General features: G+C 36.6%; 325 protein-coding genes, 3 tRNA genes and 1 pseudogene (1 of these 329 running past the window's edge). 207 read left to right on the top strand and 122 right to left on the bottom strand.

Annotation, left to right across the window (positions count from 1 at the left end):
• Positions 1 to 189: 189 nt before the first annotated feature.
• The 3 genes from JKP34_RS16680 to JKP34_RS16670 form a co-directional block, all read right to left on the bottom strand.
• Positions 190 to 1065 carry a YicC/YloC family endoribonuclease gene (locus JKP34_RS16680; protein WP_236665030.1) on the bottom strand — a complete coding sequence of 292 codons (876 nt, stop codon included), beginning with the start codon at positions 1063 to 1065 and terminating at the stop codon, positions 190 to 192.
• Positions 1066 to 1070: 5 nt separating this feature from the next.
• Positions 1071 to 4274 (bottom strand): PD40 domain-containing protein, encoded by a 3204-nt coding sequence (locus tag JKP34_RS16675; RefSeq protein WP_201923943.1) that lies wholly within the window; start codon positions 4272 to 4274, stop codon positions 1071 to 1073.
• 67 nt (positions 4275 to 4341) lie between these two features.
• Positions 4342 to 5400, bottom strand: a complete 1059-nt coding sequence (locus tag JKP34_RS16670; protein ID WP_201923941.1) for an NAD(P)/FAD-dependent oxidoreductase — start codon at positions 5398 to 5400, stop codon at positions 4342 to 4344.
• 68 nt (positions 5401 to 5468) lie between these two features.
• Here JKP34_RS16670 and JKP34_RS16665 point away from each other — a divergent pair, with 68 nt between their 5' ends.
• From JKP34_RS16665 to JKP34_RS16645, 5 genes are read left to right on the top strand one after another with little or no spacing between them, the layout of a single operon-like run.
• Positions 5469 to 6113 carry an MBL fold metallo-hydrolase gene (locus tag JKP34_RS16665; protein WP_201923939.1) on the top strand — a complete coding sequence of 215 codons (645 nt, stop codon included), beginning with the start codon at positions 5469 to 5471 and terminating at the stop codon, positions 6111 to 6113.
• A gap of 3 nt (positions 6114 to 6116) precedes the next feature.
• Positions 6117 to 6800 (top strand): CDP-diacylglycerol--serine O-phosphatidyltransferase, encoded by a 684-nt coding sequence (pssA, locus tag JKP34_RS16660; RefSeq protein WP_201923937.1) that lies wholly within the window; start codon positions 6117 to 6119, stop codon positions 6798 to 6800.
• A gap of 45 nt (positions 6801 to 6845) precedes the next feature.
• Entirely contained in the window at positions 6846 to 10226 is a 3381-nt protein-coding gene (gene porU, locus JKP34_RS16655; protein WP_201923935.1) for a type IX secretion system sortase PorU, read from the top strand.
• Between the two features lie 26 nt (positions 10227 to 10252).
• The gene (gene porV / locus JKP34_RS16650; protein ID WP_201923933.1) at positions 10253 to 11437 is read left to right on the top strand and encodes a type IX secretion system outer membrane channel protein PorV; all 1185 of its coding nucleotides are present in this window, start codon (positions 10253 to 10255) and stop codon (positions 11435 to 11437) included.
• 3 nt (positions 11438 to 11440) lie between these two features.
• Positions 11441 to 12700 carry a M16 family metallopeptidase gene (locus tag JKP34_RS16645; protein ID WP_201923931.1) on the top strand — a complete coding sequence of 420 codons (1260 nt, stop codon included), beginning with the start codon at positions 11441 to 11443 and terminating at the stop codon, positions 12698 to 12700.
• Positions 12701 to 12801: 101 nt separating this feature from the next.
• Here JKP34_RS16645 and JKP34_RS16640 read toward each other — a convergent pair whose 3' ends face one another.
• The gene (locus tag JKP34_RS16640; RefSeq protein WP_236665029.1) at positions 12802 to 13161 is read right to left on the bottom strand and encodes a hypothetical protein; all 360 of its coding nucleotides are present in this window, start codon (positions 13159 to 13161) and stop codon (positions 12802 to 12804) included.
• An 85-nt stretch (positions 13162 to 13246) separates the two neighbouring features.
• On the opposite strand from JKP34_RS16640, the gene JKP34_RS16635 reads away from it, so the two are divergent.
• Positions 13247 to 13759, top strand: a complete 513-nt coding sequence (locus JKP34_RS16635) for a hypothetical protein (RefSeq protein ID WP_236665028.1) — start codon at positions 13247 to 13249, stop codon at positions 13757 to 13759.
• 161 nt (positions 13760 to 13920) lie between these two features.
• Entirely contained in the window at positions 13921 to 14100 is a 180-nt protein-coding gene (locus JKP34_RS16630) for a hypothetical protein (RefSeq protein ID WP_201923927.1), read from the top strand.
• Positions 14101 to 14176: 76 nt separating this feature from the next.
• Here JKP34_RS16630 and gcvP read toward each other — a convergent pair whose 3' ends face one another.
• Positions 14177 to 17083 carry an aminomethyl-transferring glycine dehydrogenase gene (gcvP, locus tag JKP34_RS16625; RefSeq protein ID WP_201923924.1) on the bottom strand — a complete coding sequence of 969 codons (2907 nt, stop codon included), beginning with the start codon at positions 17081 to 17083 and terminating at the stop codon, positions 14177 to 14179.
• Positions 17084 to 17336: 253 nt separating this feature from the next.
• Between gcvP and JKP34_RS16620 the strand changes: the two genes are divergently transcribed.
• Together JKP34_RS16620 and JKP34_RS16615 are read left to right on the top strand one after the other, a co-directional pair.
• Positions 17337 to 18776, top strand: a complete 1440-nt coding sequence (locus JKP34_RS16620; protein WP_201923922.1) for a M28 family peptidase — start codon at positions 17337 to 17339, stop codon at positions 18774 to 18776.
• A gap of 114 nt (positions 18777 to 18890) precedes the next feature.
• The gene (locus JKP34_RS16615; RefSeq protein ID WP_201923920.1) at positions 18891 to 20867 is read left to right on the top strand and encodes a sensor histidine kinase; all 1977 of its coding nucleotides are present in this window, start codon (positions 18891 to 18893) and stop codon (positions 20865 to 20867) included.
• A gap of 1 nt (position 20868) precedes the next feature.
• On the opposite strand, the gene JKP34_RS16610 is transcribed toward JKP34_RS16615, so the two are convergent.
• On the bottom strand, positions 20869 to 22188 hold the full coding sequence (locus tag JKP34_RS16610; protein ID WP_201923918.1) for a DEAD/DEAH box helicase: 1320 nt from the start codon (positions 22186 to 22188) through the stop codon (positions 20869 to 20871).
• Between the two features lie 21 nt (positions 22189 to 22209).
• Between JKP34_RS16610 and JKP34_RS16605 the strand changes: the two genes are divergently transcribed.
• From JKP34_RS16605 to JKP34_RS18445, 3 genes are all read left to right on the top strand, one after another.
• Positions 22210 to 23547 (top strand): dihydroorotase, encoded by a 1338-nt coding sequence (locus tag JKP34_RS16605; RefSeq protein ID WP_201923916.1) that lies wholly within the window; start codon positions 22210 to 22212, stop codon positions 23545 to 23547.
• Positions 23548 to 23611: 64 nt separating this feature from the next.
• Positions 23612 to 23687, top strand: a tRNA-His gene (locus tag JKP34_RS16600).
• 50 nt (positions 23688 to 23737) lie between these two features.
• Positions 23738 to 24034 carry a GIY-YIG nuclease family protein gene (locus tag JKP34_RS18445; RefSeq protein ID WP_394368681.1) on the top strand — a complete coding sequence of 99 codons (297 nt, stop codon included), beginning with the start codon at positions 23738 to 23740 and terminating at the stop codon, positions 24032 to 24034.
• Between the two features lie 95 nt (positions 24035 to 24129).
• Here the strand turns inward: JKP34_RS18445 and JKP34_RS16590 are convergent, their stop codons facing one another.
• Entirely contained in the window at positions 24130 to 25377 is a 1248-nt protein-coding gene (locus JKP34_RS16590; protein ID WP_201923912.1) for an alkaline phosphatase family protein, read from the bottom strand.
• Between the two features lie 160 nt (positions 25378 to 25537).
• Here JKP34_RS16590 and JKP34_RS16585 point away from each other — a divergent pair, with 160 nt between their 5' ends.
• The 3 genes from JKP34_RS16585 to JKP34_RS16575 all read left to right on the top strand — a co-directional run bounded on the left by JKP34_RS16585 (position 25538) and on the right by JKP34_RS16575 (position 29233).
• On the top strand, positions 25538 to 26710 hold the full coding sequence (locus JKP34_RS16585; protein ID WP_201923910.1) for an imelysin family protein: 1173 nt from the start codon (positions 25538 to 25540) through the stop codon (positions 26708 to 26710).
• A gap of 69 nt (positions 26711 to 26779) precedes the next feature.
• A complete protein-coding gene (locus JKP34_RS16580) occupies positions 26780 to 28177 on the top strand; it encodes a di-heme oxidoreductase family protein (RefSeq protein ID WP_201923908.1) in 1398 nt (465 codons plus the stop codon).
• On the top strand, positions 28178 to 29233 hold the full coding sequence (locus tag JKP34_RS16575) for an imelysin family protein (protein WP_201923906.1): 1056 nt from the start codon (positions 28178 to 28180) through the stop codon (positions 29231 to 29233).
• 106 nt (positions 29234 to 29339) lie between these two features.
• Here the strand turns inward: JKP34_RS16575 and JKP34_RS16570 are convergent, their stop codons facing one another.
• The 5 genes from JKP34_RS16570 to JKP34_RS16550 all read right to left on the bottom strand — a co-directional run bounded on the left by JKP34_RS16570 (position 29340) and on the right by JKP34_RS16550 (position 41748).
• The gene (locus JKP34_RS16570; protein WP_201923904.1) at positions 29340 to 31889 is read right to left on the bottom strand and encodes a M14 metallopeptidase family protein; all 2550 of its coding nucleotides are present in this window, start codon (positions 31887 to 31889) and stop codon (positions 29340 to 29342) included.
• A gap of 99 nt (positions 31890 to 31988) precedes the next feature.
• Positions 31989 to 32729, bottom strand: a complete 741-nt coding sequence (locus JKP34_RS16565) for an ABC transporter ATP-binding protein (RefSeq protein WP_201923902.1) — start codon at positions 32727 to 32729, stop codon at positions 31989 to 31991.
• A gap of 4 nt (positions 32730 to 32733) precedes the next feature.
• Positions 32734 to 34218 (bottom strand): DUF5687 family protein, encoded by a 1485-nt coding sequence (locus JKP34_RS16560; protein WP_201923900.1) that lies wholly within the window; start codon positions 34216 to 34218, stop codon positions 32734 to 32736.
• Positions 34219 to 34346: 128 nt separating this feature from the next.
• Complete coding sequence (locus tag JKP34_RS16555) at positions 34347 to 41294, bottom strand: fibronectin type III domain-containing protein (protein WP_201923898.1); 6948 nt, start codon at positions 41292 to 41294, stop codon at positions 34347 to 34349.
• Between the two features lies 1 nt (position 41295).
• A complete protein-coding gene (locus JKP34_RS16550; protein WP_201923897.1) occupies positions 41296 to 41748 on the bottom strand; it encodes a hypothetical protein in 453 nt (150 codons plus the stop codon).
• 258 nt (positions 41749 to 42006) lie between these two features.
• Between JKP34_RS16550 and JKP34_RS16545 the strand changes: the two genes are divergently transcribed.
• The 9 genes from JKP34_RS16545 (at position 42007) to JKP34_RS16505 (ending at position 59819) form a co-directional block, all read left to right on the top strand.
• The gene (locus JKP34_RS16545; RefSeq protein WP_201923895.1) at positions 42007 to 44724 is read left to right on the top strand and encodes a TonB-dependent receptor; all 2718 of its coding nucleotides are present in this window, start codon (positions 42007 to 42009) and stop codon (positions 44722 to 44724) included.
• 239 nt (positions 44725 to 44963) lie between these two features.
• Positions 44964 to 47483 (top strand): TonB-dependent receptor, encoded by a 2520-nt coding sequence (locus JKP34_RS16540; RefSeq protein WP_201923893.1) that lies wholly within the window; start codon positions 44964 to 44966, stop codon positions 47481 to 47483.
• Positions 47484 to 47501: 18 nt separating this feature from the next.
• Positions 47502 to 49379 (top strand): choice-of-anchor J domain-containing protein, encoded by a 1878-nt coding sequence (locus JKP34_RS16535; RefSeq protein ID WP_201923891.1) that lies wholly within the window; start codon positions 47502 to 47504, stop codon positions 49377 to 49379.
• Positions 49380 to 49443: 64 nt separating this feature from the next.
• Positions 49444 to 51990, top strand: coding sequence for an endonuclease (locus tag JKP34_RS16530; RefSeq protein ID WP_201923888.1), 2547 nt, complete (start codon positions 49444 to 49446; stop codon positions 51988 to 51990).
• Between the two features lie 188 nt (positions 51991 to 52178).
• Entirely contained in the window at positions 52179 to 53264 is a 1086-nt protein-coding gene (locus JKP34_RS16525) for an efflux RND transporter periplasmic adaptor subunit (RefSeq protein ID WP_201923886.1), read from the top strand.
• 90 nt (positions 53265 to 53354) lie between these two features.
• On the top strand, positions 53355 to 56414 hold the full coding sequence (locus JKP34_RS16520; protein ID WP_201923884.1) for an efflux RND transporter permease subunit: 3060 nt from the start codon (positions 53355 to 53357) through the stop codon (positions 56412 to 56414).
• A gap of 5 nt (positions 56415 to 56419) precedes the next feature.
• Entirely contained in the window at positions 56420 to 57730 is a 1311-nt protein-coding gene (locus JKP34_RS16515; RefSeq protein ID WP_201923883.1) for a TolC family protein, read from the top strand.
• A 115-nt stretch (positions 57731 to 57845) separates the two neighbouring features.
• Positions 57846 to 59333: an MltF family protein gene (locus JKP34_RS16510; RefSeq protein WP_236665027.1), complete on the top strand. Its 1488-nt coding sequence runs from the start codon at positions 57846 to 57848 to the stop codon at positions 59331 to 59333.
• Between the two features lie 30 nt (positions 59334 to 59363).
• Entirely contained in the window at positions 59364 to 59819 is a 456-nt protein-coding gene (locus tag JKP34_RS16505) for a hypothetical protein (RefSeq protein ID WP_201923880.1), read from the top strand.
• Positions 59820 to 59886: 67 nt separating this feature from the next.
• Here JKP34_RS16505 and JKP34_RS16500 read toward each other — a convergent pair whose 3' ends face one another.
• The 6 genes from JKP34_RS16500 to JKP34_RS16475 form a co-directional block, all read right to left on the bottom strand.
• Positions 59887 to 60306, bottom strand: coding sequence for a BLUF domain-containing protein (locus tag JKP34_RS16500; protein WP_201923879.1), 420 nt, complete (start codon positions 60304 to 60306; stop codon positions 59887 to 59889).
• 82 nt (positions 60307 to 60388) lie between these two features.
• Positions 60389 to 61720 (bottom strand): FAD-dependent oxidoreductase, encoded by a 1332-nt coding sequence (locus tag JKP34_RS16495; protein WP_201923877.1) that lies wholly within the window; start codon positions 61718 to 61720, stop codon positions 60389 to 60391.
• Positions 61717 to 63030 carry a kynureninase gene (gene kynU, locus JKP34_RS16490; protein WP_201923874.1) on the bottom strand — a complete coding sequence of 438 codons (1314 nt, stop codon included), beginning with the start codon at positions 63028 to 63030 and terminating at the stop codon, positions 61717 to 61719. Before kynU ends, JKP34_RS16495 begins: the two co-directional genes overlap by 4 nt.
• A 20-nt stretch (positions 63031 to 63050) precedes the next feature.
• A complete protein-coding gene (locus tag JKP34_RS18395; protein ID WP_201923872.1) occupies positions 63051 to 63530 on the bottom strand; it encodes a methylated-DNA--[protein]-cysteine S-methyltransferase in 480 nt (159 codons plus the stop codon).
• Entirely contained in the window at positions 63520 to 64563 is a 1044-nt protein-coding gene (locus tag JKP34_RS16480) for an amidohydrolase family protein (protein ID WP_201923870.1), read from the bottom strand. The genes JKP34_RS18395 and JKP34_RS16480 overlap by 11 nt, the downstream gene beginning before the upstream one ends.
• Before the next feature lies 1 nt (position 64564).
• Entirely contained in the window at positions 64565 to 65095 is a 531-nt protein-coding gene (locus JKP34_RS16475; RefSeq protein WP_201923868.1) for a 3-hydroxyanthranilate 3,4-dioxygenase, read from the bottom strand.
• Between the two features lie 131 nt (positions 65096 to 65226).
• Here JKP34_RS16475 and JKP34_RS16470 point away from each other — a divergent pair, with 131 nt between their 5' ends.
• Together JKP34_RS16470 and JKP34_RS16465 are read left to right on the top strand one after the other, a co-directional pair.
• On the top strand, positions 65227 to 66012 hold the full coding sequence (locus JKP34_RS16470; RefSeq protein ID WP_201923866.1) for an SDR family oxidoreductase: 786 nt from the start codon (positions 65227 to 65229) through the stop codon (positions 66010 to 66012).
• A gap of 3 nt (positions 66013 to 66015) precedes the next feature.
• Entirely contained in the window at positions 66016 to 67455 is a 1440-nt protein-coding gene (locus tag JKP34_RS16465) for an aldehyde dehydrogenase (protein ID WP_201923864.1), read from the top strand.
• A gap of 81 nt (positions 67456 to 67536) precedes the next feature.
• On the opposite strand, the gene JKP34_RS16460 is transcribed toward JKP34_RS16465, so the two are convergent.
• Positions 67537 to 68289, bottom strand: coding sequence for a hypothetical protein (locus tag JKP34_RS16460; protein ID WP_201923862.1), 753 nt, complete (start codon positions 68287 to 68289; stop codon positions 67537 to 67539).
• Between the two features lie 349 nt (positions 68290 to 68638).
• Here JKP34_RS16460 and JKP34_RS16455 point away from each other — a divergent pair, with 349 nt between their 5' ends.
• Positions 68639 to 69574 carry a hypothetical protein gene (locus JKP34_RS16455; protein WP_201923860.1) on the top strand — a complete coding sequence of 312 codons (936 nt, stop codon included), beginning with the start codon at positions 68639 to 68641 and terminating at the stop codon, positions 69572 to 69574.
• A 57-nt stretch (positions 69575 to 69631) separates the two neighbouring features.
• Here JKP34_RS16455 and tpx read toward each other — a convergent pair whose 3' ends face one another.
• The 7 genes from tpx to JKP34_RS16420 are packed head-to-tail and all read right to left on the bottom strand — an operon-like array spanning position 69632 to position 74957.
• A complete protein-coding gene (gene tpx, locus JKP34_RS16450) occupies positions 69632 to 70132 on the bottom strand; it encodes a thiol peroxidase (RefSeq protein WP_201923858.1) in 501 nt (166 codons plus the stop codon).
• A gap of 50 nt (positions 70133 to 70182) precedes the next feature.
• On the bottom strand, positions 70183 to 70632 hold the full coding sequence (locus JKP34_RS16445) for a hypothetical protein (protein ID WP_201923856.1): 450 nt from the start codon (positions 70630 to 70632) through the stop codon (positions 70183 to 70185).
• Positions 70625 to 71350: a DUF6503 family protein gene (locus JKP34_RS16440; RefSeq protein WP_201923854.1), complete on the bottom strand. Its 726-nt coding sequence runs from the start codon at positions 71348 to 71350 to the stop codon at positions 70625 to 70627. Before JKP34_RS16440 ends, JKP34_RS16445 begins: the two co-directional genes overlap by 8 nt.
• Positions 71351 to 71365: 15 nt before the next feature.
• Complete coding sequence (locus JKP34_RS16435) at positions 71366 to 72529, bottom strand: formimidoylglutamase (protein WP_201923852.1); 1164 nt, start codon at positions 72527 to 72529, stop codon at positions 71366 to 71368.
• Positions 72529 to 73224 carry a tRNA (5-methylaminomethyl-2-thiouridine)(34)-methyltransferase MnmD gene (gene mnmD / locus JKP34_RS16430; protein ID WP_201923850.1) on the bottom strand — a complete coding sequence of 232 codons (696 nt, stop codon included), beginning with the start codon at positions 73222 to 73224 and terminating at the stop codon, positions 72529 to 72531. The genes JKP34_RS16435 and mnmD overlap by 1 nt, the downstream gene beginning before the upstream one ends.
• Positions 73225 to 73230: 6 nt before the next feature.
• Positions 73231 to 73713 carry a 2-C-methyl-D-erythritol 2,4-cyclodiphosphate synthase gene (gene ispF, locus JKP34_RS16425; protein WP_201923848.1) on the bottom strand — a complete coding sequence of 161 codons (483 nt, stop codon included), beginning with the start codon at positions 73711 to 73713 and terminating at the stop codon, positions 73231 to 73233.
• Positions 73714 to 73715: 2 nt separating this feature from the next.
• A complete protein-coding gene (locus JKP34_RS16420; RefSeq protein WP_201923846.1) occupies positions 73716 to 74957 on the bottom strand; it encodes a M16 family metallopeptidase in 1242 nt (413 codons plus the stop codon).
• 166 nt (positions 74958 to 75123) lie between these two features.
• Between JKP34_RS16420 and JKP34_RS16415 the strand changes: the two genes are divergently transcribed.
• Genes JKP34_RS16415 through ytxJ form a run of 3 tightly spaced genes read left to right on the top strand, consistent with a single transcriptional unit; the run spans position 75124 to position 78720 of the window.
• Positions 75124 to 77100: an alpha-ketoacid dehydrogenase subunit alpha/beta gene (locus tag JKP34_RS16415; RefSeq protein ID WP_201923844.1), complete on the top strand. Its 1977-nt coding sequence runs from the start codon at positions 75124 to 75126 to the stop codon at positions 77098 to 77100.
• A 49-nt stretch (positions 77101 to 77149) separates the two neighbouring features.
• Positions 77150 to 78367 carry a hypothetical protein gene (locus JKP34_RS16410; RefSeq protein ID WP_201923841.1) on the top strand — a complete coding sequence of 406 codons (1218 nt, stop codon included), beginning with the start codon at positions 77150 to 77152 and terminating at the stop codon, positions 78365 to 78367.
• Positions 78368 to 78375: 8 nt separating this feature from the next.
• Positions 78376 to 78720 carry a bacillithiol system redox-active protein YtxJ gene (gene ytxJ, locus JKP34_RS16405; protein WP_201923839.1) on the top strand — a complete coding sequence of 115 codons (345 nt, stop codon included), beginning with the start codon at positions 78376 to 78378 and terminating at the stop codon, positions 78718 to 78720.
• On the opposite strand, the gene JKP34_RS16400 is transcribed toward ytxJ, so the two are convergent.
• Positions 78712 to 79125, bottom strand: coding sequence for an OsmC family protein (locus tag JKP34_RS16400; protein ID WP_201923837.1), 414 nt, complete (start codon positions 79123 to 79125; stop codon positions 78712 to 78714). The two genes, ytxJ and JKP34_RS16400, sit on opposite strands and share 9 nt — an antisense overlap.
• Positions 79126 to 79227: 102 nt before the next feature.
• Here JKP34_RS16400 and JKP34_RS16395 point away from each other — a divergent pair, with 102 nt between their 5' ends.
• From JKP34_RS16395 to JKP34_RS16370, 6 genes are all read left to right on the top strand, one after another.
• Positions 79228 to 79899: a hypothetical protein gene (locus JKP34_RS16395; protein ID WP_201923835.1), complete on the top strand. Its 672-nt coding sequence runs from the start codon at positions 79228 to 79230 to the stop codon at positions 79897 to 79899.
• Positions 79900 to 79925: 26 nt separating this feature from the next.
• Positions 79926 to 80813: a lipoyl synthase gene (lipA, locus tag JKP34_RS16390; RefSeq protein ID WP_201923834.1), complete on the top strand. Its 888-nt coding sequence runs from the start codon at positions 79926 to 79928 to the stop codon at positions 80811 to 80813.
• Positions 80814 to 80909: 96 nt separating this feature from the next.
• A complete protein-coding gene (locus JKP34_RS16385) occupies positions 80910 to 82433 on the top strand; it encodes a bifunctional GNAT family N-acetyltransferase/carbon-nitrogen hydrolase family protein (RefSeq protein ID WP_201923831.1) in 1524 nt (507 codons plus the stop codon).
• On the top strand, positions 82433 to 82699 hold the full coding sequence (locus JKP34_RS16380; RefSeq protein WP_201923824.1) for a hypothetical protein: 267 nt from the start codon (positions 82433 to 82435) through the stop codon (positions 82697 to 82699). The genes JKP34_RS16385 and JKP34_RS16380 overlap by 1 nt, the downstream gene beginning before the upstream one ends.
• On the top strand, positions 82699 to 83724 hold the full coding sequence (locus tag JKP34_RS16375; protein ID WP_201923822.1) for a threonine aldolase family protein: 1026 nt from the start codon (positions 82699 to 82701) through the stop codon (positions 83722 to 83724). The genes JKP34_RS16380 and JKP34_RS16375 overlap by 1 nt, the downstream gene beginning before the upstream one ends.
• A 223-nt stretch (positions 83725 to 83947) precedes the next feature.
• Positions 83948 to 85153, top strand: coding sequence for an ammonium transporter (locus JKP34_RS16370; RefSeq protein ID WP_236665044.1), 1206 nt, complete (start codon positions 83948 to 83950; stop codon positions 85151 to 85153).
• Between the two features lie 4 nt (positions 85154 to 85157).
• On the opposite strand, the gene JKP34_RS16365 is transcribed toward JKP34_RS16370, so the two are convergent.
• A complete protein-coding gene (locus JKP34_RS16365) occupies positions 85158 to 85682 on the bottom strand; it encodes a hypothetical protein (protein WP_201923811.1) in 525 nt (174 codons plus the stop codon).
• 94 nt (positions 85683 to 85776) lie between these two features.
• On the opposite strand from JKP34_RS16365, the gene JKP34_RS16360 reads away from it, so the two are divergent.
• From JKP34_RS16360 to JKP34_RS16310, 11 genes are all read left to right on the top strand, one after another.
• A complete protein-coding gene (locus JKP34_RS16360; RefSeq protein WP_201923808.1) occupies positions 85777 to 85983 on the top strand; it encodes a hypothetical protein in 207 nt (68 codons plus the stop codon).
• Positions 85984 to 86484: 501 nt separating this feature from the next.
• Complete coding sequence (locus tag JKP34_RS16355) at positions 86485 to 86883, top strand: response regulator (protein ID WP_201923807.1); 399 nt, start codon at positions 86485 to 86487, stop codon at positions 86881 to 86883.
• Between the two features lie 17 nt (positions 86884 to 86900).
• Complete coding sequence (locus JKP34_RS16350; RefSeq protein WP_236665026.1) at positions 86901 to 88055, top strand: sugar transferase; 1155 nt, start codon at positions 86901 to 86903, stop codon at positions 88053 to 88055.
• Positions 88056 to 88099: 44 nt separating this feature from the next.
• Entirely contained in the window at positions 88100 to 89299 is a 1200-nt protein-coding gene (locus JKP34_RS16345; RefSeq protein ID WP_201923805.1) for a glycosyltransferase, read from the top strand.
• Positions 89299 to 90189: a glycosyltransferase family 2 protein gene (locus JKP34_RS16340; protein ID WP_201923803.1), complete on the top strand. Its 891-nt coding sequence runs from the start codon at positions 89299 to 89301 to the stop codon at positions 90187 to 90189. The genes JKP34_RS16345 and JKP34_RS16340 overlap by 1 nt, the downstream gene beginning before the upstream one ends.
• Positions 90190 to 91356 carry a glycosyltransferase family 4 protein gene (locus JKP34_RS16335; protein ID WP_201923801.1) on the top strand — a complete coding sequence of 389 codons (1167 nt, stop codon included), beginning with the start codon at positions 90190 to 90192 and terminating at the stop codon, positions 91354 to 91356.
• Complete coding sequence (locus tag JKP34_RS16330; protein ID WP_201923799.1) at positions 91337 to 92263, top strand: hypothetical protein; 927 nt, start codon at positions 91337 to 91339, stop codon at positions 92261 to 92263. Before JKP34_RS16335 ends, JKP34_RS16330 begins: the two co-directional genes overlap by 20 nt.
• Positions 92264 to 92476: 213 nt before the next feature.
• Positions 92477 to 97732 carry a PKD domain-containing protein gene (locus JKP34_RS16325; RefSeq protein ID WP_201923797.1) on the top strand — a complete coding sequence of 1752 codons (5256 nt, stop codon included), beginning with the start codon at positions 92477 to 92479 and terminating at the stop codon, positions 97730 to 97732.
• A gap of 27 nt (positions 97733 to 97759) precedes the next feature.
• Positions 97760 to 99232, top strand: coding sequence for a PorP/SprF family type IX secretion system membrane protein (locus JKP34_RS16320; protein ID WP_201923795.1), 1473 nt, complete (start codon positions 97760 to 97762; stop codon positions 99230 to 99232).
• A gap of 274 nt (positions 99233 to 99506) precedes the next feature.
• Positions 99507 to 107510, top strand: a complete 8004-nt coding sequence (locus tag JKP34_RS16315; RefSeq protein WP_201923794.1) for an Ig-like domain-containing protein — start codon at positions 99507 to 99509, stop codon at positions 107508 to 107510.
• 5 nt (positions 107511 to 107515) lie between these two features.
• Positions 107516 to 108589 carry a hypothetical protein gene (locus JKP34_RS16310; protein ID WP_201923792.1) on the top strand — a complete coding sequence of 358 codons (1074 nt, stop codon included), beginning with the start codon at positions 107516 to 107518 and terminating at the stop codon, positions 108587 to 108589.
• A gap of 1 nt (position 108590) precedes the next feature.
• Here JKP34_RS16310 and JKP34_RS16305 read toward each other — a convergent pair whose 3' ends face one another.
• The 3 genes from JKP34_RS16305 to JKP34_RS16295 are packed head-to-tail and all read right to left on the bottom strand — an operon-like array spanning position 108591 to position 111878.
• Positions 108591 to 109796, bottom strand: coding sequence for a carboxylesterase family protein (locus JKP34_RS16305; RefSeq protein WP_201923790.1), 1206 nt, complete (start codon positions 109794 to 109796; stop codon positions 108591 to 108593).
• Between the two features lie 22 nt (positions 109797 to 109818).
• The gene (locus JKP34_RS16300; protein WP_236665025.1) at positions 109819 to 110556 is read right to left on the bottom strand and encodes an SDR family oxidoreductase; all 738 of its coding nucleotides are present in this window, start codon (positions 110554 to 110556) and stop codon (positions 109819 to 109821) included.
• A gap of 2 nt (positions 110557 to 110558) precedes the next feature.
• Positions 110559 to 111878: an FAD-binding oxidoreductase gene (locus tag JKP34_RS16295; protein WP_201923788.1), complete on the bottom strand. Its 1320-nt coding sequence runs from the start codon at positions 111876 to 111878 to the stop codon at positions 110559 to 110561.
• Positions 111879 to 112002: 124 nt separating this feature from the next.
• Here JKP34_RS16295 and JKP34_RS16290 point away from each other — a divergent pair, with 124 nt between their 5' ends.
• The gene (locus tag JKP34_RS16290; RefSeq protein ID WP_201923786.1) at positions 112003 to 113064 is read left to right on the top strand and encodes an acyltransferase family protein; all 1062 of its coding nucleotides are present in this window, start codon (positions 112003 to 112005) and stop codon (positions 113062 to 113064) included.
• Positions 113065 to 113081: 17 nt separating this feature from the next.
• Positions 113082 to 113990 carry a sulfotransferase family protein gene (locus JKP34_RS16285; RefSeq protein WP_201923784.1) on the top strand — a complete coding sequence of 303 codons (909 nt, stop codon included), beginning with the start codon at positions 113082 to 113084 and terminating at the stop codon, positions 113988 to 113990.
• Here the strand turns inward: JKP34_RS16285 and JKP34_RS16280 are convergent.
• Positions 113987 to 115324, bottom strand: a complete 1338-nt coding sequence (locus tag JKP34_RS16280) for a flippase (RefSeq protein WP_201923781.1) — start codon at positions 115322 to 115324, stop codon at positions 113987 to 113989. The two genes, JKP34_RS16285 and JKP34_RS16280, sit on opposite strands and share 4 nt — an antisense overlap.
• Before the next feature lie 160 nt (positions 115325 to 115484).
• Here JKP34_RS16280 and JKP34_RS16275 point away from each other — a divergent pair, with 160 nt between their 5' ends.
• From JKP34_RS16275 to JKP34_RS16265, 3 genes are read left to right on the top strand one after another with little or no spacing between them, the layout of a single operon-like run.
• Complete coding sequence (locus JKP34_RS16275) at positions 115485 to 116684, top strand: hypothetical protein (protein WP_201923779.1); 1200 nt, start codon at positions 115485 to 115487, stop codon at positions 116682 to 116684.
• 1 nt (position 116685) lies between these two features.
• Positions 116686 to 118302 carry a glycosyltransferase family protein gene (locus JKP34_RS16270; RefSeq protein WP_201923778.1) on the top strand — a complete coding sequence of 539 codons (1617 nt, stop codon included), beginning with the start codon at positions 116686 to 116688 and terminating at the stop codon, positions 118300 to 118302.
• 38 nt (positions 118303 to 118340) lie between these two features.
• Positions 118341 to 119756, top strand: a complete 1416-nt coding sequence (locus tag JKP34_RS16265; protein WP_201923776.1) for a right-handed parallel beta-helix repeat-containing protein — start codon at positions 118341 to 118343, stop codon at positions 119754 to 119756.
• Positions 119757 to 119758: 2 nt separating this feature from the next.
• On the opposite strand, the gene JKP34_RS16260 is transcribed toward JKP34_RS16265, so the two are convergent.
• From JKP34_RS16260 to JKP34_RS16250, 3 genes are all read right to left on the bottom strand, one after another.
• Positions 119759 to 120466 (bottom strand): TolC family protein, encoded by a 708-nt coding sequence (locus tag JKP34_RS16260; protein WP_201923774.1) that lies wholly within the window; start codon positions 120464 to 120466, stop codon positions 119759 to 119761.
• A 51-nt stretch (positions 120467 to 120517) separates the two neighbouring features.
• Positions 120518 to 121936: an O-antigen ligase family protein gene (locus tag JKP34_RS16255; protein WP_201923772.1), complete on the bottom strand. Its 1419-nt coding sequence runs from the start codon at positions 121934 to 121936 to the stop codon at positions 120518 to 120520.
• 113 nt (positions 121937 to 122049) lie between these two features.
• Positions 122050 to 123276: a glycosyltransferase gene (locus tag JKP34_RS16250; RefSeq protein ID WP_201923770.1), complete on the bottom strand. Its 1227-nt coding sequence runs from the start codon at positions 123274 to 123276 to the stop codon at positions 122050 to 122052.
• 87 nt (positions 123277 to 123363) lie between these two features.
• On the opposite strand from JKP34_RS16250, the gene JKP34_RS16245 reads away from it, so the two are divergent.
• Complete coding sequence (locus tag JKP34_RS16245) at positions 123364 to 124305, top strand: sulfotransferase domain-containing protein (protein WP_201923767.1); 942 nt, start codon at positions 123364 to 123366, stop codon at positions 124303 to 124305.
• 1 nt (position 124306) lies between these two features.
• Positions 124307 to 124870, top strand: coding sequence for a hypothetical protein (locus tag JKP34_RS16240; protein WP_201923765.1), 564 nt, complete (start codon positions 124307 to 124309; stop codon positions 124868 to 124870).
• A gap of 1 nt (position 124871) precedes the next feature.
• Here JKP34_RS16240 and JKP34_RS16235 read toward each other — a convergent pair whose 3' ends face one another.
• Together JKP34_RS16235 and opgC are read right to left on the bottom strand one after the other, a co-directional pair.
• Positions 124872 to 127094, bottom strand: a complete 2223-nt coding sequence (locus JKP34_RS16235; protein ID WP_201923763.1) for an exopolysaccharide transport family protein — start codon at positions 127092 to 127094, stop codon at positions 124872 to 124874.
• A gap of 105 nt (positions 127095 to 127199) precedes the next feature.
• Positions 127200 to 128273 (bottom strand): OpgC domain-containing protein, encoded by a 1074-nt coding sequence (gene opgC / locus JKP34_RS16230; protein WP_201923761.1) that lies wholly within the window; start codon positions 128271 to 128273, stop codon positions 127200 to 127202.
• Positions 128274 to 128483: 210 nt separating this feature from the next.
• Between opgC and JKP34_RS16225 the strand changes: the two genes are divergently transcribed.
• Genes JKP34_RS16225 through JKP34_RS16205 form a run of 5 tightly spaced genes read left to right on the top strand, consistent with a single transcriptional unit; the run spans position 128484 to position 132319 of the window.
• Positions 128484 to 130340 (top strand): carbamoyltransferase family protein, encoded by a 1857-nt coding sequence (locus JKP34_RS16225; protein ID WP_201923759.1) that lies wholly within the window; start codon positions 128484 to 128486, stop codon positions 130338 to 130340.
• Position 130341: 1 nt separating this feature from the next.
• Positions 130342 to 130491 carry a DUF5989 family protein gene (locus JKP34_RS16220; protein WP_201923757.1) on the top strand — a complete coding sequence of 50 codons (150 nt, stop codon included), beginning with the start codon at positions 130342 to 130344 and terminating at the stop codon, positions 130489 to 130491.
• Positions 130491 to 130850: an SxtJ family membrane protein gene (locus JKP34_RS16215; RefSeq protein WP_201923756.1), complete on the top strand. Its 360-nt coding sequence runs from the start codon at positions 130491 to 130493 to the stop codon at positions 130848 to 130850. Before JKP34_RS16220 ends, JKP34_RS16215 begins: the two co-directional genes overlap by 1 nt.
• Positions 130850 to 131722 (top strand): UbiA prenyltransferase family protein, encoded by an 873-nt coding sequence (locus tag JKP34_RS16210; protein WP_201923755.1) that lies wholly within the window; start codon positions 130850 to 130852, stop codon positions 131720 to 131722. Before JKP34_RS16215 ends, JKP34_RS16210 begins: the two co-directional genes overlap by 1 nt.
• A gap of 3 nt (positions 131723 to 131725) precedes the next feature.
• A complete protein-coding gene (locus JKP34_RS16205; protein ID WP_201923753.1) occupies positions 131726 to 132319 on the top strand; it encodes an HAD-IB family hydrolase in 594 nt (197 codons plus the stop codon).
• A gap of 5 nt (positions 132320 to 132324) precedes the next feature.
• On the opposite strand, the gene JKP34_RS16200 is transcribed toward JKP34_RS16205, so the two are convergent.
• Genes JKP34_RS16200 through JKP34_RS16190 form a run of 3 tightly spaced genes read right to left on the bottom strand, consistent with a single transcriptional unit; the run spans position 132325 to position 141136 of the window.
• The gene (locus tag JKP34_RS16200) at positions 132325 to 133626 is read right to left on the bottom strand and encodes a TolB family protein (protein WP_201923752.1); all 1302 of its coding nucleotides are present in this window, start codon (positions 133624 to 133626) and stop codon (positions 132325 to 132327) included.
• Complete coding sequence (locus tag JKP34_RS16195; protein WP_201923750.1) at positions 133620 to 134621, bottom strand: PorP/SprF family type IX secretion system membrane protein; 1002 nt, start codon at positions 134619 to 134621, stop codon at positions 133620 to 133622. Before JKP34_RS16195 ends, JKP34_RS16200 begins: the two co-directional genes overlap by 7 nt.
• Positions 134618 to 141136 (bottom strand): MBG domain-containing protein, encoded by a 6519-nt coding sequence (locus tag JKP34_RS16190; protein ID WP_201923747.1) that lies wholly within the window; start codon positions 141134 to 141136, stop codon positions 134618 to 134620. The genes JKP34_RS16195 and JKP34_RS16190 overlap by 4 nt, the downstream gene beginning before the upstream one ends.
• Before the next feature lie 152 nt (positions 141137 to 141288).
• On the opposite strand from JKP34_RS16190, the gene JKP34_RS16185 reads away from it, so the two are divergent.
• Positions 141289 to 142473 carry a glycosyltransferase family 2 protein gene (locus JKP34_RS16185; RefSeq protein WP_201923745.1) on the top strand — a complete coding sequence of 395 codons (1185 nt, stop codon included), beginning with the start codon at positions 141289 to 141291 and terminating at the stop codon, positions 142471 to 142473.
• Here the strand turns inward: JKP34_RS16185 and JKP34_RS16180 are convergent.
• From JKP34_RS16180 to JKP34_RS16130, 11 genes are all read right to left on the bottom strand, one after another.
• Positions 142470 to 143525: a potassium channel family protein gene (locus JKP34_RS16180; protein ID WP_201923743.1), complete on the bottom strand. Its 1056-nt coding sequence runs from the start codon at positions 143523 to 143525 to the stop codon at positions 142470 to 142472. The two genes, JKP34_RS16185 and JKP34_RS16180, sit on opposite strands and share 4 nt — an antisense overlap.
• The gene (locus tag JKP34_RS16175) at positions 143525 to 145780 is read right to left on the bottom strand and encodes a tetratricopeptide repeat protein (RefSeq protein ID WP_201923741.1); all 2256 of its coding nucleotides are present in this window, start codon (positions 145778 to 145780) and stop codon (positions 143525 to 143527) included. Before JKP34_RS16175 ends, JKP34_RS16180 begins: the two co-directional genes overlap by 1 nt.
• Before the next feature lie 71 nt (positions 145781 to 145851).
• Positions 145852 to 146649, bottom strand: a complete 798-nt coding sequence (locus tag JKP34_RS16170) for a hypothetical protein (protein WP_201923740.1) — start codon at positions 146647 to 146649, stop codon at positions 145852 to 145854.
• Positions 146650 to 146749: 100 nt separating this feature from the next.
• On the bottom strand, positions 146750 to 148645 hold the full coding sequence (acs, locus tag JKP34_RS16165; RefSeq protein ID WP_201923738.1) for an acetate--CoA ligase: 1896 nt from the start codon (positions 148643 to 148645) through the stop codon (positions 146750 to 146752).
• A 132-nt stretch (positions 148646 to 148777) separates the two neighbouring features.
• A complete protein-coding gene (gene coaE, locus JKP34_RS16160) occupies positions 148778 to 149371 on the bottom strand; it encodes a dephospho-CoA kinase (protein WP_201923736.1) in 594 nt (197 codons plus the stop codon).
• Positions 149368 to 150345 (bottom strand): YbbR-like domain-containing protein, encoded by a 978-nt coding sequence (locus tag JKP34_RS16155; RefSeq protein ID WP_201923734.1) that lies wholly within the window; start codon positions 150343 to 150345, stop codon positions 149368 to 149370. Before JKP34_RS16155 ends, coaE begins: the two co-directional genes overlap by 4 nt.
• Positions 150346 to 150354: 9 nt before the next feature.
• Positions 150355 to 150675, bottom strand: a complete 321-nt coding sequence (yajC, locus tag JKP34_RS16150; protein ID WP_201923732.1) for a preprotein translocase subunit YajC — start codon at positions 150673 to 150675, stop codon at positions 150355 to 150357.
• Between the two features lie 4 nt (positions 150676 to 150679).
• Positions 150680 to 151243 carry a DUF1573 domain-containing protein gene (locus tag JKP34_RS16145; protein ID WP_201923731.1) on the bottom strand — a complete coding sequence of 188 codons (564 nt, stop codon included), beginning with the start codon at positions 151241 to 151243 and terminating at the stop codon, positions 150680 to 150682.
• Between the two features lie 28 nt (positions 151244 to 151271).
• On the bottom strand, positions 151272 to 151577 hold the full coding sequence (locus tag JKP34_RS16140) for a YtxH domain-containing protein (RefSeq protein WP_201923729.1): 306 nt from the start codon (positions 151575 to 151577) through the stop codon (positions 151272 to 151274).
• 88 nt (positions 151578 to 151665) lie between these two features.
• Complete coding sequence (nusB, locus tag JKP34_RS16135; RefSeq protein ID WP_201923728.1) at positions 151666 to 152847, bottom strand: transcription antitermination factor NusB; 1182 nt, start codon at positions 152845 to 152847, stop codon at positions 151666 to 151668.
• Positions 152848 to 152968: 121 nt separating this feature from the next.
• Positions 152969 to 154072, bottom strand: a complete 1104-nt coding sequence (locus JKP34_RS16130; RefSeq protein WP_201923726.1) for a Glu/Leu/Phe/Val family dehydrogenase — start codon at positions 154070 to 154072, stop codon at positions 152969 to 152971.
• Between the two features lie 360 nt (positions 154073 to 154432).
• On the opposite strand from JKP34_RS16130, the gene JKP34_RS16125 reads away from it, so the two are divergent.
• Complete coding sequence (locus JKP34_RS16125; protein ID WP_201923724.1) at positions 154433 to 156223, top strand: ABC transporter ATP-binding protein; 1791 nt, start codon at positions 154433 to 154435, stop codon at positions 156221 to 156223.
• A gap of 243 nt (positions 156224 to 156466) precedes the next feature.
• Here JKP34_RS16125 and JKP34_RS16120 read toward each other — a convergent pair whose 3' ends face one another.
• Positions 156467 to 157531, bottom strand: a complete 1065-nt coding sequence (locus JKP34_RS16120) for a VOC family protein (RefSeq protein WP_201923722.1) — start codon at positions 157529 to 157531, stop codon at positions 156467 to 156469.
• A gap of 170 nt (positions 157532 to 157701) precedes the next feature.
• Here JKP34_RS16120 and gcvT point away from each other — a divergent pair, with 170 nt between their 5' ends.
• Genes gcvT through JKP34_RS16105 form a run of 3 tightly spaced genes read left to right on the top strand, consistent with a single transcriptional unit; the run spans position 157702 to position 160709 of the window.
• Positions 157702 to 158799 carry a glycine cleavage system aminomethyltransferase GcvT gene (gene gcvT / locus JKP34_RS16115; protein WP_201923720.1) on the top strand — a complete coding sequence of 366 codons (1098 nt, stop codon included), beginning with the start codon at positions 157702 to 157704 and terminating at the stop codon, positions 158797 to 158799.
• A gap of 6 nt (positions 158800 to 158805) precedes the next feature.
• Positions 158806 to 159519 carry a 2-phosphosulfolactate phosphatase gene (locus JKP34_RS16110; RefSeq protein ID WP_201923718.1) on the top strand — a complete coding sequence of 238 codons (714 nt, stop codon included), beginning with the start codon at positions 158806 to 158808 and terminating at the stop codon, positions 159517 to 159519.
• 2 nt (positions 159520 to 159521) lie between these two features.
• Positions 159522 to 160709, top strand: a complete 1188-nt coding sequence (locus JKP34_RS16105; protein ID WP_201923717.1) for a class I SAM-dependent rRNA methyltransferase — start codon at positions 159522 to 159524, stop codon at positions 160707 to 160709.
• Positions 160710 to 160790: 81 nt separating this feature from the next.
• Here the strand turns inward: JKP34_RS16105 and JKP34_RS16100 are convergent, their stop codons facing one another.
• Both JKP34_RS16100 and JKP34_RS16095 read right to left on the bottom strand, forming a co-directional pair.
• The gene (locus JKP34_RS16100) at positions 160791 to 161252 is read right to left on the bottom strand and encodes a DUF5606 family protein (RefSeq protein WP_201923715.1); all 462 of its coding nucleotides are present in this window, start codon (positions 161250 to 161252) and stop codon (positions 160791 to 160793) included.
• A gap of 134 nt (positions 161253 to 161386) precedes the next feature.
• On the bottom strand, positions 161387 to 162646 hold the full coding sequence (locus tag JKP34_RS16095) for an aspartate kinase (protein WP_201923713.1): 1260 nt from the start codon (positions 162644 to 162646) through the stop codon (positions 161387 to 161389).
• 78 nt (positions 162647 to 162724) lie between these two features.
• Between JKP34_RS16095 and fbp the strand changes: the two genes are divergently transcribed.
• The 4 genes from fbp (at position 162725) to JKP34_RS16075 (ending at position 172701) form a co-directional block, all read left to right on the top strand.
• On the top strand, positions 162725 to 163705 hold the full coding sequence (gene fbp / locus JKP34_RS16090) for a class 1 fructose-bisphosphatase (RefSeq protein WP_201923711.1): 981 nt from the start codon (positions 162725 to 162727) through the stop codon (positions 163703 to 163705).
• A gap of 368 nt (positions 163706 to 164073) precedes the next feature.
• Positions 164074 to 164736 (top strand): hypothetical protein, encoded by a 663-nt coding sequence (locus JKP34_RS16085; protein ID WP_201923709.1) that lies wholly within the window; start codon positions 164074 to 164076, stop codon positions 164734 to 164736.
• 25 nt (positions 164737 to 164761) lie between these two features.
• The gene (locus JKP34_RS16080; protein ID WP_201923707.1) at positions 164762 to 172273 is read left to right on the top strand and encodes a T9SS type A sorting domain-containing protein; all 7512 of its coding nucleotides are present in this window, start codon (positions 164762 to 164764) and stop codon (positions 172271 to 172273) included.
• Between the two features lie 5 nt (positions 172274 to 172278).
• Entirely contained in the window at positions 172279 to 172701 is a 423-nt protein-coding gene (locus JKP34_RS16075; protein ID WP_201923705.1) for a hypothetical protein, read from the top strand.
• Between the two features lie 62 nt (positions 172702 to 172763).
• Here the strand turns inward: JKP34_RS16075 and yihA are convergent, their stop codons facing one another.
• Positions 172764 to 173372 (bottom strand): ribosome biogenesis GTP-binding protein YihA/YsxC, encoded by a 609-nt coding sequence (gene yihA / locus JKP34_RS16070; RefSeq protein ID WP_201923703.1) that lies wholly within the window; start codon positions 173370 to 173372, stop codon positions 172764 to 172766.
• 174 nt (positions 173373 to 173546) lie between these two features.
• Between yihA and JKP34_RS16065 the strand changes: the two genes are divergently transcribed.
• Together JKP34_RS16065 and JKP34_RS16060 are read left to right on the top strand one after the other, a co-directional pair.
• Positions 173547 to 175628 carry an OmpA family protein gene (locus JKP34_RS16065; protein WP_201923701.1) on the top strand — a complete coding sequence of 694 codons (2082 nt, stop codon included), beginning with the start codon at positions 173547 to 173549 and terminating at the stop codon, positions 175626 to 175628.
• Positions 175629 to 175678: 50 nt separating this feature from the next.
• Complete coding sequence (locus JKP34_RS16060; RefSeq protein WP_201923699.1) at positions 175679 to 176368, top strand: 2-C-methyl-D-erythritol 4-phosphate cytidylyltransferase; 690 nt, start codon at positions 175679 to 175681, stop codon at positions 176366 to 176368.
• A gap of 21 nt (positions 176369 to 176389) precedes the next feature.
• On the opposite strand, the gene JKP34_RS16055 is transcribed toward JKP34_RS16060, so the two are convergent.
• Both JKP34_RS16055 and JKP34_RS16050 read right to left on the bottom strand, forming a co-directional pair.
• On the bottom strand, positions 176390 to 176611 hold the full coding sequence (locus JKP34_RS16055; protein ID WP_013454973.1) for a DUF2795 domain-containing protein: 222 nt from the start codon (positions 176609 to 176611) through the stop codon (positions 176390 to 176392).
• Positions 176612 to 176717: 106 nt separating this feature from the next.
• Complete coding sequence (locus JKP34_RS16050; protein WP_201923697.1) at positions 176718 to 177977, bottom strand: DUF349 domain-containing protein; 1260 nt, start codon at positions 177975 to 177977, stop codon at positions 176718 to 176720.
• A gap of 130 nt (positions 177978 to 178107) precedes the next feature.
• Between JKP34_RS16050 and ettA the strand changes: the two genes are divergently transcribed.
• Positions 178108 to 179793 carry an energy-dependent translational throttle protein EttA gene (gene ettA, locus JKP34_RS16045; RefSeq protein WP_201923695.1) on the top strand — a complete coding sequence of 562 codons (1686 nt, stop codon included), beginning with the start codon at positions 178108 to 178110 and terminating at the stop codon, positions 179791 to 179793.
• Between the two features lie 25 nt (positions 179794 to 179818).
• Here ettA and JKP34_RS16040 read toward each other — a convergent pair whose 3' ends face one another.
• The 13 genes from JKP34_RS16040 to JKP34_RS15980 form a co-directional block, all read right to left on the bottom strand.
• Positions 179819 to 180202 (bottom strand): hypothetical protein, encoded by a 384-nt coding sequence (locus JKP34_RS16040; RefSeq protein ID WP_201923693.1) that lies wholly within the window; start codon positions 180200 to 180202, stop codon positions 179819 to 179821.
• A 104-nt stretch (positions 180203 to 180306) separates the two neighbouring features.
• The gene (locus tag JKP34_RS16035; RefSeq protein ID WP_201923692.1) at positions 180307 to 181059 is read right to left on the bottom strand and encodes an ABC transporter ATP-binding protein; all 753 of its coding nucleotides are present in this window, start codon (positions 181057 to 181059) and stop codon (positions 180307 to 180309) included.
• The gene (locus JKP34_RS16030; RefSeq protein ID WP_201923690.1) at positions 181052 to 182077 is read right to left on the bottom strand and encodes an iron ABC transporter permease; all 1026 of its coding nucleotides are present in this window, start codon (positions 182075 to 182077) and stop codon (positions 181052 to 181054) included. The genes JKP34_RS16035 and JKP34_RS16030 overlap by 8 nt, the downstream gene beginning before the upstream one ends.
• A complete protein-coding gene (locus JKP34_RS16025) occupies positions 182074 to 183198 on the bottom strand; it encodes an ABC transporter substrate-binding protein (protein ID WP_201923688.1) in 1125 nt (374 codons plus the stop codon). Before JKP34_RS16025 ends, JKP34_RS16030 begins: the two co-directional genes overlap by 4 nt.
• Before the next feature lie 78 nt (positions 183199 to 183276).
• Positions 183277 to 187323, bottom strand: coding sequence for a T9SS type A sorting domain-containing protein (locus tag JKP34_RS16020; protein ID WP_201923686.1), 4047 nt, complete (start codon positions 187321 to 187323; stop codon positions 183277 to 183279).
• Positions 187324 to 187441: 118 nt separating this feature from the next.
• Positions 187442 to 189007: a ribonuclease Y gene (rny, locus tag JKP34_RS16015; protein WP_201923684.1), complete on the bottom strand. Its 1566-nt coding sequence runs from the start codon at positions 189005 to 189007 to the stop codon at positions 187442 to 187444.
• Positions 189008 to 189055: 48 nt separating this feature from the next.
• On the bottom strand, positions 189056 to 189340 hold the full coding sequence (locus JKP34_RS16010; protein WP_201923682.1) for a cell division protein ZapA: 285 nt from the start codon (positions 189338 to 189340) through the stop codon (positions 189056 to 189058).
• A 17-nt stretch (positions 189341 to 189357) separates the two neighbouring features.
• Entirely contained in the window at positions 189358 to 189654 is a 297-nt protein-coding gene (locus JKP34_RS16005; RefSeq protein ID WP_201923680.1) for a hypothetical protein, read from the bottom strand.
• Between the two features lie 3 nt (positions 189655 to 189657).
• Positions 189658 to 192075, bottom strand: coding sequence for a phenylalanine--tRNA ligase subunit beta (pheT, locus tag JKP34_RS16000; RefSeq protein WP_201923678.1), 2418 nt, complete (start codon positions 192073 to 192075; stop codon positions 189658 to 189660).
• 144 nt (positions 192076 to 192219) lie between these two features.
• Positions 192220 to 192849, bottom strand: a complete 630-nt coding sequence (locus tag JKP34_RS15995; protein ID WP_201923676.1) for a DUF1684 domain-containing protein — start codon at positions 192847 to 192849, stop codon at positions 192220 to 192222.
• A 3-nt stretch (positions 192850 to 192852) separates the two neighbouring features.
• Entirely contained in the window at positions 192853 to 194172 is a 1320-nt protein-coding gene (gene rseP / locus JKP34_RS15990; RefSeq protein WP_201923675.1) for an RIP metalloprotease RseP, read from the bottom strand.
• Entirely contained in the window at positions 194172 to 195329 is a 1158-nt protein-coding gene (locus JKP34_RS15985; RefSeq protein ID WP_201923672.1) for a 1-deoxy-D-xylulose-5-phosphate reductoisomerase, read from the bottom strand. The genes rseP and JKP34_RS15985 overlap by 1 nt, the downstream gene beginning before the upstream one ends.
• Positions 195330 to 195395: 66 nt before the next feature.
• Positions 195396 to 196895: a GH3 auxin-responsive promoter family protein gene (locus JKP34_RS15980; protein WP_201923670.1), complete on the bottom strand. Its 1500-nt coding sequence runs from the start codon at positions 196893 to 196895 to the stop codon at positions 195396 to 195398.
• 169 nt (positions 196896 to 197064) lie between these two features.
• Between JKP34_RS15980 and lepA the strand changes: the two genes are divergently transcribed.
• From lepA to JKP34_RS15855, 25 genes are all read left to right on the top strand, one after another.
• Positions 197065 to 198855 carry a translation elongation factor 4 gene (gene lepA, locus JKP34_RS15975; RefSeq protein WP_201923668.1) on the top strand — a complete coding sequence of 597 codons (1791 nt, stop codon included), beginning with the start codon at positions 197065 to 197067 and terminating at the stop codon, positions 198853 to 198855.
• A 10-nt stretch (positions 198856 to 198865) separates the two neighbouring features.
• Complete coding sequence (locus tag JKP34_RS15970; RefSeq protein WP_201923667.1) at positions 198866 to 199762, top strand: bifunctional 5,10-methylenetetrahydrofolate dehydrogenase/5,10-methenyltetrahydrofolate cyclohydrolase; 897 nt, start codon at positions 198866 to 198868, stop codon at positions 199760 to 199762.
• Positions 199755 to 200378, top strand: coding sequence for a 7-carboxy-7-deazaguanine synthase QueE (locus JKP34_RS15965; RefSeq protein WP_201923665.1), 624 nt, complete (start codon positions 199755 to 199757; stop codon positions 200376 to 200378). The genes JKP34_RS15970 and JKP34_RS15965 overlap by 8 nt, the downstream gene beginning before the upstream one ends.
• Positions 200379 to 200425: 47 nt before the next feature.
• Positions 200426 to 202282: an OmpA family protein gene (locus JKP34_RS15960; protein WP_201923663.1), complete on the top strand. Its 1857-nt coding sequence runs from the start codon at positions 200426 to 200428 to the stop codon at positions 202280 to 202282.
• Positions 202283 to 202493: 211 nt separating this feature from the next.
• Positions 202494 to 205607, top strand: a complete 3114-nt coding sequence (locus JKP34_RS15955) for a SusC/RagA family TonB-linked outer membrane protein (RefSeq protein WP_201923661.1) — start codon at positions 202494 to 202496, stop codon at positions 205605 to 205607.
• Between the two features lie 15 nt (positions 205608 to 205622).
• On the top strand, positions 205623 to 207101 hold the full coding sequence (locus JKP34_RS15950; RefSeq protein WP_201923659.1) for a SusD/RagB family nutrient-binding outer membrane lipoprotein: 1479 nt from the start codon (positions 205623 to 205625) through the stop codon (positions 207099 to 207101).
• A gap of 5 nt (positions 207102 to 207106) precedes the next feature.
• On the top strand, positions 207107 to 208009 hold the full coding sequence (locus JKP34_RS15945; protein WP_201923657.1) for a hypothetical protein: 903 nt from the start codon (positions 207107 to 207109) through the stop codon (positions 208007 to 208009).
• Positions 208010 to 208087: 78 nt separating this feature from the next.
• Positions 208088 to 209125: a quinone-dependent dihydroorotate dehydrogenase gene (locus tag JKP34_RS15940; RefSeq protein ID WP_201923654.1), complete on the top strand. Its 1038-nt coding sequence runs from the start codon at positions 208088 to 208090 to the stop codon at positions 209123 to 209125.
• Between the two features lie 82 nt (positions 209126 to 209207).
• Complete coding sequence (locus JKP34_RS15935) at positions 209208 to 211700, top strand: FtsK/SpoIIIE family DNA translocase (RefSeq protein WP_201923652.1); 2493 nt, start codon at positions 209208 to 209210, stop codon at positions 211698 to 211700.
• 12 nt (positions 211701 to 211712) lie between these two features.
• On the top strand, positions 211713 to 212348 hold the full coding sequence (locus JKP34_RS15930) for a LolA family protein (protein ID WP_201923650.1): 636 nt from the start codon (positions 211713 to 211715) through the stop codon (positions 212346 to 212348).
• Between the two features lie 45 nt (positions 212349 to 212393).
• Entirely contained in the window at positions 212394 to 213206 is an 813-nt protein-coding gene (pyrF, locus tag JKP34_RS15925; protein ID WP_201923647.1) for an orotidine-5'-phosphate decarboxylase, read from the top strand.
• Positions 213207 to 213284: 78 nt separating this feature from the next.
• A complete protein-coding gene (locus tag JKP34_RS15920; RefSeq protein WP_201923646.1) occupies positions 213285 to 215123 on the top strand; it encodes a 7TM diverse intracellular signaling domain-containing protein in 1839 nt (612 codons plus the stop codon).
• A 288-nt stretch (positions 215124 to 215411) separates the two neighbouring features.
• A complete protein-coding gene (locus JKP34_RS15915) occupies positions 215412 to 216854 on the top strand; it encodes a DUF5689 domain-containing protein (RefSeq protein ID WP_201923644.1) in 1443 nt (480 codons plus the stop codon).
• A gap of 37 nt (positions 216855 to 216891) precedes the next feature.
• Positions 216892 to 219876: a SusC/RagA family TonB-linked outer membrane protein gene (locus tag JKP34_RS15910; protein ID WP_201923642.1), complete on the top strand. Its 2985-nt coding sequence runs from the start codon at positions 216892 to 216894 to the stop codon at positions 219874 to 219876.
• 2 nt (positions 219877 to 219878) lie between these two features.
• Positions 219879 to 221363 (top strand): RagB/SusD family nutrient uptake outer membrane protein, encoded by a 1485-nt coding sequence (locus JKP34_RS15905; RefSeq protein ID WP_201923640.1) that lies wholly within the window; start codon positions 219879 to 219881, stop codon positions 221361 to 221363.
• A 34-nt stretch (positions 221364 to 221397) separates the two neighbouring features.
• Positions 221398 to 222705 (top strand): LamG-like jellyroll fold domain-containing protein, encoded by a 1308-nt coding sequence (locus JKP34_RS15900; RefSeq protein WP_201923638.1) that lies wholly within the window; start codon positions 221398 to 221400, stop codon positions 222703 to 222705.
• A 66-nt stretch (positions 222706 to 222771) separates the two neighbouring features.
• Complete coding sequence (locus tag JKP34_RS15895; protein WP_201923636.1) at positions 222772 to 224748, top strand: glucoamylase family protein; 1977 nt, start codon at positions 222772 to 222774, stop codon at positions 224746 to 224748.
• A gap of 110 nt (positions 224749 to 224858) precedes the next feature.
• Positions 224859 to 225242 (top strand): endonuclease domain-containing protein, encoded by a 384-nt coding sequence (locus tag JKP34_RS15890; RefSeq protein ID WP_201923634.1) that lies wholly within the window; start codon positions 224859 to 224861, stop codon positions 225240 to 225242.
• Positions 225223 to 226716: a glucoamylase family protein gene (locus tag JKP34_RS15885; RefSeq protein WP_236665024.1), complete on the top strand. Its 1494-nt coding sequence runs from the start codon at positions 225223 to 225225 to the stop codon at positions 226714 to 226716. Before JKP34_RS15890 ends, JKP34_RS15885 begins: the two co-directional genes overlap by 20 nt.
• A complete protein-coding gene (locus JKP34_RS15880; protein WP_201923632.1) occupies positions 226706 to 227494 on the top strand; it encodes a carboxylesterase family protein in 789 nt (262 codons plus the stop codon). The genes JKP34_RS15885 and JKP34_RS15880 overlap by 11 nt, the downstream gene beginning before the upstream one ends.
• 1 nt (position 227495) lies before the next feature.
• Positions 227496 to 229799: a beta-glucosidase BglX gene (bglX, locus tag JKP34_RS15875; RefSeq protein WP_201923630.1), complete on the top strand. Its 2304-nt coding sequence runs from the start codon at positions 227496 to 227498 to the stop codon at positions 229797 to 229799.
• A gap of 20 nt (positions 229800 to 229819) precedes the next feature.
• Positions 229820 to 231517 carry a sulfatase family protein gene (locus tag JKP34_RS15870; RefSeq protein ID WP_201923628.1) on the top strand — a complete coding sequence of 566 codons (1698 nt, stop codon included), beginning with the start codon at positions 229820 to 229822 and terminating at the stop codon, positions 231515 to 231517.
• A complete protein-coding gene (locus tag JKP34_RS15865) occupies positions 231514 to 233358 on the top strand; it encodes a family 43 glycosylhydrolase (protein ID WP_201923626.1) in 1845 nt (614 codons plus the stop codon). Before JKP34_RS15870 ends, JKP34_RS15865 begins: the two co-directional genes overlap by 4 nt.
• Positions 233359 to 233431: 73 nt before the next feature.
• On the top strand, positions 233432 to 234379 hold the full coding sequence (locus JKP34_RS15860) for an alpha/beta hydrolase (protein ID WP_201923624.1): 948 nt from the start codon (positions 233432 to 233434) through the stop codon (positions 234377 to 234379).
• Between the two features lie 164 nt (positions 234380 to 234543).
• Positions 234544 to 235383 (top strand): endonuclease/exonuclease/phosphatase family protein, encoded by an 840-nt coding sequence (locus JKP34_RS15855; RefSeq protein ID WP_201923622.1) that lies wholly within the window; start codon positions 234544 to 234546, stop codon positions 235381 to 235383.
• A gap of 289 nt (positions 235384 to 235672) precedes the next feature.
• Here JKP34_RS15855 and JKP34_RS15850 read toward each other — a convergent pair whose 3' ends face one another.
• Genes JKP34_RS15850 through JKP34_RS15840 form a run of 3 tightly spaced genes read right to left on the bottom strand, consistent with a single transcriptional unit; the run spans position 235673 to position 238187 of the window.
• The gene (locus JKP34_RS15850; RefSeq protein WP_201923621.1) at positions 235673 to 236362 is read right to left on the bottom strand and encodes a DUF2490 domain-containing protein; all 690 of its coding nucleotides are present in this window, start codon (positions 236360 to 236362) and stop codon (positions 235673 to 235675) included.
• The gene (locus JKP34_RS15845; protein WP_201923619.1) at positions 236349 to 236930 is read right to left on the bottom strand and encodes a hypothetical protein; all 582 of its coding nucleotides are present in this window, start codon (positions 236928 to 236930) and stop codon (positions 236349 to 236351) included. Before JKP34_RS15845 ends, JKP34_RS15850 begins: the two co-directional genes overlap by 14 nt.
• Before the next feature lie 27 nt (positions 236931 to 236957).
• On the bottom strand, positions 236958 to 238187 hold the full coding sequence (locus tag JKP34_RS15840) for a TlpA disulfide reductase family protein (RefSeq protein WP_201923617.1): 1230 nt from the start codon (positions 238185 to 238187) through the stop codon (positions 236958 to 236960).
• A 94-nt stretch (positions 238188 to 238281) separates the two neighbouring features.
• Here JKP34_RS15840 and JKP34_RS15835 point away from each other — a divergent pair, with 94 nt between their 5' ends.
• From JKP34_RS15835 to JKP34_RS15760, 16 genes are all read left to right on the top strand, one after another.
• A complete protein-coding gene (locus tag JKP34_RS15835; RefSeq protein WP_201923614.1) occupies positions 238282 to 239409 on the top strand; it encodes a CaiB/BaiF CoA transferase family protein in 1128 nt (375 codons plus the stop codon).
• A gap of 235 nt (positions 239410 to 239644) precedes the next feature.
• On the top strand, positions 239645 to 240091 hold the full coding sequence (gene mraZ / locus JKP34_RS15830; protein ID WP_201923612.1) for a division/cell wall cluster transcriptional repressor MraZ: 447 nt from the start codon (positions 239645 to 239647) through the stop codon (positions 240089 to 240091).
• A gap of 5 nt (positions 240092 to 240096) precedes the next feature.
• Complete coding sequence (rsmH, locus tag JKP34_RS15825) at positions 240097 to 241002, top strand: 16S rRNA (cytosine(1402)-N(4))-methyltransferase RsmH (protein ID WP_201923604.1); 906 nt, start codon at positions 240097 to 240099, stop codon at positions 241000 to 241002.
• Positions 240999 to 241382, top strand: a complete 384-nt coding sequence (locus JKP34_RS15820; RefSeq protein ID WP_201923602.1) for an FtsL-like putative cell division protein — start codon at positions 240999 to 241001, stop codon at positions 241380 to 241382. Before rsmH ends, JKP34_RS15820 begins: the two co-directional genes overlap by 4 nt.
• A complete protein-coding gene (locus JKP34_RS15815; protein ID WP_201923599.1) occupies positions 241372 to 243465 on the top strand; it encodes a penicillin-binding protein in 2094 nt (697 codons plus the stop codon). Before JKP34_RS15820 ends, JKP34_RS15815 begins: the two co-directional genes overlap by 11 nt.
• Entirely contained in the window at positions 243465 to 244931 is a 1467-nt protein-coding gene (locus tag JKP34_RS15810) for a UDP-N-acetylmuramoyl-L-alanyl-D-glutamate--2,6-diaminopimelate ligase (protein WP_201923597.1), read from the top strand. Before JKP34_RS15815 ends, JKP34_RS15810 begins: the two co-directional genes overlap by 1 nt.
• Positions 244932 to 244940: 9 nt before the next feature.
• Positions 244941 to 246161 (top strand): phospho-N-acetylmuramoyl-pentapeptide-transferase, encoded by a 1221-nt coding sequence (mraY, locus tag JKP34_RS15805; RefSeq protein ID WP_201923595.1) that lies wholly within the window; start codon positions 244941 to 244943, stop codon positions 246159 to 246161.
• Positions 246158 to 247531 (top strand): UDP-N-acetylmuramoyl-L-alanine--D-glutamate ligase, encoded by a 1374-nt coding sequence (gene murD / locus JKP34_RS15800; RefSeq protein ID WP_201923593.1) that lies wholly within the window; start codon positions 246158 to 246160, stop codon positions 247529 to 247531. The genes mraY and murD overlap by 4 nt, the downstream gene beginning before the upstream one ends.
• A complete protein-coding gene (locus JKP34_RS15795; RefSeq protein ID WP_201923591.1) occupies positions 247528 to 248709 on the top strand; it encodes an FtsW/RodA/SpoVE family cell cycle protein in 1182 nt (393 codons plus the stop codon). The genes murD and JKP34_RS15795 overlap by 4 nt, the downstream gene beginning before the upstream one ends.
• Complete coding sequence (gene murG, locus JKP34_RS15790) at positions 248710 to 249816, top strand: undecaprenyldiphospho-muramoylpentapeptide beta-N-acetylglucosaminyltransferase (RefSeq protein WP_201923589.1); 1107 nt, start codon at positions 248710 to 248712, stop codon at positions 249814 to 249816.
• Entirely contained in the window at positions 249813 to 251213 is a 1401-nt protein-coding gene (gene murC, locus JKP34_RS15785; protein ID WP_201923587.1) for a UDP-N-acetylmuramate--L-alanine ligase, read from the top strand. Before murG ends, murC begins: the two co-directional genes overlap by 4 nt.
• Positions 251203 to 251967 (top strand): cell division protein FtsQ/DivIB, encoded by a 765-nt coding sequence (locus tag JKP34_RS15780; RefSeq protein WP_201923585.1) that lies wholly within the window; start codon positions 251203 to 251205, stop codon positions 251965 to 251967. Before murC ends, JKP34_RS15780 begins: the two co-directional genes overlap by 11 nt.
• Positions 251968 to 251990: 23 nt before the next feature.
• Positions 251991 to 253307, top strand: coding sequence for a cell division protein FtsA (gene ftsA, locus JKP34_RS15775; RefSeq protein ID WP_201923583.1), 1317 nt, complete (start codon positions 251991 to 251993; stop codon positions 253305 to 253307).
• 26 nt (positions 253308 to 253333) lie between these two features.
• A complete protein-coding gene (ftsZ, locus tag JKP34_RS15770) occupies positions 253334 to 254905 on the top strand; it encodes a cell division protein FtsZ (RefSeq protein ID WP_201923581.1) in 1572 nt (523 codons plus the stop codon).
• Positions 254906 to 255060: 155 nt separating this feature from the next.
• Entirely contained in the window at positions 255061 to 258189 is a 3129-nt protein-coding gene (locus JKP34_RS15765; RefSeq protein ID WP_201923579.1) for a T9SS type A sorting domain-containing protein, read from the top strand.
• Positions 258190 to 258486: 297 nt separating this feature from the next.
• Positions 258487 to 258927, top strand: coding sequence for a peroxiredoxin (locus JKP34_RS15760; protein WP_201923577.1), 441 nt, complete (start codon positions 258487 to 258489; stop codon positions 258925 to 258927).
• Here the strand turns inward: JKP34_RS15760 and JKP34_RS15755 are convergent.
• On the bottom strand, positions 258922 to 259821 hold the full coding sequence (locus JKP34_RS15755; RefSeq protein ID WP_201923575.1) for a DUF72 domain-containing protein: 900 nt from the start codon (positions 259819 to 259821) through the stop codon (positions 258922 to 258924). The two genes, JKP34_RS15760 and JKP34_RS15755, sit on opposite strands and share 6 nt — an antisense overlap.
• Positions 259822 to 259951: 130 nt before the next feature.
• Here JKP34_RS15755 and JKP34_RS15750 point away from each other — a divergent pair, with 130 nt between their 5' ends.
• The 10 genes and pseudogenes from JKP34_RS15750 (at position 259952) to trxA (ending at position 273566) form a co-directional block, all read left to right on the top strand.
• The gene (locus tag JKP34_RS15750; RefSeq protein ID WP_201923573.1) at positions 259952 to 260374 is read left to right on the top strand and encodes an HYC_CC_PP family protein; all 423 of its coding nucleotides are present in this window, start codon (positions 259952 to 259954) and stop codon (positions 260372 to 260374) included.
• Between the two features lie 79 nt (positions 260375 to 260453).
• Positions 260454 to 264347: pseudogene (locus JKP34_RS15745) on the top strand (efflux RND transporter permease subunit).
• A 2-nt stretch (positions 264348 to 264349) separates the two neighbouring features.
• A complete protein-coding gene (locus JKP34_RS15740; RefSeq protein WP_201923571.1) occupies positions 264350 to 265036 on the top strand; it encodes an acetolactate decarboxylase in 687 nt (228 codons plus the stop codon).
• On the top strand, positions 265033 to 266310 hold the full coding sequence (locus JKP34_RS15735) for a TolC family protein (RefSeq protein ID WP_201923569.1): 1278 nt from the start codon (positions 265033 to 265035) through the stop codon (positions 266308 to 266310). The genes JKP34_RS15740 and JKP34_RS15735 overlap by 4 nt, the downstream gene beginning before the upstream one ends.
• Positions 266311 to 266322: 12 nt before the next feature.
• Entirely contained in the window at positions 266323 to 268029 is a 1707-nt protein-coding gene (locus tag JKP34_RS15730; RefSeq protein ID WP_201923567.1) for an efflux RND transporter periplasmic adaptor subunit, read from the top strand.
• A 49-nt stretch (positions 268030 to 268078) separates the two neighbouring features.
• Positions 268079 to 268657 carry an AraC family transcriptional regulator gene (locus JKP34_RS15725; protein ID WP_201923565.1) on the top strand — a complete coding sequence of 193 codons (579 nt, stop codon included), beginning with the start codon at positions 268079 to 268081 and terminating at the stop codon, positions 268655 to 268657.
• A 67-nt stretch (positions 268658 to 268724) separates the two neighbouring features.
• Positions 268725 to 271229, top strand: a complete 2505-nt coding sequence (locus JKP34_RS15720; protein ID WP_201923564.1) for a heavy metal translocating P-type ATPase — start codon at positions 268725 to 268727, stop codon at positions 271227 to 271229.
• Between the two features lie 53 nt (positions 271230 to 271282).
• Complete coding sequence (locus JKP34_RS15715; protein WP_201923562.1) at positions 271283 to 272503, top strand: permease; 1221 nt, start codon at positions 271283 to 271285, stop codon at positions 272501 to 272503.
• 27 nt (positions 272504 to 272530) lie between these two features.
• A complete protein-coding gene (locus JKP34_RS15710) occupies positions 272531 to 273118 on the top strand; it encodes a DUF3347 domain-containing protein (RefSeq protein ID WP_201923561.1) in 588 nt (195 codons plus the stop codon).
• Between the two features lie 124 nt (positions 273119 to 273242).
• On the top strand, positions 273243 to 273566 hold the full coding sequence (gene trxA / locus JKP34_RS15705) for a thioredoxin (RefSeq protein ID WP_201923559.1): 324 nt from the start codon (positions 273243 to 273245) through the stop codon (positions 273564 to 273566).
• A 168-nt stretch (positions 273567 to 273734) separates the two neighbouring features.
• On the opposite strand, the gene JKP34_RS15700 is transcribed toward trxA, so the two are convergent.
• The 5 genes from JKP34_RS15700 to JKP34_RS15680 all read right to left on the bottom strand — a co-directional run bounded on the left by JKP34_RS15700 (position 273735) and on the right by JKP34_RS15680 (position 277484).
• Entirely contained in the window at positions 273735 to 274991 is a 1257-nt protein-coding gene (locus JKP34_RS15700) for an MFS transporter (RefSeq protein ID WP_201923557.1), read from the bottom strand.
• 136 nt (positions 274992 to 275127) lie between these two features.
• Positions 275128 to 275724: a hypothetical protein gene (locus tag JKP34_RS15695; RefSeq protein WP_201923555.1), complete on the bottom strand. Its 597-nt coding sequence runs from the start codon at positions 275722 to 275724 to the stop codon at positions 275128 to 275130.
• Between the two features lie 94 nt (positions 275725 to 275818).
• Positions 275819 to 276247: a DUF1801 domain-containing protein gene (locus JKP34_RS15690; RefSeq protein WP_201923553.1), complete on the bottom strand. Its 429-nt coding sequence runs from the start codon at positions 276245 to 276247 to the stop codon at positions 275819 to 275821.
• Positions 276248 to 276261: 14 nt separating this feature from the next.
• Complete coding sequence (locus tag JKP34_RS15685) at positions 276262 to 276720, bottom strand: GyrI-like domain-containing protein (protein WP_201923551.1); 459 nt, start codon at positions 276718 to 276720, stop codon at positions 276262 to 276264.
• A 17-nt stretch (positions 276721 to 276737) separates the two neighbouring features.
• Positions 276738 to 277484, bottom strand: coding sequence for a helix-turn-helix transcriptional regulator (locus tag JKP34_RS15680; RefSeq protein WP_201923549.1), 747 nt, complete (start codon positions 277482 to 277484; stop codon positions 276738 to 276740).
• Positions 277485 to 277617: 133 nt separating this feature from the next.
• On the opposite strand from JKP34_RS15680, the gene JKP34_RS15675 reads away from it, so the two are divergent.
• The 4 genes from JKP34_RS15675 to JKP34_RS15660 all read left to right on the top strand — a co-directional run bounded on the left by JKP34_RS15675 (position 277618) and on the right by JKP34_RS15660 (position 280785).
• Complete coding sequence (locus tag JKP34_RS15675) at positions 277618 to 278553, top strand: phosphoribosylaminoimidazolesuccinocarboxamide synthase (RefSeq protein ID WP_201923547.1); 936 nt, start codon at positions 277618 to 277620, stop codon at positions 278551 to 278553.
• Between the two features lie 112 nt (positions 278554 to 278665).
• A complete protein-coding gene (locus tag JKP34_RS15670; RefSeq protein ID WP_201923545.1) occupies positions 278666 to 279055 on the top strand; it encodes an STAS domain-containing protein in 390 nt (129 codons plus the stop codon).
• A gap of 2 nt (positions 279056 to 279057) precedes the next feature.
• Entirely contained in the window at positions 279058 to 279978 is a 921-nt protein-coding gene (locus tag JKP34_RS15665; protein WP_201923543.1) for a ribonuclease Z, read from the top strand.
• 3 nt (positions 279979 to 279981) lie between these two features.
• On the top strand, positions 279982 to 280785 hold the full coding sequence (locus tag JKP34_RS15660; protein ID WP_201923541.1) for a queuosine precursor transporter: 804 nt from the start codon (positions 279982 to 279984) through the stop codon (positions 280783 to 280785).
• Here the strand turns inward: JKP34_RS15660 and JKP34_RS18390 are convergent.
• The gene (locus JKP34_RS18390) at positions 280782 to 281522 is read right to left on the bottom strand and encodes a TrmH family RNA methyltransferase (protein ID WP_201923539.1); all 741 of its coding nucleotides are present in this window, start codon (positions 281520 to 281522) and stop codon (positions 280782 to 280784) included. The two genes, JKP34_RS15660 and JKP34_RS18390, sit on opposite strands and share 4 nt — an antisense overlap.
• A gap of 19 nt (positions 281523 to 281541) precedes the next feature.
• Between JKP34_RS18390 and tamL the strand changes: the two genes are divergently transcribed.
• Positions 281542 to 283980 (top strand): translocation and assembly module lipoprotein TamL, encoded by a 2439-nt coding sequence (tamL, locus tag JKP34_RS15650; protein WP_201923537.1) that lies wholly within the window; start codon positions 281542 to 281544, stop codon positions 283978 to 283980.
• On the opposite strand, the gene JKP34_RS15645 is transcribed toward tamL, so the two are convergent.
• Together JKP34_RS15645 and JKP34_RS15640 are read right to left on the bottom strand one after the other, a co-directional pair.
• Complete coding sequence (locus JKP34_RS15645) at positions 283977 to 284249, bottom strand: sll1863 family stress response protein (protein ID WP_201923535.1); 273 nt, start codon at positions 284247 to 284249, stop codon at positions 283977 to 283979. The genes tamL and JKP34_RS15645 overlap by 4 nt on opposite strands.
• Before the next feature lie 2 nt (positions 284250 to 284251).
• Complete coding sequence (locus JKP34_RS15640) at positions 284252 to 284737, bottom strand: DUF4199 domain-containing protein (RefSeq protein ID WP_201923533.1); 486 nt, start codon at positions 284735 to 284737, stop codon at positions 284252 to 284254.
• 343 nt (positions 284738 to 285080) lie between these two features.
• Between JKP34_RS15640 and cmk the strand changes: the two genes are divergently transcribed.
• From cmk to JKP34_RS15590, 10 genes are all read left to right on the top strand, one after another.
• Positions 285081 to 285770: a (d)CMP kinase gene (gene cmk, locus JKP34_RS15635; RefSeq protein WP_201923532.1), complete on the top strand. Its 690-nt coding sequence runs from the start codon at positions 285081 to 285083 to the stop codon at positions 285768 to 285770.
• Positions 285763 to 286674, top strand: coding sequence for a 4-hydroxy-3-methylbut-2-enyl diphosphate reductase (locus JKP34_RS15630; protein ID WP_201923529.1), 912 nt, complete (start codon positions 285763 to 285765; stop codon positions 286672 to 286674). The genes cmk and JKP34_RS15630 overlap by 8 nt, the downstream gene beginning before the upstream one ends.
• A gap of 113 nt (positions 286675 to 286787) precedes the next feature.
• Entirely contained in the window at positions 286788 to 288152 is a 1365-nt protein-coding gene (locus JKP34_RS15625) for a Na(+)-translocating NADH-quinone reductase subunit A (RefSeq protein ID WP_201923528.1), read from the top strand.
• 39 nt (positions 288153 to 288191) lie between these two features.
• The gene (locus tag JKP34_RS15620; protein ID WP_201923526.1) at positions 288192 to 289385 is read left to right on the top strand and encodes an NADH:ubiquinone reductase (Na(+)-transporting) subunit B; all 1194 of its coding nucleotides are present in this window, start codon (positions 288192 to 288194) and stop codon (positions 289383 to 289385) included.
• Positions 289372 to 290121 carry an NADH:ubiquinone reductase (Na(+)-transporting) subunit C gene (gene nqrC / locus JKP34_RS15615; protein WP_201923524.1) on the top strand — a complete coding sequence of 250 codons (750 nt, stop codon included), beginning with the start codon at positions 289372 to 289374 and terminating at the stop codon, positions 290119 to 290121. Before JKP34_RS15620 ends, nqrC begins: the two co-directional genes overlap by 14 nt.
• A 15-nt stretch (positions 290122 to 290136) precedes the next feature.
• On the top strand, positions 290137 to 290823 hold the full coding sequence (locus JKP34_RS15610; protein ID WP_201923523.1) for an NADH:ubiquinone reductase (Na(+)-transporting) subunit D: 687 nt from the start codon (positions 290137 to 290139) through the stop codon (positions 290821 to 290823).
• Between the two features lie 11 nt (positions 290824 to 290834).
• A complete protein-coding gene (nqrE, locus tag JKP34_RS15605) occupies positions 290835 to 291446 on the top strand; it encodes an NADH:ubiquinone reductase (Na(+)-transporting) subunit E (RefSeq protein ID WP_201923521.1) in 612 nt (203 codons plus the stop codon).
• A 125-nt stretch (positions 291447 to 291571) separates the two neighbouring features.
• Positions 291572 to 292117 carry a DUF502 domain-containing protein gene (locus JKP34_RS15600; protein WP_201923519.1) on the top strand — a complete coding sequence of 182 codons (546 nt, stop codon included), beginning with the start codon at positions 291572 to 291574 and terminating at the stop codon, positions 292115 to 292117.
• Positions 292118 to 292467: 350 nt separating this feature from the next.
• Positions 292468 to 295686 (top strand): UvrD-helicase domain-containing protein, encoded by a 3219-nt coding sequence (locus JKP34_RS15595; protein WP_201923517.1) that lies wholly within the window; start codon positions 292468 to 292470, stop codon positions 295684 to 295686.
• Complete coding sequence (locus JKP34_RS15590) at positions 295683 to 298565, top strand: PD-(D/E)XK nuclease family protein (RefSeq protein WP_201923515.1); 2883 nt, start codon at positions 295683 to 295685, stop codon at positions 298563 to 298565. The genes JKP34_RS15595 and JKP34_RS15590 overlap by 4 nt, the downstream gene beginning before the upstream one ends.
• 7 nt (positions 298566 to 298572) lie before the next feature.
• Here JKP34_RS15590 and thiL read toward each other — a convergent pair whose 3' ends face one another.
• Both thiL and mce read right to left on the bottom strand, forming a co-directional pair.
• Positions 298573 to 299604 carry a thiamine-phosphate kinase gene (gene thiL, locus JKP34_RS15585; protein ID WP_201923513.1) on the bottom strand — a complete coding sequence of 344 codons (1032 nt, stop codon included), beginning with the start codon at positions 299602 to 299604 and terminating at the stop codon, positions 298573 to 298575.
• A 182-nt stretch (positions 299605 to 299786) separates the two neighbouring features.
• Entirely contained in the window at positions 299787 to 300188 is a 402-nt protein-coding gene (mce, locus tag JKP34_RS15580; protein ID WP_201923511.1) for a methylmalonyl-CoA epimerase, read from the bottom strand.
• Between the two features lie 114 nt (positions 300189 to 300302).
• On the opposite strand from mce, the gene JKP34_RS15575 reads away from it, so the two are divergent.
• Positions 300303 to 300710, top strand: coding sequence for a hypothetical protein (locus JKP34_RS15575; protein ID WP_201923502.1), 408 nt, complete (start codon positions 300303 to 300305; stop codon positions 300708 to 300710).
• A gap of 12 nt (positions 300711 to 300722) precedes the next feature.
• Positions 300723 to 301049: a HesB/IscA family protein gene (locus JKP34_RS15570; RefSeq protein WP_201923500.1), complete on the top strand. Its 327-nt coding sequence runs from the start codon at positions 300723 to 300725 to the stop codon at positions 301047 to 301049.
• A gap of 72 nt (positions 301050 to 301121) precedes the next feature.
• Here JKP34_RS15570 and JKP34_RS15565 read toward each other — a convergent pair whose 3' ends face one another.
• A complete protein-coding gene (locus JKP34_RS15565; RefSeq protein ID WP_201923497.1) occupies positions 301122 to 302999 on the bottom strand; it encodes an amidophosphoribosyltransferase in 1878 nt (625 codons plus the stop codon).
• 244 nt (positions 303000 to 303243) lie between these two features.
• On the opposite strand from JKP34_RS15565, the gene JKP34_RS18385 reads away from it, so the two are divergent.
• The gene (locus tag JKP34_RS18385) at positions 303244 to 305238 is read left to right on the top strand and encodes an ATP-binding protein (protein ID WP_201923495.1); all 1995 of its coding nucleotides are present in this window, start codon (positions 303244 to 303246) and stop codon (positions 305236 to 305238) included.
• On the opposite strand, the gene murI is transcribed toward JKP34_RS18385, so the two are convergent.
• Complete coding sequence (gene murI, locus JKP34_RS15555; protein WP_201923493.1) at positions 305225 to 306037, bottom strand: glutamate racemase; 813 nt, start codon at positions 306035 to 306037, stop codon at positions 305225 to 305227. The two genes, JKP34_RS18385 and murI, sit on opposite strands and share 14 nt — an antisense overlap.
• 271 nt (positions 306038 to 306308) lie before the next feature.
• On the opposite strand from murI, the gene JKP34_RS15550 reads away from it, so the two are divergent.
• The 9 genes from JKP34_RS15550 (at position 306309) to JKP34_RS15510 (ending at position 315059) form a co-directional block, all read left to right on the top strand.
• Positions 306309 to 306803 (top strand): RNA polymerase sigma factor, encoded by a 495-nt coding sequence (locus tag JKP34_RS15550; RefSeq protein ID WP_201923491.1) that lies wholly within the window; start codon positions 306309 to 306311, stop codon positions 306801 to 306803.
• Positions 306772 to 307299: a hypothetical protein gene (locus JKP34_RS15545; RefSeq protein ID WP_201923489.1), complete on the top strand. Its 528-nt coding sequence runs from the start codon at positions 306772 to 306774 to the stop codon at positions 307297 to 307299. Before JKP34_RS15550 ends, JKP34_RS15545 begins: the two co-directional genes overlap by 32 nt.
• Positions 307300 to 307316: 17 nt before the next feature.
• On the top strand, positions 307317 to 307838 hold the full coding sequence (locus JKP34_RS15540) for a DUF4252 domain-containing protein (RefSeq protein WP_201923487.1): 522 nt from the start codon (positions 307317 to 307319) through the stop codon (positions 307836 to 307838).
• 80 nt (positions 307839 to 307918) lie between these two features.
• The gene (locus JKP34_RS15535) at positions 307919 to 308521 is read left to right on the top strand and encodes a DUF4252 domain-containing protein (RefSeq protein WP_201923484.1); all 603 of its coding nucleotides are present in this window, start codon (positions 307919 to 307921) and stop codon (positions 308519 to 308521) included.
• 2 nt (positions 308522 to 308523) lie between these two features.
• On the top strand, positions 308524 to 309420 hold the full coding sequence (locus tag JKP34_RS15530; RefSeq protein WP_201923482.1) for an ABC transporter ATP-binding protein: 897 nt from the start codon (positions 308524 to 308526) through the stop codon (positions 309418 to 309420).
• 5 nt (positions 309421 to 309425) lie between these two features.
• Entirely contained in the window at positions 309426 to 310238 is an 813-nt protein-coding gene (locus tag JKP34_RS15525) for an ABC transporter permease (RefSeq protein WP_201923480.1), read from the top strand.
• A gap of 330 nt (positions 310239 to 310568) precedes the next feature.
• Positions 310569 to 312353: a PhoX family protein gene (locus JKP34_RS15520; protein WP_201923478.1), complete on the top strand. Its 1785-nt coding sequence runs from the start codon at positions 310569 to 310571 to the stop codon at positions 312351 to 312353.
• 64 nt (positions 312354 to 312417) lie between these two features.
• A complete protein-coding gene (locus JKP34_RS15515; RefSeq protein ID WP_201923475.1) occupies positions 312418 to 314271 on the top strand; it encodes a cytochrome-c peroxidase in 1854 nt (617 codons plus the stop codon).
• A 2-nt stretch (positions 314272 to 314273) separates the two neighbouring features.
• The gene (locus JKP34_RS15510; RefSeq protein WP_201923473.1) at positions 314274 to 315059 is read left to right on the top strand and encodes a VIT1/CCC1 transporter family protein; all 786 of its coding nucleotides are present in this window, start codon (positions 314274 to 314276) and stop codon (positions 315057 to 315059) included.
• A gap of 75 nt (positions 315060 to 315134) precedes the next feature.
• Here JKP34_RS15510 and JKP34_RS15505 read toward each other — a convergent pair whose 3' ends face one another.
• Positions 315135 to 317297, bottom strand: a complete 2163-nt coding sequence (locus tag JKP34_RS15505; RefSeq protein ID WP_201923471.1) for a carboxypeptidase-like regulatory domain-containing protein — start codon at positions 317295 to 317297, stop codon at positions 315135 to 315137.
• A gap of 151 nt (positions 317298 to 317448) precedes the next feature.
• On the opposite strand from JKP34_RS15505, the gene JKP34_RS15500 reads away from it, so the two are divergent.
• The 14 genes from JKP34_RS15500 (at position 317449) to JKP34_RS15435 (ending at position 329377) form a co-directional block, all read left to right on the top strand.
• Positions 317449 to 318093, top strand: coding sequence for an HAD family hydrolase (locus JKP34_RS15500; protein ID WP_201923469.1), 645 nt, complete (start codon positions 317449 to 317451; stop codon positions 318091 to 318093).
• Complete coding sequence (locus tag JKP34_RS15495; protein ID WP_201923468.1) at positions 318093 to 319211, top strand: site-2 protease family protein; 1119 nt, start codon at positions 318093 to 318095, stop codon at positions 319209 to 319211. Before JKP34_RS15500 ends, JKP34_RS15495 begins: the two co-directional genes overlap by 1 nt.
• A 108-nt stretch (positions 319212 to 319319) precedes the next feature.
• Entirely contained in the window at positions 319320 to 320225 is a 906-nt protein-coding gene (locus tag JKP34_RS15490) for an ATP-binding cassette domain-containing protein (protein WP_201923466.1), read from the top strand.
• A gap of 10 nt (positions 320226 to 320235) precedes the next feature.
• Positions 320236 to 320970: a gliding motility-associated ABC transporter permease subunit GldF gene (gldF, locus tag JKP34_RS15485; protein WP_201923459.1), complete on the top strand. Its 735-nt coding sequence runs from the start codon at positions 320236 to 320238 to the stop codon at positions 320968 to 320970.
• A complete protein-coding gene (gene gldG / locus JKP34_RS15480) occupies positions 320958 to 322643 on the top strand; it encodes a gliding motility-associated ABC transporter substrate-binding protein GldG (protein ID WP_201923457.1) in 1686 nt (561 codons plus the stop codon). Before gldF ends, gldG begins: the two co-directional genes overlap by 13 nt.
• Positions 322644 to 322647: 4 nt before the next feature.
• Positions 322648 to 323580, top strand: coding sequence for a hypothetical protein (locus JKP34_RS15475; protein WP_201923454.1), 933 nt, complete (start codon positions 322648 to 322650; stop codon positions 323578 to 323580).
• Positions 323581 to 323747: 167 nt separating this feature from the next.
• Positions 323748 to 324872, top strand: a complete 1125-nt coding sequence (dnaN, locus tag JKP34_RS15470; RefSeq protein WP_201923452.1) for a DNA polymerase III subunit beta — start codon at positions 323748 to 323750, stop codon at positions 324870 to 324872.
• A 205-nt stretch (positions 324873 to 325077) separates the two neighbouring features.
• Positions 325078 to 325809 (top strand): phenylalanine 4-monooxygenase, encoded by a 732-nt coding sequence (locus JKP34_RS15465; protein WP_201923450.1) that lies wholly within the window; start codon positions 325078 to 325080, stop codon positions 325807 to 325809.
• Between the two features lie 27 nt (positions 325810 to 325836).
• Entirely contained in the window at positions 325837 to 326421 is a 585-nt protein-coding gene (gene hisH / locus JKP34_RS15460; RefSeq protein ID WP_201923449.1) for an imidazole glycerol phosphate synthase subunit HisH, read from the top strand.
• On the top strand, positions 326421 to 327134 hold the full coding sequence (gene hisA / locus JKP34_RS15455) for a 1-(5-phosphoribosyl)-5-[(5-phosphoribosylamino)methylideneamino]imidazole-4-carboxamide isomerase (protein ID WP_201923448.1): 714 nt from the start codon (positions 326421 to 326423) through the stop codon (positions 327132 to 327134). The genes hisH and hisA overlap by 1 nt, the downstream gene beginning before the upstream one ends.
• Before the next feature lie 2 nt (positions 327135 to 327136).
• Entirely contained in the window at positions 327137 to 327892 is a 756-nt protein-coding gene (gene hisF, locus JKP34_RS15450) for an imidazole glycerol phosphate synthase subunit HisF (protein ID WP_201923443.1), read from the top strand.
• Positions 327893 to 327942: 50 nt separating this feature from the next.
• Complete coding sequence (gene hisIE / locus JKP34_RS15445) at positions 327943 to 328539, top strand: bifunctional phosphoribosyl-AMP cyclohydrolase/phosphoribosyl-ATP diphosphatase HisIE (RefSeq protein ID WP_201923441.1); 597 nt, start codon at positions 327943 to 327945, stop codon at positions 328537 to 328539.
• A gap of 6 nt (positions 328540 to 328545) precedes the next feature.
• A complete protein-coding gene (locus tag JKP34_RS15440) occupies positions 328546 to 328965 on the top strand; it encodes a hypothetical protein (protein WP_201923439.1) in 420 nt (139 codons plus the stop codon).
• Positions 328958 to 329377: a hypothetical protein gene (locus JKP34_RS15435; protein ID WP_201923438.1), complete on the top strand. Its 420-nt coding sequence runs from the start codon at positions 328958 to 328960 to the stop codon at positions 329375 to 329377. The genes JKP34_RS15440 and JKP34_RS15435 overlap by 8 nt, the downstream gene beginning before the upstream one ends.
• On the opposite strand, the gene JKP34_RS15430 is transcribed toward JKP34_RS15435, so the two are convergent.
• The 3 genes from JKP34_RS15430 to JKP34_RS15420 are packed head-to-tail and all read right to left on the bottom strand — an operon-like array spanning position 329378 to position 332179.
• A complete protein-coding gene (locus JKP34_RS15430; RefSeq protein WP_201923436.1) occupies positions 329378 to 330052 on the bottom strand; it encodes a nitroreductase family protein in 675 nt (224 codons plus the stop codon).
• Positions 330053 to 330070: 18 nt separating this feature from the next.
• Positions 330071 to 330823 carry a 3-deoxy-manno-octulosonate cytidylyltransferase gene (kdsB, locus tag JKP34_RS15425; protein ID WP_201923434.1) on the bottom strand — a complete coding sequence of 251 codons (753 nt, stop codon included), beginning with the start codon at positions 330821 to 330823 and terminating at the stop codon, positions 330071 to 330073.
• A gap of 3 nt (positions 330824 to 330826) precedes the next feature.
• On the bottom strand, positions 330827 to 332179 hold the full coding sequence (locus JKP34_RS15420; RefSeq protein ID WP_201923432.1) for an NfeD family protein: 1353 nt from the start codon (positions 332177 to 332179) through the stop codon (positions 330827 to 330829).
• Between the two features lie 236 nt (positions 332180 to 332415).
• Between JKP34_RS15420 and JKP34_RS15415 the strand changes: the two genes are divergently transcribed.
• The 3 genes from JKP34_RS15415 (at position 332416) to JKP34_RS15405 (ending at position 335139) form a co-directional block, all read left to right on the top strand.
• A complete protein-coding gene (locus JKP34_RS15415) occupies positions 332416 to 333897 on the top strand; it encodes a LysM peptidoglycan-binding domain-containing protein (protein WP_201923430.1) in 1482 nt (493 codons plus the stop codon).
• On the top strand, positions 333890 to 334678 hold the full coding sequence (locus JKP34_RS15410) for a TIGR02757 family protein (protein WP_201923428.1): 789 nt from the start codon (positions 333890 to 333892) through the stop codon (positions 334676 to 334678). Before JKP34_RS15415 ends, JKP34_RS15410 begins: the two co-directional genes overlap by 8 nt.
• Before the next feature lie 80 nt (positions 334679 to 334758).
• Entirely contained in the window at positions 334759 to 335139 is a 381-nt protein-coding gene (locus tag JKP34_RS15405; RefSeq protein ID WP_201923426.1) for a hypothetical protein, read from the top strand.
• A 73-nt stretch (positions 335140 to 335212) separates the two neighbouring features.
• On the opposite strand, the gene JKP34_RS15400 is transcribed toward JKP34_RS15405, so the two are convergent.
• From JKP34_RS15400 to rpsT, 4 genes are all read right to left on the bottom strand, one after another.
• Positions 335213 to 336121 carry an oxidoreductase gene (locus tag JKP34_RS15400; protein ID WP_201923424.1) on the bottom strand — a complete coding sequence of 303 codons (909 nt, stop codon included), beginning with the start codon at positions 336119 to 336121 and terminating at the stop codon, positions 335213 to 335215.
• A gap of 126 nt (positions 336122 to 336247) precedes the next feature.
• A complete protein-coding gene (locus JKP34_RS15395; protein ID WP_201923422.1) occupies positions 336248 to 336616 on the bottom strand; it encodes a hypothetical protein in 369 nt (122 codons plus the stop codon).
• Positions 336617 to 336629: 13 nt separating this feature from the next.
• A complete protein-coding gene (gene radC, locus JKP34_RS15390; RefSeq protein ID WP_201923420.1) occupies positions 336630 to 337334 on the bottom strand; it encodes a RadC family protein in 705 nt (234 codons plus the stop codon).
• A gap of 98 nt (positions 337335 to 337432) precedes the next feature.
• On the bottom strand, positions 337433 to 337687 hold the full coding sequence (gene rpsT, locus JKP34_RS15385; RefSeq protein ID WP_201923418.1) for a 30S ribosomal protein S20: 255 nt from the start codon (positions 337685 to 337687) through the stop codon (positions 337433 to 337435).
• 201 nt (positions 337688 to 337888) lie between these two features.
• Between rpsT and JKP34_RS15380 the strand changes: the two genes are divergently transcribed.
• Entirely contained in the window at positions 337889 to 338860 is a 972-nt protein-coding gene (locus tag JKP34_RS15380; RefSeq protein ID WP_236665023.1) for a zinc dependent phospholipase C family protein, read from the top strand.
• Between the two features lie 53 nt (positions 338861 to 338913).
• On the opposite strand, the gene JKP34_RS15375 is transcribed toward JKP34_RS15380, so the two are convergent.
• From JKP34_RS15375 to JKP34_RS15365, 3 genes are all read right to left on the bottom strand, one after another.
• Positions 338914 to 340353, bottom strand: coding sequence for a trypsin-like peptidase domain-containing protein (locus JKP34_RS15375; RefSeq protein ID WP_201923416.1), 1440 nt, complete (start codon positions 340351 to 340353; stop codon positions 338914 to 338916).
• 187 nt (positions 340354 to 340540) lie between these two features.
• Entirely contained in the window at positions 340541 to 342985 is a 2445-nt protein-coding gene (locus JKP34_RS15370) for an outer membrane beta-barrel protein (protein ID WP_201923414.1), read from the bottom strand.
• Between the two features lie 314 nt (positions 342986 to 343299).
• Positions 343300 to 344655, bottom strand: a complete 1356-nt coding sequence (locus JKP34_RS15365) for an aminotransferase class I/II-fold pyridoxal phosphate-dependent enzyme (RefSeq protein ID WP_201923412.1) — start codon at positions 344653 to 344655, stop codon at positions 343300 to 343302.
• 243 nt (positions 344656 to 344898) lie between these two features.
• Between JKP34_RS15365 and JKP34_RS15360 the strand changes: the two genes are divergently transcribed.
• Positions 344899 to 345306: a hypothetical protein gene (locus JKP34_RS15360; RefSeq protein WP_201923410.1), complete on the top strand. Its 408-nt coding sequence runs from the start codon at positions 344899 to 344901 to the stop codon at positions 345304 to 345306.
• A gap of 40 nt (positions 345307 to 345346) precedes the next feature.
• Here JKP34_RS15360 and JKP34_RS15355 read toward each other — a convergent pair whose 3' ends face one another.
• On the bottom strand, positions 345347 to 345913 hold the full coding sequence (locus JKP34_RS15355) for an acyl-CoA thioesterase (RefSeq protein ID WP_201923408.1): 567 nt from the start codon (positions 345911 to 345913) through the stop codon (positions 345347 to 345349).
• A 103-nt stretch (positions 345914 to 346016) separates the two neighbouring features.
• On the opposite strand from JKP34_RS15355, the gene JKP34_RS15350 reads away from it, so the two are divergent.
• Entirely contained in the window at positions 346017 to 346778 is a 762-nt protein-coding gene (locus tag JKP34_RS15350; protein ID WP_201923406.1) for a tetratricopeptide repeat protein, read from the top strand.
• Between the two features lie 50 nt (positions 346779 to 346828).
• Here the strand turns inward: JKP34_RS15350 and JKP34_RS15345 are convergent, their stop codons facing one another.
• Entirely contained in the window at positions 346829 to 347224 is a 396-nt protein-coding gene (locus tag JKP34_RS15345) for a TerB family tellurite resistance protein (RefSeq protein ID WP_201923404.1), read from the bottom strand.
• Positions 347225 to 347499: 275 nt separating this feature from the next.
• Between JKP34_RS15345 and JKP34_RS15340 the strand changes: the two genes are divergently transcribed.
• The 5 genes from JKP34_RS15340 to JKP34_RS15320 all read left to right on the top strand — a co-directional run bounded on the left by JKP34_RS15340 (position 347500) and on the right by JKP34_RS15320 (position 352782).
• Positions 347500 to 348717 (top strand): bifunctional alpha/beta hydrolase/OsmC family protein, encoded by a 1218-nt coding sequence (locus JKP34_RS15340; protein WP_201923402.1) that lies wholly within the window; start codon positions 347500 to 347502, stop codon positions 348715 to 348717.
• Between the two features lie 62 nt (positions 348718 to 348779).
• Positions 348780 to 350552 carry a sodium:solute symporter family protein gene (locus JKP34_RS15335; RefSeq protein WP_201923400.1) on the top strand — a complete coding sequence of 591 codons (1773 nt, stop codon included), beginning with the start codon at positions 348780 to 348782 and terminating at the stop codon, positions 350550 to 350552.
• A 44-nt stretch (positions 350553 to 350596) separates the two neighbouring features.
• Positions 350597 to 351031 (top strand): ABA4-like family protein, encoded by a 435-nt coding sequence (locus JKP34_RS15330; RefSeq protein WP_201923398.1) that lies wholly within the window; start codon positions 350597 to 350599, stop codon positions 351029 to 351031.
• Positions 351028 to 351789, top strand: a complete 762-nt coding sequence (locus tag JKP34_RS15325) for a hypothetical protein (RefSeq protein WP_201923396.1) — start codon at positions 351028 to 351030, stop codon at positions 351787 to 351789. Before JKP34_RS15330 ends, JKP34_RS15325 begins: the two co-directional genes overlap by 4 nt.
• Before the next feature lie 216 nt (positions 351790 to 352005).
• Complete coding sequence (locus JKP34_RS15320; protein ID WP_201923394.1) at positions 352006 to 352782, top strand: prohibitin family protein; 777 nt, start codon at positions 352006 to 352008, stop codon at positions 352780 to 352782.
• A 72-nt stretch (positions 352783 to 352854) separates the two neighbouring features.
• On the opposite strand, the gene JKP34_RS15315 is transcribed toward JKP34_RS15320, so the two are convergent.
• Positions 352855 to 354195 carry an ABC1 kinase family protein gene (locus tag JKP34_RS15315; protein ID WP_201923392.1) on the bottom strand — a complete coding sequence of 447 codons (1341 nt, stop codon included), beginning with the start codon at positions 354193 to 354195 and terminating at the stop codon, positions 352855 to 352857.
• 1 nt (position 354196) lies between these two features.
• Positions 354197 to 354871: a TetR/AcrR family transcriptional regulator gene (locus JKP34_RS15310; protein ID WP_201923390.1), complete on the bottom strand. Its 675-nt coding sequence runs from the start codon at positions 354869 to 354871 to the stop codon at positions 354197 to 354199.
• Positions 354872 to 355031: 160 nt separating this feature from the next.
• Here JKP34_RS15310 and JKP34_RS15305 point away from each other — a divergent pair, with 160 nt between their 5' ends.
• A complete protein-coding gene (locus tag JKP34_RS15305; protein ID WP_201923388.1) occupies positions 355032 to 355661 on the top strand; it encodes a DUF6515 family protein in 630 nt (209 codons plus the stop codon).
• A 48-nt stretch (positions 355662 to 355709) separates the two neighbouring features.
• Here the strand turns inward: JKP34_RS15305 and JKP34_RS15300 are convergent, their stop codons facing one another.
• The 5 genes from JKP34_RS15300 to JKP34_RS15280 form a co-directional block, all read right to left on the bottom strand.
• The gene (locus JKP34_RS15300; protein WP_201923386.1) at positions 355710 to 356501 is read right to left on the bottom strand and encodes a DUF3667 domain-containing protein; all 792 of its coding nucleotides are present in this window, start codon (positions 356499 to 356501) and stop codon (positions 355710 to 355712) included.
• A 33-nt stretch (positions 356502 to 356534) separates the two neighbouring features.
• The gene (xseA, locus tag JKP34_RS15295; RefSeq protein WP_201923384.1) at positions 356535 to 357779 is read right to left on the bottom strand and encodes an exodeoxyribonuclease VII large subunit; all 1245 of its coding nucleotides are present in this window, start codon (positions 357777 to 357779) and stop codon (positions 356535 to 356537) included.
• A complete protein-coding gene (locus JKP34_RS15290) occupies positions 357780 to 357959 on the bottom strand; it encodes a hypothetical protein (RefSeq protein ID WP_201923382.1) in 180 nt (59 codons plus the stop codon).
• The gene (locus tag JKP34_RS15285; protein WP_201923380.1) at positions 357959 to 358882 is read right to left on the bottom strand and encodes a universal stress protein; all 924 of its coding nucleotides are present in this window, start codon (positions 358880 to 358882) and stop codon (positions 357959 to 357961) included. Before JKP34_RS15285 ends, JKP34_RS15290 begins: the two co-directional genes overlap by 1 nt.
• 73 nt (positions 358883 to 358955) lie before the next feature.
• Positions 358956 to 359303 carry a DUF202 domain-containing protein gene (locus tag JKP34_RS15280; protein ID WP_201923378.1) on the bottom strand — a complete coding sequence of 116 codons (348 nt, stop codon included), beginning with the start codon at positions 359301 to 359303 and terminating at the stop codon, positions 358956 to 358958.
• Between the two features lie 72 nt (positions 359304 to 359375).
• On the opposite strand from JKP34_RS15280, the gene JKP34_RS15275 reads away from it, so the two are divergent.
• The 4 genes from JKP34_RS15275 (at position 359376) to JKP34_RS15260 (ending at position 365203) form a co-directional block, all read left to right on the top strand.
• Complete coding sequence (locus JKP34_RS15275) at positions 359376 to 362234, top strand: CHAT domain-containing tetratricopeptide repeat protein (RefSeq protein WP_201923376.1); 2859 nt, start codon at positions 359376 to 359378, stop codon at positions 362232 to 362234.
• A 32-nt stretch (positions 362235 to 362266) separates the two neighbouring features.
• Entirely contained in the window at positions 362267 to 362992 is a 726-nt protein-coding gene (locus JKP34_RS15270) for a lysophospholipid acyltransferase family protein (protein ID WP_201923374.1), read from the top strand.
• A 175-nt stretch (positions 362993 to 363167) separates the two neighbouring features.
• The gene (locus JKP34_RS15265; protein ID WP_201923372.1) at positions 363168 to 363857 is read left to right on the top strand and encodes a TapB family protein; all 690 of its coding nucleotides are present in this window, start codon (positions 363168 to 363170) and stop codon (positions 363855 to 363857) included.
• A gap of 8 nt (positions 363858 to 363865) precedes the next feature.
• Positions 363866 to 365203, top strand: coding sequence for a M24 family metallopeptidase (locus tag JKP34_RS15260; RefSeq protein ID WP_201923370.1), 1338 nt, complete (start codon positions 363866 to 363868; stop codon positions 365201 to 365203).
• Positions 365204 to 365257: 54 nt separating this feature from the next.
• Here the strand turns inward: JKP34_RS15260 and JKP34_RS15255 are convergent, their stop codons facing one another.
• Entirely contained in the window at positions 365258 to 365884 is a 627-nt protein-coding gene (locus JKP34_RS15255) for a 2OG-Fe(II) oxygenase (RefSeq protein ID WP_201923368.1), read from the bottom strand.
• Positions 365885 to 366019: 135 nt separating this feature from the next.
• On the opposite strand from JKP34_RS15255, the gene JKP34_RS15250 reads away from it, so the two are divergent.
• The 3 genes from JKP34_RS15250 (at position 366020) to JKP34_RS15240 (ending at position 369731) form a co-directional block, all read left to right on the top strand.
• Positions 366020 to 367531, top strand: coding sequence for an FMN-binding glutamate synthase family protein (locus tag JKP34_RS15250; protein ID WP_201923366.1), 1512 nt, complete (start codon positions 366020 to 366022; stop codon positions 367529 to 367531).
• Positions 367532 to 367614: 83 nt separating this feature from the next.
• Positions 367615 to 368772, top strand: coding sequence for an ergothioneine biosynthesis protein EgtB (gene egtB / locus JKP34_RS15245; RefSeq protein WP_201923365.1), 1158 nt, complete (start codon positions 367615 to 367617; stop codon positions 368770 to 368772).
• Positions 368769 to 369731, top strand: a complete 963-nt coding sequence (locus JKP34_RS15240) for an L-histidine N(alpha)-methyltransferase (RefSeq protein ID WP_201923362.1) — start codon at positions 368769 to 368771, stop codon at positions 369729 to 369731. The genes egtB and JKP34_RS15240 overlap by 4 nt, the downstream gene beginning before the upstream one ends.
• Positions 369732 to 369864: 133 nt before the next feature.
• Here the strand turns inward: JKP34_RS15240 and rsgA are convergent, their stop codons facing one another.
• The 3 genes from rsgA to JKP34_RS15225 all read right to left on the bottom strand — a co-directional run bounded on the left by rsgA (position 369865) and on the right by JKP34_RS15225 (position 372833).
• On the bottom strand, positions 369865 to 370779 hold the full coding sequence (rsgA, locus tag JKP34_RS15235) for a ribosome small subunit-dependent GTPase A (protein WP_201923360.1): 915 nt from the start codon (positions 370777 to 370779) through the stop codon (positions 369865 to 369867).
• Positions 370769 to 372025, bottom strand: coding sequence for a 3-deoxy-D-manno-octulosonic acid transferase (locus tag JKP34_RS15230; RefSeq protein ID WP_201923358.1), 1257 nt, complete (start codon positions 372023 to 372025; stop codon positions 370769 to 370771). The genes rsgA and JKP34_RS15230 overlap by 11 nt, the downstream gene beginning before the upstream one ends.
• A gap of 298 nt (positions 372026 to 372323) precedes the next feature.
• On the bottom strand, positions 372324 to 372833 hold the full coding sequence (locus tag JKP34_RS15225) for a hypothetical protein (RefSeq protein WP_201923356.1): 510 nt from the start codon (positions 372831 to 372833) through the stop codon (positions 372324 to 372326).
• 149 nt (positions 372834 to 372982) lie between these two features.
• Between JKP34_RS15225 and JKP34_RS15220 the strand changes: the two genes are divergently transcribed.
• From JKP34_RS15220 to JKP34_RS15190, 7 genes are all read left to right on the top strand, one after another.
• Positions 372983 to 374263, top strand: coding sequence for a hypothetical protein (locus JKP34_RS15220; RefSeq protein ID WP_236665022.1), 1281 nt, complete (start codon positions 372983 to 372985; stop codon positions 374261 to 374263).
• Positions 374264 to 374274: 11 nt separating this feature from the next.
• On the top strand, positions 374275 to 374730 hold the full coding sequence (locus JKP34_RS15215) for a hypothetical protein (RefSeq protein ID WP_201923352.1): 456 nt from the start codon (positions 374275 to 374277) through the stop codon (positions 374728 to 374730).
• 154 nt (positions 374731 to 374884) lie between these two features.
• Positions 374885 to 375700, top strand: a complete 816-nt coding sequence (locus JKP34_RS15210) for a hypothetical protein (protein WP_201923349.1) — start codon at positions 374885 to 374887, stop codon at positions 375698 to 375700.
• A gap of 11 nt (positions 375701 to 375711) precedes the next feature.
• Positions 375712 to 376161, top strand: a complete 450-nt coding sequence (locus JKP34_RS15205; RefSeq protein ID WP_201923347.1) for a hypothetical protein — start codon at positions 375712 to 375714, stop codon at positions 376159 to 376161.
• A 223-nt stretch (positions 376162 to 376384) separates the two neighbouring features.
• Complete coding sequence (locus tag JKP34_RS15200) at positions 376385 to 377287, top strand: hypothetical protein (RefSeq protein WP_201923345.1); 903 nt, start codon at positions 376385 to 376387, stop codon at positions 377285 to 377287.
• Positions 377275 to 377778, top strand: a complete 504-nt coding sequence (locus tag JKP34_RS15195) for a hypothetical protein (protein ID WP_201923343.1) — start codon at positions 377275 to 377277, stop codon at positions 377776 to 377778. The genes JKP34_RS15200 and JKP34_RS15195 overlap by 13 nt, the downstream gene beginning before the upstream one ends.
• A 78-nt stretch (positions 377779 to 377856) precedes the next feature.
• Positions 377857 to 378411, top strand: a complete 555-nt coding sequence (locus tag JKP34_RS15190) for a hypothetical protein (protein WP_201923341.1) — start codon at positions 377857 to 377859, stop codon at positions 378409 to 378411.
• Positions 378412 to 378667: 256 nt separating this feature from the next.
• On the opposite strand, the gene JKP34_RS15185 is transcribed toward JKP34_RS15190, so the two are convergent.
• On the bottom strand, positions 378668 to 379303 hold the full coding sequence (locus tag JKP34_RS15185) for a peroxiredoxin (RefSeq protein ID WP_201923339.1): 636 nt from the start codon (positions 379301 to 379303) through the stop codon (positions 378668 to 378670).
• Between the two features lie 27 nt (positions 379304 to 379330).
• On the bottom strand, positions 379331 to 379777 hold the full coding sequence (locus tag JKP34_RS15180) for a Fur family transcriptional regulator (RefSeq protein WP_201923337.1): 447 nt from the start codon (positions 379775 to 379777) through the stop codon (positions 379331 to 379333).
• A gap of 284 nt (positions 379778 to 380061) precedes the next feature.
• Here JKP34_RS15180 and JKP34_RS15175 point away from each other — a divergent pair, with 284 nt between their 5' ends.
• From JKP34_RS15175 to JKP34_RS15165, 3 genes are read left to right on the top strand one after another with little or no spacing between them, the layout of a single operon-like run.
• Positions 380062 to 381042 (top strand): polyprenyl synthetase family protein, encoded by a 981-nt coding sequence (locus JKP34_RS15175; protein WP_201923335.1) that lies wholly within the window; start codon positions 380062 to 380064, stop codon positions 381040 to 381042.
• Positions 381043 to 381660: a rhomboid family intramembrane serine protease gene (locus JKP34_RS15170; protein WP_201923333.1), complete on the top strand. Its 618-nt coding sequence runs from the start codon at positions 381043 to 381045 to the stop codon at positions 381658 to 381660.
• A 16-nt stretch (positions 381661 to 381676) separates the two neighbouring features.
• Positions 381677 to 381970, top strand: a complete 294-nt coding sequence (locus tag JKP34_RS15165; protein WP_201923331.1) for a DUF3817 domain-containing protein — start codon at positions 381677 to 381679, stop codon at positions 381968 to 381970.
• Positions 381971 to 382002: 32 nt separating this feature from the next.
• On the opposite strand, the gene JKP34_RS15160 is transcribed toward JKP34_RS15165, so the two are convergent.
• From JKP34_RS15160 to JKP34_RS15145, 4 genes are read right to left on the bottom strand one after another with little or no spacing between them, the layout of a single operon-like run.
• Positions 382003 to 383076, bottom strand: coding sequence for an efflux RND transporter periplasmic adaptor subunit (locus tag JKP34_RS15160; RefSeq protein ID WP_201923329.1), 1074 nt, complete (start codon positions 383074 to 383076; stop codon positions 382003 to 382005).
• A gap of 39 nt (positions 383077 to 383115) precedes the next feature.
• A complete protein-coding gene (locus tag JKP34_RS15155) occupies positions 383116 to 384363 on the bottom strand; it encodes an ABC transporter permease (protein WP_201923327.1) in 1248 nt (415 codons plus the stop codon).
• A gap of 24 nt (positions 384364 to 384387) precedes the next feature.
• Positions 384388 to 385635, bottom strand: coding sequence for an ABC transporter permease (locus JKP34_RS15150; RefSeq protein ID WP_201923325.1), 1248 nt, complete (start codon positions 385633 to 385635; stop codon positions 384388 to 384390).
• Positions 385636 to 385646: 11 nt separating this feature from the next.
• Entirely contained in the window at positions 385647 to 386330 is a 684-nt protein-coding gene (locus tag JKP34_RS15145; RefSeq protein ID WP_201923323.1) for an ABC transporter ATP-binding protein, read from the bottom strand.
• Positions 386331 to 386526: 196 nt separating this feature from the next.
• On the opposite strand from JKP34_RS15145, the gene JKP34_RS15140 reads away from it, so the two are divergent.
• On the top strand, positions 386527 to 388737 hold the full coding sequence (locus JKP34_RS15140; protein ID WP_236665021.1) for a S9 family peptidase: 2211 nt from the start codon (positions 386527 to 386529) through the stop codon (positions 388735 to 388737).
• 257 nt (positions 388738 to 388994) lie between these two features.
• Here JKP34_RS15140 and JKP34_RS15135 read toward each other — a convergent pair whose 3' ends face one another.
• From JKP34_RS15135 to rplU, 3 genes are all read right to left on the bottom strand, one after another.
• On the bottom strand, positions 388995 to 389261 hold the full coding sequence (locus JKP34_RS15135; protein ID WP_201923321.1) for a hypothetical protein: 267 nt from the start codon (positions 389259 to 389261) through the stop codon (positions 388995 to 388997).
• A gap of 132 nt (positions 389262 to 389393) precedes the next feature.
• On the bottom strand, positions 389394 to 389651 hold the full coding sequence (gene rpmA, locus JKP34_RS15130) for a 50S ribosomal protein L27 (protein WP_201923319.1): 258 nt from the start codon (positions 389649 to 389651) through the stop codon (positions 389394 to 389396).
• Positions 389652 to 389659: 8 nt separating this feature from the next.
• Complete coding sequence (gene rplU / locus JKP34_RS15125; RefSeq protein ID WP_201923316.1) at positions 389660 to 389971, bottom strand: 50S ribosomal protein L21; 312 nt, start codon at positions 389969 to 389971, stop codon at positions 389660 to 389662.
• 292 nt (positions 389972 to 390263) lie between these two features.
• On the opposite strand from rplU, the gene JKP34_RS15120 reads away from it, so the two are divergent.
• From JKP34_RS15120 to JKP34_RS15055, 14 genes are all read left to right on the top strand, one after another.
• Positions 390264 to 390770, top strand: coding sequence for a hypothetical protein (locus JKP34_RS15120; protein WP_201923314.1), 507 nt, complete (start codon positions 390264 to 390266; stop codon positions 390768 to 390770).
• 369 nt (positions 390771 to 391139) lie between these two features.
• On the top strand, positions 391140 to 392132 hold the full coding sequence (locus tag JKP34_RS15115) for a ribonucleoside-diphosphate reductase small subunit (RefSeq protein WP_201923311.1): 993 nt from the start codon (positions 391140 to 391142) through the stop codon (positions 392130 to 392132).
• A 109-nt stretch (positions 392133 to 392241) separates the two neighbouring features.
• Positions 392242 to 394737, top strand: a complete 2496-nt coding sequence (locus JKP34_RS15110; protein ID WP_201923309.1) for a ribonucleoside-diphosphate reductase subunit alpha — start codon at positions 392242 to 392244, stop codon at positions 394735 to 394737.
• Between the two features lie 97 nt (positions 394738 to 394834).
• On the top strand, positions 394835 to 395014 hold the full coding sequence (locus JKP34_RS15105; protein ID WP_201923307.1) for a hypothetical protein: 180 nt from the start codon (positions 394835 to 394837) through the stop codon (positions 395012 to 395014).
• 237 nt (positions 395015 to 395251) lie between these two features.
• On the top strand, positions 395252 to 395959 hold the full coding sequence (locus JKP34_RS15100) for a hypothetical protein (RefSeq protein WP_201923305.1): 708 nt from the start codon (positions 395252 to 395254) through the stop codon (positions 395957 to 395959).
• Positions 395960 to 396044: 85 nt separating this feature from the next.
• Positions 396045 to 396776 (top strand): hypothetical protein, encoded by a 732-nt coding sequence (locus tag JKP34_RS15095; protein ID WP_201923303.1) that lies wholly within the window; start codon positions 396045 to 396047, stop codon positions 396774 to 396776.
• Between the two features lie 19 nt (positions 396777 to 396795).
• The gene (locus JKP34_RS15090; protein WP_201923301.1) at positions 396796 to 397494 is read left to right on the top strand and encodes a hypothetical protein; all 699 of its coding nucleotides are present in this window, start codon (positions 396796 to 396798) and stop codon (positions 397492 to 397494) included.
• A gap of 100 nt (positions 397495 to 397594) precedes the next feature.
• On the top strand, positions 397595 to 398365 hold the full coding sequence (locus JKP34_RS15085) for a hypothetical protein (RefSeq protein ID WP_201923298.1): 771 nt from the start codon (positions 397595 to 397597) through the stop codon (positions 398363 to 398365).
• Positions 398366 to 398537: 172 nt separating this feature from the next.
• A complete protein-coding gene (locus JKP34_RS15080; RefSeq protein WP_201923297.1) occupies positions 398538 to 399512 on the top strand; it encodes a PorP/SprF family type IX secretion system membrane protein in 975 nt (324 codons plus the stop codon).
• A 99-nt stretch (positions 399513 to 399611) separates the two neighbouring features.
• Entirely contained in the window at positions 399612 to 400814 is a 1203-nt protein-coding gene (locus JKP34_RS15075) for an acetyl-CoA C-acyltransferase (protein ID WP_201923295.1), read from the top strand.
• 4 nt (positions 400815 to 400818) lie between these two features.
• The gene (locus tag JKP34_RS15070) at positions 400819 to 401064 is read left to right on the top strand and encodes a hypothetical protein (protein ID WP_201923293.1); all 246 of its coding nucleotides are present in this window, start codon (positions 400819 to 400821) and stop codon (positions 401062 to 401064) included.
• A gap of 27 nt (positions 401065 to 401091) precedes the next feature.
• Complete coding sequence (locus JKP34_RS15065) at positions 401092 to 403260, top strand: S9 family peptidase (RefSeq protein WP_201923291.1); 2169 nt, start codon at positions 401092 to 401094, stop codon at positions 403258 to 403260.
• A gap of 14 nt (positions 403261 to 403274) precedes the next feature.
• The gene (fahA, locus tag JKP34_RS15060) at positions 403275 to 404558 is read left to right on the top strand and encodes a fumarylacetoacetase (protein ID WP_201923289.1); all 1284 of its coding nucleotides are present in this window, start codon (positions 403275 to 403277) and stop codon (positions 404556 to 404558) included.
• Positions 404559 to 404695: 137 nt separating this feature from the next.
• Positions 404696 to 404769, top strand: a tRNA-Ile gene (locus JKP34_RS15055).
• 44 nt (positions 404770 to 404813) lie between these two features.
• Here JKP34_RS15055 and JKP34_RS15050 read toward each other — a convergent pair.
• The 3 genes from JKP34_RS15050 to sucC all read right to left on the bottom strand — a co-directional run.
• Positions 404814 to 405521 (bottom strand): hypothetical protein, encoded by a 708-nt coding sequence (locus JKP34_RS15050; protein WP_201923287.1) that lies wholly within the window; start codon positions 405519 to 405521, stop codon positions 404814 to 404816.
• Between the two features lie 46 nt (positions 405522 to 405567).
• A tRNA-Arg gene (locus JKP34_RS15045) sits at positions 405568 to 405644 on the bottom strand.
• A gap of 112 nt (positions 405645 to 405756) precedes the next feature.
• Positions 405757 to 405813 carry the final stretch of an ADP-forming succinate--CoA ligase subunit beta gene (sucC, locus tag JKP34_RS15040; protein ID WP_201923285.1) on the bottom strand. Its footprint extends 1155 nt past the window's final position, so the window shows 57 of its 1212 coding nt (coding positions 1156-1212); its start codon lies off the right edge, out of view; it ends in the stop codon at positions 405757 to 405759.

Genomic DNA, 405813 nt, shown 5'->3' with positions numbered 1-405813 from the left:
GTAAAAGGTGGGAGAGTAAGTCGTTGCCAGCTTTTTATTATATAAGGATTGTTGTTTATTCAGCAATCCTTTTTTTATGCCTAATCATTTTATAATCGCTCAATAGCGACCACTGACTATAAACAAGTTTAACATAAAATGACCGGCTGTCGAGAGTAAATCAAAATGTTATCAGCTGAGATATGAGATTTAAAGTACGTTTAACGTTTGTTCTTTAATCTTCTCGAGCTCTTCTTTCATTAAAATAACATATTTTTGAATGTCTGCTGAGTTGGCTTTTGAACCAATAGTGTTTATTTCTCTTCCAATTTCTTGTGAAATGAATCCAAGCTTTTTTCCATGCTGAGAAAGATTTTCTTTAATAGTTTCTTTATAACTGTTTAAATGAATCTTGAGTCGCTCAATCTCTTCATTAATATCTAATTTTTCGGAATAGTATATTAGCTCTTGCTCTAATCTGTCATGATCGTATTCAGAAGAGCTAATTAAATCATTAATATCTGATTTAAGGCGTTCTCTTATTTGATTAAGACGATGGGGCTCAATTTCTATAATACTGTCTAAGCTTTTACTTATAGAATCAATGTATTGCAATAAAACCTCAGCCAGCTTTGTCCCTTCAGTAATTCTTGATTCCGTGCATTGTGAAAGAGTATTTATGATATTGGATTGAACACTTTGCCAAAGTTTATCATCGAAACTATCTTCTTGAGTGTTTTGAACACCGGGAGAATCCAAACAAAGCTTTAGAATATCAGTGAATGTCTTGCCAGTTTCTTTTTCTAAAGAAAGGTAATAGTCATAGTATTCCTTAAACAGGTCTTTATTGATTACAAAATTATCTGAACTAGACTCTGTATCTATTTGGATGGAAAAACTTACTTTACCACGTACTAAATGCTCACTGATTAGATTACGTATTTCAATTTCCTTAGAACTTAATGATTTTGGAATTTTTAGAGAGAGGTCAAGAAATTTTGAATTAAGGGTCTTAACTTCAGATGTTATAGAAATATTATTGATTGACTGCGTATAGCTGCCAAATCCGGTCATTGATTTAATCATATATTTTAGAAATTATACCCAATGCCTAATAAAATAGTTGGGTCTTGGATTTGATAATCTTCAATTGGTAAAGCGTAATAGATTGTGCCATAGTAACCGAACAGAACTGTAGATATTCCCAGTCCGGTACTTGATAACCATGGATTTTTGTAATTTCTAATAGTAGCGGTAAAACTATTGTTTGAAATTACTTCTTTATTGATACTGTTATTAGCATCCCACGGGCTTCCTCCCAGCCATGCAGTACCTATATCATAAAAGGCCAAAAGCTGAAAGTTGCGGATGAATGCTGACTTGATTGCATCTGAACTGATGGCTCTAAAAAGTGGAATTCTAAGTTCATTGGTCAGTAAAATAGTATTCCTTCCACTAAGTTCATTAACTCTAAAACCTCTTATACCTGTAACCACTTCATGGAAAAGTAAATTTTTGTTTGGAGTAACAGATTCTACTGATTCGAAACTCAGTGGATTTCTTTCTAAATCATATTCACCTTCTCCAGTTTCAGGTAAGCGTATAGTTGCATCTCTATTAAGTGTCGCCCAGTTGTTGAGGCCCCCTAGCATAAAATAAGGTGCATTATTGCCAAAGAAAACACCTCCATATAATCTGGTGGCAAATGTAATCTCATTAAATATTCTCTGATAATTTCTAATATCGACAGTGAATTTGTTAAAAGACTCTGAAAAGTCTCCACCAAAATTATAATTTTCAAATGCTATTTTAGCTCTTCTTCCTTGGCGTATATTTAGGCCAAGCATTTCGCTGTCATCATAAATCATTTCTATTTTGCCCCCATATAAAAACTCTGATTGAATTGGAGATTCAACCGGAGAGATGTTACCACTAAAAATTTCCGGATTTGTTTCGGTAAAGTTCCTGTTTCCAAAATGAGGACCTGCATTAATTCGCAGGTTGGTGGATAGAGGCAAGGCAGCGTCTAAGCTCAATATGTTATAGGCAAATTGTTGCTCGAAGATATCCGCAAAGTTATCTGTCTGTCTAAACATAACCGATTTTCTGTCAAATCGTACTGTATAGTCAAATAACCTAGCCAAGTATTGGTACTGACCATAGAAGCGCGTAGTGCTTCTTGAATTAGAATTAAAAATAGAGGTTGTAATTCCTCCAGAGAATTTGTTATTCTCCATCAAGTCGTTCATTTGATATTCTACGAAAGGAGAGAAACCATATAATGGATCAAATAGAAAGGAAACCGTAACATTATCAATTTTAAAGCTTGACTCATAATCATATGGTCCGGTAATGGATGACTTTTTTCTTAGTTTGCTTAAGTTTTTTAGTAAGCTACTCTGGTTCGAACGTGCTTTCATAATTACTGATTCGAAGTCAAAATCATCTGCATCAAGTTTTCCAGTAATATTGGCGCTATCGGCAAGTTCTTGAGATGTTATTTCAACTGTGTCTCGATCAGTCAATACTGGATTTGTATTCTTCTTTGCTTTATCATCTTTAACTGCTATTCTTCTACTCAGCTCAACCTGCTTTCTAAAAGTTGACATCAAAAACTTAGGAGTAGAGATTTCGGGCTTCTGCAAGAAGTATAAGTCCAAATCTCCATCATTATACAGAGATAGGCTTAGATATTTTTGCTCTGGTAGAATGTCATAATTTTCTATGCTTGTAGGATAAGCAGTAATTTGTTCAGCAATCTTATTATTGAGATCTATTTTATATAAATTCTTAATTCCTGATTTATCACTCAGAAAATATACTGCTGAACTATCGGTAACAGTTGTATTGGTGTTGCTGCCCAAGTCATTTGTTAAAACATCTATAGCGTATGAAACAGGTGCGTCAATGTCATAAGCAAATAGGTTAAGATGCGATTTTATTTGCTCAAAACTATTATTTGTACTTGTGCTGTCATTTGGTCGATTTGAAGAAAAAATTATTTTTTTAGAGTCAGGAATAAATGAAGGATAAAGATCATCATAAATATCATTTGTAAGCCTTCTTGTATTAGGCCTCGCAGTACTAATCAGGAATAAGTCGGATTGTGCTTTATCAGTAACACTAATCACAGCGGTCTTACCATTTGGATAGATGTCCATTTGATTAATTTGATCAAACCTTCTTAAATCCCTTGTTTGCCACTCCTTGGTATACGGGTTATATAATTTCAGCAGATTTACTCCTCTCTCGTACACTACTATGCCTAGAGTTGTACTGTCACCCCAATCAAATACAGGTGCTTTTAAATAGGCTTTTTCATCTGACCTTTTAATACCATTTTTTAAAATCGTTTCTGTTTTTCCAGAGCTTATGTCTTTAAGTTTTACTTTAAACCTTCCATTTTTATTAGCGCTATAAGCTAACCACTTTCCATTAGGGCTGATCTTTGACTTAAAGTAATCGGCCTTATTCCAGATGCTATTAACTTTTACCTTATTGGACGGAAGATCTTCAGTACCTTCTACAGGATTACTTAAATAAAAGGATCTATAGTCCATCAGGAACTGTTTATATGGAATACCGAGGCTATTTGTGATGGATTTCTCCTCATTTCTTATAATCCTTGTCAGATTAAGTATTGATGAAATGTTTATTCTACCGTAATTCTCTGAAATAAAATTCCATATTGACTGGCCGGCCAACATGGCTTCCTCACCCTCTAGCTTGGTAATTCTACTTACATTTTCTTCGGTAAGAAACTCACGAACGAAATCATCCATCTTAGCATTCCAGCCATATGCTATGTAGGCGGCAATGCCAGAAGTAAACCACTCCGGAACTGTAAATAAGTAGGAAGAAGAGAGTATTTCTGAAACCAAGCCTCCAAAAAGCATATCGTTTATGTAACTCTTTGATACCTGATAATTTAAGCCTTTTTTAAAATCTGTAACAGAGCCGTTAAAAGCTATTTCAATCTGGCTCTCCAGAAAATTTGTTTGTCCTGCTATGTCAAACTTAGCTTCGTTTAAACCTACATTGCTTTGGTTGAGGTCTAAGTTACTGTTATAAATGAAGATTTTAGTTTTAGCATATGGGGCGTATCCCATTATGTCAGTTATTCTCGTGTGCTCCTCTTCCATGTAAGAAGCTACATGCTTGGCTAAATCCTGACCTCCGTAGTAGTAATATATGTTGAAGTGGGGTGTGCTGTAGTGTCGCCAATCAAATAGTCGATACTGAATTCTGCTCTTTCCAAATTCTTCATCAACGATTTGGGCTGTTGATTTATTCACCGAAAAAATCAACAGTATACAGATAACTACTAGCTTATATGTAAAGGGTTTTGATAACATGCTTAAACTAACTTGAATATAATGAATAGTAACGATTAATGTTTACTTCATTATGCAAATCATTTCTATTTAATATGTAATTAGTCAATGATTGAGCAAAGTAAGGCGCTAATGACACACCTTTAGTTCCTAAACCATTGAAAATAAACATATTCTTAATGGTAGGATGTGTTCCTATCAATGGTCTTCTATCTTTTGTGGCGGGTCTTATACCTGCTACCTGATCAACAATTTGATAGGGTACTTTTATTAACTCATTTAACTTATTAATGATTTGATTTTTAGCTTTTTCAGTAGGCGTAGTTGATAAATCTTTCCATTCATAAGTACTTCCTACTCTGTAATAGTTGCCTTCCTGATGCCTCAGGATAAATACGCCTTTGTTGAAGATAATATCATCGGGTAATTGCTGCTCTAATTTTATATGCAATAATTCACCTTTAACTGGTGCTACCGGAATCCAATCGAAGTATGGGTTTGACGATAAAGGGCCATCACAAAAGATAAGGTTTAATGCCTCAATATCTGAATAAATAAATCTATCCTTCTCTATTTTAAGCTGATTATATTTAAAGCGTCCGGCCTTATAAGCTTGTTTTTTCTGAATATGATTTCGATGTTCAAGAATTAGTTTTTTTAAATCTACGAAGCCTGAATTTTTCAGAAGGATACCACCAAAAGGATCATTAACAATTTCATTAAACTGACTTGAAGTATAAGTTTTTGCTACAAAATTTTCATGGTTGTACTGATTGCTTAACCATTCATTTTGATCCTCAATACTTGCAAAAGGCCGGTAGATTGATTTTTCAATAAGAATTTTCGCCTTTAAATCTTTCTCGAGCTGGCCATAGAAACCCTGAAGGTAAGGGAAAAGCTCGTTTGCTTTCCACGTCTGCTTCATTTTGCGTCCTGTTATGGGGTTATAGAGACCTGCTGCTACTTTAGAACTACTAAACTCTTTCTCTTCATTAATTACCAGGCAGTTTTTCCCGGCTGCTGTTAAATGCTCATAAATACTTATACCTGCAATTCCGTGCCCTACTATTAAAAAATCGACCTTCATAGATAATATAATTGTATTTTAGGCTATCAGTTTAATTTTCAACAAATTTGCAGGAAAGTTTAGGCAAAATGATACATATTAAAGAATTTGTTTTTAATCCTTTCATGGAAAACACTTATGTTGTTCATGATGATACCAAAGAAGCGGTAATTTTTGATCCAGGTTGTTATGAGGGTTATGAGCAAAATCAATTGGTTAAATATATTGAAGAGCAAGACTTGAGGGTAAGTAAGTTGATCAATACGCATTGCCATATTGATCATGTATTAGGTAATCAGTTTGTGCTTGATAAATACCAAGTGCCATTTTTTATGCATGAACTCGATGTACCTGTTTTAGAGGCCGTCCCGAGTTATGCAGCAGGTTATGGGTTCGCTAATTATCTTCCGGCTTCTCCTACCGACTTTTTTAAAGAAGGCGATGTCTTGAAAATTGGTAATGTAGCCTTTGATATTATTCATCTACCAGGACATGCACCCGGACATATAGGCTTTATGAATGAGAAAGAGCGTATATTTATCGGAGGCGATGTGCTTTTTGATGGTAGTATCGGAAGAACAGATTTACCAGGAGGTGATCATGATACCTTGATCAGTTCAATTCAAAATAAATTATTTAAATACCATGATGAAGTGGTTGTTTACCCAGGGCATGGAGGAACTACAACTTTAGGCAAGGAGAAGAATACTAATCCTTTTTGTGCTATACATTAAGAAATGATAAAAAAGAATATTCCTAATATGATCACTACTGGCAATCTGGTTGCTGGTTGCATTGGTATTTATTTTGCCTTAAATGGTGAATTCATGTCAAGTGCATATTGCATAGGCATAGCGGCTTTGTTTGATTTTCTTGATGGACTGGTTGCCCGGTTATTAAAAGTACATTCGGAAATAGGTAAGCAACTTGATTCACTAGCAGATATGGTGACTTTTGGTGTGTTACCATCATTTATAATGTTTCAATATTTATCAGCCGCTGATGCTGGTAACTGGAAGTTTATAGCTTTTGCGATAGCGGTCTTCTCAGCTTTCAGGTTGGCAAAATTTAATGTTGATACACGCCAATCTGATCAATTTATTGGCTTACCAACACCAGCAAATGCTATTTTTATATGTTCGCTAATCTTCTTGAAAGATATACCAGGATTTGATTTCTTATTTGAAAAAACAGCCTTATCAATTGTTGTCACTATTTTTTCACTTTTATTAGTAGCTGAAATACCAATGATAGCGTTGAAATTTAAGTCTTTAAAATTCAAGGAGAACATCTTTAGGTATATTCTAATTTTAGGTGCTATAACTTTGGTTGTGCTCTTTCAATTTTCTGGAATTCCTTTCGTTATAGCCTTTTATATACTTTTGTCAGTAGTTAATAATATTGTAGCAAGCCGAAATTAATATTTAAAAAACTGTGTTATCAAAGCTAATTTCTTTGTCGCTGAAATGTTCAAACGCCTAATTCTTTTATTAATAATTTTATGCGCAGCTTTAGTAGCTGAAGCCCAATCGGTGCTTACACAATCAAATGTGTTAAAGATTGCTACTAGTAAGGAAGGTGTTTATAAAATTGATGCTTCTCTTTTAAAAAGTGCCGGGTTTAATCCTTCTGAAATTGACCCTAATAAAATTGGCGTTTATGGAATGCCTGGAGGAAGCATACCGCAAGCAAATAGTATCGCTTATCCTAATAGCCCGCAACAGTTAGCAATTTCAAAAGAAGCTAATTCGAATTCATCTTTCGAGAGTAACGAATACATTCTCTTTTATGCTGATCATGTAGACAATATTCAATATGATTTTGCCGAAAAGATATACAGCTATTCTAAAAATATCTATTCAGATTCATTGTATTTCTTTATTGCCATTGATGATGACAATCCCCAGAAATTAATACAGATAGTAAATGAAAGTACAACAAGTACTAATACTTTTAACTGGTCAGATCAGATTTATCTGCATGAAAGGGAATTAGTAAACGTCCTAAGCTCTGGAAGAAAATGGTTTGGAGAATCTTTTTTAGTGGAAAAAAGCAGGAGTTTTACTTTTGACCTTAGAAACGAATTAGCAAGTAATCAACCTATCGTTCTAAACTCTGCTTATGTGGGACAAAGTACATCAGTAGATAGTTTACGAATTTCTGTCAATGATTTTCAATTAATTGAACACCCCATACCCAATATTTCGGACTCTGATTATACAGCAGAAGGAAGGCTGATAAATAATTTTGACCAAATATCTACCTCTATTTTGTCAGGGAGATCACTAGAAGTTACATTGGAGCATATCAATTCAAAAGGAAATCAGTACAGTGGTTATTTGGATTATCTTTATCTACAAGTGCCAGAGCAGAACATATTTGATTCTGAACAGCTTGTAATTAGGAACAGAAATTTTCAGTTGCAGTCAAATTTTAAGGTAGCTATTGACCTGGCTTCTGAGGCCAAAATATGGGATGTTTCTGATGAACTTATGCCAAGGTCTATTAATCACAATTCAGGTGGTTTTTCTTTCAAAAACACGAATGATACTACTGAAGTTAAGTTTGTTGTTTTCAATCAGGAAATAGCCTACAAGCCAACTTTTATTGAGAGTGTTGATAAACTGACTTTGAATACCTCAAGTACGCCAGACTTCTTAATTATTAGTCATCCGGCTTTCATCGAGGCAGCCAATAAATTGGCAAGTCATAGAAGCTCCTTTAGTGGTTTCGATGTTACTGTAGCTTCAACTTCAGATATTTTTAACGAGTTTGGTTCAGGAAGAAGAGATGTTTCTGCCCTTCGTAACTACATCAGAAAGCTTTATCGCCAAGCACCCAATAAATTAAAATATGTATTAATGATGGGCTCAGGCTCGTATGATTATAAAAATCGGGTAAGCAGAAATACTAATTACGTTCCCATCTATCAATCAAGGGAGTCATTAGATCCTGTGGCAACGTATGCTTCAGATGATTTTTTTGTTTTCATGGATGATAATGAAGGAGCTTGGGAGGAGAATACTTCAAACAACGATCAGATGGATTTAGGAATAGGTAGAATCACTGCTAGGAACCTGGAAGATGCTCTGCATACCGTGGACAAGATTATCAGGTATGATAAAGATCCTATACTTAAAGGAAAGTGGCGAAATGAATTATACTATGTGGCTGATGATGAAGATAACCCAAGTAGCTCAGACATTAATCAATTCTATAAGGAAAGTCAGCAGTTAATTGATTTTGTAGTATCCGAATTTGATTATTTTAATATCAATAAATTATTCTTAGGTGCTTATGAGCAAGAGGCATTTGCAAGTTCCGAGCGTTCACCAGAAATGAAAGATGCCATCAACAAAATGATGGAGAAAGGTGCTTTATTGGTTAACTACATTGGGCATGGAGCTGAAGAAAGCTGGACAAATGAAGCCATACTTACAAATAGCATGATTAGAGGATGGAATAATACTAACCACTTTCCATTATTTGTTACTGCAACTTGTGAATTTGGTAGACACGATAATCCCTTCATAGTTTCTGGTGCTCAGAAGCTTCTACACAAGCATAACTCAGGAGCAATCGCCTTATTAACCACTTCGCGCCCCGTATATTCAAGTTCTAATCTGAAATTGAACAAAGCTTTTTATGCTAATGCCTTCAAAAGAGAGAATAATACTCCACAAAGGCTTGGTGATATCATTAGAGAGACAAAAAATAACTCCATAAGTGATGTGAATAATAGAAATTTCATTCTACTAGGTGATCCATCGATGACATTAGGGTTGCCGAAGGAAAAAATTATAGTTGATGAATTGTACAATGAAAATGGCCCCACTGATACTTTAAGAAGCTTAGATAAAGTAAGTATAACTGGCCATATTGAAAACTTTAATGGAGCACGCTTAAATGATTTTGATGGTGAAGTAATTGCTGAACTTTTTGATAAAGCTGTATTAAAGGAAACCAAAGAAGATGAAAAATACCAGTTTGAAAGTTTCGAAAGTGTACTCTATAGAGGTAGAGGCTCGGTAAATAATGGAGAGTTTACGCTTACATTTTATTTGCCTAAAGAAATAAACTACCAGAATGGGCTGGGTAAATTAAGTATGTACGCGGCAAACTCTAAAGACTTGACTGACGCAAACGGCTTTAAAACTGATTTTACAGTTGGTGGAAGTAGTAATGTCGGTATTGAAGATGATATTTCTCCTGACATTACCGCTTTTTTGAATGATAGTACTTTTCAGAATGGAGACGAAGTTGGAAGCAAGAATGACCTATTAATTTCACTCTATGATGAATATGGTATAAGTATTTCTCAAAACGGACTTAATAATGGTGTTTATTTTCAATTAGATGATCGGGAAAAGACTAAAATCAATGACTTCTTTTATTACGAAAAAGATTCCTATCAAAAAGGTAGTGTGCAGGTAAGCTTACCAGAATTGGAAGAAGGTATGCACCAACTAAAGGTAGGTGCGGTAGATGTTTTCAACAATCCTTCGGAGACTTTTATTGATTTCTATGTGGTAAGCAGTGATCAATTGAATATTCTTGATTTTCTGGTATACCCTAACCCAGCTCAAAATAATGTTAACCTGGTATTTGCCCACAATAGAAAGGGAGAGGAGCTTGAGGTTAACTACGAAATATTAGATGGATTTGGTAGGATGGTATTTTCAGATAAATTTGTGACATCCGATTTAAGAAGACAAGATAGCTGGAATTTAAGAGCCGGGGGTGGAGAAAAAATTAAGGCAGGTATATATTTTATCTCATTAAACCTTCGTTCAACATCAGATGCATCAAAAACGCGTCAAATTAAAAAGCTAATTGTAGTCAATTAAGTATATTTGAAATAAATAATTAAAACATGCATAAAGCAAAGTACTTAGCATCAGTAGTTTTAACACTTTTTGCTATATCTACAACCTTAAAAGCTCAGAATCCTCCTCCAACAACCGGTTTGGGACAACAGGAAGGTGAGGAAAGAAATGTAATAACCACGGCAATGCCTTTCCTACTAATTTCTCCAGACTCGCGGGCAGCAGGAATGGGTGATGTTGGGGCTGCCCTTAGTCCTGATGCTAACGCTATGCAGTGGAATGCGGCTAGATTAGCTTTTGTAGAAAGTGAAGTAGGAGGTGCATTATCTTATTCACCCTGGTTAGCGAATTTGAATGTGAGCGATATGTCTATTTCTTACCTCAGTGGCTACTATAAACTTAGCCAGGAGCAAGTAATAGGCTTTTCTTTAAAATACTTCGATTTAGGCGAAATCACCTTCACAACTGGCGCAAATGACCCAGGGCTTCAAGCAAAACCTAAAGACTTTGCTATCTCTTTTGCTTATTCAAGAAAGTTGAGTGATGCCTTAGGAGCTTCTTTAACAGCAGGAATGGCTCGTTCTAATCTTTTTGGCAATTACTCTAATTCATCGCAAGAGCAAAGTAAGCCTGCCACGGCCTTAATCGTTGATTTAGGAGTTTTCTATACGAAAGAGTTATTGTTTAATGGAAAAGATTCTGACTTCAATCTTGGGCTTCAGGTATCCAACATTTCAAATAAAGTTACTTATTCCAGTGCCGATCAGGAACAATTTTTACCCATTAACCTAAAACTAGGTTCGGCATTTGAAACATATCTGGATGCTTATAATTCATTAACCTTCTCGGTGGATTTTAATAAACTTATGGTACCGACACCAGATCCTGATAGAGAAACTGAGCCTACCTTATTAGAAGGTATGTTTGGTTCATTTGGTGATGCACCAGGTGGATTTAAAGAAGAAATGAGAGAGATATCCATCTCTACAGGATTAGAGTACTGGTATAATAATGTCTTTGCCTTAAGAACAGGTTATTTTCATGAGCATGATACTAAAGGTGGAAGAAAATACTTTACTACAGGCTTGGGCTTCAGGTATCAGGTACTCGGGCTTGACTTTTCTTATTTAATACCTGTTAAAAAGCAGAATCCACTTGGAGAAACACTAAGGTTTACAGCACTTTTTAATCTTGATCAGCTAAGCAGCAACAAGGACACAGTAAAAGATTAATTTATGCTAGATAGAACCCAGCCGCCTAAATCTTATTTATTAGATGACTTAACACTGGCGGATGTTCAGCTAACAGAGCTTAGTAGTGGTGTTAAGTTGCACATTTTGGCCGATGATACCAATCCCGTAATTAAGATCGATATTTTCTTCCCCACAGGTAAATGTGAAGAGAATATTGCAGGCGCAGCTACTTTATGCGGAAAGCTGATGATGGAAGGCACGCTGAGTTATCCTTCTTCTGAACTGCAGGAAACCTTAGATCATTACGGAGCGCATGCGGATGTAGCAGTAGGCTATGATGAGACTACCTTTAGCATGGTATGTCTGAAGGAATACTTCACAACCTTACTTCCATTGCTAAAGAGTGTTATTACAGAACCTCTTTTTGATGATAAGGATTTTGAGAAACTTAAATTTCAGATGATCCAGAAGGCAAAGGTTAATAATGGCAAGAATGGCTATTTAGCTACCAAAGCTTTGAGGAAGCAATTGTTAAAAGGTTCTCCATATGCCTTGGTGGCTGATGAGAATAGTCTGGCAGAAGTATCAATTGATGATGTGAAATCATTTTATGCTAATAATTTTAGTGTAAAACCACAAATTATCATAGCCGGTGAAATTGATGAGGATGTAGAAAGTAGAATTGAAGATTTATTTGGTATTCTAACGTTTAAGGATGAATTCGATAATAGAGACTTTAAGCTGGATCCTAACTACGAAACTCATGAAATTAAGCGTGAAGGTTCTGTACAAGCATCAATTCGACTAGCTTCACTTTCTATCGATAAGTCTCACCCCGATTATTTTAAACTTGCTATTGCTAACGAAATGTTAGGTGGTTTTTTTGGTTCAAGGTTGATGAAAAATATCAGGGAAGATAAGGGCTATACCTATGGTATTTATTCAACTATCATCAACTATAGAGGATTGAGCTATCATATTATTGGAGCAGACGTAAAGCTTGATGCGGTAGATGATGCTATTAATGAATGTAGAAAGGAGCTAGATAATATGCAGTCTAGCTTGGTTTCAGAGGAGGAGCTATCCACTCTTAAAAATTACTTGCTAGGTAAGTTAGCAGGTAATTTAGATACTATTTTTAGCCAGTCAGATAACTATAAATCAAAGGTTTCGGAAGGGGTTGATTATCAGGAATACTTTGATAATTATGTGAAAACCATTCGAAGTATATCGGCAGAAGATATTAGAGAGATAAGTGCTAAATATTTTTCACAAGAGTACTGCGTGGTTAAAGTTGTTTGATCTTCAGTAAATAATCATACTGCAAATCTTCATGCAAAGTGTCTACGGCTTTTAGGATAAGTTTTACTTGCCGATCATAAAGATTAGTCAAAGCACTATTTTTAAAAATGGAGGGCTTTATTCTTTTTTAGATGTAAGCAAAAATCCATTAGTAGTTCAATTTCTACCTCTTTGTTTTTTGTAAACTTGATATATTTATTAACATTTTTGAGAATCTTTCTGATTCCTTTTTTCATAAAGTAATAATTGGAATAATTGATCTCACTGAAGGCAATAGCATTTTGAGCCTTAATATCATCAGTATATTGGTTCAAGTCGGCTTTATCAAATAATAAATAACTCAACAATTCCTTATTCTCCTTTTTGAATTTTGCTAATGTTAGACACAACTCTATTAATTCTGGTGGCTCTGCTACGGAAAGCTGTTTTTTAATTACAGCGATGGTTGGTGTTTTGGTCATATTCAATTTAAAGAGTAACCAGTCATTAAAATTTTAAGCGAATTAACTAAATTAATGACAGATCCTAAGCTTAAAACTAAAGATGATGGATATTAAAGTTAAAGCCAATCAATTGAAGATAAGTTCTTTCGCTATTTATCTTTTATTCAGTATTTCTGTAAAGTGTCAGGAAATATCTTCTCCACTTAATTTAGATAAAAATTACATACAAGAGACCTATACGCTAAATGGTAAGGTCATTCGCGAAAGGCAAGTAATGAAGTTAATGGTGATGAACCCTGAAGCGCTTGCTTTAATAAAGTCTTCCAGAAAAAAAGAGTTCTTAGCTGATATAGTAGCAGGTATTGGTTTTAGTGGTATGGTTGGTAGTGTTGTCTATTTATTCTCGGAAGGCGGATTAACAGGTATATATCCTGCAATAGGAAGTACTGCTATTTTTTTAGGAGGAGTGGCTATTATGAAGCGAGCTATAAAAGATGCAAAAGATGGGGTTGATTTATATAACATTCAGCAATCTTCAACAAGTAGGAATAATCGGTCAAATTATATGGCACTTTCGTTTCAAGGAGGTGGGCTTTCTTTGATTTATTGTTTTTAGTATACTTAAATGATAAAGGAAGGTAGTTCCAATAAGTCAAGATGACTAAAAGAAATGGATGTAAAAGATATCTTGTATAGGCATCATCTGGCATGTGAGATTTAAACTAATTGTTAATTATTCTGTTAAAAGAATCATTACTTACCAAACTTTTTAATAGAATGACTAATAAGATAATAGGAGTTTCACTAACAGTTATTGGGATAATAGGACTTATTCTTGGTATAATAGGTATTTTCGGAACTAACCTGGTTACCCTCAGTCCATGGGCCCTTGCCATACTTGGCTTAATATTTTTCGGTTCAGGCATTGGCTTATTGAAAAGATCAGCAGATAGTTAGAAGATTCTACGATTCATAAAAAAAAGCTTATGGATTCCCATAAGCTTTTTTACAATTATCTTAGGCTTAGTTTATTTTAAGCCATTACTTCTTCTTCCTCATATTCTGATGTTGGAATACAGCTACACATAAGGTTTCTATCCCCATAAGCACTATCAATTCTACTAACACTAGGCCAGAATTTATTTGCTTTTACATAAGGAAGTGGGAATACAGCTTTTTCTCTGCTATATGGTAAATCCCATTCTTCAACCAATGCGGTTTTCATAGTATGAGGAGCATTCTTCAATACATTGTTATCCCTATCTGCCTTACCGTCAGCTACCTCTTGAATTTCTTTACGGATAGCTATTAAAGCTTCACAGAATTGATCTAGCTCAGCTTTTGTTTCACTCTCAGTAGGCTCAATCATCATCGTTCCTGCCACAGGGAATGATACTGTTGGAGAGTGATATCCGTAATCCATCAAGCGCTTAGCGATATCTTCTACTTCTACACCAAATTCTTTAAATCCTCTGCAGTCAATTATCATTTCATGAGCTGCTCTCCCTTTTTTATTGGTGTAAAGAACCGGGTAATGGCCATCTAATTTAGCTTTTATATAGTTGGCATTAAGAATAGCCATTTGCGTAGCATTCTTCAATCCTTTAGGACCCATTAAAGCTATATAAGCATAGCTTATGGCTAAAATACTTGCGCTACCCCAAGGAGCCGCAGATATAGAAGAAATGGAATTATCTCCTCCAGTTAATACTAGTGGATTCCCAGGTAAAAACTCTTTTAAATGTTCTACCACACAAATTGGACCCATGCCAGGTCCACCACCACCGTGAGGTATACAGAATGTTTTATGTAGATTTAAGTGACAAACGTCTGCTCCAATATTGGCAGGGGAAGTTAACCCAACTTGTGCGTTCATGTTGGCTCCATCCATATAAACTAAACCGCCATTGTCATGGATGATCTGACACATTTCCATAATGTCTTCCTCAAATACACCATGTGTTGAAGGATATGTTACCATAAAGGCAGATAAATTGTCTTTATGTTGTTCAGCTTTTTCCTTTAGATCAGTAAGATCTATGTTGCCGTTATCATCGCATTTTACAATAACCACTTTCATGCCTGCCATCACTGCACTAGCAGGGTTGGTGCCATGTGCTGACGAAGGAATGATGGTTACGTTTCTCTGATCATCGCCTTTACTTTGGTGGTAAGCTCTAATTACCATTAGGCCTGCGTACTCTCCTTGAGCACCAGAGTTAGGCTGTAAAGAGGTTGCAGAAAAGCCTGTTATTTCTGTGAGCCAATTTTCTAATTTGATGAACATCTCCCGATAGCCCAAGGCCTGCTCTTTTGGTGCATAAGGATGAATGTTGCCTAATTCAGGCCATGTTACAGGAATCATCTCAGTTGTTGCATTCAACTTCATAGTGCATGATCCTAAAGAGATCATAGAATGCACTAAAGAAAGATCTTTATTCTCCAACCTTTTGATGTAACGTAACATCTCATGCTCAGCATGAAAGCTATTGAACACCGGATGATCTAGATAGCTGCTTTTTCTCACAAAATGAGAAGGCCAAATAATGGAAATGTTTTGTGCTTCCTCTCTAAGTGGAAATTCGTTAGGATCTTCGTCAATTGCTAAAGTGAAGATGGCATAAAGATCTTTGATATCCTCAATTCGTGTAGTTTCATTAAGTGCAATAGAGACCGTGTGAGTACCACTAAAGTTTAAGTTGATACCATAATCTAATGTAAGCGAGTGAATCTTTTCTCTTACTTTTTCTGATTCAACCTCAACAGTGATGGTATCAAAGTAATTGTTATTTAAGGTTTTGTAACCTACTGATCCTAAAGCTTTAACTAGTAACTGAGCTAATGCGTGGGTTCTTTCAGCTATTTGCCGCAAACCTTTAGGACCGTGATATACGGCATACATTCCAGCCATTACCGCCAGTAATACCTGAGCAGTACAAATGTTGGAAGTAGCTTTTTCTCTTTTAATATGTTGCTCTCTGGTTTGTAGGGCCATTCTGTAGGCTTTGTTACCATCTTTATCTACAGAAACACCAATTATTCTACCAGGAATTTGTCTTTTAAAAGCTTCTCTGGTAGCAAAAAATGCTGCGTGAGGGCCTCCATAGCCCAATGGGATACCAAAACGTTGAGAGGTACCTACTACACAATCAGCACCACATTCACCAGGAGGTGTTAAGAGTGTTAAAGAAAGCAAATCAGCTCCAATGGTGCTGTAAATATTATTTTCAGATGCTGCCTCAATTATTGATTTTAGCTCGAGAATATCACCATAGGTATTTATTTGTTGGGCATAGAATCCAAAGATTTGCTCATCCGTAACATCCATCTTATTGATGTCGCCTACTTTAAGTTCAATACCCATCGGAATGGCTCTTGTGGTAAGCACATCTAGGGTTTGTGGAAACACTTTTTCATCGACATAAAAAGTTGTAGCCTTTTTCTTAGTGCCTTTTCTTAAGCCAAAGAACATACTCATAGCTTCAGCAGCAGCAGTGCCTTCATCAAGTAATGAGGCATTTGCTAGCTCCATACCTGTTAAATCCATCACCATTGTTTGGAAGTTCACAAGTGCTTCGAGTCTACCCTGTGCAATTTCTGCTTGATAAGGAGTATATGCTGTATACCATCCTGGGTTTTCCATGATGTTTCTTAGAATTACACCAGGAACGTGCGTATTATAATAACCCAGCCCAATGTATGATCTGAAAATCTCATTCTTTCTTGCTATGGCTTTAAAAGATTCCAAAAACTCAAATTCTGTTTCAGCCTCCGGCAGGTTCATTTCCTGTTTAAGCCTAATTGATTGCGGAATAGTTTCCTGAATTAAAGCTTCCAAAGAATCGGCTTTTACGGTAACCAACATCTCCTTAATCTGCTCCTCATCAGGTCCGTTATGCCTTACTTCAAATCTTTCTTGATAAGCGGGATTTAATTTCATAATATTAGAAGGTAAACATTAAAATTTTTCAAATATTGAGGCATTCAATATTGCCGCAAAAGTACAATAATATTATCTGTATTTTAAGGCAGTTAACAGTAAAATAGACAAAATAATTTAGCTGAAGCCTGTTTGTTTCGAACTAAGTATTATCCGCAATGTTTATCAATGCGGATAATTAAATTTTCTGTTTAATTTAAAGTGTATCAAATACTTAATTCCTTATACATAAACACTTACTAACCATTCATCCATGATTAAATATACATTAACACTAATAGCCTGTTTGTTGGTTAATCTGTCTTTCGGACAGATCAATGAAAAGGCAGCCAGAAAGTATGCGGCTACGATCGACTATAAAGATCTTCAGAAGCATCTCAGTATTCTTGCATCCGATTCTCTTGAAGGTAGAGAAACAGCCAAAAAAGGTCAGAAAATGGCTGCGGCCTATATTAAAGAGCATTTCAAAAAGCTAGGGTTACAGGCGCCAGTTAATAGCTCAGAATATTTCCAAACATTTAATTTATACCTTACCAAAAGGGGAGCTTCGGAATTAATTGTAAATAATGATACGCTTAAGAACTTAAAGGAAATAGTCTATTGGTCAGATAATCCTATTGAGAGAAGCAAAGTAACCTTCCATTTTGTTAACAAAGCTACTGAAGACGATTTAAAGAAGTTTGATGTAAAAGATAAATTTGTTGTGTTTAAAGCTGATGGACAGTTCACACCAGTTTTAAGTCGGTTAGAAGAAAGTGGTGCCAGAGGTGCCTTGGTTATTGCGGATGATAGTGCTAAAATGGATTTAGTTATTCGTTATGGGCAATATTATGTTACACAAGGTTCTCTTTCTAGGAATAAACCGGAAAATGACGGTATTGTAAGTATGGTAACATATAGAGAAGTAGCTTCAAATATGTTTGATAAAAATGTAGATGAGCTTAAAATTGGTGATCAAGTAGATGCAGAGATTTTTGGAGAGGTTACTACCAGCACAATGGAAACTGAAAATGTGTTAGGTTACTTAGAAGGAGGAGAAAAGAAGGATGAGTTGATTGTTATTACCGCACACTACGACCATGAGGGGATTAAAGGAAATGAAATTTATAATGGTGCGGATGATGATGCTTCTGGAACTACGGCAGTTTTAGAAATAGCTGAAGCATTTGCAAAAGCCAAGAAAGATGGATTTGTGCCAACAAGAAGTATTCTCTTTATGCCTGTAACTGGTGAAGAAAAGGGATTGCTTGGTTCTGCTTACTACTCTGAAAACCCTGTTTTTCCATTAGAGAACACAGTAGCCAATCTTAATATTGATATGATTGGTAGGCTGGATTCATCGCATAGAAACAATAGGGAGTTTGTTTATTTAATAGGCTCTAACCGAATTTCAACACAGCTGCATGATATAAGCGATAGTGTTAATAATTATTACACCAAGCTTGATCTGGATTATACTTACAATGCGGAAGATCACCCTGATAGAATTTATTATAGGTCTGATCACTGGAATTTTGCAAAAAACGGGGTGCCAATCATTTTTTACTTCAATGGTATCCATAAAGACTACCATAGACCAACTGATACAGTTGATAAGATTCAATTTGACCTTCTTAAGAAAAGAACTGATCTTGTATTTTATACCGCCTGGGAGCTAGCGTTTATGGAAGATAGACTTAAAATTGACGAATAAAAATAGTGAATAAGGATAGCTTTGCCTTAATTATTACATTTCCTTTTACCATATATTATTTTTAGTTACTTTAATAAGTTAGTATCCAGCGCTTTGAAAGTAACAGTTAAAATAATGAAAATAGCATTTGCCCTATTGCTGTGTGTTTATACAAATACCAGTATGGGGCAAAATATTCTTGACCTTACAGAAGAGAATACCAGCGAGCTACAGTTTCTGGAAGCTGATTGGCAGTTTTATTTTGGAGAATTTCTGAGCGCTCAGCAGATGGATACTGTAAGTAATCCGCAATACGTTGGTATCCCTAGCACCTGGGATGAATATGATGGCGATTTACCGCGCCTAGGGTTTGCTACCTACTATTTAAAAGTGATAGTACCTAAAGAATCTAAGAACCTCGGCATGGATGCGAGAATCACGGGGCTTAATTACAAGCTTTACGTAAACGGAGAATTAAAAGGTGAACTGGGTAAAGTGGGTAAGAGCAAAGATTCTTCTATTCCTAAGTATCAGAATATTATTTATGAACTTCCTGAAACGGATACATTAAAAATAGTCTACCATGTATCCAATTTTCATTACAGAAAGGGAGGAATGTGGCGTGCTCCAATTATGAGCAGTATGAAAACGCTAAGGGCTAAAAAGGAAAAGAAGCTTATTCTCGATTTCTTTTTAATGGGGGCTATTCTTTTTATGGGCGTGTATCACTTGGCGCTTAATTTATTTAAGTACAAAGATAAACTGGCCAGAAACTTTGCCATTGTTTGTTTTTTAACTGTTATAAGATCGGCCAGTGTTGGTGAATTCGCTTTGGTTGAATACGCAGGATGGTCGTGGTTTGTAGTTACCAGAATTGAAATTATAAGCTTCTTCTTGCTTTTAGGTTTTACAGCACGTTTTGTTTACTATTTATTTCCTGATGTAATTCCTAAAATCATTAATACTGTTGCATTTACTTTTGGGGTTGTTGCTTCCGTATTTACCTTTTTTGCGCCACTGTATTACACTTCTTACATAGTACCGTTTGCCCAGATCTTAACCGTATTGACCGGAGCGGCTATTCTATTCTACATTACTAAAAATGCCATTAAAGGTGGTACTCAACTAAGAGTAGCACTGGCAGGCTTCACCATACTCTTCGCAGCCACTGTATTTGAAATATTAATGCATCAGGCGGAATTGAGGGGAGATGTAATTTTTGCTACCGGCATTTTCCTATATCTTTTTTCGCATGTTGTAATAATGGCCTATCGTACTAATCTTAATTATGAAAAAACGGAAGAATTAAGCTTAGCTCTTCAACAATTGAATACGGAATTAGAGAAAAAGGTAAAAGAACGTACCATCCAATTAGATGAACAAAATGAAGCTTTAATGAAGGCGAATGATAACCTAAAAAACATTAACCAAGAGAAGGATGGTATTTTACATGTTGTGGCGCATGACTTAAAATCACCTCTAAATACAAGCATTGGTTTGTCAAACGTGATACAAAAGTCAGGCGAGGTTAAAAGTGAGGATAACCTAAAATACCTCGGCATGATTGAGCATGTAGGTAAACAAGGCTTAAAATTTATTAACGACTTATTGGTTCTTTACCAGTTTGAAGATGCTTATAAACCTCAGCCAGCTGAAATAAAGCTGAAACCATTTGCTGAAGATTTAGAAGATAAGTTTAAGCAAATAGCCAAGGAGAAGAATATTGAATTTGAAATTATACATAGATTTGATGAGGGCGCCAGTTTCTATTCTGACGAAAATATGCTGCAGCGCATCATTGATAATTTGTTAAGTAATGCTTTTAAGTATTCCTTTTCTGAATCAAAGGTCACGTTAAAATATGAATTGAAATCAAAAGGCTTATTTGTGGTAGTAGCTGATCAGGGTCTCGGTATTCCGGAAAAAGAACACCACAAAGTTTTTAAGAAATTTCAAAAGATTTCAACTAAACCAACTGGTAAAGAAACAAGCTCAGGCTTGGGCTTGTCAATTGTGAAGCAATTAGTTACTATTCTGGGCGGTGAAATTAGCTTCACCAGTGAGCAGAAAAAGGGAACAACTTTTAAACTTAATATTCCTAGTCAGAAATAAATTACTTTCTCCTTTTCTTACCTTTTGTTTTAGATTTCTTGATAGCTCTTCTTTTTCCTGAGGCTGTGTAATTATGTTTTTTCTCATGAAAAGCTCCTTTATAATCAGGATCTCTCAAGTGCTTATACCTGTCAATGGCCTGTTCAATTTCCTTTCGCTCTTGAGGAAGCGTTTCGGCTATCTCTATATTTTCAGGTAATGCTAGTACTTTAATTTTCTTGTTGGTAAGAGCTTCAATATCCTCAATGCTATATTTCTCAGCCTCATTTACGAAGCTAATAGCAATACCTTCATGTTTAATTCTTCCGGTTCGGCCTACTCTGTGCACGTATTCTGTTGGCTTATCAGGAGTATCAAAATTAATTACGTGGCTCACTTCTGGTATATCAATGCCACGAGCCGTTACATCTGTACTCACAAGAATTTTGATGCCACCATCTCTAAAAGCCTGAACGGAATTGATCCGTGTTGATTGAGCTTTATTCGCATGAATTACCTTTACGCTTTCAGTTACTTTCCTTTCAATAAAATGGAATACATTGTCGGCATACTTCTTAGTTTTAGTAAATATGATTACCCTTTCAAATATCTCATCCTTCAATAGGTACTCCAGTAGGTTAATTTTTGTCAGGAAATTAGGAACGTGATACAAGTACTGATCGATTAATTCTGCTGTAGTGGCTTGAGGCGTTACCTCTACTTTTTCAGGAAAATCAGTAAACTCATGAGCATATTTCTCAACCTTATCAGGAAATGTAGCTGAAAAAAACAGGTTTTGTTTTTTCATAGGAAGCAGTTCAAGGATATTCCTGATCTGTGGCATAAAACCCATGTCCATCATCTTATCAGCCTCATCTAAAATAAAGGTTTTAATAAGTTTGGCGTTCAGCACACCTTCCTTATAAATATCAAGTAATCGGCCAGGTGTAGAAACAATAATATCACAACCCTCCGCTACTTCAGCTGCCTGCTTTTTGGGCCCTATTCCTCCGTAAAGGCAAACTGTTCTTACATCAGTATATTTCCCAAGTGCTAATATGTTTTCATATACCTGCATTACAAGCTCTCTGGTGGGTGCTAAAATCAGCGCTCGCGGATCATTACCTTGAGCAAATTTAATTTTCATTAATAGAGGTAGCACAAAGGCGGCAGTTTTACCGGTTCCAGTTTGTGCAATGCCGATTACGTCATGACCATTTAGTACTAAGGGTATGGCTTTCTGCTGAATTTCACTTGGCTGTTGATAGCCTAAATCATCAATAGCATTGAATAGTTGTTTATTTAGTTTAAAATCCTGAAATGATGAGATATCTTGCGACATGAACCTTTAATTTGAATTCGAATGGGAAAGCTACTGATTACAAATGCAAATATAGTAAATGAAGGTAAGATTGAACCTAAGGATGTATTAATAAGCAACGGAAGGTTTGAGAAAATTGCCAACCAAATTAGCGCAAGTGAAGCCAACGAAGTAATCGATGCTGCAGGAAAACACCTCTTTCCAGGTTTAATTGATGACCAGGTACATTTTCGTGAACCTGGTCTAACTCATAAGGCAGAGCTTTTTACTGAGTCTCGTGCTGCAGTTGCCGGAGGTGTTACTTCTTTTATGGAAATGCCTAATACGGTACCAAATGCCTTAACGCAAGAATTACTTGAAGATAAATATCAATTAGCGGCTAAAAAGTCTATAGCGAATTATTCCTTCTTCATGGGTGCCAGTAATGATAATGTAGAAGAGGTGTTAAAAACTGATCCGAAGTCCGTTTGCGGGGTAAAGGTTTTTATGGGAAGTTCTACAGGCAATATGTTGGTAGATAATGAAGATACATTAAATAATATTTTCTCTAAAGTACCTATGCTTATTGCCACGCATTGTGAAGATGAAACAACCATTAGGGCTAATACAGCAAAGGCCAAAGAACAGTTTGGTGAGGATGTACCTATTAGTATGCACCCTGTTATAAGAAGTGAAGAGGCTTGTTATCTGTCTTCGTCATTGGCGGTTGAGCTGGCAAAGAAGCATGGTTCCAGGTTGCATGTCTTGCACATTTCTACAGGAAAGGAAACTAATTTATTTGGTAATACCTTGCCGCTTGAACAGAAAAAGATTACCTCAGAAGCCTGTATTCATCATTTGTGGTTTTCTGATAAGGACTATGAAGACAAGGGTGCGTTTATTAAATGGAATCCGGCAGTAAAAACAGCTCAGGACAGAGACGAAATTATGCGTGCCGTGCTTGATGGTAGGATTGATGTTATTGCCACTGATCATGCACCGCATACCAAAGAGGAAAAGAACAATAAATACTTTCAGGCACCTTCCGGTGGGCCTTTAGTGCAGCATAGTTTATTGGCTCTATTAGATTTTTATCATCAGGGCAAAATGACGCTGCCTTTTATCGCCCAAAAAGCAGCACACAATCCTGCTATACTTTTTAGTGTGAAAGATAGAGGATACATAAGAGAAGGTTACTATGCCGATTTTACTTTGGTTGATCTTAATGGTGGTTTTGAGGTGACAGAAAGTAATATTCTTTCTAAATGCGGCTGGTCACCTTTTGAAGGTCATACTTTTAAATCAAGGGTTGATAGCACCTTTGTAAACGGTAATAAGGTATATGATAATGGTAAAATAATTGAGGGAACCTTAGGAGAACGATTGAGTTTTAAAGTTTAAGAAAAAAATCAATAAACATATTTTTGATTTCATAAATTAGACATACCTTTGTGATCCCAAAAATGGTGATCGTAGTTCAGTTGGTTAGAACGCCTGATTGTGGTTCAGGAGGTCGTGGGTTCGAGTCCCATCTTTCACCCTTCTTTTAATCCTGATAGTTTTTGCTATCAGGATTTTTTATTTTTAAGGCATGCCAACTTTTAAAGTGTATGTTCTTTATTCAAGTGTTTTAGATAGATTTTATAAAGGTCAGACCTCAAATTTTGATGAGAGACTATCATATCATCTAGGTGGTAATGAGTATTATACATCCAGAGCTAATGATTGGTTTTTGGTTTGGGTAACAACAAAAGAGAATAGGAAGGAAGCTTTAGCACTAGAACGAAAACTGAAAAATCTAAATAGAACGAAACTTCTCTTGTTCATAAACAAATATTCAAACGAATTGACTTTTCAAGGAAGAGAATTGGTAGATAAGATTGAGTGATGACGCTTCGGTCATCATGGTGACAAGCCCTGCTTCGTCACCATCCCATCTTTCACCCTTCTTTAAATCCTGATAGCAAAAACTATCAGGATTTTTTATTTTAATATCGATGAGAGCTTTTCAATAGTACCATCAATATCATCAGGGATAGGAATACCCAGAATTTGACAAATGAGAGGATATACATGTATATTCTCGAAAGAAGCTGTTCTAATTCCATTCTTGAAAGCGGGGCCTTTGGCATAGAAAATCCCGTGCATGTCTTCTATAATAGGATCATATCCGTGTACGCCAATATAGTCTGAGTCACCAGGAGACCAATTTCTTGTGCTTAATACTTTATTATTCTCTGCGGTAGTAATAATTAAATCACCAATTCTATTACTCTTAACATTATAATTGCAGTGTTCAGGAAATTTACCTTTTTTATAAACTTTAATAAACTGCTGATTGGAAAGCCCATTAAACAACTCATCAATTTTACTGCTATCTGAAAAATAAACCTGGGCGTGAGTTCCGCTATTGACTACTTTATAATCCGGGGAGTTTAAGTCTACAAAATCATCTAGTTGTAAGAACGTTTCTTGTTTATTTGCTAACTGTCTCATGCCATGATCGGAAACTACGATCAGATTAATTGCTAAATCATTTTTAGAGATTTGTTTCATCAGTTTACCTAATAGCCTATCAGCTTCTTCAACAGCTTGAGCTGCGCCCGCTGATACAGGTCCATTTCTATGTCCTTGTGAGTCGACCAATGAAAAATAGAGGCTAATAAATTGAGGTCTTTTATCGGCCGGAAGCTTCAACCATTTAGTCACCTGCTTAATTCTTTGCTCATTACTTACTGAGCCATCATATTGATAGTAATAATCAGGATAACTGCCATTGATGGGAGCTTCAGAGCCTACCCAAAAGTAAGAGGCTGACTTCAAACCGAATTTATGAACGTACTGCCATAAAGGCTGGCCTCCATAGTAATAATCATCTTGCACCAATGCACGTTTGCTCATAGTATAAACTTCTGCTCTATCTCTATCCAAAAAGTTGTTGTCTACCAAACCATGATGAGCTGGATAAAGACCTGTTACTAGAGTATAATGATTGGGGAAGGTCTTACTGGGGAAGGAGGGAATTAATGATTTTGCACTCACCCCTTTTTTAATGAGTTTATCAAAATTTGGCGTGTTATATAACTTTACATAATCATGTCTGAATCCATCAAACGAGACTAAAACTACGTATTGCTGGGGTTTTTGCTTGTTTTGTGCAAAACCTAAACTTGCAAAACATAAGTAGAATAGAACTAAACGCATTTTCATGTAACCGCTAATTTTATTCAAAATTAATGGCTCAGATGTATTAAGAGGTGATTTATATATTATCTAATTGCTAATCTAGTTATTAAGAATGAATCTAAATAATTTTAAGCAATTGTTTGATCCATTCATAAAGCCTCTTATATTTGCGTTATTATTTTTAATCAATCTAAATAAAATATAAATGCGAAATATTTTTTACCTGATACTATCAGCATCCTTTTTTATTCTAAGCGCCTGTGATAGTGCTGAACAAGAAGCTTCAGTAAGTAGTGATGTAGTAGAAAACTATTCCGAGATAGTTTTAGCCAATTATAAAGATACCTATGAAGATGCCATGCAACTTCAGAGTAAAATAAACGAGTTTATAGCGGAACCTTCTCAAGCTAGAATGGAAGCTGCAAAAGATGCCTGGCTGAATGCCAGAGAAAGTTATGGACAAACAGAGGCTTTCCGTTTTTATGGAGGACCAATTGATGATGAAGACGGTCCTGAAGGACAGTTAAATGCCTGGCCACTCGATGAGGCATATATTGATTATGTCATAGGTGGTGCAGAAAGTAACGCGAATATTATCAATAGCCCAGACGTCTTTCCTGATATCAATGCTGATATGATTGCCGAGCTAAATGAGCAGGGAAGTGAGACCAACGTAAGTTCAGGCTATCATGCTATTGAATTTTTACTTTGGGGGCAAGATTTAAGTGAAGGCCCTGGAGGAGGTGAAAGACCTTATACTGATTACCTTACAACTAATGAAGGAACTGCCTCTAACCAAGATAGAAGATCAACCTATTTAAATGAGGTGACTAAACTTTTAGTTGCAGATTTGTCTTCACTAGTGCAAGAATGGGATAGCGGAGGAAACAATTTTAGAGAAAGCTTTACAGCAACACCACAGAAATCAATAGAAAATATAATATCTGCACTTGGGAAGCTCAGCAAAGGAGAGTTGGCAGGAGAAAGAATGTTTGTAGCTTATGATTTACAATCAAAGGAAGATGAACACTCTTGCTTTAGCGATAATACACATCGAGATATTGTAAACAATGCATTAGGTATTCAAAATGTATATTTAGGTAGGTATGAAACTAACTCTGGAACAGTTATTAAGGGAGTTAGCATTCATGATCTTTTAAAGGATAAAGATGCTGACCTTGCTGAAGCGATTAAAACAAATATGGAAGAAAGTGTGGCAGCATGTAAGGCTATTCAACCTCCTTTCGATCAAGAGATTCTGAATCCTGAAGGAAGAGAAAGAATTGTTACAGCAATAACCTTATTGCGAGCACAGGGAGATAAATTAGCCGAGGCTGCTAGTGTTCTTGGTTTCGAATTTGACCCTAGCGCTATCTAAATAAATTGTTTAGTTTGTTTTAAGCATAAACCAGCCATTATCTTTGTGCTGGTTTTGCCTTTTATAAGTATGAGAAATTTACTTCTATTTGCCATCTTAATCCATCTGCTTGTTGCCTGTAATAATGAAAAGGACTTATACAGGTCTTTATTAGAAGAAGGTGAGCAATATCCGGGAGGTGCAGCCTCTACGGATGATTTTTCAATGAATGCTTTCGGGCACGCAGCTCCTAATCTTACTGGAGGTAAGGACATGGATTTTGTAACTGGTAACGCCTTTTTCAAGCGTAATTGGGTTACGGCCCCATCTTCAACAGAAGATTTAGATGGATTGGGCCCGCTTTTTAATGCACGGTCATGCTCTAGTTGTCATGAATTTGATGGCAAAGGAGCACCACCTACCATAGCTGATGAAGAGCCTGTTGATCTTTTATTCCGTTTAAGTGTTCCTGGGAATTCTGAAATTGATTGGGAAACTCTTCCTGAGCCAAGCTATGGAGGTCAGTTTAATCATTTGGGAATTGTAGATGTGCCCTCTGAAGGTAAAGTAAAAGTGACTTATACAGAAGAAGTAGTCACCTATCCTGATGGGAAGACGGCTAGTTTAAGAAGACCGAATTATCAATTCTATGATCTCAATTATGGCGAGTTTTCTTCAGGTACTATGATATCACCTCGTTTAGCCAGTCATTTAATTGGCTTGGGTTTGCTTGAAGCCATTCCGGAAGACGATCTAAAAAAGTTAGAAGATATTGACGATAAAGATCAAGATGGAATTTCTGGTAAAATTAATTACGTATGGGATGTGGAAAGCAAACGAAATGTTGTTGGCAGATTTGGCTGGAAAGCTAATCAGCCAAGTGTAAGGCAACAAGTAGCTGCGGCTTTTTTAGGTGATATTGGTATTACATCGAGCATATTTCCTAGTGAGACTTGTACCGCACCTCAAAAAGATTGCGAGGATGCATTTAAGGATAACGAACCTGAATTAAAAGAATCAATTTTGAATAGAGTTACACTCTATTCTCAAACGCTGGCTGTTCCTATGCGAAGATCATTCAGCTCAGACTCTATTCTTGAAGGAAAGCAATTATTTAACCAGATTGGATGTAATAGTTGTCATAATCCATCTTTTACAACAGGGGCTCATCCTAACTTACCTGAGTTCGAGAATCAAAAGATTTTTCCATATACAGATTTATTAGTTCATGACATGGGAGAAGGCTTAGCTGACAACCGACCTGATGGGTTGGCTAATGGTAAAGAATGGAGAACAGCACCATTATGGGGAATAGGGCTTAGTGAAACTGTAAATGGACATACCTTCTTATTGCATGATGGTAGAGCCAGAAATGTAGAAGAAGCTATTTTGTGGCATGGTGGAGAAGCTGAAAAAGCCAAAAATCAATTTAGCCAATTGACTGCAACAGATAGAAAAAATGTGATTGATTTCGTAAACTCTTTATAAATGAAACATTTCAACAAAATATTTTTAATTGCCATTTCAATAGCTGTTTTATCTTGTGATAGTAAAGAGGAGACGGCTTCTTCGTATGATAGAAAGCCTATTCTGATTAATATTAGTGATAGTTTAATCCTTCCGGCTTACAGTAATTTTCAATTAGAGGTTTCTGAATTTCAATCAGGTTTAAATGTATATGAAAATGAGCCTGCTGATGCTAATATGAAGCAACTGAGGGAGGCGTGGGTTCAAATGGCACTGGTATGGAAATATGCTGAAGCTTATAATTTTGGGCCTATTGAAAGTCTCTTTCTTGAAAATAGCATGCATTATTTCCCTGTTGATACTGCTGCTATAAGCAAGGCAGTTGAAAACTATAGTAATCAGGAGAACTACCTGGCAAGCTTAGGGAGCAACAAAAAGGGGCTAGCTGCTATTGAATTTATTTTATTTTCGAATGACGAGTTGTCTGGTCAGCAGCTGGCATTTATTCAATTATTAAGTACCGATTTGTCTAACAATATGGACAAGGTATTGGACAAATGGAATACAGCCTATCATCAAGAGTTTATAGATAAAACGGGAAATTCAGCCTCTTCCTCAATGACTTTGGTAGCTAATGAAATGATTTTCCTATTAGAGAAAGTTAAAAATATGAAGCTAGGTGAACCTATGGGTAAAGCTGATTTGGGTGAACCACATCCTGCCAAAGTTGAATCTCCTTACAGTAACGTTTCACTAGAGCTATTGGCAGAAAATGTAGAATCAGTGAAAGATGTTTTTAATGGAGGAAATGGTGCAGGCATGGATGATTACCTCAATGCACTTGATGTGAAAGATGACGAAGGCTTACTATTGACCAAGAAAATTAATCAACAGTTTGATAAGGTAATTAATATTGCAAGAAGTATAGAGGAGGATTTATCTTCAGCCATAATCAATCAAAACCCTAAGCTGGACGAGCTTTACCTTGAGATGATCAACTTAACCATTATCATCAAAAATGATATGATGAGCCAGCTAGGCTTGTTAACTGTTTTTAGTGACAATGATGGTGATTAATTAAAGCCACTTAGTTATTTGGTATCACCATTAAAAAAGCTAATCAATTTGAATTGATTAGCTTTTTGTATTTTATTACCAACTCTATTATTATCCTATTATTAGTTTAATTGGCGGTTGAGCGACTTATAATAGGGCCAAAGAATATGGCATTCATAAATAGTTTGTTAGTACCGTACCAGAAGGCTCTAAAATTAGTATTTTCAGTGAAACTAATAATTCTTCCCCTGCCAACGGCATCTACCGAAACAACTGCACTTTCCTTGAGGTCAGCTAAATTCTCGCTAGAGATATAACCACTCATTAATGGTGTGGAGGTATATCTTACAGGGTTTGCATAAGCATTATCTGAGGTTTTCATAAACAAAGAATTTCCTTTGAAAATGGGAATTTTATTACTGCTGTACCCAAATGCTAAAGGATGGCTTAAGTCCAGATCAGCCTCAAAAATAGCTCCTCCAATGGCTTGCGCTCCTCTTTCATTACGGTTATCGCTGTACATTTTAAAGCCAGGGTTTTTAGTGCTATCTACTTTAAATTGCACCTCAGTTAGTTTGCTGTCGGCTAACCACTTAGAAGCATTTTCGAATGTTATTAAATTACCTCCCTCATTAACCCAGGCATTCAGTTTATTCTTAAATGGTTTTAAAGCTGATTGACTCCAAACATTTGGGATAACGAGTGTATTGTATGAATTTAGATCAACCCTGTTTAAGCTGTTTATATCCAATTTTGTTACAGCCATTTGGAAACGCTGATCCATAAGATGCCAAATTTCTCCTGCATCATAAGATGAGACTCCTGAACCCACCAGCATAGCAACTGTTGGTTTTTCAATAGGCTCAAAGGTTCTACTACCTAAATTAACTCCTTTGGTGTTGCCAGTATTTAAACTATGAACGGTAACTCCTGTATTTTCAATAGAAGATTTAACCAGTTTGTAGAGCTCTTCTGCATCTTTATTTTGCTGCCTCACAGGGATTAGAATAGTACCCCTTTTAAATAAATGCTTATTAGGTCCTGTGAATTCTTCGGTAGCTACTTTAATGTGCAATCCGGCATTAAGTAGCTTTTTAAGTGCTTTAGGTGCAAAGTAATCTTCCCATTCTAATAAGTAGGCATAATTGCTTTCTTGACCTATTATTTGAGCCTTTGGCTCACTTTCAGCCGTTAACATATCTCCTAATAAGCTGTTTGTGTAATTTTTACTATTCAGGCTTTCATACTGTAAATTAAAAGCTAGAGGAAAAGTCCAGGCTGATACATCATAGAAAAGACTATCCGTAAAGCTGGTTCTTTTCTCAAATATTGCTTGTATTAATTTGCTCTGATATTGCTGAACAGGTACAATTATACTGTTGTCTGGCTGAAAACCTTTCACGTCTTGTTTTAATCGGTAAACATCAATTTCATGTCTGGTTAAGATTTGTGAGAATTCAAATAATTTAGAAGCATCCTGATCTGATACCACATAAGCCTGCGTTTCAGATTCACGTGCTGAGCGTTTTGCCTCCATGTAAAAGTCTCTTTGATAATTTAAGAGCGTTTCACGCATTTCGTAACCCGCCTGCAAAGTAGATAAAGAAGTGATAAACTGATTCTTAATAGTAAAAGGAAACTTTAATACCCCATTTACACTTTCTTGCGCATGTCCTCTTGAACTGGCTTGTTCGAATAATATGCCAATAGCACCTTGTACATCAGGAAATGTAGAGCCTTTACCATAATAAAAGTCATCGTAGCTTTCTTTGGTGAAATACAAAGAACCTGCAGCATCCAAAAACTTAGCATGATATTCACCTATTTCGGCTGTTAAATTCTGATTTTTTTCTGGTGTAATAGGATGAGTTCTCGAAGGGATACCTGGTTGAAAAAAGAAAGTACTGTTTGTGCCCATTTCATGGTGGTCCGTCATAATATTGGGTTTCCAGTTGTGAAATTGTTTTAGTCTATTTTTGGACTCTGTTAATTGGGCCGGTAGCCAGTCTCTGTTCAAGTCGAACCAATAATGGTTTGTTCTACCTCCGGGCCATACCTCATTAAATTCTCTATCGTTCGGATCTATTACTAAGTGCTCACTTTTATGCATATTTACCCAGGTGGCAAATCTGTTTAAGCCATCAGGATTAAATGAAGGATCCATAAGGATAACAACATTTTTAAGTTTTTCTTCAATGTCATCACCTTGGGCTGCTGCTAAATGATAGGCCATAAGCATTGATGCATTGCTTCCGCTTGGTTCGTTACCGTGTACACTGTAACCCATCCAGATTACTGCTGGCATTTCTTTAGTATCCAGGGAGGCTGATACTTCAGGATTTGTAAGATTTTTGTGATTATTCCTTATGTCATCTATGTTGCTAAGGTTATCAGGATGCGTAATAGTTAATAGTAGCTGAGGCCTTCCTTCATAGGTAACACCGGTTTGCTGAATCTGAATGCGATCAGAAGCATCCGTCAGAGCTCTCATATAATATACAAGCCTATCATGTGTTACATGCCATTCCCCAACTTCATGTCCAATTATGGAGGAAGGTGTAGGAATAGATGGATCATATTTGACGGTATCCGGTAAATAATAAGAAAGGTCAACCTGTGCTTGAATGGCATTAATGGATAGAAGTAATGAGAGTAGTACTGCTAAATAATATTTCATTTTCTAAAGATGTTTAAAAACAAAAAAGCTGATTAGTTTAAACTAACCAGCCTTTGTATTATCTGTTTAAGATAGTTGTTTAATCTTCAATCATCAACTTTACATACTGCTTCCTTCAACATCAGCAGTTTCTTTACGTTCGGCATTACCTCTGAAATAATCATTTAGCTCTTCGAGGGTTTTTTCATTTACGATTATATCCTTAATTACTTCACCTTTATCGAGCGCTACTATTCTCTCAGAAATCTCAGTAACATGTCCTAAATCATGGCTTGAAATTAGGAAGGTAACATTTCGCTCCTTCTTATAATCATTCAATATATTCTTTAGTCTTATCTGAGAAGTAGGATCTAGATTTTCAAAGGGTTCATCTAATAATACAACAGATGGGTTGCCAATAAGGGCAGCGGCTACACCAACTTTCTTTTTATTTCCTTTAGATAAATCTCTAATGTATTTCTTATGTCCTAAAATCTCGTCATTAAAAAGCTCTTCGAACTGCTTTAAGAAATTTTGAAGATCAACTTTTGAGAGACCGTAAATCTTTGCCAGAAACTCAAAATACTCTTCTGGTTTTAAGTAGTCTATCAAAAATCTTTCATCAATAAAGGAGCCTGTGAATTTTTTCCAGTCTTCCGTTTTACTTACATCATGACCTTCAATTTCAACTGAACCTTCTGTTGCTCTTATAAGATCAAGAATGATTCTGAACAAAGTAGTTTTTCCTGCTCCGTTATTTCCTACCAGGCCGAAAGACTGACCCTGAGGAACTTCCAGAGAGCTGATGTTAAGTACTACGTTACTTTTATATTGTTTTTTTAAGTTGCTTATCGTTAGCATAGTTCTATACCGTTAGTTCGTGAATTAATTGATATTTAGATTTCCTGAATTTCTTTTCAATCTGTTTGATGAAGTAATCGCGGAGACTTAAAGAAATTAAGCCGATAATGCCAATACCTATTAATCCGGCAATATGACCTAAAGTGTAATAAAGTGGGGTGTAGATTATAAAAGGCCCGAGCAGAACCGGAATTCCCATAACCCATTGTGCAGCACCAGTTCCTTGATAGTTCATAAAAGCACCTTTATTTAAATCGATTGGTTTTGGTCCCCACATGCTCAAGCGCATCATTACTGGTATATTTACACCTATGTTATAAATGCTGCAGGTTAAGAATGCCAATAAAACTTCCCAACCAAAATATACATAGGGTATTGAAAGTATAGTGCTTACCAGCGTTGCAAATAAGATCAACATATACCTTGACTTAATCCATGTGGTTAATGCCAATGGCCTAGTGAAAAAGAAGTCGAGCTGATTCGTATTCCAACTCCATAGAAACTGTCCATAGTTAATTGCGAATATTCCACTAATGAAAATACCAAGGAATACATGAAAACCCTTCAAGTCATCATAGTCAGGATTTGGTAAAAAGATCAATCCATAAGCCAGAAATACCAATGAAAGCATTAGTACAGAACGGGTTCTTTTGTGCCTGATGATCATTCTAAACTCTTCCAGAATTAACTGGCCTGACAATCCGTAATTTCCTAAGAAGCTCAGCTTATCTGAGTATGTTTCAGTATTTCCAGTTTCTTTGGCTGACAATTCTTCCAGATAAAGGTTGGAAACATACATTTTATAGCTGCTTATAGCTACTGCGATGAATAATGCCAGAGGTATAGCAACTGTTATTGGTTGGTAGATAAAAGCATCAAATGCGAGGCCAACATAGCCTAGCAAGTTTATACCGCCATAGGTGGCCAGAAAATAGTTGGCAGTAAAAACGATGATGATTCCTATCCATACCCAAAGGTTATCATCTAATCTTTTCTTAAACAGAATGTTAAAAAAGTGCAGTGATAGAGAAATCAGGAATATTCCTGCTACCCATAGAAATGCATTTAAACCTGAAGAAGCTGGCGCAACAGTTTTGAGTGCAAAAGGTATCACTAATACTAATGACAGTATATTGATGAGATTCAATAACGATTTGCCTAATAAGAAACGCGCAATAAAGCTTCTTTTAATGGGTAAGTTGAGATAAGGCTGAATATCCAGAATAGGTACTTTCTGAAGAAAATATCTCATAAATAACTCCATAAAGAAGTAATAAATGAGGAGCCCATTAAAGAATTTAATAGGGTTTTCAGCAGCTCCTTCAAACTCCAATTTTGGAATTATTCCAGGTAACTGAAATGAAAGAAAGAATACCATGAAGAGAAGAAATACTGCTATCAGCCCTATAAAGATTGATAGCCCTAACTCTCTTCCAAAGCTGCCAGAACGCCTGAATTGCAGCCATTGATGTTTTAAAAGGTAGTTCATTTAAATAGGTTTTTATCAGTTAGTATCAGGTTGATTGAGTTTATTACAAAAGGTGAATACTTTTTATAAAAATCTCAAAATAAAAAAGTCCGCATTTAAATGCGGACTTTAATGATTATTGTTTTTTGCTATTTTTTAATAAGCTTCTTCATTATTTGGAAACCATCTTGTGTTTCCATGACCAGTAGATAAACGGCACTTTCATATTCAGATAAATCAATATTGAAATTGTCATTAAAAGCGTTCAGCTGTTTTAGTAGAATCTCCTTTCCGGATAGATCGACAATCTTAATACTTTTTATCTCAATTTTCTTTTGCCACTGAATGCTAAATCTTCCTGTTGAAGGATTTGGTAAAACGCTTATTTGAGAAGCAATTTTCTTGGCTTTGTTAGAAGTAACCTCCACACCAACAGTGATTTCATTAGAAGCTTCAGATTTACCGGATGAATTCTCAGAAAACACACGGTAGGTTACATTCTCCTGTACAGCGCCAATTTCATCAAGATATGTAGTTATGTCTGTTTCTACTGTAGCTAATTCTACAAACTCAGAACCACCTATTTTCCGTTCTATAATAAAGGCTGTTTCACTAGTTGAATTATCAGACCATGAAAGAAGTATTTCAGCATCAACCAATTCAAAAGCCAAATCACTTGGTGCTTCTGGAACATCTAATAAAGTAGTAGCTTCTATAGTATTAGAGTAGTTCGAAGAACCTGAGGCATTCATAGCCCTTACTCTATAAGCATAACTCTTTAAATCATCAAGGCCAGTTACATCAACTGATAACGCATCCACTTCCAATGCATTATACCCTTCTAATGTGCTGGCAAAGTCATCTTCGGAAACATCAACCAAATAGGTTAATCCTGCACCTTCACCAGTCCAGTTAGCTGTAAAGCTATTAATACTTAAAGAAGTAGCCTCTGTTGCAGTTGGAGCATTTGGTAATGTTGATATTGTTCCTTCAATAGCATTAGAATTACCACGGCTATTTACCGCAAAAACTTGATAAGTGTAACTGGTATTAAAGCTAATTTGATCATCAATAAAAGAGCTTGTATTTGCACTTAAGTTCACTAAATCAACAAATTCATCATTTGAGCTTAACTTTTTCTGAATTACAAAGCTTGATTCGTTGAAAGATTCATCATCCCAAGATAAAACAATCCCTTCTTCTGTTTCAGACAGTGATAAGTTTGATGGAGCTAACGGGAATGATTTTAAAGTGGTAAGCTCAATAATATTTGAGAAATCAGTATAGCCTGTAGAATTTTCACTTCTTACTCTGTATTTGTAAACTGTAAACTCATCTAAACCTTCCACTAGAGTAGAATTCCCACTACTAATAGTTTTAGTGGTATAGTTTTCAAGTGTTGTTTCAAAGTTATCATCAGAAACATCTATCGCGTAACTAACACCTTCTCCTTGATCTGACCAATTGGCAATAAAGCTGTTTTCAGCAATATCAGTAGCATTAAGTGCCGATGGTATTTCGGGAAGTGTCTGAACAGTAAATTCATTAGAATAGTCTGATACACCTCTTGAGTTGCTGGCATATACTCTATATATGTACTCTGTGTTAAATTCAACATCTGTATCCTGATAAGACGAAATATTTTCACCTAGACTACTTACTTCACTAAAGTTACTTTGTGAACTTAGTTTTCTTTCAATAGTATAGGACTCCTCATTGTCAGCATTATCAGTCCATTCAAGGTTTGTGAAGTTATATCCAACGGAAATAGTTAATTGAGTTGGCGCGGTAGGTAATGTTTTTAATGTGGTAACTTCAATTATATTAGAAGCCAATGAATTACCTGAGGCGTTAACTGTTTTTACCCTGTATTGATATTGAGTATTTTCTTCTAGCCCTTCAATTGATTTAGATGTTTCAGACAATTCTAAAGCATTATAACCGGCTAAGGTTGTAACAAAATTATCAGTTGATACATCCAATTGATAGGTCAAACCTGAACCCGTATTGCTCCAGTTTGCAACGAATGAGTTTTCTAAAACTTCAGTTGCGGCAAGAGCGGTAGGTGCATCAGCTAATGTTAATGCTTCCGATTCATTAGAGTAAGCTGAATTGCCAGCTGTATTTGTTGAATAGACTCTATAAATATAGGCAGTGTTAGCATCTAAGCCACTATCTGTATAAGATGTGTTATCTGTAGGTACGGTCGTAACTTCTTCGAAATTGCTTGCTGAAGCTAGTTTTCTTTCAACTACAAAACCATCCTCATTGGTTGAATTATCATTCCAGCTAAGTGATAGTGAGTTACTATTGATTACACTTATTTGCAAGTTGTCTGGTGCACTCGGAGGACTAGTTAGTGTTGTTACTGAAATACTTTCAGAAGGGTCAGTAAGCTCTCCGTTTACAACTGCACTCACTCTATATTGATATTCAGTTCCTTCAGTTAAGCCTGTAACATCAAGTGAATTTGGTACAATATCAACCATATCATAACCGGCCAGATTTGTAACAAAGTTATCATCAGAAACTTCTAACTTATAAGAATCAGCACCAAGATATTCAGTATAAACTTCCCAGTTAGCAGTAAAGCTAGAGGTAGTTATATTGCTGGCAGCTGTAGCAACTGGTAATGCCATGGTTCTTACTATAAATTCGGAGTAATCCGATGAATATGCATCTGTCACATATGACTTAATGCGCACATTGTATTCTGTATCAGGCTGTAAGCCTGTGATGTTAATAGATGGGTTGAAAAGCTGAACGTTTTCATAACCTGGTAAAAAGGTGCTGAAGTTATCAGTTGAAACATCCATTCTGTAATAAATGACGTTCTCAAATGGTGTGATTTCAAGAGGAATGTTTGTTGTATTTCTACTTGATGATAGGTCTAAGCCTAGTAAAAGATCGAAAACTTTAAAATTGTCAAAAGCAAAACCTTCATCAGTGAAACTACCATCGGAAACAAACCTAACTCTGAAAGCAACCTCAGGATTAATGGCAAAAAGTGGTAATGCTTTTGTGGCTGTTACCCATCCCGAGCCATCAGTATCATCCCAGCCAGGACCTCCACCTAAGGATTCTATTTCATCGTTATTGTACCAGTTATCAGGATCTCCAAAGTTACCAACCACAAGCCAGTCTTGTCCTCTATTATATGTTGCTTCTAAAACAGTTCCATCCCAATCAATTTCTGATTGAGCCCATATGTCTAGTTGCACCACTGGTTTTTCGTATGTATTTAAATCAAAATATGGCGAATAAACTTGAGCGTCAGTAGAATTAGAATAGGCACCCGTAAGGTTTGTTACCCATGCATTGCTTCCATCTGAGGCAGAATTAATAGTTGTTGCTTTTGGCGCTCCAAGTTCCCAGCTATTGTTGACTCCTGTGGTATACCAATTATTGGTTCCAGATTCAAAGCTTTCGCTGTAATATGGAAAACTATTGATTAAAATAGCCTTAATAAATGAGTTGGTTGTAGCATCATTTGAAGCATCAACATCACCTGTAAGTGAAGTGTAAGCTTCAACATTAAAAGTTGAAAGACTACTGGCATCAAGCTTTGTGCTGAAATCATAATAAAGCGTATCGCCTGATGCTATAGTGGCAGAAACTGTTTCGGTTACAGGAGTACCTCCATCTAATATATATGTTACATCGAAAGATGATTGTGAATTTCCTCCATAATTGATAATTGCTGCAGTTACTGTTTCGTCTGCACCATAAAACGGCTGATTTGAAACACTTACATCAACAACACCGACATCATTACCTGGCAATTCAAAAAATTCGATATCATCAATTGCAACATCACTGGTAAAATTAGTCCCCTTTACCGCAATAAAATCAATAGTAACTACTGAGCTATTAAAGGATGATAAATCTATTCCTGTAGGGCCAGGTGATAAATAATCATCATCCTGATTTTGCTGTTGCTGGCCTGTAACAGAGAATACTTCAGTAGTAGAGGAGTTAGTAATATCATTTACAATAACTTTTAAGCTCCCCATACTTTCACCAAACATATGATAGAAAAACTGTAATCTAGGATTAGTTAAAGTGCTTAAATCAATTTTACGAGAAGTTAGTATAGCCTCGTCATCTTGGACTACAGGATCAGAACTTTCACTAAAAATAAATTGCCCTGTTGAATTTCCGAAAGTATGGTCTACAAGAGGACCTGTTCCAGGTGATGGAGTACCTGAGCTAGCAATTATCCAATCCATATCACCTGAGGTGTTCCAGCCATCAGGTAAATTGCTTTCAAAATCCACGGTATAGGGAAAGCTTGAAACTGGTGGAGGCGTTACAAATACATTGAAGGCTGAAGTAGCAAATTCACCACTTCCATCTGTTCCTCTTAATGAAATCTCTGCAGTACCATATTGATCAGCTATTAAGGAGATAGTTAGATTGTTTCCTGAAATACCAGCACTTAAAAGTGAAGGATTTGAGTTATTGTCAACTGTTACAGTAATAGTTTGTATCGGGTCCGTATTTGACTTGAATATATTGCTTACATCAAGTACAATGTCGGAAGAGTTGGCACTTGTTGTGATGTCACTTAAAGGATTCTCAACAATTACGTCAGGCTGACTCACTTCATAATTTGCGGAAAATAAACCGTTTCCGTGAGTTCCAACTACAACTAAGCCATCAGTATTTCTTACCCTTATTTGTTCTACTACAGCATTACTGATACCTTCCATATTTTCTTGCGTCCAAATGGTTGAAGTGCCATTCAAAGATGTGGCGGAATAGAGACCAGTTGAGGTACCGATGAAGTATCTGTCATTATTACCAATGCGGCTAGCCCATCTTACAGAAGGTCCATTTCCTGTTCCGTCTGTATTTTCCTCTAAGTTACCACTGATATTAGTCCAGCTAGTACCTCCATTTAAAGTTTGAAATATACTTCTGATGCTGTAATTAGAAAATGTAACAATTACATCATCAGCATTGTATGGATTAACATTAATACTTGAGACATTTCCTGAAGGTAATCCTTTAGAAGTGAAAATATCTGTTGCGGAAGGATTCCCGGTATTGGCGCCATCTATTCTATAAATTTCACCACTAGTCGTCCCAAAATAAACAACATTAGCAGGCTGAGTAGAAACACCTATAGTAGAGACATTGCTTGAAGATGCTGCATTCGTAAGCTGAGTCCATCCAGTTGATGAAGTAGCATTTGATAAGTTATCATTTCTCCATACAGTATTGCTTGCTGCGTAGTACATGATTTCGTCATTGTTTGGATCTAGCTCGAATGGAGCTACAAATAAACCCTCAGCAGGTGATAAGGAGGTGAAACTTTGTGGGGTGGCACTATTCGCATCTGAGTAAGTTACTTTATATATATTACCTCTTTGTGATGAAAGGTACCTTACAGTACCATCACTATTGAAGGCATTATATGAACCATCACCACTGAATACATCTACCCAAGTGTCTGCTGGGTTGGTATTATTAGTAAACCAAGTACTGTTATCTTGAAAGCCAGCCATAAGTTGATCGGAAGGGCCAATTGAAAGCGCATACACTTGCGTGGTCAGGTAACCATTGTTCAGTGAAGTCCATGTTACTGGTTCAGTACCTACAACAGGAGCCATTATATCATCAGTTATACTAATACCTCCATCATGCCCAGTAATAACTTTTGATGGATCTGATGGAAAAAACTCCAGGCTATGTTGATCGGGGTGATGATTTGTATAAAGACTCACATTGTTAAGAGGGGAATAGCCACCTATCCATACACCTGAGCTCGTGGCAAATGCATCCGAGGACCTGTAAATATTGGTTCCGCCAATAAAAACTATGTCTTCATTTGTAGGGTGTACTCTAACGTACAAATCATAGCCTCCTTGAGAATTAAAGCTACCTACACTACCACCTATATTAGGAAGGTTAGCAGATCTGTTCACCCAAGTTCCGCCAGAGCCACTTCCATCACCAGATACATAGGTGTATTTCCAGAAATCATGTCCTACAGGAGCTGATGGTGTTCCAGAAGCCAGAATGTATAGAACATTTTCATTTGAAGGAGCAGAATGAATTACAGTTCTACTATAAGATGAAGGGAAGCTAGCGTCTGTAATATTAGTCCATGTACCACTTGCACCATCCGTAGTTCTATAGATGCCTCCATTGCCTCCATCATTATCTAGGGCAGCGTATATAACACCTGTACTAGTAATGTGAATATCCGAGAAGTTATCGAATTCAGCAGATAAAACTTCTGTAAACGATGTACCACCATCTGTTGATCTAAAAATGCCGTAAAAAGTAGCTACATATAGATCTCCATTAACAGGATTAACTTCTATATTGAATATTAAATCAAAGGCATTATCAAAGGATTGAGGAGTATTGTTTTGAGTAGCAGTTAAAACTGACCATGTTACTCCATTATCTGTGGATTTATAAATTCCATTTCCTTGTAAAAAGGCAGATCCGTTTCGCCCGCTTTGGCTGGCGCCAATTCGCTCACCGGTGCTATAATACCATGTGTCGTTAAATGCTGATCTAGGATCTTGCTCCACATCGGTCACAGTAGGATGTTCGCTTCCTGATGTTACTCTTGTCCAGGTAGTGCCTTGATTTGTAGTTCTCCACATACCGCCAGAAACTCCCCCTGCAAGAATGATATTTTCATCATCCAAGTCTATAGCGAGGGCTCTGGTTCGTCCACCTACGTTAAAGGGGCCTCTATTTACCCATGGGCTAGACTGATCTCCATTAGCAGTTTTGAAATTTAAGCCATTTCTAAAATTGAAAAAGCCACCCTCATCTGCTAACTGTAGTTTGCTTCTTTCAGAAAGCACATATTCAAGCTCAAGCTTTTTTATATTTTCTGGTATTTTACCGGTTTTTGGATTTTTAAGCCGGTTAAACTCAAAGTTATATCTCTCTGAGGCATTGTCTTTTGATTTTTTAATATTGTAATTATAGTATTCACTGTTTGGGTCTGAAGTGAGTCTTTTATAATTGAACCTTCTGGGTTGATCATCATTTCTTTTTTCAGTTTGTGCTACAACAGATATGGAGCCGGTCACTGAAATAAGTAATAGAATTGCTAAAATTCTTTTCATGTTAATTAAGTTTTTGGAATTTATAAATGGTGAATTTTTTTTCTATTAATGGGTTTCCCTGCATTTCTGCAATAAATGAAGTTGGGCTTTTTAACTCCTTCAGTTGACTGGAATCTTTAATTGAAAAGACTCCATATTTAAGTTTGGCTTTTAGTGTATCCCCTGTCATAATTTTATCAGAGAAAGTGGCACCTCTACCCAAAACTTGCTTTACAATAAATTGAATTGTGCATTCTGTATCATTACAATTAAATACTTCTTCATTATGAATGAGCTTACCCTCTAATCTGGCATATTCTGGAGGAATATCAGGTCCCCAAGGTATATCAGCTTTTATTGGCTCATTATTATTTGATTCTGAGGAACCTTGTTTTTTCTTACTTGAAGTAGCACAACTAAAAAGAATAGCTATTAAAAATAGCTTTATAGCATCGATGAAATAGGTTTGGTACACAGGGTGATAGTTTGTAGACTGCTAAGTTATATAAAAAATTGATTCACACAGGGTTCCTCTAGATGAATATTTTATACAAAACACAAGTTGTCAGTCTGTAAGTCACGACTTTAATAAATATGTTGTGTTTATAATCCCATCTAATTGTTAAGAAATTGTTAGATATATAAAACCAGTTTAACCAATAATTAACTATCTAGAGAACAGGTGCTTATGTTCTTGTGGCTATTTTTACGATGAAATTAAACAAGCAAAAAAATGAAAAGAATTTCAAGTTATATATTAAGTTTCAGCTTAATATTTGCTGTGGCAACATCAATTGCTGTTGCTCAAAACGAAAATGTTGTAACAGGACAAGTTGTAGATGGCGATACTAATGAGCCACTACCTGGTGCGAATGTGGTGATTCAAGGTACTTCTATTGGTACCACTACTGACATAGAGGGTAATTTTTCGTTACCAGTACCTACAAAAAGTATTACGTTAGAAATCAGATTTATAGGTTTTAAACCTTACTCTATATCCTTGAACTCTGATGATTCTAAAAAATTAGGAAAGATAAACTTAGAGTCAGGAATAGAAGAGCTTTCTACTATTGAAGTTGTGGCTTCTAGAATAACTAGAGATCAGCCATTTACTTACACAGAGGTGGCTAAGAAAAAAATTCAAGAAGATTTGGGTTCTAGAGATCTTCCAATGGTTTTAAATACGGCACCTTCAGTTTATTCTACCAACCAAGGAGGAGGGTCAGGTGATGCCAGACTAACAGTTCGTGGTTTTAATAATCAGAATGTTGGTGTAATGATTAATGGCGTTCCTGTAAATGATATGGAGAATGGACTAGTATATTGGTCCAATTGGGACGGTCTTGGTGATGCGGCTTCTTCTATCCAGGTTCAGAAAGGTATAAGCCCAGTTAACCTCGCTGTTCCTTCAGTAGGTGGTACTGTCAATATAATTACAGATCCAGCCACTAGAAGTGAAGGTACCATGATTAAGCAGGAAGTAGGAAGTTGGAACTTTAGTAAAACTACAATTTCTCACAATACAGGTTTGATAAATGATAAATTCGCGGCATCTGCAACGGTGGTTAAGAAAACTGGTGATGGTTTTGCACAAGGACTTTATACTGATTCATGGGCCTATTATATGGGATTATCCTACCAGATAAACGATAAAAACAAGATTGAAGGTTATGTAGTAGGAGCTCCACAAACACATGGACAGAATCTATATGCTCAAAACATTGCTAGGTATAGTCATGACTTTGCTCGTTCTCTAGACTCGTATGATCCAGCAGCTTTCAATCAATACAGGGAGGCTGGCCGTGATTTCAATCAGAATTATGGTGGCGTGAATCCAACATATTCAGGAAGTCAATATTATGAGATGTATAAAGAGAGAACAACTGAAAGGCAGAGCCCTTATTACATTATGGAAAGAGAGAATTTCTACCATAAGCCGCAGGTGAACTTAAATTACTTCATGAATATTTCTGAAAAACTTCAGTGGAATACAGTTCTTTATTGGTCTGGAGGTAAAGGTGGTGGTTCAGGTACTTTTGGTAGTGTAGCAACCGATTATTCTTTTAATGGAATGGGAGTCAGACAATGGGACGATGAAATAGCTCAAAATACCGGGAACATAGATTCAACGTACTCAACTTCTGAATACGCTTCTACTGGTATTATGAGAAATAGTGTTAATCAACAAGATACATATGGAGCTATAACAAAGTTATTCTACGATGTAAATGAAAGCCTTTCTGTTCAGATTGGGTTGGATGCCAGAACAGCAAGTATTTATCATTGGAGAGAGGTTAGAGATTTATTAGGAGGTGATTATTATACCTTTACTGGTAATGACTTCGATACTTCTCCAAACCAGTATATGAAAAGGCTTGGTGACAAAATTGATTACCACAATGTTAATACAGTGAACTGGCTTGGTGCTTACGCTCAAGGACAATATCAGACAGAAAGGGTAAATATTTTTTTAATGGGAGGTTATACCGGAGTTAAATATGATTATACAGATTTCTTTACTCAAGATGATAATGGAAATGAGCTTAATATTGTAACAGATAATCTTCCAGGTTATCAGGTAAAAGCGGGTTTCACATACAACTTCAGCAGATATTTTAATGCTTATGTGAATGGAGGTTATATATCAAGAAACCCTATTTTTGATTATGCAATTGATGACGGTGATGGTGTTGCCTACGATAGCCCAGAAAATGAGAAAATAACTACATTCGAATTTGGTGCTCAGTATGCGTTTACTAATACATTCGTGATTAATGCAGCTTTCTACAACACTTCTTGGGCAGATAGAACAATCACCAGAAATGTTAGGCAGCAAAATGGTGATGAAGATTTCTTATTCATAGGAGGTCTTGAGCAAATTCATACAGGTTTAGAGCTGGAAGCGAGCTTCAAGCCTATTAAACAGCTTAGGTTTGATGCCGGAGCATCATTTGCCAACTGGTATTATGCAAATGATGTAAGTGCAACTTACACAACATATGAAGATGGTTCTCCTGTTGAAGAAGATTTTAATCTTTATATAAAAGATTTAAAGGTAGGTGATGCCCCTCAGTCTCAATTTTTCATAACTACAGAGATAAATCCAATATCCAACTTATCTTTCAAAATCGATTATAGATATTACGATAGATTTTATTCAAACTTTGATCCTCTGACAAGAACGGATGAAACTGATAGAACTCAATCATGGCAGGTCCCTAGTTACAGCGTAGTTGATTTCAGAACTTTCTTCACTATTCCAATGAAAACTAGTGATTACAGTATACAACTTTTTGCATCGGTGTTCAACTTGTTTGATGAAGTTTACATTCAAGATGCAACTGATAACTCAAGATTTAATGCCTTTGATGGTGACCATGATGCAGATGATGCAGAAGTATTCTTGGGATTACCAAGAAACTTTAATGCAGGAGTTACAATAAGATTCTAATTCTTTAAATCATATTTTTTTCAAAAACCCTGACGGCTCTCGTCAGGGTTTTTTAACATATTAATGATTCACTTAGATAGAAAAGTAACTAATAAATAGAGCCAGGGGGTTTTTGAGTTTAATGTTATCAAATTGTTAACAAAATATTCATTAGTTTTAACTAATACTTAATAGCTTTGACCAAACATTAAAAAATGCAGAATTCTATTTTTGCGACCAAATTTAAAACAAACAACAAAATGAAGAAATTTTTACTCATGGTTGTTTTGAGCGTTTGCAGCATTTATGCTTACGCACAGAACACTGTATCAGGAAAGGTTGTGGATGCGGAGAGCGGTGAAGCGCTTATTGGAGCAACCGTTCTGGAAAAAGGAACTAGAAATGGTGTTACTACCGATATTGAAGGAGACTTCAAATTAAAGGTAGATAATGGAGCAATGCTTGAAATAAGCTATGTGGGTTATGAAAGAATAGAAATCCCTGCTTCATCAGATTTGAGTTCAATCAAAATGAAGCCTTCATATGTGGGTTTAAATGAAATTCAAGTGCTCGCTTCTGTCGCAATGGATCGTAAAACACCAGTTGCGTTTTCAACTGTTGAAAGAAAAACAATTTTAGAAAGAGCAAGTAACCAGGAATTTCCTGAGTTATTAAAATCTACACCAGGAGTTTATGCAACTAAACAAGGTGGTGGATATGGAGACTCTCGTATTAACTTAAGAGGTTTTAACTCTGAAAACGTTGCTGTTTTAATAAACGGTGTGCCTGTAAACGACATGGAAAACGGTAGAGTTTACTGGTCAAACTGGGCAGGTTTAACTGATGTAACTACTAGCATGCAGGTGCAGAGAGGTTTAGGAGCATCTAAGGTGGCAGTACCATCAATTGGAGGTACTATTAATATTCTAACACAAAATACTGATGCTGAAAAGGGTGGAAACATCTATTATGGATTAGGTAATAACAATTTCCAAAAGTCATCTTTTTATGTTTCGACAGGTCTTACAGATAATGATTGGGCTATATCTCTTTCTGGAGCGAAAATTACAGGTGATGGTTTTGTAGATGGTACTTCTTTTGAAGGCTATAATTATTTCTTTAATGTGTCAAAAATAATTAATGATCAGCATTCACTATCATTAACTGGTTTTGGTGCTCCTCAAAGACATGGTCAAAGACAAAGCAGAAAAACCATTGAAACTTATCAAAAGAATGATAGAGGCATTAAACTTAATACAGATTATGGTTATTTAGATGGTCAGTTAGTAAATGTTGAAGATAACTTCTATCACAAACCACAGATTTCCTTGAACCATTACTGGTCATTAAATGAAACTACAGATATTTCAACTGCTCTATACGTATCTACAGGTACTGGTGGTGGTGGTGGTGTAGGTGGTACACTTTTACAACCAGATGTAAATGGTAATGGGTTAGAGGATGATTTATACGACCTAGAGGCTACAAGACAAGCAAATTATGAAAATAACGATTACGCTAATGGCGGTGATGGAAATGCTACAGGCTTTTTAAGAGCTTCAAGAAATGACCACAGATGGTATGGAATGCTTAGTACAATTGACACAGATATAAATAGTTCTCTTTCATTTCAAGGTGGATTAGATTTAAGATCTTATCGTGGAATTCACTTTACTGAAGTTACAGACTTACTAGGAGCTAATTATGTTTTAGACAATAGTGACATAAATAATCCTAATAAAAGAGCCAAAGTAGGAGATAAGATTTCATATTACAATGATGGTGTTGTATTGTGGGAGGGGTTATTTGGACAAGCTGAATATACCCAAGATAAATGGACCGCTTTTCTTTCTGCTTCTGTATCTAATACTTCATACAAAAGGGTTGACTATTTTCAATATGAGCCTGAAAACCAAGAATCAGAATTTCTTCATTTCTTAGGTTACCAAGTAAAAGGTGGAGCTAATTATAGATTAACTGATAATCACAATGTATTTGTTAATGCAGGTAATTTTACAAAGGCACCTGAATTTGGAACAGCTTTCTTAGACTTTACTAATGAAACTAATGAAGATGCTGTAATGCAGAAGATTACAAGTGTTGAGTTAGGTTATGGTTATAGAAGTGCCAACTTTAATGCAAATGTTAACTTATATCACACTAGATGGAATGATAGAACATTAGTTGAATCATTTCAAGTTGGAGATACGCTTTACATAGCTAACTTGACAGGTGTTAATGCCATTCACCAAGGTGTTGAAATCGACTGGGTTTACAAGCCAATTACTGGTTTGAGAATAAATGGTATGGTGTCATTAGGAGACTGGACATGGGCTAATGATATTTCAGATGTTCAAATCTTTAATGAGCTTCAACAGCCTGTTGGTGACCCAATTAATCTTTATATCTCCGGTCTAAAAGTTGGTAATTCAGCTCAAACAACTGCTTCATTGGGTGCTAGCTATCAGTTTCAAAACTTAAAGATTGGCGCTTTAGCAAACTATTATACTGATAACTATGCTGACTATGATCCTAATGACAGAACGACCGAAGCTAATATAGGAGTTCAACCATGGCAGATTCCTGATTACTTTAACCTAGATATTAATGCTAATTACTCTTTCAAAATAGGAAATCAGGAGACTATCATTTATGGAAATGTAAACAACGTGTTGGATGCTGACTACATTACTGATGCCATTGATGGATCTATTGAAACAGTTGAAGTTTACCCTGGAACTGGTAGACAATGGACAATTGGCTTAAGACTTAAATTTTAATATTTTAAAAGTACTAAAATGAAATTTTCAACAATATTTAATACCTTATTAACAGGCATATTTGCTATGTTAATAATAAGTTGTGATCCTTTAGAAGATGCATATGATGAAATTGATCAGATTGCTGAAGAGAATGGAGTAGATGCCGGAGTTACTATAGAATATACTATGGTTGATGCCGATTATGCTACTGTTGCTAATTCACTCAGAGCTAACGCCACTGCCAGTGATAGTACTTTGGCAAACTTTATTGAGGATAATAATGTGTTGACAGCAGATGTGGATGCTTCAACTCAATTATCAGCAATAGTGAATGAAGAATTTCCACAATTTCAGAAAGGAGCTGCTGTTCAGGTAACTTATAATTTATTAGAAAGCACTCTTGAGGAATTAGGAGCAACAAATAGTGAGTATCTTGAAAATAATTATACGCTATCATCTGAGGACTATGCAAGTGTAAGTAGTCAGGCTGGTTCAGCGGGTTTTTTCGATCGTAATATTGATGTAAGTAATGAACTTCCTGTAATTCTTAACGATCAAGTTAGAGATGCACAGGAAGGTGATATCTATAGTGTTACATATGAATTCGTTGACATAGCTTATTCTGAGCTTTCTGGGGAGACAATTTACAACGAAGGATTTGCTACCACATTAAATGGCTACGAAAGCATAAGCTTAGTAGGAGATCAAGAGTGGGCATGGGGAACTTTTGGTGAAGACACCTATGCGCGTATTTCTGGTTTCTCAGGTGGTGCTGTTCCAAACCAAGATTGGTTAGTTTCTCCTGAAATTGATTTATCTGGTGAAGATGGTGACATAACACTTTTGTTATCTCAAATTCTTAATTTCCAAGGGGCTGCCGAATTCGGACAAGAATTAGATATTCTTTTTACGACAGATTATACTGGAGATGTAGCAACTACTGAATGGGTTTCTGTTGGTGCAAACTTATCATCTTACCCATCTGGTGATAATTATGACCTTCATGAAAGTGAAGTTGCATTACCAAATGCACAAGGAAATACTATAAGACTAGCTTTTTATTATGAATCTACAACAGATTTTGCAGCACTTTGGGAAGTAGTAAACATACGTTTAGATGTTGGAGCAGCTCCTGAAACCAGTGAAATTAATGAACTGTATGAGTTCACAGGTACGTCATGGAGTGCAATTAATGAAGGAGCATATTATTTGAACTCTGATGATTATGATTCATTTGGAGAGCAAAGTGGTCAGCCAGGAGCCTTCGATAATTTTAGCAGTAGTGTTTCACCTGATGATTATCTACCAAGATTCTTAGAATACCTAATGCCTTATGCTCAAGAAGGAGATGAATTTGTAGTTGTTTACGATTATTTTAGTGGATCAACTTCTGCAAGAGCTACGACATATGTTTATACAAATGGGACATGGAACTCTATAAGCTTTGAGGATGTACAAATTGAAAAGACAGATCAGTTTAAAAATACTGGTAATGGATTCGTATTTGATCCGTCTGTAGAAATATTCATGTCTTCTGCTGATTATCAAATTATCGTAGATGAAGTAGCGAAAACTCGTCCTGAACTACTGAATAGCTTTGAAACAGCTGAGGATTATTATGGAGCAGATGCTTTCTTCGAAAACTTCGATATCAGAGTTGATAGTAGAGATCCTGAATTACAGCCTGAATATGCAGGTTTAAGTAAGTCTGAGGCAGAAGCATTAATTCAAGAGAGATTACTTGAAGGTTTAGATGTTTTCTTAACTACTAAGTATGCTGATGCGCAACCTGTTCCTGGTATTCAAGTATTGTATACTGTAAATTACGCTACTTATGATGGTAATGATGGTACAGATTCACAAACATTTGAATTAGTTGGTGTAGGAGAATTTGAATTGATAGAGTCTAATTAATTAAATAAATAAATTTTACGAAAAGGTTACTAAATTATTAGTAGCCTTTTTGTCGTTTAAGCATATGAAACATTTATATACATTTCTATTACTCTTATTCGTATTATCGTCTAATGCTCAGGCTCCTTCTGGATATTATGATGGCGCGAATGGACTGAACGGGGAGGAATTAAAACTTGCCCTTCATAAAATTATTCGAGGTCATAAAGTTTTTACTTACGGAGATTTCAGAGACGAGATTTTACCAACTTTGGATGAAGACCCTGATAATTCAGATAATATCATCTTGTTTTATAAGAATGCTTCTATTCCAAAGGCGAATTTCGCTAGTAACAATCAGCAAGACTTTTGGAATAGAGAACATACCTGGCCAAAATCACATGGATTTCCTGATGAGTCAGATACAGCCTATACTGATGTTCATAATCTAAGACCATCAGATGCTTCCGTTAACACTTCAAAAAGTAATAAAGACTTTAATGACGTTGAAAATATCTCTGAAAATGCAGAGGGGGAAGCACCTGATACTTATACAAATTCTGATTTTTGGGATCCGCGTGATGAAATTAAAGGAGATGTAGCCAGAATATTATTTTACATGGCTACTCGTTATGAGAGCGATTTCCTTGATCTTGAGCTTGTAGATAGGATCAGCGGGTCAAATGATCCAGAATTGGGTGTGCTCTATACCTTGATCAAATGGCATGAACAAGATCCTGTCGATCAATATGAAATTGATAGACATGAGGGTGCTTATGGGTATCAGGAGAACAGAAATCCTTTTATTGATCATCCTGAATGGGTCTCAGAAATATGGGGAAGTACCACAGCTCCTACTTTAATTATTGATCAAAGAAATTTTAATCCAGATTTCGGATATATCCCTCTGGGAGAGAGTTTAGTACAAACCTACACGATTAATGCTTATAATTTAGAGAGTGATATTTCAGTAAGTGTTGCTTCACCCTTTTTTGTGTCAACTGATGGGAATTCTTTTTCTTCCGAGATAACATTATCTGATGATGGATCTGAAGCACAAACTTATACGGTTTATCTTAAGTATGAGCCTGCTAATTCGGATGAATCGATAGTATTAGATGTTACTCATACCACTACTGGCGATACTGAAAACTTTGAGGTTCAAGGTAATGAAGGAGAAAAGCCTATTTTAACCATACAGGAAGCGAGACAAAAGTCTTTAGATGATGTTGTTACAGTTGCTGGAGTTGTAATTGATGCTGGTAATAATAGTGATGATAACAGAGTAATTTATGATGGGACGGCTGGTATTATGGTCAGAAGCTTCGATACTGGAAATGAATCAGCAAACTATACGCTTGGTGACAGCATTTTAGTAACAGGTGGTTTAGGTTCATATAATGAGTTATTACAGATCGAAAAGTCTCCAATAACTATTGAATTGCTAAAATCAAATGCCACTCTACCTGAACCACAAGAAATAACCATTGCCGAAGTTGGTGAATCTTATGAATCTGAACTTGTAACTATCAAAAATGTAACCTTTAATGCTTCTGGTGCGACCTTTCAAGGTAGTGGAGGTGCTGGTAATTTTGATATCAATGATGGTACAGGAACGATGATTTTTCGTATAGGATCGGATGAACATCCTTTGGTGGGTTCAACAGTTCCTAGCGGTACATATAACATAACAGGTTTCATTGGGCAATTTCAAAGTGATTACCAGATTTCAGTAAGAGATGCTAATGATCTAGTATTAGCTGATGAAACCCAAGATGTAGAGTTAACAACTATCAATGCTGCTAGAAACAAAAGTCTTGGCTCATTGGTAAAAGTTAGTGGTGTTGTTATTGATAATGGTAATAATAATGCAATTAACCGAGTTATTTATGATGGTACTGCAGGTATAGTGGTTAGAGGAACAGATCTAGACAATGAATCAGCTAATTTGAATCAGGGAGATAGTGTTGTTGTTACAGGAGGCCTATCAGAATATAATGGGTGGATGGAAATTGAGGAATCGCCTGTTTTAATTGAAGTAATTAGAACAGATGCTAGTTTACCAAATCCGAAAATTGTTACTATCGATGAAGTAGGTGAAAGTTTGGAATCTCAGTTAATAACTATTGAGGGCGTACAATTTGTAGAGTCTGGAGATTTTACCAGTACCGGATTTAGCGGTGACTTTACCATTTCAGATGGTACTAATGAATTGAAAATCAGAATAGGAAGTGCGCAGCATCCTCTTGTAGATCAGTCAATTCCAGGTGTTAAATTAAATATAACTGGCTTTGTTGGGCAGGATAACGATTACTATCACATTTCACCTCGAACTGAAGAGGATATAGAGTTATTGGAAGATGAGCCTTTGGCAATATCAGGTTATCAACTCTCAAAGAATGTGATTTATCCTAACCCATCAAAGAACACAATTTATATTAACATCGATGGTGAATCATCAAAGTCAATTGATAAAATGTTAATCTATTCGGTAGATGGGCAACTCCAAAAGCATATCCTAAATATAAATGCACATGAAAGTGTTGATATCAGTTCACTTGAAGCTGGTCTGTATACGGTTATATTGACATCTGATGATCAAAACTTCGTGTATAAGTTAGTTAAGAAGTAATGATGAGATAATTGAAAACATTTTCAAAAACCCTGACGGCTCCCGTCAGGGTTTTTTTACGCCCTTTTAAATAGAACGGATACCGTCTATTACATAATGCATCATTTTCATAACCTTATTGCCTATATTCGAGTTTTGTAATTCTGTGTCACTACATTTATTGGTATTTTGTAGATAGTAACTTATATATGAACAAAACAATTACCCGCATAATAGCACTCGTTGCAGTGCTCGCTGTAATCATTTTACTTGCATTTCCTGATTTAGTCTCTTTCGGAAAAGACTCAGCTCCCAAAAAGGAAGAGGAAAAACAAGCCGCACCCAATCAAGGTGTTGTAATTGATGCCCAAGTGGTTAATTACAAGACTTTCAATAATGATATTACCTTGGCAGGCTCGTTATTAGCGAATGAGTCGGTTGAATTGGCTAGTGAGATTTCTGGAAAAATAGATGCCATTTATTTTAAAGAAGGCCAATATGTGAAAAAAGGGCAATTGTTGTTAACAACCAATGTAGATGATGTTAAAGCCAACCTTCAACGATTGAAATATACAGCTAAGCTTAATAAGGAAACGGAAGAACGACAGAAACAACTTTTAGAATCTGAAGCCATTAGTAAAGAGGAGTATGACATAGCTTTTACTAATTACAAAACTATTCAAGCTGAAATAGCTGAGGTTGAAGCCCAGATTGAGAAATCAAGACTTTCTGCTCCTTTCTCCGGTTATATAGGGCTGAGATATGTAAGTGAGGGAAGCTATATTACACCTTCTACACAGATAGCATCTTTATATAGCGTTGATCCTATTAAAATAGAATTCTCGGTACCTAGTCGCTTTAGTACTTTGGTGAATGAGGGAAATAATATTTCATTTGTGTCGGAGGCTGAAAATATTAATAGAGAGGCAAAAATATATGCTATTGAACCACAGATTGATCCTGTAACCAGAACATTAAAGGTTCGTGCCCAATGCGACAACCCAAATAACACGCTTATTCCTGGTCAGTTTGTGAGAGTGAAACTTAGCTTAGAAAGTGAAGATAATGCCATTTTAGTGCCTACTACTGCCATTATGCCAAAGTCAAATGGCCATATGGTATTTATTATAAATAATGGTGAAGCTACAGCGCAAGATGTAGAATTAGGTATTAGAACGGCAACAGAAGTTGAAATTGTAAAAGGAGTTTCACAAGGAGATACAGTTGCTATTGCTGGTGTTCCGCAGCTTAAAAATAAGGCAGCAGTAAATATTAAAACACTAAAAGAAAAGTAGTATCTAAAACTATAAAACCCTACTATTTGGTACAGAAAATCAACTATTCACAATTTTTCTCATGTAAAAGGCTCATAGCCTCTATGTAATATGGCTTCATTATCGAAAATAAGCATTGAAAGACCAGTTTTAGCGATAGTGCTATCACTGGTAATACTGATATTTGGCGCTATAGGCTTTAATTTCTTAGGAGTAAGAGAATACCCTTCTGTTGATCCGCCCATCATCACGGTTACAACAGATTATGCAGGTGCCAATGCCGATGTAATTGAGTCACAAATAACGGAACCGCTTGAAGAAGCCATTAATGGTATTGCAGGTATTAGAACTATTACTTCCACAAGTGCCGAAGGTAGAAGTAGAATTACCGTAGAGTTTAATCTTTCGGAAAACCTGGAAGCTGCAGCCAATGATGTTCGTGATAAGGTATCAGGAGCGCGTAGAAGATTACCTGAAGATGCTGAACCGCCAACCGTAAACAAGGCAGATGCAGATTCTGAGCCTATAGTGTTTTTAAATATCAATAGTGAGCAGCGCAATCTTTTAGAGCTTTCAGCAATAGCTGAGAATACTTTTAAAGAAAGATTACAAACAATATCTGGTGTTAGTGAAGTGCGCATCTGGGGAGAAAAGCAATATGCTATGCGCTTGTGGATGGATCCATTAAAACTAGCGTCATATCAGCTAACACCATTAGATGTGTTGAATGCCGTAGAAAGCCAAAATGTAGAACTACCTTCGGGAAGTATAGAAGGTGAGATGATTGAGCTGGTGGTTCGTACACAAGGTAGATTAAAAACAGAACAAGATTTTAATAACTTAATTGTAGCAGAAAGCGATAACAGCTTTGTGCGTTTCTCAGATATAGGTTTTGCCGAACTTGGTCCGCTTAACATGAGAACAGTTCTGAAACGTGATGGCGTTCCGATGGTGGGGGTGGTTTTAATTCCTCAGCCTGGTTCTAACAGTATCGAAATTGTTGATGAATTTTACAAGCGTGTCGAAAGTATTGAAAAGGATTTACCTGAAGATATAAAGCTGGGTATAGGCTTCGATCAAACGGATTACATCCGTGAATCTATCACAGAAGTTCAGCAAACTATCATCATTGCCTTCTTACTTGTAATACTCATTATATTCTTATTTCTGCGAGATTGGAGGACAACAGTGATACCTATTGCTACCATTCCTGTTTCATTGATCGGTACATTCTTCGTGATGTATTTAGCTGGTTTCTCTATTAATGTACTAACCCTACTAGGTATAGTGCTGGCTATAGGCTTAGTAGTTGATGATGCCATAGTAGTACTTGAAAATATCTACACTAAAGTAGAAGAGGGGATGAAACCTTTGGAAGCCGCTAAAAAAGGATCTATAGAAATCTTTTTTGCCGTAATTGCCACTTCTATTGCCCTGGTTGCTGTATTTATGCCTGTAATTTTCTTAGAAGGTATTACAGGTAGATTATTCCGTGAGTTTGGAGTGGTTGTGGCTACTGCGGTGGTTATTTCATCTTTTGTAGCACTCTCATTAACGCCAATGATGAGCAGTAGAATCCTTAAAAAAAGAGAAAGACACAACTGGTTTTACAGAAAAACGGAGCCATTTTTTGTTTGGCTGAACAAGGGCTATGGTAGATCACTCGATGCTTTTATGAAGGTTAGATGGATGGGAGTTCTGATATTCCTCGGTGCAGGTGGATTGATCTTTTTATTATTTAAAACACTTCCATCGGAATTGGCACCTCTCGAAGATAGAGGCTTAATTTCCATGAATGCTACAGGTCCTGAAGGAGCCACTTTTGAATATATGGATGAGTACGTGGATAATATGGTAGATTTAACCATGAAGAAGCTGCCTACCAATGGCCTTATTTCAGTTACTTCACCTGGTTTTGGAACACAAGGTGCTAATTCAGCTTTCATGCGCATAAAGCTTGTTGATGCAGAAGACAGAGAAAAATCTCAGCAAGAGCTTTATGCGGAATATGCCCCTCTTTTAAGTGAGTATCCGGCAGCTAAGGCTTTTGCATTTCAACAGCAAACTATAGGAGGTAGACGAGGTGGTTTACCCATCCAGTATGTAATTCAAGCTACATCTTTGGAGAAGCTACAAGAGTATCTGCCAGAATTTCTTGAAAAGGCTCAGCAAAACCCTGTTTTTACCGTGGTTGATCAGGATTTGAAATTTACTAAGCCTCAAATTGATATTCAGATTGATAGAGAAAAAGCGCAGTCATTAGGCATTGAGGTTTTGGATATCGCAAGAACGCTTCAGTTAGGCTTGAGTGGCCAGCGCTTTGATTATTTCATTATGGATGGCAAGCAATACCAGGTGATTGGTCAGGTTCAGAGAAGTGACAGAAACGATCCGGTGGATTTGCGATCACTTTATGTGAGAGCTTCTAATGGACAAATGGTACAGCTTGATAATTTAGTGACACTTGGTGAATCTTCTACACCACCTTCTCTATACCGATATAATCGCTATCTGTCTGCAACAATATCTGCTGGTTTAGCACCGGGTAAAACTATTGGTGATGGTGTAGAAGCAATGGATGCTGTCGCCAAGGAAGTCCTAGATGAATCTTTTAGTACAGCTTTATCAGGTGCTTCACTGGACTATTTTGAGAGTTCATCTAGCTTACTTTTTGCCTTTGCCTTTGCAATTGTGTTAATCTACTTAGTATTAGCAGCGCAGTTCGAAAGCTTTAGAGATCCTGTTATTATTCTTTTTACCGTTCCTTTGGCCGTTGGTGGATCATTTTTATCCTTATATCTTTTTGGAGAAACCCTAAACATCTTCAGTCAGATAGGTATCATCATGTTGATAGGCTTGGTTTCTAAAAATGCCATCCTTATTGTAGAATTTGCGAATCAAAGAAAGGCTCATGGTCTAAGCGTGAAAGACGCCATTAGTGAAGCTGCTAAATCAAGGTTTAGACCTATTTTAATGACTTCGCTGTCTACTATTTTGGGCATTCTGCCAATAGCTTTGGCCTTAGGAGCCGGTTCTGAAAGTAGAGTGTCTATGGGTATCGCCATAATTGGAGGCTTGATTTTCGCAACAGGCTTAACACTTTATGTGATCCCGGCAATTTATTCTTATCTATCAAGTAAAGAAGGGCGACTAGCCAGAGTTGAATCTTAATTTTTATGTACAGATACTTTTTATTCATCCTTATTTATGTGAGTTGTTTTAAACTCCAGGCACAAGAGGAGGTATTATCTCTTGAAGATGCAATTTCCATTGGTTTAGAGAATAATTTTTCAATTATAGCTGCTAAAAATGATAATGCAATTAATGAGGTTAACGAGGAATATAAATATGCTGCCCTGCTTCCAGTTTTGGATATTACTGGTCGTTATAATTTTCAGATAGAAAATGGTGAGCAAACTTTCGTTGATCAAGATCCCAGAATTATTGATAATGCTGAATCAAATTCCCTGAATGGGGCTGCAACACTTACTTTGAATATTTTTGACGGGACACGGATGTTTCTAAATCTAAGACAAGCTGATCTTGAACTGCAACAGTCCAATTATGAAACACAATTCGCCCTACAAAATGCCGTAAGTCAAATAGCAATGGCTTATTTTAATTTAGTTTATCAAAGCTATCAGAGGTCTATACTTGAAGATGCGGTAAAGCTTTCGGAAACTAGATATAAAATAGCGAAAGATAAATATGAAGTAGGTACTAGCTCCAAATCAGATTACTTGGCAGCCAGAGTTGATTTAAATACAGATCAGAGTTCGTTGATTAGTCAAAACGAATTGTTGCAGAATGCTAAGGTAAATTTAAATATGGCCATTGGTAGAAATCCGATGAGTCAAGTTCAGGCCTCTGACTCAATAAAAATTAATAGTTACTTTAATATAGATAAGCTTGTAAACCAATTGGAACAAAGCAATAAGGCCTTATTGGCAATGAAGTATGAGGGAAAGCTACTTGAACTTGAAAAAAATAAAGTTAATACTGAATGGTCTCCAAACATAGATGCATATGCTGGCTATAGTTATCAGAATTTGAACTCGCAGGCAGGATTTCTTATTCAAAACCAATCACGTGGAGTGAATTATGGTCTAAGTCTTAACTGGACTCCGTTCAATAAGTTAGACCGATCACGCAGAAATGAATTAAGTCAAATCCAGCTCGATAACAATGAGAACAATTATAACCAACTGAGAAATGAACTTCAAGGTAGTTTATATGCTGCATATATTCGATTCCGAAACCAAATTGAACTTGTCGAAATCGAAAGGAACAACACTGAAGTAGCCAAAGAAAATGCAGAGTTAGCTCTTGATAGATTTAAGGTTGGTAGAAGTAATTCTTTAGCTTTAAGAGAGGCTCAACTAAATGCTGTACAGGCAGCAGGCAGATTATTAAATGCTTTATACGAAGCAAAACTAGCAGAAATTGAGATTTTAAGAATTAGCGGTAGTGCCATCTCAGAAGGGTAACACTTTCATCTTTAGAACAATTGGTCGAAAAATAGCTTTATGTAATAGGTAAAAAAGTTCGAGTGTTGTATATTAAAAGAACTATTCCTTAATATTTTTTCACATTATCGTTCAAATGAAAGCTACATACCTGAGAAATTATATGCTGTGTTTAGCACTCATAGCAGCATTGCTGGGATGTAGTAAATCGAACAATTCAAACTCTGATGTTATCTATAACATCTCCCCACCAGATATTGACTTACCGGCAATTAAAGAAAGAGGTGTATTAAGAGCCATTGTCGATAATAGTGCCACTAGCTATTTTATTTATAAAGGAAGGCCTATGGGGTATGAGTATGAGATGCTCAGATGGCTGGCCGATTATCTGGAGGTTGAACTTAAAATAATCATCAAAAATGATATTGCTGAAGCACTAAAATTGTTAAATGAGGGCGAAGGTGATATTGTAGCTTTCAACCTGACAATTACAAATGAACGTAAACGCTTTGTTGATTTTACAGAGCCACTTTATTATGCCAGACAGGTCTTAGTTCAAAAGAGGCCGGATAACTGGCGCACTATGAAAATCCATGAAATTGAACAAGAACTTATAAGGGACCCGATTGAGCTTGCTGGTAAAACGGTTCATGTTAGAAAGGCTTCTGCTTATATAACCCGATTAAAGAATCTGTCCGAAGAAATAGGTTCGGAAATAAACATAGTAGAAGATACTGTGAATGCTGAGATAGATGAATTAATAAGGCAGGTTGCAGAGGGTGAAATTGATTACACAGTTGCTGATGAAGATGTAGCCTTATTGAGCGCCACTTTCTTTCCGGATATTGATGTGAAAACACCTATTAGTTTTTCTCAAAGAATAGCCTGGGCCATCAGACAAAATTCTGATTCACTGGAAAACACTATAAATGGTTGGCTGGAGCAGAAGCAAAAAACTACAGATTACTATGTAGTGTATAACAAATATTTTAAAAATCTTAAGCGTTCAGCTAACAGGTCATATAGCGAATTTTCTTCAGTTGCAGGGGATAAATTATCTCCCTATGATGAGGAAATAAAAGTAGCGTCAGATCAACTAGGATGGGATTGGCTGCTATTAGCCTCTTTAATTTATCAGGAGAGCAAGTTTGATCCTAATGCACAGTCGTGGGCAGGAGCCGTTGGTTTAATGCAGTTGGTTGAAAATACAGCTGAAGAATATGGGATTTCTAACCGTAACGATCCTAATGAAAGCCTAAATGCAGGCACAGCTTACATTAATTGGCTTCAAAATACTTTTTCAGAATCAATACAAGACAGTGTTACCCGACTAAAGTTTGTATTGGCTGCCTACAACGTGGGTATTGGCCACATTCAAGATGCCAGAAGGCTCTGCAAGAAATATGATGCAGACCCTAATAAGTGGGAAGGTAATGTGGAGAAATATCTGTTGCTCAAGTCAAAGGAGAAATATTATACTGATCCTGTTGTGAGGTATGGATATTGCAGAGGTTCGGAGCCTGTTAATTACGTTGAGAGTATACTTCAGCGTTATAAACAGTACAAACAACTTGTAAAAAGTGATGAAATTAGGGGTTTTGAAGAGGACAATTCAGTAATTTAGTAGCGGTTTCAACTAACAAAACAAATAGCTATGTCTAAAATGGAAGAACTCCATAAAGAGTATATAACAGAGAGATTTATTTCACTGAATAATGAGCAATTCATATACATTGTCAACCTTTTTCCAGCATTAAGGGTGGTCTTGAGTGATGGTATTGTAGATCAGGATGAGTGGGTTACAGTAAAAAGACTTGCCAAAATCTTAGGGGACGAATTTGCTACTGATGATTTAGGTGAAGAGAAGGAAGAGAATCTGATGCTTATTTATAAGTCAGAGTTCAGGTATTTGATTAAGAATCTTGACCAATGGCAAGATAAATTCTTGGCAGCTTTAAAGGAGTATTTTGAGAAGAATGAAGCTTCAAAAGAATTTGTGTTAGAAACAATGTATTTATTTGCCCATGCTTCTGATGGTGTTTCGGCAGATGAAAATGAGGTGATTGATTATCTGACAAAGGAATTAGGATTGGAAGGAACCAAGATATAATTAGTTGAAATTATCTTATTATAAGAAAGGCCAAACTTATCCAGTTTGGCCTTTTTCTTTTTAACTATTAGTCAAAGAATTTTCTTAATGTCTTAACAACTTTATCTCCGTCATTCGCTGTACCCATCAAAATACTGTTGAATATTTTTTCATCTTCTTTACTGATTGTTGTTTCAAAATTGATGTTGCTTTCTTCAATCTTTTTTGAACCCATATGCCAGCTTGGGAAAGTCTTTTCCTCAATTGGATTATACGATATCATCACACAGCTTTCATGTCTTTCATCTTTTTTGATGATGTCATACAAATCCATGATTCTTTGAGAATTTCCTTCTACCAATTGAATGAATTTATCCTTTGAGTAAAGTAGAACTCCAGTGATGCTTAATGCAGGATTGTTCTGCTTGCATTTGGCTAAAATCTTATCAATTTCTTCCTCAGTGCAATTTTTCTTTCTTTTACTTACGTAAACAAGTTGAGATAACATATTAGATTAAAAAGTTAGTTGTTACTACAGGGCCAATAAAAAATTTGGCTTTAAAAAAGTCTAACTATCACAACATATGTTGCTATAATTGGTTCACTATTTCTTCAAAATCTAAGGATTCCCAGTTCTCGAAAATATCATTTCTATTCATAACCTCATCCATAATAGCTTGTTGTTTTTTACCGATTTCCAAAGCTTCGGAATAGCGCAAATCGCTAAAAGTAACCATAGAGTAAAGAGGGAGCCACTTGTCAGGATAAGCATCTTGTAAATGTCGCTCTATCTTTTTCTGTAGTAGAAATTTATCATCAGCTACTAAGTCACGCATTTCAATAAAGTTATTAAGAGCTAAATCAGTTATGGCATCTCCATCCTCTTTACGTAATTGTTGATAAGCATTTAAAGTCTTATCCCAATTATCATCAAATTCGTTAAGTAGCTTATTAAGTACAAAGCAATCCTCAAAACCAGCATTCATACCTTGCCCGTAGAAAGGAACTATTGCATGTGATGCATCGCCTATTAATACACAATTATTCTTTACCCATGGATAGCATTTTACTGTCACTAATGAGGAGGTAGGGTTTTCAAAGAATTCTTCATCCAAGTTTTCAATCAGCGGAAGAGTATCAGCAAAAGTCTTTTCAAAGAATGATTGAACAGACTTCTTGTTTGTTAATGTCTCAAAAGAAGGATCACCCTCAAACGGCAGAAATAATGTGCATGTAAAGCTCCTGTCAAGGTTGGGAAGTGCAATGAGCATGTACTTACCCCTCGGCCAAATGTGCAAGGCATTAGGGTTAATGGCGAAATCTCCTGATTCTGTAGGAGGTATGGTTAATTCTTTATAGCCGTGTTCAATATAAAACTGTTGGTAGTTGAACCTGTTGGTTCTGAACATTGCTTGGCGCAGTTGAGAATAAGCTCCGTCTGCACCGAAAACTAAATCAAAATGTTCTGTAGATTCTTTTCCATTATGCTCAAATGAGATAGTTGTGTTTTCCAAATCTACTGCTGTGCACGTATGATCAAAACATAGCTGAACACCTTCCTGCTCAGCTGCTTCAATAAGGTGCTCATTTAGTACACTTCTTGAAACAGAATTAATATGCTGACCTTCTTTGCCATAAGGCTGAAAGGTTAAATTACCTTCACGGTTATGCATCATTCTTCCTTCCATGGGTATAAGAACGGACTTTACATCTGCAAAAACACCGACCTCTTCGAGGGCTTTAATACCTCTTTTGCTTAAGGCAAGGTTAATTGAACGACCTCCCTCATTATTACTCTTTCTTAAATCACTTCTTTTTTCGAATACTTTTACCTGATAGCCTCTTTTTTTAAGATATAGGCTCAGCAACGTGCCTACTAAACCTGCTCCAAGTATTCCTATGCTTTTTATTTTATTGCTCAAGCTTTCAATGTTTTAATTGAATCCCTTAATATCTCTGAAAATCTAAATTGTTCTTCAAAAGTGTTATACAGAGGAACTGGTGCTAACCTGATTACGTCAGGCTCTCTCCAGTCTCCAACCACACCACGCTTTACTAGCTGATCGAATAAATCTTTGCCGTATTTCAAGGTAAACAAAGAGAGTTGACATCCTCTCTCTTTATGATGCTGAGGTGTGATAATTTCAAAAATCTCTTCTTCCTTGTTGATTTCTTTAATCAAAAATTCGAGATAACCTGTTAGCAACTTGCTTTTAGATCTAAGCGCTTCCATATTAGTTTCTTCAAAAATTGATAAGGAGGCTAAATGGGCTGCTGTTGCTATAATATTACCATTGCTTAGCTGCCAGCCATCGGCACCTTGCATAGGCTTAAAGCCTTTCTCCATTTTGAAGCGCTCGCCTTCATCATGACCCCACCAACCGGCAAAACGAATTAAGTCTGGCTTATTGGCAAAGCGCTCATTTACAAAAACACCTGATACATTGCCAGGGCCGGAGTTTAAGTATTTATAGCTACACCAAGTAGCAAAATCTACATCCCAATCATGTAATTTAAGATCGATATTCCCTGCTGCATGTGCAAGATCAAAGCCTGCTAACGCACCTACCTGATGTGTGGTTTTGGTGATTGCTTGCATATCAAAAAGTTGCCCGGTATAATACTGAACGCCACCAAGAAGCACCAAGGCAAGATCATCTCCATTATCCTCAATTGCTTTTAGAATATCTTCTGTCCTAAGTGTATTTTCACCTTCGCGTGGTGATAATTCGATTAAAGCTTCTTCAGGATCGAATAACTGCTGATCCCAATGATTGGCATGCCATTTCAACTGTGTTTCAAAAACATATTGGTCTGATGGGAAGGCACCAGCTTCCACAATCAGTTTGTATCGTTGTTTTGTAGGTCTGTAAAAACTCACCATTAAAAGGTGAAGATTTACAGTAAGGTTGTTCATTGGAACAACCTCAATGGGTTTAGCTCCTAAAACTGAAGCCAAAGCCTGCTTCCCATATTCATGATAATGATACCAAATATTTTCTTTCTTAGGGTTGAAATGTCCTTCTACTCCGAACATTTCCCAATCCTTCATTTCCTTTTCAATATAGCTGCGCGTTCTTTTAGGCTGCAGTCCTAAGGAATTACCTGTATAATATATCACCTGTTGATTGTCGATAACAGGAATATGAAATTCATTGCGGAAATGTCTTAAAGGATCGTTTTTATCTTGTTGCTGTGCGAATGAAAGTGAATTCTCAAAATTTTCTGGCATGTAGCTAATTTCTTGAAATGTTAAAATAGTTGAAGTTGTTTAAAGCCTTCTAACTCCAGAAGCTGCTTTTTTCTTCTTAGGCCTCCCAAATAGCCTGTTAGTTCGCCATTTTTTCCCACTACTCTATGGCAAGGAATTATTATGGGTAGTGGGTTTTTACCAATGGCATTGGCAACAGCTCTGATTTTTCGTGGGTTCCCCAGAAGAGCTGCTAATTTACCATAGCTGATTGTTTTTCCGTAAGGTATTTCTAATAATTTATTCCAAACTGTTTTCTGAAAGTTGGTGCCTTTTAAGTTGTAGGGGATGTTGAAATCTTGAATTTTCCCTTCAAAATAAGACTTTACCTGCTTTTCAATTATAGAAACATAAACTGGAACAGATGAAGTATTTTTACCAAGGGTTTCTGAGAATTCTAACTTTTCTAAAAGTTCATTTTCAAACCTGGCTAATAACTTGCCTAAAGGGCTGTCAATATAGTATATAGCACTAGCTGACATTCACTTCTTGGTTAATGCCCAGCCATTTATAAGCATTTTTGCTGAGTAGTTTTTCCTTGATACTATCTGTGAAATTACTTTCTTCAATAAGTTTACCAGGCTCTAGTTCTCCTAAAGGGAAAGGATAATCAGTACCAAGCATGATACTATCTTCTCCCATAGTATTGACAATAAATTCTAAAGCTTTAGGATCATGCACTAATGAGTCAATAAAAAACTTTCCGATATAATTTCGAGGGTGTACAGGATTATCGATAGCACATAAATCAGGGCGAACATCAAAACCATGACTTACTCTACCAATAGTTGCGGGAAATGAGCCCCCACCATGGGCAAATGCTACTCTCAGTTTGGGTAATCTTTCAAATACACCACCAAAAATCATAGAACAAATAGCTCTGGATGTTTCAGCGGGCATTCCAACCAGCCAGGGAAGCCAGTATTTGGTCATATCCTCTTTACCCATCATATCCCATGGGTGAACAAAAATTGACGCACCTAAATCTTCGGCAGCCTGAAAAACAGCAAATATTTCAGGAGCTTCCAGATTCCAGTCATTTATATGAGTGCCTATTTGAATTCCGGCTAGGCCTAAATCATTCACACATCTTTCAAGCTCCTTAATTGCCAAATCAGGTGATTGCATAGGAAGAGTTCCTAAACCAATAAACCTGTCGGGATAACGATGAACAATGCCGGCAATGTGGTCATTCAAAATCATCGATAAATCTAATGCGTGTTGCGGTTTAGCCCAGTAGCTAAACATTACAGGTACTGTAGAAAGCACCTGAACATCAACCTGATGATGGTCGCATTCATGCATTCTTGTGTTAGGGTCCCAGCAATTATCTTCAACTTCCCTGAAGAACTTATCATCCATCATCATTCTGGCGCAACAGGGTTTGTGATGCTCAAGCCTAATAAAACCACCATAGCCATAACGGTCTTTTAAATCAGGCCATGTTTTAGGCAGGATATGAGTATGGATATCAATCTTTAAGGGTCGGTCCGATAAATTTTTAATTACTTCCATTTTAAACAAATCTAGGATCAGTTTCCATCACATGACCGCAGTTGTCACAAGTTCTTTTTTCCTCAGAACTATAAAATTCTTTGAATCGGGGTAGAAAGTCTTTTTCAATATCTTCAAGTGGAAAATAGGTTTCATGAAGTTTGTGGTTACAATTATCACAGAACCATAATAATCCATCTTTATAGTCAGTATCTTTTCTTTTCCTTTCAACCACTAGTCCGATTGAACCTTCTTTTCTGATTGGGCTGTGAGGTGTTCTGGCTGGGCATAAAAACATATCACCAGCTTTGAGGTCCATGCTTACGGCTTCTCCATTTTCCTGAATCTTTACGGTTATTTCACCTTCCAGCTGATAAAAAAGCTCTTCTGTTTCATTATAATGATAATCTTTTCTGGCATTTGGTCCTGCAACAACCATTACGATGTAATCATCAGCTTCTTTATACAAGTTTTTATTACCAACGGGTGGCTTTAATAAATCTCTATTCTCATCTAGCCACTTATTTAAGTTAAAAGGTTTTTTAATTGCCATATCAGAAATGCTTTGATAATTAAAAGCTTACTACAAGCTCAAAACTCATTTTGTTTATCTTCTAAATTTAATGAAATTAAGAGTCAGTTTAAAGTAACAGGCAGCTAAAACTGCCCTCAGCAATTAATTTTATGGAATTAAATTTAAAAGGAAAAACTGCCATTATATGTGGTAGCACAGCAGGAATAGGTAAAGCCGTAGCACATGCTATGAGTGCAGAAGGCGTAAACTTAATTCTTATTGCTCGTAACGAGGATAAATTGAAAAGAACTATTAATGAATTACCGTCAATAGAAGGCCAAAAACATACTTATTTGGTGGCAGATTTTAATGATCCTGCAGGTTTGCATGAAGTATTATCTCAGTCTTTAAAAGACAAAAAGGTTCATATTTTAGTAAATAATACTGGTGGGCCTAAAGCAGGTCCTGCCTATAAGGCGTTAACAGAGGAATTTCAGCAAGCTTTTAACCAGCATTTGATATGTAATCAATACCTCGTTAAGGCCGTAATTGGAAGTATGAAGGAAGAGGGTTATGGTAGAATCATTAATATTATATCAACCTCTGTGAAGCAGCCGCTAAACAATTTAGGAGTGTCAAATACAATAAGAGGAGCTGTGGCTAACTGGTCAAAAACACTCGCTAATGAATTAGGTGAATTCAATATTACTGTAAACAATGTACTTCCTGGAGCTACGCTGACTGGTAGGTTGGAGAGCATTATTCAAAACAAAAGTAAAAATTCAGGTAAGTCTTTAGAAAGTATTAGTGAAGAAATGCAGAATGCAATTCCCGCAAGAAGATTTGCTGAGCCAAAGGAAGTAGCAGATGCCATCTTATTTCTTGCATCAGAAAGAGCCGCTTATATTAATGGAATTAATATGCCTGTTGATGGAGGTAGGCTAAGCTGTCTTTAAAAAATGGAGAAAATACTCAATTACATTAATGGGGAGCTGATAGCTCCAAAGGGAGGAGAGTTTAGGGAAAATATTAATCCGGCAATAGGAAAACCATTTTCTTTGGTGCCCGAAAGTAATAGGGATGATTTTAACTTAGCTCTTAAAAGTGCTCAAGCCGCTTATCCTATTTGGAGTAAATTATCTAATGAAGAGCGTTCTGATTACCTCTTAGCTATTGCCAACCTCATTGCTGATAAACTGGATGAGCTGGCTTTGGCTGAATCAACTGATACCGGCAAACCATTATCTCTTGCTAAAAGAGTAGATATTCCACGAGCTAGTAAAAATTTTAAATTCTTTGCACAGGCTATCACCCAATTTGGATCTGAGTCTTATTCAAATACTGAATCGATCAATTATACTTTGAGGCAACCTTTAGGTGTAGTAGGTTGTATTTCACCATGGAATCTTCCTTTATATCTTTTTAGTTGGAAAATAGCACCTGCATTAGCAGCCGGTAATTGTGTAATTGCAAAGCCGTCAGAACTAACACCATATACAGCATTTCTTTTAAGTAAAATATGTATTGAGATAGGGTTGCCTGCAGGTGTACTAAATATTGTTCATGGAACTGGAGCTTCAATAGGGAATGAAATAGTTACTTCTGAAGCTGTAAAAGCAATTTCCTTTACCGGAGGGACTGTTACAGGAAAGAAGATTGCCGAAATTTCTGCTCCTATGCTTCGTAAAATCTCCCTAGAGTTAGGAGGTAAAAATGCCGCTCTCGTATTCAATGACTGTGATTTTGACAAAACAGTTGATGATTTAGTGAGGGCCTCTTTTACCAATCAGGGTGAAATATGTCTATGTGCTTCTCGCATTTATATTCAAGAAGACATATATGAGGAGTTTAAAACAGCTTTCGTAGAAAGAGTAAAAAGGCTAAAGGTTGGAGACCCACGAAATGCTTCAACAAATATGGGAGCCCTCATTAGTAAAGATCATCTTGAAAAAGTAAAAGCTTTTATTAGTGCTGCTCATCATGAAGGAGGTAAACTGCTTTGTGGTAATGAAAGTATTGAGTTAAAGACTCAAAATGAAGCTGGCTATTACCTAAGACCACACGTTTTTGAAGGTTTATCAAACAGCTGTAAAGTAAATCAGCAAGAGGTATTTGGGCCTTTGGTTACACTACAAAAATTCAAAAGCCAGGAGGAAGGACTATCATTGGTGAATGATTCTTCCTATGGATTAGCCACTACTTTATGGACTAATGATATTTCGAAGGCACATAGTTTGGCAGCTAATATTGAAAGTGGAATTGTATGGATAAACTGCTGGATGAATAGAGATTTACGTACTCCATTTGGAGGAACTAAGAATAGCGGATTAGGTAGGGAGGGAGGCTTTGATGCCTTGAAGTTTTTTACTGAACAAAAGAATGTTTGTTTAGCGCATTAAAATTTCAATAATACTCAATCACAATCAATAAAAAAGGCTTTCCAATTGGAAAGCCTTTTTTATTAACTCTAATATTATTTATTAACCAGTCGCCTGATCTGCAGCATCAGCGTTATCTTTTAATTTAGCAATGTGGAAAGTCTTTCTTGCTTTATGCCCACAATATGAGCATTTGTAATATTTCATCAGCTCACCTTCTTCAGTCATTGTAGGAGACTTGATGATTTCTTCCTTAACAACTTTCAAAGTTTGATAATTACATTCTGAACACTGCAAGGCATGTAAGTGACCAGAATACTTCTCAATTTTAGTATAACCAGTTTCTTCATCAACCCAAACATCATAATCCACAGAGAATATATCCTCCTCAGCTTGCATACCTTCATCAAGGTAAACATCTTCTTCTTCCTCACTTAAAAGCTTCATTGCTTTTCCAGTTTTAGGCGAAATACGAGGAGTATATCTTAATTTCTTTAATCTTTTTTCAATGTAAAAAGGGAAGTAGAAACGAAGAATATTTTGGATGATAACACCAATAATTAGTGCTAACATGGCTGAAACAAATATTTTAACTGCTAACCATAAAAATTCTGTTTCACCAAAAAGTGCGTTGACAGCCACTACTGCACCTATTAAAAGCACTACAGTTGCACGCCAAAGTGTGTCAATCTCATTTTTGTTGATATAGTCATATTTCTGTTTGAACTCTTTAAGACTTGCTAAACGCAAATAGTACAAAACAACAATTAAAACAGCTATACCAATAATACCCAAGCCCACCATAGGACCGTATTGGTGTATCATGTCAAAGATGCTCTGGTTATTCTCTGCCATAATCAATTTCTTTAGTGATGGTTAATTAGTTAAAGTTTTATTTGTGCGAACGATTTATAAATGTAATTAAATTCTTCATAAATCAGTACGCAATTTAAAATTTATTACTTCAATTTCTACCAGTTAAATTACATTTTATACCAATTCTATGAAAAAAGAGACCATTATTGTTAATAACTGGATGAAATTGTCATACCCCTTTCTTCTCCCTTACAATGTAATATTATATCAATTAAAACCATAACAATTATCAGAAAATGGAAAATAAGTAATCATAATTCAAACCTTTGGGGGGGGGAGTGTGTCTATAGTACTAGTAAAACCAAAACAACATTTTAAAGAGAAAAACATGAAAAAATTATTTAGAAACGCGTTAATGCTGGCAGGAATGGGATCGGCATTATTTTTTACGTCTTGCGATGATACAGTTGAAGAACCAGTAACATCAGGGCCCTCGGTTACAATAACAACATCTGAAACTTCCTACTCTGCAGGTGCAACAGCAGAGTTTGACATATCTTTTAGAGCAGAGGCAGAACTGATTGGTGCTACGCTTACTGTTGAATCAGATAACGATGTTACTTTTGATCCTGTGGTTTTAGATCTTAATAGTATTGGTGTAGCTAGTGATACACTTGGCGAGTTTACTGTTACTTTAACTATACCTCAAGAATCATTAAATTCAGAAGCAACCGTTACTGTTGAAATAGAAGATGGTGAAAATAGAACAGCACAAAGCTCTGTTTCATTTGATGTTGTAGCATCTATTAACACCTATGAATCGGTTTTATTTGGAGCTCAAGGTAACACAGAAGAAGGTTTTTACAACTCACTTGATAATGAAAGATATACCTTCGCTGAAGCGAGAGACGCTTCAACTGTAAATAGCTCACCAGTAGATTTTGCCTATTATTGGGGAAATGATGATAAAAACACTTTAGCATCAATTGATGATGGTGGACTTCAAGCGGTTTATAAGGCTACCAACTCAAATTTAGATATAGCAGCAACTTTTGGTACAAGAAATTCAACAAGGTTTAGAGTTACTTCTTTGTCACCGGAAGATTTTGATGGAATTGAATCGGAATCAGCTTTAGTTTCTGCTGCAGATTCAGAACTTAATACTAATTCTTCAGCTACGAATTTATCTGTAGGAAGTGTGGTAGCTTTTGAACTTGATGCCGATAGAGGAGGCTATTTAGGTTTAGCCAAAGTAACAGCAATTAATGATACTAACGGAAATGGTACTATTACCATTGAAGTTAAAGTTCAAAGTGCAGAATAATCGTAATTAAGATAAAATAAGAAAAAAGCCCTTCTGAATTATTCAGAAGGGCTTTTTTTATTTAACAGCGTTTAACGCTTCTTCATAGTTTGGTTCTTCGCCAATTTCAGGAACTAATTCAGTATGAACAACTTTTCCTTCTGGGTTTACAACCACTACGGCTCTGGCATTTAAATCAGCAAAATTGCCACTTTGAATTCTCACACCGTATTTTTCTGCAAATTCAGCATGTTTAAAGTTTGATAGAGGAATAGCATTTTCTATACCTTCTGCTCCGCAAAACCTAGCTTGTGCAAAAGGTAAATCTTTAGAGATGCATAATACTACTGTGTTGTCCAATGAAGCAGCATCTTCATTAAATTTTCTTACAGACATAGCACAAACGCTGGTGTCAACACTAGGAAAAATATTAAGTATTACATTTTTACCATTATAATCTGATAGATTAACCTCAGAAAAGTCGGTTTTCGTAAGTTGAAAATCTGGTGCTGGTTCATTTACAGCAGGTAATTCACCATTTGTTTCGGTTGGTTGTCCGCCTAAAGTTATTTTAGCCATAATAAATCGTTTTAGTTTTGGCTATTAATAACTGCAAAGCGCACTTTAGGTTACTTATTTCTTACTTCCTTTTTTTTAGCTTTTTGTCGGAGGTACTTTACCAGTCTATCATATTCGGTGTTTTCTTTATTAGAAAGCTTAATAACTTTCTTTTTAGCGTAAAGAATTTTTGTTTCCCGGAAATCACCATTTTTGGTTTTCACTACTTCTTCCTGCCAGCCTAATATATCTGCTATTTGAAGTTTAATTCTTTTCCTGCTAATGGGGTGAAAAACTGAAATTTGGTTATTACCTGCTTCAATAGTTTTTACTCCGGCAATCAGCTTGTTAAGAATTAACAATGCAATAACTAACACAATAGGGGTAAGTATTAGTTTTAAAATAAAGAACTCAGGGTTGCTAAGTAAACTATTCAATAAAAAGAAGAAGGAAATAAAAAGTAAGATGAGAAATACGCTTAAGGCGAAAACTGTCTGGTATTTAGGACCTGATTTAATCATTTATAAATTCTAATTCTATTTTAGAAAGTAACTCTAGCTTGTTTTGCTCAAAAAGAGTAGGTAATTCTATTAATGGAGTTCCTATTGAGGCTTTAAAATTATTGTAATCCTGAAAAATAATATCATCTATAACTCGCGAATTATAGGCTTCTCTAAATCTAACCCCACCACCATCAGTATTATATTGGTAGGCTAAATAGTCCATGCTGTAGTCTTCTTTGTCAAACCAATACATAAAAATATCTTCAAAGTCTTCACCTCCATTGTTTTCAGAGAATTTTACTTCGATACTGTAATATTCCTTCTGCTTTATAGAAACATCTTTTTTCCTTGAAGCTATTACTGCAGGATCAGATAGTGGCTGTGGCAGCATGGCGAAATACTGAACAGAATTCACGGAATTGGCATATGCTGATGAATCTTTAGCCGACAGCTCAACCAAAGAATCATTGTAATGTCTTATAAGTCCATTATTAGTAAGTATATCGAGCAGAACATTTTCTAAGCTGTCTACAAAAACTCTTTTGTATTTGAAATTGCCGTGATTTTGGGTTATTTGATAACGCTTATCTCGGAACTGGAATTCTACATTAACGGAATCATAAGCAGCGCCTCCATGATATTCTATGGCGTTTTTAATAATTGAATCAGCCGATTCTTTTTCTTCATTACAAGAAAAGATTAGAAGACAAGAAATGAACAGTAAGTAATTTTTCATTTGAGACAATTCCGTTTAAAAGAGTTTCGCATGCATGGCAACCCATCTTTCAGGGATTTCACCTTTCATAGCTTGTTCATAATCTGAATAACTACAGGGTACTATGAAATTTCTATTGTAAATCTTTTTATCATTTGGATTGGGGATTTCCATCCACCATTTTTCACTAACAAGGCTTTTGTAAAATATGATATGATCATCCGTTTCGTCCTCAGGCATCGTTACTACATATTTGGCATAATCGTTAGACCTAAAATCAGTATGATCTTTTCTATGATAAAATCCTTCAATGAAATACCATATCATGGTAGCTAATACGCTGGCAGATTTCTCTGATTGATCATCGAGCCATGGATCAAATTCGAAAAATCCTACGCTACTCAATTTATCATTTATGCCTGCATACCAGCATAGCTGACAGGCCTCTTCACCTGTTAAACCAAAAGGCTGTGCTTTTTCAGAAGCAGGGAAATCAGCCGATTTAATGGCTGTTACATCAAAACTCATCATATCTGCCTGACGAATAATAGGCTCCATTTCTTTAATATCATGCCTTAGTGCGCCAATTCTGTGAGCCTCAAAATGCAGCCTCTCTAAAATGTTAACAGCTTGTTGACTGACCAGATAACTTTGATAAGCCAGATGGCTGTAATTGAAAAGATAGTTGGGCTGGTGCATCAATATTTTCTGTACAAAATTGGTGTTCGGTGATGCCTCAGGTTCTTCCATATCAAGAAAGGCGTCAACATTTATAATGCTTATGAGCTTTTCCATTTCTTCATAAGCTTTATATTGCTCATAACTGAAATCATGAGAACCACCGATTAGTACTGGGAGGGTGTTATTTTCTATACAGGCTCTGCACACCTCTTGTACTCGTCCATAGCTCTGCTCTATATCAATAGTTTCAGATATGTTACCCAAATCAACTATTTTGTAGGCTCCGCTACCTTTTGTTAGTCGGTATAGTTTTTTACGAATAGCATCTGCGCCTTCCCATAGGCCATGTTCTTCATCCGAATTGTGCTTATCAGAAATCCCAATCAAAGCAATATCGGCTTCCTTATAGTCAGGAAAAACTTCTGTGTAAACTTTTATGCTTTTATAAAAAGAGCCTTGCTTTTTAATGTTATCGAAAAGCTCTTCAGATACAGGATTAAAAAATAACCTTAAGTCCATTAGGTAGATGCGTTTTTTGTTGCTCGAACCATTTCCTTTTTACCAGGAGGCCCTGGAAGTGTTTCTACTTCAAAACCAACTTGTTTTAAATCTCTCTTAAGCTGACCTTTAGCACTGTATGTTACAAATACACCTCCATCCTTAAGTAAATTAAAACATTGTTCTATTAAAGCAATTTCCCACATTTCAGCTTGTTTGCTTGGTGCAAAAGCATCGAAAAATATGACATCAAAACTGTTGTTGAAATGATCTTCAATATGTTGAAGCCTCTGCTTGTCTTTTCTTATTGAGAAATATTCCGAAATTTCAATCTTTTCTTCCCAGGCCGCTTCATGAATTTTATTAAATAGCTCAGTATATTGACCATCATTTATTTTTGAAGTATAGTTTAAATCTTTCACTACTTCTAAGTCTAGAGGGAAGGGCTCAATCGTGTGAAAGTGAATGTTTACTCTATTTTCTTCAGCAAATTGAGCTGCCAATAAGGCGTTTAAACCTGTGCCAAAACCTACTTCAAAAATGTTGATGGAAGAAGGTAAGCCTTCTTTTGTTCTCCAATAGCGAATGCCCTTATCAAGAAATACATAGTTAGATTCATTGATAGCCCCATGAAATGAGTGATAGGTTTCTTTCAACACTTTATGATAAAGCGAATGACTTCCATCTTCTGTCACTATAATTTTTACATCACTCATTTTATATTATTTTTTATAAATAAGCACTACTGCATGAGCATCTACACCTTCTTCACGACCTACGAAGCCAAGTTTTTCTGTAGTAGTTGCTTTAATGGATAAGTCTTCTTTATCAATTTCCATTACCTCTGATAGGCATTTTATCATATCTGGGATAACGGGTTTTATCTTAGGCTTTTGGAGTGATACGGTAGCATCGATGTTACCAATCTCGAAACCTACATTCCTGATAATTTTGGTGGTTTCAGCTAGTAGCTTCTTGCTGTCAATCCCTTTGTACTTTGGGTCAGTATCTGGGAAATGATAACCAATATCTCTCAAATTGGCGGCACCTAGTAAAGCATCACAAATAACGTGGATCAGTACATCAGCATCGGAATGCCCCACAGCGCCACGGTGATAATCTAACTTGATTCCACCTAACCAAAACTCTTCACCATCGGCTAGTTGATGAACATCATAGCCATATCCTATTCTAATTTTTTGCATTGTTATGCTGATTTTGCTTTATAATATAAGGTAGAACAATTTTCAGGTTTCAATATTTTCGAAGCTGCTGTTTCAATATCTGTTTTGCTAACGCTTCTTATTTTGTCAGCTTCTTCGTTCACCAAATTAGGATTACCCATTACGGCTCCAAAGGCTATACTCATGGCACGGTTTAATAGTTCAACTTCGCCATAAACAATTGTTGATATGGCCTGATTTTTTACTTTCTCTATTTCTTTATTTGATAATTCTGAAGTTTTGAAGTCAGCTATGACTTCTTCTACCGCTCTATTGGCGTGATCAAGCGGAATGCCATCGGCAACCTGACCGCTGATCATTAAAAGTCCCGGATCTATTGATCCCGTCACGTAAGCTGATATGCCAGTGAAAATGCCTGCTTCTTTTACCAGTTTTTGATAAAGTCTTGAAGATTTACTCCTGCCTAATAAATCACTCACCAAGTCCGAGGCATAAAAGGCATCCTCTTTTTTTCCGGGCATGTGGTAAGCTTTGTATATGTTATTAACAGGAACGTCAGCTTCTACTTCTAAAAACCGAGCTTTTGTTTGTTCAGGTTCTTTAGGTAATTTTCTTTCCAACTTTTCACCAGAAGGAATATCCCCAAACCATTTTTCAGCTAATTTTTTAACCTCATCAGTTTTTACATCTCCTGCTACCACCATGTACGCATTATTGGGTCTGTAATATGTAAAGAAAAAATCTTTCACATCGGCCATAGTAGCGTTTTCAATATGCTTTATTTCTTTACCAATAGTGGCCCATTTGTATGGGTGTTCCTGATAAGCTAATGGCCTCAGCTTTAACCATAAATCACCATAAGGTTGATTTAAGTAGCGCTGATTAAACTCTTCAATAACCACCTTTTGCTGTACCTCTAAAACTTTTGGATCGAAAGAAAGAGATTTCATTCTGTCTGATTCGAGCCAAAAGGCTGTTTCAATATTTTTGGAAGGAATTGTCACATAATAGTTAGTAATGTCAGGGCTGGTAAAAGCATTATTTTCACCACCTACTTTTTGTAAAGGCTCGTCATAATTAGGGATGTTTTCAGAGCCACCAAACATTAAGTGCTCAAACAAGTGTGCAAAGCCGGTTTTATCAGGAGATTCGTCCCTTGATCCAATGTCATACAAAATGTTAACTACGGCTAAAGGGGTTTTATCATCTTCATGAACAAATACCTGTAAACCATTATCAAGAACGAATGAATTAAATTTTATCATAGTGTGATTCAAAAATAAAAAATATAACGGCCTTTTGCAGATTGGCGCATTACTTTAATTTTGCCTGATGATTAAGGCAGCTGCTCGTTAAATTTTACGCTTATGCCAAATCAAATTACTATTAACCTAACTTGAAAGGCAAAACCTGCCATCATTACATTTGAACATGCAATTTAAGAGAAAGCAATTAACAGACGAAAAGTTATTAGATATCTATAAACAGTTATTAACACCACGCCTCATTGAGGAGAAAATGTTAATACTGCTGCGTCAAAACAAGATTAGTAAATGGTTTTCAGGAATTGGTCAAGAGGCCATTTCTGTGGGTGCAACATTAGCACTTGAAAACGATGAATATATTCTGCCTATGCATAGGAACCTTGGAGTATTTACTTCCAGAGGCATTCCTTTAAATAGACTGTTTTCTCAGTTTCAGGGGAAAATGCAGGGTTTTACAAAAGGTAGAGATCGATCGTTTCACTTTGGAACGAATGAGTACCACATCGTAGGAATGATTTCTCACTTAGGGCCGCAGCTTGGAGTAGCCGATGGAATAGCGCTAGCTAATAAAATAAGCCAAGAGGAGAAGGCTACTTTAGTTTTTAGTGGTGATGGTGGAAGCTCCGAGGGAGACTTCCATGAAGCGCTAAATGTAGCAGCGGTTTGGGATTTGCCTGTGATTTTTATGATCGAAAATAATGGGTACGGACTTTCAACACCTAGCAATGAGCAGTTTAAATTCAAGAACTTCATTGATAAGGGACCTGGTTATGGCATGGAAGCGGTTAAGGTTGATGGTAATAACGTATTGGAAGTCTATCATGCGGTAGAAGCAGCATCCAAGAAAATAAGAAAGAAACCGCAACCTATTCTCATGGAGGCAATGACCTTCAGAATGCGCGGCCATGAAGAAGCTTCAGGAACTAAATATGTACCACAGGAACTATTTGATGAGTGGGCTAAAAAAGATCCTGTTAATAATTACGAGGCATATTTATTAAAAGAAGGTGTCATCAATGAACAGGAAGTAGCAGACCTAAGAGCTGAAATAAAGGCTCAGATTAATGAAGGTTTGGATATAGCTTCAAAAGATGTTTATCCTATTGTTAAAGCCCAGGATCAGGTAGATGACATGTTTCAGCAGCATGATCAGCAGCTAATAGAGCCTTCAGGTAAAAAGTCCGACAAAAGGTTTGTAGATGCCATTTCTGATGCGCTTAATCAATCATTGGAGAAATATCCTGAATTGGTCATAATGGGGCAAGATGTTGCTGAATATGGAGGTGTATTTAAGATTACTGAAGGCTTTGTGGATAAATTTGGCAAGGATAGAATTAGAAATACTCCACTTTGTGAATCAGCCATTATTGGTGTCGGTCTGGGCATGAGTATTAAGAAGCAGAAATCAGTAATTGAGATGCAGTTTGCTGATTTTGTTACTTGCGGTTTTAACCAGATTGTCAATAACCTGGCTAAATCTCATTATAGATGGCAGCAAAATGCTGATGTTGTGGTGCGTATGCCTACGGGTGCAGGTGTAGCAGCGGGTCCTTTCCACTCACAATCTAATGAAGCCTGGTTTTTCCATACTCCAGGATTGAAAATTGTATATCCATCTAATCCAGAAGAAGCGAAAGGATTATTAAATGCTGCCATTGAAGATCCTAACCCAGTTATGTTCTTTGAGCACAAAGCACTTTACAGATCAATAACTTCAGAAGTTGCTGATGATTATTACACTACCGAAATCGGAAAAGCCAAAATTATTCAGGAAGGAACTGACCTCACGTTGGTGACTTATGGAATGGGCGTTCACTGGGCAAAAGAAGCAATGAATGATTTTCCTGATATTTCTGTTGAGTTGATTGATTTAAGAACTTTACTTCCTTGGGACAAGGAAACTATAGCAGCTAGTATTAAGAAAACTGGTAAGGTCTTTATTTTTAACGAAGACTGTCTCACAGGAAGTATCAGTGGGGAGATTTCGGCTTGGGTAGCTGAAAATTGCTTTAATGATCTTGATGCGCCTATTATGAGAGAAGGTAGTTTAGATACCCCTGTTCCTTTTAATAGCGAACTGGAAAAAGACTTTCTACCAAAGGAGCGAATAAAAGATAAAATTAAGGCCTTAGCTGAATTTTAATTACTTTAGTAAAATCAGAAAAAGTGTACCATATCTAATAATTATTGGTTTGCTCCTCATTTGTGGAGCAACGCAGGAAAGCTTTGCCCAAATCAGAAGAGGTAAGAACCCTTTAGAAACGGAAAAAATTGATCCACCTAAAATGGATCTTAAAAAGGTGAAAACCAGTAAACGTTCTAAGATTACCAAATGGGATTGGAGTAAAATTATGTGGTTCAAGGCCAGAAAGAGTGATTACGAAACAAAAAAGTATAATCCTGATAAACGGCCAAAGCGCAAAGTTTACAATGAAAAGCCTGAAATACGATCAGAAAGTAGAAAGCCAGGTGAAGGCGCTGTTGAGTTAAAAACACCTCTTATTCCGTATGATACCCGCGTTGCAGAAAAGGGGCCTATTCTTCAGAAAAAAAACAAAGCTAAAAAGCCTAGTGGTAAAGATGTTGGTCCTCGGGTAGATGTCCCTATCATTGGTATTATTAGACCGGAAAAAACACTTCAGAATAAAAAGAAGGATAAAACAGATAGGAAAGTAGATGGCAAAAGACTTTACACTGCTAAAGAAAGTGACAGGCCTAAACCTTATGATTTTGACGAACTTGAAAGTTCAAAAAGAAAGTCCAAACCAACTAAGCTTGATAATGATAAGCTCATGAATTTTCAGGTGGCAGATAAGCCAAAGCCTTATGATGACGATAAACTGATGTACATCACAAAGGAGGATCCTAAGAAGCAAGAAGTTCATGGCAAGCGTTTGTTAGTTTCTGCTCCAGAGAAACCAAAAAAGAGAGAACTTCATGACGACCGGCTACTTGTAGCAGCTCCGGAAAAACCTAAAAAGGCGGAGTTGCATGATGACAGGCTCATGATAACTGTCCCTAAGATTGAACGCTCAAAGTTACATGACGAAAGGTTGCTAACGGTAAAGGAAAGGCAGTACCCATCATCAACTATGAAGCGCATAACTGAAGATATTGCTAAGTATGACGGTGACTATAAGATAACCACTAAAAAGGGTAAAGATTATCATCCTAGTAGTAGGCATTTGTCTGCTTCAAGACATGGTATTCCGTGGTTAAGACGAACTCAGCAAAGCCTGTCAATGTTCTGGTCAAAAATCTGGCCTTGGGATTTGCAACCTTCTTCAGTTACAGAGAAAAAGCCTAAGCTGAGAAGAGATAAGAAAGAGGGGCAAATTTGGGATACGACCGTACACCCTGATGAATGGAATAAGAAACCTGAACAAGCTGAGTCAGGTGAAGAACAATGAAATAACATATGTTAGACTGGAAGAAATTAGACAAGCTGGAAGAACTTGAGCATATAAAAGAATTATCGAAAGAGAAGCCTGTTATTATTTTTAAGCACAGCACAAGCTGTTCTATAAGTGCTATGGCACTTAACAGACTTGAGCGCTCATGGAATGAAACAGAGATGTCGTCTGCTGATGCTTACTACCTCGATTTAATAGCTAATAGAGATGTATCTAATGCTATTGCAGCTGAATTTGGTATAGAGCATCAATCTCCGCAAATTCTTGTCATAAAAAATGGCACGTGCATTTACGACAATTCTCATATGGGAATTAGCTACAGTGATGTAAAGGAGCAGGCACTAGCTTAATGTAGATATATCGAAATTGATAGTTTGCTTGATATCCGGATGAAGACTTTTGGCTACCGGGCAGTTTAAGCCTATTTCTTTTAACTTGTTAATTGATGCTTCATTAAGATCAGTTTTCCAGTCAGCATCTATTTTGATTTCTGCTATTCTTCTAGGGTTTGATGCCATGATTTTGGTCATTTCACATGAAATGGAACCAAGTTCCAATTTGTTTTGGTTAGCATAAATACCCATTACAGTTAGCATACAGCTAACTAGTGATGTAGCAGCTAAATCTGTTGGAGAAAAGTAAGCACCATCACCATTATTATCTTTTGGTGCATCAGTAGTTATTACTTCTCCAGAGTTTAAATGTGTAGCTTTGGTCTTTAGTGAATGCTGGTAATAAATCTTTGCTGTTGCCATAAACTATAAGAGTTTTTTATCGTTTGGGTTAAAAGCTTAAATTTGTAGAATATTAAGTAAAGAATGAACAGATACTTCCTGATTTTATGCTTCATTTTAACAATGCCCTTCTTATCTGTAGGACAGGAAGATGATCCCTTTGATTACGGTCAGGAGTTTCTTTTTGGTGTAAGCACTTCAACCAATAGTGGTTTTATATCTGGTGCTTTTTTCAGATACAGTGCTAAGCAGACCGATAGGATTCTACAAACTTACGGGATAGAATTTGCCAATATACGTCATCCGCAAGAAAGAAAAGTGCAAAGCAATTTTTATGGTTCTAATATTTACGAAGGTAAAGAGAACTATTTGATGAGTATGCGCTTAATGTACGGATACGATGCGTTATTATTTAAAAAAGCTGACAGAAAAGGAGTACAGATAAATGCAGTAATGGCAGGAGGCCCATCAGTAGGTTTTATTTCACCTTATTATTTGAGAGGTGAATCGGGCGAATTGCTCCAATATTCAGAATACTTATCAAACCCTCAAGGTATTATAGGCGCAGCAAATTATTTCGCTGGATTTGGTGAAATGGATGCTACAGTCGGACTTAATTTAAGGTTATCTTTGTTGTTCGAATTTGGAACCTTTAAGAGTAGTATTACTGGTTTTGAGGTTGGAGGAGTAGCAGAGTATTTTGCACAAGAGGTTGAGATTGTACCTACAGGAACAAAAAATTATAATTTTTACCCTGCTTTATTTTTGAGCATTCTTTTTGGCTCAAGGAAATAGATTTAAAAAGAGAAAGGATAATTGATATGATAGATTTACCGGTTGTAAGTAAAGAGGAAAAGAAAAAATCAAAAAAGCCGGATTGGTTGAGAGTAAAGCTGCCAGTTGGTAAAGAATATGCGAATGTTCGTAAGCTGGTTGATGAACATAATTTACATACGATCTGCGAAAGTGGTAATTGCCCGAATATGGGTGAGTGCTGGGGAGCAGGAACAGCAACCTTTATGATTTTAGGTAATGTGTGTACCAGAAGTTGTTCGTTTTGCGCAGTAGCAACTGGTCGACCGCCAGAGTATGATGAGCAGGAGCCACTTCGAGTAGCTGAGGCTATTCAGAAAATGGGAGTAAAACATGCTGTTTTAACGTCAGTAAATAGAGATGAGCTTAAAGATAGAGGCGCTGAAATATGGTATCAGACAGTGGTGAAAACTAAAGAACTATCTCCTGAAACTACAATCGAAACCTTAATACCTGATGTAAAAGGTAAGTGGGATGCTTTATACAGAATGATTGAAGCAGGTCAGGAAGTTGTTTCTCACAACGTAGAAACTGTTCCTAGTTTATATAGAAGAGTTAGGCCTCAGGCTAAGTATCAAAGAAGCCTTGATCAAATCAAACTAACTAAAGAGTACGGCAAGCGAACTAAGACAGGCATAATGGTAGGTTTAGGAGAAACACAGGATGAAATGTTTGCTGCGATGGACGATTTAGTAGCTCATGGTTGCGATATTTTAACAGTGGGTCAATATCTTCAGCCAACAAAAAGACACCACGAAGTCATAGAATATGTGCATCCTGAAGTTTTTGATATGTATAGAGAGGAAGGATTAAAACGAGGACTTAAGTATGTTGAGTCAGGTCCTTTGGTAAGATCGTCATACCATGCTGAGCGTCATGTAAACGTTCCTATCTAAATATTTTTTAACAAAATACTGTAGCCATTGTATTTATATTGTATTATGAATGCAGTGGCTTTTTTTGGTCCTATACTTTTTATTTCTTAGAAATATATGCAAGACAACCTCATCATCACTTTAGAGAATTTGAAAATCAGCAATTATCGTTCTCTAATCTCTTCCATGAAAAAGGCCTATGAGGGCTGGGATGACCTCTGGGAGGAAAAACACATCGAAACACTTATTAATAAATTTCCTGAAGGACAACTATGTGTGCTTGTTAATGGACAGGTGGCCGGTTGCGCACTTTCAATCATAGTGGATTATGAAAAATTTGGTGATAAGCATACCTACCCTGAAATAACTGGGAATGAAACCTTTGAAACGCATGATGATGAAGGTGATGTGCTTTATGGAATAGATGTTTTTGTTCATCCTGACTATAGAGGCATGAGAGTAGGAAGAAGGATGTACGATGCACGAAAGGATCTAGCAGAGCAATTAAACCTCAAATCTATTTTAGCTGGTGGAAGACTACCAAGCTATAGAGAGCATGCCGATAAGTTATCACCAAAGCAATATATTCAGAAAGTAAAGAATAAGGAATTGTATGATGCTACCTTGTCATTTCAGCTGTCTAATGATTTTCATGTTAAGAAAGTTATAAAAGGCTATCTGCCTGGCGATAAAGAGTCGATGGATTATGCTGCTCTCATAGAGTGGAATAATATTTTTTATGAACCATCTGATAAGCTGGTTGACTTACCTAAAACTGTTATTCGGCTGGGTTTGGTGCAATGGCAAATGAGGCCTACGCCATCTTTAAGAGCTATGCAAGAACAAATTGAATTCTTCGTAGATGTGGTTAGTGGCTATAAATGTGACTTTATATTATTTCCTGAGCTATTCAATGCCCCTTTAATGGCTGAGTTTAACCATATGGATGAGCCAAGTGCCATTCGTGAGTTAGCCAAATACACAGAGCCTTTAAGGGAGATTTTCCAGGAGTATGCCATTAATTACAATGTGAACATTATCACCGGAAGTATGCCGGTTATGTTCAGAGGGAAATTATATAATAAAGGATTTCTGTGCAGAAGAGATGGTACTTACGAAACTTATGAAAAAATACATATGACACCTGCAGAGGTAAGTGCCTGGGGAATGAGTGGAGGAAAAAAGATAGAAACCTTTGACACTGATTGTGGCAAAATAGGAGTCAATATTTGTTATGATGTAGAGTTTCCAGAATTAAGTAGGCTTATGGCAGATGAAGATATGAAGATTCTGTTCGTACCTTTTCTTACGGACACTCAAAATGGCTACATGAGGGTAAGGCATTGTGCCCAAGCCAGAGCGATTGAGAATGAATGTTACGTGGCAATAGCGGGTAGCGTAGGTAACCTGCCTAAGGTTAATAATATGGATATTCAGTTTGCTCAATCAGCAGTTTTCACTCCTTCAGATTTTGCTTTTCCTACAAATGCTGTTAAGGCAGAAGCTACTCCTAATACTGAAATGACGCTTATAGCTGATGTTGATGTAGATTTATTAAAGGAACTTCATACATATGGCAGTGTTAGAAATTTGAATGATAGAAGAAAGGACTTATATTCACTAAAAAAGAAGAGTCAGTAGTGCAGTTAGAAGAATTTAAGAGTTTAACCCTGTTTAAAAGAATTAAGGAGCTTTATGTGGAAGGAGAGTTTATTACTTCCATCAGATACTATCGATATAAAGTCAACCTATTTTTATTGCATGGATTTTATGTAGAGGCTTTCTATCATCCTAAAACTGACAGAATAGAGAAAATAACTCCTTTTAACGCTAACAACAGTCGTAGAAAATTTTATACCGACCAGATTAAATTACCTAAAGATTTATTCCATCAAACACCTGATTAATGGCGCTTATTGATTTAAGAAGTGATACCGTAACAAAGCCAACTTTAGCCATGAAAGAAGCAATGATGGAGGCACAAGTGGGCGATGATGTTTTTCAGGAAGACTCTACAGTTATTGCTCTGGAACAAAAGACAGCTGACTATTTTGGTATGGAAGCCGGTATTTTCTGTCCATCAGGTACTATGACCAACCAAATAGCAATAAGACTACACACTCAGCCACAGTCTGAAGTGATATGCGATGAGAAATCACACATCTATTTATATGAGGGAGGAGGTATCGCTTATAATTCTTTATCCTCAGTAAGATTGTTGCAAGGTGACCGTGGCAGGTTAAATGCTGAGATGATTGCTGATCAGATTAATAATCCTGATGATATACATGCAGCAGTTACATCATTGGTGTCTTTGGAAAATACTGTTAACAAAGGAGGAGGATGCTTTTATGATATAAAAGATATTAAAGCCATCAGTAGCTTGTGCAAAACACATAATTTACCTCTTCATTTAGACGGAGCCCGGGTTTTTAACGCTTTGGTGTCCTCAGGGGATAATCCAAAGGACTATGGTCAATATTTCGATACTATCTCTATTTGCCTATCAAAAGGATTGGGCTGTCCTGTTGGCTCAGTGCTGTTAGGGAGTGAATCAACTATAAAGAAAGCCAGAAGAATAAGGAAGGTTTTAGGCGGTGGAATGAGGCAGGTAGGTTTTTTAGCTGCTGCCGGCATATATGCGCTTGATCATCATATCAACAGATTGGTTGAAGACCATATTAGGGCAAGGCTACTTGGTGAAGCCCTACAGTCACAAAGCTTTGTTGAATATGTGCTTCCTGTTGATACTAATATCGTTATTTTTAGACTTTCTGATAAGCAGCTAGCTACTGACTTTGTAGCTAAACTACAAAAGCATGGTGTTTTAGCAGTTCCATTTGGTAAACACGATGTCCGTTTTGTTACGCATCTCGATTTTAATGATGCACAGCTGGCGCAAACTTTAACAGTTCTGAAGTCAGCGGTTTAATTTCAAGCCATCTAGTATAAATTATCATCTTTTCTTATTGTTTAGGTTTATTCTTAACCTGTTTTCGTTATTTTAATGTGATTCATGTGTTTTTAGGTTTTAATTTTAACTTGATTGATTTATTATTGTAAGATATTCAATTATTAAGGTTAAAAAATAAACCAGTTTTATGTCAGTTTTTGAAAATACGGTGAATGCAGGTGAAAAAATAAGCCAAACAGCAATGTTAGAGCTTACTACCAGCAATGTATGGATGATGTTATGTATAGCTTTAGTGTTTATTATGCATTTGGGCTTTGCATGTGTTGAATCAGGTTTTACACAATCAAAGAATACGGTAAATATTCTGTTTAAGAATACCCTTACGCCTGCTATTGGATTGGTGTCTTACACTATTTTAGGATTTAATTTAATGTATCCTGATTTCGCAGATGGACCTGGGTGGTTTGACTTTTCAGGGTTCTTCTTAAATGACAACTTAGGACTGGCTTATAATCCTTCATTTACCTATTGGACTTCATTTTTATTTCAAGCTATGTTTGCTGCTACAGCAGCTACAATTGTTTCGGGAGCAGTGGCAGAAAGGGTTAAAATTTCAGCTTATTTGATATTTACTATATTATTTGTTGGTTTTGTTTACCCTGCAATTGGTAGCTGGACCTGGGGGGGTGGTGCTCTAGGTGATATGGGTTTTTATGATTTTGCCGGCTCAACATTAGTGCATGCTGTTGGCGGTTGGGGTGCCCTAGCCGGAGTAATTGTCTTAGGTCCCAGATTAGGTAAATATGTAAACGGAAAAGTGGTCGACAAACCAGGTTCTAGTGTGCCATTGGCTACAATTGGTGTCTTCTTATTGTGGTTTGGATGGTTTGGTTTTAATGGTGGTTCTGTTCTTTCTGCTGATCCTGCAAAAACATCTTTAGTGTTGGTTAATACTTCATTGGCAGCAGCTGCCGGTGCTTTAGGTGGGTTTTTGATGGGTTATATAGCTTTTAAAAGACTTGACTTAGGCATGGTTTTAAATGGAGTGCTGGCTGGACTGGTTGGTATAACAGCAGGTGCTGATCTAATGCTGCCGGGTTCTTCTTTATTAATTGGATTTATAGCTGGAGTTTTAGTCGTTCTCTCGGCAATGACTTTAGATAAATTAAAGCTAGATGATGCCGTAGGTGCAATTTCTGTTCATCTAACCTGTGGCATTTGGGGTACTTTGGTAGTTGGTATTTTTGGAGATAAGGCCGGTTGGTCTCAATTTGTAGATCAATTGACTGGTGTAGCCATTTGTGGAGCAGCAGCTTTTGGCTCAGCTTTTTTAATATTTTTCTTGCTAAAGAAAACTATCGGTGTCAGGGTTTCTGCAGAGCATGAAACTCAAGGTCTGGATAGTCATGAGCATGGTATAAGAGGTTATACGATTACGCATGAATAGAATTTTATTTGCTGAGTAATTCCACACACAAATTATTAGGGCCTGAATAGTATTCGATGAATATGGAGTCAGGCTCTATTTTATTTTCATAACTGTATTCTTTTAGGTTGGAGAGCATATCGTCAGGGGTAGGCATAACAAGAACATTTGCCTCAATACAAGCTTTTACACTATTAGGAGCTTCAATTTTTCTTACTTCCCAATCTTCAATTTTTAAAGTAGTGTTTGATTCTTTTAATAAGATTCCAATAAAATTGAAGACTTCTCCTGTCTCCTCATTTGCCTCGCCATAATATACTATCGCTATGGCACTGGCTTCACTTTCTTTTTCTACCAAATCTCGTGCTTTCATGAAGGCATTCTTTAAGGAGTCAGAGCCTAATGTGCTTTTTATTTCTTTACCATAAATATAAATGAGTGGCTTGTTATTTATGGTTTGATCTGCTGATTTAAACCCTCCTAAAATAGCATAAACAACAGTTGAAATAGTAATTAATATAGCTAGTGTAATAAACAGTTTCTTGCCCATCTTGCTTTAATCTTTTGAGTTGGTAAAATTATGATTTCCTGTCTGATAATGATCAATAAATTTATCAGTTTTGTCATTAATTAAAATCTATGATATGCCCATTTCAATAGAAACTGTGAGAGTAGGTAAGAGGTATCGTCTTATTAATTATAATGAAGAACATGAGTTTGATGTTATAAAAGCTGTAGATCAGAAGGATTTTCTATGTAAGGATATCAATAGTCTTGAACAGTTTAAGCTAAGTGAGTTAACGGCTTATGGGAAGGGTAAAGACTATGATTTTTATGCACTGAATGATTAAAATACTTTCTATAGACTAACCTTTAACAGCCCCACTTGCATGTAAGTTAATTGAACTATATGCAGATCAAACGATTGCTTAGCAATCTAATGTTACCGTATCATTTATTTCTTTAAAACTGCATTTTTTTAAGATTATAGTATTGATAAGTACGACAAACAGCAAATATTTAAACTGAAAGTTAGTGTTTTTTGAGTGGAAAATATTACATACGGTTATTTGTTCTTACATTAAATCTTAGCTTTTTTAAAGATTAATTAAGCAAGCAGTCACTAAAACTATAGTTTTTCAGATAATAATAATTTAATCCCAATAAAATAGCCTTTAAGTGTTGAAAAACAAGGGTTTAACGATTCTATGTGGTTTAAGTCCAAAAAAACAGGTATTATATTTTATTGATAAAAGATTGTATCATATCTTTATAGCCTAATTAAAATGAAAACTATCAACATTATGCCAGTTTAAGATAATGTTGGATTTTCCTGAAAAAAATTACACTAAGTGAAGCGGGAACTATTGATCATTGATGATGATGAGCCGATGAGGCTTTTGATAGATTATTTATTGAAAGATAAGTATAGAGTGACTTTCAAAGATAATGGACTATCAGGTATGAAATACCTGGCTGAAGGTAATATGCCCGATGTAATACTTTGTGATTTTGTTTTACCAAAAATGAATGGATTTGATTTTCTTAGCAGTCTATCTAATAGTGGTATTTTTGCCGACATTCCATTTGTTATGATGTCATCCAGAGTTGATGAACACTTTAAAAAGCAGTGTAAGGAAAAGGGTGCAAGTGGGTTTCTAGAAAAGCCTTTTGATCCACCTCAATTATTTGAGATGTTGGATTCAATATTAACAAAAGCAAAGGTACAAAGTGCAAGAAGAACGAGTTAACAAAAAATCAGAATACAATGGATTTCTATAATGAACATGCAGCTAATCTAAATTCAGATTTAAACTTCAATAAAAAGAGAGTTCTTGTAAAAGAAAAACAGGAAGTTCAGAAGTTTAATCAGCGTATTCTTTGCGTAAATTATAATGCTTCCGAGGAGTGTGTTGGTCGTTATTTTACTGAAACCAAGCACATGACTCCAACAGAGTCTGTAAAATATTTGGAGCATGTGGCTTCTGCTGAATCACCTGATGCAATCATTTATACGTCTGAATATAATGACAGACTGTTTTATGAAAACTTAGTTAAACTAGCTTACCTATTAAAAGAACGAAATTTTAATACCCCAATCATCATCGTTAATAATGATGCCGATAAGGATTTTAAAAAGAAAATTTTGCAGTTTGGAGCTGATGACTGTATCAGTTCAAATTTTGAGCCTGAAAAGCTGAACTATTGGATAGATTTCTTAAAGCTATTTAAGAAGCTGGCTAAAGAAAATAGCACTGAGAAGGATCAATTCTCAGATGTGAAAATCTCATTTGAAAAAAGAATGTTTGATATTTTGGTTTCAGGAGTATTGTTGTTAGTAGCTAGCCCTATCATGTTGTTGATTGCGCTAATAATTAAGCTTGAATCTAAAGGTCCTGTTTTTTACATCTCTAAAAGAGCAGGTATGGGTTATAAAGTGTTTAACTTCCTCAAGTTTCGTTCAATGAGTACAGGTGCTGATAAGGAGCTTAGTAAGTTGCTTCACCTCAATCAATATAGTGGTGGGGTAGAAGTTAAAGACGAAAACGGTTCTAATCCTGTATTCTTCAAAATAAAAAATGATCCTCGTATAACCAGATTTGGCAAGTTTTTGAGGGATACAAGTCTTGATGAATTACCACAATTAATTAATGTGCTGAAAGGAGATATGTCAATTGTAGGCAATAGACCTTTACCGCTTTACGAAGCACAGCAGCTTACTAAAGATCAAGCTGCACTTAGGTTTATGGCTCCAGCAGGAATTACCGGCTTATGGCAGGTAACAAAAAGAGGGAAGTCTGAAATGTCAGAACAAGAAAGAATTGATTTAGATATGTCTTATGCTAAAAACCATTCTTTTATGTTCGATATTAAATTACTTTTGAAAACTGTGCCAGCCTTATTTCAGGAAGAAGCAGTTTAATTTTAGAAAGAGGTTTTCCCAGGTAATTATCTAAGAGTATCTACGTGCAGATTTTATTGACAGTAATAGAGTATATTTTAATTATTTATGCTCTTTATGTGAGTATTTACACATTTGTTTTAGGCGGTTCTAGTATTTTCTATAAGCTCCCCTCTTATCTTTATAATAAGCCTAAATCAAAGTTTGCCGTACTAATACCCGCTTATAAAGAAGATGGAGTAATAATTAGTGTGGCCCAAGATGCCCTTGAGCAGGACTACCCAGCTGAATTATATGATGTGGTAGTTATCGCTGATTCGCTCAAACCTGAAACTTTAATAAAGCTACATGCACTCCCCATAAAGTGTATAGAAGTAAGTTTTGAAAAAAGCACTAAAGTAAAAGCGCTGAACAAAGCGCTTTCTTCATTATCAAATGATTATGATTATGCAGTAATTCTGGATGCCGATAATCTCATGGAAAGCAAGTTTCTGGCTAAAATTGAGGAGTTGCATGTTCAAAAAGGATTTCAAGCTATCCAAGGTCAAAGAGCCTCAAAAAATGATGATACTACTTTATCATTTCTTGATGGCTTAAGTGAAAACATCAATAATAATATTTACGGAAAAGGTAGTGTTGTTTTGAATATGTCTGCTTCTTTAAAAGGTTCAGGCATGTCCTTTGATTTTAATTTGCTTAAAGATAACCTGGCAGAAATGGAATCAATTGGAGGCTTTGATAGAGAGTTGGAGTTACGGTTGGTACAGAGTGGCCACAAGGTTTACTACGCTCATAATGCCATTGTTAAGGATGAGAAGGTTGAGAAAACGGAAGTTTTTGAGAATCAAAGAAAGCGATGGATATCAAGTCAGTACTTCTATCTGAGGAAATTTTTCTGGAAAGGGATCGGTGCCTTTTTTACTTTAAGGATCACCTTATTTAACAGTATTGTTTTAAGAAATCTACAGCTACCTCGGCTAATTAATATTGGATTAATAAATCTACTCGGCATATTGGCTATTGCTATTAATTCTGTAAATCAGTTGTTTAATGCTGATTTATGGTTGTTGAATATTGTTCTTCTTGACTTGGGTGTTATGCTTTCTATTTCAAGAGAATATTATTCTTTTAAGTTGGTAAAATCTGTTTTCATGTTGCCAGTCATTTTCTTGAAAATGTTTGGGCTCCTATTTAAGCTCAAAGGTGCCAACAAAAAATTCATTCATACGCCACACGGTAGTACGGAAAATGTAAAGCAACAGTAATGGAACAGCCTTTAATAAGCATAATAAGTGTCCATTATAATCAGTTAGAGCTGACAAGAGCTTTTTTGGAGAGCCTTAGGTTGTTGACTTATAAAAACATTGAAATTATTGTTATTGATAATGGTAGTACCAAGGAGCCTGTAAAGCCTTTAATCAAGGATTTTCCTGAAGTACAGTTTATAGTAAATCAAGAGAATTTAGGTTTTGCAGGAGGTAATAATCTGGGTATTAAGGTGGCAAAAGGAGATTATCTTTTATTCTTAAATAATGATACAGAACCAGCGCCAGACTTTATTGATCCTTTACTTAAAGTTTTTAGGGAGAATGAGCTAGTTGGTATGGCTTCCCCTAAAATTATTTATCACGGAACAAATAAAATACAATTTGTAGGTAGTGGAAGTATAAATCCTTATACAGGAAGAAGCTTTAGAGAGTATTTTAAGGAAGAGGATAATAACGATTTTAATTTCTCAAAGCCTACAGAAATGCTACATGGGGCGGCTCTAATGGTACGAAGAGAAGTAATAGAGAAAATTGGTCTAATGCCGGAAGTTTACTTTCTGTATTACGAAGAGGTCGATTGGTGTAGTAGTGCCAAAAAGCTCGGTTATGAACTGTGGATAGTTGCTAGTTCTGTAGTATACCATAAAGAGTCAATGTCAATTGGTAAGAATAGCCCTTTTAAGACTTACTATATGACCAGGGGCAGAATACTTTATTTAAGGAGAAATACCGAAGGCCTTAAGAAATTAAGCTGGATTGTTTTCTATGTTGCTCTTACAATACCGAAGAACCTTCTAAATTATCTTTTAATGCGTGATTTTAAGAATCTTAAGTCTTTCATTAGAGGAGTGAGATGGAATCTTACCAATAAAACATCAGTAAACTAAATGAGTAAAGTTTTGAATATAGGAATAGAGGCGCAACGAATATTTCGTAAAAAAAGATACGGAATGGACATTGTTGCTATTGAAACTATTAAAGCTTTACAACAGATTGATACCGTAAATCAATATTATATTTTCAGCAGAGTTGGAGAAAAAAGTGTAGAAGATATTTTTCCGGATTTAAATGATAATTTTCATTTCGTTTTATTTGGGAGTGGTGACTATGTAACCTGGGAGCAATTTCTTTTACCAAAAAAGATTCAGGATTATGATCTTGACTTGCTGCATTGTACGGCAAATACTGCTCCTTTGAAGCTCAAGGTGCCACTTTATTTGTTATTACATGATATTATTTATTTAGAGAAACTCTATTTCAATAAAGGTAGCTGGTACCAGCGTTTAGGTAATTTATATAGAAGCGTAATAGTGCCCAAAATTGTGCCTAGGGCAAAGAGAATAGGAACAGTTTCGAACTATGAACGACAAAAGATAATAGCTGAGTTTAATCTTGATGAAGAAATAATTCAGACATATCATAATGCGTACAGTGATCACTTTAGATTAATCTCGAAAGATGATAAAAAGCTATTGGCCGTTAAAAAGGAGCACAAACTTCCTGAGGATTTTTTATTACTTTTTTTTAATGAGGATCCGCGTAAAAACTTTGTTAAAGCAATTGAAGCCTATATCTCTTTAAGAAGAGCTGGCTTAACAATACCATTATGTATTTTGAATGCAAGTACGAGTCGGGTAAAGCATTTTTTTGATAGGAATAATGCCGCACAGTACTGGCAAGACGTTATTTGCATAAGTTACCTTGATAATTCAGAACTCGTGTACTTTTATAACCTAGCCAAGGTTTTTCTTTTTATTTCAACACGAGAAAGCTTTGGAATTCCTGTGCTTGAGGCAATGGCTAGTGGAACACCGGTAATTACATCAAATTCTTCTTCATTGCCAGAGGTGGCTGGAGATGCAGCACTTAAAGTAGATCCTGATAATGTCGAAGAAATCGCTGAAGCACTTGAATTATTATTGACAAATCAAGATAAACATCTGACATTAACAAAAGCAGGGTTTGAGCGAGTGAAACAATTCAGTTGGCAAGCAACGGCTCAAAAATGGTTAAACACATACAAAGCTATAGCGCGTGAAACAGTTTTGCCATAATGCCTTTCAACTATATTTACTAATACAGGCTACTTTCTTAGGGGTCAATTTTTCTTATGCGCAACTGAAACCAAAAATTCAGATCATTGAAGCTGAGCAGTTTAGTTTTAGGAAGATTGCTGAATTGCCAACTGTTATTAATGAGGCTTCAGGCTTAGCTATTTACGATAAGGACAGTCTTTTTTGGACTCATAATGATGGCGGCAAATCCATTCTATATGGAATTGATTCTAAAGGTGAGATTAGGAAAACCATCCATTTGAAAAATAAGAATAAAGGATGGGAAGATCTGGCTATCGACAGTGAAGGAAATTTCTACATTGCAGCCACGGGCAATAATAGAAATGACAAAAAGGACCTGAAGGTTTACAAATTGCCCCCCTTATCTACTATTGATCATCCCATATCTTTAGCTGAGCCTATTAGTTTTCGGTATGAAGATCAGTTAACCTATCCTGCCAAACCTGAAAACGCAAACTTTGATTGTGATGCCTTAATAAGTATAAGAGATTCACTCTACCTATTTACAAAAAACAGAACTGATCCTTATAATGGGATTATTAACATATATGCGCTTCCAAAAAAGACTGGAACTTACCAGGCAAAAAAGGTGGATAGCTTTAAGCTGGATGGTGCGGCCATGGATAACTGGATAACTGGTGCAGATATAAGCAAAGATGGTTCTTTAATTGCCCTGCTTTTTCATAATAAAATCTTGTTCATCGAAAAATCTCACACAGAAAAGGTGAGTGAAGGGAATTTTTACCAGTTAAATTTAGGGCACTTTTCTCACAAAGCGGGTATCTGTTTTACCGCCAAAAATGAAATCTATATTGTTGATGAAAATGAGCTCAATTTGCTGGGAGGAAATATTTATCATCTTAACATTCAATATTTTATAAAATAAATTAAATATTTTCTTAAGTTTACAATATTATTGAATATTACTTATTTCTTGAATTTGGGTGGTTCGAGATATAAACGAATGATAGTAGCAGGTAATTTACAGAATACCCATTGTTGTAAATTTGGTCGAAAAAAAATCATAAGTTAAGATAACCGACTTTTTAGTATTAAATATCTTTTTGTCGCTATTCCTTTTCTAAACTATTAACCTTAGATGAACCCTTTTTACAGCAATTTTAGCAGACTCGTATGTGGGATTATTTTATCTATTCTATCCCTAAATGTTTATGGTCAAAATCAGGTAGCCAAAGTAACTCCAGATGGCACATGGTATTATGAATATTTACCTGCTGACTATAATAATAACACTGATGATTATCCCATAATGTTTTTCTTTCATGGTTTAGGGGAGAGGGGTAATAATGAAAGTGATTTAACCAAAGTTGCTAAAAATGGACCTCCATTACATGTTAAAAACGGAACTGATTTCCCTTTTATATTGATCTCCCCGCAATTAAAAACGAATTTAGGTAATTGGCCGCCTAATTATATGGATGAGGTGGTGGAGCACATATTTGCAAGTGATCTTCGAATTGATTTAAATAGAGTTTATATAACTGGTTTAAGCCTTGGCGGAGGTGGTGCCTGGTTTTATGCGCAGCGTTTTCCTGAAAAAATAACTGCAGTAGCTCCTGTTTGTGGTAGTAGAAATAACACCAGCGAAGCCTGCAATATTGCTGCTGAAAATATTCCTGTTTGGGCATTTCATGGTGATGCCGATGGTACTGTAAGCGTTAACAAAACAATTAATATGATTGATGCCATTAATGCTTGTACGCCAGCTATCGATCCCACAGCTAGAATTACTATTTATGAAGGTGTAGGGCACAACTCTTGGTCGAGAGCTTATAGAACTGATAATTCATTACATGACCCTAATATTTATCAGTGGTTTATGTCGCACAGCAAATCAAGTTTATCAGTTTCAGCTGGTAATGACAGAACGATCAATTTACCGACAAATACCGTTAATTTAACTGCTACAATTAATGCGGCAGCTGCAATTAGCACCAGGTTATGGACTAAGGTTTCAGGTCCTTCAGGGGCTTCCTTGTCAAATACAACAACAAATACTTTGACTGTCTCGAACTTGGTAGCTGGTATTTACACTTTTCGTTTTACCGCCACTGATGCCAACGGAGCAAGTGCGGCTGATGACGTGAAGGTCACTGTGGTTAATTCAAATAGCAGTCCAACTGCTAATGCAGGAAATGATTTACAGATTCAGCTTCCTACTAATTCTGCCACAATAAATGGTTCAGGAAGTGACAGTGACGGAACGATTTCAAGCTATTCATGGATAAAAACTTCCGGTGGTACGGCTACGCTTTCAAATGCTACAACTGCCAATTTAAATGTTACTGGCTTGGTTCAAGGAAATTATACATTTGAATTGACTGTGACAGATAATGATGGTGCAACGGCCAGCGATGAGATGAATCTTCAAGTGTTGGCTGCTGCTAATGCTTCACCTACAGCTAATGCCGGACCAGACAAAAATATTCAGTTGCCAGTCAATACAGTAAATCTTAATGGTACCGGCACCGATACCGATGGAACAATTGCTACATACCTTTGGGAAAAATTTTCAGGTGGTTCAGTAACACTATCAAATACTTCTACAGCTACAGCTACAGCTACAAATCTTACAGCAGGTATTTATGAGTTCAAGTTAACAGTAACAGATGATGATGGAGCTAGCGCTTCGGATAGAGTTAAAGTGACCGTTTCAGCAGCCAATCAGGTTCCTACAATTACCATTAGCAACAATCCGGTCAATATTACTTTACCAACTTCTAGCACAACTTTATCAGCTACTGCTAATGACCCTGATGGTAGTATAGCTTCAAGGTTATGGGAGCAACAAAGTGGACCGTCTTCCTCGTCTATAGCTAATCCTAATAATTTAACAACAACAGTTAGCGGTCTTTCTTCAGTTGGAGAATATGTTTTTTCATTAACAGTTACTGATGATCAGGGTGCAAGTAATTCTGAAACAGTTTCTGTAATTGTTGCAGCGGAAGAAGTGAATACACCTCCTACAGTTAGTGCCGGAGAGGATAAGTTCATCACTTTACCTACAAATTCCATCTCTTTAACGGGTACTGCCAGTGATGCCGATGGTACTATTACTGAAGTTAGATGGAGTAAGGTGGCAGGGCCAGCTGTCAATTTAGCTGGTGTAACAACCTATCAATTAGATTTAACAGGTATGGTTGAAGGTAGCTATAGGTTTAGGTTTAGAGCTACTGATGACGATGGTGATCAAAATACAGATATTGTCGAGGTTATTGTGGCACCAGAAGAGGTGAATGCTGTTCCTACTGTTTCAGCAGGTGCCGATGTTGAATTAACCTTGCCTGAGAATACTGCTGATATAACAGCCACAGCTTCTGACTCAGACGGTACAATTGCATCTTATTTATGGAGTCAGGTTTCAGGGCCTGGTGGTATCACAATTGCCGGAGCTGATTCACCTACCTTGATGCTTTCTGATTTAGTTGAAGGTGTATTCGAATTTTCAATTGCAGTTACAGATGATGATGGTGCACAATCAACAGATGAAGTGCTAATTACAGTATATGCACAAAATGTACCACCCACAGTTAATGCGGGAAATGACATAACTATCACTCTACCTTTGGATTCTGCAGAAGTAAGTGGTTCAGCTTCTGACTCGGATGGTGAAATCGCATCATATCTATGGGAGCAAGTGTCTGGACCTTCTACTGCCACAATCGTATTTCCAGATTCATCGCTATTAAAGGTTACCGATCTTGTAAGCGGAAACTACACATTTAAGTTATCCGCCACTGATGATGATGGGGATGTTTCTTCTGACAATTTAAAAATTACTGTAAATGAACCAGATAATGAAAGTCCTGTAGTAAGCGCTGGCACTGATAAAACCATTCAATTACCAGTTAACAGTTTAAATCTGCAGGCCACAGAGAGCGATTCAGATGGTACAATAGCCTCTAGGCAATGGCAGCAAATAAGCGGACCTACAGCTGCTACTTTAACAAATGCTAATACGAAAACGGTAACAGTGTCAGACTTAGTGGAGGGATCATATACATTTGAGTTTATGGCAACAGATGATGATGGCGCTCAGGGGGTAGATGATGTAATGGTTGTTGTACAACCAGAAGCCCAAAATCAACCACCTGTTGTTGCAGTTGGTGAAACACAGTCGTTAACATTACCAACCAATAGTACTGTTTTGGAGGGTTCTGCATCTGATGCTGACGGTACAATTGCTAGCTACAGCTGGGTTAAGTTTAGCGGGCCAGATGCAACACTAACTAATGAAAATACTTCGAATCTGACATTGACTAATTTAGTGGCCGGCTCATATGTTTTTAGACTAACAGCTACAGATGATGACGGAGCAAGTGCCAATGCCAATGTTCAGGTCTTTGTTTTGCCGGAAACGGTTAATCAGTCTCCGGTTGCAAATGCAGGAGATAACAAACTAATTTTGCTTCCTCAAAACATAACAACCATTGTTGGTGGTGGTACGGATAATGATGGTACCATTGTAAGTTACTCATGGGAGCAGATCTCAGGACCAAATCTTACTTTGCAAAACACAGACAATAGTACATTAACAGTGTCTGATTTAGTGGAAGGCGTTTGTGATTTCAAACTTACTGTTACTGATGATGATGGTGCTATTTCCTCTGATGAAATGACTTTAACTATTTCTAATGAGGCAGTCAACATACCACCTAATGCTGATGCTGGTCCAGATTTATCAACTATTTTACCGATAAACACTTTGGTAATTAATGGATCAGGATCTGATCAGGATGGACAGGTCGTGAGTTATAGTTGGACGAAGGTGTCCGGTCCAAGTGTAAGCTTATCAAACACAAGTACTACAACTTTAAATACCTCCAATCTTGTAGAAGGGGTTTATGTTTTTCAACTGAAAGTTACTGATGACGATGGTGCTACTGATACAGATAGAGTTAATGTGAATGTATTTTCAGCTGAAACTAACCAAAATCCAACAGTTGATGCTGGTGCTGACCAGAGCATTCAGTTACCTGACAATTCCATAACACTAACCGGTACAGCTAATGATGCTGACGGAAGTATAGCAAATGTTATTTGGGAAAAAGTAAGTGGAGGTACTGCTACATTGGCTAATGAAAGCACGTTAAATTTAGAATTGTCTGATTTAGTTGCTGGAAACTATGTGTTTAGATTAACTGCTGAAGATGATGATGGAGTTTCAGTATCTGATGAAACGAATTTATCTGTACTTGAAGAAGAAGCCAATTTACCGCCTACTGTTAATGCTGGTCCAGATATATCAATCCAGTTGCCTGACAATTCAGTTACAATAACACCAACTGTTAGTGACCCTGATGGTGACGCACTCACATACAGGTGGGCAAAAGAGAGTGGTCCTTCAGTATCGATAACAGGTGAGAATAGCTTGACGGTAAGCCTCACAGAATTAGTGGAAGGAAGCTATCTGTTCAAATTTACTGCAACTGATCCAGATGGAGAAAGGGGGATAGATAGAGTGATAATTGATGTATTGTCAGAAGAAATATTGCAGCCCCCTATTGTAAATGCAGGTCCTTTAACAACTGTTCAACTTCCTGAAGATGAGGCTATTTTAAGTGGGGAAGTGGCTTCTGATGGAACTATTGTATCCGTAGAATGGGAACAAATATCCGGTCCTGCTCCTGCGATATTGAGTAATGTTAATACTTTGAATTTAACTGTAAAGGGATTAATTGAAGGGACATATAACTTTAGGCTATCTGCCGTGGATGATCAAGGTCAATCAGCTTTTGATGAGACTGAAATTATAGTTTACCCTGAAGAAGAGGTAGATATACCACAACCACCAACTCTTGAATTGGATAACGATATTCTAGTGCAACTACCACAGGAGGTAATTGAGGTTAATGCTTTGGCTAACTCACCAGATGGCCTTATTACTAATTATGTATGGGAACAACTAACAGGTCCTTCAGAACTCAGCATTAGTCCTGATAGTGCTGCAAATATCGAGGTCACAAATTTCATAACCGGAGCTTATTATTTGAGATTAACGGTTTTTGATGCTTTGGATTCCACCGTTTCAAAAATAACAAGGATTACTGTTTTGGAGGAAGAGGAACTGGCAAGACCAAGAAGAATATTTTCTCCTAATAACGATGGGATAGATGATGTGTGGAATATTGAAGGTGCCGAAGAGCTTACGGATTGTACAGTAAGAATCATAAACTCCCGCGGCAAAGTCCTCTTTAGTTCAGTAGGCTATAATGATGGTTGGGATGGTACAGATAAACTTGGTCAGCCAGTTCCTGAAGGAATGTATTATTATATAATTGATTGTCCTGATAAAAAGGCCGCGCTTAGTGGTGTTATTACCATAATTCGATAAATAGTTTCATTTAAAAAAGCACCAGCTATGTTGAGTACTAAAAAGATATACCTGCTTGTTTTGATAATTAGTTTATCATTTCACTACTCTAAAGGGCAATTAATTACAGATAATAATCAGTATTATTTAAGTCCGTATTTGGTGAATCCGGGCGCATTGGCCAGCAATAATGTTCTAGAACTGGATCTGAATTATAGAAAGCAATTTTTAACAATTCAAGGAGCTCCCGAAACCTTTAGGTTTCAAGCACAGCTGCCTTTTTTAAGTAATTTTGCTGTTGGTCTCACGGCTTTGGGAGGCAGGCTGGATATTTATGAGAGCTATGGAGCCATGCTTTCTTTCAGTTATAAACAACATTTCTCCAGGCAAAATGATAATGTACATTTTATTTCTCTTGGTTTTTCAGGTGGTTACGGCATGAGTAACTTGAATTATGGTCAGATAGATAATCCACTTGATCCTGCAGTAGCCAATTTAGCTAATCAAATAGAGCACCCTTTAGGTCAAATAGGGCTGCATTACCAGTGGAATAACCTAATGTTTGGTACTGCTTTAAGAGATGTTTTCGGATCGGCTTCTACCATAAGAGTTAGTCAATCTCAGGAAACAGAATTTCTACCTGTATTTAATACTTTCAGCTATCTAAAGTATGATTTCTTAGTTGGAGAAGATTTTGCCATTACGCCATGGGTAACATACAACTCTTCCGAAGATGAAATAGAAGAAGGAACTGTTGAAGGGATGCTATTAGTGAACTATAGAAATTTAGCGTGGATAGGTGCAAGTTATCAGCATGAAATTGGAACTGTGTATAAGATAGGGTTTAATTTATTGAGGCTTATAAAAATTGGTTATGGTTATGAAAGACTAAAGCCTTCAAGCGAACAAAATAGCTCAGCTCTTACCACACATGAGTTGCATCTCAACTATCAGTTCATTAAAAGAGAAATCCAGGAAATTCCTGAGGAATTAGAGCAGCAGGAACCTAATGAAAATAAAGGTGATGCTTCAGAAGCAGACGAGGTTGAAGAAAAAAACATGAAAGATACTACAATTGAACCTGCAAAAGTAGATAGCTCTGCGGTCAAAAAGGATACTGTAATCAAAGAAAACACTGAACCTGAGGTGATTAACGAGCCAGTTGTTGAAGAGAAAGTTCAAATAACTAATGAGCCTAAGGCAGAAGAGCAACCAATGTTAACTGAGCCCCTGAAAAATTCTAATGACTTTAAGAATGATGTTTCTAATGTAATTGATAATGAAAGAGGCTTCTATATTATAGCTGGTGCGTTTTCTTCAACTGATAATGCCCAAGTTTATGCCAATGCCATTAAGAGGGAAGGTTATAAAGCCGATATAGGCTTTTATAGTAAATCAGGTTATTTCTATGTTATTCTGGCAAAAGAAGAAAAAATAGAAAGTGCCAAACAAATATTGAATCAAATAAGAACTGCAGGCCTGCTAGACTTTGATAAGGCATGGATACTCTCTATTAATTAATTTGAGGGAGTAAGTTTTTTTATTTTTCACAACTATTTTTTCATCAAATCTAGAGTTGTCTAAGGTTATTCACTATTGGTAGCTGTAATATGACAATTGAAATATTTTTTTTGAATATTAGTCGAATTGAATTCTTTAATACTTGACATTTAGCTAGTTTTGTATTTAAGACTTTACATAAAAAGCAGGTGCTTTAAGTGTGATCAAATCATACTCTGTAAAAAAATATCACTTGGAAAATGATGTAAGGTTTGAATTCTAAATTATAGGGGAAATGATGAGGGTATTCTCAACTGTTTTTTGTGTTTTTTTATTATTTGCTCAATCTGTAAGTGCTCAGTGGGTAACCAACTACAGGCATGGTGTTAAATATAACCAAAATGAAGGTAGTAATGGTCCTAAGCTCAATACACATCAGTACGAATTAAGAGATAGCACTTTTAGTTATAGAGAATCCACCGCAGGAGGTCCTACTTGGTATTATGATAGAACAGGTTGGAATTCTGATCCTTATACTCAAGGTCATTTGATGAGGACTCAAACAAACCCGAATCAATTTAAACAGAATTATAGATTATTGTTTCCAGGGGGGGCAGATTCTAGTAGATATGATGAGAATTATGAAGGGGGATATCCTTTGATCGTTATGATGCATGGAGCCGGTGAAAGAGGGAATTGCTGGAATAATAACTGTTACTTTTCTGACAAAAACTGGGAAGCTGAAACTAATTCACCAGCTATAGCAGGTCCTTCAACAAGTCCCGATTTACTTAATAACGATCATAATCTTGTTCATGGAGGTAAACCACATTTAGATGCTGTAAACAGAGCAGGTTCTAAATTCCCTAACGATCCCACATTAGCATATAATGCTTTTCCTGGCTTTGTGTTATTTCCACAAAACTTGAATGGATGGAACGGATCGGAGATTAGAGAAACAATTAGGATAATTCATAAAATAATAGAGACTCATAATATTGATAGAAATAGGGTGGTAGTACATGGTTTATCAAATGGTGCTCAGCACGTGGTTACTTTGGTGAAAAATGATCCAGCTTTATTTGCTGGCGTTTTATTAATGTCACCTTCCGCTTCAAACACCAAAGTTAGAGATAGTTATGAACTAGCTCATATTCCATTTTGGGTTTTTCAAGGAGGAAAGGATAATAACCCTTCTCCTAGCGAGACAAACAGTTTAGTGAGATATTTCGAAGAGATGGGTGGTTCCATTGAGCTTACTTACTATGATAATTTGGGACATGGTACATGGAATGCTGCCTATGGTGAAGATAATTTCTTTCCTTGGATAAAATCGAAAGATAAATCGGATATCCATGTATACTTTCAGGATAGTACCATTTGTGCGAGTAATGGCCAAGGAGCTAAGTTGGGTGTGTCATGGGGTTTTCAGGCTTATCAATGGGAGAGAGATGGAGAGATTATTAACGGTGCGGATTCTAGCGTATATTTTGCAGATATTCCAGGCGTCTATAGATGTAGGTTTAGTAGATTTGAGGCAAATCCTACAGAAGCCGATTGGAATAAGTGGTCTAAACCTGTAACCATTAGAGAAAGCGTTGTTTCTAAACCTATAATATCTGCTTTAAATACAGTACATCTCCCAGATATAAATGGAGTAGATTCTGTATCTCTTCAAACTGAACTTAATTCTAACTTATATTATACATGGTATAAGAATGGTGCTATAGTCGGTGATACAAATTTCTATAATGTGAAATCAGCTGGAGTCTTTACAGTAGCTACTGAGACACTCGGAGGATGCCCAAGCGCAGATGCAGAATCTGTTAATGTTACTTTTAACGCACCCTCAACATTATCTGCTCCTACAAATGTTACAGCAGATTTAACTACCAATAATAAGATAAGACTTTATTGGGAGGATAATAGCAATGAAGAAACAGCTTATGAGGTCTACAGATCAACTTCAGAGTCTGGCTTTTATAAGTTTGTAGCATTGCTTCCTGAAGATGCAATTTCTTACCTGGACAATTCAGTTACATCTAATGATGACTATTATTATAAGTTGAGAGCAGTAGCTTATGATAAAGTATCTCCATATACCTCTGCATTATTTGTGGCCTCTGGTACTGATTCAGAAGCGCCAACAACTCCTTCAAATCTTGAAGTTGTAGAATATAGTTTAACCACAGCTAATTTAAGCTGGAATGCATCAACTGATAATGAAAACATAAAAGAGTATATCATCTATTATGGATCAGATTCTATAAAGACAGGTTCTACGAATACCAGTTATACTGTTTCAAACCTGAAGGAAGGCAGATCTTTTGCCTTTACAGTAAAGGCAATTGATTATGCAGGTAATTTATCAGCAGCTAGTAATCAGGTAAATGTTGTAACTATTTTTGAAGGGCTTACCTATGAGCATAGTACTGGTGCTTATAATTCCCTTTCTGAAATTGATTGGAGTTTTGTAGAGTACTACGGAACTGTCAATAATTTTGGACTTTCAGAACGTACCCAAGACGATTACATCAGTTTCAAATTTGATGGGTATGTGAATATTACCGAAGCTGGAGACTATAGGTTCAGATCTAGATCTGATGATGGTAGTAGAGTGTTCATAGGAGGCTTTAATCCGAATGATTTAGACGAAAATTTAGTCAATAATAATGATGGAACACACGGTTGCAACGTAAATCAATCCTATGTAACGCTTTCATTAGCTGTTGGTGCATACCCTATTACTGTAATATTCTTTGAGAGAGGTGGCGGACAATGTTTATCTGTAGAGTATAGCAAGGATGGGGGTACTTGGCAGACTATTCCGGATGAAATGTTAAAAAGCGGAACTATAGTAGTCAATGATCCTCCTGTAGCACCTACTAATTTACAAGCGACTTCAACAGGTTTAAGCACTATTGAACTAGATTGGGATCACACAGAATTAATTCCTGACAACACTAACATAGTAGTGCTTGGTTCTTCTACGGCAGAAGGATATGGTATTTCTCCTTTTGATAGTACCTGGGTGGGCAGATTAGATAATTGGCTTGGTGATAATAGCTCTAATTACACTTTGACTAACCTCGCTGTAGGAGGCTTTACCACTTATCATATCAGACCTGATGGATCAGATAACGGAAGCAATGCCGCTGTCGATACAGATCATAATATCACAAAGGCGTTAAGCTTAAATCCAGATTATTTAATAATCAATTTGCCATCAAATAATGCTAATCTTCAGATTCCTGCAGATACTACAATGGCACATTACAGAGAAATTAAAGCACTGGCAGATCAAGCTGGCGTTAAAACATTCATTGTTACACCACAGCCTAGAGACTTTGGACCTTCTTCTCCTAAGCGGACTGTTCTGATGGCAGAATTAGATTCTGTCAGAGAAGGATTTGGTGATTATGTTATTGATGTGTTCGATAGCCTGGCCGATGATAGTGATATGATTGAGCCATCTTTGGCTTATGGTGATGGAATTCATTTAAACAAAGACGGACATGCTTATATGTTTACTGAGATAAGGTCGAAACTTTTATCTTATTTAACGCATTTTGAAATTTATAGGTCAAATACCAGTGGTAGTGGTTTTAGTCTTATTGGCACCACCAAAGATGGCAGCCAGGCTTATACTGATTTAAATCTTGCTCCAGGAGTAACTTATTATTACAAACTGAAGGCAGTAAATAAAAATGGAACTTCGGTTTTTAGCAATGAATTAAGTGCTACCAACTCAATGGATACACAGACGCCTACGGTTCCTTCAAATTTAATTGTGGTTAATAGTACTTATACTAATTCCAGCTTTAAATGGGATGCTAGTACTGATAATGATCAAGTAGCATATTATGAATTTGCGGCTAATGATTCTGTCTTTGGAACAAGCCCAGATAATACTTTCTATACTACTGACTTTTTACCTGATTCAACTTATTTGGTTAAGGTAAGGGCTTATGACAGATCAGGAAATGTGTCCGCTTATTCTAGTGAAGTAAGTGTTACCTCGTCTCAACCTACTATTTATTATTCGAAGAGTACTGGAGATTTAGATGTGTTAGCAACCTGGGGAACAAACACAGATGGAACAGGCACCGCACCGACAAACTTTGCTCTTAATGGTCAAATATTTAGAGTTGCTAATAGAAGTAGCACCTCAATGAGTAATGATTGGAGTGTTGGTGGACTCATCTCGAAGGTAGTAGTTACTGAAGGAGAAACTTTGAGCCTGAATGGTAATTTAAATGGTAAGGTTCAGGTAGAGAACAATGGTACTATTGCTGTTAATGGAAACCTTTTACCATCATTTGAAGAGTCTTCAGATAATAGCCATATCATCCTTAATAATTTCACACAAATGCCAACAGGTAAATTTGGTAGCTTAACGCTTAGCGGTACAGGCACCAAAACTGTAGGTACAAATGAGGTAATGGTAAAAGGTAATTTAACTATTGGAAATGGTATTACCTTAAAGGGTAGCAGCAATAATGGCTCTTGCATAATAGTGAAAGGCGATCTTGATATTCAAGGAACTCAGGGAGATGTTGCGCAGGATAATAGAATTGAAATAGCATTTCAAGGAGGCAAAAAGCATCAACTCAATACAGTTGGAGATTTATCTCTGTATAGATTGACTCTGAATGATGAAGATACTATGGAAATTAATTCTGCTAATCCTGTCAATTTGATTGCAGGAAGCCAAAAAGGTGGAGGAGTGAGACTTGGAAACAATGCTTTATTGAATGTTTCAAATAAGGCCCTTCAACTAACTGGCGCAGCAGCTTTCAACGCAGAAAATAATACTGGAAGAATCGCCATTAACGGAGGTAATATGAATTTTGATATCTCTACGGCAAGTGACTCACACCTTTATTTTGATGCTGATAGCAATATTGTTGAAAAGTTCGAAGTGAACCTGACAGGTGCTGGAGATGTAGTTTTAGAGGAAGAATTGAATCTAATAGCTGAATTAAACTTAACTAATGGTGATTTAAATGCTAATGGTCGTCTTGTACTGAGATCGGATGAGAACGGAACAGCTGTCATTAAAGAGTTACCTACAGGAGCTCAGATTAATGGTAATATTCAAGCTGAGCGTTTTATGTCTGCAACCAGAGCCTACAGATATACCAGTGCTCCTGTAACAGGTGTTACTGTGGCTGACTGGCAAAATTATTTTCCCATCACGGGTAATTTTACCGGAGCAAGTACTGGTCCCGGCTTAGGAACATCTGCTTCTTTGTACAGGTTTGACGAAAGTCAAGGTGGTTGGCTGGCACATCCGGTATCAGGCACAGATAATTCTGCAGCTATAGAGCCGGGAGTAGGTTATGCGCCTTTTATTAGAGACAGTAATAATGATTTGATCATCAACAACGTTGGTGCCCCTGTTCAAGGCGAGTTTTCTTTTAATTTAACTGGTGGCACTGGCGGTGGAGCTGATGATGGTTGGAATTTGGTGGCAAATCCTTACCCTGCAACCATACAGTGGGATAATACTGGTTGGACTTCATCTGGAGTTTCAAACATCATTGCTGTGGCTATCAATGGCGCTGGTGGCTCATCCTCATTTTTATACTATGATCGCACTGATAATACAGGGACTTTACCAAATGGCTACATTGCTTCTGGTCAGGGTTTTTGGATTCAAACACTTGATCAATCGCCAAGTCTAACCATTACAGAACAAGCTAAGGTAGCTTCGGTAGATGCTCCAAGTGCCAACTATTATAGATCAGCAGAGATTCCTTTAGTAAGCCATTTAAAGCTGAGTTTAAAAGAAATCTCGACTGGAAAGATAGATCAGGCGTTAGTGAAGTTTGATAATGGTGGTGCTGATGATTATAATAAAAGAGAAGACGGTTTCAAAAAACCTAATACGGGCATTAATTTTTATTCATTGACTGATGATAGTGAACAAGTAGCAATTAATACCCTGTCAAACGAATTCTGCAATAAAACTGTGAACCTGGGAATGTATAATGTTCAAACAGGCGCATACAGCATTGCATTTGATAATATTAATGAGTTCAATTATGCTAGAGTTGAATTAACTGATAATCTCCAAAATGAGGTGGTAACCTTAACAGGTACTGATGCATATAGCTTTAGCATTGATCAAAATACTCCTGCCACTTTTGAAGATAGATTTAGCTTAACTTTTATAAGACCAGATGTAAATACTACTTTATCCTATGAATATGAAAATGAGCTATGCATTTCCGATGATGCTGAAATTCTTATTACTAATGCTCAACCTGGAGCTGTATATAGTTTATTCGATGAAGAAGGAAATAGTTTAGAATTAGCTTCAACGGCTTTATCTAATAAGGTTGGATTACACTTGCCAAATAGCTTGTTAAATGAAGGGGTATCTCAATTCTCTGTTAAAATAAACTATCCTGGTTGTGATATCATAGATGCCTCAGAACCGATTTCAGTTTCAATTAGTAAGCCTCAAACTCCTGAAATATCAAAAGCTGTTATATCAGGATGTGAAGCCAATGTTGTAAGGTTGCAGGCTTCTGGAGCTCATACCAATGAATCTTATCAGTGGTATGATGTCTGGAATGATGTGATTCTTGATCATACCTCTAATACGTTAGAATTAGAGAGTCTTGATGATTACATGGGAATGTATGAAGTGAGAATTATATCACCACTTGGCTGTATAAGTGATGCATCTGTGCAGCTTATTATTGATAGTGCTAGCTTTATACCAAAAGCGCTTGCTTTGCAAGAAACAGTAGAGTACAGCTCCGAGATTTGTGAAGGACAAACATTAGATATATCTCTGAATAATGCCCAATTGGGAGTAGAGTATTCGATAATCAACAACAATGGCAACCAAATATCGGATTGGATTTATGCTGAAACCTCAGAGCTACATTTATCTATCACATCGTCTGATATTCAGACATCAGATAACTTTTCCTTACAAGCGAGATTCCCAGGTTGTAATATTCAATTCTTAGAAAGTGAAATTAATGTTTCTGTTAATAACTTGGAAAAACCTACACTTTCAAGAGTAATCAACGAAACATGTGATGAAAAATCAGTTGTACTTACTGCTGCTAGTAATGCGGCAAGCTATAACTGGTATTTTGAAGGTTTTGGAAATCAATTAGATCAAAATACTGCCTCAATTTCACTTAATGAAACTGAAGAGTCAGGCTATTATTTTGTAAAAGCTGTTTCTTCCATTGGATGTGAAAGTGATACTTATGATTCTATTTTTGTAAGTGAAAAGGACTTAACATTCATTAACGTCAACAGAAATTTAGAAGTGAGTTATACTCAAGCATTATGCCCTTCTGATCTCCTGAATGTTGAAGTGAAGAATCCTCAAACTGATTTCATCTATTATCTGGCAGATGAAACAGGTATTATCTATTCAAGCTTTGTAGTTGCGTCAGTAGAGAGTTCTATTAACCTTCAAGCAAGCAATCTCCAATCAGTAGAAAATAGTATTCTGAAAGTGATGGTGAAAAAGGATGGTTGTGAGGCTTTACCTTTAGAACAAGAGGTGTCTTTTAGTATTGTTGACCTACTGGAATTGAATATAGAGCAGACTAATTATGACGCCTGTCTGGGAGAGTCATTAAGCATTCAGATACCAGAATTGACTAATGATGGTTCTGTTAAATGGTATGATGAAGATGGAAATATCCTAGCTGATGGTAAAGTATTCACTTTTGAAATTGATGAAGTAGATTTTGATTCAAGGAAGCTGTTTGTAGAAGCTTTTAATAAGTTAGGATGTAGTAATGAGGAGAAGGTTGAAATTTTAATAGAAACTACTGCTCTTATAAAACCTGAATTAGTTTTTAATGATAATATACTATCAGTTGAAAATGATGTTGAAGGTGAAATTAGCTGGTATTTTAATGATGAATTCTATTCGGAAGCAGCAGAAATTGAATTGACTGAGCAAGGGGTATATTTTGCACAGCTCGATTTCAAAGGTTGTTTAATTCAGTCGGACGTTTTTGGCTTTGTTATTACATCAAATAAAGTTGAACTTAATAATGAGAATATTTCCATATTCCCTAACCCAACTAACAACTTTAATTTTACCATTCAGGCAGCTCTGGAAAATACGAGTCCGATAGAAGTAATAGTATATGATGCATTTGGCAGGGCTTTATATAATGCTGAATTTAGCAATGGAGACCTAAAAAATGGTGTGGATATTGACCTGAGCGGTAATGATCAGAGACCTGGCATATACGTAGTAACTATCAGACAAGATGCTCAGTTGGCTACTAGAAAAATTATAATGAAATAGACTAAATGATTAAAAAGGTATTTTCAACCATCAGGTTCATTCTAGTGAACCTGATGGTTTTATTTTTTCTCCTCTTTCTTGTTAATATATTGTCTTCATATCTCCTGAAGTGGACTAGAGAACCTTCCAGGGCAGAACTTCCTAATTATAGCGACAGTAGAGCAATGGCCAAAAAAGTCATTGCAGAGTATAATCAGCAGGCTTTTGGCTACGAATCTTTTACTGGATGGAGAAATAAACCTTATGCCGCCAGATATACTCATGTTAATGAGAATGGGATGCGATATTACCCAAACGCATATGTTGCGGATAGTGCCTATAAGAAGGTTCGCTTTTTTGGTGGATCAACCATGTGGGGAGAAGGTTCTCCTGACTCATTAACAATACCGGCAATTTTTCAAGCTAAAAATCCGACAATACAAGTTTATAATCATGGACAACTTGCCTATAACTCCAGGCAAAATGTAGAAGTACTTATCAATCTCATAAATAAAGGTGAAGAGATAGGAGATGTTATTTTTTATGATGGAGTAAATGACGTCTCTTTTTTATGTCCTTCAGATGTGCCAGTGCCAGGGCATAGACTAGCACCAATATTCGATAAAAAGATTTATGGTGGCATGAAGGCAGTTGCTTTCGAGGTATTTAATAAATTATTTCTAGATAAAACCCTGCTGCTCATTCAAAAGATAAATCCACCTGATTATGATCAACAGTATAACTGTGATGCGAATCCAGAAAAGGTTCAGGCTATCGTAGATTTTATGATAAGCAATTGGAAACTGGCTCATGAATTGGTAACCAATAGGGGTGGTAAATTTACAGCAATTTTACAGCCTATTGCATATGTGGGTAATCCAAAAGTTGAACACCTGAAATTAGGTAAAGAGCTGGGTGAAAATGTACAATTAGTTTACGATGCATTGATAACAAGAATCAAAGAAGAGAATTTCGATTGGATTTATATCATGACAGATGCTTTTGACAATGATGAATATGTCTACATAGATTTCTGCCATGTATCACCCAATGGTAATCAGATTATTGCTGACAGAATACAATCAGTTATTAAACCGTAATTTAATCTTTGCTATACTGAAGGAACCATGAGTATATATCTACAGGTTCAACACCAGAATCTTTATTGTCCCAATCAGGGTGAGTAGGATCATACACTCTTCTCCAGGCATTGTGACCACCATCATTAAATAGTGTTAATAGTGGATCAACTGCTGGAGCAGGATCACAAGCTTCTATGGCATTAATCATATTAATAGAGCCGTTAGGGCTAACAATGCCGTCAGATGAATTATGGAAAGCCCAAACAGGAATGTCTTTAATGTCACAAGCCTTGTTGTCTCTACCATCGCCACTTATAGGAATAATGGCAGCAGGTACATCAGGATAGTCTGTTGCATAATTCCAGGTAGCAATACCGCCCCCGCTCATTCCTGAGAAGTACAATCTGTTTTCATCAATAGGATATTGAGACAAGGCTTCTTCAACCATTTCATTGATCATAGCTGTATTCCAATTATTTCTGATATGCTGGGGTGAAAATACGTACATAGGTACGTCATTTCCTTTGTCAATGTATTGCGCCAGAGAGCCATTTCTAATAATGTTTATTTCACCTTGATCAGCTGTTTCTCCGTTGCCTCCCATATGAAAGATAGCAGGATACTTCTTTTCAGGGTACTTTAATCCTTCATCCATTTGGTAACCTAAATAGAGCACTTCTCTTGATTCTGCCTCAGATGTGAATGTGAAAATCTGTTGTCTCTCGGTTAAACTGAAATTATATACTGATATACTATTTTGTAGTGTGCTATCATTGGGGTTTTGCGTAATTGCATAAGCATGATAGGTTATTCCTAATTCGAGGTTTTCAAGGTTTATCTTTAATGTATCGCTAGGATTTATTTCTTCTTGTAAACCTTTAGAAAGTATCGTTATACTGTCTATTTCCTCTGTACTTGTACTAATGTCTACTAAAAGAGAATCTGAATTGAAATTTACTTCTGTACTGGTAATCAAATAATAGATGTTAGCAATTTCCTCAGTTTGTAGGAGAAAATCTGCAGTAGCTGTACCTGCTCTCAACTGTGGGAAATCTGATTCCCAATTAACTACTCCATAATAAGTAGTGTCTTGCTCTTCCTCCTCTTCCTCATTTTCGTCTACAATTTCCTCCTCTATTTCTTCTACATCACTATCTTCTTCTTTACAAGAATAGAATAAGGTGAAACTAAAAAGCAGCAATAATATGATGTATGACTTTTTCATTTTGTATGAGGTTTCGAGCTTGCTATAGATTAAGCTTTTTGAAGATTGGTTCTGGTATACTTTTGATAATATACATGATCAACCTCCAAATGCTTTTATAATATAAGGTATTTCTCTTTTTTATCATAGCAGATAGAATTGCTTTACCTGCATCTTCGGGCTTTGCTGTTAAAGGGCCGGGAGTTTCCAGACCTTCTAACATTTTTGTTTTTACAAAGCCAGGCTTTACAGTTAAAACATGAACCCCTGATTTTGCCATTCTATTTCTTAAACCTGAAAGATAGGCGGTGAAACCAGCTTTAGCAGCTCCATATATATAATTACTTTGCCTTCCTCTCTCCCCAGCAACTGAACTGATACCTGCTATAATACCAGCACCTTTTTCTTCAAAATCGTTAGCAATTATATTTAAAATGGAAATAGCTCCTGTAAAATTGCTCTCAATAACGGCATTTGTTTCCTGCCAATCTTGCTGAGCTTTTTCCTGACTTCCTAAAATTCCAAAGGCACAAAGTACAGCATCAGGTTTGTTTGGTAAAGAATCATAAAAGGCTTCATGCAAACTGATATTGAAAGCATCAAATAAGACATAATCAACTTCTGATTCATATTTAATAGTGAGGTCACTTTTTAAAGCTATAAGCTTCTCCTCACTTCTTCCTGCCAGTGTTAATTTAATGCCTTTGTCTGCTGCTTCATAAGCCACTGCTTCAGCTATACCACTATTTGCCCCTAAAATTAATAAATGGTTGATATGCATTTTTATATGATTGATAGCCTTTTGTTAAGGTCTGAATTAAAATCTTTTGATAAGTTCGTTTTCTTAGCTGCCTCTCTAAATAGCTCAATATTGGGGTAAGTTTTATGAAAGACTGATGCAGACATTCTGGCGTCTTTCGCCAAATATAGCCTTCCACCAAGCTCAATTACTACTTTATCTAATTCGTCAAGGAATTCAAATAAACCTTTTCTAATAGGGAAATCCAGAGCGAGGGTGTAACCTTCCTTTGGAAAGGAAAGGTAGCCAGTATCTTCAGGACCCATTGTTTTCAGTACAGCTAAAAAAGAGGTCATTCCACGGTTACTGATCATTTTCATGATTTTAATAATTCCTTTACCGCCATCATTCTTTGGAATTACAAACTGATATTGTAAAAACCCCTTTTTTCCATAAATCCTGTTCCAGTGAAGTATATTGTCAAGCGGATAAAAAAATCCCTCATAAGGTGTTACCATTTCCTTCACTGCGGAAATGTTTTTACTGTAGTAGAGCTGATTAAAAGCGCCTATTGTAAAGTTATTCAAAGTAAATGAGGGAAAGTTGAAGGGTATACTTAAGGCTTTACTTTTTGGAACTTTAAGTTTATGGCTACTTTTTACTTCTTCTTTCGTGGCGTGCTCACCTAACATAAGAATACTTCGTCCGTAGTTTTCACCTTTTTTTAGGCAATCAATCCATGCTACGGAATAGGTGTAGGAGGCATTTTCTTCGAATAGTGGAAGAAGATTCTCTAAATTTTTAGCTTTTATTTGTTTTTGCTTGATGTAAGCAGTCTCTATAGCTTTGAGTCTTAAAGAGATTTCTACAATCGGGCCAGTTAAGCCCATACCTCCGCATGCAGCTTTAAAAATTTCAGAGTTTGACTGTTTACTACACTGAACCAGATTACCATGAGCATCAAGTAGAGTTAAATACTCAATATGATTTGAAAAAGCGCCCTCTTTATGGTGGTTTTTACCGTGCACATCAGAAGCAACAGCACCACCTAATGTAATAAATTTAGTACCTGGTGTAACAGGTAGAAACCATCCTTTAGGTACAATTATTTCTAATAAATCCGAAAGCAACACGCCTGACTGTGCCGTGATAATGCCTTTCTCAGTATCGAATGACAACACCTTATTGTAGGCTGTGGTGTCTATGACTTTTGCTCCTAAAGAGGCGTCACCATAGCTTCTCCCATTTCCTCTAATGGTATCAAAATGCATCCCAGAAAGTCTAGCTAGCTCATTTTTTGAGGTAAAAGATTTTACTTCAGCTTTAACTTTAGGGTAAAGATTCCAATTGGTGATTTCTTGCATTGACTGATTTAGGCTTCTTTCAGATCCAAAGTTAACAGTTTTGAATATTTCTTAGGCTTTTTATAAGAAATCAATGTTAGGCAAAGCTTAATTTTGTTTAATTTTAGCTTTTAAAACTATCAAGTTGAGAACCGAAAGGCCTTTCTTAAATTATATCCATCAGTTTAGAGGATTTGCCATTTTATTAATTGTAGGTGTGCATACGCTTATTTCTTTGCCTTGGAAGGGAAGTGTCTATACAAAAAATCTCTTTTTTAGTATTACAAATAATGGAACCATACTTTTCGTTTTTATTGCTGGTTTTCTATTCTATTATTTAAGCCATAACAAATTCAGCTACCAAGATTACCTTAAAAAGAAAATTAAATATGTAATTCTGCCCTACTTAATTATTTCAATTCCTGCTTTAGCTGATAAGTTATTTGTCGATACTGGTGATCATTGGTGGATGAAAGGAGGATTTATGGATAGATCTATTCCTGAGAAGTTACTTTATATGCTGGCGACAGGAAAGCATTCAGGTGTGCTTTGGTTTATACCGATGATAGCCGTTTTTTATCTGTTCTCCATACTATTTATTAAGTGGTCAAAAACTAAGTCTTTTGATTATTTGGTGCCGTTGTTATTGGTTCTTGGCTTATGGACGAATCAATTTGGCTATTATTCTAACATTGCGCTTTCTTTCTTACACTTTTTACCTGTTTATCTTTTTGGGATGTGGTTCGCTAAACTGAGAGAGCCTATTTTTCAAAAAGGGCAACTTCTTCTATTCGCTAGCCTGCTAATCTATGCTGTTTTTAGTCTTTTGGAGGTGTTAGAGGTAATTCGAATAAGTGAGCTGATAGAACTAAGAGATCATGCCACACTTATTTTGAAGTTTAATCCGGGTAAATTAAAGGCTATAGTTTTCTGTGTTTTCTTAATGATTTTCTTTCAGAAATATGAAAAAAAAGAATCTAGAATACTGAAGCTAACAGGTGATTATAGCTTTGGAATCTTCTTTTTACACCTTTATTGCATTAACTTTTTTCAACTGTTGTTTAACAAGCACTTAATCCCTATCAATGGATTAAATATTTTCACTTATTTGGTTTACTTTATAATTGTAACTGCTCTCTGTCTTTTAGCGGTACACATTATAAAACTTATATTTAAAAGTAAAAGTCGTCTAATTATAGGCAGCTAAGCATTAATTAAATCCTTATGGCCTTACCTAATTTTCTTATTGCCGGCATGGCAAAATGTGGTACCTCTTCATTAGCACAATATCTACAGCAACACCCTGAGGTTTTTATTAGCAAACAAAAGGAGCCGAGGTATTTCAGCAGTCAATGCATGCCATTTCCTATTAACGGGCCAAAAGGTGATAAGCTGGAAGATTGGTACGTTAAAAGTTTTGAGGCCTATAAAGCACTATTTGAGGGAGTAACGGAGAATGCAATAGGAGAGGCAAGTGCTGATACTATCTACTTTCATAAGTGTACCATTCCGATTATAAAAGAGAAACTAGGCGATCCAAAAATCATCATTATTTTAAGGAATCCAGCTAAAAGAGCTTTTTCGGCTTACCAGCATTTGGTGAGAGATGAGAGAGAATCTGGAAGCTTTCAGGAGGCTTTATCGAAAGAAGCTTACTATATAGAAAATAACTACGAGTTAATTCATCATTTTAGAGCTGTAAGCCACTATTATGAACATGTACAAGCCTTTATGGAGGCTTTTACTGAAGTAAAAGTTATCCTTAATGAAGATTTGCAGCGTAAACCAAAAGAAGTGCTCAAATCAGTAATTGAATTTTTGGGTGTTTCAGCAGACTTCGATTTTGAAACTGATTTAAAATTTAACGAATCAGGAATTCCTAAAAACAGATTACTGCATGATAATTTGCAGCAACAAAATAGCCCAATAAGAAAGCTAATAAGACCTATAGCCAGGGTTATTCTACCAACAGAGGAAAAACGAAGAAGAATGGTAACCTGGCTTTCTGGGAGAAATCTTTCAAAAATGGAATTTAGTGATGAGGAATATAAATCACTTTTAAAGGAATTTGAACCAGAGGTGATTAAGCTTGAAGAGTTATTAAATAGGGATTTATCAATCTGGAAAGTTTAGCTTAAAAGCTTTGATTGCACTTTTGCTATTAACTTTTTATGGTACCCAAAGTAGTGCATAAATAAATCTTTCAGGCTAATGCTGTAGTTTCTTTGTAGATATACCTGATTGATTAGCAAAACAATTACCATAGTAGAAAGTGTAGCAAGTGCCGCTCCCTTCAAACCCCATATGGGTATATAGATTGCATTTAATATCACATTGATTAGTGCATTTCGCATTACAAAAAGCATATTCGATTTTGCCTTTCCTACAGCATCTAATACAACGCCCATTTGCTTGTTGAAAGGTACCAAGAGGCCATAAAGCATAGTAATATTCAGTATAATAGCTGATTCTGAATAAGCAGATCCGGCCAATAACATTACTATCTCCTCGGAAAATAAGAGTACTCCTATTACAAAAGGAACTGTAAAAATCAGAATGACCGCAACCGATTTTTCGTATAGTTGCTTCATGGCTTTTGTCCCTTCTTTTTCTGCTCTTTTTACTGCTTCAGGAAATAGAATAGAAGCTAGTGCCATAGAGGGCACTTCGAACAAATTGGCCACCCTTATAGCTACATTATAAATTGCTACCGAGGCAGGGTTTAGGTACCAACCGATCATCCATACATCAATATTTCTGAGTAGTACTGCACTTAAATTGGTGCCCAATGTATATTTGCCATAATGGAAAAGCTGTAACCAAATGGCTTTTTTAGCACTTAGTGAAAAACTATAAGTACTTCTGGCGCAAATAAAAGAAGTAATCGTTCCAAGAAATGCACCCAAGAGGTAATAATAAGCCAACCATATGATGGGTAGTTCAATCTTGAATAGAAAATGAACGGCAACAGCTAGGAACAAACTTCCATTTTTAACGAAATAGCCCAAAAAGGGCCCAAAGAACTGTCCGTTAGCTCGTTGTATGTAATCGAGATGAAAGTAGAAGGCAAGAATTACACAGGTTGGTACAAATACATATATTAAACTTATAAGAGAAGGACTTTGCCATGCCATTGCTATTGGCTCAGCAGCTAGTGCAAGTATTAAAGCAATAGAAACAGAAAAAAGGATGTTCATTAAAAGGGATGACCCTTGCAATTCTTTTATGTCAGTATCCTGATTTACATTGATGAACCTTATTAATGGGTTTTTAAAGAAGCCGTTTCGTGCTGTTTCCAACAGGGTTGCCAAAGAAATAAATAGCATCCATGAGCCATATGCCTCGGTGCTGAGTGTTCTCACAAGAAGTATAAATGTACCTACGCCAAAAACCAGTACGGATAATCTTTCAAGCAGTGCGAACTTACCCGAATCAATCCAATAATTTTTTTTCTTTTCTGAAGCCATAAGGTGTTTACCAAGAGGCAAATATCGAAATTCCTGTTGAAATCTGGCATCTCATAAATTGAAATTAGTAATAAGAGAATTTTTAATCGAATTCATTAAAAGAATTGTGTTAACATGATAATAAATTGTGATATTTAGGGTCGATTTAACAAATTGAACCTTGCTTCAGCGAAAATCTATCAACCTTTTAACCATTCTAATACTTGCTACGGCTGTATTCTTTGCAAATCAACTGTTGTTTGAGGGCTCTCTAAATTCCAAAGAGTTATTAGGTAAAGAAATACAAGCCCCAGCTGGTAACCTATCTGATTGGGGAATTATCCAAAAAGCACCATTTAAGTACAGAATAGCATTTCCTTTTTTAGTATCATCCGTTTCAGATTTTCTTAGTGCTGCAGGTTTAACCAGTGCAGATAATTTCTATTTTGCCTATTATTTAATTAGCTACTTATGTGTGCTTTTTGCTACGCTGGGCATGTTCTTTTTGCTAAAAGCTAGTTTCAAAGATTACAAACTAGTGGTTATAGGTAGTTTAGTCTATATAGTATCAGTTCCATTTGCTTTTGCTTATACAGTTCCAGTACATACAAGAGAAGATTTTCTTGCCTTTGCACTATTCAATTGGGCGTTATGGGCTATAGTGAAAAAGAGGGATTTACTATTTGTCCTTTTTGCTGTGGCAGGGGTTTTAACCAGAGAAACTTTAATGTTACTTCCCTTACTTCGCCTGTTCTTTGGTGTAGGTTCTACATTTAAAACATTAGCAGTGTCATTTATTCCGGTAGCTACATGGTTTGCCCTTCGCATACATATGGGTATGGACGAATATGATAAGTGGTTAGGGCTCAATTGGAATATAAGTAATGTTGAACAGGTTTTGGTTTTTGGCTATTTGAGTTTTTCATTTTTATGGCTTCTTGCTTTTAAAGGCTTTAAAGAAAGAATACCGCGCTTTTTTTTGAAACAAGAGGCCCAAAGGCTTTTTAACAGAAAGTCATTTTTGATAGGATTCATATTAATTTTCTCTACCACATTCTTTTTTGGTATTTACAATGAGCTAAGGCTTCTATTTTTGTTTGCACCTTTCATGATTGTTTATGGTGTTTCTTATTTTAAATATGATCCTCAGTTGCTCACAAGGTTTATAAAATCTCGTAGCACATGGATTTACTTTGTCTTACTATTCACAGTGAGTGTTTTGATGTTATTTTATGCCGATTCACTTACCAATAGTTTACACCCAATTAATAAATACGATATTCCCTATATTCAGTGGTATATAGTGTTTCTATGCTACTTATGGCCGACAATATCTTTGCTCACGCTGCTTGTTAAAAAACCTGCACCTGAAATGAATTAAAATGAAAAAGCACTTCAGTAAATTTTACGATTATTTTGAGTGGTTTCTTGTATTAGTTTTACCCCTTGTTCCCCTATTATTTACTTTACCTTACAGGATTAATCTATTTTTAGCATGGGAAGGGGCCTACAGAATCTCACAAGGAGAAATTCCTTATAAAGATTTTGGCTCTCCGGTAGGCTATGTCTTTTGGCTTCTACCAGCTTTATTTTTTAAAATATTTGGGCCGTATGTGGCCACCTTGTTAAAGGTGCAGGCATTTACTAATATTTTATCAAACTTGCTACTGGTTAGAATACTTAAGCAATTCGGGATCAAGTTGCATGGTAGAATAATAGTACTTACTGTATTTATTTTATCTTATGTGTTGTTTAATTTCTGGCCGTGGTACAATCACTTAGTATTTGTAGTTGAGCTGGCTAGTATCTACTTTTTATTAAGGTACCTTCTGCAAAATAAGAAAGTACTAAATGTAGTATTCAGTGCAATCTTAGTAGTTTTGGCTTTCCTTACAAAACAAGATACAGGTGGATTAACGCTTGTTCTTACAGGCTCACTTTTGATTTACGATAGCTTACTCAAAAGGAATATTAAATCTATCATATTTTACTGTGCAGGGTTGATAATAGCCATTGTTGTATTTATTCTTCCATTTACATTTTATGATTTCGGCTATTGGTTTAATTATGGCCAATATCCTCATTTCTCAAGATTAACAATTGCCGATTTGCTGGATGAATTTTTGGGTGCGTCCAAATGGCTAAAATTTTATTTATTGATAACGGCAGGTTTAATACTTTATCAGTTTAACAGCAAGGAGGCTTTTCTTAAGCACAAAGAAAGCTTTACCAGCCATTTCATCGTATTGTTTATTCTGTTCCAGGCATCGGTAATTCAAATTACAAGCTACACCCCTCTTGACGGTAATATTTATTTCCATACTTTTTTTGTGGCCTTACTCATTCTGAATTTTCAGGATAAGCTCAATTTCAAGAAAGGATTTGTGCTGTGGCCATTACTCATTTTAGTAGGTTTCTGGTGGAGTAACGTGTATTGGGTAAGGTTTGCTAGATCAAAAGTGCTAAGCAAGTTAAAGACTGAACAACAGGATGATGTGATCTCTAAAAATACTTATCTGCTTAGTGGTGATTCCAGTAGTCAAAAAATGAATCGTGGAAAATGGATTGTTCCTGAGCATCTTCCGACTTTCAAAGGGGTGAAAATTCCCGAGAAAACTGCAGAAGGAATTATGAAGCTTACCAAAATGGATGTTTTTAAAAGAGATGACATTCGCGTTTTAAATATGACTGAGCTCACCCCTTTAGCGTATGAACTGGATTTAGCCTATGATCAGGGAGAAAATATTCCACTGTGGTATCATAAAGGAGTGGCCTTTTTTGATAGGGAAGTTGAGCTATATTGTGAAAAAGTGGAAAGAACAGCATATGATGTTATCTTATTTCAGGATATACCTGATGTCAATAATTTCTATCCATATGAGGTGCAAGAGTGCATTGAGGCTAATTATGAACTTAAATTCAAGTTTCTGGCTCCAAGGATTCCTGAAATCTCCTACATATATGTTTATGTAAGAAGTAGCAGCACTCTTGAAATTTAAATATTTTAACTTTAAATTGTATTAAAAATATTAATCTCATGTCTTCTGCTTTCAAAAATCCTTATTTCAACCCCATAAAACTTGTCAATTATACCCTTGTAACCCTGGTGCTTTTTATGTTCTCGTGTAAAAAGGATAATCCTAAACCTGCAGATGAAGAGGAAGAAATTTTCGAATTGTTTGATTGTAGTCTTTGTGACTACATCGTTGAAGGATATTCCAATGACGGTACTGAGCTGGGTATTGAGCCGGGTGATGTGATTTGTCTTCAATCTGGTATTGAATATGGTCCTCTCTTATTTACGAATATCGTAGGTGAAGGAGGTAACCCTGTTATTATTCGAAATTGTGGTGGAGTGGCAACGGTCAATTCTGATAAATCTTTCGGGGTGAAGTTTGAGGAATCAAAGAATTTCAAAGTATTAGGAGATGGTGCTGAGACTAAATATGGACTAAAAATATCTACCCAAAATGGTTTTTTCCTGACGATGGAGTATTTCTCAACTGATTTTGAAATAGCAAGGGTTGAGGTAGCAGGATTAGAGCCGAAAGGTTTAGGTCCTAATAATGGCTTTGCAGGAATAGGAATAAAAACTAGTCCCTATCAGGCTTGTGATGTATTTACTGATCCCACTCGTACTGCGTGGATTATGGAAAATATATCTGTTCATGATAATTACATTCATGATACCGGAGGAGAAGGTTTGTACATCGGACATGGTTTTTATACTGGCAGAAAGGAAAGTGACTGTAATGAGATTACCTACTCTCACTCTATTCAGAACATAGAAGTATTTGATAATTTAATTGAAAATGTAGGCTTTGATGGTATACAAATAAAGAATGCTGACAAAAATGCATCAGTACATGATAATGTTGTCAGTTCATACGGTAACAGAGAGGAAGGCGCACATAATGAGGGTTTATTTATAGGTGAAGGCTGTACTGGGGAGTATTATAATAATTTAGTACTTAACGGAACGGGAAATGGAATACAGTACCAGGGAATTGGGGATGTTACCATATACAATAACATCATTGTTAATGCAGGGCAAAGCGGATTCTTTGGTGCCTCTGGTCAATTTGTTTACAGATCTCCAAATGGCTATCATAATATTATGAATAACACTTTTGTGAACTCAGGACATTTCGGATTAGTGTTTTATAATGATGATGGGGGCATTAAAAGAATATACAATAATGTAGTTGCCGGTTCAATAGAAGATTTAATACCTAAAGGAGCTGAGTTGGACTCTCAGGCAAATATTTTCACCCAAGATATTGGTCAGTTTGGGTTTGAGGATTTGGTTACCGGAAATGCCAAAGTAAACCCAAATTCACCACTTATTGATGCCGGAGTAGACGTTTCCGAGTTTGGAATTATATTCGACTTTGAAGGTAATGATAGAAAGGTTGGAGCTGCTACAGATATTGGAGCCTATGAAATGCAATAGTCTTAATTAACTTCCTCAAGCTTTCTGCCAATGAATTGTTCAACGGCCAGTTTAGCATTTTTCATGTCATTCTGAGCCTGAAGCTTGGCAATTCTTCTTTGGTTGATGTTATTCAGACTAAGTGTGTACTTATCGTAAGTTTCTTCTCCTAGCTTAAAGGCCTCTTCAACGATGGCATGATTGGTTTCAGCATCACTCAGTGCTAAAGATTGTATCTTGAATATTTCTTCATACATCAAATAATCATTATAAGCTGCTAATACGTTTTTTCGTAAAGCCAGCATGGTTGCCTTTTTATCGTTTTCAGCTATAGTTACCTTTACAGCACTTTGCTTATTCTCAATAGGATTGTAGAAAAGCTGGCCTAAAGGAAGGGTTAAACTTAGGTTATACCTAGGAAGGAATTGTGATCTGTTAGCGATGTCTCTTTCAGGATCAATGTTGAATTCATTTAAGTTTCCTTGCAGTTTGAAACCATCTAACCAATATCTTCTGGAGATTTTAAGATTGTATTCGGCTACCTCAACTTGATTTCTCGCGCTAATATTATCAGGATGGTTCAACCAAGCTAATTGTACGAGCTTTTCTTTAAAATCCGCTGTTTTAATACTTTCTGGAAGAACGATCTTATTGTAATCAATTTGCTGTGCAAGCGAGCTATTAGAAAGTATTAATGTTAATATTACTATGGCAGAGAAAACTCTTTTCATCTTAAATATTTTATTGATTCTTCAAATATAGTTCTTTATTGAATTTTGTTTCTATGTGGGCAACTCATTTTGCATATCAGCATCGATATCCTTCACTTTAATCATCAAGGCATAAGTGGCTATTACTAAGATGTTCACCGGTTTCTGAAACAAAGCGTCCTGAGTGTAATGCGCTACACTTAAACCCAGAAAAGGTATCATGAAGGCTAAGTTATAAGCTCTTAATTCCGGATCGTGCAGATTGAAATAATTATAAATACCAGAAATAACAATACTGGCATTCAAACAAATTACCATGAAAACACCTATCCAACCCATTTCAAGCGCTGTTCTTAGATAACCACTGTCAGGATCATAAGGCCCTGCTAAAGGATGACCGCGCGAATATCTTAAACCTGAATTACCTGCCGTGTTAATTCCTCCCCCGATAGGGTGTGTTTTTACGTAAGCCTGTAACCTTATCCTTTTATGATCTCTAACACCCATTGAGGCATCTTCAGAGAAGTTTAAGGTAGACCTCATTCTATTAATTGGTCCACTATAAAATGGGCCAACCATTAATATGGTGAAAATCATTATCACAAAAAGGCTTGCTCCCAAGATTTTCGGGTTCCTAAGGTTCAACAAAATGAATAGTACAACTGCTACCACTATCATGGCGTAGGCTGTTCTTGTTCCTGCAAATGACATGGCAAAGAACATAAAAAGTGTCATACCTATGTAGCTCATTCTTTTCAGTGCACTTACTGGCCCTAGGGCTAGCATTAAAACTGAAGTGCCACAAAAAGCTAAAAATAAGCCATAAGCTGAGGGATCCGATAGTATGGAGAACTTCCGCATATTTCCCCAGACAAATAATAAGTCATACCTGTTGGGTACTGCTCTTACCCATCTCCATTCAAAATCTCTCAAACCAAAATATTCCTGAAAAATACCATAAGCCGCAACAATCATTGCCACGGTAATCCACATGGTGTTGAATTGCCTGATACGTTCTTTGTTCTTAAAGAAATGGAGAAGAATGTAAAATAATAAGAAAATAGTGAGGAATCTGGCAGAGGCTAGCCATGCTGAAATACTTACAGCATTTGGGTTGGCAATCTGCAAAATAAAATAGGCATAAAATATAAATTGAATGATGGTGATAGGCTCTTTAGTTTTCCACTGAAAGCTACCGCTACCCTTTAAATTAATAAGCAGTGCCAGAAATATTAGAACGATGATAAAGTCAAAGGCTATTCCATAGGGTATTGCCACCATTAACAGCCGATCAATGTAAAATATAATCGAGCCATATATAAATAGAAGAAATACACCAAAATGATAGTGCCAGAAGGTCATCCCGAACAGAAAAATAGCTGCAACACCTATAATAATAAGTGGTGCTACCAAATAAGTAGTTTTAACCATTATTAATGGTAGCGCAATGGCTATTCCCATTAATACTATCAGAAAAACATATTTTTTCATTTGAGCTTTGTCCATATTATTCAATGAAAGATATCTTCAAGAAAATAATGGTATAGACAAATACCACATAAAGTATGCAGAAGAATAAAATGATGCCTTTTGGCTTTGGGCCTTTAGTTGATTTTTTGTCCATCTTGCTGATAGCTTTTTATAAGTTCTAAGAGTTGGTTCGCTCTGTTTTCCCAATTATTATTAATAACGAAATTGATACTTTTTTCTTTCCATTCCTGAGTAGGAGGTAAAAGTGCTTTCTCGATATTTTTCACAAATTCATCTTGCGTATTACTCAAGTGGATTACAGATTCAAAGTCTTTTATATCCTCAGAAAAGCTAGAGCTAACAACCTGTGTACCAGAGGCAAGATATTCATTTATTTTTAATGGATAAATGCTGGCTGTAAGCTTATTCGATAGGAATGGTATTAGCCCGCAATCAAATCTTTGTAAATACTTTGGTAATTCGTGTAGAGGTTTAGCCCCTGTAAATAAAGTATTCTCCATAGCTTTTAACTGATTCAGGGTCTCATTATTGGCTTTTATTGGTCCTACCATGACTAATTTACAATGGCTGTATTTTTTAGCAATAGCCAGTAGCAATTCGTAATCAAGCCTATGACATATGTTGCCAATATATCCTATCACTTGCTGCTCAGGGCTTATATTTTTAATATCATGAGGTAATTCAAAGTTGTTGCTTCTGGCGGTTTGAAAAAGGCTGATGTCGGCAGCATTAGGTATCAAATGAATCTTCTGATGATAGGATAGAAGTTTCTCTTTTAGTTTCGATGAAGTGGTTATACTAAAATCAGCTTCTGCCACATACTTTTTTTCCCAATACGGACCATGTTTTTCTAAATATTCTGATTGCTCAATGGCATCAACTGATTGATAAATGGATAATGAAGGTTTAAAACTTTTTAAAAGATGCGGTCCGTAAAAAGGGTTAAATGAATTGAAGCTTATATACGCTTTTAAATTATATTTTCTGATCGTACTTCTTACAGCCCTGTATATAAGTTTATTGTTAATTTTATTAAGCCAACGGTAAATCGCATTATTGGGAAGCCAGTTTATAGGTAAAATAGCTAATGGTGTTACAACAATTAAGTTCTTGTCCTTTAAAGGTTTTTGATATTTGTTCATCCCAAATATCAACGCAGGCAATCTTCTTCTAATATCTTTTTTGCCAATGCCAGTTATCAGATCCTTCAGCGTGAAGGGGTTTTCGATGTAGAACACATGATTATCTTCAGCTAACTCCTTTGCAATTGCCCAGGCAGTGGATGCGTAAGGCCCATCCCATCGGGCTAGTGCCAGATAAATGAAATTGTATTTTGACATGCCCAAAATTAATACATCCCAGAAGCTTTATCTTTGATGAGTGAAAAAAAAATCGGTAATTTTATCATTCTATTTTCTTTATAAAGAATGCTTCAAGAAAAAACGTTGAATTCCCAATTAATCCCTGACTTTCTGATTATTGGAGCCGGTAAGTCTGGCACTACCTCTTTAGATAACTATTTAAAGCAACATCCTGATCTTTACATATGTGCAAAGAAGGAGCCTAATTTTTTTGGCTATGAATTAAACTCGCCTGAAGATTTTGCCGGAAGCCCGGAAATTAATCATTACAACAACTCAGTTACCAATATTGATGACTATTTAAAGTTGTTTGAACCAGCTAATGAAGGGCAATTAAAAGGAGAGACATCAAATACTTACATGTATCATGATAAGGCTGCCGAGCGAATTAAGCATTACAATCCAGAAATGAAAATGCTTGCTGTTTTAAGACAGCCGGCAGAAAGACTATACTCTAGATACCTCCACCTTGCCAGAGAAGATAGATTACCTACACCAAATTTTGAAGATTGCCTGGATAAAGAGACCATCTGGTGGGAAAGAAACGATTTAGTAAAGGAAGGCTTTTATGGAAAGCACCTATCAAAATTCTACAACCTATTCAGAGCTGATCAGATTAAGGTTATTCTTTATGATGAAATGCGCGCTAACCCTGATCAAGTACTAAAAAGTATTTTTCAGTTTATAGGTGTTAGTGATCATGTAGAAGTTGACTTTTCAGTAGAGTATAATAAATCGGGCTTCATCAAGAATAAAAAGGTAGATGCCTTAATTGGACAAAATAGTAGGCCAAAGGAATTCATTAAGAAAATAGTACCTAAGTCTTTGTTCGAGAAATTTAAGAATCAACAATTCGTTCAGAAGCGTTTAAATGATGCCAGGGCTAAAAACCTGGCCAGACCTAAACTTTCTCAGGAATTGAAATCTCAGATTACTGAAAACATCTACAAGGATGATATTTTGAAATTAAGTCAATTAATAAATAAGGATTTAACGCACTGGTTATAAAATGAAGAAGTTATTAATAACCTTAAGTATTTTGTTGGTACTTGCTTTAGGTGGCTACATGTTGTATCAACATTATTATCCAAAAATGGTAGCTGATGCAATTGTAAATGATAAATACAATAAGGTAATTCCTAAAAAGTATCAGCCTAAGTTCAAAGAGCTCAAGGATTCAGTTAATAATAAGGTGGACAACCTGATGGATGTTGCTGAAGTAAATAATGTCAGTTTTGATCAGCTAATTGAAGGTATTGATGAAGTGCAGGAAGAGGATGTACGAGCCGCACTTGATGAATTAAAAAATACTAAAATAAAAAGTGTTGAGCAGGTGTTTGAAATTGGTAAGAAGCATATCAAAATTGATAGTTTTGACCCAGAGATTTTACGTGAAGCTTTTCTAAAGAATGTTCAAATAAAGCATATTAAAAAAGGCTTAAGGTATATCGAAACTCACGACCTGTTAAATAAAATGGACCCTGAAACGGCCAAGGCAATTGCTAAACAATTGATTCTTCAAAAAAAGAAAAAAATTGAGCAAAAAACCGAGGGTATTATCACAGAACCCTGAGTTATACATTGATATTTTTAGGATCAACCTTATTAAGAATGGCACTGCCAAGCTTTGGTCCCTGAGCTTTTAAAAACTCTATTGATTCTTTATCCAAAGGTTTAATAGAACTATCGGCAGAAAACACAGGTATAATCTTTTCTACATACTTTATTAACTCTTTTGTGTCTGAGTATTCATTTAGAGAAGAACCTTCTAGTAGAATATAGTCAAATCTCTTTTTAAGACCCTCAATTAGACTTTTGAAATCTTTACTATGGAATATTTCTTCAGGTGAATCATTTGCTCCTGCGTTACCAATGATTGAAATATTCGGATACTTGGTTGGTGCTATTAATAAATTGTCATTCTGAGACTGGTCAAAGTCTTCTTCAGCTTCAAGGATTTGTAGTTTGTTGATAGCAGAATGCTGATCAATAAATTTCCTGCTTTTTTTAGCTGTAGCCAGCCATTTTGTAAGCGTATTTCTTTTAAAGTTGGTGTCTATAATAAGCACCTTCTTTTTAATTAAGCTTAAAACAAAAGCAAGCGAAAATATGATGAAGGTTTTACCTTCTGCTTCCTTCGGGCTGGTAATAAGAAAAGTTTGCGCATTAGTTTGTTCTACCTCAAACCTGATTTTTCTTAAAAAATGCTTGAATATTTCGAGATCAGCTTCTTCGTGTTTCTTCTCAAACAGGCTGGTGAAGTTTAATTTTTTTACATCTATTTTGATAAGGCTCCCTGCTAAAGGAATATCAACCATTCGCTGAAATTGGTTTGGTGTTTTTATGGAAGAATCAAAAACTTCAAGCACAATAATGGCAAAAACAGTTAAACCAAAAGTAGCAAAAGCTGCTAATGCGGTGATTATTAATCTTTTTGAAGGCTCAGGACTTGCAGGAGGTGATGCCATGTAAACCTGTCTGATTGATCCTGCACTTGCTAATAATTTATCCTGTGCTTCATTGTATTTATCAACGGCAGAAAGATATTCATCAGTTGCTACCTTAACATCGCGTTCTAATGTATTCAACATTGCTTCTGTATTGGCATAACCGGAGAAACTACTTCTGATAGAGTAAATTTTATTATTCACAGTTTGAAGTCTCGACTCCTCAACCTGAATATCTATTTTGGTTTGATCTATGGATGATCTTAACTCAGAGGCAGAAAGTCCCGAAGATTGAGTACTTGAAGAAGGTTGCTCCATTAAGCTAAGTTCCACTCGGTACTGTTGTTGTAATAGATTTAGTGAGTCTAATAATTCAGGATCATCGGAACCTGAATTGATAAATCTTTCATTCAAATTATCAATCCTTTTCTTCAAACTTACAATACGCTGGTTAGCTGAAGGTGTAGCACTTGGCCCTCCTTGTGTTTGGCCGAGTTTTTCTTTTAAACTGTTTTCAAGATTTGAAAGCTTTAATCTTAATGCATACAAGTTGTTGTTTATTTGATCTCGTTGGTTCTCTAATTCATATACCTGGCTAACCTGCGTATCATTAGAAGAATTAGATGCGCTAATATTGTTATTGGCTTTAAATGCCCTTAATGCTTCTGATTTATTTTGTAATTCTTCACTCTTTCTGGCTACTAGTTCTTTAAAAAAAGTAACAGATTCACCAGACGATTCTTTCTTGGTAGAGGTATAATACCTGAGAAATTCTGCACAATAAGCGTTAACTGCTAATGCAGATAGATCAGGATTCCCTGAAATAAATGATATAGAGATGAAATCAGTATTGGGTACTCGTTTGATATCAAAACCGCCTTTAATACGACCAAAAGTAAAGTTGGAGGTGTTCAACATGCTTCTCAAAAGATCAGCATTTGTATCGTTTATGGTAATTGTAGTTTGTGTGTCAAGCTTTCTGTTAAAAAGTTTTCTTGCTGTTTCAATTTCTTCAGGAGTGTACTGTTTGGCTATTTTACCCTTTCCGCTAGCCGCAGAATCCAGTTTGTTTACCATAAGCTTATAAGAGACCATATTGAAAATGGTTCCTGATTTCATGGTAGCAAGTAGGTTGCTAAACTTTACATCAACACCTCTTAAATTGAATTTCTCATCGGTAACGTTAACTCCTTCATTGGTTGTAAAACCCGTAGCAATTTGAGAGTTAGCTCTATACTGAGGTTTTAAGTTTCTGGTAAACAGGAATGCAGCAATTAATGAAACTATTGGGATTATGATAATAATCCATTTCTTTCTCCACAGAACCTTCAATATGTAGATTACATCCATGAGGTAGTAATACGTTAATGATAATTAATATGCAAAATTAAACGATAAATCTGTAAGTATTAGCGCAGCTAAGCTTTAATTACAATATGCTTATCGAACTTATATTTATACGGGCACTTTGCGCGCTTTATTTCTATTCTCAAACCTTTCGTAAAAGAATAATGAGAAATACATAATAAGAATAAACGATAGCGGTGCCAGCAAATTGAATTTATAATCAATGATATGCAGAAATATTAGGTTTAAAATAATATTACCTAATGTAAAAGCACTTAGTGAGTTCCTTCCAAAGACTAGCAAATGTTTAGTCCAATCCTTTAGTTGTATGCCGATGGGCACTAATACTGAAAATACCAGAACTGTGATTACTGCCAGTGACATGGACACCAAATAGTAAATAGGATGATTCTGTCTCCTATATGTATTAGTAAAATAATTTTCTACAAATTCATTCCATGGCACAATATAGAGTACGATCAATATCCCTAAAACCAATGTGGCTAGCAGCAGCAGGTTTTTTCTGGCAAAATTGTAGCGTCTTTCTCTATCAATAAATGATGCTGATAGCATGCCTATTGTCACCAGAGTTAATGAATTCATCACACTTGGTCCTCCAGCTTTTCCTACACCGATCATGGCAGACATAAATATGGCGATGTTTCCATTTTGAATATCAATGTGCTCATAAATGGGGTAAAGTATCCAATAGGACAAAGCGAGCAATACTGTAGGCCAAATGCCAAATCTTTTTCTAAAAAACAGTAAAGGTATAGCCAGAATGATCATTACAGCATACAGCTTAAGAATATTGCCATAATGGTTATTAGCAGCAAATAATAAGGTTGCAAATCCTCTTTTCAAAGTAAGATAGCCACCTATGAACCCCGCTACTGAAGTCAAGGCAAACCCAAGATAACATTGAAAGCTTCTTTTGAAAAGCCCTGGCTTAATAGCTTCTAAACCTTTCTCAGAAAGTCTCCTGAAATAAATAAGCTCCAGCATCATTCCAAAAAGGAACAGGAAGGTTGGTGTAGCTGATGTTGTGAATAATTTTAGTATAGCGTATTGGTTAAAAGAATAATTCTCCCAAATGCTAAAATCATTCATTGAATGATCGAAAAGGGCTAGACATATAGCGTAACTACGGGCAAAATCTACGAAATAAACTCTTTTTGACATCGGCTATTTGCTGTTGACTTGCAATGCTTAACTGAATTTTAAGTAATCTGAATTAAATGGTGAATTAAGCCAGAAAACTTGATAGTTGTACGGAAAATCAATAAAAATCCTTCATTTTTTTCAAATTTAGCAATGGTGAAAAAAATATTCATAACTTAGTAAATTAATATTCAATCTTAGTATTCTAGATATTTTAGTGCCCTTTATTAAGTGAAAATTCTCGGTATTTCTTCCTTTTATCATGATTCCGCAGCGGCCATAACAGTAGATGGAGAAATTCTGGCAGCAGCGCAAGAAGAACGTTTTACACGGATTAAGCATGATGCCAATTTCCCTACTAATGCAGTTAAGTATTGCCTGGATCATACTGGCTATAGTATAGATCAATTAGATGCGGTGGTTTTTTATGATAAACCCTTATTGAAATTTGAGCGCCTGCTTGAAACCTATTATGGCTTTGCTCCAAAAGGCTTAGCTTCTTTTATAAAAGCTATCCCTGTTTGGTTGCGAGAGAAAATGTTTCTGAAGAGAATTATCAAAGAAGAATTGGGCAAAATAGAGGCTTTTGATAGGAGAAAGTTGAAAATGCTTTTTCCTGAACATCATTTGTCTCATGCCGCTAGTGCTTACTATCCTTCAGGTTTTGATAATGCTGCCATCATAACGCTTGATGGCGTAGGTGAGTGGGCTACAGCTTCAATTTGTAAAGCCAATGGAAAAGATATTACCATTGAAAAGGAACTGAAATTTCCACATTCCCTTGGCTTACTTTATTCAGCTTTTACGTACTTTCTGGGTTTTAGAGTAAATTCTGGCGAGTATAAGTTGATGGGCTTGGCGCCCTATGGGAGAAGTGGTCATGCAGATATTAAAAAGTATGAAGAAATTATAAAGTCAGAACTTATCCATATTTATGATGATGGATCTATCTGGCTTAATCAGAAATACTTTAATTATAGCACGGGCCTCAGAATGGTGAACGACAAAAAGTGGAGCAAGCTTTTCGGGATCGATAAAAGGGAGCCAGAATCTGATTTGGAACAGCAGCATTGTGATCTGGGCTTGGCCATTCAAAATGTTACCGAGGAGATAGTCATCAAAATGGCTAAACACGCCAAAGAATTAACTGGATCAACTAATCTATGCATGGCAGGAGGGGTAGCTTTAAATTGTGTAGCCAACGGAAAGTTATTGAATGAAAAGATTTTCGAAAACATATTTATTCAACCTGCTGCAGGTGATGCTGGTGGAGCATTAGGTGCGGCACTGGCAGCAGAGCATATCTATTTTGGTAAGGCTCTGAAAAAATCTGATTCAGACAGACTAAATGGATCCTATTTAGGACCTGAATATAATGAGCAGGATGTTTTAAAGATCATCAGAAAGTATGAGGCTGAGGCTACCAAGTATTCTAATGACCAATTGTATAATAAAGTAGCTGAGATATTAGCAGATGGAAACGCAGTAGGCTGGTTTCAAGGTAGAATGGAGTTTGGTCCACGTGCTTTAGGAGGTAGAAGCATATTGGGTGATCCTCGAAATGAGGAAATGCAGAAGAAGCTTAATCTTAAAATTAAGTATAGAGAGTCTTTCAGACCTTTCGCGCCCTCAGTCTTGAAAGAGGATGTTCAGGATTATTTCAAATTGGAAGGTGAATCTCCTTATATGTTGCTGGTTCAGGAAATTGTTGATAATCGAAAAGAGCCTATTCCGGCTGATTATCACAGTCTTGGAATGAAAGAAAAGCTTTATACCAAAAGATCAGATATTCCATCAGTAACACATGTTGATTTCTCAGGCCGAATTCAGACGGTAGATAAGCGTACAAATCCTCAATATTGGCAGTTGATAAATGCTTTTAAGGAATTGACAGGCTATGCCCTTGTGGTTAATACCAGCTTCAATGTGAGAGGCGAACCTATTGTATGTACGCCTGAAGATGCTTACAGATGCTTTATGAGGACAGAGATGGATTATCTGGTAATTAATAATTATGTGTTTAATAAGCGTAATCAACCGGAATGGTTAGAAAAGGATAATTGGCAGAACGATTATAAATTAGATTAAAATGGACTTTCTAAAAGATTTATTAAAGTTTATTAAGGAGCGTAAAAAGTGGTGGTTAGCACCTGTAATATTGCTTCTTATTATTTTGGGTGTTTTAGTAGTTATTGGCGGTGGCTCAGCAATAGCACCATTTATCTACACACTTTTCTAATGGAGCCTTTAAAGAAATACCAGAACATACTCGTAATAGTAAGTGGAGTCTTAGTGTTCTATTTTATTTTTAAAATAGATTATTTACTCTATGCGGCATTGATAGTTGGGGTAGGGGCTTCCTTAATCCCGGCATTTGCCACGGCTATTAACTGGCTATGGATGAAATTAGCTTTGGTTCTTGGCTGGATTAATACAAGAATATTGCTCAGCATAATCTTTTATGTTTTTCTGTTCCCAATTTCACTGGTTCAAAGATTATTTACCAATGATCAGCTAAAATTAAAGCAACCTGGAAATAGCGCTTTTTCAGAAAGAGACCATTTATATCAAAAAGAAGATTTAGAGAATCCCTGGTAATGTTTGTAGCAATAGCACATCTCTTAAGACCTCATCACTGGACTAAGAATTTTTTTATATTCTTACCCATATTCTTTGCTGGTGATATTTTCAAGAATGAAAAATTGCTTAATACGGCTATTGGTTTTATTGTTTTCAGTTTAACAGCCAGTGCTATCTATGTTTTAAATGATATTAAAGATGTTGAAACTGATAAGTTACACCCCACTAAAAAGGGAAGGCCGATAGCTTCAGGTAGGGTAAGTAAAAACCTTGCACTCTTTTTATTTGGAGTCTTACTTATTACTTCATTAAGCGGAGCCTTCATACTTGACACCAATTTTGCCTATTGTATAGTGGCTTACATGGTATTGAATATCGCTTATACATTTGGCTTAAAAAATATTGCTATACTTGATTTATTCTTAGTTTCTTCAGGCTTTATTTTCCGAGTGGTTGGTGGTGGTTTATTAAGTGAAGTACCAGTTTCACATTGGTTAATTGTGATGGTATTGCTACTTTCACTATTTCTTGTTTTGGCAAAAAGACGTGATGATCTTATCCTTGCTCAGGATAATCCGAAATTAATGCGTAAGTCATCATCTAGTTATAACCTTGATTTTACCAATGCCTGTCTTACAATGTTGTCTGCCGTTATCATTGTAGCTTATATTATGTACACAGTTTCTGATGATGTAAAGCAAAGACTTGATTCTGAATATTTATTCTACACTTGTATTTTTGTGATTGCAGGTATCATGAGGTATTTACAGATCACTATGGTAGAAAAGAAAAGTGGTTCCCCTACCAGAATCCTCTTCACAGACGTTTTCATTCTTTTGGTACTATTTGGCTGGGCATTATCCTTCTATTTCCTGATTTATATTATTTAAATCATGACAAAAAAACTGGTGCTTTTTGATTTTGATGGCACTATCTCTAATAGAGATAGCATGTTTCTATTCTTGAAATATATTTCAGGATGGAAATTTCCTTTCAGGTTTCTCCTTTTTATTCCTCAGCTGGTCAAGTGGAAATTAAAGTTAATTACTACCAAAAGAGCCAAAGAACGGTTATTCAGCTTATTCTTTGGAGGTATTAAAGTCGAGAATTTTAATAATATCTGTTCAGGTTTTGCTAGTCAGGTTTTGCCATCTGTGATTAAGCCCTCAGCTGATCTGGCATTAAGAAACCACCTTAAAGCTGGTGACGATGTATACATCGTTTCTGCTTCTTTGGAGAATTGGCTTAGGCCGTGGGTAGAAAAGTACAGTCAGCTAAAACTACTTGCTACTCAATTAGAAGAGGTTAATGGCAGCTATACTGGAAACATTAAAGGTGAAAATTGTAAAGGGGCAGAGAAGGTGAACAGAATAAAAGAGGTTGTTGACCTGGACAATTACGCTTCAATAATAGCTTACGGTGATTCTTCAGGGGATAAAGAAATGCTGGGAATAGCAGATAGGACCTTCTATCGATATTTTAAATAACTGATTTATTCAAAGAACTTTAAACCAACCAGGTACCTTAAATTCTCACCATAGAAATTGATTTCTCCTTTTTTACTGATACCATCAAACTTGAGTTGATCTTTATTTACATTGAGTGCCAACAATTCTTTATAGATCACTAAGATCAGTTGTGAGCTTTCATTTACTACAATTGAAGTCTCCAGTTTAGAAGAAGGCTCAATATTAATAGCTATTGCCAGCTGAGGATTTGCATTCAAGTGAAATGCTATCAGTGCCAGTTTAGTCTTTAGGTTATCATTGTCTTCAAGATTTTCTATTGAGGTCAATGGGATATTTGGAGAAGCAAATAAACCCAGATCATCCTTTACTTCAGTGCTTGAGAGATATTTCCTGGATTCTCTACTACTAGCTGATGTAATAGGTACATATGATATACTCTGAGCACTTCGCTTTAATGGCTTCTCATAATTCACCTGGTAAATGTCAGCGAATTTACTATCTCTATTACTCGATAAATAAGCTAGAGTATCACCATAAATGGAGAAATATCCATCAAATTTAGCTGAATTAATCCTGTTGCCTAGGTTCTCTGGTTTGCTCCACACAGTCCAGCTATCATAAAGTCTTTCCACTTTAAAAATATCCATATCGCCATAGCCACCATGCCCATTACTTGAGAAGTAGAGCGTTTTTTTATCTGGTGATAAGAATGGTGATATTTCACTGCCTTCAGTATTAATAGTTACGCCTAGATTAAGAGGTTTGCTCCATTCTCCATCATCTTCAAGAAAGGAAATGTAAAGATCCTCTTTACCATAACCTTCAGTTTTGTTCATGGAGAACAACACTACTTTATAATCTGATGATACAAAGGCGCTTCTGTAGCCTGATATGGGTAGCCCTTTAATATTAATCGGCTCAGGGGTAAGCCAGTCATCTGATAATTTCTTGGAAAAGTAAATTCCCTTTTCGGCATCTTCAGAATTATTCAGGTACAAAATATCTTCAGAATCATTTATACCGATGATAAAGTTATTACCCTTATCATTTAATATGTCAATAGCAGACTTCTCTATAATGCCACTTGATAGTTGCTGATACCATATATCTGACCCGCTGTACTTTCCACCCTTATTTTCAGGATGTAATACCCTGGAAAAATATAACCTGTTTGTAACGCCATCAAAAAGGGGAGTCGTTTCTTCAGCCTCAGTATTTAGTGAACTGGCAAGCCTAGTTACCTCGGCTATTTGCTGGGCTGTCACAGAAGTTACTGATAGCAAAACACAGCTATATAATAAAATGATTGCTTTAAATTTTACCATAAGAAAGGGCTATCCAGTTTTTTATTCTGAATAATGTATGACAAGCTTATTTCATGCATTCCACCCGCCAAAACACCACCAGCATTATTGAAACGATCGTAAGAATAGTCAAGAAATATAGCTTTAGGTAATTTAATTCCCGCAAGTGCTGAATACTTCAAGTCGTTTTGAATTCCAAATCCAGCATAAATCATATCGCTGTATTTTATACGTAAAGATAGATTGAGGTCATGCTGATATTGAGGATTTGCTTTGAATGAAACGAAAGGTGAGATAACAAAATCTGTACCTAGTTGAAACTGATAGGCCGCTGCCAGTCCATAAATTATTGCATTGTTAGCTGCTTCCACTAGATCTGATTTATTTTCAGTTAGTGTTATTGAACTAATGTGGGTAGTGATCATTAATGCCTTGCTGTAAAGTGCTACACTAAAATCAGCCAATAACATTGAGTTATTAAACCCTTCTTGCAAAAGCATTTGATACAGTTCATCCTGCGTATTTTCAACAGTTAATTGATCTACCCCATAGTTATTTTGGATATAGTTTAATGAAGTGCCAAAACTGGTTGTAAGCTTGTCTGACACAGGCAAGTGATAGGCATAAAAAGCACTAATAGATTGTCTGTTAAAAGCATCAACCGATAAATTACTGAGGTGCAACCCTACTCCGTGTTTTCTTCTGCTGCGCTTGTTGTTACCTAATTCCTCATTTAATAAAGGCGAGCTTAAGGCAAATCCTGAATTATCAGTTTCATTATTATATGAGTTTTTAATAGGTAGGAAGACACCTGCCTGATATAACCTGAGTGTGTTATTTGAGCTTGTTATACTTTGCCGAAAAGATACTCCTAATTTTAAGGAATTGCTCATTCCTGTAAGTGCTGGATGATTCCATTCAGGATTAATATATTGCTGCGTTCTTGAAACGGCAGACTGCCCAAATGCATGCACAGCACCGAAAATAAATGATAATATGATTAATGAATATCTCATTTTATAATTGTAACAGTACCATCGTAATTTCTTCTACCTCCATTAAGTGATACATTGTAAAAATAAGTACCCGCTGGTAATACTTCACTATTGTATACGCCATCCCATTCACACGTTTGACCTCTACAATTGAAAATTTCACGACCATTCAAGTCTGATATTTTTATCTGCACATCTTCAAATTGATCAATATTTGGGAATCTCCAGGTGTCATTAATACCATCTCCATTTGGTGTGAAGGCAGTATAAATCTCAAGTTCAGGTAGTACTTCTGATATAACCAGATTTCTGCTTAGCACATTACTCAAACTATCTCCATCAGAAATTTGAAAGCTAATGGATTTTGGAGTGGTATCGTCAGTTAACTCATTACTATTGAAATAGGCTACTTCACTCAATATAATTTCATATTCAGATTTACTCAGCTGACCAGTTATGAGCAAAGTTCCAGAATTCCTTTCAAACCTACTTGTTACTTCTGCATCGGTTTCAAGTATTAGCTCATCTTCACTTTGATTATAACTAGAACTGATTTTCACCCATGCACTATCTATCATTTGATCGTCAATATCAGAAATGGTGATTGATGAGGTAATCTGTATAGGACTGGCTCCTTGTACGTATTCGAGTGTCTCAGATTCAATATTGGTAATGGTTGGGGCATCATTAACTGGTAAAAAAGTTAAAGTAATGATGGCTTCTTCTGAAAAAATGAAAGGATCGGAAACTGTATAAGAAATTGTTTGCGTACCGCTATAGTTATCGGGCGCTTTATAAGTTAAAGCTACACCTTCTGAAATATCTAATTCCTGACCTTTGGTTATTTCAGCGCCATTTGAAGTGAAATTTCCAGCTGCCCAATTCAAAATTATTTTAGTGAAAGGATCATCATCCTCGTCCGAATAAAGGGTATTCAATAGGTCGCTATTTAGGATAAAAGCCTCATCTTCATTTAGCTCAACCTCATAATTATTGATTACAGGTTGGGTATTAATTTGAATGGTGAAAGCTTGCTCAGCGAACTCACCACTTTCATCTGTAACTCTTAGAGTAATTTGTTCGGAAGTAGCCGTTTCCGGTACCATTCCTGTTAAAATAGCTGATCTATTATTCTGGTTTGTTACACTAAGCCATGATGGGCCTACTACTTGTGAAATTGTTAAAACATCGGTAGGGTCGGCATCATCTACTTCAATGTTATAAGTGTAGGCAGTATTGGATTGTGCTTTTACAACCGGATCAGAATTAAATAAAGGGGCATCATTTACCCCTTCTACTGCTATTGTGAATGAATCTGAAATAGAATTAATATCTTCAGCGCCATCATCAGTTACGGTAATATTGATAACTGCCTCACCAAAGGCATCGGCTTTTAACTGGTAAGAAATTTCAGCAGTTGATTGTGGAGATGTATAGTTAAGTGAGAAGCTTTCAAAAAGCGCTTCATTGGAATTATCTATTGATATACTAATGCTTTGATTATTTTCTTCTCCAGCAGTAATTCCTGTAAGTAGTATTGTTTTAATGGCTAAGTCATCTTCCGTTAACGTAATCAGTTCAGGAACTGGGTCAAGCGTTGGTGCTGAATTTTCATACTGAACTTCTATTGAAAAACTTAGCGTATCAGAAGCACCCGCATTATCTTCCACTTTAATCTCTACCACATGGGGAGAGTTTTCTACATCTTCCCTATTAGGAGTTCCAGTTAAAGTATTTGAAGCATTGATTGTTAACCAAGTAGGTTGCTGAATAAAGGAGAAAGTTAATTCATCATTCGTGTCTACATCTAGTACTTCTAGTGGTAAATTATAAGTGTTATTTTGTTGAGCCTCTAAAATGGGAGTAGTGACAAAAACCGGAGTATCGTTCACATTGATTACTTCAATAGTATAATTCTGCGTAGTGTTAGCACCTAATTGATCTTGTACTCGAAGAATAACCTGATGCGCTCCAACATCTTCATTTAAAGGTGTTCCTTGAAGACTGTATTGATCATTCTCATTGGAGAAGTTAAGCCAATCGGGTTTAAGTAAAGCTTCTAAAGTGTAGGAATCATTATCAATATCATTTACGGCTATCTCATATTGGTACAGCTCATCTTCATTCACCTCTAACTGCGGGGATGATGTAAATACAGGAGCAGAATTTGGGAAATTAACAGAGATGGTAAAATTCTGAGTGGTCTCTGCATCGGCTAAATCTGATACTGTTATACTAACGTCTGTAGATTCATCTCTATCGTTATTTGTTGGAGTTCCACTTAGCACTAATTTACCAGGTTCAGTTTCAGTAGCCGTAATCCAAGATGGTTTTTGATTGACTATAATGGTTAATTCATCACCCGGATCTACATCTGTAGCCGTAAAAGTATAGCTGTATAAAGTGTTTAACGAGGCAGTTAAAACAGGCGTACTTGTGATGATTGGTTTATCATTGGTATTGATAACTTCAATATTAAAGAGCTGTTGAGCCGTGTTTCCATTGCCATCATTCACTTCTAATGCCACTCCATAATTACCGACCTGATTGTTGTTTGGTGTGCCTGTTAATAATGCAGTTCCATCTCCATTATCCGTTAGAGACAGCCAGACTGGAAGAGCTAACTGATTTGTAATGCTTAACTCATCTGAAGGATCAGCGTCTGCCGCAGTTATATTATATTGATAAGTGAAATCTTCATTAACAGAAACTTGCGGAGTGCTTGTAAATAGTGGATCATCCTGAACCGGGGAAACATTAATTGTAAAACTCTGATCAGTTGATAAGCCATTAGAATCAGTGCATCTTATAGTAATTGTAGAACTACCGAATGCATTAGCTGCGAGACTTAAAGAAATTTCATTTCCAGACAGGGTGAATGTATTATATAAGCTGCTATTGGTTCTACCAATGAGGCTAAAATTTAATTGGGATGGACTGTCTTCCACATCAGAGAAGTAGTTAAGCAGGAGAATATTTGAAATAGGGGACTCATCCTCGTTATAATTAAATGGTCCTATTGAAGTAACATTTGGAGCTCCATTTATCACAAAAGTTGCAGAAGCAGTTCCTTCATAATTACTCTCGTCAATGGTTACTTCTAAATCATAGCTTCCGGGATTTGTGGGTATCGTTGAGTTGTTATTATAGGTAACTGTAGTATTCAGTCCTTCAGGAGTAGTAGTGAAATCAGCTGATTTAGGACTACCATTAAAATTCTTAAGTAACTGAGTAAAAGTAATTGATGCTGTGGCTTTGGCTACTTCAAAAGATTGCTGTACTGGTGTGGCCGCTGTATAATTAACATCACCAGCTTGAGTAGCTTCTACCACAACAGTTCCGGCACCTGTAATAGTCACTGTACTTCCTGAAAGTGTCGCAGGTCCGCTAACAATGCTAAAGTCAACAGGCAAACCAGAATCTGAAGAAGCAATCAGATTGAAATCTTCGTCACCATAAGTTTTGTCGTCAGGATCAGTGAAAGTAATAGTCTGGCTGGCTTGAGTAATTTCTAAGGTAGCCTGTGTAAAGATAAAGTTATAGTTATCATCGCTACCATCAGCGAGGGTGATAGGATAAGTACCTGCATTACTAGCTATGGTAGCCGTTGTAGAAATATCTGGATCAACATCGATAACAGCTTCTGTTTCACTGTTGACAAAATCAGAGGACTGATAAGAGAATGTGAGTGCTGGAATAGCATCACCATAGGTAATGGTTTTATTATCAGCAATGACATTAAGTTGTGCTTTGGCTACTTCAAAAGATTGTTGCACTGGTGTGGCCGCGGTATAATTAACATCACCTGTTTGAGTAGCTTCTACAACGACAGTTCCGGCACCTGTAATAGTCACTGTACTTCCGAAAAGAGTAGCAGGTCCGCTTATGATGGAGAAACTGACAGGCAAACCCGAATTGGAAGAAGCGACCAGATTGAAATCGGCATCACCATAAGTTTTGTCGGCAGGATCAGTGAAAGTAATAGTCTGACTAGCCTGAGTAATCTCCAATGTAGCATCAGTAAAAAGGAATGTATAATTATCATCGCTACCATCAGCGAGTGTAATGGGATAGGTACCAGCGTCACTCGCTATGGTAGCCGTTGTAGAAATATCTGGATCAAGATCAATGACAGCTTCTGTTTCGCTGTTCACAAAATCAGTTGCATTGAAGGAGAAAGTAAGCGTTGGAATAGCGTCACCATAGGTAATGTTTTTATTATCAGCAATGACATTAAGTTGTGCTTTGGCTACTTCAAAAGATTGCTGCACTGGTGTGGCTGCTGTATAATTAACATCACCAGCTTGAGTAGCTTCTACCACAACAGTTCCGGCTCCAGTAATGGTTACTGTGCTTCCGGAAAGTGTTGCTGGTCCACTAATAATACTAAAGTCAACAGGTAGTCCAGAATCGGAAGAAGCAACCAGATTGAAATCAGCATCACCGTAAGTTTTGTCAGCAGGATCAGTGAAAGTAATAGTCTGGCTGGCTTGTGTAATTTCTAAGGTAGCCTGCGTAAAGATGAAGATATAGTTATCATCACTGCCATCAGCCAATGTAATAGGGTAAGTGCCCGCATCACTCGCTATGGTAGCCGTTGTAGAAATATCTGGATCAAGATCAATGACAGCTTCTGTTTCGCTGTTCACAAAATCAGTTGCATTGAAGGAGAAAGTGAGCGTTGGAATGGCGTCACCATAGGTAATGTTTTTATTATCAGCAATAACATTAAGTTGGGCTTTGGCTACTTCAAAAGATTGTTGTACTGGTATGGCAGCGGTATAATTAACATCACCAGACTGAGTAGCTTCTACCACAACAGTTCCGGCTCCAGTAATGGTTACCGTGCTTCCGGTAAGTGTAGCAGGTCCACTAACAATACTAAAGTCAACAGGTAGTCCAGAATCAGAAGAAGCAATCAGATTGAAATCGGCATCACCATAAGTTTTGTCAGCAGGATCAGTGAAAGTAATAGTCTGGCTAGCTTGCGTAATTTCTAAGGTAGCCTGTGTAAAGATAAAGCTATAGTTATCATCGCTACCATCAGCGAGGGTGATTGGGTAAGTACCCGCATCACTAGCGATGGTAGCCGTTGTAGAAATATCTGGATCAAGATCAATGACAGCTTCTGTTTCACTATTTACAAAATCAGCAGCATTGAAGGAGAAAGTGAGTGCTGGCAAAGCATCGCCATAAGTAATGGTTTTATTATCAGCAATGACATTAAGTTGTGCTTTGGCTACTTCAAAAGATTGTTGTACTGGAGTGGCCGCTGTATAATTAACGTCACCAGCTTGAGTAGCTTCTATCACAACAGTTCCAGCTCCAGTAATGGTTACTGTGCTTCCGGAAAGTGTTGCAGGTCCACTTATAACTGAGAAACTGACAGGCAAACCTGAATCGGAAGAAGCAGACAGATTGAAATCTGCATCACCGTAAGTTTTGTCGGCAGGATCAGTAAAAGTAATAGTCTGGCTAGCTTGCGTAATTTCTAAGGTAGCCTGTGTAAAGATAAAGCTATAGTTATCATCGCTACCATCAGCGAGGGTGATCGAATAAGTACCTGCATCACTCGCTATGGTAGCAGTTGTCGAAATGTCCGGATCAACATCAATGACAGCAGCGGTTTCGCTATTTACAAAATCAGAGGACTGATAAGAGAAAGTGAGTGTTGGAATAGCATCACCATAAGTAATGGTTTTATTATCAGCAATGACATTAAGTTGTGCTTTGGCTACTTCAAAAGATTGTTGTACTGGTGTGGCCGCTGTATAATTAACATCACCAGACTGAGTAGCTTCTACCACAACAGTTCCGGCTCCAGTAATGGTTACCGTGCTTCCGGTAAGTGTAGCAGGTCCACTAACAATACTAAAGTCAACAGGTAGTCCAGAATCAGAAGAAGCGACCAGATTGAAATCGGCATCACCATAAGTTTTGTTGTCAGGATCAGTGAAAGTAATAGTCTGGCTGGCCTGAGTGATCTCCAATGTAGCATCAGTAAAAAGGAAAGTGTAGTTATCATCGTTACCATCAGCGAGGGTGATAGGATAAGTACCTGCATTACTAGCCATGGTAGCAGTTGTCGAAATATCCGGATCAACATCAATAACAGCTTCTGTTTCGCTGTTTACAAAATCAGAGGACTGATAAGAGAAAGTGAGTGTTGGAATTGCATCACCATAGGTAATGGTTTTATTATCAGCAATGACATTAAGTTGTGCTCTGGCTACTTCAATATTAAATGCCTGCGTATTGCTATTAGCATTATTTAGAACTTCACGTACTTCTAGCGTAATAGGAAAAGTGCCTGCCTCTGTTGGATCACCTGCAATACTATAAGTTCCATCTAAGTTATCCGTAAAGTTAAGCCCTCCAGGGAGTGAGCCACTTTGTATTACCACCTCGATGTCATCACCGTCTAAATCAGTTACTTCTACTAAATAATCATAGGTTTCACCATAGGTAATACTTGCTGATGGCGTGGATGTAAAGGTTGGATTGTTTTGTGCCAGCAGCTGGTGTTGCTGTAGCATCAAAACTATTAAGCCAATAAAAATCTTTGAAAAATTGATTCCCTTCAGAAAGGCGCGGCACATGTCTTTAACTCTAATATTTTATCGGAAAAGTACAAAAAATTAATCGTAACACTTTATCTTCAAGCCATATTTTCGATTAAACGATTATTATGGAATTGGTTTTTTGGTTCTGCCTTGCTTTGGTAGTTTATACATACCTCGGTTATCCTGTAGTGTTGTTTTTACTTGTAAAGTTAAAACGCCTTTTTAATAGGCAAAAACTTTTATTCTTTGAGCCATCGGAATTACCACGAGTGAGTTTAGTTGTGGCATGTTACAATGAAGCAGAAATCCTTGAAGAAAAAATAGCCAATACCCTAGCCTTATCCTATCCTGATGACAAATTAGACATCTGTTTTGTTACTGATGGCAGTGATGATAATAGCGATGAAATTATTGCTAAATATGCTAATATCAAGCATTTTCATTCAGATGAGCGAAAAGGAAAGAATGCAGCTATCAATAGAATTTTACCTTTACTAAAGACACCCTACATTATTTTCTGTGATGCGAATACTTTTCTTAATAAAGAAGCACTGGTTAATTTAGTAAGACATTACAAGGATGAAAAAGTAGGAGCTGTAGCAGGCGAGAAGAGAGTTTTTTCTACCAATGAAGATGAGAATGCAGGGGCCGGAGAAGGTGCATATTGGAAATATGAATCACAATTAAAAAAGTGGGATTCGGAATTGTATTCTGTTGTTGGTGCTGCTGGTGAATTGTTCTCTGTAAAAAGTGATTTGATGGATCCTGTACCTGACGGAATCATCATCGAGGATTTCTTTTTGTCGGTTAAGATTGCCATGAACGGATATAAGGTAAGGTATGAGCCGGAAGCCTATGCAATGGAAGCGGGATCATCATCCATTGCAGAGGAAAGAAAAAGAAAAGTAAGAATTTCTGCTGGTGGTCTGCAAGCGGTAGGCTTATTTGCAGGGCTTCTCAATTTTTTTAAATATGGAACACTCAGCTTCCAGTATATATCTCATCGATTCTTCCGTTGGACTGTAGCACCATTAAGTCTACTCATTTTACTTCTAATAAATATTTACCTGGTAGTTGCTGGTGCCGGAATAGTGTATACTGTACTGTTGGCAAGTCAAGTGTTTTTCTACTTTTTAGCGGCAATGGGTAATTTGTATGAGTTAAAAGGCAAGAGCAGTAAAGTGTTTCTCATACCTTTCTATTTTGTGTTTATGAATGTATCAGTCTATCAAGGCTTTTTTAGGTTGTTAAAAGGGAAACAATCAGCTGTTTGGGAGAAATCTGCCAGGGCTAAGTTGAAGAAGACTTAAATACCTTCTTTAATGGAGAATACTTTTCTGATTTTACTTTCCGCTGCTCTGTTCATAATCATCATCAGGAAATCACCCTCCTGAATAATAAAATTATCTTGAGGGTTTTTATGAACAGTTTTTTGCCCATTTTCTTCTCTTACTAAACCAATAAGGATGACATTATACATTTTCTTTAGTTCATAGAAAGATTTGTCATACTCTTGCTTAATGAATGGATTGCCTTTTAATATTCTGAACTGCTTAATGTCGTAATCAGTTTCTTCAATAGGATAGGCTAATATTTCTTCTGAATACTGAGCAACATCTGGCTCAAACATATAACTAGCAAGTAAACGCGAGGTAATTTCATTTTTCGAGATGGCATATTTTACCCCTGCATTAATGAAGGTTTGCTTCAGGTTAGCGTTTTCAAGTGTTACAACAAATTGAAGATTCTCAAAATGCTTTTTGATGTTGAGAATATAGACGAGTTTATCGGTATCATTCTCCAAATTGATGAATACTGAGCTGCAATGTTCAATATTAGCTTTATCTAGTAATTCGAAATTCTCATAATCCGAATACAATATAAACACCTGCTTTTTATCATAGAGTTCATGTAAGAGATCAATATTATCTCTGTTTTTAGTAACCACCGCTACCTTTCTGCCTGCCCTTATCAACTGATCAATTACTGTTTTCCCAAATTGAGTCCACCCAATTACTACTATATGATTTTGAAAGCTGGTGCCGTGCATGCCTATTTTATTATTTTCGTTGATGTTGCTAATAACTGTTGAGAATTGGCCAATAAGGATACCGTAAATACCAATACTTAAAAACAGAAAAATGTAGCCGATGATTCTGCCTTCCTCAGATGCTGGCACAATATCACCATAACCTACGGTTGTTAAGGTAACTATACTATACCAAAAAGCATCACTTAAGTTTTTGATAGGCGCATCCTGAACGTATTGTTCATAACCCCAAAGCCTGAAAACAAGGAATATGTAGAATGCCAGGAAAGCAATCCCTATTAAAAAGAGCTTTTTGTAGTTTGATATGCGCATTAAACCTTAATTCCTACCACTAAAATATCATCAGTTTGAGCATTTCTTCCCCTCCATTGCTGAAACTGAGTTTCCAGCGCATGTTCCTGTTCAGTAGGAGGAAGGTTACTAATTGACGTTAAGAAGTTATAAAAATTTTTCTTCATAAACTTCTTATCATTTGGCCCGCCAAACTGATCTTGATAGCCATCAGTACTTAAATAAAGCATGCTGCCTTCTTCAAGCTTCACTTCTTTTTTGTTAAATACTTTGTCCAGCCCTTGGCTACTTCCTACAGAATAACGATCGGCCGCTACTTTTGAAAGTTCACCTTCCTTTACCACATAAAGCGGTATTTTTGCCCCAGTAAATTCAGCAACTTTTTTCTTTTTATTGATAAAGAGTAACCCGATATCAAGCCCATCCATGCTGGCCGAGCCTAATTGATTTTGATGAAGTGTTTGTTGAATTTTTTGATCAAGCAGACTGATGGCTAAATCAGGAGAATGAATCCCTGTTTCTAATATGATTTGATTTAGTAAAGAATTAGCAAGTACGGTCATGAATGCACCAGGTACGCCATGTCCTGTACAATCTATGATAGCCAGAGCTATTTTATCTCCTGCTTCGGCATGCCAATAGAAATCACCACTTACAATGTCTTTAGGCTTGTAATAAATGAAAGCATTTGGAAATTGTTCTTTCAATAATGATTTAGCAGGCAGCAATGACTCTTGAATTTGCCGAGCATAATTGATGCTGTCGGTAATTTGCTCGTTCTTATTAGCAAGCGATTTGCTTTTTTCTTCTAACTTCTCATTGATTGCTTCTATTTCCTCTTTCTGTTCTACTATCTCAACATTTTGCAATTGAAGCTTTTTGTTGGTTCTGTTCTTAAGCTTGTTACGATTGTTCAGGATTAGAATGAGTATGAGTAGAAAAAGTATACCTGCAGCCGCAGCATATAAAAAGAACTTGCGTTGTTTTGTCTTCAGGTCTTCAATTGACTTCTCCTTTTTTAGCAAATCAATTTCCTGTTCTTTTTTATCGAGCTTGTAAATCGTCTCTATTTCTGCAATAGCTTTGGTGTTATCCTTCTTGTACTTACGTTCAGCTTCCAGAAGGTATAATCTCATATAAATTAATGCATTCTCTTTATCACCGACTGCATCATAAACCTTAGATAGGTTTTGATAAACATCCTTCAGTATATTAGTTGAATTAATACGCTGCGCCATAACAAGAGCTCTTTTAAGCTCATTAATAGCCTGATTGTACTCTTGTTGGTTAATATACACATCTCCCAATTCGATACTTACCCTGGAGATTAGTTCAGGCATATTCTGTTCGATTGCTAAAACTTGTGAACGCTCTAGATAGTCGAGTGCTGTTCTAAATTTTTTCTGATTTTTATAGAGTGATCCTATATCAAAATAGGAATAAGCTAAACCACTTTGGTCATTAGCAATTGAATCAATTTCCAAAGCCTTGTTGAAGAACATCAGGGCAGAATCTGATTTTTCAAGTAAGATATAAAGGTTACCTAAATTACTGTAGGTAGTGGCAATGTTGTATGAGTCTCCATTGCTTTTGGCTATTTCCAAAGCATTGTTAAGATACTCCTTTGCTTTATTGTAAGTGCCTAGTTCTTGATAGATTAAGCCAATAGTATTCAGTGTGACTTCTTTGTCTTCTTCTACCTGAATTTCTTCTTTAATTTTCATGGATTGTACACAATACTGAATAGCCTGGTTGTAACGCTCCATGTAGGTGTAGATATCACAAATGAGGGTAAGTACATTCGACTGTTTCAGTAAGTTGCCGGTTTTGTAATAAGCGTCTAAAGCGCTTTCCGCATAATTTAATGCGTTTTTGTATCTGTCCAGATAGAAATAAACATTGGCTAAAGAGCTTGCTGCTTCTCCTATACCCTTGGAAGAAGCGCTTGATTTAAATATGACAAGAGCCCGCTCAAAATGTGGAATGGATTGCTCAAACTCATTGGTTAAATAGAAGTAATCACCCAGATAATAGCTTCCCCATGCAAAAGCTAACTGACTGGAATCTCCTTTAGCCAGGGAAATCATTTCTTCTGCATAGAGCTTTACATTGTTCGGATTCTTTTCTCTGTATGAATCTGCTAACTCAGAAAGTGCTTCAACTTTTTCTGTTCTGGTACGGGCACTTTCAAGCTTGCCAATAAGCCTGTCATTTTGCTGAGCGATAAGCCCGGAAACAGTTCCAAAAAGAAATAATAAGAGCAGCATTATTCTCATAAGTGCCAATTTAATCAATTTAATGATAGAGGAGTAAATGAACTAAATAGTTTATGGCGTTGAGCGATATCTTATTCTTCTTCCATATTTGTATTGAGGATAATGCTGATTTCCTTCAGGGTATCATCCAGTTCCGCTACATTTTTCTGAATTTGGTCAAAGTAGAATTTTCGTTTTTTATCGTTTGCGAAATCCTCATAGGCAGTAATGTTAATTAGGCCTTGTAAACGAGCAAGAGGGCTGCGGACTTTATGAGCATTTAGAAAAGCATATCTGACAAAAGCACTATTCTGCTCAGCTATTTTAGCTGTCCTAAGCTTGAGTACATCTTCTAGCTGGGTTTTGGCGTTGTTGAGTTCTTCCTTTTGTTCCTCTATTGTTTGATTTTGTTTCTTTAGAATCTCTTCATGCTTAAGGTGTGTACGTTTAAAAAGGCCATAACCAAAGAATACCAGCAGGGCGCTAATCACAATATTCATGTAATAAGGTACTGCGGCTCTCTCTATTGGCATTATTGCAGGAACCACATCATAAAGGTTTTTAACCACAAGATATACTATTATACTAAGAACAAATAAGGATGTATACTGCCAGCGTTTATCAAAGAATAATACTGGAGAAAGAGCTGTTACAAAAAACAAGAAGTCAAATCCCCCTGATTCACCATGAAAAAGGCTGCCTACTGCTGTCATACATATTGAGAATAAGAAAAATATGTATCTCGCCAGCGCGATTCTGCCATGCGTGTGCCAGTAGAGTAGTAAGCAAAAAACTGCCACTTCAGAGGTGCATATCCAGAAAGGGATGATACCACCAATTGTTGACATGTATGCACCGGTACCGCCCACTACAAAAATAGCTAACAGCATGAGTATATTAGCTATTTTATAGATTCGCTTATCTTTTTCAGATAATAAAGAATTAGAAATCGTACGTGCGATCAAAGGATGTTATTAGGTTGAAACAAATTTATTTAGCTCCTTCTTTGATAGCTTCCACCACTTCCGGATTTAATAGTGTAGAAGTATCTCCTAAGTTGCTGGTGTCGCCTTCAGCAATTTTTCTAAGAATTCTTCTCATGATTTTTCCGGACCTGGTTTTTGGTAAACCTGGCACGATTTGGATTTTATCTGGTTTGGCAATCGGGCCTATAATGTTACGCACGGTTTCACTGATTTCGTTAGTGAGGTTTTCTTCGGTTCTGTTTTCCATATCACAGATCACATAAGCATAAATGCCCTGACCCTTTACTTCATGAGGATAGCCTACCACAGCAGACTCAATAACTTTAGGATGCTCGTTTATGGCATTTTCAACTTCAGCAGTGCCCATTCTATGACCAGAAACATTTATTACATCATCAACTCTTCCTAGTATTCTGTAATATCCATCTTCATCTCTTTTGACCCCATCACCTGTAAAGTACATGCCTTTGTAGGTAGAGAAATAAGTTTGCTTGCAGCGCTCGTGATCACCATAAGTAGTTCTAATCATGGAAGGCCATGGGTACTTGATACAGAGATTCCCTTCAACACTATTTCCTTTCAGCTCTTTGCCGTCAGCATCCACAATTACTAGTTGCACGCCAGGTAGTGGTAAAGTGGCATATGAAGGTTTTGTTGGGGTTACTCCGGCCAGTGGCGATATCATAATCCCACCTGTTTCTGTTTGCCACCAGGTATCCACAACAGGGCATTTCATTTTACCAACATGTGAATGGTACCAGTGCCATGCTTCTTCATTAATAGGTTCCCCAACAGTTCCTATTACTTTTAAAGATGAGAGATCGTGCTTAGTAACAGGCTCTGTTCCGTGTGCCTGAAGTGCTCTGATAGCGGTTGGTGCAGTGTAAAACTGATTCACCTTGTATTTTTCTACTACTTCCCAGAACCTTCCGGCATCAGGGTAGGTAGGTACGCCCTCAAACATAACGGTTGTAGCACCAGCCAACAATGGGCCATATACTATATAGGAATGACCTGTTATCCAGCCGACATCTGCTGTACACCAGTAAACATCTCCTGGCTCATACTGAAAAACATTTTCAAAAGAATATTTGGTATACACCATATAGCCACCGCAAGTGTGCACCACACCTTTTGGTTTACCTGTGGAGCCGGAAGTGTATAAAATGAATAATAGGTCTTCCGAATCCATGACTTCCGCTTTACATTCCGTTGACTGACCTTTTATGGCATCGTGCCACCAAATATCGCGGCCAGCCTTCATGTCTACCGCTTCTTTGGTACGCTCAAATACGATTACTTTTTCTACTGTTGATGTTTTTTCTAATGCTTCGTCAACTACTGCTTTTACAGGGATTGATTTGGCTCCTCTGAAATTGCCATCAGCCGTTAAAACCATTTTGGCAGAACAATCATTAATTCTATCCGCTAACGCATTGGAAGAGAAGCCGGCAAATACTACGGAATGTACTGCACCAATTCTGGCACAGGCAAGCATGGCAACTGCTGCTTCTGGTACCATAGGCATGTAAATAATTACCCTGTCACCTTTTCCAACACCCTTGGCTTTCATGGCATTCGAAAACTGATTTACTTTTTCGTAGAGCTGCCTTAATGTAATTGTTTGATTGCTCTCATTAGGTTCGTTAGGTTCCCAAATTATGGCAGGATGATCACCATGAGTAAAGAGATACCTTTCAAAAATATTTTCTGTGATATTTAATTTGGCATTGAGGAACCATTTAACATCTGGTCCTTCAAAATCCCAATCCACTACCTTATCCCATCTTTTTTGCCAATGGAAAGAGTCTGCTATTCGTGACCAAAACTGTTCAGGTTGATTAACACTTCTTTGATATTCATGAATATAGCCGCTCAGGCTGTGAATTCTATCGCTCATTTTAAAATTGGTTTAGTAGAAATAGTGTAGCACAATGATCTTTGCTATCACTTCCTTTCAAATTGCCAATTTTACCTTAAAATGTAAAGTCTTAACGACTAAAGTTGATGAGCGGAATAAGAAATATATTTCTTATTGAATAGGTCTGCTGATTTTTTCAAATAAAGAATGGCACTGTTTAATTAAGGAAGTTTTACCATCGTTAGTAATAATGAAGTCCGCCAGCTCTAATTTTTTTGATTCTTCCATTTGTTGATCCATTATCTTCTGTACTTCCTCTTCCGTTCTATGCGGATCTCTTTGTAGTGTCCTTTTCAGCCTAATTTCTTCAGGAGCATGTACAAGTATTGTGGCATCAAGCTGCTTATAGCTTCCTGTTTCAAAAAGCAAGGCAGCTTCTTTAAGAATGAAAGGCTTATCTTGATGATTTTCACACCATTGTTGGAAGTCTTTTGCCACAGCAGGATGTACTAACTCATTTAGCTTTTTTAATTTTTCGGGATTGTCAAATACAATTTTGCTAATAAATGCTCTATTTAGTTGACCCTCTTGATAAGCCTCCGCACCAAATAAAGCTTCAATTTGAGCTTTCAATTGTGAGTTGTTGACTTGAAGCCACTTTGCTCTGGCATCCGCAGGATAGTTAGGTATATCCAATACCTCAAAAATCTTACAGACAAGACTTTTGCCAGCTCCTATTCCTCCTGTTATACCAATTTTTTTCAATTCTTTGAATAATTGTAATTGAGCGTGTCAAGCTTAATATCGGTAGCTTTGAGCATATTAGGAGAAGATTCCAATATTGGTATAACTGTTGAGTCATTAGGAGACATAAGTTCGTAGTCAACCACAATGCTGAAACTATCAAGGTTGTATTGATTAGCTAGTTCTTCGCGTATTTGAAACTTTAATGTTGCCAGACTGTCGATCATTTTGTAGTTAAATGAATCGGTTGGCACATTAATCATTTTAAAAGGTAGCATAAGTTCCTGGTTGATAAATCTGGCAACCTGAAAGCGTACTTCTACTTCTACCGGGTTTCTTCTTACCAGGCTGGAACCAAAAGTTGATAGCATAATATCTTCCTTAAAATCACTGTCAATAGCGTCCTTTTTAGTTTTTAGGATTATTTCAGATGGGATTGAGTCAACAAACCTTTTAGGTCCTGTGAAAATAGCGGTATCCGTTGATAGTGAAATAGATGAGGTAATTCTGAAATTTGAAGCAAGCTTAACAGCCGCACTGTCAAATTTCAATACAGATTTTTGTTGCTTCAATGAATCAATAGCAACCCACAAAGTGTCGGTTTCAATGAAATTCAGTTGAATTTCCGTCATTTGATCAGAAATAGTGGGATATAAAGTAGAACCCAGTACAAATTTTTCATTAGCGGGGTCTTCCAGTTCAATAACAACGGGATCAATTGTGAACCAGAAAGTTTTTCGAAGTAGATTCCAACCACCTCCGCTCACATTAATTTTTACATTATCGGGCAATTCTTCAACCACTACCATGGCTGAATCTGGGTAATTAAATTCAATGGGGTAGCTTATTCGAGTGGTATAATTATCATTTAAAGCATTAAAAAACCAAAAAGTGGTAGCTGTAACAATGCACAGTACTACCACTTTTATAGTTTCATTTGACATAGGCAATAATATATTGCTTAGCCAATCACTTATTTTCTCGAATAGTTTCAAGTATATATTTTACTTTTTGTCATTCAACTTCTTGCTTTGTTCAAGCGAAATTGCTGATTTTTCAAAAGTCATTTTTACTCCTTTATCAACTTCTACAATTACGATGTCATCTTCTACACTAAAGATTTTACCATGAACACCGCCAATTGTAATTACGCTATCACCTTTCTTGATCTCCTCAACAAATTTCTTGTGATCTTTCTGTTTCTTTTGCTGAGGGCGAATCATGAAGAAGTAGAATATTAAGATAATACCACCAAATAAAAGAATTTGGCTTATCCATCCTGAATCGCCACCGGCTGCCGCCTGTGCAAATATAAAGTCTATCATTAAATTATTGTTTTACTGGACCAGTGGTAGCTCCTGCATCTGGTTTAGGTTCTACAAAAGCCTTGATGTTAATTTTATTAACTGTTGGCCAGGTGTTAGCAGTAATTCTAACTGTTTTGTTATCCTGATTTTTCTTGCCTCTTGAGTTATATTTTACCTCAATTTCACTAGACTCACCTGGTGCAATAGGCTTATCTTTAGGATAAGTAGGAACTGTACATCCACAAGAAGATGAAGCATTCGTAATAATTAAAGGTGCCTCACCTGTGTTAGTGAATTTGAATTTTTTGGTAACCACATCACCTTCAGTAATAGTACCGAAATCATGCTCAGTGATATCAAAAGTCATTTCTGGTAAAGGGCCTTCTGGTTTCTCTTTAGGTGTAGTTGTAACATCTGAGGTTGGCTTTACAAGACTATTTTTAGGAGAAGCTTTAGAAACTCCACCTCCTTCTAATGCGGCTACTCTTCTTTCTAAATCGGTTACTCTTTTTTCAACATCTCCGTTGCAGGCAGTTAAATAAACTGAACCTGCAAGAAATAAAGCTGCATAAAGTACTTTTTTCATTGCTGTTTATATTTAATTAATTGAACTATTAATTTTCTTCATCTTTTGATTTGATCTGCCCTAACAGATCATCAACATCGCTAAGTAATTGCTCTGCTTTATGTTTAGCGGAGTTAATTACTTTCTCTCCATCAGATTTAGCTGTGCTAAGGTTAAGCTCTTTGCCATCTGCAATGTCATCGAGCAAATCCTCTAACATTTCTTTGTACTTACTTAATCTGTAGGATACTTTATCTCTTGTGTTTTCACCCTTGTCTGGAGCATATAAGATACCTACTATGGCTCCCACGGCTGCACCGGATAAGAATGAAAATAAGTTACTTCCTTTACTCATGTCTTCAAAGTTTATGATTTTCAATATTGACAAATTGAAAAAACGAATTTATCATTTTTCCAACATTACGAAAATGAATTGCTGATGTTTATTTATTGTCCATCAGACCTCTTCCGCTTTTTCGCAATTTACCGGATTTTTGAAGCTCAGCAGAGAGCTTATCAAGCATTCCGTTTACAAACACTTTACTTTTTTGAGTGCTGTAGTTTTTAGAAAGCTCAATATACTCATTAATAGTCACTTTAACAGGGATGCTCGGGAAATTAAGCATTTCACTAACGGCCATTTTAAGGATGATCATGTCAATATCTGTGATACGCTCTTTCGACCAGTTTTTAGTGTATTGGCCTACTAATTCCTCATACTCATCGCTATTGGCAACAGTTTCTTCATAAAGCTTTTTAAAAAACTCACTGTCATCTTCCCAGTTTGCAGAAAGCTCAATTAACTCAACATGCTCTGAGTCTTCATAAAGTGATTTAAGGGTTTTCTTAAGCATCGATTTAAGTGCTGATTTATTTTCAGCCCAGTACAAATCGCGCTCTTCCATGAAATTGGATATGGCCTCACTTTTAATGACAAGTTGCTTAAAAATTTTGTCAAGAATCAATACATCCTCTTCAAATGAAGGCTCATTATTCATTTGATAGTCCTGGTAGAAACTTTCTTTCTTTAGTACCTCTCTATACCATTGTTTCACCGTGAGGAGGTCGTCTTCCCAGCTAATTTTAAACCTGATAAACTCATTGTTAAGATCTGAATTATCAGCAAGAATTTTTATGGCTTTGCTATTGTAAAGGTTTAGCTCACTCTCAAAAACCTGCTTGTTGGTTTCCACCATTCTTTTTTGGCGAGCTTCAACTTCTTCCTTGTTAATCTTTGCAAACTCAAGTACAAGTTTCAAGGATAAGTAGTAGTTCTCAAGCAAGGTGTTAACTGCTTCAAGCATGTTCTTTTTAATAAAAGCTTTATCCTTTTTTACTTGATTGTTGTAGTAATCAATAGCTTCCGAAATAGCATTTCTTATTTCAGTAGACGAATTTTCTGATTCTTTAATGGAGCTTTTACCAAAGTTTTGGCTAAATGTTTTTTTAGCAATTTTAGCATCTCTGCTTAATTGAGCCCTATCCTGTACTTCCATAGAGTTAAGGTCAGGGGCGAAGTAGTCATCAATAAATGACTTAGCTAATTCAAAATTTGCTTCTTCACATTTTTGAACTGCATACAAAGATTGCATGGCTTTTATACGTAGTGATCTTCTGTTCAGCATAGCTTCAGTAATAAAAGAACTCAGATAGCTTATAGCAAGCTAATGTAAGAATTTAAAATATTAAAAGCGCAATCACTCATTTGAGAGCAACTGCGCTTTTATTAATATGATTATTTAATATTTAGTAGGCTAACTTAACCTTACCCATGTCGGCAATGCGCTTTTCGGCAATTTCCAAAGCAGCCTGATGAGTAGTTTTACCTTCAGTTTCAGCTTTGTTGAAAATCTCCATTGATTTATCGTAGATACCTTCTGTTTGCTGAAGAGCTAAATCTTTGTTGTAATGGCCCATCAACTCTGGGAAGATATTAATAATACCTCCTGCATTTACCAGAAAATCTGGTGCGTACAGCATGCCTTGCTCTTGTAACATTTTACCGTGCTTAACTTCTTGAGCCAATTGGTTATTGGCTGCTCCACAAATAACGGAAGCTTTAATTCTATTTAAAGAATCATCATTGATGGTCGCTCCCATGGCACATGGCGCATAAATATCAGCATCTACATCGTAAATGGCATCAGTGCCAACTACCTCAACTTTGTGCTTATCGGTTACTCTTTTAATATTACTTTCATTTATATCAGTAATAGTAACTTTTGCGCCTTCATTTATTAGATGGTTTACCAGGTAATGTCCTACCTGACCAACACCCTGTACAGCAATTTTTTTACCATTTAGGTCATCAGAACCATAGGCCTTTTTAGCAGAAGCTTTCATACCCATATATACACCATAAGCAGTAACCGGGCTAGGGTCTCCACTACCTCTCATGCTTTCAGGCATCCCCATAACATAGTCAGTTTCGTATGATATCTGTACCATATCGGCTGTAGACATATTCATGTCTTCAGCAGTGATGTATCTACCGCTTAGGCTATCAACAAAACGACCGAATCTTCTAAGGAAGGCCTCATTCTTGAGTTTTTTAGGATCACCGATGATGACGGCTTTTCCACCACCAAGATTCAAGCCTGAGATGGCTGCTTTATAAGTCATACCTCTTGATAAGCGAAGTACATCTATTAAAGCTTCTTGGTCATTATTATATGTCCACATTCTTGTACCACCAAGAGCTGGACCTAAAACTGTATTATGTATGGCAATGATTGCTTTTAGGCCTGTAGGTTCATCGTAGCAGTAAACTACTTGTTCATGGCCTAATTTTGTAATTTCATTAAAAGCAGAAAATACTTCGGCAGTATCGGTATTGCTTAATTCAACCATCTTATGTGTGTTTAAATGATTATTATTCTGAAGACCTTTCATCTTCAACCGCTGCGAAATTAAATGATTTTTAGATGTTTATCAATTCACCATCATGTCTTCAATTCTTATTTGTTATTGTATTCAATTAGTATACTTCAATATAAAATTTTGTTAAATAAGGTTTATTTAAATTAAAATTTCTCAATTTATAAGTACTACCTACTTTTTAAAATCCGAAGTTGCTGAAAATTTATTTTGAAACCCGCCTCCCATAATAAACAGAAGGTATTCATCTTTTAATCAGATTAAAATTATTTTCTTTGCGTGCTGAGTGATTAAATAGTCAAACTATAGACACCGCTAACCGTTGTAATTGCTGTGAAAGAATTAAAGTATCTTAATAAATATCTTCTCAAATATAAATGGCACCTCTCTTTAGGCGTGCTGTTTATGATCATCTCCAACTTTTTTGCCGTCTTTCCAGCGCAAGTAGTGCGCTATGCTTTTAATCTGGTGAAAGAGAATATAGAGATGTATCGCCTTTTCGATAGCTTTGATTTACAAGCTATTTATAATGATACTTTCGGAACGGCTATCTTATTATATGGTGGTCTCATCATACTTTTAGCTTTAGGAAGAGGATTGTTTCTATTTCTCGTTAGGCAGACAATAATAGTGATGTCACGCTTGGTAGAGTATGATCTTAAAAATGAGATATACAACCACTATCAGAACTTGCCTTTAAGTTTCTACAGAAGAAATAATACAGGAGATATCATGAACAGAATCTCCGAAGATGTTAGTAAGGTAAGGATGTATGTAGGTCCGGCCATTATGTATTCAGCTAACCTGATCACTTTATTTCTGATTGTAATTCCTATTATGTTTAATGTGAATGCCACATTAACTTGGTACTCTTTAATTCCGCTACCATTTCTATCGGTAAGCATCTATTTTGTTAATAATTTGATGAATAAGCGTTCTGAAGAAATTCAACAAAGTCAGTCACAACTTTCAACTATGGTGCAAGAGGCTTTTTCAGGAATTAGGGTACTTAAGTCATTTGTTAGGGAGGACGACTCACTAAGAAATTTCACTAAAGAGAGTAATAATTATAAGCATAGATCACTTAGGCTCACTTTTGTGAATGCCTTATTTTTTCCATTGATCATGGGAATGGTAGGTTTAAGTGTAATCCTCGTAGTTTATGTAGGTGGTGTTGAAGTAATGAATGGTGGCATTACAGCGGGTAATATCGCTGAGTTTATCATTTATGTGAATTTATTAACATGGCCGGTAACTTCTGTAGGTTGGGTAACGAGTATTATTCAAAGGGCTGCGGCTTCGCAAAAAAGGATTAATGAATTCTTAAACACTAAAACAGATATCGTTTCAGAGAAGAACCTTGAAAAAGATATTGATGGCAATATTGGGTTTAAGAATGTGAGTTTTGTGTATCCTGACTCAGGAATTAAAGCCTTAAAAGGTGTGAATTTCACAGTTAAGCAAGGTGAAACACTGGCTGTTATAGGAACTACTGGTTCTGGTAAATCTACCATTGCCAATTTGATAACACGCATGTATGATACTACTTCAGGTGAAATCTTTATTGATGATGTTGCCATTCAGGATTATAAGGTGAGTAACCTGAGAGGGCAAATTGGTTATGTGCCACAAGATGTGTTTTTATTTTCTGATTCGATCAGAAATAATATTGCTTTTGGGGCCACTGGTTTAACAGAAGAGCAAATGTTACAAGCTTCAAAAGATGCCGATTTGCACAATAATATTCTTGATTTCCCTAAGAAATATGAAACCATGCTGGGAGAAAGGGGTATTACGCTTTCCGGAGGTCAGAAACAGCGAGTTTCAATTGCCAGAGCTATTGCTCGTGATCCTAAAATCATGATTTTTGATGATGCACTTTCCGCAGTAGATACCAAAACAGAGAATGCGATCTTAAATGCTCTTCAAAAAATAATGGTGAATAGAACCAGTATTGTGATTTCACACAGAGTGAGTTCAGCTAAACTTGCAGACTACATCATAGTACTTGATGATGGTGAAATTATTGAGCAGGGAACTGAAGAAGAACTATTAGCACTAAATGGTACTTACAAAGAGCTTTATCAAAAGCAGCTACAAGGTGAAACTGTTGATAATGAGTAGTTAATAATTGTGAATTATCAATTACCAATTATGAATGTCTATACCACTACTTTTTAATCAATTTATAGAAGGAAACGAGGCTAATTACAATACCACTTCCAAGTAGAAAATAATCAAAATTATCTCTGATATCAGCTTGCATTAAAATTATCCGAGTACTCGTTGCTATTCCATAAATGATAAGAGCGATGAGGCTTATTCTGTTATTTAGTTTCTGTTTCATTGACAATTCATAATTGAAACCTAGTCTTTAACTTCACTTAATCCCATAGCTTTCAACATGAATCTTGGCAATGGCTTTTTAGGATCTCGTTTTTGTAGGTTTAGGTACCAGCTAATTTTTTTCATGATAGGTACTTTGTGAGTTTCTACAAATTCAATAAGTGCAGCATCAGGATCTTCAACATAAGTGAAATGTCCTGCGGCTTCTCCCATATCAAAACTATTGGCACTGTCTACGGTGAAAGGAAATCCTTTTGATTCACAAGTCTCTTTTAAATCTGCCATGCCATTAATGTCGTAGCACAGGTGGATATAGCCTAAATCACCCCAGAATCTGTTTTCAAATATCTTCTTAGGTTTGCGCTCAAGTGCTATTACTAATTCAACTTCACTTGCTCCAAGTAATGGGCTAAAAGCACCAGCTCTGGGTTTACTATGGCGCAGTAAGGTTCTTTTTACTTTTTTGTCGCCTCCAGGAATGCCCTTCAGATCATCAAAGGTTCCCTCTTTTTCATAAACCACAGTATCATAACCAAGTATATCACTGTAAAGTGATTTGGCTTTCTCGAAGTCTGTAACACCGATGATTGCGCCATTAGGTCCACCAGGCAATGCAGTTTTTCTTTTCTGAAACCATGAGTCACTAGGTACTATCTGGAAAATATTGTCCCAGGGGTCTTTTACAAAAAAGGTAGGATTGCCATCAGGATCTTTAGAGAGCTCACTAAGAATATTGAGTCCTCTTTTGTTGAACAATTCATAAGTTGCTTCAACATCTTTTGATTTCATTTTAGCAATGTTGATTCCTAGGTCACCTAGCTGAGGAGTAAATTTTGGTGCTTCAGGCGTTCTGGAAGTATATTGCCAGATTTCAAATCCACCACCACCTTGCATGTTGATGGCTAAAATAGCATGTCGGCTTCTTGGCTCGCCACCAGTATAAGGCAACATAAGTGCAGCCTCAGCAGCTTCTTCAAAAACAGGAACACTCATCCCGAAATTTTGTCTGTACCATTTAAAGGCAGCTTGAACATCTGAAACGCCAATACCTATTTGCTGAATACCACTTATTATATAATTGCTCATTGAATCAAAAATTTGCAACGAAATAAGGGATAATATGGGTAATTAGCAATTGAAATGATCAATTATCAATTGCGAATTATCAATGAGTTATTCTTATAATATCCTATTTGTCAACTTTCTTTCTTAGCCTAAATCCTTACTTTTGCAGTGCTTTAAAAAACTGAAAAGATATGGAATTGAAGAAAATCGCTCTTAATGATAAACACATTAGTTTAGGTGCTAAAATGGTGCCTTTTGCAGGTTATAATATGCCTGTTTCTTATGCAGGACTACTCGAAGAACACAAAACTGTTCGTGAGAAGGTGGGCATTTTTGATGTGTCACATATGGGTGAGTTTCTAGTGACCGGCCCTAAAGCTTTAGATTTAGTTCAGAAAGTGAGTAGCAATGATGCTACTAAATTGGTTGAAGGTAAAGCGCAATACGCTTACCTGCCAAATGATACAGGCGGAATAGTTGATGATTTATTGATTTACTGCATTCGAGAGAATGAGTATCTTTTGGTGGTAAATGCCAGCAATATTGAAAAGGACTGGGAGTGGATTAAACTTCAGAATGAAGGCATAGGTGCCGAGATGAAAAATATTTCTGATAACTTTTCTCTTTTTGCCGTTCAAGGCCCAAAAGCTACAGAAACCCTTCAGAAATTAACTTCAGTTGACTTATCAGAAATTAAATTCTACACTTTTAAAGTGGGCGATTTTGCAGGAGCCGAGCATGTAATCTTATCAGCTACCGGCTACACCGGCTCTGGAGGTTTTGAAATTTATTTACATAACGAGCATGCCGAAATGATTTGGGATAAGATCATGGAAGCAGGTGAGGAGTTTGGCATTCAGCCAATAGGTTTAGGAGCTCGCGATACTTTACGGATGGAAATGGGATTCTGCCTATACGGTAATGATATTGACGATACCACATCTCCATTAGAAGCAGGCCTGGGTTGGGTAACTAAGTTTACTAAACCGTTTGTAAACAGCGAAAATCTGCTTGCGGCTAAAGAAGCTGGAGTAAAGAGAAAGCTTGTAGGTTTCCATATGATTGACAGGGGCATTCCTCGTCAAGGCTATGAAATATTTGATGTTGATGATAATCCCATCGGAATAGTTACCAGCGGTACTCAATCTCCAATGTTAGGCCATGGAATTGGAATGGGTTACGTAAACATCGATCATGCCAAGCCTGAAACGGAAATATTTATTGGTGTTCGAAAAAACAAAGTGAAAGCACAAGTGAAGAAGCTTCCTTTAGTTGATTTGAAGAAGTAATTGTTTATGAGACAATCCATAGATATATGCCTCACACCTGAGCTTATTCACCAATATGAATTGGAGGATAAGATTGTAGTAGTTGTTGATATTTTAAGAGCTACCTCCTGCATGGTGACGGGTATTGCTCAAGGTGTGAAGGAAATAATGCCTGTTTCAACTTTAGAAGAGTGTGTGGCGCTTAAAGGTTTAGGCTATTTCACAGCGGCTGAGCGCAACGGTGAAAAGGCCGAAGGTTTTGATATGGGTAATTCCCCTTTTGAATACATGAATGATGAGTTGAAAGGTGAGAAGGTGGCGGTTACAACAACCAATGGCACTTTGGCCATCCATAAAAGCTTAATGGCTGATGAAATTCTTATTGGAGCTTTTCTAAATATTGATGTATTAGCTAAATACTTATCAGGCAAAAATCAAGACATTGTAATAGTCTGTGCTGGGTGGAAAGGGAAGTTTAATTTAGAGGATACCCTATTTGCCGGAGCATTGTGTGAATTATTGAAAGATAATTTTGAATACTTAGGTGATGTGCCGATTGCCGCAGAAGCCATGTGGCAAAAACTTAAAGGAGATTTGAAAGGAGCCTTGCAAAATTCAGCTCACGCTAAAAGGTTGGCCAAAATGAATGTTACTAAAGATATTGAGTTTTGTGCCACACTAAATGAATATGATGTTATTCCTAAACTCTTTGGTGAAAGCCTAAGAAATTACCAACCCTGAATATGAGCTACCCAACTATTGTACTAAAAAAAGGAAAGGAAAAATCTCTAGAACGCTTCCATCCGTGGATTTTTTCGGGTGCCATTAAAAGCTTGCCTGAAGATATTGAAGAAGGTTCAATCGTTGAAGTAAGAAAAGTTGATGGTAGTTTCATTGGGATAGGTTACTATCAAATTGGTTCTATTGCTGTACGCATGCTCACATTTCAAAATGAGCAACTAGACAAAGCTTTTTGGCAAGCCAAACTTGAGGAGGCTATCGAGTTAAGAAGAACAGCCGGTTTGTGGGGTAATCCTGAAACTAATGTATTCAGACTCATTCATGGAGAAGGAGACGGTTTCCCTGGGTTGATAGTAGATTATTACGCGGGTTGCGTGGTTTTTCAAGCGCACACAGTCGGGATGTACCTCATTAAAGATGTATTTCTTGATATTATTAAGGAAGTATTAGGTTTTGAGTTGAAGGCTGTATATGATAAAAGCGCTCACACGCTTCCTTATAAGGCTGAGTTAAGCACCTCTGATGCTTTTCTGTATGGCGAGGAAAAAGAAGAATGGGAAGTATTAGAATATGGTTGCAAGTTTAACATCAATGTAGTAACAGGTCAGAAGACAGGTTTCTTTGTGGACCAGCGCGAAAACAGAAAACTACTTGAAAAATACTGTAAAGGGAAAAAGGTGCTTAACACTTTTTGTTACAGTGGAGGCTTCTCGGTTTTTGCCATGCAAGCCGGTGCTGAGCTAGTACACAGTGTTGATAGTTCTCAATTGGCCATTGATTTAACAGATGAAAATATCAAACTTAATTTTAAAGATCATTCAAATCATAAATCTTTCACAGCAGATGTCTTTAGCTTCTTAAATGAGATGCCTGAGCAATATGATGTTATTGTGTTAGATCCTCCTGCCTTTGCCAAACACAGAAGGGTACTAGCTAATGGTATTAAGGGATACAGAACTATTAATGAGAAGGCTATAAGGAACATGAAGTCAGGCGGGGTGCTTTTTACTTTCAGCTGTTCTCAGGTGGTTACTCAAGAGCATTTCCGTACTGCAGTTTTTTCAGCTGCGGCAAGAGCTGGTAGAAAAGTACAGATTATTCAACAATTACATCAGCCGGAAGATCACCCGATTAGTATTTACCATCCCGAAGGGGAGTATTTGAAAGGATTGGTACTGAGAGTTATTTGATTGAAAATATTCTTAGTAGAAGACACAAAGTATTAAGAATCTTATAATATGATCAACTCAATACTTTGTGCTTTTTACTATTTATTCTTCGTCCTTCTTATCTTCAGCTTTATCAGCTTTCTTTTTAGTATTCTTTTTCTCCTTCTTGTCCTCTAAAATTTCAGGAGCTTCTTTTAAGATGATTTCATACCAGGTAACCAGCTTTTTAACATCCGAAGGGTAAACCTGATTTTCGTCATAGTTAGGAAGAATGTGTTTTAAAAATGCCATTATTTCCTCTTTGGAAGACTTATTGTCTATGCCAGGGTCATCTCCAAACTCTTTTTTTATAGTTTGCAAAACTCCCTGAAGTGCTACACTGCCATCAGCATCCGTTGTGTAAATAGATATCTCATCTAATATTGAAACTCTGTCATGGGCATGAGCAACAATTTTCTTTTTGTGCTTATCCATTGATTCAAGGATAACCCCTGTTCTTGAAGGCTTCACAACTTTAAATAATCCGCCTTTTCCGCTTACTGATGCAATATCTTTTAATTCCATGTTGGTTTTTATTTTGGAACCCCGAATTTAGGGTAAGTATTCTCAATTAGCAATAAACAAGAAAGATTGTACTGTTTTTCTTTCCAGAAGCTAGAACCGTATTTTCTTCAATCATAATTCTAAATTCGTAAATCTCACATCCCCAACACCATCTGGTAGTTTTTTCTTGTTCTTTGTTCTAAGTAAACTTTCCGCTCTCCTTTTAAAGAGCCAATAAGCCCTTCCTGATAATTTTTGATGGTGATTAAGGATAGCTTATTATTATACAGAATGTCAAAATCTGATTTTAGTGATTTTATAAAAGGGGTTAGTTTATAGTCGTCATCATTTACACAGATGGAAAAAGAAATAGCTGAATTTTGCATCATATTTATTTTGATATGATGGGATGATAATGCTGCAAAAATCTTAGAAATGTTTCCTTCGCTTATAAAGGTGAAATCTGTTACTCTAAAAGTAATCAGGCACTGATTTTCTTTCATGATAATGCAAGGCTCAATATGGGCAATGTCACAATCATGTATTACTGTGCCTTTAGCTTCAGGGTTTGTGAAAGAGCGCACATTCAAAGGTATGCTCTTGTTAGCTAGAGGTTTTATTGTTTTTGGGTGAATTACGGAAGCTCCATAATAGGTCATTTCTGCGGCCTCTTGGTAAGAGAGTTCATGATATAGTGTAGCGCCCGGAATTTTCTTAGGATCAGCATTTAGGATTCCCGGAACATCTTTCCAGATAGTTACTGATTTAGCATTAAGGCAATAGGCATAAATAGCAGCAGTAAAATCCGACCCCTCTCTACCTAAGGTTGTGATATTTCCCGATGAGTTGCTTCCAATAAATCCTTGAGTCAAAATAATATCTGCTGATTTATGATATTCTTCAACTTTCTGCACTATAAGTTCTTGCGAAGTACTCCAATTAACCACACCTTCTCTATAGGTATCATCAGTTTTTATTACATCAAAAGCATTAAGCCGGACCGTGGGTAAAGATGAATTTAGTAAGTGCTGACTAATGATAGTGGATGAAAGGCGTTCACCATAGGAAATAATCTGATCATATAATTTATTTATATCGTCCTTTTCAATATTTAACAAAGTACTTTTCAAGTCATCAAAGAGTTCAGCTATATTATCAGTTATGGCTTGAGGATGCTGAAATAATGCATCCGCAATAAGTTTATGCTCTATATAGAGGCTTTCAATTAAGTCTTTATACCGGTCGTCAGACTGCAGAAAATTTTTAAGAATTGCTTCTAACTTATTGGTAGTTTTTCCCATGGCCGAAACTACTACAACAAGCTTTTGACCTTTGTAATGTGTTAATATATTGGTCATGTTTTTTATGGCTGCTGCGTCTTTTATAGAAGCTCCACCAAATTTAAAAACCTGCATATTTTGTTCTTTTCTTTAATCAAGCGGCAAATTAAATAGCAATTTTTATAATTTAGCGCCAATATCAATAAATCTCCCATGAACCAATCTTTAGCCACTCCTGTCGGAACTACCTTAGATCGCTTTATCAAGAAAAAGCAAAATGATTTTGCCTTTGCTACCGGTGAGCTCTCTCAACTTTTAAGAGATATAGCTCTAGCAGGAAAGATTATCCATCGGGAAGTAAACAGAGCAGGATTACTTAATATAGGAGGGGCATACGGTGCTGAAAATGTACAGGGTGAAGAGCAGCAAAAGCTTGATGTAATTGCCAATATCCGTTTTATTCGCGCGCTTAAGAATGGCGGTGAGGTTTGTGCAATCGTTTCCGAAGAAGACGAAGAAATCTTAGATGTCAAAAATCCTGATGGCCGATATATTGTGGCTATGGATCCTTTGGATGGTTCATCAAATATTGATGTAAATGTTTCTATAGGTACCATCTTTTCTATTTTTAGAAGAGTTTCTCCTGTGGGAGGCCCGATTACTGAAGAAGATGTTCTGCAAAAAGGATCAGAACAAGTAGCGGCAGGTTATTTATTATATGGGTCTTCTACCATGATGGTTTATACGACAGGTCGTGGTGTGAATGGATTTACTTATGATCCTTCATTAGGGGAGTTCTTTTTATCTCATCCCAGTATTCAAATTCCAAAGGATGGTAAGATCTTCTCAATCAATGAAGGTAGCTACAAAAGTTTTGAACCACATGTTAAAGAATATATTGAAGCTTGTAAAGAAAAGAATTTCACGGCACGTTACATTGGTTCCTTAGTAGCGGACTTTCATAGAAACCTTTTAAAAGGAGGAATCTATATATATCCTGCAACAGATAAATCACCAAATGGTAAGCTAAGACTAAACTATGAATGCAATGCACTTGCCCTTATTTGTGAGCAGGCAGGTGGCAAAGCCACTGATGGTAAAAACCGCATTCTTAATATCCAGCCCGAAACTCTACACCAAAGAGTACCATTTTATGTTGGGTCTACCAATATGGTTGATAAGGCTGGTCAGTAAGTAAAGCTAATACCTATTCCTTTGCTCGCAGATTCATTTTATTTCATAAGACTCACTACTACTGTTGATTGATGTTGGTTCATTCAGTCATAAAAGTATTTTAACAAAAATGGTATTATTCTTATAAAACTCTATGTACTGTTGTTGATAATATATTAATGATCTGATAATTATGATTAAATACTCATTTAAGTATTTGATATACAGTATTTTATAAAATAGGTTTTATTTCACCGAAAAAAAATTCTTCGAAAATCTCAACGATTTTATCGAACAATTATTGCAATTAGGTTCTTTAGTATTAAATTCGTTCTATTCAAATAAAGTATAATACAATAAATCAACTTAAAATTTAACTAAAAAAGGCTATGAAGAGACTAGTAATGTTTTTCACTGCGTTTCTGCTGGCCTCCACTACCATCTTCGCACAGGACGAAGGCGAGGGTAGCTCAGGAGGAGCAGGTTCGGGTGATGTATTGATTGAGTTTACTGGTACACCATTTAATACAGGTGGCAGTATCTTAAATTTTACAGAATTTAGAGGGCGGTATTTTTTATCAGATATCATGGTTCCTCGCTTAGGAATCTGGATGAGTCTGGAAAATAATACTTCTACTCCTGATGTGGTTATACATGACAGTGAGTATCGATTTGCTCCTGGTTTTGAGTATCATTTAACAGCAGATGGTGCTTTTAGGACTTATGCTGCTGGTGATATTCTGTTACGTCAGCGTATTTTGAGTAGGAAGTCAACAACAGGTCCGACAGTGTTAGGTTCTACTACTGTGCCTTCTCAGACTAACCAAAGTATTACTAAGGGATATTTTGACATTGGTTTACGTCTGGGGGCTGGTGCTGAATACCATTTTGGTTCTAGATTTTATTTTGGTGTTGAAGTTGGATTTGAGTTGATCAATAGAACGAATTCTGAAGTTTTTGTTGATGGCGAGCTTTACCAGGATAAAACCAAAGGAAACTTTGCCAATGTGAACGTAGCAAATTCATTCCGCTTCGGATTTAAATTACTGTAATCATTAATTATTTAAATAAATAGCAATGAAAAATAACTTACAAATTAAAACACGCTACCTAAAGGCGCTGGTGCTTACCCTTGTGGTAGGGCTTTTTGCGTTTAAGGGAAATGCGCAAACTTTTAATACGGTCACTGTGCCCGCTGGTCCTTATTATAGCGGTGAAGAGCTAACTGTAACCTATAATGCATCTGGTTTTGATGCAGGAACTACTTTTATTCTGTGGAACGATGCTAACTTCGATAATAGAATAAACCCAGGTGAAACTGTATTTGGTACTTCACAAGCACAGGGTGCTGATGAGGACATCGTATTTGATCTTCCTGATAATACTTTCAGGTTAAGATTGGGAGGTTTCTCAGGAGATACTTTCTTGGAAAATACGGATAATTTTGCAGTGCAATCTTCTGAGATAACGGCTGTAGGTACCAATGACGGAGGATTCTTCTTCGATTTCGATAGAGCTAGTTTACGTCAGATGACAACTACAGCTTACGATTTGAGTACTACTGCTCCAGTACGATTAGACATTTTTATGAATGCAAGTAATGTTGATGCTGGTACCAATCCAATAGAGGTTCTTTATTCAACTGATGGTTTTGTTACTGCTGGAACAGTTCTAGAGGATATAAATACAGATACAGAATTTTCTACCTTCAATACTTTCACCTTTGATTTGCCTTCTGGCGCTAAAACAGCTAATACTAGTTTTAGAATCCGTCAAAAAGGAACAGTTGATTATGGTACAAGTCAGGCATGGACTGTTTTCACTTTTGACATATCTATTGGTGATGAATTCACTTTGATTAATCCTCCAGGTTTAGGTTTTGATGCAGATTTAGCAATTAATACTCCGTTCATTGGTTATGTTGATACTCAAGATGAAACAGATGCTTCTGAGTTCAATTATTTCCCTGGTGATGAGCTTAATGTTTTAGCTGAACTTCAAAATGTTGATTTGGGACCTAAGAGTTTTGTTGCGGCTGTAATAAATCCAAATACAAATGAGCAATATCTTTTAGAAGGTCAAACTTTTACTAAAGACAATGTTACTAAAGAAATTAAAGTAACAGGTACTGTTCCTACAGAAATAAATTATAATGATGGTGGTGGTAACTGGCCAGTAATAATTTATCCTTTCGAAGGTACTTCAGCTCGCTTTGGCATCAATGAATTTGTAGACTTCACTGCTGGTCTTCCTGATGGGTTTGATCTAATGGGAGGAGTTCAAAATGGCGATGGATTAGTTTTTGATCAAGCTACTGACAGATCTGTTACTACACCTGCCTTTAATATCACAAGTACAGAAGGTGTTGTTACATTTAATATAGCTAGAAAGAACGATGTAATTAGCCCTGCGGGTAATGATATTATTGTAGAATATACTACTAATGGTACTGATTTTACAGAATTAACAACCTTAACACTGAATGATTTACCTTTCGAGGGTGATGGTTTCCTTCAGGTTGATTTTGATGTTTGGCCAACTGGTGTTGTTTCAAGCTCAACTCAGTTCAGATTTAGACAGTTAAGCAATAATGGAGCTGACTTAGATGCATGGATTCTAAGAGATCTTTCTTTACAGAATGCTTCAAATATTATTGCTGGAGGTACTATCAATTTAGGTAATACTTTTATCAATATAGATAGACCACAAATCACTATCGATTTAATTGATGTAGGTGGTGATGGTCTTGCTTATCCAATGGAAGATTATGCTTTCACTTATACAATTGATGAAGGTGCATTCCCTTCTGGTACGGGTGCTAATGCTGTATTAGATAGAGGAGCTACTGGTACTGACGCTGATATTATTGTTGGTACTATTGCTGATATTGCGACTGGCTCAATTACTTTTACAGTGCCACCAATTGAAGCTGGAGACTATACAATATATTTACAGACTGCAAATGGTGAAAACTACTTCAGTGCGCCTTTAGCTATTTATAACAATGAGTTAAGCATTGATAATATTACATTTGAAAACCCTATATCTATTGCTGGTGAAGAGTATGGTACACCGGGAGAAGGTATCACGGTTGATTATTCAGTTTTAGGAACTCCTGGAGCTTCTGCTGAAATTATGCTTTATGTGTATGATGATAACGTTGGCGATTATGTTTTAATCGGTTCTTCAAATGACGTAAATGCTGGCTCTATAACTGCTAACTTACCTATTGAAATTGATTATACAACAAATCCTTCATTGCAGTTAACATTAGGTAATGGTGGTATTTATAGTAATAGTCCTTTTGATATGACAGTATACTTTGATGAATTTGAAAATACTGAGTATCCTGATGGATTATGGGCTTCTTTAGAGGGAACTTCTAATAATTTCCCAAGTAAGCCTCAGAGTTTTACTGGGTCAGGTGTTAGATCTGCTACAACAGTTCCTTTCGATTTACCATATGGTGCTTATGTTGTATTTGAAATTGATCATGATAATAATGGTACTTTCCCTTCGAGTGTAGATGTAAGACTAGAGGGTAGTGTAGATGGAACGAACTGGATTCAATTAGATGAACAAACGGTATTTGACGGCGATATTGTAGATTTAACTTCTGTTATTCCTAATACAATTTGGTCTTCAAACACGCAATTTAGAGTTATATATAACGAAGACGGAGCCTATGTTGAGAATGAATATGTTATCAAAATCAACAATGTATCTATTGAAGCACCTGATTTCCTAGAATCAACTGGTGCATTTGCAAACTTTAACTTGAATAGACCAACTTTATCGGTAAATGCTTTTGATGATACCAACTTTGTTATCGGAGAAACTGTTGAGGTAAATTATAATGCTGTTGGTTTTGCGCCAGGTGTTGAATTTGCGGCTGTGGTTACTCAAGGTAATGAGTTCTATGTAGTTGGAACAAGTGCAACTCAAGGAGCAGGTACTATATCAGCTACTATGCCAGTTGTTCTTCCTTTAGATGAAGACAATCCACTTGATCAATATGATTTTGAGATTGTTCCTTATATGCCTGCTACTGCAGGAGATCCGTTAATGATTGGTGAAACCTATACTGTTAATAATGAAGAAGACTTCCTTGTTATTGATGGAGATAGAATCCCTACTAATTTCGATTCATTTGACATGGACAGAGCTGGTGATCGTGAAATCTTAACACGAGCGTTTGATCTTTCAGGTTCGCAGTCAGTATACTTGAACTTTAGCTACAACGGTCCATATGGTGATTTTGCACCTAATGCAAATAAAAATACAATCCCTAGGCTACAAGTTTCTACTGATGGAGGAGCTACATTCCAAGAAATTAATGTGGAGGACTTGGCGCCAGGTGAAATGTCAATGTATGACGAGGGCTTTTTATATGAAGCGGATTTCTACTCAGTTGAGATTCCTGCAGAATATATTACTTCAGCTACACATTTTAGATGGTATCAACCATTAAACTTAGGCGTAGATGAAAATGATTGGTATGTTGATGGTATTGAATTAGAGTTAAATAGAGGAAATGACATTGCTTCTTATGTTTATGAAAACTTCAATAACCCTGTATTTAATATCAACTTGAATACTCCAAATCTTGGAGATTACAATTGGGTTCAATCTGATTTAGATGATGCTGTATTCAATGGTGAATCATTTGTTTATACTTGGGATCTTGCTGATGGTATCGCTGCGGCAGATGCTGATGCATTTCCTGCTGGAACTACATTTGACTTCTATCTTTGGGATGGTGGATATGTGATTGATCCAGATACAGGTTTACCATACGTTTTAGGAACTACTGATGTACTTGGTAGTGCATTTGATGCTGAAGTTCCATTCTATGTTGTAAATGGAGCTTATGAAGTGAGATTGGCCGCTAGCGTAGATGTTGACGGTGAGAAATATTACTTCATTGGTGACGAAGAGTCAGGCGATGATGTTGGTGACTTAGATGTATTCTTGAGAGTGGCTCAGTTGGAGTATTTAGGAGATCCTAACGCAACAATTTATGCTGGTCAAGATGTGGAGTTTGCTATTTCCTTAGAAAACGATGAAACAAATCTTGCTGATAACGCTGATATCTATTCAAACATAATTTTTGATGGAGACATTATTGTTGCAACTCAGCAAGGATTAGGAGATATAACTTTCCCACTTCCAACTGATGAAGCTGGAAACCTTGACTTTGAAGTAATGTTCAGCCAAGGCGGCCCATTGGGTGAGGTTGGTGATGAGTTAATGAATGGTGATTTGAACAATCTTGATGATGATCAGGAAAACTTCCTAACGGATTTACCAGGACTACCAGAATATATGACATATCAGGTTTATGAGAGTTATATGAATTATAATACTAATGCTGCTATTAAGTTCAGTATGAACTTTAATAGAGCAGCTTCTCAAAATGTTGTGATGGAATACTCTTTAAATGGCGGTCTCTGGACTAATTTTGCAACATTCTCTGGAAACGTGAACAATTATGGTTCTTTCTTACCAAGCAGTATGAGAAACGGTAACGCTGATAACAATAGAATCACATTCAGATGGAGGTTACAAAACGATATTGCTGATGGTAGTGATTTCCAAATAACTAATGTTCAGCTTTATGACGCAAATAATGGTAACAACCTATGGTATTCTGGTGCTCCAGGATTCTATCAATCTTCTGACGATCAAGTTGTTAATATGGAAGGTCAAGGGGCAGGTAGAAGATTAATCACTACTAGAGATTTTACTGCTGATGAATTAGCTGAAGCCACTTACTTAAGCTATAGTGTTGATTTTGACCAATTACCAGCATCTCTTACAGCTGATCAATTTGTTGTATTTGAATATTCGATTGATGGAGGTGCAACTTATACTGAGTGGACTTCTTATCCAGAAATGGACGCGGATATGACACTTAATGGTGATATGTTCACTTATGCCTTAACTGAAGAAATGAAGGCTGAAGGTGTTAGATTCAGATGGAGACAAGAAGAATCTAAAGGTTACTTCGAGTTGAGTAATATGGATATCAACTTTGGCGAAACTATTCCATTCGATTATTATGGTGATGATATTGATGTTGTTCGTCAAACTCTTCAACTTACAAGCATTTCGGCAACAGAAGGCTGTTTAGATGGTGATATAACAGTAGGTTATGAAATCAGAGGTAGATTCGGTGCTGATAATGTTGTTACTGTTGAGCATAAAGATGAATTCGGAAACATCGGAGATATCGAAGGTTATGAATTCAATTTAATCGAAGGCACTGGTGAAATAACATTCAAAATGCCTTCAGATGTATTATTAGCAGGAGATGATAATGAGTCTTTCAGATTCAGATTGTCTGCTTACGATGCCACTACTGATAATGATTTTACAGTTTCAGGTACATTTAATGAGTTAAGGTATGAATTAACAGCTCCAATTGAGACAGATGCTGAGTTTAGTTTTAACACGCCATTGGCTTGTGAATCAGAAGACGTAATTGTAAACGTAGATGATGTACAAGATTATTTCATGTATGAAATCTTGAATGCAGCAGGAGATGTTCTTGGTGAATTAATGTATGATCCTGAGCTAGGTGAGACAGAAATCAATATTGGTGTTGTCACTGAAACAACTCCTTTAGCAATGAGAATTACCTCGATGACATCATCGGGTACTACTTGTAATACGCTTACTTCTAGCTTTACTGATGTTGTAGAAGTTCAGCAGATGCATATGCTTTATTCCAACAATGGTGGTGCGAACAACTATTGGAGATTATCTGAAGCTGGAGAGTCAGTAACAGTTTGTAATAATTCAGGAGCTAGCATTCTTCAAGTTAGAAGGTTAGTAGCTGATGGATCGACTACTACCGGGGGAACTGACCTGGTTGAATGGTTTAGAGATAATTTAAATAATCCGGTAGAAACTGGAGTAACGCTTCAGGATACTGACGTTACTGAGTCAGGTGCCTACTTTGCAAGAGTAACAACTGCATCTTGTATTTATACAACTGAATCGGTTCAAGTAGATGTAGTAGAAACTCCTGATCAACCATTAATTTCGGTAACAAGTGGTAACCTGGTTGATTGTTCAACAGCTGACCCTGTGGTGCTTACTGCACCTGCAGATTTTGACTATTACTTATGGAGTACTGGTGAAACTACTCGGAGCATTGAAGTTGATGATACCAGAAGTGTAACTGTAAGAGTATCAAATGCACCTTTCGGTGGAGGTTGTGGTTCTACAAGTTCGGCTCCTGTTGAGGTGGATAGAAATGATCTTCCTGATTTTGGTGTTAGAAATCTGAATACTAATGAATTCATTGGTAATAGTGAAGAGATAGATGTTTGCGAAGGTTTCACAGTAAGGTTCTATGATGGTAACTCTTGGACTAATAATGGTAATATTACTGTTGTTAAGGATGGTGCTGATTTCGCAACTGTAGAAAGTGGTGATAGAGAATTCTTTATCGAAGAATCAGGTGTTTATTCATTTGTTTGGAGTTTCAACAACTTAAATGTTGATTGTACTATTAGCTCAAATGAATTCACTGTTAATGTTGTTGAACAACCTACTGCTAGCCCTACATTAACGGCTGATGGTGCCCTAACTTTCTGTGAAGGTGAAGGAACAGTGACATTAACTGCACCTACTGGCTTTGATTACTACAGATGGAGAAGAAATGGTGGCACTATTTCAAATCCTACTCAAGGCCTTGTGAATGGAAATGTATTAGAAGTAGTTTCAGGTGGTGTTTACACTGTTGAAGTTGGTAATGCTGTTGGTTGTTATTCACCAGAATCCAATGCAATTACAATAACTGAGGTTGCTGAACCAGTTGCATCAACTTTTAACCAGATTTCAGAAACTTGTGGGAGTGGAACAATAGATTTTGACGTTCGTAACAACAATGGTTCTGCGATGACTTTCCAATTGATGAATGGTAATACAGGTTTAGCTTCTGGTGATCCGGTAACTATTCCATCTAATACAAATGCTACGATTACTTCAGGTATAGTAGAAGAGGATTTAACTCCTTTCTATCTTGAGATATCATATGCGGATGGTACAGGGTGTACATATGCTAACTCTGAAAACTACAGAGAGGCTAGAATCAGAAACATTGTTTTAGAATTACAAGGCGCTCAATTAGTTGCTTCTTATGAGACTTCAGATGTTGACGAAGTTAGATGGTACAGAAATGGTGTTTTACTTCAGAATGTTGGAGGTAGCTCGATCACTATATCTGATAATGCAGAATACAGCATAGAAGTTGAATATGGATCAGGATGTATATTGACTTCATCTACCGCTGATATAGGAAGAGTACTTGCTAATAGATCGGGAGTTGAAATGGATGTAAACACATATCCTAACCCAGCTGTAAACGAAATAGCTGTTAATATAGCTAGTGAGTATACTGGGCAGCATAGAATTGTGATTACTACCTTAACAGGTCAATTAATGAAAACGCAAGATTTTGACAAAACTAGTTTTGAGTCAAGAGAGAGTATTTCAATTAATGACTTGCAACCAGGTATGTACAATATGCAGATTCAGCATAAAGACTTAGTTAAAAACATCAGAATCATTAAACAATAAGAAAAATGAGAAAGTATTTTAATTATATAATTGTACTAGGGATAGCCGTAATGGCTATCTCATGTGCAGAACCTGAAAATCCTACTGCTGCAAGAATGGCAGAAGGGGAATGGTTTACGGTTGAAACTTATGTTTCTGGTCAGGTTGAGAATTCAGACCTTATTGAAAGGTTTATACTAGAACAAGATGGTAATTTCATTCTAGAGGATGGTAATGGTGTCTTATCAGTAGGCACTTGGTCTGCCTCTGATGATATGTTAACACTTTCTGTAGCAGACACTACCGGTGGAGGTGCTATAAATCTAGAAATTATCACCATGACTTATCAAAAGGCTCATTTAGTGCAAAACCTTTCAGGCGGAGTACTCGGTGATGTTGAAATCAGATATTTGATGAATAAAGATATAAATGATGAGAGATATGACTAGCGGAAACTAGCGAGCTCTATTAATTATTATTTTTAAACCTGAAGCCTGTGCTTCAGGTTTTTTTATGCCTTGTCAAAAGCATCGTTCAATTGTTCTATAAAGCCCAATACTTCATTTTTGCCTGCACCAGATGTAGCTGAACTTATAAAATGGGGAGGGAACTCTTCCCAGCTAGCCTTTAAGGTTTTTTTATAGGCACTAATTACCTTCTGAGTCTTATTGATAGATTGTTTATCAGCTTTGGTAAAGATAAATGCTATTGGTAGTTGATTGGCACCAACAAAGTTGATAAACTCAAGGTCTGCTTTTTGAGGTTCAAGCCTTGAATCAATCAATACAAATACACAAACAAGGTTTTCTCTGTTCTTGAGATATTCTGATATCATGGAACCCCATTCAGCCTGTGCTTTTTTACTGACCTTCGCGTAGCCGTAACCGGGTAAATCAACCAGGTACCATCTTTTGTCCATTAGGAAATGGTTGATGAGCTGTGTTTTACCGGGTCTCCCTGAGGTTTTTGCAAGGCTTTTTCTCCCAGCTAACATATTGATGAGAGAAGATTTCCCTACGTTAGAGCGCCCTATAAAGGCGTATTCCGGTAAGTTAGGTTCAGGTGATTTTTTGTAGTCTGTATTACTTATTATAAATTCAGCCTGTTTAATCTCTTTCATGCTGCAAAGATACTTTCTTTGCTTTATATGAAAAGTGCAACAGATTTATTTATTTTAATATTTTACGTAAGTTTTTAACCTAATTTTTGTTATACGTAAAAAAGTAACTTAATTTAAGTGATTATTTGAGTGAAGTGAGCTAACTCACTAACTTTTACCTATTTAAGAAATAGTATGAAATTGATATATCGACTGTTACTGGTCTTTCCGCTAATATTCTTTGCGCACTTATCTATTTTTGCACAAGGTGAAAGTCCAGAAGAACTTGCTGAAGTTTATATTAATACTGCAAAGGAGATCCTAGCTGAAACTAAAGTATTAACTCAGGCAAGGGATATGTATGTATTGGCTTCACAAACTGATCCGTCTAATGTGGAAGCTAATTTTATGGCTGGTTCTACTTATTTACAGACAACAGAAAAGTCAAAAGCAACCGAATTTTTACTTAAGGCATATCAGATTGATCCAAACTACAAATTCAACCTTTTATATCTTATTGGACAAGGTTACCAGTTCGGATATGATTTCGAAACAGCGATAGGATATTACAATCAGTATCAAAAAAAGTTAGAAGAAAATACAGGCTATAAAGGCGCTGATAAAACTCCTTTGTCAGAAGTAGAAAGACGTATTTACGAGTGTGAAAATGGAAGAAAGTACAAGGCTAATCCAATAAGCTATTCAATTGTAAATTTAGGTAATAGAATAAATTCTGAATCATGGGATTATGGACCAGTTGTTAACGCTGATGAAACAGTCATGATTTTTACTACTAGAAGGAGTGATGGTAACTTAAACGAAAACGTTTTTGATGATAACTTCCATTATGAGGATATCTTTATATCCAAAAAATTAAATGGTGAGTGGCAACCTGCTGAAAATATTGGTAATGTAGTAAACACAAAATATCATGATTCAAACCTAGGCTTTTCCCCTGATGGTAAAACGTTGTATATCTACAGCGATGAAGGTAACGGTGATATTTATTACACAAACTTACTGTCAGAAGACACTTGGTCAATTCCTGAGAGCTTAAGTGATAATATTAATTCGAGTGGCTATAATGAAAAATCAGTATCACAATCTGCGGATGGCTCACTTTTATTTTATGCAAGTAATAGACCTGGCGGCTATGGAGGTTTTGATATTTACTATTCGGAGAAGAATAGAAAAGGTGAATGGGGCGCGTCAAAGAACTTAGGTGATATCATTAATACTGAATTAGACGAGGATGGGTGTTTCCTACAGTTTGATGGTAAAACACTTTATTTCAGTTCTACAGGACATGATGGAATGGGTGGTTTTGATATTTACAAGTCAGTTTATGATAGTGCTGGTGGCGTTTGGAGTACTCCTGAAAACTTAGGTTATCCACTTAATTCCCCTGATGATGATATCTACTTTGTAATGTCTAAAGATGGTAAAACAGGATATTATGCTTCGGTAAGAGAAGATGGTATGGGCTATAATGATATTTATAGAGTAACCATAGCAAATGCTGGTGGAGGAGTTAAAAAAAGTGAGGTGGCTATGAAAGAGAATCCTGTGGATACTGAAGAAACCAAAAGCAATAAGGATGTAAAAAATGTTGAGGTTGATAAAGCAGAGGGCGAAGTAGAAAAAACCAATGCCCCAGTTACATTATTAGTTAGAGTTACCGATGCTAAATCAGGTGAGGTAATAAACGCAGATATAGACTTAAAACGTGCTTCTGATAATTTAGCTGTGCCAGCAGAGAACAATGATAACGGAATCTATAAATATGTTATAGTTAGAGATGAACCAACAGACTTAATGTTGTCAGTACAAAAATCAGGTTATATCTTTGTTAACAAGAGAATTACTATTCCAGCATCTCAGCCTGAACCACAAACTATAAGAGAGTCTATTTCACTTAAAAAACCAGAAGTTGGAAGTAGCAAAGTCCTCAGAAATATTTACTTCGATTTCGGAAAAGCTAGCTTTAGCAATGGCTCCTATGATGAATTGAATAAGATGGTGGCCTTTATGGAGCAAAATCCTAATGTGAATGTTGAAATTGCAGGCCATACTGATAACATCGGTAATGATGCTTTCAATAAAGAGTTATCACAATTGAGAGCAAACAAAGTGGTAAATTATTTAACTAAAAAAGGTATTGATAGGAGAAGACTAACGGCTGTTGGTTATGGTGAAGAAAAACCTTTAGTAAGTAATGATGATGAAGTAATGGGACGCGAAATTAATAGAAGGGTTGAGTTCATCGTTAAAAAATAGCAAACAGTATAGTTTATAATTAAAAGGGTCTTCAGACCCTTTTTTTATTTATGGAAGAAAAAGTAAATAATCAATATGCCATTATAGTGGCAGGAGGTGCTGGTAGCCGGATGCAAAGTGAAATTCCAAAGCAATTTCTTGAGCTTAAAGGATTACCTATTCTAATGCATACTTTAACTGCTTTTTATAATGCTGATCAATCAATCAATATTATTCTCACACTTCCCAAGGATCAAATAGCATATTGGAAGTCACTTTGTACAAAGTTTGACTTTACTATAAAGCATGAAATTGTTGAAGGTGGTGAAACTCGCTTTCACAGTGTCTCTAATGGATTAAAGACAATCAAAATAGATGATGGCATAGTAGCTATACATGATGGCGTAAGACCCTTAATAAGTCCGAATATAATAAAGGAGTCTATAAAGCAGAGTAAGCTGCTAGGTAATGCAATTGTATGTGTTCCAATGAAAGACTCAGTTCGTGAAAGAGATGAGCAAGGTAATAGACATCTGGACCGTAATAAGTTAGTCGCTGTGCAAACTCCGCAAACTTTTAATATTAAGCTGATTAAAGAAGCCTTTAAAGCTGATTACCAGCCAACATTTACAGATGATGCATCAGTATTTGAGGCCAATAGTGGGCAAGTAAACCTAATTGAAGGTGATTATATGAATATAAAAATCACAACTCCTGAAGACCTCATTTTCGCAGAAGCCTATATGGAAAAAAGAAGGTGAGCTATTTTAACTCACCTGCAATTAATACTCGTCTTCATTAAAGAAGAAATCTTCTTTAGACGGATAATCCGGCCATATTTCTTCTATGTTTTCATATGGTTGTCCGTCATCTTCCAATTCTTGCAAGTTTTCGACAACCTCTAACGGTGCTCCAGATCTGATACCAAAATCAATTAATTCGTCTTTAGTAGCAGGCCATGGTGCATCCTCCAAATATGAAGCTAATTCTAATGTCCAGTACATATTTCTATCTCTCTATTTTTCGATGCGCAAAAGTATGATAAATTTTTGTATTTCAAAGATTTAATCTTTGAAAACACATACTATTAATACGCTATTAAAGTTCCGATTATTTTAAATTTTTATTTTCTTCTCTTAATTCATTAAGTAAACGTTCTTTTATGGTAAGCTTTCTCTTTTGCCTATCATGCTTTCCGGTTACCATCTTATCAATTTTTGAGCTATCCAGATTGAACTTACCCATGTTTTCTTCAAAAATCAAGAGTTCTTTTTTATCTCTACTAATAAGGTCTCTTAATAAACTCATTTTAAGTTTTACGGCATCTTTTTGAGATAAATCCTTTTTAGCCTTTCTTTCAAAAAGAGTTTCTAAAAAGTGTTTCTCAAAAATATAATCGTTTATTTCAAAGTATTCTTCATGTGTTTGTTTGCTTGCATAGCCTCTACCCAGGCTTTTCCATTTGTCTTGAATGGTTTTTGCACTTTCTACAGCTTTCTTTAGATCCTTATCCTGAGCCAGTTCTTTTAATTGCTCAACAAGCTGAATCTTTTGTTTCTCAATCTCTTTATTATTTGATTGTGATGATTTCTTAGAATTGCTCTTTTTGCTTTTGGCATTGGTAAGCTTTTTAAATTTAGCTAAGAGTTCATCATATTTTGACTTTGGTATACTCTCAAAGCTTTTCCATTCAGCAATTAGCTTTTCTGCTTTTTCTCTCTTCTTATCCTCAGAAATTGCTTTATCAGCATTCAGTTTTTCAGCTTTCTCAATGAGCTGTTCATATTGATTGATCCGTGATGTAATCATCACTTGCTTAGCTTCATGAAAATCCTTTTTACGCTTATAAAAGTCATCGTAAACAGATTGAAAATCGCTCTCAACTTCTTCAGTGTGCTCAGCATCAACAGCGCCTACTTTTATCCACCGCTGTCTTAACTCCTTTAAAGATTCTGTAGCTTCCTTCCAGTTCGGATTTGCGGCATAGCTTTTGGCCTCTGCAATTAAAGTATTTTTTACTTCCAGATTTCTTTTTCGGTTCTGCTTGATATAATCCTCTAACATTAACTGAAGATTATTCAGCCTATCATCGAGTGATATGAAGTCACCAATGCCATCATAAGAATCCAGATCGTTCTGTAAATTGATGACCTTTTGAAGAAACGAACCTTTATTATCCTGCTCCTCAATCTGTTTTTGAACAGCATCTACTTTTTCAACAAGCTTCTTATACCTTTCCTCAAAGTATGTGATGGTTTCTGCTTCACTTTCTTTAATCTGACCAATTTCTCTTTCAGGAAATTTACCTTGTTCTTTCAGAATAACCTTGTTGTCTTGTATATAGAAGAAATCTGTATTACTTGCAGTCAAAATTTATGCGTTTTTTCAGTTAAGGTGCAAAAATAAATTTATTTTAGAAGATACCTATTACCTATTATGTTATTCATCGCTTAATAGCGTAATTTGACAGTATTAAACAAATATTATTTAAAATAAGCCAATGAGTGACGAGAAAATTATTTTTTCAATGTCGGGTGTATCAAAAATATACCCACCTAAAAAGCAGGTTTTAAAAGATATATATCTATCATTTTTCTATGGAGCCAAAATTGGCGTACTAGGGCTGAATGGTTCAGGTAAATCATCTCTCTTAAAAATTATAGCTGGTATTGATAAAGATTACCAGGGAGAGGTTGTAGCTTCAAAAGAATACTCTGTAGGTATGCTTGAGCAAGAACCTGAATTAGATCAGGACAAAACAGTGAAGGAAGTTGTTGAAGAAGGTGTTGCAGAGGTTGTGAGCCTCTTAAAAGAGTTTGAAGAGATCAATGAAAAGTTTGCTGATCCTGAAGTGCTGGACAACCCAGACAAAATGAATGACCTGATAGAGCAGCAAGGGAAGGTTCAGGAAAAGCTCGATCAACATAATGCATGGGAGCTAGATAGTAGGCTTGAACAAGCTATGGATGCTCTTAGAACCCCTCCTGCAGATGCCCCAATAAAGAACTTATCTGGTGGTGAAAAGAGAAGAGTTGCGCTATGTAGGTTATTGCTGCAGGAGCCCGATGTGTTACTATTAGATGAGCCAACTAACCACTTAGATGCTGAATCTGTGCACTGGCTGGAGCATCACTTACAGCAATATAAAGGGACAGTAATAGCTGTAACCCACGATAGGTATTTCTTAGATAATGTGGCAGGTTGGATTCTTGAACTAGACAGAGGAGAAGGTATTCCATGGAAAGGAAATTATTCCAGCTGGTTAGATCAAAAACAAAAGCGTTTGGCTCAGGAAGAAAAAACTGAATCTAAACGGCAAAAAACATTACAGCGAGAGCTCGAATGGGTTAACATGGCTCCCAAGGCAAGACAAGCTAAATCGAAAGCAAGATTATCTAACTATGAAAAAATGCTTGATGAAGAGGCAAAACAGAAAGAGCAGAAGCTTGAGCTGTTTATTCCACCTGGCCCAAGGCTAGGGAGTAAAGTAATAGAGGCTAATGATGTAGCGAAAGCATTTGGCGACAAACTTCTATATGAAAATCTAAATTTCTCCTTACCTCAGAATGGTATAGTCGGAATAATAGGACCTAATGGTGCTGGTAAAACTACACTCTTTAAATTAATTACTGGGGCTGAAAAACCTGATAAAGGTAATTTTGAAGTAGGTTCTACTGTTAAGTGGTCTTACGTTGATCAAGAGCATGATAACCTAGATCCTAATAAATCAGTTTGGGAGAATATTTCAGAAGGTAATGAGTGGATTCAATTAGGAAATACTAAAATAAACTCAAGAGCATATGTAAGTAAGTTCAATTTTAGTGGATCGGATCAAGAGAAAAAGGTTGGAGTGCTATCTGGTGGTGAGAGAAATCGTGTGCATCTAGCCATGTCCATAAAGCAGGAAGCTAACTTACTGTTGCTGGATGAGCCTACAAACGATTTAGATGTGAACACCTTAAGAGCCTTGGAAGAAGGTCTTGAAAACTTTGCCGGTTGTGCAGTAATCATTAGTCACGATAGGTGGTTCTTGGATAGGGTAGCTACTCATATTTTAGCTTTTGAAGGTGACTCTCAAGTGTATTGGTTTGAAGGTAATTTTACAGATTATGAGGAGAATAGGAAGAAAAGATTAGGTGAGGACGTAATACCTAAAAGAATTAAATATAAAAAGCTAACAAGATAGTAAGAAGCCCCGCAAGGGGCTTTTTTTATGACAGAAGCCAGGATTCAGCCTCTTCAAAAGTTTTGAAAATTTCGAAGTCAAATCCTCTCTGCCTTCCAACGGAAGCCCACACTCTACCAAAATCTTCATTTTGTTTACTAACAATAACAGCCATTTTATATTGGCGATAATCAGTTAGTTTCAATTCAAATACTTTAACCAGATTATAGGCGTCAGAAGAAGGGATTGTATATATAGCTTTTCTGTAATCCAGCAGAAGTTTTTTATTTGGGGTCTCACGCATTTTATCTGCTATAATCTCCGCAAGCTTAGTAGAGTCAGACAGTGTTGAGCGGGTACCTTCACTATAAATTAAGGTGTAGTTTTCAGTAGGTGTAAACTGCAAAGCTATCTTTTTTGGAAAAGGCAAATAATTGAATTTTAGTGATCTTGTAAAAATAAATAAATATATGATTTATGAACCTATGTATGTAAATAATTTCAATGTATGTATAGAAAAATTACAATTTTACCTTAAGGTCTTGTATAAGGAAATACTGACTTAATATCATTGTTTTCTAACAATTTACTCGGTATATCAGCTAATAAAGTATTTTCTGACTTAGCAAGCCATATTTTGTCGGATAAGTCAATGGCCATTTCTACCTGATGCGTACTCAATAAAATACACTTATTTGATTGATGAGCTACCTTACTTAATAATTCAATTATGAGATACCTGTTGTTTGGGTCTAAATGCACAGTTGGTTCATCCAGAATCATTAAAGGACAATCTTGAGCAATGGCACGTGCAATTAGAGTTTTCTGTAACTGACCGTCACTAATTTTATGAATGTTTTTATGGGCAATTGCCTCAATTTCGCATAAAGCTAATGCCTTAGCCACAGCTTCTTTATCAGTTTCATTTAGCCTTCCTGACCAGCCAGTATAAGGATATCTCCCCATTTCAACTAACTCCTTTACTGTTAGTGAGGCATTGATACCTTGATTGGTTAGTACCACTGCAATTTTAGTAGCTAATTGTTTGCTATTGTATTGCTGAATGGCTTGGCCGTCAATGATTATTTCTCCGGATAGAGTAGGTTGCAGACCCGCCAATGTTCTTAAAAGGGTACTTTTACCAATTCCATTAACGCCTAATAAACAATGGAGCTCTCCGGTTTTTGCTGCTAAATTTAAGTCATTGAAGATAAGTTGTTGCTCCCTGCTTGAGGTGTAGCCAACCGATAGATTTTTTGTTTGCAATATGGTTGTCTGATTACCCAAAAGTTCTGGTTATGTTCTTTCTTCTAATGATTAACCAAATTACGATTGGAGCACCAAATAATGAAGTGATGGCATTAATTGGGAGAATTAAATCTAGCCCGGGTAGCTGAGCAATGATATCGCATAATAGTAAAGCACATGCGCCAATTAATAACACTGATGGTACTAATACCTTGTGATGCGAAGTCTTATGAATTAATCTGCTAAAATGAGGAATGGCCAATCCTATAAAAGCTATAGGTCCACAAAAGGCAGTTACAATTCCTGCCAATATACTTGTACTTAGTACAAGTATGATCCTCGTATTTAGTATTTTCAAGCCCATACTCTTGGCATAATATTCACCTAGAAGCAGCACATTTAATTGTTTGATTTGTGAATATCCAAGTGCTATCCCTAACAGAATTAGGGGGATAAATACTCTTAATTCGCTCCATGTCAAATTACCGGTTGCCCCGAAGGTCCAAAATAGGTAACTCTGTATATCTTCTGCAGAGCTGAAATATTGTAATACGCTGACAACTGCAGAGGTAAATGCTCCGAACATAATGCCTATCAATAATAAGGACATGCTATCTTTAATATTGAATGATACGAGTAAAATAATTGCCAATACGGAGGAAGAACCTATTATTGAAGCTGTCGCCATTCCATATGACGCAAATAATCCGTTTAAGCCAATTCCACTTAATACCAAAATGGCAACGCCTAAACTTGCTCCAGAGCTGATGCCTAATACAAAGGGACCGGCCAGCGGATTTCGAAAGAGCGTTTGCATTTGAAGACCGGCAAACCCAAGGGCACTTCCTGCAAAGAGGGCAGTAAGCATTTTAGGAAGTCGATAGCTAAAGACAATAGTTTTAAAAGCACTATCCGACTCATTTGAACTGGAAATGAGGTTCAATATTTCTACTGGTGAAATGTATACGGAGCCGGTAGAAATTGATATTATTACTAATATTAGTAATAGGCTACCGAATAGGATGAAGAATTTGCTATGGTCAACCTTTTCGCTCATTTAAGTGATTCGAAATAATGAAATTCAGCTTGTTTGCTAAAATCTAATTCAGGGTGAAGCATTTTTATATAGTCAGATAACACCAAGTCCGGTCTTGAGTAACCAGATTCAAGATAGTCATTACTACCGAACTCGTTCATTCTTTTAGTATAGCTATAAATATGTTTTTCCTGGAAGCTTTCAAAATAGGTGTATCGTTCATCTGCATTGGCTAATTCATCATAAGTATTAAATGAACCTACGCCTATCCATAAATCTGCCTTGCTAGCCTTTTGTAGCACATTCTCGAAGCCAAGCATTAGACTACCTGACTCCTTATTATCTGACCATAGATAATTGCCACCGGCATCTTCAATAAACTTAGCTGCATAGCTTTTACCGCCAGGTACATACCAGGTATCACCATATATGATACCTGTCATAACCCTTGGATGTTTGTCTGTAGGCTGTATCTCCGAGGAGAGCTGAATGTAATTTTGTTCAATGGCCGTAAAAATACTATCAGCTTCATCATACTTATTAAGTAGAAGACCTGTAAACTTTATCCATTCCGCCCTTCCTAAAGGAGAGGTCTCCATGAAGTCAGCATTGTAAATCACTGATATGTTTGACGCTTTTATTAAGTCATATTTTGATTGACTATTAGGCATGCTGTATGTCATGAATATATCAGGTTGTAGGTTTAGTATTTTCTCAATATTAAGCTCTTGTTTGATACCCACATCTGATAGCTTATTTTCTTTAACCATTGTACGTAAGGAGCTATCATAAATCCATTTAGTGCCAGGAAAGCCGATTAATTTATCTTCAGATTTTAGTAGATCAAAAGCAGGTAAATGACTTGTTGAAGTACAGATTACTTTGTCTACTGGAATTCTAATGAAAGCATCGGCTTTTAAACTATCCGGGTAATTCTCTGAATAGAGGATATATTTCTGAAACTCATTTTTAGCAACCTCAACGGTCACTTCAGTATATCCATGATTATGTTTAATGGAGAGTTTATCAGCATACTTAATAAGATCACTTTTCTTTTCAGTCGCTTGTTCCTGTTTCTTGGTACAAGAGGCAATTAATAGTATGGATAAAAATATTATAGAATGAATGAGCCTTTTGTTCATCCATCAAAATTAATGATTGTTAAATGCATTTAAATAAAAAAGGGAAGCTTTTGCTTCCCTTTTATAAATTTTGAGTAATTACTTCTTCATAAATCTAGAAGTGACCTTACCTTCATTGGTTTGAATTTCAATAAAGTATATTCCCAATTCCAATCTACTGACGTCAATGGCAGTTTTAGTAAAACTTAATTGAGAGAACACCTCCTGACCATTTATTGTTAAAATAGTTACAGAATTGATTATCTCTGCCCCTTCTTTCTCTATATATAATAGGTTAGAAGTTGGATTAGGATATATATTGAATGGAGCTATACCCCTAGGTTTATTGGCTGTGACCTCTGGTTCAGATATAGTGATGGTTAAGCTAGGAGAGCTCAAATTCTCTTGACAATTGTTATAGGCTTCTACTTGAATAGATGCTTCCCCAGAAAATGTTTCATTCCAAAGAACAGTAATTGAATCATCCTCAATAACAGTAATTTCACCTGCATTTTCTGGAGTTAAACTCCAAGTTACAGAGTCATAAGCTCCTAATGTTGTTTTATAGGCTGATTGCTCATTTTGAATCACCTCTAACCCGCCTATTGGAAGAGATGGTTGATCCAATTCATTACAGGATACTTCCACATTAATATTTAGCGCCTCTGAAGTTAAGCTTTCCTGACAGTTGTTATAGGCAGTAACCACAATGGAAGCTTCTCCTAAGTATTCAGTATCCCAAGTAATTGATACTTCATCATCTGAGAGTTTGGTTAAAGAACCAGCAGTTGCTGGCTCAAGTGTCCAGCTGGTAGAGTCGTAATCGCTCAATACTGTAGTATAAGTATTATTCTCAGCCTGGGTCACAGTGGTTGCTCCAGCAGGTTGGCCTGGCTGTGATAAGCTGTTGCATAACAGTTCTATTGTAATGGCGAGTGGCTCTGAGGCTATGCTTTCTTCACAGTTGTTATAGGCAGTAACTAGAATGGCAGCTTCTCCTAAGTATTCAGTATCCCAAGTAATTGATACTTCATCATCTGAGAGTTTGGTTAAAGTACCGGCAGTTGCTGGCTCAAGTGTCCAGCTAGTTGAGTCGTAATCGCTCAATACTGTACTATAAGTATTATTCTCAGTCTGGGTCACAGTGGTTGCTCCAGTAGGTTGTCCTGGCTGTGATAATGCATTACATAGCTTTTCAACCGTAATTAGGAGAGGTGCTGACGTTGCTGTGCCACAAAGGTTGCTTTCTTGAACTTGTAATTCTGCAATTCCTTCAAAAGTTTCAGACCAGCTGATGGTAATCGAATCAGTCTCTATCACGTCTATGGTACCAGCCTGAGTGGGAGATAAATTCCACTCTGCCTTGTTAGCACCATTTAAAGTTGCTGTATAGGAGGTAAGTGATGTTTGGGTGACAACCTCTTCACCAGAGGGAGAAGTAATTGAGGAAGGTGAATCACAAAAACTAGCAATGAAAGAGTTTCCAAAATAAGCTTGACCTTCAATTTCATCCATTGAATAACGTCCTTCTAAATTTGCACCAATTGTTAAAGAATTGTTTCCTCTAACGCATAAAACTTTTGGTTGACTTTGATTGGTTCTTATTGTCTTTCCCCAATCATATGTGCCATCTTCTAAGAGTTTAATAATATACAATGATGTTCCGCCATCGGCTGAAAGATTATCTACAGAATCTATTGATAAGGATTGTTTTAAAGATCCTTGAATGTAAACACTATTATTTTCATCCGTATTAATTTCTCCATAATTGTATTCTATTCTCTCTAGATGAATTGGTTTAACCCATTCAGTATTACCTAGACTATCATATTTGGCTATAAAATGATTATAATTGTTAGCTCCTTTTATGGTGTCCTGATCAAAAATATTTGATTTACCCATAAAGCCAGACATGTATATTCCACCTTTTTTCGAGTCTGTTAACGCACATCCCCAATAATAATAGTGGCCGTTTGATAAATCAGATGCACCATGGCTTTTAGCCCAATTAAGATTGCCATCTCTTTTTAAAGATATCATCAAATTATTACCAAATTCCTCATTTCCCAGGCTAATGGTTGTGTCCTCAATGGCTAAACTGGTTAATCCAGAACTGCTATATTCACCGGTAAATATTATTTTGTCATTGCTTATTGTAATACTTGAACCATATGCATATAATATATCACTGTTTCCGTAATTTTTAAACCAAATTAAATCACCTTGGGATGATAACTTGAGGATGAAAAAATCATATCCCCCATTACTAAGAAAGTTCTGACTACCAATATTAAAGTCTGAGTTCATATTTCCTGAAATATAAAGACTACCTTCAGAATCGTAGGCGGCACTCTGAAGTTCAAAACCTGAAAGTTGCTTGACCCAATCTACTGTGCCATCTTGATTAAATTGACCTACAAAATTTCCAGAGAAATTATAATGATTTTCATCAATGTAAAAATCAGACTCAGATTGACCTAGGAATGCTATTTTATTGTTATTGGAGACCAGACTATTTTGGTATTGAAAGGGTATTTCTGCATTGTATAATTTTTTCATCCATTTAATACCCATAGCATCGATCTTTGCTATTATTGCTGTTGATGAGTCCTTTAGTATTTCTCCAGAAAATTCAATGTTTCCTTTTTTGTTACCAGCTATTATTTTATCGTTTCCATTGCTATCAGCCTCTTTAAAGGCTCTGATATCAAAGCGTCCAGTTAAATTGTTTGATTGCGTTTTAAAAATAGTGTTATAGGTTTCAATATTTTGTTTTATTAAAGTAGCATTATAATCTACTGCACCATTTAATAGTATATTTCCGTCAGATAACTCATTTATTCCATAAAGAAATTTTTCAGATAAATAGTCATTAGAAAAGGAAGGGCTTTCCAAAAAGTTTAATGAGGTGTCAACTACAATAAAATCATTAATATTAATTGAGTTGTCGAAATTAAGTTCTGTAGTATTATTTGCTAAAATAAATACTTTTCCATTTGAATAGCTCAATTGTTCACCGATCGATGAATATGATTTTTCTAAAAATAAGGTTGAATCTTCTACACCATCTGGTTTAATCTTAGAAATGAATCTGCCATTACTTGCGTAGCCTTGGAGTATTTCTCCTTCCCAAGATATATTGTTTCTTGAATTCCCATAAAGATATGTATTATTGTTGTCGTCCTGTATGAGCCGAATTGGATAGGAATCACCGAATTCCCCAACAGGGACACTATTTTCTTTCATCCATTCGACTTCTCGACTATTTTTATCTTGAGACGTTAAAAATGTGGCCTGGTAGGAATTTGTTTCTTCAATACTGCTACTGTTCAGCTCAAGAATTCCACCAAAGTAACCGGTTAAAATTATCGATGTGTCATTAACAACTAAATCACTTATTTGACCATCGGAGAGTAAATTAAAACCAAATTTGTCTACTTCATTTCCTTCTAAGTCTAAAATGGCAACCTCGCTCAGATTAAAACTGATATAAATAGAATCACCTGAAATATCCATAGGAATAAATTCAGTAAAGGCATTTGGGTCTCTGTTAATGGCAAAATCTTTCACCCATTGTGTTGAGCCGTTCTGATTAAGTTTGATTAAGAAACTTCTTCTTTCAGATAATGGGTAGGAAGTTCCATTTATCAGTAAGTCTTTATTCGCTCTCCCCACCATTAAGTAGCCTCCATCAAAGGAAGTTATTTCATCCATGTTGAAAGTAATATCACTCGAAAAAGTTAGTATATCCTGAAGAGAAATTAAATCTCCAGCCGCACTATACTTAGCCATAAAATAGGTGGTAATACTATCATTACTCAAATTTTGACCATCAATACTTAATTCATTATGGTAATAGCCAAAAGCTGTGATTTTACCATCACTATCCTCCAAGGATTTTAGAAATACATTTTCACCTGTTCCTCCAAATAGCTCAACATCATTTACTGCTGGTGCTTCACCCATCTTTTGAGAGCTTCTTTTCAGCAGTTTTGGAAAGGTGCTACTGGCCTTTTCATTTTGTGAAAGTTTTAATAAATGTGGTTTCTGTTTAAATAATTGCTCTTCGGAACCAGAGGTTTGACGCTGTGCAGAAACAGAAAAAACTGTTATTATAAACAACAGAAATAAGTAAAATTTCTTCATTAGGTATATGATTAATATAAGTACAATTTCTCAACTGCAAACTTATATAAAATGTCTGTTCATAAAAAAGACCGAAAGGTATCTTTCGGTCTTTTTAGGAATAAGTTTTGTCTAGATATTACTTCGCGTAAGAAACAGATCTCATTTCTCTGATTACAGTTACTTTAATCTGTCCTGGGTACTGCATGTCTTTCTCTATTTTCTGAGAAATGTCAAATGATAACTGACCGGCTTTTTGATCAGTAACATTTTCAGCATCTACCATCACCCTAAGCTCACGACCAGCTTGTATTGCATAGCATTTATTTACACCATCGAAAGCCATGGCTAACTCTTCAAGCTCTTTAAGTCGCTTGATATAGCTGTCCATGATTTCTCTTCGGGCCCCTGGCCTTGCACCTGATATCGCATCGCACGCTTGTACAATAGGAGAGATAAGAGACGTCATTTCTATCTCATCATGGTGAGCACCGATGGCATTCAATACATCAGGATGCTCCTTGAATTTCTTGGCGAACTCCATGCCGATAATGGCATGTGGCTGCTCAGGCTCTTCCGGCCAAACTTTACCAATATCATGAAGTAAGCCTGCACGTTTGGCAAGTTTAGCATTCAAGCCTAATTCAGAAGCCATTGTAGCACACATGTTAGCTACTTCTCTGGAGTGCTGTAATAAGTTCTGACCATACGATGATCTGAAGCGCATACGACCTACCATCTTGATCAACTCAGGGTGTAGTCCATGTATCCCTAAATCAATTACAGTTCTTTCACCAATTTCAACAATTTCTTCCTCTATGTTTTTGGTCGTTTTATTAACAATCTCTTCGATTCTTGCCGGGTGTATTCTGCCATCCTGTACTAATCTATGAAGTGATAGTCTAGCTATCTCTCTTCTTACTGGATCAAAACCTGAAATAATAATGGCCTCTGGTGTGTCGTCAACAATAATTTCTACACCGGTTGCTGCTTCCAGAGCACGAATATTTCTCCCTTCACGACCAATGATTTTACCTTTGATGTCATCACTTTCGATATTGAAGATAGAAACGCAGTTTTCAACAGCATGTTCAGTAGCCGTTCTTTGGATAGTTGAGATTACAATTTTCTTAGCCTCTTTGGTAGCTGAAAGCTTGGCCTCTTCCATGATATCCTTTATCAGGGAGGATGCTTTGGTTTCCGCTTCGTCCTTTAAGGTTTCAATTAATTGTTCTCTGGCTTCATCAGCTGTTAAGTTAGCGGCCTTCTCTAAGATGTTAACTTGCTGTTCACGAACCTTTTCTAGGTCTTCTTTTCGTTTTGCGAGTACCTCTAATTGGGCATTAAGATTTTCTTTTAACTTATCAATTTCAGCTTGTTTTCTTTTATACTGTTCTAATTCTTTAGACACAGTTTGCTCACGCTGCTTGAGTTTGTTTTCGTTATTTACAAGTTGATTTTTTCTTCGATTAACATCATCCTCAAATTCAGCTTTCTTTTTAAGGTAATGCTCTTTGGCTTCGAGCATTTTATCTTTTTTGATATTTTCAGCATTTATTTCAGCCTCACGAACCAGCATTGACGCTTTGTCTTCAGCTTCTTTTAAGGCTTTTTCTACATTGCTTTTCTGAGTAAGCCTGCTAATAATAAATCCTATCACAACTCCAGCTATGCCGGCAATAATGATGTACAGTGTTGTTCCCATTGTGTTATATATTTAAATGGGAAGCATCCAGCTAGCTACTAACAAGGGTTATAATGATTGACTTATTAAGTGGTTGATAGATTGAATTTTATTAAGTGCAGATTCATCATTGCTGTTGATGTTATCCTCTACACTAAGTCTGTCGATTAAAGCATCGAAAGCCACCATTGAAAGCAAGTCTTGCTTGTCATCAATGCCAAAGCGCTCTCTGTACGATTTTAATCGTTCGTTTATTAATTTACCAGCTTTTCTAATGCGTTCTTCTTCCTCCGCTTTTACCGTCATCGGGTATTCTCTGTCCGCAATTTTTATTTTGATGGATAACTCCCTCATGCCACTGGCTTATTTATCTATCTTGTTAAGTGTAATATACACTTATCAATTTCTTTAATGTAATCGTCAATTTTCTCCCTCATGTCAGAAGTCTCAGCTTCATTCTTCCCAATAGTCCCTACAATCTTACTAATTTTATCTTGATTTTGAAAGTCTTTGATTCTCTCGTCTTTTTGTTTCAAGGCTAGCTTTAATTCCTGATTTTCAGCTTTTAAATGGCTAAGTTCATCTTTTGCAAGTTGATACTCATTCAGTAAAAGCTGAACTTTCCGCTCAAGTGTGTTTAATTCATTATGTAGTCTAGCCTGCTCCATGTGTTACTTTCTAATCACAGCACCAATTTCTTTTTCAAAGGCCTGCATTAGTTTGTTCATTGTTTTATCAATAATCTTATCGGTCAGGGTTTTTGATTTGTCTTGCAAGGTGAATGATAAGGCGTAGGCTTTTTTGCCTTCGTCAATTTTATCACCTTCATACACATCAAACACATCAATATTTGTGATGAGATATCCTGCCTGTTTTAAGCTGATTTCTTTAATGGATTTATAACTAACAGATTTGTCAATAACTAAAGACAAGTCTCTTTTTACTTCAGGGAATTTACTTACTGCTTCGAACTTGATGTTGGTGTCTACTTCATTTAAGAGTAGCGACCAATCAAAATCAGCATAGAAAACATCCTGCTTTAACCCATTAATTTTCAGTACTTTTTTACTCAGTTTACCCAATTGGCAAACCTCTTTTTTGTTGATTTTTAACTTCAAGCCGTAGTCGAAGACATCGCTGTGAAATTCTTCATTTTCAACACTTTCCGAATTAAATTTATTGAAAATTTTCAGAACTGCCGCATAGAGGTCGTGAAATTTTACTGATTCATTTTTCTGAATCCAGTTCTCGGATTCGTTTTTACCTGTCAGGTACAATGCCAGGCGCATTTTCTCCTGGTAATTGCCTTTTATTTTTTTATAAGTTTTTCCGAATTCAAAAAACTTAAGGTTTTGTTGCTTACGGTTTATGTTATAAGCGAGTACATCCAATCCAGTGAAAAATAGATCCTGACGCATAACACCTAATTCTTCACTTAACTTATTGAGTATTTCAACATTTTCATCAGGGTTGTAGGCATCAATAAGCTCACTATATTTTTGTTTGGTGAGTGAGTTGGTCATAATCTCCTGATAGCCATTGCCTACTAGAAGCATTGCCGCTTCTTTTCTCTTTTGCATTGGGTCAACTTCCGGGAAACTCGCCAGGTAAGTAGCAGACATGCTTTCAGGCGTATCAATATTGTTGAAGCCATAAATCCTGATGATTTCTTCAATTACATCGGCTTCTCTGGTTACATCAACTCGGTAAGGAGGAACAATTGCTTTGAAGCCTTCTTCACTTTTCTGCTCAGTTTTAATGTCAAGCAGATTCAATATTTCATGAATACGATCGTGTCCTATCTTTTTACCGATAAGTCTGTCGATGTTTTTATATTTAACGGTTATTTCAAAGTCTTTAACAGGATTTGGATAATGGTCAATCACTTCGCTACTGATTGTGCCTCCTGCTAATTCTTTTATTAAAAGAGCAGCTCTTTTGAGTGCGTAGACGGTTATGTTAGGATCAGTACCTCTCTCATAACGGAAAGAAGCATCTGTTTTTAACTGATGATTTTGAGCAGTTTTTCTGATGCTATCAGGCGAGAAATAGGCTGACTCTAAGAATATTTTAGTCGTTTTCTCGGTTACACCAGAACTGATGCCTCCAAAAACTCCTGCAATGCACATTGGCTGTTTATCACCATTGCAAATCATCAAATCTGTTGATTTGAGTTTACGCTCTTTCTCGTCAAGTGTAGTGAATTTGGTGTCTTCTGGCAATTGGGTAACAATTACTTTATTGCCTGTTATTTGATCAGCATCAAAAGCATGTAATGGCTGCCCTACTTCGTGTAGCACATAATTAGTGATATCAACTATATTGTTGATGGGTTCTAAACCAATACTTTTAAGCGCATTTTTTAACCAGTCAGGAGATTCTTTTACCTCAACATTGCTAATTGTTACTCCACTGTAACGCGGACAAGCATTTTCATCTTCAACAGAAACCTCAATTGGTAAGTCCTGATTATCTATTTTAAAATTATCAACTGATGGCCAGTTAACTTCTTTTTTGGTTACAGCTTTAATATCTCTTGCTGCACCAATATGTCCGGTAGCGTCAGCTCTATTTGGTGTTAAGCCGATCTCGAAAACATAATCAGAACTTAAATTAAAATATTGAGCTGCAGGTGTTCCATTAGCTAAATCAGTATCTAAAACCAAAATACCATCATGACTTTTTCCCAGGCCTAATTCATCTTCTGCGCAGATCATACCCAGAGATACTTCACTTCTTATTTTGGATTTTTTGATCTTAAAGGGTTTATCTGGTTCCGGATATAGTATGGAACCTACGGTGGCTACTACTACTTTTTGTCCTGCAGCCACATTGGGTGCTCCACACACTATTTGAACTGGTTCATCTTCACCAATATCAACTGTGGTTACCTTTAATTTGTCAGCATTCTCATGCTTTTCACATGTCAATACTTCTCCGATTACAACACCTTTTAATCCTCCTGGTACGGATTCAACTTCTTCAAGGCCTTCAACTTCCAAGCCCGTATCAGTTAACAGTTGTGAAAGTTCTTCAGGAGTTTTATTTATTTCTATATAATTCTTTAACCAGTTTAAAGCAATCTTCATTGTCAAATAAAATTTCAGCCAAACACGGCTATTCGATTAATAGTCAGTTGTTTTGCTCCGTTAAATAATAGGTAAATGAGCGAACCGACTTTGCTAATCAGCAAAATTAATCAAATCGATGACAATGAGAATGCTTAAAGTAACTTAATCGAAATTTTTCTCTCCGGCAGTGATGGCTACTGACAGTTGATTTTGTGGAGGTGGAACCGGACAGCTGTAACCTTTTACATAAGCACAATATGGATTATAGGCATAATTAAAATCTAAAGTGATTTTTGATTGTGAACCGTCATATTCAGTCTCCAAATAGCGACCAGCTCCATAAGTACTTACAGCACTGGTTTCGTCATAAAAAGGTAAGAAATAATGGTCTCTGTCGGCAGATTGTAATAAAGTAAGGTCTTCGTGAGATCCTAAAATATCAAAATGGAGTATTGCGACTTCCTGATACACTTTTACGGAATCATCACTAGTCTGTAGCTGATGCACTTTTCCGTTTTCAATTTTTTCTACTGAAGCCGTTACTTTAAACTCAGGATTGATGTCAAAATAATTGAGGCTATCAAAGGATTCCTTTTGCACTACAAACGGAGATTCCTCATCAGTTTTCATGAACTGATGTTTCTCTGCTCTGCTCTGAAGAACTGAGGCTTGGTAAGCTTCAACTGTTTCAGTTTCAGATGTAACCCCTTGTTGACTGGTATATAGACTAACGGCTGTAATCACTACCAGAGCAACTACAGCCGTTATCATTAATAATTTTACTGGTTTCATGATTTAGAATATAGCTTTCCAAATATCATTAAATATGGCAAAAGCCATTAAACCTAATAATAAAACCATTCCAACTTTCTGAGCACCTTCTAAGAATTTATCAGATGGCTTTCTACCTGAAATGATTTCGTAAGATAAGAAAACTACATGACCACCATCAAGTGCCGGAATTGGCAACAAGTTCATAAAAGCTAGCACCATTGATAATAGACCGCAAATAGCCCAGAATTTTGACCATATCCATTCACCTCCAAATATTTGCGCAATACCTATTGGCCCTGATAATGATTTAGAAGCTGAAACTTCACCTTTGAAGATTTTACCAAATGCTCTGATGTTAGTCCAAACCACACCGAAGGCCTTTTTAGTACCGATTGAAATTGATTCACCAAAGGAGAAATCCTGATGAGCAAGGTCAACATCCATGTCGACTGCAAAACCGATAGTTCCATCATCACTCACCAAAACAGAATCGGTTCTGGCAATGCCTTCACCTTGTTTAATAGCAAGTGCTACTCGTTGATTTTTGTGCTGTCCTAATTCTTCTTTAAATTCTTGGAAGTATTTAACAGGCTGTCCGTTAATTGCCACAATTTTCTCTCCCTCTTTTAATCCAGCCATGTCGGCATTGCTTTGGGGCTGAACGGCTCCAACTTTGAAAGGAAATAAAGGCTCGATGAAATCTACTCTGTCGTTATCCTCAGTAATTCTATCCAGCATATCATTAGGGATAGTCACTTTAACTTCTTCACCATTTCTTAAAACCGTGTAATAGCTGTTGTCGGTCAATAAAACATCAGCATTGGTGAGGTCATCAAACTTTCTATAGTCTTGCCCATTAAGTGCAATGATTTTATCACCTGTTTGCAAACCGATTTCCTGACCTAAATCATAAGCATATACGCCATTATTTACTACCACGTCCTTAGGGATGTAGCTTTCGCCATAACCGAAAGTAATAAATACGAAAATGATGATACCTACTATCACATTTACTATTATACCGCCAAGCATAACAATTAAGCGCTGCCATGCAGGTTTTGCTCTAAACTCATAAGGTTCAGGCTCTTTACTTAGGTTTTTAGTGTCTAGTGATTCATCTATCATTCCTGATATTTTCACAAAACCACCTAAAGGAATGGCACTTAGTGAATACTCAGTTTCACCATATTTAAAACTGAAAATTTTTGGTGGGAAGCCTATAGAGAACTGTTCTACTCTCATTCCGAATGCTTTGGCAGCTAATAAATGGCCAAACTCATGTACCCCTACTAAAATTGAAAGGCCCAATATCAGTTGGGCAATCATAATTATTGTTTCCATTAACGTATAAACTCTAAAGCTTTGATTCTAGTTTCCTTATCTGTTTCTATATAATCCTGAAGGCTCGGTTTTTTTATAAAACTCATTTTATCGAGGCAATTGGCAATGACCTCTGACATCCCTAAAAAGGAGATTTTTTCTTCAAGAAAGGCCGAAACTACTACTTCATTTGCTGCATTCAAAATACAGGGCATATTTCCTGCTTTCTCTAAAGCTTTGAATGCCAAGGCTAAGTTACGGAAAGTATCGGTGTCGGGTTGTTCAAATGTTAATTCCGGATAATCCATGAAGTTGAATCTTGGAAAATCAGCTTCTAATCGATCAGGATAACTAAGTGCATACATAATTGGTACGCGCATATCAGGTAAGCCCATTTGTGCTTTGATAGAGCTGTCTTCAAACTGTACCATGCTGTGAATAATTGATTGTGGATGCACTACCACATCAATCTTGCTTTGATCAACATTAAATAACCATTTGGCTTCAATCACTTCCAGCCCCTTGTTCATCAAACTAGCTGAATCAATGGTGATTTTAGCACCCATATCCCAATTGGGGTGTTTAAGTGCCTGTGCTTTTGTAACTGATTCTAGAAATTTTTTATCTTTTCCTCTAAAAGGACCTCCCGAGGCGGTAAGAATTAATTTCTCTATTGGGTTATGGAATTCACCTACTAAACATTGAAAAATGGCAGAATGCTCAGAATCTACGGGATAAATATTAACACCTTTTTCTCTTGCCAGAGCTGTTACTAATTCTCCGGCTACAACTAAGGTTTCTTTATTGGCGAGTGCAATATGCTTTCCGCTTTCGATGGCTTTTATAGTAGGCAATAAACCAGCATAACCTACTAAGGCGGTAAGTACAATATGAATGTCTTCCATTTGCACTACCTGAGCTAAAGCATTTTCTCCAGTATATACTTTAATGTCATGCATGCCAAGTGCCTCATCTACCTGATCATACAAGCTTTCATTGCCTATTACTACCGCATTTGGTTTGAATTCAATTGCTTGTTGAATAAGTAGCTGCGCATTGTTTTGAGCTGTTAATACCTCAACCTGAAAATTATCAGGATGAGTCTTTATAACCTGGAGTGCTTGTGTTCCTATGCTACCTGTTGAGCCTAAAATGGCTATACCTTTTTTTTGCGTCACGCCTTTATCGGGTTCTATTTAAAATTAAATTTAATGTTGTGATGATCACTTTTGCCTTTAAAGCCATTATTGTTTGCAGAATGGCAAAAGTGCCTCTGCTATTTTTCTATCGTTAGATAGGCGAGGTACTTTGTTTTGTCCTCCAAGCTTTCCTTGAGACTTCATGTACTCGATGAATGCTGATGGTTTTAATGTGTTAATCTTCAAAGTTCTTAAAATGCTGCCTTTTAGTAGGTCATCATAATAAGAGTTTAGCTTCCTTAAATTGTTATCAAGTTCTTTTTCAAAAGCTCCTAAATCAATAGGTGCATTATCAAACTCCATGAACCATTCGTGATAAGGTAAACCTTCATTTGGTGTTACTTGCGGAGCAACGGTAAACTCAGTCACTTTTACGTTTTCAAATTTCTGATTTGTAAGTTTCAAAGCTTTCTCAACTTCCTCACCAATTACGTGTTCACCAAATGCGGAAATGAAATGTTTAATCCTCCCAGAAACTACAACTCTGTACGGATCTTTTGATATAAATTTTACCGTGTCACCAATTGAATAACCCCATAAACCTGCATTACTATTAATGATAAGCGCATAGTTTTTATCAAGTTCCACCTCATCAACCATTAACCTGGTTGGGTTTTCATCAAAGTATTCTTCTGCTGGAATGAATTCGAAGAAAATACCACTGTTCAGCAGAAGTAATAAGCCCGGTTCAGTTTGTGTGTCTTGATAAGCAATAAAACCTTCAGAAGCAGGATAGGTCTCTATAGAATCTACCTGCTTTCCTATGCTTTCAAAAAGTTTAGCTCTATATGGCTCAAAGTTTACACCACCGTATACAAACATCTCAAAATTTGGAAAGATATCTTTGATCGGTTTATTCACCCGTGCTTGAATTCTGTCGAAGTACATTTGCACCCAAGGCGGTATGCCTGATATCAAAGACATATCCTGATCCAGGGTTTCGTCAATTATTCTTTCAAGCTTTTCTTCCCAGTCTTCAATGCAATTAGTTTCATAACTCGGCAGTTGATTAGTTCTTAAATAATTAGGCACATGATGGTTTACAATACCAGATAGTCTGCCGGTGTTTATTCCTGCTTTCTGATCCAATACAGGTGAGCCAGAAAGAAATATCAATTTACCATCAAGAAACTGACCTTTTCCAGTTTCATTTACGTAATTCAAAAGCGCATTTTTAGCACTATTGATATGGTTGGGTATCGAATCTTTAGTGATGGGGATATATTTGGTGCCTGACGTAGTGCCACTTGTTTTGGCAAAATAGGCAGGTTTACCGGGCCATAATATGTCTGATTCGCCAGCTAATATTTTATCAACGTAAGGTTTAAGTCCCTCATAATCTCTTATAGGTACTTGTTTCTTAAAGTCATTGTAGTTTTTGATATCGGAAAAACCGTGGTCACGACCAAACGCAGTATTTTTAGCCTTGCTGATAAGGTTATTAAACTGTTTCAGCTGAGTGATAGCAGGCCTGGAGGCCCATTTTTTCTGGTCATTTACAATGTAAGCAGCTAATGGCTTACTCAAAAATCCTCTAATTCCCATGAGGCCAAAATTAGAAAATTAAGCTGAACCTTTCGGAAAGAAATATGCTTTTGTACAAGATTTAATCAAAAAGAGCGATAAACATGTTGCTTATGTACTGTTTCAATTATTAAATCAGATTTACTTGTTATTAATTCTGCGCTTTAATATGTAGTTTTGCAGCCTGATTATGGAGATGAAGAATATAAGAAACTTTTGCATCATTGCACATATTGACCACGGTAAAAGTACCCTGGCAGACAGGCTTTTAGATGCTACACAATCTGTAACCGAGCGCGAGAAGAAAGAGCAGTTACTAGATAATATGGATTTGGAACGTGAGCGTGGTATCACTATAAAAAGTCATGCTATTCAAATGGATTATATATACAAAGGAGAACCTTACATATATAATTTAATTGATACTCCTGGCCATGTTGATTTTTCTTACGAAGTATCTAGATCTATTGCTGCCTGTGAAGGTGCATTATTGATTGTGGATGCTGCTCAGGGTATTCAGGCTCAAACTATTTCTAATTTATACCTTGCTATTGAGCATGATCTAGAGATTATTCCTGTGCTCAATAAAATTGATTTACCAGGTGCAATGCCTGATGAAGTGTCGGATCAAATTATTGATTTGATTGGCTGTAAAAAGGAAGAAATTCTACATGCAAGTGCCAAAGAAGGTATTGGTATTGTGGAGATATTGGAAGCTGTCGCAGAAAGAATTCCTTCTCCAAAAGGTAATAAAGACGAGCCGCTTCAGGCGATGATATTCGATTCAGTTTTTAATCCATTCCGAGGTATTGAAGTATACTTTAGGGTTTTCAATGGAGAAATAAAAAAAGGAGATAACATCAAATTTATCAATACCGGTAAAAGCTATGAAGCTGACGAAATTGGCTCTTTAAAGCTAAAGCAACAACCTAAAAGTGTTGTAAGTACTGGTGATGTTGGTTATCTCATAAGCGGTATTAAAGTAGCAAAAGAAGTAAAGGTTGGTGATACCATTACACTCACTGATAACCCAGGTAAGGCAGTTCAAGGTTTCGAAAATGTGAAGCCTATGGTTTTTGCAGGTATTTATCCTGTTGATACTTCAGATTTTGAAGAATTAAGAGCTTCCATGGAGAAGCTTCAGCTGAATGATGCTTCACTGGTTTGGGAACCTGAAACTTCTGCAGCACTTGGTTTTGGTTTCCGCTGCGGATTCTTAGGAATGTTGCACATGGAAATTGTTCAAGAGCGTTTGGAGCGTGAGTTCGACATGACAGTTATCACGACTGTTCCGTCAGTGCAATTTCATGCATATCCCAAAAAAGGAGAAATGCTTAAGGTAAGTGCTCCTTCAGAACTACCTGAAGTTGGAGACATAGACCATTTAGAAGAACCTTATATAAGAGCACAGATTATTACGAAGGATGAATTTGTAGGTCCTGTAATTTCATTGTGTATGGATAAGCGTGGTGAAATCAAGAATCAGGTTTATCTAACTCAAAGTCGTGTGGAATTGACCTTTGAAATTCCTCTGGCGGAGATTGTTTTTGATTTCTTCGATAAGCTGAAGACTATTTCTAAGGGTTACGCTTCTTTAGACTATGAATTAATGGGGTATAGGACAAGTAGCCTGGTTAAGTTGGAGATTTTATTGAATGGAGATAGAGTAGATGCTCTTTCAGCAATTGTTCATAGAGACAAGGCTTATGAGTGGGGGAAACGACTATGTGAGAAATTAAAAGAATTAATTCCTCGTCAGCAGTTCGAAATTGCTGTTCAGGCAGCTATTGGTACTAAAGTTATTGCTCGTGAAACAGTGAAAGCTTTAAGAAAAAACGTATTGGCGAAATGTTATGGAGGAGATATAACCCGTAAGCGTAAGCTCTTAGAGAAGCAGAAGAAGGGTAAGAAGAGAATGCGTCAGGTAGGTAATGTGGAAATTCCGCAGGAAGCTTTTATGGCTGTATTAAAACTTGATTAAGATATAAATAATGGATGTTGTGACACCAACTTTATTGGACGGTAAAAGGATTTCAGCTGAAATAAAGCAAGAACTTAAGGTAAAGACTAGAGCTCTTAAAGAGAGTGGAGGCAAAGCACCTCATCTATCCGCAATTTTAGTAGGAAATGATGGAGCCAGTGAAACCTATGTAAATGCAAAAGTGAAGGATTGCGAAGAGATTGGTTTTGAGTCTTCAAAGCTGATTTTTGATGAAACAATCACTGAAAAGGAGTTGCTTGCTGAAGTAGAGAAACTCAATAATGACGATAGAGTTGATGGTTTTATAGTGCAGCTTCCATTACCAAAGCACATCAATGTAGATAAAGTGTTAAGTGCGATCAAGCCTGAAAAGGATGTTGATGGTTTCCATCCAACAAATTTTGGAAGAATGTCCACAGGTCTTTCTGCTTATTTGCCTGCCACACCTTATGGTGTAATGGAACTAATCAAAAGATATGACATTCCTACCAGAGGAAAACACTGTGTAGTAGTTGGTAGAAGCAGAATAGTTGGGCTTCCTGTTAGTATTCTTATGGGAAATAACGGCTATCCTGGTGATGCTACAGTTACACTTACTCACAGATTCACTGAAAATTTAGAACAATATACAAAGCAAGCCGATATTCTCATTGTAGCGGTAGGTAAGCCAGGGCTTATAACTGCTGACATGGTTAAAGAAGGTGTGGTTGTAATTGACGTAGGAACTACGAGAGTTCCTGATTCAAATAAGAAGTCCGGATTTGCCTTAAAAGGAGACGTGCTTTTTGAGGAGGTGTCCGAAAAAGCATCTTATATAACTCCTGTGCCAGGTGGAGTAGGTCCAATGACTCGCGCTGGTTTATTAATGAATACCTGGCTGGCAGCACAAAAAGAAATATATGGATAAGACCTCCTTTGATCATACAAAGGAATTACCACTTATGGAAGCTTTTTATACCATTCAAGGTGAGGGAGCTTATAGTGGTAAAGCCGCCTATTTTATTAGGCTGGGTGGCTGCGATGTGGGCTGTGTTTGGTGCGATGTGAAAGACTCATGGGATGCTGACAAATGGCCATTAAGGTCAGTTCAAGAAATTGTTGATGAAGCTGGTAATTATCAATCCAAACTAGTGGTAGTTACTGGAGGCGAGCCATTTATGTATAATTTAGATGGGCTTACTTCTGAATTAAAAGCTAAAGGTTTTCATATAAATGTCGAAACTTCTGGTGCGCACCCTTTTAGCGGCACAGTTGATTGGGTATGTCTTTCACCAAAGAAATTCAAGGCTCCTATGTCCGAATGGTATGAAATGGCAGATGAATTGAAGATTATCATTTTTAATGAGTCGGATTTTAAATGGGCCGAACAGCATGCTGCCCTTGTTGATGATAAATGTAAATTGCTTTTACAGCCTGAATGGAGTAAGCAGGAAAAAATGACTCCTTATATAATAGAGTATGTAAAGCAACATCCTAAGTGGTCTATTTCCTTACAGACGCACAAGTATTTGGATATTCCTTAAAATAAATCCCACTTTTATTCTTTAATCATATCAGGTAAATTGCTGATATGATTAAAAAATCTTTACTCCTTCTTACAATAGTTTTTATTGGTTTTTCTGTGAACGCTCAGGATTTAAAGCGAAAAACAGAAAAGCTTTTAGAAAAATCACAAAACGCTCTCAATAGTAGAAATTGGAATTCAGCTATTCAATACATGAATGAAGCTGTTTCTAATGAGCCAGATAATTTTCAGGTACATCTTGAAAAGGCTTATCTCTATTATTCTGTTAGAGATTTCCCTAAAATGTTGCCTTCGTTAAAGAAGGCATACCAACTAAATCCGGACTGGAAAGCTAAGTACCACGAGTTTTATTTTGTTCTAGGGAAGGAGAGCTTTGAAAATGGTAATTACGAATTTGCTCAAGGGCCAATAGACAAATACCTCGAAAAGGGTTATAATGAGCAATCACTTCAGTTGAGCGAAGTGATTAGTAAATCAATTGAATTTGCACTTGATGCTTTGGCGGATTCTGATCTGTCAGCATATAAGGTGCAGAAAATAGAATCTCAACAAATATTCAGAAGCGTATACTTTCCCTTCTTCACTTTATACCCTGAAGATGATATGTATTTTACCGCCCAACGTTTAAGAAGCCTTGAAGAAGGGATATACAGAGCCGAGCTAGACGGAACTAAATTCAAAAGAGTTGAAGAAGTGCCCACTGTAAATAGTAAGGAAAGCGAGGGCGCTGCTGCTGTTTCGGCCGATGGAAGAGTAATGGTATTTACTGGTTGCAATAGAAGAGGAGGTTACGGGAGCTGTGATTTATATATATCCTATAAGAAGAATAACAAATGGACTGCTCCGGAGAATTTAGGAAGTAACATCAATACAAGAAACTGGGAGTCTCAACCTTATTTATCTTCCGATGGCAGGTTGCTCATATTTAGTTCAAACAGAGCAGGCGGAATAGGTAAAAGAGATTTATATTATTCCACTAAAGATATTGATGGTAAGTGGAAGCCAGCAAAAAATTTGGGAAGCACAATTAATACTTTCGCTGATGAGATTTCACCTTTTTTAGACTTGAGCGGAGATACGCTTTACTTCAGTTCAAATGGACGAATTGGTATGGGTGGCTTCGATTTTTTTAAAGTTGCCTGGAACAGTCAAGATTCTCCGGGAAATATTGGTTTACCAATGAACAGCTTTCAGGATGAGACCTCGTTTCATAAAAAACTCGATGGTAGTATCTATTGGGCACGTGAATTAAAATCTGATGAAAAATATCCACCATCTGAGATACTATTTATAAATAAGGAAGCAGCGCTAGATAGTTTATTGCTAGTTTATGGAACTGTTAAGGATGCCTCATCTAACAACCCTTTGGAAGCTTCAATTCAAATTTTCGATTTAGAAACTGATAGTTTATTAAGAGAAACATTTTCTGATGCCGTAACAGGTAGCTATAAGGTGCTTATCCCTAATAAATCAGATTATTCCTTTTACGTTGAGTCTACGGGTTATTTATTCAGATCGTTGAAAGTTAATGATATTGATGGCGTACAGCATGAGCAGGATTTCAATTTGGAAGCTATTGAGGCTGGAAAGTCAATTAGTCTCAATAATATTTATTTTGACTTTGATAGCTATGAATTAGATGAAAAGTCGAAGAGAGAGATTGAGAAAATCGCAGAATTCCTGAAAAATAACCCTAATGTGAAAATAGAAATTGCTGGCTTTACTGATGATGTCGGTTCAAAGACATATAACATGAATTTATCTGAAAGTCGGGCAAAAGCTGTTTATCAAGAACTTTTAAAAAAAAGCGTTTCAACGGAACGATTAAAGTATAATGGTTACGGAGCTCAACCTCAAAATGATGGTGTTTTTAAAAAGTTAGTTAAGATTAAGATAATATAATATTAGAATAGTTATATTTTAAATCAACTTGTTGGTATGGAAATAATTTTGCTACTGTTGTATTTAATACCGATTTAATCTGTGATTGATACTTTTACCATTAAATATTCTTAAAATCTTTTTAGCTAAAAAATTATATTTTTATTTGGTGTTTAATCTGAATGTTACTTACATTTAATGATTAATTATTTTTAACCTAAAATAAAATTGTATGAAGAAGATTCTACTAACATGTTTCATGTTGGTGTTTGTGCTATACGCATGGGCACAGGATCGCACAGTCGGGGGAACAGTGACCGATGGCGAGACAGGGGAGCCATTACCTGGTGTAACGGTTCTACTTAAAGGCACAGGGAATGGTGTCAATACAGATCTTGATGGTAAGTATAGAATTTCAGTACCGTCAGAGGGTGGTACTTTAGTCTTTACTTTTATAGGGATGAACAGGGTCGAAAAAGAGATTGGTTCAAAATCCGTTATTGATGTTTCAATGGCTACTGATGTACAACAATTATCAGAGGTTATAGTAACTGCCTCTGGTATCGAGAGAGAATCAAGAGCAACGGGTTATGCAGTTCAAACGGTTGAATCCGATGAGTTTTTAAAGTCAAGAGAAAGCAATATTAATAATGCACTCGCTGGTAAAGTAGCTGGGGTTGATGTTAATGCTTCTTCTGGTACTGTTGGAGGATCATCTAGAGTTGTAATTAGAGGTGTTTCATCAATAAGCGGTAACAACCAACCACTCTATGTTGTAGATGGTGTTCCCATCCAGAACACAAACATCGCATCTGTTGACAGATTTTCAGGTGTTGATTATGGAAATAGGGCGGGTGATATAAATCCTGACGACATTGAGTCAATGACTGTTTTAAAAGGTGGTGCAGCTGCAGCATTATATGGACAAAGAGCTAGAAACGGTGTGATTGTAATCACAACAAAAAAAGGGAAAAAGAATAGCAAAATGTCTGTAACTGTAAATAGCTCAGTACGTTTTGATAGCCCTTTCAGATTGCCAGATTATCAAAATGAATATGGTCAAGGATCAATAAATAAATTGGATAGTGCTTCTCAAGCTAACTGGGGTCCGAGATTTGATGGAAGGTCTTTTATAGCACCTGATAGTTCGACTGCTACTTATTCCGCAGTACCAGATAACGTAGAAAATTTTTACAGAACTGGGCAAACTATGATCAATAGTGTATCTCTTGCTGGTGGTGATGATAAATCAACTTATAGATTTGGTATAACACAATTGGATCAAGAAGGTATTGTTCCAAATACTGCTATATCAAGAACTACCTTTAATTTAAATGGGTCTCGTAACTTTGATAATAACTTTTATTCGAGTTTTGCTGTAACTTATCAAAGATCTGATAATGATGGTCGACCAGAAACTGGATTTAATAACCCAAATGCTGTAGCTTCCATTGTAACTACTATTCCAAGGAATATTGATTTAGATAGATACAAAGACAGGGATGTGTATTTGAATCCAGATGGTTCCCCTGTTCCATTTTTGGGAATCACGCAGAATCCTTTCTTCTCTTTGAATGAAAACGTATTTACCCAAGATGTAAACAGGTTATTTGGTTATGGCCTAATTGGATTTAGACCAACAGATTGGTTAAATATATCTTGGAGATTGGGTACTGATGTTATTTATGATAATAGAAAGCAAATTTATCAGGCAGGTTCAAGTGGTTATGTTGACGGAGGTTTATGGAATGATAGAATTTTTGAGCAACAAACTAACTCAGATTTGTTAGTTACTGTTAACAAAGATATTACTGATAGATTAAATCTGAATTTAATACTTGGACATAACGTAAATGATATTTACGTAGAATCTGCATTCGATAGAGGACAAGATTTGACAGATCCAACACTTTTTGTAATTCAAAATGCAAATAATAAAGAAGCTTCAAATGTAATTAACAATAGAACAAGAATTATTGGTGCATTTTTTGACGCTGGATTTTCATGGGATAATTACTTGTTCTTAAATATTACTGGTAGAAATGACTGGAACTCAACATTACCGGTAGATAATAATAGTTATTTCTTCCCTGGGGTAAGTGGTAGTGCGGTTTTAACAGATGCATTTGATTTTGGTTCTGATCTTTTCAATTTCTTAAAAGTGCGTGCAAACTGGTCTCAAGTAGGTGGTTCAACCACTCCTTTTCAACTAAGTCCAGTGTTTTTTCCGCAAACTAGTATTTTCCAATTATTTGGTGTAGACAATACTTATCCCTTTAATGGAATCCCTGGTTTTGCTGGTAATAATGCGAGGGCAAATGCAGAATTGCGTCCTGAGATTACTACATCCTATGAGGTTGGTGGTGAATTTCATTTTTTCTTAAGTAAATTAATTGTAGATGCAACTTATTATGTACAACAAACTGATGATCAGATTGTAAATGTACCGGTAGCACCTTCAACAGGTTTTTCATCTTTCTTCTTAAATGCTGGATCTATCAGAAACAGTGGAGTGGAAGTCAAGATCACAGGAACTCCGCTTGAATTAGGAGATTTTAAATGGGTATCCACTGTTAACTTTGCTAGAAACGTTAATGAGCTAGTATCTATTCAGGATGAATTTGAATTTGTTGATGTACCAGGTACTAGAACAGATCCTGGTTTAAGAGCCTATTTAGGTGAGCCTGTAGGTACAATATTTGGTTCTGATTGGAGAAGAGACAGTGAGGGTAATATATTGATAAACCCGGTTAGTGGATTAAGATTATCTCAAGATGGGCAAAAGATTGGTAACATAACACCAGACTTTAGATTAGGTTTTCAGAATGAATTCAGTTTCAAAGGATTGTCTGTTAGTGCTTTAATTGATTGGAGACAAGGTGGTCAAATTCATTCACAAACCGTTCAATCATTAAGAGGAAATGGTGCTGTTATGGAGACTGTTGAAGGTAGAGATTTAGCATACATTGATAATGGGGTTATTTTACTAGATGAAGATGAAGATGGAAATGCTATTTCAACTCGTCCTAATGACATTGCCATTACTGCACAGCAATTCTGGGGACAACAGAATACTGTTGATGCTGACGGTGTTTTTGATGCTACTTATGTAAAACTAAGAGAGTTAAGTGCATCGTATACTCTTCCAAGTGCTTGGTTTAATGACCTTCCAATTGGTAGTCTTTCTTTGGGGGTTGAAGGAAGGAACCTGGCCTTATTATACTCGAAAATTCCTCATATTGACCCTGAGGTGAGTTTCTACGGTTCTGGTAATGCACAAGGTATTGAGGCATTTAACTTACCTACTACTCGTTCATTGGGAGTGAATGTTAAATTAACATTTTAATAAATTATGAAAGAGATGAAAAAATATATAACACTTTTACTAACAGGTTTGATTATATTAACATCATGCGAAGAAGATTTTCTGGATGTTAATACTAATCCTAACGCCTCATCAGAGGTGCCTCCTGGTACTTTGCTGATGAATGCATCTATAGCTTTATCACAAAATAGGTTAAATACACTTAATCCAGATGGAGCGGCTTTTATTCAACATCATAAGCCTGTTGTTGTACTTACTGCCCCTGATACTTATGGGTTTAGTGAAATTGGTAATAACAACTTTTGGGAATTTTCATTTTATCAGGACATTATTAAAGATCCTAACTTAGCTATTAATATAGCACTCGAGGAAGGAAATAATAATGTTGTTGCTCAATTGAAGTTACTACAAGCGTTTGCATGGATTCATGGAATTGATCGTTGGGGAGAAATGCCTTTTTATCAAGTTAATAATCCAGATTTCGTTAATCCAGAGTTTGATGAGGGTGCAGATGTTTACCAAGGGATACTTGATTTACTTGATGAGGCACTAGGTTTAATTGATTTGAATAATCAGGATGAACCTTTCACAATTGTTACCTTTGACCATATTTATGGTGGAAATATGAATAATTGGGAAGCTTTTGGTAATTCGTTGAAATTAAGAGCCTTAATGAGATTATCCTACGTAGAAAATAGAGATGCAGAAATAAGTGCACTATTAAGTTCTGGAGCAAACTTTATCGATGAAGTGGATGGTTCTGAGGATGCTATATTTAGATATTACAATCAAAGATCTAATCAAAATTTCGATTACGCCACTTTTGATAACTTCTCTAATCTAGGATCTTATTTGCCGAGTGCAACTGATAGACAACATCAGGCTTGGCGACTAGCGTCTAATAGAATGGTAACTCTATTAGAGGATGATAATGATCCACGATTAACTTCATTCTTTGTTCCGTATTATACTCAACCAGATGATTATGAATTTACTGGAGCAGTAAACGGTGCTGCGCCTTTACCAGATCCTGCTGAAAGAGGGTTTGTTTCTGATTTTTACATTAGACAAGATGCACCTGATGTTTGGTTTGCAGCTTCAGAATATTGGTTATTAGCCGCTGAGGCATATCAAAGAGGTTTGGCAACAGGTGATGCTCAAACTGCTTTTGCCAATGGTACTACAGCCCATATGGGTATATTTGATGGTACTGAGTACGAGATTGCTGATGCTGATGTTACCGCTTATATTGCTGCAAACAGTTTGAATGGTAAAACAGATCCGGTATCTTTTATACAGCAGGAGCTTTACAAAGCCCTTTACGGTAATGGTGTTGAAGCATGGTCTCATTGGAGAAGAACTAAACGTCCGGCCTTAACTCCGGCAGTTGGTGGGCCAATTAATACTGTAATTAGCAGAATACCGTTACCTCAATCAACTCTGGGCTCGAATTCGAATGCACCAGATGTTTCTCCATTGAGGGATGTACCAGTATTCTTTGAAAGATTAAACTAATGAATATGAAAAAATTAATATACGCAATTGCAACCGTTTTTGTATTGGCTTCTTGTGAAGATGTAGCTGATCCATTGGCTGGAGTAGAACAAACGGATTTATTTGTTCAATTTGGTGCTAATACTCCTGATAGTACTGCATTGGCTGAGGGTTCTAATTTTCCTCAGGCAGTTACTATTCAAGCTCCAATATCTGGAGGTGAGGATTTATTAGCTAGCTTGAGTTTTGAAGGAACTGCAGTTTATGGTACAGATTTTACAATAAGCAGTGAGTATTTAGAATCCGTTGATGAAAATGGAGCGGTAATACGAATACCATTTTTACCTGCTAAGCCGAATGAGTTTGTAACTGATCAAGCAGAATTCACCATTTCTTTTCCTGAAAACTTTGTTCAGGACGGAACAAAAGAGCTAACTGTTACTTTAAATGGGGCTACAGGTGTTGAAAGTGCAGGATTATCTTTTGCTGGAGGTAGAGGCTCTATTAGAAAAGAATTCTACGTGGAAATTTCTGATAATGATTGTGGTGACTTAGCAGGTCTTTATGCGGTTGACGGAGATGTTCTGGTTTCAGACTTAGGTCCAGTAACCTATTCTTACGAGGAGGCGCTAGGTTTAGCTGACTGTACTGTTGAGGGCTCTTATCCGTTGGTTGACATTACTGGTGGATTATGGGGGATTGGTTATGCTGATCTTTATGGAGCAAGCGCTAGAAATGCAATTATAACTATCGATCCGAGTAGTAATGAGATAACTTGGGGTACTGTTAGTGATCAATTTGGTGGATTAATTGTACAGGACGCTACTCAGCCAACTAGTAACTATGATCCCAATGCAAATACTATAACAATTTATTGGGAAGCAACTGGTTACGGTGAAAGAGGTGTAACTACTTATACTTTGCAATAACATTAAAACGACAATATTTAAAAGCTTGTACATTTGTACAAGCTTTTTTTTTGTCCAAGTCAATTAATAAAGATCCCAATGTACAAATCCCTAATCCGTTCCTTATTGTTTCTTTTGCCAGCTGAGAAGGCGCATTATATTACCTTCAAGCTGGCAAAATTTGTTTTTAGCATTCCAGGTGCAAAATCAATTAATCAAGGTCTTTTTAGCCTCAAAAATAAGAAGCTTGAAAGAGAGCTTTTCGGTATTAAATTCCCTAACCCTGTTGGTTTAGCAGCTGGTTTTGATAAAGATGCTAAAATGATTGATGAGTTTGCCTCACTAGGCTTCGGGTTCATTGAAATAGGCACCCTAACGCCTAAGTCACAACCAGGCAATCCTCAACCTAGATTATTTAGGCTTAGGCAAGATGAAGCCATTATTAATAGAATGGGTTTCAATAACGAAGGATTGCAACCTGCAATTGAAAGATTGAAAAATAGAAAATCTAAAGTAATTGTAGGTGGTAACATCGGCAAGAATAAAGTTACTCCTAACGAAGAGGCTTATAAGGATTATGAAACATCTTTTGAGGAGTTATTCGACTATGTAGACTATTTTGTGGTAAATGTAAGTTCACCTAATACACCTAATTTAAGGGCACTTCAAGATAAAGAGCCATTAACCAATCTTTTAAATGGCTTAATGAGGCTTAACAAGGAAAAAGATACACCAAAACCTATTTTATTAAAAATTGCTCCAGATTTAACCAATGAGCAGCTTGATGATATAATTGAGATTGTAAGGGAAACTAAAATAGATGGAATTATTGCAACAAATACTACTATTGACCGATCAGGCCTAAAAACTGATGAATCAACAATTAGCGATATCGGCAATGGTGGTTTGAGTGGAAAGCCACTTAAAAATAGATCAACTGAGGTAATACGATATCTTCATGATAAATCTGCAGGTGCATTTCCAATTATTGGTGTTGGTGGAATAATGTCAGCCCAAGATGCTATAGAAAAGCTGGAAGCAGGCGCCAGCCTTATTCAGTTATATACAGGTTTTATTTACGAAGGTCCATCGCTCATTAAAAAAATCAACAAGGCTATTCTAAAGAGAGGCTTATAATTGTTGATGTGAGTAATATTTACTGTAATTTGCGTTTAAATTCAAATTTAACAACTTTGTATTCGCTTATTAGGCAGTGCTGATGGCTAAAAACACCTATAAATCAAACACTTTTAAGAAAAATCAGAAAGCAGAAAGGAAATCGAGAAACTTCAATTTTAATTTTGCTTTTTTTAAAGATAGAAGATTACACCTCACAGTCGGTTTTTTTCTTTTAACTACTTCCTTATTCCTTTTTACAGCTTTTGTTTCTTATCTCTTTACGGGTAAGTCGGATATGAGTGTGATACAGGCCGCAGCCGAAATGGATGTAAAGGCTTCTGGTGCTGAAATTGAAAACTGGTTAGGTTTGCTAGGGGCTCAGGCTTCTTACTTATTTATTTTTAAATGGTTTGGTTTAGCTTCTTTTCTAATACCACCCTTTTTATTTATTCTAGGCTACCACATAACCTTCAAGAAGGTTATTATGTCAGCAGCTAGTGCTTTTAGCTTTGTAGCATTCTTCCTTTTTTGGATAAGTTTGTTACTGGGCTTTATGGTTTTTGAAGCTGGCGAAACCAATGCTTTTTCTTTTTTATGTGGAGGTATAGGTTATGAGTTGGCCGTATTGTTCGATAGCCTCTTCGGCTGGGGAACGTATTTGGTATTAATATTCTCATTGCTTGTATTCAGCATTTTCTATTTTGACATCACTTCGCTGTTATCATTTAATCAAAAAGATGATGTTTATATACCTTCTGATGAAACAGAAGTTGCCGATAGTCAAGATGATGAATCTGAAACACAGAATACGTCTGAAGATCAAAAACCTTACTCAAAAGAAAGTGAGGAGGAAGTCGAGGATGAAAGTAATAGCTGGACAGTAAAAACTGTTGATAAGCAGGAAAAGAAAGAGCAGGTGAAGCCTACTTTGGAAATGGAAGTGGAGAATACACTTTCTAATGCAGTTTTATCAGAGGATGATATAAAAGAACAGGCTGATAGTGAAAAAGAGGAAGCTGAGCAGGAATCTGATTTTGCTGTAGAAGAATCCGATTTCAAAGAAAAGTCAGCTACCAAGGTGGAAAACTATGATCCAACCCTTGATTTATCGTCTTATAAATATCCAACGCTTGATCTACTGGAAGATCATGATTCAGGTAAAGTGAAGGTGACTCAGGAGGAACTTGAGCAGAACAAGGACAAGATTCTTGAGACACTTACCAACTTCAAGATTAAAATTCAAAGCATTAAGGCTACCATCGGGCCAACTGTAACGCTTTATGAAATCGTACCTGAGGCTGGTGTTAAAATCTCCAAGATTAAAAACCTCGAAGATGATATTGCACTTAGCTTAGCTGCTCTTGGCATTCGTATTATAGCGCCAATTCCTGGTAAGGGTACAATTGGTATTGAAGTACCTAATAAAAATCGTGAGATGGTGAGCATGAAGTCTGTTTTGGCAACAGATAAATTCATGCGTAGTGATAAAGAACTCCCTGTTATTTTAGGTAAAACTATATCTAATGAGGTGTTCGTGGCAGATTTGGCCAAAATGCCACATTTATTGATGGCCGGTGCTACGGGGCAGGGTAAATCAGTTGGTTTAAACGTGATGTTAGCTTCACTTATCTACAAGAAGCATCCATCACAACTTAAATTTGTGTTGGTGGATCCTAAAAAGGTGGAGTTAACACTTTTTAACAAGCTTGAAAGACACTTCCTGGCAAAACTTCCTGACAGTGAAGAACCTATTATTACAGATACAAAGAAAGTAGTTAATACGCTAAATTCGCTTTGTATTGAAATGGATAATAGATATGACTTGCTTAAAGATGCTGGTTGTAGAAACTTAAAGGAGTATAATAATAAATTTGTCAGCCGAAAACTCAATCCTGAAAAAGGGCACAGATTTTTACCTTACATAGTATTAGTGATAGATGAGTTGGCTGATTTAATGATGACAGCCGGTAAAGAAGTAGAAACACCAATTGCCAGGTTGGCGCAGTTGGCCAGAGCAATAGGTATTCATTTGATTATTGCTACACAAAGACCTTCAGTTAACGTTATCACAGGTATTATTAAGGCTAATTTCCCTGCACGATTATCTTTCAGGGTAACTTCAAAAATAGATTCAAGAACAATTCTTGATGCTGGCGGTGCAGAACAGTTGGTTGGTCAGGGTGATATGCTGTTATCTCAAGGCTCTGATTTAATAAGGCTGCAATGTCCTTTTATTGATACACCTGAAATTGATGATGTAGTAGAGTACATTGGTAACCAAAGAGGTTATGAAATGGCTTATCAATTACCTGAGTTTTCTGGAGATGACGACAATAGCAAAGTAGGTGAGGTTGATTTATCAGATAGAGATGCTTTATTTGACGAAGCTGCAAGGCTCATAGTTATGCACCAACAAGGTAGTACATCTCTCATTCAGCGTAAGTTGAAATTAGGCTATAATAGAGCAGGCCGAATTATTGACCAGTTGGAAGCAGCTGGCGTTGTAGGAGCTTTTGAAGGTAGTAAGGCAAGAGAAGTTTTAATTCCTGACGAAATGAGTTTGGAACAGTTATTGAACAACATGGACAATTAAAAGACTACAAAAATGAAAATATTAAAATCGATTCTTTTAACATTTATTGCAATTAACATTGCTGTGGCTCAGAATGACCCTAAAGCCAAAAAGATTTTAGACCAGATGAGTGCTAAATACAGAGAAGTTCCTGCTTTTTCTGCCACATTTACACAGACACTTGAGAACAAAGATGAAAACATAAACGACAGCTTTACAGGTACCATTACCGTAATGGGAGATAAGTTTAAAGCCGATGTTGCTGGTCAGGTAATCGTTAATAATAATGAAACTGTTTGGACTTATTTAAAGGATGCTAATGAAGTGACTATTAGCAATTATGACCCAGAGGCAGGCGAAATGAATCCTAGTAAAATATATGATGCTTATAAATCAGGTTATAAATATTTGTATATGGCTGGTGAGGGTACCGCTAAATATCACATTATAGATTTAGTACCAACTAATAAAGATGAGAATTTTTACAAAATAAGATTGAAGATTGATAAGCAGTCCAATCTATTAAATAGCTGGTCGGTTTTTGATAGAGCTGGGAATATTTTTAATTATGCAGTTACAGATTTTAAGGTGAGAAATGATTTAAGTGCTTCAGCATTTAATTTTGATCCATCAAAATATCCTAACATAGAGGTATTAGACTTTAGATAATGTTTAAGCCACTGAAAAGATCAGTGGCTTTTTTATGTTCTTAATATGACTAAGCAAGAAATCATCAAACAAATATTCAGTAAGAAGTCGTATCTGTGTGTTGGTCTTGATACAGATATCAATAAAATTCCTTCACATCTGAAATCTGCTGAAGATCCCATATTTGAATTTAATAAACAGATTATTGACGCTACGTATGAGTATGCTGTTGCTTACAAGCCAAATATTGCGTTCTACGAGGCGCACGGACCCAAAGGCTGGGAAAGCTTACAGAAAACAATCGAATATATTCCAGATGATATATTTACCATCGCAGATGCCAAGCGTGGTGACATTGGTAATACTTCAAAGATGTATGCCAGGGCTTTCTTTGAGCAAATGAATTTCGATAGCATTACTGTTGCTCCCTATATGGGGAGTGATTCCGTTGAGCCTTTTCTTGAATTTGAGAATAAGTGGGTAATTCTGCTTGCTTTAACTTCTAATCAGGGTTCGAAGGATTTTCAATATCTGAAGGTCAATGATCAGTCCTTATTTGAGGAGGTGCTGCAGAAATCACAAGATTGGGGTGATTCTGAAAATATGATGTATGTAGTCGGTGCCACCAGAACGGATCAGCTTGAAAAAATACGGAAGTCAATTCCCAATCATTTCTTGTTGGTGCCAGGTGTAGGTGCTCAAGGTGGTAATTTGTCTGATGTTTCTGAGAAAGGACTTAATAAAGATTGTGGGTTACTCGTGAACTCATCTAGAGGAATTATTTATGCATCTGATGAAAAAAACTTTGCTCAGGTAGCAGCTCAAAAAGCAAAATCAATTCAAGAAGAAATGGAAGGATATTTAGCTAAATGGTGTTAACCAGATAAGCAGACAAATTTAGATTTTCCTATTTTAAAGGTATATTTAGTATAGTCTGTTGGGGTAAACACTTTTAATATGCTTTTAGTATTTTTTCATTTTCTAACATTTTTCTTTCAACCACCTTTAAAAGTTGATAAAACCGATCAGGAGATTATCCTTACAATTTCCGATTTAGCTCATTTTGAAGATAAATCGAATAAGCTTGATTTTGATCAAATACTTAGCCCTCAGTATCAAAAAAGGTTTCAACTAAATCCAGAATTTAAGCCTGAAAATTATAATAAGCATTCAACCTATTGGGTAAAGCTCGATCTGGAGTTGCCCGAATATAATGGTAATTATGTACTTGAGTTTTATGACCAATCTATAGATAGTATTAATGTATATATAGCTAAAGATAGTTCCGGATTTGATGAAATCAGGATGGGTGATGCGCTTCCTTTCCACCAGAAAAACATTCATCATAAGAACTTTGAGGTAATCCTTCAAAGCAACAACCACTATCAAGCTTACATTCAAGTAAAAAATTCTCAATATGCCGATATCAGAATAGCCATCAAGCGAATCGATCGCTTTATTCAATATACACTTAGTGAGTATATGTTGTATGGGCTTTTCTACGGTATGATCCTGATTATCTCATTGTACAACGTGCTTATATTTTTTGCCATCAAGGAGCGCAAATACCTTTATTATACTCTTTACATTTTGAGTGTTGGCTTATATGCCATGTGTATCGATGGAATTGCCTATCAGTATCTGTGGCCTAATCAGCCTATATTAAATCAGTTTGCCTACGGAATAGCACTGTTCTCAATCATTTTTTGGTCTATATTATTTTCGCTTAAGTTTCTGAATGTTAAACAAAGGGCTCCCAAACTGTATAAGCTACTTCTAATGGTCTTTGTGGCCAGGATAGCATTCTTTATTGTGGCACTTTTTATTGATCATCAGTTATTTCAGCTAAGGAATATTGAGATTATCCCACTCTCTCTCATTTTTATATCCAGTATAGCAGTGCTTATTAGGGGTTATAAACCTGCCAGGTTCTTCGTTCTGGCTTATGGCATACTGTTTCTTGGTTTTATATTAAAAGCATTGGTAATGCAGTCTGTTATACCTTTCAGTATACTTACTTATTACAGTTTACATATCTGTTTTATATTGGAGATGTTATTCCTGACGTATGCACTTTCTGATAGGGTTAGAATACTAAAGGCCAATCGTGATAAAGCCTTGAAAAGAATTGTGACTCAGCATGAACAGAATATCGCACTTATCAATAAGATTAATAAAGACCTTGAGCGTAAAGTTGCTGAAAGAACGGAAGACTTGCGTGAAAAGAACTCACTACTGGAGGAAACCAACAATAAGATTTCAAGACAGTATAATGAAATAGCTGAAATCAATTCAATTCTTGATTTAGACAATTGGCGACTTCAAAACAATATTAAGAAGATTCAGAAAGAGCGTTTGTCTCATAAAAACCTCGATTTTGATGAGTTCTCTGAAATATTTAGTAGTTCAGATGAATGTCTTGAAATTCTTGCTGACTTCAAATGGAAAAGCAGCTACACTTGTCAAAAGTGCGATAATGAGAAATATATTGAAAATAAGAAAAATTATTCGCGCAGATGTACTAAGTGCGGCTATAATGAAAGCCCAACCGCTTTTACTGTATTTAAAGGATTAAAATTTCCACTCCATAAGGCATTCTTTATAGTGTATTCATACCTCAATGAAGATAAGTACACACTTGACGAAATGGCCGAAGTTCTTGAAATGCGAAGGAATACTATTTGGCAATTCAGAAAGAAGGTTGATGATGAAATTCAGAGCAATGGTAAATCCTACTTGAATGCCTTACTTTCTTACGGTTACGATAGGTCGTTGAAATTTGAAGAGATTCAGTGAAATATTATTATTTCAATAATTTACCGAAATTTTTTTTATTGTTTTTTAAACGAGACAAACGTTTGCATAATTCTGTCAATATTTAATTTTAGTCTATTAATGCTTGTTTTTAAAGCGCAAAAAACGAGTTGTTTTTTAATGATTTTAAAAAGATACAATTGAATCTTTTTAAGATTTAGACTTGGAAGTGATGTTAATTTTTTTCTTAATTAGGGTATGGTTTATAATTATCCTGTTAAAAGCAATCGAATTTTCAATAGCAGAAGTGTCTTTTTGTTATCTACTTTCTTGTTTTTATTATTAGTTGGTTGTTCTGAAGAAGAACCAAATATCATAGATGAGGAAGAAACTACTATTGAGATTAATTGGCGAAAAACTCATGATTTGGATGATTTTATTCAATCATTTACATCAAATGGTTTAATAGAAGATACCGTTATTCTTCAAGTAGTAATAGCTTCAACGGATAACACCGGTAACATAGAAGGTATCATATATCTTCAAGAGGGTAGCACACCTTTATCTATTAACATTTCCGGAAGCGCATCTGATAATAATTTTAATAAAGGTGATGAAATCTTTCTATTGTTAACAGGCCTTTTCTTTGATGCTGAAAAACAGCAAGTCTTTGGGGATAATAATAACACATCTATTGAAATTGAACAGCTTGCAGAACGATCTCAAAATATAAGTACAGACAACTCTATATATTTTGATATTGTCACTGATTTATCGGATTTGAATGACTCTTATAATCAGAAAAGCATTAAAGTATACGGTGTACAATTTAATGAGTCACTTGTAGGGCAAAAAATAGCTGAATTAGAAGAAAGTATTTTACAAGACGATGAGGGCAACCAAATTGGCTTGCGTATTAGTGAGAATTCTAGTTTGTCTGATTTTGAAGTACCCTATGAAAGTGGCAATATTGAGGGTATACTTTTAGTTGAAAATAATGCATTCACTATCGTTCCAGATGCTTTAGAAAATTTAGCTTTTACAAGTAAAAGACACTCACTTTTTCAAGCAAAGACTTTTGAATTTAATGGAGCCTCTATTCCTTATCAAATGATGCTGCCTAGAAATCATGATTCTGAGACGTCTTATCCATTAGTTATATTTTTACATGGAGCTGGAGAGCGCGGAACTAATAACACAAGTCAACTAGCTTATGGGACTCAGGTCTTTAATAATCAGAAGGCGAGAGAAGAATATCCGGCCATTGTGATTTATCCACAATGCCCACCAGAGTTTATGTGGTCGAGAAGAGAAATAGATGATTCTGGCGGAGATAGAATTTTTTCTTTTCCTGTTGAGGACAATCCAAATGAGCCAATGGGCTTAGTCATAGAGTTAACGAAATCACTAATAGCATCTGGTGATGCTGACCCGAATAAAATTTATGTAATGGGCTTATCAATGGGAGGAATAGGTACATTGGAATACCTCTATTATGCCCCAGATTTGCCAGTTGCAGCTATTTCTATCGCTGGAGGACATGATTCATCTTTAGTATCAACTTATGGTAATGATATAGCTATCCGATTATATCATGGAAGTAATGATGGGGTTGTCCCTCCAAAATATAGCAGAGACTTAATTGAAGCATTAAATGAATTGCCAAACGAGCAAGCTGAATATTTTGAGGCTGAGGGAAAAGGTCATGAATGGAACTACATCTTAAATGAGTCCGATTCAATTTTAAGTTGGTTATGGTCAAATTCTAAATAACTACGTATAAAATCTAAACAGCACCTAATTGTAAAATATGAAAAAACTTTATCTAACTATTCTTATTTTTCTACTAGGCAGTTATATGATTACTGCTCAAGATTTATTGACTGGGACTGTAACCGATGCAGAAAATGGAGATCCTATCCCTGGAGTTTCAATTAAAGTAGTGAATACCACAAACGGAGCAACAACAGATTTAGATGGTAACTATTCGATAAGGGTTGGTTCCGATGCACAACTACAATTCTCATTTATAGGATATAAAACGCAAACTATTCCAGTAAATGGAAGGAGTCAAATTAATATTCAACTTCAAGTAGATGTTGAAACACTTTCTGAAGTAGTAGTGGTAGGTTATGGTACTGTGAGAAAAAGTGATTTGACTGGTTCTGTTGCTTCAGTAAAAAGTGAGGAACTTGTTAAAGTACCAGCGGCTAATCCTGTACAAGCTTTACAAGGTAAAGTTTCGGGTTTGCAGGTTTCCAATACTAGTGGTGATCCAGGGTCAGAGCCAGTTGTTAGACTAAGAGGAATAGGTACTTTAAATGATAACAACCCTCTTTATGTGGTAGATGGTGTAATTCTTAATGGTGGTATAAACTTCTTGAATCCAAATGATATTGAATCGGTTGAAGTGTTAAAAGATGCTTCAGCTACTGCTATTTATGGTTCTAGGGGAAGTAATGGTGTTATTTTAATAACCACCAAGCAAGGAGAAAAAGGAACTGTAAGAGTTAATTTTTCTGCTGAACAAAGTTGGGAGTCAATAGCGAATAAAATTGGTGTGATGAATGGAAGAGAATTCGCAACTTATGTTAATGAGTTTGCTCCAGGTACTTATAATAATCTTGATGTTTTACCAAATGTTGATTATCAAGATTTAATATTTGAAGATTTAGCTCCTATCAATAATTATAATGCTTCAGTAAGTTCAGCTTCTGAAAAGTCAGACTACTATTTTAGTCTAGGTTATTTTAATCAAGATGGGATTTTACCAAAATCAGATTTTGAAAGAATTACGGCAAAGCTTAATAACAATTATAAAGTAGGTAAGTCTTTTAAAATGGGGCTTAATTTATCTCTTGCATCTACTACCAAGAGTAATGCTCCTGGTGTTATTACTACTGCTTTAAGGGCTTTCCCGATTGACGAACCTTTTACAACTGATTCTTTAGGAAATGAAGTTTTTGCAGAGGTTAGGGGTAGTGCTAATCCGTTGGCAGCTATTGAATATCAAAACAGTAAGACAACTCGTCAAGAAGCGGTTAGTAATTTATATGCTGAATTTTCTTTTTTAGATGGCTTTTCTTTTAAAACATCTTTTCAGTTCAATGGATCATTGTCAAAAACTAAGTCATTCACACCTGAATTCTTTGTAGCACCACTTCAACAAAATGAAACGAGTGATATTTCTCAGAGTTATTCTGACTTTTATCAGTTGATTTTTGAAAACATATTATCTTACAACAAAGAGTTTAATGGGATTCACAGAATTAATGCAGTAGCTGGCTATACAACACAGCAAACCAGAAGTGAATTCTTAAATGGATCTGCGCAGAACCTATTAAGAGAAGAGGAAGAGTTTTGGTATATCAATGCTGGAGATGGAGATCCATTACTACAAAATGTTAGTAACAATGCATCAGAAACAGCAATTGTTTCAATTTTGGCTAGAGTAAATTACTCCTTGATGGATAAGTATTTATTTACTGCCACATATAGAAGAGATGGATCCTCAAAGTTTGGAGCTAATAATAGATATGGCGTATTTCCATCTTTCGCCTTAGGTTGGAATTTATCTGAAGAATCTTTTTTCCCTCAAACAAATTTTGTTGAGAATATAAAACTGAGGGCTAGCTGGGGTATTGTTGGGAATGAGAAAATACCAGCTAACAATCAGTATTCTACTATTGGTACCGGACAAGGTGCTGTATTTGGCGAGAATGAAACATTAAATCCAGGAGCCTCATTTGCTTCTGCTGGCAACCCAAATCTTCAGTGGGAAGAGCAGGTACAGTACGATTTTGGGATTAATGGAGAGTTCCTAAATAATAGGTTGGTAATTGAACTTGACTATTATAATAAGACTACTAACGACATACTGGTGAATCTTACCCCATTAGGATATACGGGTATTGGTGCTTTTCAACAAATAAGATATAATGTTGCCAATGTTGAGAATAAAGGATTTGAATTTAATACAAGTTGGAAGGATCAAATTGGGAATGTTAATTATTCTCTAAATGTATTAGGATCATTTATCAAGAATGAGGTGTTAGACTTAGGAGAGGGGTTTGGTGCTGACTCGGTAATTATTGGAGGTGATTTGGGTAATGGTCAAAGAGTAGCTAGAACAGTTGTTGGTTTCCCCGTAGGATTCTTCTATGGTTATGAAGTACAGGGAGTATTTCAAAATTCTGAACAACTCAATCAATTTCCTAGCTTATCAGCTCAGGGAATAGGCGACTTTATTTACAGAGATGTAAATAATGACGGTGTTTTAAACGCTGAAGACAGAACAGTAATTGGCAATTCTATTCCTGATTTAACTTTTGGTTTTGGAGGATCGGTTGGTTGGAAGGGTATTTCCCTGTCTGCTGATTTTCAAGGGCAAACTGGAGTAGATGTATACAATGGGAAACAAGCTCTCAGATTTTCTATCCTAAATTATGAGGATAAATTTCTAGATCGTTGGACTGGTGAGGGTACTTCTGATACTGATCCTCGAGCTACTCAAGGAGGGGTTAATTTTTCTCCTTCAGATTATTTTGTAGAAGATGCTTCTTACCTCAGACTTAGAACATTAACACTGGGTTATAATTTTCCACAAAACTTAATATCCAAAATAAAGGCGAGTCAGGTCAGAATATATGTTAGAGGTACTAACCTGATAACCTGGACAAAATATACAGGATATTCACCTGATATTGGTACGGGTAATCCTTTAGACGGGGTTATCGACTTAGGACGTTATCCGGTTACCAAAACGTATAGTGTAGGACTAAATGTAAACTTTTAGTTATGAGATATTTAAATATTAGTATTTGTATTTTACTGTTTTTCTTAACTTTTTCTTGTAATGAAGATTTTCTAGAAAAACCACCGCTTAGCCAAACAACTGAAGGGCTATTTCCAGCAACTGCAAATGATGCTTTATTAGCTACAAATGGAGCTTATAATAGTCTTAGACAATGGAACCTTAATGCTGGTGGATTTCCATTGCTGGATATTATGACAGATCAGGTAACCAAAGGAAGTAGTGCAGGAGATGGTGCCGCAACAGCGGTTTTCGAAGATTTTACGTTTGACGCATTCGATCCTGCAATGGAAAGATGGTATGCAACACTTTATCAAGGAATAAGAAAAAGTAATTTAGTGATTCTTGAAGTTCCAAAGATTACTATGGATGAGGAGCTCAGAACTAGATACGTAGCTGAAGCTCGATTTTTGAGAGCCTATTTTTACTCTATTCTTGTTCGTGCTTTTGGTGATGCAGTATTAGTATTAGAAATAAATCCTCCACTTGATCTAACTAGAACCGATGCGCAAATCATTTGGGAGGATGTGATTATTCCTGATTTAGAGTTTGCAGTGGAAAACTTGCCTGAAAAGTCTGACTATGCTGCTGAAGATTTAGGAAGAGTTACCCGGGGTGGAGCAAAGGCGTTATTAGCTAGACTTTACCTGTATTTAGGCGATTTTCCTCTAGCACAACAATACTCTGAAGAAGTGATTAATTCAGGTCAATATAGTCTTGAACCAGATTTTGAAGATGCTTTTAACGTTGAAAGTGAAGGTGGGGTTGAATCCGTGTGGGAAGTTCCGGCCTTACCTTTTGGTTTTGGAGATGGAGGCAATCAATATGCAAATACCTGGGGAGTGAGAGGTACACCAAATAGAGGCTGGGGATTTGGAAGACCAGCTTATCCATGGATTATCGAAATGCAGAATAATGAAGATCCTCGATTGGATGCAAGTGTCATTTTCTTGGGAGAGGTATTAGACGGTATTGAGATTTTAGGTGATGATGCAACAACCGATACAACTAGAGTTGATGGCCAGATTGTTGAAATAGAATGCTATAATCAAAAAGTGTGGACTCCTGGTACAACTGCGCAAGAGTCCTTTGGTCACAACCAACGTATTATTCGATACGCGGATGTGTTGCTGATGGCCGCTGAAGCAGCTAATGAAAATGGGAGTCCAAATGTTGCCTTGAATTATTTAAATCAGGTAAGGGCTAGAGCCAGAGCAGGAAATACCGATATTTTACCTGATATAACCGCAACTGATCAAGCTACTTTGAGACTTTTGATTGAAGATGAAAGAAACTATGAGCTGGCTTTTGAAGGGCTCAGGTATTGGGATTTAGTAAGAACTGATAGAGCTTCTACTATTCTTGGCCCTTTAGGCTTTGTAGAAGGCAAGCACGAACTTTTTCCAATCCCGCAGTCTGAAATTGATATTTCACAAAGAAGGATCACACAAAATCCTAATTACGAGTAAGTTTTAAATATGTATAAATTTAAATAGTTGAATTATGAAAAAGTACAAACATTTATTTAACCTGGTTTTAATAACAGGTGTTTTGTTTATGGTTAGTTGTGATAATGAAGACGATGAACCAGCAGCGCTTACTGTAACAGCAATTACTGCTACAGGTACCGATGTTAAAAGTGGTGAAGAAACAACCATTGATTTGAATGGAGCAACTGTTGCAGAAGGTGTTCCAGTTAATCCTGTAATAACAATTACATTTAGTGCAGAAGTAGATGAAACTACTGTTTCTCAAAGCTCTGTTAATATTGAAGGAGCTACTTATGATCTAGCTGTAAATGGAATGGATGTAGTAGCTACTGTTTCCGAAGAGCTTCCGAGAGGAACAAATTTTAGCCTGTCATTAGGTGAAGTTTCATCAACAGCTGGTGGGTCACTCACAGCAACAAGCAGAAGCTTTAAAACAGGTGGTAGAGCGCCAGTAGTACCTCCGAAAGAAGAGAATCAATTGGCTTTCTGGAAGTTTGATGGAGATGCAACTGATGAAACAGGCACTTACGATGCCGATACTGAACTTAATATAGAGTATGTAACTGACAGGCATGATGAAGCTTCAAGTACAGCTCTGTTTGATGGTGATGCTAGTATCATAGAAGTAAATGATGCTGCTGATTTAATGAAAGAGAATAGTAGTTGGACCATAAGTCTATGGATGAATATTGATACTCTTAATAACTTAAATGCAGATGGTACAGGTCCGGCAGGTCAGTTTGTGTTTGGTTTAGGAGCATTTTATGGTTTTAGAATGGAATCTTCAGGTTCAGCAAATAATTTTAGTTTAGCCACTTTCTGGGAAATAGAGCCTGAAGGAGAAGACCCTTATACTAGAGGTGAAGGCTTCAGTTTTAATGGTGATGGAATTTATAATGCTACAGGTGGTTGGAGAGGCCACACCTATGAAGAAGATTTGTCGGATCAAGGTGGTCTTTCAGCGGTACTTGTAAGTAATTGGAAACATATAGTATTTACTTATGACGCGCCTTCTTTAGTTGCTTCCATATATATTGATGGTAAGCTTATGAAAGAACAAGATTACAATGAATATGCTCCACATCCACAAGAAGATTGCGTTGGATGGAAATATTCGGGTGAAGAACCTAATGTTTTCCCAGATCTTGCTTTTGGATGGGTACAATCACGTAGAGGTGAACTTTGGCAAGATACAGGATTTGGTAATTTTGATTTACCGACCTCAAATCACTTTAAAGGCATGTTAGATGACTTTAGAATTTTTGATGCATCTTATTCTTCTGAAGATGTGCTTAACCTTTATAATGCAGAAAAGCCATAATAGATTGTTTTTTTCATAATTGAAGACGGAGGCTGTAATTGGCCTCTGTCTTTTTATAAACTCTATATGAGACATCTAAGTCCCTTAATTTTACTACTTTCCTTCCTACTTCTTTCCTGCAATGAAGAAACGCCTGATGCTCAAAATGAGATATTAAGGTTGCAAAGTATTCGTGTTGGTACAACTAGCTTAAGTCCAAATGAGCCTGAACAAGAAGTGCCAGCAGATCAAAATATTGTCATTACCTTCTCAGAAGAGCTAGATAGGTCTTCTGCGGAATCAAATCTAGAACTTAGGAATAATTCTGGCGACTTGGTTGATGTGTCGTACGCCTATCTTGACAATGATAAAACAATATCAATAATTCCTTCTAACTTTCTACCACGGGCTATAAGCTATACTCTTTTAATTGGTGAAATAACCTCGGTAAATAATAGTGCGTTTCCAGGCGCCTCATATTCCTTTATTACGGAACAAGGTAGTTTTAATTTACTCAGTGCCACATTAGCAGATAACGATTTGTTTTCAAGTCGTAGAATTCAAAATGTAGGCTTTGCCCCAACGATTCAATTAAGTTTTTCTGATTCACTGCAAAACGTAGGAGCAATTCAACAATTCTTTACAGTAAAAAATAGATTTGGTAGTGCACTGTCATCGCAGCTAAGTTTATCGAATGATCATAAAAATGTTTCTTTAACTGTTAGTGGAGAAGCACAGCCCTTAAATAAATATACTTTTGAGATTTCTGATGAACTTAGAAGTGCAACTGATCTTCGATTTGAAGGCTTTACAAAGGAATTCTACACCCAAATAGACTCCACCTACGATTTTCCTGAAATCTCAGATGATGCCTTATTAACCAAAGTTCAGGAGCAAACATTTAAGTACTTCTGGGATTTTGGACATCCGGTGAGTGGCTTAGCCAGAGAGAGAAATACTTCAGGGAACACAGTAACCATTGGTGGTTCGGGCTTTGGAGTTATGTCTATTTTGGTGGGAATTGAAAGGGGTTTCATTACCCGGCAAGAAGGTGTTCAAAGACTTTCGACCATCATTAATTTCTTAGAAAATGCTGATCGTTTTCATGGCGTATGGCCGCATTGGATGAATGGTAACACTGGGGAAACCATACCTTTTAGCGCCAATGATGATGGAGCCGATCTTGTAGAAACAGCATTTATGATTGAGGGGCTGCTCGCAGTCAGACAATATCTTGATGGTAATGTTACTGAAGAAGCTGCGATCATTTCAAAAATCACCACACTGTGGGAAGAAGTTGAATGGACTTGGTTTCAACAGGAGGGAGACAATGTGCTCACCTGGCATTGGTCACCAAATTTCGATTTTGAGAAGAATCTGAAAATCCGAGGATGGAATGAGGCCTTGGTTATTTATACCTTAGCTGCTTCATCTCCAACTTATCCAATTACTAAACAAGTGTATGAAGAGGGCTGGGCAAGCAATGGAGGAATGGTAAATGGTTCAACTTATTATGGTTATCAATTACCTCTTGGCTATGATCGTGGTGGTCCACTTTTCTTCGCACATTATTCTTTCCTGGGAATGGACCCAAGAAATCTTGAAGACCAATACGCCAATTACATGGAACAGAATATTGCTCATTCATTAATCAACAGAGCCTATTGTATCGCCAATCCTCAAAATTATGTGGGTTATGGAGAAAATGCCTGGGGCTTAACCGCCAGCGATACTTACAATGGCTATACGGCTCATTCGCCTACCAATGACATAGGTACTATCACGCCAACTGCAGCCATATCGTCTATTCCCTATACACCTGAAGAATCGATGGCAGCGATCAAACACTTCTATTATTTAATGGGAGATAAACTTTGGGGTGAGTATGGCTTTCATGATGCGTATAATGTAACGCAGAATTGGTATGCTAATAGTTATCTGGCAATTGATCAGGGGCCAATCATCATTATGATTGAAAATTACCGAACAGGCTTAATCTGGGATCTATACATGAGCGATCCTGATGTGCAGGATGGACTTAACAAACTTGGATTTACTTATTAACTTCAGTTGATATGAAAATGAACTTTAATGAGATTCTGATTTTACCGATTGGTTTGACATTCACTTTCCCCTCTTGAGAGGGGTTAGGGGTGTGTCCTTGAGTAAATGAAATGAAAAGAAACATATTACCATATGATCCTAAATTGAAGCTACTGGCAAGGGAGTTAAGGAATAATAGTACACAAAGCGAAATCAGGTTATGGCAGCAGTTGAAGGGAAAGCAAATGATGGGGTATGATTTTCATCGTCAGAAGCCTTTACTGAAATATATTGCAGATTTTTTCTGTCACGAATTGATGTTGGTAATTGAGTTGGATGGTTATACCCACAAATTTGAGGAAGTACAAAAGAAGGATGAATCTAAACAACGGGCACTTGAAGGTTTAGGATTAACGGTTTTAAGGTTTGCCGATATAGAGGTTATGCAAGACATAAATAATGTGTTAAGAACAATCACAAATTATATCTATGATTATGAAGAATCACACCCCTAACCCCTCTCAAGAGGGGAATTCGTCAGAAATGACTAAAGGATACAGAGATAAGCACTTAGAAGGAACTATAGATCCTTCAAAGTGTCATTTTAAAGCGGGAAGATCGATTCTCTTTATTTTGATGGGAATCTCTTTTCTAATTTTAGTAGCCTGTCAGCAGCATACAAAGAGCTCGGAGAAAAGCTCAGAAGTTTCTAATGATAACACCACCCAAGTTGAATTGAGTATTTCTGACGACTCATTACTCAACCTGGTACAATACCAGACTTTTAACTATTTCTGGGAAGGTGCTGAGCCAAATTCAGGTTTGGCTTGTGAAAGGGTTCATTTGGATAATATCTATCCTTCTAATGATAAAAACATAGTAACTACAGGCGGAACAGGCTTTGGGTTGATGGCCATTTTGGTCGGCATAGAAAGAGGGTTCATTACCAGGGAGGAAGGATTTAATCGATTTGATAAAATGGTGTCTTTTCTTGAAAAGGCAGATCGTTTTCATGGAGCTTACCCGCATTGGCTAAATGGTGAAACAGGAAAAGTAAAACCTTTCAGTAAAAAAGATGATGGGGGCGATTTAGTGGAAACAGCCTTTTTAATGCAGGGTCTTTTGGCAGTTCGCCAATATTTCTCTGATGGAAATGAACAGGAGAAAGCCCTAGCCGGTAGAATTAATACACTTTGGGAAGCAGTTGAATGGGATTGGTACACACAAGGAAAAGATGTACTCTATTGGCATTGGTCGCCCAACTATGGCTGGGATATGAACTTTGCTGTAGGTGGTTATAATGAATGTTTAATCATGTACATTCTGGCGGCATCATCACCAACACATCCCATCTCAAAAGCGGCTTATACGGAAGGCTGGGCTAGATCAGGGGCGATTGCCAATGATACCACCTTTTATGATCTGCCAACGATCTTAGATCATTATGAGCATAGTAAAGACCCTGTCGGACCATTATTTTGGGCGCATTATTCATATTTGGGCTTGAACCCTAAAGGGCTAAAAGATCAGTATGGCGATTACTGGAAGCTTAATCAAAACCATGCGCTGATTCATTACAGATATTGTGTTGATAATCCGAAAGAATACGAAGGCTATGGTGAAAATTGTTGGGGATTAACATCAAGCTATTCAATGCGAGGTTATGCAGGTCATAATCCAAGCAGAGATTTGGGTGTGATTTCACCAACTGCTGCGCTTTCTTCATTCCCTTATACACCGGCTGAAAGCATGAAATTCTTAAAGTTTATGTATCAACCATCGCTCGATAGCTTAAGAGGTAAATATGGCCCTTATGATGCATTCAGCTTTGAAGCAGATTGGTATTTACCGCGCTATTTGGCAATTGATCAGGGACCCATTCCAGTCATGATTGAAAATTACAGATCAGGCTTTGTGTGGGATTTATTCGCTAAGGTTCCCGAAGTACAGAAAGGATTAGAAAAACTAGGTTTCAGCTATGAAGATTAAGATTTATATATCAACGCTGATAGCTTTTTGTCTGAGCATTACTTTACGTGCTCAAGATAAGGAGTTATTTGAAAGAGAAACTTTCATTTCTGATGGTGATACGCTACTCTATCGAATACTGTATCCTGAAAATTTTGACCGTGATAAAACTTATCCGCTCGTGCTTTTTCTACATGGAGCTGGTGAAAGAGGGAATGACAACAAAAAGCAATTAGTACATGGCTCTTCCTTATTTCTGCAAGAAGAGAACAGAGAGAAATATCCGGCAGTAGTAGTTTTTCCGCAATGCCCCAAAGAAGATTATTGGTCAAATGTATCAGTAACAAGAAATGAGGCTGGCAAAAGAAGTTTTGATTTTTCACCGGAAGGTCCACCAACTAAAGCTATGCAGCTGGTGCTTTCTATGATGGATTCATTAAAACAGCTAGCTACAACCGATCAATCCAGAATTTATATGGCAGGCCTCTCAATGGGAGGGATGGGGACTTTCGAAATTGTAAAAAGAAGACCTAAGCTTTTTGCTGCGGCCATGCCGATTTGTGGAGGAGGAAACCCTGATGATGCTTCATTATATGCTGATCAGGTGGCTTTCTGGATTTTTCATGGAGCAAAAGATGATATAGTAGACCCTGCACATTCTGAAAAGATGTATCAGGCTTTGAGAGCTGAAGGAGCTAATGTGAAATTCTCATTATATCCTGAGGCCAATCACAATAGTTGGGACCCGGCATTTGCTGAACCAGAGTTTATGTCGTGGCTATTTTCAAAAAGTAAATAATATGATAACCAGATCGCTTACAACCATAATTTCTGCTGCTGCTTTTTCAATGATCGTGGCATGCAGTCCTTCAGAAAATAAATCAACTGAAGGTAATGACCAAACCGCCTTTATAGACTCATTGATGAATGAAATGAGTTTAGATGAAAAAATCGGCCAGCTGAATTTACCTACTTCCGGAGCCTTTACTACCGGAGAAGCCGCCAACTCTAATATTGCAGGAAGCATTAAGGAAGGCAAAGTAGGAGGATTATTCAATATTCAGTCTGCTGAGCGAATCAGAGAAGTGCAAAAGATAGCTGTTGAGCAATCACCACATGGTATTCCGCTAATATTTGGTATGGATGTAATCCATGGTTACAAAACCATTTTTCCTATTCCTTTAGGGCTTTCCTGTACTTGGGATATGGACTTAATAGAGCAATCGGCAAGAGTTGCTGCCAAAGAAGTAAGTGCTGATGGCATCGCATGGACCTTCTCACCCATGACAGATATTTCTGTCGATCCTCGTTGGGGTAGAGCTTCTGAAGGATCGGGTGAAGATTCTTATCTAGGGGCACAGATTGCCAAGGCAATGGTGAAAGGTTATCAGGGGACAGATTTGGCTGATCCTAATACTATCATGGCTTGCGTGAAGCATTTCGCTCTTTACGGTGCAGCCGAAGCTGGCAGAGATTACAACACTACGGACATGAGCCGACTAAGAATGTACAACGACTATTTCCCTCCTTACAAAGCAGCCGTTGATGCCGGTGTAGGTAGTGTTATGACATCCTTCAATGAAATAGATGGCGTTCCTGCCAGTGCCAATAAATGGCTAATGCATGATATTCTCCGTGAAGCATGGGGTTTCGATGGATTTGTAGTGACCGACTATACGGCTATCAATGAAATGATGGCGCACGGAATGGGTGACCTGCAGCAGGTTTCTGCCTTAGCTTTAAAGGCAGGTGTAGATATGGATATGGTAGGAGAAGGATTTCTTACCACACTTAAGAAATCTTTAGAAGAGGGTAAAGTAACTGAGGCTGATATTGATAAAGCTTGCCGAAGAATGCTGGAAGCGAAATACCAATTGGGTTTGTTTGATGATCCTTATAAATATTGTGATGTAGAAAGAGGTAAGCAGGAAATATTTTCCGAGAAGAACAGGAAGACAGCGAGAGAAACCGCAGCCCAATCATTTGTGCTCTTAAAAAATGAAGGCAATATTTTACCGATTAAAAAATCCGGTACCATAGCGCTGGTTGGCCCTTTGGCCGATAATAAAGAAAATATGAATGGTACCTGGAGTGTAGCAGGCCAGGTAGACAAGGCGATTTCTTTGCGTAAAGGTCTTGAAAATGCTATTGGCGATCAGGCGAATATAATTCATGCACGAGGAGCCAATTTCGTTTCTGACCCTGAATTGGAAAAAAGATTCAGCGTTTTCGGCAAAAATACGCACAGAGATAACCGCTCTGAAGAGGCTATGATTAAGGAAGCGGTTCAGGCGGCACAAAAAGCAGATGTTGTTATAGCTGCTGTTGGGGAAGCATCAGAAATGAGTGGTGAAAGTTCAAGTAGATCAGATATTGAATTACCGAAATCTCAACGCAATTTGTTAAAGGCGTTATTAAAAACGGGCAAGCCGGTAGTTACTGTTTTATTTACAGGAAGACCGTTGGCTTTAAAATGGGAAGATGAAAATATGCCATCTATCCTAAATGTGTGGTTTGCTGGTAGCGAAGCGGGTGATGCCATTGCTGATGTAGTTTTTGGAGATGTAAACCCTTCAGGGAAATTGACTATGACATGGCCACAGAATGTAGGGCAAGTACCAATCTATTATAGTCATAAAAATACGGGACGTCCGCTGCCTGATGGACAATGGTTTCAAAAATTTAAGTCCAATTATCTGGATGTTTCCAACGAGCCGCTTTATCCTTTTGGTTATGGTTTGAGCTACACCAATTTTGATTATGGAAACTTGGTATTAAGCGCGGATTCAATCTCAATGGATGGGACATTAAAAGTGTCTGTGGAGGTTGCTAATACAGGTGATCGTAAAGGGAAAGAAGTGGTACAGCTTTACACCAGAGACTTGGTGGGCTCTATTACAAGACCTGTTAAAGAACTGAAAGGCTTTCAAAAAATTGAACTGGCTCCGGGTGAAAGTAAAATAGTTACATTCAGTTTAACTGCTGATGACCTGGCTTTTTATCATCAGGATATGAGTTTCTATGCAGAGCCGGGTGATTTCAAAGTATTTGTGGGGCCAAGTTCAGCGGAAGGTTTAGAAGCTGACTTCAGTCTTACTAAATAGCTAAACTTAAAAATTAACAGATGAGAAATTATTTCCTACTGTTTATTATTTTCCTCTCCTCGGCCTGTTCTGAAGGGAATAAGAAGCAAGTTGAAAATGAAGCAGCTTCGAAGCGACCAAATATTATATATATTATGGCTGATGATCATGCTGAGCAAGCGATAAGCGCCTATGGTCATCCTGTAAGTCAACTTGCACCAACTCCTAATATAGATCGCATAGCTGCTGAAGGTGCGCTTTTTGAGAACAACTTTTGTACTAATTCTATTTGCGGACCTAGCCGGGCAGTGGTGCTTACGGGCAAGTTTAGCCATGTCAATGGTTTCCGCATGAATGGCGAGCGATTCAATGGGGATCAGCAAACCTTTCCTAAGCTATTGCAGCAAGCTGGTTACAAAACAGGAATTGTAGGTAAATGGCATCTGGCAGGTTATCCTCAAGGCTTCGATTATTGGAATATACTAACAGATCAGGGTAATTATTATAATCCTGATTTTCTCAAAGTGGATACATCCACCAATCAGGTTGATACCACCAGAATTCATGGTTACGCTACTGATATTATTACAGAAGAAGCGTTGCAGTTTCTTAAAAATGCTGAAGGTAGTAATCAGCCTTTTATGTTAATGATTCATCATAAAGCCCCTCACAGAAACTGGATGCCGGCTTTGCGTCATGTCAATAAATATGATTCTGTTGAGTTTCCGTTACCTGAAACCTACTTCACTGATCATGCTGGTTCTCTTGGTTCCAAAGAGCAACAGCAAACAATTTATCAAGATATGTATGAAGGTCATGATTTGAAGATGACCAAAGAAAAGGGTAGTCCTGAGTTGGCACATAATCCCTGGACTACTGACTTTGAACGAATGACGCCTGAACAAAGAAGGCAATGGGATGAAGCTTATCAAGCCAAGAACGATTCTTTTCATGAGGCAAATCTTTCCGGGCGAGCATTGGCAGAATGGAAAGGGCAGCGGTATTTACATGAATACCTGGCGACTATTGCGGCAGTAGATGAAGGTGTGGGTAAAGTTTTAGATTATTTAGAAAAGAACGGTTTAGCGGAAAATACCATAGTGGTTTACACCACCGACCAGGGCTTTTATTTAGGGGAGAAGGGCTGGTTCGATAAGCGCTATATGTATGAGGAATCACTGGCGATGCCACTCTTGATGAAATATCCTAATCATATAAAGCCAGGCTCGCGAATTGGTGCCCTCACGCAAAATCTTGACTTCCCTGAAACATTTCTTGATTATGCAGGAGTAGCTGTTCCGGCAGATATGCAAGGGAAATCCTTAAAACCACTGCTCGAAAATACCATGAAAGATGACAATTTTCGAGATGCTGTTTACTATCATTATTATGATTATCCTGCATTTCATATGGTGAAGAAGCATTATGGAGTGCGAACGGAGCGCTATAAACTCATGCATTTCTATGATGATATTGATACCTGGGAATTATATGATCTTGAGGAAGACCCAAAGGAAATTCATAACCAAATTGATAACCCGGCTTACGATGCTATTGAAGACAGACTTAGGACTACTTTGGATTCATTACAGCAAGTTTATAAAGTGACCAAAAAGGAATTTGAACAGGCTCCAAAAGAAAAAGTAGAGCGAGCTTACAAACAATTTGAGAAGCTCAGAGGCAATACAGGAACTGCCTATGATCCCATTAATGATAAAGACATAAAAGTAGGACAATGAAGCGCACCTTAATTATTTTACTTTCGGCTGTAATGCTTATTAGCTGTCAAAAGGATGGCCAGAATGAGCAAACGAGAAATGATAAAACTGAGCAGCAAGAGGCAAAAAAGAACTATAAAACCTACTGCAACCCAATCGATATAGATTATTCTTACATGTCGCATTATAGGGCTAAGAACAGAGTGTCTTATCGTTCAGGGGCTGATCCTGCTGTAGTTAATTTCAAAGGCAAATATTATATGTTTGTTACGCGCTCTCACGGTTATTGGGTTTCTGATGACATGAGCAATTGGCAATTCATCAGGCCACAAGCCTGGTATTTTCAGGGAAGCAATGCACCTGCTGCGGCAGTTTATAAAGATAAAATTATCGCTTATGGCGATCCTACCGGAAGTGGTCCTATTATAGAAACAGCAACCCCTGAAAAAGGTGATTGGCAAACCAACTTTGCGGTACTCAATATGCCGCAGGGTATACAAGATCCGGATTTATTTGTGGATGATGATAACAGAGTATATCTATTTGAGGAATCATCAAATAAATGGCCTATCCGTGGTGTAGAACTTGATCCTGACAATTACTTTGTTCCAATAGGTGAGCAACAGGATTTATTTAATCTGGATGCTGATAAGCATGGTTGGGAACGTTTCGGTCAAGACCACAAATCAGATATTGGTCCGTACATTGAAGGACCCTGGATGGTGAAGAATAATGGAAAGTATTATTTGGAATATGGTGCGCCTGGCACACAGTGGAATGTTTATGCCGATGGTGTTTATACAAGTGACAGTCCGCTTGGCCCTTTTACTTATGCCGATTACAACCCAATTTCATACAAACCGGGAGGCTTTCTGAAAGGTTCTGGTCATGGCAGTACAGTGAAAGATAATAATGGCAACTATTGGCACTTCGCCACCATGGCTATTTCTGTGAATTATAAGTTTGAACGAAGAATAGGGATGTATCCGGCAGGTTTTGAAGGTGAAGAAGGACAAATGTTTGTAAATACTGCTTATGGTGATTATCCACATTATTTACCTGAAACAAAGGTTGATAATCATAAAAAACGCTTTACAGGCTGGATGTTGCTTTCTTATAATAAGGAGGTGAGCACTAATTCTCCTGAGGTCAAGGATGATATCAATGTGGTGGATGAAAGTTCATCGGGCTATATGTTGGAGCAAATCAGAGAGTTTGATATCAATAAAATTAATGATGAAGAAATCAGGTCTTATTGGGTGTCGAAGGCCAACCATGATTCTATTTATGTAAAGGTTGATTTAGGAGAGGTGATGACTATCAATGCTGTGCAAATTAATTTTCAGGATTTCAGAAGTGATATTTACGGCAGACCAGATACACTAAAACAGCAGTTTGAAATTCTAGGCTCAACAGATGGTGAAAATTGGTTTGCCATGGCTGATTTGTCCAACAACCAGAAAGATATGCCACATGCTTATATTGAATTGGATGAACCGGCTGAAGCCAGATATGTAAAGTATGATCATAAATATTGTACTAACAATTACCTGTCTATTTCTGAATTCAGAGTATTCGGAAAAGGACATCAGGCCAAGCCAGCCACTCCTGCTAACTTTAAAGTATCAAGGCAATCTGATAGGAGAAATACTGATTTGACATGGGATGCAGTGCAGGATGCCGCAGGCTATGTGATTTATTGGGGGATTAAGAAGGATAGATTAAACCTCTCGGCTTTGATGTACGATAAGCCAAATTACGAATTGAGAGCTTTAAATACTGATCAAGGGTATTATTACCAAGTAGAAGCTTTTAATGAAAATGGCATCTCAGCTAAAAGTGAAATACTATATACCGATTAATTTAAACAATCAGCTTGCAACTAATAACTAAATACTCGTAACTCAAAGCTCATAACTCGCAACTCATAAAGCTATGCTAAAAACATCAACTCTACTTCTTTCGCTTCTATTAATCGGTTTTTCCTCAATAGGACAGCGATATAAGAATCAGATTTTCGATGAAGTTTCAGAAAAGACTTTGACCTATTTAGTGACTGATGCAGATCCGCTACAGCTGGATATTTATCAGTCCACAGAAGATACTTTACAGCAGCGACCTATGATACTATTTGTGCATGGCGGAGGCTTTGCTGGTGGTGCGAGAAATGAACCTGAAATCAAAGAGTTCTGTAGAAATATGGCACGCAGGGGAATCGTTACAGCTAGCATGTCATACACCTTAACCATGAAGGGTAAATCTTTCAGTTGCGATCAGGCAGCTGCTAATAAGATGGCTACTTTTAAACAAGTAGCAACTGAAATTAATAAGTCTACTAACTATTTGATCAACAGGCGTGAAGAGTTCAGAATTGACCCAACTAAAGTGATATTGGCAGGGAGCAGTGCGGGTGCAGAGGCTGTGTTACATGCAGCCTTCTGGTCCGAAACGCAACAGGCACTTCCTGCTGACTTCAAATATGGCGGACTTATCAGTATGGCAGGCGCTATTTTCGATATTGATTTGATCAACGAGCAAAGCGCTATGCCCATCCAGCTTTTCCATGGAAGCTGTGATAACCTGGTGCCTTATGGTTCTGCACCTCACCATTATTGTGATCAGGAAGATGTAGGCTATTTAATGCTCCATGGTGCTGGCAGCATAGCAAAAAAGATGGAGTCGTTAAATAAAGGTTATTATCTTTTAACTGGTTGTGGTGATAATCATTCCTGGGCGGGAAAGCCTTTTAAGCATTACCGTGAGGAAGTGGCGGATTTCGTTTACTATGATGTAGTAAAGCAGAAATTCCGCCAGCTACATGAAGTATTGATGGTCAATGAAAACTGTGATTTTACCGAAACGCCTGAAGTGTGTTTGGATTGAATTATTGTGACTAATAAATGTATCTGGTTATTGCGAACTCTTGTAGGCGAAGACCGACAAAGTGAAGCAATCTCTTCGAATAAAGATTACTTCCTTTACTCGCAATTACCATTGAAACTTAATTACGGACTGATAACGAATTATTTGATCTTAAAAATTCTCACATGAAATATTTAGCAACATTCATCTTTTTCCTAAGCTGTTCATTTCTATCTGAAGCTCAGCTGCAAAAGCCTGTCAAATTAATGACTTACAACATCAAGTTTGATGATAGAAATGATCAGGTTAATAACTGGAATAACAGGAAGGAGCATTTGATTGGTTTATTGAAGTACCATCAGCCAAACATTTTTGGAACACAGGAAGGGCTTTTTAATCAATTGGAAGATATAGACAATGCCCTGTCTGATTATACATATGTGGGAGTTGCTCGTGAAGATGGCAAACAAGAAGGTGAGTACAGTGCTATATTCTATGACTCAACATTATTTATGCTAAAATCATCAGGCAATTTCTGGCTATCAGAAACGCCAGATAAACCATCGAAAGGTTGGGATGCAGCCAATACAAGAATTTGCACTTGGGCTCATTTTGAAAATAGAGAGTCAGGGAAATCCTTCTATGTTTTTAATGCCCATTTTGATCATGTAGGAGTAGAGGCCAGAAAGAATAGTATCAGGCTCATCACAAAAAAGGTCAATGAAATTGCAGGGAATTCAGCCGTAATAGTTATGGGTGACTTTAACTTTACCAATGATAGTGAGCCATATCAATTAATTACTAAAAATCTATCAGACTCCTACTTAATAAGTGAAAAGGCTCCTTACGGACCGGAAGCTACCTTTAATGCTTTCAGATTTTCAGAAATGCCTAAGCGAAGAATTGACTATATATTTGTGAATGATGGAGTGGAGGTTTTGAGTTATGCTACACTATCAGATAGCAAGGAAATGCATTATCCTTCAGATCATTTTCCCGTGCAAGCGCAGATTCGTCTGAAATAAAAAAACCTCAGCATATCAAAGATATTGCGTGAACCCCGATTATTACAGGATTTGGGCTGCTCGCCTGATCAGCCTTCCACTGTTATCCTGCTACAGAGTTATCGGTAACGAGGTCATGACAGAATCGTCATGATGAGGCCTGGCTTTACAAGTCTGCTTCACCCGGTATTGTTATACTTGTTAGGTTCACCAAAATATGTTTAATACACCGAGGTTGGCTGCAAAGTTAATGCAACGATTATCCAAACAGAAACTCTGCCGATAAAGTTTTCCACATCTGTAATAATACTCAATAACTGATGTAATACACAGTGTTAAATTGTAAGGCTAAACTCCTGTCATTCCAGTTCAAAAGTCCGCTTAACCGTGATTCAAGGTCTAGCTGAAAGCGATGACCGGATTTTAACATTCTTCCAATCCCCAAAGCCGCTCTGTTTTCTAATCCTTGTGTATAGCTATTAAAGGAATAAAGCATACCCACCTTACTGTAAAAATACATTTCTTGTTTATCTAACTTTTCGCCATTAAGCGGGAAATCAAACGACAAAGCATATCGTAACCTACCGATATAGTTTATTTCTCTCATGCGCTGTTCAAGCGTAATTTTATGGGTATATCTGTATTTATTGATTTGGCTGAAAAAGGCGTATTGCTCTATAATTCTCTTTTCGTTAGAGTCTTCCTCCAGCGGATTATTAGTTCTTGTTAAATATCCAATGGTCAACTTAGATTGGTTGAATAAAGTGTATGTGAGATAGCCTCTGGCATCAATCATTAATAGTTTAGGATTCCATTGTTGATCACCATAATCATTAGCACGTATCCGTGCTTTGAACTGCCCATTAGCCTGCCACTTATTGGTTAGCCGCTTGCTTATGGAAAAACCAGGCTCCCACCTGTATGCAGGTGTTTGAGAGTAAGCTTTTATGGATAGTAGAAAGAATGTAACTATAAAAAAGTGCTTTCTAGTAAAGTACATAATCTGACGGAGAGGATTGTATTCTTCGTTTTTTTAAAAAATTTCCTTGGTTATCGAACAGTAATTCGAAAAAGCCATGATGCTTAGCCTTCTCTGATTTTAATAATACTTCTATTTCATAGCTTATTGTTAGTTTTTCATCACCTTTCAGGAAAGCCTCCAATACATCTGACGTGTTTGATGTATACCGTTTCTGAATTTTTTTGATATCAAATTTAGATGTGTGTTTTTTGAAGTAGGCGTTAACAGAGTCCTGTGTAACTTTATTTAAATCATTGAAAGAAGTGATAACTTCAACATCTAGGGCCTGACCAGCACTATCAAATTTTACACTTAATAGCTGTTGATTTCGTTTAAGTTTTACCTCAAAGAATGTTACCGCATTTTGCTGCTCCTGATAGTATTTAATCTTTGAAGCATTAGCTAAAAGTGATTCTAATCTATTAGCCATTATAATTGGTAGGTCTTCTTTTTTGATTCTTTTCTCAACTTCAACCTTTACAGAATCCTGACTAAATCCTGATAGGTAGCACAATAGAAGACACGATGTTAAAAAAAATCTTAACATAATTTACTTCGATATTAAAAGGGTTTCTTAGTTAAGTAATTTGTCCATGGTTTTGTTGAAGTCCTCAACAAATTTATCATAATAGGCTCCGGTACCCGGTCCATTAAATCCAGTATGGATTTTTGCAACTTCACCATTTTTATCAATAATAATCATGGTCGGGAAAGAGATCACACGGTTGAGCATAGGCAGAGTTTGGGAAGCCGCTTCTTTATCATCAGTACCTGCTATTACAAAATTGTAGCCTACATCCCACTTTTTGATCATACGCTCTACGCGAGATTTTGCATATTCAAAATTGTCTTTGGTTTCATATGCCAGGCCAATGATTTCTACACCTCTATCCTTATTATTTTCATACCATTTGGTTAAAAATTTGGTTTCATCCATGCAATTTGGACACCAGGAACCAAAAATCTGTAAAATCACCACTTTGTCTTTGTAGGAGTCGTTAGGGAATTTCACCATTTCACCTTCCAAATTTGGGAACTCGAAATAGATTCTGTCATAACCCTTCTTTAAATAGGTAAGCGAATCAGGGTCAGGTAAACTGGCTGCATCATTCCTAAAGGCAGTCCATGACTCATGCCAGTCTTTTCCTGAATAGAAATCACCTTTAAGGGTACCATCATTCTGCATTTCAGCTTCAAATAAGAAAGCATGGTTTCCATCAAAGGTGCTAAGCTTTAATTGATTGCCATCGGCTACTCCTGCAAGGTATCTGTAGTCTCCTAAAGGAGTAAGAAAAGTTCCTGTTACCTGGTGGCCGTTTTGTTTAAAAATACCGACAGCTTTAGAGGTGTCTTTTTCTTCTGGTTCTATGAATTCTACTTCCCATTTGCCATCAAATGAAGCTGGTTTGGCATCAGCTTTATCTATCAGAAAACGGTCATTACCCTTTACAAAAGTGATAGGTAGTTCATAACCTTCTTTATAGTGTTTGGTATAAATACCTGCAAGGGTATTATTCTTAATGGCTACATCGAGGCTGATATCAAAAACATTCATAGGAATATGCAATGAATCGCCATGTCTGGTGATTTCATCAAGTACAATTTTCTCTGCACCATTAATAACGGTAGCTTTTACGGTAGAGTCACCTTTTTCTTCAATTAACATTTTGAAAGGCATCTCTTTATTCTGCATATAGATTTTGCCAATCCATAAACCATCCAGCTCGGCCTTTTCTATGTTGTTAGTGCAGTTTGAAAGAAGACTAATTGCAAGAAGCGTAAAAAGAATTTTTAACTTATTCATATCGATAAAAAAAGGCTTAAGAACATAAAAATGCAATGACAGGTCATATGCCTGAAATCCTTATGTTTGCAATTTAGTACTTAATTGAAAAGCTATGCAACATATATTTGATTCTTTAAAAGTCGTGGAGCTTGCAAATGTGCTTGCCGGCCCTTCGGTAGGACAGTTTTTTGCAGAGCTTGGTGCTAAAGTAATAAAGGTAGAGAATCCTGCAACCAAAGGTGATGTTACGCGAAGCTGGAAGACTTCAGAGGAATCAGATAACTCAAGTGTAAGTGCTTATTTTTCTGCAGTTAATGCAGGTAAAACTAGTGTAGCCCTCGATGTGAAATCAGAAAGAGATCAGGCAACTCTCAAAGATTTAATAAAAGAAGCCGATTTATTAATAAGTAGTTATAAACCAGGTGATTCAGAAAAACTTGGTCTTGATTATGAGACGCTAAGAAATATTAATCCTCAACTCATTTATGCTGAAATTACCGGCTATGGGAATGACAGTCCGAAAGTAGGGTATGATGCTATTCTACAGGCTGAAACAGGTTATATGTTTTTGAACGGGGAGCCCGGTGGCGAGTCCATAAAAATGCCCGTTGCCTTGATAGATGTTTTGGCTGCTCACCATTTAAAGGAGGCGGTTTTATTGGCTTACATTCACAGGTTGAAAACTAATGAGGGAAGCCGGGTATCTGTTTCTTTATTTGATGCAGCTGTTTCTTCTTTGGTGAATCAGGCAACCAATTACCTGGTGGGTGATTATAACCCGCAGAAAATGGGTGCCGAGCATCCGAATATTGCTCCATATGGTAAACTTTTTACCTGTGCCGACAAGGCTCAAATAATTTTGGCTATAGGAAATGATAAACAGTTTAAGCTCCTTTGTGAGTCTTTGAATGTTGAATCAATTGCAAATGATCTGCGATTTGAGAATAATAAACAGAGAGTGAAAAACAGGACGGAGTTGAATACTCTTTTGCAAGAGAGCATTCAAAGATTTGATAGTATAACATTGCTTGAAATACTTGAAAGAAAGAAAGTGCCGTCCGGAAGACTAAATGATATAGCTACACTTTTTCAATCAAAAGAGGCTCAGAAACTTACCATAAAAGACGGAAAGCAGATTGTAGGACTGAAAAACTTCGTGGCTAAAATGAGCTTTATGGAAAAAATGCCCCACATTACCCCACCAGCCTCTTTTAACAGTGGAATAGCTTCATTTGAATAGAGTTAAGCCAAAAAATTCTGAGTAAAAGCCTTAATGAGTAAAAGAATAGGGAAATTCATCTACCTCCTTAACAGGCTCTTCTTCTTGATTTTAGCTACCTAATTGCACTTTTTCTACAGATGCAGTCATCATTTCAATAATATTTATTTGAAGGTGGAAAAAAGTGGGGGAAAGTGGTATGAAATGTCGCTAATTGTGTTAGTTTTGTCTTTAAGAAATTGTGTAAAAACTGAACATGGCATTCTTCACAGGAGAATATGATTGCAAAATAGACGCCAAGGGGCGTATGGTCTTGCCCGCCAAGATCAAAAACAGCCTGCCCGAGATTTCGGGAAGCGAGCTGGTTTTGAGGCGTGGGTTTGAGCCATGTTTGGTATTGTACCCAATGGTTGAGTATAAAAAGATTTACTCAAAAATTGCGGGTTTAAATGAGTTTAACGCTGAGTACAGAAATTTGCAGCGTAACTTTTTCAGGGGGAATGCTATCGTTGAGCTCGATGCTGCCGGCCGAATTCTTTTTCCGAAAAACATGACCAGCTATGCTGGTTTAGAAAAGGACAGTATTGTAGTGGGCATGGGTAATCGGGTAGAAATTTGGGAGCCATCACGTTATGATGAATTCCTGATCAAAGACCAGCAGGCGTTTTCTGAGTTGGCTGAGAAACACCTTTTTCAAGAGTAATCCTTATGAGTGAATATCATAATCCGGTCATGTTGCAAGAGTGTCTGGAAGGATTGTCTATTGATCCTACTGGTACTTATGTGGATTTAACTTTTGGGGGTGGTGGTCATTCGAAGGCTATACTTGAGCATTTGACCACAGGAAAGTTGTATGCTTTTGATCAGGATCAGGATGCTGTAGTGAATGCAGAAGCTATAGATAATGAGTGCTTTAATTTTATACCGGCCAACTTTAGGTTGGTAAAGAAATACCTCAAGTTGCATGGTGTAAAGCAGGTAGACGGTGTATTGGCGGATTTAGGAGTTTCTTCTCATCAGTTTAATAAACCAGAAAGAGGCTTCTCCACTCGTTTTGAAGCGGAGCTGGATATGCGAATGGATCAGCAGGCTTCTCAATCTGCTAAAGAAGTAATTAACAGTTATTCTGAAGCTGATTTACACAAAATCTTAGGACTTTATGGTGAGGTGAGAAATGCTAAAACGTTGGCAGGAGCTCTTGTTAGTGCCAGAACAAATGAGGCCATCACTACTGTAGGTCAGCTAAAATCTATCATGGATAATTACGCTAAAAGAGGGCGTGAAAATAGATACTATGCACAGGTTTTTCAGGCTTTACGCATAGAAGTAAATGAAGAGTTAACAGCTTTAGAAGAAATGCTAAGGCAAATGGAAGAAGTAATAAAACCTGGAGGAAGGTTGGTAGTAATGAGCTACCATAGCCTGGAAGATAGGCTGGTGAAAAATTACATCAATAAAGGAAATGTTGAAGGTAAAGAAGATAAAGACTTCTATGGTAATGTAAATAAAGCTTTTAAGGCTATAAATAGAAAGCCCATAACAGCTTCTGAAGAGGAGCTGCAGCAGAATAATAGAGCAAGAAGTGCAAAACTTAGAGTTGCGGAGAAGATATGAGCAAGAATACTTACAAGGTTAAGCATAAAGGGAATATGGACAAGCAGTCATCAGGTAGCATCTTTTCATTTTTAGATAAGAAGCTTGGTGGTGATAAGGAGAGTGAAGGGCTTCCGGTTCAATACCTTCCTTACTTTCTGTTTTTTGTCGTGCTTGGCATCTTCTACATAGGTAATAGCCATTATGCTGATAAAACCATTAGGAAAATAGACAAACTGGAGCAGGAAGTTGAAGATTTAAGAGCTGATTATACCACACTTAAGTCTGAATACATGTTTGCTTCCAAGCAATCTGAAGTAGCTAAAAGAGTTAAAAAATTAGGATTAGTGGAATCACAGGAGCCACCGTTTAAAATTGTGATAGAAGAGGGTGAATATTAAGAAATCCATATTATTAAGAGTAAGGATAGCATTTCTTTTTGTGCTGATCTTCGCCATTGCCATTATTTACCAAATCGTAAATATTCAGTGGATTAATGGTGAGAAGTGGAAGCAGATGGCTGAAGAAATTAACCTGAGTTACCAGGAAGTTAAAGCTACACGTGGTAACATCTATTCTGATAATGGTAGTCTACTGGCTACTTCTTTACCTTTTTATAGGGTAGCTATCGATCCTACCATTGCTGGCGATAATATTTTTAGAGAAGGGGTAGACTCCTTGAGCTATCTTTTATCAAAAAGCTTCGGTCAGTCTGCTACTTATTATAAACAAAAGATAAAATCTGCCAGGCAAAAGGGTAACCAATACCTTATGCTTACAAGAGATTTGATAGGTTATCAGCAAAAAAAGGAAATGGAATCCTGGCCAATTTTCCGTGAAGGCAGACTAGGTGGTGGTGTGATCTTTACAAAAACAGATAAGCGTTTCAGGCCATTTTCCAACCTGGCTTTTAGAACAATCGGCTTCCTTAATGAGAATGACTATGGTGCAGGCTTAGAGTACAGCTTTAACGATTATTTAGCAGGGCAAAATGGTAAAGCGCTCTTCCAAAAAATTTCAGGAGGTAGCTGGCGACCACTTTATGATGGTACCGAAGTAAGACCGAAGGATGGTTATGATATTCAAACGACAATAGACATTAACCTACAAGACGTTGCCGAATCTGCACTTTTGAGCCATTTGGTGCAGCACGATGCGGATATGGGCTGTGTAGTGGTGATGGAAGTTGCTACCGGAGAAATTAAAGCTATCAGTAACCTCAAAAAATTAAGCAGTGGAAGATATGGAGAAGTTTACAATTATGCAGTTGGTAGCCATGGCCTGAGAGAGCCGGGTAGTACCATGAAGCTTGCTTCATACATTGCTTTGCTTGAAGAAAGAGACTTGAAATTGTCCGATTCTATCAAAACAGGTGATGGCGAACTTAAATTTTATAAAGAAACTGTTCGTGATCATAAACCTGGCGGTTATGGTACTATCAGTTTGCAAGAGGCTTTCGAGAAATCATCAAACATTGCAATCGCTAAACTGATTGATGAAACTTTCAGAGAAAACCCGCAGCGGTTTCTAGATTACTTAAAGACAATGGGATTAACTGAGCCTTTGGGTTTCCAGATGATTGGTGAAGGCAAACCTAAAGTACCACCATTGAATCAGTGGAGTGGCATCACTTTACCATGGATGGCTTATGGGTACGGACTGGAGTTTACTCCTTTACAGATACTCACACTTTATAATGCAGTTGCCAACAATGGCAAAATGATTCGTCCGCTTTTGGTTAAATCTATCAGACAGGTAGATAGAGAAATCAATACCTATAAAACTTCAGTAATAAGTGATCAAATCTGCTCGAAAGAAACACTCAAAAAAGTGAGAACCTTATTGGAAGGTGTAGTAGAAAGGGGTACTGCTTCTAATATCAATAATGCCAATTATAAAGTGGCTGGTAAAACAGGTACTGCTCAGAGTTTAAAAAATGGCCGATATGTAAGACAATACTACACTTCATTCGCTGGTTATTTCCCTGCTGACAACCCTAAGTATTCAGCCATAGTGGTAATGGATAATCCTAAAGGTTACAGACAATATGGTTCAGATGTAGCTGCACCAGTATTTAAGGAAATCGCAGATAAAATTTATGCCTTAGATTTAAAAATGCATGATAAATATGCGCTGGAAGAACAACCTGAAATGGGCATTTTCCCTGTAGTACAAGCCGGTAAAAAAGATGAGTTGAGTCTGATGCTTAACTTTTTAGGTATTTCAAATCATAGTGAGGTTGATGAAGCAGAATGGGTAAGAGCTGATATCGATAAAAATTCAATAGAGTGGAAGCTCAATGAAGCTGAAGGGAATGTAGTGCCTAATGTGCAAGGCATGACCTTGCGTGATGCTCTATACTTATTAGAAAATAAAGGGTTGCAAGTAGTTATTAAAGGTGATGGAGGTAGGGTGATTACACAATCACAACTGCCAGGGACAAAAGCATTAAAAGGAAGCACCATTAAAATTGAAGTGAGTTAGTGACGCAATTAAAAGACATATTATATAAAGTAAAATTGCTATCGGTACATGGTGCCACAGATATAGACATCAATGCTATTCAGTTCGATTCAAGAAAAGTTGAAGAAGGCAATATCTTTATTGCTGTTCGAGGTACGCAGGTAGATGGTCATAACTTTATTGATAAAGCAACAGCTTCTGGTGCGAAGGTCATTGTTTGCGAAGACATGCCGGCAGAATTGAATGAAGGTTTAACCTATATTCAAACTGACAATAGTGCTCGTGCGCTGGGTATCATGGCTTCTAACTTCTATGGCAATCCATCATCAAAACTTAAGCTTGTAGCTGTTACCGGAACCAACGGAAAGACTACAACGGTAACGCTTTTATATAAGCTTTTTAGAGAATTAGGCTATAATGTTGGTCTACTTTCTACAGTGCAAAATCAGATTAATGAATCTGTAATTGAGGCAACACACACTACACCTGATGCTATTCAGCTGAATCAGCTTTTACATAAAATGGTAAAGGCCGATTGTACGGTAGTTTTCATGGAAGCGAGCAGTCATGCCATTGATCAAGAGCGTATGGCCGGTTTAGATATTGCGGGTGCTGTTTTTACAAACCTCTCACATGATCATTTGGACTATCATGAAACTTTCGATGCCTATATAAAAGCAAAGAAGAAATTGTTCGATGGGTTGTCATCTGAAGCCTTTGCTTTAGTCAATGTAGATGACAAGCGAGGTATGGTAATGCTGCAAAATTGCAAAGCCGATAAGTATACTTATTCGCTTAAGTCAATGGCTAATTATAAGGCAAAGGTATTGACCAATTCCTTACAAGGTTTAGAACTAAATATTGAAGGTCAGGATGTGTGGTTTAAGTTGATTGGTTATTTCAATGCTTATAATTTATTGGCGGCTTATACAGTTGCTACCCTTTTAGAGGAAGAAAGTATAGAGGTTCTAACTGCCCTTTCTCAAATTTCGCTGGAGAATGGTCGTTTTGAACAGGTGCCTAACACGGCCGGAATCACTGCTATTGTTGATTATGCTCATACGCCTGATGCGTTAGAAAATGTGTTAAAAACAATCGATAATGTTCGAACAGGTAACGAGCAGGTACTAACTGTAGTAGGATGTGGAGGAAATCGCGATACAACCAAACGACCAATCATGGCAGAAATAGCTTGCAAACTGAGTGATAGGGTAATTCTTACCTCTGATAATCCTAGAAATGAAGATCCTGATCAGATCATTGCCGACATGGAGAAAGGCGTTTCGGTATCGCAAGTGAGAAAAGTGACTAAACTTTCTGATAGAAAAGAGGCCATTAAGCTCGCCTGTAGTTTTGCGCAAAGTGGTGATATTATTTTAGTAGCAGGAAAAGGACATGAAACCTATCAGGAGATAAAAGGAGTGAAACATCACTTCGATGATAAAGAAGTAGTAAATGAAATGTTAAACCTAATTCATAACCGATAAGCAAAGGCAATGCTATATTACTTATTCAACTATTTAGATAAGCAAATGGATCTCTTCGGAGCAGGAGTATTTCAATACATCTCTTTCCGAGCAGGTATGGCAACGGTTTTTTCATTGCTGATTAGCATCACCTTTGGTAAAAAATTAATCAAAATGCTTCAAAAGAGGCAAGTGGGTGAAACCATTCGCGATTTGGGTTTAGATGGCCAGAATGAAAAGGCAGGTACGCCAACTATGGGTGGTATCATCATTCTAATGGCGATAGTAATTCCAGTACTTTTATTTGCTCAGATAAAGAATGTATACATCATCCTCTTACTTATTTCATCTGTTTGGATGGGATTGATTGGTTTCCTAGATGATTATATAAAAGTCTTTAAAAAGAATAAAGAAGGACTACAAGGTAAATTTAAAATAGTTGGTCAGGTAGGGCTTGGACTCATAGTGGGGATAACCCTTTTTTATAATCAGGAAGTAGTAGTAAGAGAATTTAAAACCGCTGAAACTACTTCAGCTGAGATTGAAATGGTAGAAGGGGAGGTAGCTTATGAAGATGTAAAATCTATGAAAACTACTATTCCATTTTTGAAGGACAACGAGTTTGATTATTCCAACATACTTCCATTTATACCTCAAGACTTTACGGTAATAATTTATGTGCTTTGGGCAATATTTATTATTACAGCTGTATCAAATGGAGCTAACATAACTGATGGAATTGATGGCCTTGCGGCAGGTACTTCAGCTATTATAGGTTTAACCCTTGGGATATTTGCTTACCTCTCTGGTAACGTCATTTTTTCAGAATACCTGAATATTATGTACATCCCAACTTCAGGAGAAATGGTGATATTTTGTGCCGCATTTGTTGGAGCCTGCGTAGGCTTTTTATGGTACAATACGCACCCTGCTCAGGTATTTATGGGTGATACTGGAAGTTTGGCTTTAGGAGGAATTATCGCCACACTGGCATTGGCTATCAGAAAAGAATTATTGCTTCCACTTTTATGCGGAATATTCTTGGTAGAGCTATTATCTGTCATCATGCAGGTGAGCTACTTTAAATACACCAAGAAAAAACATGGTGAGGGCAGAAGGATCTTTTTAATGTCTCCTTTGCACCATCACTATCAAAAGAAAGGAATACATGAATCCAAAATTGTAAACCGCTTCTGGATTGTCGGCATACTACTGGCAATACTGACAGTTGCTACTTTAAAACTTCAATGAAGCAAAAAAGGATCATAGTGCTAGGTGCTGGTGAAAGTGGAACCGGTGCTGCTTTGCTGGCAAAAGCGAAGGGCTATGATGTCTTTGTGTCTGATTTTGGAGCGATTAAAAATAATTATACTGAGCAGTTATTGACTGCTGAAATACCATTTGAAGAGAAACAGCATACGGAATCAAAAATTCTAAATGCTGACTTGGTGATTAAAAGTCCTGGTATTCCATACACAGCGCCAATAATAGTAAAGTTGCAGGAAAAAGGAATAAAAGTAATTGATGAGCTTGAATTTGCTTATCGTTTTACGGAAGGTAAAATTATCGCCATTACAGGAACAAATGGTAAAACTACCACTACACTATTAACCTATCATCTTTTAAAAGAGGCAGGTTTAAATGTGGGCTTGGGCGGCAATGTGGGCAAAAGTATGGCAGCACAACTAATCGACAAAGACTACGAATGGTGGGTGCTGGAGGTAAGTAGTTTCCAAATTGATGGCTTTAAAGATTTTAAGCCTGATGTTGCTGTGTTACTTAATATCACTCCAGATCATTTGGATAGATATGATAAGAACTTGGCAAACTATGCACACGCCAAGTTTCGCTTATTTATGAATATGGATAAATCTGATCATATAATTATAAATGGTCAGGATTCAATTATAGAAGAATTTAAGAAGGAAGAGGTGCTAAATGCTCCGGAAATAAGAGTTGCTACTGAGCAGCTAGCACGGGCAGACAGCTATGTAACAGATGAAGAAATAGTATTAAAGTATTTAGGTAAAGAATTAAAATTCGAATTGAGCTTACTCTCCATTAAAGGTAAGCATAACCAAATTAACGCTATGGCATCAATTTTTGCAGCCACTTTGGCTGGATTAAAAGCATCCACTATTAAGGATAGTCTACCAAAATTCAAGAATGCACAACACAGAATGGAGCTTATTGCTTCTATCCATGGAGTGGATTTTATCAATGATTCAAAAGCTACTAATGTAGATGCTGTTTATTATGCCCTCGAGTCATTCTCAAGACCAGTTATCTGGATTGTTGGTGGAGTCGACAAAGGGAATGATTACTCAAAATTGAATGCTGTTAGTTCGAGCGTTAAAGGAGTTATTTGCTTGGGTAAGGACAATCAGAAAATTAAAGACTTCTATAAAGATCAGTTTGCCATCATTGAAGAAACTCAATCGATGGATGAGGCAGTACGGATGGGTTATAAACTCGCTAAAGACAGAGAAGTAGTATTGCTTTCTCCGGCCTGTGCAAGTTTTGACCTTTTTAAGAATTATGAAGACAGAGGCAATCAGTTTAGAATGGCTGTACAGCTTCTAGAGCGTGAAGTAGCATTAAAAAGTATGCACCAAGCATGATTAATATTGATACCATAAAGAGTTGGACTGATAAGCATTTAAAAGGTGATCCTGTTATATGGTCAGTTGTTTTTGCTTTAGGGATGTTGAGTATTCTGGTAGTTTACAGTGCAACAGGAAGTATTTCCTATTTTAAGTACGGAGGCAATACTGAGTATTACTTACTCAGACACAGTTTCTTGGTGCTCCTAAGTTTCTTTGCAATGTGGGTGGCTCACAAAATTGATTACAGGTATTATTCAAAGTTGTCGCGCCTCGCACTTTATCTATCAGTACCACTTTTGATTTTTGCCTGGCAGTTTGGTGTTAATCTAAATAATGCCTCTCGTTGGATCACTATACCTTTAATCAATCAATCATTTCAACCTTCGGATTTAGCCAAGCTGGCACTAATTATCAACTTGGCGGGTATGCTTTCAAAAAGGCAACAGAATATACATGATTTTAAAAAAGCATTAATACCAATGCTATTGTGGTGTGGTTTGATATGTGGACTTATTGCTATGACTAATTTAAGTACCGCTATTTTGCTTTTCATGACTTGTATGTTACTACTTTTTATAGGTAGAATTCCCGTAAAGTATTTAGCCATGCTTGCTTTGGTGGGAGTGTTAGCAGTGAGTATTGCTATGGTGGTGGGTCAGCGTGGAGCAACAGCCATTAGCAGAATAGAGAATTTTATTAATAAAGATGAAGTACCATTTCAAGCACAGCAAAGTTATATAGCTGTTGCTACAGGCGGTATCACTGGTAAAGGTCCTGGGAACAGTAGTCAAAGAAATTTCTTACCTGAAGCCTTTTCCGATTTTATCTTCGCTATTGTAGTGGAGGAATACGGACTGATTGGTGCTTCAATTGTTATTTTACTTTACCTGACATTACTATACCGAGGCATGAAAGCCGCTGCTGCCAGTGGAAAGGCATACGGAGGTTTGCTCTCCGCGGGTCTCAGTTTTGCCATTGTCATTCAAGCTTTGGTGAATATGGGAGTAGCAGTAGGCTTAGGGCCTGTAACAGGTTTACCACTTCCATTATTGAGTATGGGTGGTACTTCACTATTATTTACAGGGCTGGCTATGGGTATTATCTTAAGTGTCAGCAGAGGAGAAATTGAAGAAGTGGCCAATGCCAAGAATGGAAATTCATTTGCCAATTTACCTAAAAAGGAAGCAGCTTAATTGACTAATAAAAGACCATATCGATTTATAATAAGTGGTGGAGGCACAGGTGGCCATATCTATCCTGCTTTGGCAATTGCTGACCAGATAAAACATGAGTACGCGGATACTGAGATTCTATTTGTCGGGGCAGAAGGTAAAATGGAAATGCAACGAGTGCCTAAAGCAGGTTATAAGATTCTAGGGTTGCCGATAGCCGGTATCCAAAGAAGTCTTACACTTAAAAACCTAGCGTTTCCTTTTAAGCTATTAAGTAGTTTAAGACAGGCGAAAAAGATTGTAAAAAACTTTAAACCTGATGCTGTAATAGGTGTAGGTGGTTATGCAAGTGGCCCTACTTTAAGAGCAGCATCTAATGCTAACATCCCTTGCTTATTGCAAGAACAAAATTCCTATGCTGGCTTAACCAATAAATGGTTGAAAAATAAGGTGCAGCATATCTGTGTAGCATATGAGGGTATGGAAGCCTATTTCCCGAAGGAAAAATTACACCGAACGGGTAATCCGGTAAGGAAGCATTTAATGCAACTACCAGAAAAAGCCGAGGCCTATAAGGCTCTGGAATTAGTTGAAGATAAGCCAACCATTTTCATAATGGGTGGTAGCTTAGGAGCTAGAACATTGAATGAAAGTGTCCTTAATTTTTTAGAAGCCATCAACGAAAATCAAATCAATCTGATTTGGCAGTGTGGTAAATTCTATGAGCAGGAGATGGAAGTTAGAATGGCTGATCATAAATCTGATTTCATTAAACTTAATGCCTTTATTGATGATATGGAAATGGCTTATGCAGCAGCTGATATAATTATATCGCGATCCGGAGCTCTCTCTGTCTCTGAGCTGGAAGTAGTTGGTAAACCGGTAATTTTTGTACCATCACCTAATGTGGCAGAAGATCATCAGACAAAAAATGCTAAGTCTTTGGTAGAGAATGATGCGGCCATTTTAATAAAGGATGATGAGGCTGAGGAAAAGTTAATTCCAAGAGCTTTACAATTATTGAATGATAAAGAGAGGTGTGAAATTCTTTCTCAAAATATAAAGCAGATGGCTAAGCCAAATGCTACAGAAGATATAGTGAAAATTATAATGTCAATGGTGGCATGAACATAAAGGAAGTACATAGCGCATATTTCATAGGCATCGGTGGTATCGGTATGAGTGCTATTGCCCGATGGTTCCACCATAATGGGGTGAAAGTAACCGGCTATGATAAAACACCATCACCATTGACTGAAAGATTACAGCAAGAAGGTATAGATGTAGATTTCGATGAGTCGGTAGCCGCTTTACCAGGTTTTGTTAAAGAACAAGATGAAAAGGTGTTGCTTGTTTATACACCGGCCATTCCAGCTAAGCATAAAGCTTTTAGTTATTTAAAAGAGAATGGATTTAAGCTTTACAAACGCTCGGAGGTATTAGGAGAAATAACAAAGGGCTTGTTTACTATTGCCGTTGCTGGTACACATGGTAAAACAACTACCAGCTCGATGGTGGCTCATATCTTAAAGCATTCAGGTGAGAATGTCACAGGCTTTCTTGGAGGTATATCAGTAAATTATGATACTAATATGCTTTTGAATGAAGGTGAAATGAATACTGCAAAAGTTGTGGTTGAGGCTGACGAGTTTGATAGGTCATTCTTAACACTTCATCCAAATATTGCGATAGTAACTTCTACGGATGCTGATCATCTGGATATCTATGGTGAAGCAAATGAGCTGAAAAAGTCATTTGCAGAATTTTTGCAGAAGGTAAATGCTGAAGGACAGATTTTTATAAAAGAAGGTTTGTGGGAAGGGTTGTCAACAGATAAAATTGCGGCTACTCATTCTGAATATGCTATTGAGAAGGGAGCCAATGTAAAAGCTTTCAATATTAGAATTGAGAACGGAGCATTCAGTTTTGATGTGGCTATTAATGGAGAGCTGATGACAGATTTTGAACTAGCTGTTCCGGGCTACCATAATGTAGAGAATGCTACAGCTGCCATTGCAGTAGCTAAAAAAATTAACATCTCAACTGATAAAATTAAAGCAGCCATTGCTTCTTACAAAGGCGTAAAAAGAAGATTTGAATACATCATCAGAAGAGATGATTTTATTTTTATTGATGATTATGCTCACCATCCTTCTGAAATAAGCGCTATGCTGAAATCAGCCAGAGCATTGTTTCCAGATAAGAAGATAACTGTGCTTTTTCAACCGCATCTTTACAGCAGAACCAGAGATTTTGCTGAAGGTTTTTCTGAAAGTTTAAGCTTAGCGGATGAGGCACTTTTATTAGATATATATCCGGCAAGGGAAGAACCTATTGAAGGAGTGAATAGTGAAATGTTGTTGTCAAATATCACTGCGGACAGAAAGCTTATATTGGCTAAAGAGGAAGTTGGAAATTATGCTTCCAATAATAGGTTTGAAGTGTTTATCACTCTAGGTGCAGGTGATATTGACAGATTAGTGACGCCACTAAAGGAGATTTTTAATAAGACATATGCAGTCTAAAAGAAAGATATATAATAGAGTTAAAATAGTGATTGCCTTAGTGGTATTCATTGTTTCTATTGGCTTTGTCAATAAAAGGCAAAATGATGCATTATGTAAAAAATTACTGATTTCAATAGAGAATCAGCAGGGCAACTTTTTTATCAATGAAGCTGATATTAACGATTTGGTAACCAATGGTGGCCGTGAAATGGTAATCAATCTGCCTTATGAGCAGCTTGAGTTAAAAGATATCGAAGAGCGCATTGAAAATCATAAATACGTAGAGTCGGCTGAAGTATATCGTGACCTGGCAGGTAATATGATGATTGATGCCCGACAAGAAAGACCAATTGCCAGAATATTTAATCCATCAGGTCAGGATCATTACATAAGTGAGCGAGGGGAAATTCTTCCTGTAAGCAATAGGTTTACAGCACGCGTGATGGTGTTAAGTGGTAGCTTCTTTAAAAAGTATTTAGATAAGAATATGCTGGTAGATGATGAAGGAAAAGACCTATTCTATTTCATCAAATACATCGAGAAAGATAAATTCTGGAGTGCCCAGTTTGCACAACTAAAAGTAGATAAAAGAGGGATGATTGAAATCTTCCCTCAGGTGACCAAACAAATGATAGAGTTTGGCGATACTTATCAGTATGATGAGAAGTTAAAAAAGCTTAAAATTTTTTATGATAAGATACTCCCAGACAGGGGATGGAATCGATATAATCGAGTAAATTTGAAGTTTGAAAATCAGATTATTTGCGAGTAAATTAATAATGGCAGGAAATGAACATGCAAAACGATAAAATAGTAGTTGGACTAGACATTGGAACCACCAAAATATGTGTGATGGTGGGCCGTAAGAATGAATACGGTAAACTCGATGTATTGGGTATGGGTAAGTCCGTATCTGATGGTGTTGTTAAGGGTAAAGTCATCAATATCGAGAAAACAATCGTAGCCATTAAAAAGGCAGTTGAAGAGGCCGAAGAAATTTCTGGAATAGATATTAAAGTGGTGAATGTTGGTATAGCTGGTCAGCATATCAGAAGTTCAATTCATAGAGGAAGCATTACCAGACAGGATAGAGATGAGGAAATTACCGTGGAGGATGTAAACCGCCTGACTAACGACATGCATAGAATGGTTATACCTGCCGGTAACCAAATTATCCATGTAATGCCTCAAGTGTATACTGTTGATTACGATGATGGTATTAAAGACCCTGTTGGTATGACAGGTGTGCGTTTGGAAGCTGATTTTCATGTTATTACTGCTGACATTAACTCAATTAACAATATCCAAAAGTGCGTTAAACGTGCCGGCTTAGATATTGAAAATATGATATTGGAGCCACTAGCTTCTAGCTTGGCGGTTTTATCTGACGAAGAAAAAGAAGCTGGTGTATGCTTAATTGACATAGGTGGAGGTACTACAGATATTGCCATCTTCCATGAAAATATTATACGCCATACAGGAGTTATACCTTTCGGAGGTAACATCATCACTTCTGATATTAAAGAAGGATGTATGGTAATGCAACAGCAAGCTGAATTGCTTAAAACTAAATTTGGTAAAGCTATAGCGCTGGAAGCTAATGAAAACGAAATAGTTTCTATTCCAGGTTTAAGAAACAGACCACCAAAGGAAATTTCAGTGAAAAATCTGGCTCATATTGTTGAGGCCAGAATGGAAGAAATTATTGATCTGGCTCATGCAGAGATTTTAAACTCTGGATATGATGGAAAACTTGCTGGTGGTATTGTAATTACCGGTGGTGGTTCTCAATTGCACAGTGTTAGGCAATTAGTAGAATACCAAAGTGGTATGGACGCCAGAATTGGTTACCCTAACGAGCACTTAGGTAAGAGTAAGCTAGAGCAGGTAAAAAGTCCAATGTTTGCAACTGCAGTAGGGCTTGTATTAGTAGGTTACCGTTCATTAGATGAACGAGAAAACAGGTATCAGGAAGTAAAAGCCAAAAACCAAAACGTGTTCAATAACGAGAGGCAAAAACCTGGAAAAAGAGAAGGAGACTTCTTCAGCAAGATTATTAATAAAACAAAAAGTCTGTTAATCGATGATTTCGATGATAACGATGACTTTTAATATAGAAAGAATTAAATCCTAGAAAGATGACTACAGAAGGATACAAATTTGAGATACCAAAGCACCACAAATCAATTATAAAAGTAATTGGTGTTGGTGGCGGAGGTAGCAACGCAGTAAACCACATGTTTAACCAAGGTATTAAAGATGTTGAATTCATCATTTGCAATACCGATGCCCAGGCGCTTAAATCAAGCCCTATTCCTAATAAGCTGCAAATAGGTGTAAACCTAACTAGCGGACTGGGAGCTGGAGCTAACCCTATTAAAGGGAAGGAAGCGGCTATGGAAAGCAAGGAGGACATTCGTGAATTACTCGGTACTGATACAAAAATGCTTTTTGTAACTGCGGGTATGGGCGGTGGTACTGGTACCGGAGCGGCCCCTGTTATTGCTAAAATAGCTAAGGAAATGGACATTCTTACAGTAGGGATTGTCACTTCTCCATTTGCTTTTGAGGGTAAAAAGAAGGCTAAACAGGCGGAAGAAGGTATAAGAGAATTAAAAGAAAGTTGTGATACCGTATTGGTCATCCTCAATGATAAACTCAGAGAGATATACGGTAACCTAACTATTGGTAATGCCTTTGCTAAAGCCGATAACGTATTAACAACTGGTGCAAAAGGTATAGCAGAAATCATCACTGTTCCAGGTTATGTAAACGTGGATTTTGAAGATGTTAAAACAGTTATGCATAATGCGGGTGCCGCGGTTATGGGTTCTGCCAGAACTGAAGGTGATGGTAGAGCATTAAGAGCAGCTGAAGAGGCATTAAACTCTCCGTTATTGAATAATACAGATATTCTAGGAGCTGAGAAAATTCTTCTTTCTATCATTTCTGGTGAAAAGGCTGAACTTCAAATGGATGAGTTGACAGAAATTACCGACTACATTCAGGAAAAAGCTGGTGATGAAGCGGAAGTGATATTCGGTCATGGTGTGGATGAGAGTCTTGGTGATGCCTTATCTGTTACTGTAATTGCTACAGGCTTTGACCAACAAGGTTATAAAGAAGATGCTTTGCCACAATCTCAGAAAGAATCAAAGCGTGTTTTCAATTTAGATGAAGAACCTAAGCAGATTTCTTTGTTCGAGGCGGATAATCCAACTCAAAGTCCCAGAGAACCTGAGATGAAGCCAAGAACAGAATTTCAGCAACCTAAGCCTCAGCAGCAGCCAAAGGCAGATGAAGAAAGAGGTTATGCTTTCGGTCGTCCGGTTCCATCATCTCAGCCTGAAGAAGAGATTGATGAACACGCCTTTGATTATGAAGAAGATGACTTCACAAAGGATCTAGAGAATGATTATGAAATTGTGAATAAGCAGCGTCAAGAAGATGATGAAAGAGATGAAGCGCTTAGACAGCAAGAGCTGAAAAGACGTTCAATGGAGCGTATTGAAAAGCTTAAGCAGTTAAATGGAGGTCATACCAATACGCCAGAATCTTATAGGCAAATGGAAGTTCCAGCCTATAAGCGTAAGCAGGTTAAGTTAAATGATGTGCCTCATTCAGCTGAAAAGAATATCTCTAAGTTCAACCTGAATGACGATAATCAAATTCTGGGAAACAATAAATTTCTACATGATAATGTAGATTAGCATATATATATCAATAACAGGTGTTACAAAAGCACCAGCCATAAGGTTGGTGCTTTTTTTATTTGTGTTAATCGAAAAATCTAGTTTTCACTTTTATATTCAATTTTTCTAAATATAATACAAACAATTACTACTATATTTTTTGTTTGTATAATATGAAATATCTCCATAAGTATATATTATTTCTTCTTCCAATCTTTTTTCTTCTGATTTCTAATGCGGATGCACAATCAATTATTCATTTACAAAACTGGGAAGGTCAGGCTGGTGCTGGCGGTTGGTTCGGTTTTGAGACTACAGACAACAATTTCGCTAGAGGAACAGATGCTTCAGGAGTTTTTCAAGGGAATAAAGCCATTTATATAAGTGACGATGAAAGTACTTATGGATATAATGAAACTGTGGCAGATGAAGCTTATCTACAAAAAAATGTTGATTTTCCTTCAAGTGCAACATATAATATTGAATTATCTTTTACATGGAAATGTGTTGGAGAGGTAGGCTATGATTACATGAAGGTTTATCTGGTAGATCGCTCATTAGGAAACCCTACTGAGTCCGCAATTGCTGCGCATTCTGGAACTGTAATTCCATTAAACTCAGGAAACGAATTCTCAGGCCAAAGTACATTTACAACATATAATGAAACTTTACCTACCTCTATTGAAGGCAGAACGGATCTCCAGTTGGTTTTTACTTGGACAAATGATAATAATACGACTAACGGGGTGCCTGCTGCTATTGATAATATAATTTTATCATTAGGTCCTGTGCCTAGTTCACTTTCGGGAGATTACTTGGTAGGAAGCGATGCGTCTGCCTTTTTCCCTACTTTAACAGATGCCACCTATTTCTTAAATTCTTTCGGTGTTTCAGGAGACACACGCTTTTTATTAACGGATGAGACTTATGATGCCAACGAGGCTTTTCCGATTCAAATTGATAACTTTAATAACAATCCTCCAAGCCCATCTTCCAACTCTTTTAGCTTAACAATAGAGCCTCAAACTGGCGTAACCCCAATTATTGAAGGAGCTTTATCTGGAAATACGCTATATGATGGTGCTTATAAAGGACTTTTAACTTTAAGTAGAGCAGATAATGTAACGCTAGAATCACTAGAGGTGATTAATAATAATACAGCTCAACCGATAGGAGTTTTTATTGCTTCGGCTAGTGGTAGTTTTAATGAGAATATAAATATCTCAAATTGTACAATTGAGGTCGCAAATGCTGCAAGTGGTTCATCAATTGGACTATTAGCTATTCAAGAAAGTTTTACTTCTAACAATGGCGGGTTCGATAATATATCAATCGATAATAATACTTTCAGAAATGGTGATTATGGAATTTATTTTGATGGTGGATCTGCTGGTAGTCTTAATGGTAGTAGGGTTTCAATTACCAACAATAATATGAATCAAGCAGGCGCAGATGCTTTGGATAATATGGGAATTTATGTGGAGGCAATAGATGATCTACTTATATCAGGAAATAACATAGGTAATTTTGATGGTACTGATAATGAAAGAGATTATGGCATATATGTGGCATCTGCAGTTAGAAATAGTCTAATTGAGAAAAATGAGATTCATGATTTGAGTTATACTGGGAGTGCTGGATACACTGGTATTGGAATAAGGATTACCTCAGCTGGTACAAACGCTAGCTTAGAAGTTTCCAATAATCTCATTTATCAAATTGATGGGGATGGAGATGACATTTCTTCTTTTCCATTATACAATCCTACAGGTATTTTACTTACAGGTACGCAATCTGGAATAGATATTTACAATAATTCAATTTATCTTGATGGTAATACTGTTAACAGAACTAATGCTATTTCATCATGTATCTATATTGCCGCAAATAGCTCGGCCGATATTAGAAATAATAATCTGGTAAATAATTTAGGGCTCACAGCAAGTACTGGAAGAGGTAGTTATGGAATTGTTTTAAGTACAAATGCAAGTCAGTTAGAAGCCGAGAATTATAATAATATTTACGTAAATGCCACAGGAAACGGTACTAATCGAATAGGAAGAGTAGGATCTACAGATTATGCAACTTTGTCTAATTGGAAAGGGCTTAGTACAAATAATAGTAGCGACATTTCAGCAGATCCTGGATTCAGCTCAATTACGAATTTACAGCCCGATGAAAGTAATCCTAATAGCTGGTATGTAAATGGAACAGGAGTTCAAATCAGCACAGTAACAGATGACTTTACTGGCTCCAGTAGAAGTACAACCTTAGCTAATGGTGCACCAGATATCGGTGCCTATGAGATTAATCCTTCGGCTACTCCAAATGATGCAGTGGTTACGGGAAGTCATACTTTAGGGGGGACAGAAACTTTTACAGTAGGCAATAGAACAATAGCACGAATTACCTGGGGTGGTTCGGGTACTTTGCCCACTCTAAATTATATGAAGTATTACTCTGGCAATAATCCACCAAATATTTATCCTGCATCAGCTAAATATATGAATTGCTACTTTGATATAAGTGCATTGGGAGGAAGCGGGTACTCTTACGAGATTGAATTTCTTTATGATGAAGCTTTATCAGGAACCGTAGCAGCTGAATCAGATTTACGCTTAGCAAAAAATGATGGAAGTGGCTGGAATACTTATTCCTCTGTTTCGCCAGTTGTCTCATCTAACAGCATCTCTGTTTCAGGTTTAAGTTCATTCTCTAGCTTCACTGGTACTGATGTCAATAACCCTCTACCTGTTGAATTACTATATTTTGATGCAATCAAAGAAAATGACTATGTGCTATTAGAGTGGGAGACAGCAAGTGAAAAAGATAATGATTATTTTCAGATTGAGAGGAGTGAAGATGGAATTACATTTGATACAATAGGTAAAGTAAGTGGGGCAGGAAACTCTAAAGTAAATACCTCATATAGTTTCAAGGATGTAGAAACATTAGAAGCTAAAACTTACTACCGTTTAAAACAAGTTGATTTTGATGGCGATTTTGAGTATTCACCTGTTGTTTCGGTTGGTGGACAAAACATGAATAACAAGCTGGAGCTTTATCCAAACCCTGCTAATGACTTTATCAATTTGAGAAGCAGTATTGTAAATCAGGATTTGAAAAATATACAGCTTACACTCTATACAGTAGACGGACAGCTTATTAATGAAAACAACTACTCTTTTGAGTTACTCAATAATGAAATTTATATTTCTATTAATACTTTGAGTAAAGGGATTTACTTATTGGAAGCCAAATCCAATGACTTTACCGAAATAATCAGATTCATAAAGCAATAATCTAAAGATTTTAGCAACTATTGGTGAGCTTATATGTAGCCATTTGACTACTATCAGCTGAAAATGTTAATGACTCAATTCTTGTAAAACTACTAGTGAATTTTTTAATGTTTACTTAAGAAAATCCTTTAAAATAAAGTTTTTAAGAGTCGGGTGAGATAGGAAAAAAATAAGCGCTACCCATGCAAATGGATAGCGCTATTAACCTAATTGAACATGAAAACTTGCCGTTATATGTAACGACATTTATTAAACCATTAAAAGCAAGAATAGTTTAATACTCAATAATTTTAATCTATGCCATTACAAGAGAATCAAAAAGCACCTGTTTTCAGTCTTCCGTCAACATCAGGAAGCGATTTTAATTTAAAAGATTATTTAGGAGAGCCGATTATATTGTTCTTTTACCCGAAAGACTTTACTCCAGGTTGTACAAAGGAAGTTTGTGAATTCAGAGATGCTTTTGCAGAATTTCGTAACCTCGATGTTAAAGTACTAGGGATAAGTCAGGATTCAATTGAGTCTCATCACAAGTTTATCAAGCAACATAATTTACCTTTTGATCTTTTAACTGATAAAAATGGTAAAGTGGCAAAGCAATACAAAGCAACAATTCCTGTAATAGGAATGAATAGGAGAGTTACTTATCTCCTTGACAAAGAGCATAAAATAAAAGGAGTTTTCGAGAACATGTTCGCTGCGGGCAGGCATGTTGAAGCTATGCTGCAAAAATTATAAGTCTAATTTTCCTTGACTATTATTTCCGGGATGATCAGGTATTTTGATATTGGTACCTATTTCCTTGTTTAGCTTTTCAATAAATTTCACGGCTAATAGAGGTGATTCTTTTTCGATATTTTGGTGAATAAAGAAATACAAATTTTCTAAGCCCTGCTGTTTCCATTCCTTTATGCGCTTAATCCAATCATCTAATCGTGTATAATCTGAAGAATGGTTGGCACCTACATACCTCACAAAGGCAGTAGTATTGGTGAGTCTCATGTGCATAATATCCCTTCTGCCTGCAGAATCAACTATGATATTTGCTTTATTCTTTGATTCAAGTAATTGGTAAAGGTTTTCAGCAATGTCTGTATCATTAAACCAATCTGTATGCCTTAATTCTACAGCGAGAGGTAAATCTGCTGGCCAGTCGTTTAGAAATTTTTCCAGTCTTCTGATATTCTCATCTTTTGGCCCATAGTTGTCTATCATTTGCAAGAAGGCCATTCCAAACTTTGAATCAAATCCACTAATAGCAGCCAGGTAATCATCAAGGTATGAACCATAATCTTTTAACCTTTTCAAGTGACTTAAATAGCGAGGTACTTTTGGGAAGAACTTAAAATCATCAGGAGTTTTATCTTTCCAGACCTTTATTTGATCAGCATCGAAATTATAAAATGTAGCATTTAGCTCAATGGAATTGAACTGCTGTGAATAATAACTCAGTTCATCTTTGGTTCCTCTGGGATAAAAGCCTTTCAAATCTGCCTTATTCCATTTTGCGCAACCTACAAAAACCTCCTTCAAACCTGCCGTATTTTCACTCAATACCCTTTTTGTATCAGGATGGTCTTTAGGTAAAGTAAAATCAATTTCTTCAGGATTATCCGCGCTACCAAATTTCATTATAAAAGGATTAAGAGTTTTCCGTAAATTAAATTAGTAGAATTCAACGGGTTTGATTTATCTAATGTTTATTAAATTTTCTTGTTTCATTGTAACTTTTTACATTTGGGAGCGTAAGAATACCTTCGTGATGAATTTTAGAACCATAACGGCACTTGTTTTCTCCCTGTTGATGCTATCAACAAGTCTAGGAGCCGTTGTTTATCAACATTTTTGTGGTTCATCTCTCAAAGAACTTTCTTTAACAAAGATTGAAAAACATTGTAAAGCACATCAAACAGAGGGGATGTGTCATCATGAAACTGAAAAAGAAGGTTGCTGTAAAACAGAAAAGCAAAACCTGGATACTTCAGATAAAAATAAACCAACCTCTGAAAACTACGGCATTATAAAAAAGGGTAGCCAATTTGTTACTGTTTTTTATGTGCTTGTTCAGTATCTATTTACCAATCCATTTGAATCTTCAGGAAGTGCAGTTGTTGAGGTTTCACCCGACCCGCCTCCTTTACCCACTGATTCCCTCCATGTGAGGTATCAGCAATTTCTTATATGATATCCTAATCAATTTTATAAAGGCCATTTTACATGGCTTTTGGTGTTTCCCTACACTTAATTGATTATGAGATATTATCATGCTTAATAAAATTATAAAATATTTTCTTGAGAATAGGCTAGTTACTGTTCTCATACTTATTGGATTTATACTTTGGGGAGTTATTGTGGCTCCCTTCAATTGGAAGTTTGAGGTTTTACCTTCAGACCCTGTGCCTGTTGATGCCATTCCTGATATTGGTGAGAATCAGCAAATTGTTTTTACACAATGGTCTGGCAGGTCGCCTCAAGATATTGAAGATCAAATTTCCTATCCGCTTACCACCTATCTGCTAGGAATACCTGGTGTGAAATCCATTAGAAGTTCATCTATTTTCGGGTTTTCAAGTATCTACATCATTTTTGATGAAGAAACGGAGTTCTAATGGAGCAGGTCAAGAATACTGGAAAAGCTAAATTCAATCCCATCAGGATTGCTTCCCGATGGCGTGCAACCAACGCTAGGTCCGGATGCTACAGCATTAGGTCAGGTTTATTGGTACACCCTTGAGGGGAGAGATAAAGATGGCAATCCTACAGATGGTTGGGATTTGCATGAAATAAGATCAGTTCAGGATTTTTATGTGAAGTATGGCTTAAATGCTACTGAGGGTGTTTCAGAAGTTGCTTCCATTGGAGGATTTGTGCAAGAATACCAAATTGACGTAAACCCTGATGCCCTGCAGGCTTACAACATTCCTTTGCATAAAGTGATGAATGCGGTGAAAGATGCCAATAAGGATGCAGGTGCTAAAACCATTGAACTCAATCAAGCTGAGTACCTGGTGCGTGGGCTTGGATATGTTAAGTCTTTAGAAGATTTGGAGCAGGCTGTTGTTACTGTGGCCAATAATACGCCAATCAGGATAAAGGATGTTGCTCGTGTAAGTTTGGGCCCTGCCAGCAGAAGAGGTGTATTGGATAAAGATGGTGCTGAAGTGGTAGGTGGTGTGGTGGTTGCCAGATACGGAGCCAATCCTCTGAAGGTAATTAATAATGTAAAGGCCAAAATAAAAGAGATTGCTTCGGGCTTACCTAAAAAGACCTTAGCCGATGGTAGAGAAAGTCAGTTAACTATTGTTCCTTTTTATGATCGTTCTGAACTAATTTATGAGACATTAGGAACACTGGAAGAAGCCCTCTCGCTGGAAATTCTTATTTCAATTTTGGTTGTGATTGTAATGGTCTACAACTTGAGAGCCTCTTTATTGATATCCAGCATCTTACCTATTGCTGTGCTGATGGTCTTTATTGCCATGCGTTATTTTGGGGTTGATGCCAATATTGTAGCTTTATCAGGAATAGCCATTGCCATAGGTACTATGGTTGATCTTGGTATTATTCTCTCGGAAAATATCATTAAGCATTTAGAAGAATCGCCAGAGGATCAGCCTTTACTAACTACGGTTTACAAGGGATCAACTGAAGTAGCTACCGCAATTCTAACAGCTGTCGCCACTACTATTGTTAGCTTTATTCCTGTATTTACCATGCAGGCAGCCGAAGGTAAACTATTCGGACCATTGGCATTCACTAAAACCTTCGCACTTGTTGCGGCTCTGATAGTCACCTTACTAATTTTGCCAACCTTAGCCTATTGGTTTTTTGGATTTAACACTTCTCGCAGCAATAAGGGAACAAAAAGGGTATTTCATACTGCACTTGTTGTCTTAGGAATTATCTCCTTATACTATCATTTCTTTTGGGCTGGAATCATGCTGCTGCTATTTGGAATAATAGGATTCTCAAAGCAACTCTACAAAAGTGTACTTCAAGGTAATAAGTGGTATGTATGGTGCTATAATCATGCGGAATTACTAATAGCGACTGTAGGAGTTTTATGGCTGCTGGCGAACTATTGGCTTCCACTGGGTGCAGGAAATAGCCTATTGAGTAACATAACGTTTACAGCAATTCTTGTAGGACTTATTTTAGGAGCTTTTAGCCTGTTACAATATTACTATAAAACTATTTTAGGCTGGTGTCTGGCTCACAAAGCGGCTTTTCTTTTGATTCCAGCACTTTTAATTCTAATAGCTTTAAATATTTGGCTTGGCTTCAATACGGTTTTTGGATTTATAGCTAAGGGTTTTGATAGTGTGAATATTGAAATCCGAAAAACAAGTTTGTGGTCGGGGCTTAGTGATTCTTTTCCGGGAGTAGGAGAAGAATTTATGCCCAGCCTTAATGAAGGTAGCTTTTTATTGATGCCAACTTCTATGCCGCACTCAGGTTTGCAATACAACCGTGAAGTATTGGGTCAGCTTGATATGATGGTAAGTAATATTCCGGAAGTAGAGCTCACCGTTGGTAAAATAGGTAGGGTTGAATCGGCTTTGGATCCTGCACCTATTTCTATGTTTGAAAATGTAATCAACTACAAACCTGAGTATAAGCTGGATGCAAAAGGGCATAAGCAAAGATTTGAGGTTGATGAAGAGGGGAATTATTTTTTGGAGGAAAGTAAGAAGGAGAGGGATGGAAGTAGGAAGTTAGACCAAAATAAATCATGGTACTTTAATGGGGAAGATACGCTTGAAATAACTGCCGATTTCCAACTTTTATCAGCTTTAGAACAGCAACTTATACCCGCTAGAAACGGGCAATATTACAGAAACTGGCGTCAGCAAATACAATCACCTGATGATATATGGAATGAAATTGTAAAAGTCACTAAGATTCCTGGTGTTACCTCGGCTCCTAAATTGCAGCCTATTGAAACAAGGCTGGTGATGTTACAAACCGGCATGCGCGCACCGATGGGAATAAAGGTTTATGGGCCTGATCTTAAGACTATACAAGATTTTGGCGTACAACTGGAAGAAAGACTAAAGCAAATACCTTCTGTTAAGAAAGAGACAGTATTTGCCGATAGAATTGTTGGTAAACCTTATTTACATCTCAATATTAATCGACAGGAAATTGCTCGTTATGGTTTGAGTATTGAAGATGTTCAGCAGGTTATAGAAACAGCTATTGGAGGTATGAAACTCACCACCACAGTTGAAGGTCGTGAGCGCTACCCTGTAAGGGTTCGTTATCCTCGTGAGCTTAGAAATGACCCTGAAAGTTTAGTGAAAGTTTTGGTACCAACTCCTTTAGGCGCTCAGATTCCGTTGGGGCAATTGGTTGATTTGGATTACGTAAAAGGGCCTCAGGCTATCAAAAGTGAGGAGACATTTTTAGTGGGATATGTACTCTTCGATAAAAATGACGGTTATTCAGAGGTAAGCGTTGTCAATGAGGCTCAAACTGCTATCGAAGGACAGATAGCCAGAGGAGAATTAATAGTTCCTTCAGGCGTGAGCTACAAATTTTCAGGCAGCTATGAGAACCAGGTGAGGGCTGAAAAAAGACTTTCACTAATTGTTCCGGTCGTTTTAATCATAGTTTTTCTCATCCTCTACTTCCAGTTTAAATCAGTAAGTACATCACTTATGATTTTCACTGGTATAGCAATGGCTTTTACCGGAGGCTTTATAATGATTTGGTTTTACAATCAGGAGTGGTTTTTAAACTTCTCCCTGCTGGGAATAGATTTCAGAGATCTTTTTCAGATAAGAACCATCAATTTAAGCGTAGCTGTTTGGGTTGGTTTTATCGCACTTTTTGGAATTGCTACTGATGATGGTGTTTTAATAGGAACTTATCTCGACCAAAGCTTCAAAAGAAACGCAACAAATAACATTCAGAATATTAGAGCTGCTGTAGTAGAAGCAGGTGCCAGAAGAATAAGACCTGCTGCTATGACTTCAGCTACTACTATTATTGCGCTACTGCCGGTCTTAACTTCCTCCGGTAAGGGTTCGGATATCATGATTCCCATGGCTATACCTGCCTTTGGGGGCATGTTGGTAGCAGCTATTACCTATTTTATTGTGCCGGTACTGTATTGTATGAGAGAAGAATTTCAACAAAAAAGAAAACAGGATTAAAGATGAGATATATCATTACGCTATCAATATTGATACTGACTGGATGCACCAGTCAGGAAAATGGGCAGGCAATATCAGTTAAAAGTATTGGTGCCCTACGGGAAATCATGCATCAGGGGAAGTATCAAGCCAGAGTGAAGCTTGATACGCTTGCAACGGAAGGATTATATGGTTTGGGTGCTTCTGATTCACTTTCTGGTGAAATCATGATGATGGATGGAAAAGTTTTTGAGGCTACAGTGCAGGATTCGCTGCCCTACATTCAAATCAATCCATCTGCTGAAGCCACTTTATTAGTGTATGCTAAAGTGGATAATTGGGATACAATTTCAGTACAAGCAGAAGCCGATATTGAGCAACTTATTGCAAAGCAAGCTTTTGATAAAGGAATAGAAGCTCCTTTTCCATTTATACTAATTGGGAAGCCTGAAGTGAGCTATCATATAATCAACTTTGATACTCAAAATGGTGATATGGCTCATCACAAAAATGGTGCTTATATCGGTAAAATTAAAAATGAGGCTGTGACGATTCTTGGCTTTTATGCTACAGATGCAAAAGGGGTCTACACCCATCATGACAGTAATTTACACATGCATGTTTTAAATGGACGTAAAACTCAAATGGGACACGTGGAGGATATTTCTTGGGGAGAAAATGATATTCAACTGTTAATTCCGAGAATATGAGAGCTATTTTTTCAATTTTACTTCAGCTTATTTCAAGCTTTAGCTTTGTAATCTACTTGACCTCTATCTTTTGCCTTCTAACCTCTAATAGCTTAGAGGCACAAAGTTTATCGGATTACCAAAAAATAGCAGCAGAAAATAACCCTGGTTTGCAGGCTGCCTACAAGCAGTTTGAAGCAGCATTGCAAAGTGTAAATCAACAAAATCGCCTGCCCGATCCAACAGTCTCAATGGGTTACTTTTTATCTCCCATAGAAACCAGAGTAGGTCCTCAACAGGCTAAGTTCTCTTTGACTCAGATGTTCCCCTGGTTTGGTAGCCTAAAGGCTCAGGGAAATGCAGCTGCACTTATGGCTGATGCTCAATATCAAACATTTCTGGAAGTAAGAAGTAAACTTTGCTTGCAAGTAGCGACAGCCTACTATCCTTTGTATGAGCTGAGAAGATGGCAAAGTATTGAAATAGAGAATATCGAGGTGCTGGAAGCTTATAAAGCAATTGCGCAGCATAAATTTGAAAATGGTGCCGGCACCATGGTAGATGTGCTGAGGGTAGATATTATGCTTCAGGATGCTCAAACCAATTTGGAGATACTTAAAAAAAAGGAAGATCCTTTGCAGGTAGCTTTCAATAACTTATTGAATAGAAAGGAAGATGTTGAGGTGCTTGTCTCAGATACATTGAAAGCCGATCTCATAAACATCCCTTTAACAAAGGATTCATTATTTATTGAAAACCCTGTGCTTGAATCCCTCGAATTCAAAGTGAAAGCGAGTAAGGCCAAAGCATTGGTGGCCCAAAAGCAGGGAATGCCTAAAATAGGTGTTGGACTAGACTATATGTTGGTGGGTAAAAGAACAGATGCAGGAGCACCAGCTAACAATGGAAAGGATGCACTGATGCCTATGGTATCTATTAGCCTGCCCATTTTTCGAAGGAAGTATCATGCTGCCCGTAAAGAAGCCGAGTTGATGCAAGAAAGCTACACCCTTCAAAAAAAGGATTACCGTAATCAACTGAGCAGCAACTATGAATTGGCTCTATTTGAATTAAAACAGCAAGTTGATTATATCAATTTATACGATAGACAAATAGCCGAAAGCAAGCAGATGCTGACGCTATTGTTATCAGCTTATGGTAATGCAGGACAGGACTTTGAAGAAGTGCTGCGTGTACAACAAAAACTGCTTAAATATCAAAAACAAATGGCTACAGCCCTAAAGGTATATCATATTAAAATGGCGGAATTGAATTACCTCACCGCTTCAAATTAAATAATTACAGAGATGAAGATAAATAAGAATTCACTATTCGTGCTCATCCTGACTTTACTAGTCGGATTATTTCTGGGTTGGTTGATTTTTGGAGGCAATACTGATAAAAATACCGATCAACAGCAGCATGAAACAGATCTGGCTAAGGAAACTATTTGGACCTGTGCTATGCATCCTCAAATTAGGCAGTCTGAGCCGGGTGATTGCCCCATTTGCGGCATGGAATTAATTCCACTAGCTGATGCCGAGCAGGATGAACTGAATCCTGATGCGGTAAACATGTCAGCAACGGCAATGCAGTTGGCCAATGTAAGAACCGATGTTGTAGGTACGATGATTCCCATAAAACACATCCGGCTAAATGGTAAGGTGCAAGTAGATGAGCGCACATTAGCCTCACAAGCAAGCCATATACCTGGAAGAATCGAAGAGTTGAAGGTAAACTTCACCGGAGAGCATGTGCATAAAGGTGAGATTCTTGCCTATGTGTATTCACCAGAATTGGTGACCGCACAAGAGGAACTTTTCGAAGCTCAAAAAATAAAAGAGACACAGCCAGGCTTGTTCAAGGCTGCGCGAAACAAATTGAAAAGTTGGAAACTTACTGATGTGCAAATAGACCAAATTGTATCCAAAGGAACTGCCACTGAGAATTTTCCGGTAAGAGCAGAAGTTTCTGGCTATGTTGTCGAAAAGTTGGTGAATGAAGGGGATTATCTGAAAAAGGGAGAGATAATCTATCGCATAGCTGATTTATCGCGCCTCTGGGTGTTGTTTGATATTTATGAGTCAGACATGCAATGGGTAAAAGAAGGGGAGGACATTACCTTTAGGGTGCAATCTCTTCCTGGTGAAAGCTTTTCAGGAATGATCAGCTATGTGGACCCTATCATTGATCCGGTCACTAGAGTAGCAAAAGCGCGTGTTGTTGTTCAGAACAAAGCACATCAATTGAAACCTGAAATGTTTGTAACTGGTGAGTTGGAAGCTTCTTTAAGGGAGGGGAAATCTCAATTAGTGATACCTAAGTCGGCAGTGATGTGGACAGGTAAACGATCCGTAGCCTATGTGAAGCAATCGTCCGATCGAGGGGTGAATTTTAGCATGCGTGAGTTAGTGCTTGGACCTAGTTTGGGAGATAGCTATATCATCAAAAGTGGTTTGGAAGCAGGTGAAGAAATTGCAGTGAATGGAACCTTTAGTATTGACGCTGCCGCGCAGTTGGCAGGCAAAGCTAGTATGATGAATCGTGAGCAACCTCAACATTATAGCTTAAGTGAAGTAGCTAAAAATAAGCTCTCGGCTATTCTTAATGCTTATTTAGAGGTGAAAAATAGTCTTGTGAAAGATGATTTTCAGATGGCCCAAAAGAATGCCGCTGCGCTGGAAAAGCATATCAAGCAGGTGCCTATGCATGCCTTTGATCATGATGCCCATCAAGTCTGGATGAAATTTAAGAAGCCTTTGGAAGGAGATGCACTTAGTCTTTCAAAGGCAAAGGACATGACAAGGGCTCGCCATTTTTTTATTACACTTTCTGATCAAATGATTGACCTTTTGAAAACACTTCAATGGAGTGATAACAAGATTTATGTACAGCATTGCCCTATGGCCGATCACAATAAGGGGGCCGACTGGTTGAGTGCGGAGAGTGAAATAAGAAACCCCTATTTTGGAGCTTCTATGCTTACATGCGGAGAGGTAACTGCTGAATTATAAGAGAAACCATCAAAGTATTGACGTTAAGATTCTAGCGCATAAAAGGATAATGAAAAAGGCAAAGGAAAATAAAGGCGAAATCACAATCAAGAATATGGTGTGTGATCGATGCATTGCTACAGTAGAAAGTAGCTTAAAGCAACTTGGTGCAGAAGATGTTGAGGTGAAACTTGGCATGGCACGATATAGCAATTCCTTAGATTTGAAAGAAGTTGAAAATACCCTGGCAGCGCATGGATTTGAATTGATCAAGAATGCGCAAGAGGTACTGATGGAACAAGTGAAAATCTTTTTACAATCCTTGCTCAATCAATTGCCACTTACCTTAGACGATAAACTCTCCAACTTATTAGCCAGGCAATTTGCTGTGAGTTATCCTAATTTGAGCAAATTGTTTTCGCAGCACGAAGGAATTACTATTGAGCGTTATTTTCTTTTGCTTAAGGTAGAAAAGGCTAAGGAACTTATTCAATATGGTCGCCTAAACTTCACTGAAATTGCCCAACAATTGGATTATGCACATGTGAATCATTTCTCCAAACAATTCAAATCCTTTGTAGGCATGAGTTTAAGTGATTATAAAGGGCAAGAAGTAACCAGGCGAAGGGGCATTGACAAAATTGTATAGCTTTTAATTAAAATTGTGTAGATACATCTACATTGGGTCGCTTAATTTTATTATAAAATAAGAAGCAATGGAAAAAACTTATAAAGTTTCTGGAATGACCTGCAACGGCTGTAGAGAGCATGTTGAGAAAAGTATTGCTCAGTTGAGCGAGGTGGAAGAGGTAAGCGTAAACCTTGACAATAAGGAAGCTGTAATTAGTTCAGAACAAGAAATTCCAATTTCCAAACTGCATGAAGTGGTACAGGGTGATAATGATAGATACGATATTCATATTCCTGGTAAAGAGCCTGATGAGCTAGTACCTTTTCCTGCTATTAAAAAGAAAAAGCCTACTCCAGGTGCTACCTATTATTGTCCCATGCATTGCGAGGGCGATAAAACGTATAACCAGCCTGGCGATTGCCCTGTTTGCGGAATGGATCTAGTGGAAGAGGCAAATAGCAGTGCCAATTCTCAAACAGAATATACCTGTCCCATGCATCCAGAGGTGGTACAGCAAGGTCCTGGTAGCTGTCCTAAATGTGGTATGGACCTGGTGCCCAAAGAGCCAGAGCTGAAAGAGGAAAATACAACCTATAAAAACCTGCTTCACAAATTCTTTTGGGCAGTAGGCTTTACTCTGCCTGTCTTCTTGATAGCCATGTCAGAAATGATACCCAGCAATCCTTTATACAACATATTGGATTTGAAATATTGGAATTGGATTCAATTTGGCTTGTCGCTGCCAGTGGTGTTTTATGCTACCTGGATGTTCTTCGAAAGAGCCTATCGTTCCATCATCAGCTGGAATCTAAATATGTTTACCCTTATTGGTATAGGAGCAGGTGTAGCCTGGTTATTTAGTGTAGTAGGTATGCTCTTTCCTCAAATTTTTCCGGCACAGTTTACTACTGAAACAGGAACAGTACACGTTTATTTCGAGGCCACTACGGTAATCCTTACCCTGGTGCTTTTAGGGCAACTTTTAGAAGCCAGAGCCCACAACAAGACTAATTCCGCAGTGAAAGAATTGCTTAAATTAGCCCCTAATAAGGCAGTACGAATCAAAAATGGTAAAGAAGAAGTTGTTGCCATTAATGATATTGCTAAAGGGGATTTGCTTAGAGTAAAGCCTGGAGAAAAAATTCCTGTAGATGGTGTTTTGGAAGAGGGAGAAAGCAGTGTGGACGAATCAATGATTACTGGTGAGCCACTGCCCGTGACTAAAGAAGTTGGGGACAAACTAAGTGCAGGCACTATTAATGGTCATCAGTCATTTACCATGAAGGCTGAAAAGGTAGGAGCAGACACCTTGCTGTCTCAGATAATAGAAATGGTGAATAAAGCCAGCAGAAGTAGGGCGCCAATTCAGAAATTAGCAGATAAAATTTCAGCTTATTTTGTGCCGATAGTAGTGTTAGTTTCCATTATTACCTTTGTTCTTTGGGTGATTTTTGGTCCTGAACCTCGTTTCGTCTACGCCTTTGTCAATGCAATTGCAGTGTTAATTATTGCTTGTCCTTGTGCCTTAGGACTCGCTACTCCTATGTCTGTAATGGTAGGTGTGGGCAAGGGTGCGCAGCAAGGTGTATTAATCAAAGATGCCGAATCATTGGAAACACTCAATAAAATAGATGTGCTGGTGGTCGATAAAACCGGTACCCTAACTGAAGGTAAGCCCTCAGTGGAGGGTGTGGTGTCGGTTAAAGAAAATTATAGCGAACAAAAGGCAACAAAATATATCGCCTCACTTAATCAAAGAAGTGAACACCCATTAGCCGAAGCCACAGTAGCTTTTGCCCATGAGCTGAAGGTCGATCTTTTGGAGGTTAATGATTTTAAGGCACATGGTGGAAAGGGCGTTTCTGGAATGCTAGAAGGTAAAAAAGTAGCACTTGGTAATGAGCGCATGATGCAAGATGTTCAAGCTGAAATTAGCCAGGAGGTACGGGGAAAAGGAGTGGAGGCACAAAAATCTGGTAAAACAGTAAGCTATCTTGCAGTTGACAGTCAGATTGTAGCCTATATAGTGATTGGAGATGCTATCAAGCAGAACAGTAAAAAGGCCATTGCCGATTTGCAGCATCATGGCATTGATGTCATAATGCTTACAGGAGATAGTGAAAATACGGCAGCCGCGGTGGCTAAAAACTTAGGTTTGTCTGACTTTAGAGCGGGCATGTTACCAGAAGATAAGCTAGAGGAGGTCAAAAAATTGCAGGAAGCAGGTAAAAAGGTAGCTATGGCAGGTGATGGTATCAACGATTCACCGGCTTTGGCGCAAAGTGAGGTGGGTATTGCCATGGGCACTGGCACTGATGTAGCGATACAAAGTGCAGGCATTACTCTGGTAAAAGGTGACTTGGACGGCATTGTGAAAGCCTTTCACCTAAGCGATGCCGTGATGGGCAATATCAAACAAAATCTTTTCTTTGCTCTTGTTTATAATACGATAGGTATTCCAATTGCAGGTGGATTACTCTTCCCATTCTTCGGAATCTTGCTAAGTCCAATGCTGGCGGCTGCAGCCATGAGCTTAAGTTCTGTCAGCGTAATTGGAAATGCCTTAAGATTAAGAAGCGTGAGGCTGTAAATTGGAGCAAATACCAACATCAGAAATATAATTTTTTAACCAGAATATCTTTTATGGATAATTTTTTAACCAAATGGGGTGAAGCTGCAAATACCACAGCAGGCTTTTTCTGGATGGCACTTTGGGCTTTTATATTGGGCTACGCTATTAGTAGCATGATCCAAATTTTTGTAACCGAAGAACGCATGCAAAAAACGATGGGAGGCGAGGGAGCTAAGCCCGTTTTTTTAGGAACCTTTTTTGGGTTTATTAGTAGCTCTTGTTCCTTTTCAGCATTGGCTTCGGCTAAGTCATTATTTCAAAAGGGAGCCAGTTTTGTTTCTTCTATCGCCTTCTTGCTGGCATCAACCAATTTGGTTATTGAGCTGGGCATTGTAATCTCTATATTCTTAGGATGGCAATTTGTAGTGGGTGAATACGTGGGTGGTATTATTTTGATCTTGAGCAGTTGGTTGCTTATTAAGCTTATTAAGCCGCAAAAACTCATTAAGCAAGCCAGAGAAAATCTAGGCAAGGCTGATGAAAGTGATTCGGATGATAAGAGCTTTATAGAAAAAATAAAGTCCGAAAAGGAATGGGCAAAAGTAGGTAAGCAATACTTTATGGAGTGGAAAATGGTGTGGAAGGATGTCACCGTTGGGTTTACCATAGCTGGTATTGTAGCTGCCTTTGTGCCTGATAGTTTTTTTGAGACTTTGTTTATCAATACGGCAGAAGGTCAATCATCTTTCAGCTTTTTTACTTTACTAGAGCATATAGTTGTGGGGCCAGTTGCAGCTTTTTTGACATTCATTGGTTCAATGGGTAACATCCCTTTAGCGGCTCTTTTATTTGGTAAGGGAGTTAGTTTTGCAGGTGTAATGGCATTTATTTTTAGTGATTTGGTGGTTTTTCCTGTATTAAGGATTAATGCCAAGTACTATGGATGGAAGATGTCATTCTTCATCCTATTCTTATTATTCACATCTCTGATTGGAGCTTCGCTGCTATTGCATTATGGTTTAGATGCAATTGATATATTACCTGCGGCAAAAGCTGTAAATATTGCTGGGCAGGAACATTTTAAAATTGATTATACCTTTTTTATGAACATTGCTTTTCTCATTATATCAGGTGTATTGATTTACTTTGGCTTTGTAAAAGGTAAGGAGGTTATGCACCATAAAGAGATGGCACCCAAAAGTCCCGCTCTTGAAAGCACTTTAAAGTATCTGGCTTTTATAGCTTATGCATGGATAGCAGGTGGGCTTATTATTCATTATTTTTACATTTAAATTGATAAAACAAAAAACCAAATAAACATGAAGACTAAAATATTTACTACACTTCTCGCTGCGGCATTTATAGTTCAGGCTTGTGACACAAAAAAGCAGGCAAATGATGAACATGCCCATCATGATAAGGCAGAAATGCATGATGGTGAGCATATGCATGGGGAGGGCCAGGCTCATGCTCATGCTGAAGAAATGAATCCGGATAAAATGGAAGCATCAACAGTGAGTAAAGAGCAGCTTGAAAGTATGCTATCGTCTTATTTCAGTTTAAAAGACGCTTTGGTTAATACCAGCGCTGAAGAGGCTAAAAAAGCTGCTTCTGATTTAGTGAAAAATTTGACTGACGAAATGAGTAACTTAAAATCTCTGGTTTCGGGTATGCAACAAAAGGAAGATGTTGAAGCCATCAGAGCGGATTTTGAAAAGCTTAGCAGTTCAATGTATAATGTAGTAAAGGCTAATGCTGATAAAGTAGAAGGAGCTGTGTATAAACAATATTGCCCTATGGCATTTAATAATAAAGGAGCTTTTTGGTTAAGTCAGGAAGAAACGATTATGAACCCGTACTTTGGCGATAAAATGTTGAAATGCGGTAAAGTACAGGAAGAGCTTTAAGCTATATAAGTAGCCTAATGTCAAGTATGTGACTTATTGCTCTTTATTGAATAACAATTTAGTAACAAAAAGCTTTATCTTTGCGTTTCCTTGACATAGAATAGAAATAGATAATTTAAAAGAGATGGCAAAAACAATAGAAATTACTGATAGCAATTTTGAAGAAATTATAAAATCAGAAACTCCTGTATTGGTTGACTTCTGGGCAGAGTGGTGTGGACCATGTAAAATGATTGGCCCTGTAGTGGAAGAATTAGCAGGTGAGTACGATGGAAAAGCTGTTATAGGTAAAGTTAACGTAGATGAAAATCCTAACGTTTCTGCTAAGTTTGGTATCAGAAGTATCCCTACCTTATTAGTATTTAAAGGTGGTGAAATTGTTGATAAGCAAATTGGTGCAGTTCCTAAGCAGGTTTTAGCTGACAAGCTGGAAGCACAAATGGCTTAATAAAAAACATAATATAAAAAGTAGAAAGCCTTCCAATAGCTATTGGAAGGCTTTTTTTGTCTCTGTTTTTAAAGGTAGATCCGTAGAAATCTGTTTTTTGTATAAAACGCTCTTGCCACTTGATATATGCTCTCACTCACTGGCAAGTGACGTAGAATATGCATCTCATTAATCAATCTCAGCCTCTTTCTTGGGTACTTGTGTTTTCACAATAAAAACCCCTATAGCTGATAGAATGGCCGCCATAACAAAAGGAACAGCATAGCCAAATTTAATAGCATAGCCTGATACAAAAGACCCCAATGAAATGCCTAAGCCAAAAGCCATAGTCACCACTGCAAGTTGCGAACCTCGTTGACCTTCCTCAGCCAAGTCTCCTGCCAGTGCCAATGAGGGCGCAAAAACCATTGCGGCACTTATGCCTTGTAATGCTCTGGCAACTATTAATTGCCACGATTCGGTTACAAATCCTTCCAATAGAATGATAGGTATTAAACCTATTAACCCTATAATGATAAATATTCTTCTCCCATATTTATCACTGGCATTTCCTATTATTGGTTGTGTCACCGCCAGCATGGCAATTAAAGCACTAAACTGAATGGAAAACATAAAAGCTCCTTGCGAAAGCTTTTCATTAATGGCAGTTTCTATAGGCGCCAATAAAGAGAAGCCAAAACTCATTATCAGTGTCGCCAGCGCCAGGGCAAAAATAGGATCGAGAAAATAACCCTTCCTTTCAGTAAGGAGATTGATTTTCATTTTTTTAGTGCTGGGCTTAGTGTTGTCAGGATCAGAAACAAAAAAGCCAACTAGCAAAGCACTGACCAATGCTGCCAATGAGGCTACCCCAAAGGAGGCGGTAAAACCATCAATTTCTCCAATCAAAGGTAAGTGATAAGGTCCGCCTTCAGTTAAAATGCCACTTAGTAAAGGCCCCACACCAAAACCCACTAAACGAAATGAATTGTAGATACCGGTATTTTTACCTCTATTTCCCTTATTGCTTAATTCGGTAATCAAGGCTAAACTCGCTGTTATGGTAAATGCAGCAGCAATACCTTGAGCAGTTCGTATGATCAATAAAAGAATATATGAATCAGCTATCGAATAAGAATAATTAGCGACTGTAAAGAGGGCTAATCCAATCACTACGAACAACTTTCTTTTGCCTACTTTATCAGATAATCTACCTGTAAAAGGCTGGGCAATGGAGGTGATAAGTCCGAATAAGCCAAGGATGATCCCTGTAATAAATGTTTTAGAAAGGCCCATAGCATCTCCTTCTACACCTTTGCTTGCAATGTAAAGTGGAAGAACAACTATTAGAAAGGAATTACCAAAGGCATCAGCCATTCTGGCAACTCCCAAAAGTATAACCCTGCTATCATAACCAAACAGGCTTTTGTCTTTAATATTTATCAAATGAAATGTTTTATGACTTTTAAAAAAGGTACGGAACTATACAATGCCTAACTCAAAATGGCATTTCATACAAACAGATGATTCATCTTATAGTTTGATTTTTTGAAAAGAGAGTAAGAAATAGAGTGAAAGAAGCCTAAAAACCTACAGTAAATCCTGTGCCAAAGATTAACCCTCCTGGAGCTAGTATTTCTAACACTTGTTGAGAGGTAACAGATAGAGATGTGCCATCTTTTACATTCCATGGTTGCTGTTCGAAGGGGACAGCATATCCTAAATTAATATAAAAAGTGCCATTATTACCTACTTTAAAGTTATACCCGGCTTTAATGTTTAAAGTAAAGGCACCGTAAAACTTCATATCAAGTTCTCTAATATCACCATTTGCTGTCTCCAGTTCAAGCAGTATATTATTCACTCCTGATGAATTGGCTACACCTAAGCCAAAAGTAAAGCCCTTATCATACCCTCGGTCATAACGTAAACCAATAGAGGACCTGTAGCCCCAAGTACTTAAGCCTAAACCTGCTTGAATGAAAAGCTTATTTTGAACTCTGTAATTTATCGATCCTCCCAAAAGCCCAGTATAACTGTTAGTGCCGGTACCAATTCCTAAGTAGAGTACGGGTAAGTCGTTAGTTGAAAATTCCTCCTCTTCATAATAATTACCAGACTGTGCGTTCAGCTGAAGTGAAACGGCAAGAATGGCTAAGAGAAGTAGTACTTTTTTCATGTCACAAATATAGCATCAGTTTTAAAAATAGTATTTAACTGGAAGTATAAATCTAAATGGATTTTGGATTTGATGAATTTAAGAACCTATAAACTCACAACCCCAAAGTAAGGAGATCCTTCACTTTATGATAGGTAAGGGCTACTTTGATGCATTCTTGCAATTGTTCTTCAGGTAATTCATCATTCAATTTAAACAGAATAGCTCTGTTACCTTCATAGGTGAATAGGTCTCCATAAACGGTTTTGAAAGTGTTGATCAATCGGCTGTTGCATTGAAAGTACATGGCATATTCATCAGGCGTTTTTGGTTTCCAGTCCATCCGTAAAGTACTCCCAATGCTGGTGATAAAGCTGGGCTCACCCCATTTGAGCTCAATATTCAACTTCTTTATTTCATCAAGTTCTTGAGCTACTGAAATAACCATTTCACGAAGTTTGAGCATTTTTTCTTTTATATGGGAAGGATAAGCTGCGAATACTTGATCCGCAGCTTTTGATGATTTTACAATTAAATTCTTCATATACTTTGCTTCAGTCACTTCACAGCAACATAGAAATCAACTTCTGCATTATTCTTATCCTGAGCTTTTTCACCAAAGACCTCAAAATCGGCTGTATACTTTCTATCCAGGTTCATCTCAAAAATAGAATTCCAATGGTTTACTATGAGGCCATTCATTAAATCACCTTTGGCTGTTGTTTTCACATAATCTCCACCTGAAAAGCTTTTACCCAACATTCCTTCCGGAATGTTGTCTAGAGAATGCACTTTGCAGCCCAGAATGGCGGTATAGGGCTGTGTATAATCTCCTTCATATTCGGTGTAAAGTGAGTAAATAGTATCATCTACTTTATTAGGAATCTGTGTGATCAGGTTCTTTTCGAGAAACTCACCCCAGAGTGCTGCTATCTGTTCGCTGGCTAGGTCATTTTTGTTTGTTGTTCTTACACTGATTCCAATAATTTGGAAAGGATCAATTTTTACTTTTTGCATAACTTTTACATGTTGTTTTATGCAAAAGTATCTGAGGTTGGTGTCATAGGTATGTCAGCATGCTTTTGCCATTTTTCACGGCATTGCTTAAAATATTCATCAAGTGTTAGGTCATGTTTTTCAAAAGTGTCCGCAGTTATTTCTAAATGCTTTATTCTATCTAGTCTAAAGTATCGGAAATCTTGCCTTTTTCTGCAGTAGGCTATCAACACCCAATTATCATGAGTGGTAAGCAGGGCAAAGGGTTCTATGGTGCGTTCGCTTGGCATTCCTTTTTCATCTTCATATTGAATACACACCACTTGCCTGTGGATGATACTCTTTTGAAGGATTAACAGGTTATTACTCGTTTTTTCTTCTGCCGGATTATTCCGGATTTGTAACCTGTCAACAATTTGTGGTTCATCATCTTTTTGATGAGATTTTAAAACTGCTTTAATTTTAGTGATGGCCTGCTGATGGCTTTCTGAAAATGACTTGTCCTTATTTTTGCTGATAAGCTTTTCAGCAATGATAAGTGCGTTGGCTTCATCTTCAGTAAAAGAAACTGGTGGCAATCTGTAGCCATCAACAATAGAATAACCTCGACCTTCTTCTGCTATGATAGGAATTCCTGAAGCTTCCAGCGTTCTAATATCACGGTAAATGGTGCGCAGACTTACGCTGTGCTTTTCAGCCATTTCATTGGCCGTAATCCATTTTTTGGATTGCAAATGAGTAAGTATGGAAGTAAGTCTGACTAATCTGGGTTTGTCCTTTGCCATATCTTCAGATTTTCTAATACAATATACAATCTTTTAGCTATTAGACTTAATATTCAAACTTCCATCTTCCATACTTCTAACTTCCAAAAAACAACCTTTCCAATCTCAACTTAATCTCCTATTTTTGCTGCCTATGCAAGCATTAAAGGAAACCAACTTCAATTTACCTGGTCAACAACATTTCTATCGAGGGAAAGTAAGAGATGTTTATACCACAGCCGATAAGCTAGTGATGGTAGCTTCCGATAGGCTTTCAGCTTTTGATGTGGTTTTGCCAAGGGCCATTCCATTTAAAGGACAGGTGCTTAATCAGATTGCATTAAGAAATTTGCAGGCAACAAAAGATATTGTGCCTAACTGGTTGCAGAGCAGCCCTGATCCGAATGTGAGTATTGGCTTGAAATGTGAGCCTTTTCCGGTGGAAATGGTCATCAGGGGTTATCTGGCCGGTCATGCATGGCGTGAGTATAAAGCAGGAAAAAGAACGTTATGTGGTGTGCCATTGGCGGAAGGTTTAAAGGAAAACGACAAGCTACCTCAGCCTATCATCACCCCAACAACCAAAGCCCATGAAGGGCACGATGAAGATATTTCGCGAGAAGAAATATTAGCACAAGGCTTAGTGAGTGAAGAAGATTACGTGAAGCTTGAAAATTACACTTTTGAGCTTTTTAATAAGGGGACTGAAATGGCAGCCGAACAAGGATTGATTTTGGTAGATACCAAATATGAGTTTGGCAAGCATAATGGTGAAATCTATCTGATAGACGAGATACATACCCCTGATTCGTCAAGATTTTTTTATAAAGATACCTATCGGGAAAACCAGCTGCATGGCAATAAGCAAAAACAATTGAGCAAAGAGTTCGTAAGAGAATGGCTGATAGAGAATGGTTTTCAAGGCAAGGAGGGGCAGCAAATACCTGAAATGACTGATGAGAAGGTAAGTGAAATTTCAAACCGCTATATTGAGCTTTTTGAGAAAGTAACGGGTAGTAATTTTACTCCAAGAGACTATGATAATGTTCAAGAGAACATTGAGCAAAATATTCTCAAAAACATTAAATAAAAACGAAGTGTTAGGTAAAATTAGCAAACGCTAATAACGGTGAAACCTCAAATTATAAATAATAAGGAATCATTGGTGATTCCATTTAATAAATAGAAATAAACAATCGTACATGAAATACTCAATTGATAAAGACGAAAAATACTCATTACTGAAAATAAAAGAAGAGAAGTTAGACTCTTCAGTTTCATCAGAGCTTAAGTCAGATTTAATTACTATGCAGGCGGAAGGTGTTCCAAATGTAATTGTTGACCTTTCTGAAGTAAAATATATCGATTCATCAGGTTTAAGTGCCTTATTAGTAGGTAACAGGGTTTTTGGTGAAGCAGGCGGTACTTTTATTATTGCTGCTCCATCTGAGCATACTGAAAAATTGATCAAGATTTCTCAGTTAGACAAAGTGTTGGATATACTTCCTACAGCACACGAGGCTATTGAGTCTGTATTTATGCATGAGTTGGAGAAAGGTTTAAGTGAAGAAGAGGATTCTGAGGAGGACTAAACTTGCCTTTTGAAGTTCAAATATTAGGCTCAAACTCTGCTGCTCCCGCCCATGGCAGGCATCATACTTCACAGAGTGTGCGCATTCAAAACTACCAGTTTTTGATCGACTGTGGAGAATCGGCACAACTCCAAATGAAACGATATGGAGTAAAGAAAAATCGTTTGAGCCATATTTTTATCAGCCACCTGCATGGTGATCATTTTCTTGGCCTTATGGGCTTACTTTCCACTATGCATCTTAATGGGCGCAAACACGAGCTTACAGTTTATGGCCCAATCGGTTTGGCTGATATCATTACTATCCAGCTAAAATATTCGAATACTCGACTAAGCTATCCGCTCAATTTTGTTGAGCTGCGGAGTGAGCAATCTGAACTCATTCTTGACAATAAGGTCGTTTCAGTCTTCACCATTCCGCTTAAGCATAAAATACAGTGCAATGGTTTTTTATTTAAAGAGAAGCCAAAGCCGAGAAAACTCATCAAGGAAAAGATTGAAAGCGTAGATTTAAAAATTGCTGAAATCAATAGCTTAAAAAACGGAGAAGATGTATTGGATGAGGATGGAAAGCTGAAATACAGTATTGCAGAGTTCACCTTACCTCCAAGAAAAAGCAGAAGTTATGCCTTCTGTTCTGATACCATCTACAATGAAGAAATAATTCCACTCATTAAGGATGTGGATTTACTCTATCACGAATCCACTTTTTTACATGAACTGATTGATAGAGCTAAGCAAACATTTCACACTACTGTTAAGCAAGCAGCTACTATTGCTAAAAAAGCTGATGTACATCGGTTAATTTTAGGCCATTTTTCTAATCGCTATAGGGAGCTTGAACCACTTTTAGCGGAAGCCAGATCTGAATTTAAAGAGTCATATCTGGGTGAGGAAGGATTAACCTTTTACGTGGAGGATTAAAAAATGGAAGTACAGGAACAAAAGGATATCATCCAAAGGAAAAAGAGAAACCTTTTTATAGTGCTTTCAGGAATATTCTTGACCAATGCTTTGTTAGCTGAAATTTTGGGTGTTAAAATTTTCTCAGCTGAAAAAACACTAGGAATGGCACCTGCTCAGATCGAGTTATTTGGAGATTTCATACTGGATTTTAACCTCACTGCTGGAGTAATCATCTGGCCTATAGTTTTTGTTACAACAGACATTATCAATGAATATTTTGGTAAACAAGGGGTACGAAGGATAAGCTTTTTAACTGCTGGCTTTATTACCTATTCTTTTCTGGTGATTTATGGTGTTACTGTTTTAAGCCCTGCCGATTTCTGGATGGAAGTAAATAGTACTGATAATGTAGGAAATGCTTTTAACATCAATTTTGCCTATAAAACTATTTTTAGGCAAGGTTTGGGTATTATAATAGGATCTTTAACCGCCTTTTTGATTGGGCAGTTTTTAGATGTATTGGTTTTTCAAAGACTGAGAAAATATACAGGAGAAGGTAAAATATGGCTTCGGGCTACAGGCTCTACATTAGTAAGTCAGCTAATTGATAGTTTTGTAGTGCTATTTATAGCTTTCTACGTATTTGGCAATTGGACTTTAGAACAAATGCTATCAGTTGGTATTATTAATTACATATACAAAGGAGCTTTAGCCATTCTATTAACACCTTTGCTTTACGTGGCTCATTATTTCATAGATAATTATTTAGGCAAAGACAGTGCTAATGAAATGGCTGAAGAAGCGGCTGATAGCGATTTCTTTTAAGCCTCTCTGAATATATTATCACAAATAATAGCCGTAGCCATAGCGGCATTTAATGATTCCGCTCCTCCTAATTTTGGAATGGTAATAGGATGTTCAATAAACGATAAAAGTGTCTCTCTTATGCCGTTCGATTCATTTCCAATTACTATATAAGCCTCTTTATCAAACTTTGTCTTATGGATATTATCGCCATTGAGTAAAGCGCCATATACGGCTATGCCACTTTGTTCCTTGAAAAAACCTTCTAAATTTCTTCTGAAAACGTTAATCCTAAATATTGAGCCCATGGAAGCACTAATGGTTTTAGGATTAAAAAGCTCCGCAGTAGTTTCGGAACAAATAATGCTCTTTATGCCATACCAATCAGCTATCCTGATGATAGTACCTAAATTACCTGGGTCTCGAATATCATCCAAAACAAGTTGGATGCCTCTGCGTTCGTAAGTAGGTTCAGTAGGAATATGCACTACTGCTAATGCTTTGTCGTTGGATTTGAAACTCCCAAGACTCGCTAACTGCTTATCAGTAACCTCAATTGTTTCTGCGCCAGCTTTTGAAATAATCAGATGATTATCGCTCAGAAATTGTTCGCTGCCAAGAATTGTTTTTACTTTATAGGCTGAATTTAGCAACTCAAGGGTATTTTTCTCTCCTTCAACTATAAATAAGGCTTCTTTTTGCCTGAATTTCTTTAATTGGAGAGATTTAATGAACTTTGCATTATTCTTAGTAAGCACGTTTTCTGTAAGTATAAAATTGGTTAAACAAATTTATAAAATCACCTTCTTAGTTCTAATGGTGTCTTTATCTTCTTGTGTGGGTACTCGTTACCTTGAAGGAGATGAAAAGGTACTATTTAAGCAGAAAATAAAAGGTAATCAAAATATTTCTACTGAAAGATTAAATGACTTCTATACCCAAGAAGCCAACCGTAGACTCCTTTTGTTACCAATTTCGCCATATGTAGCTTTTTATGAGATAGGTTCTAAAAATTATAATCAGGATTCAGTAGTTGCTGAGCTGGAAAGAACAAGAGAAGAATTAGATGCTGCCATAAAGAAGGCAAGAGAAAATGACAAAAGCGGAAAGGCCAAACGGCTAGAAAGAAAGCTTAACAGAAAGGAGGATAAGCTCAGTAAGAAAATTAATGAAGGTAATTTATTAATGAGGTGGGGTGAACCCTTAGCGGTTTATGATACCACTTCATCTCAAAGAACCCAGGAGCAGATTGAGCTATTTGTAAAGTCAAAAGGTTACTTTGATGCCATTGTAACTTATGATACCGAGTTAAAAGGGCTAAATAAAAAACGTGTGCTGGTTACCTATAAAGTTCAGGAAGGTACACCTCATTTTATAGATACTATCTTTTATAATGCCGGACAGGACACAACCATTCAAAAGCTGCTTGTCGAAAACAGAAACGAGAGCATACTCACAGAAGGGCAGAAATATGATCAGGCCGGACTTAGTGCTGAACGAGAAAGAATAGAAATTCTACTCAAGAATAATGGCTATTATGCTTTTACAAGGCAGTTTGTGGAATTTAACGTTTATCAGTCGCCAGATACCAATAACCTTCAATTAGAGGTACTTATCAATAAGCCTGTTAATAAAAGTGTACATAAGCAGTTTAAAATAGATAAGGTAAATTTTACAACTGATGTAAATAGCGCCTATGGTTCTGGGAAAAGAAATGAAGAAGTTTTTAACCGAATAAACTACTATTACTATAAGCCAGCATATAAAAAGAAAATCCTAGATCAGAGGGTTTTTATTAGGCCCAATCAATTATACAGCTTAAACAGTACTTTCAACACACAGCGGCAGCTTGGTAACCTGGATATGTTCCGTTTTGTGAATGTAAAGTACGACACGGCAGGAGGTAATTTCATTGCCAATATTTTCACAAGTCCTCTGGATCAGTATCAGATTAGTAATGAAGTCGGGCTTAACGTAAATGTTTCTTATGGTTTCCCAGGCCCATTTTATAATGCTTCATTTAAGAATAGAAATCCTTTTGGAGGTATTGAAATCTTGGAGTTGTCAGGTAGGGTCGGTTTAGAAGGTGTGGCTAACTTTACTGATCAAACAGCTTTTGCTTATGCTACTGAAGCCAGATTAAATTTAACCTTAACATTTCCCCATTTCTTATTCCCATTAGGTAATGAGCTCAAATCAACCTTTGCTTTGCTAAACCCTAAAACCAAAACAGGTATAGGTTATAACTATACTGACAGGCCTGAATATGACAGGTCAAATTTTAATGCCTCTTTTGGCTATTCCTGGATGAATAGGAAGGACTGGATTTATGATCTCAGAGTAGCTGATTTAAACGTTATCCAATCTGATCTAACAGAAGCTTTCTCTAAAGAGTTAAGAAGACTCGATAGTGTAAGTAGTAGGGGTAGTCAACTTGAAAGGACATTTCGCCCATCTTTTGTATCAAGTAGTTTTATCAATATCGCCAAGAATTTTAATAACTATGGTACTGATAAAGAGCGAGCATCTTTTTTGAAGTACTACTTTGAAACAGGAGGTAACTTACTCAATTTTAAAGGTGTAAGACAGCTTAGTGAAAAGTCCAATTTGGAATTTTATCAGTTTTTAAAATCAAGTGTGGACTTTAGGCACTATTTTCCCTATGGGCGTGAAAGTACTTTTGCTTTCAGAATAAATATGGGCGCAGCCAAACCTTATGGTGCTATTTCAGAAAACACCTTGCCTTACGAAAAGTATTTCTTTGCAGGAGGTAGCAGCAGTATTCGTGCATGGGCTCCTCGAAGATTAGGCCCTGGGAATTTTGCAGCAACAGATGATAATGGTGAATTAAATTATGATTTCGAGCAGTTTGGAGAGATCATATTCGAAACAAGCGTTGAAGTAAGAAGAAACTTGGTTAATTTTTTAGATGGAGCATTGTTTGTAGATGCAGGTAACATTTGGGTTTTTGATCAAACACCAGAAAGAGAAGGTGCGAATTTTGAATTTAATCGCTTCTATAAAGAAATAGCAATAGGAACGGGTGCTGGGTTGAGAATTGATTTCTCCTTCTTGATTCTTCGATTGGATATTGGCTTTAAACTATATGATCCCGCACAGCCTGAAGGAGAAAGGTGGACAGCCGATAAATGGAATTTAGCAGGCGGCAACAATTATAGTCCTACTTATAATATAGGTATAGGATACCCCTTTTAAGCTTTTCTCTTTTTACTGAAAGCTTTTTTAATATCTTCAATTGATTCTTCCATACTATTTCTAATATCATCAAAGGTATCCTGATTATCTTTCGTAAACTGATTAAATTGTTGCGATAATCTATCCTTGTCTTTTTTGAGCTCTTCCAGTCTATTTTTGAGGTCAAGCTTTTCTGAGAAATCAGACTCCTTTAACTCTTTAAATAATTCATCAATTTTTTTGCCTGCTTTGCTAAAGAAAGCCTCAGCACTACCAGTTTGATTATCCATTTCTATTTAGTTTTATCATTATCTCCATCTGCATCAACTAATGATTGTGGTACTCTTTTTTTGTACCACTGCATCATACCAAAGGTAAGTAAAAAACCAGAACCAAAACCTTCAATAATTATAATGAAGGCAATTTTAAAGGGATTCAAATAAAGTCCAAACGGTTCTTTTTCAATTATAGCTTCTAAGAATTCAGGATTGATAAATTGCAGGTATATGAAAACCAGAATAGCAAATACTAAAGATGAACTAGCGGCTGCTACCAATCCTGTGCCTATTCCTTTTAAGTAGTCGAAATCATCATTTTTATGTTTAATACTCCTAACTGCGTAAAAAACACCTGCGGCCATTATTAGTAAGTTGAGTGCTCTTAGATTTAGATTATGTTCTAATCCTGCCAACTTCATGATGAAGAAATAAACTACTAAGCCTATAAGTATGATAAATCCACCTAATAATCCGTTGAATTCTACTGAATCTTTTCTCATAGCTCCTAATCTTTTTAACTATTTAATTAACCGAAAAGTAGACCTTTTGTTCGTTCGCACTATATGTCTTTAAGTATAAAAAAGCCAAAGATTTAACATAACTTACTTTGGAGGTCAACAATTTAGTGTTTACAATTTCTTTTAATTATTAAGCCTTATATTTGTCGCATTACTGAAACTAAAAAGCTCAGATAAATTTGTTTAACATTGATTAAGAGGTTTAAATTTTACATATCAATTTTACTAATAGGTGCCACCCTGTTAGGAGCATGTGCAGGCCACAAAAACAGAAAGAGCCTTCCAAAAAGGAAGCCACTCCCTTGTCCCATAAAAGATTGCTAGTATGAGAAAGATTATTATTGCCATTGACGGATTCTCTGCTTGCGGTAAAAGTAGTACTGCGAAAATGGTCGCAAACAAGCTCGGGTTTAATTATATTGATAGCGGAGCAATGTACCGTGCAGTTACTTACTATTTTATAGAACATTATATTAATCCCTCAAATCCTAAAGAGGTTGAAAAGGCACTGGACAAAATCGATATTTCTTTTATATTCAACGAAAAGCTTGGTTTTAGTGAAACTTATTTGAACGGCAGTAATGTTGAGGGGCATATTAGGAAAATGGAGGTTACACAGCGTGTTAGTGAAATAAGCGCTTTACCTGTAGTTAGGAGAAGACTTGTTGATCAACAACGCAAACTAGGTAAAAAACGGGGCATAGTGATGGATGGCAGAGATATTGGAACCAACGTTTTTCCTGATGCGGAATTAAAGATATTTATGGTGGCCGATTTAACGGTTCGTGCGGGCAGAAGGCAGAAGGAGTTATTAGAGAAAGATCAGCTAGTTGGACTACCAGAAATAAAAGAAAATCTCAAAAAAAGAGATAAAATAGATTCAGAAAGGGAGGAAAACCCTTTGAGAAAGGCCAAGGATGCATATGAAATTGATTCAAGCTATTTAACGCTTGAAGAGCAAGTGGAAAAAGTATTGCAATTGGCCACAGAAAAAATGATTATTCATAATGAGTGATTTAAAAGTAACAATTGATCAAGGTTCAGGCTATTGCTTTGGTGTTGAGTATGCTATAAAAATGGCAGAAGATGCTATGGAAGAAAATGGTAAGCTTTATTGCCTGGGTGATATAGTTCATAATGACCTTGAAGTAAAAAGGCTCAATGCCAAAGGTCTTCAAGTAATAAATTATGATGATTTGAAAGACCTACGTGATTGTCAGGTGCTCATAAGAGCGCATGGTGAGCCGCCTGAGACTTATAGAATTGCCTTAGAGAACAATATTGAGCTAATTGATGCAAGCTGTCCTGTGGTTTTAAAATTACAGAATAGAGTGAAAAATGCTCACGATAAAATGTGTGCTGATGCAGGGCAAACAGTCATTTATGGCAAAAAAGGTCATGCTGAGGTAACAGGACTAACAGGGCAAACAAACGGTAAAGCAATCATCATAATGCATGATGAAGATTTGGACTTAATCGACTACACAAGGCCGGTTACTTTGTTTAGCCAGACAACAAAAAGTACTTCAGGCTTTTATAGAATCAAGGGTCTTATTGAAGAACGGATGCAGTTAGAAAATCCTAATACTCCTTTGAATGAACTAGTGAATTCAAATGATAGTATTTGCAGGCAAGTATCAAACAGAGAACCAAGACTTGTGGAATTTTCAAAAGAACATGATTTAATTTTATTTGTCAGCGGAAAGAAAAGTTCAAACGGAAAGGCACTTTACCAAGTATGTAAGGCCAACAATAAGAATAGTTATTTTATTGAAGATATTAATGAAATCGACTTGAATTGGCTCGATGAAGTTAAAACTGTAGGTATTTGTGGAGCTACTTCTACACCCATGTGGTTGATGGAAAAAGTTAAAACTTACCTTGAAAATACAAAACAACCTGAACCAATGGGTTGTTAACCCACAGATGCCAGTTTTTGGCATGTGCATTAATCGGCTAAATGATTTTTATTAGTTAAAAAATTATTAATTTTGCCACGTTTTCAAACTAGGTCTCATTCGTAAATAACGACATGTCTCAAACCATAAAACTAAAAAAAGGCTTTGATATAAACCTTGCTGGTAAAGCCCAGAATAACGTAACAGATGCTGGTAATCCTGAAACATTTGCGATAAAACCAACTGATTTCCCGAGCATTACCAGACCAAAGCTTCTAGTAGAAGAAGGAGATAAGGTAAAAGCAGGTACTCCTGTACTTTTCGATAAAATGACAGATAAAGTGCTTCATTGTTCTCCTGTAAGCGGTGAAATCGTAGAAGTTAAAAGAGGAGCCAAAAGAAAGTTACTTGAGGTTAAAATCCTTGCTGATAAAGAAATTGAGTATCATACTCATAAAACTTATTCATCATCTGATCTTAAAAGTTTAAGTAAAGAAGATGCAGTAGAACAAATGCTTAAAGGAGGTGTTTGGCCTAATTTGGTGCAGCGCCCTTATGGTATTATTTCAAATGCCGATGAAACTCCTAAAGCTATCTTTGTTTCTTGTTTTGATTCACATCCATTAGCTCCTGATTATAATATTACATTAAAAGGACAGGATGAAGCTTTCAAGGCAGGTCTTGAAGTTCTTAAGAAGCTGACTGATGGTAAGGTTCACCTAAATGTTTCTGCTGACAGAGACAACCCAGCAATGTTCACACAAGCTGAAGGCGTTCAAATCAATAAGATATCTGGAAAACATCCTGCAGGTAATGTTGGTGTTCAGATTCATCATATTGATCCAATTGGTAAGGGAGATTTGATTTGGACTATCAATCCTTACGGGATTGCACAAATCGGTAAGTTATTCCTGGAAGGAAAGTATGATGCTTCTAAAATAGTTGCACTTACCGGATCTGAAGTTAAAAACCCTCAGTATTATAAATCATTTACTGGTTCTTCTATTAAGAACATGGTAAAAGATAATATCAAGTCTGACCATGTAAGGTACATTTCTGGTAATGTTTTGACGGGTGAAAGAATTGATGCTGATGGTTATATTAGTTTCTATGATAATCAGGTAACAGTAATTCCTGAAGGTGACTTTGAAGAATTGCTAGGTTGGATTAAGCCAACTACGTCAAAATTAAGCTTTCATAGAGCAATAGGTTTACTTTCTTTCATGAATCCTAACAAGGAGTATGTGCTTAACACAAATACTAACGGAGAAGAAAGAGCCTTTGTGATGACGGGTGAATTTGAGAAAGTTCTTCCGATGGATATTCTTCCTACTTATCTGTTCAAAGCTATAATGGCAGAGGATTTTGATGAAATGGAAGCACTCGGAATCTTCGAGATAATTGAGGAGGATGTGGCGCTTTGTGAGTTTATAGATGTTTCAAAGCACGACTTACAAGGAATTCTGAGAAAAGGAATCAATTTAATGATAAATGGATAATGATCGCTTTAGCGGTTAGCTTTAATATAGAGTTATAATATGAATCCAATACAAAAGTTCTTCGATAAAATTGAGCCTCTTTTTGAAAAGGGAGGTAAATACGAAAAATACTACACCCTTTATGAAGGCCACAGAACTATATTGTTCCGTCCTAAGCTGGTAACAGGTAAAAAGGGTGTTCAGGTACGTGATGGTAATGACCTGAAAAGAATGATGATTACTGTGGTTTTGGCCATGGTTCCATGTTTACTTTTTGGTATATGGAATGTAGGTCACCAGCATTTTCTAGCAATAGGTGAAACAGCTTCTTTCATGTCTAAAATAGGCGTTGGAGCACTTCAAGTATTACCAATAGTAATTGTTTCATATGCAGCAGGTCTATCAACAGAATTTACCATCTGCGTAATTAGAAACCACCCTGTTAATGAGGGTTACCTGGTTACAGGAATGTTAATAGCCTTAATTATGCCACCTAATATTCCTTTATGGCAGGTTGCATTAGCCACTGTGTTTGCAGTAATTATCGCAAAAGAGGTTTTTGGTGGTACAGGGATGAACATTCTTAACGTAGCACTTACAGCAAGAGCATTTTTATACTTTGCTTACCCTACTGATATTTCTGGTAGCGTTTGGACCTACATTGGTGATGCAACACCAATTGATAGTTACTCAGGTGCTACAGCTTTAGCCGTGGCTTATGATACAGCGGTTAATGGATCCGGAACAGTACTTTCAGCTTTCGCTAATTATTGGGCAGAAGGAATGTATACGTTTAAGAATATGTTTTTAGGAGCTATTCCGGGTTCAGTTGGTGAAACTTCAACACTTTGTGCTTTAGTAGGCGCACTAATTCTTATTATTACAAGAGTTGGTAGCTGGAAGATAATATTTAGTGTATTTGCAGGAGCGTGGTTAATGGGCTTAGGCTTTAATGCTTTAGGTTTAAACGCTTTTATGGAAATGCCTGCTCATTATCATTTAGTGATTGGTGGTTTGGCATTCGGAGCAGTTTTTATGGCTACGGATCCAGTTTCAGCGTCACACACAGAAACAGGTAAATGGATTTACGGATTCCTGATAGGTATATTAACTGTGGTAATCAGAGTGGTTAACCCAGCGTATCCTGAAGGAATTATGTTGGCAATTCTTCTAATGAATGTATTTGCCCCATTAATCGATCATTATGTTGTTCAATCTAATAAAAACAGGAGGTTAAAACGTGCGACAGTCTAATTTATATGTAATCTTATTTTCTGCCATACTTACAATAGTATTAGGTGGATTGTTAGCAGCTACATCTGTAGGTCTAGGTCCAATTCAAGCCAAATCGGTTGAACTTGACACTAAAGGACAGATTTTGGCTGCAGTTATGGAAGTTCCTGAAGGTGCTGATGTTTTGGCTCTTTATGACAAAGTGATTAAATCTGAGGTTCTTAACTATAAAGGTGAGACAGTAACAACAGATGCTGATGGAAATAAAGTTGTTGCCGAGAAGGTTGAAATAGGTAAACAATTTAAGAAACCTGCTGAAGATAGATTATATCCTATTTTTAAGTTTTATGGTGAAGAAGCTACTGACGAAATTAAGTCATACATTCTGCCTGTTTATGGAAATGGTCTTTGGGATAATATTTGGGGATATATTGCCTTGAATACAAAGGGCACAGAAATAGAAGGAGCCGTTTTTGCACATGCTGGTGAAACTCCTGGTTTAGGAGCTAGGATAACTTCTGAGGAAGTGCAAAGCAGGTTCGCTGGGAAAGAGCTTTACAACGAGCAAGGCGAATTTGTATCGGTTGAAATGTTAAAAGGAGAAAATAATCCGCCAAGTAAATTGGACGAGCATCATGTTGATGGTATGTCAGGTGCAACCCTTACTGGTAACGGAGTTACAGATATGCTTAGAAATTACTTCAAGTATTATCAACCTTATTTTAATAAGAAAGAAGGAGCTACAGCTGCTCTTTAATATAAAATATTTGTTATGAGTACAGAAACTGTAGAAAAGAAAGAAGTTAAAGAATCAGAATCTTTACTTTCAAAAAGGAGAAAAAATCTTGTAAAAGATCCTTTGAGTGATGATAACCCAATTACTATTCAGGTATTAGGTATCTGTTCAGCGCTTGCTGTAACTACTCAAATGAAACCAACAATGGTAATGTCAATTGCGGTTATCTTTGTAATCGTATTTTCAAACCTTACTATATCACTAATGAGGAAATTAGTGCCAGGTAGGGTACGTATCATTGTTCAGCTGGCTGTAATTGCTACTTTGGTAACTTTAGTGAATGAAGTGCTTAAGGCTTTTGCTTTTGATATGTATAAAGAATTAAGTGTATTCGTAGGGCTGATTATCACCAACTGTATAGTTATGGGTAGATTGGAAGCCTTTGCAATGGGAAATAAACCTTATGATTCTGTTTTAGATGGTTTAGGAAGTGGTTTAGGTTACGCCTGGATCATTTTGGCCGTAGCATTCTTTAGAGAGCTGTTTGGATCTGGAGCAATTTTCGGATTTAAAGTGTTTGAAGCAATAGGCTTTACTGCTGATGGTTGGATTGGTTTAGATTATCAGGCCAATGGTTTGATGGTAACCCCTGTGGGAGCCTTCTTCATTCTCGGCTTAATCATCTGGGTACAAAGAAATAAAACTGGTTACGTAGAACATTAATCGCTAAAAAAATGGATTTATTAAGTTTAGGTATAAAAGCAATATTTATTGAGAACATGGTATTTGCCTACTTCTTGGGCATGTGTTCTTTCTTAGCGGTTTCAAAAAAGGTGAGTACAGCCTTTGGATTAGGAATGGCTGTTATTTTCGTTTTAACTATCACAGTTCCTATTAACTGGTTATTGCAGGAATATGTATTAAAAGAAGGAGCGTTATCATGGATGGGCGAGAGCTTTGCAACTGTTGATTTAAGCTTCTTGAGTTTTATCATGTTTATTGCGGTAATTGCTTCGATGGTTCAGTTGGTTGAAATGGTCATTGAGAAGTTTTCTCCAGCCTTATATGGCTCATTAGGTATATTCTTGCCGCTAATAGCGGTAAACTGTGCTATTTTAGGTTCGTCATTGTTTATGGCTCAAAGAGATTATACTTTAGCTGAAGCTGGTGTATTTGGTTTCTCTTCTGGAATAGGCTGGTTCTTAGCTATTATTGCGCTAGCTGCGATCAGGGAAAGACTTAAGTACTCGAACGTACCAGATGGCTTAAAAGGCTTAGGAATTACAATGCTTATTACCGGATTAATGGGAATGGCGTTTATGTCTTTTATGGGAATTTCCATATAAGTAAGACTAAATATAATTACAGGAAGCCTTATCAATTTTGATAAGGCTTTTTTTATGTCCATTGATTTAGTGTAGCATTAAAAAGCGTTAACTTCAATATCTGATTTCTGTATAAACCCATCGATATGAATAAACTTGTTAATTACTTCTTTAGAGGGATTTTATTTGTTGCACCTCTTGCATTTACATTTTTAGTACTTGAAGCCATTTTTAATTGGGTTGATAATCTTCTACCCGTTGATATTCCCGGCTTAGGCTTACTGATAATTTTAGGAATAATTGTATCTGTAGGTTACCTGGCTTCTACTTACTTCATGAAACCTATTTTTGAAATGTTTGAGCGCTTCATATCTAAAGTGCCTTTGCTAAGTCTGGTTTACAATTCAATAAAGGATTTGATAGGGGCTTTCGTTGGAGATCAAAGAAAATTTAATAAACCCGTAATTGTCCAGTTTGATGATGGAGGTAATGTAATGAAGCCCGGTTTTATCACTCAGGATGATTTAAGTAACCTTGATCTTCCAGGGTTCTGCTCAGTGTATTTGCCTCATTCATACAACTTCTCTGGTAATATAATCCTTGTAAGAAAAGAACTTATTAAACCATGGGATGCCAATGGTACCGATGCCATGAAATTCATAGTATCTGGAGGAGTTTCTCATGTTGATTAAGATGTAAGATTTATTCAATATATAATAATTAAATTTTAAAAAATATAATTATACTAATAATAAATATGTTTATTATTTAATTATGTAAAGATTTATACATATACATTTGTAATCAATGTATGTATGATATTACCTTTATAGTGAACTATTACTAATAAGGGGGATATATGTCAAGTAATGTAAAAACTGCAACCAAAAAATCGTTCTCTTCTAAATATAGCAGGGAGGATATTGCTATAGGTGTACTTATTGGATTTCAGTGTGTACTTGCTTTAACAGTAATTATATATCACCTAATTTAATTCACCTACTCATTTTGTAATCACCGTTTATAGTCAGTAATTTTCCATATGCAGGAAAAATTATTTACTGTTTATAAATCGTCTGCTGGTAGTGGTAAAACCTACACGCTCGCTAAGTCTTATTTAATACTTGCCCTTCAGTTTCCTGAGAAATATAGAAGAATACTTGCGGTAACTTTTACCAACAAGGCCACCCAAGAGATGAAGGATAGAATAGTAGAAACACTAGCTGAATTCTCCGAAGGTGATATAACCGATATGGGTAAGGATATTATGACAGCCTTAGCCATAACTGCAAACGAATTAGCCAGTCGGTCTGCAGAATTGCTGGCAAAGATTTTACATAACTATTCTCGCTTTGCCATCCAGACAATTGATACTTTCTTCCAGTCAGTGATGAAATCATTTTCCAGAGAACTGGGCCTTCATGGTGATGGCGAATTGTTACTTGATTCTTCCGAAGCCAGAGAGCAGGTAATAGATCTGTTGCTGGAAGACTTAAACAGTAATCAGCATTTGCGGGATTGGTTGCTAGAATTTTCAACAGATAAGTTGGAAAATGCTAAATCTTGGGATGTTCGTAAGGATATCCTTGAATTTAGTAAGCAGCTGACTAACGAAGATTTTTTATCTATTGAGAATGAATTGCTCGGTAGTATAAAAGAGAGTAAGAATATTATTGCCTATAAAAATAAGCTTTTTACTATCACTAATTCTTTTGAGTCAGAAATGGTAAAAATAGGAGAGGAAGCTTTGAAGCTTATCCAGCAACACGGGCTTTCAATAGCAGATTTCAGCTATGGAAAATCCAGTGCAGCTAACTACTTCAATAATATTACAGAAAGTAAATATGAACCAGGCAAGCGTGTTTATGAGGCTATTGAAACAGAAGGCCAAAAGTTAGCTACTAAGACCTCTAAAAGGAAAGAAGAGATAGCGGCTGTAGCCGAAGCTGGCTTATTATCTTATTTTCAAGAGGCTGTATCCTTATATGAAGGAGATTATAAAAAGTATGCTACAGCTAAAGCTATTCTTTCTAATATTTACAGTTTAGGGATTCTTTGGTTGTATCAAAAAAGATTGGTTGAGTACAAAAAGGAAGAAGGCATTCTGTTCATTAATGATGCTACTTTATTTCTTAATAGAATTATAGTCGAAGAAGAAACACCATTTGTTTATGAGAAAATGGGTGCCTTTTATGACCACTTCTTAATTGATGAGTTTCAGGATACATCTGCTTTTCAGTGGAATAACTTTAAACCATTAATAAATAACTCCTTGGATCAAGGTTATACTAACTTAGTGGTAGGTGATGTAAAGCAAAGTATATACCGATGGCGTGGGGGAGATTGGCGTTTGCTGCTTAATGGAATAAAGAATGATGTTCGGGCACATGCCTTTCAAGAACAAAGTCTGGATAGAAATTTCCGCTCTAAACCAGATGTTATCGATTTCAATAATCAGCTATTTGAGAAGCTTCCAGCTTTACTTCAACAACATATCACTACTGAAATAGGAGATGAAAATTTAGCGCTAGACCTACATGATAAAATAAATTCTTTTACTGAGGCGTATAAAGAGGTTTTTCAGCAAAAAAGAGATGCCTATGATGCTGAGGGGTATATCAACATCAAATTCTTCGATAAGGAAGTTGATGACCAGAGTTGGAAAGAACGGGCCTTAGCTAAGCTTTTGAAGGATTTACAATCACTGCAAGATAAAGGCATACAGTTATCAGATATTGCCATTTTAGTGCGCAAGGCTGCTCATGGAAAAGAAATTAATGATTTCCTACTTCAGTATCAGCAGCATAATGATTCAAAATATAGTTATGAGGTGATCTCAAATGAATCACTTTATTTGAGTGCTTCTCTATTGGTAAATTTTATTCTTAATTGTTTTCGATATCTCTACTCGCCAAATAATAGAGTGGCTTTAGCACAGGTAGTGTATTACTATCAGAAAATTGTCTGTGGTAATCATGCTGAGGAGCACGAGCTACTTCATGCCTGCAATGATAAACATGATATATCGCAGATTCAGGAGTTGTTACCTAAGTCATTTCTTGAAAATAGAGAGGACCTTTTAAATAGTAACCTTCTTGATTTGAGTGAACGCCTGATTCAGTACTTTCAACTTGGAAGTCAATCAGATGAGATTCCATATTTACAAGCCTTTCAGGATGTATTACTCGAGTTTGGTAATAAAGGTGATATTCAGGATTTTTTAGAATGGTGGGAAACTAATCAGACCAAATATGCTGTAAAAATCCCCGAATCAACTGAAGCTATTCGCTTGCTAACAGTTCATAAATCAAAAGGATTACAGTTTAAAGTTGTACTGATACCTTTTCTGGATTGGCCACTTAACCATGGTAGTAAAGGGCCAATTTTATGGCTGCCTTCAGCTGTGGAAGAGTTACCGAAAGATATTCCTTATATGCCGATTAAACATAGCGGTAGGGCTCTTAAACAATCATATTTTGCTGAAGAATTCTGGGAAGAGGAAATCAAGAGTTATTTGGATAACCTCAACCTACTTTATGTCGCATTTACGCGGGCAGAGGATGCTTTGATTGTAACCGGGCAGAAAAAGGCCGGCAGTAAGCAGATAGCTGGTGTAGTAGAAAATGTGCTAGCGGAAACGGAATTTTGGGATGACAAGAATAGTATTTATGAAAAAGGTAGCTTTGAATTTTCTAAAGGCAAACGATCTGATGAGCATCTAAAATCTGAAGCAATTTATTTAAGGAACTACCCAAGTTTTAACTGGAACCAGAAGCTTGAAATACGAAAAGGAAAGGCGCTAAAGCTGAGTGAAGAAAAGCTAGAAACAAAACGAAAGATTAATGTTGGGCTGTTAGTGCATGAGGTCTTTTCCAGAATGAAACATATCACCGATAAGGAAAAGGTTTTGCAAGAACTATGGAGTGAGAATGCACTTTCTCAGCAAGAACTTGATCAGGTTAATGAATTGGTATTGAATAATCTGGATAAGAATGAAGCATTTAGTAAATGGTTTAACACCAGCTGGGAAGTAAGAACGGAGGTTCCCATAGTAAATCCTAAAGGTAAAGATATAAGGATTGATAGGGTACATATAAATGGTAATCAGGTTGAGATTATCGATTTTAAAACAGGAGCTAAAAAAGCGGCAGATATTAAACAGGTCAAAACCTATCAATCAGTTTTAAGAACTATGGGCTTTGAGAAAGTGAATGGTTACTTGGCTTATCTTGATCCTTTTGAAATTGTAGAAGTAAAATGAGCAGTCTAAGCAGTCATCAAAATAATTCGGTTCATAAAAGCTTTTTACAAGAACTAGCTGCTGATTTATATGGTCAGTATGGTAATGATCTATCTCATCAGAAGATAGTGTTTCCAAATAAAAGAGCAGGGTTGTTTTTCAATCAAGCATTGAAGGAGTTAGTTTCTCAACCAATCTGGGGACCTGAAATCATGAGCTTTGAGGAGCTGGTGAAGAGTCATTCTACCCTTAGTGTGCCTGATAAAATCACCCTCATTTTTAAAATGCATGAAGTCTTTCAGAAGCACAGCCCTTTTCAGGAGAATTTTGAGCAATTCTTCTTTTGGGGAGATCTGCTTATTAAAGACTTTAATGATGTAGATCAATACATGGCTGATGCCAGGCCTCTTTTCGCCAATTTGGCCGAGTGGAAGGCTATTACTTCAACCACTGATTTCTTATCGGAAGAGCAGATTGCTTTAATAGAGCAATTCTGGAGTAACTTTGAACAACGACCCACTGAAGCTAAAGAGAAGTTCAGAAAAACATGGGATATCCTCTTTAAGGTTTATGTAGATTTCAAAAAAGAGCTCATGGCTCAAAAGTTAGGCTATACGGGCATGTTATATCGTCAGTTGGCAGAAGATATTATTTCCGGAAAATATACTATATCAGATAAGCTGATTTTTGCCGGTTTTAATGCCTTAACAAAAGCCGAAGAATACATAATGTCTAATGCCGTTTCAAATGGTAATGCACAGGTTTTCTGGGACTTGGATGCTTACTATGCCGGGGATAAACAGTTGCATCAGGAAGCAGGTAATTTTTTCAGAGATTACAGGAAGCATACCATTCTTGGTAATACATTTCCCAAAGATTTGCCAGCAAGTATCAAGCATGAAACAAAGGAGGTAAACTTAATAGAAGTTTCAGGAAATTTGGGTCAAACCAAGTTACTGGGCGAGCAATTACAACAGGCAGACCTCAGCAATCCTGAAAAAACAGCTGTTATATTAGGTGATGAGTCTTTACTTTTTTCGGTGTTGCATGCTATCCCGGAAAAGGTGGATAAGGTAAATGTTACCATGGGTTACCCTCTAAAGTATTCATCAATCTATAGTTTGCTGATCAGCTGTCTTTACCTACAAAAGAATAAGCGGCTCAGTAAAAAATCGCTTGATTTTAATCATCGTGATGTACTCAAAATACTTAAACATCCTTTGGTTTTATCTTTTGATAGAGATTTCACCAAAGCCAAGATTCATGAAATTGAAAGTACCAATAAGGTAAGGATTGGACTGAAAGAATTGAATGAGAACAGGCATGAATTATTTCGATTGATATTTTCTGATGCTTCAGATAACTATTTCAGCTATTTGAAAGAGCTTATTCTCATCTGTTATCCTGAAGATGATGAAAGCATTGAATTGGGCTTTTTTAACGACTTACATGCACATGTAGCCAGGTTAGAGCAGATAGTAAATGATTTTAAGCTGTCTTTAGGGCTTGATGCGCTTATTAGGTTGCTAAATAGAATCATCCAGTCAATCAGGGTGCCATTCTCGGGTGAACCATTACAAGGTTTACAGTTGATGGGTGTGTTGGAATCTAGAAATCTTGATTTTGAAGAGGTGCATTTACTTTCCATGAATGAAGATAACTTCCCTGCTAAAGGAAATACGCAATCATTCATACCCTATAATATTAGAAAGGCCTATGGTTTACCTACTATGGACCAACATGATGCCATATATGCCTACTTGTTTTATAGACTATTGCACAGATGTAAAAAACTCAATATATACTATAACGCTGAAGGAAGTAATGGCAAAGGGGGTGAGCCGAGTCGTTTTATTAAGCAACTGATTTATGAGTCAGGCAATACGGCTATTCAACTTAAGCACAAAACATTATCTGCATCTGGCAAGGTTCAAATGCCATTAGAAATTAGTATCCCTAAGAATAAGGATGTAAAAAATATTTTAATGGAATATACCGTACCGAGTGCCAGAAAACTTTCTGCTTCGGCTATTAAAATTTACCTGGATTGCAGATTGAAGTTCTACTACAGATACATTGCTGGTTTGAAAGAGCCGGATGAGGTTCAGGAGAAGCTGGATGCTGCTGCATTTGGTAATATACTTCATAATAGCTTAGAAGATTTATACACACCATTTGTTGGTGAAGAGGCTTTAGATAAGGCTGCAATTGAAGGCTTAAAAAAGAAAGAGCTTAAGGCAATAGTAGAGCAGAGGTTTGCAGAAGAATATGGAAGCAATGCTGAAGACTTTGTTTTTGAGGGTAGAAATATCATTGCTCGTGATATGCTGCTTAAAATGATTACAAGGATGCTCGATTATGATATTTCTCTGGCGCCAATTCAAATTTTGGAACTTGAGGAGAAAGACGAATACATAATAGGCCAAGCTGTTAAGCCTGATTTAGAAGTGTTCATGGATGCTAAAATTGACAGACTTGATAAGGTAGGCAACACCATTAGGGTCATTGATTATAAATCAGGAGGTGATGATCTTAAATTTCCTGATATTCCTTCACTTTTTGACAGGGATCATAATAAACGCAATGGAGCCGCCATGCAAACGCTTTTTTACTCTTATTTATATTTTAAGAAAAAGGGTGTTTTAAATAGTGAAGCCATTCAGCCGGGACTCTATGCGGGTAAGTACATCTTTAAAGATGACTTTAGTGAAAAGCTAATTTTAAAAGAAGATAAAGGCAGGGAGATGCCGGTTTCAGATGCTATTCCTTTTATGGAGCGTTTTGAAGAAGAACTTAATATTCTTTTGGAGGAAATGTTTGCCAGCGACCAGCCTTTCGATCAAACCGATGATCTGGATAAATGCAAATGGTGCCCTTATAGCACCATCTGCAATAGGTAACTTAATCTTAAAAATGCTGCCAGCCTTGAGCTTTTAATTGAATGGCGTTACCATTGTTGGTTACTAAGTTAAGTCCATTATCCTTTTCATTGATGTAGCCAATAAAATGGATGTCTGGATGATTCTTAACTTTCTCAAAATCTTCTTGTGAAATAGTGAAAAGTAATTCGTAGTCTTCACCTCCATTGAGTACGGCTGTATTGGTGTCTAATTTAAATTCAGCTGCTGCCTCCTGCATTGCAGAAGCAAAAGGTAGTTTATCTTCGTGTATATTTAAACCTACTCCGGACTGCGTGGCAATATGATGTAACTCAGAAGCTAAACCATCCGAAATATCAATCATGGATGTAGGGACAATACTTAAATCATCCAATTCATGAATCAAATCTAACCGAGCTTCAGGTTTGAGTTGTCGGCCAACTATATATTGGTACTTATCTAATTCTGGCTGCATTTCAGGGTTCTGCAAGTAGGTCTGCTTTTCTCTTTCAAGAATTTGTAGTCCCATATAAGCACCACCTAAGTCACCAGTGACACAAATGATATCGTTCACTTTGGCACCGTTTCTATAAGCTACTTTGCCTTTCTCTGCCTTACCAATGGCTGTAACAGAAATGACCAGGCCAGCATTAGAAGCTGTGGTGTCACCACCCACTAAATCAACATGGTAGGCCTCACATGCGGCATGAACACCTTCATAGAAAGCATCAATGGCTTCTACAGAAAATCTATTGCTAAGTGCGAGGCTAACAGTTATTTGCTCAGCAATGCCATTCATAGCAGCAATGTCCGATACATTAACTGCCACCGCCTTGTATCCCAAATGCTGAATAGGATGGTAACTTAGATCGAAATGAATACCTTCAACAAGCATATCGGTGGATACAAGTTGAAAATGACTTCCCATATCTAATACTGCAGCATCATCACCAATTCCTTTAAAAGTACTTTGTACCTTATTAGTGAATTTTTTAGATATATTCTCAATTAAGCCGAATTCACCTAATTTACTTACTTCCGTTCTTTGTTGCTCACTCATGTTGTTTTTGGCTTTCGTTATGAAATTCCTATTTTTACTTTATGAAAATAAAGCTATTTAAAATATTGATGCTCACCTTATTAGGTGCTTTTATTTTTTCCAGTTGTGCTAAACACTCATTTCAGACTCGCAAAGGTAAAAAGAAGCTGAAGTATTATAATTCAATTCAACACCAATAGCCTTTATTTTATCTCCTGGCAAAGTTCTACTAACACGCCATTAGTTGTTTTTGGGTGAAGAAAGCATACAAGTTTATTGTCAGCCCCCTTTTTGGGCTGCTCATTTAAAATTTGAAATCCTTCCCTGCTAAGGCGTTTCATTTCGGCTTTAATGTCAGCTACTTCGTAGGCAATATGATGAATGCCTTCCCCTTTTTTAGACAGAAACTTAGCAATAGCGCTATCTTCGTTGGTGGCTTCTAATAATTCTATCTTCGTTTCACCCATCTTAAAGAATGAAGTAGTCACTCCTTCACTTGCTACTGCTTCTTGCTTATAAGGTTTACTGTTAAATAATTTAGTAAATAGCTCATTAGATTCTTCTAAATTCTTTACTGCTATACCTATATGTTCTACCTTAAGCATTGTTTAGTGTGTTAGTGTCAGAGAATTATTAACTTTGCAAAGTTGCAGAAACTTTTTGACGGATAAAAAAGTTGCATGCTTTAGATAGCACCTAATTTTAATTAAGAGAAGAAGATGGAAACATCAAGCGATATACATGTTGAAAGTGCCAAAATACAGCGTGAGATAAAGAATTATCTTGGAGTGAATAGTGGTGAACTGGTTTTTGAGTACAGCACTATTGATGGTAAACAAAAACTTGACTTAATCACAATTAACCCGAGGCACAGTCAATCGTTTTTATTTCATTCAGAGTTAGGATTTGATAAAGTGGAAGTGTTAAAGAAAATGCTTGATTATGTAAAGAATTACAGAGATCAGGAAAGTTCTTACACCATACAGTGGATGGCGAAAGATGAAAAGGAATTACATACTTCTTATTTTAGGGCTAGCAATATATTAGACAGTTTAGATAAACTCTATTACGGTAGAGATCGTAATACCATTACAGTGTTCAGTGTAGTACTTAACCCTGTTTCTTAAATAATACTAATTATGATTACAGTTACTGATAAAGCAAAAGATAGATTAGCCTCATTGAAAGTTGAGGAAGGACATACACCAAAGCATAATGTGCGTGTTTCAGTTAAAGGAGGAGGTTGTTCAGGTTTAATGTATGATTTAAGCTTTGATGACCAGATAACTGAGAAGGACGAAGTGTTTGAAGATAAGGGCATCAAGCTTTTAGTAGACAAAAAGAGTATGCTTTATCTTTTAGGAACAACTTTAGATTTTACCGATGGATTGAATGGTAAAGGATTTCATTTTGTGAATCCTAATGCCACCAGAACCTGTGGTTGTGGTGAAAGTTTTTCTATATAAATATTATGGATACTAAATAAAAAAAGGAGCTGATTTTTCAGCTCCTTTTTTGTTTACTTGTAATCCTAAGTTTTAATAAGCCCTTACTTCTTTGCCTTCCATAAAGTTGACGAAAGCTCTGTTAACTACTTTGTTACCTCCTAAAGTAGGGAACTCACCTGTGAAGTACCAGTCTCCCAAATGTTGAGGACATGCCTTGTGAAGATTATCCACTGTTTGATAAATTACTTCAACCTCAGCATTAATTGAATCGGTTTTTATCAACTCTGCAATTTTAGCAGAAATCTGCTCATAACTGAACGGAGCAAAAACTTCTTTCACGTGATTTTCGGAGTTATCTGTATTCAGACATTTCTGATATACATCCTCCAGAATGTTTTCCTGCTTGGTTTCTTTTAATAAGGATAATACTGCTCTGAAGGCTATAAACTCCCTCATTTTTGACATGTCGATACCATAACAATCAGGGAAACGGATTTGTGGTGCGGATGAAACTATGATAATTTTCTTTGGCTCCAACCTATCCAACATTTTAAGAATACTTTTCTCCAGGGTTGTGCCTCGTACAATAGAATCATCAATGACCACGACTGTATCAACTCCCTTCTTAATAACCTCATATGTGGTGTCATATACATGCGCTACTAATTCATCTCTGTGTTCATCATCAGTAATGAAAGTTCTTAACTTAGCATCTTTGATTACCAGTTTTTCAACGCGAGGTCTGAATGATAAGAGCTTTTCTAAATCTTCATCATTCTCTCTTTTACTTTTCAGCTCTTCAAGTTGTCTTTTGGCTAAATGTTGCTCCATGCCTTCCATCATACCAAGAAAAGAAGTTTCAGCTGTATTAGGTATGTAAGAGAAGACGGTATTTTCTAAATCGTAATCAATGGATTCTAGAATTTGTGGTATAAGCAGTTTCCCGAGCTGCTTACGCTCAGCATAAATTTGAGGGTCTGATCCTCTTGAGAAATAAATTCGCTCAAAACTGCATGATTTTCTTTCAAGCGGTTTGATGAACTCTTCCATTTTATAATCGCCTTCTTTATCAATTATTAGAGCATGTGCAGGCTTAATCTCCTGAATATCTTCATAGTTAACATTGAAGGCAGTTTTAATGGCGGTTTTTTCAGATGCAACTACAACAACTTCATCATCCACATAATAGTGAGCCGGCCTGATACCTGAGGGATCTCGTGCTACAAAAGCATGACCTGCACCAGTGATACCTGCCATGGCGTAACCTCCATCAAAATCTTTGCACGCACGTTTTAACACACTTAGCAAATCAAGCTTATCTTCAATTATCTTGGTGATTTCGGCATTTGTAGTATCCTGCTTTTTGTATTCATCAAAAATTCTTTGGTTTTCCTCATCAAGAAAATGGCCTATTTTCTCCATAACGGTAACTGTGTCAACCTTTTCTTTCGGGTGCTGACCTAGCTCTGTTAAAATATCAAAAAGCTCCTCAACATTGGTCATGTTAAAGTTTCCTGCTACCATTAGACTACGGTTCTTCCAATTATTTTGACGTAACATTGGATGGCAGTTCTCAATAGCATTTTTTCCGTGTGTACCGTAACGTAAATGCCCGAGCCAAACCTCACCAGTAAAAGCACTGTTTTGTTTTAACCATTCAGCATTGTTAAACCACTTGCCACCCTCTTCGCGGGCTTTTTTGTATTTCTTAGAAATCTTCTTGAAAATCTGAGTGACAGGCTGCGAATCTACTGAACGGTAGCGACTGATATAGCGATGTCCTGGCTCAACATCGAGCTTGATGTTACCTACTCCAGCACCATCTTGTCCACGGTTATGCTGTTTTTCCATCAATAAATAAAGCTTATTCATTGCATAGAGCGGGCCATACTTATCAATGTAAAACTGCAAAGGTTTTCTAAGCCTTATTAGGGCAATTCCGCACTCGTGTTTTATGCTGTCACTCATATAGTTTGATTTTGAATTGTAAAGTTAAGCCTATTAAAGTTTTTGTTCAATTATTTTATGCACACAAAGATGATACTTGAAATAATACAAGTAATAAATTCGATTATTAATTCATTTTTTACGGTGTAAAGTAAAAATATGCCTAGTTTTTAAAACAGAATTAAGTTTATCTTTGGCTAAGTAGTTATTCTTGAATAATATTAGAAAAGGATCAGACATACTGATTAAAAAATTATAACCAAGCGTGCGCAAATCACTAATAATCTTATTTGCTCTCATTACAATCATAGGCATTAAAGAGTCAAGTGCAGATACTTCATTTGATTCTTTGATGAGCTTTTATAATGCAAAACTTGATTACTATGCTGATTCTCCTTTATCAGAACGTTCTTTTGATCAAAAATTAGACTCTATAAACATTCAGTTAGAGGGTGTTTCAAGCATCAGAGGGAAAGATATTCTTAGCATACTTGATTTTGTTGCGGGTGCAGAAAGGCTCGGAAAGCATAAAATATGTAGAAGATTGCTCAAAAGAGTACTATTGCTCACCAAACCTGAGTCAATTGAAAGAAGCTTTGTTTATTTCAAAATTGGTATGATGAGCAAATACCTTTCTGAAACCATTCCTGCGCTTGAGAATTACTTAAAAGCATCCTTAATACTCGAGGAAGAGATGGATCATTTTGGATTGACGCATGTATACATCAATATTTCTCTGATTAACTATGAAAGTACTAACAATGAAATTGCTTTAGAATACGCTGAATTAGCTCGGGTTAACCTAATGGAATATGGAGTTTCTTCCAGAACCGATTCAGCTACTCTGGGCTTGATTTACAGTGTAAAAGGAATAGTAAACAGAAGACTTCAAAAATATGAAGATGCTCTTAATAATGTTGATAAAGCAATACAAATAAATCAGGCCTTTGGTGATTCTGTACGTGTTGCTATCTCAAAAGGTAATAAGGCTGTAATCTTCTACGAAACTGGTGATTTTGCTGCAGCAGAACCATTGTTGCGAAATGACTATATCACAAGCTTGAAAAATGGAGTTAAAAGTAGTGCATTTAACGCTGGGATAACGCTTTGTAACATTTACCTGGAAAATGATGAACCGCAGAAACTTGATACATTATTCAGTAAAATATCCTCAATGAAGGAAAACGAGGAAATAAACTTTAACAACAGGCAACTGCTGGCATATTATAAACTGGCGGCTGATGTTTTTGAGAATGAAGAAAATGATTCTTTGTCCAAGGAGTATTTAACTAAATACATTTCAATTGATAAAAAGATAGATTCTATTAAGAAAATTAATGATGTTGGCAGACTCCAGGAGAAGTATCTCATGGAAAAAGAAATCACTAAGTTAGAACTTCTTCAAAAAACTAATGAGCTACAAGCTTCTCATCTTAAACTAAGAACAGCACTATTATTTATTATTGGTTTTGCCTTTTTGGTAGTATTGTGGTATGTCTATGTTTTACGTCATAAAAACAGAAAAATAGATAGGCTTAATGAAATGTTAGAAGCAAAGGTTTCAGAGAGAACAACAAGACTTCTTGAAATTAACAAAGAGTTAGATAACTACCTGTATAGAGCCTCACATGATATTAGAAGGCCAATAAGAACTTTGTTAGGATTGAATAATGTAATGAAGTTTACTGATGATCCGAGCGAACTTAAGATGTTGTTTACTAAAGTTCATGATACGGCCATGAATATGGATGAAATGCTATTTAAGCTGCAGATGGCATATGAGCTTAATAATAATCATTCGTTAGAAACAGTCCAGGTAGAGGAAGTAATTAATGATAGCATTCGTGACCAAAAAAGACTAATTGACTATAAGCAGGCAGAAATTCATATTAAAATATCAGAAAAGGCTAAGGAGCTAAGGGCTAATGCTGCTTTAATTAAGATAGCAATAGACAATATGCTTGAAAATGCACTGATCTATCATAACGAAGATGTTAGACCTGAAATAGAAATTACAACAGACATTGGTAAATATTTCTTCTATATTCATATACAGGATAATGGGTATGGTATTGATGAAAACTACCATGAAAAGGTATTTGAATCTTACTTCAAAATAAGCAATAAAACACAGGGCTCAGGGCTGGGCTTATTTCTGGCACATCGGGCAATTACCTATCTGGCAGGTGAAATTGCAATTGAATCCGTAATAAATGAAGGCACCAAGTTTACAATCAAACTACCTATCAATCCCAGATAGGATACTTCTCTAGCTTAATTAAATCCTGAAAGAACATCTTTGCAGAGCTTTCGAAAGATTTGGTAATATCTGATACCAAAAATCTGTCATTACCTTCATGTTTATCAGCCAAAAGATTTTCATTAGCCAAAAAAGTCTTGAGAGCTTTCGCTACTATAGAGGCAGAGTCTAGAATGTCTACTTTTCCATTCAGTAATTCATCAATTTCCCTTTTAACCAAGGGGTAATGTGTACAACCTAAAATTAGGGCTTCTATACCCTTAAGAGTAGCATCATTCAAGTAAGTATTGATAATTTCATGGCTAATTTTATTCTCGAAGAAACCTTCTTCAATCATAGGTACTAATAAGGGTGTAGCTAAACTGCTTAAATCTACGGAGGCATTTAATTGCTTAATCTTTTGCTCGTAAATGCCTGAGTTTACTGTTTGCTTAGTTCCAATTAAGCCTACTTTCTTATTGCTGTAATGCACTGCAGTATATTTTACAACTGGATCAATTACGTTAAAAACCTTTGCTTTAGAACCCACATATTCCTTCACAAGATCAAAAGCAGCAGCAGAGGCAGAATTGCAGGCAATCAATATGAGTTTGCACCCCTGCTGAAGTAATACGTCAGTAACTTTTACTGAATAGGCTTGAATAGCAGCTGCTGACTTATCACCATAGGGTAAATGTGCAATATCACCAAAGTATATTATTCTTTCTTCAGGAAGTATTTCTCTTACCTTATGTGCAACAGTAAGCCCGCCAATGCCTGAATCAAAAATACCTATGGGTGAACTAGAATTAATACTCATACTACAAATATGATTTGATTGTGGCAAAAACACAGTATTGTGGAAGTTCTTTTTATTTCTTTAAATAAATTGATTTGAGGCGGTCTGATTAATGTTCAGGTAATCAGCGGGTTGAGTAAATGATTAAAATTTTTTAATGAGGTGTGTAACTTTTTAGAAACATGAGCTTCTTCTATATACAAAGGCATTAAAAAAGAATAATTAAATTTAATAGCTGAGAATAAAGGTAGCCATGAGTGAAGAAATATATTTTAAGAACACCTTTTTGAGTATGAAGCAAAAGCTATTTCGCTTTGCCTATTACTACCTCAAAGAAGCTGAGGCTGCCGAAGATGCTTTGCAAGATGCTCTTTTGAAAATTTGGGATAAACGTGCTGATTGGTCAGGTATTAAAAATGAGGAGGCATGGAGCATGATGGTAGTTAAAAATATTTGCCTTGATAGGTTACGCAAGCTATCAAATGCAAGAAAGCATCAAAACAGAATGCTCATTGATGACAGGGATGAGAGAGACCCTAATAGAATTTCAGTGTGGCAGGATCAATGGCAGGTAATGAATGAAGTAGTGAAAACCTTAAATAATAACCAGAGAATGGTTTTTAAGCTTAGGGATATCGAAGGTCATTCTTATAAAGAAATATCTGATTTACTCGATTTGTCAGATGCCCAAGTGAAGACAGAACTTTTTAGGGCAAGAAAGAAATTGAAAACATGCATGTTAAAAATAAACAATTATGGAATTGGAAGGACTGAATCGGTTGCTTGAGAAGTATTGGGAAGGTCAACTCTCGGATAAGGAGGAAGACCAATTTAAAGCAGATTTGCTTGATAATTACGATGCTTTAAGCGGGGAGCTTAAGGAACTAGCCGACTGGTTTAACAGTACAGCTTCTTTTAAAGAATCATTACAGTTAGATGATGATTTTGATGACAACATTATGGCTAAGATTCAGGAAAGAAAATCAGAATCTAAGGATAGCTGGAACTGGTGGAAAGTAGCGGCAGCCATTTTAGTGATTATAACTTTGAGTTATACTGCTATTGTAATTCCACAGCAAAAAGAGAAAGATAAACTGGCTTTAGATAATACACAGCAAACGCCCGAAATGGCCTTTGAAGAAACTAAAGCAACACTGGCACTCATGGCCTCAATGATGAATAATGGTAAAGCTCAGTTAGAATCTTTAGAGTTATTTAAAGTGGCTCAGGATAAGATTAAGAACAAGTTTGAAAAAGAAAACAACAAAAAAGAGAACTCATAAATTAAACAACAAAACAGATGAAAAAGGTAATAGTAATAGTAGCATTTTGCTTGTTAGGTAACATAGCATTTGCGCAGAACTCAGAGTTTATAAACTTCTATAACAAGTATTCAACAAATCAGGACTTTACAGTGGTTTCTGTTAATGAAAGAATGATTTCTTTATTCAGTAACCTGGAAGCTGATAACCCTGAAGATCAGGCAGCACTAGATGCAGTTTCAAAAATTAAAGGGATTAAGTTGATTGCTAATCAGAAAACCAATAAGTCATCAGCACTTTACGGTGAAGCTAAAAAAGCTTTTGAAAGAGGTTACGATGAGTTAATGGTAGTGAGAGACAAAGACTCCAATATGCAATTCCTTATCAAGGAAAGCGGTGGTAAAATCAGTGAATTAGTGATGCTGGTAGGTAGTGATAGTAGCTTTGTAGCAGCAAGCATTTACGGAGATATAGATCTTAAACAAATGTCTAAAATGGGTAAAAGTCTTAACATTTCAGGAATGGAAAACCTGAAACAGTTGGAAGACATGGATGAATAATATTTAAAACTATCTATATTTAAGCAAAGGCTGGGCTTTTAACAAGTTCAGCCATTTGCTATTTTTTTATTTAAGAACCTATGAACAAAAAAAGCTACTACCTTTTCATTTTATCACTTTTGCTGTTGGGCTCCTGTAGCCAAAAATCTGAAAATCCAATTTCAGAATTAAAAGAGAAGAGAATACACTCACTAAATCTTTATTTGTACCCAAGCACCATTAGAATGGTTAATTTGGGAAATGACACAACCTTTTACCAGGCCACCAAGAATATTGAAAGAATTCATTATCTGTCTGTTGATTTAAGCAAGGATTCAAACGATAGTACATATCAGGCTTGGTTTGCCGAACAGAATTTCTCAGAATGGGATGAATTGTTTCAGGCATCCTCAAATGGTAGCTTAACCGCTATTTATGCTCCGCAAGAGTCAGATGATCAATATTTTGCCTATATAAAAACAGCTGATGGCGTAAATCTGATTTGGGCTGAAGGGAGAATCGATTTAAATAAAGTTGTGAAGTTGATGAATAGCCCTTTAAATCTTGGCCCAATCAGTAATTTTCTGGATGATAAAAGTAAGAAGGAAAAAAGAAGCGAAATCTGGAAGAAAGCGCGCGAAGAACAAAAACGTATTGAGCAGCAAGAAGACTCAATCAAAAACCAGGAAAAAATAGCTCAATAAAAATGTCGGAAACTATTTTAGAAATATCAGGTCTATCCAAAAGGTATGGCCGCATTCAGGCTGTTAATCAGCTAGATTTACAAGTTCAAAAAGGAAGCGTTTTTGGTTTGCTAGGACCAAATGGTTCAGGTAAGAGCACCACACTCGGGATTTTATTAGGTGTTACCCAAAAAGATAGCGGTGATTATAAGTGGTTTGGTCAGGAGCCAACTGCGGAATCACGAAAGCGCATAGGCGCAATTCTTGAGAGTCCTACGTTTTATCCTTATTTATCTGCCCGACAGAACCTCAACATAGTTTCTGAAATCAAGAATGTGGAAAGAAGCAGAATAAATGAGGTGCTAACACAAGTGGGCTTAATTGAGAGAGCTGACTATCCATTTAAAACTTTCTCTTTAGGAATGAAGCAGCGCTTAGCCATAGCATCAGCCTTATTGGCCGATCCTGAACTACTTATATTGGATGAGCCTACAAACGGACTAGATCCACAAGGTATTGCTGAAATAAGAGAGTTGATAATTGATATAGCCAAAAGTGGTAAAACCATTATTCTGGCAAGCCATCTCCTTGATGAAGTTCAAAAAGTATGTACTGATTTTGCTGTATTAAAAACAGGGAATAAGATTTTTCAGGGCAGTGTTGCAGAAAGTTTGTCCGGAAATGATGGAGTTGAACTTTCTTCTGATAATATGGAGCAGCTTCAAAAACTCTGCAATAACTATAAAAACTCATTCAGAATAAGTACCAATAATTTAGGACGTATCGTGATGAGTTTTAAAGAAGAGGAAGATATCAGCCAATTCCATAAATACCTCATCGATAACGGGGTGGTGCTTACTCACTTAAGCTACATCAGCAAATCTTTAGAGAAACAATTTTTAGAACTCCTTTCAGCCTAATAAACATGCTTCAATTATTAAAAATAGAGTGGTTAAAACTTAAGAATTATAAAACTTTTATAAGGCTTGCGATAGTTTATTATTTATTGCTACTACTAGTTTTATGCAGTGTACAACTAGTTCTTAGCTGGATGCAAAGCCAGGGGATGGAGTTTCAAGGTATTTCACCTGACATTATTCCATTTTATGATTTCCCGGATGTTTGGCAAAACTTAGCTTACCTCGCTAGTTACCTTAAATTCTTCTTAGCCTTTATAGTAATAATTTCTGTAACTAATGAATATAGTTATAGAACCATCAGGCAAAACATCATTGATGGGATGTCACCCAAAAGCTTCTTAATATCCAAGCAATTAATGATTTTAGCTTTTAGCGTGATTAACGTTGCTATACTTTGGCTTGCAGGTACTATAATGGGAGTGGCAAATGCCTCTACTTTTGAAGGCCATCTGTATTTTATGGGCTCAGATTTTTTACTTGCTCATTTTATTGAGCTTGTAACATTTCTGAATTTGGCTATGCTTATCTCAATATTAATGAAGAAAGCAGGTTTTGCTATTATTCTTTTATGTTTCTATGGCATTTTTGTTGAGCCAATTGCAGTCGGTATTTTAGGTCACTTTACTGATGATAGTTGGTTTTTAAACCTCTTCCCAATTGAAGCAGTAAATAACCTCGTTCCAGTGCCATTTCAGCGTTATATTTTCATGGAAATTCAGGATTATGTAAGCATACAAAGTGTTATCATTTGTGTGGGTTTGTATTTGATAAGTTTGACAATCAACTATTACATCCTTGTAAAAAAGGATATTGCTTAAGATTCCTAAAAAGTTAAGCTTATTTTAAGATTGAATGAACGACATGTTGGTAATTTAACTTGACCTTAATCTATAAATTTGAGCAATTAATCTAATATAAATAGCACTTCGTGGAGGAGTGCTATTTTTCTTTGAAATTTATAGTAAATGATTTTCCTTCTTACAGGAACTATAAATAATTGAATTACTGCTGTTAAAATAGTTTTAAATTTAATTGATCAGGACATTAAATACATCAGTATTAATTTAAATTACTGATAATCAAATTTTCATCTTCTTATCGGTCTTATTAGTGAGTTTCGCATTGTAAAACAAACCCTTAAAAAAACAATGAAAAACTTACTTGCAAAGTCATTCATGATTATGACAATGGTGGCACTACTAATGTCATGTAATGACGATGAAGACAACCTGGAGCAAATGGAACCAACAGTTTCCATTAATGGAGAACAGTCATTAACGGCTTATCAAAAAAGCACTGTTGAGGTAACAGCTAAAATTTCAGCAAAAAATGGAACTCCTGAAATTACAGCAAATGGTGAGACGCTTAGCTTATCGGCCGATAGTACAGTAACGTATTCGGTAGAAGTACCTTTTAATGCTGAATTAGGTGAGGCAATAGATGTTAAATTCACTGTAAAAAATGGTGATGCTGAAGCTAATCTTGATGTAGCGATCACTGTTGTTCCAAAACCTTTGACAGAATCAGTAACACCGGAAAGTGTTATGCTACTTAACTCTGCAGAGTTTCCTAACATGAAGCTTGAAATGATCATGACTTCAGAGGACATCCTTTACTCTGATTCTTCTTTCGTTTATGGGTCGTATATGGATGGGACAGCACTTTATCCTAATGGAGATGGTACTTTCTCTTTAATCAACAATTTGGAGCGTGATTTTGCTATTGCTAGAATTGTAATGAATGATAAGCTTGAACCATTAACTGGCGAGTATATCGTAAATGCCAATGCAACTGCTTACACGGCACAATGCTCTGGATCTTCCATTACAGAAGAAGAGCACGGTTTTGGACCTTTTTACCTTTCTGGTGGTGAGTGGGGTGGTGCAAATAAAGGTGTTTATCGTATTGATCCTTTTAGAGATGCTTCAAATAGAGATCAGGCCGATAGATTACCTGCACTAGGTGAATGGTCTACAGAAAATGCGGTTGCCATTGGTAAAGATGCCTATTCCGATAAAACTGTTGTATTTATGGGTGATGATGAATCAAACAATACTTACCCTAAAGGTCATTTAGGTATGTATGTTGGTAACAGAGGTGATTTATCTGGCGGTGAGCTTTACGTTTTAAGAGGTAAAGATACAACTGAGAATGTTGGTAATGGTGGTTTGAAATTCGAAATGGGTATGGCAGAAGGTACCAGCTACGATGTTGAGTGGGTAAAAATGTCTGAAAGAACTATTGAAGAATTGAATCAGGAAGCAGCTGATTCAGTGGCTATTGGTTTTCAACGAATTGAAGATATTGATTGGAGAAGAGGCTCTGCATCAAACCAAAGAACTATCTATTTCTGCGTTACAGGAAGAATCAGAAGTGATAATCCAGACCTTGCCAAAAGAGGAACTTCATTAGGTAGAGTTTATAAATTAGAGTTAAACCCTAATGATCCAACAGGAGATGCTAAAATCACTTGTGTTTTGGATGGAGATAAAGTAGGAGGTAAAGCTGATGGCTTCCACTCACCAGACAACATATTGGTAACTGAAAACTATGCTTACATTCAGGAAGATCCTAATGGTTATTTTGCAGCTAACTCAGCTATCGAAGGATGGGCCAAACTGTATCAGTATGATTTAAATAATGGTACTATCAAAACAGTGATGGAGTGTAATGAGAGTGATCCTAGCGTAATAGCCAACTATGGCGGTGGTGGCAAATGGGAAATCACCGGTTTAATTGACGTGACTGATATCATTGGTGCATCAGAACCTACTTTTGTAGGTGGTGTTCAAGTTCATGGCTGGAATAACAGAGATATACCAGGAGCTGTTAGAGCTGATGGCAAACCTTTTAACGATCCTACTGCAATTCCGGCTACAGAGTCAGAAATGGAAGGTTCGTTCCTATTTAAAATTACTGGACTAGATAGATAATTAGTCAAATCAAGAGGAGGTCTTCTTAAAACAAGGCCTCTTCTTTACTCCAACTTTTACCTCCATGCGATATTCTATACTCTCATTCATTATAATTTCGATTATAACTATTTCCTGTTCTGAGGAGAAACCTCAGAAATATACCAGAGATAATGATACTTCTCTTTTTCTTGATGAAGTAAGAGCCTATTACTTCACCACTCTTGACAGTACCATTTACTACCTAAATCAAATGGACACTGCTAACTCGCTCCAAAAAAATCAGAGCTTATTTTTAGAGGTTAGAAAATGGTATAAATATAATGAGCCAATGTTGATGGCTTATGATTACGAAAATTACCTTACTATAAATGGTCCCAATCTTTTAAAAGTAGAGATTGATGATTACACGGACATAAAAAAAATTGAACCTAAAAGCTTACAGGTGGTAGAGGAAATAATTTTTGATGAATCACCTGATCTACAAAAACTTCATAGTACGCTTCAGTTTCTCAAAGTACGCCTGCCTTTTATAAAGAAGAACCATATCATTTATCGACAAAGAGATAAACATCAACTCAAACTAATTAGAGATGCAATTGTGAATATTGCAGCTAAAGGTATCACAGGTTTCGATTCTCCCATGCTTGCTAATTCGTTGAAGGAGGCTGCTTACAATTACCAGTCTATAAGTCAAATTATAACAATCTACAAAGATGGTTTCAATGATAAGTCCATTTACGAAGAGTGGATGTCTAACCTGAAAGAAACAATTACTATACTTGAGAAAGGTGATTTCGATTCATTTGATCGATACGGTTTCATAAAAAACCATACAAATAATCAACTAGCATTAGTTAACAAAACTGCTGACGACTGGGGTGTTGAGCTTAACAAATCGAGAGAGCTTAATCCAAATGCTGAAAATCTGTTCAGTAAAGATTTCCTTAATCTTGAAATGTACGCTTATCAAAAGAATGCTTCTGGAAGTAAGGAGCAAATTAAGCTGGGTAAAGTACTTTTTAATGATGCTAGCCTTTCTCAAAATAAGAATATGAGTTGTGCGAGTTGTCATTTGGCCAACAAAGCATTCACAGATGGTAACCCAAAAGCACTTGGAATTGATGGTAAAGAACTTCAACGAAATACACCAACACTGACTTATGCTGCCTTTCAAAAGAGCTTTTTCTACGATGGCCGATCAGATGGTTTAGAAAACCAGATAGTAAGTGTGGTAAATGCTCCTGATGAATTCCACATGGACTTAAAGGAGGTGGAAAATGTGGTTAAAGCTGATTCAGCCTACAGAAAACTATTCAATGCCGCCTACGCAGGAGAAATTTCTGATCAAAATATTAGAAATGCAATTGCCAATTATGTGAGAGATTTGGCTTCTTTTAACAGTAAGTTCGATAGGAATATGCAGAATATCGAGCAAAGTTTAACCGTATCAGAAATTCAAGGATTTAATTTATTTATGGGCAAAGCAGGCTGTGGCACCTGTCACTTTGCTCCAACTTTTAATGGTACTGTTCCACCTAAATACAATGAAACGGAATTTGAAAACTTAGGCGTTCCTGCCAATGCAAGTTTTACTAATCCTGAGTTAGATGATGATCCTGGCTTATTTTATCCTTACGAGGTAGAAGAAAAGAGACATTTCTTTAAAACATCTACAGTAAGAAATATTGCCTTAACCCCGCCATACATGCATAATGGAGTTTATGAAAGTTTGGAAGAGGTGCTTCAGTTTTATAATGTAGGTGGTGGAGCAGGAATGGGTTTAGATGTGCGCTACCAGACTTTACCGCCTGACTCTCTTAATTTAACTGACAATGAAATAGAGGCAATCATCGCCTTCATGAAAACTTTAACAGATCAACAATTTGAACCTGACAGTTCAAATTTAGAAATCGAATCCCTAAGCTTAAATAACTAGCTATGCCTTTTACGCTGATAAAGAGAAACCTGCAAAGCGATCAAACGATACAGCTTGATTTATCCGTTTTTTCAAGTAGTAGCATGGATAAACTGAGTGCCAAAGAAAAGATTGAAACTTATTTACCTGAAATGGTTTATGGCGCTATAGATGGAATAGTTACAACCTTTGCCGTTGTTGCAGGTGCCGCAGGTGCTCATCTCAGCATTCAGATTGTACTCATTTTAGGGATGGCTAATCTCATTGCTGATGGACTTTCAATGTCAGTTGGTGCTTATTTGGCGAAAAGATCTGAAATTGATAACTACAAAAAGCATTTAAAAAGGCAGCATTATAAAATTGAGCGAGAGCCCTGGCTTGCTAAAAAACATTTGAACCAGATATATGCAGATAAAGGATTTGAAGATGAAGATTTAGAAACCATCACTGGTCAAATTAGAACCAAGAAAGAGCTTTGGGCACATACTTTATTAGTGTATAGACACGAACTGCTGCCTGAAACCAAATCGGCAGTTAAATCTGGTATTTTTACCCTTATTGCCTTTGTTTTAGCAGGAGCTGTTCCTCTTGTTGCTTTTTTATTTACACAACAAAACGCTTCAAACTTCAAACCCTTTACAATTTCAGCATTGTGTGCGGGCGTGGCTTTTGTCTTAATAGGTTGGGCAAAACACTTGCTTACTAAAGGTGGGTTGTTTAAAAGTGTTTTTGAAACATTAGGCTTGGGAGCCATTGCTGCTGCGGCCGCTTACTTCGTTGGTGACCTACTTGAAGGTATGCTTTTTTAATTAATGAAGATTTTTTTGAGCCTATAAAGGCTTACCTAAATGGTAAGCCTTTATAAATTTTAGAGTATTAGAATTTTACCTTCTTCCGGTGCCATAATCAATATTCACGATCACTTCATCTCCATTATACAGATAAGTATTTGATAAGTCATTTGATATGCTAAATGATCGGCTATTGATTCTATTTACATTTCTTACGTAACCAGAACCTCTGTTTTTAATATAGAGATCACCACTCCATTGATATTCATCTCCATATTTACTTCCGCCAATCACCTGAAAACTTGCTCCCTCACCACTTATTTCGTCAAAGGTTGGTTCTACAGCTACTTCAAACCTTTCCTTATAGCCATTGCCTCGATTATAATCGAAGTGATAGTTGATTTCACCAGTGTTCTCGTCAATATTAAATTGAACGTCCGCTTTATAGTGTATTGGTTCAATTATATAAAATTCAGGTTGTTCAATAGAATATTCATATGTGAAATAATCCAGGTTTTCTTTAAATACTATATTTCCATCTTTAGATTTAATAACTTGACTTACAAAATCATAAGTTGTTTCATCAGTTCTTATCCTGTTACTTATATCATAAGTGCCATCAATGAGGAATTCAATATTTATTGAAGGATTAGCCACATAAGGTGATGTGTTATTACTATTATCTAATTGGAATGTCCACGGTGTAGGAAATTCAATTATTTCAAAAGTTGCAGGAGTAATGGGGTCTCCACCTACAAATGATATTGAAGGGTCAATATAATTATCTCCAGGATTCAAAATTTCAAGCATTCTTACCTTGATGTCGTAATCTACAGTACCATAAGCTCGGCTCGAATTATAGTAATAAGAATCAAAGTTTATTTTAATACTATCAACCTCACCATTGCTAAGGTGTCTATATCTTTCTCCAAACCAATCTCGTTCAACAAAGGCAAATTCTAAGCTTTCGTCAAGGGCCTCTTGCGTTATTTCGCCACTATTATTTGTGATAACTGACCCTTCGTATATGTAATAGGAACGTGTTCCCCAGCTCGACTGATAGTAAGCGAGAATATCATAGTTAATGTTGGTATTGGAAGGATAAAAACCTGTACTATCCAGTGTGATTGATTTAATAGCATATTCTCCTTCAGCGTTTACTAGGGCATTTGCACCAGTAGCATCTTCAATTACCACCTCTGGTACAGATTTGTAGCCATTGCCTGATTGAAATTTAAATTTCATTTTGTTCATGTCCTGAATACTACCTCCAGGAAATAGTTGATTAGAAGAAGGTGAGTAATAAGGACTGCCAGATTCAAATAAACGTCTAGGGTGCTTTTTTATATTAGTAACTTGTAGTCCGGCACCTGGTTCAGCTGGTTCAGGAATTATTGTTTTAATACCAGACACAAATGGAATACTTGATGATGTTTCATTAGTTCCAAATGTTGTTAGTACTGAGTCAAGAACTGGTTCGTCAAACTCGTTTAAATACGCAAGCTTTTGTTTTACCTGTAGCTGAGGGATTATCAAATTTATTTGAGTTCCATTTTGACTTGTAGGTACTATAATCTCATATTGTCCATTATCATCAGTTAAATCTTCTCCAAGACCACCTTCAACATTTAAAGAGTACTCTTTAAAAGTAAGTCCTTCACTAACATTGATTATATTACCACTAAAGTCAGCTCGAATCAGTTTATTTTTAAGAACTTCTGATACTTTATTTGTAACATCTGTTTCGATTTTTATTTGGCCTTTAATTTTCGCTGTGTTTTCTCCTTCACCATTTCTATAAAGAGGAATAATAGCTGTTTCACTTTTCGTAATTGGCGTAACAACTCCATCAATTATCTCATAGTTGTATCCTCTTTCAAACTTAAAATCTATAATTCCAAGAGCAGAATAGTATCCTTCTGCTGAAACTTCGATAAAGTTTCCTCCAACAGTTATTCCATCAAAAACAACATTTCCCGAAGCATCGGCATTTTCAGTCATTTCAATAGTTTCACCATTTACTGAAGAAGTCAATTTTACTTGAGCACCATCTATCGGAGTAGTGCCATTTAAGATTTTCATACTTACATTGTAGAAAGCACCGGCATCGTTCAATGTTTGTATTTGTGTTGCTATATTGGCAGAGTCTCTAACATCGTTATTGATATTAATTACGGATGGTTCGGACTCTGTTTCGCTACAAGAAGCGAATACAAATACTGATAGGACTAAAATAATTAGGTAGTTTTTTTTCATATAAAATAACAGTTAAAATATCTCGCGAATAACGTGAAGTTTTTTATAAAAAACCAACTTGTTCGATTAGTAATAGGATAAATTAGTTGGAGAAGCTATCATTGTCTATTACATAAAGAATTAACATATTTGTTGAGCAAACATTCATACTTTGTCAAATCAACAAATAAAAATACTTCTCTTTGATTTGGGTGGTGTTATCATAAACCTCTATCCTGAAAGAACCTTTAAGGCTTTTGCTGAATTGGCTGGTATTGATGAATGGGATGTGATGGAAGCCTACAAAGAGGCGGAATTTTTCAAGCTTCATGAACAGGGAATCATGAATAATGAGCATTTCAGGGATAAGCTTAGAAAAGCATTGAATGTAATTACAGATGATGAGAGTATTGATAAAGCCTGGAATGCGATGCTCGGTGATATTCCTGAAGATAGGATTGAAGACATCAAGCAATTAAAAAAGAAGTTTCGGTGCGTGGTGTTAAGCAATACCAATAGCATTCACGAGAATTGTTTTCATAAAATCTTGTCTGAATCACACAGTTTTACTCATTTAAATGAGCTGTTTAACGAGGTTTTTTTCTCTCATGAATTAAGTGATAGAAAGCCGGAACCCAGTATTTATCAAAAAGTACAAGAGGCTTGTGGCGTTGAGTTGAATGAGATACTTTTCTTGGATGACTCAAAAGAAAACATAGCAGCTGCAAAAAGCGTTGGTATGCATGTTTTACACATACCTAGAAATGAAGGGTTTTCTGATTTGTTAAATCGGAAATTAGAGGAGATTAATTCATAATGATCAATAAGAACGCAGCTTACTACATAAAAAAAATAGTTTTATTTATTCTTACCTTGATCTGCACCACCTTAGCAGGCTCAGAACTTGTAACAGCTAAATCAATTTTTTTTACTCCTGATTATTCATGGACCGATTTTGCAGCAGGTTTTTCTTATTCTGTTCCTTTTCTACTTATTTTAACTGTACATGAGTTTGGTCACTATTTCACGGCCAAATATTATGGGGTAGAAGTCACATTGCCCAATTATATTCCAATGTATTTCCCTGGGTTCTCTATTGGTACTTTTGGTGCTTTGATAAGGATAGTAGGCCCTATTAAATCAAGAAAGCAATATTTTGATATAGGAATTGCTGGGCCTTTAGCAGGCTTTGTGGTGGCTTTAGGTGTCTTATGGTATGGCTTTACACACTTGCCGGAGCCGGAATATATTTTCAACATACATCCTGAATATGCTGAATATGGTCTTGATTATGCAGATCACGTTTATGAGAATAATGATGATGTCGTTAGTATAGAAATGGGTAACAACCTGCTTTTCGGATTTTTTGAGAAGTATGTGGCCGATCCAGATAGGTTGCCTAATCATAAAGAGATTATGCATTATCCTTATCTGTTTTCAGGTTTCCTGGCACTTTTCTTCACGGCTCTAAATCTTATACCTATTGGTCAGCTAGATGGTGGACATATTCTTTACGGAATACTGGGTGTTAAAAAACATAAACAAATAGCCAGAGTGCTCTATCTGATATTTGCCTTCCTAGCGGGCCTAGGTTTAGTATCAATTCAAACTCCTCAAGAAGATTTACTGCTATATTCAGGAGCTTATATTGCCTTTCTGTATTTTGCTTTTCAGGGTTTAGGCTTTAACAGATTGAATACGCTTTTAACAGCTGTAAGTATGTATGTAGCGCAATTCTTAACAAGTATGCTGATTGTAGACGTATCGGGTTTTCCTGGCTATCTGCTTTTTGTGCTACTTTTAGGTAGATTTATTGGAATAAAGCATCCAAGAACTATTGATGAAAGACCTTTGTCGCAAGGGAGAAAAATACTTGGGTGGATAGCTTTAATTATTTTCATCCTTTGTTTTAGCATCACGCCATTTAATGCCTAAAGGTGGCAATTACCAAGCACACTAAACCTATTTCCTAATCACTAATTCGCTTTGCATACTTCTTTTACTATTTTTGCGTTCAATCACCCTAAAACGGAATTCTGATTAATGTCCATCAAGGTAGTTAATGTAGTAAAGCAATTTGGAGAACAGCGTGCAGTTAAGAATATTTCATTTGAAATAGACAAGGGAGAAATTGTAGGTTTTTTGGGACGAAATGGTGCTGGTAAGTCTACCACTATGAAAATGATCACGGGTAATTTACCTCTAACCGAAGGTCAGATTTTTGTTAATGGGCTGGATGTTAAAAGCGAGCTTGATAGCATAAAATCACAGATTGGCTACCTGCCTGAACATAACCCGCTGTACCTTGATATGTACGTACATGAATTTCTGCAATTTTGTGGAAAGGTTTATGGTATAAAAGGACAAGTACTTATTGCTCGGATTAATGAAATTGTTGCACAGTGTGGCCTCCTTAAGGAACAAAACAAGCTTATTGGTTCACTATCTAAAGGTTACAGACAAAGAGTTGGTTTAGCTCAAGCATTACTGCATAATCCTTCAGTATTGATTTTAGATGAACCAACAACTGGTTTAGATCCTAACCAAATAATAGAGATACGTGAATTGATACAATCTATTAGTAAGGATAAAACTGTATTACTTAGCACACACATTATGCAGGAAGTTCAGGCATTGTGTAGTAGGGCGATTATCATAAAGAATGGCGAAATAGTAGCTAATGAAACTGTTGATGAATTAACAACTGAAGAGCAAAGCCATACTATAAAAATTGAGTTGGCAGATGTTGCTGATTTATCAAGTTGGAAAGAAAAGGAAAAGATTCTTTCCATACAGAAAGCAAATAAACTGACCTATCTCATAAAAGCTTCAGAAGATATCAGAAAGCAAATATTCAAATGGGCAGGAGAAGAAGGTGTTGATTTAGTAGGTATTTCTCTTGAAAAAGGAAGTATGGAAACCGTATTTCAGAAACTAACCAAAGACTAATAACCGCTTTATGTGGAGTATATATAGAAAAGAAATCAGTAGTTTTTTAAATAGCCTTATTGCCTATCTGGTGATGACTGTTTTCTTGGTCACTATGGGCTTGCTTGTATGGGTGTTTCCTGACACTGGCATTTTTGAGTATGGCTATGCTGACTTAGGTATATTCTTTAACATGGTGCCCTTTGTTTTCATGTTTCTCATTCCGGCAATTACGATGAAATCAATTGCGGAGGAGTCAAAATCAGGCATGTTAGAACTATTATTTACCAAGCCTATAAATGAAATAAAGTTGGTTTTTGGTAAGTACCTGGCGGGCTTAACACTGGTCTTGGTTACTTTATTACCTACTATTATTTATTATTTTTCATTAAGATATATCAGTAATCCGGTAGGAAATGTAGACACCGCTGGGATTATTGGAGCTTATATTGGTTTACTCTTTCTGGCTTCATCTTATACAGCTATTGGAGTATTCTCTTCGTCACTTTCAGAAAATCAGATAGTTGCTTTTATTATCGCACTATTCTTTAGCTTTTTGCTTTTTATGGGCTTCTCATCAATTTCTTCATTGACTATTTTTGAAGGTATGAGTACTTCACTTGATCAGCTAGGCATGCAATACCATTATGATGCCTTGGGCAAAGGTGTTATTGACATTCGTGACGTCATCTACTTTATAAGCGTTACATTCATTTTTATTTATGCTACATTTTGGGTTTTAAAGCTGAAGAAATGGAATTCTTAAAGCGGAAAACACTTACATATACGCTCCAATTATTGATTGTCATAACCTTCTTGGTGCTTATCAATTTGCTGGCTCGTCATCTATTACTTCGTTTTGATTTAACCGAAGAGAACCGCTACAGCATGAGTGATGCCACAACGGAATTGCTTTCCAATTTAGACGAAACAGTTTATGTGGAGGTTTACCTGGCAGGCGATATCAATGCTGAGTTTAAAAGATTACAAACTGCTATACAGCAAACACTTGATCAGTTTAAAACTTACTCAAGAGGAAACGTTCAATATAACTTCATTAATCCGGATGCTGCTAGCTCTGCCAATGCAAGAAATGAATATTACAACGTATTAATAGATAAGGGGATTAACCCGACTACAGTTTTCGATAATATTGATGGTAAGAAAACCCAAAAACTTATTTTCCCAGGTGCGGAGATTAGTTATAAAGGAAGAAAAGCACCAGTAATTCTACTTAATGGTAATAATGCTGCCGGAGCCAAGGAAGCAATTAATCAGTCTGTTGAGAATTTGGAGTATCAATTGGCGATAACCATTAATAATCTAGCAAGTAACGAGCGCAAAAAGATCGCCCTTGTTCAGGGGCATCAGGAAGCTTCTGGGGAAGAACTTTATGGTTTAAGAAAGAGTCTTCAAAATAAATTTGATTTGCAAGTACTTACTGATTTAAGCAAGCTTAACCAATTTGATGGGGCGCTATTTATTAAGCCACAACAGAATTTCTCCAATACAGAACTTTTCGATGTTGACCAATATATCATGAATGGTGGCAAAGCTTTGTTCTTTTTGGATGGCCTAAGTATGAGTGTTGATAGCATCAAAGATTTTGGTGCGATGGCACTGCCCATTCAGAACAACCTTGATGAGTTGCTTTTTAAGTATGGAGTACGCGTAAATGATGATATCATTCAAGATGTTAATAGCGGTAATTTCCCTATAGTAACTGGTAATCTGGGATCAAATGCGCAGGTACAACTATTACCTTGGCCCTATTATATTATCTTTAATAAATATGCAAAACACCCAATTGTAAATGGTTTAAATGCCGTTTATGGCAAGTTTGTTAGTTCTTTGGATACCTTAGCTGTAGGTGGAATTGAAAAAACACCTCTTATTTTCACTTCTGATTATAGCCGCACTTTACAAGGGCCGGTTCTGGTTAATTTTGAAAGTTTGAAGGAAGATATGCAACCAGATAAATTCAATCAAGCCAATATTCCGGTAGCTTACTTGTTGGAAGGGGAATTTTCATCGGCCTTCAAAAATAGATTGGCGCCTACAAGCAGAAAGTCTGCCGTAGTGATAAAAAGGAGTGCATCTAATAAAATTATCGTAGTTGGCGATGGCGATATGGTGTTAAATACCTCAGATAAAAAAACAGGTAAACCTTTTGAACTGGGTGTTGATCCTTATGCCCGGCACGCTACACCATTTGCCAATGAACAATTGTTACTCAATATGCTCAATTATATGCTTGATGATGAAGGTCTGATCATTGCTAAAAATAAAGATTTCAAGATCAGGCCGCTTGACAAAGTAAAGCTAAGGGAGGATAAGCTGATGATTCAGTTGATTAATATTGTGCTCCCTGTGTTATTGATTGTAGCTTTTGGAGTAATTCGCTATTGGTGGAGAAAGCGCAAATACACAAATTTCTAAATCCATGACACAGCAAAGAAAAAATATCTTCCTCTTAGTTTCACTTGTTGTACTCGTAGTGCTTTGTGTAGTAGCGGCTAACTACTATCCTTATAAAAAGACTTCAAGCATTACGCAGAAGGATGTGTTTGCCATTGCTAATCCTGCCGAACGCCTCACTAAAGTAGTGATCAATGGACCGGATGTTAGTAATACGCTTGAATTGAAGAATGCTGCCTGGTCAGTAAATAATAAATATAAACTTGACCCTGCTATGCAGCAGGTTTTAATGGCACTACTTGAAAGAGTGGAGGTTCAGCGTGAAATATCTGGTGATTTAAAAAAGGAAATTATTCAAATAGCAGCCGATACCGGAATACAAGTGCAAATTTATGCAGATAAGCAGCAGCTCAGAGATTTTAAAGTAGTAGGTAACCCTAGTCAGATAGCATCTTATTTTGTAAACAATGATAAGGTTTACCAAATGCAGCTACCGGGTTATGAGAGCTATGTGGCTGGTATGTTTGAAGTGAAAACTTTAGACTGGCGCGACAGAACCATTTTCAACGGCACATGGCAAGATATTGTTAGCTTAACACTTGAATGCCCAGATGGTGATTCATTAATTTTTAAATATGACAAAGGATTAATTAAGCTTCAGAACAGGGCCAATACGGATAGTGTAAAAGTGATGGATTATATTGAAACTTATAATTATTTCTTTGTAGATCAGTTTCTTCCTGAGAATCACGAAGCAGTACAAATGGTCAGTGAGTTTGCTTCAGCAGGAAAAATACGTATTCAAGCCTTAGATAAAAATAGAAACCTTAAGCTTGATTTTTTTAGCCATCCTAACTTTAACGCTATACTGGTTAAGATAAATGATAGGGAGTGGGCGGGCATTCAAAAGGCACGTTACAATAAGTATTTCCCAAATTCAGTGCAATTTTTGAAATAGTAATTGATAAAATCCTCTTTCCTGTCTGATTAATTATTTGCTTAATCCTTGAATAAGTATAGATTTGCGAATTAATTTTTAACTTTGCTTACGTTATAACAAAACCCTATTCCTGAGCACTAAAAAGAGTGTTTTTATCAAGCTCAGGCTAAAAAAAATTAGCGAATATGAAGTTTATCGTTTCCTCTTCAGCACTATTGAAGCAAATTTCGGCCATCAATGGTGTTATTACCAGCAATCCGGTGGTGCCAATCCTTGAAAATTTCTTGTTTGAAATTCAAGATGGTTTATTAACTATCACAGCTTCAGATTTACAAACTTCTATGATTACTGAAATAGATGTTGAGTCGTCTGAAAATGGAAGTATTGCAGTCCCTGCCAAGATACTATTGGATACACTGAAAAACTTACCTGAGCAGCCAGTTACGCTAACAATTGACGAGGAAACTTACAGTATAGAAATTAGTTCTGACAATGGCCGTTATAAGTTGGCTGGTGAAAATGCTACCGATTTCCCTAAAGTACAGGAAGTAGAAAATCCTGATACGGTAGATGTTTCTGCTGATATCTTAGCAACAGCTATTAATCATACCATTTATGCTACGAGTAATGATGAGTTACGTCCGGCAATGGGTGGCGTTTATGTAAACTTTGATGAAACCAATACCACCTTTGTTGCTACTGATGGTAACAGATTGGTTCGCTATAGAAGGGTGGATGTAGCATCTGATGCAGGTACGGGAATTATCATACCAAGAAAGGCTTTAACTTTATTGAAGAACTGTTTGCCTGCTGAGAATGTAAATGTTGCTGTTGAATTTAATATGTCTAATGCTTATTTCAAGTTCAACAACATCAAAATGATATGTAGACTTGTAGATGAGCGTTTCCCTGATTACGAAAATGTAATTCCTGCGCAGAACGATATCAAAATGACTATCAATCGTCAGGAGTTTATGTCTTCATTAAGAAGGATCAGTATTTACGCAAACAAAACCACACATCAGGTAAGATTAAAGATATCGGGTAGTGAGCTTCAGATTTTTGCTGAGGATTTAGATTTCTCTAATGAGGCTAATGAAATTCTTGCTTGTGAGCACCAGGGAGAAGATATTGAAATTGGCTTTAACGCTAAATTCTTAGTAGAAATGCTTAATAATTTAAGCAGTAAAGAGATTTCTATTGAGATGTCAGCACCAAATAAAGCTGGTTTGTTATTTCCATCTGACTTAGATGAAAATGAAGACATACTATTGTTAGTGATGCCTGTAATGCTAAATAATTACGTTTAAAAGTTGATTTAATAAATTAGCGCGTTATATTTGCAATCAATGACACACATAAATAACCATTATTACTACTATTATCATCTATTCCAAAGTGGAATCGGTAATGGTATGGTTATGTCATAATTACAATAGCACTTAAATTAACCTAAAATATCAAGCAACCCGGTTCCGAAAGAACCGGGTTTTTTTATGTCTAAAAAATAAGATGATGAAGCAGATTTACGAAAATTACACACAAGAAGACCAGGACGTATGGAGGATACTCTTTAGCCGGCAGTGGGAAAATATTAATACCGTAGCTACTGAAGAGTTTGTGAAAGGAATTGATAAAATTGAGTTCACAGAAAAGTCTATTCCTAATTTTGAGGAAACTAATAAACATTTAGCCGAGCAAACAGGGTGGCAGGTTGCTGCTGTGCCAGGTATAGTGGATGATGATAAGTTTTTTGAACTCTTGGCTAACAAAATATTCCCTGCAACAACATGGCTGAGAACAAAGGATCAGCTAGACTATTTGGAAGAGCCCGATATGTTTCATGATGTCTTTGGTCATATAGCTTTGCTAACAAATCAGCACTTTGTGGATTTTCTTCAGGGCTTAGCCAAAATAGGGCTAAAGCATATAGATGATGAATGGGCGATTCATCTGCTAAGCAGGATTTATTGGTTCACTATTGAGTTTGGCTTAATCCGCGAGCAAGGTGAATTGAAAATATATGGAGCAGGTATTATTTCTTCACCTGGAGAAACCAAATTTTCACTTAGTGATGAGCCTGATCATTTCAACTACGATGTAGAAGCTATTATTGATAGTAGCTACAGAAAAGATGTTTTTCAGACAAAGTACTTTATTATCGACAATTACGAGCAGCTTTATACTTCTTTAGATACCATAGAAAAAGTAATTGAAGATAGATTAAAAGAAAAGACAGTAAACTAAGCTCAATTTTATAGGTTTGCATCGAATATGAAGATTGCGATAATTAAATACAATGCGGGTAATATTAAGTCGGTAATGCTTGCACTCAAAAGGCTGGGTTATGAAGGTGTACTAACTGATGATCCTGAAGAGATACTCTCAGCTGATCGGGTAATTTTCCCTGGTCAGGGTGAAGCAAGCTCGGCCATGAAATATCTTAAAGATAAAGGCCTTGATGAGGTAATTTTAAATATTAAGAATCCTTTTTTAGGTATTTGTTTAGGGCTTCAGTTATTGTGTAAGCACTCTGAAGAGGGAGATACTAACTGCTTAGGGATCTTCGATACAGAAGTGAAAAAATTTCCTAACCAATTAAAGGTGCCACACATGGGGTGGAATTCGGTTGAGCACAATAATGACGCTTGTTTTAGTGGAATTAAACCTGCTTCATACTTTTATTTTGTACATAGTTATTTCGCAGATATTTGTGAGCAAACTATCGCTCAAACCGACTATATGCTTTCATTTAGCACGGTACTAAAAAAAGATAATTACCTCGCTATTCAGCCGCATCCGGAGAAAAGTGCAGATGGTGGTGAACAATTTTTATTGAACTTTATAAAACAGCATTAATGGAGATCATTCCTGCAATAGATATTATAGATGGTAAGTGTGTAAGACTTACCAAGGGCGATTACAACCAGAAAACAGAGTATAATGACAATCCTGTTGAGGTGGCACAGGAATTTGAAGCTGCCGGCATCAAACGACTTCATCTGGTTGACTTAGATGGAGCCAAAGCAAAAAAGGTTGTCAACTTAGATGTACTCAAAAACATCGCTAATGAGACCAATTTAGCTATTGATTTTGGTGGAGGTGTGCAGAGTACCCAAGATTTAGAAAAGGTATTTAACGCAGGTGCCAGCCAGGTTACAGGTGGAAGCATAGCGGTAAAAAATGAAGCACTTTTCACTGAATGGATTTATGAATTTGGTGGTGACAAAATAATACTGGGAGCAGATGTAAAGGATGAACAAATTGCCATCCATGGCTGGGAAGAAAAAGCTGATTGGCAGATTTATGATTTTCTTGAGCATTATCTTGAAAAAGGGTTGAGGCACGTGATCTGTACTGATGTATCAAAAGATGGTGCACTTCAAGGCCCTTCTACAGAATTATACATAAAAATATTAGATCGTTTTCCTACCATCAAATTAATAGCCAGCGGGGGTGTTAGTAATCTTTATGATCTGGAAGAACTCGACAAAATAGGAGTATATGGTGCTATTGTTGGGAAAGCCATTTATGAAAAAAGAATTAGCCTTTCAGAGTTAAAAAATATCTAATTATGCTCACTAAAAGAATAATCCCTTGCCTTGATATAAAAAATGGACGCACAGTTAAAGGAGTTAACTTTGTAGAATTAAGAGATGCAGGTGACCCTGTTGAGCTGGCCAAAATATATGCGCAGCAAGGAGCTGATGAATTGGTGTTTCTAGATATCACTGCTACTAATGAAAAGCGCAAGACCTTAATAGAATTGGTAGAGAAAGTGGCTGAGGCTATCAACATTCCTTTTACTGTAGGGGGCGGCATCAGTACCGTAGAGGACGTATCCATGTTACTTGCTGCAGGTGCTGATAAAGTTTCAATCAACTCTGCAGCCGTTCGTAACCCTCAGATTATTAAGCAAATGGCTGATGAATTCGGTTCGCAGTGTATAGTGGTAGCTATTGACAGCAGAGCGGTAAATGGAAAAAACCTTGTCCATACACATGGAGGAAGTAAAGCTACAACCATTGAAACTGAAGATTGGATTAAAGAAGTGGTTGAGCTAGGTGCTGGTGAAATTTTGCTCACTTCAATGGATCATGATGGTACCAAGGCTGGTTTTGCGGATGAATTGCTCAGTAAGGTTAGTCAGTTAGTAAATGTCCCGGTTATCGCATCTGGTGGTGCAGGTAATATGCAGCATTTCGTAGATACATTCAAGAATGGGAAATCTGACGCAGCATTGGCTGCAAGTATTTTTCATTTTAAAGAAATAGGTATTCCAGAGCTTAAAGGCTTTTTAAAACAAAATCAGATAGAAGTCAGATTATAATAAATCACTTCAGTAAATAATTCAACACAATACATAAATTAATAAACTCCATGAGCGAGCCTAATTTTTCTAAAGACCCTAAAGGATTACTACCTGCAATCATCCAAGATGCCTACACCAATAAAGTCTTAATGCTAGGCTACATGAACGAGGAGGCTTATGAGAAAACCCAAGAAACTAAAAAGGTAACTTTCTATAGCAGAAGCAAAGAGCGTTTATGGACGAAGGGTGAAAGTTCTGAGAACTATCTCAATTTGGTGAGCATGTCTGTTGATTGTGATCAAGATGCTATTTTGGTAAAAGTAATTCCTGATGGACCAACTTGCCACACCGGAGCCGACACTTGTTGGAATGAGAAAAACGAAGGTATTGGCTTCATTAATAAGTTGGAGGATGTTATTGAAGGTAGAAAAAATGGTGACGATGAGAAGTCTTATGTGAAATCTTTATTCAATAAAGGTATTAATAAAATAGCACAGAAGGTAGGTGAAGAAGCTGTTGAGGTAGTGATTGAAGCCAAAGACAATGATGAAGAGCTATTCTTAAATGAATCGGCCGATTTACTATTTCATTATCTCATATTACTTCAGGCCAAAGGATACAAACTTAAGGATGTGATTAAAATTTTGGAAGGAAGACATCGTTAATAAGTTATGAATAGATTATTTTCTCCTATTTCATTTCTGTTACTTTCCGTTTTAATATCGGCTTGTTCAGATGATTCAGTTGACCTTAATTGTGAAACTGTAAAATGTGAAGATTCAATCGGATTGATATCAATAAAAATAGTTGATAATAACGGTGATCCTGTCCTGTTAGATGATTATTATAGTTTTATTGATTCGAGAACAAGATTTCAAGAAACACAAAAAGACTATGCCATAAGACCTGGTTGGTATCCGGTTGCTACAAATGAGCAATATGATCTATTCAATCCCGAAGGTACTATTTTAACCTTTGTAGGAATTGTAAATGAGCGCAACGTAGTGGAGCATCAAATGCTTATGGGAAAAGATTGTTGCAGCATTGAATTACTAACTGGTGATACTGAAATTGTTATTAAAAATGAATAATCTAACAAGAGCTTTATTTGTCGTAGTAGTCCCTTTTCTCTTTTTTTCTTGTAAGGATGAGGTAGCTCAAACTGATTGCCCACCTACCATAGGCTGTACTGAAGTTTTTGTATCTGTTACGCTAGAAGTAGTTGATACTGATGGTGAGCCTGTGGCATTGGATGATTATTATACCTTTATCGATTCCAAAAATGAATTTAAAATAGATAAAGCTGACAGTAATCCTGCCGAAGGTATTTATCCTGTCGCTTCAGATGCTCAAATGAACTTATTATCATTTGAGGGCACTATGTTAACTTTTGTTGGTGTTATTGATGATCAAAATATTGTTGAGCATCAAATGACAATCGGTAAAGATTGCTGCCACATTCAATTACTAGAAGGTGAGGAGAAAATTGTTGTTGATCTGTAGTTAATAGAATTTACTAATTTCTTCTAATTCCTTTCTTTTAATATCCGGTACAAATGTTTCCTGCGCTGGGTAGCCCACAGGTAATAACAGAAATGGTCTTTCATTTTTAGGTCTCCCTAAGATTTCCGTAAGGAAATTCATAGGACTTGGCGTATGTGTTAATGTGGCTAAACCAGCTTGATGTATAGCAGAAATAAGAAATCCACATGCAATTCCTACTGATTCATTTACGTAGTAATTGTTCTTCTTTTCACCCTCTTCCTCTTCATAAACCTTTTTAAAAACGATAATTAAATATGGTACTGTTTCCAGAAATTCTTTATGCCAATCAGTCCCCAATGGTTCTAAATCTTTCAGCCATCTCTCACTCATTCTGCTGTTGTAACTTTCATATTCTTCTTTTTCAGCGGCTACTCTGATTTTCTTCTTCATTTCAGGATCAGATACTACACAGAAAGTCCAGGGCTGTTTATGAGCGCCACTAGGAGCGGTGGAAGCTGTTTTTATAATATTCTCAATTACTTCTTTAGGTACAGGTTTATCTGAATAGTCGCGAACAGACCTTCTCTTATCCATGGCTTCAAAATATTGCTCACTTTTTTGAATCATTTCGCTATCAGACAAGTGGTGATGCTTTAATTGAATGTAAGGATAGCCGTCTATTTCTTTTTTCATCAAATCGGTTAAAATCTTTTATTTTATTTCTCCTGCTTCTAACAATTTCAGCGCTTCTTCTAAATCTTCTTTGGTATCAATCCCTATAGTTTCTTGATCTGTGATCGCAGTTTTAATTCTGAAACCATTTTCAATCCACCGTAACTGTTCCAAAGATTCAGCTAGCTCTAGCGGAGTAGGCGCTAAAGTCACTATTTTACTTAGAATATCCACCCTGTAAGCATATATACCTATGTGTTTGTAATGCTGATGACTTTTCATCCAGTCTTCAGTGGGGATGTTTCTCATGTGAGGAATGCTTGATCTTGAGAAGTATAATGCTAGTCCGCCATCAGCTTTTAAAGCTTTTACAACATTGGGATTTTCAAGATCTTCCAGTTTATCAATAACTTTTATCAAAGTGGCAATCTCTGATTTTCTATCGAGCACTGAAGCCAGTTGTTGGATTTGTTCAGGAGCAATAAACGGTTCATCTCCTTGAACATTTATAAGAAAGTCATAGCTACCTTCGTCCATTTTAAGTGCTTCATGGCATCTTTCTGTACCACTTAGATGGTCAGCACTTGTTCTCACTACGTTATAGCCTAGCGCCTCTACGTGATCATAAATACGCTCATCATCAGTTGCCACTACTACCTTCCTGAAAACTTTTGAAGCGAGACATTTTTCAACTACACGCTGAATCATGCTTTTTCCGGCAATATCAACAAGCGGTTTTCCGGGGAATCTGGTTGAGGCGTATCTGGCGGGAATTACTCCTAATATATCCATAGCTTAGTTTGATTTCTTTTTTACACGAAGGCTGGTGCCACTCTCTTCAATTACCTCAATTTGTTCACCTTGTTCTAAATATTCTCCTCTTGTATAAGCATCGTATAAGTCTCCTTCAATTTCTACTTTACCGCTAGGCCTTAAAACTGAATATACAGTTCCAGTTTTTCCGATAAATCCTTTCTCAATAAATCTTGAAGAGTAACCTTCAGCACTATTTTGTGTGTCTTGTAACGCTATTCTTTTGAAATATTTTGTTTGAGTCAAACGTACTCCTCCTATAAACATGAGTACCAGACTACCAAAGAGGCCCAAAAGCGTAGTGATTAATGCCTGCATAATATTTTCTTTCGGTACAAATTCAAAGTCGAAGAAATTATTATTAAGCATCATAAACACTAAAGAGCCGAGTGTAAGGATAAGTCCTAGTATTCCGAATATACCGAAACCTGGAATGACAAATATTTCTAAAGCTATTAGCACCAGCCCGATGACGAAAGCCAGTATTTCCCAGTTTTCCGCTAAGCCATTTAAATAATAAGGTACAAGATATAGCACTAGAGCTATTATAGAGGCAGCTATAGGGAAACCTACACCAGGTGTTTGCAATTCAAAATAGATACCTCCTAAAATGATGAGTATTAATATTCCACTTATAAATGGATTAATGAAGAAAGATATTATTTTTTCTGTGGTAGATACTTTGTAATCGATTCGTGTGCTATTCAGAAGGTTTAATTCGAAGAGCACATCATCAAGGCTAGCCATTTCACCTTCACAGAACCCGTATTTGATGGCTTCTGCCGTAGAAAATGTAATCACTTGTCCCGGTTCAGAAATGCTATCAACTACTAAATTTTCATCTACCATGGCTTCAGCAATTTTAGGATCTCTGCCGGTAGCCTCAGCAGTTGAGCGCATAATGGAGCGCATATAGCTTTGGTACTTATCAGGTGCGGCTTCACCAGTTTGGTTGACTACTGTTGCAGCACCGATGCTGGCTCCTGGTGCCATATAAATACTGTCGCAAGCAATTGATATCAGCGCACCGGCAGAGGCTGCATTTTTATTGATGTATACATAAACTGGTATTTCTAACTGAAGTAAGGCAGTTCGGATTTCATCAGCATCGTACAGGGCACCACCATAAGTATTCATATCAATTATGATGTGTGTTGCCTGAGCCTTCTTGGCTTCTTCCAAAGCCAGATCAACATAACGTTTACTTCTGGCATCAATCTCACTCCTTATCTCCATCACAAAAACCTTCTTTTCAGAAGAGTCAATGGATTGGCCTATAATTTGGTCAGGAAAGGTTATGAGGGAAAAGAAAAATACCAATACAAAATGCTTCATGCTAACGAATTAAATTTCAATTTAGTAGTTTAGCTTTTAAGCTACAATAAAGCTATTTCATTAATTTAATTGAAAATCAGTTATAATCCTTTAAATGTTATAGCGTTTAAAAAATTGATTAGAGAAGCTAGCTTAAGAAAGCTTCTTTTTCTTCTTTGTTTTATTTTTACATCATCAACTAAATAAGCAATTTTGTAGTTGAATAAGCGCTTAACTTCAAAGCTTAAAAAATCAGTATGAATAAATCCTTTTTGACCATAATCTTTTTGTTGACTTTCCTTTTTCTTAGTCAAAGTTCGTTCTCTGCCATAGATTCCCTAAGGGTAGAAACTATTAAAGGGAAGAAATTTATAGTTCACAAAGTTGATCCAAAAGAGACTTTGTACGCATTAAGTAAGCGTTATCAAGTTTCTGTAGAAGCGATTCGAGAAAATAATGAAGCAGAAAAAGATGGTTATGCAATAGATCAGATTGGCCGCATATTGTACATCCCACTTAAAATAGATGTTCAAAATAGTCAGGCTAAGGAACCTTCAAAAAGACACAAAGTTAAATCTGGGGAAACACTTTATTCACTTTCTAAAAAATATAATGTATCTGTTGATCAACTAAAGGAATGGAATGACCTAACCAGCAATCAACTAGCCCTAGGCCAAGAGTTAATCGTGGGTAAAAAAGCTACTAAACAGCCTAGGGAGAGTAAAACCTCTATCAAAGATTTGGTACATACTGTTGATGTGGGAGAAACCATCTATGGCATTTCTCGAAAATATGATGTACCGCAAGAATCTATAAAGGCATGGAATAACCTAAGTTCTAACGAGATTTCAGTGGGGCAGAAACTAGTCATCAGAAGGAAAGTCAAAGAGGACAAGGAAAGTAATAAGGATAACATAGCCGCAACTAAAGATAAGCCTGTACAAAGTGCGTCTGTTCAGAAATTTCACGTAGCAAAAGCGGGAGAAACCTACGCTGATGTTGCTGATCAATATAATTTACTCCTCTCTGATGTTGAGAATTGGAATGTTTTTGAAGAACCATTTGCCGGTGGGGAAGTGATTAAGATTGTTGCTCCGGAAGCTAATACGGCTCAAACAAGAGATAACATTGATGAAAAGAAAGGAAATTCTAAAATTGATGATGAAAAAATACATACTGTAGCTTCAGGTGAAACGCTTTACAGCATTTCATCGCAATATGATATAGCTATAGAAGATTTAAGAAAGTGGAATAACCTGTATAATTACCAATTGAGTCTTGGCCAAAAGCTTTACATCAAAAATCCAGATGCCTTTGTAGTGGATGAAGAAGTAGAAAATGAAGTTGATAAAGAAAAGGAAGAAACGCCAACAGTAGATGTGGTTAATATGGCCTCAGATAAGCAAAAGCAAGATACTAAAGCTTATTTTACAGTTGAAGAGGAAGATATCCCTAAAATTGAAAAAGTAGTTGAAAAGGGTGTGGCAGAAGTAATTGAAGGATCAGATAATACGGAAAAGTATCTTGCACTCCATAGAACTGCTAAAATTGGCACCATCATGCAAGTAAGAAATGATTTGAACGATCAAATAGTATTTGTGAGAGTACTTGGTAAATTACCTGATACTGGAGTTGACGAGAAGGTAATTATTAGAATCTCAAAGAAAGCATTTCAGAGACTTGGCGGAGTTGATTACAAATTTCCTGTTGAGATTAGTTACCTGCCTTTGAATGATTAATGATAAAACTGAGCTTAAGGATTTCTTAGATCATAAAGTTGAAGTTTACAATCAACCAGATTTTATAGAATTAGACCCCATCAGTATTCCTCATCAGTTTACTAAGCAGCAAGATATTGAGATATCAGGTTTTATAGCTGCTATTCTTGCGTGGGGGCAGCGGGTTACCATTATTAATAAATGCAAAGAACTCTTTGCTTTAATGGACAATGCTCCGCATGACTTTATATTAAACCATCAAGAGTCCGATTTAAAAAGATTCTTGAACTTTAAGCATAGAACATTTAATCCTACTGATACCCTTTATTTCATCCATTTCTTCCAGCAGTATTATCAAAAACATCAAAGTTTAGAGGAAGCGTTTCTCAACTGGGAGGGTTTAATTAATGAGGATTTTATAAAGAATTCACTTATAAAGTTTCATCAGTTTTTCTTCTCGGATGAAAATGCTCCTCAAAGAACAAGGAAACATATTGCTACTCCTGCCAGAAACTCAGCCTGTAAGCGTATTAACATGTTTTTACGTTGGATGGTAAGAAAGGATGATAAAGGAGTAGACTTTGGCATATGGAAGAATATTAATCCGGCAGTGTTAATTTGTCCTTGCGATGTTCATGTTGAAAGAGTGGCAAGATATCTTGGTTTAATGCAAAGAACAAAAGCTGATTGGAAAGCAGCTGAAGAATTAACGGAGGCTTTAAGAGCTTTTGACCCATCGGATCCAGTAAGATATGATTTTGCGCTTTTTGGCTTAGGAGTGGTAGAAAACTATGCTAAATAAATTTTAAAATTTATTATACTAAGGCAACTAAAACTAGTTTTTAAGTGTCTATTAATCTGTATAGTAATAACTACCTATTCATGAAAAAATACCTTTCCGTAATATTTGTAATGTTTTTGCTTGCATCATGTATGGATGATGCTGATGAGGTAATTAGCTCAAAGCTCAAATTAGAAGGAGCTTATTTTGAACATACATATGATAATTGCTCTAATGACGGTAATCTAGAATTCAGTTGCACCCAATGGGTTAAATTTCATGAAAATAATAAAGCAGAGGTTTTAATCGGTGGAAATGATATTGTTTGGCAAGCTACCTATAGCATTAGTGATAAGGAAGTTTATCTGATTTATGAAAATGAATCACTAAATGAAGATGCCGATGGTTTTAGGATAGCCAATGCTGATACATTGGTCCGATTCGTTTATGATGAAGTTTGGGTTAGAAAAGAAATGAATTAACGCCTACTTGATAATTGCTATCTATAAAACAGTAAAGCATTGCAATAAACTTCAGTGTAAAAAATTGGATATACTAATTCTCAAGATATTTGATTCCGACCAGCTCTTCTGAAACTTTCCAGAGTTTTTCGGCCAGCTCTTTGTCTTGAGCTTTAGTTGTATAGGTGGCCTTACCAGGCTTTCCTTTGTATTCATTGAATCCTGTTGGACCGAAATATTCTCCACCTTCTGCCTCTCCTAAGGCGGCTAATAATGTTGGTTTAGCACCCTCTTTGGGTGAATGGGTGAGGAAAGGGGCTATTGTATATTTCGCTAAATAGTATAAGAATTTCGGGAAGTGACGACTTAGTTCAGTATCAGCAATTCCTGGATGAGCAGCAATTGAGATTGTTCTATGGCCTGCCTTCTCTAATCTCCTTTGAAGCTCAAAAGCGAAAATTAAACAAGCCAGTTTGGATTGACTGTAACCAGCCGAGGCCGAATAGCTTTTCTCAGATTGCAGATCATTAAAGTTTATTTGTCCGTTTTTATGAACCAATGAACTTAAAGAGACTATTCTGGAATGAGGCGTGCTTAATAGATTGTCCAACAATAAACCCGTTAAAAGAAAATGCCCTAAATAGTTAGCGGCAAATTGCAGTTCAAAGCCATCGGTTGTTTTGGAGTAGGGAGGCATCATTACTCCCGCATTGTTAATCAAAACATCCAATCGGTCATATTTTGATTGGTATTCTTTAGCGAACTTTCTTACAGAATCCATGCTGCTTAGGTCAATCTGCATGAATTCTAAATCCGCTTGAGAAACTTCTTCTTTAATTTTAACAATGGCCTTATTCGCTTTATCAGCGTTACGGCAAGCCATTATTACCTTCGCATTCTTCTTAGCGAGTGCAAGGGCAGTTTCAAAACCTAATCCGGCATTGGCTCCAGTAACGATAAAAATTCGCCCGCTTTGGGAAGGAAGTTCTTCTATTATATCCATGATTCACTTACTAAGGATGCTTAAATTTTTTAACCTGACTAAGGATCTGGTTTACAGATTCTTATTGACTATAATTTAAGCTATTTAGTTAAATAAATCTATCAAATACTGAAAATCAATTTATCATCAATCTTCAGGATAGGGAATAAAGACAAAGTTGGTGAAGTCATTATCGATCACAAATAAGCAACAAAACTCATCTGGGTCCTTATAATTTCTCTTAAACTCTTCTACTTTATCTTCAGCTATGATTTTACGGTTTACAAACTCATCCAGATAGGTGATGTTGTAGTTCCATTTTAAGTTCATTTCAGCGGATGCTAAAAGCAACTGACCAATAGGCTGTTCAACTTTACAGATAGGGAATATTGGGTAATCAGAGAAATTTCTTTTGCGAACTGCATAAGCAGCTTCTTTCAAAGTATCCGACACGAGGGCAAAATCCTCAGTAATTGTTCCTAAATATTTTCCGCTTAATTCTGGATCGTTATTCATAACTAATGTGCTTTTACATCATTGCCTCATCGGCAAAGCTAAAAAATTTATTATCGGCAAAAATGATGTGGTCCAAAACAGCAATATCTAGTATGGCACCAGCTTCTTTCATTTTTGCAGTTAAGTTAATATCCGCCTGGCTAGGTTGATTGTTTCCTGACGGATGATTATGTGCTAAAATAATACTTGACGCCAACTCGTCAAGGGCTTCTTTGAAAATCATTTTCACATCAGCTACTGTACCTGAAATACCACCACTGCTAATTTTTTTGAGTGCAATTACCTGATTAGCCCTGTTTAAAAGGATGATCCAAAACTCTTCATGTGGCAAATCAAGCAGATAAGGCGTTAATACTTCATAAGCAGCTTGTGATGAGGTAATTTTAGGTTTAGTAACTACTTCACTTTCTTTTCTTCTTCTGCCTAGCTCTAAGGCTGCTACAATACTAATGGCTTTTGCTTCACCAATACCCTTAAACTTAATTAAATCTTTAACAGTGTATTTTGCCAAGGCATTCAAGTCATTATCTACTGCTGCAAGAATATTCTTGGCTACATCTATAGCGGATAATGATTTGGTGCCAGAGCCTATAAGTATGGCAATTAATTCTGCCTCAGAAAGTACAGACCTTCCTTTGGTCATTAACTTTTCTCTTGGTCTGTCAGCTTCGGCCCACTGTTTTATATTTTGTAGTTTGTCAGGATAAGTCTCTTCCATTCTTATAAATAATAGTAGAAGATAGTTAAATAGAGTAAACTAAAAAAGCCTCAACTATTTTAGCTGAGGCTCTCAAAATATTTTCTGACAGCTAGTACTTATCCTAAAGTAGCAACGTGCTTAGCTAACTTTGACTTATTGTTGTCAGCTTTTTTCTTATGGATAATATTTTTCTTAGCCAATTTATCCAACATTGAGGTAACTGTTTTCAACAACTCCTGCGCCTGCGCCTTGTCAGTTGTAGCTCTTAATCTACGAACATAAGTACGAGTAGTCTTTGCTGCATATCTGTTACGTAAACGCTTAGATGCACTCGAACGAATTCTTTTTAATGCTGACTTGTGATTTGCCATGTTATTTATTTATCAATTGAAATCTTGCTTTCCTTTTTCGGACTGCAAATATAAAAGGAATAGTTTAATCTAACAAAATGATTTTACTATTTCTGCGAATATTTACAGTATAGCAGTATTGTGTCTATGTTGTTGATTTCCAGATTTAAGTCCTGAAAATACAATACAAATTTATATAACTTTGTAGTAAATTATGATCCAATGATTGTAAAAAGATTTATACTTTTAATCTCTTTGATCTGTTTTTTGGCTTTATCTGCTCATAGGATATTATGGGGTTTTTATGCCCATCAGAAGATAAATAGAACTGCAGTTTTCACGCTTCCGCCTGAGATGATTGGCTTCTATAAGTATAATATACAGTATATCACTGAGAATGCGGTAAATCCTGATAAGAGAAGATACGCTGTAAAGGAAGAGGCACCAAGGCATTATATCGATATAGATGTTTATGGTGATAGCGCTATCTACAAAATGCCCAGATACTGGTTTGATGCCGTTAAACAGTATGGGGAAGATTCTTTACAGGCTTATGGCATTGTTCCGTGGCATGTAAACTTAGTTGCTTATCAACTCACTGAGGCTTTTAAAGAAAAGGACAGGGAAAGGATTCTTCGTTTATCAGCCGATTTAGGCCATTACATTGCTGATGCTAATGTACCTCTTCATACCACTGAAAATTACAATGGGCAATTAACAGGTCAATACGGTATACATGGGTTTTGGGAATCAAGGTTGCCCGAGTTATACGTGCAAGACTATGATTTCTTCATTGGCCAGGCGACCTATATTGAAAATACTCAACTTTATATATGGCAAGCTGTAGAGCAGTCACATGCTGCACTCGATTCAGTTTTAACGTATGAGAAGGAACTCACGGCCAGATATCAGCAAGATGAAAAATATAGCTCTGAAATGAGAGGTAATGTAAACACAAAGGTTTACTCCAGAGATTTTTCAAGAGCTTATCATAAAATGCTCTCAGGGCAAGTGGAGCGGCAAATGCGAAAAGCCATTAAAATGGTAGGTGATTTTTGGTATACAGCCTGGGTTAATGCAGGTCAACCAGATTTATCGGATCTTAATTCTAATGACTTCGTGATAGAAGAGATTCTAGTTGAAGAAGATAAAGATTTGAAGCTGAGAAATCATGAAAGTGGCATTGATAATTGATCATAACCTATTATCAATGCCTATTTGGAGTACTTTGACTAACTTGTTAAAAATTAAAAATAGAAAGAATAATATCCCTTAATACCTTTTTTGTTAATCCCTTTAATAATCACTTTACCTTTAATTTCCTCTAATATTTCGGCAAGCTTTTTAGGATCACTAACCTCATTTCCGTTGATTTCTGTGATGATAAATCCTTCATCGATATTTAATCTGCTGAAGAATCCATTTTTTACATCTACAACCCTAACCCCACTGCTAATATTTAAAAGGTTTTGTTCCATTTTAGGCACAGCCTCAAACTCTGCACCTAATGAGTTAGAAAAGAAAGCATCTCTTTTAAGCAGTTGAGTTGTATTTTCGCTATTGGTTAGCACCAGTTGTTTTTCTAAGGTTTTGTTTTTTCTTTCTATTGTGAGGTAAAGTTTATCCCCTGGTGATCTTAAGCTGAGTTTTTCTTCAAAATCAGCATTCGAACTTATTTTCTCACCATTTATACTTCTGATGATATCACCTTTCTGAATATTTGCTTTTTCAGCGGCTCCTTTTTGCTGCAGGTAGCTAACCACAACACCATCTAAATCATCAGTTCCAAGTTTATCAGCATTTTCTGGAGTTAATGCCGTAACATCCGCACCCATAAAAGCTTTTTGGACAGCGCCATATTCGATAATATCATTAGCGATTTTCTTGGCTATGTCAATAGGAACGGCAAAGCCATAACCAGCATATGAGCCTGTTTGCGAAATTATAGCGGTATTAATCCCTACTAGTTCACCTTCAGCATTAACTAATGCACCACCGCTGTTTCCGGGGTTAATGGCTGCATCCGTTTGAATGAATGACTCAATCGGGAAATTACTTTTTAAGATGTTTAACTCACGACCTTTGGCACTTACAATACCGGCAGTAACTGTTGAATTCAAATTAAAAGGATTACCAACAGCAAGTACCCATTCACCTACTTCCACATTTTTAGACGAGCCTATTTGAATGGCTGGTAAATTGTTAGCATCAATTTTTAGTATGGCTAAATCAGTTGAGGGATCTCTGCCTACGAGCTTAGCTTCGTAAATTCTTTTCTTGATTACTACTTCAATTTTATCGGCATCATCAATAACATGGTTATTTGTAAGGATATAACCATTTTCTTTAAAGATTACGCCTGAGCCTGAACCTACTTGTTGCATGGCTCCTCCACCGCCTAGCCATAACTCCAACCATGACGTTCTTCCATATCTTTCTGAAACTGTTTTGATGTAGACTACGCTCTCCGTACTTAGTTTAGAGGCTTTTACAAAATTTTCCCCAGGGAGCTTACTTATCTTTTCTTCTGGCAGTCTATCTACTTCATAAGCTGCAAATGCTGGCGTTAAATTGTTATTATTAGAAATGTTCTGCTCAGAAGTTGGAGGTAGTAATTGAAAAATTAACAAAGCACCCAAAACTCCTCCTGTAAAGCCTAAAAGTAAAGTCTTTAAATTCTTTGTCATGATAGTTTAAAAGTTTGATTTATTTTTTTGACCTGCAAAGAAAACGAATGAATGCATCTTAAGTTATCATAAAATGAAAAAAGGCTAACCAATTCTGGCTAGCCTTACAAAGAATATTCATCATTCAATCATTTTCAACCTAAACAAAAATTATAAGAATAGATTCTCAATTCTTTGTTTGTCTTTATTAGCCTCCGGCTCTATTTAATTCATCAAGATTTGTATTTCTCTGACGCGCCTTAAACTCTTCACCCTTGCTGAATTTGTATCTTAATGAGAAGCCGACACTTTGCTGCCCAAAATATTGATTTATGTCATTGATGTTTCCAGCAAAATTCGAGTTACCATGCCACTGTCTTGTTCTCAAGACATCAGAGAAATTCAAAGAGGCGTCCAGTTTGCCATCAAAAAATGATTTTTTGAAACCTAAGTCAATACCCCATTGGGCATCAATTTCATACACTCCCCATACCAAACCAGAACGGTAATCGGCATTTAATTCTATTCTGTACTTTCCTGGGAGAGAAAATGTATTGCTAGTTCTAAGCATGTAAGTAGTTTGTTTATTTTCCCTTTTGATGCTGTCGATGGTAAATTCAAAATCCTGATGAAAAACAGTAACATTATTGTTGATGCCCCACCACTTGAAAGGTTGAAATGGTATTACCGCAGTTCCTGAATAATTATAACTTTGGCTCATGTTCTCCTGCATGAAAACTGTGGTGCCATCTTCCGCATTCTGAAATGGTATTTCAGTAATTACATCACTTGTTTTTGACGCATTTAATACAAGATTAAACTGCTTATAAAATGTTTGAGTAACGCCAAATGAATGCGAAATTTGCGGCCTTAAATACGGATTGCCCTGAGCAGTAGTTTTAGGGTCCAGATAAAAAATAAATGGATTCAAATTGTCGTAATCAGGCCTGTCAATTCTTTTGCTATAGTTGTAGTTAACCTGATAATTATCAGAAATAGTCTGTTGCACAAATACGCTCGGGAACCAGTTGAAATAGTCTCTCGGAGTAACCTGATTTTTAGTGATAGATTCTCCTTCTGAATAAGTTTGCTCAGCTCTTAACCCTAATTGATATGATAATTTCGGATTGATTCTTCCTGAAATGCTTGTGTAAGCTGCCAGAATCTGCTCACTGTAAATGAAGTGATTAGATCTGTTCTCATCAAATTGGCTTTGATTATCTACTATTTCATAAAACTTCAGGTTATTATTTGAAGTAACAGAACTAGCTTTTACTCCAGTTTCAACTTTGTATTTCTTAAATAATTTCGTTTCGAAGTCAATTTGACCGGAGTAGATGTCATATGAATTGGGGTTGTCTGTCTTCAACAGATCAGATTTTACTGGGTTGTTCGGAGCACCAGCTACGTAATATTCGTTAGCAAATGTAGAGTTCCCTTGATTGGCTAACCTAATAAAATTGAAGTCTGTTGAGATTTTTGTTCCATTTGTATCCAGCTTATAGGTATAGTGAATATTAGCCCTGGAATGCATAAATCTGTTTTTTATATTGTTGTTGGTGATAAGGGTAGTATCAATATTATTAGTTGTTAATAAAGTATTGAAATCAAACTGATCAACAGCATCCTGAGCGTAGATATTAAACATTACACCTAAAGATTGTCTGTCGTTAAAATCGTAATCAGTACCTAGTCTGATTGTAGGTGCTAATCGGATGTTTTCTTGGTGGCCATCCTGATCAAAGATTGAAGGATTGCCCTCTGTATCGCGTACAACTCTATAAAGATGTGCATCTCTTAGTCTGGTTCTTTGAGACAAGTCGGCATTTACAAAGCTGTTCCAGTTACCTTTTTTATGATTAATTCTAACACCTGTTTCATATCCTAATAAGCCGTTATATCTGGCACCTGCGTTTACACTTCCATTTACACCTCTTATGGTATTTTTCTTAAGTGTGATATTAATAATTCCTGAATTACCTTGTGCATCGTATTTGGCAGACGGATTAGTAATTATTTCAATATTCTTAAGATTCTCTGCGGACATACCTTGAAGCATAGACCTTAAATCTTCGGCTGAAAGATAGGTTAATCTGCCATCGATCATTATTTGAACTCCTTCTTTTCCATTTAGCTGAATATTCCCGTCCTGATCGACAAATACACCAGGAGATTTCTCAATAACTTCATATACTGAAGAACCTGCGGCCAAGGCAGTACCTTCAACAGATACCACCATTTTATCGGCTTCCATCATTACTTGAGGTCTTAATGCTGTAACCTCCACCTCGCCTAATACTGCCAGGTCATCAGTCATTTCAATCTTATCTAACTGAAGAATGGGGTTAGATGCACTTAAAGTGTACTTGGCTGATTGAAAGGTTTGATAACCAACAGCAGATATCTTAAGAAAAAAGGCTTTGTCAAAAGGTGCTTTTACCATGAAATTACCATCAGCGCTACTAACTGATCCTGTAATCATGCTGCTGTCAGGCAGTGAGTATAATACTACATTCGCGAATGGTACGGCTTGATTATCTTTGTCCGTCAATAAACCAGTAACCTGGCCAGTTTGTGCTTTGCTAAATGCCGACAACAAAAGAAATCCTAATGTTGCCATCAAAAATGTGTGTCGTGTAATTAAGTTTGTCATGAGTAGGTTTTGTTTAATAAGTATGAGCTATCAGCCCTTGAGATGTCAGGTGAGGTTCGCGAAGCCCCACCTAACAAATAAGAGTTTTCATGTTCATGGCTTAATAGTATGATGTTCATTTGGCTTAGTTAGATGCACAGGATGTGCCATATTCCATAAGTGGGGCTTAGTTGGTATAAATGGAATAATTTTTAGAAATGACTGAAATGAGTGTTCATAAATGTACAGTAGGTGCAAATAATTGCGAACACTTTAAATAAAAAATGCCCGAAACAGAAGTCTGTTCCGAGCATTAATAAGAGATGAATTTTGCTTTATGAAATAATTTTCAGCTCTTTTCCTATTTCTACTATGGTGTCCATAGTGTATTTGAGCTGTTCTTTTGTAAAGCCTGCTGTTATGGATAGTCTCACGCGGGTTAACTTGCGTGGTACAGCAGGGTAGGGTACCGGATTCACAAAAATATTCTTTTCATGCAACCTATATGTCATTTCTTTTACAAGCACGTCATCTCCTATAATAATAGGGAAGATGGCCGTTTCGGCATTTCCGATGTCAAAACCGGCATCCTGCAGTCGTTTTTTTACATAATGGATATTTTTCCAAAGCGCATCAATTGGAGCTTTATTATCTGTGATTAATTCCAACGCCTGAAGCGAAGCTATTACAGAAGGTATAAAAGGAGATGTTGAAAACATATAAGACCGACTCGTATATTTGAGGTAATTTATGAGTTTCTCTGAGCCGGTTACATATCCTCCTACTGAACCAACAGCCTTGCTCAGGGTTCCAGTTACAATATCTACTTTACCTTCTAAATTAAAATGTGAAAGAGTTCCTTTTCCGTTTTCACCTATAACCCCGGTGGCATGAGCTTCATCTACTAAAACCCAGGCACCATAAAAATGTGCAACGTCTAAAATTTCGGGCAATCTGGCAATATCTCCATCCATGGAATACACCCCATCCAGAATAACCAATTTATTGATGTAGTCGTTTTGCACACTCTTTAAAACTTTCTCAAGGGATTCAGGGCTGTTGTGCTGAAAGAATTTCTTATTTGAACCTCTGCTACCATCTATGAGGCTGGCATGCGCAAACATATCGTATATGGCTATGTCTTTTTTTCCAATCAAAGCTGAAATTGTTCCATAATTGGCACCATAACCAGAGCTGTACACTATGGAAGATTGCATACCTTTCATTTCAGCAATTTTGATCTGGAGTTTTTCAATAATATCCATTGAGCCGCTTAGCAGGGGGACGCCTCCTGCTCCTCCTGAGCCATATTTTACCGATTCGCGTTGTATTCTACCCCATATTTCAGGGTTTTGCGTCATGTTTAAGTAGTCATTGGAAGCGAAATTTAGCATCTCCCTGATTTCACCTGTGTCAGGGTCTTTTACTTTGGTCAATACTTTTGATCCATTTTGTGACTGGCGCTCATATAAAAATCTGTTTTTTCTTCTCATATCGGTAAACCAGCTGTTCATCATATCAATGCGAGAAGCCCACTCTGCGTGTTCCAGTTTAGGATCACCTGTGAAATTGTATAGAGAGTATTTATTGGCATCTATATCACCTTCAGGTGATACTTCAAAAAACAGATGGTCGAGGTAATCTTCTTCAAAAAGATGATAAGCCTTCTGAAAGGTTTTGTTGTCTGACATTGTAAGTTGGGTTTTGGTTAAATTCATGGTACTTGTTATTTTTTTAAAAGCATCATGAACAGTAAAAATATGCTTTTACTATACTATTTAAAGTGTTGCTAATTAAAATTGTTGTAATAAACTAAAATTATATAATCGCTTAGTTATGAAAGCGTTTATTCTTGCTGAAAAGCTTACAAGGGGAATGCAAAACCGTCTTTTTTTTGTATAATCGGACAATGTTTCAACTAAAACCAAATTTTCATGAAATTTCAAACCAAAAATAACCTTGACAGAGTTATTTGTACTACTGAATACCAAGAAGAAAACAACTGGATCTATTGCGACTGGGAAGGTTATGCTAATGTAGACGCCATGAAATCATGGGGTGAAGATTATCTACAACTCGTGAAAAAAACCAAATGTGCCTTTTTATTAAATGATGACAGTAAATCAACGGGACCATGGACTCAAGCACTTGAATGGATTGAAAGCTACTTAATTCCGAATGTAATAGAGGCTGGTTTAAAATATTATGCACACATAGTTTCTGCCAATACTTTCTCGGAAATGTCAGCTAAAGAGTTAAATGTAAAGATAGGTGGTGCTTTAGAAATGGCGACTTTCAAAAGTTTAGATGATGCCAAAGAATGGCTTAAAAGTAAGCAATAGGCATTGTGAAAAGGCTGGTGGATTTCATCAGCCTTTTACTTTAATCTAATTTTAATTCACACCTTTGATTATTTAAAAGTTTAATTTCTGCATCTAAATTGAATCTGTTCTTCTCTTCATCCATTGCCTGAGAAAGATCTTTTTTCAACTTTCTTCTTTTAATAGACTCTGTAAATCTGCGCACATCTGTTGAAGATTTTAGAAGAAGGGGAGGCACAGTTTCTAAATTGCCATCCTCATCTTTAGCCACCATGGTTACATAACTTGTATTGGTATGTTTTACAATACCTGTTTTAACATTTTCAGCTATCACTTTAATGCCTATTACCATGCTTGAGTTACCTACATAATTAACTGAGGCAAGCATAGAAACTAAATCACCTACTTCTACAGGTTGTAGAAAATCTACATTGTCCACAGATACAGTTACACAATAAGCTCCACTATGTTTGGAAGCACATGCATAAGCTACTTTATCCATTAGCGATAGCAATATGCCACCATGTATTTTTCCGCCAAAGTTGGCGTAAGATGGAATCATCAGTTCAGTAATAGTGGTTCGTGAATAATCTACAGATTTAGCTCCACCTATGTTTATATCCTTCATTTTTCACTTTTCTTGATTAAAACTTCAATATACAATTTATCAAATTGAAAGTCTCTTTTAACAATTCCGCCAATTGCTAGTTTAATTATTAAACTTTTTAATTATGAAAATTTTTCTCCCCCTTATTTTTTTATTTACCACAATTGTACCTTTCAATCACCAATCCTCAGAACTGGAAAAAGCTGAGAAGGAATTTGCCAAGAGGTATGATAAAATGTCCGAGGGAATGGCTGACCCTATACATGTGGACAAAGCAATTGAATATTACCTGAAAGCAAAGGATTCTCCTGAAAAATATGCAGGCTTGTTAGAAGCGTATGAATTTAAAGGTAGTTGGACAAGTGTTGATGATGAAACAGCCAGAGCTACTTATAAAAAAGGAATAGACATTGGTGAGAAGGCCAAAGAAATGTATCCTAATGATGCGGGTGTACTTTACTGGTATATTGCTAATTTCTCCCGTTGGGGTGATTTAATTCCTATCACCGAAGCTGCTGATGAAGGTATTTTAGATGAAGTGAAAACCATTTGTGAGAAGGTTATTGAACTCGATCCGGAGTATCACCAAGCTGGAGCATTAAGATTATTGGGCGGAATTCATTTAAAAGCACCTGATATTCCTTTTGTACTTACCTGGCCATCAGATGAGAAAGCAGAAGAGATGTTGACTAAAGCCTATGAAATTGCTCCTCAACATACTGCTAACGCTTATTACTACGCTAAAATGTTGCTTAATGAAGATAGAGATAGTGAGGCAAAAGAAGTACTGATAAAATTAATGAAAGGAGCTCCGCGAGAAATGTATGTGCTAGTTGATGAAAAGTTTATAAGGAAGGGCAAAGAACTTTATGATTCGGAATTTTAGGTATTAATAGCTCTATAAAAGAAAAAGCTCCTTATTAGGAGCTTTTTTTATTATTTGATAGAGTATTTAGCTAATCGTTTTTTAAGTTCATCTCTGTCAGATGTGATGCTCGGATCACTAAATATTCCTTTAGATAATTCAGAAACAGCTTTTTTCTTATAACCAAGTCTCTCTGCAATCTCTTGGCAGAAAACTATCTCGCTTTTGTACACCTTACCATCTATTTTCATCAATTGAATAATGTTATACAAATATTCAAAACGCTGATCGTCTGATAAAGTCTCCAGGTTTTGGATAGGCTCCGGATTTTTCATCATGGCATAAATCTCATCCTCAGTTATACCATTAGCTTTACCAATTTTTTCAATAAGGTTAGCTTCTTTATCAGCCAATTCATTATCAATAGTGGCTAGTTTAATCAAAATTTTTAGTTGTTCTTTTAGCATGATTTTAGCGTTTGACCTGGTTAAAGTTTTAGGTTATTCAAATACTGACTACGATTTTTAACGTATTGCCAATAAATATAACAATACTTTTCAAAATATCATGGGCTTAGCTGTTCAATGTAATTTTTGAATTAAAATTAAAGTCAGCCTAAATAAAAGCAGCTAAAAATATTTTTGTTTTAGTTTATCGCCTCAAAACATGTTTAGATTTCAAACATCTTTCTTCTGTTTCAGCTTCAATATGAATATCTTTAGTTAAATAAGACATCCGTTCTATGAAGAAAGAAAAAGTAACCTTTCCAGGTTCTCAAGGAGGTGAATTATCGGGACACCTTAACCTACCGGCTGATCAGAAAGCACATACCTATGTTGTTTTTGCACATTGCTTTACCTGTAATAAGAATTTTAATGCAGTAAAAAATATTGCTCTTGGCTTGACCCAGTATGGGTTTGCTGTTTTAAGTTTTGATTTCACTGGTTTAGGGGCAAGTGAAGGTGACTTTTCTGACACTAACTTTTCATCGAATTTGGAAGACTTGTTAGCAGCTTGTGATTTTCTCTCTCAAAACTATAAAGCTCCTGAACTTTTGGTGGGACATTCATTAGGCGGAGCAGCTGTTCTCTTAGCTGCCGGTAAAATAAAATCTGTAAAGGCCGTAGCAACAATTGGTGCACCATCACATCCTGATCATGTTTTGCATTTAATAAAAGATAAGATAGAAGATGTAAAGGAGAAAGGCGTGGCAGAAGTGAATATTGGTGGAAGACCTTTTAAGATTAAGTCTCAATTTATTGATGACTTAAAAAAGGATAATGAGTCCAAAGGATTGGAGAATCTGAGAAAGGCTGTTATGATTCTGCATTCTCCTCAAGATAAGATTGTTGATATATCAAACGCCAAGGATATCTATCTGAAAGCGCACCATCCTAAAAGTTTTGTTTCTTTAGATGGAGCTGATCATTTGTTACAAAATGCAAAGGATAGTATTTATGCCGGGCAAATAATTGCTGTCTGGGCCGATAGGTACCTTGAAAATACGGAAGATTCTGAATTAGAAACTGATGCACAAACAGTTGCTGCAATTGGAAGTGAGGAAGATCAACTTACGACTCAAATTGTAACCGAAGGACATCACATTATAGCTGATGAGCCCGAAGATATTGGAGGCAATAATTATGGACCTACCCCGTATGGGTTACTCACATCTTCTCTGGCGGCTTGCACAGCTATTACATTACGAATGTATGCCAATCACAAAAAATGGCCTGTTGAAGAAGTGCTGGTTCATGTAAATCATGAACAAAGGCATGATAAGGATGTGAAAGCAGGAAAAGATGATGCTAAGATATCTTTCTTTGATCGCGAAATAGAGATTAAGGGCGATTTAACCAAAGATCAAATTGAGAAAATGATCAGCATCGCCAACAGATGTCCTGTTCATAAAACTTTGGAAAGTGATATTAAGGTAGAAACCAAATACAAGGCAGATTAGCGGTAGTAAGCTTTAAAGCATTTAATATTTTTATATATTCACCACTATTTTAAAAGTGGAATATGCAACTAACTACCCTTGATTGGTCTTTTGTTATAGGTTTCTTATTAATATCACTTGGAATAGGAATTTTTACCTCCCGTAAAAACAAAAGTGCTTCAGAGTTTTTTGCTGCCGGAGGTAAAATGCCTTGGTGGCTTTTAGGTGTTTCAATGGTAGCAACTACCTTTTCTACGGACACCCCTAACCTGGTAACAGATATCGTTCGACAAAATGGTGTAGCCGGAAACTGGGCATGGTGGGCTTTTTTACTTACAGGCATGCTAACAGTGTTTGTTTATGCACGCCTCTGGAAAAAGTCCGGAGTAATTACTGATGTGGAATTCTATGAATTGCGCTACAGTGGTAAGGCTGCGAGATTTTTGAGAGGGTTTAGGGCAGTGTACCTTGGACTGCTTTTTAATGTAATGATTATGGCATCGGTCACTTTAGCTGCCATAAAAATAGGAGGAGTTTTACTTGGCTTAACTCCTTTACAAACGGTAGTAATTGCTGGGGCTATCACAGTATTGTATAGTACATTGGGTGGTTTAAGAGGTGTGCTCATCACTGATTTTTTACAGTTTTTTTTATCTATTGGGGGCGCTATTGTTGCGGCTATTGTAGCGCTTAATCATCCGAAAGTAAATGGGCTCAATAATTTATTGCATCATGAAAATGTAGTCGATAAACTCAACTTTTTTCCTTCGCCTGATCAGCCTGAATTATTTCTAATGATTTTTCTAATACCACTTTTAGTGCAATGGTGGAGTGTTTGGTATCCTGGAGCTGAACCGGGTGGTGGAGGTTATATAGCCCAGCGGATGTTTGCGGCCAAAGATGAAGATAATTCGATAAAGGCAGTGCTATTCTTTAACATTGCACATTATGCTTTAAGACCGTGGCCATGGATTATTGTAGCGCTTTGCTCATTAGTTGTGTTTCCTGATTTAGCCAGTTTTAAAACTGCTTTTCCGAATACTGAAGGCATTATCAGTCATGATATGGGTTATCCGGCTATGCTTACCTTTATTCCTGCCGGATTATTGGGAATAGTAGTTACTTCATTGATTGCAGCTTATATGTCCACTATTTCAACACACTTAAATTGGGGAGCTTCCTATTTGGTAAATGATTTCTATAAAAGATTTATTAAAGCTGGTAGCAGTGAAAAAGAAGATGTTAATGCAGGAAGAGTGTTTACGGTGATTCTTATGATTATCAGTATGATCCTAGCCCTGTATTTAGAAAACGCTTTAAGGACATTTGAGATACTACTTCAGATTGGAGCCGGAACTGGTTTGATTTATATTTTAAGATGGTTCTGGTGGCGTGTGAATGCTTACAGTGAAATATCAGCAATGATTTTCAGTTTCTTGATAGCCCTTTATTTCGGGTTTGTTCATAAGAACCTAGGTTTCGAACCATTTGCTGCTTGGCAGGAACTCGTAATGGGTGTAGGCTTAACTACGGTGGTTTGGATAGTGGTGAGTTACCTTAGCCCAGAAACAGATCCCAAAAAGCTTGAAGATTTTATTAAGAAGGTTAATCCAGGTGGACCCGGATGGAAACGGGTTTATGCGGCTACTGAAGAAGTTATTTATCCTTCAGCTGAAGGGAAGTGGAAAGTACCTATTGGTATTCTTTGTATGGTGGCTGCTTGTATAGGAGTTTATTGTTTCCTCTTCGCCACAGGACTTGTTATTTATGGTGATTTACTCACAGCATCATGCTTATTTCTGGTAGTTATCGCAACAGTACTTTATGTAACTAAGCAATATCCGAAGCTGAAATAGAAGTATTAGTAGCATTTTATCATCCTAATTTTATAAATTAAAAAATGGATAATGCTAGTTTATTTTCAACCGTAAATACTATCGCACTTGTAAGTTGGGTGGTATTGTTAATTTTTCCTTTTAGTCAGTTAGTTAAAAAACTACTCTTGGGCATAGTAGTGGTTGGGCTGGCAATTCTGTATGTTTTTTTAATAACCCAAACTTTTGATGCTGATGCAATGGAAAGCTTTGGTTCTCTTTCAGGTATAGCTACTATGTTTCAAAATGAAATAGCCTTGTTAGCAGGCTGGGTTCATTACTTAGCGTTTGATTTAATGGTAGGTTTATTCATTACTAATAATGCCCAGAAGTATGGAGTCAACCGTTTTATTCTAATTCCGTGCTTGTTTCTAACCTTTATGTTAGGGCCAACCGGTTTACTGCTTTACATCATAATAAGAAGTATTTATACCAAAAGATACTTTGAAGACTATCAATGAGAGCTACTTTAGAGGAATTAAGAAATGAGCATAAGCCCCTTTATTATTTCGGATGGTTTAATATAATAGCGTTTGTTTTATGCCTTTTGGGGATGATTTTTATTAAAACCCAGGTATTAGGAATTAACGCGTATACAAAACCCTCAAAGTTTTTTATTTCAGCAACCATTTTCAGCTGGACGATGCTGTGGTATCTTAGGTATTTGCCAACCAAAAAACTGAATAAGGCTTTCGGATGGATGGTGATATTGCTCTTCGGCTTTGAAAATATTTATATAGTATTGCAGGCAAGTAGGGGTACTTTATCTCACTTTAACACCGAGTCTTCTTTTACCATAATAATGTTTATGCTCATGGGTATTGCCATAAGCATATTAGTAGCATGGACGGCATTTATAGGATGTCAATTTTTCTATTTTAAATTAAAAGAATTACCAAAGGCTTATCTCTGGGGTATTAGAATTGGTATTGTCACTTTTGTGATTTTCTCATTTCAAGCTTTTGAAATGGCTAACCAGCTACAACATACTGTTGGAGCTAATGATGGGGGCGAAGGTATTCCATTTTTAAATTGGAGTAAGCATTATGGCGATTTAAGAATTGCCCATTTTATTGGGATTCATGCACTTCAGGTATTCCCTTTTGTCGGATATTATATTTTGAAGAAAACCTGGCTGTTAATGCTGTTTATGGCGGTTTATATTACTAGCTGTTTTTTGGTCTACTATAATGCACTTGCAGGTAACAGTATTTTTTAAGAATGGCTAAAGTATTATAAGATTCGAAAACGGGTCTATTTCATGTAAGCATTTATTATTTACATATTACTGGGTTGTTTTCAATAACGGACTCAGAAGTTAATTTCAAGTGTATAGTGTTTTAATTGAGGTAGTTGTGTTTAGTCTGTTTTGTGGGTGGTATAATTTTTGTTCCTAGACGATCATAAAACAAACTATCACTAAACCCTTCAAGAAATGAAAAAAATCATAATGATTCTAACTATCCTGATTTTAATTATGAGCTGCGTTACCGTTAGGCAAGGAGAGGTTGGCGTAAAACGTAAATTTGGAAAAATCAACCCTGAAATTTATGATGCTGGTCTGTACGGTATAAATCCTTTTTTTGCTACAATGATTAAAATACCAACTCGTACCATGAATTTGGAGGTTAATCTTAGCCTGCCTAGTAAAGAGGGCTTAACCATCAAATCTGAAATATCAATTCTCTATCGTGTTGTTGGTGAGAAGGCGCCCTTAATTGTTGAAAATATTGGTCCTTCTTATGTGAAAAATGCTATTCTGCCTGTTTTCAGATCCGCCTCTTCTGATATATCAGCAAATTTTATGGCTAAGGATATGCATTCTGGCAAGCGAAGCGAGATAGAAGCAGAAATTAAAGATCGAATGTCTGAAGTGCTTGCTGAGAGAGGTTTCATTATTGAAGAAGTTCTGCTTAAAAGCATTGAGTTGCCGAAAGAACTTTCAATGGCTATAGAAAGAAAGCTAAAGGCGGAACAGGAGTCAATGGAAATGGAATTTATTCTTCAAATTGAGAAGCAGGAAGCTGAACGAAGGCGAATTGAAGCTGAGGGAAATAGAGATGCTCAAAAAATACTTTCTGAAGGGTTAAATGAAGCAATTATTAAGCTTAGAAGTATTGAGGCATTTAGAGAGTTGTCAAAAAGTCCAAATGCCAAAATCATTATTACGGACGGCAAAACACCCTTTTTAATACAGGAGGATAAATTATAATTACAAAAAAAGGATTGAGAAAGGTTATAATCTCAATCCTTTTTGATATTCTACATAATCTCGTTAAACGTCCTAAGCTACCTGCTCTGTTTTTCCTTTTAACCAATCTGGTTTTCTAATGTCTACTTTAGCACCTAATTGGTTGAGCATATTGTAAAGACCGAAGTAAGTTCTGTTTACGTATAAACCATGCCTTGAACCTCTGGCGCCATTACTATTTCTTACCTCTTTCATGTTAGAAACTTTTTCACCCATGGCATAAATAGCTTCAAAGAATGAGTCATCTCCAAAATCAAAAGAATCGTATTGGAAGGGCTTACTTAGCATACCTATCATTTCAAGAAATACTTCATTAAAGATTTTACGTTCAGCTGGTGTGTCTTTTTCATGGAAGAAATCCAAGGCAGTGAACCTTTTATCAATTTCTTCCTTATCCTGAAGGAACCCTGGTTTTAACAAGCTAAAGTAATTTTCATAAAAATCTTCAGGTATTTCCTTCACGCAGCCGAAATCTATTATGCCCATTTCCCCTTTATCATTCAAAAGAAAGTTACCGGGGTGAGGATCAGCATGCACCTGCTTTAATTGATGAAACTGGAAATCGTAGAAGTCCCAGAGTGCTTGTCCTATTTTATTGCGAATCTCTTGGCTTGGTTCATCTTTTAGAAATTCTTTCATGTGCTTGCCGTCAAGCCAATCCATTGTAATTACTCTGTCACCGGACATTTCTTTGTAGTACTTTGGAAAGAATAGTCCTTCAATAGAATCACCAATTGCTTCTGTGATCTCTTGTGAACGATCCAGTTCGAGACAATAATCAGCTTCTTCCATTAATTTACCTTCCACTTCGCTCATGTAATGATCTAGCTCAGCATTGCTCATGTTAAAAAGCCTTGTTGCAAATGGACGAACCAATCTCAAGTCAGAACTGATACTATCCGCCACACCAGGATATTGTATTTTCACAGCATACTTTTTATCTCCAATAGTGGCCTGATGTACTTGCCCCATTGAAGCAGCATTGACTGCTTTTTTGGTGAAAGTATCGAACATTTCTTCAGGACCTTTGCCAAATTCTTTTTTGAAAGTTTTAACAACCAAAGGGTAAGAAAGTGGTGGTGCGCTATATTGAGACATAGTGAAACGCTCCTGATAAGCTGGTGGTAATAAATTTTTATCCATGCTTAACATTTGCGCTACTTTTAAGGCGCTTCCCTTGAGCTGGCTTAAAGATTCATAAATATCTTCAGCGTTATCATTATCCAATTCCGAACGATCTAAATCTCTATTGAAAGCCTTTTTTGTGTAGTACTTTACGTAATTACCTCCAACTTTTGCCCCTGTAGAAACAAACTTACTTGCTCGTTGTATTTTTGAAACTGGTATTCTCTTCTGTTCTTTCTTCTCTGCCATCTTATTTGTTCTGATATAGAAATTTAGCGAAATCCAATACGCTATCAATTGGGCTTTTGCCCATTAAATCGAATGAGACATTTACTGCTTTTTCAATAGCAGCATCTGTTTTTTCGAAACCAATGCTTTCATCTTTAGTCCAGAATTGCAGTACAAAAAGCGCTTGTATCCATAGGCCTTCTCCGTATTTGTTGCCAATCACAGGCCTGTCAACAACTTCTTCAGTTTCTTTTGCTTGTAGTAAAATTTCATCTACAAACTGCACAAAGTGCTTTTTAAATTCTTTTAAAAAGGCAGGAGTTATTTCTGGCTTTTTCATGTGCTGTAAGTCTAGTATAGCATAGCTTCTATTGTCTTTAAGCACTTCAATTAAGGTGAAATAAAACGCCAGTAATTTCTCACGGGCAGAGTATTCTATGAAAGCTTCTTCAGCATGTAAAGCGGCTATGGTTTCAGTTATGAAACTTTTCCATATAAACTGTCTTACTGCCTGAAAGGAGTTGAAGTGATTGTAGAATACCGTTTCCTTTAACTTCAAATCTTTTGTAAACTTATAGACAGAAGCCGGTTCAGCTCCATGTTCCAAGATATGCAGTTTGTAAGCATCTAATATTTTGGTTAAGTGATCAACTTTACTTTTTGTAGTTGAAGTCTTTGCTTGCGTCTGTTTCCCCATGTGTTATTTTGTTAACTGCCCATGAAACAGGCTGTTTCGCTGAAAGGTTTTACATAATTGACTAAAAGAGCAGTTATTTCTTACTTCAGTAAAAAAGTTAACCTGAGATTAAACCTTTTCTGATTAGTAGCATCAAATGCCTGTAAAAAATATAATGTCTATGAAAACTACATCTATTAATAAGAGACTCGGTTTAGTGTTAGGATTGTTGGTCTCTATTATCATATTATCAGGCTTATTAACAAAGGTTAAAGCCCAACATGTTAGTGTTTTACATGTCAGCAAAGCAGAAAGTAAGCATTTAGCTCATAAACGGGCTCAGAGAAAAGTCTATCGTAAAGTTAAGCGAAGAGCTCATTTGAGGTATGCACATTTACCAAAATACAGGGCCACTGTTAATAGAATCCCTAAAAGTGCAGTTGTTGTGAGGTATAAAGCACATACTTATTATTTTCATGAAGGTGTTTTTTATAGATTAAATAACAAAAGATATGTAGTAATAAGACCCGTTGCAGGGCTTAGAATAAGTCTATTGCCAAAGGGTTACAAAGCCATTTCATTAAAAAGCAGCAAATATTATTATTACTACGGAAACTTTTATAAAGATGTAAAAGATGGATATGAAGTGGTTGAGGCCCCTGAAGGAGCAATGGTAGATGCACTACCAAATGGCTACAAGGTAAAAGAAATTGACGGAATGGAATATTATGAGTTAGATGGCGTTTATTATCAGGAAGTGGAAACCGATGAGCTGCCAGATGGCGTAGGTTATCAGGTAATTAAACTTTAGTTTTTTATGGTTTGTTTTATTTAAGGGATTCGTAGTTGAATCCCTTTTTTATTGTGGTACGTATTTAGAAAGTAATTCTGGGAAAATCCAACCAATTAAATATACTGCAGCAAAAACGAACAACATCAATAAAATAAAACCTAATAGTATACCAAAAATACCCTTTATAAAATTCCATAGTTTATTGCCTTTATAAAAAAGGGTAATTACAACAAGTAAATACAGATAGGTGATAGCTGTCATGGTTAGTAAAGAAGCACCATCATTTGTAAACTTATAAACAACCATCATAACAATAGAAACAAGCATAGGATGACCTTGTCCGTAAAAATTAAGAACAGCTGTTTCTAGAAAGTTGTACCCCTTATTTTTGAAGACAATCCAAATACCTAGAATGAAAAATGGCATCATTAGGAAAGCCACAATTCTAAAATTATTATTAACAAAATTATTCCAATCCTTTTGTAAGGCTTGTTGCTCTGCCGATACTTCAGGGTTGAAAGACTGATTCATGGATTCATAAAATTGATTCATGTCAATATCTAAGAATGATATGATCAACACATAAATGGTAAGCATTAAAAAGTAATAACCCACCGGCCCGATATACCTTACACGAACACCTTCAATTGAAGCTTCCACCACCTTATGTGGCTTTATGGTAAGGTCTTTAACTGTTCTTAGGAAGTTGTTGTCGAATCCGAACCAACGTTTCTGTAGTTCGCCAAATACACTACCCCAGGTTAGTCTGTTAATGCCCTGTTTTTGGCCACAATGATGGCAGAAGTTACCGAAGGTTTCTTTTTCACAATTGGGACAAGTAGTAGTTTTTGCTTCCATCCTTTTATGATTTAAAAGGAAAGATAGTACTTTTTACTTTTCGATATCTATTTTTTTTACCTCACTCGTTATGCGATGCGAACTATTGGTTGTTATGAGCTGGTCGCCTTCCTTAATTTCTTGACCATTAATACTTTTGCCATTTTTGCTAGTAAAAGAATAGCCCTTCTTAAAAACATTTTCCGGGTTGATCAAATGGAAAGTCTTTTCGATCATCTGTAGCTTGTTGGCTTCTTCGCTTAATAACCTCTTAGTACTATAATTTAGTTGTTGAGAAAGCCTGTCTAATTTGTTGTTACCAGCATCAAGTCTTTTTACGAATAAACCTTTAAACCTATGGCTAATCTCGCGTAAGTTATATTGAGCTTGTTCAATAGATCTGGATGTAACAGAAGCAATGTTTTCAAATAGGATGGTAATGTTTTCATCGTATTGTCGGATTCCTCTTAGGAGAAATTCAGCAACTGCCGTTGGAGTTTTTAAACTGGTATGTGCTACTAAATCACAGATTGTTTCATCACGCTCGTGACCAATACCGGTAAAAACAGGAAGTGGGAACTGAGCAATATGTGCTGCTAATTCATAATGGTCGAAACAATCTAAGTCAACCTGTGCTCCACCACCTCTAATGATGATAACTGCATCAAACTTATCCATAGCATTATGAACCTGAAGTAATGCATTAATGATAGCATCAGGTGCTTTATCACCTTGCATAGTGGCAGGAAATAGTAGGGTTTCAATTTTGTAGCCAAAGTCATTATGTGTGATTTGATTCATGAAATCACCATAGCCCGCTGCGGTTTCTGAACTAATTACGGCTATGCGTTGTGGAACCAATGGTAATTTCAGACTTTTATTCATCTCAAAAATACCATCTTCCTCTAGCTGTTTAATAATTTCTTGCTTTTTCCTGGCGCGTTCTCCTAAAGTGAAATTAGGATCAATGTCCTTTACATTTAGGCTAAGTCCATATACTTCATGAAACTGCACTTGAACATTGGCGAGTACTGTTAGCCCTGATCTTAGTTCTTCACCAGTGATTGATTGAAACCATGCACTAACTGTGCGATAGGTGTAAGACCAGATTGTCCCCCTGATTTTAGCGAGTACCTTACCACTTTCTTCTTCTTTCTGAATAAACTCTAAATAGCAGTGGCCGCTATAATTTGTTCTTAATTCAGCAATTTCAGCCACTACCCAGTAACTAGGCTCAAGGGTAGTATTAAGCGTATCCTTTATAAGTTGATTTAATGTGGCTAATGAAAGATGCTCCATTTATTGAGCATTTATTCTTTGAATATTTTGAACGATGTCTTTCACAATAAAAAATAATACGATGGCAAAGCTTATGATGGAGAACCAAAACATGAATTTCTTATTGGCATAAGGCACTTCTTCATCACGTTCCGGATCGGTAAAAATCTTATCGTAAAATTTTTCTATTAAGCCCTTCATTACAATTCTTTTAAGAATTCCATGAAGCCAGCATTTTTGCCTTTTGGTCTTACTACCATTAAAGGAATATCGTGGTCTATTTGAATAAGCCTTTCAGCTATACTTCCTAAGAAAAAAGCAGTGGTGGCCGTTCTTCCCTTAGCACCTACAATTATGGCATTTGCATTAATTTCTCGTGCCTTATCAATCATGTCTGATGTTACATCATCATTAATGTCTTGAGAATAGACGGCTTTAACTTTGATGTCTTTCGTATCTATTTTCTTAATGAATTTTTTGTAGTCTTTCTCAGCATTTTTCTTCATTACGTTGGCGAACTCTTCAAATGTTTTGCCGGTATAATGGTACCCAGAAGGCACGGTAAAAACGTTTTGAATGATAATTTCAGTTTTGAAATCGTTTTTAGAAGCTATTTCAACTGCTTCTTCAATGGCTAATGTAGAGTATTCTGAGAAATCAGATGGCACTAAAATTTTATCCATTTTAGGCTTTGTACCTTCAGGAATAATTAAAAGACTACATGCTGCTCTTCTGGCTAGTCTCTGTGCAAGGCTTCCACTTAGCTCTGCTTTTTCTCTACGACCCATTACGATCATATCTATATCTTCAGTTTTGCTGAACTTGAGGATATTATCAGCTATGCGGCCATTCTGAACCTGAAAATGAATTTTTGCTTTTTGCTTAGTTTTAGAATAATCTAAAAACGTTTTACGCATTTCATTTTCTTTTTCCTGTATAACTTTATCAATCATATCAGGATATTCCTTCAATAAATCTTGAGGTACCTGAAGGTTCTTGATTACATACAAAAAATGGATATCTTCAACATTTGATCTTTCTGCTAAAAAATCAGCAAACTCAATCATTGTTTTGTCTAATTCAGTTAAATCAAGGCCGATAAGTACTTTCTTAATAGGATACATGCTTGTTGTTAATTTCAGGGCGCAAAGTTACGATTTCAAATATTGATAATGCGTAGTTTTTATTTGAAAAATCTTAATTTTCTTTCTCTTTTTTATATCTCTCTTCTGGGTGCTCTAAATCTTTTTCATCATAAAACTTTTGCAGTTTACTTTTTAGCTTAAAATACCGTAGCAAACCAAAGAATATTAAGAACACGCTAACTGCAAAGGCAACGTAACCGAGCCAAACTAGTTTTTTTAAATTTTCTAATTGAATTAAAGCTATGCCACCCAGTACTAAATACAGGCTTGTTCTGATGTAAGCAAATAGGGTACGCTCATTGGCTAAGGTAGTTCTTTCTAAGGCTAAAAAATCCCGTAAAATAATACGCTCTTTGTTTTTATAGTCAGATACTATTTTCGGTATCTTTATTTTTTTCATTACTTTCAGATTGATTAAAAAGTTATTTTAACTACTTGTAAAGCAGCTGTTTTGTTTAGCTAAATGATATAAATGAAGAAAATTATTAAACTTACTCAAAAGCCAAAAATTTCAAATATTTTATTATTGGCAATAAGCATAAGCATACTATTTCATACAAGTGTGCAGGCACAGTTCGGTTTGAAAAATGCTTTAAAGGATAAGGCTGAAAAAATATTAAAGGAAACTCTAAAGGAGAAAACTTCAGAGAAAGCGGCTAGTTATGATACGCTTTCATTCAATTATGCCATTGCATTTCTCGATAAAACAGCATCTTTTCAGAATAAGCAAAAAGATGAGGGGATTATCAAAACTGCCAACTTTATGTTGGGAGAAGATGAAAAGAAAACTGAGCAAGAGAAATTAAGACAACTCTATGATTTCGCTAACATCAGTTATGGGCTGGGTAATTATTTCATGACGGAATCCTACCTGAGGGCCGCTATCATTGCCAGTCAAACTACGGATACAGCCTCAAACCCGATTTACTATAAATCATTGGGCTTATTAGGTGTTATCTATAATAATATGGGGCGTTTTAAGAGTGCTGAAGATTTTACAATTAGAGCACTATCGGGCTGGGAGCGTATGCAAGGAGAGAAAAGTATAGGCTATTTGGCCGAGATGAGTAATCTGGCAGTTCTAAGGATGAATGAAGGAGATTATTTGAAAGCTGAAGATTTGATGAGTCAGCTGGAAAATAAATTACTTAAAATTAAGGAAGAGCAGCCATTACCTTATGCCATTTATATCAACAATAAGGCTATTCTTAATCAATATATGGGTAGAAGTGCAGAAGCACTTAAATATATGAAGCAATGCATAGCTGTTTCAGAAGAAAGCCTTTCAGAAAGCAATGATACCTATTTACAGTTTTTAACTAATCAAGCCATATTGGAGCAGGAAAACGGTGAACTGGATAAGGCTGAGGCAACTTTTGAAAAAGTACTTGATTTACAATCTTCATTTCTAAAAATCGGTAAGAAGTCAGAGGCCAATTTAGCACACACCAAAGCGAATATTGCTGCACTTTATGTAGAAAAAGGCGAGTTGCAGAAAGCTGAAACTTCATTGAAAGAAGCTTATGAACTGTATAAAGAAAGTAAAGGTATCGATGACCTGGAAACAGCTGAGGTACAGGCCGATTTAGGTAATCTTTACCGATACAAAGGCAACAACAAAGAAGCACTCAATTATTTAGAGGAAGCACTTTATACAAGAGAAAGAAAGTTATCGGAAACACATCCAAAAGTAGTTCAGAACAAAGAAGATATTGCGCTTTGCCAATGGCAAATTGGTGAACTTGACAAAGCATACAGTAGCTTTAAAGCGGTGATGGAAATCAGTATGGAATTCATCAAAACTTATTTCCCTGCTTTAAGCGAAGCAGAGAAAACTAAATATTGGGAGCAGCTTAAGCCAAGGTTCTTTAGGTTTTACAATTTTGCCACAAGTAACCATCAGCAGAAGCCTGAATTGCTCGAGGATTTAATTAGGTATCGACTAGCTACCAAAGGAATCTTGCTAACGGCTTCCACAGCACTTCAGAATGAAATTTATAATAGTGATGATGCTGAACTTAAGAGTCTTTATAACGAATGGCTCGATTTAAAACAGCAGCTGGCTAATGTTTATGCCCTATCTGAAGACGACATAAAGGAACAGCAGATTAATGTAGATTCATTAGAGCAAGCTGCCAATAGTAAAGAAAGAGCACTGGCTTCACAGTCTAAGGCTTTTACGAAAGCTTTTGAAAGTAGAAATCTTGATTTAAACAAAGTACAGGCTAAGTTGAAGGTTGGAGAAGTATTAGTTGAGGTTATACAATTTCCGATATACGACAAACAGCTAAGCGACAACTCTGCATATGTTTACCTTGTAATAAAAAGTTCAGGCAGCCCTCAATTGATTTACAATGATAAAGGATCAGAGCTTGAAGGAAGATACTTTGCTTATTACAACAATGTTATCAAGCAGAAATTTAAGGATGACTACTCTTATAACAAGTTCTTTGGTCCTATAGAAAGTGCAGTAGCTGCAAATAAAAAGCTTTATATTTCTCCTGATGGCATTTATAACCAACTCAACTTAAACACCCTGAAAGCAGCAAATGGCCAGTATCTGATTCAGCAATACGATATTAGATATATTGGTCATCCTAATGATTTGCTAACTCAGAAAAGCAATCAATTAACGAAAACGAGTACTGCATTTCTGCTGGGTAATCCCTCATATGGTAATAGTGCTATTCAACAGTTACCAGGCACAAAAAAGGAGCTTGATGTTATTAGCCAGTATTTAAAAGCACAATTAAAAGTGCAGAATTATACCGAAGAAAAAGCTTCAGAATATAATTTAAAGCAAACTGTTTCACCTTATGTACTGCATTTGGCCAGCCATGGGTTCTTTTTAGAAGATGATAATTTGCAGAATAATCTTATGGGTATTCAAATACAATACATTCAGCAAAATCCGCTATTAAGATCAGGTCTGTTGCTTTCAGGTGCAGCCACAAGTGAAGCTACCGGAAGTAGTCAATCTTTTAATCAGGCGGATAATGGTGTATTTACTGCCTACGAAGCCATTCACCTTAATTTGGCCAATACTGAAATGGTGGTGCTATCAGCCTGTGAAACCGGTAGGGGTGATGTGAAAGCAGGTGAAGGCGTTTATGGCTTACAGCGGGCATTTATTATAGCGGGTGCACAATCCATCATTATGAGCTTATGGAAGGTAGATGATGCCGCTACCCAGCAGTTGATGTCAAATTTCTATAAGAACAGAGCCAGTAGCGGAAATGTGGCAGAAGCTTTTCGTAAAGCCCAGCTTAGTACCATGGAACAGTACAAAGACCCTTACTATTGGGGAGCTTTTATCATGTTTTCAAGATAATTTCACATTTTTGTGAACTAGAAGCAGCAAGCATGATCAAATTATTTCGATTTATTTACACCCTCTGGGCACTTTTAGTTTTTCATGTTTTCATGATTATACTATTTCCTTTTTTTATCATTCCTCCTTTATTGCACAAAAGAGGAAATGTACTAAGCTGGAAAGCCATCAGGCTTTGGTCACTTATTTTCAGCTCATTAAACCGAATAATTTATAAAATCGAAGGGCAGGAAAATATCAGTAAAGATGAAAACTATGTTTTCATTGTAAATCACACATCTTTTCTGGATTCACCCGCTTTACCTCAAGCCATCAACAGACCTTTCAGAGCATTGGCAAAAAAGGAGCTTACTAAGATTCCAATTTTTGGTTTCATTGTGAAAATGGTGACTGTGGTTGTTGATCGGTCTAGCCCTGAAAGTAGGCAGAAAAGTAAGCAACGTCTTAATAGAGTGCTCAATGAAGAAAGCTCTATTTTAGTTTTCCCTGAAGGCACTATGAATAGAACTGCTGAGGTACTGCAGCCCTTTTATGATGGTGCCTTTAGAATAGCTATTGATGCACAGGTGAAAATTATTCCTATAGTTGTGAAAGGAGCAGCCAAATTGATGAGGCCAAGTAGCTTATTAATGAGTCCGGGCAAAATAAAAGTAAAAGTACTGCCTCCTGTAGATACTTCCAGCTATACCCAGAAGGAACAAAAGAGCCTCAAAGAAAAGATTCGTGCACAAATGATCGAAGAGTTACAATCTGCTTAAGCTCTATTAAATTTTACTTTGATAGGTAAATATTGTATTTTCATCGATTGTTAAATCCAATTGATATGAAATGAGCATAAATATTCGAGGGTGAATCCCGATAGCTATCAGGACCAAACACCAGATGAATAGTTGATGCTAATTCCATGTGCCCTATGAAACCAACGTTATACGCATGAAAAATCTATTTACCATCATTCTCGCTTCATTTGTTCTTCTTGCCACCGCAGCAAAGGCACAAAACAACTGCAATCCTTTTTATACTTTCGCTGAAGGTAAAAAATGGACAACTGCCAACTATAACCATAAGGACAAGTATGAAGGCAAGCAGTCATACGAGATTCTTGAAATGACAGAATCGGATAACAAGCTTATAGCCAAAACACTTGTGAAGTCTTTTGATAAAAAGGACAAATTGCAGATGGAAAAAGAGATAGAGTTCATCTGTGAAGATGGTGTAATTCATATAGATATGTCTCAATATCTGCCGGCCGAAACATTAGACGCATTCAAAAATATGGATGTTGAAATGAAAATGGATCCAATAGAAGTGCCGGAAAAACTATCAGTTGGTCAGCAATTGGCTGATGGTGGTGTTCATATGACTGTAAAGGGACCAATGCCCATGTCGTTTGATATAACCATAGAAGATAGAAAAGTGACTACGGAAGAAGAAATCACTGTTCCGGCCGGAACTTATAATACTTATAAAATTACTTCTACTACAGTTATTGACATGATGGGAAAAAGAGAAATGCGAAGTGCAGAGTGGATCGCTGAAGGTGTTGGAGCTGTCAGAACCGAATCATACGATAAAAGTGGAGATCTGAAATATTATACCGTACTAATTGAATACTCTAAATAAACTTATTAATGCGTAAATTCTTTCAAGGATTAACCTGCTTATTCTTTACAATTTCTTTTTGTTCTGCTCAGTATGCTGAAATTCTTCCACTACGTGAAAGAGCAAACTTGGAAGACAAAATATTAAAACAGCGTTTTGAAACGGTATTACCGAACTTAATGGAACGCACTTCTATCGATACCTGGGTTATTATTTCAAGAGAGTATAATGAAGATCCTGTTATAAAAACTATGTTGCCATCCACCTGGATGTCTGCCAGGAGACGCACTATTTTAGTAATGCATCATTCAGAAGGTGAAGGTGCTGTTGAGGGTTATGCAGTGGCAAGGTATAAAGTAGGCGATTTCTTTGAGAAGTCATGGAACCCGGAATTACAGCCTGATCAATGGAAGGCATTATTTAATCTTTTAGAAGACCTGAATCCAAAGCAGATAGGACTGAATTATTCTGATGATTATGGCCATGCCGATGGCATCAATAAAACGGAATATGAGCTTTTTATGAGTAATGCTCCGAAATCATTAAAAGATAAAGTGGTTTCCGCAGAACCACTTGCAGTTGGCTGGCTGGAAACCAGATCGGCAACGGAAATCATTATTTATGAACAACTGTGCAGAATTGCTCATCAAATTATTGCCAAAGGTTTTTCTTTGGAAGCAATTACTCCAGGCGTAAGTACTACAGAGGATTTGGTTTGGTGGTACAGACAAGAAATTAATGATTTAGGATTGGATACATGGTTTCATCCTACTGTTGATATTCAACGAGCAGATCCTGAAAGCTTTGACCATTTAAGAAGCTTTAGCAAAAGACCTGATCAACAAACCATTATTCCCGGAGATCTACTTCATGTTGACTTCGGTATAACTTATTTAGGCTTAAACACCGATACACAAGAGCATGCTTATGTTTTGAAACCAGAGGAAAAAGAAATTCCAGTCTATTTAAAGAAAGCTTTTGAGCAAGGTAAAGCTGTTCAAGATCACTTGACCAATCAGTTTAAGACAGGGCGAACAGGAAATGAAATGTTAGCTAATGCATTAGAAGATGCAAAAGCTGCCGGATTGAAGCCTACAATTTACACACATCCTATCGGATTGCATGGTCATGCGGCAGGCCCGACTATTGGTATGTGGGATCAGCAAGGTGGTGTGCCAGGTTCTGGGGATTATCCGCTTTACCCGAATACAGCTTATTCTATTGAGCTCAATGCCGCTGTTTATTTAGAAGAATGGAAGAAGGAAATCCGAATTATGCTTGAGCAGGAAGCATTTTTTACAGGAGATTCTATCTATTATATAGATGGCCGTCAAGAAGCTATACATGCAATACCTCGGTCTAGATAGAATTTTATGGGGAGTCAATCCAATTTCGTAAATCGTAATTCTGAATTCGCAATTCTATTGTAAGAAAGTAAGACTCATGTCTTTATCAAGCATCCAGCCTGTAAGGCTAATGCGCTCTTTGTGTGAAAGTAGTACTTCGTGCAAAATTTCACTCCTGAAAAGAATAAGTCTTCCTGCTACTGGTTCTACAATATGTTCTTCTTTATCAGGATAAATACCTAGCTCACCACCATCGCCTTTTTGCCAGTTTTCATTCAGGTAAAGAACAAAAGAAAGTACGCGGTGAGCATTTTGCTGAAACCTATCGATGTGTTTCTTATAAAACGTATTTTCAGGATAAATAGCGAAGTGACATTCGAAATCCTTTAAACCCAAATAGCAGGTTTGATTAATATAAGTCCGTAGCTCATCTATTTTGTTAATGAATTTTTGAACCACTGGAGCGGGATGTTGCCTATCTACCCATTCAATATAATCTCCCCTGATGGAGCTATCTACCTGATGCAATACCTGTTTACCGATACCAGCTTTTTTGAATTCTCCTGCAGCTTTGTCTTGTTTGATTGTATTAATCAAATTTGATACTTCATCCTTTGCGATAAAATCATCCCAAATAAAAAAGCCCTTCTCTGCCAGATGGTCAATGGCTGTTTCTAAGACATCCTGATGAATTTCTTGCATTAATAGATTTAAGATTATGGTGCGAAATTAACCTAAAAATACAACAAACAATCAGCTTATTGTTTCATTATTTACATTAGGACTCTTTATTAATTAGCTTTAAATTGAGCTGTTACGTACAAATTTTTTTAAAACATGAGAAATCAATTTCTATGGATAGGCGGTATTTTGTTCAGTGGGCTTGTAGTTTTACACTACTTCCAGATAATCCCGCTAGCAGGGCCTATAATTGTTGGAGTTATTTACTTTATAGGTGTTTATAATACTTTTCAAAAGAATCATGCGATACTTAAAAACTTTCCAGTACTTGGGTATTTCAGGTATTTCTTTGAATCAATATCTCCTGAAATACAACAGTACTTTATTGAGCGAAATACTGATGGTAAGCCTTTCAGCAGAAACCATCGAGCATTGGTTTACAGAAGGGCTAAATCGGTAAATGATACACATCCATTTGGTACACAGTTGGAGCTAAATAATAGTGATTATGAAGGTTTGAGGCATTCAATTTATGCCAGAAAGCCGCATGAGGAATTTCCAAGAATTAAAGTTGGAGGTAAAGACTGCAAGCAACCATATGAGGCGTCATTGCTCAATACTTCAGCCATGAGTTTCGGTTCATTAAGTAAAAATGCTATCCGAGCATTGAACCTTGGAGCTAAAAAGGGGAATTATTACCACAACACAGGTGAGGGTTCTATTTCCCCTTACCACTTAGAAAATGGTGGTGATTTAGTGTGGCAAATAGGAACCGGTTACTTTGGTTGTAGAACTGAGGATGGTCAGTTTGATCCCCAAAAGTTCAAAGAAGGTGCAAACAGACCTGAGGTGAAAATGATTGAGATCAAGCTCTCACAAGGTGCAAAACCAGGACATGGTGGTGTTTTACCGGGAGAAAAGAATACACCTGAAATTGCTAAGATAAGAGGAGTTAAACCTCATACAACTGTTATTTCACCTCCCAGCCATAGTCATTTTTCAAATGCTGAAGGCTTGCTGGATTTTATTGTTGAGTTGAGGGAACTTTCAGGAGGTAAGCCTGTGGGTTTCAAGTTATGCGTTGGTAGGGCCGAGGAGTTTGTTGAGCTCTGTGAATCTATGAAGAAAACAGGTATAAAACCGGATTTCATCACTGTTGATGGTGCCGAAGGAGGAACAGGTGCTGCTCCATTAGAATTTTCTGATAGTGTTGGCCTTCCCCTAAAACCTGCTCTAATCTTTATTCATAAAGTGCTTCAAAAAATGGAGCTTCGAAATGACATCGTGATTATTGCCAGCGGAAAAATTATTTCAGCAGAAAATATTATCAAAATAAGGGCTTTAGGAGCTGATATATGCAATAGTGCCAGAGGCTTTATGTTTTCTGTAGGTTGCATTCAGGCACTAAGGTGTAATACAAATGCCTGCCCTACAGGAGTGGCCACACAAAATGAAATGCTTCAAAAGGGATTAGTGGTGAGCGATAAAGCAGAAAGGGCTTATAATTTTCATCAAAACACACTAAAGGCAACAATGGAGTTATTAGCGGCATGTGGCTTAAGTTCTATTCAGGAAATTACCATTGATATGTATTTAAAAGGTGATGAATTTGTTAATATCCAAAATAAATATTTCCCTGATAAAATGGCTGAGGAGTTTTTGAACTAATTTGGGTGAAACTAAATCAGGAGCTTTTTAAAGTATTTGCTTAGGCGGCAAAACAAAAAACAATTATATTGATTGTTGAATTTATGAATCAACATCAGGAAAAATACAAATCTATCAGGTCTCATTCTGAGGCTATTTGTAAACCTCTCCAAATTGAAGATTATGTCGCCCAGCCTGTTGAGGATGTAAGTCCTCCGAAATGGCATCTGGCACATACCAGTTGGTTCTTTGAGACTTTCCTGCTTAAGCCTTATGTGAAAGCTTATCCAGAGTTTGATCCTCAATATCCTTATTTGTTTAATAGTTATTATGTGGCTGCGGGCGAGCGCATGTTAAGGCCCAATCGTGGTAACATGACAAGACCAACTGTGGAGGATATCTACAAATTCAGAGCACATGTAGATAAACATATGCTGGCATTCTTAAGTGGTGACTTAACAAATGAGCAGCAGGAAATATTAGAGATCGGCTTTAATCATGAGCAACAGCACCAGGAGCTGCTTTTTTATGATATCAAATACATTTTAGGACATAACCCACTTTTCCCTGTTTATAAGATAGACTTTGAAGAGTATAAAATTGAAAATGAAGCCTCTGGCTTTGTGGAGGTTCCAAAAGGTAATTATACCATTGGACATAATGGAGAAGGCTTTTCTTTTGATAATGAGCACGGCCGCCATGAAGTGCACCTGGAAGGTGCTGCCATTAATAAGCAGCTTGTAACCAATGGAGAATATCTTGAATTTATAGAAGCCAATGGTTATGAAAATCATGAGTTTTGGCATAGCGATGCACGTGCCTGGCTTGATGAAAGTGGCATCGATCGGCCACTTTACTGGCACAAGCAAGAAGGAAAATGGTACTATTATACATTTCAAGGATTAAAACCAATTGATGAAAAAGCTTCCTTGATGCATATCAGCTTTTATGAGGCTTTTGCCTTTGCACAATGGAAAGGCATGCGTTTGCCAACCGAGTTTGAATGGGAGACAGCAGCTGATCAATTAAATTGGGGTAAACGTTGGGAACATACAGGTAGTGCCTATTTGCCATATCCCAGATATAAAAAACCAGAAGGAGCCATTGGCGAATACAATGGTAAATTTATGGTAAACCAAATGGTATTGAGAGGAGCCTCCATTGGAACACCGTCAAATCATTCCCGTAAAACATACAGAAACTTTTTCCATCCGCACTTGCAATGGCAGTTCAATGGAATACGACTAGCTAAAGATTTATGACAACAGCAGAAAAACTCAACAGTGTGGTGGCAAAAGAGGTGGTTGAAGGACTAAGTAAAAAAAATAAAAGTTTACCCAGTTGGCTATTTTATGATGAAGAGGGAGATAAAATCTTCCAGCAAATCATGGCCATGCCAGAATATTACCTCACCGATTGTGAATACGAAATCTTTCAAGAACAGAAATCGGCTATTTTAAAGAGTTTTTCAGCTGACTCTCCTGAATTTAATTTGATAGAGTTTGGTGCCGGTGATGGGTTGAAAACTGAAATACTGCTGAAGCATTTTACAAGTGAAGAAATAAATTTCACCTATCGTCCGGTTGATATTTCAGCCTCTGTGCTCAAGCAGCTTAAGAAAAGAATGCAGAAATCGCTGCCAACTTTAGCGATTGATCCTATAAATAAAGAATACTTTGAAGCACTGGATGAACTAAATGAGGATAGAAAAAATCCTGTTATAGTGCTCTTTTTAGGAGCTAATATTGGTAATTTTCATATTTCTGATGCTGAGCTATTTGTGAAAAAAATAGCTGATAATTTAAGGGAAGGCGATAAACTGATGATTGGATTTGATCTTAAGAAAGATCCTAACCTCATATTGGATGCTTATTATGACAAAGCAGGTATCACAACCGAATTTAATATGAACTTGCTCAGAAGACTCAATAGGGAGTTTTCGGCCAATTTTGATACTGACACTTTTATTCATTACCCTTATTACGACCCTCAAACAGGTACGGCCAAAAGCTTCATCGTATCAAAAATAGAGCAAGATATTCACTTTGCAGATTTGGAAAAAAGTTTTCATTTCAAAGCCTGGGAACCCATTCATGTGGAGTTCTCTCAGAAGTTTGATCATGAAATGATTGAGAACCTTGCCACCAAAGCAGATTTAAAAGTGCAGCAATACTTCTATGACAGCAAAAATTATTTTGCTGATGTATTGTTGAGTAAATAGTTTTTGAAAATTCGTTGGTGAGATATCACCAACATATTTGCTCCTCCTTAGAGAAGGAGGTTGGGAGGATTGATTTTTGATGTATTATCTTTCCTCTTTGTTGGTGTTATCACCAACAAAAATATAAAATTGTTTATCTCCGATTGTCATCATCCGCTAGCATGCTCAGGTAATTCTCATAGCGTGATGGGGCTATTTCTCCGCGTTCCATGGCTTCTCTGAAGGCGCAGCCAGGTTCATGAATATGTGTACAATTATTGAACTTACATTCCCCTATAAACTCACGCATTTCAGGGAAATAATGACTGAGTTCTTCATCTCCAATATCCCAAAGGCCTAACTCTTTGATGCCAGGTGTGTCAATTACATAGGTGTCTTTTGCAATTTCAAACATCTCTGCAAACGTTGTTGTATGTGTTCCTTTACCTACTGCATCCGATACTTCACCTACACGTTGTTCAATTTCAGGTGAGAGTAAATTAAGCATAGTAGATTTCCCCACTCCTGAATGACCGGAAAATAATGTGGTTTTACCTTTGAGCGAATCTTCTAACAAATCCATGTTGTCACCACTTTCAGCCGAAACTAAAAGCACTTTATAGCCGATAGATTCGTAATCAAATTTCAAATCCTCAAAATAGGTGAGGGCTTCTTCATCTAATAAATCAGACTTATTGAAAACCAGAATAGCAGGTATTCTGAATGACTCGCAGGCTACTAAAAACCTGTCTATAAAGCCTAAGCTTGTTCTTGGGAAAGCCAAAGTGATGATGAGTGCTGCTTGATCAATATTAGCAGCTAAAATGTGACTATGTCGCTTCTTCCTTGTAGATTTCCTGATCACATAGTTGGTTCTTTCTACCACCTCCTGAATGATACCTTCCTCATCATTCTCTAACTGAATTTCCACCCAATCGCCAACGGCTACCGGGTTGGTGACTTTCTCATCATACAAACGCATTTTGCCACGCAGCCTGCAATTGTAAAATGTATCGCCAACTTTTACGCTGTACCATGATCCTGTCGATTTGAAGACTCTACCCTTCATAAGTCATTTTTTGAATAATAGGCTCAATGTGTCGAATGATTTTAGCAGTGGCCCCTAGGTTTTCTTTTACATAAGTTTCACCTCTTCTGCCCATTGCTGCCAATTGACTTTCGTCAATTTTCTGTCTGATTTTTTGAGCAAAATCATCTGCATCTGCAACACTTTGTGCGCCATCAATTTTAAGCAAATCTTTAGCCTCCTGAAATTTACTAAACTTTTTGTTTCCGAAATAAATAGGAAGTGCATAGCAAGCAGCCTCTAAGGTGTTGTGCAGTCCATCTCCAAAGGCACCTCCAATAAAGGCTACGGTTCCATATTGATATAGAGAAGTGAGCATACCAATGTTATCTATGATAATTGCTCGAGTTTCAGACTTAACTTGGTTTTCAATTTCGCTGAATCTTTCCGTTTGGATATCAAGTATTTGCTCATGTATTTTCAAGCTGGCTTCACTGATATCATGTGGGGCAATAACTGCTTTCCAATTTGTGTTTTTTTGTAAAAATGGTGCTATGGTTTTTATGTCTGGCTCCCAAGTGCTGCCGCCAATTAGGACATTGCTTCCTTTAGTAAACTGCTCTACTAGCTCAATTTTTTTAGCATTTTGTGCTATTTCATACACTCTGTCAAAGCGCGTATCACCTGTGACTGTGGTATTATGAATATTAATGGTTTTGAGTAGCGTTTGGGTGGTATCATTCTGCACAAAAAAATGATCAACTCGCTTGAACATATTTCTGTTGAAGCCTCCATACCATTTAAAATAAGGCTGCTGACTTCTTAAAATGGTAGAAATGGAAAATATCCAGCAGTCAGCTTGCTCAAGGGCTTTTAGGTGGAAATGCCAGAATTCATACTTGATGAAAAAGGCCATTGTAGGCTTTGCGATGGATACAAATTGCTTTGCATTTGAAGCTGTATCAAATGGCATATAGGTGATGTAGTCGGCATGTTCATAGTTTTTGCGCACCTCATAACCCGAAGGAGAAAAGAAGGTGAGCAAAATGAAGTAATCATGATTGGCCTTGAAATATTCTATCAATGGTCTGCCTTGCTCAAACTCACCAAGAGAAGCACAATGAAACCAAATAACCGACTTCTGATTATGAGCTAAAGCAGCTTCCAGTTGCGGAAAAAGATTCTTTCTTCCACTAATTGCCAAAGCAGATTTTTTATTAAAAAGCGCATGAATTCTAAGGATACTAATTAAAAAGCCAATACCTATTTGGTAAAGAAATTCCATCATGGCACAAAAGTAAACAATTAATTTTTTGAGCCATGAGGAATTATGAAGGTCTGCCTAATTCTAAGTTTTGAGTAAATAATTTTTAACCTAAACAAACCAATTAAAATAACGCAAATGAGAATTATATGTTAGTGGTATTTTGTTTTAGCATTAAGATGGCCTAAGAAATATCAAAGATTTTTTTTACCGATAATAAAAAAAGCACATGAAATGTTAATCATGCGCTTTATAACTATTTTACTTCTTTAAGTCAATAAAGATTATTTCTTCTCTCCAATTAATGCATAGGAGGGATGCTTTAAAAGCTCAGATATTCAGGACTGCTACAAATATTTTGCGAAGTGCTTCCGTCCTCATTAACTCGAATAGACGTACTAGTGGCTTGCACTTTCAGTGTATCAGTACCAAAATCTTCTGTTAAAGCTATTTGTACATAATCAAGCGAGTCAGCTTCAATGATTTGTCCTCCAACACCCTCTATTTCCCATTTTGTTGAGTGTTCATCATCATAATTAGTATGGTCAGGATAACTAAAAAATACCCTATACAAAAAAACTGTATCTTTAGCGGAAACATCTCCTTCAATGCATGTTCTACAAGCTACACCGGTAAAATCTGCTCCTACTGACTCTATCATTTTATCAAAACAATCTTTCAGGTGGTCATCATGGCTTTTTTCGCTCGATTCTCCTGTTTTTTGTTTAAGCTGAACCTCTAATTTGTCGTTTTCCATTGCGGGTTCAGGCTCAACAGTTTCACAACTTAGTAATACAAAAATACTTATCGATAATAATAATAGTTTCTTCATCATATTTGTTGTTTGTTCACTTATATAATGCAGAAACTCAAAAAAGATACAGATTTACATTAACTTCATTGAAAGTTTTATCAGAGGCTATTGTATATTAACATCTTGAAAGCTAGTTTTAGGCTTTTAATTATATCAACCTTAACCTTATGCTTAAGATGAACCTATTTAAGCAACTATGCTTAATTGTTTTGGTGAGCTTATTCACAGCTTGTCATGAACAAGAATTACCTACCAAAGAACGAACGGAAGATTTTATTCTGCTTCAGAATGATGCACACTTTGAAGGTTTAGTTTCAAGCCTCAAGGGAAATACAAATCAAAGAACAGCTACAAATTATTTAAATGCAGTTGATTTAAGCCGTGCCATTACCTGGTACGATTCTGCTACTGCTGCAACTTTCTATTCTGCCAATTTAGTAACGGATGTCCCTTCTATAAAAACCAGCTTTCTGCTTAGTGAAAATGAAGCAGGTGAAGTTAATGGACTCATAATAGAATATATATTGGATGTAGACTGGTATAATAGTTTGGATGAATTTCCGGGTTGGAATGCCTACAACGGTCAATTAAAAATTAGATCAATGGAGGGAGCGGTTCTGTATTCAACTGAAATTGAAAATGGGGCTACCAAAAAACTATCAAACCAAAGGCTTTCTAGCTACACATGTGTTACTTATAACACAGTGGTAGGCCAAACATGTGCCGGACCAGGCGGACAAGAGGTATGCTACCCTGTTTATGAGATGGTAACAGAGTGTTTCCCAACAGGTAGTGAAGGAGGTGGTGGTACAATAAACATGGCTGATCATGCCTGGCAGACATTACCAAAAAGAGCCATTTTAGAGGTTGATTATGTGTTGGACCCGCCTGGTACTTTGCCTAAAGTCTGCGGGGATGGTATGGTTTCTGATGGGAATGGAGAATGTGTTCCGAAACCGGATCCTTGTGATACTGGTAATAATATTTTGGATAGTGAAGAAATACAATCCGATTTATTAAAAATATGGTCAGGTAGTAATGCGAACAATGGTGATATACCGATGGATGAACGACTTGAACAAGGCGGTTGGATAATTGAAATTAATGGAGGATATGATGTTGTATTTTTTCCTCCTACATTTTTAAGAGATCCATGCGGAATGAGCCCTCCATCGAATTGGAAAGACTTAATACCTGATAATATTGTGGGTTACGTACACTCACACCCGTTTTACATTGGAGAGAATACGATGGGTCCATGCGGTACAGGAGGGGAAACATCTTACAAGGGAGGGCCTAGTAGACCAGATTATGTTTTTCTTACAGAGCTAATGAATCATCTAAGCAACTTTAGCATAAAAGGATATGTAATAGACGGCAACAAAATTTATAGTTATGATTACAGGTATAGTATTGGTATAGTTAAGTATAACCGATGTGGATATTAAATAATAATATTATGAGAATAAGAAAATATATATTAGTAGCTGGTTTATTTATATTTACCATCTATAGTTCTTTTGCTCAGAGCATAGATTTAAAAAACAATGAATGCCCTGCAAAAAGTCGTTTAGCAAAGCTTGGTGTTGAAATATTTATACAGTTAGCTGGCTCAAAGGATTTTAGAGAACAAATTGGTGCAAGTGGAGAAACTGTGGAGCAAGTTCAAGCTGTGGAAAATGGGCAGACTTGTAGTGCTTTAAACGATTTTATATCTAATAATAGAAAGTTCAATAATATTAATCAAAGTTATAAAGACACTGATAAACAGGTATACTTCTATAAAACTGATAATTTTTATTATGTGTTTTGGGGAAGAAAACCAGAATTTGACGATAGACCTGCAACAGGACCAAAAACATTATTCATAGTTATAAAAAATGATTTGAGTCAATTTTGGGAGTACTACTTTTGAATGAATATAACTGAAGTTATGGAGCCTGTTTTATTAGGGAATATGCTCACTTGCGGGTTGGTATAATATTTTAGAAGAGTTTCCGGGTTGGCATGCCTATACCGGTCAACTCAAAATAAGGACACTTGATGGTGAAGTAATTCGTTCGACTGCCATGAGGGACGGAGAAGCTGTTACCAACAGCAATGAGAGAAGTACTAACTTGACCTGTATTACTTATACTATGACGAGCTACATATGTCCTGACCCAAGCAGACCAAGTTATTGTGTACCTACTACAATTACCTTTACTGATTGTTTCTCAACAGGCAGTACAGGTTCAGGAGGTGGTTTTGGTGGTCCAGCCGATCATAATTGGCAACCTTTACCAAAAAGGGCCATCATAGAAGTAGATAATGCTTTAGACCCACCTGGCACTTTGCCAAGTGTTTGTGAGCCTGGCATGGTTTCTGACAGAAATGGTGGATGCGTCCCGAAACCTGATCCTTGTGATACTGGTAATAATATTTTAGATAGTGAGGAAATACAATCTGATTTATTAAAAATATGGTCGGGTAGCAATGCAAGCAGTGGTGATATACCAATGGATGAAAGACTTGAACAAGGCGGTTGGATAATTGAAATTAATGGAGGATATGATGTTGTATTTTTTCCTCCTACATTTTTAAGAGATCCATGTGGTATTAGTCCTCCGTCAAACTGGAAAGATTTAATACCTGATAATATTGTTGGCTATGTACACTCACACCCGTTTTATATTGGAGAAAATACTCTGGGGCCCTGTGGTGCTGAAGGAGAAACATCTTATGAGGGAGGTCCCAGCGATCCTGATTATATTTTCTTAATGGATTTAATGAATTTTTTAGGAAATTTCAATATAGCAGGTTATGTGATTGATGGAGGTAAAATATATAGTTATGATTTTAGGTATAGTGCAGGAATAAAAGAATACAACAGATGTGGATATTAAAACATAGGCAAATGAGATATTTTAAAAGAGGAATAATATTAAGTGTATTAATTTTATGCGCATTTGAAATGTCTGCGCAGCGTACAGCCGTTAACTCTTGTACTTCTAATAGCAGATTGGCACGTTATAGGGTAGAATTTTTTCTTACTCTTCCGGACAGGAAAGTTTTTAGGGAAGAAACAGGTGCTACTGGCGAAAAAGTAGAGCAAATAGCTATTGTACAGGATGAAAATGTTTGTAATAGTTTACAAAACTTTATATCGAATAACAGGAAATTCAAAAACATTGACCAAAGTATTATAGATACCGATAAGCAAATTTATTTCTATAAAACTGATAATTTTTATTATGTATTTTGGGGAAGAAAACCAGAATTTGACGATAGACCTGCAACAGGACCAAAAACATTATTCATAGTTATAAAAAATGATTTGAGTCAATTTTGGGAATACTACTTTTGAATAAATATGACTGAAGTCATCGAGGCTGTTTTATTAGAGAATATGCTCCCTTGCGGATTGGTACAATAGTTTAGAAGAGTTTCCAGGCTGGCATGCCTATACAGGTCAACTCAAAATAAGTACACTCGAGAGTGAAGTAATACTTTCAACAGCTATTAATAATGGAGTGGTTGCTAATAACAGTAATGAGCGGAGTAGTTCTCTAACCTGTATTACTTACACGATGACGAGTTTCATATGCCCTGACCCAAGCAGACCAAGTTATTGTGTACCTACTACAAATACCTTTACTGAGTGTTTCTCAACAGGCAGTACAGGTTCAGGCGGTGGTTTTGGTGGTTCAGCCAATCACAGTGGGCAACCTTTACCTAAAAGAGCCATTCTTGAAGTTGATGATGTTCTAGACCCACCTGGAACTTTGTCAGGTGTATGTGGTCCTGAATATATAAAGGATGAAAATAACAAATGTGTCTTACCGAAGATTTATAACTATTTAGAAAATAATCCGTGTGTGTCGGGATTGTTTTATAATTTACTGAATACCAATAACATAAGCCTTAATTCAATACTTGAACACTTTAATATTCAGAGCTCAGGTTTTGATTATTACATCAAAATTGACGAGACTAATGCTCTAAACCTGGCTCAAACTATAAATGATGGTAGTTATAGCTATATTACCACTTTAAATAGTGATTATTTAAAGGTTGCAACAAAATTATCCATTTCAAGGACAATGATTCATGAATTAATACACGCTTATATTTCAAGTTATATTATTGGTGTAGGTGGACAGAATCCTACTAAATCGATAAGAGCATTTCCTATTCTATGGAGCGAGATGCTATCCAAAAAATATGGAATACCTGAAATAGAAATAGAGCGATATCAACATGAAGAAATGGCTCGGAATTATGTGAATTTTACGAAACTAGTTTTAAAACAATTATATGGCTCACAGTTTGAAGACCAATATTATTTCGATTTAGCTTGGGGTGGTTTGATGGGAACCACAACTTTTGAACAATCAACAGTATTAACATCATCCGATAAGGAGAGAATAATAAAAGTAAATAATAGCGAGGATTTTAATAATAATTCAAAGAGTTCACCATGCCTAAACTGATGATTGTTCTTATTTCGTTTTTGACTATTAATTTTTCCTTCGCGCAGACTGAAAATACAAATACAGAGATTTTTAAATTAATGCAGGACTATTCTAATAGTAGTCTGCTGAATTCAACCATTTGTCCCGATTCACTAATTTTGATTTCTCTTTTAAGTCATGAGACAACTGACTCTCTTTTAAGGACAAATAATTCTTTCCGAGAGATTCTTGCTGAAGCCATTAATACGGATGCTATTGTTTCAGAAATTAATAAACAAAATCATTATTACTGGAAACCGGCAAAATTTAAATCCGAAAACCGGTATTTAGAGGTCGGTGCATCAATTTCCAAACCAATTTTCTTCAATGATCAAATTGCTTTTGTTATTGGTTATTTAATTAACAACAGTCTAGATCAAAGTGTATATTTTTTAAGAAAGGGCCAGTCTGGAAAATGGGAGGTGCATGATAAAGTTACTTGTGGAGTTTATTTTGATTCAGGGAAATAAACTTCCTTTTATTATTTATTAATGATCAATAGAGAATTCTTGATATACTTGCAGTGGAATTAACAGGTCTTGATTTAAATGGAAACTCTAAAATACAGAAAGGAAACAATGCAGGCTGTTAAATATTTGACCTTTGTAAAGTTTATGCTTCTAAGTAATTGCCTTTTTTGCCAAGGTAATTTGTTCAAAGGGGATTATATTTTTGTGAGTCCAGGAGGCTTATCTTCGATTAATCTCTCTTTTTCAAAAGACAATTTCACTCTCACCAAGAATTCAGACTTTGGTGCAGCCTCAAAAAGGATAGGCTATTTTCTAATTGTAGAAGATACGATGATTTTATTCCATGAAAAATTATTAGATCCTAATCCCTCATATTTTATAGAGAAGGATAGTGAGCAATTATTACCTAAAAAACCAAATAGTCTTGGCATAGCATTAACTGTTTACAATAGTAAGAAACAATTAATCTCTGGTTCTCATATTACACTTTTAAAGGACAGTAGCATTCTATCAGTTCACAAATCTGATACTAATGGATATGTCAATGTTTATACAGAGGATAAAATAGCCAATCGTCTCACAATAGATCATTTAGGTTTAAAACAACTTAATTTAGATTTAGCGGATTTTTAGGGTAAAAAGGTAGCTTTTGATGTATTTCTTGTAGAAGAAGATTTTTTCTATAATGAAAGTTTTTATTTAGAAAAATATTTAGTTGGCTTGCGAAAAGATAAAAAAATCAAGTTAACCTCTCTCAAAACGAATGAGGTCTATATAGAAAAGTGATTATTTGTAAACCTAAATAAAGAATTATACCCAGTCAGGACATAAAAACAAAAAACCCAGACGATCTCGCCTGGGTTTTTGCTATTAGAAGTTAAAGAACTTCTTATTTCTTGTTTTTCGCTAAGTAAGAAGAAACGCTTTCTCTTGATTCGTTCATCGCTTCTTTTCCTTCTTCCCAGTTGGCAGGGCAAACCTCACCAAACTTCTCAACGTGCTGCCAAGCGTCAACTACTCTTAACATCTCATCGATGTTTCTACCTAATGGTAAATCGTTGATAGTCTCATGACGAACAATTCCTTCTTTGTCAATGAAGAATGAACCTCTGAAAGCTACTGGGTTACCTTCAAAAATAAGGTCGCCAGCTTCGTTGTAGTTCCAGTCACCCGCTAAAACACCATAGTTGTTAGCAATAGTTTTAGAAGCATCGGCAACTAATGGATAAGTAACTCCTTCGATACCGCCATTTTCTTGTGGCGTTAATAACCATGCTAAGTGAGTTTCTTCTGTATCAGTAGAAGCACCTACAACAGCAACTCCTCTTTTTTCGAACTCAGCTAATTTCTCTTGGAAAGCAATGATTTCTGTTGGGCAAACGAATGTGAAATCTTTCGGGTAGAAGAAGAATACCACATCTTTTTTACCTAAGTATTGCTCTAAAGAGAAATCGTTAACAATCTCTTCACCGTTGATTACGGCACCTGTACTGAATAATGGAGCTTTTTTTCCTACTAAAGACATATAATTATAATTTAATTGTTAAAAAATTTATTTTATTTCTATTGCTGAATCGGCCTCAAGCTTATCAGCATTTATTTGCAATTGAACTTCTTTAATTTTTATGTTCTTGAATTTCTTTTTGGCTAAATAGTCCATCACCATTTGCTGTAATTCCTCATCGTGGTAATCCACTATTTCCTTCGAATTCTCAAGGTATATGTGATTGTGTTTTTCCAAGTTTGCATCAAACCGCTTGGTTTGATCTGTTGAGGAAACTCGTTTGACTAATCCTGCATCTACCAAAGTATCAAGTGTTTTGTGGACTGTGCCTAAAGATATGGTCGGGTTGTTCACCTTTACTTTATCAAATAAGTATTCCACAGTGGGGTGAGTCATTTCTTGCAACAGTGCCTCGTATATCACCAGGCGCTGATGAGTGGCCTTCAGATTCGCTGAAAGCAATTTCTCTTTTATGTCAGTTAATGATTTCACCATGATTATTTCTTAGGTAAGAATTATTCTTACCTGATAACAGCTGCAAATGTAGGGTGATTATTAGGTAAAGCAAAATAGGGTATGGCTTTTACAGGTGTTCGATGCCAAACAATAATTGGTGTGCAAACGAGTGTTCTTTATTTTGATTTTAGCTTAATAGCAGGATGTAGAATTATTAATTTTCTAATTTCACTCATCAGCAAATTATCTATTGATTTTAATTTTTTTTCTTGGATTTTACCAGCTTCAATAATAAGGCTATCTTTAGCCCTCAATCATATCAAATGGATAATTCAATCAAACAATATATAGCTGAACTCAATCAGGAAATAGCTCAAACTAAATATGGGAAAAGCCCTGCGGAGCTTTATGAGCCAATAGATTATTTAATGGATTTGGGCGGTAAAAGAATGAGGCCGCTGTTAAGTCTTTTAGGCTATCAACTAAATAAGCCTGATTATCAAACAGCGATTCCTGCAGCTATTGCAGTTGAGATATTTCACAATTTCACTTTAATGCATGATGACATCATGGACAAAGCGCCACTCAGAAGAGGGGAGGCTACGGTGCATGAGAAGTGGAATGAACCAATTGCTATATTATCAGGTGATGTGATGCTGGTAAAAGCTTATGAACAATTTATAAAGCACGTGCCGGCAGATCAGTTAAAGCAAGTTTTGGAGCGTTTTAACAAATGTGCAACAGAGGTCTGCGAAGGTCAGCAGCATGATATGAACTTCGAAATGGAAGCATCGGTCAGTGTAGAGCAGTATATTGATATGATTCGTCAGAAGACAGCAGTGCTGTTAGGCTTCAGTCTTGAATTAGGCGGAATTCTTTCAGGAGCTTCTGAAAAAGATTGCCAGTTACTTTATGACATGGGTGTAAATGTAGGTATTGGCTTCCAGTTAATGGATGATCTTCTTGATGTTTATGCTGACCAAGCCGCTTTTGGCAAGCAAGTAGGTGGAGATATCATTTCCAATAAAAAAACATTCTTATTGCTAACTGCTTTGAAACAAGCAGAGGGTAATACAGCAGACGCATTAAAAAGATGGATAGCAAAAGAAGACTTTGATAAAGCGGAAAAAGTAGAAGCGGTAAAAGCCATTTATGAGAGGCTCAATATCAAAGCACAGACAGAAAACCTAATGAAGGATTATTTCGATAAAGGTTTTCAGCAACTTGAACAAATTGAGGGTGATGATCTAGCCAAAGAACTAATGAAGGACTTTTTTGAATACCTTATTAAAAGACAAAAGTAAATGAGCACTACTATCATTATCATCATAATTACTTGTATCACCTCTTATCTGGCTTTTCAGGATAGCTCCAGAAAGTATAAGTGGATGATGAATCCTTACCAGATTGTACATAGAAAACAGTATGGTAGGTTGATCACTTCTGGCTTTATTCATGCCGATTGGGTGCATTTGATATTCAACATGCTTACCCTTTATTTCTTTGGGGATATAGTGGAATTCTATTTCAATCAGGTTAGCCAATATGGTACAGTCTTATACATTGCCATGTATGTGCTAGGTATTTTGGTTTCTGATATTCCCAGCCTTATTAAGCATAAGGATAATCCTAATTACAATGCACTTGGAGCCTCGGGTGCTGTATCTGCGGTAGTGTTTAGCAGTATTCTTTTCAATCCTTTACAGGAGCTGTGTCTATATGGTCTGCTTTGCTTGCCGGGATTTATTTTTGGTGCCATCTATGTGATTTACTCTTATTTTTCCGCTAAGAACCAGCGTGATAATATTGGTCATGAAGCGCATTTGGCAGGAGCCGCATTTGGAATTATTTTTACTATCCTCCTATGGCCTCAGGTTATTAGTCATTTTCTGAATCAGATGGCTGACTTTTCCCTATTCTAAATAGAGCTTATAATTTATGGAATTAACGATTAATAATTCAATTGGCAGATTACGCATTCTGGCCATCATGGAAGGTATTTCTTACATACTGTTTGGTATTACTATGCCTTTAAAGTATATGATGGACATACCTGAGCCGAATTATTTTGTAGGTATGGCTCATGGTGTGCTATTTATATTGTACTGCCTTCAGGTGTTTCAGGTTGGAATTCAAAAGAAAATTACCTTCGGTCAGATGATCCTCTTTTGGATTGCTTCACTTATACCTTTCGGTACTTTCTATATGGACTATAAATATTTAAGGAAATAGAAGAAGGCCAATAAAAGCCTTCTTCAATTAACTTATAACTTCTTGTACTTATCTGATTCTGAGAGTCCTTCCAGTATCTGAATATTGATACCATCAGAAAGTCCTGTTTTAATCTTTTTCTTCTCGAATTGCTGTTCAGCGACCATTAGTTCAACATAAGGTGTATCAGCATCGAAAAGAATGTCACGCTCTTTAATAGCCATTACATCCTCAAGTTTCTCTAGTACAATATCAGCATTAGCAGAATAACCTGCTCTTAAGAATGCATCATTCCTTAATTGAATTGCTGCTCTAATTTCAAACTGTATAGCGCCTTCATCTTCTACTCCTTTAGGAGAAATATATTCTAGTTTGGCATCAAACTTTGTGGTATCCAGAGCTCCTACCTTTAATTGCAAAGGCATGCCTTCTTTAATTTTACCAACTTCTGCTTCATCCACATTACCTTCAAAGATCATTTCATTCATATTAGCAATGGAGGCTATAGTAGTACCATCGTTAAAGGTGTTTGACTCAATTACAAAAGAACCTTCCTTCACAGGCACATCAAGCAACATACCCGCAGTGGTAGCACGCACCAGGTTAGAGGCCGAACCTGACTTCTTGGAAGCTCCCTCTTTAATCAATTCAAGATTGTTTTCAGCTGCTTCTAATTCTTGCTGAGCCAGTCTGTACTGTAGCAAAAATTGATTGAAATCTATTTCCGAAATCACTTTCTGTTCAAACAACTGCTCTTGTCGGTTCTTTTCTTTTTCAGCATTCTTAAAGTTGATAGTAGCAGTTTTAATTCTTGCTTCAGCATTATTTAATGCCACTACATCAGGAATGATCTTAATCTTAGCCACTACATCACCTACTTTTACCTGTGTGCCGGCTTCCATATAAATTTTCTCTACAACACCGGATACCTGTGATTTAACTTCAATTTCCTTTCTTGGTACAATAGATCCGGTAGCTACCGTTTTCCTTTCAATACTGGTTTTAAAAGGACTCGTGGTTTCATATACCACTGGTGGTTCTTCAGATTTGCTGTATAAGTAATAGCCCGTTCCGAAGAGGCTTACTACTGCCAAAACGATTAAGACGATGGTGAAGAATTTTTTCATGTTATAGTTCGGTTTATTGTATTGCTAATTTCTATTTGTTTAATCTACTCTAATTGCCTCAATAGGGCTCACTGCTGCAGCTTTTCTGGCTGGCAGAATACCTGCCAGAGCTCCACCAATAATTAATAAGCCTAAGGCACCTGCAGCTACTTTTATATCCACCTCAGGTGGCCCCATAAAACCATCAGGCGGAACTACCTGTGCAATTGCCTCTATGAGTACCACACCAGTTACCAGTGCTACGTACCCACCTATTGTTGTTAAAAAAATTGATTCCTGAATGATAAGTGAAATGATGGATACTGGTGTAGCACCTAAAGCTTTTCTAATGCCAATTTCTTTGGTGCGTTCTTTTACAATAATGAGCATTATGTTACTCACACCAATTACACCTGCCAGTAAGGTGCTAATACCTACCATCCAGGTAAATACATTAATACCCTGAAAAAGGCCTGACACTTCCTTGAACTCCTCTTCCAGGTTATTTGAGCCAATGGCATCGAGGTCAAGAGGAGAGATATCGTGCGCCTCTCTAAGTGTGCTTAATATTTCTTCTTCTACATCCGATACATTATAACTATCTTTTACAGAATAGGCATACCAGCCTACATTGTTGCCATAGTTGAAAGCCGTTTGGAAAGTGGTGAAAGGAGTATAAATGGTTTGTGTATCTCTGTCTGCTTGCTCTCCTGATCTGCGAGAATCAAAAACGCCAACTATCAAAAAATTCACACCATTTATTTTTATGTATTTCCCGATAGGTTCTTCCTGTTCAAATAAAACCTTTTGTACATATCGGCCAATAACCGCTACCTTCCTAGAGTCTTCAATATCTTTGTCATTGATAAAACGACCCTCTTGTATATCTAGTTTTTGAATAGAAATGTAACCTGGGTAGTCACCATATACTGAGAAGTTACCTGTTTTATTATTGTAGTAAACATTGTCACCACCGTTGAAACCTGATAATTGATTTCTTGGAGCGAGATAGGCTAAGCCGCTGATCTTTTTGCGAAGCATCTCAGTATCTTTATTGGTGAATCGCACACGTCTACCAGGTTGAAATCCTCCATAAGAGATAGTCGTGCGCCTTGACCAGAAAAAACCGCTATTAGTAGCCCATGCTGAGAAGTCACGCTCTACACCATTCTGCAATCCTTTGCCCGCACCCAATAATATAACGATCATAAAAATACCCCACCCTATACCAAACACAGTTAGAAATGTGCGTAGCTTATTTTTTTTGATGGTAATAAATATTTCCTGCCACTTGTCTAAATCAAACATTGCTTCAATATTAAAGGTGAAGTTTTACTCATCTCTCAAGGCTTCTATCGGTGGAACTTTTGCTGCTTTTCTGGCCGGGAAGTAACCTGCCAGACTACCTAAGAGGGCAAGTACGAGTGTGGCAATAGCTGCACCTCTTAAACTCACTTCAGGTTTCTTGAAGAAATCAACAGGAAATCCAAAGCTGAACATCATTTCTGATAGTCCACCGGAATCAATGAATACAAAGCCCAATACAAGGCCTACATAACCCGCTACCAAGGTGATAAACATGCTCTCTTGTAAAAAGAGACTCGTAATGCTATTAGGAGTTGCACCCAGTGCTTTTCGCACACCTACTTCTTTGGTCCTTTCTTTTACAATGATGAGCATGATGTTGCTTACTCCAACTACTCCTGCAATAAGTGTAAATACACCTACTATAAAAAGAAATACCCTGATACCTGTAAACAGATTGATAAATTGCATGAAGTTTTCAACTCCGTTACCAATTCTCATGGCTTTGCTATCGGTAGGATCAAAGTTGTGCGTGTCGCTTAGGTACGAGAGCACCTCGTGTTCTATCATTTTTGACTCAGGCACTGAAGCATTGCCCACAGTTGCCATAAGTTGATGGATATTGTTTCCACCACCGTAGGCTATTTGAGCAGTTGATATAGGAATGTAGATTACCTTCGCTTCATATTCACTGCCCTCATCTTTAAAGATGCCTACTACTCTATATTTGATGCCATTAACGTCTATATATTTCCCGATAGGATCTTCATTTCCGAAGAGCACTTCTACTACTTTTTCTCCTATACAGGTTACTTTTCTTTTGCTAGCCTGGTCTTTGTCGTTGAGGTACCTGCCCTCAGTAATTAAAGTCTTTTCAAGATATTTATGATCAGGATGACACGAGCGTACATTGAAGAAAGAAATATTGTCTTTGTAGCGGACGGTAAATTCTCCTGATAAATAATAACGACCAGTTAAATATTCAATGCCGGGTATTCGCTTGATGGCTTCATAATCTTCATTAGTCAGCCGAATACTTCTGCCAGGCTTCATACCTCTATAGGGCTTACTTGTTTCACCAGGAAAAATCCATAATGAATTAGTAGCATCATCATTAAATTGGTACTCAACTCCGTTCTGGAAACCACTGCCAAAGCCCATAAGTACAATTAGGATGAAAATTCCCCAGGCCACATTAAATGCAGTGATAAAAGAACGAAGCTTGTTCTTTTTAATCGTGAAGAATATCTCTTGCCATTTATCTAAATCAAACATGCGTGGCTTCTTTAATGTATGGCTGCGGTATCTTGAGAAACAATTATTCCATCCTTCAATCGGATAAGCCTTTTGGTTTTTTCAGCTATGTCATCCTCATGCGTAACAATCAGGATGGTTTTACCTGCTTCATTTACCCTTTTAAAGATTTCCATAATTTCATAGGAAGTCTGCGTATCTAAAGCACCTGTGGGCTCATCGGCCAATATCACTTTAGGATCTGAAATCAAAGCTCTGGCGATGGCAACACGTTGCTTTTGACCACCTGAAAGTTCACCCGGCATGTGCTCAGCCCAATCTCTTAAGCCAACCATTTCCAGATACTCTTCAGCTTTCATGTTACGCTTTTTCCTACTCACTTTTTGGTAATAAAGGGGCAGGGCTACATTTTCAGCAGCATTTTTAAAGGAAAGTAGATTGAATGACTGAAAGACGAAACCTAAAAATTTATTGCGATAATGTGCCGCTTGCTTTTCAGAAAGCTTTTTTATTAAAGTATCTGCTAGGTAATAGTTGCCTGAGTCATAGTTATCAAGTATACCTAAAATATTGAGTAAGGTAGATTTTCCTGATCCAGAAGATCCCATGATGGAAACGAACTCTCCCTCATCGATGGTAAAGTTTATGTCTTTTAATACTTCAAGCTTTTGTTTCCCAACACCGTAGGATTTTCTGATGTCTTCAAGTCTAATCATGTTCAGTGGTTAGCGTAATAAAAGATGTTTTGGGTTTTACCAAGTTGAAATTGTATTCAAATATAAAAGCATTAACGCGTGTAACGGGAGGACTTTTATGTTTTTTATATAAACGGTAGATGCACAACCACCATTAATAGTTGCATTTTTTTATCTTTGATTTCGAAGAAAATTAAATAAAAGATAATTTATGATGATGAAAAGCATAAAATACTGGAGCATGCTCATGCTCTTTTTCATAGCAAGTTCAGCCACGCTACTTGCTCAGGATGGCTTTGGTAGTTTCCAGGAAGCTATGACAGGTGTTCGTCCATTTTATGGTAACTCAGGCCCGGGAAATGTTAACTGGATTAATGAAGGAACAGCTTATTCTTTTACGGAACGAGGCGAAAATGGTGCTCAGTTAATTAAAACCCATGATAACAAGTCTGGAGAAGAAGAATTAATATTTAGCACAGAAGGCTTGAAGGTACCGAGTTCAGAAGATCCATTCTCTTATGTTTCTTTCCAATGGTCTGATGACTCCAAGTTTTTATTGTTTCAAACAAACTTCCGCCCGGTGTGGAGAAGATCTGGTATATCAGATTACTATTATTACAGCATAGAAGATAAAACTTTGGCACTTGTAGCAAAAGACGCACAAACGGCAGAGCTTTCTCCGAATGGTAAAATGGTAGGTTATGAAAGAGGAGGTAATCTTTTTGTATTCAACCTTGCTGAGAAAAAAGAAACACAATTGACTGATGATGCAGAGGATGGTTTTTACAATGGTCGTTTCGGTTGGGCTTACGAAGAAGAATTTGGTTTAGCCCAGGCATGGGAGTGGTCGCACGATAGTGAGTACATTGCATTCTGGCAATCAGATGAGCGTGAAGTACCTATTTACCAGATGACTGATTATCAAGGCACCCATAAAGAATATGTGAAACTGCCTTATCCACAAGTGGGAGATACTAATCCTACTGTGAAGATTGGCGTAATAAATGTATCAGCAAATAGTAAGGAGTGGATGCAGGTGCCATTGAACGATGGTTATATCCCGAGAATTTACTGGACTGCTGAAGAAGCTAAATTAGCGGTAATGCAGATGAACAGAGCGCAAACTGAAATGCGCATCTATATGGCTGATGCCAATACAGGAAAAGCTAATATGATACTTGAAGAAACTTCTGATGCCTGGATCGATGTGTTCGATTTCTTCGCGGGTATTATGCACTATGCATTCTTCCCGAAAGACTCAAAAGAGTTTTTCTGGATCACTGATAAAGATGGTTATGCACACCTTTATAGATACGACTATAATGGCAAATTAATGAATCAGGTAACAACTGGTGATTGGGAAGTAGTTTATGTACATGCAGTTGATAGTAAAAAGAAGAAAATCTATTACACTTCAACTGAGGATTCACCATTGGAAAGACAATTGTATGTAGTAGGCTTTAATGGTAAGGGTAAGAAAAAACTTACAGAGCAGAAGGGAAGACATAACATTGATATGGCTCCTGAAGCAAACTACTATATCGACAGATATTCTAATACACAAACCCCAACTAAAGTAGATTTAAGAGATGCGTCTGGTAAGTTGGTAGTTCAGCTAGAAGACAATAAAGAGGTTGTTGATGCAGTAAAAGATGCTCAGTTTGTTAAGCCGGAACTTTCATCATTCACCAACTCTTCTGATGATCAAATTGATATTGCCATCTATAAACCAGTAGGTTTTGATGCGAATACTAAATACCCGATGGTGGTTGATATTTATGGTGGACCTGGTGCACAATCAGTTTACAACCAATGGAGTGTAAATGCATGGCATCAGTACTTGGTAAATAATGGCTATGTGGTTATTCAAGTGAACAACAGAGGTGGAGGCGGTTATGGCCGTGAATTTGAGAAAGTTGTTTATAAAAACTTAGGTCATGCAGAAGCACAGGATTTTGCAGATGCTGCTAAGCATATGGTAAGCTTGGGTTATGTAGATGCTGATAAGATCGCTATCAGAGGCCACAGTTACGGAGGGTATATGTCAAGTTTTACCATCTTAAATCATCCTGACGTATTTAAGGTATCAATTGTTGGAGCGCCTGTTACAGATTGGAGGTTATATGACAGCATTTATGCGGAAAGATATATGGGCTTAAAAGAGGACAATGAAGAAGGGTATATTAATTCATCTTCAACTACTTATGCTAAGAATTTAGAAGGTCATATGTTTATTGCGCATAGTACTATGGATGAAAATGTTCATGTGCAGAATACTTTCCAGTTAGTGAAAGGCTTAATTGATGCAGGTAAAGACCATGATTTAAAGATTTTCCCTCCGGGAGCTCATGGAGTAGCGTATAACTATCCAAGTTATTTATTATTGATGAATAACTACATCAATTATTTAGATAGATATTTGAAGTAATCTGGTGATTCTCACGAACAAAAAGGCTGCTCAATTTTGAGCAGCCTTTTTTATGAGCTTTAGTTTCTTATTTCCTTTTTCTTCTGATCCAACTTATAAACATATAGAGTAGGGTACAGATAATTCCTATAGTTATTGTTCTGATTAGTGTTATGATATTTAGCAAGGCGCCAAATAATAAAACTTCTATCAGCCCGAATATTAATACAAAACTTATAAAAAAGGATAGATAGCGCTTTGCTTTCAAATAATTTGCTTTAGTAAGTCATGTTTTCCTGGCTATTCAAGAAGGACATAATCCCAACGCCAAAAATAATGCTAAACAAAATTGATAGTACAATACCTATTGCAAAAAGTACAAGAGCTGCCTTTGCCCAGTTGGCTTTATTGGGATTGGTATTACTGCCGAATGCCCATACAAAAAGCATAACAAAACCTACTAGAGGGATTGCTGTGATAATTAATGTTACTATCCAGTCGCCTACAGAGAGTGGTTTGTGATCAGTTTGGTTTAATTCATTCATGGTTTTTGATTTTAGTTTACTGTTGAAGTTATAGAATTTATTCAAACAGTGCAAAAGCATCCACGAAATCAACCAACAAAAAAAGGTCTGACGAATAATCGACAGACCTTAATATAGTAAGTATTGTTTAGCTTAGTTTACAGGCTCAACAGATACGTATGATCTGTCTTTTCTACCTTTTTTAAACTGAACTACTCCGTTCGTTAAAGCGAATAATGTGTGGTCTTTTCCCATACCAACATTTTCACCCGGGTGGTGAGCAGTACCACGCTGACGTACAATAATGTTACCAGCTACGGCTGCCTGACCTCCAAAAATTTTTACTCCTAATCGTTTACTTTCCGATTCTCTTCCGTTCTTGGAACTACCGGCTCCTTTTTTGTGTGCCATAGTTTATATTATTTTGAAATTTTTTCGATTAATACCTTAGTAAAATCCTGACGGTGTCCGTTTCTTTTCTTGTAACCTTTTCTTCTCTTCTTTTTGAAGACGATTACTTTATCACCTTTTACGTGTCCAAGAATTTTTCCTGACACCTTAGCACCTTTAACTACTGGTGCGCCTACTTCAACCTTTCCATCGTTATCTAATAACAATACTTTGTCGAATTCTACGGAAGCGCCATCTTCACCCTCCATTAATGGAGCGTAAACGAACTGGTCTTGCGTTACTTTGAACTGCTTTCCGGCTATGTCTACAATTGCGTACATTGAATAATTGTTAATTATAAAGTGTTTTTCCCTCAAAAAGGACTGCAAAGATAACTATATTATCAATAAGTACAAAACATACATGTAAATATCTTATTAGCTCATATTATCTTAATGCTAACATTTTAACAGCAGCTTAATATATGCTTGAATAAGCATATTGTTCGAGCATTTTTCTTGTCTTATAGGGCTTTTGGTGTTTTAGGTCAGCTTTATCGCTTGCTTTGCTTGCTTAGTATGCTTGATTTGCTTTAATTTGATGTGCAGTTTGAACTTAATTACAGCCAAGCTTATGAAAGTTAATATTCCTGAGAAATATACTGATTTATACGTAAAGGCACTTGAAGACAAAAAGAAAGTTTTAAATCAAAAGATCAGTCAGTTCCAGGCTGAAATAGCCGAGATAGATGCCCACCTGGCAGGTTTATTGAACTTGCCGCTTTTTCAGGATAATGAGCAGCAGAATCTATTGCATCAAAAAACAAATGCTTATTACGATCAGTGGCCATGGACTAAGAAAATAGCCTATTTTATAGAGTTTAGGCGGAAATTGGTTAAAACTAATGAGGTGGTAGAGTTTATTGTTGAGAAGGAACCGACCCTTAATAAAAGTAAGGTAAGGAGTTCAGTGTCAGCGGCTTTATCCAATAAAATAAAGAAAGGAGCCTATAAAAAGTTCGAAGACCCCGTAAGTGGTTCAACCTACTATGGACCAGCTAATTACTTTTTAAATCAGCACGAACCGCAGATTGAAAACATGCCCGATGACCTTAAAGAGCGCTTGTTATATAATAAATAACTGAGGTTATTTTATGTAATATTCTTAAATAAATACAACAGCTTTTTGCTTGTGCTTGTGGAAAACTTTTAAAAAATAATTGCAACCCTAAATATACTTTCTGAGAGCCGAAGTTATCTTGAAATAAATACATATAAATCATTGTATTTTAGACACTTAAGGACTTATCCACATACTTGTGTACGTAACTTTTTGGGCTTTGAATTTAGTCACTCATTCTTAATATTTGTAAACACAGAAAACAAATAGGGGGAGTTTTTCAGCGTGTCCCAGCCTGTAATTTTTGCTAACTGTCTTGTACAGAAATTATTAGTGAAATTATCTCCTCGGTTTTTTGTAAAGTTTTAACGATCAAAAAAAATTATAGAGATGAGTGAGGTATTAGCCAATCAGGAAGAACCAATTTTAAAAGAGAACAAAAATCGTTTTGTACTTTTTCCCATTCAACACCCTGATATTTGGGACTTCTATAAAAAGGCGGAAGCGAGCTTCTGGACTGCGGAGGAAATTGATCTTAGCCAGGATATGAAGGACTGGGATAACATGACTGATAATGAGCGTCATTTTATTAAGCATGTTTTGGCCTTCTTTGCAGCTAGCGATGGTATTGTTAATGAAAATTTAGCGGAAAACTTTGTAGCTGAAGTACAATATACGGAAGCTAAATTTTTCTATGGTTTCCAGATAGCGATGGAAAATGTACACTCAGAAACTTACTCTTTATTAATAGACACTTATGTAAAGGATAATAAAGAGAAGAGTGGCCTTTTTAATGCGATAGACACGATGGACTGTGTGAAGAAGAAAGCAGATTGGGCTTTACGTTGGATTGATGAAGGTTCTTATGCGGAAAGATTGATCGCTTTTGCGGCAGTTGAAGGTATTTTCTTTTCAGGTAGCTTCTGTTCTATTTTCTGGTTAAAGAAGAGGGGCCTTATGCCAGGGCTTACTTTTTCAAATGAGTTAATCTCAAGAGATGAAGGCCTTCATTGTGATTTTGCATGTTTGTTATACAACAACCACCTTGTAAATAAACTTCCTGAGCAAACTATAACGGATATCATTATTGATGCTGTAAAAATTGAGCAGGAATTTGTAACAGATTCATTACCTGTAAACCTTATTGGAATGAATGCTGAATTAATGAGACAGTACATTGAATTTGTAGCCGACAGATTGCTTTCAGAGCTGGGTTGCAAAAAAGTGTACAATGCGACTAATCCTTTCGATTTCATGGAAATGATTTCCCTTCAGGGAAAAACAAACTTCTTTGAGAAGAGGGTTGGAGATTATCAAAAAGCAGGAGTGATGAAAAAGGATGATGATTCTACAGCACGCTTCTCTTTAGATGAAGATTTTTAATCTAGACTTTAGAAATAAAAGTCAAGAACCAAAATTGGGTGTAAGTAACCTCAATACCAGTTACTCCATACTCGATACTAATTATAATAACCATTAACACCACAATAGCATGTTAGTATTAAAAAGAGACGGAAGAAGAGAGTCCGTTAAATTTGATAAAATTACCAGCCGCATAGAAAAGCTATGCTATGGGCTGGACTTAAATTACATTCAACCAATTGATGTTGCTCGTAAAGTAATCAATGGTATTTACGATGGCGTAAGCACGCAGGAGCTTGATAACCTGGCTGCTGAAACAGCTGCTTCCATGACGGTAAAGCACCCTGATTATGCTAAGCTTGCAGCCAGAATAGCTATATCAAACCTACATAAAACTACTTCAAAGTCTTTTTCAAGTACAATGAAGCGTTTATACACTTATGTAGATGCTAAAACTGAGCAAAATGCTCCTCTACTTTCGAAAGAAACTTACGGCATTATTAAAAAGCATGCTGCACAGTTAGATTCTGCTATTATTTACGATAGAGATTTTGGATACGACTACTTCGGATTCAAAACTTTGGAGCGTTCTTACCTGATGAAGGTTGATGGTAAAATTGTTGAGCGTCCGCAGCATATGTTGATGCGTGTAGCAATTGGTATCCATGGTGAAGATATTGATGCAGCTATCAACACCTATAATTTAATGTCAGAAAAATGGTTTACACATGCTACACCAACATTATTTAATGCGGGTACTCCTAAACCTCAACTCTCTTCATGCTTCTTGTTAACAATTCAGGAAGATAGTATCGATGGTATTTACGATACACTTAAACAAACAGCAAAAATCTCGCAGTCAGCCGGTGGTATAGGTTTAAGCATTCATAATGTAAGAGCAACAGGATCATATATCAAAGGGACAGGTGGTGTGTCTAATGGTATAGTTCCTATGCTAAGAAACTTCGACATGACTGCTCGTTATGTAGATCAAGGTGGTGGAAAACGTAAAGGTTCTTTCGCGATTTATCTTGAGCCTTGGCATGCTGATATCTTCGATTTCCTTGACTTGAAAAAGAATCATGGTAAAGAAGAAATGAGAGCAAGAGATTTGTTCTATGCCCTTTGGGTTTCTGATTTGTTCATGCAAAGAGTTGAATCTAATGCAGACTGGACACTATTCGATCCGAATGAAGCCCCAGGTTTAGATGAGGCTTACGGTGAAGATTTCACTAAGCTTTACGAGAAATATGAGCGTGAAGGTAGAGGTAGAAAAACCATTAAAGCGCAGGATTTATGGTTTGAGGTGTTAGAATCTCAAATAGAGACTGGTACGCCTTATATGTTGTATAAAGACTCGGCAAACAATAAATCTAATCAGAAGAATCTGGGTACTATCAAATCTTCAAACCTATGTACGGAGATTATGGAGTATACCTCTAAAGATGAAGTGGCAGTTTGTAACCTGGCCTCAATAGCGCTACCAATGTTTGTTGATAAAGATGAGCAAGGAGCACCTTATTTTGATCACCAGAAGTTATATGATATTACCTATACAGCAACTAAAAACCTGAATAAGGTAATTGATGTAAACTATTATCCAGTAAAAGAGGCTGAGAATTCAAACATGCGCCACAGACCAATTGGTTTAGGTGTTCAAGGCTTAGCTGATGCTTTTATATTGATGCGTTTCCCGTTTGATTCGGAAGAATCACGCAAGCTGAATAAAGAGATATTTGAAACGATCTACTTTGCAGCTATGTCAGCATCTAAGGATTTGGCTATTGCTGAAGGTCCTTATCAAACGTATAAAGGCTCTCCGGTATCAAAAGGTATTTTCCAGTTTGATATGTGGAATGTAACGCCAACTGAAAGATGGGATTGGACTAGCCTGAAGCAAGAAGTGAAGAAACATGGTGTGCGTAACTCCTTATTAGTGGCGCCAATGCCAACAGCTTCTACTTCACAGATTTTAGGTAATAACGAATGTTTTGAGCCTTATACTTCAAACATCTATACCAGAAGAACTTTGTCTGGCGAGTTTGTAGTAGTGAATAAGCACCTAATGCATGATTTAATTGAGCTTGGTATCTGGAATGATAACATGAAGAATAAGCTGATTGCAGCTAATGGTTCTGTTCAGGATATACCTGAAATTCCTGCTCATATTAAGGAGCTATACAAAACTGTTTGGGAGATTTCTCAGAAGTCAGTAATTGATATGGCGGCAGATAGAGGAGCTTATATCTGTCAGTCGCAGAGTATGAACTTGTTCATGCAAGATCCTAACTTTGGTAAGTTGACTTCAATGCATTTCTACGCATGGAAGAAAGGCTTGAAAACAGGTATGTACTACTTGAGATCGAAGGCTGCTACAAGTGCTATTCAGTTCACGGTTGATAAATCACAATTAGGAGAGCCAAAGCCGGAAGAGAATACGCAGCAGGATATTAATACTAATACTGCAACAAAAGTGAATCGTCCGGCTCCTAATCAGGGCAACACTCCTGCATCAGGTAATGCGCCTCAGGCACAAACTGCGGAAGACGATTTAGCAGCTTTAAAGGCAGCGCAAGTAGCCTGCTCACTTGATGATCCTGACAATTGCGAAATGTGCGGATCTTAATTTAATACACGTTTATTTATTCATATCCTGAAGCCACCTGAGAAATTGGGTGGCTTTTTCATGCTAATAAAATTTAAAACTTAATTACAGAATTATCATGTTTGGGAAAAGAACCTTAGCTTATTTACTTATTTTAATCAACTTCATATGGTTGGCAGTAAACATCTATGAGTGGCAAGCAGAAATTAGTCCCTTTTCAATTTTCGGTTTAATTGGTCCGCTATTTAACGGTGGTCTCGGTGTTTATCTATTATCTGAAAATAGTAAGAGAGATTAGTACCTCATAAAGAAATTTTCAATCAGATTTTCTGAGATTCCCTTTTTCAAGGGAATGACGTCAAAACGCATATCTTAATTCCCTTAGAACGTCATCCTCGCGAAAGCGGGGATCTTTTATTTCAACCAGAGGTTGAAAAATATTTAATCTATTTTTATAGGGTTAGGCAATTTATCAATTATCCGATCAGTTAATAGATAGTTAAAAAAAAACATCCACACTTAACTATCAACCACTATGAAAATTAAAGCATTAGTATTCGTTAGCCTGTTTGCCTGCATACGCTTAAATGCTCAGAGCAATCTTTATTTAAAAGCAGATCTATCACACGTAATCGACCGGGTAGAAACTAAAAATTTCGATAGTAATATTACACAACCTACGGCCTACTCAAACATTTCAACCTCTTTATACTTTGGCCATCAATTTAAGCCTTATTTATCTGTAGAATCAGGTATTATACATAAGCCCTATACCAATGGATTTAGAGTGATTATAGATGAAAGAACAATTCAGGCTACCAATGAGGAGGTGATAAATAGATATCAGATTCCAATTAGATTAAACATCCATACAAATCTGAATAATGAAAAATTATTTTTTGATGCCTCCCTGGCATACCATTTAGGCTTTAATCCTAACGATAATATTAGAAGTGAAAGGATTTCGGCAGGGGAAAAGACTTTTGTTATCAATAGAGACAGTAATACAAACTACCATCTTGTTGAAATCAGAACAGGTATCAGTTATCAAATTGCTGATGATTGGTCTCTTTACTGTGCCATTTCTTTGATGCAGGGCTTTAGCCAAGTAGAACGCACATCTATTAGTGAATATGAAGGGAATGAGAAAGTTGATAGCAATGTCTTTATAGATAAAGGTAACTACATAAATATGGCACTCGGTTTCTGCTATCGCCTTAATAATTTAAAGAAATTGATTTAAATTTCCATAGGGAGTACAATTTATCAATTATCCGATCAGTTAATAGATAGTTAAAAAAAACATTCACACTTAACTATCAACCACTATGAAAATTAAAGCATTAGTATTTGTGCTCATCGGTCTATTATCTTTTTCTAGACTTAATGCACAGGGTAAGTTTTATACGGCTTTTGAGTTTATGGCTACCAAAGACAAAGCCATAACTTCGTATTCAAACCGAATCAAAGGGCCTGATTTATCTTATATCGAGGCACCGGCAGTGAGTTTATTGCTAGGTTATGAAGTATTTAACTGGTTACATCTGGAAACAGGATTGATATCTAAATCTTTTTATGATGGTTACTCTACCTCTAAACATGCAGGAGGTTATACTTCAGGAAATAGAATTCAAATACCAATTAGAATAAAATCAAATATTGCAATTATTAAAAGAAAGCTTTTTCTACAGCCGAGTGTAGCTTATCATTATGGTGAGTCAGGAGAAATTATACAACCATTAACCGAATTTTCTTATGGCAGTCAAGGTAATTCTTCAGGATATAATGAAAATGTATCTGCCTTTAGGCAAGTTTACACGAACATCTACGATTTAGTTGAGGCAGGTCTTGGGCTTAATTATTCAATCGATAAAAGATGGTCAGTTTATGGGAATTTTGCTTTATTAATGGGACAACAAACGATTAGCAGGCATAATGTGCAGTATGAAAATAGTAATGGTGTATCCGAATCAAATACTGTAATTAATAATGGTAGTTATAATGCTTTCACCTTTGGTTTGAAGATGAATTTAGGAAAATCAAAGAACCAGAAAGTTTAACCTAAACGAATCAACTAAAATGAGAACCAAATTATTTATATTATTCATTAGTGTCTTTGTAGTAAAGTACGCTGTAAAAGCACAGAATAAGCTTTATATAGGGTTAGAAGCTTCTATAGTACAAGATCAGTACACCTTAAGTAATCCGGAGAGCTCAATAGAACCGCCTTACCCACATTTTGTTGAACCAGCTACCACCTTTAATATAGGCTATCAATTAAATAGTTTGATCTCAATTGAAACAGGTTTTACCTACAAGCCATTTTCAACCGGTTATATTATCAGAATTGATGAAAATAATACATCAGGCACCAATTTATCCATTTTAAGTAGGTTTCAAATTCCTTTGCGGATCAATTCAAAAATTGCCTTGCTTAAAGATAAACTGTTCCTTAATACCACCTTAGGCTATCATATTGGGTTTAATCCTAATTCTTACAAAGCGTTAGAATTTATAGGAAGCACTGGTGATGGTTACACTATAGAGAAGCGTTACAATAAGAGCTATGGTTTGTTAGAAACAGCCATAGGACTAGAATTCAATCTAACTAATAAATGGTCAATTTATAACACAATTGGCTTAATGCATGGATTAAAAGAGCTTGAAAGAACAAGAATTAGTGAATACCAAGATTTTCAACGTATGCAAAGTAATACCATAATTGATAAAGGAGGTTATCTGAATATTGGATTTGGCTTTAGGTATAAGCTTAAATAATTAGATAGGTAAAACATAAAAATTAAAATAAAAATTGTAATTATTTTAATGTAAAATTTCTTTCTGTTATATTTGATTCATCAATTTAGAAATTCAAGATATGTTAAAATTAAAATCACTCAGACTAAGCCTGTTAAGCTTAATTTTTATAGCACTTTTTGCTTGTAAATCAGATGATGAAGTAGCTCCGGAAGAGGAAGATCCAATTGAAGCTTTAGAGTTTGACGCGCAAAATCCGCCAGTTGAGTTGCCATCAGCTATGCAAAACTCATCAAATCAATATACAGCAATTGTAAACGGTTTTGCGGCATCTGTAAATGCTTTAACTACTTATAATGGCTATTTTCAAGTTCCTGAAGGTGCCGAGTATAGCACTACACCCATCACAGGAGTTAATGAAAGAACTGCAGCTTCATTCCGTGTATATACATGGACAGCGAGTGACGGTGTTAATTCAGTCACTTATGCCTATCAACTAAGTGAAGATAATGATGATTATGTATTTGAGATATTCTACAAATACAATTCAGATAATTATTACAAACTATTGGAGGGAAGAGAAAGCAAAGGCGATTTAAGAGTAGGTAGCCTAAGCTGGTACGGTTTAGAAGAAAATAGTGGTGTTTTATTTTCATACAATTGGGAGGAATTTGTAGATGGGTCATTTAATATGACATGGAGTTCTAGCAATGAAAAGGTGATTTTTAATATAGCTTCAGATGGTTCAGGATCTTTGGGTATATATGAAATCAATAGCTCAAGTCAATCTATAATAACTTCTCAAATTATCTGGAATGCGGCTGGTACAGAAGGTACATACATTACTTATAGTGATGGAGTAGCAGTTGAAACAATCAACTGGACTTCATAAAAGAGAATTTGTTTGTTTAAATTTTGGTTTGTTAAGTCCTGGCGCGAGCGTCAGGACTTTTTTATTTATAGCTGATTGAGGCTAAGGGATTTACCTAAATTTTGGTTTAAGTTATATCCTGATGTTTAGAAGTGGGTTATTCATCAATTTTACTATTGTAAAATAAAAACCGATGAAGACTCTACTTAAATTATTAATCCTTTATTTATTAATGGTGATTCTGCCACGCCATCTTCAGGCGCAGGATGCCTATTTCTCACAGTTTTACGCTAACCCTGTATTTCTGAACCCTGCTTTTGCTGGTTCAACAGGCCAATCAAGAGCGGTAATTGCGCATAGAAGGCAATGGGCTCAACTTAGTGCTTACACTACTACCTCCTTTTCATATGATATGCCTTTGGGTGAAAGTTCGGGTATGGCTTTGCAGGCATTGAATGACATTCAAATGGATGGTGTAATTAAAAATGCTAAAGCCGGTATTTCTTTATCTCACAGATTGGTATTAAACAGAAATCAAATGATAGGTTTTGGTCTTTCAGCTAATTATTTCCAGAAGCGTTTTGACTGGAGTAACCTGGTATTTGAAGACCAGATGCGATCAGGAAGCAATAATACTTATCCGACAGAGGAGCGTTTTGGTAATGCCAATAATAGCTTGTTTGATTTAGGAGTTGGTGCTATATTTTCCTCAAACAATTTATTAGCAGGAATTAATATTAATCATATTAACAGACCAAAAGAAAGATTTAATCCGGAATCACAAAATGCAGTTCCCGTGCGTTATACCCTACATGCAGCCTATACCTTTCAACAATATTTTTTCGGAAGAAAAAGCTTCAATATTACGCCTAGCGTGATTTATGAAAAGCAAGGTGCTTCCGACTATTTGAATGTTGGTGCCTATTGGAGCAACGATATACTTACTTTAGGTAGTTGGTACAGAGTGAACCAGGCGATGGTTTTTACTGCCGGTTTATCCTTTAATCAGTTAGGTCTTGGGTACAGCTACGACTATTTCTTGTCAGAGGCGAACACAAATTTTGGTGCTACAAATGAGTTTACCTTGAGCTACACCTTCAGTTTCAAGCAAAAGGAGAAACGTAAGTATTTAGGTAAATGTCCTGATATCTATAAGCAACTAAAATAAGGATGTGTCCGAACATATAAATATTCATCGGAAGATTGTGTCTATAATTTTTCTTTGCTGCCAAATGATGTAATTTCGCTACACATCATTTTAAGCATTATGTCACAAGCAGCATATATAATAGATATAGTTAGAACCCCGGTGGGGAAATTTGGTGGGACTTTAAGTTCAGTAAGGCCAGATGACTTAGCCGCACATATTATTAAAGCACTCATTGAAAGAAATCCTCAACTTGATTTGTCAGAAGTTGAGGATATTATTTTTGGAGCAGCCAATCAGGCAGGCGAGGATAACAGAAACGTAGCACGCATGGCCGGACTAATGGCTGGGTTGCCAATTGAAACTGCAGGACTTACTGTTAACCGCTTATGCGCCTCTGGTTTGCAAGCTATTATGGATGCTAGTAGAGCTACCATGCTTAATGAAGGAGGAGCCTATATAGCGGGCGGTGTTGAAAGCATGACACGTGCACCTTTTGTAATGGCGAAGGCTGAAACTCCGTTTTCAAGAAATGCTGAGATTTACGATACTACCATTGGTTGGAGATTCCCAAACCCTAAACTATCAGCTATGCATTATCCCTTTGCTATGGGTGAAACGGCTGAAAATGTAGCTGAAAAATGGAAAATAAGTAGAGAAGAGCAAGATGAATTTGCCCATGGCTCTCAACTAAAATATGATGCAGCTCATAAAGCTGGTAAATTTCAAAGTGAACTCATTTCGGTAAGTATTCCTCAAAGAAAGACAGATGATATTGTTTTCGATAAAGATGAGCACCCTCGTTTATCATCAGTAGAAAAGCTGGCTTCTCTAAAACCAGCCTTCAAAAAGGATGGAACTGTTACTGCTGGAAATGCTAGTGGCGTTAACGATGGTTCAGCAGCTGCTCTGGTTGTTTCAGAAGCAACTATGAAGAAATACAACCTAAAGCCTATTGCCAGAGTGGTTTCAATGGCCGTGGCTGGTGTAACGCCAGATTGTATGGGAATAGGGCCTGTGCCTGCTACACAAAAAGCACTTAAAAGGGCAGGCTTAAAAATAAGTGATCTTGATTTAATTGAGCTCAATGAAGCATTTGCTAGCCAATCTATAGCTTGCATGCGCGATTTAGAGCTAAATCCTGAAATCGTCAATGTAAACGGTGGTTCCATTGCCATAGGTCATCCATTAGGAGCGAGCGGTGCCCGTATTTCTGCTACGCTACTTCATGAAATGCAAAAAAGAGAAAATGTAAAATATGGATTGGCAACCATGTGTGTAGGTGTAGGCCAAGGTGCAGCAGTTATTTACGAGAAACTTTAAGCTCATGGATATTCAAAAAGCAAAAAGGATTGCTCCTTTTTTATACTATATACCAACTATCATAGTTGTTGGATTCAGGGTACTTATTCCTCATTATTTTTTCCTTGCGATTATCATTCCTTATTACGCAGTGTCTTATTACCTGATCAACAAAACACCTAAAGAGGAGCGGAGCAACATCGACTATTTTAGATTAGTATTTCTAACAATCATACATTTAGTACTCTATACATTAATGTTCTGGAGGTAATTATAATATTCACTAAACACCAAATCAATGAAAAAATATAGCTTTCTGTTAATACTGTCATTTTTTGCTGCGCTATCAGTTTCAGCCCAGAAAATGATTACGGTAGATGATATTTACCAAAAAGGTGTATTCAGACAAGAGTCTGTTTACAATGTTAACTGGATGAATGATGGTAAATACTATTCAGCATTAGAAGACAACCAGATTCGTAAAATTGATGTAACCTCAGGTGAAACCACAGAAGTGCTGGTTGATGGTGATGAATTGGAGCCAAAGTTGAATATTAGAAGCTATTCATTCAGCGATGATGAAAGTAAACTTTTACTAGCGACCGATATCAACTACATCTACAGACGTTCCTATACTGCAAAGTATTATGTATATAATTTGAGTACAAAAGAGCTTAAGCCATTAGCCGAAGGAGAGCAGATGTATGCAACCTTCTCGCCTGATGCCAAGAAAGTAGCTTACGTATTTGAAAATAATATCTACATAGTTGATCTAGCTTCGGGCAAAAATACACAGGTAACCAAAGATGGTAAAATCAATGAAATTATCCATGGTGGATCAGATTGGGTGTATGAAGAAGAATTCTATATCACCAAGACATTCTATTGGTCACCAGATAGCAAAAAGCTAGCCTTCCACTCAATGGATGAAAGCCATGTGAAAGAATATACCTTGCAAAAGTGGAATGACGGTCACCTTTACCCGGAAAACTATGTGTATAAGTATCCGAAAGCTGGAGAAAGAAATAGCATCGTTTGGGTATCAGTATATGATCTCAACTCAAAGAAGACCATTAAAATGGATACTGGCGAGGAAGAAGATCAGTATTTGCCGCGCGTTCAATGGACGCAGGATTCAAATTTGTTAAGCATCATCAGAATGAACAGAAGGCAGAACATTCTTGAAATTCTACATGCTAATGCTAGTACAGGTGAATCAAAAGTGGTACTAAAAGAAGAGTCTGATACCTATGTAGCTTTAAATTATTGTGATGATTTAACCTATTTAAATGACGGTAAGCATTTTGTTTATTCATCAGAAGAAGATGGTTATAAGCACCTTTATCTCTATAAAATGAATGGTGATAAAGTACGCCAGATTACTAATGGTAAGTGGGAAGCTGTGAATATTGTGGGTATTGATCAAGAGACTGATCAAGTGTATTACATTAGCACGGAGGTTTCTCCGCTTGACAGAACTTTTTACAAAATTGGGCTAAATGGAAAAGGTAAAGTGGCTTTAGCCGAAACGGAAGGTACTACGAGAATTAATATGAGTCCTGATTTTAGTTATTACCTAAAATATTACCACAATCAGAATAAACCTTTGAAAGTAAGCTTACATAAAACAAAAGGTAATAAAGAAATTAAAGTTTTAAAGGATAATGCGGCCTTAGCTGAAACAGCAAAGGAATATGGTTTGGTTGATAAAGAGTTTTTTCAATTTGCTATTGAGGATGGAACAGAATTAAATGCATATTTTCTGAAGCCGGCCGATTTTGATGAAGACAAAGAATATCCGGTAATAGTTTACCAATATAGTGGTCCAGGTAGCCAGGATGTGGAGCATGCATGGGGAGGTAGCCATTATTATTGGCACCAAATGATGGTTCAAAAAGGCTATTTAGTATTAGTAGTGGATACCCGAGGTACAGGAGGTCGTGGTGAACGATTTAAAAAGATGACCTACCGAAACCTTGGTAAGTTTGAAACACTTGATTTGATATCGGCAGCTAAATATCTGGCTGATCTCGATTATGTTGATGATAATAGAATAGGTATCTGGGGTTGGAGTTATGGAGGCTATATGGCAGGTAATGCCATTTTAGATGGTAATGAAGTTTTCAATGCCGCAGTATCTGTTGCAATGGTTTCAAACTGGCGCTTTTATGACACCATTTATACTGAGCGCTACATGGATACTCCACAGAATAATCCTGAAGGATATGATAAAAATTCTCCTCTAAGCAAAGTTGATAAGCTAAAAGGAAAATACTTAGTGATTCATGGTACCGGTGATGACAATGTACATGTTCAGAATTCCATCGTATACCAAGATGCGCTTTTAGAAGCTGGAAAACAGTTTGAGCTTTTTTACTATCCTGATAGAACACATGGTATCTATGAAGATGGCGCAAGACCACATTTATTTAACATGATGACCAATTTCTGGTTAGAGAATTTATAAAGTAAAAATATATTATGACTTATAAAGCAAACGACCCTTCACTAAAATCATGGATTAATGTTCCAAAGGATTCTGACTTTCCTATTCAGAATTTACCATACGGAATATTTTCAACCGATAAGAAATCACCCAGAGCAGGTGTGGCAATCGGTAATTTTATTCTTGATTTGGTTGAAATACAGTCTGCACAATTATTCAAAGAATTAGAACTACCTGAAAGGATCTTTGATCAACCAACGCTTAATGCCTTTATGGATTTGGGCAAAAGTGTGACAGTTCCTGTGAGAGAAAGAATTTCAGAACTTTTAAGAGAAGATAATTCCGAACTACAGGATAATGACCAGTTAAAAGATAAGGCACTAATCGATCAGGAGGAGGCTACTATGCACCTGCCGATTCAGGTGGGCGATTATACAGATTTTTATTCTTCTGAATCTCACGCTACCAACGTAGGTACCATGTTTCGTGATCCTGATAATGCCCTGCTTCCTAACTGGAAACACATACCGGTAGGTTATCATGGCAGAGCATCTTCTATCGTGATTTCAGGAACTCCACTGCGTAGACCAAATGGACAGACCAAAGCACCCGATGCAGATGCGCCATCTTTCGGTCCATCCAAGAGAGTGGATTTTGAATTAGAAATGGCGTTTATTACTTGTGGCAAGAATGAGTTGGGAGAGCCGATTTCAACTAAAGATGCTCCAGATCATATTTTTGGTTTTACTATTTTTAACGATTGGTCAGCCAGAGATATTCAAGTTTGGGAGTATGTGCCACTAGGTCCATTCTTAGCAAAAAATTTCGGTTCATCCATGTCGCCATGGATAGTAACTATGGAAGCATTAGAGCCATTCAAAGTTGCCGGACCCAAGCCAGACCCTGAAGTTTTCCCTTACTTAAAATTTGATGGTAACTATCACTTTGATGTGAATTTAGAAGTAGCTGTGCAACCAAAAGGTGCTGAGGAGAAGGTGGTAACTAATTCCAACTTCAAATATATGTATTGGAATGTGGTGCAGCAGCTGGCTCATCAAACCATTAATGGCTGTAACATTAAAACTGGTGATGTTTATGCATCAGGTACTATCTCTGGACCTGAGGAAGGTACTTATGGTTCTATGTTGGAAGTAGCCTGGAAAGGTACTAAGCCTGTTGCTATGAGTGATGGTAGTGATCGTAAATTTATCCATGATCACGATACAGTAATCATGAGAGGTTATGGTGAGAAAGAAGGCGTTCGCATTGGCTTCGGAGAGGTGCGAAGTGAAATTTTACCTGCAAAGGAAATAAAGTAGCCTATATACTTGTGCAATTTTAACTAAATAGCTAGTATTGCACTCCCAAAATCAATGAGTCGTTAGCGGTTTTTTTGATTTGATTTTTTCAAAGAGGTAATTAATGATTAAGAATTGTTAATTACTAATTGAAAAAAGGGCCTATAGCTCAGCTGGTTAGAGCACTTGACTCATAATCAAGGGGTCCCTGGTTCGAGCCCAGGTGGGCCCACAACGAAAAAGCATTCTTGGAAACAAGAATGCTTTTTTTGTTTCTTACTGATAAGATTCAAGCGCTTTAATAAAATTATCCTGTTTTGAAGGGTTTATGATCAGCGGTACTAAAAAGCATCCCAGACCTAAAATTAGAGAAGGCGATACGCTTGGTGAGGAAGAAGTTGATCCTCCTGGCGGTGGCGGATCTTCGTTAGCAAATTGGGCAATGCCATTTATTAAGAAACCAACTCCTGCTCCATATAGAATTAGTTGAGCAATCTTGGCAGTGTTGGCTTTTTTCAAAAACTTCATTGATTCAGCATTATCTTGCAAATCATGTTTCATGAATTGATATTTTGCAGGCTTTATCTCTCCATCATCTTTTCTATAGTAATCCAGTTTCCATGTGAAAGAAGCTCCAGTGCCAATATTCTGCTGAGTCATTGATTCAGTAAATATTTCAATTCTTTCAGATTTAAAGGTTCTCCGTAGCCATATCTTGGAAGCTCTAAAATCAGTTGTCTCAAAATAAAGACTATCACCATCTTGATTTATTCCTTCTATCTTTTTTACATCTTTAGCCTTTAGAACTGGTCCATTCTCATCATGTATTCTTACAACGGCACCTTTAAAACTAGCATAATACAAATAAGCATAGTTTGTTCCGATTACTTCACCTGAGTTTAATTCGACCTTAATAGGGGAATAAAATTGACCATGAAGTGAAAACGAAAAAAGTATTAATAGAATGAGTATTGTATGCTTCATATTTGAAAATTAAAAGAAAAAGCCATCAAATATGATGGCTTTTAGGTGGTACACCCGGAGGGAGTCGAACCCCCAACCCTCGGAGCCGAAATCCGATACTCTATCCAGTTGAGCTACGGGTGCATTTAGAAAGAAGAAGCTAGAATTAAAACGATTACGTCTTCCTCCTAGCTTCTTTAACATACTATCTGAAATTTAAAATCGACTTTCGTCAATCTTAAATCTAATTTGGAATTTATCCTATTGCTTCTTTTACTCTTTCTGCGGCATCTTTCAACACTATTGCAGAAGT

Origin of the sequence: Marivirga atlantica (genome assembly GCF_016734805.1) — a bacterium.
GTDB lineage: Bacteria > Bacteroidota > Bacteroidia > Cytophagales > Cyclobacteriaceae > Marivirga > Marivirga atlantica.
Note: the sequence above shows the minus strand (reverse complement) of the source record. Positions and strands in the feature narration are given on the sequence as shown.

What these genes read in the sequence shown, in the direction of transcription:
- JKP34_RS16585 (WP_201923910.1), top strand. Translation starts at nt 25,538, where the DNA reads ATGCGAAATATTTTTTACCTGATACTATCAGCATCCTTTTTTATTCTA.
- JKP34_RS15315 (WP_201923392.1), bottom strand. Translation starts at nt 354,195, where the DNA reads ATGGCAGAGAAGAAAGAACAGAAGAGAATACCAGTTTCAAAAATACAA.
- JKP34_RS16085 (WP_201923709.1), top strand. Translation starts at nt 164,074, where the DNA reads ATGAAGAGACTAGTAATGTTTTTCACTGCGTTTCTGCTGGCCTCCACT.
- JKP34_RS15490 (WP_201923466.1), top strand. Translation starts at nt 319,320, where the DNA reads ATGTCCATCAAGGTAGTTAATGTAGTAAAGCAATTTGGAGAACAGCGT.
- JKP34_RS16130 (WP_201923726.1), bottom strand. Translation starts at nt 154,072, where the DNA reads ATGGTTGAATTAAGCAATACCGATACTGCCGAAGTATTTTCTGCTTTT.
- lipA (WP_201923834.1), top strand. Translation starts at nt 79,926, where the DNA reads ATGATAGATTTACCGGTTGTAAGTAAAGAGGAAAAGAAAAAATCAAAA.
- JKP34_RS16415 (WP_201923844.1), top strand. Translation starts at nt 75,124, where the DNA reads ATGCAATTTAAGAGAAAGCAATTAACAGACGAAAAGTTATTAGATATC.
- JKP34_RS16340 (WP_201923803.1), top strand. Translation starts at nt 89,299, where the DNA reads ATGGAACAGCCTTTAATAAGCATAATAAGTGTCCATTATAATCAGTTA.
- kynU (WP_201923874.1), bottom strand. Translation starts at nt 63,030, where the DNA reads ATGCCAGAAAATTTTGAGAATTCACTTTCATTCGCACAGCAACAAGAT.
- JKP34_RS15330 (WP_201923398.1), top strand. Translation starts at nt 350,597, where the DNA reads ATGGATAATGCTAGTTTATTTTCAACCGTAAATACTATCGCACTTGTA.
- JKP34_RS16190 (WP_201923747.1), bottom strand. Translation starts at nt 141,136, where the DNA reads ATGCTACAGCAACACCAGCTGCTGGCACAAAACAATCCAACCTTTACA.
- JKP34_RS15250 (WP_201923366.1), top strand. Translation starts at nt 366,020, where the DNA reads ATGAGAAATCAATTTCTATGGATAGGCGGTATTTTGTTCAGTGGGCTT.
- JKP34_RS15520 (WP_201923478.1), top strand. Translation starts at nt 310,569, where the DNA reads ATGAAAAACTTACTTGCAAAGTCATTCATGATTATGACAATGGTGGCA.
- JKP34_RS16195 (WP_201923750.1), bottom strand. Translation starts at nt 134,621, where the DNA reads ATGAGATATTCATTAATCATATTATCATTTATTTTCGGTGCTGTGCAT.
- JKP34_RS16630 (WP_201923927.1), top strand. Translation starts at nt 13,921, where the DNA reads ATGACTAATAAGATAATAGGAGTTTCACTAACAGTTATTGGGATAATA.
- JKP34_RS15210 (WP_201923349.1), top strand. Translation starts at nt 374,885, where the DNA reads ATGAGGGACGGAGAAGCTGTTACCAACAGCAATGAGAGAAGTACTAAC.
- JKP34_RS16605 (WP_201923916.1), top strand. Translation starts at nt 22,210, where the DNA reads ATGGGAAAGCTACTGATTACAAATGCAAATATAGTAAATGAAGGTAAG.
- mce (WP_201923511.1), bottom strand. Translation starts at nt 300,188, where the DNA reads ATGCTTAAGGTAGAACATATAGGTATAGCAGTAAAGAATTTAGAAGAA.
- gcvP (WP_201923924.1), bottom strand. Translation starts at nt 17,083, where the DNA reads ATGAAATTAAATCCCGCTTATCAAGAAAGATTTGAAGTAAGGCATAAC.
- murD (WP_201923593.1), top strand. Translation starts at nt 246,158, where the DNA reads ATGAAGCAAAAAAGGATCATAGTGCTAGGTGCTGGTGAAAGTGGAACC.
- JKP34_RS15820 (WP_201923602.1), top strand. Translation starts at nt 240,999, where the DNA reads ATGAGCAAGAATACTTACAAGGTTAAGCATAAAGGGAATATGGACAAG.
- JKP34_RS15620 (WP_201923526.1), top strand. Translation starts at nt 288,192, where the DNA reads ATGAATCCAATACAAAAGTTCTTCGATAAAATTGAGCCTCTTTTTGAA.
- JKP34_RS15260 (WP_201923370.1), top strand. Translation starts at nt 363,866, where the DNA reads ATGCGTAAATTCTTTCAAGGATTAACCTGCTTATTCTTTACAATTTCT.
- hisF (WP_201923443.1), top strand. Translation starts at nt 327,137, where the DNA reads ATGCTCACTAAAAGAATAATCCCTTGCCTTGATATAAAAAATGGACGC.
- JKP34_RS16235 (WP_201923763.1), bottom strand. Translation starts at nt 127,094, where the DNA reads ATGGATGTAATCTACATATTGAAGGTTCTGTGGAGAAAGAAATGGATT.
- JKP34_RS16260 (WP_201923774.1), bottom strand. Translation starts at nt 120,466, where the DNA reads ATGAAAAGAGTTTTCTCTGCCATAGTAATATTAACATTAATACTTTCT.
- JKP34_RS15305 (WP_201923388.1), top strand. Translation starts at nt 355,032, where the DNA reads ATGAAAACTACATCTATTAATAAGAGACTCGGTTTAGTGTTAGGATTG.
- JKP34_RS16560 (WP_201923900.1), bottom strand. Translation starts at nt 34,218, where the DNA reads ATGAACTACCTTTTAAAACATCAATGGCTGCAATTCAGGCGTTCTGGC.
- lepA (WP_201923668.1), top strand. Translation starts at nt 197,065, where the DNA reads ATGGAGATGAAGAATATAAGAAACTTTTGCATCATTGCACATATTGAC.
- JKP34_RS16185 (WP_201923745.1), top strand. Translation starts at nt 141,289, where the DNA reads ATGGAATTGGTTTTTTGGTTCTGCCTTGCTTTGGTAGTTTATACATAC.
- JKP34_RS15135 (WP_201923321.1), bottom strand. Translation starts at nt 389,261, where the DNA reads ATGAATGAATTAAACCAAACTGATCACAAACCACTCTCTGTAGGCGAC.
- JKP34_RS16310 (WP_201923792.1), top strand. Translation starts at nt 107,516, where the DNA reads ATGATTAAAAAGGTATTTTCAACCATCAGGTTCATTCTAGTGAACCTG.
- JKP34_RS16480 (WP_201923870.1), bottom strand. Translation starts at nt 64,563, where the DNA reads ATGGAAGTAATTAAAAATTTATCGGACCGACCCTTAAAGATTGATATC.
- rpsT (WP_201923418.1), bottom strand. Translation starts at nt 337,687, where the DNA reads ATGGCAAATCACAAGTCAGCATTAAAAAGAATTCGTTCGAGTGCATCT.
- JKP34_RS16455 (WP_201923860.1), top strand. Translation starts at nt 68,639, where the DNA reads ATGAAAAAATTATTTAGAAACGCGTTAATGCTGGCAGGAATGGGATCG.
- JKP34_RS16170 (WP_201923740.1), bottom strand. Translation starts at nt 146,649, where the DNA reads ATGCTGTTAGCTATTTTTGTAGTGGGCGGTACCGGTGCATACATGTCA.
- opgC (WP_201923761.1), bottom strand. Translation starts at nt 128,273, where the DNA reads ATGTCAAAAAGAGTTTATTTCGTAGATTTTGCCCGTAGTTACGCTATA.
- JKP34_RS15795 (WP_201923591.1), top strand. Translation starts at nt 247,528, where the DNA reads ATGATTAATATTGATACCATAAAGAGTTGGACTGATAAGCATTTAAAA.
- ispF (WP_201923848.1), bottom strand. Translation starts at nt 73,713, where the DNA reads ATGCAAAAAATTAGAATAGGATATGGCTATGATGTTCATCAACTAGCC.
- JKP34_RS16215 (WP_201923756.1), top strand. Translation starts at nt 130,491, where the DNA reads ATGGAGCCTTTAAAGAAATACCAGAACATACTCGTAATAGTAAGTGGA.
- JKP34_RS15495 (WP_201923468.1), top strand. Translation starts at nt 318,093, where the DNA reads ATGATCAATAAGAACGCAGCTTACTACATAAAAAAAATAGTTTTATTT.
- JKP34_RS15970 (WP_201923667.1), top strand. Translation starts at nt 198,866, where the DNA reads ATGGATGTTGTGACACCAACTTTATTGGACGGTAAAAGGATTTCAGCT.
- JKP34_RS15070 (WP_201923293.1), top strand. Translation starts at nt 400,819, where the DNA reads ATGGATATTCAAAAAGCAAAAAGGATTGCTCCTTTTTTATACTATATA.
- JKP34_RS16205 (WP_201923753.1), top strand. Translation starts at nt 131,726, where the DNA reads ATGACAAAAAAACTGGTGCTTTTTGATTTTGATGGCACTATCTCTAAT.
- JKP34_RS15840 (WP_201923617.1), bottom strand. Translation starts at nt 238,187, where the DNA reads ATGAATAAGTTAAAAATTCTTTTTACGCTTCTTGCAATTAGTCTTCTT.
- JKP34_RS15270 (WP_201923374.1), top strand. Translation starts at nt 362,267, where the DNA reads ATGATCAAATTATTTCGATTTATTTACACCCTCTGGGCACTTTTAGTT.
- JKP34_RS15545 (WP_201923489.1), top strand. Translation starts at nt 306,772, where the DNA reads ATGGAATTGGAAGGACTGAATCGGTTGCTTGAGAAGTATTGGGAAGGT.
- JKP34_RS16680 (WP_236665030.1), bottom strand. Translation starts at nt 1,065, where the DNA reads ATGATTAAATCAATGACCGGATTTGGCAGCTATACGCAGTCAATCAAT.
- JKP34_RS16525 (WP_201923886.1), top strand. Translation starts at nt 52,179, where the DNA reads ATGAACAAAACAATTACCCGCATAATAGCACTCGTTGCAGTGCTCGCT.
- JKP34_RS15695 (WP_201923555.1), bottom strand. Translation starts at nt 275,724, where the DNA reads ATGAAAAAAGTACTACTTCTCTTAGCCATTCTTGCCGTTTCACTTCAG.
- JKP34_RS15170 (WP_201923333.1), top strand. Translation starts at nt 381,043, where the DNA reads ATGAGCACTACTATCATTATCATCATAATTACTTGTATCACCTCTTAT.
- JKP34_RS15220 (WP_236665022.1), top strand. Translation starts at nt 372,983, where the DNA reads ATGCTTAAGATGAACCTATTTAAGCAACTATGCTTAATTGTTTTGGTG.
- JKP34_RS15755 (WP_201923575.1), bottom strand. Translation starts at nt 259,821, where the DNA reads ATGAAATTTGGTAGCGCGGATAATCCTGAAGAAATTGATTTTACTTTA.
- JKP34_RS15105 (WP_201923307.1), top strand. Translation starts at nt 394,835, where the DNA reads ATGTTTGGGAAAAGAACCTTAGCTTATTTACTTATTTTAATCAACTTC.
- JKP34_RS15075 (WP_201923295.1), top strand. Translation starts at nt 399,612, where the DNA reads ATGTCACAAGCAGCATATATAATAGATATAGTTAGAACCCCGGTGGGG.
- JKP34_RS15100 (WP_201923305.1), top strand. Translation starts at nt 395,252, where the DNA reads ATGAAAATTAAAGCATTAGTATTCGTTAGCCTGTTTGCCTGCATACGC.
- JKP34_RS15610 (WP_201923523.1), top strand. Translation starts at nt 290,137, where the DNA reads ATGAGTACAGAAACTGTAGAAAAGAAAGAAGTTAAAGAATCAGAATCT.
- JKP34_RS15420 (WP_201923432.1), bottom strand. Translation starts at nt 332,179, where the DNA reads ATGAAGCATTTTGTATTGGTATTTTTCTTTTCCCTCATAACCTTTCCT.
- JKP34_RS16320 (WP_201923795.1), top strand. Translation starts at nt 97,760, where the DNA reads ATGTTGAGTACTAAAAAGATATACCTGCTTGTTTTGATAATTAGTTTA.
- JKP34_RS15090 (WP_201923301.1), top strand. Translation starts at nt 396,796, where the DNA reads ATGAGAACCAAATTATTTATATTATTCATTAGTGTCTTTGTAGTAAAG.
- JKP34_RS15760 (WP_201923577.1), top strand. Translation starts at nt 258,487, where the DNA reads ATGCCATTACAAGAGAATCAAAAAGCACCTGTTTTCAGTCTTCCGTCA.
- JKP34_RS16565 (WP_201923902.1), bottom strand. Translation starts at nt 32,729, where the DNA reads ATGCTAACGATAAGCAACTTAAAAAAACAATATAAAAGTAACGTAGTA.
- JKP34_RS15360 (WP_201923410.1), top strand. Translation starts at nt 344,899, where the DNA reads ATGAAATTTCAAACCAAAAATAACCTTGACAGAGTTATTTGTACTACT.
- JKP34_RS15950 (WP_201923659.1), top strand. Translation starts at nt 205,623, where the DNA reads ATGAAAAAATATATAACACTTTTACTAACAGGTTTGATTATATTAACA.
- JKP34_RS15155 (WP_201923327.1), bottom strand. Translation starts at nt 384,363, where the DNA reads ATGTTTGATTTAGACAAGTGGCAGGAAATATTTATTACCATCAAAAAA.
- JKP34_RS15140 (WP_236665021.1), top strand. Translation starts at nt 386,527, where the DNA reads ATGAAAAGCATAAAATACTGGAGCATGCTCATGCTCTTTTTCATAGCA.
- gcvT (WP_201923720.1), top strand. Translation starts at nt 157,702, where the DNA reads ATGGAATTGAAGAAAATCGCTCTTAATGATAAACACATTAGTTTAGGT.
- rsgA (WP_201923360.1), bottom strand. Translation starts at nt 370,779, where the DNA reads ATGAAGGGTAGAGTCTTCAAATCGACAGGATCATGGTACAGCGTAAAA.
- JKP34_RS15310 (WP_201923390.1), bottom strand. Translation starts at nt 354,871, where the DNA reads ATGGGGAAACAGACGCAAGCAAAGACTTCAACTACAAAAAGTAAAGTT.
- JKP34_RS16240 (WP_201923765.1), top strand. Translation starts at nt 124,307, where the DNA reads ATGAAGAAGTTATTAATAACCTTAAGTATTTTGTTGGTACTTGCTTTA.
- JKP34_RS15400 (WP_201923424.1), bottom strand. Translation starts at nt 336,121, where the DNA reads ATGGATATAATAGAAGAACTTCCTTCCCAAAGCGGGCGAATTTTTATC.
- JKP34_RS16270 (WP_201923778.1), top strand. Translation starts at nt 116,686, where the DNA reads ATGAAAAAGCACTTCAGTAAATTTTACGATTATTTTGAGTGGTTTCTT.
- ftsA (WP_201923583.1), top strand. Translation starts at nt 251,991, where the DNA reads ATGCAAAACGATAAAATAGTAGTTGGACTAGACATTGGAACCACCAAA.
- JKP34_RS16440 (WP_201923854.1), bottom strand. Translation starts at nt 71,350, where the DNA reads ATGAAAAATTACTTACTGTTCATTTCTTGTCTTCTAATCTTTTCTTGT.
- JKP34_RS15190 (WP_201923341.1), top strand. Translation starts at nt 377,857, where the DNA reads ATGGAAACTCTAAAATACAGAAAGGAAACAATGCAGGCTGTTAAATAT.
- JKP34_RS16505 (WP_201923880.1), top strand. Translation starts at nt 59,364, where the DNA reads ATGTCTAAAATGGAAGAACTCCATAAAGAGTATATAACAGAGAGATTT.
- JKP34_RS16535 (WP_201923891.1), top strand. Translation starts at nt 47,502, where the DNA reads ATGAAATTTTCAACAATATTTAATACCTTATTAACAGGCATATTTGCT.
- JKP34_RS15085 (WP_201923298.1), top strand. Translation starts at nt 397,595, where the DNA reads ATGTTAAAATTAAAATCACTCAGACTAAGCCTGTTAAGCTTAATTTTT.
- JKP34_RS15175 (WP_201923335.1), top strand. Translation starts at nt 380,062, where the DNA reads ATGGATAATTCAATCAAACAATATATAGCTGAACTCAATCAGGAAATA.
- JKP34_RS16520 (WP_201923884.1), top strand. Translation starts at nt 53,355, where the DNA reads ATGGCTTCATTATCGAAAATAAGCATTGAAAGACCAGTTTTAGCGATA.
- JKP34_RS16325 (WP_201923797.1), top strand. Translation starts at nt 92,477, where the DNA reads ATGAACCCTTTTTACAGCAATTTTAGCAGACTCGTATGTGGGATTATT.
- JKP34_RS16375 (WP_201923822.1), top strand. Translation starts at nt 82,699, where the DNA reads ATGGCGCTTATTGATTTAAGAAGTGATACCGTAACAAAGCCAACTTTA.
- rseP (WP_201923675.1), bottom strand. Translation starts at nt 194,172, where the DNA reads ATGGAAACAATAATTATGATTGCCCAACTGATATTGGGCCTTTCAATT.
- JKP34_RS16420 (WP_201923846.1), bottom strand. Translation starts at nt 74,957, where the DNA reads ATGATAAAATTTAATTCATTCGTTCTTGATAATGGTTTACAGGTATTT.
- JKP34_RS16020 (WP_201923686.1), bottom strand. Translation starts at nt 187,323, where the DNA reads ATGAAGAAATTTTACTTATTTCTGTTGTTTATAATAACAGTTTTTTCT.
- pheT (WP_201923678.1), bottom strand. Translation starts at nt 192,075, where the DNA reads ATGAAGATTGCTTTAAACTGGTTAAAGAATTATATAGAAATAAATAAA.
- JKP34_RS16465 (WP_201923864.1), top strand. Translation starts at nt 66,016, where the DNA reads ATGGAGAAAATACTCAATTACATTAATGGGGAGCTGATAGCTCCAAAG.
- JKP34_RS15735 (WP_201923569.1), top strand. Translation starts at nt 265,033, where the DNA reads ATGAGAGCTATTTTTTCAATTTTACTTCAGCTTATTTCAAGCTTTAGC.
- nusB (WP_201923728.1), bottom strand. Translation starts at nt 152,847, where the DNA reads ATGCTGAACAGAAGATCACTACGTATAAAAGCCATGCAATCTTTGTAT.
- trxA (WP_201923559.1), top strand. Translation starts at nt 273,243, where the DNA reads ATGGCAAAAACAATAGAAATTACTGATAGCAATTTTGAAGAAATTATA.
- JKP34_RS15265 (WP_201923372.1), top strand. Translation starts at nt 363,168, where the DNA reads ATGAAAAATCTATTTACCATCATTCTCGCTTCATTTGTTCTTCTTGCC.
- JKP34_RS15725 (WP_201923565.1), top strand. Translation starts at nt 268,079, where the DNA reads ATGAAAAAGGCAAAGGAAAATAAAGGCGAAATCACAATCAAGAATATG.
- pssA (WP_201923937.1), top strand. Translation starts at nt 6,117, where the DNA reads ATGATAAAAAAGAATATTCCTAATATGATCACTACTGGCAATCTGGTT.
- JKP34_RS16350 (WP_236665026.1), top strand. Translation starts at nt 86,901, where the DNA reads ATGGATTTCTATAATGAACATGCAGCTAATCTAAATTCAGATTTAAAC.
- JKP34_RS16635 (WP_236665028.1), top strand. Translation starts at nt 13,247, where the DNA reads ATGGATATTAAAGTTAAAGCCAATCAATTGAAGATAAGTTCTTTCGCT.
- thiL (WP_201923513.1), bottom strand. Translation starts at nt 299,604, where the DNA reads ATGAGTGAGCAACAAAGAACGGAAGTAAGTAAATTAGGTGAATTCGGC.
- nqrE (WP_201923521.1), top strand. Translation starts at nt 290,835, where the DNA reads ATGGATTTATTAAGTTTAGGTATAAAAGCAATATTTATTGAGAACATG.
- JKP34_RS15165 (WP_201923331.1), top strand. Translation starts at nt 381,677, where the DNA reads ATGGAATTAACGATTAATAATTCAATTGGCAGATTACGCATTCTGGCC.
- JKP34_RS16395 (WP_201923835.1), top strand. Translation starts at nt 79,228, where the DNA reads ATGCCCTTCTTATCTGTAGGACAGGAAGATGATCCCTTTGATTACGGT.
- JKP34_RS16095 (WP_201923713.1), bottom strand. Translation starts at nt 162,646, where the DNA reads ATGCAGGTTTTTAAATTTGGTGGAGCTTCTATAAAAGACGCAGCAGCC.
- JKP34_RS16060 (WP_201923699.1), top strand. Translation starts at nt 175,679, where the DNA reads ATGGAAGAAAAAGTAAATAATCAATATGCCATTATAGTGGCAGGAGGT.
- radC (WP_201923420.1), bottom strand. Translation starts at nt 337,334, where the DNA reads ATGGAAGAGACTTATCCTGACAAACTACAAAATATAAAACAGTGGGCC.
- JKP34_RS15940 (WP_201923654.1), top strand. Translation starts at nt 208,088, where the DNA reads ATGTACAAATCCCTAATCCGTTCCTTATTGTTTCTTTTGCCAGCTGAG.
- JKP34_RS16295 (WP_201923788.1), bottom strand. Translation starts at nt 111,878, where the DNA reads ATGCAAGAAATCACCAATTGGAATCTTTACCCTAAAGTTAAAGCTGAA.
- yajC (WP_201923732.1), bottom strand. Translation starts at nt 150,675, where the DNA reads ATGATAGACTTTATATTTGCACAGGCGGCAGCCGGTGGCGATTCAGGA.
- JKP34_RS15685 (WP_201923551.1), bottom strand. Translation starts at nt 276,720, where the DNA reads ATGCAAAAAGTAAAAATTGATCCTTTCCAAATTATTGGAATCAGTGTA.
- JKP34_RS15530 (WP_201923482.1), top strand. Translation starts at nt 308,524, where the DNA reads ATGTCGGAAACTATTTTAGAAATATCAGGTCTATCCAAAAGGTATGGC.
- hisH (WP_201923449.1), top strand. Translation starts at nt 325,837, where the DNA reads ATGAAGATTGCGATAATTAAATACAATGCGGGTAATATTAAGTCGGTA.
- JKP34_RS15465 (WP_201923450.1), top strand. Translation starts at nt 325,078, where the DNA reads ATGAAGCAGATTTACGAAAATTACACACAAGAAGACCAGGACGTATGG.
- JKP34_RS16055 (WP_013454973.1), bottom strand. Translation starts at nt 176,611, where the DNA reads ATGTACTGGACATTAGAATTAGCTTCATATTTGGAGGATGCACCATGG.
- JKP34_RS15670 (WP_201923545.1), top strand. Translation starts at nt 278,666, where the DNA reads ATGAAATACTCAATTGATAAAGACGAAAAATACTCATTACTGAAAATA.
- JKP34_RS15945 (WP_201923657.1), top strand. Translation starts at nt 207,107, where the DNA reads ATGAAAAAATTAATATACGCAATTGCAACCGTTTTTGTATTGGCTTCT.
- JKP34_RS15525 (WP_201923480.1), top strand. Translation starts at nt 309,426, where the DNA reads ATGCTTCAATTATTAAAAATAGAGTGGTTAAAACTTAAGAATTATAAA.
- porV (WP_201923933.1), top strand. Translation starts at nt 10,253, where the DNA reads ATGCATAAAGCAAAGTACTTAGCATCAGTAGTTTTAACACTTTTTGCT.
- JKP34_RS15935 (WP_201923652.1), top strand. Translation starts at nt 209,208, where the DNA reads ATGGCTAAAAACACCTATAAATCAAACACTTTTAAGAAAAATCAGAAA.
- JKP34_RS15215 (WP_201923352.1), top strand. Translation starts at nt 374,275, where the DNA reads ATGAGAATAAGAAAATATATATTAGTAGCTGGTTTATTTATATTTACC.
- cmk (WP_201923532.1), top strand. Translation starts at nt 285,081, where the DNA reads ATGAGAAAGATTATTATTGCCATTGACGGATTCTCTGCTTGCGGTAAA.
- JKP34_RS15955 (WP_201923661.1), top strand. Translation starts at nt 202,494, where the DNA reads ATGAAGAAGATTCTACTAACATGTTTCATGTTGGTGTTTGTGCTATAC.
- JKP34_RS15375 (WP_201923416.1), bottom strand. Translation starts at nt 340,353, where the DNA reads ATGACAAAGAATTTAAAGACTTTACTTTTAGGCTTTACAGGAGGAGTT.
- JKP34_RS15410 (WP_201923428.1), top strand. Translation starts at nt 333,890, where the DNA reads ATGATTAATGATAAAACTGAGCTTAAGGATTTCTTAGATCATAAAGTT.
- rplU (WP_201923316.1), bottom strand. Translation starts at nt 389,971, where the DNA reads ATGTACGCAATTGTAGACATAGCCGGAAAGCAGTTCAAAGTAACGCAA.
- JKP34_RS15160 (WP_201923329.1), bottom strand. Translation starts at nt 383,076, where the DNA reads ATGAAAAAATTCTTCACCATCGTCTTAATCGTTTTGGCAGTAGTAAGC.
- rsmH (WP_201923604.1), top strand. Translation starts at nt 240,097, where the DNA reads ATGAGTGAATATCATAATCCGGTCATGTTGCAAGAGTGTCTGGAAGGA.
- JKP34_RS15835 (WP_201923614.1), top strand. Translation starts at nt 238,282, where the DNA reads ATGCAACATATATTTGATTCTTTAAAAGTCGTGGAGCTTGCAAATGTG.
- JKP34_RS15080 (WP_201923297.1), top strand. Translation starts at nt 398,538, where the DNA reads ATGAAGACTCTACTTAAATTATTAATCCTTTATTTATTAATGGTGATT.
- JKP34_RS15690 (WP_201923553.1), bottom strand. Translation starts at nt 276,247, where the DNA reads ATGAAGAATTTAATTGTAAAATCATCAAAAGCTGCGGATCAAGTATTC.
- tpx (WP_201923858.1), bottom strand. Translation starts at nt 70,132, where the DNA reads ATGGCTAAAATAACTTTAGGCGGACAACCAACCGAAACAAATGGTGAA.
- JKP34_RS15195 (WP_201923343.1), top strand. Translation starts at nt 377,275, where the DNA reads ATGCCTAAACTGATGATTGTTCTTATTTCGTTTTTGACTATTAATTTT.
- JKP34_RS15345 (WP_201923404.1), bottom strand. Translation starts at nt 347,224, where the DNA reads ATGCTAAAAGAACAACTAAAAATTTTGATTAAACTAGCCACTATTGAT.
- JKP34_RS15860 (WP_201923624.1), top strand. Translation starts at nt 233,432, where the DNA reads ATGCTAAAAACATCAACTCTACTTCTTTCGCTTCTATTAATCGGTTTT.
- JKP34_RS16470 (WP_201923866.1), top strand. Translation starts at nt 65,227, where the DNA reads ATGGAATTAAATTTAAAAGGAAAAACTGCCATTATATGTGGTAGCACA.
- JKP34_RS16280 (WP_201923781.1), bottom strand. Translation starts at nt 115,324, where the DNA reads ATGGCTTCAGAAAAGAAAAAAAATTATTGGATTGATTCGGGTAAGTTC.
- dnaN (WP_201923452.1), top strand. Translation starts at nt 323,748, where the DNA reads ATGAAGTTTATCGTTTCCTCTTCAGCACTATTGAAGCAAATTTCGGCC.
- JKP34_RS15440 (WP_201923439.1), top strand. Translation starts at nt 328,546, where the DNA reads ATGAATAGATTATTTTCTCCTATTTCATTTCTGTTACTTTCCGTTTTA.
- JKP34_RS16475 (WP_201923868.1), bottom strand. Translation starts at nt 65,095, where the DNA reads ATGGCAATTAAAAAACCTTTTAACTTAAATAAGTGGCTAGATGAGAAT.
- JKP34_RS16515 (WP_201923883.1), top strand. Translation starts at nt 56,420, where the DNA reads ATGTACAGATACTTTTTATTCATCCTTATTTATGTGAGTTGTTTTAAA.
- JKP34_RS15340 (WP_201923402.1), top strand. Translation starts at nt 347,500, where the DNA reads ATGAAGAAAGAAAAAGTAACCTTTCCAGGTTCTCAAGGAGGTGAATTA.
- JKP34_RS15370 (WP_201923414.1), bottom strand. Translation starts at nt 342,985, where the DNA reads ATGACAAACTTAATTACACGACACACATTTTTGATGGCAACATTAGGA.
- JKP34_RS15405 (WP_201923426.1), top strand. Translation starts at nt 334,759, where the DNA reads ATGAAAAAATACCTTTCCGTAATATTTGTAATGTTTTTGCTTGCATCA.
- JKP34_RS16365 (WP_201923811.1), bottom strand. Translation starts at nt 85,682, where the DNA reads ATGGGCAAGAAACTGTTTATTACACTAGCTATATTAATTACTATTTCA.
- JKP34_RS15145 (WP_201923323.1), bottom strand. Translation starts at nt 386,330, where the DNA reads ATGATTAGACTTGAAGACATCAGAAAATCCTACGGTGTTGGGAAACAA.
- JKP34_RS15930 (WP_201923650.1), top strand. Translation starts at nt 211,713, where the DNA reads ATGAAAATATTAAAATCGATTCTTTTAACATTTATTGCAATTAACATT.
- JKP34_RS15885 (WP_236665024.1), top strand. Translation starts at nt 225,223, where the DNA reads ATGAAGAATCACACCCCTAACCCCTCTCAAGAGGGGAATTCGTCAGAA.
- JKP34_RS15870 (WP_201923628.1), top strand. Translation starts at nt 229,820, where the DNA reads ATGAGAAATTATTTCCTACTGTTTATTATTTTCCTCTCCTCGGCCTGT.
- fbp (WP_201923711.1), top strand. Translation starts at nt 162,725, where the DNA reads ATGAACCAATCTTTAGCCACTCCTGTCGGAACTACCTTAGATCGCTTT.
- JKP34_RS15185 (WP_201923339.1), bottom strand. Translation starts at nt 379,303, where the DNA reads ATGTCTTTAGTAGGAAAAAAAGCTCCATTATTCAGTACAGGTGCCGTA.
- JKP34_RS16555 (WP_201923898.1), bottom strand. Translation starts at nt 41,294, where the DNA reads ATGAAAAGAATTTTAGCAATTCTATTACTTATTTCAGTGACCGGCTCC.
- JKP34_RS18395 (WP_201923872.1), bottom strand. Translation starts at nt 63,530, where the DNA reads ATGTCAGCTAGTGCTATATACTATATTGACAGCCCTTTAGGCAAGTTA.
- mraZ (WP_201923612.1), top strand. Translation starts at nt 239,645, where the DNA reads ATGGCATTCTTCACAGGAGAATATGATTGCAAAATAGACGCCAAGGGG.
- JKP34_RS16140 (WP_201923729.1), bottom strand. Translation starts at nt 151,577, where the DNA reads ATGAGTAAAGGAAGTAACTTATTTTCATTCTTATCCGGTGCAGCCGTG.
- JKP34_RS15120 (WP_201923314.1), top strand. Translation starts at nt 390,264, where the DNA reads ATGAAAGTTAATATTCCTGAGAAATATACTGATTTATACGTAAAGGCA.
- JKP34_RS15505 (WP_201923471.1), bottom strand. Translation starts at nt 317,297, where the DNA reads ATGAAAAAAAACTACCTAATTATTTTAGTCCTATCAGTATTTGTATTC.
- gldG (WP_201923457.1), top strand. Translation starts at nt 320,958, where the DNA reads ATGGAATTCTTAAAGCGGAAAACACTTACATATACGCTCCAATTATTG.
- JKP34_RS15320 (WP_201923394.1), top strand. Translation starts at nt 352,006, where the DNA reads ATGAAAAAAATCATAATGATTCTAACTATCCTGATTTTAATTATGAGC.
- JKP34_RS15590 (WP_201923515.1), top strand. Translation starts at nt 295,683, where the DNA reads ATGAGCAGTCTAAGCAGTCATCAAAATAATTCGGTTCATAAAAGCTTT.
- JKP34_RS16645 (WP_201923931.1), top strand. Translation starts at nt 11,441, where the DNA reads ATGCTAGATAGAACCCAGCCGCCTAAATCTTATTTATTAGATGACTTA.
- JKP34_RS15065 (WP_201923291.1), top strand. Translation starts at nt 401,092, where the DNA reads ATGAAAAAATATAGCTTTCTGTTAATACTGTCATTTTTTGCTGCGCTA.
- JKP34_RS15285 (WP_201923380.1), bottom strand. Translation starts at nt 358,882, where the DNA reads ATGTATCCTATTAAGAAAGTACTTATCGGCCTTGATTTAACTGAATTA.
- fahA (WP_201923289.1), top strand. Translation starts at nt 403,275, where the DNA reads ATGACTTATAAAGCAAACGACCCTTCACTAAAATCATGGATTAATGTT.
- JKP34_RS16200 (WP_201923752.1), bottom strand. Translation starts at nt 133,626, where the DNA reads ATGGTAAAATTTAAAGCAATCATTTTATTATATAGCTGTGTTTTGCTA.
- JKP34_RS16080 (WP_201923707.1), top strand. Translation starts at nt 164,762, where the DNA reads ATGAAAAATAACTTACAAATTAAAACACGCTACCTAAAGGCGCTGGTG.
- JKP34_RS15275 (WP_201923376.1), top strand. Translation starts at nt 359,376, where the DNA reads ATGAAGAAAATTATTAAACTTACTCAAAAGCCAAAAATTTCAAATATT.
- JKP34_RS15535 (WP_201923484.1), top strand. Translation starts at nt 307,919, where the DNA reads ATGAACAAAAAAAGCTACTACCTTTTCATTTTATCACTTTTGCTGTTG.
- JKP34_RS15730 (WP_201923567.1), top strand. Translation starts at nt 266,323, where the DNA reads ATGAAGATAAATAAGAATTCACTATTCGTGCTCATCCTGACTTTACTA.
- JKP34_RS16300 (WP_236665025.1), bottom strand. Translation starts at nt 110,556, where the DNA reads ATGCATATCAACCATTTATTAATTTTAGGGGCAAATAGTGGTATAGCT.
- JKP34_RS16620 (WP_201923922.1), top strand. Translation starts at nt 17,337, where the DNA reads ATGATTAAATATACATTAACACTAATAGCCTGTTTGTTGGTTAATCTG.
- JKP34_RS16220 (WP_201923757.1), top strand. Translation starts at nt 130,342, where the DNA reads ATGGACTTTCTAAAAGATTTATTAAAGTTTATTAAGGAGCGTAAAAAG.
- JKP34_RS15150 (WP_201923325.1), bottom strand. Translation starts at nt 385,635, where the DNA reads ATGTTTGATTTAGATAAATGGCAAGAGATATTCTTCACGATTAAAAAG.
- JKP34_RS15240 (WP_201923362.1), top strand. Translation starts at nt 368,769, where the DNA reads ATGACAACAGCAGAAAAACTCAACAGTGTGGTGGCAAAAGAGGTGGTT.
- acs (WP_201923738.1), bottom strand. Translation starts at nt 148,645, where the DNA reads ATGAGCGATAGAATTCACAGCCTGAGCGGCTATATTCATGAATATCAA.
- JKP34_RS16570 (WP_201923904.1), bottom strand. Translation starts at nt 31,889, where the DNA reads ATGAAATATTATTTAGCAGTACTACTCTCATTACTTCTATCCATTAAT.
- JKP34_RS16510 (WP_236665027.1), top strand. Translation starts at nt 57,846, where the DNA reads ATGAAAGCTACATACCTGAGAAATTATATGCTGTGTTTAGCACTCATA.
- JKP34_RS15675 (WP_201923547.1), top strand. Translation starts at nt 277,618, where the DNA reads ATGCAAGCATTAAAGGAAACCAACTTCAATTTACCTGGTCAACAACAT.
- pyrF (WP_201923647.1), top strand. Translation starts at nt 212,394, where the DNA reads ATGACTAAGCAAGAAATCATCAAACAAATATTCAGTAAGAAGTCGTAT.
- JKP34_RS15510 (WP_201923473.1), top strand. Translation starts at nt 314,274, where the DNA reads ATGCCTTTTACGCTGATAAAGAGAAACCTGCAAAGCGATCAAACGATA.
- rny (WP_201923684.1), bottom strand. Translation starts at nt 189,007, where the DNA reads ATGGGAACAACACTGTACATCATTATTGCCGGCATAGCTGGAGTTGTG.
- JKP34_RS15355 (WP_201923408.1), bottom strand. Translation starts at nt 345,913, where the DNA reads ATGAAGGATATAAACATAGGTGGAGCTAAATCTGTAGATTATTCACGA.
- JKP34_RS16065 (WP_201923701.1), top strand. Translation starts at nt 173,547, where the DNA reads ATGAAATTGATATATCGACTGTTACTGGTCTTTCCGCTAATATTCTTT.
- JKP34_RS15905 (WP_201923640.1), top strand. Translation starts at nt 219,879, where the DNA reads ATGAGATATTTAAATATTAGTATTTGTATTTTACTGTTTTTCTTAACT.
- JKP34_RS15415 (WP_201923430.1), top strand. Translation starts at nt 332,416, where the DNA reads ATGAATAAATCCTTTTTGACCATAATCTTTTTGTTGACTTTCCTTTTT.
- JKP34_RS18445 (WP_394368681.1), top strand. Translation starts at nt 23,738, where the DNA reads ATGCCAACTTTTAAAGTGTATGTTCTTTATTCAAGTGTTTTAGATAGA.
- JKP34_RS15430 (WP_201923436.1), bottom strand. Translation starts at nt 330,052, where the DNA reads ATGAAAAAAGAAATAGACGGCTATCCTTACATTCAATTAAAGCATCAC.
- JKP34_RS15710 (WP_201923561.1), top strand. Translation starts at nt 272,531, where the DNA reads ATGAAGACTAAAATATTTACTACACTTCTCGCTGCGGCATTTATAGTT.
- bglX (WP_201923630.1), top strand. Translation starts at nt 227,496, where the DNA reads ATGATAACCAGATCGCTTACAACCATAATTTCTGCTGCTGCTTTTTCA.
- JKP34_RS15435 (WP_201923438.1), top strand. Translation starts at nt 328,958, where the DNA reads ATGAATAATCTAACAAGAGCTTTATTTGTCGTAGTAGTCCCTTTTCTC.
- JKP34_RS16385 (WP_201923831.1), top strand. Translation starts at nt 80,910, where the DNA reads ATGCAAGACAACCTCATCATCACTTTAGAGAATTTGAAAATCAGCAAT.
- JKP34_RS15475 (WP_201923454.1), top strand. Translation starts at nt 322,648, where the DNA reads ATGACACAGCAAAGAAAAAATATCTTCCTCTTAGTTTCACTTGTTGTA.
- JKP34_RS15660 (WP_201923541.1), top strand. Translation starts at nt 279,982, where the DNA reads ATGGAAGTACAGGAACAAAAGGATATCATCCAAAGGAAAAAGAGAAAC.
- JKP34_RS15300 (WP_201923386.1), bottom strand. Translation starts at nt 356,501, where the DNA reads ATGGAAGCAAAAACTACTACTTGTCCCAATTGTGAAAAAGAAACCTTC.
- JKP34_RS16435 (WP_201923852.1), bottom strand. Translation starts at nt 72,529, where the DNA reads ATGGACTTAAGGTTATTTTTTAATCCTGTATCTGAAGAGCTTTTCGAT.
- JKP34_RS16500 (WP_201923879.1), bottom strand. Translation starts at nt 60,306, where the DNA reads ATGTTATCTCAACTTGTTTACGTAAGTAAAAGAAAGAAAAATTGCACT.
- JKP34_RS15890 (WP_201923634.1), top strand. Translation starts at nt 224,859, where the DNA reads ATGAAAAGAAACATATTACCATATGATCCTAAATTGAAGCTACTGGCA.
- JKP34_RS16110 (WP_201923718.1), top strand. Translation starts at nt 158,806, where the DNA reads ATGAGACAATCCATAGATATATGCCTCACACCTGAGCTTATTCACCAA.
- porU (WP_201923935.1), top strand. Translation starts at nt 6,846, where the DNA reads ATGTTCAAACGCCTAATTCTTTTATTAATAATTTTATGCGCAGCTTTA.
- JKP34_RS15110 (WP_201923309.1), top strand. Translation starts at nt 392,242, where the DNA reads ATGTTAGTATTAAAAAGAGACGGAAGAAGAGAGTCCGTTAAATTTGAT.
- JKP34_RS15365 (WP_201923412.1), bottom strand. Translation starts at nt 344,655, where the DNA reads ATGTCAGACAACAAAACCTTTCAGAAGGCTTATCATCTTTTTGAAGAA.
- JKP34_RS16335 (WP_201923801.1), top strand. Translation starts at nt 90,190, where the DNA reads ATGAGTAAAGTTTTGAATATAGGAATAGAGGCGCAACGAATATTTCGT.
- JKP34_RS15205 (WP_201923347.1), top strand. Translation starts at nt 375,712, where the DNA reads ATGAGATATTTTAAAAGAGGAATAATATTAAGTGTATTAATTTTATGC.
- JKP34_RS16530 (WP_201923888.1), top strand. Translation starts at nt 49,444, where the DNA reads ATGAAACATTTATATACATTTCTATTACTCTTATTCGTATTATCGTCT.
- JKP34_RS16030 (WP_201923690.1), bottom strand. Translation starts at nt 182,077, where the DNA reads ATGAGCGAAAAGGTTGACCATAGCAAATTCTTCATCCTATTCGGTAGC.
- JKP34_RS15680 (WP_201923549.1), bottom strand. Translation starts at nt 277,484, where the DNA reads ATGGCAAAGGACAAACCCAGATTAGTCAGACTTACTTCCATACTTACT.
- JKP34_RS15720 (WP_201923564.1), top strand. Translation starts at nt 268,725, where the DNA reads ATGGAAAAAACTTATAAAGTTTCTGGAATGACCTGCAACGGCTGTAGA.
- yihA (WP_201923703.1), bottom strand. Translation starts at nt 173,372, where the DNA reads ATGAAAGAGATTAAACAGGCTGAATTTATAATAAGTAATACAGACTAC.
- ytxJ (WP_201923839.1), top strand. Translation starts at nt 78,376, where the DNA reads ATGTTAGACTGGAAGAAATTAGACAAGCTGGAAGAACTTGAGCATATA.
- ftsZ (WP_201923581.1), top strand. Translation starts at nt 253,334, where the DNA reads ATGACTACAGAAGGATACAAATTTGAGATACCAAAGCACCACAAATCA.
- JKP34_RS15855 (WP_201923622.1), top strand. Translation starts at nt 234,544, where the DNA reads ATGAAATATTTAGCAACATTCATCTTTTTCCTAAGCTGTTCATTTCTA.
- JKP34_RS15280 (WP_201923378.1), bottom strand. Translation starts at nt 359,303, where the DNA reads ATGAAAAAAATAAAGATACCGAAAATAGTATCTGACTATAAAAACAAA.
- JKP34_RS16180 (WP_201923743.1), bottom strand. Translation starts at nt 143,525, where the DNA reads ATGCGCATATCAAACTACAAAAAGCTCTTTTTAATAGGGATTGCTTTC.
- JKP34_RS15325 (WP_201923396.1), top strand. Translation starts at nt 351,028, where the DNA reads ATGAGAGCTACTTTAGAGGAATTAAGAAATGAGCATAAGCCCCTTTAT.
- JKP34_RS16315 (WP_201923794.1), top strand. Translation starts at nt 99,507, where the DNA reads ATGATGAGGGTATTCTCAACTGTTTTTTGTGTTTTTTTATTATTTGCT.
- JKP34_RS15595 (WP_201923517.1), top strand. Translation starts at nt 292,468, where the DNA reads ATGCAGGAAAAATTATTTACTGTTTATAAATCGTCTGCTGGTAGTGGT.
- JKP34_RS16665 (WP_201923939.1), top strand. Translation starts at nt 5,469, where the DNA reads ATGATACATATTAAAGAATTTGTTTTTAATCCTTTCATGGAAAACACT.
- JKP34_RS15910 (WP_201923642.1), top strand. Translation starts at nt 216,892, where the DNA reads ATGAAAAAACTTTATCTAACTATTCTTATTTTTCTACTAGGCAGTTAT.
- JKP34_RS16400 (WP_201923837.1), bottom strand. Translation starts at nt 79,125, where the DNA reads ATGGCAACAGCAAAGATTTATTACCAGCATTCACTAAAGACCAAAGCT.
- JKP34_RS15200 (WP_201923345.1), top strand. Translation starts at nt 376,385, where the DNA reads ATGACGAGTTTCATATGCCCTGACCCAAGCAGACCAAGTTATTGTGTA.
- JKP34_RS15980 (WP_201923670.1), bottom strand. Translation starts at nt 196,895, where the DNA reads ATGGGAATTAGAGGATTTTTGAGTAAGCCATTAGCTGCTTACATTGTA.
- JKP34_RS15750 (WP_201923573.1), top strand. Translation starts at nt 259,952, where the DNA reads ATGAATTTTAGAACCATAACGGCACTTGTTTTCTCCCTGTTGATGCTA.
- JKP34_RS16120 (WP_201923722.1), bottom strand. Translation starts at nt 157,531, where the DNA reads ATGAGCAATTATATAATAAGTGGTATTCAGCAAATAGGTATTGGCGTT.
- JKP34_RS15880 (WP_201923632.1), top strand. Translation starts at nt 226,706, where the DNA reads ATGAAGATTAAGATTTATATATCAACGCTGATAGCTTTTTGTCTGAGC.
- gldF (WP_201923459.1), top strand. Translation starts at nt 320,236, where the DNA reads ATGTGGAGTATATATAGAAAAGAAATCAGTAGTTTTTTAAATAGCCTT.
- JKP34_RS15335 (WP_201923400.1), top strand. Translation starts at nt 348,780, where the DNA reads ATGCAACTAACTACCCTTGATTGGTCTTTTGTTATAGGTTTCTTATTA.
- JKP34_RS16265 (WP_201923776.1), top strand. Translation starts at nt 118,341, where the DNA reads ATGTCTTCTGCTTTCAAAAATCCTTATTTCAACCCCATAAAACTTGTC.
- JKP34_RS16075 (WP_201923705.1), top strand. Translation starts at nt 172,279, where the DNA reads ATGAGAAAGTATTTTAATTATATAATTGTACTAGGGATAGCCGTAATG.
- JKP34_RS15865 (WP_201923626.1), top strand. Translation starts at nt 231,514, where the DNA reads ATGAAGCGCACCTTAATTATTTTACTTTCGGCTGTAATGCTTATTAGC.
- JKP34_RS15380 (WP_236665023.1), top strand. Translation starts at nt 337,889, where the DNA reads ATGATTGTAAAAAGATTTATACTTTTAATCTCTTTGATCTGTTTTTTG.
- JKP34_RS15515 (WP_201923475.1), top strand. Translation starts at nt 312,418, where the DNA reads ATGCGATATTCTATACTCTCATTCATTATAATTTCGATTATAACTATT.
- JKP34_RS16250 (WP_201923770.1), bottom strand. Translation starts at nt 123,276, where the DNA reads ATGTCAAAATACAATTTCATTTATCTGGCACTAGCCCGATGGGATGGG.
- JKP34_RS15225 (WP_201923356.1), bottom strand. Translation starts at nt 372,833, where the DNA reads ATGAAGAAACTATTATTATTATCGATAAGTATTTTTGTATTACTAAGT.
- egtB (WP_201923365.1), top strand. Translation starts at nt 367,615, where the DNA reads ATGAATCAACATCAGGAAAAATACAAATCTATCAGGTCTCATTCTGAG.
- JKP34_RS15575 (WP_201923502.1), top strand. Translation starts at nt 300,303, where the DNA reads ATGGAAACATCAAGCGATATACATGTTGAAAGTGCCAAAATACAGCGT.
- JKP34_RS16145 (WP_201923731.1), bottom strand. Translation starts at nt 151,243, where the DNA reads ATGAAAAAAGTACTTTATGCAGCTTTATTTCTTGCAGGTTCAGTTTAT.
- murC (WP_201923587.1), top strand. Translation starts at nt 249,813, where the DNA reads ATGAACATAAAGGAAGTACATAGCGCATATTTCATAGGCATCGGTGGT.
- JKP34_RS15290 (WP_201923382.1), bottom strand. Translation starts at nt 357,959, where the DNA reads ATGAAGGGCTTAATAGAAAAATTTTACGATAAGATTTTTACCGATCCG.
- JKP34_RS16245 (WP_201923767.1), top strand. Translation starts at nt 123,364, where the DNA reads ATGCTTCAAGAAAAAACGTTGAATTCCCAATTAATCCCTGACTTTCTG.
- JKP34_RS15920 (WP_201923646.1), top strand. Translation starts at nt 213,285, where the DNA reads ATGCTTTTAGTATTTTTTCATTTTCTAACATTTTTCTTTCAACCACCT.
- JKP34_RS15115 (WP_201923311.1), top strand. Translation starts at nt 391,140, where the DNA reads ATGAGTGAGGTATTAGCCAATCAGGAAGAACCAATTTTAAAAGAGAAC.
- mnmD (WP_201923850.1), bottom strand. Translation starts at nt 73,224, where the DNA reads ATGAGTGATGTAAAAATTATAGTGACAGAAGATGGAAGTCATTCGCTT.
- JKP34_RS16005 (WP_201923680.1), bottom strand. Translation starts at nt 189,654, where the DNA reads ATGGAGCAGGCTAGACTACATAATGAATTAAACACACTTGAGCGGAAA.
- JKP34_RS16255 (WP_201923772.1), bottom strand. Translation starts at nt 121,936, where the DNA reads ATGAAAAAATATGTTTTTCTGATAGTATTAATGGGAATAGCCATTGCG.
- JKP34_RS15350 (WP_201923406.1), top strand. Translation starts at nt 346,017, where the DNA reads ATGAAAATTTTTCTCCCCCTTATTTTTTTATTTACCACAATTGTACCT.
- JKP34_RS15960 (WP_201923663.1), top strand. Translation starts at nt 200,426, where the DNA reads ATGATTAAAAAATCTTTACTCCTTCTTACAATAGTTTTTATTGGTTTT.
- JKP34_RS16640 (WP_236665029.1), bottom strand. Translation starts at nt 13,161, where the DNA reads ATGACCAAAACACCAACCATCGCTGTAATTAAAAAACAGCTTTCCGTA.
- JKP34_RS15715 (WP_201923562.1), top strand. Translation starts at nt 271,283, where the DNA reads ATGGATAATTTTTTAACCAAATGGGGTGAAGCTGCAAATACCACAGCA.
- JKP34_RS16360 (WP_201923808.1), top strand. Translation starts at nt 85,777, where the DNA reads ATGCCCATTTCAATAGAAACTGTGAGAGTAGGTAAGAGGTATCGTCTT.
- JKP34_RS15570 (WP_201923500.1), top strand. Translation starts at nt 300,723, where the DNA reads ATGATTACAGTTACTGATAAAGCAAAAGATAGATTAGCCTCATTGAAA.
- JKP34_RS15050 (WP_201923287.1), bottom strand. Translation starts at nt 405,521, where the DNA reads ATGAAGCATACAATACTCATTCTATTAATACTTTTTTCGTTTTCACTT.
- JKP34_RS16285 (WP_201923784.1), top strand. Translation starts at nt 113,082, where the DNA reads ATGGCCTTACCTAATTTTCTTATTGCCGGCATGGCAAAATGTGGTACC.
- JKP34_RS16210 (WP_201923755.1), top strand. Translation starts at nt 130,850, where the DNA reads ATGTTTGTAGCAATAGCACATCTCTTAAGACCTCATCACTGGACTAAG.
- JKP34_RS16670 (WP_201923941.1), bottom strand. Translation starts at nt 5,400, where the DNA reads ATGAAGGTCGATTTTTTAATAGTAGGGCACGGAATTGCAGGTATAAGT.
- JKP34_RS15965 (WP_201923665.1), top strand. Translation starts at nt 199,755, where the DNA reads ATGGATAAGACCTCCTTTGATCATACAAAGGAATTACCACTTATGGAA.
- JKP34_RS15540 (WP_201923487.1), top strand. Translation starts at nt 307,317, where the DNA reads ATGAAAAAGGTAATAGTAATAGTAGCATTTTGCTTGTTAGGTAACATA.
- kdsB (WP_201923434.1), bottom strand. Translation starts at nt 330,823, where the DNA reads ATGGATATATTAGGAGTAATTCCCGCCAGATACGCCTCAACCAGATTC.
- ettA (WP_201923695.1), top strand. Translation starts at nt 178,108, where the DNA reads ATGAGTGACGAGAAAATTATTTTTTCAATGTCGGGTGTATCAAAAATA.
- JKP34_RS16370 (WP_236665044.1), top strand. Translation starts at nt 83,948, where the DNA reads ATGTTAGAGCTTACTACCAGCAATGTATGGATGATGTTATGTATAGCT.
- JKP34_RS16610 (WP_201923918.1), bottom strand. Translation starts at nt 22,188, where the DNA reads ATGTCGCAAGATATCTCATCATTTCAGGATTTTAAACTAAATAAACAA.
- JKP34_RS15900 (WP_201923638.1), top strand. Translation starts at nt 221,398, where the DNA reads ATGAAAAAGTACAAACATTTATTTAACCTGGTTTTAATAACAGGTGTT.
- JKP34_RS15645 (WP_201923535.1), bottom strand. Translation starts at nt 284,249, where the DNA reads ATGGATAATCAAACTGGTAGTGCTGAGGCTTTCTTTAGCAAAGCAGGC.
- xseA (WP_201923384.1), bottom strand. Translation starts at nt 357,779, where the DNA reads ATGGAGCATCTTTCATTAGCCACATTAAATCAACTTATAAAGGATACG.
- JKP34_RS15740 (WP_201923571.1), top strand. Translation starts at nt 264,350, where the DNA reads ATGAGATATATCATTACGCTATCAATATTGATACTGACTGGATGCACC.
- rpmA (WP_201923319.1), bottom strand. Translation starts at nt 389,651, where the DNA reads ATGGCACACAAAAAAGGAGCCGGTAGTTCCAAGAACGGAAGAGAATCG.
- JKP34_RS15565 (WP_201923497.1), bottom strand. Translation starts at nt 302,999, where the DNA reads ATGAGTGACAGCATAAAACACGAGTGCGGAATTGCCCTAATAAGGCTT.
- JKP34_RS15600 (WP_201923519.1), top strand. Translation starts at nt 291,572, where the DNA reads ATGAATAAACTTGTTAATTACTTCTTTAGAGGGATTTTATTTGTTGCA.
- JKP34_RS15630 (WP_201923529.1), top strand. Translation starts at nt 285,763, where the DNA reads ATGAGTGATTTAAAAGTAACAATTGATCAAGGTTCAGGCTATTGCTTT.
- JKP34_RS16010 (WP_201923682.1), bottom strand. Translation starts at nt 189,340, where the DNA reads ATGAGGGAGTTATCCATCAAAATAAAAATTGCGGACAGAGAATACCCG.
- JKP34_RS15995 (WP_201923676.1), bottom strand. Translation starts at nt 192,849, where the DNA reads ATGAAACCAGTAAAATTATTAATGATAACGGCTGTAGTTGCTCTGGTA.
- hisA (WP_201923448.1), top strand. Translation starts at nt 326,421, where the DNA reads ATGGAGATCATTCCTGCAATAGATATTATAGATGGTAAGTGTGTAAGA.
- JKP34_RS15550 (WP_201923491.1), top strand. Translation starts at nt 306,309, where the DNA reads ATGAAGCAAAAGCTATTTCGCTTTGCCTATTACTACCTCAAAGAAGCT.
- JKP34_RS15180 (WP_201923337.1), bottom strand. Translation starts at nt 379,777, where the DNA reads ATGGTGAAATCATTAACTGACATAAAAGAGAAATTGCTTTCAGCGAAT.
- JKP34_RS15780 (WP_201923585.1), top strand. Translation starts at nt 251,203, where the DNA reads ATGCAGTCTAAAAGAAAGATATATAATAGAGTTAAAATAGTGATTGCC.
- JKP34_RS15895 (WP_201923636.1), top strand. Translation starts at nt 222,772, where the DNA reads ATGAGACATCTAAGTCCCTTAATTTTACTACTTTCCTTCCTACTTCTT.
- JKP34_RS15850 (WP_201923621.1), bottom strand. Translation starts at nt 236,362, where the DNA reads ATGTACTTTACTAGAAAGCACTTTTTTATAGTTACATTCTTTCTACTA.
- JKP34_RS16100 (WP_201923715.1), bottom strand. Translation starts at nt 161,252, where the DNA reads ATGGAATTAAAAGATATTGCATCAGTAAGCGGAAAAGGCGGATTATTT.
- murI (WP_201923493.1), bottom strand. Translation starts at nt 306,037, where the DNA reads ATGAGTATTAATTCTAGTTCACCCATAGGTATTTTTGATTCAGGCATT.
- JKP34_RS16175 (WP_201923741.1), bottom strand. Translation starts at nt 145,780, where the DNA reads ATGAGAATAATGCTGCTCTTATTATTTCTTTTTGGAACTGTTTCCGGG.
- JKP34_RS15095 (WP_201923303.1), top strand. Translation starts at nt 396,045, where the DNA reads ATGAAAATTAAAGCATTAGTATTTGTGCTCATCGGTCTATTATCTTTT.
- JKP34_RS15640 (WP_201923533.1), bottom strand. Translation starts at nt 284,737, where the DNA reads ATGAGAAAAGATTCAGTAGAATTCAACGGATTATTAGGTGGATTTATC.
- mraY (WP_201923595.1), top strand. Translation starts at nt 244,941, where the DNA reads ATGCTATATTACTTATTCAACTATTTAGATAAGCAAATGGATCTCTTC.
- JKP34_RS16305 (WP_201923790.1), bottom strand. Translation starts at nt 109,796, where the DNA reads ATGAAAAAGTCATACATCATATTATTGCTGCTTTTTAGTTTCACCTTA.
- JKP34_RS15625 (WP_201923528.1), top strand. Translation starts at nt 286,788, where the DNA reads ATGTCTCAAACCATAAAACTAAAAAAAGGCTTTGATATAAACCTTGCT.
- hisIE (WP_201923441.1), top strand. Translation starts at nt 327,943, where the DNA reads ATGAGCGAGCCTAATTTTTCTAAAGACCCTAAAGGATTACTACCTGCA.
- JKP34_RS16580 (WP_201923908.1), top strand. Translation starts at nt 26,780, where the DNA reads ATGAGAAATTTACTTCTATTTGCCATCTTAATCCATCTGCTTGTTGCC.
- JKP34_RS16460 (WP_201923862.1), bottom strand. Translation starts at nt 68,289, where the DNA reads ATGGCAGAGAATAACCAGAGCATCTTTGACATGATACACCAATACGGT.
- JKP34_RS16540 (WP_201923893.1), top strand. Translation starts at nt 44,964, where the DNA reads ATGAAGAAATTTTTACTCATGGTTGTTTTGAGCGTTTGCAGCATTTAT.
- JKP34_RS16025 (WP_201923688.1), bottom strand. Translation starts at nt 183,198, where the DNA reads ATGAACAAAAGGCTCATTCATTCTATAATATTTTTATCCATACTATTA.
- JKP34_RS15395 (WP_201923422.1), bottom strand. Translation starts at nt 336,616, where the DNA reads ATGAATAACGATCCAGAATTAAGCGGAAAATATTTAGGAACAATTACT.
- JKP34_RS16545 (WP_201923895.1), top strand. Translation starts at nt 42,007, where the DNA reads ATGAAAAGAATTTCAAGTTATATATTAAGTTTCAGCTTAATATTTGCT.
- JKP34_RS15230 (WP_201923358.1), bottom strand. Translation starts at nt 372,025, where the DNA reads ATGATGGAATTTCTTTACCAAATAGGTATTGGCTTTTTAATTAGTATC.
- JKP34_RS16105 (WP_201923717.1), top strand. Translation starts at nt 159,522, where the DNA reads ATGAGCTACCCAACTATTGTACTAAAAAAAGGAAAGGAAAAATCTCTA.
- JKP34_RS15255 (WP_201923368.1), bottom strand. Translation starts at nt 365,884, where the DNA reads ATGCAAGAAATTCATCAGGATGTCTTAGAAACAGCCATTGACCATCTG.
- JKP34_RS15765 (WP_201923579.1), top strand. Translation starts at nt 255,061, where the DNA reads ATGAAATATCTCCATAAGTATATATTATTTCTTCTTCCAATCTTTTTT.
- JKP34_RS16575 (WP_201923906.1), top strand. Translation starts at nt 28,178, where the DNA reads ATGAAACATTTCAACAAAATATTTTTAATTGCCATTTCAATAGCTGTT.
- JKP34_RS16445 (WP_201923856.1), bottom strand. Translation starts at nt 70,632, where the DNA reads ATGATTAAATCAGGTCCTAAATACCAGACAGTTTTCGCCTTAAGCGTA.
- JKP34_RS16615 (WP_201923920.1), top strand. Translation starts at nt 18,891, where the DNA reads ATGAAAATAGCATTTGCCCTATTGCTGTGTGTTTATACAAATACCAGT.
- JKP34_RS15845 (WP_201923619.1), bottom strand. Translation starts at nt 236,930, where the DNA reads ATGTTAAGATTTTTTTTAACATCGTGTCTTCTATTGTGCTACCTATCA.